Below are 461,373 nucleotides of genomic sequence, written 5' to 3' on the forward strand. Positions count from 1 at the left end.
GTTGTCCATGACCTTGAAACGAAAGTGATCGCCGCCAGCATCCGCAACCCTTATCATGTGCTGGAGGCAGCTAAGCTCGGCTCACATTATGCAACGATCCCTTTCAGTGTCTTACGCCAGTTGTTCAAGCATCCCCTGACTGAGGCCGGCATCCAGAGGTTCCTTGATGACTGGAAAAAGCTTGAAGCCTAACCCCAGTCAAAGTCATTGCAATGACCGATTCACTATGGCAGAATAGGTCATGGACAAGAAAATATGACATAGAATTATTATAAGAAAATATTAGGGGGCGGGGACTTGGAAAGAGAGTTAACGATGGAATTTGCCCGGGTAACAGAGGCGGCTGCCTTGGCTTCGGCCCGCTGGGTTGGACGCGGGAATAAGGAAGCTGCGGATGATGCTGCGGTTGAGGCAATGCGCGCTGTCTTTGATACCATTCATATGCACGGAACCGTGGTTATCGGAGAAGGGGAAATGGATGAGGCTCCGATGCTTTACATCGGTGAAAAGGTGGGAGCAGGAGACGGGCGTGAGTTGGATGTGGCTGTCGATCCTTTAGAAGGGACCAATATTGTGGCCAAGGGTTTGACGGGTGCAATTGCGGTTGTTGCTATTGCGAAAAAGGGAGTGCTTTTGCACGCCCCGGACATGTACATGGATAAGATTGCGGTAGGCCCACTGGCAGCTGGGCGTATTCACCTTGATGCTCCTGTGCAGGAAAATCTCAATCAGGTTGCCCAGGCTTTAGATAAGAGTATAGATGATCTGACGGTTGTAATTCTCGATCGGCCGCGCCACGCCAAGCTGATTTCCGATGTCCGTGCCTGTGGCGCAAGGATCCGCCTGATCAGTGACGGAGATGTCTCCCCGGCTGTAGCCTGTGCGTTCGAGGATACCGGGGTTGATATTATGATGGGAATTGGCGGAGCCCCCGAAGGAGTGCTTGCCGCCAGTGCCCTGCGCTGTCTGGGCGGAGAAATGCAAGGCAGGCTTTGGCCGGAAAACGAGTCTGATGTTGCCCGGGCCCGAGCCTTAGGGATTAAAGATGTATCCAAATTATTGACAATGGATGATTTAGTGGCCAGTGACGATGTGTTTTTTGCTGCGACCGGAATTACGGAAGGGCATCTTCTGCGCGGAGTGACTTTCACGGCTGAAGGGGCGCTCACGCATACTGTAGTCATGCGTGGAAAGTCAGGAACGGTGCGCTTTATTGAGGCACGCCACCGGTTTGACAAGAAACCCAAGAACATGATGAAAGGTGCAGTTAACTCTTAAGTTTACCAGGAGTCAGGAGTCAGAATAATTTTTGGGTACAAATTAAGGGTTTAAAACCCTACTGAATTCTGAGTACTGAATTCTGATTACCTACAACCAGTATAGATCTATCGCAACATGGCAACACTAAAGAGGAATGCCTTCTTTATAGCAACTACTGGAGCCAGGAGTCAAGGAGTCAGAATGACGTGCGAAAACATTTGAAGACTACATTCTCAATTCTGACTACTGAATTCTGGATACCTGAATACTGTTAAAGTGTGATCTGAGGTGGTATTTCTTCTTTATGAATACTGAGCGAAGGCGGCGCATATGGGAAAGGGGCGCCGCTTTCATACTGATGTCGGTTTTCGCCTTAATTGCGCTTGGGTTGATTCTGGCACTGGCCAAACCGGGATATTCGCAAACTTTAGCAGGCCCAGATGTAAGTTTTTCCATAGTCACAGTTGACTCGCCGAGGGAACTCCCGCTTCTGGCTGAGCGCTACCACACTACAGCGGAGCAAATCTTGCGCGAAAACCCTAAGGTCAAAATGATCCGGCCAGGAACAAATCTTACTATTAAAGAAAATTACCTTGAACAGGAGGTCTCGCGCGGTTCTACCAGCAGTTGGGCCTGGCCTTTGTCAGGCCCGGTGTCATCTGCGTACGGACAACGCGAAGGGGATTTTCATCACGGGCTCGATATCGCTGTTCCACCAGGAATAACAGTAAGGGCTGCCGGCCCGGGGCGCGTAAGCAAAGCCGGACGCTTCCCTATTTATGGACTGACAGTTGTGGTTGACCACGGCAACGGAGTCCAAACATTATATGCTCACAACAGCAAGCTTAAGGTTAAGGTCGGGGATTCAGTGGAAAAAGGGGAAGGCATCGCAGTTTCCGGTAATACCGGAAAAACTACCGGTCCCCACCTTCACTTTGAAGTGAGGTTGTCCGGGCAAACCATAGACCCATTGAAAGTACTTCCAAAACAACTTCTTGCAAGTGCAGTATCCAACTAAAGAAATTGCTGGCCCTTGACCTTTCCCCATTCTCTGTGCTAAAATATTTAAAGTTGATCCGGAGAAAGTGGGTGAAAAACATGAAGGAAAACACTCATCCGAAGTACGAGCAAACCACCATTACTTGTGCATGCGGAGAAGTAATTCATACAGGAAGTACCAGGAAAGACATTAAGGTGGAAATTTGTTCTAAATGCCATCCTTTCTATACAGGTGTCCAACGTTTTGTTGATGCCGGCGGTCGAGTTGACCGGTTCAAAAAGAAATACGGAATGCAATAACAACGGCCTGCGGTCGTTGCTTAAGAAAAGAGCAGAGCGCCAGCTCTGCTCTTTTCTTAACTATGAGCTGATAAAGGAGCGAGTGGATTGGGCAGACCGGTACAATATGGGGGCCAGGCAGTCATTGAAGGTGTAATGATGCGTGGTCCGCGGGAAAGTGCGATTGCATTAAGGCTTCCGAATGGTGAGATTGAAGTTACGCGACAGCCAATCCGCGCCTGGGCTGCGCGCCCGCTGCTTAAACTTCCTATTATAAGGGGATTTGTAGCCTTGCTTGAATCCCTGGTGGTTGGAACGAAGGCACTCACTTATTCCGCTAACCGCGCTGTGGGGGAAGAAGAGGGAGAAGAACTTGGTTTCGGGGAAATGGCCTTAACGATAGCGATTGCTTTGGGGTTAGGATTGTTATTGTTTGTGGGGCTGCCGACAGGGGCTGCCCACTTGCTGCAAGGGAAAATTCAGGGAGTGGTGTGGCAGAACTTGCTGGAGGGTTTTATCCGGCTTGTTGTTTTTTTTATCTATATTATAGCTATTTCCCGTTTATCCGATATCCAGCGGGTTTTTCAGTATCATGGGGCTGAGCACAAGGCAATCTACACGTATGAGGCCGGAGAGGAATTGAACGTCGAGAATGCGCGTAAGTTTTCGACCCTTCATCCCCGCTGCGGCACTAGTTTTCTGCTCCTTGTGGTTGTCGTCAGCATTTTTGTGTTCGCCTTTTTGGGCCTTCATCCTTTATGGTGGCGGTTCCTTTCTCGTATCTTGCTTATGCCTTTGGTTGCCGGCATCGCGTATGAATTGCTCAAGTTTTCTGCCCGCCATTTGGAATCGCCTTGGCTGCGCTGGCTTATTGTCCCTGGCCTCATGCTGCAGCGGCTGACCACGAAAGAGCCGGATGACAGCCAGATGGAGGTCGCTTTAACAGCACTGGGCGAGGTGCTGGAATCCGGCCAGGAGTTGACGTAAAGATTCGAGGTGTTATTAGAAAATGTTAGACAGACTTATGGAAATCGAGAAAAGATATGATGAACTGAGTAATCTGCTTAGCAGCCCGGAGATCTTGGCTGATCAAAGCGAGTGGCAAAGATATGCCAAAGCGCAGGCTGGTTTTACGGAAATTGTCAATGCTTATCGCGAGTATAAAGAGGTTGTGAGGCAGAAGGAAGACACTGAAGCCCTGCTTCAGGATAAGCCTGACCCGGAATTGCGCGAACTCGCCGAACTTGAGCTTGAAGAGTTGACTGCACGGGCTGAGGAATTGGAGCAGCGCCTGAAAATCCTCCTGCTGCCCAAGGATCCTAACGATGATAAGAATGTCATCATCGAGATTAGGGCCGGGGCTGGCGGGGAGGAAGCTGCCCTGTTTGCCGGAGACCTCTTTAAGATGTACACCCGTTACGCTGAACGACAAGGTTGGAAAACAGAGCTTTTAAGTGCCAGTTACACTGATATCGGCGGTTTCAAGGAGATCATCGTCTTAGTGGCAGGGCAAGGAGCCTACAGTAAGCTGAAATTTGAAAGCGGTGTTCACCGCGTGCAGCGGATTCCAGTCACGGAATCCGGGGGCAGGATTCATACGTCCACGGCCACAGTGGCCGTGCTGCCGGAGGCGGACGAGGTTGAAGTAGACATCAACCCCAATGATGTGCGCATAGATATCTTTTGTTCAAGCGGGCCGGGAGGGCAGTCTGTAAACACGACCCAATCCGCGGTCCGGGTTACGCACCTGCCTACCGGGATTGTAGTATCCTGTCAGGATGAGAAGTCCCAGCATAAGAACAAGGATAAGGCGATGCGGGTCCTGCGCGCGCGCCTTTTGGAAAAGGTGCAAGAGGAAAAAATGGGGGAACTCGCTTCGGAACGGAAAAGCCAGGTAGGGACAGGAGATCGCAGTGAGCGCATCCGCACGTATAATTTCCCGCAGGGACGGGTCTCAGACCACCGCATCGGCTTAACTTTGCACAGGCTTGAGACCATTTTGCTGGGAGACCTTGATGAAATCATTGACGCCCTGATCACGTTTGATCAAGCTGAGCGCATGAAGGCTGAAGTTGGATGAAAACGCTGGAGCTGGTCCGCTGGGGAGAAAGCAGGCTCAAGGATGCCCGGGTGGACAATGCCCGTCTTGATGCAGATCTCTTGCTGGGGTTCGTTTTAGGCTGGAGGCGCGAGCGCCTGTATGTGGAGCGGGAAACTGAGCTTGAGCCTGAGCAGGTGGCAGAGTACCGGGAACTGATCAGGCGGCGCGCCGCGCGTGTGCCGCTTCAGTACCTGTTAAGACGCCAGGAGTTCATGGGGCTGGAGTTCTATGTTGATCAACGGGTGCTCATTCCCCGAGCGGACAGTGAGATTTTAGTTGAAAAGCTAATTGAACAAGTTAAAAAAGGGCTGCTTGAGGAGCGAGGGCTGGCTGCTGAAGAGGAGTTCTCCCGGACGCTTAAGATTCTTGATGTTGCAACCGGAAGTGGAGCTTTGGCTCTCTCCTTGGCGCATTTTTTGCCCCAAGCCCAAGTGGTGGGGGTTGACATCTCCGCCCAAGCGCTGGCCGTGGCTCGTTTTAACGCCGAACGTCTCGGCCTAGTGGTGGAGTGGCGTGAAGGAGATTTCCTTGAGCCGGCGGCAGGGGAAAAATGGGACTGGATCGTAACGAATCCCCCTTATCTTTCTCCTGAAGCTTATGCCGCGTGTGAAGCGGAAATTCTAGCTGAACCCGTGCTCGCCTTCCTGGGAGGGGAGGACGGTCTTGATTTTTACCGCCGCCTCGCGCGGGAGGGAGCAGAGTTGTTGGCCCAAGATGGGAAAATGATTATGGAAATAGGTTGGGATCAGGCTGCAGCCGTCACGGATATTTTGCGTAAGCACGGTTTCGGGACGAAAGTATATCAGGATCTGGCCGGGCGGGATCGAGTAGTGTTAGGTTGGCAGGCTGCTGTGCAGCCGACAACCCCTAAGTGGCAGGGGGGGATCAGACAGAAGCATGGAAACAAAACGAACATACATAAACATGGAATATCCTGACCCGGAGGCTTTGAAAGAAGCGGCGGCGCTCCTGCGCTCCGGGGAAATTGTAGCGTTCCCAACGGAAACAGTTTATGGTCTAGGGGCTAATGCTCTCAATGCAGAGGCGTGTGCCCGGATTTTTGAAGTGAAAGGCAGACCCCAGGACAATCCGCTCATTGTGCATGTCAACAGCCGGATGATGGCAGACAAGCTAGTTGCACGCTGGACGGAAGCGGCAGAAATCTGTGCCAGCACTTTGTGGCCGGGGCCGCTTACGCTTATCCTGCCCAAAAACGACTTAGTGCCGGACAGGGTTACAGCCGGACTGGATACCGTGGCTATCCGCATGCCGGATCACCCTGTGGCTCTGGCTTTGATCGAGGAAAGCGGACTCCCTCTGGCCGCCCCCAGCGCCAATTTGTCCGGCAGGCCCAGCCCTACCACTGGGTCGCACGTGTGGGAGGATATGCGTGGTCGTATTCCGCTAATCTTGGACGCAGGGAGCTGTGAAGTGGGCTTGGAATCCACTGTTTTAGATGTGAGCGGGGAAGTCCCGGTTATTTTGCGCCCAGGCGGACTCGCCAGGGAGGAGCTAGAAAAAGTGCTGGGGCCGGTGGAGCTTGACCGTCCGAGCGCGAGTTCCGCACCCCGGTCTCCGGGATTAAAGTACAGGCATTATGCGCCGCGCGGAGAAATGTACGTCGTGGTCGGGTCGCGGGAAAAAGTGCTTGACCGCATCAGTGAAGAGATTAAAAAAGGGCATTATCAACATAAGAAAATAGGAATTCTGTGTACCTTGGAAAGTGCACCCCAGATGCAAACAGAACAACCTGACCTCCTTTATGTCCTGGGTTCGCAGGCTCGGCCGCGCGAGGTCGCTGCCAGCCTGTTTGCCGGGCTTAGGCTCTGTGATCAACGGGGGATTGATTTGGTCTTGGCCGAGGGGTTTGAGGAAGGAGGTTTGGGGCTGGCTATTATGAACAGGCTGGAAAAAGCTTCAGGCCATAAGACATTATACGTGTGACAACCTAAAGGATTAGGGCCGGGGCATCGAACACGCACCTGCGGGCATATAAAATACAGGGGGGTGCGCGCATTGAACCTTGCTTGGGTTTTGGCAGTTTCGGTGGCTCTGGGTGCAGATGCTTTTTCTCTGGCTATAGCCATTGGGTTAGTGGGTATACCCAAACGCCTTATACTACGCTTATCTTTCCTGGTAGCGTTCTTTCATGTCTTAATGCCCTTGGCCGGGCTCTTGGCGGGGCAAACCTTGGGGCTGTTTCTGGGCAGGCTGGCCCAAACGCTGGGGGCGATAGTCCTGTTAGGCTTAGGCGGGAAGATGGTTTATAATGTTTATAAGCCAGCAAAGGAAAGCTTGCCTTTAGGGGAGGCGCGCAGACTTTTGCAGCCAAGGGGTATGCCGTCGGGGGTATCCCTTAGCGGATATGGGATCTATGCTCTGGTGTTCAGCGTGAGCCTTGATGCGCTTAGCGTCGGCTTTTCTCTCGGAACTCTCGGCAGTGCCATCGGCGGGACCGTTTTGATTATGGGAACAGTGGCCGGACTAATGACCGGAACTGGGCTTATCTTAGGCCGCTTTCTGGGCAAGCGGGCCGGGGAAAGAGCCGAACTTTTAGGCGGTTTAGCCTTGCTTCTCATAGGAGTAAAGCTGTTTTTTTAGGAAGTATAGATTAGAGTATATCGGGGTGAGGTGTCAGGGATGAAGCTCCTTTTTGTCTGCACGGGCAACACCTGCCGCAGCCCTATGGCTGCGGCTTTGGCCAAGCAGATTTTTGGTGGGCACACGGAAATTAGCTCGGCAGGCACAGACGCCTGGGAGGACTCGGCGGCCAGTTCAGAGGCTGTTGCAGTTCTGCGGGAACGGGGGCTAGATTTGACCGGGCACCGCTCAAGCAGAGTGAGCAGGGAGCTGATAGCCGGGGCTGATTGGGTAATTCCTATGACTAAAGCCCATGAGCTGAGGCTCAAAGCTCTGTTCCCGGAATATAGACGTAAGATTGTGCGTCTGGGGGAGTGGAGCGAACGCCCAAGAGATGTGCAGGACCCTTGGGGGCGTTCTCTTGAGGAATACCGAATTTGTGCAGCTGAGATCGAGGAATTGCTCTTTGATATGCGCCATGGACTTGATAAGCTCAGCGATGGGGACAAGCCTTAAACTAAATAGCGTTTGGGAGGTGTAACTCTTTGAAAGTTGCCCTAGGAGCAGATCACGGGGGTTATGAATTAAAAGAGGAGATTAAGACTTATGTGCAGGGACAGGGAATTGAAGTTCTGGATCTGGGCACATATTCGACTGAATCAGTAGATTATCCGCGCTATGGGTTTGCTGTGGGAGACGCAATCCGCAGTGGGAAAGCGAATTTAGGGATAATCGTCTGCGGGACAGGCCTGGGAATTTCGATGGCGGCCAACAAGGTCCCTGGGATCAGGGCTGCTGTCTGTACCGAAACCTATTCGGCCAGAATGGCACGCGAACATAATAATGCCAATGTCCTTGCCCTGGGCGGGAGAGTGACTGGGGTAGGTCTGGCTCTGGACATCGTAGACATTTTCCTGAAGACTGAATTTGCAGGGGGACGCCATGCACATCGGGTAGACCTAATTACAGCGGTTGAACGGGGAGAAGTTATTTAGGAGGAGGGGGTTCGGATGCCGGAGGAACTGCATAGGATGCCCGCTGAGAATGGGCAGAGAGAGCAGAGAGAACAGCTAGACATGATAGCTTCAGTGTGGAAGGATGTCCTCAATGGCTTTTTCTTGCAGGCCAATCTGCGACCTCAACAAATTTTAGTGCTGGGTTGCAGTACGAGCGAGGTTTTAGGACATCGTATCGGTCAAGGAAGCAGTACGGCAGTGGCGGAAGCTTTGCTTCCGCCACTGTTGGAGCGCTGCCGCGCCGCCAATGTCTTTCTGGCCGTTCAGGGGTGTGAGCATATTAATAGAGCTTTGGTCGTGGAAGAAGAGTGTGTTGAACATTATCGGCTTGAGGCTGTGACTGTCCTGCCTGCCCTCCATGCCGGCGGAGCTATGACGGTCAAGGCCTGGCAGAGCTTTGACTCTCCGGTTACGGTAGAGAAGATCCAGGGACATGCCGGGATTGATATCGGGGACACCTTTATCGGTATGCACCTGCGCTCGGTGGTCGTGCCGTTGCGCCTCCCGGTCAATTCCCTGGGACAAGCGCATCTCACGCTCGCCCGCACACGCCCGCGCCTCATCGGAGGCCCGCGCGCGCAGTATCCCTAATATTTTGAAATGATTGGAGCGATATCAGTGGATTACATAAGGAAGTGGGTACAGGAACAAGATCCTGAAGTTGCCCAAGCGATTGCGCAGGAAGAAAACCGCCAGAGGAACAAAATTGAGCTTATTGCTTCGGAAAACTTTGTCAGCAGAGCGGTGATGGCAGCTCAGGGTTCCGTACTTACCAATAAATATGCGGAAGGATACCCTGGCAAACGTTACTACGGTGGCTGCGAATATGTGGATGTGGTGGAGGATTTAGCCAGGAACAGAATTAAGGAACTCTTTGGGGCCGAGCATGCCAATGTTCAGCCCCATTCCGGGGCTCAGGCCAATACTGCCGTTTATTTTGCGATGCTTAAGGCGGGAGACACGGTTCTAGGTATGAATCTTTCTCATGGTGGACATCTGACGCATGGAAGTCCGGTTAATATTTCCGGGGTCTATTTTAATTTTGTTCCTTATGGGGTAGATAAGAAGACAGAACAGATTGACTATGATAAGGTGCGCTCTCTGGCGCAGCAACACAAGCCCCGGATGATTGTGGCCGGAGCCAGCGCCTATCCCCGCAAGTTTGACTTTGCGAAGCTAAGAGAGATTGCGGATGAGGCAGGAGCTTACCTCATGGTAGACATGGCCCACATTGCCGGTCTTGTGGCTGTCGGTCTTCATCCAAATCCGGTGCCATATGCACACTTCGTAACTTCGACCACGCATAAAACGCTGCGCGGCCCGCGCGGCGGGCTTATCCTCTGCCGCCAGGAACACGCTCAGGCTATTGACAAAGCGATTTTTCCGGGTATTCAGGGCGGCCCTTTGATGCATGTGATTGCTGCCAAGGCCGTGGCTTTTGGGGAAGCCCTCAAACCTGAGTTCAAAGCGTATCAACAGCGTATCATAGATAATGCTCAGGCTCTGGCCCAGGCGCTTGCGGCCAAGGGTTTCCGGCTGGTGTCCGGAGGTACGGATAATCATCTGATGCTGGTGGATGTGCGCCCGAAGGGTCTTACGGGCAAAGATGCCGAGCATATTCTCGATGAAATCGGCATAACCGTGAACAAAAACACGATTCCGTTTGATCAGGCCAGTCCTTTTGTCACCAGTGGCATTAGGATCGGAACCCCGGCCGCGACTACCCGTGGCATGAATCCGGCGGCCATGGAGCGCATCGCCGAGGCGATAGATGTTGCCTTGACCTCTCCTAGTGAACCTGATAAACTGGCTAAGGCGCGGGCGATAGTGAATGCCCTGTGCCAGGAGTTCCCGCTTTATCTTGATTTGGATTAGAATTTTTCGGCATAGGAGTTGATTAAACGGTAATGGCAGATGTACACGTTCTTGATCATCCCCTAATCCAACATAAATTAGCCTTAATCAGGGATGAAAATACCGGTTCCAAAGACTTTAGGGAACTGGTTGAAGAAGTTGCCATGCTGATGGCCTATGAGGTTACCCGGGATTTTCCGCTGCAGGAAGTAGAAGTTAAGACCCCTGTAGGCATGGCGAAGACCAGGATGATCTCCGGACGCAAGGTCGGGCTGGTGCCGATCTTGCGCGCGGGCTTGGGCATGGTCGATGGCATGTTAAGACTGATTCCGGCTGCTAAAGTGGGGCATGTGGGGTTATACCGTGACCCGGAAACTTTGAAACCGGTGGAGTATTACTGCAAACTCCCATCTGATGTGCCAGAGCGGGATTTGATTGTGATTGACCCGATGCTGGCTACCGGTGGTTCAGCAGTGGCAGCGATCACTTTTCTCAAAGAGCGGCGGGCGCGTAATATTAAGCTGATGTGTTTAATAGCAGCACCCGAGGGTATTAAGGCTGTCCAAGAAAACCATCCTGATGTCGATATTTTCGTCGGTGGGGTGGACGAATGTCTGAATGACCATGGCTATATTGTGCCCGGTCTCGGGGATGCAGGGGACCGGCTTTTCGGTACCAAGTAATGCCTGTACCTAAACGCCCGAGTTGGGACAGTTATTTCATGGAACTTGCCCGGGTGGTGCAGGGCCGTTCCACTTGCCTAAGGCGGCAGGTGGGAGCGGTAATTGTCAAGGATAAGCAGATTTTAAGCACAGGCTATAATGGAAGCCCTTCCGGCCTCAGGCATTGCGCTGAAGTGGGATGCCTAAGGGAAAGTCTCATGATCCCGTCCGGAGAACGGCATGAAATGTGCAGAGCGGTACACGCGGAACAAAATGCTTTGATACAGGCCGCTAAACATGGCGTAGCCATCGCAGGCGCGGATATTTACACGACGGTGCAGCCGTGTGTTCTCTGCACGAAAATGCTGATCAATGCGGGTATCAGGCGCGTTGTGTATGAAGCGCCCTACCCGGACAAACTGGCAGTGGAGATGGCCTTGGAGGCGGGCTTGGAGCTGGTGCACCTGTCTGATTAGGAGTCAGAAGACAGGAGACAGAAGAAGGGAGTCAGGATCTCGTGGTATTCTGACTACTGACTACTGAATTCTGAGTACCTGAGATATAAGGAGTCAGGAGTCATAGGGGAATTTCCTTTCTCTGCCGCTTAAGCGGCATGGGGGGTTGCGGTAAGTCGGGAGGAAGATATCGTGTCCACACCGCGCAAAGTCATCGTCGTATTTGGCACCAGGCCGGAAGCAATTAAGATGGCTCCGGTGGTTCAGGCTTTGAAAAGCAGGGATTCGATCCACTGTTTAGTGGCGGTAACTGCCCAGCATAGAGAAATGCTGGATCAAGTGTTGCAATTATTTAAGATCACCCCGGATTACGATTTAAACCTGATGCAGCCGGGCCAGACTTTGACATCCATTACCACCGGAGCGTTGGCCGGGTTAAGCGGGGTTTTCACGCGTGAACGCCCGGATCTGGTCTTGGTGCACGGAGATACGACAACGACTTTTGTGGCAGCCTTGGCTGCCTTTTATGAGAAAATTCCGGTCGGGCATGTGGAAGCAGGGCTGCGCACGCACAACAAGTATTCCCCTTATCCGGAAGAGATGAACCGCAAACTCACAGGAGCTGTGGCTGAGCTTCATTTCACTCCGACTGCAACAGCCCGCACCAATTTGCTTAGGGAAGGGATTAAGCCTGAACTGATCCATGTAACAGGCAACACCGTGATTGATGCGCTGTTGGCTACCGTGGATGAAAAGTACCGGTTCAACGATCCGAACCTCGAACAGATATTCACTCTGGAGAAGGATCGGCGCATGCTGATGGTGACCACACACCGCCGCGAAAACCTGGGAGAACCGATGCGCCATATTTATCATGCCTTGGAGAGCATACTTACAGAGTTTCCGGATACTTACGTGCTCTTCCCTGTGCATAAGAACCCTAAAGTGCGGGAAGTTGTGCAGGAAGTCTTAGGCGGACACTCGCGGGTACATTTGGTCGAACCCCTTGACTACCAGCCGTTTGTTAATTTGCAGGCACGTTCTTATTTGATCCTTACGGATTCCGGCGGGATTCAGGAAGAAGCCCCCTCTTTAGGGAAACCTGTGCTGGTGGTTAGGGATACAACGGAACGTCCGGAAGCGGTCGCAGCCGGGACAGTCTCTCTGGTGGGCACCTCATATGAGGGGGTGGTGTCTGAACTGCGACGTTTGCTCAGTGATAAAATCGCCTATGATGCGATGGCCACGGCCGTGAATCCTTACGGGGACGGCCACGCTGCCGCCAGGATAGCAGATGTCATTGAGCAGGTTTTAAAGAGTTGAACGAGCGAACCCGAGTTTGTGTATAAAGTGTACTAATGAATAGGATTATCAATTACTGCAAAAAATAGTTTCTATGCAAAAGAATACTAAATATTTACGTATTGCGAGCAGGAATTTTAGGATAGTTTCGCGAATAAAGTCAATGTGTGTTAATAAGGATGAAGAGAATGGCAGAGAACAGGAAAACCTGGCTCAAAGCGGTTTCTTTCGGTACCAGTATTGCGACCACGTTGGCGGGCTTAGTCGGGGGCGGTTACCTCCTCGGACGCTATTTAGATAAGCGTTGGGGGCTAACTCCTTGGCTGGAGCTTGTTTTCATGCTCGCGGGGCTGGCCTTCGGGGGTGCCTACCTGGTGGTGACCTTAAAGAAGTTTGGGATGGCTGACAGTGAAAAGTAGGGTTATTGCTTTTGGGGGCGGGTCGGCTCTCATTCTCACAGGGGTTTCCGTGAGCGGCAGCCTGGCTTTGTTAGGCGCGCTCCTTGGTTATACAATTGGGTTTTTCCTGACGGGGTGGCTTCATCGTGATACTTTACTAAGTTCAGAAATGGACGCGATCACGGCCATGAAGAGGATGCGCCGGGGCTTTTTTGCGCGTTTGGGGACAATCACCCTGGCGGTGGCAGCGACAGCGCGCTTCCAGCCAGGATGGTTGCCGGGTCTGGCAGCGGGAATCGCTGCCGGGGTTCTGATTTCGATGTCGGCTTCAATTATTTCTAAGATTAGGGAGGGAAAGGAGGGATAGGAAGTGCATGAAGAATTAGTCCTCTGGAATTTCTTTGGCGGCACTCTGCACGCCAAAACTCTTGTCATGACCTGGATTGTGATGGCTATCATTATCATTTTTGCGCTGCTCGGTGTGCGCAAGCTTTCGAGTCGGACGCCAGGGAAAATGCAGAATGTCCTGGAGTGGGTGTTTGACTTTGTAAGCAAGTTGATCTCTGATAACATGAGTTACGAGAAAGGGCGTCCTCTGCTTGGGTATTTGGTTACCCTGATTATGTTCGTCTTTTTTTCTAACATGCTTGGTCTTGTACCTAACCTTACATTTAATTTGTTCGAGTATTTCCACGTTGAGTTTGCAGAATTAAATAAGATTTTTGAAGGACCATCGTTTATGTCGCCCACGGCCGATATTAATACCACCCTGGCTTTGGCCTTGCTCACAATCATTTTGGTGATTGCGATGGGTGTAAAGCACCACGGTGGTCGGTATTTCCATCATTTTCTTGAACCGAATCCAGCCTTTTTGCTGATTCACGTGATTGACATGGCATCTAAACCGATGACTTTAGGCTTCCGTCTTTTCGGCAACATCTTCGCGGGCGAGATTCTGCTTAAAGTTATTCTGATGCTGCCAGGAATCTGGGTTTTGCCCGGAATTATACCGGATGTGATCTGGCTCGGATTCAGTGTTTTCGTAGGGGCAATTCAGTCCTTTGTCTTTACGGTGCTGACCACCGCTTATGTCGCCCAGGCCGTCGCGGCCGGGGACCATTAAAATGTCTGTTTTCAGTGCCGCTTCCGTGCACTGAGGGAATAATAAAATAAAATTTTAGGGGAATAAGGAAAGGAGGAAACTTCGGTGGATGTATCTGCTGCAGCTGCACTTGGTGCAGGAATTGCTGCTGGTTTAGCAGCCCTCGGAGCTTCGCTTGGTAATGGTAGTGTTATTACAAAAACGGTGGAAGGTATTGCCCGCCAGCCAGAGGCTAAAAGTTCGCTGCAAGCCACTATGTTTATCGGCGTTGGCTTGATCGAGGCCTTGCCGTTGCTTACATGGGTTATTGCCCTTCTTCTCATTTTCACTAAGTAAGTCTGAAACGGGCTTTAAGCCCGCAGGCATCAAGGGGGGACGCACAGTTCCCCCTTGAAAAAATTCCCTATGTTAAGACTTGAGAGGGGGGTAACCGGTGAATCCCATGGCATTTGATCTTACGCTCCCTGCCCAGTTAATATCTTTCCTGCTCTTAGTGTTTTTGCTAAGCAAGGTCGCTTGGAAACCGCTCATGAAGATAATGGAAGACAGGCGCAAGTTTATTGCAGACAGCTTAGCCCAGGCAGAGAGGGAACGTGAGCAAGCGGAGCAAGTTAAACGTGAATATCAGGAAGAAATGCGGAAAGCCCGCCAGGAGGCCCAGGAGGTTATCGCCAAAGCCACTAAGTTGAGTGAAGAGCGGGCCAATGAGATATTAGCCCAGGCGCGTGAAGAGGCGGTGAAGACGAAGCAAGCCGCCTTAGCGGATATCGAAAGGGAAAGGGACAGAGCGATTGCCGATGTTCAAGCCCAAGTGTCCGCGATGTCTGTGGCTGTCGCCGAGAAAATCATCCGCCAGAAACTTGATCTGCGCGGCCAGGAACAGCTGATTGAGCAATTCATTCAAGAGGTAGGGGATATGCCATGTTAAGCGGAGCGCTGGCCCGCCGGTATGCCCAAGCCTTGTTTGAACTCGCCGTGGAGAAATCCTCTTTGGATCAGATTCAAGGGGAACTAATGGGGTTGACAGAACTTATACGCACTTATGACGAAGTAGAACAGGTTCTGTACCATCCTCATATCTCCCTGACGGAGAAGAAGTCACTCATGGACAAGCTGATGGGAGATCAGGTCGGGGAGACCGTACGCAATTTTTTGTATTTGCTTATTGACCGCAGGCGGCAGAGTTTATTGCCGCTGATTGCGCGCGAATTTATCCAATTGGCAGATGACAAGCGTCAAGTGATTGAGGCCAAAATTGCGAGCGCCGTATCCTTAACGCCCAGCCAAGAGGAACGATTACAACGGGAACTCAGCCGTTTGACCGGGAAAGATGTCCGCCTGAAAAGTGAACTTAGGCCTGAGCTTATCGGTGGAGTTTTGGTCCAGGTGGGGGACCGGGTATTTGACGGTTCGGTTGCCCATTCCCTCGAGCGCATGCGGGAAGAACTGCGCAAGACTCCGGAGAAAGAACCTCAGGGAATAGGGGTGAGATGACAGGATGAATTTACGTCCAGAAGAGATAAGCTCGATTATTAAGCAGCAAATCGAACGATACAAAGATACGATGGAAGTAGTAGATGTGGGTACTGTTATCCAAGTTGGAGACGGGATTGCCCGTATTTACGGCTTGGAGAAAGCCATGGCCGGGGAACTGCTCGAGTTTCCCGGAGGGGTTTACGGCATGGCCATGAACCTCGAAGAGGACAACATCGGGTGCGTTATTCTTGGTTCGTTTAGGGAAATTAAAGAAGGGGACCAAGTTAAGCGCACGGGCAGGATCGTGGAAGTCCCGGTCGGTGAGGCTTTGATCGGCAGGGTTGTAAACTCTCTGGGCCAGCCAATTGACGGCAAAGGGGATATCAAAGCGGATAAATTCCGCCCGATCGAATCTATGGCACCCGGGGTTGTTGCGCGTAAATCTGTGCACGAGCCTCTGCAGACAGGGCTTAAGTCCATTGACTCCATGGTTCCAATCGGTCGCGGCCAGCGCGAGCTGATCATCGGGGACCGCCAGACCGGGAAAACCGCCCTCGCAATTGACACGATCATTAACCAAAAAGGGCAAGACGTGATCTGTATATATGTCGCGATTGGCCAGAAAGCGTCCACGGTGGCCGGAGTGGTTAAAACGCTTGAGGATCACGGCGCGCTGGGATACTCGATCGTCGTCGCGGCTACAGCTTCTGAGCCTGCGCCCATGCTCTATATCGCTCCGTATTCCGGGTGCGCTATGGGCGAAGAATTTATGTATAACGGCAAGCACGTCTTGATTATCTATGACGACCTGTCCAAACAAGCCGTTGCTTACCGCGAACTCTCCTTGCTACTCCGGCGTCCGCCCGGACGTGAAGCGTATCCAGGGGATGTTTTCTATCTCCACTCCCGTTTGCTGGAGCGGGCTGCCAAGCTCTCTCCTGAGATGGGCGGCGGGTCAATGACTGCGCTCCCGATCATTGAGACCCAGGCGGGTGACGTATCCGCTTATATTCCAACGAACGTTATTTCCATTACGGACGGCCAGATCTTCCTTGAGTCCGACCTTTTCTACTCTGGATTCAGGCCTGCTATTAATGTCGGTATTTCCGTATCCAGGGTAGGCGGTTCAGCCCAGATTAAGGCCATGAAGCAGGTTGCAGGCCAGTTGCGTCTTGACTTAGCCCAGTACCGCGAGTTAGCGGCTTTTGCTCAGTTCGGGTCTGACCTGGACAAGGTCACACAAATGCGCCTCGCCCGCGGGCAGCGCACAATGGAGCTGCTTAAACAGGGTCAGTACCAGCCGATGCCGGTTGAGGAACAGGTCGTTGTAATTTTCGCTGCGGTTAAAGGCTTAATTGATGATCTCGATCTTGCTAAGGTTGGTAAGTTCGAGCAGGAGTATCTGCGTTTCATGCGCTCCGTTAAAGCGGATATCTTAGAGGAAATTCGCACGAAGAAAGCGCTTTCGGACGAGCTTAACGCTAAGCTTGAGACTGCCGTGAAGGAATTTAAGCAGGGCTTCTTGTCCTAATGTAAAGGGAGTAGGTGAACTAGGTGGCAGGAGTACGCGATATTCGTCGCCGCATCCGCAGCGTGCGCAACATGCAGCAGATTACGAAGGCGATGAAAATGGTTGCCGCTGCTAAGCTTAGGAAGGCGCAGGAGAAAGTTGTCTCCGCCCGCCCTTACGCCCGCCAGCTGCAAGAAATATTGGCCCGCCTGGCTCAAGCGCAGGTCGATGTCAGCCATCCTCTCTTAGACAGACGGCCTGTGCACAGAGTGGGGTATGTCCTGATTACTTCGGACCGCGGCCTGTGCGGAGGGTTTAACGCCAACCTCATCCGCATGACTTCAGGAATCCTGGCAGAGCAAGCAAACGGTAAGGGTTTGGTGACTGTCGGTCGCAAGGGCCGGGATTTCTTCCGCCGCGGCAAAGTTGAAATCCTGGCGGAGTTTACCGGACTCGGAGATGATCCCAGCTTCCTGCAAGCTCAGCAAATTGCCCGGGAAGTAATGGATCTGTACCAGAAGGGTGAATTTGATGAGGTTCACTTGCTGTACACGGAATTTATCACGGCCATCCAACAAAAGCCAACGCTCATGAAGGTCTTACCGATTGAGCAGCCTGAGGGCGAACTGGGCAGGCAGTATATTTTTGAACCGTCCCCTGAGGAAATACTGGCCCGCTTGTTGCCTAAATATGTGGAGACCGTGGTGTTCCGTATCTTGCTCGAAAGCAAGGCGAGTGAACAAGGAGCCAGGATGACGGCCATGGGCTCAGCAACGGATAACGCCAAAGACATGATTGACCGTCTCACGCTGCAAATGAACAGAGCCCGCCAGGCGGCAATCACCAAGGAAATTTCTGAGATTGTCGGTGGGGCGGCCGCCCTCGAATAAGCTGCCGGAAATACCCAAAAAGGAGGTTTTGGCACCTGTGAATATCGGCAAGATTGTGCAAGTTATGGGTCCGGTAGTCGATGTGGAGTTCGCTCCCGACGAACTGCCGGAAATTTATAGTGCCGTTAAGGTCGACTATCCCGAGCAAAAGATTCATTTGACTTTGGAGGTTGCCCAGCACTTAGGAAATGATACCGTACGCTGTGTTGCCATGTCATCGACAGACGGCCTGCAGCGCGGGCTGCAAGCAACCAATACCGGGGCTCCGATCACGATCGCGGTGGGACCGAAGACTCTGGGCCGGATGTTTAACGTCTTGGGTGATCCGATTGACGGGCAGGAGCCTGTCGTTTCGGAAATTAATTACCCGATCCACCGCCCGGCACCGGAATTTGTGAACCTCGATCCGTCCACGCAGATTTTGGAGACTGGAATTAAAGTTGTAGATCTGCTCGCTCCTTATGCTAAGGGTGGCAAGGTTGGTTTGTTTGGCGGCGCGGGCGTTGGCAAGACCGTTTTAATTCAGGAGCTGATCAACAACATCGCCATGCAGCACGGAGGTATTTCCGTATTCTCCGGGGTGGGTGAGCGCACCCGCGAAGGAAACGACCTCTGGAATGAGATGAAGGAGTCCGGAGTTATCGACAAGATGGCCATGGTGTTCGGGCAAATGAATGAGCCCCCGGGAGCCCGCCAGCGCGTGGGACTTACCGGTCTCACAATGGCTGAATTCTTCCGGGACGAACAGGGACTTGACGTGCTCCTCTTCATCGATAACATTTTCCGTTTTACGCAAGCCGGTTCGGAAGTGTCTGCTCTCTTGGGTCGGATGCCTTCGGCTGTTGGTTACCAACCGACCCTGGCTACGGAAATGGGCGCTCTGCAGGAGCGCATCACCTCCACCCGTAAGGGCTCCATCACATCCGTACAAGCGATTTACGTGCCTGCTGACGACTTAACTGACCCCGCACCGGCAACAGCCTTTGCCCATTTGGATGCAACCACGGTTCTGTCCCGGGCTATTGCTGAGATCGGAATTTATCCGGCCGTGGATCCGCTTGACTCAACCTCCCGCATCCTGTCCCCGCAAATTCTGGGCGAGGAGCATTATCAGGTTGCCCGCAGTGTGCAGCAGATTCTCCAGCGCTATAAGGAATTGCAGGATATTATCGCCATTCTGGGTATGGACGAGCTTTCAGAAGAAGAGAAACTCATTGTGGCTAGAGCCCGTAAGATTCAGCGTTTTCTGTCTCAGCCTTTCCATGTGGCTGAAGCCTTTACCGGCCAGCCTGGAAAATACGTGCCTCTTAAAGAGAGTATCCGTGGATTTAAGGAAATCGTTGATGGCAAACACGATAACTTGTCCGAGGCTGCTTTCCACATGGTGGGTACGATTGAAGAGGCTGTGGAAAAAGCAGCGAAATTGGGGGCGTAAGCCATGGCAGGAACATTTACTCTAAGAGTGGTTTCCCCGGAAGGACTGGTAGTTAAAGAAGAAGTGGAGTATGTTGTCCTGCCCGGAGAGTCCGGCGAGCTAGGGATTTTACCCAATCACGCCCCTCTGATTGCCGGACTGCAAACTGGAGTTATGCGTTATACCGCGAATGGCTCAGTCCGGAAGTTGGCGTTGTCCGGCGGATTTGTGGAAGTTGGGGATAACAAAGCTACAGTCTTGGCTGATAATGCCGAGCCCGGAGATAAGATTGACTTGGCGCGCGCCTTAGCTGCTAAGGAAAGGGCTGAGAAACGGCTGATCCAGCGCACGGCGGAAATTGATGTGCGCCGGGCGGAGTTTGCCCTGCGCAAGGCAGTGGCCCGCATCCAGGCGGTAGATGAAGTCCGGAAATAGGAAGCACATTAGAGATTAAGTGATTGATCGCAGGGACCCTTTGAGGGGGTCCCTATTTTTATACCCTAAAAATTGGCAAATTTTTACATCAAACAGTTTGAATTGACTAAATTATTAGGGGATTGCTACAGGTTGTGTCGCAGCAGCCCGCTTTCTAAGAGAAAGTTTGGATTTTTGCATGGAGGGATTTTCCATTTGGTGAAGAATACATCATGGCGTAATACCGATACAAAAAGTGGAATTAGGGTGGCGTCTGACGCAAGCGGAATAAGATCAAGAACTTAAGTTTTAGTAAGATAACGGTTAAGTAATCGCCTGCGTTCGAACTGCATATATATTGCTCAGTGTGAACATGATGATCCGTAGCCTTATGTGGTTACTTTTGGCTATGGGGAGTAAGTAGTGAAACCGGCACACCTTATTGAGGTGTGCCAATTTTATTTTGCTCAACAAAAAGCTTAACAACTCCTCGCACATAGACAGTCTATATTGAGGGTGTGATGTTTACGAATAGGTTAAAAAAAGGACTCCCGGTTACTTTCCAAAGGTTGCTCTGTTCTGAAGGTAATTCCCAAGTATCAAAGCTCTTAAGGGGATATCGCTATCTTTCATGGTTCTTGACGTCCTTGTTTTTTGTATGGGGGAATGAATACCTTTCCCTGATCCTAAAGGCAGCAATCATTTTGGCACTACTGACAGAGGCACTCATCACCGGTTTGTATGTACATGGGGATGGTTCAGTCAAAGCGGTTAGAATAGCCGTCATTGCGGAAACGGTGGGGATCACGTTGTTGCTTATTTTAACGGGGGGATTAGGCAGTCCATTCACTTGGTATGCCCTAAATCCGATATTGCTGGCTGCAAGTTCGTTGCCTCTGGTGTATTGCTGGCTTGACCTGACGTTATACTTTTCTTTAATCGCGGCCACTTCAATGATAGGTATATACTCTCAACCGCACGCACTGGCAATATTATCTCATGATATTGCGAACTCGATTTTAGTTTTGATCTTGGTTACATTAGCGGTGCCCTTAGCTAAAAGAAGCGATCACCTAAGTCTTGAAGTATTGAATTTACAGAATAATTTACAGGATATAAATGGGTCACTACGAGCTTCGAAAGAAAAAACAGAGCGGACACGGGATCAGGCACTTTCCCTATACCGAGTAGCCGCTCAAACCCATAACCAAGATGACTTGCGGGTACTGATTCACCAAGGCGCGCTCGTTGCCAGACATTTTACAGAAAGTGAGACCTCCTTTTTTTGGTTAGCTCCGTCTCAATGGTTTTGCACTTTACTCGATACAGCCCCAATCCAGTCTCCCGATTTTAACGCTATACTCTCTTACCGGATACAGTCAGATTGGGCACAATTAAGCACTGGCACAATAGCTTCCCCCATCTGGTCCTCGGGTAAGCATCATTTCCTAATTACGGTTGTAAAATCTTCCGAATATGCCTATGGTCTATTGGGCATCGAATGGGATGAGCCGCAACAAGACATATCGACGGCCTTGTCACTTCTTGTTCAACTTGCTCAAACAACATCGCGTATCTTAGATAAAATATATTTAGATAAAGTGAAATATAAGCACTTACTGACTGAGGAGCGAAACCGTATTGCCGGCGAGATGCATGATACACTATCCCAAAGTCTATTTGGTATTGCCTATGGAATTTATTCCTTACGACGAAGCTGGAAAAACATGCAGAGCGAAAAGCTGCAAGAACAACTTGACCTAATTTCAGAGACGGCAAGTGAAGCGGTTTCCGAGCTTCGCACTTCTATTTATCGTCTAAGTTCAAAGCAGAAACCGGAACAAACATTCAGGGCAAGCATCCAAACGTACCTGGACAATTTTTCAAAGCTGTATGATGTCAGCATTTCACTTGAGACGGGCGTGGAGTATGTAATTATTGTTGATTCCCTAAGAAAAGCTTTGCATCGAATTATTCGAGAATCATTGGGTAACGCTGTGCGCCATGGAGAGTGCCATAACATCCAAATCTCCGTCTTCGTAAAAGGAAATATGTTAAGGCTAATGATTAAAGACGATGGTAAAGGGTTTAACAGGGAAAAAATCAATGAAAATGACATGGGACTGGGGCTAACGAACATGAAAGCTTTGGTTCAAACCTATGGCGGAATGTTTAACTTAGAGAGTTCTTCAGATTTTGGGACAAACATCGATATCACAATCCCGCTGGATATTCATAAAACCGAGGACTTATTATTCTCGGATAAACGGGGAGGGGCGGCATGATAAACATAGCAATGATTGATGACCATCCCCTTGTCAGGCACGGAATCGCCACTGTGTTGTCTTTGGAAAAGGGTATTAATATAGTTGCAGAAGCTGCACAAGTTGCGGATGGACTAAATGTGATCAAAGAATTCCAACCGGATATCGTGCTGGTTGACTTAAAACTTAGAAAGGAGTCAGGTTTGGATATCATATGTGCATGTAAAAAAGAAGGGCTGCAATGCAAGTTCATAATCCTAACATCTTACGCAGGGCAAGAGGAATTTCGCAAGGTAGGGGAACTCGGAGTTCACGGATATGTTTTAAAAGAAGCTTTACCGGAGGAACTTATTTTGGCCATTAGGCTAGTACATCATGGACGGAGATATTTCGACCCTGAAATCATAGATCTTTTGATGAAAGAAGAAGAAGATCCTATGAATGAGCTTACACGGCGGGAAAAGGAAATCTTAAAAACATTAGGGCAAGGGCTTAATAATAGGGATATTGCCAAACGCCTTTATATTACAGAATACACGGTTAAAAAGCATGTGAGCCAGATTTTGGCGAAACTTGATTTGGCTGACCGCACTCAGGCGGCGATCTATGCTAACAAGAGGAGCCTCTAGCACGAGGAATTATCCGGATTTTTTGTTCCGGGAAACAAAGGTTATATTCAAGGGAAATGAGGGGAGACATATGAGTAATCACAACGACCATGAGAAAGCGAATCTTCCTAGGGAATGGCACTGTATCTCTGACATAGAGCAGGATATGAAGAAGAGTAAGGGTGCGCTCTCCAAACTTATGTGGAAAACAGTTTCTGCAGCAGGCCTGGTCGTGTTACTGGCCGGCGTAGCTTCAAGCACGTATGCTGTCCTGAATTCTCAGGTTTCCGCCGGGCCGATGACATTCACCGCGGCCCAGACCTTTGCAGCACCGCCCCCAACAGGTTGTGATCCTCAGGCTGTGGATGGCCTTGAAACGGATGAGCTTAATAAGAAGGTTAGCGAACCGGAGAAAAACAAGAAGTCGGAGGAAGCAACTGAATCGGAGGAAAAAAACGAAGAATCCGCAAATCCGGTTCTCTCAGAGCCAGGCAACTCCGGGCCAGTTAATTCCGAGCCAGACATCCCTCCTGCTGGGGCAGCACCTTTGGAATCAGAAGATCAGCCAGGATCCGGTGGCCATGAGAGCGCAAGTCATGTGGATGAAGGTACCAAAGCACAAGTGCAAACGTATACCCACTGGTACAGAGTGCGCAGAGATTGGTCCGACTCCAAATCCCAAATGGGGGCATTTGTAAATTTGGAGGGCGCAAAGATTACGGCTGCCGCAAACCCAGGGTACAAAGTATTTGACATGAACGGGCAAGAGATCCGTTAAATTTTTCGCTGTAATCGACGATGCTCTGGTTCGAATACAACCGATCTAAAGCCGAGAAACTGTGATGTTCACGTTCTCGGTTTTTTTCATTTCCGGCTTGATCACCATTAGGCCGGCTTCTTTTTGGTGTCGGATAGGATAACAGCGAATGGCTCCATAGGATAATAACAATGGGATCTTAAGTGGAAGCAAAGAGGGTACCTTTCGTCCTAGAAAACGTAGTCGTTGGAGTGAAGAAAATCCGAGGGCTAAACCAGATAATAGATATAGAAATTGCACCTCAGGTGCAAGTTTAGTTTGTTAGAGGGAAGGGTTAAAGTTGAAGCGTTTTCTCAAATGGACTGGAAATATTATAACAGCAGTCTTATTACTGGGCTTGCTGCTTGTTACGTATTTTTCGATTTCCGCAAAACTATCCGGGGAGGCCCCCAAAGTTTTTGGGCATGAGCTAATGACAGTTTTATCAGGTTCGATGGAACCGGTTATTCATACCGGGTCCGTGATAGTAGTGAATCCAGCGGTAGACATCAGTAGATTACAAGTTGGGGATATCATAACCTTCCGTTCTCCGGAGGATAAAGACAAAATTATAACTCACAGAATCCTTTCCATAGAGGGCGTAGAGGCCAGTACACGCTTTACCACCAAAGGGGATGCTAACAATGCCGAAGATCCTAAACCCATTCCTGTAAGCAATGTAGTTGGGAAATATGCCAATATAACAATCCCCTATTTGGGATATACGCTCGCGTTCGCTAAATCGAAAATAGGCGTAATCTCGCTGCTGATTGTACCCGGAGCCCTACTGATCTTGTGGCAATTAGTCTCTCTGTTTCGCGCGATTTCACACATGGAAAAAGAAAAGGCCAAGCCTGATGAACCTTTGACCGTCGAAGATTTGCGCAATAATGTTTGAAATTTCTCAAAACGATACGGAATAGGCCTCGCCAACTTGAGCCGGGTTTTGGGGAATTCAAAAATAATCAAATTGACCCCAACTTGGGGCAAAAAACAAGGAGGAAGAAAAAACAATGAGTATCAAAACAAAGTTCGGCCTCGCACTGGCCACCACCGCACTGGGAGCTACCTTAATCGGAGCAGGGACCTTCGCAATCTTCAGTGATTCAGCGACAAACACCGGTAACACCTTCACAGCGGGTACAGTAGAAATCAGCCTGGACAAACCTGACGGCACCAAGTATTTTGACATCGCTAACATAGCCCCTGGCGACGGCGGATCAGCACCAGTTATTGTAACGAATGAGGGCTCTTTGGAACTGCGTTATGACATTTCAGAGACTCTGGCAGGGGCTCTTGCAGCTGCTCCCAACGGTTTAGTAGTTACTATTGCGGATTCTGCCGGAAACGTAATTGTTCCTGGAGACAACAACCGTGTACTGGCAGCAGGAGCAAGTGAAACTTTGACAGTCGGGTGGGCTCTTCCATTGGCTGCTGACAACACTTACCAAGGCACAAGCGCAACTTTGGGTCTCACATTCGATGCTGAGCAAACTAAGAACAACTAATAATATATACGATTAGCCTAAGTTTTTTAAGAAGCGCTAATAAGTAGCGTTAATTGGATAAGGGTGGCAGTGCCACCCTTATAATTTAGGAGGGTTGATATGATCTCTAAGAAAAAGCTGGCCTTGCTCTCCATAACTGGGATGCTTGCCATCGGGTTGTCAGTTGGCGGAGCGACTTATGCCATTTTTACCAGCTCGGCTACTAATACGAATAATACCTTTAGTAGTGGGACAGTAATTCTGGATCTAGAACGTGACATGGGAGATAATATTCCGGGCCCTATGTTCTACACCGCGGAATCTGATTCCACTGGTGCTTTCCCGTATGACACGAACAAAAATGATCCTAATCAGCCTCCAGGAGGCGAATCAATTGGCGGAATGGCACCTGGTGATCAGATTTCCCGTGCCATGACGATCTATAACAGAGGTACCCTGACCGCTAAAATCAATAAACTTAAGGCCACAGTAAACTCCGACTCTTCTGAGAAGTCAGGTGAAGCCTACAACGAATTTATCGACAAGTTGAACGTGCTCGTTTTATACCCGACTAACAACAAGACGTTGTATACCGGTAAGCTTAGCGGCCTACTTGACGGCTGGGTTAATATTCCGGCTCTCACTGTTAACGGTGGGCCAGTCAACGTTACCTTCACGGTGACCTTAAGTGAAGAAGCTAGCAATGCCATTCAAGGCAAGAATTTTGTCTTCGACTTCTCCTTCCAAGCTGAACAAACTAAGAATAATCTTTAATAACCTATTTGTTTACTCAAGGTACTAATCCGGCTGCAGCCGGTTGAGGCCGCAGCCGGGTAACTGCGAGGGTTTAAAATATGAAACGCAATGTATTTCCCCTCTGGATTGTGATTGGGTTAGCATCCCTACTATTTATAACCATATTTTGGCAGGTAAAAAGCACGCGCGCAGATACTACTTATTACGAACTCAACATTGCTACGAACCCGACTAGTGCCTTATTTACGGCGGATAATATGGCACCGGGGGATCAGGTCAGTTCCTTCGTGAATGTGCTCAACACCGGTAATCTTGATTTTAATTATAGTGTTAATACAAATCAGGAGTCTGGGTCGGAAGCACTTTTTAACAGTCTCTTGCTTAAGATCTCAGATAATAATGGTCCGCTTTTTGAAGGTTTCTTAAGTGAATTAGCGGATTTTCCGCTTGGAACAATCTCTGCCGGGGGCCAGGCCGGTTTGAGCTTTACGGCATCATTGCCCAAAGAATGTAACAATGACGTTCAAGGTCAATCAACGTCAGTTTCATTTGTATTTAGTGCAGTAGGGCACGATCAAGATATCCCGGTTGAAAGTTGTTTTGAACCCCCGTTTAGTAATGTTCAATTCACGCTGCATCAAAAATCAACAGTTCCTATAAAATTCCACTTGCATGAGCCAAGTATCGATAATGATGTTCGTCTTGAGGTTACAGGGCCGGCAAAAGATGGAGGGACGGTTACATATTTCTTTAGAACAAGCGACGGTACTCTTAAGTTTGATAATCACCTCGATGAACCGCATTATTTGGCTCGCTTCTCCACCTTTGACTTCCCAGTTGTCACTAATGCGACCTACATCGCTACTGTATATGACGACTCACAGGCCGTATGCTGGAAAGCGTTTGTCGTTTTGGAGCAAGGAAATCGTTCAAACAGTCTCCAAGAAAGGAACTAGCGACAGCTTCAAGGTCAGTATATCGGTCCGTAGGCTTAGTAGGATTGCTAGCTGTACTTCAGGCAAGGCAAACAAATGTTTAACTCGATTTTAATCCATTAGCTTTGGACTTGGTTATTCGCTAAAAGAGAATTAGTGGATAAGACGAGATCCACCATTTGACAGTACCGACGTCCCACCGGGTACAACACTTTATGTAAATACCATCTTTGACAATCAAATTCAAGGGACAACGATAGTAACTGTTAATTAAGAACGAGTGGATGCCATAAATTCTGTACAAGCATCTTTAACCCCAGGAAGCCGGCATTTAGCCGACAAATTGCAGGTAAAAGTCTCAACGGATACGTCTGGGAATATCGTGGTAGCATCCGGTACCCTGAGTGACTTTATTGATCTTCCAAAGGAGTTCACGGCGGGCCCTATTAATGTGGATACATGTCCCAACTTAACTTTTGGGTTACTCTACCTCTGGACGCAGATAACTCTTATCAGGGAGAGACTCTGCAAGTAAACTTTAGTGTGCTGGCGGAGCAGAAGGCAAATAATTCATAGGATTATTAAAAAAGGTCGCGGCAAATAAGACGTGATCTTTTTTTTGCCTATTCTAAAAGCATAATTTTCCGGGCGCTAAGTGCGACTATGGTGAAGATACGGATGTGTCAAGTGTCGAGTTTCAGATATTCTTTTGCAAAAAATGAATCGTATTTTAGAGCATACCCACTAAAAATATATATTCAAACCGAATATATTCTTGGGGTGATTTCTTTCCAGAGTAGTTATAATTCGTAGAGTCAAAATACATAAGGCATGTTTTCTTTTATCTCCTTTGGCAAGAATATGAATAAGAAAAATGTTGCAGGGGAGAAAACGATGGTTTGTTCGGAATTCCACGTTCTCAGAAAAGGGAAAAAACTGTTACTTGTGCTTGCCCTGGTTTTTACATTATTATTAATATGGTCTAATGCTAAGTATGTTCGAAATGACACTTTGCTCGCGGGAGCTCAGCATAATTCCAGACTCCCCTGGTTACTTGAATCCGGGTTAGTGGACGCACCTCAGGCAGAGGTGCGCCTGATTCTGTGGTTTAACGGTGATCAGATTCCGCGTGTCCTACGCCAAGAATTAGCCCAGAGAGAGTGGAAATGGCAAACAAGCGTCAAAGAAACCGCGGGCGGCACACAAGCTGTAACAGTTTTAGGCAGACGCTTAGTAACCAGGGATGAAGAAACAGAGATCAATAAATGGTACGCCGGATTCGCCGCTAAAGTGGAGCGAAATGGCGGGTATTTATATTTAGATGAACGTGTTGCAGGGACAGTGGACATAGCCGCTTATTTGACCCAAGTAGAGGCCCAGCCGCGCCAATGGATGGCAGCTGATCAGACACACTCGATTGCGGCCTACCGTCCTGATGGCAGTAAAACAGTGCAAGCAGGGCCTGACCGTATAAATATACAAGTATTAACGCGCTCAGGAACTGGAACAGGGAAAAGTGTGCTCGCGTTGCCCACTCTTTTGGAAGAGTTTTAACATCTAAAAGGGTCGAAATAAAGAAGGAAAAACAACCTCTGTGAGAGAATACTCGAAGTTAGATAAAGCAAGACGAAGTAAGACGAGTTGTTTGAAGTTGTTTGAAGTTGGACGAAGTTGGACGAAGTTAGATGCGCAAGAGGGGTGACTCCGTAACTTGAACAAATTCTTAATTAAAGGTGGCAAACCCCTTAAGGGGACGGTGACAGTCAGCGGTGCCAAAAATGCGGTGCTTCCGATTATAGCCGCCAGTCTGATGACAGCGGATCCGGTAATTTTGGAGGAGGCGCCTGATTTAATAGACGTAAGCGTGATGACCGAGGTGATTGAGTCCCTGGGCGCGCGCGTTACCCGGCACGGTTCCCAGCTGCATATTCAGGCGCGTGTGCTTGAGCGTATTGAGGCACCCCACGACCTGGTGACCCAGATGCGGGCTTCGATTGTCATTATGGGTGCGCTCCTGGCCCGGCAAGGGCGGGTGCGCATTTCCCATCCGGGCGGGTGCGCCATTGGCTCGCGTCCGATCAACTGGCACCTTAAGGGCTTGGAGGCCTTAGGAGCAGAGGTACGGATGGATCACGGCTTTCTTGATGTCAAGGCCCAAACTCTGAAAGGGGCACGGATTTACTTAGACTTTCCCAGTGTCGGGGCAACGGAAAACATCATGATGGCTGCCACTTTGGCGGAAGGAGTCACCGTGATCGAAAACGCGGCCCAGGAGCCTGAAATAGTGGATTTAGCTAATTTTATCAATGAGATGGGTGGAAAAGTCCGTGGTGCAGGCACAAGTGTAATTCACCTTGAAGGGGTACAGGAACTGCATGGCACAACTCACACCGTGATTCCGGACCGGATTGAAGCCGGAAGCTTTCTTTTGATCGCTGCGGCAGTTGGGGGAGATGTGTTGGTGCAAAATGTAATCTCTGATCATTTAAAGCCCCTGCTGGCGAAAATGGTGGAAGCGGGAATCCAGGTGTTTGAAGAAGGAGACGGAATCCGTATCAGCGGAGATGGACGCTATCAGGGCGTGGACGTTAAAACCCAGGTTCATCCTGGGTTTTCAACGGATTTGCAAGCTCCTTTTCTGGGTATGCTTAGCCGGGCGCAAGGCGAATCGATGGTCACGGAGACAATATTTGAGAACCGGTTTATGCATGTGGACGAATTAAAACGCATGGGAGCAGACATTAAAATCGAGGGCCGAACCGCAATCATCAAAGGAGTCCCTTCCCTGACCGCTGCCCCGGTTACGGCTACAGATCTAAGGGCCGGAGCAGCCTTGATCTTAGCTGCGCTAACGGCTGACGGCACAAGCGAGATTTCCGGGACCCACCACATTGACCGGGGTTATGAGCGCATCGAAGAGAAGCTTCTCGGCCTCGGTGCAGATATCAGAAGGGTGTAGGCATGTCTCACAATAGCTAATTAGCGTGTGCAGCCTGCCAACCTTTGCACCTTTTTGGTGTCACATCTAAATGGCATTTTGGCATTTGGGTCTAAATTAGGAAGCTAACCGGATCAGGGATCATCTGAATCCGGTTTAATTTTTATCAAAGCCATATTCCAAATCCTTCTCGCATAGTTTTAAGCAGAAGCTTGTACGCGTGCGTGCCGGAAGATGCTGCGTGCGCGCCCAAACTAACGGGAGGGATAATAGAAATGAAAAGAGAATGGCTCTGGATCATCGTGCTTTCAGTTTGTATTGTAGCGATACTCCCGTGGACTGCTCTGCGCTGGCATAAAAAACCGGCGGGAGACTATCAGATCCGGGCGTTAATGCCTGACGGCAAAGTTGACAAGCTCCCTTTGGAGGAATACCTGATCGGGGTCGTGGCGGCGGAGATGCCTGCTGAGTTCAAAGCCGAGGCTCTCAAAGCCCAGGCGGTGGCTGCCCGCACTTATGCTGCCAAACGCCTAAGCCACGTACCGGTGCCTGATCCTGGCTATGATGTCGATACGACAGTGCTAACCCAAGCCTGGCTATCTGACAAGCAAATGCGCACGAAGTGGGGGCTTGTTGGTTACTGGCGGTACCGGGCACGCATTGCCAAAGCGGTAGAAGGTACAGGCGGCCAGGTGTTAGTAGCGAACGGGGAATACATTGATGCCTTTTTTTATAGCAGCAGCGGCCGTAAACCAACTGAGAGATCGGAAGACGTGTGGAGCGAAGCCCGTCCTTATCTGCAAAATGTGAGTTCAGGGGAAGAAAATCCGGAGCGTTTCGTAAAAAAGTTTACTTTTAGCGTACAAGAACTGGCCCAAAAGTTAAATTTATCCCAAGTGCCGACTAATATTAGTACCGCAGATGTCAAAGTAGTATCGCGCACGACCACAGGACGGGTCCGCACCCTTACGCTGCTTGGACGGACATATGCGGCTACCCAGCTACGTACTTTACTGGGGCTGGCCTCCACAGATATTGAGTGGTCAGTCGCACCAGGGCAAATAACGTTTACCACTTACGGCAACGGGCATGCAGTCGGAATGTCCCAGTACGGTGCGAATGATATGGCACAAAAAGGCCAGAGATATGAAGAGATTCTTGCTCACTTCTACCCGGGCACTAAAATTCTTACAATATCCAAGTAAGCGCGTTTAGGCAGGATGTCACAGGCACAAGCTGTATTGGACAGGCTTTCAAGAACACGTGCCTGAAAGGGACAGTTGGGACTAACGCTCAGCCTGCCTTAGGGCACTGGCGGCAATAGCCAGCATAAGCCAGAAATAGGACGTAACTTTGGGTACAAACAGGAGGTTATCTGACAAGTTCATAAAATAAAATGCCGGTATGGAAGCTAAAAAGCCGGTAAAAAAGCTACTTAAAAACGGGTCGGAAATAAATTTCGCCGCTTTCTTGACGATTAGCCAGGCACTGACAAGAATCCCGGCCAGGGAGACGCTTCCCGCTATTCCCAACTCACTTTGCACTTTGAGGTAAGAGTTGTGAACAGGGTAGCGTTTCCAATCTTCCCAGGCTAAGTCGGGGTATTTTGCAATGTATTGATCATAATAACTTACGAAATTCCCATTTCCTACTCCTCGAAGAGGATGATCTTGGATCATTTTAAGTGCTGTTTGCCAGAGCCTAATGCGGGACATGTTTTGTGAAATGTTCCCTAGGTCATGGAGACGGGTAGAGACTTGCGGCAACAGCAGTGCCACCGGGGCAAGAAGAACAAAGGCAGTGATAATACGCCAATTATAGACAAATACGAGCACCAGACAACCGAGAATCAGGCCGAGCAGGGCGTTGCGCGAGCCTGTAAAAACAATGTTCAATAACAGCAGTAGGGAAAGGAATCCGTAGACCAGGCCGGATCGGTTTTTGCGCTGGGTAAACGCAAGTATCAAAACCGGGAACAGCATAAGCACAAGATAAGCTCCGAAAGAATTAGGGTTGCCGAAAGCTGCGGGAACCCGTACGACATCTCCACCTGCGCTCATCCATTGTTGGAGAAACTCAGGCTTGAAGAAATATTGGTAAGTTCCTGTTACACTGAGGACAGTCGCACTCAGTATGTATGAGCCTAACAACTTTTTAAGAACTGAGAAGGAATCCAAAGAATACTTCATGATTAAAAATAATAAAACATAGCTCATAAAACGAAGACTTTCGCTGAGGGCCAGTTTTTTTTCCAAAGCATATGCAACAGAAGCAAGCATGAGCAAGGTCATCAGGACGAGAAAAAACTCCAAAATTCCGGGACGGGCTGTGCGCAAGACCGTAAGAAGACGCTTTCTGGAATCCGGAACCAGAAGGGTAAGCCCGAAAACTCCAAAGATCGCTGCCAAAAAAATATCGCCGGAGACCGGGACGGTTACGCTCCCGAAACTCAGGGGAAGAAATGGCAGCAAAAATATATACAGATAAAGAAGAATATGTAACAAATTATTAAGCATTTTCTCACCCTGTTTCAGTATAGCAGAGTGGTCTTAAGGCCACAATCAAGGGCTGAAAAAAGGGTGAACGTGAAATCTTAGCCTGGTCTAAATGCTGCAGGTTGTGGGCAGGATAGAACCGGGGTGAGATTATGAGAAAATGGACGAAGTGGACAAAAATATGGTTAAGAATAGGCTTGTTGGCTTTAGCACTATTAGCTGCTGGCTTGGCTCTGATGACGGTGACAGCTGACAGCCGCCATGATGCAGAACTGTCATTACCGGTTCAGGGGGAACAATTGCATGAGATTCCGAATCAGGAAGAAGAAGCAATGCAGCAAGAAAGTTCAAACCGGCAAGAAGGTACAGACCCTCAGACAGCTTTACCGGTGCCGGAGGGAGCCCAGATTAACGAACTTACGCTCGCGGATTTCCCGGCACCGGTGCAGGGACCGCAGTTGCGGGCTGTTGGCAGCTACTATTTTGAAGATATTCAGGATAATCTTTTTCACTCCGGAACGGATTATATCCAGGCTGAAGGAGCAATAATCACAGCCACGCGCGGGGGCACGGTAATTTATGCAGGCGTTGATCCATTCCTGGGCCAAAAGGTTGAAATAGACTGTGGCGGAGGCTGGTTTGTGACTTACGGCTGTCTTGATAATCTCAGGGTAAAAGTAGGGGATAAAGTTGAGCGGCAGGCCGTTCTGGGTCAGGTTGCCCTTGATGGCGGCCCAGATGCGGTCAGCGGGCAGACCCAGTTGCATTATGAAGTAAGATATGGGGACGAAGTAATGGAGTGAACTCGTTGCATTGCAAAGTAGAAAAGCCATCCCTTGAAAAATAATCAAGAGATGGCTTTTGGCATGAGCAAAAATGAGAAGGAACGGTCAAGTCTAAGTAGAAAATATCTAAATGCGCTCAAAAATAGACTTTAGATCCACGATAAGATCCGGAAAAATACTTATTTCAACTTGACTTTCTTCTGAATACACCTTCGGTCTTCCATATTGTCCATTATCTTGAAGAATAAAGACACTAACGATTTTCGCTTCCGCTTCCACAATCCAGTACTCTTTAACCCCGGCTTTTTCATACTTATTGAACTTATACAATCGATCCATCTTACTGGTGGACGGGGACGTGATCTCTATTAACATCGAAGGCGTTCCGTAATAGCCCGTTCCTTTAAGCCCTTTGGTATTACAAACAACGATAATGTCTGGTTGGACAACAAATGTGGTGGTTTCATCCTTTTCGTTCGTTTCCGGAAGCCTCAAATCAAAAGGGGAAGCAAACACCCGGCAAGGATGATTGACCAGATAATTTGAGATTTGTCTAAAAAGATCGCCCGAGATACTCTGATGTTGCCAGGTCGGCGCAGTTTGCAGGTACGGTACTCCCTCGATGATCTCCCAGCGTTCGTTTTCCGGCCATGTAAGGTAGTCTGTGTAGGTATATTTTTTATCCGGTTGTGGTGTGGGCATATCGTCAACCTCCCCCATGAGGCTTTTCAACTGGATTATTGTTCCATGACTGATAATCTTATGCTATCATAAAGCTGCTGATGTAGCAACTAGCGATGAACAGAGTGTTAAATTCAATATTACGGCCATTTTGAACCATGGCTTCCTGGACAAAATCGGTAAGCGTTTGTATTTCTCCTAAAGTCAAACTCCGTGTCCGTTTTTCGCTGAACAACCTGCGGCTGGACAATGATTTGCTGGATATCCCGCTGTTCATGGCAGATTATGCGGATAAACTGATCGGGATGGCTTTGAAGTCGTTGGAGTAACGTATTAAGCTAAAACGTATCATAGATGTACATAAATTGGCCGCGGCATGCAGGAATACATTCGCAAAAGGGTACTGTAACATAGGGAATTATATCCTGGAATCAAGCGCAACCGTAAGGCAGACGGCAGATGTGTTTGGAGTAAGCAAAAGCACGGTTCATACAGTGTTTAGAATTGGTGTCGGTTACATTGGGCGTTTTTTGAGTACGCTGAGGCAGTCAATATGTTCAGGAACAGCCCTAAGTATCGAAACACCGCTGAGGTAACGGATGAAATTTGGTTTTTCTTTGACACCAAGCTTGAGAAGGCTGTGCACTGGGAGAAAAATTATAAGATCATCAAAGAGCTGCGAAAACTGCGTAAGCCTCGGATAAAGGTTCGTCTGCTCATGACGACGGCATGTATGGAGTATTGGATGCTCTTGCATTACGAGCGCACAGCACCTGCAATTGCATCTCCGGCTGATAAAGAGCGCATGAAAGACCGGGTGAAAAGGTATGTGCCAGTTTATGAAAAGGGAGACTATGACACCACGTGCGAGATCGCCGAAAATTACGAGACGGCCATCGAAAACGGAAAATGGACGCTAATCTCACTGGTGGATGATGGCTTGCCGACCCTTGAAGATACCGATAACCGCAACCGTTGGCTGTATTAGGGAACGCATGCATTCACGACAGTACATGAAGCCATTGAATTTTTAATTGTACTGAAAAGATAATTACAACTATTTTTAAGGGCACTACATGATAAAAACCTGTGGTGCTCTTTTTATTTGTGCTGCAGGGCGTCATGCTTTTTTGCTATACATACCCTGATAAATTGTGGAGGGAGAATAACTGCGCACCAAGAGTACCCTATATTTCCTGAGATTGACCTAATAATACATAAAAATGTGATTATATTGCTAAATATTATTATATTTATGTGACATATTGACTTTTTGCCGGATACATGGGTATACTATTAATAATAGTGTGATAAATAAACGCAAAATATGTATAATTATGTGATAATCTGGGAGGTGACGCTATGGAAAGACTGATTTTGCAGGATTTGCTGCAATGGAAAAAATCCAAACACCGTAAGCCCCTCATTTTAAAAGGCGTTCGTCAGGTGGGCAAAACATGGCTGCTCAAGGAATTCGGCAGACGTTATTATAAAAATATCGCCTATTTTAACTTTGATGAGCACGAGGAATACAAGCAGTTTTTTGAAAAAACAAAGGATGTTGATCGCATTCTGCAAAACCTGATGATGGCAAGCGGTCAAACAGTGAAGCCGGAGGAAACCCTCATTGTTTTCGACGAGATACAGGAATGCCCTAATGCTCTGAATACGCTCAAATATTTCTGCGAAAATGCACCGGAACATCATGTGGCCTGCGCAGGTTCACTTTTGGGCATTGCCTTGTCGAAGCCTGCCTCTTTTCCCGTCGGGAAGGTAGATTTTTTGGAGATCGGGCCCATGACCTTCACCGAATTTTTAATGGCCAATGGTGACGGCAATCTTGTTGCCTACTTGAACAGCATAGATAGCCTTGAAACCATTCCGGATGCTTTCTTCAATCCCCTTTATGAAAAGCTGAAGATGTATTTTGTCACCGGTGGAATGCCGGAATCCGTTCGATCTTGGACAGAAGATCGGGATGTTGAGCTCATGCAGCAGGTGCTTTCTAATATATTAGGGGCATATGAACGGGACTTTGCCAAACATCCAGACACTAAGGATTTCCCAAAGATTTCGCTCATCTGGAAATCAGTTCCTTCGCAGCTCGCGAGAGAGAATAAAAAGTTCATCTATAAGGTGGTCAAAGAAGGCGCCCGGGCCAGAGAATATGAAGACGCTCTGCAATGGCTTTGTGATGCGAACCTGACTTATAAAATCTACCGCAGCAGTGCGCCGGGACTGCCAATTTCGGCCTCTGACGATCTGTCTGTATTCAAGCTTTATCTGGTGGACGTGGGACTTTTGCGCCGTCTGTCGTTGCTGGCACCCTCTGCTTTCAGCGAAGGCAACCGCCTGTTCGTGGAGTTTAAGGGAGCGCTCAGCGAGAATTATGTGCTCCAAGCGCTGAAAAACCAGTTTGAGGCAATGCCACGTTATTGGACGATGGATAATCCCCGTTATGAAGTGGATTTTCTGATTCAGAGAGAAAACGATATTTTCCCCATTGAGGTAAAATCGGAGAGCAATGTAGAAAGCAAGAGTCTGAAGAAGTTTAAAGAGAAATACGGAGATAAGGTCAAACTCCGTGTCCGTTTTTCACTTAACAACCTTCGGCTGGACGATGATTTGCTGAATATCCCGCTGTTCATGGCAGATTATGCAGATAAACTCATCGGGATGGCATTGAAGCAGTTGGAGATTTAGCAGACCTTTTTTTAGTACACCACAGGTGTTAGACTAGAAGGACATGTACAGGATGGGAGGATATATCATGCAAACGATATTTGAGCTTTGTAAACCAAGAGGAAGCGTCTTTGCTGATACCACGAGAGACGATGTTCTGAATTTAAGTGACTTGGTCGAAAAGAGAATAGACGCAGACAAATTCTTTAGTGAGAACTTTAAGACAAAAGGCATGGACATTCTCTTTGATACTGCGTTTAAGCGGTTTCAGGGTAAAACTAATACAGGCGTTATTAAGCTGACACAGGCCATGGGTGGCGGTAAAACCCATAATATGCTAGCCTTGGCTTTGCTTGCAGAAAACCTTGACTGGCGCAGAAAAATTGTAGGCATGGAATATGATAATATCGGCGCTGTCAAAGTTGTGGCCTTTTCCGGGCGTGAAAGTGACGCGCCTTTTGGCATTTGGGGCAGCATTGCCGAACAGCTCGGTAAAAAGGAATTGTTTGCAGACCTATACTCTCCTTTGAGAGCACCTGGTGAGAGTGCCTGGATTAAACTGCTAAAAGGTGAGAATATCTTGATCCTGCTTGACGAGCTACCTCCCTATTTGGAGAATGCCAAATCAATTACAGTCGGCAACTCTGATTTGTGCAAGGTTAGCATTACAGCTTTGGCAAACCTCTTTGCTGCTTTGGGCAAAGAGCAACTGTCTAATGTTTGTTTGGTCTTTTCTGATTTGAAAGCTACATATGAATCCGGCAGCGAGTTTTTGCAGTCAAGTTTTAAGGAACTGGAAAGTGAAGCCAATCGTTCTGCTATAAACATTGAGCCGGTTGCACTGAACTCGGATGAAATATACGATATCCTGAAAAAGAGGCTCTTTGAAAAATGTGCGTCGAGTGCCTCCACTGCTGTCAACGAAATCGCTATTGAGTATAGAGACTCCTTGACCCGTGCAAACAAGATGGGACTTACAAATCCAGCGGGCGACAAGGTGTTTTTAGGCATACGGGATTCCTACCCCTTCCATCCTTCCATCAAGGAACTGTATGCACGGTTTAAGGAGAACACCAATTTTCAGCAAACCCGTGGCCTTATAAAGCTGATGCGCCAGATTGTGCGTCAGTTCTATGAAAGCGGCAAGGCACAGGAAAAGCATCTTATCAGTGTTTTCGATATAGACCTTAACGACAGAAACATGCTGAGCTATATTAAGCAGATTAAGCCCTCTTTGGAGGCTGCCATCAGCCATGATATTGCACAAGCAGGCAAGTCTGTGGCTGAGTCAATAGATGATCAGGAAAAGGCCCCCTACCCCTATGCGCAGAATATTTGCAAGTTGTTGCTCATGTCCTCCTTATGCGATACTGCTCATGGTTTGCAGGGTCTTACCGATTCGGAGGCCTTGGGTTTCCTTTGCGAGCCCAATATCGAGCTGAACAACTACAAAAAGGCGTTCGAGGAAGTAAAAACCCAGAGCTGGTACCTAAAAATGGACAACCGTGGGCGCTACTATTTCCAAAACACTAAGAACATGGTCGCTGAGATGAATACACTGGTTGATTCCTACAGCAACGAGAACGCTAAAAAAGAGCTTAAAAAGTTTCTCGAAGAGAACTTCAAGCCGAGCATGAAAAAGTGCTACGAGCTTTTATATGTGCTTCCGGCTGTAGATGAAATACAGCTTGATATGAACAAGATTGCGCTTGTGATTTTCGAACCGTACGCCGGAGCAAAGCTTCACTCGGATCTGCAAGCCTTTTATGACAATGCGCCTTATAAAAACAGGGTGATGTTCCTTTCCGGGCAGCGCAACGTCATGGAAAAGCTCTATAACAACAGCAAGCGTTTAACGGCTATCCGCCAGATCATTTCAACCATGAAGGCCGAGCATGTTCCGGCAACAGATCAGCAGTACAAAGAGGCAGAGAACCAGCAGGATAAGGCCACGCAAGCTCTGCTGCAAACAATCCGCGAGACCTTTGTCACTCTCTATTTTCCCACCAAGGCGGGTATTATATCCGAGGACTTCAAGCTGGAATTCAAGGAGAATGCCTTCAAGGGCGAAGACCAGATCATCAAAGTTTTAGCTGAGGCAGAGAAGTTCCAGGACTACGAGGCAAACGATGACTTTATGGATACCATGCAGAAAAAATGCGAACAGCGTCTTTTCACTCAAAAAGAGATGACCTGGAACCAGATCAAGGAACGTGCCGCAACTGAAACCATCTGGCAGTGGTATCACCCCAGCCAGTTTGAAGATCTGCGCAAGGATTGCATTAAAAAGGATAAGTGGCGCGAGGTCGGCGGCTATATTGTAAAAGGTCCCTTTGAAAAGGAGCCTACTTCCGTTGCGGTTGAGCAGACCAATTATAACGAGCAGACAGGCGAATTCACCTTAAAGGTGCGTGGCGTTCACGGCGACAGCATCTATTATGATATCGGTGCAGCTCCTACCACTGCGTCGGCAGAGGTGACCCAAACGCCATTTATCATCAAAGAGCCGCTGGTTAGCTTCATTTGCGTGGATTCGAGCAAAAGCAGCCCCCATCCGACGGGCAGTGTAAAAGAGTTTATATGTCAAGTGCCCCTGCGCTACGAGCAGCGTCAAGGTGTGCAGGGTAATGTGCTGGAGCTGAAGACCCACAAGGATTTTGAAATTCGTTATACCACTGACGGCAGTAACCCCAAGGAAAGCGGCGGAATATATACCGGCGAGATTGTGTTGCCCCCTTCTTGCAAGTTTGTCAGAACGGCGGTACTGTATAAGGGAAAAGTTATAGAAGAAAAAGACATTGCAATAGTCGAGAAAAAACAGGCTGAAAGGTTTAAGATTCAAGATAGCAAACCTCTTCAATACACGCTTCACAACCAGAAAAAGTGCAGCGATACAGAAGGCACATACTCCGAGCTTGAAAAGCTCAAGAAGCTGACCGGGGCGTTTATTCGTCACTTCACGGTGGTTATCTCCGAGAAATCCAACCCCGACAACTATATGGAGCTTTCTACCGCCAATGTGCCTTATGATGCTGATAACTTACAGGCAACCATTGACCTCATCCGTGAGTCTGCTTTTGCCGGTAAGGATGTAGTCGTGGAGTTCGACTACAAGACCCTGCTGTTCATTTCAGGCTTGCAGTTTAAGGACTGGATCGAGATGAATAAGTACGACATTATGGAAATACAAAAAAAGGGAACGATTAACCAATGAGCGCTAAACACAAGACCTATGGGTTTGGTGTCGATCCTGCCTTAAGTACCAACCATTTTTATGTGGTGGTGCCTCCAAAGGGAAATGAGCCGGTACAGGTTTATGAGCGCTACGGCTGGACGGACGGAGAGGAACAGATTCTTAAACGTTCGGACATTTTGCGGCTGGAGCTATCCAAGCATAAATGGAATCTTGTAAGTAGTGATCTGGCATCTGAATTCAACAACAGGCTGAAAAAAGAAAAACTAAAAATAGGCAAGTTTATTATAGGCGGCACTCCTGTCGAAAAGCTGTTTGGCAAGGAACTAATGGTTCTTTTGTGGGGCATCGAGGATTGTGATCCGTCTGTTATTCCCACGGCCATTCGCAACTGGAGGGGGCTTATGCCTGAAGAACGATGGTGGCTTTATACCATGACCAATGCCTCTACAGGCCACATGAAGGATAAAAAGGGTTGGCGCATTGCTTTGCGCTATGCGCTGTGCGAAAACCCCATAGATGAGAAACCGCAGCTTAGCATCTTTGATATGCTGGATGAATAATATAACCGGGTGGTGAAACAATGCAGTCATTTATTGAAAAGCAATTCCCTGTTTCAAAGGTGAGCAAGGAAAGCTATAAAGAACGCAAATCGTCCCAAGGCCAGACTATTACCGGACTGGGAAAATGGTGGGGGCGCAAGCCTCTGGTTTTGGTGCGTGCCGCCATTCTGGGATGCCTTATGCCGGCAAGCGATAATCCCAAGCGGGATATGGAGATTTTCCTTAAAATCATGAGCATGGACAACAACGGTCTGCTCCTGAGAAAAGAAAAAACCTTCTCCGTGCAGGAGATGTATGACATTGCGTCTAAAGACAAAAAGCTATCTTCTTATATTGCGCAGTGGTTTGATCTAACCGGCAGCAAAATCAAGCTAAATCCAGGCGTAGATAAAAAAGAGGTTGAGAAAAGGATATTCAACTCCTTGGGGTATGACCAGAAGCTGACGAAGTGTAAGCGCCCCGAGCAGCTTGAAAACCTCGACCCGCAGACATGGAACGAAATCAATCACCACTTAGGCACAAACGCCAAAAGCTTGCAAGAGCTAACACAGCAGCTTTCGGTTAAAAGGTTTGGTAAAAATGTCCGGGTAGGCGACTGCTTTTGCGGCGGCGGCTCTATACCCTTTGAAGCAGCCCGCATGGGCTGTGATACCTATGCTTCCGACTTAAACCCCATCGCCGGTTTGCTCACTTGGGCGAGTATTAACATCTGCGGTGCAAGCGAGGAAGAACTGGCAGAGATCAAGAAGTTTCAGCAGGAAGTATTCGACAAGGTAGATAGAGAGATTACCGCCTTGGGGATTGAGCAAAACGAACATGGCGACCGTGCCCTAACATATCTGTATTGTGTTGAGGCGGTCTGTCCTGAATGCGGCATGAAAGTCCCTATGCTCCCGTCTTTGGTTGTGGGAATAAGAGCCGGAAAAGTTGTTGCAAAGCTATCGCCAAACGGACAAGCCTATGATATAACAATTAAAATGAATGTTACCGCTGATGAAATGAAGGAAGCAGAAAAAGCTGGAACTGCAACATCGAGAGGTATGGTCTGCCCACATTGCAGAAAAAACACGCCAATCACTGCATTGCGCAAAGACCGCAGAGATGAAAACGGAAACACGGTATACGGTCTGCGTCTGTGGGAGAAAGGCGACTTTGATTTCAGGGAAGACGATGTTTACAGCGAACGGCTGTATGCCATTCGTTATGAACGTTCTGATGGCACCCGTTTTTATCGTGCGCCCAACGAGCGCGACTTACAGAATGAGGTAAAGGTAAAGCAGATTGTAGCGGATAATATTGTTGCTTGGCAGGAGCAGGGACTTGTTCCGTCCATGGAGATAGAAGACGGTGATAAAACTAAAGAGGTTATTCGGAATCGTGGTTGGACGCACTGGAATCATCTGTTTAATGCACGGCAGTTGTTGATAAATAGTTTATTCATGAAGTATATCATGCAGGAAACCGATAAAAAACGAAAAGTCATTGGTATTTTAAACCTGAATAAAACGGTTGATAGAAATTCGAGATTATGTGTTTGGCATTCTGGTAGAGATGAAAGCGAAAACACATTTTATAATCAAGCTCTGAACACGCTCATGAATTGGGGTGTTAGGAGCTTAACAATGCTTAGCACATTGTGGCTTTGGACTGCAAGTGCATACCCAATAAATAGAAACGCCAAGGTTCAGCTTAACGATGCACGTGACATATCAACAGATGTTGATTTTTGGATAACCGACCCACCCTATGCTGACGCTGTAAACTACCACGAGCTTTCAGAATTCTTCCTTGCATGGGATAAAAGGCTGCTTCAAGAAGCCTTTCCCGAATGGTATACCGACAGCAAGCGTATTCTTGCCATCAAGGGTGATGAGCATTTCTCCCGCAGCATGATAGAGATATACTCTAATCTTACCAAGCACATGGACAATAACGGCTTGCAAGTGGTCATGTTCACACATTCCGATTCAGCGGTGTGGGCACAACTTGCCCTCATTATGTGGAAGGCTGGGCTAAAAGTGAGCGCAGCGTGGAATATTGCAACAGAAACCGAAAGTGGAGGTTTAAAAGATGGCAACTATGTCAAGGGCACCGTATTGCTCGTTTTGCGTAAGCAGACCGGTAGCGATACCGCCTACCTTGACGAAATCAATGTGGACATTAAAAATGAGGTGAAGGTGCAGATTGAGTCCATGCAGGCATTAGACGATAAGGAGGAGCCGAATTTCTCAGACCCCGACTATGTGCTTGCTGCCTATGCCGCCTCATTAAAGGTTTTGACCTCCTACAAAAATATCGGTGAGCTGGATCTTGATTATGAGCTGAACCTTGCCATCAACGACCCGGCAAAATCCAAGGTGGTCAGCCTGATTGAACGAGCCAAAAAGATCGCCTTCGACTTCATCATTCCTACCGACTTTGAAAGTTACCTCTGGAAAGACATGAGCAGTGCGGAACGCTTTTATATCAAAGGGCTTGAGGGCGAAAAACGCGGCAACTACCAGATTTCGACCTATCAGGAATTTGCCCGGGGCTTTGCCATTGGCTCATACAGTCAGCTTATGGCAAACGAAAAAGCCAATACGGCGCGGCTTAAAACTCCGGTGGAGTTTGCCATGCGCTCCCTCAACGAAGTACCGGACTTCGAGAGTTCCACCCTGCGCCTGATATTAGCGGCTATCCACATTGCCATCAAAGAGGACGGACGTCCCGAAAAGGGCTTGTTCCACATCAAGAACAACCTGCCTGATTATTGGGGCTCCCGCGATATGATAAAGCAGCTTCTGGAATTTTTGAAGGATACAAAGGACATCGGAAACATGCCCCACTGGGCGGAATCCGCCGAAATGGCAGACCACCTGTATGTATTGGTAGAAAACGACCACATCTAAGAAAACGACGAAATGAGGTGAGCAGATGATTGGCCGTTACTCTTCAAGGCAAAGCAAGTTAGACACACAGTTTTTGCAGGAAAAGTTAAAGGATGCCGCAAGCTATGACCGCATTGCAGGCTATTTCTGCTCGTCCATCTTAGAGATAGCCGGTGAGGCCATCGAGGGGGTTGCGGGCAAGGTGCGCATCGTCTGCAATTCAACCCTATCGCCTGAGGATGTTAATATTGCAAACCTTGCCAATATGCGGCTCAAGCAGGAATGGTGTGAATATCTGCCAGAGGAAAAATACAGCAGTGAGGCGGCAGCCAAAAGGCTCAAGAAGCTCTATACACTGCTATCCTCCGGCAAATTAGAAATCAAGGTGATACCCGACGATATTTACGGGCTGATGCACGGCAAGGCCGGTGTGATCACCTATAAGGATGGCAGCGCCACCTCGTTCCTTGGGAGCATCAACGAAACAAGGAGCGCCTATACCGTCAATTATGAAATGGTCTGGGAGGACAACAGCGCCGAGGCTGTGGCCTGGGTGCAGCAGGAGTTTGACTATTTTTGGAACAACCGCTATGCCGTGCCGCTGTCCGACTTCATCGTGTCCGATATTGACCGCATCTCAAAGCGGGTTGTAATCTCGCTTCACGACTGGCGCGAGGACAGCGGAGATATCGTGCCCAGCGTTGCGGTTGAAGAGCCTGTCTACAGAAAAGAATTTGGTTTATGGGAGCATCAAAAATACTTCGTTGAACGCGCCTTTCGTGAGCACAAGCAAAAAGGCGGCGCAAGGCTCCTGCTCGCTGACATGGTAGGCTTGGGCAAAACTGTTCAGTTAGCAATGTCGGCAAAGCTGATGGCACTGTATGGGGATAAGCCTATCCTAATTATTGTGCCTAAGACCTTGTTGTTTCAGTGGCAAGACGAGCTGCTTACCCTGCTGGACTTACCCAGCGCCGTTTGGTCGGGCAAATGTTGGATCGATGAGAACGGCTATGAGTATCCGTCGGACAGCGCGAGAAGTATTCAAAAGTGCCCCCGCAGGATTGGCATTATCTCGCAAGGGCTTATCACTCGCAAATCCGAAACAGCGGAATACCTAAAGCAACTCAAGTATGAGTGCGTTATCTTGGACGAGGCGCACCGTGCAAGAAGAAAGAATATGAACCAGGATGCTGATGAGCATAAGGCGCAACCCAATAATTTGCTGGCATTTTTGAATGAGATTTCGTTCCAGACAATAAGTTTGCTGCTGGCTACGGCAACCCCGGTGCAGATGAACCCGATTGAAGCGTTCGATTTATTGAATGCGCTGGCATTGCCCACCGACAAAGTGTTGGGTGACAAGTACAGCAGTTGGAGAACGCTGCCTCAAACGAGCCTTGATTATATTTCAGAAAACAAGCAGCCACCCGACGCTGACGCAGAAATGTGGAACATTGTGCGCAACCCCTTTCCTCAAAGGACGGAGAACAACCGGCGAATCGGGATTATTCGCAATCAGCTGGACCTTGCAGACGATACCTTTGTTTTGGATCAGAGTTTGTATGGTGGCCTGCGCCGGGCGCAAAAGCAAAAAATAAAAGAGTTATATTATGATGACAGGTTTATCATCAATCATAACCCTTACATTCGTTGTATTGTGCGCAGAACACGTGACTTTTTGGAGAATACCATCAACAAAGAAACTGGCGAGCCTTATCTGCAAAAGATTGAAGTAGAACTCTTGGGTGAAAAAAGCGATGAAGCGTTGGAATTAAAGGGTTACCTCTTGCAGGCATATCAAATTGCCGAGGAATTTTGCTCCTTACTCTCCTCACGGGTTAAGGGTGGTGGTTTCATGTCCACCTTGATGCTTAAGCGTATCGGCAGCACTATGCTTGCCGGTGAGAGCACAGCTAAAAAGATGCTTGCATGGACGCTGGAGGGCAAGGAACGCCTTAAGGATTTGTATGACGACGTTTTTGACGAGGACGAGGAAGAAAATGAAGGCCAGCACAGCGAGATCAAGGAGCTGACACCTGAGGAAGTTGACTGCCTTGATAGGCTGGTTAAGGTACTGCGGGATAACAAGGATACCGACCCTAAATATAACAAGGTTTTGGAAATATTGTTAAAGGGCGTAGAGACTGAAGGCGCTTGGAAGGACAAGGGCTGTATCATCTTTTCCCAATACTTCGACAGCGCAAACTATGTGGCAAGGCTTCTTTCTCTGGATATTAAAGATACAAAAATCGGTCTGTACGCCGGTGGCGATAAGTCGGGCATTTATCAGGATGGCCGGTTCACCAAGGAAACTAAGGATAACCTCAAGGTTATGGTCAAGAACCGGGAGATCACAATTTTGGTTGGTACCGATGCTGCCTCGGAGGGCTTAAACCTGCAAACGCTGTCAACCCTGATAAACGTCGACTTACCGTGGAACCCTACCCGGCTAGAGCAGCGTAAAGGCCGTATTCAGCGTATCGGTCAGATAGCCGACAAGATACTGATTTACAATATGCGCTATAAGGATTCAGTTGAAGACCGCGTCCATTCCAAGCTGTCTGAACGCCTCAAGGGCATCTATGGTATCTTTGGTCAGATACCGGAGGTCTTGGAAGATGTGTGGATTGCCATGGCTCAAAACGACGAGCAAAAGGCCTTGGAAGCTATCAACAGGATACCGGAGAGAAACCCGTTTAAGCTGAAATATGAGATGGATATCCCCGACAGCACCGACTGGGAAAAATGCGAGTTTGTCCTTGATAAGCAGGAAAAACGCAAGGAATTGCTCAAGGGTTGGTAAGCCAATAGGAAACACCCTGCCAGATATACTTCAGGCCGATAGTCTTGTTGATCAGCGTTGCTTGTTCTCGTGTTGCTATTTCGACGACTATTCCTTTGATTGCAGGCAGGTGAGCGCATTGTGATTGAAGGGGCGCAGCAAAACCAAAGTTTCACTGCGCCCCACTTTCAGCATTTTTAATCGTTATATTCTTCGAACATGTCTCCCTTCATTATAATCCTTTTCCATTTTCGCATTTCCACATTCTGAGGCCTTTTTCAGGGCAATGGATGCCTGCGCTCCGGTCATCCTTAGAACAGGCTAAGAGCCGCAAAATCTGCTAGCCTAGAGGCAACTTGATGCAAACTCTTTCCCGAAATCGGCGCAGCGCGCCAAACTCTCTGCATCAGGGTTCCAGAGAAGTCTCAGGCCGTCAGAGACGACATTAAAGCCAGCTTCCGATAACCCCTTTGAAATGGTGGCCATGGATTCGCCGCTCCAGCCATAAGTTCCAAAGGCGGCGGCTTTCTTATTTTTGAAACTGAGTCCCCGGATCTCTTCCAAAAAACTACCGATCGAGGAGAGAACGCCTTTATTCACTGTCGGTGATCCGACGAGTACAGCCTTGGAACGAAAGACCTCAGTGAGAATGTCATTTTTGTCGGCCCGGGCGGAATTGAAGAGTTTGACCTCAACTTGGCTGTCTGCCTGCTTGATCCCTTCCGCAATAGCTTCCGCCATCCGGCGCGTGCCGTTCCACATCGTGTCGTACACGATGGTGATTTGATTTTCTTGGTAGTCCTGGGCCCACTTCTGATAGCGCTCAACAATTTGCAGCGGGTTTTGTCGCCACATGATACCATGACTCGGGCAAATCATCTCAAGGGGTAAGTTGAGAGCCAGAATTTCAGCAATCTTTTTCGCAACCATCTTACTGAAGGGTGTAAGGATGTTTGCATAGTACTTCATGGCTTCGTAGTAGAGTTCTTCCTGATTGACCAGGTCGTTAAACATCTGATGTGAGGCATAATGCTGACCGAAACCGTCGTTGCTGAACAAGATATTATCCCCGGTCAAGTAAGAAAACATTGTATCAGGCCAATGCAGCATCGGGGCCTCGACGAAAATCAAGTCTTTGGTCCCAAGGGATAAGCGCTCCCCCGTTTTTACGACCTTGAAATTCCAATCTTCATGGTATTGCCCTTTGAGAGACTTAACGGCATTGGCCGTACAGTAAATTGGCGTATCCGGTATTTCGCGCATCAAGAGTGGCAATGCCCCACTGTGATCCGGTTCGCCGTGGTTGGCGACAATATAGTCGATCTGGTGCAGATCGATTTCTCGTTTCAAGTTATTCACAAACTCTTGGGCGAAAGGTCCCCATACCGTATCGATTAGAACTGTTTTTTGATCCTGTACTAAATAGGAATTGTAGGATGATCCATGATGGGTTGAAAGTTCCTCCCCATGAAATCTGCGCAGTTCCCAGTCAATTTTCCCCACCCAACGTACGCTATCACTCAATTTTACAGCCATCGTGTACCTCCTTGTTTGGTTAAGGCAGTGCCTCAAATTCTTCTTTACCGGCACCGCAGACCGGACAGACCCAAGCTTCAGGCAGGGCTGAAAATAAGGTCCCTGCAGCCTGTCCAGAGGCCGGATCGCCTTGGGCGGAATTATAAATATAACCGCACACTGTGCATTTGTGTTTTTCTCCCTCTGCCCCAGTGGGCATGGTCTGAGGCTTGATGTAAGTGGGCGCTGCGGGAGGCACCGAACCTCTCTTTACGGCCTGATAGTAAGCATAGGTCATGGGTTCTGTTTCGCCGAGTACCTCTGCCTCCACGACTTCGCCGATGAACAGAGTATGGGTTGCAACATCTAAATGCTGAACCACGTTGGCCTCCAAATAACCAATACTGTTTTCCAGGAGGATGGGGACTCCTGTCAGCCCGGTGCGGTACGCTACGCCTGCGAACTTGTCCACATCGCGACCCGATTTAAAGCCAAACTGCCCGATGAAATCCACGGGTGTTGTCACAGGCAGAACGGACACGGAAAATACACCGCTTTTCTCGATATATTCATGGGTCAAGTTTTTCTTATTGATGCTGACCGCGATCGTTAGCGGCTCTGAAGAGATTTGAAACACGGTGTTGGCGATTTGTCCGTTAGACTGGGTGCCGTTGATGGAACTGATGACGTACAAACCATAACTTAGTTTATAAAGCACTTTCGAATTCATCACAACAGGCTCCTTTCCGGCAGATGCCATCACAGTTGACGATTATCGATCCTACAGTCTATAGAGTAACACTATTCTTGTATTTTTATCTAATTTCGCTTCAATACGGCTGAATTCCTGCCGGCCATACAGGAATTTGGGGTTTGCTGCAGAATATTTTCTCAGGATATTCTGTTGTTGGCTGTAAACAGAGGATGATTGTTGGGCCAGAAGCAGGATCATGCTTTGTTCGCCGCTTGTATTATTGAGCTTGAGAAGAAATGACAAAACACCGACAAGAAGAAATCTCTCTTTGGCTTTAACGCTTTTCGTGGTTATGGGCGCTTCTTCTCGAATATGAAAGAAAAAAACACCATTGTAGTGGCACCAGACAGCGGTCAGCTAGTTGCTGCAGAGTAGCAATATTATAAACAGGGTGTAGATGAAGGTCCTGAAAACGGGTTATTCCTTTCGCTCTAAGGGAGCTAATTCATCAAATAATTATGAACAATATACAGGAGGTGCATTGCCCATGAGAGAGCGTGACCGGATGAAAGCCTTTGCGCCTAAGCTGCTTGTCGTTTTCAGTTTCCTGTTCGTGTTGGCCGCCCTCCAGGTCGCCGGCGGGGATGTCGTCATCCCGACGGCGTTCTACCTCCCTTTCCGTACGACCGTAGAGACTCTTGCGGTGATAATCTTCATTTCGGTCTTTGCCGTCGGTTGGTGGAATCCGGAGCACGCGCAGGCCAAAGGGCTGGTGAGATTGGCTGTGGGTTTTCTCCTTGTGGGCCTGCTTGATTTGGGTCATCTTCTGTCATATCCGGGAATGCCTGATTTTTTTACCGTCAATTCACCGGACAAGAGCATCGCGTTTTGGCTGGCGGCGCGCGGGCTGGAGAGTGCTCTGTTGCTGGGGTTTGCTTTGACTAACGTGCGTCGGGCTCATTCTCGAAAGGAACACCCCGTTTCCCGCACCGCTATTTTGACGGTGGGAATAGTCTGTGGCTTAGCAGTCTATATTATCATCCTGGGATTTCCCTGGGTTTTGCCTAAGTTTTATGTGAACGGCCATCAGACGGCTACCAAGGTGAGGGTAGAGTACCTGATTATCGGGCTTCTGGTGTTGGCCATTATGGCTTATCATGTGCGGCTGAGGAACAGGCGCTTGAAGCGGCCGCTGGCCGTGTTCCGTTCGGATGAGGCCGATTTTTTGCTTATCCTTTTCTTTGCCATCCTTTCCGAATGGACTTTTACTCAATATAATGCCACAACGGGTCTCGCCGACGCCATGGGGCACGTGTACAAAGCTCTGGATGTTCTCCTCATCTACCGTTATGTCTTTATTCGTAGCATTCGGGAACCCTACGACCGTTTGCATAAGGTGCAACGCGCTTTGCAACAGAGCGAGCAGAAATATTTTGTTATGGTCAATGCGCTGAACGAGGCCATTTTGTTGATCTCTTCTGCGGGCGAAATTCTGGAAGTGAATCACGTAGCCTGTGATTTGACGGGTTATACGCGGGAGGAGCTTCTGGGACGGCCCCTTGTTTTCCTCTTCGATCCAGAGCAGACCAGTAACCCATCAGATTTTGAGGATTGGTTGCGACAGGAGGGAGCACTGCCCTTTGAAACACAGAGTCTGCGCCGGGACGGGGAGGTTATTCCGGTCGAGGTGCGGGCCAGGCATGTGGAAGATTACGCCGGGGATGCCTTTCTGCTGACGGTTACCGATCTGCGGGAGCGACGGGAGGCTCGGAAGCAGAAGGAGCGGGCACAGGCTGTTTTTGACAATGCGGTAGAAGGGATCATGGTCCTGGATGCGGAAGGTGTGATTGAAACCGTCAATTCGGCCTTTACGGAAATCACGGGCTATCGGCCAGATGAAGTGATTGGGTCCAAGCCGGAACGGTTGCTTTTAACTGATTCTGACCTATTGCACGATGGGTATGCGGAGATCATCATCTCTGTTCAAACAACAGGAAAATGGCGGGGAGAAATCTGGTGCCGGCGGAAGGATGGGGCCAGCTATCCACTCTGGGCTACGATTACGGGTCTGAAAGCTCATGAGGGACGTATTCAACATTATTCTGTGATTTTTTCCGATCTCAGCAAGCAGGAAGAACTGGAAAAACGGTTACGTCACCAAATTACGCATGATCTGATAACCGGTCTTCCTAATCGTTTCTATTACCTGGAGCGGGTGAAATTGTTGCTTGAACGTTATGAGAGGCGCTCCACCGGTTATGCCGTTTTGGCGTTTAATGTGAAAGGCATGAAGGAAATTAATGTCCTATGCGGTCTGGCTGGTGGGGATCAGGTGCTGAAAGAGCTGGCGGATCGTTTAACCACGCTTTTGTCGGAGCGGGACGTGCTGGGGCGATGGGAAGGGGATGAATTTATCCTCTGGCTCCCAAAAGTGGCTTCCCCGGAACATATTGTGCCGGTGCTCCAAAAGGTGCAGGAGGCCATGAGTCTTCCCTTCCAAGCCGGTGGACGGGTGATCTGGGTTGAACTGGCGATCGGGATTGCATTGAGCCAAACGGACGAACATGAAGTGGAGGATTTGATCAAAGCGGCAGAATTTGCCATGGATGAAGCACGCAAAAAGCCGGGGACGGCGTATCACTTCTATCAGCCGGGTATGCAGGAGAAGGTGCTCGAACGCCTGACCTGGGAGAATCGCCTGCGTAGCGCTCTAGAACGTAAAGAATTTGTGGTGTATTATCAACCCCAGGTCCATTTGAAAACGGGTACGCTGGTCGGGCTGGAAGCCCTGGTGCGCTGGCAGCATCCGGAACTGGGTCTGATTTCGCCGGCTCAGTTCATTCCGGTCGCCGAGGAGAGCGAGCTCATCATCCCGCTGGGGGAAGAGGTGCTGCGCCAGGCGTGTGCCCAGGCCACAACGTGGCTGCGCCAGGGTGTACCCCTCTTTCATTTGGCGGTCAATGTTTCGGCCAAACAGTTCCAGCATCCGGAGTTTGTCGAGACGGTCAGGCGCATCGTCCAGGAAACGGAACTGCCCCCAGATATCCTGGTTTTGGAGATCACGGAAAGCACAGCCATGCAGGATGTCGAATTCACTCGGGCGACCATTAACCGTCTGAAAAAAGAGGGAATCAGTTTTGCTCTGGATGATTTCGGCACGGGTTATTCTTCTCTGAATTATTTAAAGCAGTTTCCCGTCGAGTGGTTGAAAATCGATCGCGGGTTTATTCAGGATATCCTCACCCATGCGGAAGATGCAGCGATTGTCGAGGCCATTGTTCAATTGGCCCAAGGCTTGCACCTGAAATTGATCGCTGAGGGGGTAGAACAGGCAGACCAAATGACGCTTTTGGGTGTGCTCGGGTGTGACATCATTCAAGGGTATCTTTTCAGTCCGCCGCTGCCGGCAGATGGTGTGCAAGTATTTTTCAATCAGACGGCTGAGGTTTATCCGAGGGTTAAGTCTGTCTGATGTAGAGTATGGGGAGAAAAAGATTAAAAGATAGAGATGAAACTCGAGGGAGCGGTGCTTCAGTGGAGCGTATACGGCTGAAAAAATCTAAGTCTGACTATCAACAAATTACAGGAGAGTGCAGGAAGTTTTCAGGAAATGTTTAGGAAAGCTGCTCTATGAGGCGAAAGCCGCCGGGCGCAACGCTGTACGGTCGGCGGCCCGGGAATAAATGAGTCTGTTCATTGAATGGATTGGTTATATATCTCTCTTTATTTCCTTCGCCTTGGGGATTGCGGATGCCTCATATGTGCTTATGTTTTTGGCCATCGCCCTTCGCCAGCTTACGGTGTGGTGGCACCTGCAGGGGCTTTGGCAATATTTCCGGCGCGAAAAAGCCTGGGGACAGATGGCTAGGAAAGGATTCAACGCCTGAAACAATTGGCAATCCGATGGTGAATACCCAAGAATTACTTCCCTTTAGCGAAGCAAAATTGCTGTTTGGCCAAATATAGGAAAGCTGGGTTACTTCGCCTGAGAAGGTGAAAGGTTTTCCCGAAAAATGTTTACATTGGTGGGAGGTTTATCCGTGAACGCCTTTAATGATAAGAGAATTCTTATTGTCGAAGATAACGGCTTCAATGCCAAAGTGACCGCCACAATCTTAAATAACTACGGGTATCATACAGAGGTTGTTGTGACGGGCGAAGAAGCGGTCGAGAAAGTCTGTGGTAGCCAATGCCCTGACCTTATCCTCATGGATATCGAACTGGGGCAAGGTATGGATGGGGCGCAGGCTGCGCGGGCTATCCAGCAGTTCAGCGATGTGCCTGTGGTCTTTCTTACCGCCCACACGGAACAGGACATCATGGAAAAAATCCGTTTAGTCACCGCTTACGGCTCTGTGGTAAAAGGGACGGGCGAACATGTGCTCGTCTCTGCCGTGGACATGGCCCTCCAACATTCTGCCGCCAACAGCCAGGCCAAATTGTACCAGTGGATTTTCGAAAACTCCCTGCATGAGATCTATCTATTCCAGCCTGAGACCCTAAACTTCATGGCGGTGAACCGTGGGGCCAGGGAAAACCTGGGCTACACAAGTGAAGAACTGAGTACCATGACTCCTCTTGACATCAAGCCTGAATTTGACCGGCAGAGCTTCAGAAAGTTGCTTGAACCGTTGATCAGAGGAGAGCAGGAACAGATTTCGTTCAACACAGTGCACCGCCGGAAGGATGGCTCCCTGTATCCTGTGGAAGTGAACTTACAGCTTTTCGACTACAGGGGAGAAAAATTGTGCCTGGCGCTGATTATCGACCTGTCAGAGCGCAGAGCTATGGAAGAAGAGCTGCGAGACAGGGAAGCGATGCTAAGTGCAATTATGGGTTCGGCCAGGGACGCTATCGTCATGCTCGCCGGGCAGGGGAAAGTTGTGTTTTGGAACCCGGCAGCAGAACAGATTTTCGGCTTCTCCCGGGAGGAAATCCTGGGGAAAGACCTGCACCGGCTAGTGGTGCCTGATGAAAGTTTTAAGATCTATCAAGAAGCTTTCCATCATTTTGAGTTAACCGGGGAAGGCAATGCCATAGGGAAAACAATTGAGTTGAAAGCCAAACATAAAGACGGGCGGGAGCTTGATGTGGAGCTTTCACTGGCTGCTTTGAAGATTAGGGATGCCTGGCATGCGGTGGGAATTGTGCGCGACATCGGCGAACGCAAGCAGGTGGAGGAAGAGTTGCAGCGTAAAAGTAAGTTGGTACACACCATGTTACAGGCCATACCCAATCCTGCCTGGCTGATCACGCGGGAACGTCGTATCCTTGCTCAGAATGAAGCCGCCAAGGCCTTTGGAGCCTCAGAAGGGGATTATTGTTGGCAGGGCATCCATGACTTAAATACCATTTCACCTGCCCAACGCAAAGCTTTTCAAGCGACAGGGCAAGCGCTTCCAGGCACGAAATGCTATTTTTGCCGTGCGGATGAGGCAATGGCAGGAAAGAAAAGCGAGAACTCGGAAGTGGAATTGGATGGAGTGATTTGGGATACCTGGTGGGTGCCTGTCGATGACAATCTTTACTTACACTATACGGTCGATGTCACAAAATATAAGAAAATGGAGGGAGAGCTTCATCGTCAGGCAATCACGGATCCTCTGACAAAGGCGTACAACCGCCGCTATTTTGTGCAGATACTGGAGCAGGAAATCGAGCGGGCGCGGCGGACTGGACTACCTTTTTCCATAATCATGTTTGATTTGGACCACTTTAAGAGTATAAACGACCGCTTTGGGCACGCCGCAGGGGATCTGGTCTTGAAAAGTCTCGTCGACCTGATCCAAAAAAGGATCCGCAAAATCGACATTCTGACGCGCTGGGGCGGCGAAGAATTTATCCTCTTACTGCCTGATACGCCAAGGGAAGGGGCAGTGGATCTGGCCGAAGAGATGCGAAGGCAGTTAATTAACCTCGATATTCCAGGCGTGGGCAGGGTGACAGCAAGTTTTGGCGTGGTAGGTTCGTGTGCGGGTGATACGGTGGACAGTATTGTTATGCGTGCAGACAATTTGCTATATGAGGCCAAATCACGCGGGCGAAATTGTGTTAGATCGAGTGGTGAATGTCTATAGGGAAAAATTTATACAGCATTTACCAATGGTAGGACATCCTTTAAGGATGTCTTTTTTCTTGGCAAGTGCATATAGATGTACAAAAAATTGGCCGCTAAGAAGGAGGGCTCGGCGTGCAGGAATACATTCGCAAACGGGTACTGGACATCGGGAATTATATCCTGGAATCAAGCGCGACGGTAAGGCAAACGGCTGATGTCTTCGGGGTATCGAAATCCACGGTCCATAAGGATGTGACGGAGCGTTTGCAGCTAATTAATGAAAAGTTGGCGATGGAAGTAAAACAGGTCTTAGAAAATAATAAAGCAGAAAGGCATATTCGTGGTGGGGAAGCGACACGTAAAAAATATCAGGAAAACTGAGGAAAGCGCTGGTATTTTCTTGTCCTTCGCAAAAAAGTTGGGTAAAATAAAGGAAATGAAAGGTTTTTAACGAATAAGAAATTGTGCGAACCAAGCTTAAGGTTAATCTCCCGTCGGGGGATTAGCTTTTGCTTATAAGTTCTTTTTTATGTGGACAAGCTAGGCAAAGGAAAGGGGTACACCACTCCATGTTCGGGATTGATTTAGGGATTGATTTGGGAACAGCCAGCGTGCTTGTGTATGCCAAAGGCAAAGGGATAGTAATGCATGAGCCGTCCGTAGTAGCAATTGACAAGAACACGAATAAACGGATTGCGGTAGGCGAGGAAGCTCGCTTAATGCTGGGACGTACTCCTGGCAATATTGTTGCGGTGCGTCCGATGCGGGACGGTGTGATCGCAGATTATAAGACTACAGAACTGATGCTTAAGTATTTTCTGGAGAAAGCAGGGGCCAAGAGATGGCCTTTCTTCCGCACGAGGGTAGTAGTCTGCATTCCTTCCGGTATCACAGAGGTGGAGGAGCGGGCGGTTAAACAGGCTGCTTACCAGGCCGGAGCCAAGCAAGTAAAAGTGGTGGAGGAGCCCTATGCTGCGGCTCTTGGGGCCGGACTGGATATTAGCGGTGCGACCGGGAACATGGTCGTGGATATTGGCGGCGGGACGACAGACATTGCTGTCCTCTCTCTCGGGGGTATTGTGTGCAAACGTAGCCTGCGGGTAGGCGGGGATAAATTTGATGAAGCAATAACGCGCCATATCCGGCGGGAACATAATCTTATGATTGGGGAGAGAACCGCCGAAGAGATAAAAATTGCGGTCGGAGCAGCCGTTAGGGAAGGGCGCTCAGACAATGCCATCATCGATGTGCGCGGGCGTGACTTAGTAACAGGCTTGCCGAAGACGATTGTAGTCGACTCAAAGGAATGTTTTGAGGCTTTAGAGGAATCGATCGAAGCGATTGTCGCAGCAGTCAAGGAAGTGCTGGAACGGACGCCGCCCGAACTCTCAGCTGATATTTTGAATAAAGGAATCGTTATGACAGGAGGAGGCTCCTTAATCTATGGTTTTGATTCCAGACTGGCGCTTGAAACCGGCTTGCCGGTCACGATGGCCGAAGATCCTATATCCTGTGTGGCTTTAGGAACTGGCAAAGTCCTTGACGGCAGTTTCTAAGACAGATTAGTCCTGGAGATAGCAGATACAAGCAGATCCCTCTAGTCCCGGGGCATCAAGGCTGCGCAGCAAAGCCTGGGTCCCCGGATTTTCTTTAACTATGGAAATGTTGTAATGTCCTTTGGTGCCTGAAAATATAGGCTTTAAGGTTTTGGAGTAGTTTACTTTGGATAAGGATTAGATTGAATGAGAGTAGACATTCTAGGTGTAAATATAGACAGCCTAAGTTTGACTGAGAGTATAGCCCGCATTGCCCGCGCGCTTGAGGCTGATGAATTCTTGCGTGTAGTAACGGCGAACCCGGAAATGGTTTTCCGGGCTTCCCAGGATGCCCGTCTGCGTCAACTCATAAACACAGCGGGGCTCGTGACTCCTGACGGCATCGGTGTCGTGTGGGCAGCAGCTAGGTTAAAAACCCCACTGCCGGAAAGAGTGACAGGGATAGACTTGTTAGAGGGACTTTTTCCAGTGGCGAACCAGGGGAAATGGCGGGTCTTCTTTTTGGGGGGGCAGCCGGGAGTCGCGGAAATGGCTGCCCGCAAGGTTGCCTGGGATAAGAATGGGCTTGTGTGGCAGGCACGCCATGGCTATTTTTCGCAAGCGGAGGAAGCGGAAGTTGTACGCCAGATTAAAGAGTTCCGCCCCCAACTGTTACTCGCAGGCCTTGGCAGCCCGCGCCAGGAATACTGGCTGGCAGAGCATCCCGGCCTCGCTGTGGTCAGCATCGGCGTGGGGGGGAGCTTTGATGCGCTGGCTGGTGTGGTCAAACGCGCCCCTAAATGGATGCAGGATTCCCACCTTGAATGGTTTTACCGCTTAGTGCGTGAGCCTGGGCGGCTCAGACGCCAGCTTGTTTTGCCCCGTTTTGTGCTTAAGGTTCTAGCCCAAACTACGAGTAGTCAGGAGACAGGAGACAGGAGTCAGTAGAATTCTGACTCCTGACTACTGACTCCTGAATACTTGAATAGCCCCCCTAACCCCCAGAAAAAAAGAAACGGGCGCGTATTAAGAAGTAGGAGGATGGAGAAATGCCGGAGTGGGAGGAGAGATGGCCGTGGGACCGCATCAAAACGGACCAGGACACGCGAGAAACTTTCTTGCACGACTCCCAGCCTTTCGTCCGTCATGTCGCTAGCCAGGCCTGTCACAGGCTTTTGGAGTGGGGTCGGGATGAAGAGCTGTCTGAAGGGTTTGTCGCTTTTAATGAAGCGATAGACAACTTCGAGCCTGAGCGGGGAGTGCCGTTTTTTGCCTATGCTCGCGTTCTCATTAAGCGCCGCCTTATTGACTATTATCGGCGGCAGCGGTCCCGGGAAGCCTTGCCGCTTGATCAAGTGGAAGTGGGATTGGCAGTAGAGGCTGCCCTCAGCCTGCACGATTTTCGTGAACACGAGCAAAACCGGGAGCGGGCGACCGAGATCAAGGAGTATGCGCAGGAATTAGGGCAATGGGGTCTCACTTTTTCCGATCTTGTTGAGGTTTCCCCCAAACATCGCGATTCCCGGGAAACTTTACTGCGGGTGGCCAGGATCTTGGCTCTGGATGAGGATCTATGGCAGCAGGTAAGCGAGAAAGGGAAGGTACCGATGCAAGCTCTGGCTCTCAGGAGCGGGATTCATCCCAAAGTCCTGGAACGGGGGCGCAAATATATCCTAGCTGTAGCGATCTTAATTGCTAAGCAAAATGATTACATCTATCTTAGGGAGTATGTACTTCCCCCGGAAAGGGGAATAAGGCGATGAAAAAGATTAAAGCAGTTGTCCTGGAAATATCGGGTTCCCAGTGCGCAGTACTTGTGGATGACGGCTCTTTCCGCCGCCTTCCCAATAAGTATGGCGTTGAAGTAGGGGAAGAAATTGAATTAAAAGCTGACGCGGGCTGGGATGCCATGAAAGGTATAAACATCATGAAAGGCATGAAAGCCTGGAAAGCTTGGGCGGCAGCGGCAGCGCTTTTGCTCTTGACACTCACGGTAGCGTTAGGCTGGAACTTTGCACAGGCTTCAACCGCAGTTGCGTTTGTTTCGCTTGATATTAACCCCAGTGTAGAGCTTACTGTCAATGCCCGTGAGCAGGTTCTTAAAGTCAGCGCTGTGAACTCTGATGGGGAAAAAATTCTTCAAAATTTGGAGCTCAAAAACCTGCCTGTGCTTGAGGCTATGTCCAAGATAATGGAGCAGGCTGTTGGCATGGGATATTTAACGAATGAACACTCCTGGGTTTTAGTAGGCTTAGCTCCAAGCGGGGGCAGGCCGCTTTCCCCTGCGCTGGAGGAAGCGGTGAAGTCGGCCAGTGCTGCAGTTCAAGAGAAGGTTAAAGCCAAGGTAGCCGTCCTTCAATTAACAGACCAGGAGCGGGCCAAGGCCGAGCAAACAGGTGTGAGCATTGGGGAATATGCCCTTTGGCAAAGCGCTGACAAGGCAGGGGTCAAGGTTGAAGCCACAGAGTTAAAAACGAAGACTGAGCGTGTGCGGCTGCTCGAAGCTCCTGAGATCCAGGCGCAAGTGCTTAAAGACAAAGGGGCGCTGCACGTGCCAGAGGCTGGTGGGAAAGCTAGCTCGGAAGCAGAGGATCGGCTGAACCATAAAGATGATGGCGAAGATGCTGAGCGCACGGATACAGGTTCCGCCAATCGTGCTGCGGGGTCTGCGGGCAAATCCGGGAAGCAGGATTCCAAACCGACGGTTCCGATAAAACCCGGGGACGAAGAGTCTAAAGAACAGGAGCGGGGAAACTCCACCCAACACTCTGTTCCAGTACTCACTCCCAATTCACCCGCTGCACGGAAGCAGGATAATGAAATCGAACGTATGAAACAGGATACCACGGACGAGGATAAAGAGCGCGGGTCAGGCAAAACCTCCGGCGGGGAGTCAGAACGTGAGCGTTCTGGGAGGGAATAAGGAAGCGGGTCGGAGGGGGAACACCTGTGCTTATCGGGCACCTTTAAATCTGCCCTAACCTTGGTTATAATGAAGGATGTAGTTGGTAGGAAAATAACGGCGGGAAGGTGCCAGCAATTAATAAAGTCGCCAGAAATCTTATTTCTGTAGGGTTTTCCAGTGTGTTTGCCCAATTCCTCACCTTTTTAACGATTGCCTATATTGCCAGGGTGGTCGGGAAAGAAGGGTTTGGCAGCATTAATCTGGCCCAGGCCATCATAACTTACTTTTCCATATTTACTCTCTTTGGGCTGCAGACTCACGGAGTCAGGGAAGTTTCGAAAGGGAGTGCCAGTCACAGTCTTATCCTGGGCGAAATCTTAACGGCCAGGCTTTCTCTTTTTGTCCTCTCGTATGCGGCGCTTTTTCTTCTGGCAGTGTTTCTGCCCAAGGACTTTTCTTTCAAAATTTTGCTTATCCTATATGGACTGACATTGCTGCCCACGGCTTTGAACATTGATTGGTTTTATTCCGGCATCGAGGAAATGCAGCACAATGCGGTGTATAACATCCTGCGCAATGCGTTTCCGTTCTTTTTACTCATGGCTTTATTACATAACGAGGGACAGCTAAATTTTGTTCCCCTTGCTACCTTCGCCGGTTTGGTTGTAGCTACCGGGTATCAATATTCTATCCTGAAAGAAAAGGGAATACGTTATAAACTGGGGCTGCCCTGGACTCAGGTGCAAAAATACCTGAGGGTGAGCTTTCCCTTTTTTCTATCAGGGCTATTGGCCATGATTAATATTAACATTGATCGGATCGTGATCGGTTTCTCCCGTACAGACAGCGAGCTGGGACTTTACTCTGCTGCTTATAATATTATCTTGTTTCTGACCAACGTCGTAGCCATAATTTTTGTGCCGGTATTTCCACGCTTGGTCAAGCACCATCATGACGGGGATAAAGAGGGCTTATCCCGCCTGACTGCCACTGTGGCCAAGTTCATCTCTCTATTTATTCTTCCGGTGGCTGTGGGCGGGATCGTCCTGGCTGAGAGGATAATAATCCTCCTTTACGGACAGGAGTACGCCCCCGCTGCCGGTCCTTTTGCTATCCTCCTTATTTTCAGCGTGCTCTTATTTACGCGGGAGATATTCGGGTATCAGTTAAATGCCTGGCATCTGGAAAAGTCTTATCTAAAGATTATCGGGCTCTCCTCAGTGATAAACCTGGCCCTTAACTTAATCTTAACTCCCCGTTACGGGATTTACTTTGCCGCATCCATTAACATCATTTCGGAAACAATGAACCTAATACTGATGCAAAAAGCTGCGGCCGAAGTGGTTCGAACAGCGGTTTTGCCCCATATATTTAAGGCGGTGCTCCCGTCTGCGCTGATGGGCGGAGCGTTGTTTTTGCTTAGGGGACATCTACCCGTACTGATAAGTATTGTGCTTGGAATACTTATTTATGCTGGGGCTGCATTCCTCCTGCGAATTGTTAGAATCGAAGAAATAAAAACCTTTTTTGCATGAGAATTGGCCCAGATATTTTTCAGTAAGTCGTGACGGGCGAGCAAAATAAGAAAAGGGTGCCAAACAGGTATGCACTATTGTGTCTTATTTCCGGAGGCCCACAACGTCCATCTCATTAAAGACGTAGGGATGATCCCGTACAAGCTTAGACAGCTTTATGGTTACCGCGCTGTCCTGGCTGCTTATGACAACGGGGTATACCCCTACCTGCAGGATGTAGTTCCGGGCCTGGAGCTGGATTTTATCCCCCGGTTTTTGCACCACCCAACCTGGGATGGGGTTAATTATCTCCGCCTTAAAGCCAGGGAAATCGACGTGTTACAGATTTTTCACATGACGTTTAGGTCCGTGTTATTTGCCTATTTCTATAAAAGCTTGAATCCAGGCGGCAAAGTGTTCCTTAAGCTTGACTGCAGTATCAAGCTGATCGAGAAACTAAGAAGTCTGGGAACATTCCGGATGAGGTTGCTTAACCTGTTCTTGGACAAAGTGATGCTTGTAGGCGTGGAACAGGAAAAGCTTTATCATGAGATGATGGAGATTTTCCCAGCCCATCAGAGGAAGATAATATATCTGCCTAACGGTGTGGATTTAAGCTATCTCGACCGCAACCACCTTGGGCCTGTTTACTCCGAGAAAGAAAATGTTATTCTCACGGTCGCCAGGATCGGCAGCCAGGAGAAAAATACCCCCTTGCTGCTGCAGGCTTTTGCGCGCCTGGCACAAGGGGGAAAGCGAGCCTGGAAATTAGTGTTGGTGGGGCCGGTGGCACCGGAGTTTAACACTTACCTGGAAGGGTTTTGGGAAGAGAATCCCGGGCTAAAAGAATATGTCATTTTTAAGGGAAGTGTGGAAGCTCGCAGTGAACTATGGGCAGAGTACAGCCGGGCGAAAATATTTTGCCTGACCTCTGATTATGAAAGCTTTGGCTTTTCCTTAATCGAAGCCGCCGCTGCCGGGACCGTGATCGTTAGCACTGACGTGGGCATCGCTTCGGAGCTGGTACAGGAGGGCAATGGAGCGGTCGTTCCGGTGAATGACCTGGAAGCCCTCACCGCCAAACTGGCAGAGTTTATAGAGCGCCCTGATTTAGACCGGTTGTCTAGGCAAAGCGCTCAGATCTGCCGCCAAAAGTTTAACTGGGATGAAATTTGTGCTAAGCTTAACAGAGAACTTACAAAGATTAGGTAGAGGAGTTTATCGCTTTGTGAACGCTCCCAGCGTCTATTTAATTATCCTTAACTTTAATGCGGCTGAGGAAACCCTGCGTTGTGTAGCCGGGGTAGAGCAGATTACCTATCCCAACTACAAAGTCGTTGTGGTTGACAATTGTTCAACAGATGACTCGTGGGCAGTTCTAAAGAGAAGCTTGCAGCATACCCTTCTTCAGAGTGATGGAAATTATGGGTATGCTTACGGTAATAATGTTGGGATTAAGTATGCTCAGGCCCAGGGGGCAGAGTATATTTGCATTCTCAATAATGATGTGGAAGTTGAGGCGGGTTTTTTAGAACCGCTGATCGATATTTTGTCGGTGAGCAAGGAAATCGCAATGGCCGGACCTACGATCTGTGATTTTTATGAAAGGGATTTAGTGCAGACCATGGGTGCCTCACTTTCTCTTTATACCGGATTGGCCCAGGGGATTGCCAAAGGTAAGTTGTATGCAGGAATTACGCAGAGTGTGCGCGAAGTAGACTATTTAGGCGGAGCCTGTTTTGTGATTAAAGCGGATGTCTTAGTGCAGACCGGTTTAATCCCGGAAAATTACTTTTTGTTTTTTGAAGAAACGGAATTATGCCTGAAAGCACAAAAACTTGGTTATAAGCTCGTCTGTCTCCACGCCAGCCGTGTTTACCACAAGCGTTCAGCTACTATTTCCAAGTTTCAGGGATTGGGTTACTATTTCCTCAACCACAACCGGATTGTGTTCATGCGCCGCAATGCACGCGTAGGGCAAAGAGTAATCTTTTATGGTTATCTTCTTCTGGAAGCCCTGGTTCGTATCCTTATCAAGAGAGAACCATGGCAGCTTTATCAGATATTCTATGAGGGATATATCGCTGACCCTGACAGGCTGGAGTTGGGCAAGGTACAGCAGTTTCTTCCCTAAAGAATCACTTTGCGGTGAAGGATACGTGGTATGCAGCCGCAAACTTTAACCTTGAGGAGGAGCACTCATGAAGGGAATAATATTAGCAGGCGGAACTGGGTCACGCCTGTATCCTTTGACGAAAGTTACCAATAAACATTTGCTGCCGGTAGGGCAGTATCCGATGATTTTTCACCCGGTTGCCAAGCTTAAAGAGGCGGGGATCGCGGAAGTGCTCGTTGTGACCGGGAAAGAGCATATGGGGGATGTCGTCAGTCTGCTCGGGAGCGGTGCCGACTTCGGGCTGGAATTTACGTTTAAGGTGCAGGACCAGGCCGGTGGCATCGCCCAAGCTTTGGGGCTGGCGGAACACTTTGTCGGGTCTGACCTGTGCGCGGTGATTCTGGGAGACAACATATTCGCTGACTCCATTAAACCATTTGCCGCTGAGTTCAAAGCCCAGGGGCAGGGAGCGCGGATTCTCTTAAAAGAAGTCCCTGACCCGCAGCGCTATGGCGTGGCTGAGGTTGAGGACGGGCGCATCATCGGGATTGAGGAAAAGCCCCGAGAGCCCAAAAGCAGCTACTGTGTCACCGGAATTTATTTTTACGACCCGGATGTCTTTGGTATGATCAAGACCTTAAAGCCCTCCGGGCGGGGGGAACTCGAGATTACGGATGTCAATAACAGCTACATAGCACGGGGAGGACTGAGGTATGATACACTCTCTTCCTGGTGGACTGACGCCGGGACTTTCGAGTCCCTGTCTATGGCAAACAAGCTGGCGTTCGAGACAGGCTTAGGCGGGGAGATATCTGATGTTTTAGGCTTCCCTAAGAGGGGCTGAACAGAAGGGTTCCTATAGTCTACGAGGGAATCACTGAAAAACTCGGCTAAAGGAGCTGAACCTTTTATGATCGATGGCGTAGTGTTGAAGAAGCTCGTCAGACACGCTGACGACCGGGGTTTTTTCATGGAGATCTTGCGCGATGATGACGAACTCTTAAAGCGCTTTGGACAGGCATCTCTGTCTAAGTCATACCCGGGAGTAATCAAGGCTTTTCACTATCACGAAAGGCAGGATGACCTCTGGTTTTTTCCGTGCGGCAATGCCCAAGTCGTGCTGTATGACTTGCGCGCGGATTCTCCTACCCACGGGGAGACGAATACATTTTATCTGGGGGAGGACAATCCCGGGCTGCTCGTCATCCCGAAGGGAGTGGCCCACGGCTACCGGGTCTTGGGAGAGGAACCGGCCATCATTGTTTACTTTACGACTGAATCTTACCGCCGTGATGATCCGGATGAACTGCGCATACCGTGGGATGACCCGGGCATTGGGTTTGACTGGACGACCAGGCCGCGCTAAACTACGCAGGAGTCAGGAGTCAGGAGTCAGGAGTCAGGAGTCAGGAGTCAGGAACGTAAGTCTCCGGTGGAGACTTACGCCGTTCGGCCAAACCCAAGAGAAATTCCTCCGGCCGAACGGAGCAGGAGTCAGAAGAAGAATTTTTCAGTACAAATTAGGGGTTTAAAACCCTAAAGGAATGCAAGAAATCATCCATTAGGCCATGAGTTGAATTCTTAGTATGGCCTCATGGCGTGAATGTCCCCCGGACATTCACGTTACTGAATTCTGACTACTGAATTCTGACTACTTGAGCAGTAATGGGAACGGAGGGAAAGCTTGAATATCTTGGTAACTGGCGGGGCTGGGTTTATCGGTTCCAACTTTTTGTTGTCAATGGTGAAGAAATACCCGGAGGACCGCTTCATCAATGTAGATTCCTTAACTTATGCCGGAAATTTAAGTAATCTCACGCAAATTGAGGGCAGCCCGAACTATACGTTTTATAAAACAGATATCCGGGAGCGTGCGGGGCTTGAAGCGGTATTTCGCCAAGAGGAACCGGCGGCGGTCATTCATTTTGCGGCAGAATCTCATGTTGACCGCAGTATTGACAACCCTTTAGCTTTTGCGGAGACGAATGTACTCGGAACCCTCCAGCTTGTGGACTTAAGTAGGAAATACCGGGTGGAGCGTTTGGTTCAGGTCTCCACGGATGAAGTCTATGGCTCTCTGGGGCCGACCGGGTTGTTTACAGAAGACTCTCCCCTAAAGCCTAACAGCCCGTATTCAGCGAGCAAGGCGTCGGCAGACAGTTTTGTGCGCGCCGCAGTCGAAACCTACGGGTTAAACGCTTCAATCACACGCTGTTCCAATAATTACGGCCCCTATCAGTTTCCGGAAAAACTGATCCCTTTGATGATCTGGCGCGCCTTGGAAGGAAAGAGCCTGCCGGTGTACGGGGACGGCCAAAATGTGCGGGACTGGCTGTACGTAGAGGACCACTGCCGGGCCCTTGATTTGGTGCTCAGGCGCGGCCAGGCAGGGGAAGTCTATAATATCGGCGGGAACAATGAACGTACGAATATTGAGCTTGTCAAAACGATCCTTAGGTTGCTCGGTAGCTCAGAGGAACTGATCCAGTTTGTCACCGATCGTCCCGGGCATGACCGCCGCTATGCGATTGATGCCGGGAAGATCAAGCGCGAGCTTGGGTGGGAGCCGCAAGTCCGGTTTGAGGAAGGAATTGCTCTCACTGTTAAGTGGTATCTTGAGCATGAACCGTGGTGGCGCGCAATCATCAGCGGGGAGTACCAGAGCTATTATAAAAAGCTGTACGGGCATTAGACAAAATTAAGGCCATGGACGAAGCTGTTTTTTTGAGGGAGGTAAGCCATGTTTGATATTGATAAAATCCAGGAGATTTTACCCCATCGCTACCCGTTTCTTCTGGTCGACCGCATTATTGAGTTTGAAGAAGGGAAAAGGGCTGTGGGGATAAAAAACGTGTCCGCTAACGAGTCTTTCTTTGCGGGGCACTTCCCCAAATATCCTGTGATGCCGGGAGTCTTGATTATGGAAGCCCTGGCCCAAGTGGGGGCAGTGATCGTGCTTAGCAAAGAGGAATATGCCGGGCGGATTGCCCTTTTAGCCGGGATGGATGAGGTGCGTTTCAAGCGCCAGGTGCGACCGGGGGATCAGCTGCGTTTGGAAGTTGATGTCCTTCGCTTAAAGCATGGCGTGGGGATGGCTGAGGGCAAGGCTATGGTTGGGGATGAACTGGCGGCCTCAGGCAAACTGATGTTTGCGCTTGGGCCCAAAAACCCGGCCCAATGATCGGAACAACTTTAAAAAAAGTCAGCAAAGCCAGGAGCAGCAATGAGCGCATCCTGGCTTTTTCTCTCTGGCTAAGTTTGCTTGCTTCCGGAATGTATTTCAAAGAGGCGTGGTTCATCCTGGGTGGAATTCTCGGTTTGTATGCTTTAGACAAGGGGATTTTGGGTTTCCTCACTCTGCGGCAGGAGGTGCAGGGTTCTTACGACCTCCGTTCGAGAGTGCCGCGTCTGAGGGTGGAGCTACCCGCTTTAGGGCTTACAGACTTCGTGCTCCTTGGAATGGCAGGTCTGTCTGCACTCGGCCTGCTGCGCCCTGTGCAAGTGGAAGAGGGGCTGATTGAGGTTTTGCGCTGGCTTGTGTACTGGCTTATTTTCCGCCTAGCTACAGAAGTGCGCCAGGAGGGGTATAGCAGTGAGCGCCTGCTGGTTCAGGTGCAATGGGCTGCCATAGCCGTGGCCGTCCTGGGCTGGCTGCCCTGGGCCGGGCTTATCTGGCCTGCGCCCCCAGTGTCGGAGGCGGGGCGTTTAAGTTCGGTATTTGGCTATCCGAATGTGGCGGCAGCCTTTTTCGGGGCAGCTTTTTTCCTTCCAGGCAGCAACATTCTGTTCAAAGCTTTTCTGGCCGTATCTTTTCTGAGCACAGGCTCGCGGGCAGCCTTAATGGCAGTTCTTGTTGTGCTTGCACTGAAGGGACTGAAAGAGTTGGGGGCGCGAAGGCAAGGGTCTGCCGGGGCTCAGGCTGTAGGACCACTTATAAGAATTATAAAGATAATACTAGTTTCTGCCCTGATCATTAGTGTGAGTGTTAAACTTTTCCCTAACGCCTGGGAGCATTTCCGTTCCTGGAACCCGCTCTCTCCGAGTATCGGCCAGCGCCTGCTTTATTACCGCGACGGGCTGTCCCTGGCGTGGCAGGCTCAAGGTTGGCCCAGGGCCGGTGGCTGGCTGGCGTTTCCTACAGTTCAATCTCTTCCTTACTGGACCAGCCATCCCCACTCGGCTTTTATCCATATTCTCTTAAACCAGGGAATCATGGGGCTTGCGCTGATGGGAGCCTGGGCCGTGAGAGCGTGGCGAAGGCTGGGAGCTGGAGCGGAAAAATGGGCCTTGCTCTTTCTGGTGTTTCATTCCCTGCTCGATGCCGACTTTGCTTTTGGTGCCCTGGGCCTTGTCTTTTGGCTGCTAAGCGGCTTAAATGAGACGGAATCATCCTCCTTAAGCTTCTATCAAACTGCCCGGCGTGGTTTGTCGTCTGCACGGAGGAACCTGCCGTCGGCACGCCTCTTGCGCGCGGGGATTTACGTCCTGGCCGCGCTCTATTTGCTGTTCCTGTCCGGTGCTGCCCTCATTCAGCCTGACTTGCTTAACCCGGGCCAGGTCTTGAGTCGGGAAGCGGAGCGCCTGGGGCCGGTTGCTCCAAGGCAGAGCGCCCTTCTTTGGCAGCAGAGCCTGCGCTGGGACCAGACCCGGATTTCCTGGCGCAGGCACCTAGCCGAGCTGGAACTGGCCCAGGGGGATGTGGGGGCAGGACTGAGGGCGGTAGAGGAGGCACTGGCCTGGCGCAGTTTTGACCTTAATGCTTATGAATGGGCCCAGGGTGCAGTCCTAAAAGCGGCTGACGCCAGATCTGGGCTTAAGGGAGACAAGCTAGAGCTCGCGCAGAAGGGTACGGACAGCATAACTTCCCTTGGGGTGGTTGAGCCAAAGTCTGCACTTAAGATGCTTGAGCCGAAACCCGTAGCGGAGAGCGAAGAGATACTGTCTCTTTATCGGTGGGCCCAGGCGGTGCCGGACCGTATCGAAGACAAAAGGGGAAGAATTTCACCGTTTGTTGGTGCTTTATGGCCTGAGTGGGCGAACTTCCGTCCCACACCTGTAATAAACTTCCTGGCTGAATATGCCAGAGATAGACAACGCACCACTGCCAACTCTTAAACATAACTTAAGGTAGGCAGGTGGGACGAATGTTAGGGGTAATCTTGTTACTTTCTTTGGTATTGTGGATTGTTGCAGGCTGGGAATGGCGGCTGCCGCAAGGGCTGCAGACAAGAATACTTGAGGTGCAGACGAGGCTGGGTGCTCCGGTACGTGCGTTTTATACCAGCTGGCGTGAGGAGGAGAGACCGGAAGAAGCTTTGCGCCGCCTTGCAAAGGAATTGGTTCAGGCTGAACGCGCCCTGGGTGTGCCACTTTTCTTAGTGGTTGAGCTTGCACACGGTCTTGAGCAATCTTACATAAACCCGCGGATGCTCGTGGAACGGCGTTTTCCGGCCAGCGTAATCCGTGAAGCAGGAGCGCAGGGTGAGCATCTTTGAAAATTCAGTATAGGGGCATTAAAGGCTGTGCCCAAAGGTTAAAGGAGGACGGGAGCTTATGCTCTTTTATCTTATGCGTACTCCGAAAGGAGAGCTTGTGCTCTCGCCTTTCCCGGAATTGGACAAGCCCTACTTCGAAGGAGGCGGCTTCAAGGAAGATGGAAAGAACATAGAACCTTATACCGTGTTGACTCCCGGGGTTCCTCTTGCTTACCTTGAGACGGTTGCAGTGCAAATGTTTGCCGGTCCGGGAGCAAGCACAGGTGTAAAAGCATCAGAATCAATATTGAAGGCTCTGGCCAGGGAGAATGTCTTAAAAAGTTTCCCCTGGCACTGGGAGGACTCAGAATACTTGAAAGACCATCTGCCAGGCATGGTGATAGGCCCAGGGGATAGAGAACCAAACGTGGAAATAGTTAAATCCTTGAGAGGACGGAAGTTGACTGAAGATGAATTAAGGATGCTGGCTACTTCCTATGGGCTTAAGCCTGAAGAGGTATGGCAGCAGGCACATCTCTTGGTGCGTGCGGGTCTAGGGGAATGGGTTCCGGCTGTGCGCCGGGAGCGCAAGGGCTGGCGCTGCCAGCGCTGTGGAGAAAGTGAGTTGGAAGAGTGGCCCAGCATCTATGGCGCGGCTTTTACCTGTCCGAGTTGCCGCAGTTTAGGCACATCTTCTACACTCAAGGTGATTTACCGTGATTTAAGGGCTCCTGCAAGAGAAAATTTTAGTTTGCATTCCCTAAGCAATACCTCAGACTTAGTTCTGACGCCCGCCCAGGAAAAAGCTGCGAGGCAGGTTTTGGAATTTGTGCAAAGTACGCTTGAAAGCGAAGCCCTCTTATGGGCTGCCTGCGGGGCTGGGAAGACTGAAGTTTGTTTTCCTGCGGCGGCATGGGCTTTAGGACAGGGGAAATCGGTGCTTTTCGCCGCTCCACGCCAGGATGTGGTTCACGATGTGGCCCCGCGCTTGCAGCAGGCTTTCCCTGACTTGTCCATCCCTGTGCTTTCCGGTGCCTCTGCGGCTAAATTTAGTGCCGGCGACTTGGTCCTAGCCACTACCCACCAGGTATTGCGGTTCTACCAGGCGTTTGACCTAATTTTTCTGGACGAGCTAGATGCCTTTCCCTACCGTGACAGCCGCATGCTGCAGTGGGGGGTAACCCAGGCTTTGCGTCCAGGGGGCAAAATTCTCTTTTTGAGCGCTACTCCGGATCAAGCCATACTTAAACGTCTGAGAAAGCAAGGAAAAATAATCCGTCTCCCGGCCCGCCATCACCGCCGTCCGCTGCCGGTGCCCGTATTTAAGAAAATGCCTGACTGGAGTAGGGTTAAAGATTCAGGTTCTCTCTTAAGCAAGATGCAGCCGGGTTTTGGCAGCATGCTGGCGGCCTTGCGCGAGCATGGCCCGGTAATTTTCTTTGTCCCGAAGATTTCCTCGGTCAACGCCTGGACGGAAATCTTAAAGAGTATTTTCCCTGGCTGGAGTATTGCCGGCAGTTACAGCCGCGACCCGGAAAGACTGGATAAGCTCGTAGGTTTACGCCGCGGGGACTTTGACTTATTTGTGGCAACCTCAATTCTTGAACGGGGAGTCACGATTGCAGGGGCGCAAGTGGCTGTCATGACTGCAGATCACCCGGTTTTTGACGAACGCGCTTTAGTCCAGATGGCAGGACGAGCCGGGCGCACGCGGGCGAACCCAAGCGGGGGAGTAATATTTTTCGCCGCCCGGGAAACAACAGCCATGCGCACTGCGGTGCGCTGGATTAACGAGCAAAACGAGCTCGCGCGCACGGCCGGTCTGCTGGACTGATCGAACCACGATTTGGGGGAGCAATGTCATGAGCAAAGCCTCAAGCATTATTAACGAGATGCAGGAGTTTCTCCGTTCTCTCTGGTATAAGGGTGAAGAGATTTGCCTCCTGTGCGGAGGGCAAGACGGACCAATATGCCCTACCTGCATCCGGGAATACTTTCATCCGGAACTGGCGCGTTGTCAAGCCTGCGGCAAGCTGATAGCAAGAGAATCCACTTACTGCCGCAACTGCCTGGAGCACAGAGGACCGCAAGCCCTTACGCGCGTAACGGCCTGGGGTCATTATGCCGGGGGCTGGCGTGATTTTATCCACCGCATCAAATACCAGGCCCAGCCACGGCTGGTGCAGAAGATGGCGCACTTGCTGGCAGAATGGGCCGTAACTCAACTACCGCCCCCGGATGGCATCGTGGCGGTGCCTATGCACCCTTCCCGGTTGGCTGAGCGCGGATTTAACCAGGCTGAAGTGATCTCCTCGGTGCTAAGGTGGGAGTTGGGGATTCCGCTGCTAAACGGGCTTGAGCGCGTGCTCCCGACCCGTTCTCAGGCAGAGCTTTCCCGCCAGGAGCGCCTGCATAATCTCACCGGGGCCTTTAAGGTTCGCGACCAGAAAATTTTTAGCGGGCATATTATTTGGCTGATAGATGATGTCACCACCACCGGTGCGACCCTTGAAGCGTGTGCGCAAGCGCTGCGCGCAGTGGAGGTGGGAGAAATTTACGGGCTTTGTTTGGCGGCAGGAATTGAAAAAAATCTTGTTAGCGCTGGAGATTAACGGTATAATATTTTTGGGTGGGCATATGCCTGTCACATTATTATGTAAGGGGAATATTTTTCATGGCGTTTCAAGACAAAGAACTCGTATGCAAAGACTGTGGGGCAACATTCATTTTCACAGTAGGGGAACAAGAATTTTATGCTGAAAAAGGATTTGAAAATGAGCCTCTCCGTTGCCGGGACTGCCGTAGTGCCCGTAAGGCTTCTCGTAACGGTTCCGAAGGAAGATCTCGCGAAATGTACACTGTCGTGTGTGCGGACTGTGGCGCAGAAACCCAAGTTCCGTTCCAACCGACTTCAGATCGTCCGGTCTACTGCCGTGAGTGTTATCAACACCATCGCCCGGCACGTCAATAATATATAGTAAGCTTTGAAATTAGCGGGAAGCTCTTGTGAGAGGGTTTCCCGTTTTTTCTTTTGCGCTGTTTCACTAAAAATTAGCATAAGCTTCGGCCACTCGGTCGGGGGTAATGCCAATATTATAATTTTGAAAAGCCCGGTTTACTCCCAGAAATAAAAGCAAGCTGTCTCTTTTTTAAGGAACACACCACTTTCGCACACGGTTATCCACATAGGTACCCCTTTAGAAACGCCTTTTCCCCAAAGTTATCCACATTATCCACAGGCACCTGTGACTAAAGTGCGTTAATAACTTTTATCTTGATCAGCGGCAGCTAAACCTAAAGGTAAAATTAGTTTTGAATGTATACAGTGTTACCCTGGAAATATCCAGGAAATAGCTATTGAATATAGTTACAGACGTATGTATAATTTAACAGTCTGGACAAGCATAGACTAAAAATCAGGTATTAGAGTGTGCGAAGGGAGAAAAAAGAGAATGTTCAAAAAAGGATCACGACTTGCCATTGTAACCTTACTTATTTTAAGCTTAGTTGCCCTTGCGGGCTGTGGCAGCAGCAGTGCCAACGCTCCGGCAGGCAGCAGCAATTCCGGGGCCGCGACGGAGAAGGTGCTGAAAGTCGGCTCTGACATTGCTTACGCTCCGTTTGAGTTTATGGATGAGAAGCATGAGCCGCAGGGGTTCGACATCGAATTAATGAAGGCGATTGGAGAGAATCTCGGGTATAAGGTGACTTTCGAAACGTCTTCTTTTGACGGATTAGCGATGTCTTTGGGAAATGGAAAATATGACGCAGTAATCTCAGCGATGACCATTACGGAAGAACGTGCGAAAAGCATCCTCTTCAGCGACAAGTACTTCCAAACTGTGCAATATATTGCCTCCAAAAAAGGCTCCAGTTTTAAGACGATTGCTGACTTAAAAGGGAAAAGAGTCGGCGTACAGCTTGACACCACTGGGCAGTTTGTGGTTGAGGAACAAGGAGTTACTCCTAAAAAATATGATACTACCCCTGATGCTTTGAATAATTTGGTGAACGGTGGCGTTGAAGCCGTAGTGGCTGATGCTCCGGTAGTTATCTATTTTGCCGAGAAAAATCCGAATGCCAACATCGAGTTTGTGAAAGCGGATGTGCCCCCGGAATTCTACGGGATTGCTTTTAAACTTGGCAACACCGAACTTGCTGATAAAGTCAACGCTACATTGAAGAAGTTCAAAGAAGATGGAACTTATAACAATATCTACAAGAAGTGGTTTAACGAGGATGCCCCCAAGTTCTAAGCGAGTTATTCTGGGTGCTTGACTACGGTGTCAAAATTGGATGAGGAGGATTTGGTGTGTACATTAACTGGGGGTTGGCCCTTGAAAGCTTCCCCATTCTCCTTAAAGGTGCGGTAGTCACCCTGGAACTGACTGCCGGAGCAGTCGCCATGGGCTTAGTGATTGGGCTGTTTATGGCTTTGGCCAAGCTTTCAAGTATAAGATTGGTGCGCCTTGTGGCTACAGTTTATATCGATTTTTTACGCGGAACCCCGCTCTTGGTCCAACTCTTTATCGTGTATTTTGCTTTTCCCCCTCTGTTTGGTTTTAGCACCCCAGCAAAATGGGAATGGATCGCTGCGATTTTAGCGATGGGGATGAACTCGGGCGCGTATATTGCGGAGATCTTCCGCGCCGGGATTCAGTCCATTGACCGGGGTCAGTCGGAGGCAGCCCGCTCTCTTGGCATGAGCCAGGGCCAGGCTATGCGTCATATCATTTTGCCTCAGGCTATTAAACGGGTAATTCCACCGCTTGGGAATGAATTCATTGCTATGCTCAAGGACTCTTCTTTGGTAGCAGTTATCGCCATGGAAGAACTTCTTTATACCGGTAAAATCATTGTTGGCCGTACGGTTCAGCCTGTTCCTATCTACATCGAAGTTGCCCTCATGTACTTGGTGATGACCTTGGCAATATCACGGGTGCTGGCGGTAGTGGAAAGGAGGCTGGGCAAGAGTGATATTCGTTAAGAACCTCCACAAATACTTTGGCAAACTGGAAGTGCTTAAAGGCATCAACTGCCATATTAAAGAAAAAGAAGTCGTGGTTGTGATCGGGCCCAGCGGCTCCGGGAAGAGCACTTTTTTGCGCTGCCTCAACAAGCTTGAAGAGCTTACGGACGGGGAGATCGTGATTGACGGGATTCCCTTGAATTCTGAGACGAATGTCAACACCATCCGGCGCGAGGTCGGGATGGTGTTTCAGCGGTTTAACCTCTTCCCGCACATGACGGCCTTGGAGAACATCATCTTGGCTCCACAGATTGTAAGGAGCATGAGCAAGAGTGAAGCGGAACAAGCGGGCTTGGAACTCCTGCGCAAAGTTGGGCTCTCAGATAAAGCGCATGAGTATCCGGAACGCCTCTCAGGCGGACAGCAGCAGCGGGTGGCGATCGCCAGGGCTTTGGCTATGAAACCGAAGGTGATGCTCTTTGACGAGCCTACTTCCGCCCTTGATCCTGAAATGGTGGGTGAGGTTTTGTCAGTCATGAAGGATCTGGCGCGCGAGGGGATGACTATGGTGGTAGTGACCCATGAAATGGGCTTTGCGCGCGAAGTCGGAGACCGCGTTATCTTTATGGATGAAGGAATCATTATGGAAGAAGGAGCCCCGGTCGAAGTTTTTGCCAATCCCCGCAATCCGCGGACCCAGTCTTTTCTAAGTAAGATTCTCTAAGCCCAAAGTGGCTAAATACTAACCCCCCTTGTTTAATTTTTACCGGCACTGGTTATCCTTAGAAGGAAGGGCGTAAAGCCCAGAAATCAAGGAGGTTGTTTTTGGTGTTAGGTAAAGTTAAGTGGTTTAGCAAGCAGAAGGGGTACGGGTTTATTGAAAGGGATAATGGACGAGACGTATTCGTGCACTATTCCTCAATTCTTGGGGACGGGTTCCGTACCTTAGAGCAGGGCCAAGATGTTGAGTTCGATGTCATCGAGGGGCCGCGCGGCGAGCAGGCTTCTAATGTAACGATGTCTTAAAGCTAAAAATTCCTTATTAAAGAATCGCTGTGACAGCGTGCTCGACTAGGGCACGCTTTTTACTAACCCTTAATGTTTCTTTAGCGGATTTCTGGGAAAAATAGAGACGATATCTAACGGGTTTCAGCAGGATTTTTGTTAAGAGGAGGGAATAGTATACTATAGACCAGGTAAAAAGGAGGTTGAGTAGATGAACATTATTATTCGCGGCAAGCACATTGAGGTGACTGATGCCCTGAAAAGCTATGTTGCTAAGCGGGTCGGAAAGTTAGAGAAGTACACGGATGAATTTCAGGACATTACTGTGACCTTGCTGGTCGAACGGGATCGTCACCGTGTCGAAGTAACGGCACCTATTAACGGGATGATTTTACGCGGAGAAGAAGAAACGGGAGATATGTATTCCTCCATTGACCTAGTCTTAGAGAAGCTGGAACGGCAAATTGATAAATATCGGACCCGGATTCTTAGAAAAATGCGTACCAAAGCCCTTAAGGATCATGAACCAAATTTGCTGACAGCAGCAGATGAAGAACATCAACTTGTGAGGAACAAGAGGTTCCCGGCTAAACCGATGTCAGTCGATGAAGCGATCATGCAACTGAACCTCGTTGGACATAGTTTTTATGTTTTTACCAATGCTGACACGGAGCAAATGAATGTTGTCTATCGCCGCAAAGACGGGGATTACGGTCTCTTGGAGCCGGATATTTAAGAACACGCGTTTAAGGTGATGTGAAAGGCGGGGACATTTTTCGGCGGTAGGGAATAGGTTTAGAAATGATGCAACGGGAAAAAGATTTGGGATGATCGGGACGTGCTTGCATAAGGTGCGTCCCGATTAACTTTTGGAACGCTTTCAGTAACGCTTGCGGGAAACTTGAGGGCACTTGAGAAGCATCAAGGACAGTTGCGGCCTTATAGCAGGTGATGTTACAATAAAGTGATGCCCAGGACGAAGAAAGGTGGTTCGCATGGGGTTTTTACGCAATCTTTTGGATGACAATGCGCGTGAGATTAGAAAATATCAAAAGCGCATTAAACAAATTAATGAACTAGAACCTTCGATTACGGTTTTAAGTGATGATGAACTTAGGCAGAAGACCGTAGAGTTCCGCAGACGGCATGAGAACGGGGAAAGCCTTGATGATCTGCTCCCGGAGGCTTTTGCCGTAGTGCGGGAAGCGGCGCGGCGTGTGCTTAACCAACGCCATTATGATGTTCAGCTTATCGGGGGTATGGTGCTGCATGAGGGCAAGATTGCAGAAATGAGGACAGGGGAAGGAAAGACCCTGGTCGCAACGCTTCCGTCCTACCTAAACGCTCTGAGTGGCCGCGGGGTTCATGTCGTTACAGTCAACGATTATCTCGCTCGGCGGGACAGCGAATGGATGGGCCAGATTTACAGTTTCCTCGGTCTCTCTGTCGGCTTGATTGTGCACGGGCTTAATTATGCTGAGCGCAGAGAGAACTATAATGCCGACATAACTTACGGCACCAATAATGAATTCGGCTTCGATTATTTGCGTGATAATATGGTAACCAGGCCGGAAGGACTGGTCCAGCGCGAACTCAATTTTGCGATTGTGGACGAAGTGGACTCCATCTTAGTTGACGAGGCTCGCACTCCGCTTATTATTTCCGGTGAGGCTGACAAGCCCACAGAACTGTACTACCATGTGGCGAAAGTGATTCCGCGCTTAAAGCCGGAGGATGATTACCACGTGAACGAAAAGGACCGGGTTGTGACCCTGACTGAGCATGGAGTAGGCCGGGTTGAAAGCATGCTGGGCGTGGACAACCTTTATGATGATTTGCATACAGAGGTTGCCCATCACGTGAACCAGGCTCTTAAAGCCCACACTTTGTTCAGGCGCGACCGTGATTATGTGGTGAAAGACGGTCAAGTCATTATTGTCGACGAATTCACCGGCCGCCTCATGTTTGGGCGCCGCTACAGTGAAGGGTTGCACCAGGCTATCGAGGCCAAAGAGAACGTAAAGATCGAAAAAGAATCCCAGACTCTCGCCACGATCACATTCCAAAATTACTTCCGTATGTTCAATAAACTTGCAGGGATGACCGGTACCGCGATGACTGAGGCTCCGGAGTTCCGCAAGATCTATAAACTGGATGTGGTCGAAGTTCCCACGAACAAGGACATGATCAGGGATGATATGCCTGATGTTGTGTACCGGACAGAGGAAGGGAAGTTCGCAGCCGCAGTTGAGGAAATCGCAGAGCGCCATGCTAAGGGTCAGCCGATCTTGGTCGGCACAGTCTCCATCGAAAAATCCGAGCGCCTCAGTGCCATGCTTGAAAGACGGGGAATTCCGCACCAGGTTTTAAATGCCAAATACCACGAAAAGGAAGCCCTGATCGTATCTGAGGCCGGACAGCGGGGAATGGTTACCATCGCGACCAATATGGCCGGGCGCGGGACAGACATCGTCCTCGGGGAGGGTGTGGCGGAGGTAGGCGGGCTCCACATCATCGGGACTGAGCGCCATGAATCGCGCAGGATTGACAATCAGTTGCGCGGGCGGGCAGGCCGCCAGGGTGATCCCGGTTCATCCCAGTTCTTCCTTTCCCTTGAAGATGATTTGATGCGCTTGTTCGGTTCGGAAAATATTATGGGTTTAATGGACAAGCTGGGGATGGATGACAGTATCCCCATCACTTCCAAAATAATCACCCGCTCCCTGGAAAACGCCCAGCACCGTGTTGAACAGCGTAACTTTGATATCCGCAAGCATGTCCTCGAATATGATGATGTAATGAATCAGCAGCGCGAAGTCATTTACGCCCAGCGCCGGGCTGTGCTCATGGGTGAGAATCTGCGTGACAACATTATGGATATGCTAGAGAAAACAGTGACTGACACAGTCAATATGTTCAGCGGAGATAGCCCGTATCCGGAAGAGTGGGATCTTAAGAGCTTCCTTGAATACTGTGACAATCTCTTTCTCCCCGGGCATAAGCTGACAGCGGAGCAAATCGCGAACCTTAATAAAGAAGAGGTGCAGGAGCTTCTGCTTACTGAAGCCACTGCTTACTACGAACGCCGCGAGGAGCTGTTCGGTGCCGAGCTCATGCGCGAGATCGAACGCGCGGTCATGCTCCAGGTTGTGGACAGCAAGTGGATGGATCACTTGGATGCGATGGATATGCTGAGGGAAGGGATTGGGCTTAGGGCTTACGGCCAGCGCGATCCGTTGGTCGAATACCGGCACGAAGGGTTTGACATGTTCCAGGGCATGATTGACAGTATTCAGGAAGATATTGTCCGCTATCTGATGCGCGTAACGCCGCAAGCTGCGGAGCAAGAGCCACACCAAGAGGAACCGCAGAATCTCAGCACCAACCGCGACGAAGCGCAGCCGCTGCAGCCGGTACACATCGGGGAGCAAGTCGGTCGCAATGACCCCTGCCCCTGCGGCAGCGGCAAGAAATACAAGAAGTGCTGCGGCCGGACGGCATAGGCCCCGAGCGCTTGAGTAGTCCTATGGCGCTGGAGTGGTACTAGCAGAAGATGAAAATAGGCAAGCTGCCTTGCAGAGCGAACCGTCCGAGCAGAGGAGCGTTGTGAGCGCAGGCGACGAAGCGTTAAGCCGCGCCACAGGTTCACTTCAGGTATTACCCAAAGGTTTGGCGCGGTAGCAGAGTCGACAAGCGAACAGCTCCGGCGCGTGGTGCGAGACAGCCCAGTGGACTGTCTCGGCAAGGCAGATTGCCGGGAGTTTTTCAGAATAGCTAATTGAAAGGGATGATAGATGTGCTTGAAGAGTGGAAGCGTGAATTTGAGCTTTTATCCAAGCGTTTGGCAGATTTGAGGGTTTCTCTTTGACGTCGCTCAACGCGAAGGGAAAATTGAAGGGCTGGAACAGGAGTTAAACCGGCCGGATTTTTGGGAAGATCCAGTTGTTGCCCAGAAAACCATGCAGGAACTTTCGTATCAGCAGAGCAAAGTTAAGATTTACCGGAATTTGGAACGCGAACTGGAAGACCAGGCAATATTCTGGGAGCTGGCTGCGGAAGAAGGGGATGACACTCTCGAAGGAGAGATTGAACGGGGGGTCAAAAAACTTACGGACCACTTTGCCAATCTAGAATTGGAAATCCTCCTTAGCGGGCCTTATGACCGCAATAATGCCATTCTGACTTTGCATGCGGGTGCCGGGGGCACGGAAGCCCAGGATTGGGTTCAGATGCTCTACCGTATGTATGTGCGCTGGGGAGAACGGCGGGGGTATAAAGTCGAGACCCTCGATCTGCTGGCGGGAGAAGAGGCAGGGGTCAAGAGTGTGACATTATCGTTGGCCGGGGAGAATGCTTACGGTTACGCCAAGTCGGAAAAAGGGGTGCACCGTTTGGTACGCATCTCTCCGTTTGACGCCTCCGGACGCCGCCACACCTCCTTTGCCTCAGTCGATGTGATCCCAGAAGTCACTGATGACGCAGAAATAAATATTAACCCGGAAGAACTGCGCGTTGACACCTACCGTTCCGGAGGCGCGGGCGGCCAGCACGTCAACAAGACAGATTCCGCTGTGCGCATTACGCACTTGCCGACCGGGGTTGTGGTACAGTGCCAGAGTGAACGCTCCCAGATCCAGAACCGGGCTGTATCCATGCGCATTTTGCTGGCCAAGCTCCTGGAGCTGAAACGCAAGCAGCAGGAGGAAGAAATATCCGAGATCCGGGGAGAACAGCAAGAGATCGCTTGGGGCAGCCAAATCCGCTCTTATGTTTTCCACCCCTACAGCCTGGTGAAAGACCACCGGACGAATGTGGAAACCGGGAACGTCTCGGCTGTGATGGATGGGGAAATAGAGGAGTTTATCGCTGCCTACCTGCAGCATACAAAAAAGGTGCAGTAATCCAGGAGACAGGAGTCAGGAGTCAGAAGCTCATGGTATTCTGACTACTGACTACTGACTACTGAATTCTGACTACTGAATTCTGACTACCTGAATAGTAACGCTAGATTTATGCTAAGGGGGAATCCTGTTGTCAACCACGGAAATCAAACGCATGGCTAATGCTATCCGTCAGGACATCATCAAAATGTTAGTTCCAGCGAAGTCTGGGCACCCGGGTGGAAGCCTGTCTGCCGCCGATATTGTGGCTACCTTGTATTTTAAGGTCATGTGCGTAAAGCCTCAGGACCCGCACTGGTCGGAGCGCGACCGCTTTGTCCTGTCTAAGGGACATGCAGCTCCCGTGCTGTACGCGGCCTTAGCTGAAAAAGGGTATTTTCCCAAAGATGAGTTATGGGGGCTGCGTCAGACCGGACGCATGCTCCAGGGACACCCGGATATGAAAAATACCCCTGGGGTAGATATGACCACCGGCTCGCTCGGGCAGGGACTTTCTGCCGCTAACGGCATGGCCTTGGCAGGGAAGCTTGACCACAAAGATTATCGCGTGTATGTCGTGCTTGGTGACGGCGAGATGGACGAAGGGCAAGTCTGGGAAGCGGCTATGGCTGCGGCCCACTATAAGTTGGACAACCTTACGGCCATTCTCGACTTTAACGGCCTCCAGATTGACGGAACGACTGACAGTGTCATGTCTTCCGCTCCCCTTCCGGAAAAGTGGAAGGCTTTTGGCTGGCATGTGCTTGAAGTGGATGGGCATGACATCGAGGGTTTGCTCAAGGCTTTGGCCGAAGCTCAAGCGGTTGAAGGCAAACCCACTATCCTTATAGCGCGCACAGTTAAGGGCAAAGGGGTATCTTTCATGGAAAACCAGGTGGGCTGGCACGGCAATGCTCCCAGCACAGAGCAGGCTGAGCAAGCCATCCGAGAACTGGAAGAGGAGGCGGCTAACCTTGGCTGAAAAACAAGCAACCCGTGACGCTTATGGCAAAGCTCTCGTGGCTTTAGGCGCGGAAAACACTGAGATTGTGGTGCTCGATGCCGACCTTTCAAAGTCCACTAAGACCGCTGACTTTGCCAAAAACTATCCAGACCGCTTTTTTAACATGGGGATTGCCGAGCAGAATATGATCGGGACCGCAGCCGGCTTTGCTGCTGCCGGGAAAATTCCGTTTGCCAGCACGTTTGCCGTCTTCGCCACCGGACGCGCTTTTGAGCAAATCCGCAACTCTATTGCTTATCCCAAGCTTAATGTGAAGATTGCTGCCACCCATGCCGGAATTACGGTAGGAGAAGACGGGGCAACGCACCAGGCGATCGAAGATGTCGCCATCATGCGCACTCTGCCCAATATGACAGTATTGGTTCCGGCTGATGGGGAGGAAACGCGCCAAGCGGTATATGCTGCCGCTAAGCATCACGGTCCGGTCTACATCCGTATGGGCCGCTTGGATGTGCCGCTTCTGTTCGACAAGGACTACCGCTTTGAAATCGGCAAGGCCAACATTGTGCGTGCGGGCAAAGACGCAGCTATCATTGCGAATGGGATCATGGTGTCCAAAGCCCTGGAGGCGGCAGCCGAACTTTCCTCCTCCGGGATTGAAGTAAGCGTGGTTAATGTTGCTTCCGTCAAGCCTCTCGATCAGGAAACCATCATTCGCGTTGCCGCAGAGTGCGGAGCCGTGATCACGGCCGAGGAACATAACATCATCGGCGGCTTGGGCAGTGCCGTCGCTGAAGTTCTGGGGGAAAATAGGCCTACTCCCATGCTGAGGATCGGGCTTAAAGACAGCTTTGGGGAATCCGGCCGTCCCTTGGAAATTTTGGAAAAGTACGGCCTCACCAAGGACGAGATTGTTAAAGCTGTTCGTGCAGTCATGGAGCGGAAGTAGAATAGTGAATTTATATGTATTAAAAAATGCTATCAACGGGCTAATCTAAGCCCGTTTTCTTTTTTGTTAACAGGAAATCTACTTCTTGTGTCGAATTTAACAGTAGTTATGGGGAAACCGGGCTTTGCACACAAATCAAGGAGGAACTAGATGATTCAACTTAGTAATGTATCGAAAATTTACCAAAACGGTGCCCGGGCCCTTATTGATATTAACCTTAAAATCGGCAAAGGGGAGTTCGTGTTCCTGGTCGGGCCGAGCGGGGCCGGGAAATCCACTTTGGTCCGGCTTTTGTACCGGGAAGAGAAACCAACGCGGGGTCAGGTTTTAGTCAACAGCAAAAACCTAGTACGCATGCGTGAATATGAAGTACCATATTTGCGCCGGGGCATAGGAGTAATCTTTCAGGATTTCAAACTTCTTCCTAACAAAACGGTCGCAGAAAATGTCGCCTTTGCGCTTGAAGTCTTGGGTATGTCCACCCGGGAAGTTCAGGCCCGCACGCGCATCGCTTTAGAACTGGTGGGCTTAGGTGGCAAAGGGAAAGCTTTTCCCCATCAGCTTTCCGGCGGCGAGCAACAGCGAGTATGTGTCGCCCGCGCCATCATTAACAACCCGGGTTTGCTGGTTGCGGATGAGCCTACCGGCAATCTCGATCCTGAGAATGCCTGGGGGATTATGGATTTGCTCTACAACATCAACAAACGTGGAACCACCGTGATCATGGCAACGCACGCTAAAGACATCGTAGATCAAATGAAAAAACGCGTGGTCGCCATTGAAGGCGGGCGCCTGGTGCGGGATGAGGAGAAGGGGGGATATGGCTATGAAGCTTAACTCCCTGCGTTACATCATCCGCGAAACCCTTAACTCAGTCAGACGCAATCCCTGGTTAAGTGCGGCTTCAGTCCTAACCGTCATGGTATCATTGATAATCTTAGGCTTTTCTGTTTTCTTTTTGGCCAATGCCGCTAATATGGCTAAGACCTTTGAATCTGAGCTGGAAATTGCAGTCTTTATCGAGAAAAATGTTGCGCCCCAGCAACTCGACAGTCTTAAAACAGAGATCCAAAAGATGCCTCAGGTCGCTTCTGTAAGCATTGTCAGTAAGGAACAGGCTTTGGTTGAGTTCGGCAAAACAATGAGCAGCGGGAACAATAATTTACTTGAAGATCTAGGGGGGGTCAACCCTTTCCCGGATAAACTCACGGTAAAGGCATCTGACCCGCAAGCGGTTTCAGAACTGGCCACGCGAATTAAAACGCTTACAGGGGTGGAAAATGTACTTTACGGCCAGGACTTTGTGGACAAGCTTTTACAGTTCACGCACTGGCTGCGCTGGGTCGGCATCGGGGTAATAATCGCTTTTGCCATCGCCTCGATTGTCCTGATCTCGATCAACATTAAAATGAATATCTTCTCGCGCCGCCGCGAGATTCAGATTATGAAACTGGTAGGCGCTACAAATGGCTTTATCCGCTGGCCCTTTTTCATTGAGGGAATGTTTTTGGGTTTGGTTGGAGGGGCTTTGGCAGCAGGGACTGTCGGGGTCACTTATGATTGGCTGAGCGGGTACGTTCTGAGCACGCTCACCTTCCTGCCGGTTGTGCAAAACCCGCTGTTGTTCTGGCAGGTCTTAGGAGGACTGCTTCTCTCCGGGATGGTTATTGGGGCCATTGGCACTGCGATCTCCCTGCGTCAGTTCCTTAAGATATAGTCCTCAACGAAAGCTGCAAGGAAGAACAAAGGCACCAATGTTAGAATTCCTGAGAAATTTGAGGAGGGGTCTCATTTTGAAAAAAGTTGTTCCGGCACTTATCCTCTCTTTAGCCCTGCTTATTTCCTCCGGGCCTGCGCTTAAAGCGGATGAATTGGATCAAGCCGTGCGCGAGCAGCAGAAACTAACGGAGCAGACTAATCAAGTGCAAGGGCGCTTAAACCAGCTGACCTATACCGCAGATAAAATGAAGAAACAGCAGGATGAGCTGAAAGTCCAGATTTCTGCAGCGACAGTCACCCTGAATCAGAAGCAGAGCTCTTATAAACAGGCTCAGGCGCAGGTGAGCGCTTCGGAAAAGGAACTGCAGACTAAGGTTGAGCAGCTTGATAAACGGCGGCTGGCCTTGGCGCAAAGGGTGCGCGGCATCTATGAGAATGGTCAGGTAAGCTATCTGGAGATCCTGTTCGAGTCTTCAAACATCAGCGATTTTATCACAAGGGTCGAATACTTAAGCAGACTTGTGGGCAACGATCGGCAACTGCTGGCAGATATCCGCACGGAGAAAGAGCAAATAGCGAAAAAAACTGAGGAATTAAAAGTTGCGCGCGATCAGGCGGCAAGCTTGCAGGCGCAGGCAACTGCAGCCAAAACAGAATTGGACAGCAAGAATAATCAGCTCCAGATCTCTCTTACTGAGAATAAAAAAGTACAGCAGGAGCTGTCTGATCAGATTGAACAGTTAGAGAAAGATTCTAACGCAATTGGTGAAAAGATTCGCCAACTGCAGCGGTCCCGTACAGGTGGAGTTGTCGGTTCAGTCAGTAACTGGCCTCTTCCGGGTCGGTATGAGATAAGCTCACCTTTTGGCTACCGCACTCACCCGATCACCGGCCAGCGCAAATTACACACCGGTATTGATCTTCCCGCTCCCACCGGGACTTCGATCCAGGCGGCAGGGGACGGGGAAGTAATCTACGCCGGTTGGTATGGTGCCTACGGCAACGCGGTTGTTATTGACCATGGGGAGGGAACGTCCACACTTTACGGTCATCAGTCCCGTATTGCTGTGAGCAATGGAGACACGGTCAAAGCCGGACAGGTTATTGGGTATGTTGGTTCCACAGGGTGGAGCACCGGACCTCACCTTCATTTTGAGGTCAGGGTTGGCGGAAACCCCACTGATCCTTTAAGGTATTTCAATTGATGAACAAGCATATACTTACACAGAGATCAAAGACAAGCTTTGAAATATAAAGAGGGGCTTGTTAAATAATTAGGATAACGGGGCTTAAGGATACTTAAGCCCGGGCAGGGCAGGAAGGGGCTAAGGTTTTGGCGGAGTGGAATGGAAAAAGAGTACTTAAATATTTTGGGGCTATCTTTCTTTTGTTTTCAGTCGTAACAACGATAGCCGTTGGCTCGGTAGTCGTCGCAAACTTTAACAACATTGGCCGTTTTTTACGGGTAGTTGAACTGATCCACGATGAATATCTGGACAAGGCCAGCACAGAACAATTGGTTGACGGTGCGACCCGCGGTATCGTTGATTCTCTCAAAGATCCCTACTCGACCTATCTCGATGCTCAGGAAAATGCAAAACTATTTGAACAGATTGAGGGCAAATTTGGCGGGGTAGGGATTCTGCTTAGCGTCAAGGATCCGAAAAAGCTGGTGGTCCTGCGCCCCTTAAAAAGCACCCCTGCAGCTAAGGCCGGTATCCAGGCCGGGGATGTTGTCGTAAAAATTGACAACACTGAGACATCCACCATCGACCAGGATAAAGCAGTCACCCTCATGCGCGGGGAGCCTGGGACTAAAGTTACTTTGGTCTTGTACCGCGACAGTGAGAAAAGAAATGTTACCGTAACCCTTACACGCGAGAAAATAGCAGTGCCCACGGTTGAGGGTAAAGCTTTGCCAGGTCATCCGGAAATAGCCTATATTGAAATTTCCCAGTTCGCTTCGGAAACGGGCAATGACTTGGCCGGGATTTTAAAAAGCATGGACATCAAAAAGTATAAAGGGATAGTTCTCGACTTGCGTTATAATCCGGGCGGAGAGCTGGAAGCCGCGGTCCAGGTAGCGAGCTACTTTGTCCCGCCGGGGCCGGTGACCTACATTGTGGATAAAAACGGCAATATCGATACCAAATATGCCGGTGACAACTATTTGAATATGCCGCTGGTAGTCCTGGTCAACGGGGAAAGCGCCTCCGCAGCCGAGATTGTCTCCGGGGCGATTAAAGACAAAGGCACAGGCACTTTAATCGGGGTCAAAACGTTTGGCAAAGGGATTGTCCAGACCATTTTCCCGCTCGATCATGGCACCAGTGTCAAGCTCACCACGGCCAAATACTTAACTCCCAATAAGCTCGATATTCACAAAAAAGGAATCGAACCTGATGTCCAAGTCGAGCTAACCAAGGGGCAAGACCCGACCGTTTCCCCGACGGACACCAAGTTTGATCCCCAATTGCAAACGGCTGTGGATGTGCTGAACAAGAAGATAGGAAGTAAATAGAGGTAAAAATTTATAGTAGTAATGAATCAGAAATTTCCGTACATCCCGTTCTGCTTGGTTATTATCGAAGGGGACATCTGGGTCAAACAGATGCTCCATCATTTAGCTAATTCGTTCGTGGGTAAGGAGTTGGCCTGGTTCAAGTAGATTGCGGTGGCGCGAAGCCTAGGGCTGTATTAAACCGGGGCGATACACAGAGTCTCCAATCATTCACGCCGAGCTTACTTGTGGGTTCGGTTAGTCGATTCAAAACCATACAAAAGATGGCTTCCCTACTAAAGACACAAAAATTTTGAAGATAAGAAGGAATTTTTTTAGTATTGGCGAAATATTAAGTACTAGGAAACAACATCGTTGTTTATTATGCAACAGCTAGGGTGGATAACAATGTATGATGGAATACAATCAGTACAACGTGCACTATACGTCTTGGAACGTTTGGCTTTATGTAAAGAGGGCGCTACGGCATCAGAAATAGCCAAAGAATTAGGTGTCAACCGCAGTACAGTATTTCGGTTAATGGAAACGTTAATTGAGGAAGGTTATGTGAGGCAGGCAACGCTGACGAAGCGTTACCACCTTACCATGAGAGTATTTTCCCTAGGGAGTAAGTTATTAACGGAGATGAATATTCAGTCGTCTGCGCGCTGGGTACTGGAAGCCTTGCAGAAAGAAATAGGGCATACCGTTCATCTTGGCTTAAGAGATTTATTTGAAGTCGTCTATATCGATAAAATTTCGGGCAACAGCCCTATCCAAATGTATTCCATGATTGGGAAGCGGGCACCGCTCTATTGTACCGCCATCGGTAAGGCTATTTTAGCCTTTATGCGTGATGATGAAATTGAAACGTTTTTTAATACTACTAAGTTTGATAGCTTTACACCTTTTACCCTAACGGACCCAGCAGCTATTAGAAGGGATTTAGAGCTCACCCGGACCAGAGGGTATACCCTGGATTTAGAAGAACATGAAATGGGAATCCGCTGTGTGGCGGCTCCGATCTTTAATTTCAATCAAGAAGTTATAGGTAGTATAAGTGTCGCGGCAGTCGCTATTAACTTAGGAAACAGAGATATCGAAGAACATGCCGATGCTACGGTACAGGCTGCGAAAACCATAAGTTCTCTTATGGGTGCCCATTTTTAATTATTATGACATTGTTGCACAACAATGTTGCGATATAAGCAACAAAAAGCAAAGGAGGACTGAAGAAGATGCCAGAAATTACCACTGATAACCCAGCGCAATTTATTTTACAGGAAAAGCTGGTGGCAATACTTCGAAATGTGGAAGAAACTAAACTTCTAAAAATTATAGAGGTCTTCCGGGATTCGGGAATTAAAGTTGCGGAAGTAACTTTAAATACTCCTGGCGCCTTGCCCATTCTGGCAAAAATTACTGCGAAGTTTGGTAAAGATATGTTGTTGGGGGCAGGGACAGTTACTTCGAGTCAAGATGTCCACAAAGCGGTCGAATCCGGCGCCAAATTTATTGTAATGCCGACCATGATTCCTGAGGTAATTAGAACTGCTAAAGCTTTAAATGTTGCAGTTATGCCAGGCGCTTTTTCGCCGACAGAAATCCAGCAAGCCTATCTTCTCGGGGCAGATGTCATCAAAGTATTCCCAGCCGGCAGTTTGGGTTCTGCTTACTTTCGTGAAATAAAGGGCCCGATGCCTGAGATTCCACTGGCTGCCGTGGGCGGAATTACCCTGGAAAATGGGCAAGCGTATCTGGAGGCTGGGGCTAAAGTTTTAGGTGTCGGTTCAGCATTGACCCCTAGGGATATTTTGGCGAAGGAAGACTGGTCAAAACTAGCTGAATTGGCTAAACGATTTAAACAGCTGGTTAGCAGATAACATAATGATCTTACCGGGTTCACATACGAAGATCATTAAGACAAGCGATTATATAGCTTACTGACCAGGGAGCCGGAGATTTTTCAGGAAAAAGTGATTGTGCTTGAATGACGAGACTGTCACCTTAACTAACGGGGGGTAGGAAACATGAAAGAATCATTGCTGATGATACCTGGTCCATGCGCCGTGAGTGAAGAAGTGCTAAAAGCAATGAGTCAACCTCTGGTGCCACATTATGGCGAGGATTGGGTGCGGGAGTATAACGATACCCGTGATGCTCTAAAGCCGTTGTTTGGCACAAAAGAAGATATCTATTTAACCGTAGGTTCGGGCCATGCTGGAATAGAGACTGCTGTGAATGCTTTGGCAGGTAGCGGTGAAAAAATTCTCGTCCTGGAAAATGGTTTTTTTGGTGAACGCATTGAGATCATTTCTCGGTGCTACGGGATTGAAACTGTTACGCTTAAAGAGGAATGGGGAACACCGGTTGATCCAAATAAGGTCGAGGATGTTTTGAAAAAAGATGACAAGATCAAAGCAGTTGCGGTCGTCCATGGTGAGACATCTACGGGTGTTCTTAATCCTGTTCAAGCGATTGGCGAAATCACCAGAAGATTCGGCTTGCCTCTCTTCGTTGATGCGGTTTGTTCAATCGGCGGCACGGAATTTCATATGGACGAGTGGGGAGTTGATATTGGCGTAACCGCTTCCCAGAAGGGACTTTCTGCCCCACCTGGGCTGGCCATTATTGCTGTTAGTGAAAAAATGCGGGAGTTCCTGGCTGCCAGAAAAAATTCAGCGGTGGGATGGTATTTAAATTTAAATATATGGCGGGAGTTTGAAGAGAAGCAGAAAGAATTTCAACCCTATGGGATAACAATGGCGGTTAATCTTGTCAGAGCGTTAAAAGTTAGTTTGGATCAGATTCACGTAGAGGGATTAGCACAACGTTTTGGAAGGCATGCTGATATATCTAAAAGGCTGAGAGATGGTTTGGCTGTTATGGGTCTGGAATCTTTTGGACATGGGGTACCGCTTCCTCTGGTTACGGCAGTCAAGTGCCCGCCAGGAGTGAAATCGGCTGAAATCGTCTCTTATATGCGCAAAGAATTTCAAATATATATTAGCCAGGGGTTAGGTGCATATCGAGACAACACATTCCGAGTGGGACACATGGGACTGGCGGCGGATACTAAAGCGGTCGATTCCTTTTTGACAGCAATGCAAACTTTTCTTAAGTAGCACAAAATTAAGTATGAAACTTGATTTGGAAGGAATCTTGAGCGGAAACCATGGATTATGTGCCTAAATAGGGGAGGAGAGAATACTTGGACCTACATTTAATTGCGAAGAGAGCCCTGCTTGACTATATGGCCGTTAAAAATACGGAAACAGTTCTAATCGTTAGCGATGGTCAGATACCCGAAGTCGTTGGAGCATTTCTAAGCGCTGCGCGTGAATTAGCAAAAGAAGCAATTCTGGTGGAATTTACACCACGGTCGCGTAACGGCGAGGAACCTCCGTTTACTGTTGCTGCTGCCATGGCTGCAGCGGATGTGGCGTTAATTCCAACTTCAAAATCTCTTACCCATACCAGAGCGCGCCGGGAGGCGAACCTATCCGGGACTAGAATTGCCAGTATGCCTATGATCACGGCTGAGATGATGAACAGAACCCTTATGGTAGATTATGAGAGTATGGTGACCTTAACTAAAAAATACGCCAACGCCTTGAGTAAGGGTAATACCGTACACATAACTTCGCCGGCGGGAACAGACTTGGTCATGAAAATAGAAGGTCGTGACGGAATTGTGGATTCAGGCGAAATTCAACAATCCGGTGCTTCCGGAAACCTTCCGGCCGGTGAGGCTTGCATAGCTCCCCAGGAGGGTTCGGCTCAGGGAATCCTTGTTTTCGACGGTTCTTTAGCTCAGTGGGGTAAGCTCGATGAACCTGTAACGATCACGGTTAAAGATGGTCTTGCCACTTCGATTAGTGGGAATAAAGCCGCCGATTGGCTATGGGAAACCGTTCAGACTTGTGGTGTACCTGGTACCAATATTGCCGAATTGGGGATTGGCACGAATGCCAGATCTGTAGTTTCCGGAAATATATTAGAAGACGAAAAGGCTATTGGCACTGTCCATGTAGCTTTAGGTGATAACAAAGGTTTAGGTGGAATGACGGAAGCCGGTGTTCATCTCGATGGGTTAATCCTTTCACCAACCGTGGCGATAGACGGGAAGGTAGTAATAAAAGACGGAATATTGTTGCTCTGACGCAGATAATAATTAGCTCTAAAAAAGGGGGTTGGAGTATGACTAAAATCAACATGAGTTGCGGTCAAACAATGTTAGCGGCTAAGGCCTTAACAAAAATGTCGCAGCAAATTTATGAACCTATTTACTATCCTCCCTATTGGCAGCGGGAAGAAAAGGTAATTACCATGTTACGTCAGGTTTACCGGACTCACAATGACATCCTGCTTTTGGCCGGCAGCGGTACATATGGCATTGAAGCTGGTTTGCGCAGTGTATTTGAAGCCGGAGAAAAGGTGCTTGTAATTAACTCTGGAGTTTTTGGTGCGGTAAGTCGGTATCTGTTAGAAATCCTGGGCGCTGTCCCGGTGGAAATCAAAGTCGATTATGGGAGCAAAGTTGATTTGGACTTAGTCAGGGATACGCTGGTTCGGGACGGCAATATCAGAGGATTGTTTGTGGTTCATGATGAGACTACAACTGGAACAATTCAGCCGATCCGTGAACTTGGGGCAATTGCGGCCGAATTCGATCTGATTTATGCAGTTGATGCCATTTCTTCGCTAGCCGGTCTAGAATTAGCCACCGATGAATGGGGTATCGATTTATGCTTTGCCAGCCCTCAGAAATGTTTAAATGGGCCACAAGGATTAGCCCTGGTTGCTGTCAGCACTAAAGCTTGGGACAAGATAAAAATACGGCCGCGAGTGACCAACTCTTTATCCCTGGATTTAGAAGTTTGGCGGCGTTATCACGATGTGAAGGTCAAGGCCTATCACCGTTGGTGGCAAGATGGGGGTGTGGAACCGAAACCGGAGGGAAGGGCGCCGCATGAGGTATCACCGTCGGCGACTCTGGTTTTTGGTTTGGAGGGTGCCCTTGAGGAATTGCTGGAGGAAGGCCTGGAGAATGCCATCGAGCGACAACGTATAGCCGGTCGAGCTGTACGCCGGGCAGTTCAGGCCCTCGGTTTGCATATTGTGGCGAAAAGCGAGGAGTTAGCGTCAGATGTGGCAACTGTGGTTAAGCTTCCTCAAGGAATTGATGAAAAAGATTTCCGGGCTCTGATGTGGGGAAACTACGGGGTAGCTATTGGGAACGGAGAAATCGGTACGGATAATGTCCGGATCGGGACCATGGGTTTAGTAGCTTCTCCCCAGTATGTCTTGCCTACTATTGAGGCGTTGGAAAATACCCTGACTGATTTTGGTGTTAAAATTGAACGGGGTAAGGGTTTAGAGGCAGCTCGTGCAACTTTTGCATCCGTTCAGATAGCTAAGGGTTAAGCCTGATAAAAGTCGAAGTCGGAAAGATGTGGAAACAGTGTTTGCTCAGATATGGAGGAGATGGCTGCCCGGATTGACAGGGGATTAACTCATGGATCAGTTGTTAGAGTGTGTTCTGGAACGCAATTCACATAATTGAGGAGGATAAAGTATGGGGGTTTACCATTTGACGGAATCGGATATCGAACCACTTTTAGAAGGATTGGCTATCCTTGGTACGGGTGGAGGTGGCAGCCCGGAATGGGGCCGCAACATTCTTAGGAAAGATTTTCGGGAAGGCCGTCAAATTACGTTGATTGATGTCGAGGATGTCGATGATGAAGCTTTAATTATCAGTGGCGGAATTATGGGTTCGGTAAAAATCTTAGATAGCATGGATACAGAAGAAGTTCTGGCCCGCTGGGAACAAAGATTTGAAGTGCAGGAGGCGGCCCAAGCCATGGCCAACTACCTGGGACGGAACGTTGACTATGTCGTTCCTTTCGAGGTCGGGGGATTAAATACCCCGGTCATACTGTCCCTGGCGGCCCGCATGGGTATTGCGACCATTAACGGGGATGCCCTGGGACGGTCGGCGCCGGAAACCCAGATGACCAGTTTCATAGGGCATGGCATATCTTTAACTCCGATGCCATTAGCTGATGCCGAAGGGAATGTCATTATTGTGACAGACCAGGTTAAATCCGTCTTTGCTGATCAAATCGGACGCTGGATGATCACCCAAGGCGGGGGTATGGGTGGAAATAGTCACTATCCTATGAGCGGGGCGCAAATTAAAAAAGCTGTGGTTCCTGGTACAATTACCAAAGCCCTAGCCATTGGCCGGGCTCTTCGAGCGGCGCGGGAACAAGGCCAAAATGCAGTCGCGACCGTTGTAGCGGAAGTCCAAGGGTTGGAGTTATTCCAGGGTGAAGTAACTCTGTGTGCCGGCGAGGACCGGGGCGGTTTCTATATTACAAATGTGGAACTCAGCGGGGAAGGGAAATTTGCCGGCTTGATGGCCAAACTGGTCATTAAGAATGAGACGATGGCTTTATGGATAGATGGTGTGGTTAAGGCTATTTTCCCGGATGCCGTTTACATGCTTAATCCCCAGAACGGCGCAGGGATTATGAGTACGGATATTGCTGTCGGTAAAAAAATGGTGCTTATTGGGCAACCCTGTCATCCCCGCCTGCGGGAAGCATTGCAGAACTCAGTAGCCGCCGAAGCGTTTGGCGGTGCCCGTTACGGACATCCGGAGTTACATTATGTGCCCATGGAGGAACTTAACCCGGAACTCAAGAGCCTTTAGAAAGAACTGCATTTTCCGGGTATACAGACAGGCCGCAAGCGGCACCAACAGAAAGATTAAAAAAACCTTGGGCTAGAGCATTGCCCTTGGAGCATTTAAAGTAAGCCTTTCCTAAGCAGAGAGTAACACATGTTGTTAGAGAAGGAGGAAAAATCTTGGGAGCTAGCCATGATGTATCAACGGGCAAATTCAAAAACTGGCAATGGTTATGGCAGACCCAGTTAGGGATATCTGTTATATCGATTATCCTTTCCCTTATGGTTCTGGCTGTGACGGCCTTAATTTATGGTTCCCAACCGCTGGCTGTGTTAACGGCCCTTTTCCAAGGAGCTTTGCGTGGTAAACAATCGATCGTTTCTACATTAACAGAAACCGCTCCTTTGATTTTATCCGGGTTAGCCGTACTGTTGCCTTATCGTGCTGGGTTTTTTAACATCGGTGGGCAAGGACAATTAGAAATTGGGGCGGTGGCGGCAGTTTTTGTGGCTACGACCTGGCATGCTTCCTCACTGGTTGTGATGGTGGTATCCTTGTTGGTGGCTATGCTAGTAGGGGTAATCGGTATGGTAATCCCATTGTTGCTGAAAATTAAGCGTGGAGCCAGTGAAGTAACTACGACTATAATGATGAATTTCGCCAGTGTGAACTTAGTTTATGCTTTAGTGACCGGAGTCATGAAAGATAAAGAATCGTTTTACGGAGCTACCCGGGCCGTACCCAAAGCGGTCCAACTTCCTAAAATCCCTGAAGCGTTGGGTGTTCATGCCGGTGTGTGGTTAGCTGTGGTTTTGGCTTTAATCCTGTTTTGGTTTTTGCAGCGTTCTGTTTTTGGCATGCATCTAAAAGCCGTGGGCTATAACCAGAAAGCGGCCCAGGCGGCGGGGATTTCTGTTAATAAAGTGCTTAGCGTAGCCGTTTTATTAGGAGCGGCGATGGCCGGGCTGGCCGGTGGAATAGAGGTCTTGGGAGTCACGGAGCGGGTAGCTGAGGGATGGTCTCTGCCCTGGGGTTTTACCGGAATTTCAGTAGCGTTCTTGGGCGGTAATGCCTTAGGGGTGATTCCGGTTTCTTTTCTGCTAGCTATTATGGAAACTGGGTCCCGTTATATGCAGGCAATGACCGGAGTGCCTTCCGCTTTGATCGATTTGATGAAAGGGATTCCGGTACTGGTATTTATCTGTTTGAAAGCAGTAGCATTATTAAATGCTAAGAGAGTGGTCGTCCGCCCGCGGGAGCGTAGCAAAGACGCAGGCCAAGAGATGTTTACAGCGGGGGGGAGTAAGTAATGAGCGCAAATTGGTGGATTGATTTTATTTTAGCTATGATCCGGGAAGCAACTCCGTTGATTTTTGGCGCGCTGGCGGTCTTGCTGGCAGAAAGAGCGGGCGTGATGTTTATCGGAGTGGAAGGGGCTATGCTGACTGGTGCCATAACCGGTTTTTTGGGTGTGGTTTTCAGCGGCAGTATCTTGGTAGGTATTTTGCTGTCCTTGGTGGCCGGACTCTTAACCGGTTTCATTCAAGTCCTAACAACTGTATTTTTGCCTACGGATCAGGTGGTGACAGGTATTGCCTTTAACCTTACTGCTTTGGGGCTTACGAGTTTCATTTACCGGATAGCCGGGGCTCAGGCTCAACACATCATACCGACTGTCGGCCCCATCATTTGGCGATTCACGTTTTTCGAAGTTTTCGGTTTGGTTTTAACGGTTGCAATGTGGTGGTTTCTCTTTCGCACCGGAACCGGGCTAAAGTTGCGCTCGATGGGCGAAAATGCCCATGCCGCAAATGCTGCTGGGATGAATGTACCGGTGGTGCGTTCTATAGTGTTGCTGGTTTCTGGGATTATTGCTTCTTTAGGGGGAGCGGCCCTGACGCTTGGGTGGGTTGGCGGTTTTACAGAGAATATTACTTTAGGACGTGGTTTTATTGCTTTAGCGGCCGTTTATTTTGGCCGTTGGAATCCTCTCTTTGCTACGGCAGCGGCGTTGGTTTTCGGTGGCGGGGAAGCGCTGGCTTTCCGGGCTCAAGCTACGGGAGCTGGGTTAAACACTTTTTATTTCATGATGATTCCCTATGTTTTAACCTTATTAGTTATTGGCATCACCGGTCAATCGCGCGGTCCAGGGGATGTCGGCAAACCGTATATAAGGGGGTGATGCTTACCGGATAAAGTAATTAACGCACATACCAGTTTTTTTAAAACATGGCTTCTATTTCTAGGTGAAGGTATTGAAGGAGGTAATTAAATTGAAGAAAAAAGGTTTCATAATCGTGTCTATTCTGTTAATTGGAGCTCTTCTCCTAGCAGGCTGTGGTAACCAGACCGCTTCCCAGCCGGCTTCCCAGGATCAAGGACAAAAGAAACAAATTAAAGTTGGGGCGTTGTTTTCTATTCCGGATCCGGCTCATGCCGGCGGCTGGGATCAGGCGCAGTATGCCGGTCTCCAAGTGCTAAAGAACAAATACGGTTGGGATGTTCAAATTGCCGAAAGTGTACCATACCCGAAAATTAGTGAGATTGCCAGCGGCTACATGGATAAAGGCTTTGACATGATTATTTTTCCGGATAACGGGGAAATTGAATCTTTCAAATCATTGCCCCAAAAATATCCTGATAAATGGATGGTAATGATGTCTCTCGTCGATAAGCTGCCTGATGCTCAAAAGGTAGCAGCTTGGAGCCCCAATATGTATTCCTATGGCGTAACGGTCGGAATTGCCGCAGCTAAAACCACAAAAAGCGGTACAATTGAAGTTGTGGGTGGCATGCCTATCCCTGCCCTCAAAGATCTATTCAGTGGCATAATTGAAGGTGCTAAAGCCGTGCGTCCGGATATTAAAGTCATTACTTACTGGGCCGGGGACTGGATGGATGTAGCTAAGCATAAGGAAATCACCAATATGGGAATTGATAAAGGAGCCGATGTTGTCTTTACCGTGACCGGACCGGGAACCAAAGGGGTTTATGATGCGGTTTCGTCCCATCCTGGGGTTAAGGAAATCGGTTATGCGGCCGATTTATACGAATACGCTCCTAAGGCGATTATGACTAGCTTGCTGATAGATACACCCAAGATGTATACAGATATGGCAGAAGCTTACCTGAGCGGTAAAATAGAGAAGAAAATAACTGATGTTGGCCCAGAATATTTCAAGTTTGCTGACTTCCGTGGCTCTGTCCCGGCTGACGTGGAAAAGGCTATCCGCGATGCAGTGGCTCAGTATCAAAAAGGCGAACTGAAAGTGCCGCGTGTTATTCATGACGAGATAACAAAGTAATTTTAGATACACCGTTGCTAAATGAATTAGCTACCGTACCATGGCTGTGCTCATGCCGACTTCTGGCCGGCTTGAGTACGGCCCCGGTCCGGGAAAACAGGAGGTTAAGTTTATGGGCGCCAGGGTGGAGGCTATACAGGCAGTGGAGGATGATACCCAGACCAAGCCTGTGATCGAAATGCTCAGTATCAATAAATCCTTCGGCAGTGTGCTGGCGTTGGATGATGTAACATTTACCCTGGGAGCGGGGGAAATCCGGGCGCTGGTAGGGGAGAACGGAGCCGGCAAAAGTACTTTGATGAATATTCTATACGGTATGTATCGCCAGGACAGTGGCCGGATTTTCATACAGGGATCCGAGGTCCCTGCCAAATGGTCCCCGCGTTTGGCCATCGAAAAAGGAATTGGCATGATTCATCAACATTTTTCCTTGATTGCTAATCATACAGTGTTGGAAAATATAGTCATGCCAACCTTAAAATGGAGGGATATTTTCCCGCAGTGGAAAAAAGCTGAACAAGAAATCACGAAAATTATAGCCGAATACGGTTTTCAAGTGCGTTTAAGGGACAGGGTTGAAACCCTGTCTATCGGAGAACAGCAACAAGTAGAAATCCTTAAGGCTTTATACCAAGGGGCTAAGGTTTTAATTCTGGATGAACCTACCGGAGTATTAACCCCACAACAGGCTGAGTCTTTATTGAAATTTTTGGTGAACTTAAAAAACCGCGGTTATTCAGTAGTTCTGGTAACGCATAAACTCGCGGAAGCTATGGAGATTTGTGATAATATTACCGTTTTACGGGGCGGTAAACACGTCGATACAGTCTCCAAACTGGCAACAACGCCTCAGGAAATTGCCCGGATGATGGTGGACCGGGATTGGATCACCCCTTTAAGAAGCCAGGAATTGCCGGCCGGGGCTGAGCCGGTCCTGGAAGCTACCGGATTAACTGTGAACGATGAAAATGGGCAAGTGCAATTGGAAGATGTATCCCTGACTGTGGCTGCCGGTGAAATTCTAGGTGTAGCTGGAGTAGCCGGTAATGGTCAAAATGAGCTGGCGGAAACTTTGGTGGGATTGCACCATCCCCGCAGCGGTGATCTTCGGATGGGTGGACAAAATATCACCAAATGGAGCGTGGGTAAACGGCGCTTGGCCGGTATGGGCTATATTCCTGAAGACAGGCATACCGTCGGGATGGTTAGTGAAATGAGTGTGGCGGAAAACCTGGTTCTTGATATGGTGAACCAGGAACCATATTCCCGCTATGGGTTTGTCCAGTCCCGGGTCATCGATGAAAAGGCCAGCGAAGCGATTAGGGCTTATACCGTGAAAACCAACTCGGCTGATACTCCTATCGGTAATTTATCCGGTGGTAATCAGCAAAAAGTGATCATGGCCCGGACGATGTTGGGAAATCCCAAATTGATTATTGCCTGTCAGCCGACTCGGGGGTTGGATTTTACTGCGACAGAATATGTGCATAAAAAACTATTGGAAAGTGCCCAAAATGGGGTAGGTGTGATCCTTGTTTCCAGTGATTTGGATGAGCTCTTAGAGTTATCTCACACCGTGATTGTGATGTACCACGGAAAAGTGGTGGGGCGCTTCCGGCGGGACGAGGTGGATTTAGACCGTCTTGGCTTAATGATGGCTGGCGTTGGGATTGCTTAATAGAATCCTAAAATCATACTGTACTTAAATGCTAAGAAAAAGAAGGTGAAACGTTTGTCAAAGATTAACGTGTTGGGTATTTCTGGTAGCCCTCGCCAGGGAAACAGCAGCTTTTTGCTGACTAAGGCTCTGGCAGCGGCACAGGCGGTGGCTCCGGAACAAGTTGAGATTAAGGAGTATTCCTTCCGGGCTAAAAAAGTAGGTCCTTGCCTGTCTTGTTTTCGTTGTTCGCAATTGGATGGGGAGTGTTGTCTAAAAGACGATTTTCAAGAACTGAGAGATCTTTGGTTGGCCGCTGATGTGGTGCTTTACTCTGTGCCGGTTTACCATATGGGGATTCCTGGACAGTTAAAGTGTTTTATCGATCGCTTAGGTAACAGTATGTTCGCTATATACCAGGGACTCTTTAACCCGGGGGAAGAAAAACTACCCCGTCTTTTAAAAGTGATCGGCGGAATTGCTCAAGGAGCGCACATTTTTTCCGGTCAAGAGCATGCTTTGACGCAAATTATTAACCATGCTATGTTGATGCAATCCATTCCGGTTACCGGGGATATGTGGCAATCTTATATCGGGGCTGGAGGATGGACCAGCAATGATATTGATCGCAAAGCTTTAAGCAAGCAGGCCGAGGCAAAGCAAACAGCGGCCCTTTTAGCGGTAAAAGCGGCTGAGGACGTGGGCAAACGGGCGGTGGAAACGGCCTTAATTCTGCGCTCCGGAGCGCTGGCTCATAAGCAAGAGCTTAGTAAGGATCCTACTTACAAGCCTTTGCTGGATCGGTTAGACTAAGAAACACTAAATTTTAAGAGTCGAACAGAACGGAAATAAATCGGAGGACGTACGAATTTGCTGACGATACGGGTTGATGAAGGAAAATGTAACGGCTGCGGCCAATGCCAGGTGGTGTGCGCATTAGGCCGTGCTCGGGACCAGGGACAGCCTGGATGGCCGGTACAATCCAATGCTAGGCTAGACCATCGCCGGCAGGTGCGGGATTTGCCATTGCCTTTGCTAAACATCAGCGGGGCGAAGGAACAGAGGATAATCAACATCTGTCGGCACTGTGAAAAGCCCCTTTGTGTTGATGCTTGCGTAGCTAAAGCTTTAATGATCGACGAAAAACAAAATATCGTGCGTTTAGAGCGGGAAAAGTGTGTCGGGTGCCGTAGTTGTGTGATGGAATGCCCATTTGGGGCGGTTCGATTCCCCCATGCCGCAGCAGAAGAGGAGACAATACCCTCCTTAGGGACAACGCTTAGGCCTAATCGGTATTCTTCGCTAGAGCAAGACGGGCGCGCTCTTAAGTGTGAAGGATGTCTGGAATGGGATGAACCTTTATGTGCCGCATTCTGCCCCACCGGGGCGCTTCAGGCCAGCCGTATGAGTCATGGAATGGCTACAACGACCAGGCGTCGGCGGGCGGCGCTGATCAGCTTGCAAAGAGTGGGGGCGAACTCCGGACATTGTCAGCAGAAGGGCGGATTCGATGGTTAAGAAATATATCATCATTGGGGGCAGTATCGCGGGTTTGGCTGCAATAACGGCACTGCGGTCAAGTGACCCCAGTGGGGAAATCACCATGATATCGGAAGAAAATTATCTGCCATATTCCAAAGTTTTGTTAACCCATTGGATTGCCGGTCATGTCCGGGAAGAGAATCTTTATTTAATAAGTAAAGATTTTTTCCGGGAGCAGAGGGTAACAGCATTATTTGGCAAAAAAGCAGTTTTACTTGACCCGGATCAACGGATCGTGAAGCTTGATGATGATAGCGTTCTGGTTTATGATCACCTTTTGATCGCCAGCGGGGGCCGTCCGACTATTCCGTCTGGTATACCGGTCGGGACAGCTGGAATTACCGGGTTGCGCACGCTGGAGGATGCCCGGTATATCATGGCCCAAGCTCGGGCCGGAGCTCCGGTTGTTATTTTTGGCGGTGGTTTGGTCGGGGTGAAGTTGGCTTGTGCGTTGCGGGAAGCCGGTTACGCTGCGCATATGATCGTCAGTTCCCCGACGGTTTTGTCCCAAGCAGCCGATCTAGAAGCCGGAAAATTAATCAGTGAACGGATGCTGGCCAATGGTATTGAGATTAGTACGCAAACTGATCTCGAACGCGTTATTTGTGGACCCCATGGTGTTGCAGAAATAATTTTGACGGATGGCCGGACGATACCGTGCCAGATGTTAGTGGCTGCCAAAGGGGTCAAGCCTAATTTGGATTTCCTCCCGCCCCAAGTTGCGGCGGAACAGGGACTGCCGGTGGATAGCCGGATGAGAACTGAAATGCCGAATGTATGGGCTGCAGGGGATGTGGCCGCCACGTATGAAATCACCCGTCGGGAATACCGGACCGTGGCAATTTGGCCACATGCCGTCGAACAGGGAAGGGTAGCCGGCAGGAATATGGCGGGATGGGTCAGGCATAGCCGAGGTTCCCTAGCTCGCAATGCCTTGGAAATCCTAGGTCTACCTTATATATCTATGGGTATCGTACGACCGAGTTCGCAAGGTGACTGGGATGTCGAGAGCCAGAGTGGAAAAAACACCTACCGGAAATTAGTTTACAGGGGAGGTAAATTAGTCGGTGCTGTTTTATTGGGCCGTGTGGATGAGGCCGGAGTCCTGCAAGCCCGGATCCGACGGGATAATCCAGTGCCGTGGATTGAGAAGGTTTCCCCACATGTGTACGAAAACTAGATCCTACTCAATATCGGAGGGATGAAAATGAACAAATACATTACCGTTGACCCCCAGTTATGTACGGGATGCGGGCAATGTTCCCTCATGTGCTCATTTGTCCATGAGGGTGTTTATGCGCCCAGTTTGGCCCGGGTCAAAGTGGTCCGGTTTGAAGAAAAATGTTTAAATGTTCCGGTCACTTGCGCTTATTGTGAAGAGCCAGTCTGTGAAGAAGTGTGTCCAGTAGAGGCGATCACACATGATCCGGTGAGCGGAGCCGCTAAAGTAGCGGCAGACATTTGCCTGGGGTGTAAAGAATGCGTCAATGCCTGCCCGCTGGGGGCTATAGAAATACATCCGCAGAAAGGCACAGCTATGCGCTGTGACCTCTGTGACGGCAGCCCTAACTGCGTTAAATATTGTCCTGCCGGAGCTCTTAAATACGAACCATTAGAACATGCCGTGCGCGAGAAACGGCGAGCCCGGGTCGCCGGTTGGAATTTGGAATAAGCAATGCTTTGGCAAATCACGGGAACGGAGGTAAAAAGAAATGCGGAAAATCGCCGGGGATATATTGCACGTTGACCTCACCAGGGGAACCTGGTGGCGGGAAGCAATCAGTAAAGAGATGGTACGCCAGTTTTTGGGTGGGCGTGGTATTAATGCCCGGCTCTTATGGGAACTGGTGAAAGCAGGCACTGATCCGCTCGGACCGGACAATGCCCTGATTTTTGGTAACGGTTTGCTCACTGGCAGCGGAGCTCCTAGTTCCGGTCGGACCACGGTGACTTGTTTGAGTCCAGCCACCAATTTTTATTTAAAAACAAGCGGCGGTGGGCACTGGGGTAGTGAACTCAAATATGCTGGTTATGGACACTTGGTAATCCACGGGCGGGCGGAAAAACCGGTCTATTTATGGATCGATGATGACAAAGTGGAAATCCGGGATGCTTCTGCTCTGTGGGGACTGGATGTACGTGCTACTGATCTGGCTATTAAACAGGAATTTGGGGATGGGGACATTCAAACTGCGGCTATCGGTCCGGCAGGGGAAAACCTGGTGCGCTTTGCTGCGATTATGTTTTCTATCTATAATGCGGCCGGGCGGGGCGGAGCTGGAGCGGTTATGGGTTCCAAGAATCTGAAAGCAATTGCTGTGCGAGGGAGTGGAACAGTTGCTGCTGCCAGAGGGGATCGTTTTCAGGAATTGGTTCTCGAAGCGCGGGACAGCTTAGCCGCGGACTCCGGTTATAAAGATTTGGGCCGTTACGGAACTTCCGGCAGCCTGAACGGGGTGAACGAACTGCGGATCTTCCCGTCCTATAATTTCCAGCGCAGCTGCGTGGACGATGTCTATCCTTTGACTGGGCACAACCTGACAGAATCAGGCTATCTGAAACGGCGCTCAGCATGCTACGGCTGTATTATAGGGTGTCACCGTTACAGTACAGTGAGCAAGGGAGCTTTTGCCGGGGCTCACGCCGGTGGACCGGAATATGAAACAATGAGCGCTTTAGGTTCAGGATGCGGGGTCTTGGAGACGGAAGCGGTGATCAAGGCTAACGAACTGTGCAATATTTATGGCATGGACACGATTTCTGCCGGCTCCGTGATTCAGTGGGCTATGGAATCATATGAAAAAGGCGTCATTGGCAGCCAGGAACTGGAAGGTTTAGATCTGCGCTGGGGCAACGGTCAGGCTGTCGTGGAAATGGTGAAAAGAATCGCTTACCGCCAGGGCTTCGGTGATTTATTGGCGGAAGGGGTCAAACGGGCAGCCGAGCGCACCGGCGGGGAATCGTATAAATGGGCTGTTCAGGCTAAAGGCCTTGAACAATCGCGGGTCGATACCAGGTCTGCGAAGGCTTATGCTTTGGCTTTTGCTGTCAATCCCCGCGGCTGTGATCATCTGCATACGGAAACTTTTGCTGAATTCGGTATGAGTAAAGAGGCCCGTCAACTGATCAAAAAAATTACCGGCGATGAGAAATATGCCAATTCGTACCTTACGGACAAACGGGCGGAAATCGTGCGCTGGCACGAAGACTGTTATGCCGTGACTGATGCTTTAGGTTTCTGTGCGTTTTCTACTACGGCTTTGTACGGTATCAGTCCCCAGATGATGGCGGATCTTTATAGCGTCGCTACTGGGTTAGAGTTCACGGAAGAGGAAATCATGCAGGCTGGACGTCGGATCCTTACTCAAGAAAAATGCTATAATGTCCGGCTTGGGGCTACCAGGAAAGATGACACCTTGCCTTGGCGCTTAATGAACGAACCGAGCCCGGATCGGCCGGATACCATTGCAGTCAACTCCCAGGAGGAACTGGACGGGATGTTGGACGAGTACTACACGCTTCATGAATGGGATGTCCGCACCAGCCGGCCGAAACAAGTAACTTTGGAAAAACTGGGATTAGCTGATGTAGCCGCAGAACTGGCTGCCGCAGGGCAGATCGGGTAGAACCTATGTCGTAAGCGGCAGCGACAGAAGACGAAAATGTTCCAAGGGGAGATAGTGGTTGCAACCCTCGGGACATCAGGTTATAGGAGGACGAATCTTGAAGACTTTTGATGTGCTTACTTGTGGAGAACCAATGGTATTGCTCAGTCCGGACAGTACCGGTCCTTTGCGGCATGTACCTTTGTTTCGCAAATATGTAGCCGGGGCAGAACTGAATTTCAGTATTGCCCTGGCCCGCCTCGGCTTGCGTCCTGGCTTAATAAGCAAAGTAGGTCAAGATGAATTCGGTGAGTATATCAAGGCAGCGATGCAAGCCGAGGGTTTGGACATTTCTCTGGTCAAAACCGATGAAGATCATCCAACTGGGATTTATTTTAAAGAATATTCGGGGCTGGCAGACCCTAAGGTTTATTACTATAGAAAGGGGAGCGCGGCCAGCACTCTATCTCCTGCCGATATCGATCCCGGTTGCTTGGAGGGGGTGCGCCTGCTCCATTTGACCGGAATTACGCCGGCCCTCAGTGATTCCTGCCGGCAAGCTTACCTCCGGCTTTTGGAATTAGCCGCCGAGCACCAGGTGCCGGTTTCTTTTGATCCTAATATCAGACTGAAATTGATTGCGGCCGAAAAAGTACGGGAGTTTATGGCACCGTTTATTTCCCAGGCCAGCCTGCTTATTTTAAATGAAAGTGAGTTAAATTATCTCTACGGCACGAAAGAACTTGCTGAAGCCCTGCCGGAAATTTGGGCGGCCGGGGTAGAGTTAGTAGTTCACAAACGAGGAGCTAAAGGGGCAGTGGCAGCACATAAAAAGGAAAAAGAATTGGTCAGTTGCCCGCCTTTCCAGCCTGTCCGTTATGTTGATCCGGTGGGAGCCGGGGATGGGTTTGATGCCGGATTTGTTTTTGGCTACCTGCAAGGGTGGTCGTTGCGCAAATCCCTGTACCTGGCCAATTTAGTAGGAGCTTTGGCGACTACGGTTGTGGGTGACTATGAAGGTTACCCGTTCTGGTCGGACGCCCTGCCCGTTCTGGAGGCGGTAGGGGAATAGGCAGCAATGTAGGTCGGACAATTGGGGATGGTCATGCGGGAGTGCCGGCCCCTATCCGGGTTAGACAATATGGTATGGGAAGGAACATAATAACAGAAAAAAATAACCAAGGAGGCGGTCCGACGATGCCGGATTTATCGCAATTAGCTTCAGATTTAAAACGATCTGGAATCAGAGTCATCATGGATTTGGCTATGGGCATGAAGGATATTGTTCGCCTGGAAGTAGGGGAACCTTTGTTTGGCACGCCCGAGCATATTGTCCAGGCTGGTTGTACGGCTTTGCAGGACGGTTTTACAAAATACACACCTAATGCCGGGATTTTGTCTTTGCGGGAAATCATTGCCCAGCGTCTCAATGCTGATTACAGCTTGAACTTAATAGCAGACAATATTGTCATTACTGTTGGCGGCGTAGGAGCAGTTTCCAGCGCTGTGCGCGCTTTGACGGATTTAGGGGATGAAGTCCTCATATCTGATCCGTGTTGGCCAAATTATGAAATGATCATCGCTTGCGCAGGTGCTGTGCCCAAACGGTATCAATTAGATCCGGAACAGGGTTTTTTGCCCAATTTATCCAATATTGAAAAAGCCCTTACATCTAAGACCAAAGTATTAGTTATCAATACGCCATCTAACCCTCTAGGGATCGTTTATCCGCAAAAACTGATGCGTGAACTGGTGGAATTTGCCCGCCAACATGATTTATATGTCATTTCTGATGAAGTCTACGAAAAGATTATCTTTGAAGGACAACACAGCAGTGCTTTATCGTTTGATTCTGACGGCCGGGTTGTGGGTGCTTTCAGCTTTTCCAAAACCTATGCCATGACCGGCTGGCGGGTAGGTTATGCTGTAGCAGCGCCTCACGTAGCTGCTTTAATCACCAAACTGCAGGAAGCTTATGTATCCTGTACCCCAGGGGTAGCGCAAAAGGCAGCGGAAGCGGCCCTGACTGGTTCGCAGGATTGTGTAGATATGATGCGCGATACCTATAAAGAAAACAGACGGCTGGCCCGGGAAATCCTCGATCATTATGGAATCCCATACCTGAATCCCCAGGGAGCTTTTTACTTGTGGGTTGATGTCAACTCCCAGGATTCCACCGCCTTTGCCAAGGAATTATTGCTGAAACATAAGGTGGCGGTTGCACCAGGCAACACTTTTGGGCCGGTTGGGGAGCGTTATATAAGGATATCCTTGGCCTCATCCCAAGCAGCAATCGAGGAAGGTTTGGAAAGAATAGGGAGATTGGTCAGGAAATAGTTTTATGTAGGAAAGAAGAGACTAAGATGGCAGAACTTACTAAAGAAGAGGTCCGGAATCTAATTTTAAGTGAGAGAATCATCGCCATTTTGCGCCATGTTAAAGAGGCAGATGTAAAGAGCATTTTAGAAGCTTTATATCAGGGTGGAATTAGGGTGGCGGAAGTCACGCTCAATACCCAAGGAGCCCTGAAGATTTTGAGACAAATGGCCGATGTTATCGGCACTAAAATGTTATTGGGTGCCGGGACAGTGACCACGGAGGATATGGTAGAGGAAGCAGTTAATGCGGGGGCCCGGTTCATTGTGACGCCTATTATGGTGCCGGAGGTTATCAAAAAATGCCTTGCCTTGGGTGTTGCAGTTGTGCCCGGGGCTATGAGCCCGACGGAAATTGCAGTCGCCTACCGCCTGGGTGCTGATTTAGTCAAAGTATTTCCGGCCAATAGTTTAGGGGCCGGCTATTTTAAGGAACTCCAAGGACCGCTGGGGCATATTCCCATGATAGCTACTGGTGGAATTTCCCTTGCTAATGGGCGCTCTTTTCTGCAGGCAGGGGCCAAGGGCTTAGGAATAGGTTCATCTCTTATTTCCCCCCAACTGGTCAGCGAGGGTCGGTGGGAGGACCTCCGGAGACTGGCTCAGGATTATAAAGAAATGGTTAATTTCTAATTAGGAGGGAGTTTCCTTTGATCCAAGTGACTGTACGCTTAGGTGGGGGGCTTGGCGGAATTGCTTCTGTCCGAAAAACCACGGTGAATCTAGCCGATGGCTCTACGGTGCTGGATCTCATGGAACTTTTAAGTCAGAAAGTTGGCGAAGAGATTTTTGCTCCTTATGTTTTGGTTGCGGTCAACGGCAGGAGAATTGATGATAAAGAAAAACCAGTGTGGTTGCTCCGGGACAGTGACGTAGTAGCGATGGTGAGAGCCGTAGCCGGTGGGTAAACGCCCGCAAACTGGCAACGCGTACAAGAAGGGGTCTTGAGTTATGAAAGAGATCAAAGGTGTTTGCCCGATCGTGGCCGCTCCATTTGACAACAAAGGCGAATTAGATGTCGATAGCTTCCAGTCTTTGGTGGAACACCTGATGTCCAGCGGAGCGCGAGCTTTAACTCTCTTTGGGTTGGCCACAGAGTTTTATAAACTGACCGAGGCGGAAAAGCAAATAATGCAAGAGACAATGCTTAGGTACACTGCTTTTTCGGACACGGTGGCTGGAATTGTCTCCATTACCGATCACTCCTGGGAAGTTGCCGTACGGCGAGCCCAAGCGGCGGAGGCGGCAGGGGCTGATGCACTGATGGTACTGCCGCCTTTTTTCCTGGGTGTGAGTGAAGAAGGGATATTGCAGCACCTGCAACGAGTTCTGCGGGCTGTGCAAATTCCGTTGATTGTGCAATACGCTCCTCTCCAGACGGGAGTAAAGGTCGACCCGGGCGTATTTTTGCGCCTCAAACAGGAACACGACAACCTGCAGTTTGTGAAAGTTGAAGCCCAACCCCCTGGGCCTTATGTATCTGCTTTGGTGAACGGTTCGGGCGGCCAATTAAGTGCTCTTGTCGGTTACGCAGGCGTGCAAATGCCTGATGCCCTAAAGCGGGGAGCTGCGGGGCTCCAACCGGGTTGTTCTTTTACTGAGATTTATGTGGAGTTATACCGGTTATATGAACAGGGTCAAATAGCAGATATGCTTACCTTGCACACCCGATTGTTACCGTACATTTCTTACTGGATGCAGGGGGTGGAGTTAATCATTAAAGCTGAAAAGATAATCCTCCAACAAAGGGGTGTTATTGCCAGTGACTATTGCCGGGCCATTTCTTATCAAATGGATCAGTTCGAACGCGAACGCATCGAAAGCTTTTGCAAGGAGTTTGCCGTGTATCTGAAATAGCGGAGCTTGGCGCTTGTGACCAAACCCCAGAAACAGCATTCGTTGGAAAATATCGATAGGCACCGTGAATTTGTCATCAATGTACCAGGATTGGAGTTAGCCGAGCGCGCCTGGTGCAATGTTCTTATGATTTAAACCCGGGGTAAAGAGACTTTCGTATGCGGGTCTTAAAACCTCGCCTGCCCAGAAAGTTCGACCGCTTTTAATCGAGGAATGCCGGGCTCATTTGGAGTGCCGGGTCCTTTCCATTACCCCCACCGGCGATCATTCATTCATAGTGAGTGAAGTCGTGGCGGCAAGCTTTGATCCCTCGTGTTATACTTCGAACTTAATATTAAAGGTGCATCAGAATCCGCCGTGCTTTCACATTGAGCATTACCGTAATCCGGACGGACAGACCCATTTCTTCCTTGCCCCGTCAGATGTACTGGTGATCGAGGTTCCGTTCCCAAAGTTATAATTCTGTTTGAAACTTAACCAATCTAGACATTACTGGGAGAGGATGAAACATGAACAACCGGCGGATGTACCATGTGGAACTGTTTAACGCCAAAAATAACTCGGCTAAACAAGTAGAGGCATATTTCCGTGATACAGCTCTTCCGTTTTTCCGGGAGCGAAATTTCAAGTTAAATCTTTTGTTTACCCAATATGGTTTAGGACCGAGACAGTTTTGGTTTGTGACCGAAATAGAGAAAGTCGGGGACATCGATGGCTGGGACAGCAGAACGATGAAAGACGCCAAAGGACAGGAAATTATGTCCTGTTTGGCCGGCATGGTTGGGGAAGCCCGGGCCAGCGTGCTTATCGATTTAGAACCCGATGTTGAATGGTGTGGACGTTTTGAGCGCATGTTTCATGTGGAATGGTTCAACCCGTTGGGTAACTCGAGTGACGTCCAGCAATTTATGTTAAATGTTGTACTTCCTTACTGGCGAAAACGCGGTTATTTTGTCAAACTTTTTCAGACGATCCATGAGCTTAGCCCCACGGAATATTGGCTAGTAACTCAAATGGATGGTTTTGCTTCCCTGGATCAATGGGCTCAAATGGGCGCCGGTGAGCCTGAAGGACAGGAAATCCTACAGAAGCTACTGTCTTTGATTACTGTGCCCCGGGCCAGTATTATCAAAGAGTTATTTGGCGGTGCCACAGTGCTCCCTGTAAGGTTTGGACGGCAATAGGCCAGGGGGTAAAAAATATCATGGACTTTGGCAAATTCGAACTGAAGACTATACTGAACCATATTGCCGACGCTCTGGTAGCTGTGAATTGTGAGGGGAAAATCACGTTCTTTAACTCCGCTGCCCGAAGGCTCATTACCGGTGGTGATGAGGCTGTCGGCAAGGATGTACGCCGAGTTATCCCCAACACCAGGCTTCCGGTCGTGCTCCAGACAGAGACAGAGGAATTAAACCAACTGCAGAGGCTAGGAGACACAACTATAATTACGAATCGTTTTCCCGTTCGCGACAAGACCGGGAAGGTTGTGGGCGCTGTAGCAATATTTAGGGATAATACAGAAGTGAAAAGTCTAAAGGAACAGATCAGCAGCCTCCAGGAAATAAGGACACTGTTGAACGCAATTTTTGAAGCGACTCAGGATGCAATTTCCGTGGTGGACGAAAATGGGGTGGGTATCCTTATCAACTCTGCCTATACTAGGATAACTGGTTTGACCGAAGAAGATGTGATTAATAAGCCGGCCACTGTCGACATCGCCGAAGGTGAGAGCGTGCACTTAAAGGTGCTCAAAACCGGGGAACGCATGCGAGGCGTCCCAATGAAAGTGGGTCCTAAACGGAAGGAAGTCCTGGTGTACGGTTCCCCTATCATCGTGGGCGGCAAACTTAGGGGCAGTGTAGGAGTGATCCATGATGTTTCTGAGTTAAGGAAACTATCCGAAGAGCTGGAACAGGCCAAACGTTGGATTCGACATTTAGAATCAAAGTATACTTTCTCGGATATTCTTGGGGAGAGTGAAATTATCCGCAACGCTGTGGAAAAGGCTAGAAATGCCGCCCAAACTTCGGCAACCGTTCTATTGAGGGGGGAAAGTGGTACTGGGAAGGAATTGTTTGCCCATGCCATCCATCACGCCAGCAACCGTGCTAATCGCCATTTCATTCGGGTCAACTGCGCAGCCCTGACCGACAGCATTTTGGAGAGTGAGCTATTCGGCTATGTAGACGGGGCTTTTACCGGGGCCAAAAGAGGGGGCAAGCGAGGCTTGTTTGAGGAGGCCGATGGGGGAACCTTGTTTTTGGACGAAATTGGGGATATCAGTTCTGGATTGCAAACCAAACTGCTGCGGGTACTGCAAGAAAAGGAGATAGTCCGGGTTGGAGACAATAGGCCGATCGCGGTGAACGTCAGGGTAATTGCCGCAACCAACGCCAATCTGGAAGAGAAAATTAAGGGCGGTGTTTTTCGCGAGGACTTATACTACCGTTTAAATTTATTTCCAATTTTTATCCCGCCATTGCGCCATCACGCACAGGATATCAAATTTTTGGCCAATCACTTTATCCGTAAATTTAACCAGGAATTTGGCCGTAGTGTGGAAGGAATCAGTCCCGGAGCCTTGGAAACGCTCGTGAGCTACTCTTGGCCGGGTAACGTGCGGGAACTGGAGAACTTTGTCGGACGGGCAATTATAAATATGCGCAGCGACGAAACCATTATAGAAGACCAACATCTACCCCAGTTGAGAGCCCATGTGGAGACAGCTTCTGATTCAGCGAATGAGGAACCGAACTTATACCTTGGGCAAACTTTCGAGGAGTCTTATGCACAATGGGAAAAAGACTTGCTTATAAGAACCCTGAAAATTGCCGAAGGGAACAAGACTAAGGCAGCCCAACTCCTGAAGATCTCAGTACGTAACCTGTATTACAAAATGGAAAAGCGTGGACTTTACTAATTACTAATCTTGTGCCTGCAATTTATTGCAGGCATTTTTGTTCAATATCTGCAGTTTTTTGCAGGGTAAATTTTTGTGGTGGGGGAGTTTAGCTAAGATTATGTGCTGTGGACGTCCTTCCCATATTGGCATGAATTTTGCTGTACACTATATTATCCAAATACGATAGGAGGAATTTGAAATGAAGATCTTAGAATACATGGAGAAATATGATTACGAGCAGCTGGTTTTTTGTCAAGACAAGACTTCGGGTTTGAAGGCCATCATCTGTATCCATGATACCACCTTGGGTCCAGCCCTAGGGGGCACGAGGATGTGGACCTATGCCAGTGAAGATGATGCTGTGTTAGACGCTCTTAGGCTGGGCAGGGGTATGACCTACAAGGCCGCGGCTGCCGGATTAAATCTTGGCGGCGGTAAAGCGGTGATTATGGGGGATCCCAAAAAAGATAAAAGTGAGGAACTATTCCGGGCGTTTGGACGCTATGTCCAGTCTCTCAACGGTCGTTATATAACTGCTGAGGATGTGGGGACAAGTGTTCAGGATATGGAGTGGATTCGTCTGGAGACAAATTATGTTACCGGAGTTTCGACTACCTCCGGTTCTTCGGGCGACCCGTCCCCCATGACGGCCAGGGGGGTCTGGTATGGTATGAGGGCTATTGTAAAAGAGGTTTACGGTTGCGACTCCTTGCAAGGGAAAACCATCGCTGTTCAGGGTCTTGGCAATGTAGGTTATAATCTTTGCCGTTATTTGCATGAGGAAAAGGCCCAGTTGATTGTCACAGATGTTAATGACGAGAACGTCAAACGGGTGTGTGACGAGTTTGGGGCTAAGGCTGTGGACCCGAAGGATATTTTCGGAGTTAAGGCAGAAATATTTGCTCCCTGTGCAATGGGTGCCGTAATCAACGATGAAACTATTCCTCAGTTTAAGTTTAAGATAATTGCTGGGGCGGCCAATAACGTGTTGAAAGAGGAACGTCACGGCGAGGAGATCCACAACAGAGGTATCATGTATGCACCAGACTATGTTATCAATGCAGGGGGGCTTATCAATATAGCTGACGAATTAGAAGGTTACAATTATGAGCGAGCTTTAAAGAGAGTCGAGAGTATTTATGACAACATCGCCAAAGTGATTGAGATTGCCAAAAGCGAGAAAATTCCTACCTATAGAGCAGCTGATCGCATGGCTGAGGAGAGGATTAATCGCATCAGCAGAATTAATGGCATTCATCTTGACTAAGCTTATTATTTTGATTTGTAAAAGAGGGGTAGAAAGGTGGAAAACAAGGTTATTTTCGCCGAGGAGCGTTGTAAAGGGTGTGGGTTGTGCATGACTGCCTGCCCTAAAGGGATTATTGAATTCACCAAACATTTAAACACATTAGGTTATCACCCCGCATCAGTTGTGAACCAGAGTAGTTGTACCAGTTGCGGCAACTGCTATAGAATGTGTCCTGATCAGGTGATTACTGTGAGGAAGGAGGAGAAGATTTAAATGGCAAAGGTTTTGATGATAGGAAATGAGGCCTTGGGAGAGGCCGCTATCCGGGCGGGCTGCCGTTATTTTTTCGGGTACCCCATCACTCCCCAAAGCGAACTACCTCATTACCTAGCTAAGCGCCTTCCGGAGGTCGGAGGGGTCTTTCTGCAGGCGGAAAGCGAAATTGCGGCTATTAATATGGTCTATGGGGCGTCAGGAGCAGGTGCCAGGGTAATGACCTCCTCCTCAAGCGTGGGTATAAGCCTAAAAATGGAGGGTATCTCTTTTATGGCTGCGGCCGAGCTGCCCTGCGTAATTATTAACATAGTTAGAGGTGGGCCGGGCTTGGGCGGAATCCAGGCGGCCCAGTCGGACTATTTTCAGGCCGTCAAAGGGGGCGGTCACGGAGATTATCATTTACTTGTTCTTGCACCTGCCTCTGTACAGGAATTGGCGGATCTGACAGTCAAGGCCTTTGACCTAGCGGATAAATATCGTAACCCTGTGATGATTCTGGGAGACGGTATTTTAGGACAGATGATGGAACCCGTGGAGTTTCCTACAATGGAGGTCAAGAATTTGCCGGTAAAACCATGGGCTACCGACGGGGCCAAGGGACGCCAGCCCAATAAGATTAAAACTTTGTATTTAGAGCCGGAAGAGTTGGAAGGGCTTAACCTGAAACTATTTGAGAAATACAGACTGATGAAGGAGCAGGAAACCTTGGCGGAAGATTATCAAACCGCTGACGCAGAGGTGATCGTTGTTAGCTATGGCTCCACGGCTAGAATTTGCAAGGCCGCTGTTGATTTAGCGCGTACAAAGGGAATAAAGGCAGGTTTATTCAGACCGATTACCTTATTCCCCTTTCCTGAGAAGGAGTTAAACCTTGCTTGTGTTCAGGCGTCTAGAATTTTGACTGTGGAAATGAGTATGGGTCAAATGATTGAGGATGTAAAGTTGGCGCTTAACTGTCGACTGCCTGTTTCCTTCTACGGAAGAGTAGGGGGAATGATTCCTACTGCAAGAGCCATATTCAACGAAATTGTTAAGTTAAGCACGAAAGGGGGTAAAAACAATGATGAAAATTGTTTATGACCGACCTAAAACATTGACAGAAAAAAATATGCACTACTGCTCGGGTTGTACTCACGGCATTATTCACCGTTTAATAGCTGAAGTCATAGACGAATTAAATATTAGAGAGGAGACTATCGGTGTGAGCCCGGTAGGTTGCTCGGTTTTGGCTCATAACTATTTCAACCTAGATATGCAGGAAGCAGCTCATGGACGGGCACCGGCGGTAGCTACGGGTATCAAGAGGGTACACCCCGACAAGATTGTCTTTACTTATCAGGGGGATGGCGATCTGGCGTCCATTGGCACAGCTGAGATTGTACATGCTGCCGCTAGGGGTGAGAAGATAACCACGGTTTTTGTCAATAATGCCATTTTTGGTATGACAGGAGGCCAAATGGCCTCTACGACCTTAATTGAGCAGAAGACAACCACGACTCCCGATGGACGGAGGAGTGCTGTTCAGGGTTTTCCCATCCGTGTAGCTGAGATGCTGGCTACTCTTGACGGTGCTGTTTACATAGCACGGGTTTCTGTCAACAATAATGTCAACGTTATCAAGGCTAAGGCCGCTATCAAAAAGGCCTTTCAGGTACAGCTTGACGGCAAAGGGTTTAGCTTGGTCGAGGTGCTGTCTACCTGTCCCGTCAACTGGGGTTTTACTCCGGATGAAGCCATGAAATGGCTGGAGAATAACATGATTCCCTACTATCCGCTAGGTGAATACAAGCTCCCCCTGGAGGTGCAAGGCTGATGTTGGAAGAAATCATACTCGCTGGATTCGGCGGTCAGGGAATAATGGCCATGGGCAAACTCCTAACCTATGCAGGGATGCTGGAAGATAAACATGTGGCCTGGATCCCCTCCTATGGTCCGGAAATGAGAGGTGGGACTGCCAATTGTTCTGTAACTATTTCTACCGAGCCTATAAGTTCGCCCGTCATTTCAGAACCTAGTACGGTCATCGTGCTCAACTCACCTTCACTGGGGAAGTTTGGACCTATTGTTAAGCCCGGTGGGATTTTGATAATTAATTCTTCTCTGATCGATTCAGGTTACTTTAGGTCGGGAATGCGAATATTTGAAATTCCTGCTAATGACTTGGCATTAGAATTGGGTAACAATCGTGTGGCAAATATAATTTTGTTGGGGGCTTTTCTTAAGTTAACAGGGGCTGTGGCCATAGACTCGGTGATTGAGGCGTTGAAAAAAGTGTTGCCAGAACACCGTCATAATCTTATCCCCCTAAACCGGGCTGCTTTAGAAAAAGGTTTTGAGGCTATTCAGAAATTAAGCTAATGACGCAGCGCGCCATCTTGATACGCATTCACTTTCGTTCAAATAAGTTCTTAAGTGTACTGGGAACGGATTATATTTCGATTAGGAATTTAACGAAAAGCGTTATCAAAAACCTTGTTTTTTGCTAAAAGCGGAGGTGGAATTAATTGAATTTTGATTTAAATGAAGAGCATATATTAATGCGTAAAATGGTACGTGATTTTGCCGAAAAAGAATGTGCTCCGGGAGCTGGCGAGCGGGATGAAAGGGAAGAATTTCCACGCGAGATTTGGGACAAACTAGCCAAACTCGGTTTAGCAGGGATTACTATCCCGGAGGAGTACAACGGTGTAGGTGCAGATTATATTTCCTATGCTATCGCCGTGGAGGAACTCTCCCGCGTTGATGCATCCGTCGGAGTTACTGTTTCTGCCCACTCAAGTCTTTGCGCCAATCCTATTAACATCTTCGGTACGGAAGAGCAGAAGCAAAAGTATTTGGTTCCGTTGGCAACCGGCCAAAAGCTAGGTGCTCTTGGCTTAACAGAAGCGATGGCTGGCTCTGATGCATCGGCAACACGCACCACTGCAGTTCGTCATGGTAATGATTATATTCTAAATGGGTCTAAGATTTTTATCACAAATGCTTTTGAAGCGGAAATCTATATCGTCACAGCTCAAATGGATAAAAGCAAAAGGAATAGAGGGATTGCTGCCTTTATTTTAGAAAAAGGCATGCCTGGATTTTCCTTTGGTAAGAAAGAGAAAAAAATGGGAATCCGCTCCTCGGCTACTTATGAATTAGTTTTCGATAATGTTCGAGTGCCGGCTGAAAATTTACTGGGCCAAGAAGGACAAGGCTTTAAAATTGCTATGATAACCTTGGATTATGGGCGCATAGGTATAGCTGCTCAAGCTCTTGGCATTGCCCAAGGTGCTTATGAGCAAGCCCTTAAATATGCTAAAGAAAGAGTGCAATTTGGCAAAACCTTGTCTGAATTCCAGACAATGCAATTTAGATTAGCCGACATGGCTACTCAAATCGAGGCTGCCAGGCTTTTAGTTTATCAATCTGCATACCTTGCTTCTCAGCATAAATCAGTCTCCAAAGCTTCGGCTATGGCTAAACTCTTTGCTTCGGAAACCGCAATGTGGGTAACAACTCAAGCCGTACAAATGCATGGAGGCTATGGATATATCAGGGAATACCCTGTTGAACGCATGATGCGGGATGCTAAAATCACTGAGATCTACGAAGGAACCAGTGAAATGCAACGTATTGTGATTAGTAAGCATATTATTAAGGAAAGTTAGGTTAACTTTAAGCTCAAGAGGGAATCGCAGCAAAGGCAGGGATAGAATTTTGAAGCAAGAAATAATCGATCAATGGTTAGGAAAGCTTTTTCAACAAGACCGTAGAGCTATTGCTAAACTCATCTCTTGGGTAGAAGATAACGTAGACCGCTCCAAAATTATGCCTAGTATCCTTTCTCATACCCGCAGTGGAGAACACTTTGTGACTGGCATCACCGGTTCTCCAGGTGCCGGAAAAAGTTCTTTAGTTGAAGCCTTAACCCATTTGTATCGCCGCCAAGAAGAACGAGTAGGGATTATCGCAGTAGATCCCAGTAGTCCTTTGACCGGAGGCGCTATATTGGGAGATCGCATCCGGATGCAAGCCCATGGTACAGACCGAAATGTCTTTATTCGCAGCATGGGGACCAGAGGGCATCTTGGCGGAGCAGCAGACTCTACGGCAGACGTTCTCCGGATTTTGGAAGCCGGTGGCTATACAACCCTGTTGGTAGAGACCGTTGGGGTCGGCCAATCCGAGATTGAAATCATGCAGCTGGCCGATACTGTGGTGCTCGTCTTAAACCCTGGAACCGGGGATGGAATCCAAGCAATTAAAGCTGGCATTATGGAAATTGCTGATATCTTTGTGATTAATAAGGCTGATATGCCCGGTGCTGAACGCCTGAAAAATGATATTTTAATGATGATAGAGATGAGCGGAGCACCCCAGGCTTGGCGTCCACCGGTGATTATGACCAGTGTGTTGGATAATCAAGGGCTTGATGACCTTAAAATAAAAATTTCTGAACACCAGAGTTTTCTGTTGGAAAGCGGCCAATTAATCCACCGGCGTCAGGAGCAGCTTCAGCGGGAAATATGGCGTCATCTTGAAGAAAAGGCTAAGGATATCTTTCTTACCCTCTGGTCTAAGATTCCCCAGAGTTGGTTAGAAAGCGGCCAACAAGATCCTTATCAACTAGCCGAAAAGGTATGGGCAAAAATGATAGAAGGGTGAGAGTAAAAAGGAAATGAGTGACTTCTCAACTTGGCAAACGTCTTATCGTGCCCAAAAAGAGGGCAAGGGGCCTTTTATTTCAGTCTCAAGTGTTCCTATTGAGCCTCTTTATGGTCCAGAAAATACACCTCAATTAGATTATGATCGAGACCTTGGTAACCCCGGTGAATATCCATATACACGAGGTATTCGTACCAATATGTATCGAGGTAGATATTGGACGATGCGTCAATTCGCCGGTTTCGCTACAGCCAAGGAATCCAATGAGCGTTATAAGTTCTTATTAAATCAGGGACAAACCGGATTAAGCGTTGCTTTTGATATGCCTACAATTATGGGTTACGATTCCGACCATCCCCGAGCATACGGGGAGGTAGGCCGTGTCGGAGTTGCCATCGATTCCTTACAAGATATGGAAACCTTATTTGATGGTATTGCCCTCGATCAAGTAAGTACTTCTATGACCATTAACGCTCCGGCCTCGATCCTTTGGGCTATGTATATTGTCGCAGCTCAAAAAAAAGGTATCCCTTCCAACAAATTAACCGGAACTATCCAAAATGACATTCTCAAAGAATACATTGCCCAAAAATCTTGGATTTTCCCCCCAGAACCTTCCCTGCGTATTATCACTGACATTTTCAAGTTTGCCGCTGAACACGTTCCCAAATGGAACACAATTTCCATCAGCGGCTACCATATTCGGGAAGCCGGTGCTACAGCCCTCCAAGAATTAGCGTTTACCCTAGCAAATGGTTTTGCCTATGTTGAAGCAGGGATTAAGGCCGGACTTGCTGTTGATGACTTTGCACCCCGCCTTTCGTTTTTCTTTAATTCCCATATGGATTTATTTGAAGAGGTGGCTAAATACCGGGCAGCGAGAAGAATCTGGGCCCGCCGAATGAAGGAAAAGTATGGAGCTAAGAAAGAAGAAAGCTTACTTTTGCGTTTTCATACGCAAACTGCAGGGTGTTCATTAACGGCCCAACAACCCGAAAATAACATTGTCCGTACAGCCTATGAGGGTTTGGCGGCAGTATTAGGAGGAACACAATCCTTACATACGAATTCGATGGATGAAGTATTAGCACTTCCCTCAGAGAAATCGGTCCAAATTGCCCTGCGAACTCAGCAGATTTTGGCCTACGAGACTGGTGTAACTAATACCATTGATCCTCTCGCCGGTTCCTATTATGTCGAAGCCCTAACAAGTCAAATGGAAGCTGGGGCAGAAGATTACTTTAAACGGATTGAAGAGCTAGGTGGAGTGTTGCCAGCCATTGCGGAAAACTTCTTTCAGCAGGAGATTGCTGATGCCGCCTATCGTTTTCAAAGGGAAATTGAGAATAAGGATCGGATTATTGTTGGGGTAAACGACTTTATTAAAAATGAAAAACTCAGTATTGACTTACTCAAAATTGACACTGAGATTGAGCGCTCTCAAATAAAACGGGTTCAAAGATTAAGGCAAACGCGGGACAACTTGCAGGTTCAAGCAACTCTTGATGATTTAAGAACGACGGCAAGCAGTACAGATAATTTGATTCCTAAGATCATTGCCGCGGTCTCGGCCTACGCTACTGAAGGAGAAATAATTACTGTTCTTAAAGAAGTTTTCGGAGAATATCGAGAAAATGCTGTATTTTAATGAGCTGGGAAGGTGAAAAATATGAGCCAAACCCATATCAGGGTATTAGTTGGCAAACCAGGACTCGACGGACATGACCGTGGGGCCAAAGTCATTGCCAGGGCACTTCGCGATGCCGGAATGGAAGTTATATATTCTGGATTGCATCAAACACCGGAACAAATTGTTGAAGCTGCCATCCAAGAGGACGTTGATTTAATAGGTTTAAGCATTATGTCAGGAGCGCATTTGACGATTTTCCCGCGTGTTAAAGAATTGCTAAAACAACAACAAGCCGAAGATATCTTATTGATAGGTGGCGGGATCATACCAGAGGAAGATGCAGAAAGTTTAATTCGAGACGGTTATGCTGAGGCACTATTTACTCCGGGAACCCCAACGACTGAGATTGTCGACTGGATTAACGATAGGATTAAGCTAAAGACCAGATGAGAGTGATTATTCGTTAAGTGGAGGTGTTGCTTGAATCTAAGCAGAATACGGTCAATTAAGGAGCGCCGCTACACCTGGCGGCTTGAAATTAAATAATAGGAAAGAATTTTCCAGTGAATCCAATGTATGGAAATCAATCTATTATCTAGATCAAATATTTTTGAGAAATACAGTATACATTTCTAATATAAGCAGGGATAATCAAAAAACATGACGAATCTTAGAAACTATAATTTCGGAACCACAGTCCATACAATGGAACAAAATTTTGGTTATAGGGGATCATGCTTATCATGGGGAACATTTCTATGGAACGTGGAGCTATTATCGAACGCATTCGGCGACTGCCCATGCACCGACAATTGCTGAGAGTCTAAATAATAAATATCATAAAAGGAAGTGGAATGAATTATGGCACGCAGAGTATTAAATGGTGAAGAAGTAGAAGAACTACTTATTGGTCTGGCAATATACGGAACAGGTGGTGGAGGAGATCCTGAATGGGGTAGGAAGATAATTGAGAATGATTTTGCAAAGGGTAGAGTATGTGAAATAGTTGACCCAGAGGATGTCAGTGATGATGCGTTTATTTGCAGTGGCGGAATAATGGGTTCAGTCAAAGCCCTTGAAAAAATGTCTTACGATGAAATTATAGCTAAGTGGGAAGATGACTTTGTACTTATAAAGGCATTTAGAGAAATGGAAAGGCTAAAAGGTAGAAAACTGGACTATATCATACCTTTTGAAGTTGGTGGTTTGAATACCCCTGTTATAATGACACTTGCAGCAAGACTGGGAATTCCAATGATTAATGGTGATGCTGTAGGAAGATCTGCTCCCGAGACACAGATGACCAGCTTTATTGGACATGGTATTTCCCTAAATCCTATGCCTTTAGTTGATCATCAAGGAAATACAATAGTAGTTATGAATTCTAATGACTCAACATACGCGGATGAAATAGGCAGATTTGTAGTTACAAAAGGTGGTGGTATGGGAGGTAATGCCCATTATGCCATGTCTGGAGCTGAATTAAAGAGAAGTTGTGTAGCTAAAACTGTAACTCATGCTATAGAAATGGGTAAGGCTGTTATTGAAGCTAAAAACAATGGACAGGATCCTGTTGAAGCTTTCAGAAAACTTGAAAAAGGTGTAATGTTATTTAGAGGGACTATAGAAGAAGTTGTAGGAGAAGATAAGGGAGGATTCTACCTTACTAATGTAATAATAAAGGGAGAAAAAGAGTTCGCAGGGAGCACATCAAAAATGGTAGTAAAGAATGAAACCATGGCTGTGTGGGTAGATGGCAAAATTAAATCAGTTTTTCCTGACAGAGCATATATCCTCTATCCAGATACAGGAAAAGGTATAATGAGTGTTGACTTGAAGCCAGGAGTAAACTTAGCAGTAGTAGGGACACCGTGCGATGAAAGAATTAGGGAATGCATTGCAACCGAAGAAGGCAAGAAAGCTTTTGGAGGAGCAAGATACGGTTATCCAGATCTTGAATATATACCTTTTGAAGAACTCAATAAACAGCTTTATGCCAGTCATCGTTGGCGATGACAAAGACGCCGCCGGAATAATACTGACGGAGACGATTGATTACGGAATCCTGATACGTTGCATGCGGAATCAAAACAGGTTTCAAGCAAAGCCTTGTGCCATCAGGCTCGGCGAATGCCGAGAGTCTATTATTACAGAAAGGAGGGGTGGTACGTTGACGGAGAATGCTGAAAATAAAGAAATGGTGCGTGCGGTAGAAAGGGCTTTGAATATTCTTGAGGAACTAGCAAAAAACCAGGGATATCCCAAAAGGATTACGGAATTGGCAACAAGTTTGGGTTTGGGTAAAACTACTGTGCATCGGTTGTTAAGAACTCTGGTATCTAAAGGTTATGTTAATAAAGCCGAAGATAGCGATAAGTATTGTCTGGGCTTAAAAATGATGGAGCTGGGTGGTGTTGTTGCCCGTAACTTGGAACCGCGAAGCCAAGCGGCACAGATTATCAAACAGTTGGCAGCGGATACAGGGCAAACAGTGCATTTAGCAGTTCAGGCGAATGGAGAGGTTGTGTACATTGAAAAGGTAGAGAGTAAAGGCAGCATCAAGATGGCATCTTTTGTCGGCCAACGCAGTTACCTACACAGTACGGGCTTAGGTAAAGCCATCTGTGCATTTCTGCCACTGGAAGAAGTTGAGGTCTACCTTAAAGAAAAAGGAATGCCTCGCCGGACTTCGCGAACGATCGTCTCTTGGCAGGAGTTTAAAGACCATATGGCCCAAATCCGGGCTCAGGGATATGCCATCGACGAAATGGAAAATGAAGAGTCTATTCGATGCGTTGCCGCTCCGGTGTTTGATCATGACGGTAGGGTAATTGCAGCTATCAGTGTAGCCGGGACCGTGTTGCAGGTGACCCATGACCGAGTGGAAAGTCTGGCTAGGCAGGTGGTTTCTGCAGCTGCTGAAGTATCGGAGAGAATGGGTTATAGGGCGGGGACCCACAGGATAGGTTACTAAACTCTGGAGGTTGACTATTCTGCCTGGAACAAAGCTAGGTGCTGGTCGCTGCCAACATTGAGGACGTTACAGAAAGTGTAGGTTTAATTTGAATTGTCCTTGACGGCAGACAAAGTGGCGGTAAAAGTAGGGGGAGTATGGCAGTTGTCAGTGCGACCCGAATTTTGATTGACTTAGGAGACGTTCAGATTCCTATTGGCCTAATTACGAAATGATTATCGCTTCCGCCGGAGCTATATCGAAACGCTACAAGCATAATCCTGAGAATGGTTTTTTTCCTTCTCTTAAAATAGGGATTTTGTACATTGGAGGAACGCTTATGGAAAAAAGAATTTCTGAAGATGAGCTATTTAACAGTGTATTCCTTCTGCAGCCGAGCAGACCAATTTTATGCACTACTAAGAATGAAGACGGTTCAGATCATGTAGCGCCTTTCAGCTGGATTAACCCGGTATCCCATAAGCCGCCAAGGGTTGCACTTGCACTTTTAAATAATCCCAAAAAGCAGCACAGCCTGGAAAATATAGAAAGAACAGGGGAATTCGTGTTGAATATGCCTGACCTTAGCATAGTTGATAAATTAGTAGGTTGTTCATATCGGCCAATGTACGGAGAAAATAAATTCGACCGCTCTGGATTTACCCGACTGCCTTCAGTAAAAGTTACACCTCCCGGTATAAAGGAATGTAGAGCACATTTGGAATGTAAACTGATGAATACTATGGTAACCGGGGATCATACTCTTTTAATTGCAGATGTTGTTTATGCCAGGTATGACGAAGAAGCATTCAGTCCCAATCTGTTGGTTAAATTGGACAAGTATATGCCTGCAATACATGTACAGCATTTTATTCAGGAAAGTTCACAGGTTCATATATTTTTAGGATCCTGTAGTGCACATGTAATAGAAGTGCCTTATCTTAAGCCCGATGATATTAATAACTGAAGTTTCGTCGCGACCGAGCATATAGCGGGCGGAAGTTCTGCATGGTAAGACATAAGCAGCGTCGTCACCAAAAGCGAGCCTTGGTCGGCCAGGAGTAATCCTAGACGTTAAGCGTAGACAGTCAGGCAGTAGGCCTGAAAGTGATGGAGCCTTGATCACAGCCCACAAAAATAATATTGTGTAAATGAAAATTCTACTTATGTGTTTTTTGGTAAAATTATAGGTACTCTTGCCAACTGAGAGGATAAGGTAATGCTGGAGAGCTATAATGCCCAAATTGTGACTTGGTTTTTCAATACAGAATGCAGTGAACTGATTGTTTAGAAGGATGGGACATGGAGTACAAGATTGATAACCTATCTCAGCTTATCGAAAAAGATAAACTGGTAAGAATTATTGAGTCATTCACAAAAGCTACTGACATTACAATAGATATTAATGATGCTATGGGTTCTCCCGTTGTTCAGCATGATTACTTTTATGGTTTTTGCCGCAGCATTCGTTCCAAAGAAGCCGGTTTGCAGCGATGTATTCAATCCAATGCCCAACTGGGTTTTGACACCTTGAAAAAAGGCTCTTCGTGTATGAGCAAATGCCATGCGGGTGTAATGCTGATGGCAGTACCAATTATTGTGGACGACAAATTTTATGGGTCAATAACCTGTGGGCAGATGCATCTGGAAAGACCCCAGACTAAAGAGATCGAGAACATGCTTCAGGCTACCTCCGACTTAGACCTTAATTCGGAACAATTGACCCGGACTTTTCAGGAAATTCAGGTTATCAGCATGGAGAAATGTCAGGCTGCCGGAGGACTAATTCAATTTGTGGTTAATTACATTGTCGAATTAATTTATCGTACCAAGATGCAAGAAGAGCTCAGCCGGGAAAAACTTAAAGCTGCTGAGGATGCACGGCTTATTGTGGAACTGGAACATACGTTGGACAAAGCAGAATTAAGAAATTTGCAAAGTCAAATAAAACCCCACTTTTTATTTAACACCCTAAACACTGTAATTTGCTCAGTAACTTTGGGTGAAAACGACAAAGGTTTAAATACGCTTTTTGCCCTCTCTAATTTACTGAGGCATAATTTAGACCATCCAGGGGAACTGGTTTCTCTTGGGGAGGAATTAAGCTATATCGAAAGCTACCTGGTAATTCAGAAAAACAGGTTTGGAAACCGGTTGGAATTATCTATAGAGGTTCCGGAAGACCTGAAAAGTCTACAGATCCCTTTTTTAAGTTTGCAGCCATTGGTGGAAAATGCCTGTATTCACGGACTGGAGCCCAAAGAGGGCATTGGCCACCTATGGATAAAGGGCAGAAAATTAGGCAGCACCGTTGAAATCTCAGTTGTCGATGACGGGGTAGGTATGCTCTCAGATCATGCTGCCGTTGATTTGAGCGGGGATCAAATAAAAACAGGGATTGGTCTGCGAAATGTCCATAAACGGCTGCAATTACTATTTGGGAAGGAATTTGGCGTTAAACTGGGACTCGAACAGGGGTTTACGACAGCTACTTTGTCCCTGCCTGTAGGAAAACCTGAGGCTTAAGTATGGTAGAACTGTCGGGCGCACGCAAAAGGACACGCTTGCGAAGCATGTCCTTTACCGGCCCACGAAACCAGAATTTACACGAGCAGAGCTTTTTATATGAGGCTGCTAAACATTGGCGGAAACTTTAGTAACTTCTTCTAAAGGAGTGTATGGCAAGTTGAGTGCATCGGCAACTGCTTTATAGGTCAGTTTTCCGTAGATGGTATTCACACCGCGGGCCAGCGCAAGATCGACTCTAATTGCTTCAGTGAACCCTAAGTTGGCGAGCTTAAGCGCATATGGCAAAGTTGCATTGGTCAAAGCAAAGGTAGAAGTGCGAGCTACCGCTCCGGGCATATTGGCTACACTATAGTGGAGAACTCCGTACTTCTCATAGGTTGGCTCGGCATGGGTAGTTACGCGGTCAACGGTTTCAACGCTGCCCCCTTGGTCAATCGCCACATCAACGATAACTGAACCTGGCTTCATGGCTTTAACCATTTCCTCCGTCACAATTTTGGGGGCCTTGGCACCGGGAATAAGAACCGCTCCTACCAACAAATCGGCCTCCGCAACGGCTTGCTTAATATTGTAACTGTTGGACATTAATGTTTTAATCCGAGAACCGAATATGTCATCCAGATACCCGAGACGGGCAATGCTGACATCCAGGATAGTGACATCGGCTCCCATGCCTATAGCCATCTTGGCTGCGTTGGTACCGACAACACCTCCGCCGACAATGGTAACTTTGGCAGGGGAAACGCCGGGAACTCCGCCTAATAAGATACCTTTACCGCCATGTGGTTTTTCAAGGAACTGAGCACCAATTTGAATTGACATACGACCAGCCACTTCACTCATAGGTGTGAGCAGCGGCAGACTACGGTCAGAGGGTTGGACGGTTTCGTACGCAATGCCTACAACTTTTTTCTTAAGCAGAGCGGCTGTCAATAAAGGCTCCGGAGCCAGGTGGAGATAGGTAAACAGCAATTGACCGTCTTTAAATAGTTCATATTCTGCCGGTTGAGGCTCCTTTACTTTCATGATCATATCGGCACGCGCAAAAACTTCCGACGGAGCAGCCAGGATTTCAGCGCCAACTGCCATGTATTCTTCATTACTAATCCCACTTCCAACACCGGCATTATTTTCAATGACAACTTTGTGACCGGCCTTGCAAAATGCCTCGACCCCGGCTGGAGTCAGCGCGACACGATTTTCATTGTTTTTGATTTCTTTCGGTACCCCGATAATCATTTTGGGTTATCTCCTTTCGATTAATGAGATAATTGTTATCTTAATTATCTCATAATCAAACGAAGATGCCAGCCAGTATGTTGCGCAATGATAGCAGAATGTTGTCAGATTTATAACTAGCCCTATTAAAGTTTTTACCACGAGTATTAAATTTTTGTTGTCGAATCAATAAGGCTTGGGTGGTGGGATTCATTACATGGTGTACAAAGTATTGCTAGTCGATGACGAGGAATTAGAGCGTAAGGTTTTACACTTTACATTACAGAATGAGAACCTGCCTATTCATATCTTAGGGGAAGCAGCCAACGGACGAGAAGCCTTGGAGCAAGTTCATACCATTCGTCCCGATTTGATAATCATGGATATCAAGATGCCCGGAATTAATGGAATAGAGGCAACTAAGCAAATTAAGGCGGCTTACCCAGCTACCGAAGTAATTATTTTAACCGCTTACAACGAGTTTTCCTATTCTCAGCAGGCCATTAAAGCGCAAGCTTCAGACTATTTGCTCAAACCGGTTATGCCACAACAACTGATTAGAGCCGTAAAAGAGGCATTAGACAGGCTTGCGCAAAAAGACTTTCAACCTGGTCCGGCCATAGATTTAGCAAGCCTTGAGGAACAAGTAAAAGCAGGAAACCTAGAGGATGCTAAGCGAGAATTATCTTATGTCCTTCAACTTCTTGCCAGTAAAGAGCTAAATCCTTCGGCTAGTGTAATACATTCCTTCGGCATACGGCTTATGGTCATCATTGTACATGCTTCTCTTTCTGCAGGTGCTGATTCCACCGAAGTAACAGCTTTAGAAAATAACATGGTCCGGGAGTTATCCCATATGTCGTCGGTTGAGGGACTAAGGTGTTGGGGAGAAGCTATTTTAGACCAATGTATCGCCCTATTGGTTAAGAATCGGTTGTGTGGTGATCAGGTCCTGTTGCGTCAAGCTCTGGATTATATTAAAAGCAATCATGCGAATAAGATTACACTTGATCAAGTAGCAGCTCACGTGCACCTCAGTCCTGCTTATTTAAGCCGTCTATTCAATAAGAAGACGGGTAGAGTATTTACGGAATATTTGACCCAAGTGCGGCTGGAAAAGGCGAAACAACGCTTGAGAATCCCACTTGAGACAATCGAGCAAATTGCGGCAGCAACCGGTTTTAGCTCCAGTAGTTACTTTTCGGCGGTATTTAAAAAGTATGAAGGTATTACTCCTTCCCAATATCGATCCAACCAAAAATAATAAAAGCAGGACCGGCAACCGAATCAAAACCACGGTGCAGCATGTCATAAATGCTAAAAGTCAGTAGATCACGGCAGACGGTGACGCAGCGCCGGCAGCGAATACATTTGCTCGGTTCCCGGACAAGGGAAGGGGACAAATCATCAACGGCAAAAGCTCCTCTTTCTCCTTCCCATTAAAAATCTGTCCCAAAGAGTTTTTTCCCCATTAGACCTTAGAATCTCAAGTGTGCGCTCTTGTTCCATCTTGACCTCCGCCAGATCATCATTCACCTTTAAGTTTGACCGAATCCACGAAAATTATCCGGATTGCAGATGAAAACTAACCAGCCCAAAAGCTGAGTCTATGATCATCCTCCCGTAACATATTCAGAAGGGCTAGGAACTCGGGGCTTATCCCTGACACGCAAGAATTAAGGCACTGCCAAAACTAAAGAAAAAACATAGAAAATTTTTATTGTGTTAGCAGGAAAACGGAAATGAATGAAGAATATAATTAATTATGAAGAAATAAATGATGAAAAATAAGGCCATGGAGGTCTTGACCAGGTACGGTAGCTCCATGGTTTTTTTCTGTGGAGCGGAGCCATCTGGTTGACCACCTTTTGGGCATAGCTCATGAGCATCAAGGATAAGGATAACCGATCGAAATACGTTGTATTAATTGGGCAATAGGCAATGCAAAATAGGAAAATCGTTTAATGGGACCATGGAGGTCTTTCAGCGGCACGATGGCGCTGGATGATGCCATGGTTTTTTCAATAGGTATTACCTTTTCTTAGTTTATTAGATCGGCATGGATCTAATAATATACAACCTCCTCTTTGCCGCCTGTCGTAGCAGGTCAGGCCGAGGCCGGGGTGCGGCAGGCGGCTATTTTTTTAACTTGGAGACTTCTTCTGGCACGTGGTTAAAGGAAAGTATTTTAATGAGGTGAATGATGATGGAGAAAGACATACTGGTTAAGGATGATTGGCAAAGCTGTGTTGACTTTCATGGGCATATCTGTCCTGGTTTGGCAATCAAGGCTGTGCAGATTGGGATGAGGGAATTAAGAGAGTGGTGTGCGCAACAAGGGGTGGACATAGGCGAGGTTGTGGCGATCGTTCAGAATGATGCTTGCGGAGTATCCGGTCCGCCTTGCCCAATCGTCGGCAGGGTCTTCAGTTCCGGATGGGCCAGCATATAGGGCTTTCCCGTCGACGCTTGCTGGCCAGGGGGGAGTTCCTGGCGGTGTTGGGGAATAACGTGGCTGGTAAGTCGTACGTTTCCCAACGTTATGAAAGCAGCCGTTTAACCGTGTTTAAGTCAGGATAGGGCAAATGGAGAACCGGCCCGTGGTCCTACCCTTATAAAGGCAACAAAACGGAGCATTCACCTTGACAGGCTAGTTCTTATCTGCTAGCCTATTCATGAAAAACATCATACACGTAGAACGAGTATACTTTCTTAAGGGAAAGTATTGAAAAGGGAAGTCAGCAAATCTGACGCGGTCCCGCCACTGTGATAGTGAGCGGCCTTACAGGATGTCACTGGGAAACCGGGAAGACGTAAGGCGGCGATGAACTTAAGCCAGGAGACCTGCTCGCTTTAAAGCCACACAGGAACCTACGGAGGATAGGGGGAATGTAGCGATGCCTGGTAACCGGAAGATATTATCTGGCTAGCCGGACGAGTTAAACCCTTTACAGGAATTCTGTAAAGGGTTTTTGTTATGGGCTATCAGTATGGATCGTTGATCGGTATGGTCGTTGGAGTTAGAAGAAAGGATGAAGAAAAATGGTGGCATACGTCAAATCGTTGCGCCGTGTGCGGGAAGAAGTTTTAGGCCAACTTGCGACCGATCGGGAGCATCGTGTCAAGTGGTTGGTACAGCTTATGGATATCGACGATGAGCTTGAAGAGCTTGAGGGGCACGACAAGATCAGAATCATAGAAAAGGTTAAAGGTAGTGCAAGAATTGAAGAAATTCAGAAGCCTCAAAAGCCTAAACAGCGGGGAAGGATGAAGTCAGGGCGTACGCGGGGCGTTGTTTTTATCCTGTCGCCTGGGGAAAAACGGGCTTAGTTCAGGATTTTCACGGTCTGGCAACCGATGCAGGAAAAAGAGTCAGGCATGCCAACCGTAGTCATGATGGCGAACAAAGTATCATGTCTGTGGACTGGATCATGTGCGGAAAGGAAGAGGAGATATGGCTGTTTTCCAGGAAATCCGTAAAAGGGACGGCAGGGTGGTACTCGCACCTGCGCACAGCCTTGGGGCAGCTGGCAAATCTCTTTTATACCCTTCAGGAGGAAGCTGCCGGTGCTCAGGCTGTTTCGTCGTTCGATACGTATCTTGCGCCCTTCGTTCGCAGGGACAATTTGTCCTATACAGAGGTAAAGCAGGCTGTTCAGGAATTCGTTTTTGATGAGCCTTATTATACCAATTCAACCCAACTGCCGGTCGGCTATACAGTGGATATTTTTGAGGCGCTCGAATTGCAGGAGGCACTGCAGACAGAATATACGGGTGGCACGGTCTTCTTTCTGGGCGAACAAATCGATGACCCGAATACCGTCAAAGACTTATTGCAGAAAGTCTTTGCCCGCTATCGCCTTCCTTATTTTATGGTAACGCCGACTTTTTCCGTTTGTGAGGCTCACGGATATATTAGCGGGGAGCACTATCATTGTCCTATCTGCGGTGGGATGACAGAGGTGTGGAGCCGGATCGTGGGGTATTTCCGACCAGTTCAGAACTGGAACAAGTGTAAGCGCGCAGAATTTCAGGAGAGGCAGGAATTTGTTTATGCTGCCTGCTGAATCTGAAGATACCTTAGCGGGAGTGCATCCGGTTTATCGAACGATGCCGGCTTTCGATAAAGTTGCCCTGCAAATGAAGAACTCTGAATTTTGTCCCTTGAATGAAGGAGATGACACAAATTCCTGAGATATCGAGATTTTACGGGATTATCATCACAATGTATTATGATGAGCATAATCCTCCCCCCTCCCCATTTCCATGCAACATATAATGGTATAGAGACTATTTTTGATATCAATGAAGGAGCGTTTACAAAGGGGATGTTGCACATGAGACCTAAAATTTATGGAGTTTTACCGAAAGAGGATTATACTGTTTACGTATATTTTTTGACGATGGAAAAATTAAACTTTATGACGTAAAACCCTTAATTGATAAGGGAGGTATTTTTATAAAATTGAAGAATAGGAATTTTTTCCTTAATGCGTGTACGGTTATGAATGGAACCCTTGCATGGGACGTATCTGGACATAGAGATACCAGTGATTGTAATGATATATGCCCAGATACTATCTATACTACGGCTAAAGATATTTCTAAAGAAAACATTGCTTGAGATCATCACCGAGGAGAATGTCAGGAATTATTTTGGCAACGACGTCGGGATTCTGCCGGTACCCTATATGAATGAAGAGATTAAGGCGTTTGTCATGTTGGATATCAATCAGTATTGTTCCAATGCCGCTCTGCTGCAGTCAGAAAGAGCTGAGTTTAACAATTTCGTAACTTTGCCGGGCATGGTCACGCATGATGGCCAACTCTTCAGCAGTTAAGGCACCCGGTTTATTGAGAATCCCTTCCGGAACGCCAATTTTTCCGATATCGTGCAAGACTATAGTTGATCCAATATCCTACCGACAAAACCGGAAGCATGATTAGGACCAACGCCCCGGCCAGAAGCCGTCCCCGGAGCCCAAACCGGTGAAAACCTTTTATGGTCATCCGCATCCCCCCTTGAGATAGAAAGCTAACTTTAATCTGTAATTGTGCTGAAAATCTGCGTATGTTGAAAACGACGACCAAAGGGAGAAGTAACGCCGAGTACTAGAGTATAAACTTACTGATTATGTTTTGAAGCTCCGCTGCCATGGAGGCTAAATTTTGGGCTGACGAAACAACTTGTTCCATAGATGCCGTTTGTTCCTCGACCCCGGCGGATACCGTTTGGGCTTGGGCTGCTGTCTCCTTACTAATAACATCAACTTGTTTAACCGAAGTTACTATTTTGCCACTAGCTATTTGTTGGATCGTAGCAGATATTTCTCCCATTTGTGCCGAGACATTTTCAATAAGTTTAGCAATTTCGCTAAATGACTGTCCTGCTACATTAACGACCTCAATACCTGAATCTTGAATCCTTATCCCCACTTGAACCTTTCTCTCCCCCTCACCCTGCCTCCTTAAACTCCACCCGTTCAATGAAACGGGTTAAATCTTGCATTAAGTCCACATAAATCTCTCGATTGAGGAACCTTCCGTTACTATCAAACAAAAGACGAATAAGTGGTCGAGTTGGCATTTGCAAGGGCACAGCAACGACCACTCCCATTTCACCCGTGTTTAGGGTGACAATAGCATTTTCAGGGTACAGAATGAGGGATTCTCGAAAAGCCTGCACCACTTTCGGGTTAAAGTCTTTCCCCGACCAGGCAATAATCATTTCCAGTGCATGGTAGGGGGGTAAGCCTTTGCGGTACGGTCTGTCGCCGGTCAAGGCTTCATAAACGTCGGTAACGGCTATGATTTGGGCATCGGGATGGATGCTATCCCCTTTCAAGCCGAAAGGATACCCCTTCCCGTTCCAGCGTTCATGGTGTTCCCTGACCATCGCTGTCACACTGTTTAACAAACGGGTGTTCCTTAGCATTTCTTCACCCATCAAAGGATGCCGTTTCATGATGGCAAACTCGTCATCCGTTAAACTTCCAGGCTTGTTCAAGATTTCCTTTGGCACTTGTAATTTTCCCAAATCATGAAGCAGTGCACCTAATGTCAGATACTTAAGCCTTTTCTCTTTATATCCCAAACGCATCCCCGTGAGTGCAGATAACAAGGCAACATTCAAAACGTGCACAAACGTCCCATAATCGTGTTGTTTGAACTTCTCCAAATCTAACCGCATCGCATCAAAATTCAAGTAAACGTTTGGGGTCTGGAGTTCTTTGAGAATCGTTTCTACCAGAACAACCGTCTTTTCAATCTGCTCAGGTTTAATGAGTTTCGCCTCATGATAAATGCTCCACAAGGAACCGACCAGTTTAATATAAATATCTTTCGAAAATGCTTTTACCTGTCTTGAAGATGAAACTGAATCCTCATGTTGTCGCAGAATATAAACTTCTCGCCTTTCAAGACGTTCCTGTATGCCTGCTGTAATCGGTTGACCTTTTTGCAAGAGCAAAATTCCCGCTTCATCAAATAAGTCCAGACTTGCAAACTTTTCCAAAGCTGAATTTGGTAGTAACTTCTCCAACACCAAATTCATGGTTAACCCTTCTTTCTTCTCCGCCCGATAATCTATACAACTTAGGACCTATCCAATCACACCTTAAACTTCGCCACGAGCTCACTCAGTTTATCGGCCAACTCGGCTTGTGCTTGTGCCGATTGGTTAACTTCTTCGATGGCTGTTGTCGTTTGAACTACACTAGAAGATATTTCTTCAGAACTCGAGGCAGATTCTTGAGCCGTCTCGGTTACATTTTGAATTGCTGAACCGATTTGACTGATAATTTCGTGCATCGTTAACGTTGCCTCAGCCAATTCTTTGGACATTTCTGTCACGAAATTTGAGTCTTCTTCATACTGGCTACCTGTCTTAGCATAAGCTTCGTAGTCAGGGCGGACTTTCGTTTCAATAAAAGTTAGTAACTCTTGCGTATTCCCCATCAGATTGTTAAATGCCCTCTGCACATCGTTGATAACCTTATGAATATTTCCTACCGCCAGTTGCGATTGTTCTGCCAACTTCCGAACTTCATCAGCGACGACTGCAAAACCACGTCCTGCTTCTCCTGCGCGAGCCGCCTCAATGCTAGCATTGAGAGATAAAAGATTGGTTTGTTCGGCAATTCCACCAATAGTTTCTGCCATGACTTTAATTTCATCCACAACTTTCGACTGTTCAAGAGCTTGCTTGACCTTGGCTTCTTTATCCCGATAGATATCATCCGCTTCACTCACCGCCTTGGTTCCTTTGGTCTTGACTTCACTGGCCCGTACCTTAATCGCCAAAGCGTTTTCCTGTCCATCCTTAGCTTTCTGATTCAGTTGTTTGGTATATTCTTGGATTTCTACTGCAGAAGCCCCTACCTCTTCCGTACTGGCACTGAGTTCTTCTGTTCCCTGAGCAATCTGCTCCGTCGATTGCTGGATGGTCTGCATCGTCGCCGACAGTTCTTCCATCGTCGCCGACAGTTCCTCCGATTGAGCACTCAGCGTCTGAGAACCGTCACGAATGGCGAGTAATAACTCTCTCACTTTTTTTACCGCCTGCTTAAGAGCATCCCCCAGTTGCCCCACTTCATCCCGTCCGTGCAGGGCTAATTCCTGGGTTAGATTCCCTTGTCCAAAGGCTTCCGCAAACTGAACGATGTGGGAAAGCCGTCGGGAGAGGCTGAACGATAGATACAGGCCCAGCACCAAAGCAAAAAGGAGACTGAAGCCGAGAATTGCAATCATGGTTGTTCGGGAAGATATAAAAGTTTCATGGTTTTTATCGACACGGTTTTTCGCTTCGTTTTCTAAAAAAGACACTGTTTTATCCAAACTGGCCAAAGCTTTATCATTGCCTTTCAGGGCCTCTTGCAGCACTGCCCCCGCCTCGGCATAGTTCCCCTCATTGACGAGCTGAACCAGCTTGTCCCGCTGGCTCCGCCACTCCTCCTGGGCAGCTTTAAAATCATTATAATATCCTTTTTCTTCAGCCGAGAGCGTTTCTAAAAAGTTCTTGTCGTATTCCTGCTGGGCTTTATTGTTCGCTGCCTTAATAGTCTCGATCTGCTGTAAAACCTCCTGCTGCTGAGTTTTGTCCCGGGTAGCGTAGAGCAAAATGCTGGCGGCACGGTTTTGCTCAAACGTCGCCTGTATTTGGGTTAAATCTTGTAAGGCCGCAAAGTTGTCACTGTAAATACTTTCTCCGCTCGCCTCTATCGTTTGCATATCGCTGATGCCGATATAGCCGACCAACGCGACCAAAAGGGCAATGATGACAAATCCTGCTGTCAGTTTCACTTTCCAAGGGATATTATTCATGAATTTCATTTTTCCATTCTCCCCCTATATAGTTTCTTCTACTTTCCATATTCTTGACTATTGAAAATTTCAGGTCCCTTGACCCGTTCGCCATCAAGCATATTCTGTTCTCCTTTCCGTTTTTTTCATGCTTCGCTTGCTTAATATGCCTCACATGCACAGCTCTCCTTTTCAGTCAGGGCTGGATAAGCATGAGCAGGATTTCAGGAAGCGAAGAGGGTCGGGACATTGAGTACGAGAACAAGTTTCTCACTTAAGTTAAGGATACCCAGGAAAAACGTCTCCTGCCCGACAACCGCAGGCGGGGGTTCCAATTCATACTGGGCAATATTGACAACCTCATTGACCATATCAACTTCAATTCCCAAAAGTTCTTCCACATTTTCTAGGACAATGATGCGACGCTGATGATCTGGGAAAGAAGAATCCAACTTCGTCTTCAGCCATTGAGCAAGGCTTAAGACCGTAATCACCTTGCCCCTCAGGCTGATAATCCCCCGCACATGCCCTTTGGCATTGGGTATACTCCTAATCAGTGGGGGAACGATGATTTCCCTGACCGTATTCATCGGCACGGCGTAGTGTTCCCCGCCCATTTGAAAGAGGATGACTTGTTCATCATTCACCAAAAACACCTCCTTTCTTAAAAATAAACCGTCATGTGTTCAAACTCCATGACGGCAAATTTCCCCGTAGTAACCTGGCAATCATCAGCTTACACTGGATGACCCATGGCTTTGCGTCCCTGGCTTTCACCAGGTTTGCCTTTGTCCGAGACTCTATTTTGTTCTGTGACAATTAAGATTTCCTTGCTTATATCGTTGCTCTTACTTATTATGTACCAACACCAAACCTCTGGCTTCCCTTTCCGCCCCTTGCTGCTCCAATAGCAGTGTTTCAGAACCGCAGTAAACAACACGTCTCATCGATTTGCGGCAAAATCCCCATACCCTTGGCAAAAAATCACCTACTTTCAGCAATTTCCTTGGCCACGTTCGACGCTTTTTTTGAATTTCCTGCTAAACTCTTCCCAATTTTCTGCAGTGGAAATAGAAAAGCCATCTCTTGTCACTCTTAACAAGGAGATGGCTTTTCTATGCTTAGAAGGTGAACATAACGAACTTTATCTCATGTCCAATCTTAATGGGAGTTATTTTGTTCTGATACATTCCCAAGCAGGAATCTTGGAAAGTTTTGCCGAAAACTTCGGTATGGTTACCGCTTCACATTTCCTGCCTGAAAAATTGAGACCCCAATTCCCGCAGAACAATCCTGTCATCGAGTTGCGCAAGAAAGTTATCCGGGAATTAGGCCATATCTACGAGACAATCGGGGAACCGGAACTACCCGAGAAAGACCTGTACCGGGATATGCACCACTGGCACCGTCAGCGGGAACTGGACCGCAGCCGGGCTTGGATCCGTCAGGCTTACATGCGCTATGGCAGTTTCTTTGCCTGCGGTTCCGAGATGGATCCGTTAAAAGTGCGACCGGAACTCGTACCGGTGGAGAAAGGTCTCACCGCGGATCTTTTCCGCTTAGCCCGTTATACCTGGCAATTACCGTATTCCAAAGGGTACGGCAGGCGCCTGCGCTTCTTGCTTTGGGACCGGTATCACGACAAATTGATGGGAATCATTGGACTTCAGTCTCCGCCCCTTGACTTGGCTCAGCGCGATCAGCATTACAAAATCCCCAAAGAACAAAAGGTGGAAATCATCAACCAAACCATGGATGCTTTTGTCCTGGGAGCCCTGTCGCCGTACAGTGGCTTTTTGGCCGGAAAACTGGCCGTTATGGCTGCAGCCAGCCGTGATGTGCGCCTGGCCTATGAGCAAAAATACTATGGAACCCGTTCCCAACTCAGCCAGCAGATTCTGCCGGCCAGGTTAGTAGCCATCACCACCTTCTCGGCTTTTGGCCGCAGTTCTATTTATAACCGGGTTGCTGCCGGCAAGAACAGCCAAGGGCAAAACAACTGGCTCACCTTGTCTTTGGGCCTTACTTCGGGATGGGGAACCTATCACTTTTCCGATGAGCTTTACAGGGAGTTAAAGGATTTTATCCAGTCTTTCAATCCCGGATTTCAAGTAACCGGATTCGGCACCGGTCCGAAAATTAAACGTACAGTCATTACCCTGGCGCTGCGCGCTTTGGATCTTCCTGCCTCTTTCGCCCAACACGGTATACCCCGGGAGCTTTTTGTTATTCCTCATATTGCTAACCTTGCTGATTTCCTCGGTGGTAAAACTGTTGAACCACTGTACAATGATCTTTCGTTCGCAGAACTGGTTGAGTACTGGCGGGGGCAATACTTGCTTGGTGCGGGTCCTATCCCCCGTTACCGGGCACGTCGCGAGAGCTGGATTTATTGGGATTACGATGATTTGCAGAAAAACCTCGGCCTAAGATAGAACCTGATCAATCTAAACCGGTGAACTTTGGAAAATCATTGACAGAAAAATTTACCTATGCTAAACTCGTGTTAATCAATGTGAAATTTAATAGGTAATAAACGAGTACACATTCTGAGAAAAGGAATGTGTTTAAAAGGGAAGTCAGCCAATCTGACGCGGTCCCGCCACTGTGGTAGTGAGCGGCCTTACATAATGTCACTGGGCAACCGGGAAGACGTAAGGCGGCGATGAACTTAAGCCAGGAGACCTGCTCGTTTGTAATTCGTCTTTAACACCCACGATGGATGGGGGGTAAGGATATTTATGTTTCTTAACATATTTTAACCTCCTGCATTTAGGTGCCGGAGGTTTATTTATTTTCTTTCTAAGTGTGGACAAGGTGCTGTAATCCTGAGGGATTAAGCAAAGTGATTATTATTGTGACAGAAAGAGAACTCAAATAAGGCATTAACTTGAGTTTTCGTAAATCTGAAACAATTTAACCGCCTGTCTGAATCACATCACTTTAACAAGGAGGTGTATGATTTGGTCCGGCTTTTTTATTTATATTAGACAGTTGAGAACTAAAGTTATTTGAAAGGTGGTATGGGTGGAAAATTTGATATCTTAAGAAGATAGTTTTGGGTTAGTGACGTTTAGAAGAGAAAGAAAAGGAGTTGTTATTTCATGAACCTACACAAGTTTAAGAATATTGGTTTATTATTAGCTTACGTTATGGCGGTATATATCGTCTTTCCAGATAGTGCTTATGCCATGCACATTATGGAAGGCTTCTTGCCTTTTAACTGGGCAGCTTTTTGGATGGTTGCCATGGTTCCATTCGTAATTCTTGGTGTACGTTCCATTAAAAAAACCGTGACGCTCTACCCCAATCTAAAGATGCTATTGGGTATGGCAGGGGCATTTGCGTTTGTTCTGTCTGCCATGAAAATCCCGTCTGTAACCGGAAGCTGTTCGCATCCCACCGGTGTAGGCCTTGGTGCGATACTTTTCGGACCCACCGCCATGACGGTTTTGGGAATGATTGTCTTAATATTTCAAGCACTTTTGTTGGCTCATGGCGGATTAACGACCCTGGGAGCAAACACTTTTTCCATGGCTATTGTTGGTCCTTTTGTCTCTTACGGTATCTATAAAGGATTAAAGAAACTGGGGGCTCCCCAATGGCTATCGATTTTTCTGGCAGCTACTTTAGGAGATTTAATGACCTATGTTACAACATCCTTCCAGTTGGGGCTGGCTTTTCCTGCTGCAACGGGCGGAGTAATGGCTTCCGTAATAAAATTCATGAGTATTTTTGCGTTTACTCAGGTTCCCTTAGCCATAAGTGAAGGTATACTTACCGTGATGGTATTTAATGTCCTTAATATTTACAGTCAAAAAGAATTGCAGGTTTTATCCATATTTACCGGCAAAGAGTTAGCAAGCAGCAAACAGGGGGTGAAAGCATGAAACCAATTGCTAAGAATGGGATATTACTGCTAATTGTTGCAGTCCTGGCCTTTGCTCCGCTTTTTATGGTGCGTGGCGGCGAATTTGCCGGGGCTGATGATCAAGCCGAAAAGGCAATCAGCACGCTTAATGCCAACTATGAACCTTGGTTTAAACCCTTGTGGGAACCGCCCAGCGGCGAAGTCGAATCTTTCTTGTTTGCCTTACAGGCGGCTCTCGGCAGCGGATTTGTCTTTTATTATTTGGGTTATGCAAAAGGGAAAAACAGCGTGAGCAAGAGGGAGCAGTCGTGATTAACATAGATAGTTACGCTTATAGTAATACACTAAAAACTGTTCATCCGGCAGAAAAGTTTATGTTTGCCATGGTTACACTGGTCGTGTGTCTAACATCTCCTGCTCTAATCACGCCTCTTATCGTGTTAGCCTTAATGGCCGGGGGAATAATCATCAAAGCAGGCATCCCAGGAAGAGTTTTTGTCAAGCTTATGCTTGTTCCCCTTTCTTTTCTTCTATTAAGTATTATAACCATTGCTTTTTCGGTTTCGACCAGCCCCACAGGATTTTGGCTTGCTCACAACGTTGGCGGATTAACCGTAGGAATACGCTTCCCTGATCTGGTCACAGCGGGTCATCTCTTTTTAAAATCATTGGGGGCTGTTTCCTGTCTATATTTTCTAGCCCTGACCACTCCTATGACTGAAATAATTACCTTACTCGGCAAGATGAGGGTTCCAGTCATTATTACTGAATTAATGGTGCTGATTTATCGCTTTATCTTTGTCTTTATGGAAATAGCCACCACCATTCGGAGAGCCCAGTCTTCGCGGTTAGGTTATATCTCAATGAAAAGTTCTTTCCGTTCTTTGAGCCGGCTCTTTTCTGCTCTTTTTGGGAAAGTTTTTCTAAAATCTCACGAACTCTTTGATACCATGTCGGCACGAGGTTATACAGGTGAGATCAAGGTACTGGTAAAGAAATATCCTGTTAACCTCAAAAACTATCTGGTGTTAACCATGTTAGAGATCCCGTTAATCTTGTTAAATTTACTTGGGAGGTAAAAAATTGTCTGAGGTTATACTTGAAGCGGTTGATATTAAGTTTTCTTATCCTGATGGCACAAATGCTTTACGCAAAGTGAATTTAGAGGTTAAAAAGGGAGAAAAGCTGGCTATCTTGGGCTCAAACGGAGCAGGAAAATCCACTTTATTCTTGCATTTTAACGGAATTTATCGTCCTAACACAGGTAGTATAAAGTTCCTGGGACAAGATATTTCCTATGAAAAAAAGGCACTGATAGAATTACGCAAAAAAGTAGGGATTGTCTTTCAAGACCCGGATAGTCAGTTGTTTTCCGCCAGCGTATGGCAGGATATCTCGTTTGGTCCTTTAAATCTCGAACTTGCTGAAGAAGTAGTAGTGGATAGAGTCAAACAGGCCATGTCGGATACGGAAACCACAGACCTCCAAGATAAACCGACTCACATGTTAAGCTACGGACAGAAAAAACGTGTTTCGATCGCGGGTGTCTTAGCGATGGAGCCCGAAATAATAATATTTGACGAACCAACAGCTTGGCTAGATCCCCGCCATGCCCGCGAGTTCATGGAGCTTCTGGAAAAGTTGAGCCAAGAGGGTAAAACGATTATCATATCTACTCATGATGTCGATTTAGCCTATTCCTGGTCAGATCGGATAGCCATTTTGCACTGCGGAGAGATCATTGCGAACGGAGAACCCGGCCAAGTATTTAGGCGACCTGAACTTATAGAACGTGCTGATTTGGTGCTTCCCTGGATGTTAGAAATGCACAGTGAATTGGTGCAAAAAGGATGGCTGCCTCCGTCCACCCCTTTGCCGAAAACAAGAGAAGATTTGTTTAGAAGTATTGCGGCCAAGGGGGATTAGACGAGATTCCAACCTTCAATGACCAACTTTTCCCGCCTAAAAAACCGGGTCAAATCAATCGTCAATTCCAAGGCGGCCAAATGGGAAGGAACGTTGAGCTTTATCCCTTCGACCTCCAGAACGGCATAAGACCCTCCACCGCTCTGCAACCCGGCCTGGGGCGGTTCTCCTGTTCTAACCCTGGGCGGTTCGGAAACCTGAATACAGCACCCGCTGACGGTCACAGGCTGATCGACTGTAAGCTCCTGAACCTGCTGTTTAGCCAGATACGTCATTGCCTCCGGCGAGATTTTCCACATCTCGTTCATCCCCTTTCATCTTATCCTAAAACTATGTGCGCTGAATGCCCGCTCACCAGGTGGCGCGCGAGCACAGTATAGGAGATCTTATCTGTGATACTAAAACGGGGTGCAGGTCTTACACTGCACCCCACCATATTGTTTCAACATATTCCTAGTATATAATTCTTACTTCGCCGTTAACTCTTGCACCAAGGCATTATGCTCGACTTTTTGCTGTGCTAAGGCTTTTTTATCTGCAATCAAGCGGCTCCACTTGATCGCGGAATCCACCACAATGATGAGTGAGAGCAGTGCCATGATAATCGACAGAACGACGTTCAATATCATGTGTTGGGGCAGATAAACCAGAGTCACATTATAGTAAGACGCAGTGAGCGTGGTCACGAAGAGGAAGACGAACGGGATAAACGTGGTCAAGGCGTAACTTATCCTTCCCGTGCTCTTCAAGATGATGGTCGTTCCAACCACCAAGGCCAACGAGGCGAGCAACTGGTTCGACACCCCGAAGAGCGGCCAGACCGTGGAAATATTCCCCCCGTAGAGAAGATAGCCCCAGGCAAAAGAAACCAAAGCCGCACTGATAACCGCACCAGGCCACCAGTTGATCTTTTTAAAAGGTTTAATGATCACCCCGATCATATCCTGGACCACATAGCGGGCTGCCCGGGTGCCAGCGTCCACAGCAGTCAAGATGAATACTGCTTCAAACATAATGGCGAATTGATACCAGTAAGCAACCAGATGACTGAGCCCCGGAATACTGGAGAACACATAGGACATGCCAACGGCGAGGGATACCGCTCCTCCCGGACGCCCGGCCACGTTTTCCCCAATCATTTGGGAAAGCATTGGCAGCTTGTCAACCTGCAGGCCAAGGTGGGCAAAGACGTTCGGCATGGTATTGATGGCGAAATAGTCCCCGACCGGGAGCACCGAGGCGGCAATCATCGCCATAATCGCAACAAAGGATTCCACCAGCATGGCTCCGAAGCCGACAATTTTAATATCCTTTTCGCTTTCCAGCATCTTGGGTGTTGTCCCGGCCGCAATCAAGCTGTGAAAGCCGGACATTGCACCACAGGCAATCGTAATGAAAACAAAGGGCCAAACCTTACCGGCGATAATAGGCCCGCCGCCGTTGACAAACTTCGTCACTGCAGGCATATGCAAGACCGGATTGACAAAAATGATTCCTAAAGCCAAGGCACCGATGGTTCCAATTTTAAGATAAGAACTCAAATAATCACGCGGTGCGAGTAAAAGCCAAACCGGAAGTGCGGCTGCGACAAAAGCATACGTAGGCAAGGCAATTTTTATCACCGTGGCACTGTAGTTAAAGAGAGGTCCCAATGCCGAGTGCTTGACTGCCGGTCCCAGAGCCACCGCAAGGAAAATTAGAATAACTCCGATGACAGAGGCCTCAAGCAATTTCCCGGGACGCAGAAAGCGCATATAAATTCCAATAAAAATTGCAATGGGGATGGTCATCGCTACCGTAAAAGAACCCCAGGGATTATCGTGCAGGGCATTGACAATAACAATTGACAAACCTGCCATGGTGATGAGTAATATGAACAAGACCGCAAACGAGGCAGCGACCCCAGTCACAGGGCCGATTTCTTTTTTGGCGATTTGCGCCAGAGACTCGCCATTGTGCCGAATGGAAGCGAAAAGTACGACCATGTCGTGGACTGCGCCACCGAGGACCCCGCCAATGAGGATCCAAATCGTTCCCGGCAAATAGCCAAACTGAGCTGCCAGCACCGGGCCGACCAATGGGCCGGCAGCAGCAATCGCTGCAAAATGATGCCCAAATGTTACCCAGCGATTGGTAGGGACATAGTCATGGCCGTCTTCCAGACGTTTAGCCGGAGTGACAAGCCGCGGGTCGACCGCTAAGACTTTAGCCGCCATGAACGTTCCGTAGAGGCGGTAACCAATGATCAAGATACTGGCCGCCGCAATTAATAGATAGAGTGCACGCACGGGTATATTCCCCCTTTTCAAAAATGTTGAAAATTGTGGCAAAAGCCTTTACCCTAAGGTTCGTGCTCGTTAAAATCATACGACAAATTCTATCTTTCAGTGGGAAAGTCTGCAAAACATGCAAAAAAAACGTGCTTAAGTTGCACGTTTTTAGCTCCAACCTTCAAAACGCTATAGCTCTAGTGCCTGTTTCACTGATTTAACAAACGTCCGGCTCACCGGAACTTGGGATTTTTCCCGATCGTTCATGATCAGATTATAAGTACCATTAAACCAAGGGACGATTTCCCGCACCATTTCTTTATTGACTACATAGCTCTTATGAGTCTGCACCAGACCGAGACGCTCTTCCAACTCGCTTAAAGAATAACTTGTAGTGTATGAAGCATCCTTCGTTTTTACGTGCACCTGCCGTCCTTCTATCCCTGCAAAAACAATCTCCTCCGCATTCAAAAGAATGATTCGTTCATTTTCCTCGACGGCTAGCTTAGCTTTTGCGAATGGTTTTTCCAAGAGAGAGAGTATTCGATCGAGTTTTTCCCCTCCAAGCCCGCCACCCTCAACTTTTTCCGGAGGACACGCTCCCCCCTGTAGGCTGCGTTTCAAGCGCTGAACCGTCTGCTGCAGCCGTTCCTCGCTGAAAGGCTTCAACACATAGTCAATCGCATTAACTTCAAACGCCTCTAAGGCATGCTGATCGTACGCAGTAGCAAACACAAAGAAAGGAAAGTGTTCCGGGCCCATGCGCAGATACAACTCCCGCGCCACGCTGAGCCCGGATAAATCCGGCATCTGAATATCCAAAAATACCACGTCGGGGCTCAGCTCAGGAATGATCGCCAAAGCCTCCTGCCCGTTACGCGCCAGGCCTGCAACCTCGACATTCGGCATTTTTTCCAAAAGGTATTTTAATTCATCCCGCGAAGGGGACTCATCATCCACGATAACTACGCGCATCCGACCTTCACCCCTTTTCGATCTGAGTGATTTTTATTGCTTCCTAAGTCTGTGCCGGTATCTTAACCGATATTTGCGTTCCGCGACCCTGCTCACTCTGAATCTCCAATTCCGATCCATACAAATATTTTAAGCGACCATTGATATTGCCTAAACCTACACCCGCTCCGGTCGACGAAATATAGCGTTTTTGCCGAATCGCCTCCAGCTTCGCTGAGTCAATCCCGACCCCGTTATCTGTAACTGTAACCCGCAACACGTGTTCTTCGACCCAGCAGCGGATCTCTACGGTTCCCCCGTTGACCTTGGGATAGATTCCGTGCTTAATGGAATTTTCCACTAGGGGTTGGAGCGTTAGTGCAGGAACGAGCCAATCTTCAGCTTCGGAAGCAATCTCCTCCACTACATTCAAACTATCCCCAAAGCGGGCTTGTTCAATGCTAAGATAAGCCCGGATATGCTCTAATTCCTCACGCAGGCTGACAAACTTGTCTCCCCGCTGGATGTTTTTGCGAAAAAACTCTCCAAGCTGAATTAAAAGCTTTCGCGCCTTTTCTCCATCCGTGCGCACAAGGGAAACGATCGTGTTTAAGGCATTAAACAAAAAATGAGGGTTGATCTGGGCCTGGAGGGCCTGAAGTTCCGCTTTGGCCACCCGCTGAGACTGTTCCTCCAAGGCTGCGAGTTCCAACTGTGTCGAAAACAAGCCGGCCAGTCCTTGGGCCAGCTCAATCTCTACGCTTCCAATCCCTTGATCCCGGCCCCGGTAAAGTTTCAACGTTCCGGTAATATCACCGCGGCTAAACAGCGGGACGATCACGGCAGAACGCAGGGTACAGGACTGATCACGGCAGCCGATTTCTTCCTTTACTTGAGCCAGCTTCATCTCACCTATGTCCATCGCTTCTTGGGTAGCCTTGGTCATGATCGGGGAGCCGGCTACATGATGGGAACAACCGCTCCCTATATGGGCGAGGATGACCTCGCGGTTGGTAATCGCGACGGCCTCTACCTCCGCCTTGTCAAAAATGATCTGCGCCACTTGCCTGGCGGTCTCTTCTTGCAATCCTTTTCTTAAAATAGGCAAAGTAACCTTGGCAATTTCGAGCGCTTTCTGGGCTTGTAATGCTCCTGCCTTCTCTTCCTCTTCAATCGAATTGCGGGCGATCACCACGAAAATAGCAATTCCAATAGAATTCATGACGATCATTGGGAGTCCAATCGTCTCAACCAAGTCCCAAGCCGCCGCAAACGGGCGCGCCGTTGCCAAGATGATAAGCATCTGCAAAGCTTCGGTTACAATTCCGATGAACAACCCCATCTTCCAAGTGAGGCTTTTAGGATTCATTTTGCGCACATATACGGCCGCGACCCCGGCTTCTGCCAAGGTTGCGATCGAGCATGAGAACGCCGTAAACCCTCCGATAAGATAGCGGTGCAGGCCTGCAATCAGCGCAGCCCCGATCCCGACCACCGGTCCCCCCAGTAAAGACCCCACCACGACTCCAATCACCCGTGAGTTGGCTAAAGCCCCTTTGATGGAAATCCCCGTATACGTGCCCATGATCCCGATCGCACTGAAGATAGCAATCAGGAAGAGCTTTTCCAGCCGGTTATTGCGCAGGAGCATGGCATTTTTGAAAACCTTCGTTTTGCTTAATAGGTAAGCAATCGTCACGATCACACTCGTATTTTGGGCAAGTTTAAAAAATAAGTCAAAAGGCATCCTATTCACCACCAAGAAAAGTATACGCCTGTTCTATTAGTTTGTCTAAATCCAACAAATTCAGAACAGGTGTAAATGATTCTGTTGGAAATTTCAAGTAAAAGGTATTGAATCTGCGCCAGGAATGTTCTATAATTGTCATAGAACATATGTTCTCTTCGGGCAAGGTCTACTTAATATTGATGGCGGAAAGAGGAGGAAACGATGACAAAGCAAGGGTGGGGGAGAAATCTGCGTAAATGGCGGTTGCAGAGAGGATATACGCTCGCGCAGCTCGCTGCCAAAAGCGGTCTGAATGCACGATTGCTTTGGCAACTGGAGGAGGGTATACGGAAAGGGACGCCCAATCAGTGGCTAAAACTGGCGCGAATCCTCGGCGTCGAGATGCGTGAACTCATAAGCGAGCCAGGGACTAAACCTGATGATTCGGGGCGGATCGAAGAAACTGTTTCTCCCTACCGAATACAGGTTGGGTAAAAGGCTCTGCTGGAGGGAATGGAGCATGGGCTGGGTGTGACCTATTTCGCCTTGCGTGCATAAACTACCCCGTAATATAGATGTTCGATATTCGATGTTCGAGTTCGAGCGTATGTAGTCTTCCGTGGCACAGAAGGGCTTCGTAGGAATTTTCTATGCTGCCGGTGGCGCGGCAGAGGCATGGAGGGTTTACCCTAACGCACGAGCCGGAGATTTTGATGAGTAGTTTAAGCAAGCGGGAGGGGTCGAAAGCATGGGCGTGAAGGCGGGTGTGCGCCACTACTTTGCAGAGGGTCTGACTTCCAGGGGGTACATATCATTGCTTCCGGTCATGATGCCTAACTGGGAACGCACTTATGTCCTGTTAGGAGGGCCGGGTACGGGCAAATCAACCTTAATCAAAGTGATCGGTCTTGAACTTCTGGACCGGGGTTACGGCCTGGATTTTTTCCGCTCCGCACGTGACCCGGACTCAATTGCAGGGTTTACTTTGACAGGTCAGGGCTATACCATGCTTGACACCGCCGAGATCGCTCCTTTGCAGTGGCGCGCACCCGGAGTGGTGGAAAAATTCTTCGATCTGGGAGCCTTTTGCGATGAGCGCAAGCTGAGCAACCAGCGCCAGGAAATCCTGGCTGTGGAAGACAACCTTGTGCAATTGCAAACCAAGATTGAGGAAAGCTTGTCCTATCTGCTCGCAAACTATGTGTCAAAACGTGCAGACCACATGATGCACGAAGCTTTCCCCTTATATAACCCCACCCAGTGGGGGTTCAGCAAAGGGGAATCAGGCCCCTGGTCCCTGGTGCAGAACGCTCTGCATAAATTGCAGAAAAGTATTGTGACACCGTGTTTCCTTCACAGCGTGACTCCTGACGGTTGGCTTAACCTCGCGCCCCATTTTCTGACTGAGTTTGACCAGATCCTTCTTGAGGGGGAGGAAACCCTGGAAGCTTTAAATTGGTTTTTGCGGGAAGCGCAATTATTGGGGCAGGTTATTGAAGTTGTGCTTCATCCCCTGAATCCCAATGAAATTATCGGGATTGTCTTTCCGGAACGCAACCTGGCCATTTGGCAGGGGGATCCGGAAACCTTGGCTGATCAAAACCTGGCGCAGCCGCTGAGCGCAAACTTAAAAGAGACCTTGCGGTCCTGGTATGACCAAAGGTCTCTGCTTAAGAGCATCTATGTAGAAAGTGTTGATTTTAGCAGGGTTGACGCTCTGAGAGAAGACTTGCTTAACCGCATCCTGCGGGAACTTGACTTTTTACCCGAACAAGGACGCGTCTGAGAGGAGATCGCCCATTTCTGCCATTAATCGTTCCAGGTTAGCTTCGGTGAGTTGAAAACGAGCCAGGGCTTTTGTTTCCAGAGGATTAAGAAAGCTGTCGACCCCGCCGCCTACTCCCAGGGTGTTGGCGAGGGAATTGGAGATGTGTACGATGGCGGTGAGGTCAGGATAAGGATCTGCGGGAGCGAGCGTATGGTGATGGGAAATAGCGCTGACCAAATCGGGTGGCAAGTTCCAGTGTTTGGCGATAAATCCACCGACAGTGGCATGCCCGAACCCGATTACCTTTTCCTCCAATTCTACATACGACAGACTGGAGTCATTTACTTTTTTAAGTACATATGAGCCGATTTCCTGGAGATAGACCGTTATAATGAGCTTGCCGATGTCGTGCAGAAGCCCGGCCGTAAAGGCAGTGTCCCCATAGGAAAGCTTCAGGGATTTACACAGCCTTTTAGCGATCATGGCTGTAAGCATGGAGTGCTGCCACAGACCTTCTTGGTCTACCTCATAACCGGCCAACTGCACCCTTAAGATGGGAGCGACCGCAGAAGCCATAGCGAGGCCCTGGATAGCCTGGAAGCCCAAAATTGTGATTCCTTCCTGCAGGGAAGAGATACGGCGGGCATAGCCGTAATAAGCGGAGTTGGCCTGGCGTAAAATACCTGCGGCCAAAGCGGGATCCTGGGCAATTGCAGCCTGCAGGTCTTTGATACTAGTGTCAGGGTTTTTCGTTAAAGCAATGACGCGCATGGCAGAAGTCGGCAAGGCGGGAAGGGCTTGAACTCGTTTAAGTACGTGCTCCAATTTTACAGGCACTTGAAATCCCTCCAAGCTTGTCAAATATTCACTAGGATCATTTTAGAATCCTGTGGTAGAGGAAATACTCGCTCAGATAAGGTTGGCAGGCCGCCTAATCAAATAGATGCATCAGCACGAGACTGATGATGCTTAAGACCACAGACCCGATAACCGCACTGCCAAAACTGCGGATGCTGAAACCTGGGACAAGCTTGGCCGTAAGGGCCAGCATGAGGCCGTTAAGGATCAGCGTAAATAAGCCCAAAGTCACAAGCTGAAGTGGAAAAGTGAAGAAGGAGAGGACGGGCCGGATTAAGCTGTTGACCAAGCCCCAGACAAGAGCAGCCCAAATCGCGGTAGAAAAGCGGGACAAGTGCAGCCCAGGCACAAACAGGGTTGTTAAAATTAAAGCCATGGAATTTATGAGCAGTTTTGCCAAAAAGCTTAGCATAGAACCATCCTTTATTTCCGCATTTTTAAGGTTTACCAGGGAAAACTAAGACCGGAAAAAACTTTTCATGCTTAAGTGAGATCGAGAAAGATTAGAAGCAGCATATTTAACTGGGAGGCTGTTATGATGTCCGCGTAAATCTTAGTGTAAGAAAGGAGCGTGTATCATGCGATTCCTTTTGATTCTACTTACTCTCCTTCTAAGTTTAACCTTAACAGGCTGTGGTCTACAAGACCTTTTAGGAAATAAAAAGAAATCCACTGCTAAAAATACTTCTGAGCCCAAGCAGGTGATTGCAGTGGCTCTCAATGACGAAGATCCCAATAAAATACTTATTCAAAAAGGGATCGAAGATATGGCTAAAAAAGAGAATATGGAAATAAAATATTTGTCTGTGAACGGGTCTCAGGCCCAAGGGGCAAGCAACGGCCAACAGGCAGATAATAAATCCAACTCGGGATCAAAATCCAACTCAGGATCGAATAACAAAAGCTCCTCCGGTCAAAAATCCGGACAACAAAATAATGATCCTCTTCAGGGCGCTAAAGTTCTAATCTACCAAGGCGGGAAAGCGGGAAACCTGCTCCAGGCTGCTGAACAAAGCAAGGTACCTGTTCTCACCTTAGGGCAAGTTCCTGCAGGAATCAAACCTGTAGGAGTTGTGCTGCCTAATCCGGAAAGGGTCGGACAGTTAATGGCTGAAACCGCCCTTGCTAAAGTTGGTGAAGGACAGATTCTGATTTTAGAGGATGACCCCAATGACAGTGCTTCGCAAAGCTTGGTTGCCGGAGCAAAAGCAGTTTTAAGTAAAAACTCCAAAATCTCGGTAATCGTCATTGGCAGCCCTCCTGGGTCAGAATCTGTTTCCAGGCAGAGTTTTATCGATTACCTGCAGAAAAATCCGGGCAAGGTTCAGGGTGTACTGGCACAGACAGAGAGACTGGCTGCCCAGGCTTCAGAGGTTTTAAAACAGATGCAGCTGGCAGATAAAGTGTTTTTAGTTAGTGGCCAGGCCAATGTCCAGTCTTTGCAGAGAATGGCTGCCGGTGGACAAGTTGCTGATGTCGATACTTCTCCCTATTTATTGGGGGTAAATGCCTATCAATGGGCACAAAAAATTGTTAATAAGGAACCACTGGACATAACAAATTCAGTCCCAAGTGAACAGGGAGAGATTCCTGCTAAAGTTCTGCCGGTTAAGTCAGTTACGACTGAGAACATGGCACTCGTACAGAAAAGCTATACAACGACTATAAGCGCTGCAGCCCAAGAGCAAAAAGCAGCAGAGCAGCAAGGACAGGCAGGACAGCAAGGGCAGCAGGGTCAACAAGACCAGGGCAAACAAGGCCAGGCGGGGAGTAACAATAGCCAAGCACAAAGCCAAGCTCAGGGAACAAACCAGTCTCAGGGACAAAGCCAGAACCAGAACGCTAACCAGGGTCAGGCGACCGGTGTACCGGCCGGAGTCCAGAAGGTTACGGAAAAAGTAAAGACGGAGACAACCAGGGAATATTTGGATGCCCAGGGTAAGGTCATAGGTACGGAAAAAAATGCGAATGAGCAAGTCCGGACTATTCCGCCGGAAATGCTAATGCAGAACCAAGGGCAAAGCGGGAGCCAGGAGAAAGCAGAGAAATCAGGGCAAACCGGCAACGGCGGAGGACAAGAAAAAGATAATAAAAATAACAGCGATGCCGGAAGTAAATAATTATTATGTGATTACTAGCAAAAGCCGGGAATCTCCCGGTTTTTGCTCTGCCTAATTTTCCCGTTTGGCTCTTTGTTCCCGGGAGTGATATAATTTAATTTAGACTGACTACGAGTTATAAGCAAGTTAAATTTATCCATGCAAGGAGTCAGATTAGAGATGGAATTTCATCTGCGCGCTCCGTACGAACCGTCCGGTGATCAGCCTCAGGCCATTGAGGGCTTAGTGCGGGGTGTCAGGGACGGAAAAAGGCACCAAACTCTTTTAGGGGTTACCGGGTCTGGCAAAACTTTCTCGATGGCGAGCATCATTGCCAAAGTGCACAAACCCACGTTAATATTGGCGCACAACAAGACGTTGGCGGCCCAGCTCTATAGTGAATTCAAAGAATTTTTCCCGGACAACGCCGTTGAATATTTTGTGAGTTATTACGACTACTATCAGCCGGAAGCTTATGTCCCTTCTAGCGATACTTATATTGAAAAAGACGCTTCTGTCAATGATGAGATCGAGAAACTGCGCCACTCGGCCACGGCATCCCTGTTTGAGCGGCGGGACGTGATTGTGGTTGCCAGCGTCTCCTGTATATACGGTTTGGGTTCACCTGATGAATACAGCGATTTGGTGCTTTCCCTGCGCCAAGGTCAGGAGCTCGACCGCGATGAAATTTTGCGCAAGTTGGTATCCATCCAGTATGACCGCAATGACATTGCCTTTGTGCGAGGTACGTTCCGCGCGCGCGGGGATGTGGTCGAGATCTATCCTGCCTCAGCCTCGGAACAGGCAATCCGGGTAGAGCTGTTCGGAGACGAGATCGAGCATATTTATGAGATAAACGTACTCACGGGGGAGATCCTGGGTGAGCGCCGACATGTTTCTATTTTCCCGAACTCCCACTATGTGACTGCCCGCGATAAACTGCTGGTGGCGTGTGACAACATAGAAACAGAACTTGAGGAGAGGCTTGTTTATCTTAAGGGAGAAAACAAGCTTTTGGAAGTGCAGAGGCTGGAGCAGAGGACGCGCTATGACTTGGAGATGCTCAGAGAAATGGGCTTTTGCAACGGCGTGGAAAATTACTCCCGCCACCTCACTTTCCGGGCACCAGGGGAGACTCCTTATACCTTGCTCCATTACTTTCCCGAGGATTTTCTCCTGTTCGTGGATGAATCCCATGTCACTCTGCCCCAGGTGCGCGGCATGTATGAAGGGGACCGTTCGCGTAAGACCACGCTTGTAGATTTCGGGTTCCGCCTCCCTTCCGCTCTCGACAACCGCCCTTTGAAGTTCGCGGAGTTTGAGCGGCTTGTGCCCCAGCGCATTTATGTCAGCGCTACCCCGGGTCCTTACGAACTCGAGCATTGCCCCGTGTTGGTTGAGCAAATAATCCGACCGACCGGGCTTTTAGACCCTGAAGTGTTCGTGCGTCCGAGCAAAGGGCAGATTGATGATTTAGTGGGCGAGATCAATCAGCGCATTTCCCGCCAGGAAAGAGTCCTTGTAACCACTCTGACCAAGAAGATGGCGGAAGAACTAACTGATTATCTCAAAAACCTGGATCTCAAGGTAAAATACCTCCATTCAGATATTACAACCCTGGAGCGAGTTGAAATCCTACGCGAGCTTAGACTTGGGGTGGTCGATGTGATCGTGGGCATCAATCTCCTGCGTGAAGGACTGGACTTGCCGGAAGTGTCTTTGGTGGCAATTTTGGATGCCGATAAAGAAGGGTTCCTGCGCGCCGAGCGTTCCCTGATCCAGACGATCGGGCGGGCGGCGCGCAATGCCAATGGCCAGGTTATTATGTATGCGGATAAGATGACTGAGTCCATGAGCGCAGCTATTTCCGAAACAGAACGACGGCGCAAGATGCAGCAAGCACATAATGAAAAAATGGGCATTATCCCGCAGACCATACGTAAGCCTGTGCACGAGGCACCGGAAGCGACTATGGTAGCAGAGAAGAAACAGGCGTACGGGGGCAAGCTTTCTCCTGATGAATTAGCAGTTGCCATCCGCACCCTGGAACAGGAAATGCGCCAAGCAGCCAAGAACCTGGAATTCGAAAGAGCTGCCGAAATCCGTGACCTCATGATCGAACTCAAAGGGGAAGAAAACAAGCTGCGCCTGCCTGCCCAGCGCCGCAGTTCCCGCTACGACGCCCGCAAAGGCTCTAGGCGATAAAATTTCTGGAGGACTTATGAGTCAAGAATACTTGAAAGTGCGGGGTGCCCGCGCCCACAACTTAAAAAACATTGACGTTGACATACCCCGCGACAAGCTGGTGGTGATCACCGGGCTTTCAGGGTCCGGCAAGTCTTCATTAGCCTTTGACACGATTTATGCCGAGGGTCAGCGGCGCTATGTCGAGTCTCTCTCTGCCTATGCCCGCCAGTTCTTGGGGCAAATGGACAAGCCTGATGTGGATTATATCGAAGGGCTGTCCCCGGCGATCTCCATTGACCAGAAGACGACCAGTCGCAACCCGCGCTCCACTGTCGGCACGGTTACCGAAGTCTATGACTACTTGCGCCTGCTGTACGCCCGGATCGGGCATCCCCATTGTCCCCGCTGCGGCCGGGAAATCAGCCGCCAGACCGTGCAGCAGATGGTAGACCAGATCATGGCTTGGCCGGAGAAGACCCGCCTGCAGATCCTGGCTCCGGTGGTTAAAGGGAAAAAAGGGGAACACGCCAAGGTCTTGGAGGAGATCCGGAAGGCCGGGTATGTCAGAGTCCGGGTGGACGGAGAAACCTTCGATATAAATGACGAAATTAAACTGGAGAAGAACAAGAAGCACTCCATTGAAGTAATAATTGACCGCATCGCTCTCAAACCAGACAGCGCCCCGCGCCTGGCTGATTCCCTCGAGACTGCTCTCCCGTTGGGAGAAGGAAATGTGATCGCGCACAGGGTTGACGGCGGGGAGGTGCTTTTCAGCGAAAACTTCGCCTGTCCGGAGTGTGGCATTGCCTTAGAGGAAATATCTCCGCGTCTGTTTTCCTTTAACAGTCCTTTTGGGGCTTGTCCCGCCTGTACCGGGCTCGGAGCCAATCTCGAAGTCGACGTGGACCTTTTGATTCCGGATCGGCGCAAAGCCCTGAACGCAGGCGCGATTGCGCCCTGGGCCCGCTCTGCTTCCGATTATTATCCGCAGTTGCTGGAGGCAGTGGCCCAGGCCTTAGAGTTCAGCATGGGTACTCCCTTGAAAGATTTAAGCGAGGACCAGTGGCACTCCCTCCTGCACGGCACCAAGGTGCCGGTGCGTTTTCGCTATCATAATATCTTTGATCAGGTAAAGATTTATAATGCGCCTTTCGAGGGCCTGGTTCCTTACTTTGAGCGGCGCTACCGTGAGTCAGGCTCAGATACGGTGCGCACGGAGATTGAGCAGTATATGAGTGAACGCTCTTGTCCGGTCTGTCAGGGCAAACGTCTTAAACCGGAGGCTTTGGCAGTAAAGGTTGGCGGCAAATCCATCGACGACTTGACCCGCCTCCCGGTTACTGGGGGTTTGAAGTTCTTAGAGTCTTTAAAGCTTACGGATAAAGAGCAGACGATTGCCCACCAGGTCCTGAAGGAAATCCGGGAGCGCCTTGGATTCTTGGTAAATGTGGGCTTGGACTATCTAACGCTTGGGCGGGCTGCGGGCACGCTTTCCGGAGGGGAGGCCCAGCGCATTCGTTTGGCCACGCAAATAGGCTCCAGCCTGATGGGAGTGCTCTATGTCCTCGATGAACCAAGTATTGGGCTGCATCAGCGGGACAACGCCCGTTTGCTGTCCACCTTGAAACGCCTGCGTGACCTGGGCAACACCCTGTTGGTGGTGGAGCATGATGAAGATACAATGTTGACTGCTGATCATATCATTGACATCGGCCCGGGCGCGGGAGCGCATGGTGGTCGGGTGGTGGCTCAGGGGACACTGGAGGAAGTTCTTAATACTCCGGAATCCGTCACTGGCCAGTATTTGAGCGGGAAGAGAAAGATTCCCGTGCCTTTGGTGCGCCGGGCTCCGAATGGGAAGTGGCTCAAAGTCCTGGGTGCTGAACAGAATAATCTCAAAGAAATTAATGTGGAAGTCCCGCTCGGGGTATTTACCTGTGTGACCGGGGTTTCCGGGTCGGGCAAGAGTACCTTGGTTAATGACATTATTTATAAAGGCCTGGCCGCCCGCTTAAACGGGTCGCGCCAGCGCCCCGGGACTTTCACTAAAATTCAGGGTATGGAATATCTGGATAAGGTCATTGACATTGACCAATCTCCGATCGGTCGCACTCCGCGCTCCAACCCGGCCACCTATACCGGGGTCTTTGATTTCATCCGCGAGCTTTTTTCCCAGACGCCGGAATCTAAAGTGCGCGGGTATAGACCCGGCAGGTTTAGCTTTAATGTCAAGGGTGGGCGCTGCGAAGCCTGTCATGGGGACGGGATTATCAAGATTGAAATGCATTTTTTGCCTGATGTGTATGTCCCGTGCGAGGTTTGCCATGGGCAGAGATATAACCGCGAGACCCTGGAAGTACACTATAAAGGGAAAAATATTGCCCAGGTCTTAGACATGACCGTGGAGGAGGCTCTTTCTTTCTTCCAGGCAGTGCCGAAGATTCAACGCAAGCTCCAGACTTTGCAGGATGTGGGTTTAGGGTATATCAAGCTCGGGCAGCCCGCCACCACTCTCTCCGGCGGGGAAGCGCAGCGGATAAAACTGGCTACGGAGCTGAGTCGGCGCAGTACCGGTCGGACCATTTACATTCTGGATGAGCCTACGACGGGTTTGCATATGGCAGATGTGGACCGCCTGCTGCAGGTTCTGCACCGCTTGGTAGATGCGGGGGATACGGTTCTGGTAATCGAGCATAACCTTGATGTTATTAAAACTTCTGACTATATCATCGATTTGGGACCGGAAGGCGGAGACCGGGGTGGTCAGGTCGTTATAGCCGGAACCCCGGAAGAAGTGGCTGCCTATCCTGGCTCGTATACGGGTCAGTTTCTAAAGAGGCACCTATAATCTACGGAGTCAGGAGTCAGGAGTTAGGAACGTAAGTCTCCGGTGACGATGATATCCAGTGGATGTCATCGCCGAAGGCGAAACTCCAGAGAGAGCTTACCGCCTGAGGATGACTTACGCCGTTCGGCCAAACCCAAGAGAAATTCTTCCGGCCGAACGGAGCAGGAGTCAGGAGTCGGAAGTTCGAACCTCGAACCTCGAACCTCGAATATCGAATTGGGGGTGGATTAAGTATGGCGATTCGCATGGTTGCGATGGATCTTGACGATACTTTGCTGCGCGATGACTGGACAATATCCTCCCGCACGGTAAAGGCGATCCGGGCAGCGCGGGAGCAGGGCGTGAAGGTTACGATTGCCACCGGGCGTATGACAATTTCGGCCAAACCTTATGTTGAGCAATTAGGAGTTGACATCCCTGTTATTACCTATCACGGGGCGATGATCTCCCAGGCTTTAAGCGGGGAAGTCCTGTTTCGGAAGGTTATTCCTTCTGATTTAGCCCGGAAACTCTTGGGCAGGATTGCGGAGCGGAGGCTGTATGCCCAGGTGTATTTGCGCGACCGGGTGGTGGTGCAGGAGGCTAGCGAGTGGACGCGCGAATATGAACACATTGCCAACGTGGAAATTGAAGAGGTGGATTTGGCCACGGTTCTGGCCGCTGAGCCGGAAGGGGTGGAAAAGATCCTCGTAATGGACGAAGAATCTCGCCTTGATGCAGTTATTCTCGATTTGCAAGAGCGCTTTGGGCGGGATATTCATATTACTAAGTCCAAATCATTTTTTCTTGAGCTTATTAATGCCGAGGTCAATAAAGGTGTGGCTTTGGCTGCTCTGGCCCACAGATTTGGGGTCAGGCAGGAAGAAGTGATGGCGGTGGGAGACAGCCTCAATGACTTAGAAATGATCAAATATGCGGGCTTGGGGGTGGCGATGGGGAATGCCCGTCCAGAGGTCAGGAAAATAGCGGATGTCATCACCGGGACCAATGAAGAAGACGGAGTCGCCCAGGCTATTGAGCGTTATGTTCTAAGAAAGGAATGAATGAATGGAATGGATATAAAAACAGTGCGCCAGACGGCGAAAGAGAAATTGAAAGGGTACTGCCGAGTCTGCCCGGTATGCGACGGGAAGGCCTGTGCCGGAGAAGTTCCCGGTATGGGAGGGATCGGCACCGGTGCCTCTTTCCGCAGCAATATTGAGGCCTTAAAAGCTTTCCGGCTTAACATGCGCACCTTGCATGGGGCCAAGAATCCAGATACTACGATTGAACTCTTTGGGCAACAACTCTCTACTCCGATTCTGGGCGCGCCGATTACCGGCAACACGTACAACATGGGCGGGGCTCTCACCGAGGAGGAATGGTCGGAAGCGGCTGTGCAGGGGTGCCTGCAGGCAGGCGCCTTGGCCTGCACCGGAGATGGAGCGGACCCGGCGATGTATGATTCCGGCCTGGCCGAATTGAGAAAGGTGCAGGGGAAGGGTATCCCCTTTATCAAGCCGCGGGGGCAGGAAGATATTCTGAAATACCTGCGTCGGGCTGAAGAGGCCGGAGCTGCAGCGGTAGGGATGGACGTGGACGGTGCCGGGCTGATTACGATGGCCTTAAAGGGCCAGCCTGTCGGGCCCAAGACTAAAGAGGAGATGAAGGAGATTATTGCCGCCACTTCTCTGCCTTTTATTGTCAAAGGGATAATGACTGTGGAGGAGGCAGTTATTGCTGCCGAAGCAGGGGCTGCCGGGATCGTGGTTTCCAACCATGGCGGCAGGGTGCTTGACCATACTCCGGGAGCAGCTGAAGTCCTGGCTGAGATTGCAGCCGTAGTAAAAGGGAGGCTCACAGTTTTTGTGGACGGGGGCGTGCGTTCCGGCACGGATGTGTTAAAGATGCTGGCCTTGGGCGCTGATGCCGTGCTCATCGGGCGACCGCTTGTGATCGCTGCTTACGGCGCAGGCGCGGAAGGGATTGCTCTGGCAATTAACACGATGACCCATGAATTAAAACAGGCCATGATTCTTACCGGGTGTGCTTGCCTGGAAGATATTAATACGGATGTCCTACTCTAAACGGCGAATATAATTCTATTAGGTGCAGCCACAACGGGGCAACAACAGGAAGAAACGGGGCAGTTATGATGACAGCTAAGCTTCAGCAGAGATTTGCCGCAGTTGCAATCGTAGTCATAGTCATAGTCCTAGCACTATGCTTTAGTGCCGGGTGTTCCCCTTCTGTGCCGGCAGCAAATGCTGCCAATAATGCAGGGCATCCCGCTGTCCCGACAAACCCCTCTGCGTCGCCGGGGGATTCGGGACAGACGGGAGCTCAGGATCAGTCAGACCCGCCGCCTGCCACAGAACCGAGTTCCACCGGCGCTTCCGGCTCCCAGGCTTCTGCTGGGTCTTCTGCTCCGGGACAGGGCGTGCCTGATTCCCCCACAGCATTCAGGATGTTTTATGACGGAGAAGGGAATCCCCCGCAAGCTCCGGGGCTAAACATGAAAGCGCGCCGCTTTGCCAGCGAACGTTCCAAAACGGTCTACCTTAGCATTGATGACGGGCCCTATCCTGAAACTACCCCGCGCCTTTTGGAAATCCTGCGGGACAAAGGGGTAAGCGCGACTTTTTTTGTGATTGGACGCCAGGTTGAGCGTTATCCTGAATTGCTCAAAGCTGAATATGAACAGGGGCATGGCATCGGCAACCATAGCTATTCCCACAACTATGCCACAGTTTATCAAAGTCCAGAAAGTTTTCTTCAAGAAATCAAACAAAACGAAGATATTATTTTTAAAACCATTGGAGTACGACCGCGCATGATCCGTGCTCCGGGCGGGACTCAGGGTCATTTCAATATTGCTTATTATAATGCTGTTGATGCGGACGATTATCTGGTGTACGACTGGAATGTCAGCACCGGAGACGCGGCAGCTCCCTTAGTCTCGGCAAGCCAACTGGTGGAAAACGTCAAGAAACAGATAGCGGGCAAGGAAAGAGCGATTATCCTTATGCATGACACCGGCACCAAGAAGACCACGGTTGCGGCTTTGCCACAGATCATCGACTACCTTAGGGATCAGGGATATCGTTTTGCTGTCCTTAGTCCGGAAGTGACCCCGATCCTCTTTACCGGTGGCTTCAGACCCTAAAGTTTTCGCGCCAGAGGTGGCATGATAATTGCATATTGAGGCAGAACGCGCTATACTAGACAAAAGGAGTGTTTCATGTTTGCGTGTTCTGTTGGCTGCCCTTAATACAAAATATGTGCATACCAACCTGGCGCTTCGTTATGTGCGGGCTGGCATCAGAGCAGAATTTCCGGATGTAATACTTAAAGAGTTTACGATTAACGACTCTCCCGCTCGAATTGCGGGCGAGATTTACGAAGCCAAGGCTGATGTCATTGGCTTCTCGTGTTATATCTGGAATCTAAGCGAGACTCTGGCCGTAATCAGACTTTTGCGCCTTGTATGCCCAGAAACCCGTATGGTCGTGGGTGGGCCGGAAGTAAGTTTTGAGCCTGCCGAGTTTCTGAGTTGTCACCCGGAAATTGATGCAGTCGTTCGCGGCGAAGGGGAGAGGGCGTTCCTTGAGTTAGTGCGTTCCTGGAACAAGGGACAGGAACCTGAAAAAGTTCTGGGCGTGGCCTGGCGGCGGGAAGGTAAGATTATTGTTAACCGGGAGCATCCAGGGCTTCTTGATCTGAATCAATTGCCCTTTCCTTACGCTGAGGAGGAAGACCTGCAGGGACGGCTTGTTTATGTGGAGACAACGCGGGGCTGCCCTTTTAATTGCCAATATTGTCTGTCTTCGACGATTGCAGGAGTTCGCTATTTGGACCCCGAACGGTTCCGCTTGCTCTTAAGGCGCATTTTAGGATATGGGGCGCGCACGGTAAAGTTTGTGGACAGAACATTTAATGTGCATAAAGAACATGCCATGCGGATTCTCGACATTGTACGCGAGGAGTCAAAGTCTTACCCAGATGGAGGTATCCGCGTGCATTGTGAAATTGCCGGGGAACTACTGGATGAGGAATGGCTTGCATACTTGCGCTCATATCCTGAGGGGCTGCTTCAGTTTGAGATTGGAGTTCAGTCCACCCATGAGCCCACGTTGGCAGCAATCTCACGGCCCCAGCATCTTGAGAGATGGCGGCATTATGTAGATGAGATCAGGGAATTCGGCACCATCCCGCTTCATCTCGACTTGATTGCTGGGTTGCCTGCGGAAGATTGGCACAGTTTCCGCACATCATTTAATGATGTTTATGCGGTTCAGCCTCATATGCTCCAACTTGGATTTTTGAAGGTTCTAAGAGGTTCGGGCCTGCGCGCGGCGGCTAAACGCTATGGTTTGATCTACGCCCCTGACCCCCCGTATACTATTTTACAGACAAAAGTGTTAAGCCATGCGGAGATCCTGCAGTTAAGGCGCATGGAAGACCTTGTGGATAAATATTATAATTCCGGGAGGTTCTTTTACACCCTCCAAGAATTAGTGCGGTTTTTCCCGACTCCCTTCGATTTTTACAATCGTTTCGCCAGCTATTGGCGGGAGCAGAAATGGTTCGAACTTTCCTGGAAGGGGAAGGATCTTTTTGCGAAAGCTTGGGAATTTGCGCTTGTTCTCAGGGACGAAACTCCGGAACTGCGAATTGAGGCAGCCCGGGAAAGAGTCCGCGATGCCTTGCGCTTTGACTATTACCTGTGGGAACGCCCCCATGTGCTGCCTGAGTTCCTTAAGCCAACAGTGCCTGAGAGTGATTCTATCCGTTTTGATCCTCGTTGGGCAGAGCTCATCCCGGAATTTAAGACGATGGACAAGCGCCGCTGGAGCAGGAGCACGGCTATAGCCTACTTTAGCCGGGATATCATGGGGAATGCTCAAGGTGTGTGGTACCTCTTTTTCTACCAAGGGCGGCCTAAAGCCTATCGTTACCCCGGAGCAGGAGAAAACTAACCAGACCCACATGCCGCAGCCGAGGATGAGAATGAATCCACTCGAACATCGATTTTGCAGAGGAGCGGTCAACAGTTCATGAACAAGCGTTATCCCCGCAGCGGAAATTTATTTGGAAAACTCACCGTACTTATACTAGCTGCCCTCTTGTTCCTACCAGGTTGTTTGGCCGCTCCAAAACAGGGTGAGCCAGGCGGCAAGGCACCCGCAGTAATTTCTGTGTGGCATTCATTTCAGGGAGCCCAAACCCAAATCCTGGATACCCAGGTTCAGAAAATAATGGCTGCACATCCGGAAGTTATCATCAGGACCAAGGCGGTTCCCGAGGATAAGTTCGCGTCCCTGACATATCTGGCTCAGGCGGGAGGGGAAGGACCGGATATTTTCCTTACCCGCAGGGAAGTATTACGCCAACTTTATGCTGAAGGAGCGCTGGCTCCGGTAGTTGAGTTTAACTCTGACGCGTATGCGCCCGCTGTCGCCCAGTTTCGCTTCGGGGGCAAGCTTTTCGCCCAACCGTGGTTGACAGATGTCCCTCTCTTGTATTACCGGACGGACATGGTTAAAGTGCCGCCGGCCAGTATGGCAGATATCTTTGCGAATAAAAACATGACGGTTCTTTCGAGTCTCGATACTTCCACTTTGGCGGCCTGGTGGAACGGACAGGGCGGACGACTGTGGGCTAATGGCAAGCCCGTTGTGACCGACCCGGCCAACCAGACTTTCCTGGAACAAATTCTTGCCTGGCGTAATGCCAAACAGCTTGAAGTGAACCCCAATGCCTTAAGTTTATTCGCAGGGGGCAGTGCGCCTTACACCATAGCCTGGGCGAGTCAAGCCCAGATTTTAACTAAACTCAATGTTCCCTGGGGCAGTGCCTCCCTGAGCGCGCTGACCGGAGGAAAGCCCCTGCCGGGGCCCACATGGGTAGTTGCTAATTCAGGGATTAAGACGAGCGAAGATATGGTTCCTTCCATCCAAGCTGTGGAAAAAGCCCTCTTAAGCCCTGAGGTCGAGGATGCCTTTGTTCAGGCAGGATACGGAATGCCAGCGGCCTCGTCCTATTACCAGGGGGGCTTCCTCAACGGGAATAAAGACCTCTTAGCTCAGGTAAGCCAGTCTTTAGCCGGAGCCTGGGCGGTGGAAGGAAGCGCTCCGGAATGGAAGTTGTTCCCACTTCAGGACGAAGCCTGGGCCAGCGCCCTGGCCGGTGCCGATGCGGCAGGAGCGCTGGCCGCGGCCCAAGCCAAGGCCGAGGAACTATTCGCAAAGTAAGGAGGGAGAGCTATGGACAAAAAAGACCTGCACTTAGTCGTCATCACCGGCCTGTCCGGGGCAGGCCGCACGCAGGCGATGCAGAGCCTGGAGGATCAAGGTTTTTTTTGCGTGGATAACCTGCCTCCGTCCTTCATCGTTAAGTTTGCGGAGTTGTGCGCCCAATCTCAGGGGAAAATCTCCAAGGCCGCGATTGTCTGCGACCTCAGGGGCGGGGCTTTTTTCTCCACCCTTACAGAAGCCCTGGAGAATCTCGAAAAAGAAGGTTTTGCTTGCGAAATTTTGTTTCTGGAGGCTTCGGACGAGACGTTAGTCCGCCGGTATAAGGAATCGCGGCGGCGTCATCCCTTGTCCCCCCAGGGCCGGATTTTAGAAGGGATTCAGGAAGAGCGGGAACAGCTTGAAGAACTGCGGGGGCAGGCTCATAAAATCATTGACACCTCCGAGCTTACTGCCCAGCAGTTGAGGCAGCAGGTAGCTGAACTGTTTAGCCAGGCAGAGTCTTTGCGCCAGATGTCCATTTCTGTCATATCCTTTGGCTTTAAGTACGGAGTGCCGCTTGATGCCGATGTCGTGATGGATGTCCGCTTTCTGCCCAACCCTTATTATGTTCAGGAATTAAGGCCTTTGACAGGGGAACACTCCTTGGTGCAGAACTATGTCTTAGAGAACCCGGTGGCGCAGGATTTTAAGGAGAAGTTCTTCGGGCTTTTGGAGTTCATCCTTCCTCATTACAGCAGTGAAGGGAAAAGCCATCTTGTGATCGGGATCGGCTGTACCGGAGGGCAACACCGTTCCGTGGCTTTAGCGGAAAAACTTGCGGAATTCCTGCGCGCACGCGAATATGTGATCAATGTCAAACACAGGGACTCTGCCCGCAACCGCAAAGGCGTGGCAGAAAAATGAAAAAGAAAGCGGTACGCGTTCATAACTATATTAAGTGGCTCTATCCCAATCTCAAAGTAAAAAGATGGTTCCTGCTGGCGGTTTTGGGAATCTTCCTGTTTGCCACCGGATTTTCCGTCATGAATGACGGCATCGCCCTTGGGTACTTGGAACTTCAGTTCCGGGAAGTAATCTACCGCTTGACAGGAAGCGCGCCTGCAACCGCAGTTCCAACCGGGCTGGTCATCAGCGGGATAGGCTTTCTGGCCATTGTGGTGGGATTTAAGCGCCTGCTTAATTCAATTATTTCCGTACTACTGCCTGATGAAGAAGGGCGAATTGTTGACGTGATGTATTCCCGCCAGCACTTAAGGCGGGGACCCAAAATCGTTGTGATCGGCGGCGGTACCGGTTTGTCAGCCCTGCTCAGGGGGCTTAAGGAATATACACGCAATCTTACGGCCATTGTTACGGTGGCAGATGACGGCGGCAGTTCCGGCAAGCTTAGGCATGAGATGGGCATTTTGCCCCCCGGAGATGTGCGCAACTGCCTCGTGGCCCTGGCAGATACGGAAAACATCATGGAAGACCTTTTTTCCTATCGATTTGAGACCGGAACTCTTAATGGGCACAGTCTGGGCAATCTGTTGCTGGCAGGGCTTGCCGACAGGTTCGGGGATTTCCAAAAAGGGATCGAGCAGGTAAGCAAGGTCTTTGCGTTAAGAGGAAATGTCTACCCCTCTACGCTGGAACAGGTGGTGCTGGTGGCTGAACTGAAAGATGGTCGCATGGTACGCGGGGAAAGTGCCATCCGGGAGGCCATGGGCAGCATTAAACGTGTTTTTCTGGAGCCGGGTGATTGCAGCCCGCTTGCGGAAGCGATTCAAGCCCTTGAAGAAGCGGATCTGATCGTCTTGGGGCCAGGCAGCCTCTACACCAGCGTCCTGCCCAATCTTTTGGTCAAAGGGTTAAGGGAGAAGATCAGACAGGTCAATGCTCCCTGTGTCTATATCTGCAATGTCATGACCGAGCCCGGAGAGACGGACGGGTATACGGTTGCCGACCATCTGAAGGCGATCCTCGAACACTGCGGCCCTAGCTTTGTGGATGCAGTCCTGGCTAACAGGCAGGAAGTTGCGGCCACGCTTTTGGCTAATTACGCCCGCGAAGGTGCCAGGCCTGTGCACGGGGATAGCAAAGCGGTTGAAAGCCTCGGTGCTAAATACTATGAGGCTGACCTGGTGCAGGAAGGGGATGTGGTGCGCCACGACTCTGAGCGCCTGGCCCGGGAGATTTTGCGCCTGCTTTTCCGTATGAAGCCGATGGGTGAGAGAATTGCTTTGGTAGATGCCTACTTGCTTAGTCATAAACTTAGACAAGAATCCTAAAGGGGAGTCAGGCATGTCTTTTAGTGCAGTGACCAAAGAAGAACTGGCCCGCTTGCCTGAGGGCAAGGAGTGCTGCCAGATGGCAGAATTGGCAGCACTTGTAAGAATGGACGGCACCTTGCAAATCAGTGCTAATCAGCAGTATGCTTTAAATGTTGTCACTGAGAGCGCGCCGGTGGCCCGCAAAATTTTCCGTTTGGCCAAAACTGCGCTCGACCGTCAGGTCGACATTGTGGTGCGCCGTAAACTTCGCTTGCGTAAAAATAACTCCTATATGGTAAAGATTTACCCACGCGGGGTCGAGGACCTACGGCGCTTAGGGCTTATGGATGAGGATTCCCAGATTGTGCCGGGCATTCCCAGGGAGCTTATCAAGCATAAATGTGACCGGAAGGCTTACCTGCGCGGAGCTTTTCTGGCCGGGGGTTCGATTAACAACCCGGAAGGAACGTATCATCTGGAGATAATCAGCAATGATCTTCAGCATGCGGAGGCTGTGTGCGAGCTTCTTAACAAGTTCAAACTCGGCGCTAAACTAAGCGTGCGGAAGAACTGGCATGTTGTTTATTTGAAAGAAAGTGAGCATATTGTCGAGTTTCTGGGACTGATCGGAGCCCACCATGCGCTCCTGGAATTTGAAAACGTGCGCGTGTTCAAAGATGTGCGCAACCAGGTAAACCGCATCGTCAACTGCGAAACGGCGAATCTTAATAAAACAGTGGACGCTGCCGTGCGTCAGGTGGATAATATCAAGCTTGTTGCCGGTACGATCGGTTTGGGAGCTTTGCCTGCGGGTTTGCGCGAACTGGCGGAATTGCGCCTGCAAGCTCCGGATGCCAGTCTCAAAGAACTGGGGGAAATGCTTAATCCGAAAGTCGGAAAATCCGGGGTTAACCATAGAATGAGGAAAATAGATGAATTGGCTGAACGCATTAGAAATCGTAGTTTCGGCCAAAACAGGGGTTAGAGGAGAAAAATCGGGCAGGATAATATGTGTGTGAGTGAGGATTTTGGGGAGGAACGATTGTGCGCTTAGGGTATGGCCTAAATCTCGAACAAACTCAAAAACTGATTATGACTCCTGAACTGCGCCAAGCTATTGCTATTTTGCAACTTTCAGCGCTTGAACTTTCAACTTATGTCGATGAGCAGCTTCTGGAAAACCCGCTGCTGGAAGTGCAGGAAGACAGTTCAGATCAGAAAGAGGCTGTGGAGGCTGTGGAGGCTCCGGCGCCTGCGGAAGAGGGACAAGCTGAGGATAAATGGGAAATAGATTGGCAGGAATACTTCCAGGGCCGGGATGAGAAACCACTGCGCCAGGAGCGCTCGGAATATCCTGAAAACCCCAGAATGGATCCTTTTATTGCGGCAGCTCCCACCCTCCAGGAGCATCTGTTGGAGCAGCTTCATGTCCAGCCGCAGTTGGCGGGTTCCCTGGCTTTGACAGAATACCTTGTTGGCAATCTCGATGACAGAGGGTATCTTACCTTAACACTTGAGGACATAGTCCGCGAACAGCATGCTTCGATGGAGGAGGTTGAGCGGGCTTTGGCAGTGGTCCAGAGTTTGGATCCGCCGGGAGTTGGAGCGCGCACCCTTGAGGAGTGCCTGCAGTTGCAACTCCCCTATCTGCCTGACTGCCCGCCGGAAATGCCGGAGTTTCTCACGCATCTCGAGAGTTTAGCGGCCGGGCGCATGCAGAAGATTGCCCAGAGCATGAAAATTTCCCTTACACGCGTACAGGAACTCGCTGATCTTGTACGCAAACTGGACCCTAAACCTGGGCGCCGCTTTTCCGGGCCGGGTGAGGTGCGCTACATCATTCCAGATGTTATTATCGAAGAAATTTCGGGGGAGTATATTATTCTTGTTAATGATACTTCTGTTCCGCGCCTGGGGATAAACCAAGCGTACCGCCAAGCATTGACCCAGCAGGAAGACACGGAAACACGCAAGTTCGTGGAACAAAAACTTAACTCTGCTGCTTGGCTTATCCGCAGTATCGAGCAGCGGCGCCTGACCCTGTACAAAGTAGCCAATGCGATCGTCAACCGGCAGAAAAATTTTCTGCATTTTGGCATCCGCCACTTAAAGCCGCTTACCCTGCGCGACATTGCGGAGGAAGTGGGAGTGCATGAGTCTACAGTCAGCCGTGCTACGGCCAACAAATATGTCCAGACCCCGCGTGGAGTTTTTGAATTTAAGTTTTTCTTTGCCAATAGCATCGGCCAGGAGCAGGGCATTACTACCAATGGAATAAAAGAAGTCTTGCGTGAACTGATTAATTCCGAAGACTCCAAAAACCCGTATTCCGATCAGAAACTTTCCGAACTCCTCAAAGCTAAGGGGATGGAGATCTCCCGCCGCACCGTGGCCAAATACCGCGATGAGCTGGGGATACCGTCAACTTCGGTGAGAAAGAGATATTAGCTGTGACAGAAGTCAGCATAAGAGAACGGTTTATCTGGAAGTATTCTGAATACCTAAATAGTAAATGCTAATTTTCGGATCAAGTATTGGTAGAAGAATCTGATAAGTTCCCCAAACCGAGTTGCAAATGCAATATGCTGACTATATAATAATTCTGATAGAAAGGCCGCAAACCATGCTGTTTGAACCATGAAAACAGGGGAGTTTGTGGCTTTGTTTTCTTTATCCGGGATGAGGTGAAGGATATGAACATGGTTCGTTTAACAGGGTATGACAAGGCTTTAATGGAGCTACGCGCTCTTACGGTGGAGCTGGGGAACTTGGTGAGCGCGCACTTGGGCAAGGCTGCTGACGTCATCTTAAACGATGCGGCCCAGTTAGACTGGAGGGCCAGTGACAATGTCATTGACCGCTTGCGCGACCGCATCCTCAACCGCAGCTTTGAAATGATGAGCTTGCAACAGCTTAGGCCTCAGGACTTACACTGGATCCTCGGGTTTCAGCGCATTGCGCAGGAATTGGAGCGAATTGCCGATTATGCCTGTGACCTAGCGGAGCTTCATGCCTTAAACAGCGGGCAGAGCTGGCCTGATCGTATTCGTGCGATGACTGAGCACCTCGTGCATATGTTTGAGGAAACAGTTGAGGTTATGCACGCTGACCGGGAGTTTGACCGGGATGTGGACGAACAGGATGATTTATTGGACCAGGGGTATGCTAAGCTTCAGGAAGAATTGTTTAATAAAAAATCAGGAACTGACGCTAATTCAGGCTTGATCCTTATTATGGCCAGAACACTTGAGAGAATGGGGGACCATGTGGTCAACGTCGCGGAAATGCATATGTATGCCAAAACCGGCCAGCGCCGCCTTAAACCCCGCGATCCCCAAAATTGAGGTGAAAACATATTTCTACTTTAGCTACGGTCCTAACATTCTTGGGAGGTTTAGGACTTTTTATGTTTGGCGTGCAAACAACTTCAGACGGTTTGCAGAAATTTGCGGCCAACCGCCTGCGGCGGATTCTCCTCTCTCTGACCAAGAGAACATTTTTGGCTGTACTCTTCGGGATTGTGATGACGGTGGCGTTCCAAAGCAGTGCGGCCACGACGGTACTAGTCGTTGAGTTTGTCAATGCCGGCTTGATGACATTAGGGCAGGCCTTAGGGATCGTTCTGGGATCTGCCGTCGGAACTTCTATCGCCATTCAGCTTCTCGCTTTTAAGATGCTGCCGATCGCCCTGGGACTGATTTTTATCGGATTTATTCTTTTATGGGTGAGGGTTAAGCAGTGGAAGCACCTGGGTCAGGCTTTAATTGGATTTGGCATGGTTTTCGTGGGGATGTCCCATATGTCAGGAGCTTCCGCCCCGCTTAAAAATATTCCAGAGGTCTACACTTTTCTGGCGCAATTGGCAGCTCAACCGGTATTAGCCATAATTGTAGGCCTGCTCCTGACCACGGTGATCCAGAGCAGCACGGCAGTCTTTGCGATCATGATGTCCCTAGCGGGGCAGCGCCTGCTGCCGTTGGGGGCAGTGGTACCACTGGTGTTGGGAGTGCACATAGGCGGGACCGTTATGGCTCTGCTATCAAGCTTAACAGCGCAAAAGACTGACGCCAAACGGGCGGCCATTGCTAATACCGGATATAAAGTTGTGGGAACAATTTTGGTCCTCCCTTTTTTAGGACAATTTGTGTGGCTTGTACAGTGGACTACCGCCGATTTGCAGCGCCAGGTTGCCAATGCTCATTTGGTGTTTGCCCTTTTTATGGTTATAATCTTTTTCCCGTTCAATTCCCTGATCGCCAAAACGCTCACACGTCTCCTGCCTGATCGCCAGGTGGGAGGGAACCGCAGCTTCCGCTATCTTGATGCATCCTCGATTGAGGTTCCGGCCATTGCTCTAACTCAGGCCTTTCAGGAAATCAAGGGCTTGGGCAGGTTTATTTATGAGAGCATGATGAGGCCTTTGCCCGAAGCGCTGCTGGCAGAAAGGGACACCCTTGCGCTTGAAATCGCCCGGGTTGAGAAAGATGTCGATTGGTATCACCACCACATCTCCCGTTTTTTGGTCGGGCTGTCCAAGCGTGGGCTCACTGATGAACAGACAGAAGAAAATATTAATGCCCAGTTTATTCTCAAAGAACTCGAATACATAGGGGATGATATTAATTCCATGGTGACGATCATCCTTAAAGTCCACCGCCAAGATTTAACTTTGCCACAGGCTGAGTGGGAGGGGCTAAAAGAAATATACGTTAAAACTGCGGCCAATTTTGCCAGGGTCTTAGAAGCCCTTGAGAGCTGGGATGCTGGGGTGGCAGCAGAGGTAATCCGGGAACATCCGGAAATCCTGCGCGTTCAGCGTTCCCTCCAGTTTAATGCCTTGGCTGAAAGCCCGCGCGGTGACTTAGGCGGAGACGACATCCGGGATGAAGAAAAACTGCGCTATGCCAAAGTAGACCTTATTAACCTTTTTTATGGGGTTGATGAGCATGTGGTAAACATCGCTCAAGTGGTCATGGGGATTGCCTAGCCGTTACGTACATGAAAGCTAAAGCCAGAGCCAGAGCCACAGAGCCTTTGCATGAGAGTGCAATATCTTCCTGCGAAAATAACCATGAATGAGAAAAATTAAACGTAACAAACTAAATGAGAGGTTAGACAATTGTGAGGGACTTAGGTATAGTGGGTTGGTGAGTTGCACGAGGATGGAGGCTTAAAGGCGTGTACGTTGTCATCATGGGTTCCGGCAGGCTGGGGGCGGAATTGGCTGAACAGCTTTCAGTCAAAGATCACGATGTGGTAGTAATCGACCAGAATCCCGGCGCTTTTGCAAAGCTGGGGAGCGGTTTCAACGGGGTTACAGTGGTAGGGACCGGGATTGATCTTGATGTGCAGAAAAAGGCAGGGGTGGACAAGGCGGATGTCTTTGCAGCCCTCAGCAGCGATGATAATACGAACATTATGGCTGCTCAGGTCGCGAAAGAGATCTACAAAGTTCCTAAAGTTATCGCCCGCATCTATGATCCCAAGCGGGAGTATGCTTACCACCAACTGGGGCTGGAAAGCATTTGTCCCACTAACATTGGCGCGGACATTGTGCGCAATTATATTGAATCTGATGCCCTTTGCTGCCGTCTCACCTTAAACAATGCTGATCTGGTTGAATTTCCGGTTCCCAAGACCATGGCCGGTAAAAAAGTGGAGGATATTGACATTTCCGGACATGTGCGTATCATGACTATTTCCCGGGGCGGCAGCCAATATGTGGCCGGTGTGGAATTAGTCATGGCCGAAGGGGATGTATTGATGGCCATGATTGCCCATGCTTACCGGCAGGAATTCAAACGCCGCTGGTTTCAGAAGTCGGAATTGCCGCATCTGCCACATCGGCCGCATTTGCATTTGCGGGACCGCACAAGGAGATGAGTTAATGCGAATCGTCGTTATCGGCGCCGGAAAAGTAGGATACAATCTAGTTAAAGCCTTATATCACAATGGGCATAATATTTCTATTATCGAAAAGCGGCGGGAACTGTGCGAAAGGCTGGCTGAGGAAATGCCGGTTTTGGTAATCCACGGGGACGGTTCAGAGTTAGAGAATCTGACAGAGGCCGGCTGCGGGGAAGCGGATGTCTTAGTGAGTGTTACCGGCAAGGATGAGGAAAACCTGATCGTCTGTCAACTGGCAAAGCGCAATTTTGGAATTGCCAAAACCATTGCCCGCATTAACAATCCTAAGAATGAGCCGATTTTTCTGGCTTTGGGCGTAGACATTTCCGTTTCGGCAACCAATATTTTAACGAATATGATTGAGAAAGAGGTCACGCTCGACCGTCTCAAAACATTGGCGGTTTTCGAACAAGGGCATATGACTTTGGTGGAAATGGAAATAACCCATGATGCTCCGGTGGTAGGGAAGAAAGTGGCCCAAATAGCTCTGCCCAAGGACTCACTTTTGATCGGAATCGTGCGCCACGGACATGTAATTTTTCCGCGCGGCAATACCGTTTTGGAGACGGGAGACGCGGTCATGGCAGTGGCTGCATCCCCGGTGCAGCGAGCATTAAGGGATGCTATCCTGGGAGGGAAACGATAAATGGGGCGGTCAGACAAACTGTTTGAAGGCAAGGATGTGGCACTGGGACTCGCCTGGTATGCTGCCGGTATCGGGTTCTTTTTTGTGTTGGCGTTTTTGCTGAGCGGGGTGGTAAAACATTGAGCGTCTTACGCAAGGTTTCCTGGCACCAGTTGCAGGGAATATTTTATTACGTGGGTCGAATTATTACCTGGGTCAGTGTGATGATGGTATTTCCGCTCTTGGTTTCTCTTGCTTACCGGGAGTGGAACATTGCGGTGGACTTTGTCCTGTCCATGTCTGTGGGGCTAAGCTTTGGCTTGGCCTTGCAATTGATACCCAAGCCCAAAGGGCAGTTGTCCTGGCTGGAAGGGATGACCATCGCCTCACTCAGCTGGATTTTCATGGTCTTGGTGTCGGCGCTTCCTTTTTGGCTGAGCGGGTTTTACCTGAGCTACCTTGACACCATTTTTGATGCCATGAGCGGATACACCACCACCGGGCTTTCCGTAGTCACCGATTTGGATCATTTGCCTTATGGAGTCAACATGTGGCGTCAGCTTATCTGCTTCCTAGGCGGGCAGGGAGTGGTCGTGCTCGTCCTCACCTTCTTCCTCAAGAACGCTCCGGGCTCATTTAAGCTCTATGTCGGGGAAGCCAAAAGCGATAAGATCCTCCCCAATGTTATACATACAGCACGCGCGATCTGGTATATCGGCTTAATGTTTCTGGCAATCGGCACGGTAAGTTTGGGCACAGTGGCATTCCTTGAGGGCATGCGTCCGGACCGGGCTCTGCTTCATGGCCTGTGGATTTTTCTTGCCGGCTGGAGCGGGGCGGGCTATACTCCGCAATCCCAAAGCATTCTTTATTACCACAGTACAGTTTTTGAGCTGCTCTCACTCGCTTTTATGCTTTTGGGATCGATAAATTTTGCCCTGCATTATGCCGTCCTTACTAAGAAACGGCGGGAACTTTGGCAGAATATCGAAACCAAAGCCTATATCATTTCGATCATGACCTTGCTTATGCTCCTTTACTTGGGCCTAAACCGCCTCGGCGTGTATTCCACAACATTTGCCTTATTCCGCAAGGGGTTTTTCCAGCTGATCTCAGCTCATACAGGAACCGGTTATGCCACGGTCTACAGCGCTGACTTTGCTTTCCGCTGGGGTGCGCTGCCTGTTTTCGCTCTGATTCTGGCCATGCTTTTTGGCGGGATGACCGGTTCTACGGCCGGCGGCTTAAAAATGCTCAGGGTCGGGATCGTGGGCAAAGGCGTGATCCAGGATGTTAAGCGCTTGTTTTATCCGGAATCGGCAGTGGTGGTGACCAAGTTTCATTTTTATTCTGACATGGTCCTAAACGACCAGCATGTGCGCAGTGCCCTGACGATCATTATTCTGTACATTCTCACCTTTGCCGTGGGTTCCGGAGTTGGGGCCATGTACGGCTACCCTCTGACGGCTGCCGCTTTTGAATCGGCTTCGGCCGTGGGAAACGTCGGTCTATCGGCCGGGATTACCTCCGCGGCCATGCCTGCCGGGATGAAAATCACTTATATTTTGATCATGTACCTCGCAAGGCTCGAATTTCTCTCGGTCTTTGCCCTGATCGCGATTATTATTGCCGGAGTCACGCGTAAAGCACGCAGAGTGTTTTAGCCATTCATTTGGAATTACGATTGAGAGTTTGGCAAAAGTGGAGGTTTTCCATGAAAAAGCGATTGATTTCTACCGTTGCCCTCGGCCTGTTTTGCGGGGGCGCTGCGGTTATTGCGCCCATCTTGCTCTTTGCCAACATCGCTGATGCCGGTTCAGCATCCTTGACGGAACTTGTGAATGACAAAGGGGTCTGGGACCGCCAAGAAGTGATTGTATCCGGGGAAGCCATCGGGGATAGGATGGAGCGAGGCAGCTATGCCTGGGTTAATATCCTGGACCAAGGAGCAGCGGTTGGGGTCTGGGGTGAAAAGGATCTCCTGAGGAAAATCTCCTCACTCGGAGATTATGATACAGTCGGGGACTGGGTCCAGGTTAAAGGGGAATTTCACTTAAGCTGTCCGGAACACGGCGGGGATACGGATATCCATGCCCGCGAAGTCGAGATCGTAAAAAGCGGGTATGAGGTGAAACACCAGGTTAGCCCTGAACGCATGGCCCTGGCAGGGACTCTGTTGGCCTTGGCCGCTGCCTTGGGGATAATCGTTTACCGTCGTGCGCATAGGGAAGGTAGAAGTTAGGGAACTGTACCATGTTCAATGGATAACAGATTTCTAACAAAAAAATGTTTATTTGAACATTGCGGGCAGGAATTTCGGGTTTGGACGAGAATAGGTAAAAATTAGAGGCGCTTGGATGTTTGCTGTCAAGTATCACCAGTCGATCTCTTATCATTTGGAATAGGAAGCAAGCAGAACGGTATACTAAAATTGATAGGAAAGGGGAGTCGGCATGAACAAAGTTGGCCTCAAAGAAGTTGAAGTGCGTGGGAAACGCGTGCTGGTGCGGGTTGATTTCAATGTCCCACTCGATGCACAAGGGCAAATCACGGATGACACCCGGATCAGGGCTGCTGTGCCTACGATCGAATACCTAAGACAGGCGGGAGCTAAGGTAATCCTGGCTTCACATTTGGGCCGTCCTAAGGGGCAGGTGAACAGTAAGTATTCCTTGGCACCGGTGGCTAAACACTTAAGTGAATTATTAAAAGCTGAAGTGCCATTAGCGCCTGACTGCGTGGGGGAAGAAGCTGCTAAAGAAGTGGCAAAGCTTTCAGTTGGACAGGTGCTCCTGTTGGAAAATGTCCGTTTCCATGGCGAGGAAGAGAAGAACGATCCGGAATTCGCCCGCCAGCTCGCCGCTTTAGCAGATGTCTTCGTTAATGACGCGTTTGGCACTGCTCACCGCGCACATGCCTCGACTGAAGGGGTTACCCACTATATTCCGGGTGTGGCCGGGTTCCTTATGCAAAAAGAGCTTGAGGTTATGGGCAAGGCCTTGGAGTCCCCGGATCGTCCGTTCGTGGCGATTATCGGTGGGGCCAAGGTTAGTGATAAAATCGGCGTTATTGAGAATTTACTTAAAAAAGTTAATGCCCTGATCATCGGGGGCGGGATGGCGAACACCTTTCTCAAGGCGCAAGGGTTTGAAGTTGGCAAGTCTTTGGTGGAAGCAGATAAAGTTGAGCTGGCCGGCGAGCTTTTGGCCCAGGCGGAGAAGCAGGGTGTCAAGCTCAAATTGCCACTCGATGTGGTCGTAGCCACGGAGATGAAAGCCGAAGCACCTGTTCGTACAGTAAGTGTCCGGGATATTGCAGCGGAGGAGATGGCTCTTGATATTGGTCCCCACACAGCGGAGGAGTTCGCCCGGGAAATTGCCGCTGCCAAGACAGTTGTTTGGAATGGGCCGATGGGAGTATTTGAAATAGATGTTTTTGCTAAAGGAACGGAGAAAGTGGCTCAAGCGGTGGCAGCCTGTTCCGGCATGACGATTGTCGGCGGGGGAGATTCAGTCGCGGCGGTGGAGAAAATGGGGGTTGCCCCTAAGATCGCCCACATATCCACAGGGGGTGGAGCCTCACTTGAATTTTTGGAAGGAAAAGTGTTGCCTGGAGTCGCGGCCTTGCAAGACAGAGACTGATAAAGGGTAACTATTTAGGAGTCAGGAACGTGAATGTCCGGTGGACATTCACGCCATGAGGCCACTGCGAAAAATTCAACTCATGGCCGAATGGATCAGGAGCCAGGAGTCAGCATGGGAGAACTGAATTCTGACTACTGACTACTGAATCCTGAATACGTGATTAGGGAAGGGGGGCATTAATAAGTGAGTAACCGTCGCCAAATTATTGCCGGGAACTGGAAAATGTATAAAGACAATGGGGAAGCCAGGGATTATGCCGTCAAATTCTTAGAGCTGGTGGGAGAAATAACTGAGCTTGATATGGTGATCTGTGCTCCGTTTACCGCGCTCTCTGTCTTAAAAGACGAGCTGGAGGAAAGCGTAGTTCATCTGGGAGCGCAAAACATGTTCTGGACTGGGGAAGGGGCGTATACCGGGGAAATTTCCCCCCGCATGCTTACGGATATGGCCTGTACCTATGTCATAATCGGGCATTCCGAACGCCGGGAAATCCTCCATGAAACAGACGAGATGATCGCCAAGAAGGTTAAAGCTGCTTTGAATGCGGGCCTCAAGCCGATCCTGTGCGTGGGCGAAAATTTGAACCAGCGCGAGGATGGTCGGGCTCTGGCAACGGTGCGCGGACAGGTTGAACGCGATTTGCCTGACTTAAGTCCCGAGGAACTGCGCCGAGTGGTCATCGCGTATGAACCGATCTGGGCGATCGGCACCGGACGCACCGCTTCAAGTGCAGATGCTCAGGAAATGTGCGCCGGGATTCGTTCGACTGTGGCCGGAATCGCCGGAGCGGTGGCTGAGGAAATTCCTATCCTTTATGGCGGCAGCGTGAAAGAGGGCAATATCCAGGAGCTTATGGCTGAGACTGATATTGACGGGGCCTTAGTCGGGGGAGCCAGCCTTGATGCCGAAGGGTTTGCCCGCTTGGTCCGCAATGCCCTTGGGTAATTGGATTAACCCGGTAACTACTCAGGAGTCAGGAGTCACTATTCTAACTACTGAATTCAAACTACTTACTACTGACTCCTGACTACTGACTATTGAATTCTAAAAGTGCTGTAGTGAGGTGTATTTATTGCCACAGACAACAATAGGTAATAGCCCGGCTGTGCTTAAGCCTCTGGCTGCGGGCAAACCCCTAATGCTCATGATTTTGGATGGTTGGGGGCATAGTGATACATATGAGGGCAATGCCATTGCCCATGCAGTTCTCCCTAATTTTCAGCGCGTGGAACGGGAGTATCCCCATGCTTATTTGAAAGCTTCAGGGGAGGCGGTGGGACTGCCGACCGGACAGATGGGAAACTCAGAAGTTGGACACTTGAACATGGGGGCAGGGCGCATCGTTTATCAGGAATTGACCAGGATTTTCAAAGCCATAGAAACAGGCCAGCTAAAGGCCAACGAAGTACTAATTGAGGCTATGGCGAAGGCTAAAAACGGAGGAAAAGCCCTTCATTTTTTGGGTTTGGTGTCTGATGGCGGGGTTCATTCCCACCTAGAGCATCTTTTTGCCCTGCTGGAAATGGCCAAAGACCAGGGCTTAAGCAAGGTCTTTGTGCATGCGCTTCTTGACGGCCGGGACGTGCTCCCTCAGAGTGCTAAGGATTATCTGGCACGCCTGGAAGAGAAGCTGAAGGGATTAGGAATAGGGAAAATCGCCACAGTGAGCGGGCGCTATTATGTCATGGACAGGGACAAGCGTTGGGAGCGGCTTGAGCAAGGGTACCGTGCTTTGGCCAATGGGGAGGGGGAACATGCCGCCGGTGCGCTTGCTGCTGTTGAGCGCTCGTATGATGTGCGGATTACGGATGAATTTGTAATCCCTACCGTAATCTTAAATGGGGACGGAGAGCCTGTTGGCCGTATCGAGGATGGAGACAGTGTTATTTTCTTTAATTTCCGCTCGGACAGAGCGAGGGAAATAACGCGCGCCTTTGTGGATGAGGATTTTTCTTACTTTGAGCGACCGGAGCGCCCGCATGTTCATTTTGTCTGTCTTACGGAATACGACCCTACGATTAAGGCTCCGGTTGCCTTTCCGCCGCAAAACCTGGATAACACGCTCGGGGAAGTGCTGGCCGCGCATCAGCTCAAACAACTGCGCATGGCGGAGACGGAAAAATACGCACATGTCACTTTCTTTTTTAATGGCGGAATTGAAGAGCCGGACGAAGGAGAGGACAGGATACTTATTCCTTCACCCAAAGTGGCCACTTATAACCTACAGCCGGAGATGAGCGCTCCTGAGATTACGGCCAAGCTGCTGGAAGTGCTTGAGGAAAACCCGTATGACGTTATTATCCTGAACTTTGCCAATGCTGATATGGTCGGGCACACAGGGGTTTTCGAGGCCACGGTCAAGGCTGTGGAGGCGGTCGACCGCTGTCTGGGAGACATTTTTTCTACTGTGGGGCGCTTGGGCGGGACGATTTTAATCACGGGGGATCACGGGAATGCGGAGGCCAAGGTAGACCCAAAAACAGGGCTTCCTTTGACTGCACATACAACGAACCGGGTGCCGTTTATTCTGGTTTCTGATGAACTACGTAACTACTCTGTACGCCAGGAAGGCGCCCTCTGTGACATTGCTCCTACCATCCTGCAACTGCTTGGGCTTACGCAACCGCCGGAGATGAAGGGGCAATCCCTTATCTTAGAGGAATAAAAGGAGACAGGAACGTAAGTCTCCGGTGGAGAGTTACGCCGTTCGGCCAAACCCAAGAGAAATTCTTCCGGCCGAACGGAGCAGGAGTCAGGAGAACGGATTATCTTCTGGAAGTATTCTGACTACTGAATTCTGAATACTTAAGTAGCAAAGATAAATCTTATGTTTTGGAAATAGGAAAGGGGTCTGAAAATGAGTTTTATTGCTGACGTTTACGCCCGGGAAATTCTCGATTCCCGCGGCAACCCTACAGTCGAGGTGGATGTTACCCTGGAAGACGGCTCAATGGGCCGGGCAGCCGTGCCCTCCGGTGCTTCAACCGGGGCTTTCGAAGCGGTGGAACTGCGCGATGGGGATAAGCAGCGCTATCTGGGCAAAGGGGTGCAGCAGGCTGTCGAAAATGTTAACGCTCTGATAGCGCCCGAGATAGAAGGGATGAACGCCTTCGATCAGCCTGCGATTGACAGGACGTTAATCGAGCTTGACGGTACGGATAACAAAGGAAAACTTGGGGCCAATGCTATCTTGGGAGTTTCTCTTGCTGTCGCCAAAGCGGCGGCCGAGTCTGTGGGCTTACCTTTATATCAATACCTGGGCGGGGTGAACGCCAAAGAACTTCCGGTTCCGATGATGAACATCTTAAACGGGGGCAAGCATGCGGACAACAATGTTGATATCCAGGAATTTATGATCATGCCTGTAGGGGCGGCAAACTTTGCCGAAGGCTTGCGCATGGGTGCGGAGGTCTACCACAGCCTCAAGGCAGTGCTTAAAGAGAAGTCCTTGGCCACAGCGATCGGGGATGAAGGCGGATTTGCACCGAGCCTTGAGTCCAATGCAGATGCCTTGCTGGCGATCGTGGAAGCGATTCAGCGTGCCGGGTACCAGCCTGGAGAGCAGGTTGCCCTGGCTTTGGATGTGGCCGCAACTGAACTGTACCAGGACGGATATTACAACCTGGCGGGGGAAGGGCTTAAAAAGACTTCGGAAGAGATGATCTCATACTACGAGAAACTGATTGAAGATTATCCGATCATCTCGATTGAAGACGGCCTGTCTGAAGAAGACTGGGACGGCTGGCGGCTTATGACCGAGCGTTTGGGCAGCAAGATTCAGCTTGTCGGGGATGACCTTTTTGTGACTAATCCGCAGCGCCTGGCCCGGGGGATTAAAGAGAAATGCGCGAATTCCATCTTAATTAAACTCAACCAGATAGGGACTTTGACTGAGACACTGGATGCAATTGAAATGGCGAAGCGCGCCGGGTACACGGCTGTTGTCTCCCATCGTTCAGGTGAGACTGAGGATGTCACCATGGCTCATGTGGCAGTAGCAGTGAATGCCGGCCAGATTAAGACCGGGGCTCCGGCCAGAACCGAACGGGTGGCTAAATATAACGAGCTTCTGCGCATCGAGGAAGAATTGGGGGAGACAGGGATTTACCGCGGGCGTGAGGCCTTAGCCCGCTAGAAAATCTGTGCAGGGCGACAAACAGCAGGGAAAAGGGATGCATTCATGAAAACATCTCTTTTTTCTGCTCTTGTTCTTCATTGACTGCCCAGATCGCATCGCTTGAGTTTTATGGTTCTCTGTGCTAAAATAGGTCATTGGCAACAGGGATAAACTTACGTCTGTGTTGGAAAATGGGTACCGCAGGGCTAAGAATATCCGGTGCCTGAGGGGGTGAGTAAATGATAATTGCATTAGTAGTGCTCTTGGTAATTAGCTCTTTGGGGTTAATAGCGACAGTTCTCCTCCAATCCGGGCGTAGCGCAGGGTTATCCGGAGCGATTGCCGGGGCAGGCGAATCTTTTTTTGGCAAAAAGAAGGGTATGGATGAACTCTTTGGCAAACTCAGCTCCGTATTCGCGATTCTTTTCTTGCTGAGTTCGCTGGGCCTTTCTTTGCTCACCTAGACAAGAACATCTCAGAAACGGTGGAGACGGTTTGATTGAGCTTAGACTGCTTTTTGATGTTTAGTGAGGAGGGTTATTAGGAATGGATTTTGCTTCAATGCCTTATTGGGCAGTGGGGGCGGGGATTCTCGGCCTCTTATTTGCGTTTTACTTTGCCAAAAGTGTTTTAAGTGAAAACCCTGGCAACGCTCGCATGCAGGAAATCTCAAAGGCGATTCAGGAAGGTGCAATGGCTTTTCTTAATCGTGAGTACCGTACCTTAATTCCTATTGTACTTATTATTTTTATAGTCTTATGGTGGGGTAAGGACTGGCAAACAGCGGTTTCTTTCTTAGCTGGTTCACTTTTGTCCGGGGTGGCAGGATATGTAGGAATGAGCATTACCACGCGAGCTAATTCCCGTACTACCGAAGCGGCTCGCACCAGTTTAAACAAAGCGCTTGGGGTTGCCTTCCGCGGCGGCGCTGTGATGGGTCTCTCGGTGGCAGGACTTGGACTCCTCGGCGTAACTGTGCTTTATTTAGTGTTTAAGAATGTAGAAGTCATTAATTCCTTTGCCTTCGGGGCTAGTGCGATTGCACTCTTTGCTCGTGTTGGCGGGGGGATTTATACCAAAGCCGCGGATGTCGGGGCAGACCTAGTCGGTAAAGTAGAAGCCGGGATACCGGAAGATGATCCCCGTAATCCAGCGACCATTGCTGACAACGTTGGCGACAACGTAGGGGACACGGCCGGCATGGGTGCTGACTTGTTCGAATCTTATGCAGCGACCACGATTGCTGCGATGTTAATTGGGGGTAGCGCGTTTAAGGCTGCCAATATAGGAGAAGGAATGCCGGGAATTATGTTGCCCTTACTTGTGGGTGCTGTAGGCCTCGTTGCGGCCATTATTGCCAGCTTCTTTGTCCGGACCGGAGAGAATGCCAACCCGCAAACCGCCCTCAACAAGGGTCTGTGGGGGACTAACCTCATCACGGCGATTGCAGCCTACGTGCTCGTGCAGTGGCTGATGCCCGCTACGATCACGATCAGCGGGATTAATGTCACTCCTAACGGTGTTTATATTGCGATTTTTTCAGGTTTGGTTGTTAACGTTCTCATCGGGTTGCTCACGGAGTACTACACTTCCAACCAGAAGAAACCGGCTCAGGGAATTGCCAAGGCATCAGAAACGGGCGCGGCAACCAATATTATCGCCGGTTTGGCCGTAGGCTTAAAGAGCACTGCTCTGCCTGTCTTAGTTATTTGTGCTGCTACTTATATTTCTTATTCCGCCGCTGGAATCTTCGGAATTGCGATGGCTGCGATGGCTATGCTCTCAACCGCAGGTATGGTTGTGGCGATTGACTCCTTTGGGCCCGTTGCGGACAACGCGGGTGGAATTGCGGAGATGGCCGAGTTGGAGCCTAATGTTCGTAAAACCACGGATAAGTTAGATTCAGTGGGCAATACAACCGCCGCAGTAGCAAAGGGATTTGCGATTGGCTCGGCTGCCTTGACAGCCCTAGCTCTTTTCAATGCCTTCTCCGAGTTGGCCCATTTGGAAACGATTAATATCTTAGTTCCCACGACAATTATTGGTGTGTTTCTTGGTGCTGCTGTACCGTTCCTATTCTCGGCGTTTGCCATGGAAGCTGTCGGCAAGGCTGCTTTTGAAATGATCGGGGAAGTACGTCGCCAGTTCCGGGAGATTCCTGGAATTATGGAAGGTACAGGGAAACCGGATTACCGGGCCTGTGTCGATATTTCTACAAAAGCGGCTCTCCGTGAAATGATTGTTCCTGGACTGCTCGCAGTTCTGACACCACTCATTGTCGGTTTCGGCCTTGGTAAAAATGCGATGGGTGGATACTTGGCCGGCGGTACAGTTTCTGGTCTTTTGCTGGCTATCTTCATGGCTAACGCCGGCGGTGCTTGGGACAATGCCAAAAAATATATCGAGGCAGGAAACCTTGGCGGCAAAGGGACTCCTACCCATGCTGCTGCAGTTATTGGGGACACTGTGGGGGATCCATTTAAGGATACATCCGGTCCTTCCCTGAATGCGCTGATTAAAGTTATGGGCACGATCTCGCTTATTATCGCTCCGTTTTTAAGATAAGGGTTAGTTGAACTTATCCAGGGGCTTAGTGCCGCTTATCTTAGACTTAAGAAGCGGAAGTCTTAGCGGCACTTAGCCATCGGATAAAATTAGTTAGAGGTAGGTAAGCTCTGCTTGCACAGCGGGAGCACTAGCGAGAAAAAATCGGCTTATGTATTTTAGAGCCCGATGCAAGAGTAGAAACTTCTTGCTTCGGGCTTCATACATGTTAATGTTGGGAATTCATTATTGTACCAGCGGAATGGGGGGCTGCAGCCTGAAGATAACAAAGAAAATGGTTGAACCTTTCTATTTCCCCGGGGGCGCTACAGGCTGTCTCCTGCTTCATGGTTTTACAGGGTCGCCCTCGGAAATGAGGCTACTCGGTGAATTCTTAAAAGAGAAGGGTTGGACCATACTCGGGCCTAAGCTCTCGGGACATGGCAGCACCCCCGAAGAGCTTTCCGGCACAGGCTGGGAGGACTGGCTCCGGGATGCGGAAACCGGAATTTTACGCCTGCGTGAGGTCTGTGACCGGGTTATCGCTGTCGGCTTGTCCATGGGCGGACTCCTGGCCTTGAATCTAGCCAGCAGGGGGTTAGTCGATGGGGTAATCTCCATGAATGCACCGATGATCCTGCAGGACTGGCGGGCCAAGTTCGCCCTTCTCTATCAGCCGTTCAAAAAATATGTTGACAAACCCCCTAAGCAATTATCCTCCCTCCAGACCGGGTCGCGTGCATCAAGCGCGAATGCGGATGACGGAGCAGCACAGACTCACTTAGCATATTCTGCAAATTCTGAACTGAGAATCTCAGGCTCGAACTCCGAACTTGAACGGTTTGTATACGAGCGGGTGCCGGTTACAGCGCTTACCTCCCTGAATCGCGGAATTCGTCAGACGCGCCAGGGACTTAAAGCAATCAGTTGCCCAGCCTTGTTAATGCAGAGCGTTACTGATGAAACCGTGCAGCCGCAAAGCGTGGAGCTTATCGCCTCAGAGATAGCCCGCGGTTATGGCAAGCCTCCGATAATTTACTGGAAAAAATCCGGTCACATTCTCACGCTTGGGCCGGAAAGAGAACAAATAGCCGCTGAGGTTGCCCGCTTCATCGAAAGCATTGAGCCTATTTAAGAATAATACCTCTTAAGTAAATGCCAGTGCGAAAAAATCTGCCAGACGGAAAGGATGATAATGATGCTTACCAGAGAGGAAGCTTATACTGTGCTCAAGAAATACATTACCAATAAAAATTTACTGAAACACATGCTGGCAACGGAAGTGGTCATGGTCCGCTTAGCCAAACATTTTGACCAAAACCCGGACGTCTGGGGTTTGGCCGGTCTTCTGCATGACATCGACTATGACGAGACGAAAGACCGCCCTGACATTCATTCAGTCAGAGGGGCTGAAATGCTGGCTGAGCTGGATTTGCCGGATGAGATTGCCTATGCGGTCAAAGTGCATAATGACCGCCACGGTTTGCCGCGTCTGTCTCTGCTTGATAAAGCCCTGTATGCCACTGACCCTTTAACAGGGCTAATTGTAGCCGGAGTTTTAATCAGGCCGGAAAAAAAGCTCTCTGCCATTGACGTGCCTTTCTTGCGCAAACGCTTTGACGAGAAATCCTTTGCCCGGGGGGCAAACCGCGAGCAGATCTTAGCCTGCAGCGAATTGGGACTGACGCTGGAAGAGTTTTTGGGCTTCGGGCTTGAGGCGATGCAGGGGATTTCGACAGAGCTGGAACTGTGAACCAACTTTGTACGCGAATTGTAGTAGTAAAGGTAGTAGACATTCACATGTAGCAGTAATCATAGGATTTGTGATATACTATAATCCCAGTACGAAAGGGGGGCTGAATGTGGCATCCGAAGGGATTAAGGTATTAGCTGAAAACCGTAAGGCTTTCCATGACTACTTTGTGGAAGACAGGCTTGAATCCGGGATTATCCTCACCGGCACCGAGATCAAATCAATTCGTGCCGGGCGGGTCAATCTCAAGGATAGTTATGCCCGCATTGAAAACGGGGAAGTATGGCTGCATCAGATGCACATCAGTCCCTATGAGGCGGGCAACCGCTTTAACCACGAACCTTTGCGCAAGCGCAAACTGCTCCTAAACCGCAAGGAAATCGACAAACTCTGGGGCAAGCTTCAACTGCAGGGCTTAACCTTGGTACCTTTAAAAATTTATCTTAAACATGGGTTGGCGAAAATTGAACTTGGGATTTGCCGCGGCAAAAAATTATACGACAAGCGGGAAGATATGGCTGAGCGCGATGCCAAGCGTGAAATCGAAAGGCACCTGCGCGAGCGCAATAAAAATTATTAGATATAATCGACTGTTGAACGGCAATAGGGAAAACATGCCTAAAGTGGGTAATTCAAGTCAAAGATATAACAAGTACCGCTATTATTTTGCGCTAAAAATGTTATACTATAAATACCAAATTAAATATGGGGGCGTTTTAGACTCGCTCGGGGAAGCGATGGCAAAAGTTGCGCGTCGAGATTCCACCTGGTCTCGTTAAACGGTGGACCTCAATAGTTAACGAAGATAATTTCGCTTTAGCTGCTTAATTGCCGCTAACATCCTGCCTTCTGCGCCTGCGGTGAAGGGCCAGGGTGTCAAATTAGCAGGCCTGCTCTAAGAACAATGCTCGGAGTTCTTAGCTAAGATTATCGAGCTAGCCTTTGCGGAATCCCGCCTTTAGGAGTCCAATAAGGCGAATTTGAAATTAAAGGCTACACGCGTAGACGCTTTTGTGGTTGCTCTTCGATACAGGGGTGCAATTCCCCTCGCCTCCACCAAATCTATTACTAGAAATTGATAAAAAGAACATAATAAAAAGTGATTTAATTTTGCCCAAAGAGGCTTGAAACAAGCGGTTCCTGAGGTTTTCGGGGGTCGTTTGTTTCGATTTTTTATAAGCCTATATGAGTATTTTATAGCAAACCTCGAATTTGAAGTGGAAATCGCCGGAAATAATCGTTTAAAAATAGGTAGGGGTGTGCATTTTCAGGCAAATCGTTTGATATTAGGCATAAAAGTTGAATATTAGAAATCCTTATTCTTTAAAACGTGTTTCCGTGGATGCAGCACGTTGAGACAGTCGTTTTGATAGAGCGGAAGTAGCTTGGTATCAGCGTTTTGGGAGATTTGGGCTTAATTTGATAGTGTGTTTTATGTTCCCTTGGACGCTTGCAGGCCGGGTGGTTGTCGCCGTTCCTGCGGGGGCATTCTTTGAAAGTGCCGTTCGCCTGCAGGATCATGCAACGGCCATCACGTTGTGCGGGTAGCTGGGAGTTGATCCGGTCGTTGAACTGGGTTTTGGCGACGGACTCGAATTCCGTGGGGACAGCCTTGAGCAGAGCCTTGAAAAATCTGCCCGCCATCGGCACCGTGACGATGTTTCCCTTGCTGGTGCAGTTGGCTTCGACGTCATCTTCATCATAGGGGGTCAGTACCAGGACCTCGCCCGGCACGAGGGGCTTGCCGTTGTAATTATGGGTTCTTTCTACTTTTGCCATCTTTTGACCTCATATCGCTTTCCGCGAAACGGGGTACATGGATGACAAAGCTGTTCAGTTGCTTCCTGACTATCAAGAACGTCCTCCGTTTCGCTGATAGCCAGTTCCTCTGTAAAACTGGATATGGTTTATGGGTGGCTCGCCCGGCTGCTACAGAGCATCCTTGATCAGGGGATGCGCAGTCGAAGCGAGGTGCGGTTTAACGTCATGCGCCGGACATATGGAAAATCAGCGATCGGAATACTTCAGCAGCAAATCGCTGTAGACCGCCTCGTAATGGCTGGGACAAAGATCATCAGGGCATGTTGCGTCATACATCAAAAATGAAGATTCTACAACAGATTCATCAAATATCTCGCAAACAGCATTCGCCATATATTCAATGTCTTCAATCGAAACTCTCCAAGCCTTGTTCGCCATCATGTGTTCCTCCTATGCAAAAAAGTTCTGTAATCGATTACGGACCAATTATCGCACAGTTTCTTTTTCTGCCCTTTGACAATTGTTCAATGAACCATCGACCGGAGGTGCGCACGTTCTTTACAGATATCCGATTACAACGTGGGCAATCAGGCAAAAAAACTCGCGACAATTCTTGCGCGAGTATTCATGGGACATATCAGGTGAGAAGCAACTGATATTTTTCGTTGAATAAAGTTTAATAAAGAAATTTTGGGCGCAAAAAAAGAGGCCAGATTTTACTCTGACCTCTCAATGGAGCGTGTATTATTTCTTCCTCATTGGCTGCGGCGGCTGTTTTATTAGTTCATCCATCCCTTCGGCTTTCAGATCTTCATATACATCGTCATAATCTGACGCCCACCTTAGGGTAAGCAACTGAATATATGTCATATTCGATTCCGGCGGCTTATCCATTCTGAATATAATGTTCGCAAGCTCAAGCATGGCACTGCTTACAGGGAAAGGGATGTGGATTCCTAGACAAGCAGAAACCACATTCACCGTTGTGAGGCTCTGTCCACCCCACATCTTACTTATAGTATTATTGTCGAGACCGGTTGTTGATCTCAGCAGGTTGACACTATAGTTGCAGATGCGTTTGCTCATTAATTCCTTAAGTGCGGGGCCGAACTCCATTTCTTGAATGGCTTCAAGCATTCTTTTCGCCATTTCATTCACAAGTCCGTACTTTGTCAGGATATCTTCATTAATATAATCTGAGTACCTGAACTCCTTGTCGGCAACACTAGCCGGAAGCTTCAAATAGTGGAGATTTCCTTTATCATCCTCAATAAATTGCAGGAAGCATTCTTCTTCATGATCCTTTGCGTATGCAGTCAGACGCATTTTGCCGGTCTCTTCCTGACGCTCGACATACTTTGGATCATCAAGGCAAACCTTCTGTTCCACATATGCGAAGCAGCCGGTTTCCATCATACACGCCAGTGCCTTACTGGAAGAATGCCACTGGCGGAGTTTCTTCTTGTCTACGGTAGTTTTGATATAGATCTCTGCGGGCTCGGAATCGTCCTCTTCAACAACAACAGTATCTGCTGTATCTTCTGTATCTTCAGCTGAGGGATTCTCTGCCTGTTTAGGGTTCGGATGCTCTTCACTGGGGATATTGGAATACGGATCCATTCCTCCGCTCAGCACAAACTCTTTCAGGTAATTATTGATATACATTTTGAGCCTGTACTGCTTATAGTTTTGCTGTTCGTTGGCGCGGAAGAACCGCTCCGCCTTTTGCAATTCAACAGAATTAAGCAACTCATCGAATCGCCCGAATTCCTTATAATTGTCTTCGGTAACCTTGCGATCAAGAAAATCCCGGAGCTTATCTTCACTGCACCCAAGGCGTCTGACAATCCTGGCAATTCTTGCGTCTTCAGCCTTCTTCATGTAGCTGGAAATATAATCACGGAAAGTCTTATCTGGATCTATAACTATATTGCCCGCCCGGACGTCGCGAATAAATACATTCGCATATTTCTGCTCGTCCTGAGACAGCATGGCAAAGGACTTGTGCAGCTCCTTCAGGGTCTTATCGATACTCTCCTGATCGGCTTCCCCCTTTTGAATGAGCTTGAGGAATTTGTCAAACCGGGAGTTCATGTAAGCTGCATCTATCGCATCCGTGTTGATTTCGACTATGTGCGTATCAATCTCAAACGGCGGGTCAACTACCGAACCGCCTCCGCCGACTGATGATAGCTCCTTATAACGCTGAACAAGCGTCAGATAGGTCAGCTCATCAATCAGCAGTGTTATATAGGTTTCGGAACCATCTGCTTCAATAACCGAATATACCGTTTTACTCCAGCTGAATCCCTGGACGGAAGCGGCCTCCATACGAAGATTAAAGTGCTTGAAAAGCTTGGCGAATTTTGCCCGCTCGGACTTTTCGTCCGGGAGCTTTTCAAAATTGGCAATGCCCGCATTCGTAAATAGTTCCTCTATCTCTTTATAGAAATAGTTCATGCTGTTGATATTGCTTGGCAGCTTATCAACGAACAAGCCGGTGGGAATATCGCCGGAGTAAGCCTTGACCGCCTCTTTGATATTACGCTCCATCGTATGCGGATAGCGATAGTATTTTATGATGCCGAAGCGCTTCTCGTCTCCAAACAGACGGTTGGTGCGGGAGAAAGCTTGAATCAAGTTCTCGTATTCCATGACCTTGTCAAGATATAGCGTATTGATCCACTTTGAATCGTAGCCCGTCAGCATCTGATTGACAACAATCAGGATATTGATCTGCTTGTCCTTCGAAACTCTGTTATAGGGCTTTTTATGGGCAAGCCTCAGTTGCACATCCTCCCGGAACTCATCATAGGACGGTATCGTAAAGGAAGGCCCAAACACCGCTTCATAATCGTCCAGAATTTCAACAATGCCGTCTTCCTTTTCGAGAGAACCACCTCCTTCGTTATCTATATTCGGGTCAAAAATGGCGGTAATTCTCAGTTCGGGAGCCATAGTCTTCAAAAGTCGATAGTACTTCACGGCTTCCGGAATGCTGCAGGTGGCAAAGATCGCATGGAACAGTCCGCCTCTGCTCAGAGTCGGCCAGTGCTTTATAATATCAGTAAGAACGGCCTTCTGATGCTCCTCGCGTTCATACTGCGATTTCGGCACATAGTCTTCGATGCCTTTTATATATTTCTTTCCGTGCTGTTCTCCGACCATTTTCACCTGAGTCGGATCCATGAACTTAAAATAGACGGCTTCTTTTTTCTTATTTCCGATAACCTCTTTGACACTGGAAGCCTTGGCTTTCATAAGGGCAACCTGCTGCCGCAAGTCATCATCCGGATATGTGAGAACCATATATGGGTCAAACCCCAGCACGTTCTTATCCCGGATGCCGTCAGCAAGGGTGTATCGGTGCAGTTCGTCACCGAAAACGGAAGCAGTCGTATTGTCCTTTTTCTTGTTGACATCCTGAATCGGCGTCCCGGTAAAGCCGAAGATAATGCTGTGAACGAATGTCTTCTTGATATTGGACAGCATCTCTCCAAAGGTAGAGCGGTGCGCCTCATCAATGATAATGACGATTCTCTTTGCGACGATCTTATCTATGTCAGCCGCCTTGATGCCTTCCGCATCTCTTGTTACGCCGCTCAGCTTCTGAATCGATGTGACAATAAGCGTATCTGCATGAGAGTCGCTTTTGAGCTTGGAAATCAGAATGTCCGTGTCTGCGGTATCCTGGATTTCTTCACCCACACTGGCAAAGGCGTTATAATCATCAAAAGACTGCTTGCCCAGTGCCTTTCTGTCCACAAGGAAGATCACTTTTTCGGCATCATGGGCGCTGGCAATAAGCTGCGCGGATTTAAAGCTGGTGAGTGTTTTTCCGGAACCTGTGGTATGCCAGATATGCCCGCCCAGGATATTGGTATCGCTCCAGTCCTTATTGGTGACCTTGTCCGCAATGCCGGTGGCGGCGTAATACTGATAGCTTCTCATGACTTTGAGGGTGTCATCCTTGTTATCAGGAATCGTATAGAAGCCAATCAGCGTATGTGCCATCGGGATATTGAGCAGCCTTTTTACGACTTCTTCCCAGTTGTTGATCAGCTCATTGTCAAAATCCGCCCAATGGAAATAGAATGCCTTATTGAAGGTTCCGTCCGGACCTGGATTGGCGAAATAAACCGTTTCCTCCGGTTCCATTGCCACAAACACCTGCACCAGAGAAAACAGCCCGGTAAACACGCCCTCGTGAGCATATTTTTCAATCTGGTTGTATGCGTTGCTGACGGGGATGCCGCTTTTCTTCAATTCCACATGAATCACAGGCATGCCATTGATCATCAGTGTTAAATCTCCGCGCCGATCGTTCAGCCGAGGGCCCGTTTTGAACTGGGGCTGCTGTACGATTTGATACCGACTTTCACCATAGGCGATTTCTTTGCGGTCGTAAATCTTCAAACTGACTTCTTTGCCGAAGTGTGCCTTGTCATCCGGGTTATCCCGCTTGATGGATACGCTTCTGCCGTTGATGAAGTCATTCAGACGGACGGGAGTGCGCAGCCGGGTAATCTGCTCCAATATCTGCTGCATCTCGCCGTCTGTCAGAGGGCACTCGTTCAATATGTCCTGATGGCGGTTGTTGTTGAATAGAATATTCGCCCAGTTCTGAATCAGCTGTTCCTCTGTGGGGTAATGGAGGACTTTTGATTCCCAGCCGCATTCGATGAGCTGCTTTATGACAGCTTCCTCAAATACTTTTTCCTCTTCGTATACCATAGCGAGTCCTCCTAAATAAACATTTCATCAAGACAGGCGGACTTGATTTGCTTCAGCTTTTGTACTTTTACAGCGTAGAGATTAATCAGATTGTTGACGGAATCCAGCAATCCCGCAATCTGCTGCTGTTCTTCAATTTTGGGAATACGCATCTTGTACTCCAGCATTTGCGAAATGTTCAGTACCCTGTTTCTTCCTGCACCACCGGGAGAGGACAAGAACAGGTGATGCTTGAACCGTTCGTCAAGGATGACATATTTCAAAAAGCCGTCATCAATTGACTCAGTCATGGAAAACTGCGGGAATCTGTGCGATACCAGCTTTCCGGCATCTTTTTCATCAGTAATTGCCACCGCGTGCTCCCAGCCGAAGGTGATATTAACGATGAACTTGTGGGCAGCAACCCGAAGCATCTGAGCCGTTTCCAGCTCCTGACCGGCTTGTACATAGTCGTGGAAGGTGCCTTTCCCATGACTGCGGATGCCAAGGCGTATGTAACCATCACGAGGTGTTTCGACCGGGTCGGAATACGGAAAAACAATATCACCAAGTTTGACTTCCTCCCAGTTCCCAGAAAACCCAAATCGAATCTGTGGAATTTCGGAACCGTAATACGGAAATAGCCTGCCAAGCATGGACTTTTTCACATTCATCATCTGCTCGTACTTGAGTTGATGAAGAGTGATAAGATTGTCAATGTCTGTCAAATATTCTGCAATTTTTGTTTGTTCATCCTTTTGGGGGTGGTAAAAACTCATCGTTAAGAATTCATCATAACTTATACTTCTTCCGTCTCGAATCCCGTAAGTAACGGTTGCCAATCGCCTGATAAAGTCTTTGGAATTGAATATATATTTCCAGAAAATATCATTGTGATTTTCTGGTTCGATAAAGCCAAAAACCGTGTATGCAGGCGATGTTATACCCTCAATAGAGGAATGAGCGAACCCACCTTGAAAAGAACGGAGATGAATAACAAATTGCCCTGGGGCGACTCTTTTGTAGCCGTCTTCATTTTTCTTATCATGGAAAATTTTAATGCCATTTTCATCTCTTTTAATCATTCCACGATCTTGTGTTGCAGACAACACAGGTAGCTCAGGATGACCTTTATCTGCTGTCGAAACAAAAATACCTTTTGCCTTACGCTGTTCCCATTTGTCAGTGAACTCGTTGAACCGAATTTTAGGAGTATCATTCATTTTCTGCTCCTCCTATCAGCTTTTGAAGCTCACGTAGACCTTCCATGTCAAAGTCATTCCCAGAGAGGAGATTGACATAGTTCGATATGGTTACTTCGGTTCCTGATATTTTGTCACCGACCTCGGCAAAAGTGATTTTGTACTTCTCCGCCAGATGTTCAAGCGCGGCAACGAGAGCAACAATCAAATTGTGCGGCAGTGCGCTGATACCATCGCAGACAGGCGTGATCCACTTTTCCTCAAGAATCATCAGTGCGGTTTCGAGATTCATCTGCTCAATAGTGGTTTTAGTCTTTTCGTGAAGTGCCGCCCGTGCGTCTCTCAGCTCTTTTTTGAGTCTGGCTTCGGTTTCCATAGTATCCACTACGCGCATGATCTTAGCCTCAAATGACTCTGTCGGAAAGACATACTGCCTTTTCAGTATCGTGATGCGGGCACTAATCACTGACTTGCTGTACAGGCCGTTGGTTCCGGGCTTCATGTCCGACCAGTTCACAGCCTTGCAGTCAGAGGAATATGCCAGCTTTTCGGATTTCTTATTAAAAGTAAGATATTTCTTCAAGGCGTTGATTTCCTCGGATTCAATGTCTTCAAGGATTTCATCGGCTTTCGCCCGCACTTCCTTCGTGACAAAGCTGCTGTTGCTGTCATCGGTGATATTGCTGTCTTTTTCGTCCTCGGAAAGCGAATCAAGGATTTCATCGTAAACGGAAGCGACAGAAGCCAGTTCTCTTTCCAGCTCCTTGATTGCCGCAAGATCCTCCGGCAGCAGAAGTTTCTGAACAAGCTCGAATGGCAGAATATGCCCGACCCAGCCATCCTGAACCTCGATGTCCTTTCCGTCCTTCTGTTTTGTCACCATATTAGGATCAACTGCCGTCAGAGCTCCGTCACCCTCGGTCTGAAGCATTTCAAGATCAACAGAAATCTGTTTCCAGCTGTTATCCAACACTTGATATGCCTCATACTTGTCGATTGCCTTGATAACGGCAAGGCGGGAGAAAATATCATCTGTGATAATTTCTTCTTCCTTTGTTGGAGAGGCTTCTTTATACCGCTTAATCAGTCTGCCGACAAGATATTCTCGGAAATCAGTGAATGCCGTATTATAGGCAGAACAATAAGTAGCCGTGACAGGATGTGCCACGACGTACTCTTTTATATCCTCGCATACAAACTCCACATAGTCTGAAGAGAGCGGCTTGAACATTGCCTCTCTCAGCCCCGGCAGTGCGTCCCAATACAGCATGAGTTCGTCAAGTTCGCTGTTGGGGATGCCGCCGAACATAATGGAGTGAATATCCCACTTTTCCTGTGGCGTGAAGGAATCTATATAGCGGGGCAAATTGAGATTATATTCATTCCTGCGGATAGTCTCTTTGTCAACGCGGACAGAGTAGCCTGGAATCTCCAGCCGTCCGCGGACCGTGTCCGCAATTCTCTTTATATCTGAGGCGCGGAGAGTGTTACTCTTCCCGGACTTCTCAAATCCCTTGGAAGCGTCAACAATCAGAATGTTGTTGTTCTCCCGGTGACGCTTGAGAACCATGATGATCGTGGCAATGTTTGTTCCAAAGAAAATGTTGGCGGGCAGTCCAATAATTGCATCTATATTGTTTTTCTCAATCAGGTTCTTGCGGATTTCGCCTTCCTCGTTGCCACGGAACAACACGCCATGGGGAAGAACAATAGTCATAATGCCATCATCTTCAAGATGGTAAAGTTCATGGAGCAGAAAGGCATAGTCTGCCTTTCCTTTCGGCGCCACACCATAATCGGAAAATCTGGGGTCAAACTTTTTGCCCTTTGTATCCCATTTCTGCGAGTAAGGAGGATTAGAAACTACGGCATCTACTCTTACAAGCTGATATTTTTCCGTTTCATTTTCCTCGAAAAATGGCCAGTCTTCCTCCAAAGTATCGCCGTTTCTGACATAGATATTTCCAGGTTCTATGCCGCGCATAACAAGGTTCATCCTCGTTAGGTTGTAAGTGTTTTCCTTTAGCTCCTGCGCATAGTAGTTGATCTTATTCTCTCCGGTAATATATTTGGACGCAGCAGCGCCGATATTGATGAGCAAGGAACCTGAACCTGACGTGGGATCGTAAATACGAATTTCGCTTCTGCCTTTCAGATGGTCAGCCACTATTTCAGACATCAACACTGAAACCTCGTGCGGTGTATAGAATTCACCAGCCTTTTTTCCGGCATTAGCAGCAAACATACTGATCAGGTATTCGTAGATGAAGCCAAGCACATCGTAGTCCTGCTTACCATCCATCGGTATTTTTTTGATCAACTGCAACAGTCCGCTGATGGATTTGGTTTGTGCAGCCGCGCTCTCACCGAGTTTGGACAAACCGGTCTGAAGGGTGTTAAAAATCTTTTCAAACACCTTTTTGTGGGTAGGGCTGATGAGCCTATCAAAAGCAGACAATGCCTTTCTGACATCGGATACGTCAAAATCATCGCCTTTTGCAATCCAAGTGGAAAACAGATTCTCATATGAAATAAAATATCCAATGGCATCTTTCGTATAATTAACGAACTGCGCATCAGATTCATCCATGTGAGTAATATCTTCTTGAGACATACCCTGTCCCTCGAAAAAATGCAGTTCCTTCTCGGAAAGATATTTATAAAAAATGAAGCCAAGAATGAAGTCCTTGTACTCGTTAGCTTCTATTTTGGAACGCATTTGATTTGCGGATTCCCATATAGTAGCAGCCAATTGCTGTTTGTTCATAATTTGCCTACCTCGCTTTGCTCCGTAATAGTTTCTTCTGCGGCCGCGCCACTTTTTGCCCAAATATCAAGCTCCGAATACTTGAACCTCCATGACCTACCAATCTTCACAGCAGGAATTCCGTTTTTCTTTTTAATCCAGTCTCGAATGGTAGCTGGTTTGACGCCAAAATAGTCGGCAGCTTCATCGACATTGATCCAGCGTTCTTGAATGTTTTCTTTCACGTAATCTACCTCACTCATGAAGTGTTGCTTTTCGTCTTCCATGCGTTTGTTAGTGAGAAATATCATGAGGGCGCAATATTGTTGCAATCCTGGCTGGCGCGTTGTCAGCATAGAAATACCCATAATTATGCATTTTATCGCATTTTGTCGCAGTTTACAAGTGTTTTTGCGTGTTTTCATCGGTTTAGGCATGCACAATTATAATTGTGCATGCCTAAAGGATTATCTCCGGGATACAGCTTACCTGTAGCCTTCAAAAATATCATCTGAGCCGAAAATGATGAAAAAATAGCTATGAATAACTATGATGAGTACCAATATAGCCGAGTTACCCAGATATTGAAGAGCGAACGCGTAGAACATCTGATAACAATGTTAATTCAGATGTTGAAACAGTAATTGTGGAAGACGAGCAAGACGATAATTCAGAAAAAATTGTAACCCGCTCGGTGAAGAGCAAAACGTTGCGAAAATGGCACTCTTCGAGTAAAGCATTGGCGCGTATGATGGAAACTGGCTGTTTTGCTTACTTGGAAGAAAAGGTATGTTTGTATGATGACAAATATATAGAAAAAGATTCTGAAGGTAAAATGAATCTTACTACCTATGCCAAAGAACATGAAGAAGAATGTTTTCTTCAGTTCATTACGGATGAAAATGGCAATTTGCACTATGTTAAGCTTCCGGGGCGTCTTGCAGATAAGACATTCAACTATGCGGATGAAATTACGGAAGATATTCTGAAAAAATATGGCCTTGTTAATGAGATTTCAACACAGATGCTTGATGCAATTCATGGCCTTGAATTTGGTTCTGCTCTTAAAAAATTAATGAGCAAGAGAATTTGTAATTATAGTGTAAGGTTATTAAGAGATACTACAGGACTGGATAACAATACGATAAATAAGATGCAAAAAAGTGAAAGCATGACAGAGGTTAATGTAGTTTCTTCTTGTTTAGGAATACATTTACCGTTTCCTGTAAGTCAGAGGATGCTCGAACTTGCAAGAATTGTTTTTAGGCTGGATATGCCTCCTGCATCAAATCAAACATATGTTCAATTATTAACATTAAGATGGGCATCAGATTACAGTGAAATATATGATGATTTAAAGGAACAAGGATTAGAAAATCTTATAAAGTGTCCGCCAATTTAATATAAAAATGTAGATATTTAAGGAATAGATCAGATTGAAAAATCCGGTCTATTTTTTTTGTTGAAATTTTCTCAACAGAAACATTCATGTAAATGTAATGTAGTTCCGTCAAAAACAAGAATTAGCTTATTTTATATGGAGTCGACCTGTTGAACTTTTTTCAACGGGCAAAAAGAACGTCACGAGTATGATGTATCTATAACAAAAAATTCATATGGACCTGACTCTTTAGTAAGCATTAAAAACTAATTGTAAAAAAGTGGACAAGCCTAACAGCTCCCGTTTTAAAAAAACGGCGAGTTTTTAGGCGGATTGTTATGCCCTTTTCTCGCATGAGAAAGGGGCTTATTAATGCCAACTAATGACAATCAACAGCCAAAAAAATCAATATCAATCAACTACAAAGACGCCGATGGCAAAATTCTCGAACTTGAAGTGTCCGAAGAAGTCGGTACCTTCTACTTGGAGTCAATTGAAGCAGAAAAAAAGAATGACCGTAAGAATTCTCGAATCGACCGCCATACTTCGCTTGAAAAAGTTGAGAGGTATCTTTTTCAGGACGCTGATGGACATGCAGTTCTTGTTTTTAACAGGCCAGATCAGCCAAAACATGTGTTTAATCATGAAGCAAAGTTTGAATCACAGATTACTGGCGATGAGAGTATTTCCCATCTCTTGTCATGCTTAAATGAACGCCAGCAGTACTTAATTCAAAAATGCTGTATTCAGGGCTGGTCTTATACAGAGCTCGCTAAACTTGAGGGGAAAGATGAATCGGCCATTCGCGGTGCCGTAAAACGTGCGAAGAATAAGCTCAAAAAAATCCTGTCATAGGCCGTCCGATTCGGGCCATTCTCCTGGCTTACTTCAGAAGGACAAACAAAACCAGCCTTCAGAAAGACAAGGTGATTTACATGAGGCAAACACTCAAAATCAGTGTTTCAAGAGAACCGCCGGGCGGAGGTATTGTCGGTTGCAGGCATATCGCCATACGAGAGCGATTGGTTCGCTTCCTTCTTGGTGACCAGCGAAGGCTGACGATCATCGTTCCTGGTGACAGCGTGAAAAAGCTGTCCATCGTTGAGGAGGGAGGTGAAAATGGTGAGCAAAATCAAGTTGTTACTTGAAGTGGTTGAGGGAATGCGTTCACTAGCGGACAGCATCCAAGCGGCAGCGGAGGCGATGGCGGGCAACGAACCTGCAGAACCTGCACCGCAGAACCTCTCGGTCGCAGAACCAATACCCGCGGTTAAAGCAGTTTCACTTGAGCAGGTACGAGCCCTTCTGGCAGAAAAGAGCCAAGCAGGGTTTACCGCAGAGGTGCGTGGGCTTTTGGAAAAGTACGGCGCACCAAAACTAAGCCAAATAGACCCGACGAATTATGCGGCGTTGCTGGCAGATGCGGAGGGTCTTAAATGAACGGAGAAAAGCGACATGCCTTGCTCTCCGCTTCCGGTGCCCATCGCTGGATGAACTGCACCCCCTCGGCACAGCTGGAGCGGAAGTTTCAGGATAGCAGCGGTGTAGCAGCCGCAGAAGGTACTGCCGCACATGCTCTCGCTGAACACAAGCTACGCAAGGCGCTGAAAATGCGTTCGAAGAAACCAGTCTCTCAGTACGACTCCGACGAGATGGACGGCTACACAGAAGGCTACGTGGAGTTCGTAACGGAGCAGATTGCTCAGGTAAAGAAAATTTGTGGCGACCCGCAGGTGCTTATTGAGCAGCGGCTGGACTTCTCTAAATACGTGCCGGACGGATTCGGTACGGGTGATTGCGTGATTATTGCAGACGGGGGACTCCACATTATCGACTTCAAGTACGGTCAAGGCATCCTTGTCAGTGCGGAGGACAATCCGCAGATGAAGCTGTATGCTCTAGGTGCCCTGGAGCTTTTCGATGGCATTTACGACATCAACACGGTGTCCATGACCATCTACCAGCCACGCCGTGACAACGTCAGTACCTACATTGTGTTTAAAGAATCACTGTACCAGTGGGCTGAAGAAGTGCTTAAGCCCACGGCAGCGCTTGCCTTCGATGGCAACGGCCAATACAAGCCTGGCGAGTGGTGCCAGTTCTGCCGTGCGGCGGTAAAGTGCCGTGCGCGGGCAGAGGAAAAGTTGAACCTGGCTCGGTTCGAATTCACCTTGCCGCCATTACTCACCGACGAGGATATTGAAGAAATCCTCTCTAAGCTGGATGACCTGACATCATGGGCGAACGACATCAAATCTTATGTCCTAGAAGCTGCCGTAAATCACGGCAAACACTGGAACGGCTTTAAACTGGTCGAGGGTCGCTCTAACAGAAAGTACAGGGACGAAGAAGCCATCGCAGAGGTAGCAAGAGCAGCTGGTTACCGCGACATCTATAGACAAACCCTGATCACACTCACCGAGATGGAAAAGTTGATGGGTAAAACCCAATTTAATGAAATTCTCGGTGATCTTATCGAAAAGCCGCCAGGAAAACCGGCGCTGGTCCCCATAACCGACAAACGCCCGGAAATCAATACATCCGCAAAACACGATTTTAAGGAGGAAATGTAACATGTCAAACACAGCAAACAGAGTAAACACTGGGGCAAAAGTTAGCCCTACAAAGGTCGTCACAGGCGTTGTACGTTTGTCTTACGCCAACGTTTGGGAGCCAAAGAGCATCAACGGAGGCGCAGAAAAGTTCAGTGTCAGCTTAATTATTCCCAAGAGCGACAAAAAGACCATAGCTGCCATCAATGCTGCAGTAGATGCTGCCATTGAGGAAGGGCGTGGTAAGTTCGGCGGCAAAATTCCGAACCGAGCTGCCCTCAAACTCCCGCTACGTGACGGCGATATTGACCGCCCGGATGATGAAGCCTATGCGGACAGTTACTTCATAAATGCTAACAGTAACTCCGCACCGGAGATTGTGGACAAAGCCCTCAATCCAATCATGAGCCGTTCGGAGGTCTACTCGGGTGTCTATGCAAGGGTTAGTGTTAACTTCTATGCTTTCAATTCCAACGGCAATCGAGGTATTGCCTGTGGATTAGGCAATATCCAAAAAATGGAAGATGGTGAACCGCTTGGTGGCAGGACCAGTGCTGCCGATGATTTTACATCAGATTATGATAACGAAGATTTTCTGGAATAACGGCAAAATTAACCATAAGAAGGGGCGGCTGAGTGATTTGCCGTCCTTTTCCGCTTTGGAGGGAATATGAAAACACTATCAATCGATATTGAGACGTATTCAAGCGCCGATCTTGCCAAATGTGGTGTATACAAATACTCGGAGTCCCCAGACTTCGACATTCTCCTATTCGGCTACTCTATTGATGGTAGCGAGGGAATGGTCATCGACCTTGCCTGTGGCGAAACCCTGCCGGAGGAGATTATCAAAGCATTAATGGATGAGCATGTAGTGAAATGGGCCTTCAACGCTCAGTTTGAGCGGGTCTGCCTTTCTCGCTGGGTTAAACGAATGGGCATTACTCCGGATCAGGGTAATCCTGAGAACCCATTTCTCAATCCTTCATCATGGCGCTGCTCCATGGTCTGGTCGGCTTACATGGGTCTGCCGCTCTCGCTGGAAGGTGCGGGCATGGTGCTGGGGCTTGAAAAGCAAAAGTTGAAAGAGGGTAAAGAACTGATCCGCTATTTCTCTATGCCCTGTAAACCTTCAAAGACTAACGGCGGGCGTGAGCGTAACCTGCCTCCAGATGCTTCAGATAAGTGGGAACAGTACAAGGCCTATAACGCCAGAGATGTAGAGACTGAACTTGAGATCCAGGCTAAACTCCGCAGGTTTCCCGTACCGGATTTTGAGTGGCAGAACTATATCCTCGATCAGGAAATCAACGACCGAGGTATCAGGCTAGACATGGAACTGGTTAAGGAAGCCATCCGCTTTGATAACCGGGCAAAACACGAACTGATCCAAACAATGCATCAGATTACTACTCTTGAGAACCCCAACTCGGTCGCCCAGATGAAGGAATGGCTCTCGGAACAGGGCCTGGAAACCGACACGCTCGGAAAAGCAACGGTAAAAGAACTTCTAAAGACTGCACCAGAGCCACTGGGAAAGGTGCTGGAACTACGGCAGTCACTGGCTAAAAGCAGTGTTAAGAAATACGCGGCAATGCAGAATGCAGTCTGCTCCGATAGTAGGGTTCGAGGGCTTTTGCAGTTTTATGGTGCGAACCGCACCGGTCGCTGGGCTGGGAGACTTGTGCAGGTGCAAAATTTACCCCAGAACCATCTGCCCGATTTAGATCAAGCAAGGCAGATTATAAAATCTGGTGACTACGAGATATTGGAAATCCTCTACGATGCCGTGCCAGATGTGCTGTCGGAACTTATTCGGACCGCCTTTATACCGAAACCCGGTCATCAATTCATTGTCGCTGATTTTTCGGCGATTGAAGCCCGTGTTATTGCTTGGCTTGCTGGGGAGACCTGGCGAAACGAGGTGTTTGCCACCCACGGCCGGATCTATGAAGCATCGGCCAGTCAAATGTTTCACGTGCCTATTGAGGAGATCACCAAAGGCAGTCCCCTGCGGCAAAAAGGCAAGATTGCTGAGCTCGCCCTTGGTTATGGCGGGTCGGTCGGTGCGCTGAAAGCTATGGGCGCGCTTGATATGGGTATCGCTGAAGAGGAACTTCAGCCACTGGTTAATGCTTGGAGAACTGCCAATCCCAACATCGTCCGGTTTTGGTGGGACGTAGACAGAGCTGCCATGACGGCTGTCCGGGAGCGTACTATCACAGATACCCACGGGATCCGCTTTGAGTGCAAAAGCGGGATGCTGTTCGTGAGGTTGCCTTCAGGTAGATGCCTCTCTTATGTAAAGCCCAAAATAGGTCAAAACCGATTCGGCAACGATGCGGTAACTTACGAAGGTGTGGGTGCAACAAAGAAGTGGGAACGTATTGAGACCTATGGTCCGAAGCTGGTGGAAAACATTGTCCAGGCTATTTCCCGCGACATTCTTTGTCATGCACTTCAGATGTTTCAGAACTCGGAAATTGTCATGCATATCCATGACGAAATTGTGATCGAAGCAGACAAACAAATGTCACTGGAAGATCTCTGTGAGCAAATGAGCAAGGTCCCACCTTGGGCAAAAGGACTTTTATTACGTGCCGATGGCTTTTTGTGCCGATTTTATAAAAAAGATTGAGGAAAATTTTATAGACCGTCCGAAACTATCCTTTCTCCTGGCTTAAAGCGAAGGTCAAATAAAAATCTTCGCGCCTTCAGAAAGGACGGTTCTTTTATGAATGATTTACAGGTTTTCTCCTACGAGGGGAAAGAGGTCAGGACAATCCAGAGGGACGGCGAGACTTGGTGGGTTGCAAAAGACGTATGTGATGTGTTTGGTGAGACCAACCGCAACCGTGCTATGCAAGCTCTCGAAGAGGATGAAAAGGGGTATACACAAATGAGTACCCCTGGCGGAACCCAGCAAGTTGCCGTAGTAAACGAACCGGGTTTGTATGCCCTGCTCTTTGCCATGCAGCCAACCAAGGCGCGTGGCGTAAGTGATGAGTACATCACCGACAGGGAACGAAAACTCAAAAACTTTAAACGCTGGGTAACCCACGAAGTTCTGCCATCTATTCGACGGCACGGGGCATACATCACCTCTGACAAACTGGAAGAAATCATGAACGACCCCGATGCCTGGATTAAGGTTCTGACGGCTCTTAAGGAAGAGCGCCAGGCAAAAGAACGACTCCAGCTTCAAGCTGTCGAGGACAGGCCCAAAGTGGTCTTTGCCGATGCGGTATCAGTATCGGATGGCACAATCCTCATTGGTGAGCTTGCCAAAATCCTGAAAGGCAACGGCGTCGAGATTGGACAGAATCGTCTGTTTGAGCGGCTGCGACAAGACGGTTTCCTGATCAAACGCAAGGGTACTGACTACAATGCACCAACCCAAAAAGCCATGGAACTAGGACTGTTCAAGGTCAAAGAAACAGCCATCACACATTCAGACGGTCACGTCACCATTTCCAAGACTACCAAGGTTACAGGCAAAGGCCAGCAGTATTTCGTCAATTACTTCTTAAGCGGAGGTAGCGGCAATGGACAGGTTTAATGCTGAACACTACCCTGATCCCACGGCCGCCGATGCACTGGCTGCCGTGGCTCGCGAAGAAAAAGCAAAGGCGCGAAAACCCTGCGTGTTCATCTGCTCTCCATTTTCGGGGGATATCGCGGGAAACACGATGAGAGCCATTCGGTACATGCGGTTTGCGATTGTGAGTGGCGCGATTCCCTTCGCGCCCCACCTGCTTTACCCCCAAGTGCTGGACGAAGACGATCCTTCCGAGCGTGAGCTCGGATTGTTCTTCGGGATGGTCTGGCTCGGCAAGTGCGATGAGTTATGGGTATTTGGCCGCCATATTTCAAATGGTATGGAGCGGGAAATCGCTAAGGCAAAGAAACGCGGCATTCCCATCCGCCGTTTCAGCGATGTCTGTGAGGAGGTTTTCGAGTGAAGATAGCCATTGGTAACAGCCGCATGGATAAAAAATGGAAGAACAAGGATATCGCATGGCAGGCCTTCAAAGACACGGTACGAACCACAAAGCGTACGACTGAGACGGTGTTAGAGTATCGCAAGATGACAAAGGCGCGCCAGGATTCCATCAAGGATATCGGCGGATTCGTGGGCGGGGCATTACGGGAAGGCAAGCGCAGAAACGGTAATGTACTTTGCCGATCCATGCTCACGTTGGACATGGATTATGCGACGCCTGATACCTGGGAGCAGATTGACTCCCTCTACGATTGGGCCTGCTGCCTGTATTCCACCCACAAGCATACACCGGAGGCTCCACGTCTTCGACTGGTTATCCCACTAGCCCGCGAGGTTAGTGAGGATGAGTATCCGGCACTGGGACGTATGGTGGCCAAAGAAATCGGTATTGACATGTTTGACGATACCACCTATGAACCGTCCCGCCTGATGTACTGGCCGTCCACATCATCGGACGGGGAATTCGTGTTTCAAGAAAAGGATGGAATTCTACTGGATCCCGATATCTACCTTTCAAAGTACGCTGACTGGCGGGACACTTCCATGTGGCCAACCTCGAAACGGCAATCGGAAGTCATCCAGCATAGTATCAAGCAGCAAAAGGACCCGCTCGAGAAAAGTGGTGTGGTCGGTGTCTTCTGCAGGGCTTACACAATTGAGGACGCCATCCTAGTGTTTTTGTCCGATGTCTACGAACCCTCTGCGACGGAGGGCCGGTTTGACTATATCCCTGCCGACTCCAGTGCTGGTGTCGTAATCTACGGAGGTAAGTTTGCTTATTCACACCACGCCACGGATCCGGTCTACGGGAAGCTGCTGAACGCTTTTGATTTGGTGCGGCTTCATAAATATCCTGATCTCGATGAAAAGTCATCGTTCAAAGCGATGTCCGAATTTGCGGTTAAAGATGCGCGGGTAAAGGCGCAGTTTGCCCAGGAACGAAAAGTCCAGATTGAAGAGGAGTTTTCAGATGACGAGGACTGGCAAGGCCGGCTTGAGCTTGAAAAGAACGGCAAGATCAAGGATACCCTTTCCAATATTTCCACCATTCTGCGGTTTGATCCGGCGCTGCAGACAATCGTATTCAACCAGTTTAAAAACTTGATCGAAGTGGTAGGCGAACTACCGTGGCCGCAAGTTAAGCCAGGTTGGAGCGATACCGACTTGGCTTGTGCCAAGCTGTATTTTGAGCGCACCTATGGGATTTGGTCACCGACCAAGTTCAAAGACGCGCTTCTTGGCGTGGTTTCAGTAGAGCGGCTCTATCATCCGGTCAAGGAATACCTCGGTTCTCTCCAATGGGACGGGATCGAACGGCTCGACACGCTGCTCATTGACTATCTGGGCGCAGAGGAAACTCCCTATGTCCGTGCGGTCACACGGAAAACGCTGGTGGCTGCGGTTGCCCGCATTTACAGACCCGGCATAAAGTTTGACTCCATCCTCGTCCTAAACGGCTCTCAAGGCATCGGCAAATCCACGCTATTTGCTAGGCTGGGCGGTCAGTGGTACTCTGACTCACTCTCCATCTCTGATATGAAGGATAAGACCGCACCAGAGAAGCTGCAGGGCTACTGGATACTGGAGCTTGGCGAACTGGCGGGCATCAAGAAGATGGACGTGGAGACGGTGAAGTCGTTCATCACACGAACCGATGATAAGTATCGCCAGTCTTATGGCGTGTCGGTGGAAAGCCACCCGCGCTCCTGCATTATTGTTGGCACCACTAACTCTGACGGTGGGTTCCTCCGGGATATTACCGGCAATCGCCGGTTCTGGCCGGTGCGTGTCATAGGTCATGGCAAATATCATGCGTGGGAGCTCACCGAGGTCGACCAGATCTGGGCCGAGGCCGTAGAACGCTATAAGGTTGGTGAGGAGCTTTTCCTCAAAGGGGCTTTGGCTGAAGAAGCGGTCTCGCAGCAGCGGGATGCTATGGAAAGCGACGATCGCGAAGGTTTGGTGGATGAGTATCTTGACGCTTTACTTCCTGAAGACTGGGACAAGATGGACCTTTATCAGCGACGCAATTTCCTGTCCGGCAGCGAGTTCGGCGGTGAAACCCGAGTCGGAACGGAGCGCCGGCAACAGGTTTGCGTTATGGAAATCTGGTGTGAGTGCTTTGGCAAAAGCCGTGAAACTATCAAAAAGGGCGATTCTTATGAAATTGAGAGTATCTTGGGCAAGATCGGTGGCTGGGTAAAATTCACGGGCAACAAGACTGGCAAAAAGCATGTACCGCTTTATGGCCCTCAGCGTGTATTCGTTCGCTCTGAAAGTGAGGTGCAGGCATATGCCGATGATGCCCATAACGAGTAAAGCACACAAGGTGGGCAAAGTCGCGAGCCCTTTATTCAGCAGGCTTCTTACCGTGCTTGTTCCCATTGTGCCGATAACTCATCTATTCAATGTTGTAGTTATTAGTAATAAGGAAGTAATAGGCACGTATATGCGCGTATACGCGCGTAATAGTTTAAAACGCTTGGGCATGAACATCGGCACAAGGAGGTTCTTATGCGCGAGAAATTGACTGAACAGAAACTTGTCCGGGCAGTCAAAGCAGCCGGTGGAATCGCCGTGAAGTTTGTATCGCCTGGTTACGATGGAATGCCTGATCGCATTGTGTTGCTTCCTGGAGGGAAGATGGCGTTTGTTGAGGTTAAAGCGATGGGATGTAAACCACGCCCATTGCAGATCAGTAGGCATGTGATGCTTCGGAGACTGGGTTTTTTGGTATATGTCATGGATGATGAAGAGCAGATTGGAGGGATACTCGATGAAATACGAACCACATGAATATCAGGTTTTTGCCACAGAGTATATCCTCCAGAATCCTGTTGCTGCAATCCTCCTTGATATGGGTCTTGGCAAGTCGGTGATAACACTGACGGCCATCTTTGACCTGACACTGGACAGTTTTCTTGTCCGTAAGGTTTTAGTCATAGCTCCGTTGCGAGTAGCCCGGGATACTTGGCCTGCTGAAATCGAGAAATGGGATCATCTGTATGGCCTGAAATACACCGTTGCTGTCGGGAATGAAAAAGAGCGGAAGTCTGCGATGATGCAAAAAGCTCAGGTTTATCTTATCAACCGTGAAAACGTGGAATGGCTGGTCACAAAAAGCGGGCTTCCTTTTGACTTCGATATGGTTGTGGTCGATGAATTGTCGTCCTTTAAGTCTCATCAGGCCAAGCGATTTAGGAGTCTTCTAAAAGTGCGGCCCGGTGTGAAGCGAATTGTGGGGCTTACGGGAACGCCCTCAAGTAATGGCCTTATGGATCTGTGGGCCGAATTCAGACTTCTAGACATGGGTCAGAGGCTTGGACGGTTTATCGGAAACTTCCGCTCCACCTACTTTGTTCCCGACAAACGAAATGCCCAGGTGGTGTTTTCGTATAAGCCAAAACCCGGTGCCGAGGAAGCTATCTACCGCCTGATTTCGGATATCACGATTTCCATGAAAGGCAGTGATTATCTAAAATTGCCGGAACCGGTGATAAATGAAGTCTCTGTTCGGATGTCGGCGTCCGAGGAGAAGCACTACCAGACCATGAAGGATGAGATGGTGCTGTCCTTAAAAGGTAAGGAAATCGATGCCGCCAATGCGGCTGCCCTTTCCGGGAAACTGCTGCAGATGGCCAATGGCGCGGTCTATGACGAAAGCCGTGGAGTAGCCCATTTACATGACCGCAAGCTGGACGCCCTGGAGGATCTGATTGAGGCTGCCAACGGAAAACCGGTTCTGATCGCCTACTGGTTCAAACATGACCTCGAGCGAATACTCGAGCGGTTTCCTGCAAAACAGCTGGATTCGACGGAGAGCATCCACCTATGGAATGCTGGTGAAATTCCCATTGCTGTGATTCACCCTGCTTCGGCGGGTCACGGCCTGAACCTGCAGGCAGGCGGCTCAACCCTCGTTTGGTTTTCACTGACCTGGAGCCTGGAACTCTACCAGCAGACTAACGCTCGGCTTTGGAGGCAAGGCCAAAAAGACACGGTAGTTATTCACCACATCATCGCAAAGAATACCATCGATGAGAGCGTGATGCGAGCATTGAATAAAAAAGACAAAACTCAGTCCGCTTTGATTGAAGCGGTCAAGGCGAATCTCAAGGAGGGGATTGTATGAATATTGTTTGGCAGTATTTAGATAAAAAGGTGGCAACGATCAATGCTCTAAAGGATTATGGCAGCATGCAATATATCATCAACAATACAGATAAAGATATTGCTACCCTCCATGACCGCTTAGAGAGTGTACGAAGTTCTGTATCTGACGGAATGCCAAAGCTACGTAATCCAAAGGCGGGGGAAGATAAAGTCGTGGCCTGTATTGATGAAATTGATGTACTCAAGGAACGTTATCGACAGGCGCTGGAATATATGGACTGGTTTCAGCCTGCCTGGGACGCACTTACAGACGAAGAGCGTTTAATACTTCAGGAGTTTTTCCTAACCGACAATACAAAAACAGCAGTTGTTTTGAAACTCAGTGAAAAGTTGTTCATCGAGCGCTCGCAGGTGTATTACCGGAAAGACAAGGCGGTGGACCGATTGGCATTGCTGCTATACGGAAAATAAGACCGCGGTTGTCCCCGACCTAAAACCCTAATACCTGTTCAAAATGAAACGGGGCTTCCGTAGCAAAAAACTACGGAGGCTTTTTTATGTGGGATACAAAGCGATAAAAAAACCTATCCTTTTTGTGGTAAAATGTTGTGGTATTAGGAGTGTGAACAATATGTTATATGAATTCAATTTGGATAAATATTCTCTGCCGGAAAAATACAAAAGGAACGGGCTTGATTGTTTCTTTGATCCGATTAGAAAAAAGCTAATTCAGATAACCCCTGAAGAATGTGTTAGACAAAAAATGATAAAGTTTCTTATTGAAGAAATGGATATACCACAAAACTATATTCGAGTTGAATTTCCATTAGGCAAAGTTGAAAGAGGAGTAAAAGGACGTGCTGATATAGTTGTTCTTGCAGATAGTGAAGATATATCTGTACCGATAATAGTAATAGAATGTAAGGCTCCTACAGTAGAATTAACCGATTTTGTTTTAGAGCAAGTGGTCAAGTATGATAATACTCTTCAATCAAATATTATCGCTATAACTAATGGAAACGAGTTAGTGATGAAAGCCTATACCCAAGATGGAATTTATAGAACCTTAAATAAGATACCAAGCTTTAAGGAAATAATTGAATCGGATAATAAACTAGATTATGTAAAACCAGAAATAATAGAAAGGCCAAAATACCAAGAGTATTTTGATAAGGATTTTATTAAAGAGTTTGAGGATGAGGGAGTCATTGGTGAAGTGTTTCTGCTAGCCTAAAACAACCAAAAGCTGATGGGATTGCCTGTCCGGGAGTTGCCAGATATAATGACCATATCATTGGAAAGGAAAAGGATGCCTCTGTTAACCGTAAACCTGCTCGAACAGGTTCACCAGAGGCATCCCCAACAAGATCATGGTTATTGTATCAAAATATAATCTAATTGAGAACCCTCAGATTGGAGTTTTTTGTTAGGTGTGCAGAGTCCGTCCCTTGTCCGTGTTGCGGAGAACAACTTAGCGTCATCGGAAGCCGGAAAAGGAAATCTAAAAACAGTGTTGGACAAACCAAGGTGCTAGTCATTCGCAGGTTGCGCTGTGTAGAGTGCCGACGAATTCATCACGAATTGCCAGACTGTTTAGTACCTTACAAGCGCTATGAATCCGCCAGCATCGAATGTGTCGTCTCAAAGGACTCTGAATCTTCAGACGTTGCAGCGGATGATGCCACTTTGTACCGAATGCGAGTGTGGTTTAACACCCTACTTCCATACTTTCTTGGTTGTTTAAACTCCATTGCAATCCGTCTTGGACAAGCCCCTGTGGGGGAGCCGTCCGTCCCTTCACTTTCTGCCCACCAAACAATCGGACTTCACATTGGGTATACAGCCGGTTGGCTGGCGAGAATTGTCCGTTTTGTTGTCAATGCAAATTTATGGGTACATACCCGTTCTGCATTCTTGTCCTTAAACACCTAAGGTAGACTGAGAATTGAAATCTGCCTAAGAAAGGAAAGGTGTTTTCGGATGAAAGATCAGAAAAAAGCCGAAGAGATTGCGGCCGAGCGGGTTCAACTTTTGTCACCCCTCCTCGCTGAAGGGCTCGATCCGGCCAAAGCGCGCGAGCTCAAGGCCCAGCTATGCCTAGCGAACGGAATTTCAGAACGAACGCTGCGGCGTTATTTGGCAGCGTATCGACAAGAGGGGTTTGCCGGCTTAAAACCCAAGGGAAAAGGTCGAACTCCAACAAAGGCCATAGCCCCAGAACTTCTTGACCAAGCGATTCTCTTGCGTCGGGAAGTTCCCAGCAGAAGTGTTGCTCAAATCATTCAAATCTTAGAGTGGGAAGGCAAGGCCAAACCCGGTGAACTCAAACGGGCCACCTTGCAAGAAAAGCTCTCAGAACGCGGGTACAGTAGCAGACAGATGCGAATGTATACCGATTCAGGTGTGGCTAGCCGGCGGTTTCAGAAACGGTAGTAATCAATTGTGGCAATCGGACATCAAGTATGGCCCGCACCTTCCTATCGGCCCAAAAGGCTCCATGAAACAAGTTTATCTTGTCAGCTTTATCGATGACGCGACACGGCATGTGTTGCATGGTGCCTTCTACCCGACCCTTGATCACGTGATCGTGGAAGACTGTTTTCGAATGGCCATTCAAAAGTGGGGATTGCCTCAAGCGGTATTCTTCGACAATGGGAAGCAGTATCGAACCAAATGGATGACGCGAGCCTGCTCCAGGCTAGGTATCCGTTTACTCTATGCTAGGCCATACGCGGCTGAGGCTAAGGGCAAAATTGAAAAGTTTAACCGACTTGTCGACGACTTCTTAAGGGAAGCGGCTTTGGAAAAACCTAAGACCCTCGATCGGTTCAATGAGTTATTTCAAGTATGGCTCAGTGAATGTTACCAGAATAAACCGCATACCTCGCTGGAAAATAACATGAGCCCTGAGATAGCTTACCAAAGCGATAAAGAGCCCCTTCGCTTTCCCCAACCAGAGGCTTTGGCCAACGCGTTCTTACATTGTGAATCTCGTAAAGTGGACAAATCCGGCTGCATTAACTTTATGGGCAAAAAATATGAAGTGGGACTCTCTTTTATTGGATGTAGTGTGGATGTGGTTTATGATCCGGCAGACATTAGCGAACTGACCATTGAATATGAGGGACATACTCCTTGGAAAGCCCATGAACTCGTCATCGGGGAGCGTGTCGGCAAGCGTCCGGGACTCCCCGAGTATTTACAACCTCAACCAGCGGATTCATCGAGATTACTCGGAGCAGCCCAGGAGAAAAACCGCAAGCGTCGTGAACGCCAAGCCCCAGCCCTGTCTTTCCGCGCGGCTCATAAGGAGGGCTAAAAACATGTTTGAGGCCTTCTATGGGTTTAACCGAGTACCCTTTTCACGGGATATTCCAACCGATGAACTCTATGAATCCGTCTACCTGGAAGAAACCGTCGGGCGGCTTGAATATGCGGCCGAGCGAAAGTGGTTTGCCGTGGTCACCGGCGACTGTGGGACGGGGAAAACCACCACCATCCGGCGCTATGCACAAACCTTAAATAAAGCGAAATTCAAAGTGCTCTATCTATCCGATTCCAAACTAACCCCTCGGCATTTCTACAAGGGTCTTTTAGAACAACTTGGCTTCGAATCGAAATTTTACCGTGGGGATGCTAAGCGCCAGCTGCATCGGGAAATCGAACTCATGCGTGGCATTCAGCATCTGCAACCGGTCGTGATTGTGGATGAAGCCCATTTATTGGACCGGGAGATGCTGGAGGAAGTAAGGTTTCTGCTCAACATGAATATGGATGCCGAAAGCCCTATGGCCCTCATCCTGGTTGGGCAAAGCGAACTCTGGGATCGCCTTCAGCTTCAGGCTTACGCCGCGATTCGCCAGCGGATCGATTTACAGTGTAAACTGACCCACTATGATCGGGCAGATACTGAAGCTTATATGAAAAAGCACTTAGCCTACGCCGGTTCGACCCATGACATCTTTTCGGATCAAGCCATCGACGACATTTACCGATTCTCGAACGGGGCTGCCCGGCTGATTAACAAAGCCTGCACGCATTGCCTGATGTATGGTGCCCAGAATGGTCATCGGATTATTGATGACCGTATGGTCAAACGGGTAATTGAGGGGGAGCTGTCATGAAGCGTTCATACTACGACTTAAAGTATGACCGTAAAGCCGACCGTTGGACCGTTAATTTGGGAAGCCACACTTATGGATTACACTGCGGAGAATGCTTTGAACTGAGAATCGGGGATCGAAACATCCCTTGTCGCTTGGAGTATGGCAATGCGTGGTATGTCATCCTGGACGATACGCGATTCAATTTGCGAATCCGGGACACCTACAAAGTTAAAATGTAACAGGGGGTGCCCGAGATGCCAAAACCTTCAATATCTTTTCATCACTCCGTGTTGGATCGGCCAACACTGAAAGATTACTTCGTCCGAAGCATTAGCGTGTTTCGTGCAAACCGTGAGATGGATTTGGTAAAGATGAGGTCAATCTTGCCTGCTTTCGCCTGTTTCAGCATAGCTTGAAAACCAGGCCGGTTTTCCTTGGCCCCAGAGATTCCAGCATCAGAAAAAATGCCCATAAACGCGTAAGGCGGATGATTGGCGAACTTGTGCTCATAATAATCGGTCTGGCTGTGCAAAGAATTAAGTTGCTCGTCATGGCTAGTTGAGACACGGACATAGGCACAGACCCTAACCGGACGAAAAGGAGTGACTGAGCGATACTTCCGTGGGATCTGTTTGACAATTCGTGCCGTCATTATTGCGAATCGCCCCCTTGGGTTTTATCGTAGTAATGACTCTGCAAAATCGATAAGTCAAGGGAGTAACGATTAATATAATAGGCACACCCCATTCCTCAAATTATTTGAATTCGGGAAAGGGGTGTTTGACGATTGCTTATGAATGGCAAATTAACTAAGCTTCACAAAGCTTAACTAATTTATAATTGTTTATCTTAGTCAATTTGATTGAAAATAAAGGTAATTGTCCAAATATGGAGAACCTTATTATTTATTTTGATTTATGTATTTTATGAAGAAAGCAAAGCATGGCTGGCTGATCTTCTTTATGAAGTATTCGAACTTAAAAACTGTGAGGTAATTATGGATTCAATTAAGAAAAGATGCTATTGGCAACAGGGCGGCGGTGATGGTGACCGAAACTATATCGACGTTTGTGTTGATTTTTCTGTAATTTTGAATGGCCCTGGTTATGCTGGACCTTTGAACGATGATTCTATAAAAATCCTGCTCGAGGATGGAGTTTCAAAAATAGCGATTGCTGACAGAAAAAGATTCTGCTTTGATATGTCAGATAGTGATATTGTTGCCCTGAAGATCGGGTTGCAAAAGATATATGCAATTGGAGTTATAGTTGGTGGATACATTTGGAGTGATTTATTCTCGGATGTTGATGGCTGGGATATTCAGCATGTTAGAAGAGTAAAATGGCTATGGGTTGCCGATAAAGATCCGGATGGAAATTTTGTACCAAAAGACTTTGGCAAGAATGTCTTAAAACAAGGAACGACCCTTCGACTAGATCATCCCGAGGTTATCAAATGGATAGATAGCCTTAATCTTGATTTTGATAAAGAATACCTGGTGCCAGATTTGCCACCTGATGAACCAAATAACCAAGTGAAAATCGAAGAAATCGCGGAATATCTTTTTTCTAAAGGCACCTCGAGTAATTCCATTGAAAGCTTAGTTTCTGCAATAGATGATTTACAAATGATTGCGAAATGGTATAAATCAGTTGATATAGTATCTGAATTCGAAACCGAGACCTATCTGATTATTCCATTATTAAGAGCTTTAGGCTGGACACCTCAAAAAATGGCTGTTGAGTGGAATAATGTTGATATCGCCATATTCAATCGCTTGCCAAGAACCGCTGAGACCTTAATTGCTGTTGTTGAAGCGAAGAAAAAAGGTAATTCTTGCTTGAGGGCGTATTCTCAAGCGTACAATTATGCAAAGGACAAAGTCAATTGCAATAGGTTAATCGTTAGTGACGGCCTGCGCTATGGAATATTTATTAAAAGAGATGAGAAGTACATACTGCATGCCTATATGAATATCACGGATTTTAGAAGAAACTACGTGATTTACGGTTGCAAAGGAATCCAAGAAGCATTGTGGGCTATGACACCAGATTGGAATATTGATAGTTAGAGAATCATTATTAGAATTTTTGAACAAGTCGATTGGAGAATAATATGAGATCTGTTTTAATTGGTAATGGAATCAATATTCAATTTGGAAACAAGGCTTATTCCAATGACTTTATCATGAAGCGGATTATTTTCAATGCTAATGTGAATCGTTATGATATATTGTTTAATGGCTCGATATCGGGCAAAGAAATTGAGGGCATCTTCAAAGCGTTTGTAGAAATCGCTAATAGTACTATTAACGGCGACTATGATGGAATAGGCAATGCCGATGACCGGGAAGCCATTGAGGACTTCAAGAACAGATATACCACCCCTGTTGAAAAATATTATGAGATTATGCTAGAAGACTGGTTTTTGTTGATCCGATTATTCTTTATTACGAATGCAGACCTAAAGGACCAATGGCAGTCAGCTAAACAGGGTTTTGAACGCATGATTCTTGATGCAATATTTAATGAAGGAATGCTCTCCAGTGTTCATAAAAATATGAACAAGAAGGTGAAACGGTTTTTTGCTGGTTTCGACAATATTTTTTCCTTAAATTACGATAACAATATCGAAGCGTTGACCGGTAAGTGTGTGTTTCATATGCACGGCGACTATTCTGTTCTTGCCGATAGTGAAAACCCTAATACTGTTCAAGGCTATATACGTCAGCAATTAGGACAGTCGGTAGTGATTGATGGATTTCAACATTGCTTTTGCAACGCACTCCTAGATTATAGCGGCGAACTTAAATTCAGACGAGCATCAGATATTAAAAAAGGATCTGCTGAAATGGATCGCTGGCTTGAACTATCAAAGCGTGACGGAATAGAATATGAAAAGCAAATCAAGCAACTGAAAGAAGTAGACAATTATGCCTTTCAGTTCATTAGTACTTACGTACAGAAGCCTACCCTTAAGTTTGGCACAGATTATCATTTTGAGACCTTTAGCAATTTAGAGGGTGAGCTGCATATTATAGGCCTGTCCCCGAATAATGACAGCCATATATTTAAGTGCATTAATAATAGTAAATTAGAGAAAATTTGGTTTTACTATTTTTCAGAAGCAGATAAAGCACTCCCCATTACAAAACCTTATGAATTGATTAATGTAGCTGTTCTATGGAAGTCATTAGATGCCAAAAAGAAAAGATATGCTTGCGCCTATCCCATCCCGAATGGCACAAAGGTAGACGAATTCATAGAGGTATTTAATTCCATATCATTTGACCCAATACCTAAACAAAAAATCATCGATGAAGTAAATTCTATCCCTCAGTTCGAAGCTGATCGGCTGTGCAAATTAGTAAGGGCAGAACTTGAATTGCAAAAAGAACGTGGGAACCCTAAAAGCGAAGATGAGCTGTTTACAAACTTCAAGGAGATCAGCCGCATTGGGTTGCGTGAAGGGGTTTTGCCACCAGCACTGCTGATGCTATATATAATGAATATATAAAACTATAAAGCTTAAGGTATTTAAATCAAGAAACCAGATGTGCATTTTTAAGGGGTATGCAAATTGGTTTCTATTTTTTTCTATGGATAAATGTATAGCGTCAGAAAATTTATCATTTATCAATAAAGCTTGCCTTGCCCCAAGGACAATGTTGTAGAATGTAATTGCATGGAGGTGATGCTGTGAAATATACCGTTAAGTGGGTGGAAAAAAACCTCGGAATAACCCGAAAAGCGTTACGAATTTACGAAGAGAAAGGTTTAATGGACAAGACAACTTTCCAAAACCCTGACAATAAATATCGTGAGTACAGCGGTGAAGATATTGAGAGAATTTGGTGTTACCGATTGCTACAGGGTGTTGGCTACTCATTAAATGACATTGTTGAGATGACACAAAATGCTGAGTTTGATTTTCAAGCCTCTCTCAGCGAAAGAATCATTGATTTGGAGAGAAAAAAAGCTGAAATTGAACAGTACATTGGTTTTGCAAAAGCACTGAAACTAACAGGGTCTTTTCCATTACCGAAGGAAATGGGCAGTATAAGGTTTGAAGATTTCATAAAATATGCCCGCGAGTATTGGAATGTAAATACAGATCCGCAAATGTCAACGATGCATAACTTGGTTGAAACTATCCTCAATAAAACCGAATCAGAATTGACGGAGTCAGATCTTGAGCAAGTAGAGACTGCTTTTGACGGTTTTGATGTGGATGATTTTCTTATACTCCATGAGTATTACATTGAACTTGTGGAACGCAAAGAATTAGGTGTCTCACATCCAGTGGTGCAAACTCTTGTGAATCTTATTTATGGGTACTATTGCGAGCATTTATTTCCAGCAGAAATTATTGAGGGTATGACACCACAGAAATTTGTGAGGTATATTGTCCGTTCATTTACTGTAGGGGACATCGCCGTGATTCACGAAAGGAATTACGGAAAGGATGGATGTAAGTTTATTGCTGAAGCACTCGCGCACTTTGGTGGCTATTCAAGCATTAAAGATATACATTAACTATCAAATTATGAAGGAAAGAGAGATGAGTCACATGGAAGAAAAAAAGTCCCTGCTTACGTGGGTTAAAGAACACAAAACAGAACTGATTATTTTAGGCGTGACCGCTGTTGGCACAATTCTGGTTATTAAAAATTGGGATTCCATCAAGAGCGTATTTAAATCCTCTAATTCTATTTCAACTCCCGTTGTAAAAATTGAGCCTGTAGTTGAAAAAGTGGTTGTTCCGGTGATTTCCAGCGAGGTTTTAGATAATCTTACTGGAAACAAGTTGACGGCTACTGAGTTGGGAAACAAGGTGTGGTGTTCTGCACAGGCAATTAACAAGAAAATTGTTGCAGCAGGATTGGCTACGAAACTGCCCTGCGGAGAGTATTCTCTTACAGAAGCGGGACGCTTACTTGGGGAACACACTTGGAAGACCACACGGGCTGGACATTCCTTCTCAAACATTGAGTGGGATGAGAAAATCTTGGAGATTATTTTCAACGCCGAGGAACTACTGGAAATAACAAATAAGCAGAAAATCGCTCACGAAATTTTGAGCAGATCTGCCGCATAAAAAGGAGGTGGTCTTCTCCCCGAAAATAAGGCCTACTCAAAATTAGTGAAAATCATAAAAAGCATGATTAATATACTGATTATACTGCCTATGCACACCCCTATAAAAGTTGCACACCCCCCTCAAATTATTTGAATTTAGGAAAGGGGTGTGCATTTTTCTGTACCTTGAAGAAGACCTGTAATTCTGCGAAATAGGATAACCGGAAGGTATCTTCCGCAGTTCACAAGCAACAGGATTACACGATTATAAACATAATGAGCAATTAAAAAAAGAGCAGCGCATTATCGAAAATTCGGATTGTGCTGAATATGAAAGAAATCAATATCCGAAGCGTCGGCCTTATAAATTATGATATTTATACTCCGGAATCCGTATGTGTTATGAAATCCACTTATTTTTAAAGACCATAACATCGTTTCCAACAGTTCTTGTTTTGACGGTTTTCCGTTTCGGAATCTAGTGACACCAGCGCCTACCAATGGGAGGTTTATTGTCCTACCAGCATATATCTGATCTGTGTTTTCCCAGAAACGCATCCAAAAAGTTGTATATTCCTCAGCTGATAAAAATGCTTTGTTTTTAGAATCAAATTTTGTAAATGCTGCAAGAATATAAGATTCAAACTCAATTAAACTGCCTAACTTATAACTTATTTTCTTTCCCTTTTCCCGATTCGGGTTCTCTGTCTTATTTTCCGGTGCATTGAGAACTTCATCTTCCTCTATTATTTTATTTAACGCATCAAGCTTATCATTTGCAATTAACCTGTTTATGTACTGACCATGCAATGTTGTTTCTGACACAATTCTATTATCTACAATAACATCAAAGTAATCATTGACAGGAATAACGCAGATTTCTTTCTTCTTTGCTTCGGCATCTTTACCCATCAGTTCAAAAATATCGCCGATTTTAACAATAATCTTTGTTCCATTAATCTTCAGATGAACTTCATCCAAATTGTTGGCATCATACCACATTTTAATAAATATTATAAAAAGTACAACAATGAAAATACTAGCACATATTATATTCGCCGGATAGAATTGTGCAGTTATAATAAAGGAAGTAATTGTTACTAAAGAGCTAATTACGCCAATATACGAGAGATAGTTTCTCCACAGAGTGCGATCATACCACGTTATTTTTGAAAAAAGATTCTTTATGGCATTCCATCTATTCAAAATGCTACATCACCCGCTCTATACCAACGTCTGAACTTGCAATTATTCATCAAATGCTTTTTTTACTGCATCATAATCCCAGTAGGTTTTTCCGTCAGTGCCTTTCTTCCACATAGCTGTATGTGTACCAACGTCTTTAACAGCTGAAGGACATTTTTCTTTATTCACAGTTGTTGATTTATACAAAACTACTATCTTTATTTTTGCTTCTACTGCTTTATCACACTCGAATTTTATATAACTGCGATAATCTACAGAATATCCTTTGGCGCAGCTAGATGTATGACTGTTATAGCTTCCACAATACGAACAGCTACCTTTTGTTACAGTATTAGTGCTGCTTCCAACAATCAAGACGAATGTCTTGGATGCATCCATTCTCGTTTTCAAAGATGATTTAATTGTGCAGTATAAACTGCTATCTCTTGATTGTGTTAATTCATGTGCATCATGAAAACTCAAACTCCACTTTTTGCCATCATTCCATTCATGAAGCTTTTTGACCGCGTCTTCATCGGTATCCCAATCCGCAGCAATATATGTTTTAGTTCTATTAGCCATAAAATTTACCTCCTTAAATCACGTAATGATTACACTATATAAATTCTTACGTAATAGTTCGACCTTCTAATTAGGATACCTGCTTAATTTAGACAAACATTCCCAATTTCTTAATCCCACCAGATAAAAAACTGTCAACTCTATAAATGAGTGAACAGCTTGTATCAACTTAAATTGTGAGTACCTAAAATGCACACCCCTATAAAAAATGCACACCCCCAATCCGCAAATCGTTGAAAATTAGGAAGGGGGTGTGCATTTTATCAATTTGTATTACTGTTTCCAGGAAGAAAGCCGCTCCATATCCGAGAATGTAACATGGGGGCAGCGCAAGCGCATGGCGGATGGAAAAATCAGTCTTCCATACGGCCAGTTCCTTGGTTACGAAAAGGGAGAGGATGGTCTGCCTAAGATTATAGAATCTGAAGCTGAGATTGTGCGAATGATATTTAGGTTATTTATGGAGGGTAAAACACCTTCGGCGATTGCAAAGCAGCTAGCCAGTCAGGGTATTCCGTCGCCTGCAGGGAAAAAGACATGGCAGGTGGCCACGGTGAAAAGCATTCTGACCAATGAGAAATATAAGGGCGATGCCCTTCTTCAGAAACGCTTTACGGTTGATTTTCTCACCAAAGCCACTAAAGTCAACGAGGGTGAGGTTCCGCAATATTATGTTCAGAACAGCCACCCAGCCATTATCGAGCCTGAAGAGTTCGACGCGGTTCAGGCAGAAATCGAGCGGCGCAAGGGTCTCGGCAGGCCATCCGGCTGCAACAGTCCTTTCACGGCGAAGATTGTCTGCGGTGATTGCGGCGGTTTTTACGGTTCTAAAGTCTGGGGTTCCAACACAAAATACCGCCGGGTAATCTGGCGGTGCAATGAAAAATACAAGGGTGACAAAAGGTGTAATACGCCGCACGTAACCGAGGATGATGTGAAACAGCGTTTTCTCACAACGTTTAACACGCTGATGGGAGACCGAGAGGAACTGCTTGCTAATTGCCGTCTCTCCCAGAGTATCCTTTGCGACTGCTCAGAGATTGATGCCGAGCTTGAGGAACTGAGGCGTGAAATCGAAGTGATTACTGAATTGTCAAAAAAGGCAATCTATGAGAACGCCCGCATCGCTGTCAGCCAGGATGAATGGAGTGAGCGCAACAACATCTATCTTGAGCGGCACCGTAAAGCCACGGAGCGGGTGGCTGAACTTGAGAAGCTGAAGTGTGAGCGCCAGAATAAAGCTCTGATGCTTGAGACTTTTATCAAGGGTTTTGAATCACGTCCGCTGATTTTAGAAGAATTCGACGAGAAGCTTTGGGCGGTATCAGTCGGGAAAGTCAAGGTTATGCTAGACGGCAGGATGGTATTCAGCTTCAAGGATGGCACGGAGATTGAAGCATAGATTTATGCAAAAGCGAGATAACACCCGAAACGTCATTCTTTTTAGAATAAATGTGGCAATAACTGTTTGACCTTATTGTAACGATGCGTTACAATAAGGTCAAACAGTTATTGGAGGGTTCTCGGTGGACATTACAGAAAAACTATTCCGAGAGAATTATCTATTTACGCGGGAAGACATTTTAAAGTCATTGGAACTATTTGTTGAACACGAAAGATTAAATGAAGAGCCAGCTTATTCAAATGAAGTTGTAAAAAACAGAGTAAAACTTTGCGAAAAATTTATTGCAGCAGTAAAGAAATGCAAACTTCCGGTTTTGACAGAACTTTGGTGGTACTATGAATATCAGTTTCTTGGAAATCGTATGGAGCTAAATCTCTGCCAAGCTGATGATATTGAAGTTGAAAATAACGAGATCAGCAGCATGACCTCAACCGTAGAGCACACATTAATCACGGTTGAATGCGATTACCTTACAGTTGAGCAATATGCCTCTATGCTTGGAATTGAGCCTGTTACGGTAAGGCAATGGATTAGACGTGGGAAATTAAGACATGCAAAAAAGAATGGTCGCGATTGGTTGATTCCCAACACAGAAGATAAGCCTCATAGAGGCTTTACCAGTGTGCAGTATATAGTAGAAAAAGATGCTCAAATTGAAAGTGATGAATTCCCGCTGCTGTCAGCATGTGACTCGATAACAATTTTGCAAGATCAAAATAAGAAGAGCCAATTTATTTGTTACCTTAATAATTATAAAACTAAATTCCACAGCGTGCTTGAACTGACAAGAAGTGAAGTTGAACGATTGGAACATACAATTATTGAATCTGGTAAAGCAAGAGTTGAAGGGAATATCCAATATGTCCCTTATATTAGATATACAGAAGACTGAGCATTCTGCATCATTGAAACATTTAAACAAAATATTAAAAAATCAAAAGTACAGATTTATAATGCAAGAGTATCGTTTGAGGATGTTTATCAAAAAGATAATTTATCACCGGATTTATTGGAGAATATAAAAAGTGCAGATATTTTATTGCTTTCTCATGAGGATTTTAAAGGGTATAAAAATTGTTTTCCTGAACAAACTTACCAGTTTTATTCGTTTTTAAAGAAAGAAGCAGTAAAGCATGATTTGTCAGTTGATATTGGAGCTTCGGATGAGGAATACAAGGAACTTGAACTTCATGCTGATGTTGTTAACATTTCTGAAGTATTAATTCAATGGACATTATTCCCTGTTGTAACAGGGATGATAGCTGCGTAGTTATACGATTTAGTTAAAATGAACGCATGTATTATACACTGATTTGTTTCCAGAGAGTATGGAGTATAATTACGAAGCTTTAGATACTTTATTTATGGGACTAAATACTCCATATGATAGATGGAATTTAGATATTGAAAAAAAGATTAAATAAGCGGAATTTGAAAAAGCTGAAAGAAACAAACCTTGCCCTTGTGGAAGCGGTAAAAAGTATAAAAAATGCTGTTGTGGTACTGATGCAGAGACAACGGTTCATAATAAAATTACTTTGTTGGACAATCCAAATGTTAAGCCTGTACCATATAAAACAATAGGCACATGGAAAAATAAAAGCTGATTTGTCCCGAAGCATCTATTTTGAAAGGTGTGGTGAAGTTGTTTTTAGTAAACAAAAGTAAGAATGAGGCTGTATCGCTTGAAAGAAAAACATTTCAGGAGCTTGGATTTAAAGAAAGAAAGCACCTTCAGGAATGGATTTGCAAGAATACAGAAATGCTCGGTGAAAGGTTATTAATAATCCAAAAAGAGTTTAGTGGTTTTGATGATACGAATGAGAGATTGGATTTACTTGCTGTTGATGAAAGTGGAGATCTTGTCATTATTGAGAATAAGCTTGATGATACAGGTCGAGATGTTACATGGCAAGCTTTGAAATATGTATCATATTGCTCTGGATTATCAAAGGCAGACATCAGGGATATTTTCCAAAAATATCTTGATACTCAGAACGTTACAGAAGGCGCAGATCAAATTCTATCTGAGTTTTTGGGAGTTGAAGATTTTAGCGAGGCAGAAATCAATAAAGGCGACCAGAGAATAATACTAATTGCTGCAAGCTTCAGAAAAGAGGTAACCTCCACCGTAATGTGGCTTTTAGACCACAATATAAAAATCAAATGCATCAAGGTGACTCCCTATACTCTTGAAGATAACGTTCTCATAGATACTGAACAGATTATACCGGTAAAAGATGCTGAAGACTATTTGAAAAAGCTTGCCAACAAGAAGCAAGAAGAGTTTATCAATAAAGAAAAGAATCAAACAAGGCATACAGTGAGGCTGAAATTTTGGGCTAAGCTGCTGCAAAAAATGAATGAAAAGTCGGACTTGTTCAAGAATATCAGTCCTTCAAAAGATAACTGGATTAGCTGCGGTTCCGGTCACAGCGGTTTGGGTTATGTGTATGTTATAACCGGTAATTTTGCGAGAATAGAGCTTTGGATTAATAAAGGTGCGAAAGAGGAAAATAAGCAGATTTTTGATAAAATACATTCTCGTAAAGAGCAAATAGAATCAAGATTTGGACATGAGCTTGATTGGCAGCGTTTGGATGATGGAAAAGGCAGTAGAGTAGCTTATTATTTACGGGATGTCAGTGTCTTCAATGAAGAGGACTGGGATAAAATGATTGAATTCATGACAAGTAATATGATCAAATTTGAAAAGGCAATGAAGGATGTGTTGCCTGAAGTTTTAAAGAAGTAGATTTTGCCAGGAAAAGTCAGGAGGTAAAATGTCTAAAAGAATCCCCAAAAACTCAATATGTTCTTTATGTAACTCTGGACTTAAATACAAAGATTGCTGCGGAAAAGGAGAGCCTCTCAGAGGAACTACCATGAGATTTATAAGTTCTGAGAGATTAAACACCTCTACATTTGAAAAAAGTATCTATGAATCTTTAGGACATTATCCTGATGATTATATAAATCCGGTTAAATCACTACGGGATGTAATTTATGTTTTATTTGATGAATCTAATATAGGAGACCATTATGCGGTAAGTGGTATTGTTGTATTAAAGTCTGAAATAAAAAAGAACACTGGTATATATCAAAAGTTACGAGAACTTGTTGAACGATATAATATTGATTATATACACTTTACGGACATTTTAGGTCGCAAAAACATACTTGGTGGCAACAAGAGGGCGTTTTTAAAGGAGTATTCAAGTATCGCTAAAGAGCTTGACATGAAACCTTTTACAATCTGTATGACTGAGAATGAAATTAAGCGTTTATTAGGAATATCATCAATTTCTAAAGAACAATGTTATATGGCTTTGACTTGGAGATTGATGTTTAATGTGTTAATTCATTTAACGTATACATATGGCAATGAATTAATTATAGAAATGTGGCGTGAAAATGAAAATATCACAACAGACAAGAGACTACTCCACCAGATAAATGCTGAAGGAGTAATAAAAGACTTTCCATTTGCTCATATTTCAATATATCGCCATTATATACTCTTTATGAAAGAAGAGTTGCTCTTCAGCTCTATTTCTGATTTTGTAGCTTATTTGACTATTGGCTTATACCCTAAGTTTAATTCTAAGTATTCTAAAAAAGAGCTTGCAAATAATTATTATGATTTACTTGTAGCTTTTAACGAAATATTTGATGATACAAAAGGAATGAAGAGTGATGAGCTTGATGCAATAATAAATATTGTTAAGGAAAGAGAGCTGTATCGGCAGTCTATTGGAAAGTGAACAATTGAACCCCTTGTACCTTTTTTATGAAAACATAAAAAATAGCGGTGCTTGGAAGGGTGTGCAAAATGCCCCCCCAGTCTAACTTCTAACGTTTTCAGAGAGCAGGGTGTGCATTGTATCATTTGATAGTAGATTGGCCAACTAAGTACTCAATCTTTGATACAATAAAAGAACATTAAAAGTCCAGTATTACTGGGCTTTTCGGCTTTTAAGGGCAGATTGAGCACCGTTCGAAGCGGTGCTTTTTCGTTTTTTGCACCCTTTTCGTTAAAAGATGGACCCCCCTTGGGGACAAGTCCTACCTATCGTTAAAAAGTATAGGCATCGTTAAAAGGTTTGAGGAAACGTTAAGTTGTGTAAAAATTGTTGCCGTCCATTTTGCCTCTCTCAACTCCTGTTATTGTTTTTAATCACGTTTCACCTTATAGTACTCAAGAACTTCAAGAATTGCCGCGTCGTTGGTACTATAATCCTCCTCCGTGAAACGGTTTTTTGCAACTATTTCTTTTAGCGTTGCGCTTTGTTCATCAGTGAGAGAATTGAATTTTTGCCACCATTCGTTGGTCTGGTCACACTCGTCTTCATAGTGTACCTCTTTTCCTTTGAGTTTGTAATACAGTTCTCTTTTGATTTTGTCATACTTATATCTATAAATTATCATTGCCTCTTGCATCCAGAGTATTTTCCTGAATTCGTCAACGTCACACCCAAAGATAGGGCGACAGCTTGTGTCCAGGATAAGATGATTGAACGTGAAAAAGAACTTGTTGCCGAACTTGTCCGAGAAGGCAAGTTGAATCAGGATAACTATCTCATTAAAGATGGTTCATTGGAATATAGACCTACTCAGAAAGATAAAGCGAACAAAAAAAGCTACCAAACTTTTAAAAACAATTACAGCTGGGTTTTAGGGGCTTCAAAGAATTTCAACCCCGAGGTCTGCCTGGATGTCAATGGAAAACCAAATCCGGGGTTTATAGCCGATTTGCCCCTTTACCACAGAACACCTGTGGCTTGTTATGAAAACCCAGATTACTTAGGTGACGTACAGTTTGCCGTTTGGTATATAAGACTACGTGACCAACAGAGAACACGGTCGCCTTTTGATGGAATCCTTAAAATTGAAAAAATACTCGTTACAGACGAGGAAGTGAGCGAAGGTATCAACAGCGAATTGGTTGATACCTTGAGCGCTTACCTAATCAATGAACGAAATCCTGTGTGCTATGGCTCAGATTTAAGATGGGCGAACCATATCTACCCGGTATACTTGACGGAGTCGTTTGTCAAATCAAAATATCTTAGTGCAGATAGCTTTTTGCAATTATTCTGAGGAGGAGAAAAAATGAACAAGCTTATCGGACGAGTGTTGGCCACTGAAAAAACGCCTACAACCATGGACAAGTTCAATTTTTGGACAGATGCAAATCTTCAGCTTCATGCTTTCGATATCGTTAAAGTGGAACACATCGACAAATCGTTTACTTTTGGCGTTATTGAAAACATCTCTCACATTACGGATGCACAAAGTTTCCTGACCAATTTCATTTCCAGCGATTTCGGCGATGTTGAAATAGACGAACCGACATTGCGCGTTGGGATGAATTATGCTGAAGCCAAAGTTTCGTTCAACAACAATAATCTCTATACTCCCGTTCACAACAACGCTAAAGTTTACTTAGCCTCCGCCGAAGAAATCACCATGGCTCTGGGACTGGATAAGATTCAAAACCCTCTTGTATGCGGTTCACTGAAAATGTATGAGGGTACAAAAGACGAGGTTACATTACCGGTAAAGCTGAATTCAAAGTTCATACTGGGTCCGGAGGGAGCACACCTTAACATTTCAGGAATTTCGGGGCTTGCATCAAAAACATCATACGCAATGTTTTTGATGAAGGCGATTCAAGACCAGTACCTCAGTATGACGGATTCTGACGACAGTGTTGCCTTCGTCATTTTCAACGTCAAAGGCTGTGACCTTATGGCCATTGACAGAGAAAACGATTTTGTACAAGATACGCCAAATGCTAAAGAAGAAACCCTTGTTGAGTATAAGAATTTAGGTTTGTCCCCCGAACCGTTCAAAAATGTAAAATACTTCATTCCGTATTACAACGGCAACTCAGCTAAGCAAAGCACATATCTCCCCAAAAGTGATGTTGAACGTTATATGGAAGATGGTCAGTTAAAAAAATACAAGTATGTATATTCAAGCGATAAAGAGAGCATCGAAATGATGTTTTCAAATATTGACGACCCTGCGCAAACAATGGAATCCATCATCAGTAAAATTATTGATGAAGACGACCCGGACTTCAAAGGACTATCAACATGGGCAGATTTTATTGACAAAGTCACCGAGAATTCGCAGAAGGGATCAGGGCAAAAAGGAAGCAACGATATTTCTGTGTTAAGCTGGCGTAAGTTTAAGCGCATTGTTCGCAAAGCCATTCAAGATGAAATGTTTGCCAACAGGGTTGTCCCTGAAAAGAATGAGTGCCGCTTAGCCGACGAGCTTAAACCGCTCCACTTAATTCAAAACCTTGATCGGGCGACGAACAATAATATTGAGCATCAGAGCCTGGAATTTGTCATGTACACCATGCTCCCCTGGTTCAAACGGTGGGAGGAAAATATCAATATGCAACTGTTAACCCCGCTGGAACGTAGGTCGGGTTACTACATCGAGTTTAAGATTGACAACTTGCTCCGGGGTGACGCTCAGAGCCGGGCGACGGCTTATGCCACCGGAAGACAGTGGGGGTGGCTCAGTGTCAACGATATCCGCAAACTCGAAAACATGCCGCCCATTTCGAATGGCGACATTTATTTGACACCTTCCAATATGATCGAAGCCGGGACGCAGAAAGCCCAGGATGATGTGAAGGCCATGGCCGAGGAAATTTACAAATTCATCACTGAAAGGGGTGAAAAGAGTGCCTAAAAAGAACAAGAAGTTTTGGCAGTTCCGGTCCAAGAAGGATACCGGAGCCGATGAAGGCGAGCTTTTACTCTACGGAGATATTTCCAGTTCAACCTGGTGGGGTGACGAAGTAACTCCCAAAGCTTTTAAACAGGATCTTGATGATCTAGGGGACATCAGCACCTTAAACATCTACATCAACAGCGGCGGCGGGGATGTTTTTGCAGGCCTTGCCATCTACGCCATGCTCAAGCGCCACAAGGCCCAGAAAAAAGTATACGTGGACGGTCTGGCTGCCAGCATCGCGTCCGTGATAGCGATGGCCGGCGATAGGGTATATATGCCCATGAATGCTATGATGATGATCCACAAGGCCTGGACCTTTGGGTTAGGAAACGCCAACGACTTTCGGAAACTGGCCGATGATATGGATAAAATCGATGAGAGCATTCTGGTAACCTATGAAGCCAAAACGGGGCTTGAGAAAGAGAAGATTATCGAAATGGTCAATGCCGAAACTTGGATGACCGCTGAGGAAGCCGTTTCTTATGGTTTTGCCGATGAAATTGAAGAGTCGAAGCAACTGGCTGCCTCTATGGGCAATGGGAGCCTCATGATGAACGGTCTAACCTTCGACCTTAGCCGGTACCGTAACCCGCCCAAAATGGAAGGACAAGTGGCGAATGTCCCATCGGTGGGTGTGCAAAACGAAGGGAGAACCTTGTCTACGGTCAACGAACAGCGGATCAGGCAAGCGAGTGAGTTATTAGCCGAGGTTCTTGACCAGTTGAACGAAACTGGTACCGATGAAAACAGCAACAATGCCTTTAGACCACAGCGGCAACCGCTGCAGCCTGCGGGCTCAGTGGAATCCCCAAACCCTAAGGAGTCCCGGCAAGTACCCGTTAACTTATATACAGCTCAAATACAAATCAATAGGAGGCGACTCGCCCATGTTTAAAGCCCTACTCAAGAAGAAAATCGATGCCCAACAGGCCCTTATTCAAGTCGCGCTGGATGCCGAAAGAGGTTTGACCGCCGAAGAGCAGGCCCAATTTGACGCTCTGCAAACGGAAATCACCGATTTAGAAAAAGCGCTTGCCGCTCAGAAAGCCATCGATGAGCGACAGGCAACCCTCACTACTCCGATCAATCCTCCCGTCTATGCGCAGCCAAAATCCAAGGATGAAAAGAAATTTGCCACCTTTGGCGAACAATTACGTGCCGTCGTGGAAGCAGCCAAACCGGGTGGGTCGATGGATCCCAGACTCTCCATCAAAGCGGCCATCGGCTTAAATGAATCCGTGGGCAGTGACGGCGGCTTTCTGGTCGAGGAGGACTTTACCAAGGAGTTACTTAAACGGACTTACGAGACCGGGGTTTTGGCCAGCAAGTGCAACAAAATTCCTTTAAGCACGGCAGCCAATTCCATGAAAATCAACGGCGTCGATGAGACGAGCCGCAAAAACGGATCCCGATGGGGTGGGATTCAGGCTTATTGGGAAGGAGAGGCCGATGCCTTAACCGGGAGTAAACCTAAGTTCCGGCAAATGGAGCTTAATTTACGGAAACTCACGGGACTCTGCTATGCCACGGATGAACTGCTCTCCGATGCTGGAAGCGGTCATTATGCAAGGGTTTTCCGAGGAATTCGGTTTCAAGGTGGATGATGCCATCATTAATGGAACGGGCGCCGGCATGCCCTTAGGCATCTTAAACAGCAAGGCTCTGGTCACGGTGCCCAAAGAAGCGGGACAAGCCGCCGGCACCATTAATGTGCAAAACGTGGTCAATATGTGGTCGCGCTGTTGGGGACGGTCGCGCCAAAATGCGGCTTGGTATATTAACCAAGACATAGAACCTCAACTCTTTACGATGTCTCTGGCTGTCGGTGCCGGTGGAGTACCGGTCTACATGCCAGCCAGCGGTGTTTCCGGATCTCCGTATAGCACGCTGTTTGGCCGCCCGGTCATTCCCTTGGAGCAATGTGAGACCCTCGGAACCTTAGGGGACATCATCCTGGCTGACTTTTCACAGTATCTGCTCATCGACAAGGGTGGAATCAACGCCGCATCCTCGATCCATGTGCGCTTTCTCTACGATGAAAACGTCTTCCGGTTTATTTACCGAGTCGATGGTCAGCCGGTTTGGAATGCGCCGCTACAGCCTTTCAAGGGTTCCAACACGTTGAGTCCGTTCGTCGCCCTGGCCAATAGAGCCTAATCCAAGGAAACGGAGGTAAAGACAGATGATTCCTGAAACCACTAAAATCATCGAAGCCATCGCCCCTCAAGCCGGGGGCGCCATTACCGGTGATTACGTATCCCTAAGGGATGTTGAAGCTTGCTATGTGGTCGTTCACATTAACCAGGCGAATGTCGCCCAGGTTCCCATCACTCTTGAGCAGGCCCAAGATGTTGCGGGTACCAACAGCAAAGCCCTGACCTATGCCGTACCCGTTTGGGCCAACCAGGACTGCGCGGCCTCAGACGCTCTGTTGCGACAGGCTGATTTGTTAATGTTTATACCGATGAGGGTATTTCGGCCACCAATACCAAGAAGCGTGATGGCTTCAAACGGATGATTGCCGATGCCCTTAACGGCAAAATCGACATGATTATTACCAAGTCGGTGTCACGGTTTGCCCGAAATACCGTGGATACCTTGACGACCGTCCGGCAGCTTAAGGAAAAAGGAGTCGAGGTCTATTTTGAAAAGGAAAACATTTATACTCTAGACAGCAAGGGCGAGCTACTGGTTACCATCATGTCGAGCCTTGCCCAGGAAGAAAGCCGCTCGATCAGCGAGAACGTCACTTGGGGCCAACGCAAGCGTTTTGCAGATGGTAAGGTCAGCCTGCCCTATGGTCATTTTCTTGGCTACATGAAGGGTGAAGACGGATTGCCTAAGATTGTTGAATCGGAAGCCAAAACAGTGCGTTTAATTTATAGGCTGTTTCTCGAGGGTAAGACCCCATCGGGTATTGCTAAGCACCTCACCCAGAGCGGCGTTCCAACACCATCGGGTAAAACAAACTGGCAAGTCAGTACGGTAGAAAGCATTCTCACCAAAGAAAAATACAAGGGCGATGCGGTGCTGCAAAAGACCTTCACGGTGGACTTCCTGACCAAAAAGAAGAAGGTTAACGAGGGAGAAGTCCCTCAGTATTATGTGGAAAACAGTCATCCGGCCATTATTGAACCGGATGTATTCGATATGGTTCAGCACGAAATGAAACGGCGAAAAGAAAGTGGCAGATGCCACAGTGGGGCAACCTGCTTCTCAAGTAAAATCGTCTGCGGTGAGTGCGGTCATTTTTTCGGTTCAAAGGTGTGGCACTCCACCAGCAAATACCGCCGCACGATTTGGCAATGTAACCACAAATTCAAAGGCCCCAATAAATGTAGAACGCCGCACGTTGACGAAGCCACTTTGAAGCAATTATTCTTGAACGCCTTTAACCAACTTGTAACAAACAAAGACGAGATCTTGGAAAACTGTAACATGATTAAGCAGGTGCTGACCGATACCGCCGCCTTGGATGTTGAAGCTGAAGTACTGAAAAGCGAGATTACGGTGGTTACGGAGTTGACCCGTCAGTGCGTGGAGGAAAATGCCCGTATAGATTTAGACCAGGCTGAATACCAACAACGCTACGCAAGCTTTGAGACAAGGTACAAAAAAGCCAGGGGTAAGCTTGAAAAAGTCGAGGAATTGCGCCAAGCCCGCCGAGCAAAACGGGAGCAACTGGATGCCTTTCTTACCACGTTGTTACAGCAGGATTCTGTACTGACAGAGTTTGATGAAGATCTTTGGATTGCGGTTATAGAAAAAGTCACGGTCTTTGCTGATGATGACATCCGGTTTACCTTTAGGGATGGCACGGTGGTAAAGGTGTAATAATTGATTTTAATATGTTGGTAGAGATAGGGTAATTCTTTGATAAATACCGGTCGAGGTTGAGGTAACTTCGACCGGAGGTTTTAATATTTCAAGGTTTCCTTGACAGAGAAAGTTTTGCGTTAGGTGTACCATTTGACCTCCAACAGGGTGTCGCAAGTTGATGATCCTTATAAGGGATAGGGCTATGAAGTGGATTGGTATTTTAGTATCCGGCATTATGGAGATTATTTTTGAGAAGTAACAACAAATATTACGTGAAATCGACATGTGCTTTATGTTATAATTATGAATTGTGAAAAGAGTTAATGACACTTGACCAAAGTGTAGAGGGAGTGAGGGAATTGTTCCGGAGAGGAAAAACAAAGAAATACTTAATGGTTGTTGGACTTATTGCGCTTCTTTCGGTTAGTGTTAGTGGTTGTGGTGCGTCTAAAACAGGCGCTGCTAATCAGCCTACAGTCAATCAACATAAAGTCGAATCGCTCTCAAAAATACAGAGTGAATTTAAAGTCGGTATGAGTATTGATGATGCTATAAAAGTCTTCGGACAAACGACTCTTATTGATGACCCAAATGCACCTCAAACAGGATATAAATTAGCGACATGGGGGGATCCTGCAAACATACAAACTCGAATAACCTTTAAAGATGGGGCTGCCGTTTATGTAGTAGTGTTCGAAAATCACGGCATGACCTATTCAAAGGATGCTTCGGGCGAATATAAGTTTGATGCAAATAAAGTCAGTACTTTGGATAAGGACCATGTTAATAAACTCAAAGTGGGTATGACTATAGAAGAGGCTTCTAAAATAGTAGGTTCCCCTGCCATGCGGAAGCAAGCATCAAAGGCTGAGGATTCACTTTGGTTTTGGGGCGACTCATCTAAAAGCTTAGTAGGTGAGTTTAAATCAGGAAAGATGTTGGTTGCTACATATTCGGAAAATGATAAACCGTTAATAAATATTACACCTGAAGAAACAGCAGAAAACAAACCTCAACAAAGTAAACCCATGCAAGACACCCAAAGTAATCAGCAACAAGCAAATTCTCAACCTGATAATGTGAAACAGCCCACCACTACAACTTCCCCCCTGCAAGCACTTAACGAAGGTAGAGCCCCTGAGCTAAAGGTTGGAGTAGGGACATCAATTTCCACCATGAAAAGTATTTTAGGTGTTCCTGAACTAGCGAAAGAATTTGAGGGGGCAATTTACTATAACTATAATAATGTTGCTTACATCACATATGAGCTAAACAAAAGTGAAAATGATAGAAAAATTACGTCAATTGATATAGTCGCCGGTGGAAATGTAAACCCCTTTGGTATTAAACTGGGTACTACTACTTTCAGTCAAGCTCAGGCCATTTTGGGTCCTTCAAATCCAAGACCCGCTCAAGAAGATAGTAGATGGTGTATAAACTATGTTGCAGGTAAGTATCAAGTCCTTTTCTTTGCCGAGTCACAGACGGCTCCTGTAATTGAATGTTTTATAAAGAGTGTCTGAAGATTGGAAGATTGTTATTTCTCAAGGACATTAATAGTTTTAGACAACAACAAGGAGGGAGATCTGGAAGGTGGTTGTCATAACCTGACGAAAATTTCCTCTAGCCAAGCAGGTGCTGGCTGCAATGTAGTCGTGGGCTTTTACGGCCTGGGATTTTATTTAGTATCTTGATGTAGTCAGTAGTGGTGTAATATTTCGACAAAATTCCAACCGAAGATTTGGTAAAATATATTGGAGTATTAAGGTAATAAATCTACATATAAAAAGGGGAGTGAAAGAATTGTTTTGGAAAGGCAGAATGAAAAAATACTTAGTAGCTTTAGGGGTTATTATACTTCTCGCAATTAGTGGTTGTGGTACAACTCAAACAACTCAAACGACCAGTCAACCCCAAACTCAACAGCAAGGACAAAACCAAACTCAACCACCACAGAACCAAAGTCAACCGCAAAATAGCAATAATCAGTCTCAAAACACGCAACAGGCTAATTCTCAAACAAACACCCAACAAGGTCCTGCAAGTGTAGATTTCACATTCGTAGACGCAAATACTGATAAAATAGGTGTTATGTTAAACAAGTCAATAAATGACAAGTGGGTATTTGGGCCTGACGGAGTTGCTGATGGTCATTTTAAAGTTAAAATAATTATAAATGAACCAATTGAATTTAAAGAAGCTTATGTTCAGTATACAAATTTTGGTTCTAGCCGTAAGTTCCCATGGGATTTTGACGGAACCAATTGGAATCCTGTTGACGGTTGGCCTGATTTCGCGTATCAAAACGATAAATTAGCATTTTTTAAGAGACTATCCCCAGGACAATATACTTTTGACCTATATGTATCTAAAAATTATATAAACGAATTGAAAGATAAAGACATATTTAGCAAAGGTAACAAATTTACTTTAGTGATAAAAGCTGTTACTCAAGATGGACAAATGGTTGAAGGTTCAGCTACTGCAACAACCTAAAATGTAAGTTATCAAAATCTTCTATTTTATTTTTGCATTACTTCCCAAGTTTGGCGTAAGAAATTTCCAGTACTAGGCGCAGCAAGGCTTTGAGCCATACCTAAATAATATTTTTGTCACTACAACGTATTTCCCAAGGATTTTGTTATCTGTTTTAATGCCTTTGGTTTTAATAAGTTTTCACAGTTGAAGAGTTTTGTCCATTCTAATTGTTGCTCTGTCATTTCTGTTACGGTAAGAGAATAACCGGGTGAGCCTTTGATACCTACTTGATTTAACTGGCAGCTTTGCACTTGTTTCAAAACGTCTATGGGGGATATTGAATGTCCAGCCTTCTTTAGCATCATCTCCATCGTATTTACCAGTAAGTAGGCCAAAATGCAAACACTGACATGGGCCTTGACTCGGTCGGGACGCGTTAAATGAATCGGCCTCAGGGCCAACTGGGACTTCATTTCCCGAAATGCCTCTTCTATTTTGTTCTTTTCTCTGTATCTCTGAATGATCTCGGCTTGAGGAATCGTTACATCATTGGTGATAAAACAAGTCATACCATCCAATCGTCTAAGTTCCGTTTCCCTAGTCTTATCAATCATCGCAGATAACTGGAAAGAATGGGCTATTCGTATCGAGCCATCCTTTTTAGTGACTTTTACCTCGATAGGCGTAACGGTTACCTTCATCAATGACTTGAGTCTTCGTTTGGAGATTATTTTTTGCACATCTCGCTCGACAGCTTCCTTCTGGCGAGATTTCTTAGCTACAGCTAATTTTGCATTTTGTTCGGCAATCCAAGCCATGGTTTTCGTGATCCGTCTCTCTCGTGTAGCAATATCTTCAAAAAACCGGGTCACGTCAAATGAGAAAATAAACCGTCGTTGTCCCACCCGGCCTTCCCGGGTATAAAAAAACTGATGATCGTCGGTGGGTACGAATTCATGAAGAGCCAGGATCTGCTCATAATCCTCTTTTAGGGCAGGCTCCGGAACAAACTCCTGAAACAACGGATGGCAGGCCATTTCATCCTTGTCCATAGCAGACAGATAGGTAAGTCCCTGTGCTTCAAGTAAATCCAGATGATCGCTGGATACCATCCCGCGATCAAACACAAGATGACACGTTTTTAAGCCGAATCGCGCTTTAAGATCGTTAACCACGCCAGGTAAGGTGGTGATGTCCTGAGTTTTGCCTTCAAGCACTTTCCAATAAAATGGCGAACCCTGTGGGGTAACCATAAGAGCAATTACAATTTGCTCAAGGTCGGGGCGGTGGTCACGGGAATACCCCAGTTTAGCAATCACGCATTGACTGCCTTCCATGTACGTAGAAGTAATGTCATAGAAAAATCCTTCTCCAACACTAGGATCAAGACGCGTAAGCTGAGTATAGAGATGGGTTTGTAAAGCGTTTTCCTGTTTGTTCAGGAAATCCAATTCCCGGTATACAGCGTAATCATCCGGTAACCGGGAAGAACCAGACAGTGCCGGTAGCACAGTACCCTGCATCCATTCTACAACGTGGATTTTACTCAGGGGTTCAATACAGCGATTAAGTACCATAGCTTCTACCAATAAGCCATCCGGGAAAAACCGATGTAACTGAAAGGTTTCCCAAAGAGCATGCAACAGAATGATGGGTAGAAACAGCCAATGCTTTATGACTACAATATCGGAACTTTTTGCCAATACCAGATCCGGATCTTGTTGTGCTTTAAGGATTAACCTCATTCGTTCGGCATCAGCTTCAGACAAGACACCGAGGTTCTGGATGAGGCGGTGCTTGGGTTTTCCGTCTTTATCCCTATAAGAAGCGACTATTTTATAGTAATTGTAGGTCTTACCTTCTTGCTTGATGGTGACTTTTTTCAGAAACATTGTAGCCCTCCAATTCGAATGTATTAGGACTACAATAAGTATACCACACAACACGTTTAATTCATAGGATTCTTGGTATATTTTATCCATTTATTTAGGTCTACAATATCGGGGTTGGTGCCCTGGAAGCCTTGGTATATAAGGATTTGGCAAAATATGTCGCCAAACTTGGGTTACTTAAAAAGAATGATGAAGAAATACCCTCAAACGTTATTTTACGGGGAAAAGATTACTATGTTTTCCCTGTATTCGATAATATGAATGATCATTAGAGGTAATGCAGTAATGCCGAATGCAAGATTTATGGGTGAAAGCGAGGCCCGGCTGTTAGCCAGCGAGATTGAAGCTAGACATGTCGGAGTTCAGGCGGAAAGGAACGGTTCTACAATGAAACGATTACTTTGGTTAACGCTAGTTTTGATTATGTTAAATACTCTGACTGGGTGTGCTAAAACGGTCTCAGGAACATATGTAGATGTAAAAAATAACAAGTCATATCTAGAATTAAAATCTGATGGAACCTGGTATTTACAAGATGATTACGGTCATGGTTATACCGGTAAATACACAATTGATGGAAATACCATAACAATTGATAATGGCGGACGAGCTGCCAGGTTTACAATTAATGGAGATACCATTACCGATTCCGAGGGTGACAAACTAGTAAAGAAATAGTAAGGCATATTTTGGAGGACGTAGAAAGTTTTGTGTAAAGGAAAGTCTGCGTGAACAATTTTAGTTAATGAAAGGGGTTTGATTATGTCTCGAATTCACAAGTTTGTCTCATTTATAGTAGCCCTGCTTTTATTATTCACATTTAATCCAATATACACTTTTGCTTCAAATCAAACAGTAAGACTTGCAGGTAATAGTCGCTATGACACAGCAATTGCTATTTCTCAACAAGGTTGGAAGAGTTCCGAATTTGCAATTATCGCTTCCGGTGAGCGATTCCAAGATGCCTTAATAGCAGCTCCCTTAAGCAAACTCTACAATTGTCCAATTTTATTAACTTCCGGCGGTGAATTGGATGATAAGCTTAAAAACGAGTTAGCCCGTTTGAATGTAAAGAAGGCATACCTTATTGGAACATTGGCTAATGTTTCCTCTGTTTTTGAGTACCAAATGTATCTTCAAGGAATTGAAACAATCCGATTAGCAGGTAAAGATGATTATGCAACTTCAGCTGCGGTTGCAGCCCAAAAATTTGGAGCAACAGATACAGTAGTTTTAGTTAACGGAGATAGCTATGCTGATGCTCTATCAATTGCCCCTATAGCGGCAGCGAAGGGATGGCCCATATTATTTACAGCAAAAGATTACCTTCCTTCTGATGTGTCGGAGTATTTAGCTTCTAGCGATGCTAAGAAAACATACATCATTGGTGGAACAGGTGTCATTAGTGATTCAGTTGCATCTCAGACTTCTAATCCTGAACGGATATGGGGTTTTGACCGTTACGACACAAATATGCAGGTCATTAGCCACTTCTCTTCGGAGATCCAAACGCAGAAGGTTTATCTTGCAACTGGTGAGAACTATCCTGATGCCCTAGCGGGTACAGCACTTGCACAAATGACCAATTCCCCAATCGTCCTAATTAATCCATACGGTATGTCCGATACAACAAAACAGTATCTTTCCAATTTACCAGGCAGTTCCGTTCTTAATATTTTAGGCGGTACCAGTGTTGTCCCAGATAACGTACTTCAGCAACCAACAAGTTCTACATCTCCCACTTATATGAGTGATAAATTTAAACCCTACTATACTAAGCATGACTACAAAGTGAACCCAGTCCCCCAATTGATTATGGGACAGACGACGTATGATAAAGGATACCAGTTTTGGTCCTATGATGCTGGGGGAGAAACGGCAGCTTCATTCAATTTGGATGGTACGGTTACAACTATCAGCGGGCTCATTGGATTAGATGATAAGTATCCCAACATTGCTCAATCTACCGATACAATAACGGTATTAATCAAAGGCGATGGGAAAACGTTAAGAAAGTATGACCTTCCACCTGGATGTCTGCCACAAAATATCAATCTTAATGTTGCAGGTGTTAAAAAGCTTGATTTTGTTTTTTCCAGACCTGACAATTGGAATCCTCTAGGGATATATGTGGATTTTGCGAATTTAGTCTTAGATAATAGCGGCTCTGCTCCAAATGTTTCTCCGACACCTACACCAATAAGTGAAAAACAATTTATGAGTGATAAATTCGCACCATATTACGACACTGTCGACTGTAAAGTTAATCCCCTTCCGTTGATGAAAATGGGTACAGAATCTTACGAAAAAGGATATCAACTGACGTCATATGATGCCGGTTCTAAAACGGGTGTATCGTTTAATTTAAACGGAGTAGAAACAAATATTAGTGGGCTCATTGGACTAGATGATAAGTATCCTAACATTGCTCAATCTACCGATACAATAACCGTAATATTTAAAGGCGATGGAACAACGTTAGGGAAATATGACCTGCCACCAGGGAGTTTACCGCAAAATCTTAATTTAAATGTTACGGGTGTTAAAAAATTAGACGTGGTGATTTCTAGACCTGATAATTGGAATCCATTAGGAGTATATATTGATTTAGCAAACCTAATGATTAATTAAGAGCTCATTAAATTTTACAAATTATAAAACCCACTTTCCTTTAGGGTTTTAATGAACTCCATAGTTCTACTCCCCAAATTTGACACCACAAATGATCAAGCCATTCATTCTCTTAAATAAACTTGAAACGCTGGGGTATAGCCCGGCGTTTCTTAACCAGGGAGTGCGTGGTGTATGAAAGAATATTTCAGGCAACTAAACAGAGATTTCGCGCTGATTACCCGTTAATTTGTAACATGGAGGCTCTTTCACTTGGTTTTAAGAGGTATATTTATTAATGTTGAAGCAGTCACAGTGTTAATCAATTAAAGGTTTTATTTTAGTATTAAGACAAAAGATGATTAAAGGAGTCGGGTATGATGACGATACAAAGTTTATTACGACTATTTATTATAGTACTTCTGGTTTTGTTTAGTTTCCAACAAAATATTAAACCAAGCTATGGTTACGGGAAGATTGGCACAAGATTATCAGGTAGTTCGAGATACCAGACAGCAAAGGCAATCTCGGAAAATCTAGCAAGTGGAACAGTTAACAATGTAGTACTATGTTCGGGTAATGGTTTTGCAGATGCCCTAGCAGCAAGCGTTCTAGCACATAAACTAGGTGCCCCCATTTTGCTTGTCGATAGTGGGGTTGATTCATCAAATGATGCTTTCGACTATGTATCTAAGCACCTCGATCCATCCGGTAGCGTTTATATTATCGGTGGTACAGGTGTAATTAGCAAAGATTTTGAAGATAGTCTTAATAAATTGGGATTTATGAATGTCAAACGGATTGCTGGTTCTGATCGATATGAAACAGACTTAGATACAGTAAAAGAAATAAATGCTGGCTCCAATAGTCCTGTCATCATAGCCTCTGGCGAAAATTATCCCGATGCCCTAGCTATATCCGGGTTCGCTGGATATTATGGTTGGCCGATACTATTAGTTCAACATGATTCAGTTTCAGAACAAATTAAAACATATATCGGAACGTCAAAACCAAGTACGTTTTATATTGTAGGTGGAACTGGAGTTATTACCAGTGATGTAGAGTCTCAATTAGAGTCTTTAGTACCAAATGCAAAGATTATACGCTTAAAAGGTAATGATCGATTTGGCACAACCGCTGAAGTAGCCAGGACTTTTGCTCCAGCCCCAAGTAATATTTATTTGACGACAGGTTTTGGTTTTGCTGATGCTTTGGCCGGAAGTGCCTTAGCTGCAAAAAACGGAGAACCAATTTTACTAATTGATCCCCAATCACAGGTTTTACCCCCTGCAATTTCCTCTTATCTGACTCAGCTTTATCAAAATGGTATAAATCCTACAATTAATACATTTGGTGGAGAACAAGCCGTTCCTGACAGTATTATATCTAATGTTGAAAATATTCTTTCCGGCAAAACACAAACTGGATTAAGTAGCTCATTTAATCAAGGGGCGGGATACCAGGCCGGGGCTTATGACAGGAATGCTGCTCAACCTACTGATGGTAACTGGAGTAGACAGTCCAGATTTATCGGACCAAATACCCCGGAAAGCCAATGGAACTTTACAACTGATTATATTATAAATTCGTCGCCAGCCATCGGTTCTGATGGAACAATATACTTTGGAACAACGAATAAAGATTTTAGTATAGGTAATGCCAAACTTTACGCAGTAGGTAACGATGGTAATAAAAATTGGGAATTTCCAATCGGAGTAAATGTAGGGTCACCTGTTATTGATAGTGATGGAACTATCTACGCAGGGGGCGGTGATGGGAACCTATATGCTATCAGTTCTGGTGGTGCAAAAAAATGGTCTTTTGCCACCAATGGTTTGTGGATGAAAGCAAGCCCTGCTATTGGGGCGGACGGTACAATCTACACGGCGTCATCTAATGACTCAAAAGTCTTTGCCATTGACAAAAGCGGGAGCAAGAAGTGGGAGTTCCAGTTAAATGGAGATTACATTGATACTACCCCGTCTATTGGTGCAGATGGGACGATTTATGTCAGTAGCAACGGTGGGAAGGTCTATGCCCTAACTCCACAAGGAAATGAAAAATGGGAGTCTTTAGTTGGAACTGCAGAGACTTCACCAATTGGCATTGGCCCTGATGGAACCTTATATGTTGGGACTTCAGATAATAAGCTGGTTGCACTAACCAGTGACAGAAATAAGAGATGGGAATTCCAAACGACTGGACCAATTGAATCAATTCCCGCGATAGCAGATAATGGAACGATTTATGTTTCTGTAAATATAAAGGCGGGTGAAGATGGGCCAGGATTATATTCAATTAGCCCAGACGGTCATGAACAGTGGGAAGCCCTAAAAGGGAAGAGCGTAAGTAGTTCTCCTATCATTGGTTCAGACGGTACTGTTTACGTAGTTACTAATGATCAAAAGCTTTACGGTATCAATTCTAACGGAAGCGAGAAGATGGAATTTTTGACTGGTGGCATAATTACATCTTCTCCGGCCATAGGACAGAATGGAATTCTATACGTTGGATCTTACGATGGCAAACTTTATGCAATTGGGCACAAATAGAAGAACCTGAGGAGGGGGAATAAATATATGCCTAAAAAAACCTATAGAATTATATCTATTCTTTTAAGCCTGGTGATCTTGTTTATGCAATCTTCTATAGTAGCTGCAAGTACACCAACGATAATAACGACATTACCAAATATCAGTATGCCTAGTAGTGTCAATGCAGGCCAAAGTATCACAGCAAGCTGGAACAGCATAAGTGGGGCAACAGGCTACACAATATCATTGCGGGATCTTTCTGTATCACCTAATGATCCAAAACCAATTGATGATACATTTATAACTCAAACAAGTTATACAATACCGGCAAGTAAGTTAATAGCGGGTCATAGTTATAAATTCTGGGTAGGAGTAACAAATGCCGCGGGAACAAATGCCGGTAATGTAGTATATTTTTCAGTAACAGCGGCTCCGAAACAGCTCACAAGCCTACAGAGTAATCCGACATCATTAACAGTAGGACAGGGACAGAGCATCAACTTCGTATCGAGTGTAAAAATAACGGGCTACTATTCAGACGGAACAAGCGAAGATCTCACCTGGCAAGCAGGTAACAATGCCTCGATGGCCAATACGAGCATAGCACAGGTAGGTTCAGGCAATATTACCGGAATTAGTGCCGGAAGCACGACACTGACGGTAAGCTATGGCGGGAAATCAGTAGGGATAACGATAACGGTAACAGGTCAAAAGCAGCTCACAAGCCTGCAGAGTAACCCGACGTCATTAACAGTGGGACAGGGACAGAGCATCAACTTCGTATCGAGAGTAAGAATAACGGGCTACTATTCAGACGGAACAAGTGAAGATCTCACCTGGCAAGCGGGCAACAATGCCTCGATGGCCAATACGAGCATAGCACAGGTAGGTTCAGGCAATATTACCGGAATTAGTGCCGGAAGCACGACACTGACGGTAAGCTATGGCGGGAAATCAGTAGGGATAACGATAACGGTAACAGGTCAAAAGCAGCTCACAAGCCTGCAGAGTAACCCGACGTCATTAACAGTGGGACAGGGACAGAGCATCAACTTCGTATCGAGTGTAAAAATAACGGGCTACTATTCAGACGGAACAAGCGAAGATCTCACCTGGCAAGCGGGCAACAATGCCTCGATGGCCAATACAAGCATAGCACAGGTAGGTTCAGGCAATATTACCGGAATTAGTGCCGGAAGCACGACACTAACGGTAAGCTATGGCGGGAAATCAGTAGGGATAACGATAACGGTAACAGGTCAAAAGCAGCTCACAAGCCTGCAGAGTAATCCGACGTCATTAACAGTGGGACAGGGACAGAGCATCAACTTCGTATCGAGTGTAAAAATAACGGGCTACTATTCAGACGGAACAAGCGAAGATCTCACCTGGCAAGCGGGCAACAATGCCTCGATGGCCAATACAAGCATAGCACAGGTAGGTTCAGGCAATATTACCGGAATTAGTGCCGGAAGCACGACACTAACGGTAAGCTATGGCGGGAAATCAGTAGGGATAACGATAACGGTAACAGGTCAAAAGCAGCTCACAAGCCTGCAGAGTAACCCGACGTCATTAACAGTGGGACAGGGACAGAGCATCAACTTCGTATCGAGTGTAAAAATAACGGGCTACTATTCAGACGGAACAAGTGAAGATCTCACCTGGCAAGCGGGCAACAATGCCTCGATGGCCAATACGAGCATAGCACAGGTAGGTTCAGGCAATATTACCGGAATTAGTGCCGGAAGCACGACACTGACGGTAAGCTATGGCGGGAAATCAGTAGGGATAACGATAACGGTAACAGCGGCTCCGAAACAGCTCACAAGTTTAACGGCCACACCGAACCAGATCACGCTTTATGTAGGCCAACAACTTCACTTTACTGATATTGAAACCATAACCGGAACCTACAGCGATGGTAGCACAGACAATAGTCTTGCCGGGCAAGTAACTTGTACAATAGACAATCCGAACATTGCTACAGTTAGCAATGGTGTTGTCACTGGGGTAAGTGCTGGTTCGACTACATTACGAGCAAGTTACCAGAACCAGATTGCGAATATTACAGTCCAAGTAAAATCAAATCTTACACCAAATATCAATAATCCGGTTAATTATGCTTACTTGGACAAAGCTCCAATAACTATTTCATGGGATGCAATTAATCAGGCTTCTTACTTCAAGGTTTCTCTCCAAGACCAATACTCGGGTCCGATAGATCTACCAGATGGACAAACAAATGATACTAAGTACGTTATCTCTGCCGATAAATTAGAACAAGGACACCAGTATAAAGTTATTGTTACTGCTTTCGATGACAAAGGCAATCAAGCATCCAGTACAGTTAATTTCAATGTTCGCACAATCTTCATGAGTTTCCCAAATATTAAGTCCCCCTTAAGCAATGGGGATCTTGATCTAGGTGATATAACTGTACAGTGGGATCCTCCCCCTGTGTTAGGATAGTTGACGTAGGAACTAAAGAAAAGTATCCTTGAAGGAACACAGGAGGGGAAAACGATATGAGATATCCCAAAGAGTTGAAAAACTCTATTATTACAAAGATGTTACCGCCAAACAATCAGTCTCTCAGTCAGATTCAGCAGGAGACAGGTGTCCCCGAAGGGACATTGAAGCTATGGCGTAAGGAAATACGTGAAAAGGGCTTTGCTGCCCCTGCTGGTGAACAGCAAAGTGAGCAGTGGAGCACACGCGACAAGTTCCTCATCGTGGTTGAGACATCCACCCTTAGTGAAATTGAATTCGCGGAATACTGTCGTAAGAAGGGTTTGTATGTTGAACAGGTCAAGTCCTGGCAGGACAACTGCATGCAGGCCAACGGCGGTGTGGCTCAGGAACTAGCCCTCGCACAACGGCGAGAAAAAGAAATAGAGAAAGAGCTAAAACAGGTTAAGAAAGAACTTCAGCGAAAAGAGTCAGCGCTAGCTGAAACGGCAGCCCTGCTTGTGCTAAGAAAAAAAGCCAATGCGATTTGGGGACCAAAGGACGAGGAGGTCTGACCAGCACTGCAAATCGCGACATCATTATTAAGCTGGTAGAAGAAGCAGTAGCAAGCGGAGCAAACCAACAGCTTGCTTGTGAAGAAGTTGGTATATCCGTACGAACCTTTCAACGTTGGTGTAAAGCCGGGGAACATGGATCCGATCAGAGACCCTTGGCCAAGCGTCCTGAACCGGCGAATAAACTTACGGAAGCAGAACGCAAGGAGATTCTAGAAATCGTCAATCAACCTGAATTTAAAAGTTTGCCGCCCAGTGAGATTGTCCCGATTCTTGCGGATCAAGGTACCTATATCGCCTCCGAATCAACCTTCTATCGAATCATGCGCCAAGCCGGTGAACAGAATCATCGTGGTCGTTGTAAGGCCCCCTCCAGCAAGCCTAAAGCCACGCATTGCGCTACCGAACCGAATCGTGTATGGTCGTGGGATATTACGTATCTCCCCGGACCTGCTAAAGGGCTCTACTTTTACTTATACCTTATCCTGGACATCTTTAGTCGAGACATTGTCGGTTGGGAAGTCTGGCTCGAAGAAAGTGCAGAACATGCCAGTCAACTCATTCGGCGAGCAGTCATGGCCCAGAATATAACCCGACAAGAAGAACCTTTGGTCTTACATTCCGATAATGGTAGCCCCATGAAAGGAGCATCAATGCTGGAAACACTCTATCAATTGGGTATTACGCCTTCTCGAAGTCGCCCAAGGGTTAGCAACGACAATCCTTATTCAGAGTCCATTTTCCGGACCTGTAAATACCGCCCGAGCTATCCAATCGGAGGATTTGCTACGATTAATGATGCCAGGGCATGGGTCAAGGAATTCGTCCATTGGTACAACTACAACCATCACCATAGTGGGATCAAATTTCTTACACCACACCAACGTCACAGTGGCCAGGGTGAAGAGATACTTAAGAAACGGCACCAGCTCTATGAGGCTGCGAAAGCCCGTCATCCAGAACGCTGGACACGACAAACAAGGAACTGGACCTTGCCGAATGAAGTGTGGCTTAATCCAGAGAAGTCTCAAGACGAGGATCGAGTTGAGTCTAAAACGGATGCATCATAGGGGCTGTTTCATCGAAGTAAAGAGTTAAGTGTCAGGGTGCACGCGGGATACCGGAGGCCGAAGGCTGAGGATATGCGCGCTAGCATCCCAGTGACACTAGCGAACAAATACGCTAAAGGACCGAATGGACTTTTTGATCCGCAGATCACAAAAGTTCCTTCTGGCAAGCGCCCGAGCGTCCGGGCTTGTTTTCGTCGTAATTAACACATCGTGTAATAAAGTAATTTTGGTCAAATGCGACAACTATCTTGACAATTACCGTCCTGTGGATGGGGCAAGAAATTATCTTGTATCTGTAAGGAATATCAGGGAGAATAAAATAATAGTCCCTGAGCAAGATCCTAAAGGTACTTCGTTTGTTATAGCAGCTTCCCAACTTTCTGCCGGGCATCAGTATGGGGTATCGGTAGCATCAGTTGATGCCTTGGGAAATAAAAAAACTTCCTATTTGTATTTTACAATAAAAGATCCAAAACCAGTATTAATTCCACCGGATGTATCAGTAAATGGTAACCAAGCACAATTAGTTAAAGTAGCAAACGGTGATCTCCAAGTATCTTGGGATCCCATAAACGGAGCTAACCAGTACTCATATTCTGTTACAGACTTTTCAAATAAGAGTTCAGTCAAGCAAGGAAAAACAAAAGATATTAGTATTAAAGTTGATGCGAATTCATTAAAAGCTGGTGATGAATATAGAGTCGTTATTGCTGCTGAGGATACGGCGGGAAATCAAGGACCTCCAAGCTATGTTGGGGTTATGTATGGAACTGGCGGATCAAATGGAAATGGAACTGTAAATGGGTTTACCTTAAAGGATTTTCCATTAAATCAGACAGATGAAGAATTTACAGGAATAGCCCACTATTTTAAAGGTGAAATTACATCTCAACTGCCATTGGATGTTGTAAATCTAGTAGTTTCGAAAAATGGTCAACAAATTGACGATCAAACTTATAGGCGAATTTTGAATGGAGAATCTAAATTTGATTTAAGCCAAATGTCATTCCCAGTATACGGTGGATACGCCACACCAGGTTTATATACGTTTACATTATATGCAAAAGCTAAGGATCAAGAGGCCGAGAAACTAGGCGCATATAATCTTAATATAAAATCTCCAATCTACAACTATAATATTGAAGATTATAAGCAACAAATATATATGGCTGCGTGGTTAGATGAAAAAACGCCTCAGCAGAATGGAAATTACCCCCCCATTTATGTTAACTTATATAAAGAAGGGACATCAACATTATTAAAAAAATATTTATTATCTGATAAAGTTACCGATGAATTCGGCAGACTAGCATTTGAAAGGTATGTTGATGCATCTGATTTTCCCGTTGGGGTCAAATTGACTGCAGTCTTTTATGTTGATGGTTTTGATGAGGCAGTAAAATCAAATAATGTTCTTCCATTCAAATCTAATATTGTAATACCCAAACCTTCAGAAGCCTTACCAACTAAGGGCACTAGTTATGCGGGATATACCCCAAATTTCGGACCCCTTAGCGTTAATAAAAGTAATAATAACATAGAGATTAAAGTAGGTTCTGAGATTCCCATTGAAATAACTGCAAATAACATTAGCTATTTAAATGTTGGAATCCGAAAGATTAGATATTTAGATGGGACTGTTATACAGAATCCTTATACAAATTTGTCAGAAAACATCTATACGAATTCTTCGACTTACCACCTTTGGTATCCATGTACGTTCAATAACCTGGGGATTTATGAAGTCTTTGTAACTGGCAGTAATACTCCTGGAGCAAATGAGAATGGACATCAAATTGTTGCCTCGAATATAATAACTATAACGGTTGTTGGCCCGGATGGTAATAATACAAATAATAATACAACAATAAAGAGTTTACTAACAAAATATCTGCGTACACCGGATTTTTATATGGTCGAAGTTGGTGCTGAAGCGGCAAAAGGAGTACATTGGGCAATATATAGGGATCGTTATAACCGGTTTTATGATTCAGTTGGTAAAGATGTAGGATTAGGCGCACTTAATGGTCAGATTATGGTAGGTTGGATCAGGGGTCCAGTAATACCATCTCCTGGTGAATTACACGACTTTTTGGACGGTTTTCCAACTATGTCATTCGGAGGAGGATTTGTTGTCGGATATTCTCTAATTAGAAATGATAAATTAGATTTGACAGCTGATTGTATTGGGTTTACTACACCTCAAGGCGGTATTGGTACAGATATCTGGAGTCATAGTGATATTGACGACTCTGGAATGGATCCAAATAAAATTTACGCTACGATCTCTGAAGAAGATTTAAAAAAATTATGTGCTGAGATGCAGGATGTAGATGCTCATTTCGAGCCTGGTCCTTCAAAATAGGTTTTATTTAATACTTCGGGGAAGAAACCGAGAGGTGTCTTCCCTTTGTCTATAATAGATGATGAAAAGGAACACTCAGTCTTGGTGCCGATATTAAGCTGATCCAAAACCAGATGTAAAAGTTCAAAGAGCAACAGACCGAACGGCTTATGGGGGAAAAGAGGGTGGAGAAATTGCGGGATTATCTGATAGCGCAGGAAGATAAGATTAGCAAGTTTGACGATGTGTTATTTCGGAGGTTCATGGAAAAGGTAATGATTCAATCGATGGCGGAGGTCCGTTTTTGTTTAAGGTGGGCGTTGAGGTGCGGGAGGTACTTTAAACTGGAATGCCGGTCGGGGTTGAGGTGACTTCGACTGGTATTTCTTACAAGCATAAATTTATCAGTTTGTCAAGTATTTTCACAACCGACATTTTTCAGTCTCACTGTGATTTCTAGCGAGACACTTTAAGACATTGTGCCCAGACAGGGCACGTTGAGACCGTGATTCTGCTCAGAGTTTTGCGGTTAAACCAGTTCAAGGAAATATGAGGAATGCACCCCTCCTTAAAAATGCACCTCCAAAAACACAAATGCACCCCCTTTGATCAAAAGCGGAGGTGCATCGTTAATTTGTATCAAAGATTGAGTTATTAGACAAAATTTACCAGAAAAGAAAGAATATGTTTTGTTGTGGCAATACCCATAACTTTTCCGTTTGGAAAAGTTATGCTTCCTTTTTAAATATATCAGAAAGTATAAGTTTTTGGGGTACCTCTACACTTTTAGGGGTACCCCTTTACTTGCAGATTTGGTAAGCTAAGCATATGGAAGCTAATGTTTTGAAAGAGATATTCTTTGATTCGCATAGGCACTGGGATGCTTTTGTAGAGAAATACGGTAGTCGTATCAGGCCGATTGTGATCAAAGAGGTTGAGAAGTTTCATCGATGTGGAGATCCCAAAAACGGTTTTAAACTATTGGTATGTGAAGCCTGCCACGACATAAAAATCGTTCCGTATCGTTGTAAAGGTAGGTTCTGTACCACTTGTTCCAGCGGAGAGACGGAAGAGTGGAGTCGATTAATTGCAGATGAAATGTTTCAGGTGAATCATCGCCATGTTATTTTCACGATTGATGAAGGGTTAAGGGTTATCTTTCAAAAACACCGTGAACTCTTAAAAGACCTAATGGACGAAGCGGTCCGGATTATACAGGAGTACTTTAAGAAAAAATTAAAAGCCCTTCCGGGGGTAGTAGCAGGGCTACATACATTTGGAGCCCGGATGAATTTCAACCCCCATGTCCATATGCTTGTGACAATGGGCGGAATGAAAAAAGGCGGCGCGTGGAAAGTTTATGACTATATCCCCTTCGAGATGCTTCGTAAACAGTGGCAAACTGTCGTCTTGAAGTTGATTCGCCGATCACTGAACGACGTTGAAAAGAAGGAAGTACAGCCTTTATTACAGAAGGCTTACAGCGCAAATGGGGAGGGATTTTATGTATATGCTCCTAAACACAAAGGAAATGTTAAAGAGCAACTAGCGTAATTGGCCGGTATATTCGCCGACCGGCCATTGCTTTGCATCGGATGGGACTTGCACATGTCTACCCATAATTCCTTGCCAATCCCTATCCTTTTAATGTTATCAAAGTCCAGGACCGGCTTAACGGCTGTAAAGAAAGCATCAATCTCTTCTTCGGAATAAGTGATCTTTTTTAAACCCTTACGACAATGCTCAATAAATTCGCATACTACAACCTCTGATATAATGGGTTTAAAAAATTCGGCACTCCTAGCAAGCTGTATGATCTTATAATTGACTCCAGGTGAAATAATAGCTCCACATAAAACAGTTGTATCAAGCAAAACTCTATCCATTGCCTACAAGTCCCACAGATCATTGTCTTCGTCAATTGGGGGCATGCCGGTTCTTTTGGTCCATAGCTTTTCGAAAATAGCTTCACTGGTGGCATCCTCCTCGTCAGTAGTCCTGAATTGATCTGCTGGTATGCGATAGTGGCCGCCTGGAGTTTGAAAGGCCTTAATTTTGCCAGTTTCTATCCAGTTAATAATTGCTTGGTTTGACACTCCAAGTTTTTTAGCCACATCTCCTGTAGTAAGCATTTTTAAATCATTTTGGCCTTGGTCTAGTTGGATGGCACTCAAACACAAATTTAACTGGCCAATGATTAAAAAAATCTTAAGATTGGTGTTCCGTATGGATTGGAAAACGGCTTGTTCTATTTGGGAAGAATCATTGTACTCAGCCTGGTTGCTACTTTTGGTACGGCAGCAATTGCGGCAAATGCGGTGTCGGGTACCATTGTTATGTTTGAAGTACTGCCGGGTATGGCAATTGGTCTTGGTTTAACTGTAGTTATATCAAGAAGTGTCGGCGCAGGAGATTATGAACAGGCTAAATATTACACCAAAAAGATTATGGGTATTGTGTATGTGGCACATGTATTAAGCTGCGCATTAGTACTTGCTTTACTCCCAGTCATATTAAATGTCTACGGATTATCTGAGATCGCAACGTCATTGACCACACAAATCGTTTGGTGGCATGCAGCATTTACAGTAGCAATCTGGCCACTTGGTTATACCTTGCCTGTGACATTCCGCTCATCAGGAGATGCCAAATTTCCAATGATTGTTAGTATGTTTTCCATGTTTTTCTGTCGTATTGCACTAGCTTATCTGCTCGGTATTTATTTTAATATGGGAATGTTCGGCACATGGGTGGCTATGTTTATTGACTGGATTGTCAAGGCAATCATTTTCGTAAACCGGTATATCAGTGGAAAATGGACTAAGTTTCATGCAATTTAACCGATCTCTGTATAATAGCCAGCAACTGTAAGGCTCATGGGATGACAGCGCTCTCAGAAACTCAGGATCTTACATTGGATATAAGCCAAAAGATTCTTGAAAAAGCACTGTGATTTTCTTCCATAACTTATGCCCTGTCTGCCAGTAAGGCATTTTAAAGCTATAAGATAACTTTGCGAACGTTGTTGACCAAATAGAGCTTGCCGTCGAGTTCTTAAAGGACGGACGCACATAACATTCTGTATTTTTAAATAGTAGCATGGATTAGTGCTACTATTTAAAAACTCTTGACTTGGAGTTAACTCAAGGCATTAAAATATCGGATATCAGGAGGTGAAACGGTATGACGATTACAGAAGTAAGTGAAAAATTTGATATTCCACAGGATACACTCCGCTATTATGAACGCATCGGACTGATACCTCGTGTGAACCGCAATAAAAGCGGAATCAGGGATTATACGGAAGAAGACTGTAAGTGGGTTGAATTTATCAAATGTATGCGAGGCGCAGGTCTTCCGATTGAGGTATTGATTGAGTATGTTGCGCTGTTTCAACAGGGTGATGAAACCATTGAGGTAAGAAAAGAACTTTTTATCGAGCAGCGTAAGCAGCTCATAGCAAGAATGGAAGATATGAAGAAAACGCTGGAACGCCTGGATTATAAAATTGCAGTATATGAACAGGCAGTTGTTGAAAAAGAAAAAGCACTAAAAAGATCGGAGAATTAATTTTATGGGCAAAAATGTATTGATATTATCTGCAAGTCCAAGGAGAGGCGGCAATTCCGATTTGCTGTGCGATCAGTTTTTGCTTGGTGCACAGGAGGCCGGCAATCAGACGGAAAAGATTTTTTTGAGAGACAAAAAGATTGGCTACTGCACCGGGTGCGAGTCATGTTATATCAGCCATAAGTGTGTTCAGAAGGATGACATGGCGGAAATTTTGGAGAAAATGATTGCCGCCGATGTGATCGTTATGGCGACGCCGGTTTACTTCTATACTATGGACGCTCAGATTAAAACGCTGATTGATAGAACTGTTCCGAGATATGAAGAAATCACAGGCAAGGAGTTCTATTTCATCGTTACCGCCGCCGACAGCAGTAAGCAGTCCATGGAAAGGACGCTTGACGGCTTTCGCGGTTTTACGGTATGTCTGAACGGTGCAAAAGAAAAGGGTGTCATATATGGTGTCGGCGCATGGCGCAAGGGTGACATCATCGGCAGTACAGCCATGGATCAGACTTATGAAATGGGAAAAACAGTATAGGCAGAGATGGTATTTCAGTAGAAAATGGATGCAGTTCAATTCGATTTAGTGGAACGTGGAGCTTAAAAACGGATTTTCTCCTTGAATCCGAAGAGGAGATTCAGCACGAAGTGTTTAATGCGGTGGCCGATCTTTTTAACCTTGAGGTGGATCTTCTCTTTTTCGATACGACCTCAACTTATTTTGAAATGGATGAGTGGGATGAAGAAGAGTTTAAGCTTCCTGAGCATTCTAAGGATAGCCGACCGGACCTTCCTCAAATCGTCATCGGCTTAGCGGTCACTCGGGATGGCATTCCGATTCGCTGCTGGTCTTGGCCGGGAAACACTTCAGATATGACCGTCATTCCAAAGCACATTGCCGCCTTAACAGTCACATGGTTTACAAGAAATATCTCAAGATGGATTCGAAGGGTAATCTGAAGATCAATACCCAAGCCGTAAAAGAGATGGAACGGCTGGACGGAAAATATTTGATTCGCACTTCGGATGACACGCTTTCTGTGGAGGACGTTGCTTTAGGTTTTAAGCAACTGCATGAAGTCGAACATGCCTTTCGAACGTTAAAAACCACTTTAGAACTTCGTCCCGTGTATCATCGCAAGGAAGAACGCATTCGCGCCCATGTCGTTCTATGTTGGTTGGCTCTTCTTCTCGTCCGACTGGCCGAAGTGAACACGCACCAAACGTGGGAAAATTTACGTTCGGAGCTGGAAGATTTGCACTTGATAGAATACGAATCGATTGACGGAAAAGTATGGCAGAGAACTGAATTAACCGAAGCGCAAAAGAGAATTCTTTTCTTGCTTGAAATCCCGGAACCCGCGAAAATATGGGATATTTCCATTCTGAAGGGTTCAAAATCGTAGATACACGACATGTTATCCACAATTGCATCTAGCCCTTGGCCCACCAGGTTTTGAGGCGATTTTTATGCCTACAGACTGTCGAACCCGAGAAGCTCTCGCATCACTTAACCATGTTGCGAGAGCTTTTTTAACAGGATTAAAATGAAAGCAACGATACATTATTATGCTCCTAATTCTCCATCAATCTCAATGTTTATTGTAGCTTTCATTCCCATTGCTTCCATAACCGTTTCGATTTTTTCTGTAGTAGCTCCGTAGTATTCGTGTCTTTCATCTCTAGACACTTGAGACTCACTAACTCCCAGCTTATTAGCTAATTCAGCTTGTGTCATACCTAAATATATTCTATATGCAATAAGGGTTTTTCCGATATCAGTAAATTTATATATCGGATTAAATGAACCACGTTTGATTTTTTCGTAAGATTCTACTTCTGCTTTTAATTGTTCATGGAATGATATTAAGGGTTGTATTGCCATTTTAATTTGTTCCGAATTTAAACCCATGTCTTCAAAACGTTTTTTTTCACTATTAATAAATTCCTGATCTTGCTTCAATTTTTCAATAGCCTTTTGATAGGCTGGTTCATTTTTAATAATCATATTAGCCAACTCCTTATTTAATTATTTGAATAATACCTTTTGGTAAGAATGTATCTCGGGTTTTTCGAAAAGCAGCTGGAAACATCTGTTCATTTCCATATTCATCTTTAATCCCACAACCTTGGCCTACATGGGGATATAATTCTACTTTATAACGGTGCCACATAGGTAATTGAGGTTTTGCAGAATTACGATCATAAATTCGGCTGTTCCAGTCCCAAGTCCACACCTTATATGGGTCTATTTTGTTTAATTCTCTTACTATATCTGGGAGTGTATAAGGGTTAGCAACAAAGTAACCATCAATGTCGCTAGGACTTGCTTTGTCTTCAACAAAGGAACCATCAATAAAGATTTCATCTATTCCTACTGTATATAATTGATTAACTAGAATACTTAAATTATTGACTAACATTAAACGTTTATGAGAATTCCATGGTGAACCATCTTCTGGTCCACGTACTAATAAAGAATTTTTTAATTATTCTATAGTCATTGGCCTGGTTTTCTTCTTGCGCATAGCCTTCCAGAAGGGAAATTAAAAAATCTTGCCCCGACTCCCGAGTATGGATACCCTCGGCCTCAAAATATACGTCAACTAAAAGGGCGCGTAATTTATTCAATACATCAAGGGTGTCTGCGGTGTTCCTGCCAAAGCGGCTGACTGATTTCGTAACAATCATCTCGATCCTATGATTGCTGCAATCTTCCAGCATTCTTTGGAATTCAGGGCGTCCGGAAGTGCTCTTTCCGGATTGTAGTCGGCATAAATATCTACAAGTTCCCAATCCACACGACTGTTCACCATAAGCTTATAATAAGAAATCTGGTTTGAAAGGCTTTGGGATTGATCTTCGTGCGTGGTGCTGACCCTGCAGTATACGGCTACTTTTGAAATGTGGCGCGTGAGATAATGATTGACGGTGAAATTCTTCGGCCTTTGGCATATTGTCAGTATGATTGTTCCGCCATTGGCGGTGACTAGGCCTTTTGGGCCGGATGATAACGTCGTCTGACCAGTGGTAATTGAGCACTTTGTTGAAAAAAAGTTTAATACGGTCATGAAGATACTGTTTGAGTTCATCCGGCGAGACCTTGGATGCAATGTCTCAAATTAAATTGGTTGGCTATTTGCTCTTACGTAGCCACCGCGCAGCGGTTTAGTACAACAGCGTATTCCAAACACTTAGACAAGATGAAAGCAGTATGGCGCGTCGGGAATACGCGAGACGTTAGGCGTAATTCCCTATTCTGGTTGAGTACGTTTAAGTATTTAATTTAAGCATCTTTTCTTTTGGGGTTACCAAATTTAGCTACAAGAAAGTATAAATAGAAAGCAAATAAAAGATGCGCTACATAAAAAACAGCGATAGACAATGGTTCAGTTCGAACAAATTGAGTAAGATTTAGTAACTTCAGAATAAAACCGGTTCCAAATAGCCAAATACCATTTACAATGATGAAGGCTTTTAACAAAGCATAGTCCCAGCCTGTAAAGTCTAGAGCAGCAATGTATACTAGGGCGTAAACTCCCCCAACAATAGTACTCCATACAATAGTTAGTAATTTCATATAAAAAGGATAAGTATCAGGGTTTAAAAAAATTTCATAAGTTATTTGAGTCATATTTATTGTTTTACCAGGGATCAACAAATTTAATAAAAAGAGGGATAATAATCCAGCTAATGACCCTATGAAACCTGCAAAACACGCTAAAAGAAGTCTGTCTTTTATCAAAGTAAACACTCTTTTCGTTAGTAATTATTTCTTTCTTTGTTACTATCTTTTCCAACATATGTGGAAACTATGAAAACTAAAAAATTTATTACCTCGGCATGGGAACCTAGTGTTGCGGTACGGCAGTGACGAATCATATTAAAGGCTTTGGCCTGAGCAGGAGACATAGAATTAAGATGGACGTGATTAAAAATATCCTGAAGTTCAGGCATTTGGATCACATCCATCAAGAGGACTTCTCACAGAGGAAATATGCCCAGTTGAGAGGTGAATATAGTTAGAGGTCGTCGAAATATTGCTGTGCCCCATGAGCTTTATCATAAAGGGAATTATTCGGGGAGCCGCCGTCCATGGCGGCTTCTGGTATGCGGGGCACCTGACTTCGTGTAACAGGTGATTCCCAACACTTAGCAAAGATGGATGTGGTTAGGACGCGTCGGGAATACTCGGGACGTTATACGACAGCTGGGTTAAGGATCGGCGTTGTGGGAAAGAGACTTTAGGGTAACCGTAGGGGGTTTTAGCATGTCTATCGAAAATGTGGCCTATGTCAGCCTTTTAGGAAAGTTTTCGCCGTACCAAGGGGAATTGTGGACAACCCCTGTCAACATAACAGAACTACTATCGGTAAAGCTAAAGTCGAGGCATAAATCTTTGCTTGCTTTAGCTTTATTTTTTAGGCTCTTCTGTCATTGAAAGAGTTTAGGTGAAAAGGTAGCAGGGGTATTATTTAGTTATTCTGGCAGTAAATCTGTTTATTATGAGTGATTTCCTGAATGGATCGTCCAAGGCCAGGTACCTTTTCTTAGAAGCTCTGTAAGCTCCTCAGCAGGCATAGGCCGACAGGCCAGGTAGCCTTGCATCTCATCACAGAGATGGGTGCGGAAAAATTCGAATTGTTCCCGTGTTTCGACACCCTCCGCCAAGACTTTAAGTCCCAGGCTGTGGGCCAATTGAATAATGCCGATGACTACTTTGGCACCGCTGGCTCCGGAGATGTCCGTGGTGAAGCTGCGGTCAATTTTTAGTTTGTCTACGGGCAAGCGGTGCAAATAGCTAAAGGAAGAGTAACCGGTGCCAAAATCGTCGATGGCTATAGTGATGCCCATCTCTTTTATCGCGGCCAGGAGTTGGAGGGCCTGATCTTCGTTGTCCAGCAGCATGCTTTCCGTAATTTCCAGTTCTAGGGCAGACGGAGCAACGCCGGTCTGGGTCAGGGTGTGGGCTATCGTCTGGGCTAGATCCGGTTCATTAAACTGGCGGGCAGACAGGTTAACAGCCACTTTAGGTACGGGCAGGTTCTCGCCCTGCCACATTAGAACCTGGCGGCAGGCCGTTTCCAGAACCCAGCGTCCGATGGGTACGATAAGGCCGGTTTCCTCAGCCACCGGGATGAAAACGACCGGAGGGATGACCTCCTGCCCGGGGGGCTGCCAGCGTATAAGTGCTTCAACTCCGGTAAGCTTTCCGCTGTGGAGATCGACCAGCGGCTGGTAATAAAGAAGAAACTGGTTGTTCTCCAAAGCCCGGCGCAGATTGATTTCAATTTCGAAACGCCGGGCAAATTGGGTGTTAAGGCCAACGGTAAAAAAGCTAAAACTGCCCGGCCGATTGGCTTTGGCATGGTGCAGGGCGGTATTGGCGTGCTGCAGCAGGATCTCCGGGCTGCTGCCATCGGTGGGGTAAATGCTAATACCAGCGGTAGCACTAATATACAGCTCCTTGCCCTCAAGCCGAAAAGCCTGGGAGAAGGCAGCAAGAAGGTCGTCGGCGGTTCTGGCGATATCCCGTTCACGCTCAACCAGAGGTAGAAGGACTAAAAATTCATCCCCTCCCTGGCGGGCCAAAGTAACTTCTGGCGGCAGCGCGCTGACCAGACGGCGGGAGATTTCTTGCAAGAGAATATCTCCTTGGCTGTGGCCGAAAGTATCATTGATCAGTTTATAACGATCCAGGTTCAATGCTAAGACAGCAGCCAATTTCTGCTCAAGGTGCGCTAAGCTTATGGCTTGAGTCAGATGTTCCCGGAAGAGGAGCAAATTGGGGAGTCCGGTCAAAGCGTCGTGCTGTTCTTGATAAACCAGTTGGCGCAGTAAAATGCGTTTGTCGCTGACATCGTGGAAAACAAGCACCGCACCGATGATGTGACCGTTGTGGCTGCGGATGGGGGCTGCCGTGTCTTCGATGGCAAATCGGCGGCCATGGTGGTGCGCGAGCACGGTATGATTGGCCAATCCGATAATAGTGCCTTCCCGCAGGCAGCGTGTTACCGGGTTCTCTACGGTGGCCCCGGTTTGTTCATTATAAATCATAAAAACTTTCTCTAGGTCCTGTCCCGTGGCCTCTTCTTGTTTCCACCCCGTCAACTTTTCGGCCACAGGGTTGAGGTAGTCCACGACCCCATGCACATCGGTGGTGATCACAGCGTCACCAATGGAGTCCAGGGTCACCTGAGCCCGTTCTGTTTCTTGCCATAAGGCCTCTTCAGCCAGCTTGCGTGGAGTAATGTCCTCATAGAGAACTACTATCTCGTGGGAAGGCAAACGGTAGATTTCGTGCTCCCGCCAGCCGATGATACGCTCGTTATCACAAAAAGTGGCCGGAAGATGGATGGGTTTCCCGCTCTGCCAGACCTGGCGGAAGGCATCTAAAAAGCCAAGCTCATCGGACTTAGGGAAAAATGTCGTCACTGTCTGGCCGATGACCTCGGAGCGCGACAAGTGCTCGACCCGTTCGGCGGCGGGGTTAAACTCTTTAACGATGAAATCTTCTCCGTCATTGATTGCTTCTAAAACAATCACCGCATTGCTCATGTGTTGGAACATGGTGCGGTACCGGGCCTCACTGGCCTCAAGCTGCTCTTGGGCTGCCAGGCGTTCCCGGATGTCCCGGATAACGACCAGGATGAGGACGCCCTCTTTGCCAGGGACGGCCCGGGCGCTTACTTCCACGGGAATGGAGTTGCCGTCCTTGTCACGGTGGCGGGTCGTGAAGAGAATTGAGCCCTCTTTTAGCACGCTGGCCATTTGTTTCGGGATTTCCGCCAAGGTGTCGGGAGCCCGAAGGTCTTGCATGCTCATCTTGACCAAGTCTGTCCGGCTGATTCCGTAAATTCGTTCAGCAGCCGCATTGGCTTCGACAATACGGCCATCAGGACGGATGGTAAACAGAAGATCATTAACTTGATCCGCGAGAAAACGTAAACGGAGCAAGTGTTCTTGTTCTATGGCTTGGGCCAAGGCTATGCGCATCTTGAGGGCAAAATTTTGTAGAGACAAGCGGCAAGGGGGGGAGAAACATTCATCCGCTCTTCCGTAGAGTACGAGCACAGCCACGGCTTCCCCTCCGTGCTCGATGGGAAGGGAAAAAATCCAATTAAGCTTGTGTTCCGCATGGAAGTTGGCCCAGGGAGCAAACAACGGGTGGTCGGGAAGATAAAAGAGCTGCGGTTCTTTGGTACGTATGGCTAAACCGGCAGACCCTTGTCCATAAGGGGAGTCATCCCAGCGCACGGTCAGGTCGCCACCGGTTGATACCCCTGCCTGGGCACATAAGATGATCGAGCCGTCTTCCTCCTTCGTGCCCACCCAGGCTCCGGGATAACCTAAATCTTGGACAAAGCGGTCACAGAGAAATTGCCAGACTGTGGTCAAGGACTCGTTGGCCAGAAGCAAACGGTCTATTCCGGAGAGAATCTCTTCCTGTAGGGTCAGGCGCTTTTGTTCTGTGATTTCCATGAAGGTGCTCAGATATTGAGAACCGCCGTCAGGAGCGGCGAGTCGGTCGGTGTGGAGCAAGAACCAGCGGTTAGGATGGTCAGGATGCTGGAGACGGATTTCCAAAGGTTGGCTGGGATCAGCCGTGCTTAGAGCACGGGCAGGCAGATTGGACCAATGAAAAGGTGTTCCATCATGATCGCTTAATATCCCTTCCGGCCAGACGGAGAGATTAGGACTCGGGCTGCAGGGTTGCCCGAAAAATAAGTGACAGAAGGATTTGTTGACCTGCAGTGCCTGGCCTGCCGGATTTTGAAGCAAAAGGCCGGCAGAGATGCCATCGTAAACCAGTTTCAGATAGGCGTCACGCTTGGTGATTTCTTGGAGGCGGAGGGCAGCTTCGTCCTGGGCAGCAGCCAGTTCACTTGAAGTGGCTGCTAATTCGGTATGAGCGTTTTCCAGGGAGTGGTAAGCTGCGCCTAAGTCCTGGAGGTGTTTTTCGACAGAGCGGGCCGCGGTAGCAATGTTGCGGGCCGTGTTCCGGAGCAAAGCATAAAGCAAGAAGGCGCTGATAGCGACAAAAAACCAGCCCTTAACGGTGGATAAAACCACGTAAAGCCTGTGGTCTGTCACAAACAGACCGAGCAGCCGGTCGGAGAAAAGAATCCACAGGGTGCTAAGGAAAGCGTAAATTAAAGTGATGGGCCAGGGAGACAAGCGGGGAATTTTGTCCGTGTGAATGGGTTGTTTACCGAATTTCAGCAAGCGGATGAAGTTCAAAATCCCTCAGTCCTCTCTGGCTTAAATTGAAAAATCCGAACATGAATGAAGAGGATTTTTTTACCGAAATCTATCTACATGATTCGGGGAGATTAAGGCTAATTCCTGCCAACGCATGGTCAAGACCTGAAGGATTTATTATTGATTTGTCGAATTTGTTACCTAGTAACTATGTGAAATTTTCTTAATTTTTTGGAGGGGCTTCGAAATGCATCAAGAACTCTATACGTTGACTAATGCTCAAAAATCCATTTGGGTAGCAGATAATCTGTATCCTTACACGAGTCAAGCAAATTTAGCTGCAACTGCAACGATCCATGAGTATGTTGATATCAAGTTGATGAACAAAGCAATAAATTTAGTCATAAAGCAAAATGACGCTCTCAGAATCAGAATCGTTAACTCTGACGGTACGCCCAGGCAATACTTTGCTGAGTTTGAAAGTAGAGACGTTGATACTTTGGATTTTTGCTATCAAAGCGGAGAAGAAGATTTTAAGCTATGGGTACAGGAAAAAACCGAAGAGCCCTTTGCGCTAATTGACTCTGAATTATTTCACTTCGCCATAATTAAACTATTTGATAAAACCGTGTTTTTTTTAAATCTTCATCATATCATTGTTGATGCTTGGGGCGTAGTGTTGGTGATAAGAAAGGTACTTCAGGAGTATTGGTTTCTAAAAAATGGAGTGGACAGGGATGATGCCGTAGAACCTTCTCTTATCGATCATATAAACACTGAATTGAAATTTATAGACTCCGAGCGCTTCGCCAAGCAAAGAAGTTTTTGGTCAGGTATATTCGAAACCGTGCCTGAATTCATTGAGATTCACCCTGAAAAGGGTTTACATAATCTCAAAGCGCAAAGAAAAAGTTATGTCTTATCCCCTGACATAAGCTTTAAACTACAAAACTTTTGTACGTTAAACGAAGTATCTTCATTCAGTGTTTTCTACGCACTGCTTGCACTCTATTTATTCAAGAAAACCGCGAAGAAAGACATCGTGATTGGAACGCCGGTCCTCAACCGCTCCGGAAATATAGAAAAGAATACCGTAGGGATGTTTATGCACAATATCCCTGCCAGAATATACATTGACCCCGGTTTAGACTTTTCAGCCTTTGTTACCGAATCTTTTAGGGAATTAAAAAAATACCTGCGCAATCAAAGGTATCCTTACAGTAATATCTTAAAGGATTTTCGCGAAAGACATCAATTCTCCGGTACTCTGATGGATGTTATATTAAACTTTCATAATGCAAGGTTTGATTCTGTCATAGATTATGAGGGAATCTGGCACTACTCAGGGGCGCAGACTAATTCATTATCTCTATCTGTGAGTGATAGGGCTGGCACAGGGATGCCGATTTTGGATTATGATTATTTACTTGAAGCCTTTGACGAAACTGAAATCGATCAAATGCATGCAAGTCTGAGCAATCTACTTACTGATGCCTTGGATCATCCTGGAAAGAGGCTTTCGGAGCTGTCTATCCTTTCCCAAACTGAGTTGAACATGATATTAAAAGGGCATAACCAGACTGAGTTAATCTATGATGCAAAAACCGTAACTGAACTTTTTGAGTATGAAGTTTACAAATCCCCGGAAAAAACCGCATTAATATTTGAGGGTAAAAGTCTAACCAATGCTGAGCTTAATCATAAAGCCAATCAGCTTGCCCATTACCTTCGTGCCCGGGGAGTAGGGCGCAATGCCATCGTAGGTTTATTGGTAAAGAGATCCTTGGAAATGGTGGTTGGAATTCTAGGGATACTTAAAGCCGGGGCCGCCTATCTTCCTGTTGATCCAAGTTACCCGGATAACAGGATTGCTTACATATTTAAGCAAAGTGATGTCAGGCTTATCCTTACGAACATAGATTATGAGGAAGACAAAGATTTCAATTGCCAGTTTGAGCACATCTCGTTCGCAAACACAATAATTTACAAAGGGTTTGATGGAAGTAATATAGAAAAGGCGGCTGAACCGAATGACCTGGCCTATGTACTTTACACATCAGGTTCCACAGGTAACCCGAAAGGGGTTATGGTACCACATAGTGCTTTATGTAATTTAATCCATGGGATTGCTAATGCGATCGACTTAGAAGGCAAAACGATGCTTTCCTTGACTACGATTTCCTTTGACATTTTCTTTTTAGAGACAATTTTGCCGCTTGCCCGAGGGATGCGGGTTGTTATTGCGAATGAGGATGAGCAGATCATGCCTAAGCTATTGCGGAACCTGATCAGTAAGTATCAAGTAGATATCATCCAAGCCACCCCATCAAGAATGAAACTAATTCTGGATGAGGGACATGATCAAAAAGCCCTATCCCGTTTGTCCTATGTCTTAATAGGAGGGGAAGAGTTCCCGGGCTCTTTGCTGCCTGAGCTTGAGCAAGTGACACGCGCCCAAATCTTTAATATGTATGGTCCTACTGAAACTACAGTCTGGTCAACCATGAAAAAGATTACTTCAAATGAAAAAATCACGATCGGCAGGCCAATTGCCAACACGCAAATCTATATGCTTGATGAGTATTTGGCTCCTGTCCCCATTGGTTCGGTCGGAGAAATCTTTATTGCCGGCGATGGGGTATCTTTAGGGTATCTAAATAATCCGGATTTAACGTTAGAACGATTCTTGGATAATCCATTTAACCCTGGCAAGAAAATGTATAAAACCGGTGATTTAGGGAGATGGCTGAGCAACGGTGACATAGAATTTTTAGGTCGAAATGATAACCAAGTAAAGATCAGAGGGTTCAGAATTGAGCTGGGGGAAATTGAGGCCCATCTTGTAGAACATGCGTTGATAAACGAAGCTGTTGTAACCGTTAGAGAAGATAAAACGGGTAAAAAATATTTATGTGCTTATTTAACCGGTAAAAGAGAGATTTCTGATGAAGAGCTAAAATTGCATTTATTAAAATCTTTACCGAACTATATGATTCCGGCCTGGTTTATCTGGCTTGAACATTTGCCACTCACTCCGAACGGGAAGCTGGATCGCAAATCGCTATCCGAACGCTTGGAGATTCCTAGCGTGCAGAAATCCAGTATATATGTTGCTCCGCGCAATGATACTGAGTTTAAGTTAGCCTCTTTGTGGGCTGAAGCACTTCAGCTTGAAAAAGTAGGAATTGACGATAACCTGTTTGCTCTAGGAGGAGATTCCTTATCAATTCTCGAGATAATGTCTGTAGCCTTATCCGAGGGATGGAAACTTAGTGCCCAAGATTTTTATGAATGTCCGACAATTAGGAGTCTAGCGGCTAAGATTAAAAGTGGGGCTGAGCTCAATGGCATTACGGAGGACGAAATCTTTCATGATAAATGGGAATTAGCGGATGGATATGATCTAAAGCCTATGGACATTGGGAACGTCTTACTAACTGGTACGACCGGTTTTCTGGGGATACACTTGCTTAGAGAATTGTTGGAGCAGTCAAGATGTGAAATCTATTGCCTTGTGCGGGGAAGTAACGCGAAACAGAGGCTGCATGACATGATAAACTTCTATTTCCCTGCCTTTCCTTCTATTTATCTTAAACGGATTATTGTCTTAAATGGGGATATCACCAAGAAAAATTTTGGTTTTACAGAAGGTGATTATCATTCCCTGGCTAGAAAGGTTCAAACCGTAATTCACAGTGCCGCCTTGGTTGACCATTATGGTCAGTTTACTAACTTTGAGAAAGTTAATGTGGAAGGAACCTCTGAAATAATTAACTTTTGCTTAAAGTTTAATAAGAGACTTAACCATCTCTCCACAGTTAGTGTTTCAGGTAATTTCAAACTGGATTATAAAAAACCCGAGGTCGTATTTAAGGAAAATGACTTTTTTATTGGGCAGGATTATAGATCTAATGTTTATGTCCAAAGTAAGTTCGATGCGGAAAACCAAGTTTTCAAAGCCCAAAGACAAGGCTTACGTGCAACGATTTTTAGAGTGGGAATTTTAACTGGGCGCTACTCAGACGGTCATTTTCAAATTAACATTGAAAAAAACGCGTTTTACCGGAGACTTAAATCCCTTTTTACCCTAAAGGTTGTGCCGACTAGTTTTAGGGGGCAGAGCTTAGAGTTAACACCCGTTGATTACTGTGCCCAGGCAATTATAAAAATCGTTAATGTTAACCAAACGAATGGACTGGCTTTCCATATATTTAATAATAAGAAAATAACTACCGACGATTTCTTGCGAATTTTGAAGAATTTAGATATTGCATTTGAAATATTAGAAGATATTGATTTTAATATTTATATTAATCATTTGTCAAAAACTAAAATAGGCAAGGAAATATTAAGTGGCATTATTTCAGAGCTTGTAATTAACGAGAAATTAGATTATGGTAATAGTATAGCTGTGGATTCGACATTTACAAACACTTACTTGCATAAATTGGGCTTCGTTTGGCCGATTATCGATGAAACTTATCTAAATAAAATTATTACTTATATGGAGAAAGTTAAGTTTTTCACTAAGGTATTTGAAAAAAGTTTAAGTTAGGATGTTTAATTTATGTTAGCTAAGGCATTAAACTTTTTTACTGGCCTAAAGCACTTGTATATACCTGAGGCTCAAAAACTTGAGTTCGATCAAGAACTTATTAGCATCAATTTTTACCGTTTGCGGAACTTAACTTTCATATTAATATTCGGGTCAATAATTTTACTTGGCACGGATTTTCTAAACAAACAAAAAGGTCTCTGGCTTTCAATTCCAGGCTATAAATGGTTATTCTATGTCCATTTACTTTTATTGTGCAGCATGCTTGCCCTTTTGCCTTTATTGTTATTGGCACGGAATAGCAACTCCAATCATATGCGGTGGCGCTCTTTTTATATAATACTTGTTACTTATTCGATAACGATTATTTGCACCTTGATTTCAATTGTTGATCAACTAATTCATGGACAGATTACAGTTTATATCTTGGGGTCAATAATAATTTCCGTCTTCGCTTACCTTAGACCATGGGCAAGCCTTAGGGTTTTTCTAACTTCTTATTTAGTTTTTTTAGTGGGAATCACCTTCGTTCAGCAAAACCCAGCCATGTTAAGGGGGCATTATATTAATGGCACTGTCCTGGCATTGTTAAGTCTGTTTTTATCTATCGTCCTCTATTATTCCAAAATAGCGGACTTCTTGAGTAAGAAAACGATTGAATGCCAAAAAGGTGAATTAGAACAAACAAATCACCAATTGAAGCGGACAAACTCCAAGTTGCAGGAATCTCTGTTGGCACTTGACGAGTCGCAAAACATTATTTTCACCTTGACGCTTGCCATGGAATCAAAGGATGCCTACACTCATGGACATTCGGAGCGGGTCGCTGAATATTCACTGGAGCTTGCTCGCTATCTTAATTTAGGCGAGACCGATCAGGTCCATTTATATCGTGCAGCAATTTTACACGATATCGGGAAGATCGGCATTCCGGATGCGATTTTGAATAAGCCCAGTATTTTAACCAGTGACGAGTGGTTAATCATGAAGTCTCATCCTGAGCGCGGAGAAACAATTTGCTCAAGGCTCAATTTTACGAAAGAAATTCTGCCAATTATCAGACATCACCATGAGCATTATGATGGAACGGGTTATCCTGATGGGTTAAGAGGGGAGTCCATTCCTTTTTTGGCGCGTATCGTAAGCATAGCCGATATGGTAGACGCTATCACTTCAAGACGCCCGTACCGCTCTGCAAGAACACTTGGACAAGCACTCGAAGAGCTAAGGAAACACAAGGGTACACAATTTGATCCAATTTTAGTTGAAGCATTTATTGAGCTTTATAAAAATAAAATTAATAGCGGGGTCATAGAACTTTCAAGTGCAACGATTTAATTGGTACGTTCAATGTGGGATAGGGGAAAGATGAGTGGGAGCAAAGACGATAGAGATTATGCTAATCCTATATCTAAGCTGGAATGTTATAACTTTTGCAATCATGGGTTTAGATAAATTTAAGGCTGTTACAAACAGATGGAGGATTAGTGAACACCACCTTTTAACGGTGGCTTTTTTCATGGGAGCTTTGGGAGTCTTATTAGGAATGAAAATTTTTAGGCATAAGACCAAGCACTTGAAGTTTATGGTTGGGGTTCCAGTATGCTTAATTATAAATCTTATTCTTCTCTATGGGGTGTATAAAAGCCTTGTATAGTCAGGTGAAAAATATTGCCAGCATCCAAGCTTGAACTACCCTTGCTGCCGGGCAATTAACCCATCAGCGTCCCTAATATAGGAATTAGGGCGTTTTACTGCTTAGCCTTTATCTGTCCCACAAGACAGATGAAGGCTATTTCGTTATCCCCATTACTCACGCAATAATGCCTTTGCCAATACACTATTAAAGATCGAGACACTGAGGGGGGAGTGCCATGAAACCTGTGGTTGAGGTACATAACTTGAGCATGAAGTATCAGTCTCTCAATGGGGAAATAAACGCTCTTGAAAATATTAACTTTTCAGTGCAAGAGGGGGAATTTGTGTGTATTGTCGGCCCCAGCGGCTGCGGCAAATCCACCCTTTTATCCATTATTTCAGGGCTGCTTGCTGCGACTGCGGGAACCGTTTTGCTCAGCGGGGAAAAGGTTAGGGGGACTTCCGCAAAAATAGGATATATGCTGCAAAAGGATCACCTTCTTGACTGGAGAACCATTTTTGAGAATGTAATGCTCGGGCTTGAAATAAGAAAAGCTGTGACACCCGAGGCTAAAGAGCATGCATTAAAATTGCTGCAGACCTATGGCCTGTATGAATTTCGAAATAAGTATCCCACCCAGCTTTCCGGAGGGATGAGGCAAAGGGTGGCTCTGATACGAACCCTGGTGACAGATCCTGAAATTCTTCTCCTGGATGAGGCTTTTTCCGCACTTGATTATCAAACAAGACTGGTAGTCAATGATGACATCTTTGCCATTATTAAAAAAGAAAATAAAACCGCCATTCTTGTAACTCATGACATTGCTGAAAGCATCAGCATGGCAGACCGAGTGATTGTCCTCTCCAAAAGACCGGGAACGGTAAAAAACATTTATTCCATCAGCTTAAGTATTGAAGCAAGGACCCCTCTAACCTCCCGCGAGGCTCCGGAGTTTCGCTATTATTTCCAAAAAATATGGAAGGAGCTTGATGTCCATGTCTGATCTGAAGTATGAAAACACTCCGGCCATGGCAGAGGCTTCCGCTGTTTCTTACAAAAATGATGCAGTTTCATCCTACTCTGCGCAAGAAATGTCCATGCAAGCTTCACCAGAACATAAAGAATACTTGCGACGCGTCAGGATGGGGAAGATTAGGGTTCGGTTAACACAAGCGCTGATCTTAATTGTGGCCTTAGCACTGTGGGAAATCTGTGCCAGAGCAAACATTGTGGACTCATTTATTACCAGCCAGCCATCGCGGGTCATTAAAACCATCATTAATTTATATGAACAGGGGGTCTTGTTCCAACACATTGGCATTACCTGTCTTGAAACAGTCATCGGTTTTGTGCTGGGTACACTTTTGGGCACGATCATCGCTGTGATCTTATGGTGGTCAGAATTCCTGTCCAAAGTCTTAGAACCTTATTTAGTCGTGCTCAATAGTCTGCCGAAAATTGCACTCGGACCGATATTTATCGTGTGGATAGGGGCTGGTCCAGCAGCAATCATTGTCATGACGCTGGCAATTTCTCTTATTGTCACAGTTTTGGAGGTGTTAAACGGATTTTTAGCGATTGACCAGGAAAAGATCAAGCTGGTGCAAACCTTTGGTGGGACGAAATTCCAGGTTCTTACGAAGGTATTACTTCCGGCCTCGTTCCCGACTATCATAAATGCCCTTAAGATTAACGTTGGGTTATCCTGGGTCGGGGTCATCGTGGGCGAGTTTTTAGTATCCAAAGCCGGTTTGGGCTACCTTATCGTCTACGGGGGTCAAGTGTTCAAGTTGGACCTGGTTATGACAAGTGTAATTATTCTGGGTGTGGCGGCAGCCTTAATGTACCAGGGGGTGGTTTACTTTGAAAAGCTCTTAGTTAAAAACAAAGGGAAGTGAAAAATCCCTGAAATCGAGACATAACATTGCAAAATTACATTAAATTAAAAGACTTAAAGGGGAGGATACTTATGAAACGGTTCATGCCCATACTTATCGTGCTGCTCCTAGGAATTTCGTTGATTCTGTCAGGGTGTGGCAATCAGAGTGAGTTAACTAAAGTTAAGCTTTCAGAAGTCACGCACTCTATCTTTTATGCTCCGCAGTATGTAGCTCTGACCCAGGGGTTCTTTAAGGAAGAAGGACTGGATATTGAGCTCACGAATGGCCAAGGGGCTGACAAAGTCATGACAGCGGTCCTTTCTGGGCAAGTGGATATTGGCTTTGCGGGACCTGAAGCCAGTGTGTACGTTTTTAACGAGGGCAAAGAGGACTATAGTGTGGTATTTGCCCAGCTCACAAATGGGGACGGAACCTTCCTGATGGGCAGAGAGCCTAATCCCGATTTTAAATGGAGTGATCTCAAAGGGAAGAGCGTCATCGGCGGGCGCAAGGGTGGAATGCCGGCCATTGTTCTCCAATATGTATTGAGTAAAAACGGACTGACGCTTGAAAAAGATGTTTCCATCGACACTACGATGCAATTTGCAGCCATGCCAGGGGCCTTTATGGGTGGCAAAGGGGATTATGTCATTATCTTCGAGCCCACGGCTTCAACCATGGAAAAAGAGGGCAAAGCATACATTGTAGCATCCCTAGGCAAGGAGAGCGGGGAAATTCCATATACCGCCTATTTCACGAAGAAGAGCACTATCGCGAATAACCCGCAACTGATTCAAAAATTCACGAATGCGATTTACAAAGGACAGCGCTGGGTAGCAAGCCATTCTCCCGAAGAAATCGCCACTGCCATTAAGCCCCAGTTCACTAATGACAGTGATGAGATTCTTATTAGTGCCATCAAACGCTATCAAGAACAGAATACCTGGAAAAAAGACCCCATTCTTAATGAGAATGACTTCTATCTCCTACAGGATATTATTAAGGATGCAGGAGAACTGAACAAAATTGCCCCTTATGAAAAAGTGGTGACCAGGGAATTTGGGGAAAAGGCCTTAAAGAATGTGAAATAGTGTCAGGTGTTATAAGCTCTCACCATGTTTATACATGAGTGAGGGCTCTGTTTTTTCCCGAATTAAGCAAGGTACCGCTTTATTACCGAGTTGCTGCTGCACTATTGATTGGAAAAAATTTCGAAATAAGTATTTATTTTTGGATGAGTTTTTGATACAATAACCTTATTAGGGAAAAGCTCAAGAATTAAATATGTAAGATGGATGGTATACCGGATGCCGTATACCGTATACTAAAGAGGTGATCCAAACTTGAAAAACCAATTAACTCCGATTAAACTCGATGATTTTGGCCCTATCAGAGAAACTGTTTTTTCCACTCTGCGCAATGCAATTTTAGACGGCAAACTCAGGCCGGGAGAACGCCTTGTTGAGCGGGATATCGCAGAAAAGCTCGGGATTAGCCGCACTCCTATTCGGGAAGCGATCCGTAAACTGGAACTCGAGAGGTTGGTAGTCCATATCCCACGCAAGGGAGTGGTAGTGGCAGGGTTTAGCAAAGAAGAAGTAATGGAAATACTTGCAATCCGCAGTGTTCTGGAAGGTTTGATCTGCCGCTTTGCGGCTGAGAAGATCGAGGATAAACAAATTGAACGGCTGGAATACCTTTTGGAGCAAATAAATCAGGAGCATCAAAAGGGGAATGTGAAAAAGGTAAACACGCTTCATGACAAATTTCACGAAACCATTTACCGTGCAGCCGAGAGCCCGCGCTTGTACGATTTGCTGAGCACATTAGGGGAATATATAAGAAAGTTTGCTCAGATAGGGTATACCAAACCCGGACGGACGGAGAAAGCCCTCAAGGAACACCAGGAGGTTCTTAATTCCTTGCGCAACCGTGATACGAAACAAGCTGAAAGCATGGCCGTTAAACACGTTGAAAACTCACGTGACGCTTACCTCGAAGCTTACATGATGAATCACTTTAAAGAGGAATAGCTTTCTGGAGGAATAGGTTTGGCAAATCGGGAATATAGTTGATATAAGTAAGGCAGATGGCATCCCGTATACCAAATAATACTGATACGGCTCCGTTGAGTGGCATTACATCGAAATGTTCAATATCTGTAATGCGGCTGAGCGAATTGCTAGCGCTGACGATTGATCCGGGCAAAAAACTGATCAAGCTCAGCAGGGGTAGTATCCAAGAACTCGGCGAGCTGGTCATGATTCAGTGCAAGGGCTAAACCGTCTGCTAGCAATTGAGCAGCAAACCCGTATTTGAGTTGAAACTTCCTGGATGCACGGTAACCCTTGGAACTTAACGTCAGCATAATACCATCTCCTCGGTGATAAAGGAAAAGTGAAAGCGGGAGTCTTTTGGTGGCACTTAGCCATCGGATAAAGAAAACTTACTTTGAATGAAGTTTAGTTGCACTTATCCAGGGGCTTAGTGACACTTATCTTCCGCTTAAGAAGCGGAAGTCGTAGTGACACTTAGCCATCGGATAAAGTATACCCGGATACGACAGCAAATATCTTTAGTTAGCAAAGAAAGTATTACTCGGTTAGAGTCAGAATTTTATGTCGAATAGTAGTGTAATATACTGTAAAATAATTAAAGGATTTTCCAAGCCGGTATAGAAGTCATTTATATCGGTACAGGATTCATTAATACGAGCATAAATGCTTGGTACGCTGGCAGCAATTAAATTTCAGAGCTATGGCATACCGTATACCATAACAAGCGAGAACCTGGAGTAAGAGAACATATAACCATCCTTGTGATGGTATCCCGTATACCAAAACAGAGGGGGTGGGCCTTCTGACAGGAGATAATATTATCGAACTTAGAGTCAAAGAAGGTTTGGCAGAAGATGTGCGCAAGGGAGTCGTTCGTCTTAATAAGGAAGATATGGACTTGTTAGGACTTAAATCCGGGGAGGTTGCCCTGGTTAAGGGAACAAGAGCGACAGCTGCCAAGGTTTTAGCTGCTTTCAGCGATGTATATGGAGAGCAAATTGTTCAGATGGATGGCATGATTAGGAGAAATGCCGGAGTTAGCCTCAATGAGAGAGTGGTAATTACCAAAACAGAGAGCAAGAAAGCCAAGAAAGTTGTTCTTTCGCCCTTGGAAAACTTCTCTGAGTGGCGCAAAGAAGACGAGAAAGAGATATGTACTGTCCTGAGGGGTGTCCCGCTGCTGATTGACAATGAGTTATCCCTGGTGTTTTTTGGGCAGCAGGAGAAGGGCTTCCGAGTTCTGGGCACGGCCCCTTCGGGTGCGGTAGTTGTAACTGTTGACACAGAAATCCATATTTCTGTGCCCGAGATCAGTGGAGTGAATAAGGGAAGAATCACTTATGAAGATATCGGCGGGCTTACCAGACAGGTGCAAAAGATCAGAGAGATCCTTGAACTTCCCTTAAGATTTCCGGAAGTTTTCAGAAAACTGGGGATTGAGGCTCCTAAAGGAATACTCCTATATGGTGCCCCCGGTACCGGTAAAACCCTAATTGCCCGGGCAGTGGCAGCTGAGACCAAGGCGCATTTCATTCATGTGAACGGTCCGGAAATTATGCATAAATTCTACGGGGAAAGTGAAGCCAAGCTGCGGGAAGTCTTTAACGAAGCCAAACGCCATGCTCCAAGCATTATCTTTCTTGATGAACTTGATGCCGTGGCACCCAAGCGTTCAGACGTCCATGGCGAAGTAGAAAAACGGGTAGTCGCCCAATTATTGGCACTTATGGATGGCCTGGAAAACAGGGGCCAGGTCATAGTTATCGGAGCCACTAATATTCCGACCGCGCTTGATACCGCTTTGAGAAGGCCAGGGCGGTTCGACCGGGAGATCGCTATCCTCCCTCCGGACAAAGAGGGACGCCTGCAGATTCTCAAGATCCATACCAGGAGCATGCCCTTGGCAGCAGATGTGGACTTAGTCCATCTGGCCCAGATTACATATGGGTATGTCGGCGCAGACTTAGCAGCTTTAGCTAAAGAAGCAGGTATGACTGCACTAAGAAAAATACTGGCTGCGGGTGATTATGACAGCGCGATCCCATCGTTTGAAGTTGCGATGGAGGATTTCAACTCTGCTTTGCGTGAGGTAGAACCTTCAGCAACGAGGGAGTTCTATTCCGAAATTCCCGATATCAGCCTGGATCAAGTCGGGGGCTTGGTAGATGTCAAGGATACATTACAACTCTTATTAGAACTGCCGTTGCATAATCCGGATATGTGCAAGGAATACCACTTTATCCCGCCGCGGGGAATACTGCTCACTGGTGCTTCCGGAACGGGCAAGACTCTTTTGGCAAAGGCAATTGGCAGGGCTTCCAAACTGAACTTTATTACGGTCAACGGGCCGACCCTTTTGTCTCGCTGGCTCGGCGAAGCTGAGAAAGCCCTGCATGAGCTCTTTGTCAAGGCCAAGCAAACGGCACCCTGTATTTTGTTTTTTGATGAGCTTGACGGACTTGTGCGTTCGCGGGCCGAGGGCAACAACGGCATGTCAGAACGGCTAATCAGCCAGCTTGTGTTAGAGTTTGACGGGATCGATCAAGTTGAAGGGGTAACCGTCTTAGCAGCGAGTAACAGGCCGGAATTCCTTGATCCCGTGCTCTTTAGGGCCGGTCGGTTTGAGTATATCCTAGATTTTCCGTTACCCAAAACCAGTGAGCGCGAAGAAATCCTAAAAATCCATACGGCGGAACTTCCGCTTGACCCTTACCTGGACTTAAGTGAGCTGGCAGAACTCACAAAGGGGATGAACGGTGCAGAATTGGCTACCTTGTGTCATAAAGCCTCATTTATTGCCTTGAGACAATCAATGGGACAAGACACAAGGGTCAAGATAGATCAAATGATATTCAGCAAGGCCCTAGCAGAAATTACCCCTCGGGGTGAAATTGAAGGAGGTGAACCGAAGAAGACCGGGAGAAAAACAGTCGAAGTGTTAAGGTGATTTTGGAGAGGAGGCTAAAATGGTGTCAAGCAACAAATTGTTTGAAGAGCCAGGCCTAAAACAAATTACGGTTTGGGCCCGGGGAGTTTATGAGAACAAGGAAGCCCGCGACGTCGTTGTCGCCTTGACTGAAGCCGCAGCCAAGGAAGGGAAGTATGTTCAAGCTTGGGAAAACTATGTTGATTTGCCAGACCGCATCTATGTTCCGGTGCGTGCTTACGGGAAAATTAGTGATCAGCCGATTGAATCGAAATATGTGTATGAAAACGAAACCCCTGATATTGTGGTGCTGACCGAAGAGACTCTGGTCAAAGGGGTTGACATCTTAGAAGGTATCAGACCTGGTGCCGTCCTGGTTGTTAACACAAAAAGACCTGCCGAATATCTGTTCAAATTCATCACCACAGGCACTGAAAATCTTAAATCAATCATCACAGTTGATGCTTCAAGCTTAGCTAAATCAATTATCACGCTCTCCGGGGCCGAGGGTGCAACGGATGCCTCCGGTATCGGTAAAGGACTTGGAGCTCCTTTGGCGGCGGCAGTGGTCAAGGCTACCGGAATTGTCTCGTTTGAAAATCTTCTCAGCATCATCGCCAATAAGCAGGCTGCTAAAACTGCTTATGACAAAGCTCAGGTTGTGGAAGTGAAAAGATTAGTTAATGCCGGTTAGGCTTAACCAAATATTTTTTAGGAGGTGCAAGACAGTGAGTATAGCTCCAAAGGAAGTGCCGTTTGCCGGAACAGTCCCTTCACCCAAGACCGAAAATGAAGGAATGATTACCGGTAGCTGGCGGACCCGTCGTCCGATCTTAGATACAGACAAATGCACGGAATGCCTTATCTGTTGGATCAGCTGTCCGGATTCATCCATCAAACCGACAACTGCGGGTATGGAGTTTAACTTGAAGTACTGTAAAGGGTGCGGTATTTGCAACGAAGTCTGCCCTGTAGGAGCCATCAGTTTGGTGCCTGAATTGGACTTTGAGGATTAGATTGTAGGAGGTGAACAAAAAATGGGAGTTGTCAAGCGGATTTCCGGTTGTGTAGCTACTGCCACGGCAGTTAAGCTCGCTGATGTTGATGTGATTTGTTCGTATCCAATTCGTCCCTATACCGGTATTATGTCGGAACTGGCGCGCATGGTAGCCGATGGGGAATTGGATGCAGAGTTTGTCTATGGTGAAGGGGAACACGGACAATTAAGCGTTGTCTATGGTGCCTCCGCCTCAGGAGCCCGTACTTTCACTGGAAGTTCAGGCGTAGGCGTAACCTATGCCATGGAAGTGTACTCCCCGATTTCCGGGGAAAGGCTTCCGGTTCAGATGGCGATTGCCGACCGAACACTCGACCCGCCGGGAGACTTCGGTTCCGAACATACGGATGCACTGTGCTGCCGTGATCAGGGCTGGCTTCAGGGCTGGGCTGCCACGCCGCAGGAGGCCTTGGACATGACCCTTATGTATTATCGGATCGGAGAAGATCCCCGGGTGCTCTTGCCCCAATACGCCTGCCAGGACGGCTATTTCGTATCCCATATTTTAGGGGAAGTAGACATCCCCGAAGCTGCCAAAGTCAAAGAATTCCTGCCTCCCTATAAGAATCACCATGTCCTTGATGTACGCAAACCCCAGATCATCGGAGCCCAGATGGAGCCCAAAATGGGACCGGGCATGCAGTACCAGCGTTATCAGGCAATTGAAGGTTCCCGCAAGGTGATCGAAGAAGTCCATGATGAATTCGGACGGCTGTTTGGACGCAAATACAACCCATGGGTCGAAGAGTTCATGACCGATGATGCAGAAATTGCGCTCTTCATTCAAGGCGGCCATGCTGAAACAGCGAAAACCGTCGTGCGTCGTCTGCGCAACCTCGGAGAAAAAGTCGGTTTAGTTCGTTTGCGGACCTTCCGTCCGTTCCCGACTCAGCAAGTCCGTGATGCTCTTTTGAAATTTAAGGTTGTCGGAACAGTGGATAACTCCGTGAACTTCGGTATTTCCGGAGCGGCCGGCGTGCTCTTAACTGAGGCTCGCACTGCGATGTACGGTCTGGGTGACAAAATCCCAACGGTAGGTTTTGTGGCAGGTTTAGGCGGTGAAATGATTACCCATGATGAGTTCTACAAAATGTTCATGAAACTAAAAGAAGTTGCTAAAGCCGGAAAAGCGGACAAAGAAAACTACTGGCTGCCATTCGAACTGTAAGCTTTGAAAGGAGGGAATCAAGTGTTAGAGGAAATCAAATCTTTACGTAAGGCACCTGAAGAAGAATATTATGTTCCGGGGCACCGCACCTGTGCCGGCTGCGGTCCGGCCCTGCAATACCGCCTGGTGGCCAAAGCTGCCGGCCCCAATACTATCTTTATAGGCCCCACAGGATGTATGTATGTTGCGAATACAAGTTATGGCTGCGGCCCGTGGTCAGTTCCCTGGATTCATGCTCAGATCACCAATGGTGGCGCTGTGGCATCTGGGATTGAGGCTGCCTACAAAGCAATCATTCGCAAGAAAAAGACAGACGCGGAGTTTCCTAACATCATCGTCATGGCCGGGGATGGCGGATCATCTGATATTGGCTTGCAAGCTCTTTCCGCTGCCTTCTACCGCGGGCATAACATTCTGTTTATCGCTTATGACAACGAGTCCTATGCCAATACCGGGATTCAGACTTCACCCACTACTCCGTATGGAGCTTGGACCACCTTCTCCCCTGCCGGCCCGGTTATTCCGGAAGGAAAAAAGTTAATGCCTAAAGATCTCCCGAAAATGATGGCTCATGGACATCCGGAACTTAAATACCTCGCGACAGCTTCTCTGTCTTATCCGCTTGACCTGATGAATAAAGTGCGCAAAGGCTTAAACGCCGAAGGCCCGGCTTTCTTGTACATCCATGCTCCGTGCCCGAAAGGTTGGAGTTTCCCGGCTGACAAAACGATCGAAATAGGTAAATTAGCAGTCGAAACCGGGATGTTCCAACTCTACGAATTGCACGAAGGACAGTACAAACTCACTTATCAGCCCAAAGAGATCAAACCTGTAGAAGAATATCTCAAGCTCCAGGGGCGTTTCTCCCATCTGCAGCCTGAACATATTCAAAAACTGCAGCAGTTTGCTAACGGCAGGTTGAAAGAAGTGGGTATCGAAGTCAGCGTCCCTGCTCAGTAATAAACCAACTATATCCCCAAAAAGCAACCCCGGGTCGGTTTTACGGCCCGGGGGAGCGTCTCTTGCCTCAATTTTAGCCTGGTGTTCGTCACAGGGATTTTCGAATGGAAATATTGAATGCTTTAGGGATTTTCGTTTGGAAACTGCTAGGTTCTGAAACGCGAAAAATCAATCACTATTTTGTTGGAAAACGTGTAATAGAAGCCTGAAAACAAAAAGAGAGTCTAAAAAAAGGGGAAAATTATCAGAATATTCGCGCATGGAGGGAGGTGAGGGTATGACATAGAGAAATAGAGCGCTTTATGCATTGTTTTGTGCATGAAAAGAAAAAGGAGGGTGGTCTGTTTTATGGAAAGCAGCCAAAGTATCAACCCTAAAGAAGTTTATGGTCCGATTTTAGGGAATCGCTGGGTCCAACTGATATCTGCAGTTATTGCCATGATCATGATTGCTAATTTACAGTATGCCTGGACTTTGTTTACACCTAGCCTTAAGACAGCTTTTGGTACCTCCCTGACGGCGATTCAATTTGGTTTTACACTGTTTATCTGGTTTGAAACCTTTGCCCAGCCGATTGAAGGGTATTTACTGGACCGTTTTGGACCCCGCATGTTCTTTACTGCTGCAGGAGTAATGGTTGGTGTCGGTTGGACAGGAATGGGTCTAGTTGAATCTTTAAAGGGTCTTTACTTCTTTTATGCTTTAGCCGGACTTGGTGCCGGGTTCATTTACGGTGGCAGTGTTGCCGTAGCTATCCGCTGGTTCAGCGACAAACGCGGTTTAGCTGCAGGCATAATTGCAGCTGGCTTTGGTGCAGGTTCTGCCCCGTTTATCCCGATTATTGGCAGCATTATCGAAAAATCCGGCTATCAGGCAGCATTTATCTCCACCGGTATCTTCCAGGGTCTCGTAATCTTAATCGTTGCTCAACTCTTGCGTTATCCTCCCGGCAATCAGAAACACGCTGCTCATGCTCAAGTAGATGACAGTGATCCTAATCGAGGCTTCAAACCATGGGAGGTTTTGCGCCAACCTCAATTCTACTTGATCTATATCATGTTCCTCTTTATGACAATCGGGGGTTTAATGCTCACCGCGAATGCCAAGCCGTTTGCTAAAGATGTCGGTGTAATCCAGTATTTCGTTATTTTAGGGGTTACCATCGACCGTATCGGAAACGGAGGTGGCAGGATATTCTGGGGCTGGCTTTCCGATAAGTTCGGTCGGGAAAACATCATGTTTATCGGCTTTACCCTCAATGCCATATTCACCGCAACTTTCCCGTTCTTCGGCACGAGCGGCTGGGGTTACGTTATTTGGATGTTCCTTATCATGGGGACATGGGGTGAACTGTTCTCCCTCTTCCCGTCATTAAATGCAGATCGCTTTGGGACTACATTTGCCGCCAGCAACTATGGCCTTCTCTATAGTGCCAAAGGATTTGGCGGTATTTTAGGAGGGGTCGTTGCGACTGCGATTGCAAGCACCTATGGCTGGACAGTGGTATTTGTGGGCTCAGGTGTTCTAGCTTTCGCCTCCGCATTAGGCGCTCTGATTGTTAAAAAGCTGCCTAAACCCACACGCCCGGGAATGTCTATAGATAAAGGAATCAGCGAGGGAGTCTAAAACGAATTTAAGTCAATAAGGGTTCTCACCGTAAAGGTTTAGAGTAGAAGTTCTTTAAAAAATAACCCTGGGTATGAGGTAATCGGATTTTGTCATTTAGGGGAGTAATCTTTGCCAGGTTTACCCCATACTATAGCGATTACCTTATCCCCAGGGCCAAAATTTTTTCTAAGAATAATCCTATTATAATCGCTTTTACAGGTGTTTGCAATAGGTTATTGGTATACCAGTATACCAAGGGAAAATGGAGCATGTTCATTAGAACCGGTGACTGCAAAAAGCTGGTGCGCAAATTTAAGCTCAGGAGGGTATGTTTAATGCAAGAACTAAGCCTTAACCCCAGTTCCATGGCTTACTTCTTTTATCCTGAATTAATTGATGCGGTTCCAGCTTATAAAAAGAATAAATGGGGTAGTAAAGAAAGTCTGGCTATCTATACGGCGCTGGTTGCGCTGCAGGAACAAACCAATATTAATATTTCCCTAATAAATAAGAAGGTTCTTCCTGGGAAACATGTCTTTATAGTGTATAATAGCAAAGAGTGGGTCAGTGGCGGGTTAGAACAAATAATTTCTCAGAGTTTATCCAGTTGTGGGCAAGCCAAGGTAAAAAACCTAAGCCAGCAAATTCTCCAGGAAAATATGGGCTATCGTTTCTTTGTTCAAACTAAAGTTCAGGAAGAACTTATGCTCAAGGGATTGCTGTTAAAGGAGGTTTCGCCACGGCCACTTATCGGCTCGCGCGTGAGCATAAGGGAAAACCTTAAAGACAAAACCCTGCTTAGAAGAAAACTTCCATTACTGCAGGTTATGCTGGAGCAATTTGCCCGCCAGGAACCGGAACTAGCCAAGCTTCTGGCTAAAGATGTAGCCAGAAGCTTGACGCACCCGGTAGCTGCCGGACTGTTCGCATAGATAAGGGAGAGAAGGAAATGAATAAAATTCCGGTACAGGTTGAAAGCGATATTTTTCCTACTTATCAAGATACTCCGGTCGGGCGCTTACTGGAGTATCATAATCTGAAAAAAGCTCATAAGAAGTATTCCTCCCCGGAAATCTTAATCGGGATGTGTATGGATCACCGTAAGAGCCTGAATATCCCTCCTAATTTTGCGTATATCATCCGGACAGGGGGAGGGAACTTGCGGTACAACGAATTCAAGGTGTCTTTTGCGATAGGAGTGGGAAATGTAGGAGCAATTGTTCTCATTGCCCATAACAATTGCGGTATGGTAAATTTGATGTCCAAGAAATCAGACTTCGTTAATGGATTGGTAACTAAAGCCGGGTGGGACTACGCCGAGGCGGAAGAACACTTTCTTAATTTCGCCCCGATGTTCGAGATTGATAATGAATTGACATTTGTGGTCAGTGAAGCGAAAAGGCTGCGCTGGCGTTATCCTAAAATACAGGTGGCACCGTTATATTATAAAGTTGAAGATAATTTGCTTTATCAGATAGAAGAAGGGTAATGGAAAATATCGAACGCTGAAAGACTTTTTCAGACAATCTAATAAGAAACGGACTGTCTCCAAGCACTGCTTGTGTGACAGTCCGTTTCTTTTGCCCTGGACACAGTGCTTCACAGATTGTTCACAAATTGTTTTAGATTCCCTCATTTTCTTGACACAGAATGAACAAAGCTATCCTCTAAACTTAAGCATACGGCAAATCTTGGCGGATAGATCGTGCAAAAGATTGAGAGGAGAGCAGGAATGAGCAAGGAGCTAAATGAAAGAAAAATCAAAAGAACAATTGAGAGAACAATCGAGAGAACAAGTACGAACAGGAACAAAAAGGTTTTAGCATTCATGGTCTTATTAAGTATGTTTATGACCGCTTTAATTCCAGGAGTGAGCCTGGCGACTGAACCCTTGAGTTTACAATTTGCATCTTATTCTGATTCGACCTTGAGTACAGGAGTGCCTGAAACAATTTTCTTCAATGTCTACCGGGACTATAATTACAATTTTACGGGTACTATCACAGCCAGCATAACTAATCTGGATGGAACGGTTCAGGAGTATGCGGTCGCGGGCACGCAAAATCCATATTCCATCGCGAACGTCAGCCTAAGTACTGCCGGTACATACACCTTGAACATCTCAGATAAGGAGGGTAATACTGTCACGGGGATACTTAGCGCAGTCGATTCGTTGGTAAGGACTTTTACATCAGGCACCCTGACCTTGGACACTTTGAGTACAGTCACGGTCAAATTGACGGACCTGTACGGAAGCGATCTCGGTAAAAAAGCAGTTACGATTGACGGTTCCGGGGTGGGAGCGAATCCTGCTGTGCAAAACTTTACCACCCTTAATGATGGAACCTTTACTTTTTCCATGACCCCTACCCAGGAGGGAGTGGTAAAAGTAATTTACGCAGGGGACGTGGTCAAGACGATTGAGCTCAAAATGAGCACAACCCCTGGTGCCAGGATCGGCGGACTTTCGCAAAGCAATGCAGAGCTATCTATTGAGGTGGCTCGCGCAGGCTGGAAAAGTGCTGAAAATGTCATTCTTACGCGCGATGATATGCTGTCTGACGCCATGGTGGCAGTGCCCTTAGCCAAAAAGTTGGATGCCCCGATCTTAATGACCGCACGTGATTCTCTTGATCCGGCTATACTAGCGCACATACAGGCTTTAAGTGCGCAAACGGTCTACATTATTGGGGGGACGGCTGCGGTATCCGCGCAAACCGAGTCGGAGCTGCAGGCTCACGGCTATAAAACTGAGCGCTTAGCCGGCTTTGACCGGTACGGCACGGCAGCCGCAATTGCGGAGAAGGTTGGGCCTGCGGATACTGTGTATTTAGCCTCTGGCTACGGTGAGCCTGATGCCCTCGCAGCCAGCGCCCCGGCAGCTCTTCAAGGAATACCTATCCTGCTTTCAGACGTAAATGAGATTCCGGGTGTGACGGCAGGCGTTCTGGATTCCTTAAAACCGCAAAATATTAAACTTCTTGGCGGCACAGCGGTAATCAGCAAGGGTGTGGAAGACAAGCTGGGCCAGGAATACTCGGTAGAACGCTGGGGCGGCATTGACCGTTATGCTACCGAACAAATTATCTTGGACAAGACTTTTGTTCCGGATTCGCCGGTCTATTTCACCTCTGCCTTAGTCACTGCGGCTGATGTGAATGGAGGCAGGTTGTATGGGGATGCGCTGCTTACCGCTGCCTTGGCTGCCAAAAACAAAGGGTTTGTTATAACTTTGCCCTCCAGTGAGTCTGGATTTTCCTTGTCAACTGCCCCGTATTTCTTTCTGCTAATGAACAAGAATGATATCTCTGAAGCTACAGTGGTCGGAAACAAGGAAGCTATAAGTCCCATCTTAGAAGATAGGCTTAACCGTTTATTAGCAGAGTGACCAAGAGTAATCGAGAGTAATCGAGAGTAATCGAGAGTAATCGAGAGTGCTTGATGAATGCATGAGAGGAGAGTTCGGAATTGAAAAAACCTTCACCCAGGGGTATTGCTTTGCTACTGGCACTTTTGCTCGCGTTGGGTGCTGCAGCAACGGTTTTCTACAATAAATCACGCCAAACGGTTAATCAAACCACAGAGACGAATACCATCATCACTGCCCAGAAGAAAGACGTAAAAATTTCGCTGGCTGCGGACGGAAAAGCAGTTTTCCCGGTGACAAACCTTAAATTTAACAGTAACGGGATGATAACTAAGATCCTGGTGCAGGAGGGGCAGCAAGTTAAGCAAGGGGACATTTTAGCCCGTTTGGAAACAGAAAACTTAGAAAATCAAGTCAAACAGGCGCAAGCGAACTATAACTCAGCGGTGGCCAAGTACCAAAAACTTGTGGCGGGGCCAAGTGAAGCTGAGCGGCAAGCGAAGCAAGTAGCGGTGGATAATGCTGAGAAAGCGTTACAGGTTCAGCAAGCAGCGTATGATTACAAATTATCCTTATTAAATGACGGGAAGACAACGGAATCCGATATTTTAGCTGAAGAATCTAAATTGGAAGGGGCTAAAGCTCAGTTAGAGACTGCCAAAGCCCAATTGGCGTTGTTAACCCCGGCTGACCCATACGATTTAACTACAGCCGATGAGGCTGTCAAACAGATGGAAGCATCTTTGGCCACCGCGAACAAAAACTTAAGGGAAGCTGTCCTGGTGGCTCCGGTGAGCGGAGTTGTAGCAGCTGTCAACGGCAGAGTGGGAGAACTGGTTTCTTCCTCCGGTAATCCCCTAATTGTACTGGCTGGTTCACAGGAGGTAACTGTTGATTCCTATATCATCGAGGATGATATAGGCAAAATCTCAGTCGGTCAGGATGCAGAAGTTGCTTTTACAGCCATACCCGATACAGCGTATGAAGGAACAGTGAATTTCATTTCCCCTACGCCAATCATCGACCAAAGCGGGATCGTTACCTATAAAGTAGCGGTGACAATGACCGCGCCTGCAGAGGAAATTAAGAATGGCATGACAGCGACGGTTTCCTTTATCGCGCAACAGGTCAAAGGAGCGATAACAGTTCCGGTGGAGGCAGTGGTTAGGGTAAATGGGGCTCCGAGTGTTGAGGTGCAGCATTCCGACGGAAGTTCAGAATGGATTAAGGTTAAAGCCGGACTAACTGACGGTAAGATCGTGGAAATCAAGGAGGGTTTGCAAGCTGGGGACAAGGTCATTATCCGGAAAGTTGTTTCCGCTAAACAATAGGCAGGAGGGGATGATGTGAACGCTGACATTGTTCAGTTAGATGGTATCCATAAAGAATTTGCGATGGGAAAAGAAACGGTCCAGATTCTGATCGATGTAAGTCTCTCAATCAAAAAGGGAGAATTTGTAGCCATTATGGGAGCTTCAGGGTCCGGAAAATCCACACTTTTGAATATTGTCGGGTGTCTGGACAAACCGTCAGCCGGTTCATATGTGCTGGACGGACAGCTTATCAATAACCTGGGTGATGATGAACTATCCCGGATTAGAAACCGCAAATTGGGATTTGTGTTTCAAAGTTTTAACTTGCTGCCGTATTATACGGCGCAGCGGAATGTAGAGGTGTCACTCTCTTATCAAAACCGCAAAGACCGTAGCGAGGTCGCTAAATCACTTTTAGAAAGGGTAGGGTTGGGGCACCGTCTCAATCATAAACCGGCAGAAATGTCAGGGGGGGAGAAGCAGCGTATCGCTATTGCCCGCGCTCTTAGTACGAATCCAGACATTATCCTCGCTGATGAACCTACGGGTGCGCTTGATAGCAAATCAGGCACCCAGGTGATGGACATTTTCAGAGAGCTGCACCAGGAAGGAAAAACGATTATCATGGTTACGCACGACCGTAGCATTGGAGAATTGGCTGAGCGTATTATCATGTTCAAAGATGGGAGGATCGAGCATGGGGATACTCGAAACCATTCGCTTGGCACTCGATGGCATATGGCTTAACAAAGTACGCTCCATGCTTACGATGCTGGGAATTATTATAGGAACGGCTACGATCATCCTGGTTGTAGCCGTAGGTATGGGAAGCAAACAAAGTGTAGATGATCAGTTTTCGCAAATGAGCGTGACCACTATTTATGTCATGGCCAACAGTCAAGGCTCAACTATCTCTTCGAAATTAAATATCAAAGATGTCGAAGTGATTCAACAAAACGCACCCTCGGTAGCGGCAGTTGCGCCCCAAATTTCCGGCAAGGCTGCGGTGAGTGCCAATTCCAATACCCAATCCGTAACCGTGCTTGGAGTAACGCCAGAGTATCAGGGCATGACTAATCTAGAATTTAGCGCCGGGAATTTTTTCGCAGAAGAGAGTATCGCCGCCAAAGAAAAGGTTGCTGTGCTCGGTTCGGATATTGCGGAAACTCTGTTCGGACCGACACCAGGTTTAGTGGGGCAAACCATTAATATAAATAATAAGAAATTTACGGTAGGGGGAGTAATTGAAAGAAAAGGGGAGACTGTGGGGAATACCAGTATTGATGAAGGGGTTTTTATTCCGTATTCCACAGCCCAGACCTATATTCTTGGAACCAAGGTTACCCCGAGGCTAACGGTGCAGGCTAAGGATCTGGCGAGTGTGAAGACGGCCATGGCAGAAATCACGGAAGCTTTACGGGAAGCGCATAAGCTCCGTCTTAACATGGCCGATGATTTCCAAGTGCGAGATGCCGGCAGCCGTTTAGCAGCTGCCCAAGAAACTGCCCAGACCATGTCTGTATTGCTCGTCTCGATCGCCGTCATTGTGTTGGTGGTTGGGGGGATTGGGATTATGAATGTGATGCTGGTATCAGTGCGTGAAAGGACCAAGGAGATCGGCACTCGCAGAGCACTGGGGGCGCGCAAGCAGGATATCTTAAGGCAATTTCTATTCGAAGCGATTGCGCTTAGTATGTTCGGTGGCTTGCTGGGACTGGCAGTTGGGGAAGCGGCTATCCCCCTGCTTAAATATTTACAAGTTGAAACTGTGCGTTCTTTACAAGGAGTGCTGATCGCTTTGGCCTTTTCCGGAATCGTTGGGGTATTTTTTGGATTTTATCCGGCCAAAAAAGCGGCAGAATCCAATCCGATTGAGTCATTAAGATACGAGTAAGCGAAAAGGGGTTGTTACCCATATGAAAGTACCCTATATGAAAGGCGGAGGTTGTGAATGATGTTACACGGTAAGGGATCAGGATTAAAGGGATTGATGTTTAAGAAATCGGGATCTAAGAGACTGGGCTTTGAGACATCTAGGTCTAAGACAGAAACTATAATAAGACTTACAGGTTTTATTTTATTAGGGTCTCTACTTATTGGGCTTAGCGGGTGTGCCTCAAATAGCACCTCGTCCAATTCGTCTGCTCAAACAGGTTCAGCCACTGCTGGTTCCACCCCTGCGGCTGCTGCGAATTCGGGTACAGTCTCTGGCTCATCGATCGATCCAGAGCAGCCAGAGCGGGTAGCAGAGGTTTATGGCAAAGTTAAATCTATTCAGGGGAATGTTGTCTTAATTGCGGAAATGCAGCGGCAGCAGACAGGAGCCCAATTGTCAGTTGAAGAAAAAGCTAAAAGGCAGGAGCAGATGCAATCCTTAAGTGAGGAAGAACGGAGAAATCTGCAAGCTTCCCAGGAGGTTATGACCGGTAGAAACATAACAATTACGGTACCGGTGGGGATTCCTGTAAAAGTCAAAGCTTCCGGCGCAAGTGGTGGGACGGTTGAAGATGGCACAATTGCCAGCATCAAAGCTGGGAGCATCGTAAATATGTGGACTGAGACAGGGGATTCCGCTACGGCAGAATATGTGAGTATCTCTACGAGGTAGCCACTTTAACTTTTTAGGCTGGGTCGTGCGTAAAACTTTTTAGGCGGAATTAGAGAAATTTGAGAGTTTCCGTCTTGAGAACAGACAAAATATGGTATATAATTATGACCAGGTGATAAATTAGCACCTGGTCATAATTATTTTCGAAATTTCAAAGCATAAATGCAATGTTGGGAAATTAGTGTGTAACCTTGTGGGGAGGGGATTTGATGCAAAAGGTTGTTTTCGATGAAGATCGATGCAAAGGGTGTGAACTTTGTGTCGGGGCCTGCCCAGTTAATATCATTCAATTAGGAGAGAATTTGAACTCGATGGGGTATCACCCGGCTCAAGCAACTGAGCAGGACAAATGTATCTCCTGTGGTTTTTGTGCCAGGATGTGCCCTGATGTAGCCATCACAGTTTGGAAGGAGGGGGCAAAGTGAGTCAGGCCTTGATGAAGGGGAATGAAGCTCTGGCTGAAGCGGCAGTGCGCGCCGGTTGCCGATACTTCTTCGGTTATCCCATTACTCCTCAGAACGAGATACCCGAGTATTTATCCTGGAGACTGCCTGAAGTGGGCGGGGTTTTCATTCAGGCTGAGTCTGAGCTTGCGGCTATTAACATGGTCTATGGGGCAGCAGGTTCGGGTGCCAGGGTGATGACTTCTTCCTCCTCGCCGGGGATCAGCCTTAAGCAAGAGGGAATAAGTTACATAGCGTGTGCGGAACTGCCATGTGTTATCGTTAATATGATGCGTGGAGGCCCGGGGCTCGGGGGAATACAGCCTTCTCAGGGAGACTATTTTCAGGCTGTGAAGGGCGGCGGGCATGGAGATTATCACCTTTTGGTCTTGGCTCCGGGCACGGTTCAGGAGATGGCTGATTTGGCCGTTAAGGCCTTCACTTTGGCAGACGAATACCGCAACCCGGTAATGATCCTGGGGGACGGAATTTTGGGCCAGATGATGGAAGGGGTAGAGCTTCCGGAATTCCAGAACCTTGCTGCCCTGCCCTCAAAGCCCTGGGCCACAACCGGTGCTCAGGGGCGTGAACGCAATATCATAAATTCTCTTTATCTTGAACCTGAAGAACTGGAGAAGGTGAATCTCAAGCTTCAACGCAAATACCGTTTGATGGCGGAGAAGGAAACCCTGGCGGAAAGTTATTTGACTGAGGACGCAGACATCGTATTAGCTGCCTACGGTACTGCTGCCAGAATTGCCAAAGCGGCGGTGGATAGAGCGCGTACTGCCGGAATTAAGGCTGGGCTGTTCAGGCCGATTACTCTTTATCCCTTTCCAGCGCAGGAACTTCGTCGAGCTTGTAAAGCTGCCAGTCATGTGCTGACGGTTGAGTTCAGTTCCGGACAATTCGTGGAAGATGTGCGCTATCACCTTGAGTTTAAAGTGCCGGTACATTTTTATGGCCGGGTTGGGGTTGTGCCGACTACACGGGAAATTTTAGAAGAGATTACGCATTTGGCTGGGAACGATGTGGGGGAAAGGTCTTACGCCCAGGCCGTAGACTGGACAGGATGCGTGGCGCGAATCGTCAGACGAAGTAAAGATTTCTATGCCGCATTGCGGAACGACTAATGAAAAGGCAGGGGGAAAGCCAAATGACAATAGTCTATGAACGCCCGCAAAGCCTTACCGAAGTTAAGACCCATTATTGCCCGGGCTGTACGCACGGGATCATCCACCGCCTGATTGCCGAGGTTCTGGACGAACTTGGGGTCCGGGAGCAGACGATCGGGGTGGCTCCGGTCGGCTGCGCTGTCTTGGCCTATAAGTATTTCAATGTGGATATGCACCAAGCTGCGCATGGGAGGGCACCGGCTGTTGCAACTGGAATCAAAAGAGTGAATCCGGATAAAGTGGTGTTTACGTATCAGGGGGATGGAGACCTAGCGGCGATTGGCACGGGTGAGATTATTCACGCAGCAGCCAGAGGAGAAAAGTTTACAACTGTTTTTGTCAACAACGCCATTTACGGGATGACCGGAGGCCAATTGGCACCTACAACGCTGGTCGGCCAGGATTCCACGACATCTCGCGGCGGGCGCAGTCCGCAAAGTCACGGCAACCCGATCCGGATCTCGGAAATACTCGCTACCCTTGACGGGGCGGCGTATATTGCCAGGGTTTCCGTCCATAATCCACAGGAAGTCATGAAGGCCAAAAAGGCAATTATGACAGCCTTTCAAGCCCAGATTGAGGGCAAAGGGTTTACTTTGGTTGAGGTGCTTTCCACTTGTCCCACCAACTGGGGTCTTTCTCCCCGGGAAGCGCTCAGTTGGGTGAGTACAAATATGATCCCATATTACCCTTTAGGGATCAAGAAAGAGTTGGAGCAGAGTCTGGGACAAGCAGCGGAGACAGTAAAGAGATCAGGGCAAGAACTCGGGCACGGGTTGGAGTACGGGCTAAAGCCGGGCTTATCGACGGAAGAGAAAGCAAGGGAGGGTGCCGCTAATGCATGAAGAAATAATGATCGCCGGTTTTGGGGGGCAGGGCGTTTTGTCCATGGGATTGCTCTTGGCACATGCCGGCATAATTGAAAACAAGCATGTAAGCTGGATTCCTTCCTATGGTCCCGAGATGCGTGGAGGCACTGCCAATTGCTTGGTGGCCTTAGCAGATGAGCCGATTAGTTCTCCTCTTTTTTCAGAACCCAGCTCGCTGATCGTGCTCAATCGGCCGTCCCTGGAGAAGTTCGAGCAAGATCTGGTACCGGGGGGAATCTTAATCATGAATTCATCCCTCATAGACATTGAGCCGAAACGGCGGGATATTAAAATTTTCAAAGCTTCGGCAAACACCTTAGCCCGGGAGAGACTTGGGAGTGAGAAGGTCGGGAATATGATCCTATTAGGCGCATATTTGGCCTTCACCGGGGTAATACGAGAGGATTCTGTCACTCAGGCTTTGATAAAAGTATTACCCGAACACCGGCACAACTTTATTCCCCTTAACCACCAAGCTTTGGAGCTTGGACAAGAGCTAGTTGGAAATAGCTTGAGATTATCGCATTTGAACGCAGTATAATCCAAAGACCGGGGATACAACCCCGGTCTTTTTAATAAGTCCTTTAGGACTACTTAGCTTTTTTAAGTTGAATTATATCTTCATCGTGCTCGGAAGTCTTGCGGAGTAAGAAATTTACATCATGCTGTAATCTTTCTTGGCCAACTACTAATTTTTCTACTTGCTTTGCAACCTTTTCAAGTTCCTCATGATGTTGTAGAGCTAGTTTTTCTAGGTTATTAAACCTTTTATCGTGATCATCAAACCTCTTATCGTGATCATCAAACCTCTTATCGTGATCATCAAACCGTTTGTCGTGCTCCTCTAGTTTTTCTTTTATGTCCTTCCGGAAATCCTTTAACTCTTTGAATAGTTTGTCAAACTGGCCTGTCATAAAATCCTGAAATTTATCGCTTTCCATTTGTCTTCATCTCCTTAACCTTATGGTTTATCTCCTCAATGGCGTTAGCTTTTCCAGGATGATTTTTTCCGGTTAAATCTCTGCAACTCCATTCTACCATATTTTGCTTATAAAGCGAGGGATTTTTAGGTGTGAGAAAACTCACACCTAAAAAAATGCCCAAATCACATTATTCAACTAGGAATTGATTTAGAATAAACTCAGTTAAATGAACTTGCGAAAAATTAAAGAGCGAATAAAAAGGAGGATTCTGAGAAAATGAGTATGTTCTGTTATCAATGTCAGGAAACAGCCAAAGGAAGCGGCTGCACAATTAAAGGGGTGTGCGGTAAGACTGAAGATGTCGCCAACTTACAAGACCTGCTGATCTATACACTCAAAGGAATTTCCATCTATGCAGTACAAGCGCGGGCAAGGGGTATCGAACGCGCGGACGTCGATAAATTCATCATGGAAAGCCTATTTGCAACGATCACGAATGTAAACTTCGATAAAAACAGTCTTATTGAAAAAGTTAGATTGGGCCTGGCTTTGCGCACTGAACTCAAAAACGAAATCCTCGCTGCGGGCGGGACCCTGCCGACGAACCTGCATGAATCCGCAACCTGGTATGCTGACAACACTGCAGACTTCGAGCGCAAAGCAGCAGCAGTAGGAATCTTGGCAACCGAGAATGAAGACATCCGTTCTCTCAGAGAATTGCTAACTTACGGTCTCAAAGGAATGGCTGCCTATGCCGAGCATGCGTATGTTCTCGGTTACAAAGATCCGGAAATCTTTGCCTTTATCACTAAAGCTCTGGCTGCCACCACGGACGACAGTTTGGGTGCCAATGACTTAGTGGGGCTGGCTATGGAAGCCGGAAAATTCGGTGTCAATGTCATGGCGCTTTTGGATAAAGCCAATACCTCAACTTATGGCAATCCCGAGATTACAAAAGTAAATATCGGTGTGCGCACCAACCCAGGCATACTCATCAGCGGCCACGACCTCAAAGACTTGGAAGAACTCCTTCAGCAAACAGAGGGAACCGGCGTGGACGTCTATACCCACGGGGAAATGCTTCCGGCTCACTACTACCCTGCTTTCAAGAAATACTCGCACTTCGTGGGCAACTATGGCAATGCCTGGTGGAAACAGGATCAGGAGTTTGAGTCCTTTAACGGACCGATTCTCATGACCACCAACTGCCTGGTACCGCCTAAAGATTCTTATAAAAACCGCGTCTATACCACCAGTGTAGTCGGGTTTGAGGGTGTAAAGCACATCCCTGACCGCGTAGAAGGAAAGGCTAAAGACTTCTCAGCCATCATTGAGCAGGCTAAGAAGTGCCCGCCTCCAACGGAGATTGAGAGCGGAGAGATTGTCGGCGGTTTCGCCCATGCGCAAGTCTTGGCTCTCGCAGACACTGTTGTAGATGCCGTAAAATCCGGTGCCATTAAGCACTTCTTTGTCATGGCAGGGTGTGACGGCCGCATGAAGAGCCGCTCATACTACGGTGATTTTGCCGAGGCTCTACCCAAGGACACGGTGATCTTAACTGCCGGCTGTGCCAAGTATAAATACAACAAACTGAACTTGGGAGACATCGGCGGAGTCCCGCGCCTGCTTGACGCCGGACAGTGCAATGACTCCTACTCCCTGGCAGTAGTGGCTTTGAAGCTTAAAGAAGTGTTTGGCTTAGATGATGTTAACAAACTCCCGATCTCCTACAACATCTCCTGGTATGAGCAAAAAGCGGTGATTGTGCTTTTGGCGCTCCTCTACCTCGGGGTGAAGAACATTCACTTAGGGCCCACACTTCCCGCCTTCCTGTCTCCGAATGTCACCAAGGTTCTGGTTGAAAACTTCGGCATCGGCGGCATCAGCACTGTTGAAGACGATATGAAAATGTTCCTCGGATAATTTTCGGCTCACGGCCCATGAGGCAAAATCCACTCGAAGCTCAGTCCATAAGGACTGGTATAAGAGAAAGGAGGTTGCCCATGGGCTTTTTTTTATTTACCCCCCTTTGAAATGGGTGATTCTTACTCGATAAGCCCGGGTAACGAAATCAGGGCCTTTAACGTTTCCTTAGATTGGAAATAAGTGTGGTATAATTAGTTTCGATAAGTATCGAGAACGGGCAACTTTTTGTCAGTTGCCTATCAGATTAGCTCTGACCCTTACGTCTATAGGAATAGAGCTGGGGAGGAGGTCTTGTGGACTGTGCACAGTGATTCCTCGTTTGATGAAATCTATGAAGGGATTTTCCCGTCCATCCACCGGTTTGTGAGGATCAGGGTTCCCGGACCGGATATTTTGAATCAGGCTAAAACCGTAGATGACATCATCAAGGTGGAACAGGCTTTAAGCAATATCCGGATGCAGATTGAACAACTTCAGGGACAGCTGAAACTCTGGAACCATGAAGTGGCGTTCTCAACGATCCAGGTCCAGCTTCAAACCAAACCTAACCCCGTCAATATTGATGAACCATGGCAGCCTGTTTCCTGGGGCAAAACCTGGGAAGCCGCCCAGAATGCAATCCTTAAAACGATCAGTTCGATCTGGAATGCGTTGAATTACCTGGTGGTGGGTTTGGGCTACGCCTTGCCGTTCATGATTCTGGGGGGAGCAGGGTACTTCGGTTACCGTCAATGGCGTAAATCAAGGTCGAAGTGATCAACTTGAAAGTCAGAAACTCACTCCAAAAGATAAAACCACCTGCCGTCCATAAGCAGGTGGTTTTCCGTGTTCGCGAAACGCAATTAAATGCGTATTCCCGATGTCAGCTCAAGTTAATTCTAATCTTCTTAAGTTATTTTGTCAAAACTACTTATTTCTTGAATTTGAGCAAACTTAAACTTAACAATATTAACCCAAAGTCTATATCTCTTCTTCACCTAAAATGATATAATAAACTATTGTGTGCCAAAAAAACTATTTAAAGGAACGATTTAAAAAATGATTAGTACAAGCGGGTTAACTCTAAGATTCGGAAAAAGAGCTTTATTTGAAGATGTTAACATAAAGTTCACGCCCGGAAACTGTTACGGCTTAATTGGAGCCAATGGTGCCGGGAAATCTACTTTTCTCCAGATACTTGCCGGGGAAATTGACCCCTCCAAAGGGGAAGTTATCATCACTCCAGGGGAACGGGTCGCTGTTCTGAAACAAAACCACTTCGAGTTTGAACAGGTTCAGGTGCTGAAAACAGTAATCATGGGGCATTCCAGACTCTATGAAATCATGGAGGAAAAGGACGCTCTCTACGCCAAACCGGATTTTTCAGACGAAGATGGGATGAAGGCCTCCGAACTCGAGGGGGAATTCGCTGATTTGAATGGTTGGCAGGCAGAAGCTGAGGCTGCGGAACTCTTAATGGGACTAGGGATTCTGAAAGAACTCCATGAGAAACTGATGGAAGAATTGGACGGGAATCAAAAGGTTCGGGTACTCCTGGCCCAGGCTCTCTTTGGCAACCCCAACATTTTACTGCTTGACGAGCCCACCAACCATCTCGATCTTCAATCCGTTGCCTGGTTGGAAAACTTCTTATATAACTTTGAAAGCACGGTGATTGTGGTCTCCCATGACCGCCATTTCCTAAATAAAGTGTGCACGCACATTGCAGACATTGATTTTGGCAAAATCCAAATGTTCGTCGGCAATTATGATTTTTGGTATGAATCCAGCCAGCTGGCGCTGAAGATGATGAGAGATGCCAACAAGAAAAAAGAAGACAAAATAGCGGATTTGCAGAAGTTTATTCAGAGATTTAGCTCTAACGCATCCAAGGCTAAACAAGCGACTTCCCGTAAGAAGCTTTTGGAAAAGTTAACCCTGGACGATATCAAGCCTTCCTCCCGTAAATATCCGTATATCGCCTTTACTCCGGACCGTGAAGCGGGCAACCAGCTCTTGACGATTGAGAACTTGACGGCCACTGTTTTAGGAGGGAAAGTTCTGGATAACATCTCCTTTACCGTGAATAAAGGAGACAAGATCGCTTTCGTGGGTCCGGACAGCCTGGCGAAAACGACCTTGTTTAAGATTTTAATGGGAGAAATCGAACCGGATGAGGGCACGTTTACTTGGGGGGTCACGACTTCCCAGGCTTATCTGCCCAAAGACAATTCCGCTTATTTTGAAACCGATCTTAACCTGGTTGACTGGCTCAGACAATTCTCCAGAGATCAGGATGAATCCTTCGTCAGAGGTTTTCTCGGGCGCATGCTGTTCTCGGGGGATGAAACACAGAAACCGGCTAACGTCCTTTCCGGTGGGGAAAAAGTCCGCTGCATGCTGTCGCGTATGATGCTGAGCGGCGCCAATGTGCTCTTATTGGATGAGCCGACAAACCACTTGGATCTTGAGGCGATCACCGCTTTGAACAATGGGCTGATAAACTTTAGTGGCACGATGCTCTTTGTCTCACAGGATCACCAGTTTGTGCAGACGATTGCCAACCGGATTATCGAATTTACCCCCAAAGGCTTGTTAGATCGCCAAATGTCTTATGATGACTATTTGGAGAATGAAGACGTAAAAGCCTTGCTGGAAGAAATGTACAAGTAACGAGCAGCCCTTGAACTGCAAGAGTTTAGGCTTAGGATCATCGCATATCTAAATTGAATTCCGATGAGAGTGTCTCTTTGTGAGGCGCTCTCTTGTTAAATTTAGCCTATCCACGGTTTTTTATGTTACAATTAAAATGTTAGAAATATTCTGAAGAAAGTCGGATTTTGTCGATTCTAAGCAAACTGACGCATTAATCTAGCACGAGGTGATATCGATGGAAAAACTGATTATTACAGTAGCCCCTACTGGAAACGTGCCGACCAGGGAACAAACTCCGCATGTTCCGATGACACCGAAGGAAATTGCCCAGGATGCCTACGACTGCTGGAATGCAGGCGCAGCTGCAGTTCACTTTCACGCCCGGGATGAAGAGGGCAAACCCACGCATCGCAAGGAGGTTTTCGCGGAGATCCTTGATCAGTTCAAAATCAAAGATTGCCCCATGATCACTCAGATTTCCACGGGAGGACGCGCAGCTTCCGGCCTTCAACGGGGGGAGGCTTTGGATCTATGCCCGGAAATGGGAAGCCTCACGACCGGCTCCACGAATTTCCCCAACCGGGTCTATGATAACGCCCCTGACTTGGTTGAAACCTTGGCCCAGAAAATGTTCGACAACAATATTAAACCGGAACTGGAAGTCTTTGATGCAGCCATGATCAATAACGGAATTGTGCTGGCCGAAAAGGGGCTGTTAAAAGACCCTCTTTATTTCAACTTTGTTCTGAACGTGAAAGGTGCTCTGCCGGCTACTCCGAAAAACTTATTTTTCTTAATGGAAAGCTTGCCGTCAAACGCGCGTTGGAATGTTTCAATCATCGGCGAGCCTCATGTGCGGCTGTCCACCATGGCAATTCTGCTGGGCGGCAATGTGAGAGTCGGGATTGAGGATAATATTTACTACAGCCGCGGCGTGCTTGGGACGAATGCCCAGCAGGTAGAAAGAATTGTGAAAATAGCGAAGATGCTCGGACGTGACATCGCAACCCCGGATGAGGCCAGACAGATTTTAGGGCTTAAGCAGCAGGTTTAACATTCGACGCTTCTGTCACAAAGAAGTTCCTGTCATATAAAGGAAATAGCTAGGACATGCTCGAACCAGCAAATTGAACAGAGGTTAATAAGCTGAAATTAAAGAGGAGGGCAGCTGATGGCTGAAATCAAGAGAGTGGCGGTGATAGGGGCCGGAACAATGGGGCATTCCATTGCCGCGATCAGTTTGCGGGGCGGATTGGGTGTAAACCTTATTGATACCTCGGAATCAATTCTGAGGGACGCACAAGATAAAATTAAGAAGATCCTTAGAACGCAGATTAGAGCTGAAGATACTCTTGGCCCGGGTCCTGAGGCAAATCTTGTACCGAATCCTAACGCGAAGCTTGACAAAGTCATGTCCGGCTTACATACATTTTTATCCCTCCCAGACGGAGTGGCCGGTGCGGATTTTGTGATTGAAGCCGTACCGGAAAACCTGGACTTAAAAAAGGAGATATTCCAAAGACTGGATGTGCTTTGTCCGCCTGAGGTCACCTTGGCGTCTAACACTTCCGGCTTGCCTATCACTTCGATTGCTGCAGATCTAAATCACCCGGCAAGGGTGGTAGGTACACATTTTTACATGCCTGCTGACATAATGCCGTTGGTGGAAGTGGTCAGAGGTGAGTACTCAGAGCAAGAGGCCGTAGATACGACGGTTGATTTGCTGCGCTTTCTCAAGAAAAAGCCGGTGGTTGTGAACAAAGACATCCCAGGTTTTATCGGGAACAGGCTGCAGCATGCCATTGCCAGAGAAGCCTTGTTTATGCTGGATAGGGGAGTGGCGAGCGCCCGGGATATTGACGATGTGGTCCGCTATACTTTGGGTTTGCGCTTTCTCCACACCGGTCCCTTAGAACAAAGGGATCTCAATGGTTTGGACATAGCCTTGAATATCGCGGAGTATCTTTATCCGGACCTCGAAGACAGCAAAGAACCGCCCACCATCCTTAAAGACAAGGTTGCAAGCGGTATGCTCGGTCTTAAAAGCGGTCAGGGACTGTTTGATTGGAGCGAAACCAGTCAAGAAGAAGTTATAGCCCGCAAGAGTGAGAAGTTAGTAAAACTCTTAGAATTAATGGAACCTTGAATTCACGACGAACTTTCTGTCCCGTATTTATGAATTGTTATATCTGCGCTAAACACTAATCCTCTTGGCACCATCCTACATACATCCGGAATAATAGACTCGATTTTCTCTGCGGTGTCGATTATTTCCAGCACAATAGGCAGGTCGGCAGACAGGTCCAACAGCCGGGAACTGTGGAGGACTTTGTCTTGCCCATAGCCTTCAATTCCGCGATTAACAGTCACTCCCGCGATTTCTCTATCTTTAAGCCAGGTTACAAGGTGTTGGTAGAGTGGTTTGTTGCGGTAACGCTCACGCTCACCAATATAAACTTTAAGCAGTTTAGCTTTGCCAATCAACTAAGAGACCTCCTTTTATTCGCAAGTCCTCTCCGTAGTTCGCGAGTCCATCTTAAACCCTTGGTACAATATGAGTTGAGGTTTGGACAACAAACAAAGGCACTTAGAGCAAGCGGGCCAGCCCAACTCCCAGGGCAACCCCGGTAAATCCAACCAAGATGCTGCTCCCGGTGTATAAGGCCGCCGTAAGCAAGCTGCCCCCTTGCAGCAAGGTAATAACTTCATAGCCAAAGGTTGAAAAAGTTGTGTACGCTCCTAAAAATCCTACCCCGATTCCCAGCCGGACCAAAGGGCTTACCGTTAAACGTTCAATAAAAAGTATATTCAGGAACCCCAGTAAGAAAGCACCACTGATATTTATTAAAAACGTGTGCAGTGGAAAGCCCTGGCTCCAACGACCGGATATCCATGCCCCCAGCCCGTAGCGGGCTAATGCCCCCAAAGCACCCCCTAAAGCTACGGCGAAGATGTTTTGCATTGCGCTCACCCCTTTGGATTATATAAACAGGCTTCGCTATCACGAACTGATCGGTCTAAACCCCGAAAATAAAATAAAGCTCCTACTGATTTCTTTCAGTAGGAGCCATCAGCCAAACGGCAAAAGCGAGCCCCATCGCAAGTTGGATGCTTATCCAACTCGAACATTATCATAACGCAAACAAGGTGATTTTTCAAGGGCCATTGATACTGTCTCTACTGGAGCATATAAGTTTGATGCTCTTGCGCGTTACGAGAACGCGAAAGTCCAAAGGAACTCTCGCGCAGGTGATGCTATTCGTTAATTTCTAATTTAGAAGATAACGCCCAGGGCAATCAAGATCAGAATTGCAATGGCAATGATGCCGACCCCAACGCCATAACCGCCGGTGTAACCGCCATAACCGGTACCGCAAGCATAGCCGCCGTAGCCTGCACCGTACCCACCCAACATGCCGTATCCGTACATACTAGTAACCTCCTTTTTAATATTTTCGTGTGTCAGTTCTACTTCTTAGAACACGATTCCTAAAGCAATCAGCAGAAGAATTATGACCACAACAATTCCAATTCCGGATCCCCAACCGATTCCACCGCCGCCACCTGCTCCAAAAGCCATCTGCTTATTCCTCCTTCCATATTATGGGTAAACGCGGGATAGTACAACATATGTTCAGAGGCTATCGTTGGTTCCTTTGGAATAATTTAAAAGGGGCTGCTCCCAATGCTAAGTTGAAGTGCTTGGGAACAGCCCCCTACCAGAGAGCAGCCTAACTTTCGATTTCGACCCCCGTATTCTCCAAAATACGTGCCACCAAATTATAGAACCCGATGGTCAAGGTAAGCTCGACCAATTCCTGATGGCTTAATACTCGAGCCAGGGTGTTGAAAGTCTCATCCGACGACTTGACCTTCAGGGTTACTTCGTCAGTGTACTTAAGTACCGCCTGTTCCAGATCATTGAACTCCGGCCTGTCCGGGCCAAGCTTCACCGCTGCGATGTGCCCGTCAGAAATTCCGATTTTACGGGCGAGGATTTCATGCTGGTACCATTCATAGCGGGAATCACAAAGGGTCGCTATCCTCAGGATTGACAGCTCGCGCAGGCGGCTGTCCAACTTCGCTTGAGTGAGCAAGGAGTTGCCCAGCCGCATAAAGTGGCGGGCGCTTTTTTCCGCATGGGCAACCATGCGGTTGATGTTTAGCCCTTTCATTTCGGACTTGCCCCCGCTGATCATCTCCCGGGTTTTTTCCGGCATTTTCTCGACGTCTAACAACGGTAATCTGGCCATGGTTTCCACTCCTCTACTAATGGGAAAGCTTCAGTAAGCTTCTTCCTCTTGCCCAAATCATACCCTGAAGCCAGAATTTTCTCAACCCTTAACGATTTAAGAGGACAGGACTATGATGAGAGGGAGTGAAATGAGGTTAAAATGAGAGGGCTTGAAGGAGTGCTTTAATAATGGTAAAATCATAAGGAGACAGGAGACAGGAGACAGGAGACAGGAGACAGGAGACAGGAGACAGGAGACAGGAGACAGGAGACAGGAGACAGGAGACAGGAGACAGGAGACAGGAGCGTTTCAAGAGATTAATAACTTGCTGGAAGCATATTCTTGGGCATTCTGACTACTGACTACTGACTACTGACTACTGACTACTGACTACTGACTACTGACTACTGACTACTGACTACTGACTACTGACTACTGACTACTGACTACTGAATTCTGAATAACTAGTTAGTAACAATAAAACAAGTTATAGGTGCCCTTTTTTAGGGAGAATAGGGAACCGGGTGCAAGTCCCGGGCGGACCCGCCACTGTAAAGAGGAGTTTTTGCACATCAGCCACTGGGCAGCTGGGAAGGCGTGTAAAGGCGATGATTCTAAGTCAGGAGACCTGCCTGTAACTTTCGGTTCATGGATCATGGTAAAGTTCATGGTTAATTTGCCTGTTACCTATATGTAACACGGTAAATGACTGTGAGCTTTTTTATTTTTCTCGAATCGCTTCGATTTTTAGAATGACTTTAGCTTTGCTTTAATACTGAGTGGAAAGGAGGTGAAGTAGGATGGGCTATCGAGGCCGGGATGTGGAAGTTGCGATGCTCACAGACGGGCAATGCCTTGTTGCCGCCTGTGATTCGTGTGGGGCGATTGGGGAGAAAGAGTATGACATCGTTAAAGTGACTCCTTATTTAGTGGGTAGATTAACCGTCCGCGTTGCGTTGCTCGAAGTGCTTGCAGCCGGGGCTGTTCCGCAAATTGTAACCGTAGCAGTATCAAATGAACTGAACCCCACAGGAGACGGGATCTTGGCCGGAGTGAAGGACGAGCTTAAATTCACAGAGAAAGGATCTCTGCCGGTGGCTGTCAGTACGGAGAAGAATATGCCGACCAGCCAGACTGGTCTGGGAATCAGCATCGTCGGCACGTGCAGGCGGGAAGAGTTGCGCATTGCAACTTCCCAAGGCGGAGACAACGTTTACTGCCTTGGGCTGCCAAAGGTTGGTTCTGAGGTACAAAGCCCGGATGATGAAGAGATCGTTCAGGGTAAACATGTTCTATCCCTCGTGAAAATTAAAGGCATTCATGATATTGTTCCTATCGGTTCTCAAGGGATTCGTCGGGAGGCTGACTTGCTTGCGGAGAATGTTGGATGTGACTTTATTCCGGATTGCTCTTCTCAGGTTGACTGGAAAAAGTCGGCTGGGCCGTCCACTTGCTTGATTTTCACATCTCCGGCTGAGTTGACCGCTTCGGCTTTGGGAGAGCTTGCGGGAGTAGGGTCTGCATTTTGGTCCATAGCACTGCATAAGGCTGGGATACTCGTTCCCAATGTTAAGAAGTAATTCAGAAGTAATTATAAATTGATCAAGAAGTAATCAAGAAGTAATCAAGAAGTAATTTAAGAATATTGAATTTTAGAGGGAGGAATTATTCATGAGTCAACTAAATGCCGTTAAATCCGTAGCGAGTGTCAGAAGGATCGCAATCATCTCCATCTTTATTGCTCTAAGTGCTGTTGGTGCCCTTATTAAAATTCCGAGTCCGGTAGGAACAATTGGGATGGATTCGGCCCCCGGGTACTTTGCGGCCATTGCTTTCGGTGCGGCCGAGGGCAGCATAGTGATTGCGGTGGCTCACATGCTCACATCAGCTGTTGTAGGTTTCCCTTTAAGTATTCCTGTTCACCTTATCGTCGCCGCGATCATGGCGGTATGTGCGCTTGTCTTCCGTTGGGTTAACCGCAAACTGGGCCTCATTCCGGCAAGCGTCGCGGCGATTATTATCAATGGAGTTATTGGTTCCTTCACGGCGTTCCCGGCGGGGGGCATGGGGGCTGTGCTGGGGATTATGCCTTTTTTAGTGCTGGCTTCGGTGCTAAATGTTATCATCGCAGGCATTGCTTATAAAGCGATCAAAGGGAGCAAATTGATTTAGTTCAGACAGAGAACTGCGGAACCTGGAAGTGGAGCAAATCATGGAGAATGCACTTGAACTTTTAAATCTTTGTTATCGTTACCGCCATGCGGAAAGCCTTACCTTAAAAAACATCAACCTGGACCTTGAGCGGGGGAAGTTCGTCGTTGTCATGGGACCTGCCGGAGCAGGCAAGAGCACCTTAAGCCTGTGCTTGAACGGGCTTATCCCCCAGCTGCTGGAAGGAGAGCTCTCCGGCAGGCTGACCGTGGCAGGGCAGGATGTCAGCCGCCAGCCTGTACAAGCTCTGGCCAGGCACATCGGTTTGGTGCTGCAAGATCCGGAAACTCAGATTTTCGGGCGGACCGTGGCGGAAGACACAGCCTTTGGCCCCCGCAATCTCGCTTTCTCTGAGATGGAAGTTGAACGCAGAGTTGCTGAAGTCTTAAAGTTGGTTGCTCTTCAAGGGTACGATCAAAGGAATACCGCCGAACTTTCCGGCGGGGAAAAGCAGCGCCTGGCAGTTGCCGGTGTGTTGGCCATGGGTCCGGAGATCCTTGTTTTAGATGAACCCGCTTCTGAGCTAGACCCTCAGGGGCGGGTTGACCTCTATGCTGCCCTTGATGAGCTGCGGAGAAAGCGCAACCTAACCATACTAGTAATAGAACATAACGTCGAAGAAGTGATTGAGAGAGCGGACGAGGTCGTTGTATTAAATGAAGGAGAGATTGTCTGGCGGGGGCTGCCTGCAGACCTCTTTCGCCAGGTCGAACTTCTCCGACAGCTGGGGATCAAGCCCTTGCCGGTAAGCGAGCTTGGCTGGGATTTCTATCAAAGGGGCTGGATCGAATCGGAGGAGGTTCCGCTCAATCTGTCAGCCGCCGCAAATGTTGTACGAAAGATAGTAATGGGCCGATCGGAGTCACCTGAGCCTGCAATAGTCCTGACGGTGCCGGCTGAACAAGTTCTAGCACAGGCAATCCCAGACAGGCCTGTTATAGCGCAGACGCCGGTTTTACTGACGGTGTCGGGTCTTGTCCACCGCTACCCGTCGGGCCAGACAGTCATTAAGGACCTTGATTTGTCCGTTAGAGAGGGAGAGTTTGTCGCGCTTGTCGGTCCTAACGGTGCTGGGAAGACCACGCTGGCCAAACATTTCAACGGTCTGCTTAAACCCTCTGACGGGGATGTCATCGTAGACGGCATCAACACGCGCCACATTGAGACGGCAGGTTTGGCCCAAACCGTGGGTTATGTTTTTCAAAACCCCGACCACCAAATCTTCGCCGTTTCCGTGGAAAAGGAAATTGAGTACGGTCTAAGGAATGTCGGGCTCGGACACCAGGAGATAAGGAATCGCCTGGACTGGGTTTTGGACTTAACCGGGCTTCAAGAACACCGTACAGATCACCCTTTTACCCTGGGCAAGGGGAAAAGGCAGCTGCTCGCAACAGCCTCCATCCTGGCCCTCAAGCCCAAGCTCCTGGTGATTGACGAGCCCACTACCGGCTTGGATTGGAACGGAACTCAGGCCATCATGAGTTTTATCAGAGAGTTGAACCGGCACGGAACAACGATCGTGATGATCACCCACGATATGGAAATTGTCGCTCGCCATGCCCGCAGAGTCATTGTCATGAATCAAGGGCGGATTCTCTCTGATGCCGAACCGCGTAGCCTGTTTACGAATTCGAGCGTAATGCAAGAGGCTGCACTTGTTCCCCCCCAAATCGCCCGGCTCAGCCAGGACTTAACAAATCTGGAACTGGGAAGAACCTACCTTACTGTCGAAGAATTCATAAATGCAGGGGTTTGTGGCCGTTAATCATCGGATCAAAGTTCCGGCTGCGGGAGAGGAGAAAGCGGGATGTCATTAAACAAATTAGCGCAGGAGCCCCTTCTGTACCGCCTGGATGTGCGGACGAAGCTGCTCGGTTTTATAAGCTTCACGGTGCTTGCCCTGATGTTTCAGAATCCCTTCTATAATTTGGGGTTGACCCTGTTTGTTGCAATTTTAGCCTTTTCCGCCCGCATGCCCTTGACCAAGGCTCGGGCGATGCTAATTCCTCTTCTCCCCATCTTCTTTTTCATTTTAGTAGTAACTGCCTTTAGTTATCCAGGAGACCGTTTTCGAAATGGATTCAGTCAGAATATTATTTTTTATCTCTTACCCGGACAGCGTCTGGGAGCTACCGTAGGCGGGATTCTCATGGGCTTGAATTTTTTGTTTAGGCTCTTGACGATGGTGCTTGCTTCTTCCGTGTTTAGCCTCACTACCCCGCTTGATGACCTTTTGCAATTCTTGCAGAAAGCGAAAGTCCCCCCGGAATTAGCCTTTATGATCGTAACAGCCCTGCGCTTTATCCCAGCTCTGGACAAAAAGAGAATACATATTCTTGAGGCCCAAAAGGCGCGGGGAGCCCACCTCGGAGAAAAGAGCCTGACGGGAAATATTAAAGCCTATATTCCCATTATGGTACCGCTCATCATTCATTCCATTCAAATGGCTGATGCCCTGTCCATGGCTATGCTCAACCGGGGTTATGGATACACAAGGACTTGGACCGGTGTACGTGAGCGGACTTTGCGGTTGGAGGATTATCTGGCTATATTCTTTATCCTGAGTATGACAGCTTTAGGAATTTACTTGAGGTATTTCACGCAGCGAGGGACTCTCTAACGAAAGCCTCTCAAACCAAAGCAGAAACCTTCTCCTCTCAAATATTCATGAAATATTCACATTCTCCTAAAAGATTAACCACAAAGGAGCGTTAGACTGTATCTGTAGCCGTAGGACCGAGCTGGGTTAAGCGAAGTCAAGCGAGGTCAAGCGAGGTCAAGCGAGGTCAAGCGAGGTCAAGCGAACTTAAGCGAAATTGTCCCGCTGAAAGGAAACGCTGCGGCTGCTTAGTTTTGAGAGGAGGACATTTCATGGCAGGCAAGAAAAAAATTCGACTGAGGACCTGGTTGCAACTATTCTTTTTCGGACTGATCGTGCTGATTGCAGTGAACAAAACCCTGGCAGGTTACGGCCTGGCCCTCCCATTAATTTCGGATGCGTCAACCCATGCGTTCTGTCCGTTCGGGGGGGTAGCTACTACTTATCAGTTTCTGGCCACCGGCACTTTTGTCAAAAAGATTCACGAATCCTCATTCATACTTATGATAATAATCTTTATCACAGCTTTTGCCTTTGGCCCGCTCTTTTGTGGATGGGTCTGCCCGCTTGGGAGTTTGCAGGAGTGGATTGGCAAGATAGGGAAAAAGATTTTCCGCTCGCGCTACAATAATTTAGTTCCGCGGAAAGTTGACGGCTTCTTAAGATATCTTAGGTATATAATGCTGGCGTGGGTCGTATACATGGTCGCTGTGACCGGGCAAATAACAGTATTTGAAAATATTGATCCGTATTACGCCTTGTTTAACTTCTGGACCAGTGAAATAGCCGTGGGCGGCATTATCTCGCTAGTTATAGTTATGCTTGCATCTCTCCTGGTGGAGAGGCCGTGGTGCAAATATGCTTGTCCTTACGGAGCAGTGTTAGGCCTCACAAATCTCTTTAGTATTTTCAGGGTACGGCGCAATGCCAACAGCTGCATATCCTGCAAGGCCTGTGACAAAGCCTGTCCCATGAACATTGAGTTGTCTAAGGGAGAAGTGGTACGCAACCACCAATGCATCTCCTGCCTTAAGTGCACGTCTGAGGAAGCTTGTCCGGTCGGCAATACCAGCTATCTGGGGACAAAGCTTCTACAGCACGGGATGAATAAGGAACAATCAGTTTGAGGTTAGCGCTGTAGAGGGAGGATGAAAGCATGAAGATAAATTCTAAAATTGCGGCGATATTTATGCTTGTAATTTTGTTTAGCGGCATAGGAATAAGCAAAGGGCTGGGGGTCTGGCACACGGAATCCACTAAGGTTCCGGCTAAATATACCTCAGGTGAATTTGCCGGACAGTATAATCCGGCGGATATTCGCGGTTCGTATTCTTTCGGGGATGTAAGCAGCGCTTTTGGGGTCGCTCCGGAAGAATTAGCTAAAGCGTTTGCGGTTACTGTCAAAGATCCGGCTGAGTTTTTAGTCAAAGATCTGGGGACTTTATATGCTGACGCTGAGGCTGAAGGAAAAGCGGTTGAAACAGATTCTCTCAGATATTTTGTTGCCCTTTATACAAGACTTCCATATGAAACGAGTGAGGAATCTTACTTGCCTGCACCGGCGGTAGCAATCCTTAAAGCCCAGGCTAAGCTCACACCCGAACAAATCAGCTACTTCGAAAGCCATACAGTGAAACCGGCTGCTACTGCTACTGCTTCTGCTGGTGCTGCTGTAGCCACAGCTTCCGGCGAAGCTGAGGGGGATGCGGTCAAAGGAAAAACTACCTTCAAAGAGATTTTAGATTGGGGTGTACCGCAGGATAAGATCGAAGAAATTATCAAAGGAAAGATACCTGCCGCCGGTATGGCTGTCCGGGACTATTGTTCACAGAACGGAATTGAGTTTTCCTCTATTAAAACTGCTCTCCAGGAAGAAATCGATAAGAATATGTAATACTAACTTAAAATAAAAGCAATAAGGATAAGCGCGAAAAACATTTGACCTTTATTGACCTTTGTACTAAAATAGTGCTAACGGGTAAAGATATACTGGAAAGGATTTACCAGAGAAATAAGGAGGAATGTGTGAATATGGGTTATCTTGTGCCAATGGTTGTAGAACAGACTAACCGCGGGGAGCGCTCTTACGACATATACTCTCGGCTCCTAAAGGATAGGATTATCTTCTTGGGCGGGGGCATCGATGATGATGTAGCCAACTTGGTAGTGGCCCAGATGCTCTTTTTAGAGGCGGAGGATCCGGAAAAAGATATTTTCCTCTACATTAACAGCCCTGGAGGATCGATTACTGCGGGCATGGCGATCTATGACACGATGCAGTACATCCGGGCCGATGTCCACACCATCTGTGTCGGGCTGGCAGCAAGCATGGGGGCGTTCCTTTTAGCCGCAGGCGCTAAAGGCAAACGTACCGCTCTGACTAATGCTGAAGTTCTCATTCATCAGCCTTTGATCGGAGGACATGGTCTGTCCGGGCAGGCAACCGAGATCGAAATTCATGCTAAGCACTTGATCCGTACTCGAGAAAAAATGAACCGTATCCTGGCCGAGAGGACAGGGCAGCCGATTGAAAAGATCGAGGCTGACACCGACCGCGATTATTATATGAGCGCGGACGAAGCGAAAGAGTATGGAATCGTTGATGACGTGCTCGCCAAAGCCGAGCCCAAAAAGTAAGGCAGTTAGCACCAAAAACGAAGCTGTTATCATGTAGAGCGGACAATGCTCAAATGGGGCTGTTCCAAGCATGAAGTGTTTGGGATAGCCCCATTCTCGATTCCCATTTCCAACATAAAAACAACTTTTTTTCAACAAAGGAAATGTTGCACAAGATGTAGAAATATATTTAGATTAAAGATAAATGCAAAAGGGTCTAGCGAAGGAGTGAGGGGTAAATGAAGCTTGAACGCTGGAGTATGGGTTTTCAAGTTGTGGCTCTGATGGTCTTTATTGCCTCAGCAACCGCAGTTGTGGGCGGGATCGGAATTTACGGCATGAACAAACTACATACGAATTCCATGACTGTGTACGAGCAGGATGTTGTGCCAATGAATCTTCTATCTGAAATACGCTACCATTCCCAGGCTTATCGCTCGGCTGTGTTGATGGTGGTCCATGCGCGCAATCCGGAGGAGCGGCAAAAATATCTGGATAAACTAAACCAGCAAAAAGAGGCTATTACCAAGAATATAGTGACCTATGATTCTTATACCAAAGGTACGGACGAGACCGCGCAGTGGATTAAGTTTAAAGAAGCCTGGACTGGGTATCTAAGCTCGGCGCAGACGGCCATGGAAGCTGCTCAGGAGAACCGGGGACAGGAAGCGGAAGATTTTATATTCAGCAACACCGGAACCCGCGACCAGGCTGCCAATGACATCCTGCAACAAATGGTTGACGCCAAGCTGCAAATGGTAGATCAGCACAGCACGACCGATGCCAAGAACATCTTTGCGCAGGCCTCCAGGATCTCCGCTGTGGTGGCAATCCTTGATTTTCTGGTCAGCATTTTGATCGGGATTTTCCTCAGCCGCGCTTTAACAAAAATGATGAAAAACCTTGTCCAAAATGCCAACGAGGTAGCTTCAGGCCAGATTGAGCGCAAGAAAAAATCCCCCTGGAAGGCTTGGAACCGCGAGGGGTTACAACTTCAGGAAGCTTTCCGTGAAATGACGGATTCTTTGCGCAAGATCATTAAAAATGTCGTCGAGATGGCTAATCAGGTAGCACGCACTTCCCAGGAAATGAGGGTCGGCTCGGAACAGTCGGCTAAGGCGGCAGAGCAGGTAGCCCTGTCTGCGTCTGAAATAGCCAGGGAGGCAGAAATGCAGGTCCAGGAAATGACGGACAATCAGGAGCGCATGGCCAGGGTAATCGATGAGATGAATAATGTTGAAAAGCAGGCGGAAAAAGTTAACGACGCCTCCCAGCACTCGGCCGACCTGGCCCGTCAAGGCAGTAAAGCCTTGCAGCAGGTTGTGCAGCAAATGGGCGAGATCGAACAGCAGGTGCATCGTTTAAGTGATGTTATAGGAAACGTGGATGAGAAATCAGGGGATATCGCCAAAACTGTCCAGATCATCGACAGCATTGCCCAGCAGACTAACCTCTTAGCCTTAAATGCTGCCATTGAAGCGGCAAGGGCAGGGGAAAACGGGCGCGGTTTTGCCGTAGTGGCGGAAGAAGTGCGCAAGTTGGCCGAGCAAGTGCAGCTAAGCCTCGTGGATATTTCCCAACGGGTGCAGGAAATGCAGCGGGCTTCCCAAAGCGCGCGCCAGGGAATGGTGGCCAGTGTGAACAGTGTCAACCAAGGAGATACTTACCTTAAAGAAATATCCACTCAGTTCGGCACGATCTTGCACTCTGTTGAACAAAGCGCCGAACTGGCCAAGGAAATTGAAACTTCTGTCGGCCAGGTTCAGCAGGACGGTTCGCGTATGCTTTCTGGCATGGGAATTGTAGTTAAACAGGCGGACTCTACCTCTGCTATTACTCAGGCTACCGCAGCCGCTGCCGAGGAACAAAATGCCTCGGTTGAGGAATTGTTTGCTTCCGCAGAGACTCTTGACCAGCTGGCACGCGACCTTAAAGAGTTGATGGGGCATTTCAGGGTGTGACCGGGATAACAAATGGTTCGATTGGTAATGTTAGTGTAGGCAATGTTAGATATTGTGCCGGTCGAGGAAGGTGTGGATACGCTCGAAGATTAATCCGGCTCCAAACCATTCCGGAGCCATGCGCAAAGTGATGAGGCCGTCGATATTTAAAGGATCTGTGTAAGTCCAGGGGCAAGTTCCGATAAACAGACGCAGGAGCATGCCGCTTAGGTACTCGATCACCCAAATTAAAATAAGGTAAGTAAATCCTCTTACCCACCAGGGAAGGTCCCTTAGGCGTGTATGCAGGGGTTCGAGGAAAACGGCCAGCCCGTAAATCGGAAACATCACGACAAAGCTGAACCCATGCATGCTTAAATCCCCTGCCAAGAAGGAAGCAAGCCCGGTATAAATAACTTCTATAGCTAGGCCAATGAGCCCGTAGATAGCGAACCGCCTTAATTGATATAAGGCGGTACTTGTTTCTGTGTGCAAACCGACCGCCTCCCGGGCGTATTTACAGTAGTTAAGGCATAAGACTTTTTTCAGATGGAATTAATATTGACGCAAGATCCGTTTATGATGCGCCCGCCTAGCAGGGATGTTCTAGCTCTAATTACATTATTTTACATGCGACCACCCTGCGGTAAGGATCTCGATATCAGCTTTCCAAATATGGTATAATTAACTTGTATAGCGGTATGTTCTTTGGGAACAGTGAATAATCTAAAAGGGCAAAACGCATAGGAGGGGATGATAAAATGCGCGAAATTCGCAAGGCCATAATTCCTGCGGCCGGCCTTGGTACCCGCTTCTTACCGGCTACCAAAGCTCAGCCCAAGGAAATGCTGCCTATTGTCGATAAGCCAACCATTCAATACATCGTAGAAGAAGCGGTTGAGTCCGGAATTGAGGACATTATCATCGTAACGGGCCGCAACAAAAGGGCGATCGAAGATCATTTTGACCGCTCGGTTGAACTGGAGATGTTTTTGCAAAAAGGGGAAAAAGAAGAACTGTTGGACATGGTACAGGACATCGCCCGTCTAGTTGACATTTATTATGTCCGCCAGAAAGAGGCTCTGGGCCTCGGGCATGCTATTCACAGCGCGCGCAAGTTCATCGGCAATGAACCTTTTGCGGTGCTTTTAGGGGATGATGTGATCCATGCCGAAGTTCCTTGCCTGCGCCAGATGATCAAGATTTATGAACGTCACGGTGCCAGCATCGTGGGAGTGCAGCAGGTACCCTTGGAAGACACATCGAAATACGGCATTGTGGACGGGGAGAACTTCGGGGAGCGGGTGTACCGGGCCTTGGACCTGGTGGAGAAGCCAAGTCCGGAAGATGCTCCTCCGGCCCGACTGGCTATCATGGGTCGGTATATTCTTAATCCGGAGATCTTTGATATTCTGGAAATGCTGCCACCGGGCAAGGGTGGAGAAATACAGCTCACAGATGGGATCAGGGAACTGAGCAAGTTCCAGGAAGTCCTGGCTTATGAATTTGAAGGACGGCGTTACGATGTCGGAGATAAACTCGGATTCTTGCAGGCCACAATCGAATTTGCCCTGCGCCGGGACGACCTGGCCCCCGAACTCATGGCTTACTTGGAGACATTGGTAAGGGAGAACGTAAGGTGGAGCGAGCGATAAGGAATAAGTGCGGTTGAAACTTTTGTAAAATAATGGTGGTTTTTCGCGACTATCACACAGAGAATAGAGTAAAGTAGGATATCTGACCTAGGGAAGTCGGAAAATGACCCTGGCATTCAGGAAAAGCGACACACTTTTCACCCTGGTACTTGGTAAAATATAGAAGAAAATCCAAGGACAGGAGGGAAGGGTATGCGTTTTGGGGGATTTGATCAAAGGCGAATCCTCACCCTGGTGGGTACCGTGGCTTTGGCCGGAGTCGTGGTTGCCGCTGGGGTCTATGGTCCGAGTGCCTGGAAAGTCTTACGCAACCAAGATCAGTCTGATCAAGTAGTCATTCAGTCGCCCGCCGTTGATAGCGGGGGCCAGAATACGGGTGCATCAAGCATCACTAATGCTGCTCCCAATTCTGGTACTACCGCAAGTGCCCCGGCAGCTGTGGCCGGTCCGAACTTAAATGTAGCGCCACAGGGGGACACGTCCGGTCCCAAGAAGTACAAAGAACCTGATAGCAAATTATTGAACATGGCCCCGTCCATTGCTGGGTTCTTTGCAGAAGGCAGTTTAAGCGAATCTGCGCAAATAGTAGCCTATGGATCTGCCTGGAATATCCACCAGTATGTCGACGGGTATCTATTCGGGCCTAATGCCGGGCCGCAGATGAATGAACAGGATATTAAGAAGTACATTGTCTTCCATAAATCATCTTGGGACGGCCAGATTAAGAAGGAAGTCGGGGCAGCTAACGCCAAAGCTTTGAGCGATTATCTGGATGTAATGTTTAACAGGGGTATCGATGCCTTTGACGCTAAGGACAAAGCGCGCATCGAACAGTTTCATCAGGAGATTCACGACCTGGACACTCATTTGTTCCGCAATGATAGCAGTTCCAAGATTTACGGAGCCACACCTTTTGCCACTAAGCGCTAGGGGACAAGCCGGGCTCCAGGCACTTGGCCTCCCATAAACAGCCCATTTCATTAGGGCGCGGCAGCTGAAGAAAAGAGCTGGTGTTTATGATTTAAGGAAAACGCCGGTTTTGGCTTCGGAACCAAGTCGGCGTAACTGAGAAAACGGCGTAAACTAAGAAAACCTTGTAGAGGTAAAAACTAAATTAAATAAACTAAGGGGGACGTGCCCGCAGGGCAGGTCCCCCTTAGTTTTGAAATGTCTAAAATCTCTTATGCCTGGTCAAGATATTAATAAAATACTGGCAAAGGGGATTTTGGACTTATGCGTAAAATAAACTGGCTCATTATTTCGGTAGCTTTGGGACTGGGCATGGTAATTGGAATTTTTGGCTTGGTGATGGTTTCCAACACGAATGCTTCTACCCCTGAGTTTATTAAGTTCTTAAAGGGAGAAAATTCCCAAACTTTGCTGGGGTCGAGTACCCCTGGGGCGGCTGCCGCTGAGCCTGGCAGCACACAAGGAACAGCTGACGCGAATACTTCGGCGGGCACGGATACTTCTGCAGGTGTTGGCAAGGAGGGTGTCCCCTTCAGTCCGGCACTCGGCGGCGACTACAGTATAGAACCCGAAGGGGAATTGGGACTTGACTCTGAAACAAATCAAATTATTTCCGATTATAAACAGGATTTAGGGGTTTTTTTTGACTCCTGGAAATCAGCGGACATCACCGCTTTCCGCACCAAACTCGCCAAAGCTTATACCGGAGATCTGTTTGAAAAGCATGCCCTGAGAGCGGAGAAGTTTTTGAATCAGGGAATTGGCTTGGATGTCTTGGCAATCAACTTTGACCGGGTCACAGTTGAGAAGGAAGATCTTAACACAGCTACTGTGCGTGCCGACTACCGTTATACATCCAGGGATTACAGCCTGACTAATTCCGCCCCCGTTGGCGAGGCCCGCGAACAAACCGTCCACGCCCGGGTGAATCTCATTAAAGTAAACTCCCGCTGGCTGATCGCCGGGGAGACCGTGGTGCAGTAAGGGCTATATTAGAAAGGGTTATATGGATTTAAGAAGGAGCTATTAAGTGGCTCCTTTTTCTTTAAAGAACTGAATCGATAGTTGCTCGAAAAAGCAGGAAATAGGGGGTTAGCTGTGGAAATATATTGTGTTATTGGATCTCTGCCGGCGAATTTTCGGGTGAAGCGATAGAGTATTTGGGAAGAACTATGGATTTGGCGGGAGGATGGCTGATGGGGAAACGAGGAAGATTCAGAGCGGTATTCACGCTTGTCCTCATTTTATTCATGAGTACGATCCGTCCCTTTGTGATTCCGGCATCAGGAGCAGAAACATCCCAGCCCTCAGCTAACCAAAATCCCCCGCTGGAAGTCATCAATCAAAAGCTGGAAGAAATCGCCCGACAAAAAAATATCCCGAGTGTAATTCTTAAAGCAATTGCCTTCCAAGAAAGCACCTGGAAACAGTGGACCAGCGAAGGCAAGGTAGTCTTAGGAGGCTCAGACCCGCATCCGGCAATCGGAATCATGCAGGTTGCGACTTATAATGATGCAGACACCTTAACCATCCAACGCTTAAAGGATGACCTTGATTTCAACATTACCAAAGGCGCGGATCTCCTCAACGAGAAATGGAACAGGGTGCCCAAGATAGGGGACGGGGAACGCAATAAGCTGGAAAATTGGTATTTCGCGGTGTGGGCGTATAACAGCTGGTCGGAGAAGAACAACCCGCGAGCCTTAGCCGCTTCTACTGCTGCATCAGGATCCGGCCTGCCGACAGGAAGCGGTACGCTACCGGGATCTAATCTGCCGTCCGCACCCGGTTCTTCAGCGGTTCCTCGAGCATACCAGGATAAGGTCTGGGATTTAGCTGCCCAGCCCCCGGATTTTTTGTCGAGATTCATTAAGGCGTCTGAGATCACGAAGATTGACTCTGCGTTGCTGCCTGCACAAGGGGTTCCTTCTGCTTCAGTAAGCTGGGAAACGCCGCAGCCCGTGCACTTGGGAGATCTCGCCCAGGCTGCTCAGGCTGTTCAGGTTAAGCGTTTTGCAGGCAGTGACCGCATTGACACTGCTGTCAGTCAGGCTTTAACAGGTTGGCCCCAGGGGGCAAGTTCTGTTGTCCTGGCGCGGGCGGATGATTTCCCGGATGCGCTGGCCGGGGTGCCGCTGGCAGCCGAACTTGATGCTCCGGTGCTCTTGACTTCACCCGGTATTTTAGATAAGCGTGTTAAAAATGCCTTGCAGACCCTCAGTCCGCAAAAAGTGTACCTGCTGGGAGGAGAAGGGGCTTTATCTTCCGAAATAAGTTTACAACTGCAGACGATGGGTTGGGGTCAAGACCGGCAAGTACGCCTGACAGGAACGGACCGTTACGGGACGGCTGCCGCCATAAGCAAGGCGCTGAAGCTTCCTGCAAGCTCAGTCGTTTTAACGACCGGGGAAAACTTCCCCGACGCCCTGAGCATTGCTGCCATAGCCGGCAGGGAAAAAATGCCGGTGCTTCTCGTCGGCAAATCTGAATTGCCCCAAGCCACGCTCGAGGCTTTGCAGAAGCTTAACCCTGCGACGATTTATCTAATTGGCGGGGAGAGCGTGGTTTCGGAAAAAGTATACACCCAGGCCCAAGAGTCCCTGAGGCTGCCTGCTGGCTCGATGATCCGGCTGGGGGGCGCTGACCGCTATGAAACCATGGCCAAAGTAGCTGAGTTTTTCAAAGTTGAAACCAAGAAGCTAACCTTCGCCACCGGGGAGGATTACCCTGATGCGCTCTCAGGAGCAGCTTTCTCAGTACATCAAAATTCATCTTTAATCCTGATTCCCCGCACATCCCTAACGCAGTATCCCAGTCTGAGCTCGCTGTTGTCTCAAAAACTGCAGGGAGCAAATTCAGCGTATATCTTTGGCGGGGAAGGTGCAATCTCCACAGACCGCGCACAGGAACTTTCTTCTTTAGGGAATAGAGCATGGGAGCCCCAGAGTTAGCACCTTAGGCAATGCGGGCACTGCATGTGCAGGCAAAGCGTGTAAGGCAATGCAATGTATATGTAATGTATGTATAGTTGTAAAACTGCAAAAACTGTAGTAAACTGATGAACGGTAACGAAACCTGAGGAAAAGCGAGGAAGGGACTTTGCCCAATGCTATTACGTAAACGCACGCTCTTGCTCATGCTAGTTGATGCCTTGCTTGTCAACTTGGCGGCATTTGGCAGCTTTTACATTCGTTTTGAAGGAAACATATCGTCACAGGACTTTTTGATTTATTATCATACAGCATGGGCCGCCACTCTCTTGTACCTGGCGGTTTTCTATGTTTTTGGTCTCTATAACCGGCTGTGGCAGTATGCCAGTACCGGGGAATTAATGTCTATCATTTTTGCTGTTACCGTGGGCACCGGCGGGACTGTAACTTTAGTTTATTTTTTTGCCCCTCTCCGCATCCCGCACTCAGTGGCGGCCTTGCTCTGGTTTACTACGGTCTTCCTGATCGGGGGCTCGCGTTTTATATGGCGCATCCTGCAGGAAAACGTATTTACTCCTCATGTGCCAGGGTCGCAGAAGCAGGTTATCATTGTCGGCGCGGGCGATGCCGGAGTCATGGCGGCGCGCGAATTGAAAAACCGCAATTTCCGGGAAGGACGCCCGGTTGGTTTTATCGATGACGCGGCCAAGAAGCAGAGGCTGCAGTTAATGGGCATCCCGGTCTTAGGCACGCGCAAAGACATCCCGCGCATTGTCAAAGGACATAATATTGATGAAGTCATTATTGCCATGCCCTCCGCGTCCGGAGAGGCAGTGCGCGAGATTGTGCAGATCTGTGAGAAAACGGGTGTGGACCTGAGAATCATGCCCGGGGTTATTAACGTGCTCAGTGGGCAGGTGGATGCCCACCCGATCCGCGAAATTCAGGTTGAGGATTTGCTGGGCCGGGAACCGGTAGAGTTGGATCTTGACCAGGTTGCCGACTATTTAACCGGGGAAACAATCCTGGTGACCGGTGGCGGGGGCTCCATCGGCTCGGAAATCTGCCGCCAGGTTACGAAGTTTAACCCCAGCAAGCTCATTGTGGTCGGCCATGGAGAAAATAGCGTCTTTGATATCGAGCAGGAACTGCACACTGATTACCCGGGGCTTGAAGTCATCACGGAAATTCTGGATATTAAAGACAGGGACAAAGTCCAGCTTGTATTTCAAAAGCACAGGCCGGGAGTGGTTTTCCATGCCGCTGCGCACAAGCATGTACCGCTGATGGAGCGCAATCCCGAAGAAGCCCTTAAAAATAATATTGTGGGCAGCAAGAATTTGGCTGAAGCAGCAGATGCCGTGAAAGTGAAGACGTTCGTCTTAATTTCCACGGATAAAGCGGTCAACCCCACCAGTGTCATGGGTACTACCAAACGGGTCGCAGAGATGATTATCCAGAGCATGGACAAGCATTCGGCCACCCGCTATGTGGCTGTGCGCTTTGGCAATGTCCTGGGAAGCCGCGGCAGCGTAATCCCCACGTTTAAGAGGCAGATTGCCAAAGGCGGCCCGGTCACTGTGACGCACCCGGAGATGGTGAGGTACTTTATGACCATACCGGAAGCATCTCAGTTGGTTATCCAGGCCGGGGCCATGGCTGAAGGCGGAGAGATTTTTATTTTGGATATGGGCAAACCTGTAAAGATTGTTGACCTAGCGCGTGATTTGATTCGGCTTTCCGGGTTTGAACCTGAGGTGGATATTCAGATCAAGTTTACCGGGATCAGGCCGGGTGAAAAGCTGTATGAGGAACTTCTCACGTCTGAGGAGGGAACAACTGCCACTAAGCATAAGCGCATTTTTGTCGCCAAACCCAATTCAATTAATGAAGAGAAGATTGAAGAATTGATTTATACCATACGCCAGCGTGGTTCTTACTTGAGCCGTGAAGACGTAGTCAAGCTTTTGCAGGGAGTTGTGCCGACCTTTCGCAAGCAGGCTCCAAAAGCCGTTGCCAATCAATAACAGGAGACAGAAGACAGGAGACAGAATGAGAGAACTACTTCCGTAGTATTCTGACTACTGACTCCTGAATACCTAAATATAGGGGGAAATTACAGATGCTGACAGTCAAACAAGTCATTACAGATCAAGATGCACAGGCTAAGGCTCTCAAACATAAGATTGAAAGCCATCAAGCACAGGTGGGAGTTATCGGGTTAGGTTATGTCGGACTGCCTTTAGCCGTTGAAAAAGGAAAAGTAGGGTTTCAGGTGCTTGGGTTTGACCTCAATTCCAAGCGCGTAGACCAAGTGAATAATGGACAGAACTACATCGGCGATGTTAAGGATATAGAACTGCAGGAACTGGTGCAGAAAGGTCTCCTTGCCGCTACGACGGATTTTCCCCGTTTGGCGGAGTGCGATGTTATTATTATCTGCGTCCCGACGCCATTAACGATCACTCGTGATCCTGATGTTTCCTACATGAAAAATTCGGCTGAGGAAATAGCCAAATACTTGCGGCCCGGCCAGCTTATCACCTTGGAAAGCACTACGTATCCAGGGACCACCGAAGAAGTGATTCTGCCTATTCTGGAAGAGACCGGACTTAAAGTGGGACAGGACTTTTTCCTTGCTTTCTCTCCGGAAAGGGTCGACCCTGGCAACAAGCGCTTCTCCACTAAGAACACATCGAAAGTGGTAGGAGGCATGACTCCTCTCTGCCTGGAGATTGCCTATACCTTATACACCCAGACCATTGTCAATGTTGTGCCTGTCTCCTCTCCGGCGGCGGCGGAAATGACCAAAGTGTTTGAGAACACTTATCGCGCCATTAATATTGCCATGGTTAATGAGCTCATGCTGCTGTGCGACCGCATGGGCCTGGATATTTGGGAGATTGTCGAAGCTGCAGGCACCAAGCCTTTCGGGATTCAGACCTTCTGGCCCGGGCCGGGGGTTGGCGGGCACTGCATCCCCATCGATCCCTTCTATTTAACCTGGAAAGCCCGCGAGTATGATTTCCATACCCGTTTTATTGAGCTGGCCGGGGAAATCAATGTCGAAGTTTCCTACTATGTAATCAACCGGGTCATTCGGGCCTTAAACGATGAGAACAAATCGTTGAAAGATGCCAAGGTCATGATCCTGGGGGTGGCGTACAAAAAAGACATTGAGGATGTGCGTGAATCTCCTGCTTTGAAGATCATAGAGCTTTTACGTAAAAACGGGGCCAATATTTCCTACCATGACCCTTATGTCCCGGTTATTGAACCGCACGGCGGGAGCACTGTCCACCTCGAAAGTGTGCCGCTCACGGATGAGGTTATATCCGGTGCGGACTGTGTTCTGATTCTCACTGACCACAGTACCGTGGACTATGAGCGGGTGGTCGCCAAGGCCCAGGTAGTGGTCGATACGCGCAACGCCACGAAAGATGTGCAGGAGAACCGGGAGAAGATTAAGAAGATTTAACGATGTAGTGATAGGCAAGTTGAATTGCCCGCTCACCACGCGCCGGAGCTACTCGCTTGCCTGCTCCGCTAGCGCATCCGAAACCTCTGGGTAATACCTGAAGTGAACCGTCGGTGCGCTTAACGCTTCGCAGTCTGCACTCGCTAACGCTCCTCTGCTCAGACGGTTCGCTAAGCAATTGCAACTTGACTATTTGATGTAACTAGTAATACTGATCGATAAATGAAAGTAGGGGGATTTAAGGATGTCGGATAGGATGCGGTTTGGGATTATTGGGTGCGGGCGGATTGCGCCTAAGCATGCCGAATCGATTGTGGCTTTGCCGAATGCTGAATTAGTGGCTGTGTGCGATAGCGTGCCTGAGCACGCTCAGGCCTTTGCAGATAAATACGGAGCGGTGCCCTATCTTGATTATCAGGAAATGCTCAAGCGCGCTGACATCGACGTGGTCACGATTGCCACGCCGAGCGGGCTTCATGCGGAAATCGGCATCGCAGCTGCTAAGGCGGGTAAGCATGTGCTGGTGGAAAAGCCAATGGCTATGACTTTGAAGACCGCTGATGCTCTGATTGAGGCCTGCCGCAAAGCGGGGGTGAAGCTGGCGGTAATTCATCAGAACCGTTTCAATCAATCCGTTAAACTTATGCGCCGGGCTTTGGAGGAGGGGCGCTTCGGCAAACTGACCCACGGTCAGGCCACCGTGCGCTGGAACCGCGATGACAACTACTATGCCCAGGCTCCCTGGCGCGGGACCAAGCTCCAGGACGGCGGGGTCTTGATGAACCAGTCCATCCACAATATTGACCTCCTGCAATGGATGTTTGGGCCGGTGGAATCAGTATTTGGATACACTGCCACCAACATGCGCAAGATTGAAATGGAAGATGTGGGTGCCGCCGTCATTAAGTTTAAGAACGGCGCGATCGGCCTGATCGAAGCGGCTTCGACCATTTTCCCGAAGAACATTGAGGAAACACTGAATGTTTTCGGAGAACAAGGTTCGGCAATCGTGGGCGGGATCGCTGTCAACAGGATAGAAGTCTGGGAATTCCCGGAAAGCGAACAAGAAAAGCAAGAGATCTTTGCCTCCCAGGAGAGCGACCCTCCGAATGTATACGGGTTCGGGCATAGGGAACTTATTGCCGATATGATAGAGGCGATTCAAGAAGACCGCGCTCCGGCAGTGCCTGGGGAAGAGGGGAGAAAAGCCCTGGAGATCATCCTGGCCATTTATAAGTGCCAGGAGACAAAGGAGCCGGTGGTGTTTCCGCTGATAGAGGAGTAAGGCATTAAAAATAGCAGCTGAAAGGCTTTGGGGTTGATATGATGCACGAGCTGACAAAAAGTATTAATGCGGTAATTGCCGTCGGCGCTTCAGTACCGGACAGTGTCACAATCTCCCCCTTCTGTGTGATCGGGGACGATGCAGTCTTAGGGGAGGGTGTTGTCCTGGGGGTAGGGTGTGTTCTGGCTGAAGGCGCTCAGGTCGGAATGGGCTGTTTTCTTGGCAACTATGTAACCGTGGCTGCAGGTGCAGTGCTTGGGGCTAAGGCTCAGATCGGCGACCATACGACGATTTATCCTGGGACTGTGCTGGGAGAGGGCTGCTTCATCGGCAGCAATTCTTCCCTGGGAAGGGCTCCGCGCCCGGCAGCCACGAGCACGGTCAAAGTTCAGGCTGACCTCCCGCCGCTCACAATGGGCGCAGGCTGCACGGTCGGCTGTTCCGCCGTGCTCTATGCCGGGACAAACTACGGCGCTAAAGTCCTGGTCGGGGACGGAGCCATGGTGCGAGAACGCTGCACCATCGGGAACAATGTCATCATAGGCAGCGGCGTGGCTGTGGAGAACGACACCCGCATCGGGGACTATACCAAGATTCAGACCGGCTCCTACATCACCGCCTATATGGAGATTGCCGAACGCGTATTTATTGCCCCGATGGTGACGACCACGAATGATAACTTTATGGGGCGCACGGAAAAGCGCTTTAAGCTTGTCAAAGGTGCAACGATCGGTCGCGGAGCCAGAGTCGGAGGAGCTTCCATTCTGCTCCCCGGCGTCAAAGTGGCTCCTGAAACCTTCGTCGCAGCCGGGGCCCTGGTCACGAAGGACACCACTGAGGGCAAAGTCGTTAAAGGCTTCCCAGCCCGCGAAGTGCGCGACGTTCCAGAAGAAGAACTCCTGCCGGGAGACTAGACCAATTCGAAAGGAGCGCCTGAACTTGAGTATTCCTCTCTTAGACCTAAAAGCACAATATCTTGCGCTTAAAGAAGAAATCGATAAAGCTGTTCTCAACGTCCTGGATTCGGCTAAGTTTATCCTTGGTCCTGAGATGAAAGCCTTGGAGGACGAAATAGCCGCTTACTGCGGGACTAAATACGCCGTCGCTGTAGCCAACGGCACGGATGCCTTGGTCCTGACCCTTAAAGCGATGGGAATAGGCCCCGGGGATGAGGTCATTACTTCCCCGTTTACTTTCTTTGCTTCGGCCGAGACTGTGGCCCAAGTCGGGGCTACTCCTGTCTTTGTGGACATCGACCCCGTCACCCTCAATCTGGATCTGAAGCAGTTGGAAGACAAGATCACTCCGAAAACCAAAGCCATTATCCCGGTACATATCTTCGGCCAAATGGTTGATGTCGAGCTTGTCATGGAAATAGCTGCCCGCCATGACCTCAAAGTCATTGAAGATGCGGCCCAGGCGATCGGTGCCGAGTATAGGGGCAAGCGTGCCGGTTCGATCGGGCATGCAGGCACTTTCAGCTTCTTCCCCACGAAGAACCTCGGCGGCTACGGGGACGGCGGGATGATAGTCACCCGTGACGAGCATCTGGCCGCAGAACTTAGAATGCTTCGTTTTCATGGCTGCCAGACCAAGTATTATCACGAAAAACTCGGTTACAACAGCCGTCTCGATGAGATTCAGGCAGCCATCTTGCGGGTCAAGCTCAAATATCTCGATCAGTGGAACCAGGCGCGCCGGGAAAAGGCCGCAGCTTATGACGAACTGTTAGCAGGGTTGCCGTTGACACTGCCAGGCAGAGATCCCAATGCCGTTCCCATATACCATCTCTATGTTCTGCGTACCCTGCAAAGGGATGCCTTGATTAAAAGCCTTAATGAACAAGGCATTGCCAGCGGGATCTACTATCCGGTGCCCTTACACTTGCAGCGGGCGTTCCGCTATCTCGGGTATAAAGAAGGAGATTTTCCGGTAGCGGAACAAGCCTCCAGGGAAGCCTTGGCCATACCGTGCTACCCGGAGCTTAGGGAAGAACAGCTAAAAGAAATCAGCAATGCGGTAAAGAAAGCGTTATAAGCAGTCCTCAGAATTCAGCAGTCAGTAGTCAGAATACCACGAGCTACTGACTACTGACTACTGACTCCTTCTAATTTCAAGGATACTTGCTAAAAGGATTGACATACATGAAAATATTGACCGTTGTCGGTGCCAGACCCCAGTTTATCAAAGCTGCTCCGGTATCGAGGCTGCTCAGGCAGCACTGCCATGAAATACTGGTTCATACCGGACAGCACTATGATGCCAACATGTCTGATGTTTTTTTCCGGGAGTTGGAGATACCGCGACCGGATTATCAGCTTGGTGTGGGTTCAGGTTCGCACGGAGCGCAAACCGGTGCCATTCTGGAGAAAATAGAGCAGGTAATTATCGAAGAAAGTCCTACGGCAGTCCTTGTTTACGGGGACACCAATTCCACCCTGGCCGGGGCTTTGGCTGCCGCCAAATTACATGTACCCGTACTGCATATGGAGGCGGGACTAAGGAGTTTCAACCGCCTCATGCCGGAAGAGATAAATAGGGTGTTGACCGATCATATCTCGGAGATGCTCTTTGGCCCCACGGATACTGCAGTTGCAAACCTCGAAGCCGAGGGGATACGCGAGCGTGTTTACCAAATCGGGGATGTCATGTATGACGCCTTTCTCTTTAATGCGGAATTGGCCCAAAGGAATTCCGGAATTCTCCATAAGCTGGGCTTAGATGCAAAAGGATATTTACTCTGTACGATACACAGGGCGGAGAATACAGATAACATCAAGCGTTTGTCCGCTATACTCTCTGCCATCACCCAGTCAGCGCAGCCTGTTGTCCTTCCCCTGCATCCGCGTACACGCAAGATTATCGGGGAAAATAACCTTCAAGCCTTCATCGGAAAAAACGTAACGATCACAGACCCGGTTGGCTACCTGGACATGATTAGCCTCGAGCAAAACGCCTTGAAAATCCTTACTGACTCAGGGGGAGTACAGAAAGAGGCATATTTTGCCGAAGTTCCGTGCATCACTTTAAGGGACGAAACAGAATGGGTGGAAACGGTTGCGGTTGGCTGGAATACTCTCGCAGGTGCTGATACAGCCAAAATTATCAGGGCGGTAGAGAAGTTTACCCCGCCTCCGGAACGTCCGGGGGTATTCGGTGCAGGGAACGCTGCCGCGCTTTTTGTTGACGCTGTACTTAAGCATTTTCAGACAGCCTCTGAAAACACCTGCTACTTTTTAGGATAGAATAGGGGCGAGCTATGTTATCCGGTGTCATATGGGTAGCTTTATCACGAATCATTCTCGGGCTTGCGCCTCTCATCACCTTACCGGCGTTGACAAGAGCCTTTGCCCCCGAGTGGTATGGAGTATGGGCGCAAATCCTGATTACCAATAGCTTTATCGTTCCTCTTCTCGGAATGGGCTTGGACATGGGTGTGATCCGCTACTTTGCGGTAGGTTTTACGGAGGAAGAACGGGTCAGGGATTTCTACTCCATGGGTACTTTTATATTTTTAACAGGCGCGGCCATTCTAGGGATTGCCTATTTTAATTCCGGCTTTTTGAGTTTCGTCATGTTCTCAGAGCGGAACATGGGCTCCCTGTCTGTATTAACGTTTATTTGGGTTACAGTCCAGGCACTCTATAATTATCTTATTTCATTTTTCCGAGTGACAAACCACATTAAAACCTATGCTGTCTTTGACATGATCAACGGGCTTATCAGTGCCTTGCTCATGGTGAGTGTGCCCTTGCTCTCGCATTCAGTTGAAAAACTAGTTATTGCTCTTATTATCAATCAGGCTTTCTTTATGACTCTATTTACGGTCATAATTCACAGCAAAATAGGTTTCAAAGGGATAAGCTTTAGAAACATCACAAAATACCTAAAATACGGATTGCCGCTCGTTCCAAACAGCTTCTTCCTCTGGATGGTAAATTCCAGTGGCCGCTATTTTTTGACCCACTTTCGCGGTTTGGCTGACGTGGGGATTTATGCCGCCGGGATGACCATAGCCAATGTCATGACCTTGTTCTTTATGCCGATTAGCTTTGTCTTATTTCCCGTAATCTCAAAGTTATGGGAAGAAGAAAATCATAATGAAGTCAGGAACAAGATATCCCTGGCAAACCTGTGGTACCTGGCATTAGCGATTCCGGGCGCTCTGGGGCTTTCCTTTCTGGCTAAGCCAATCGTAGGCTTAATTTCGGCCAAGGACTTTCAGGGCAGTGCCGATATTATCCTACTCCTAACGATAGCAAACCTATTTTACGGAGTGTATCAGATTAACCTTTACGGCCTGTTGCTCCTGCAAAAAAACATATATTTAACCTCCTTGTTCGCGGCAGCCGGCGTCTTAAATATCCTGCTTAATTTCGGACTTGTACCGATTATGGGAACACGGGGCGCGGCTCTGGCTATGGGACTTTCCTTTTTCTTATTAGCGATGTCCGTCCTAGCCTGGTCAAAAAGGGAAATTCATTTTAATCTACACTTGCCGGATTATTTGAAGCTATTATTCTCGGCTCTTTTAATGCTAGGGTTTCTCTGGCTCTGGCGTGTGCTTGTGCCGGAGGGCGGTGTATTCCAACTGTTACTCCAAATTGTTCTCGGGGCTTTAGTTTATCTGCTGCTTATTGCCGTTACCGGGGTTCTCGATCTCAAAACGCTTTTAAGGAGGGTTTTCGGATGAGTCTGCACACACTGGTCGCAATCGCCACAATTCTTGTCTTGCTGGCCGCTGCCTTAAAAATCCCGGAAATGATTCTGGCTGTGTACATTAATGGGATGTTCATTGCCACCTTGCTCCTAACGGACACGGGGATTCCTTTTTTCGCGGGGGGTTCGATATTTGTCGTAACGGTTATCGGGATTGGATGGTATGTCTTTAAATATGTCGGCTGGCGTGATCTCTGGAATATCATTACAGAACCGCTGTCCCTGCTCGTCCTGCTGATCGCGCTCGACCTCGTTCTTGCTTATCTGTACAGCAATCACACGTCCTATGGAATCCTGAAGACCGTGCGCTACTTAAGCCTTAATGCGTTCATCTTTTTTAGCTTGATCATTTTAAGCAGGGAAAAACATAGAATAAACTCATTTTTGAAGTTTGTGCTTGTCTTTGGAGTGCTTTATGCCCTAACTTCCCTTATCGGAATGCTGTTGGGAGTGCCGAATGCCATGTACGGCTGGAATAACCGGATTTGGTTTTCGCGCTCGCTCGGGTTGACCTTAATTCTCTTTTATTACTTTTGGGGAGCGGGACAGAAGCGCAAGTATGCACTGCTTGCTTTAACTACGCTTTTCTTCCTGGCCATGATGTTTCTGAATGCCAGCCGCGGGCCGGTTATTGCGCTCTACTGTGCCCTGGCAACTTTTGAGCTTTTTGATTTCACGGGTAAGACCGTTTCGCACAGGGTTGCCAAAATCCTGGTGATAACGATCGTGTTTTATGTCATCTTCTGGAGCGGTTCAGCCCTGACGAAACCTTTGGAGAACGCTGCCGCCCATAACAACCAGTTTATCACCATTAATGACAAGTTTGAATCAGATGCCGGAGGGACTGCGAACCAGCGCATTCTGATCTGGAAGTACACCCTGCAGGAGATAAAAGCACATCCCCTCCTTGGAATCGGAACCGGGAGTTTCCATATGGTCTATCCTTCTACCGGCCACATCTATGTCTACCCGCACAACCTATTCCTGGAAGTGTGGGTGGAACAGGGGCCGATCGGACTTTTGCTCTGGCTTGTCTTGATCCTATACCCGGCATATCTCGCTCTAAGGGGATTGTGGACTAACTCTGAGGGGAATGAAATCTACCTGTTTGGCCTGGTTTTACTTGTTTACGGTTTGGTTAATGCGCTGCTGAGCGGGGATATTACAGATAACAGCTATATTTTTGTCGCCGCCGGGCTGATCGGGTCTGCCCGCATCTTCGAAAGGAGAGAACTCTCCTGGTGAAAAAAGCTTTATTTATAGCTTACTATTATCCGCCTTACGGGGGAGGAGGAGTGCAGCGCACTACCAAATATGTCAAGTATCTGCGCGCCTATGGATGGGAGCCCGTGGTGCTTACAATTGACGAGGACAAAATACCGCTTCGGGACGAGTCTCTGCTTAAAGATGTGCCTAAAGATCAAGAAATATTAAGAACCAACATTTGGAGTTTAGAGAGAATCAGTAAGCTCCTGCAGAGAAGAAAAGCTGCCCCGGTAAGCGAACAGGCCGTTGCATCCAGCTTCCTAAAAAGGCTGGTCCGCAAAGCACTCAAAGGAATTTTTCTCTTAGGCTATACTTTTGTTTTTTATCCTGACGATAAAATCCGTTGGTATCCTTATGCCGTGCGCAAGGGTAAAGAAAGAATGGCGGCTGGTGATATTGACCTTATCTATACAACTTCAGCTCCTTTTACCGCCCATCTTATCGGCTTGAGCCTCAAAAAGAGCACCGGCAAGCCATGGGTCGCTGATCTTCGGGACCCCTGGGCAGGGAACAAGTACCTCCCCTTTAGCAGGCTGCGCCAGCCGTTAGACCGTATGGTCGAAGGCTTTTGTATCCACCATGCGGATAAAGTGATAACAGTTTCTGAGCCCTTGCGGGAGGAATTAGCGCACACTTATCCGCAACAGGACTCTGATAAATTCCTGGTCATCAGCAACGGGTATGATGAAGACGATCTTGTGCCTGAGCTGCGCGCAGAGATGTCCCAGGGAGATCGCCCCTTGACTATGACTTTTAGCTATACGGGGAGCTTTTATAATAAAATTTCACCCAGGTATTTTCTTAAAGCCATGGATGAACTCTTGCGGGAAGGGAAACTCCGGGATCAAGACGTACGGATTCAGTTTACCGGCCAATTCGGGGTGGAAAGTATGCAGCTCATTACAGCTTTCCGCACTGCTCACTCCGGAGTAATAGAAGTGTCAGGATATGTGCCGCATCTGGAAGCCACGGAGAGAATGCTGGCCGCGGACGTCCTGCTGCTGATTTTGAACAAGGATGCACGCCGGGGGGTTTTAACCGGGAAAATCTTTGAATATCTCGGTTCAGGCAAGCCTGTTCTGGCCCTTATTCCCGAGGGTTTGGCCTCAGAGCTGCTTTTAAGTGCAAAAGCCGGAGTTGTGATCGATCCGGATGATCAAGCAGGGATTAAACGGGGCATTATGGAATACTATAGACGCTGGCAGTCAGGCAGGCTTACCTCCACGACCGACCGGGAAATTGCCGGACAGTACAGCCGTAAAGAGCTGGCCGGACGTCTTGCTAGGGTATTTGATGCGCTCACGTAAGCGTACACGTGATGACTCATTGGAGTTTATTCTTGGCCTTGCCAATGTAAAGGAGGTGGGACAAGTGCGATTGTGTTTCCTGGGAGATGCAGGCAGTATCCATTTGCAGCGCTGGATTAAATATTTTATGGATGCGGGATACCAGGTGGATGTTATCTCCTTCCGACCGTGCCCGCTGCCGGGAGTAAAAGTTCATCTGCTTGCGGGAGGAAGCACCGGCCGCTGGGGATACATCAGGGCGATGTTCCAGATTAAGGGCCTGGCTGCAGACATTAAGCCCGATATTCTTCATGCCCATTATGCAACCAGCTTCGGCCTCTTAGCGGTTTTAAGCGGATTTCATCCGCTGGTTGTTTCGGCATGGGGCTCAGATGTCCTGGTTGCGCCGGAAAAATCCCGGTGGCTGCGCACCGTTGTCCGCCGTGTTATGCAAACAGCCGATGCCCTGACTTCGGACTCGGAATACATGTCTGGGCGCATGGAGAACCTGCTCCAGAGTCAGCCCAAGACCTTAAAAACCGTGACGATGGGAGTTTCGCGCGCCTGGTTTGAACAGCTTCCCCAGGTAAGGAAGAACCCTGTGCAAATCTTAAGTTTGCGCGGCCATCAGGAAATTTATAATATTGACATAATCCTTAAGGCGATGACCAAGGTAATCGCGGCCATCCCGGAGGCCGGCTTGATCGTGGCCGGGGAAGGGCCGGAGACCTTCAACCTCAAAAACTTGACCAAATCCCTGGGCCTTGAGGGCAATGTAAGCTTTGTCGGGCAGCTTCCTCATGCCGAGGTGCAAACATACCTTAATGAATCAGCAGTATCGGTGAGCGTACCTTCTTCTGATGCGACAGCCGTATCCTTGCTGGAAACGATGGCCTGCGGTTCTTTTCCGGTGGTCACGGATCTGCCGGCCAACCGGGAATGGATCGAAGATGGAGTGAACGGCCTGATCGTGCCCGCGCGAGATCCGGACACTCTGGCCTCCGCTCTCATCCGGAGCCTGGAGGACCTCAACTTACGTGAAAATGCCATAGCCATGAACCGGGAGAAGATTCATGCCAAAGCGATCTGGGAGAACAACATGGCCGAGATGGAAGAACTCTACCGCGACTTACTGTCCGGCAGAGAATTATAAACCGCGATCAAAGGAGAACAGTCTGTGCGTATCTTGATGCTGACTCAGTATTTTGCGCCTGAAAAGGGAGCAGCCCAGGTCCGGCTTTCAGAAGTGGCCAAGGCGCTTTCCAGACACGGGCATCAGGTGGAAGTGGTAACTGCCTTTCCCAATCATCCGAGCGGAGTTATCCCCCCTGAATACCGGGGACGGTGGTTTATGCAGGATGAAGTTGAAGGGCTTACAGTCTATCGGACTTGGATCTACCCGGTGCAGCGCGGTCGCTTTTGGAAGCGCCTCTTAAACTACTTTTCCTTTGTCTTTTCCTCTCTGTGGGGAATTATGCGGGCCGGCCCCTGCGATGTCCTGTTTGTCGAGTCGCCCCCGTTGTTCCTGGGTTTGACAGCGGTCATCGGGAAATGGCTCAAGGGAGCGCGGCTGGTTTTCAATGTCTCGGATTTATGGCCGGAATCCGCTGTCGCCTTGGGCCTGGTGACGAATAAGACCTTAATCCGCTTAACAGAAGGCCTTGAAAGCTGGCTCTACCGCAGGTCCTGGAAGCTGTCCGCCGTAACCCTGGGCATTCGGGAAACCTGGCTTAAACGCGGAATTCCGGAGGACAAGGTTGTCTTCTTGCCTAACGGAGTGAATCTTGAGCTTTTTCGGCCGCAGCCTCCTGATGAAGCACTTCTGGCTAAGCTGGGGCTAAAAGATAAATTCGTGCTCATCTATGCCGGAACCATGGGTTATGCCCAAGGGCTGGAGACGATCCTCGAAGCGGCCGAGCGTTTGCTGTCAGAGAAGCAGTTTTACTTTCTGTTCCTGGGGGATGGCACGGAAAAGCCGAGGCTGGAAGAAATGGCCCGTAAGCTCAAGCTTAATAATGTCCGTTTCTTGGGCTTTCAGCCGGTAACGGAAGTGCCGCGCTATTTCTCCCTGGCCGGTGGGAGCATCGTGCCGCTGAAGAAGCTTAAACTTTTTGAAGGAGCGCGCCCTTCCAAAATGTTTCCCGCTATGGGCTGCGCTGTTCCCATTATCTACAGCGGGGAAGGGGAGGCCGTGGACCTGATGCGCGCGGCAGGTGCCGGTCTCACCGTAGAGCCGGAAAACCCGGAGAAGATGGCGGAAGCGATCCGCACCCTTTACGGTCTGTCTGACCAAGGACGCTCCTTGGGTGAAAACGGGCGCCGTTATGTTGAGCAACACTATTCCTGGGACAGCATTGTTGCCGAATGGCTGGCAGAACTGAATGTGTGACCTAGAATCGGCGATGGGGGATTAGGATGTCTAAGCTTTGTCTGTTAGCCAATGCTGCAAGCTCGCATACTGAGAAATGGGCCAGTGAACTGGGACGCCGGGGCTGGGACGTTCATGTCGTCAGCTTTTTGCCGGCCCGTATTCCCCATGCCACCGTGCACGTTGTCCCGGGTTTTATCGGCGGCAAGCTTGATGTCATCCTGCGCCGGAACTGGGTCGTGGATGAGGTCAAACGGCTTAAGCCGGATATTATTCATGCCCATTATGCTACGAGTTTTGGCTTCCTGGGGGCTTTGGCGAAGGAGCACCCTTATGTCATCTCGGCCTGGGGGAGCGATATCTTCTTTTTCCCCCGCCATTCCTTTGTACACAGCTTGTTCTTAAAATGGACCTTGAAACAGGCTGATGTCCTGTGCTCCACCAGCCGTATCATGGCACAGGAAATGCAACGTTATACGGAATCCGGGCGCACGGTTGAAGTGATTCCCTTTGGCGTGGATATCGAGCGCTTCAAGCCTCCGGCGGAAGAGCGGCAGGATTCCCTGCAGCCTCTGATCTTCGGAGTGGCTAAATATTTTCAGCCGGTGTATGGGCTGGATGTTCTATTTAAAGCGTTTGCCCAAATCGAACGGCAAACCCCTGGGCGAGCCCGCCTGCGTCTGGCCGGGGACGGGCCGGAGAAAGCCCGCCTTCAGCGTCTGGCGCTGAAACTGGGAATCGCCCGCAAGATCGAATGGTTGGGGGCAATTCCGAGCAAGGATGTCGCGGAATTATACCAAAGCCTGGATGTGGTGGTCGTACCCTCCCGCCAGGAGAGCTTTGGGGTTACCGCGGTGGAAGGATCGGCCTGCGGGCGTCCCATCATTGCCAGCCGGGTCGGGGGGCTGCCGGAGGTCGTCACCGATAAGGAGACCGGGCTGCTCATTCCTCCCGGAGATGTCCAGGAGCTGGCGGCAGCGATGGAATATATGATTGACCACCCGGAGGAGCGCAAGCGCATGGGAGAGGCCGGACGATCCTTCGTCCTGGAACATTACGATTGGCAGGAGAATGTGACGGAGATGGAGAGAGTGTACCGGGGAGTACTAGGAGTCAGTAGTCAGTAGTCAGTAGTCAGTAGTCAGGAGCTCATGGTATTCTGAATACTGACTCCTGCCCTGAAAAACAGGCAAGATGCAATTACTTAGCGAACCGTCCGAGCAGAAGAGCGTCGAGAGCACAGTTGATTCAGCGTTAAGCAGCGTCACTGGTTAACTACAGGTATTACCCTGAGGTTTGGCGCTGTAGCTGAATCAACAAGCGAACAGCTCTGGCGCGTGGTGAGCGGGTAATGCAGCTTGCCGGTCAGAAGCATAATTTTTCATTCATCAGTGGTGCCGCTTAGCGGCATGGGAGTCTGAATTCTGAGTACTGAAAGATGAAAGGAGTCCTCAAATAATGCCTCGTTCAGAATTTTTACCGTATGGGCTGCCGTTGATTGAAGATGACGACATCGCCGAAGTGGTGGACAGCTTAAAGTCCAACTGGATTACCAAAGGTCCGAAGACCATGGAGTTTGAGAAACGCTTTGCGGAATATGTCGGCGCTAAATACGCGATCGCGGTCAACTCCTGTACGGCTGCTCTCCACCTGTCCCTGGCGGCGGCCGGAATCGGACCGGGGGATGAGGTGATCACGACCCCGATGACCTTTGCAGCCTCAGCCAATGTCGTGCTTCATGTCGGGGCGACCCCGGTATTTGCTGACATTAATCCCGTGACCATGAATATTGATGTTGAGAGGGTGAAAGCAAAGATCACTCCCCGCACGAAAGCCATTATTCCGGTGCATATTGCCGGACATGCCTGTGAAATGGATGAAATTCTGACTTTGGCGCAAGCGCATAACCTCTTTGTCCTGGAAGACGGTGCTCATGCTGTCTATACGCAGTACAAAGGGAAGATGATCGGCTCCATCGGGAATGCAACCGCATTCTCCTTTTATGCGACCAAGAACCTTGCCACCGGGGAAGGGGGCATGGTCACAACCAATGACGAGGCCTTAGCCGATAAAATCAGGGTGATCAGTGTGCACGGCATGAGCCGCAACGCCTGGAACCGCTACAGCGCTGCCGGCTCCTGGTATTATGAGATTCTCTATCCGGGCTATAAGGACAACATGACGGACATCCAAGCAGCCCTGGGCTTAACCCAACTGGCGAAGCTTGAAAGGATGCAGGGCATAAGGCGTGAGATTGCCGAACGCTATAACGAAGCTTTTGGCCGGATGCCTGAGCTGGAAGTCCCGGTGGAACTGGATTATACCCGCCACGCCTGGCATTTGTACATTCTCAAGCTTAACCTGGATAAACTAACAATAGACCGCGCCCAGTTCATCGAAGAACTGAAGGAAGAGAAGATCGGCACCAGCGTGCACTTCATCCCGGTTCATCTGCATCCGTATTACCGCGAGACATACGGCTACAAGCGCGGGGACTACCCGCAGGCAGAAGGGACGTTTGATCGGATCTTGTCTTTGCCGCTCTATCCGAAGATGAGCGCCCAGGATACCCAGGATGTTATTGAGGCAGTAAAGCGGGTTGTGGAAAGATCCAGGAAGTAACTTAAAGTGAAAGGAGTTAGCTGGATGAAGGAGAGTATAGCCGCCTGGAAAGCTGCGGCTGCAGACACAGAACGTACTTACCCGCGCTGGCAGCGGGCAGCTAAAAGAATACTTGATCTGGCTGTGGCTTCCGTTCTCCTCATCCTTGTCTCCCCGCTGTGGCTGGTGATCGTTCTCTGGATTAAGCTTGATTCCCCCGGCCCTGCCATCTTTACGCAAAAGCGGGTCGGGCTTGGTGGCAAGCCCTATACCGTGTATAAGTTCAGGACAATGGTGCCACATGCTGATGATCTGATGAAGGCTAAGCTCCAGAAGGTTAAAGACTTAGAGAACTTTGTCTTCCAGGACAAGAATGACCCGCGCATCACACGCAGCGGGCGTTTCCTGCGCCAGACCAGCCTCGATGAACTGCCTCAGGTGCTAAACATTTTGCTCGGGAACATGAGCCTGGTCGGCCCCCGCCCGGAAGTGCCGGAAATCGCCAAACATTACACCCCGGAGCAGTGGCAGCGCCTCAAAGTGCCCCCCGGAGTGACCGGTCTGGCCCAGGTGAACGGGCGCAGCGAGCTCACGCTCGGGGAAACTCTGGCCTATGATCTGGAGTATGTCCAGAACTGGAGTCTCTGGCTCGACCTCAAGATCCTGTGGAAGACGGTCTTTGTGGTGTTCACGGGGAAAGGGGCGTATTAAGGATCTAGCGGAAAATGAAAATATTAGGAATTCGGTTAAAATATAGAGGACTTTTAACTTTGGCTGTAGAAATGTTTCCTGGAATGTATGGAAATGGACTTGTCTTGGCAGGAAAGGGGAACGCCTTTTGGCTAAACTGTTCGAGATCCGTGATCCGATTTATGGATTTATCCAGATAAACGATTGGGAAAGAGAGATTATTAATGATCCAGTTTTCCAGCGTCTACGGAGGATAAAACAGTTAGCTTTCACTGACATGGTGTATCCAGGAGCTTGTCATAGTCGTTTTGAGCATTCCTTAGGAGTACTTCATGTTGCGACAAGAATGTTTGATGCCATCGTTGAGAAAGAGGAGGATTTTCTCAGGCACGAACTCGATTATGAGAAAGGTGGACTGGAACGTGATAGAGTTCTCCTTCGTTTAAGTTGTCTGTTGCATGATATTGGACATTCTCCGTTCTCTCACGCCGGAGAGGATTTAATGGTTAGTAATCCCCGGGCAGCAGGCGCATCGTACACGCATGAAGATTATTCCGCAGCGATTGTCCGCTTTTTACTTAAAGATACTATTGAAAAGCACAGGTTAAATGAAAATTGGCATATCAAGGCGGAAGAGGTTGCGCAATTCATCGAGGGCAATGTAACACTTCCCGGTCGAGCGTTACTTTGGCGGAGCATCTTGTCTAGTCAGCTTGATGCTGATCGCGCTGATTACCTTTTGCGGGATTCCCATCACTGTGGGGTAGCATATGGACAATATGACCTGAATAGACTGCTAGTTACCTTGGCGATCGGACGCACGGACACGGAAAGCCCTGTACTAGCTGTTGAACAAGGTGGGATTCATGCGACCGAGGCTTTGATTCTGGCCAGGTATCAAATGTTTACCCAAGTCTATTTTCAACATACTCGCAGGGCATATGATCATCACGTTTCTGATATATTGAAAGATCTGCTTGCCAAGGTTCAGTCGTCAGACCGTCTTATTGATCATAAAGATAAATTTCCCCCACCCACAACTCGGGAAAATGTAAGCAAGTATGTTTCCTGGGATGACTGGAAGGTCATGGGTCTTGTGACGAGCGGAGAAGCTGGACCAAAGGGGGAGATCGTTCAGAATCGTCGACATTATCGCGCGGTGCATCAAACGGTAGAGTCTCCTTCTTTCGCTGATTTGGAACTGTTTGAGCGGGTCGCCAAGAAATTAGATCAGGCTGAAATCCCGGGATTTTCGGATAATGCCGAAAAATCATGGTACAAAATAGGTGAAGAGGATATATTGGTTTGTGAGGAAGATTCAACTGTCAAGAAAGTGGTCCCTCTCTCGAATCGTTCCAGTATTGTCAAGGGATTAAGCCCGGTTAGGCAACAAAGGGTCTATGTACCCTTGGAATATAAAGAACGGGCGAAGAAACTCATTAAAGAGTTGAAAGGAGTTTGATTATGGGATTTATGGTTGATATTCCCTGGAAAAAGTATGCCATAATCATTGAGCTAACCAGAAGACTGAAAGATGTTTCTCCTCAGCTTGGCAAAACAGCACTACAAAAAATGGTTTATCTCTTGACTGAAGTGTATGGTGTTCCCAGTGGTTATGTTCATACGCTCTATACCTATGGTCCGTATTCAGCTGATCTTGCTTCAGATATCGAGTTTGTAGCCTCGATGGGCGGGATCGAACTAAAAGAGTCTCAACGGGGCTATTCGATCCAAGAGTCAGAGCAGGGCGAAGCGATCTGGGAGAAAGCTCAGGAATTCATTGAAAAGCATTCTGCCCAATTCGCACAGCTTGTTAAGGACTATGGCGAGTTTAATGCAAAGGAGTTAGAACTTCGGTCTACGTTGGTTCTGCTGCAAAGACGTGGCGGAATGTCCAAGGATATGTTAGTAAAGCAATTACGTAGTATTAAACCTTATTTTACGGTTGACGAGGTCATAACTGCAGTTGAGCAATTAGGTAACATCGGACATATAAATCCGGATATCACAGGTTAGTGAATGTTAACGGTACTACGGTAAGCCATCGGATAAAGAATAGTGTAGTCTGAAATACCAACGGGATACCTTATTGACAGGTATCCCGTTAACTTGTTATTGCAGATATTTTCTGCGGTACTTCATTCTTTTGTGGATTCTGGGTATAATAATATTAAATATTAAATTAGCCGGAGGCTGCCATGAGATACATTACCCGTAATATAGAAACCATTGTAAACAAGGCTGCCAAAATGTTTCCCGCTGTTTTGATCACAGGAGCAAGGCAGGTTGGCAAAACAACCTTGCTGAAACATATGAGAGGCGACCTTCACTATTTAACTCTTGATGATCCAATTTTGCTTCAAAGTGCAATTGAGGAAGCGGGTAGTTTTTTCAAAACAACACCGCCTCCTGTTATGGTTGATGAAATACAATATGCACCGAATCTATTTAGCTATATCAAAATGATTGCAGATGAAAGCGGCAAAAAAGGACAATTTTATCTGACTGGTTCACAGCAGTTTAAGATGATGAAAAACGTTAGTGAGAGTCTTGCCGGTAGGATTGGAATCATTAATCTGCTGGGACTATCCCTGCGTGAAATTAAGGCCGATCATTTCAACGAGCGCTTTGTGCCGACCGAGGAATATCTATCCCAAAGAAAAATATCAGCCAAACCAGTGGATTATAAGGAGATATGGGAGATTATCCATAGAGGCTCAATGCCCGCCATGTATGCCGAGGAGTTTGACTGGCAAATGTTTTATGCGGCCTACACCAAAACCTATATCGAGCGTGATGTGAGAGGGCTCACACAGGTGGGCGATGAATTTAAATTCATTAAGTTTATCACCGCGATGGCAGCCAGAACCTCACAAATGCTTAACCTATCCGCTGTTGCCAATGAAGTCGGAATTAGTGTACCAACGGCTGACAGATGGCTTTCAATCTTAATTACGTCAAACATAGTGTATTTACTGCAACCGTACCATAACAACATCACCAAAAGAGCGGTAAAAACACCGAAGCTATATTTTCTCGACACTGGGCTTGCGGCCTATCTTACGAAATGGAATACGCCGGAGGTACTTGAAGCAGGAGCTATGGCGGGAGCGTTTTTTGAAACTTTTGTTGTTGCTGAAGTGCTTAAGAGTTATTACCATGCCGGCGTTTTAGAGCCCTCGCTGTACTATTACCGAGATAAGGATGCCAAGGAAGTTGATCTTCTCGTTGAGCAGAATGGTACGCTCTACCCGGTTGAGATCAAGAAAACAGCCAATCCGAATAAAGCTCATATCGAAAACTTTTCGGTCCTTGAAAAAATCAAAGGGGTATCGGTAGGCACGGGCGGCGTTATTTGTATGTACGACAATAACCTGCGTCTTAACGAAAAAAACGCAGTTATTCCTGTAACATGGATATAGTTTAATATCATTCTTGCCCAGTTATCTTTTTTAAGCTATACTGTAATTACAGCAAAACTGAAATTTCAAGGAGTTGATAAGGCCTATGCCTATCGTTCAACAAATACAGAAGAGAATGCTTGTAAGCCTGGCTCAAATCGCGAAAGATGTAAATTTGCATGAAGGAGATCATGTGGTTATTGAAGAAAAAGATGGTGGAATCTTTTTGCGGCCGGTTGACTGGGTGGACAAAAGCCAAAAGTATTTTTGGACCGAAGAATGGCAGCAAAAAATGCGTAGGAGCCAAGAAGCACTGGACAAAGGAGAATATAAGACGTTTGAGAATATGGAGGATGCGATAAAGGATCTGGAGGAACTGGTGAATGCCAACCGTAATCAGAACCGAACCGTTTGATGAAGGCTTACTCCAGCTAACTGTTGATGAACAGAAACAGGCCTTGAAAGCTCTTCGGTTTCTTGCCGCCAACCCCCGTCACCCTTCATTAAAGACCCACCAAATTGAAGGAACTTCATTTATCGAAGCTTATGTTAACACTGACATAAGGATAATTTTCGAACGCACCAGTGATACTATTGTTCTTTTGGCTATCGGACATCACGATATTCTGCGGAATTATTAAGCAAAAAAAAGTCTCTCAAGGAAACCGAGGCACTTCGCGTGCTTCGGAGTTACCTGAGAGACTTCTCACTTTTCAAAACCATACTTATCTAACCAGGAAATCGTCCAATACCAGGATCTCTATGCTCTCTACCTTCCGGAGGCGAATGTCATTTGTTACAAAACCATCTGCCTTTTCCTCAATGGCAGTCGCGATGAACAATGCATCTGGAGTCTTCAGGCCGTACTTTGCCCTAAGCTTAGCGGCTCTAAAGGCGATTCGGCGGTTGACTTCCCGCAATTCCAAATTCGGAAAAGTACCTATGAACGCCATGTATCGATCAGCCAAGCCCTTATCGCCGTCCATCAGTGGTTTTGACAGCACCTCAGTCATTAGCAGAACTGACGACACTGCAAAAACTTTTCCGGTCTCAACGGCATTGAACAGTTCCTCGGCGATGTCAAAATAGTCGCGGTTTCTCTCCATAAGGTAGACAAACAAATTCGTATCAATACCTACTCGCCGGAACCTTTTGATGCTTTCTCCTAATTGTCCCATTGTTCTCTCTCACGGCTGATGTGTTCCGTACCGCCAGCCTTTTTCCACATTTCCTCACCAAGTCCCGAGAGAGCTTCTGTGTAAGACTCAGGTCTTTTGACGAGGGAAAGCTCGTTCGAGTCTTCATCATAGACCCATAGGACGTCATTGCCGAGTTTTTCTTTGATGAAATCCAGCATGTTTTTCGGAATCAGAACCACCCGGTATTCCTCTTTCTCCGGCGTGAGCTTGTCTAAATTAGCAGCTTCCACGCCAATCACTCCTTCCTGTACCATCGGAAAGCTGAATCATTACTAATAGCCTGCATGGCCATACTTAGACGAATACCACCATTTCCAACTCCTTTTTCTTTATATCCTTAGTGTACCATATTATGGTGTTGTTTCAAACTCCAAGCAATCTCAGAATCGTAAAAAGTCTCCTGGGAAGCCCAGGCACTTTCCGAGTGCCCGGACAAAACCCAGGAGACTTACGTTCCTGACTCCCGTCTACTGACTCCTGACTCCTGACTCCTGACTCCTGAGTTACCGCAAATGGCTCTTAAGCAACGGAAACAGCACACCGGCGCTGTCGCTGTCAAGCCAGCCCATAGCCCAGGGGCCGATGCCGCCGATGCCATACTCATCGAGCAGGGAAAGTTTACTGTTCCAGCTCTGCTCATCGTCAAAATACACCGTATGCGGTACCTGGCTGCTGTCCGTGCCGGTGACCGTGTAGGTGAAGTAGGGAACGCCCACAGGGTCGCCGTCAGAAGTCTCGCGCTTAATCTCAGCGTTGTTCTGGGCCGCAAGCTCTTTCGCTTTCGTCAGGCCAAAGGCCGTGGAATTCCATTTCCCATCGGAAGTCGGATTCCAGTCCCGGCCCCAATAAGGAATTCCCATCAAGATTTTAGCGGCAGGGACACCCTCGCTTTTGGCATAAGCCAGAACCTTTTTCACCCAATCGACCGGGGCGATCGCGCCTGGAGCAGAAGTGCGGTAGTGATGGTCATAAGTCATAAGGTGCAGGTAATCCACATACTGGGCGAGGTCGTGGTAATTGTACTCCACCAGCCATGTTTCAACTTTAGGGGAAGTGATCGGCATGACAGACATGACCACCAGCTTGTTCTTCGGTTTTAGCTCGGCTGTGAGGGCTTTCATAAACTCGGTCAGATAAGGCCCGTCGGCATCACTCAGGAGTTCGAAGTCTACGACCACCCCGTCCGTTTTGCTCAGCTCAACCAGCTTGACAATTTGGCTAATCAGGTTTGCCCGGGCGGCCGGATTGGCCAGCATCGTGTCAATCACGCTGCCGCTGCCGTTAATCAGAGGGAGCACCTTGAGGCCGCGCGCCTGAGCTTCCTGGGCCAGGGTGAGATAGTTCGAGCTGTCCCAGCCCCATTGCAGAGCCATAGTTCCGTCTTCTTTAATTTCCTTGCGCCAGTTGGGAGAGAGCAAGTCGACATAATCCGTAGCCATGCCCGGAATGAGCGCAAGCTGTTTGCGGTAAGTGTCAAGGTTGGCATATCCGTCCCAATATTGAAGAGAGATGCGGGGATGGGCCGAACCGGTGCGGATGATGCTTTCCACGCCGTAACTAATGACACCCCAGCCGCCGAGAAGGGTGAACGAGGAAGCGGAAGCCCGTCTTGAGTACAGATAGGAAGTTGTCTGAGCAGCTAAATCAGACTGAGGGACAAGTATAATAGGATTGTTGTTCTTGGCGGCCAGCACGGCACCGGCTAAAGCATCCGGAAAATCAAGGCCGGTCGCGACAAATACATTAGAGGTATTAAAGTTTAAGTTGTTAAGCACGTCAAGATTGGTAAAATAGCGGTCATCCCCGGCCCGGCGGTCGACAGTATAGCCTAAACCCTCAAGCTGAGTTTTTACCTCGGAGCCGATAACCCCCGTGCCCCCGATCAGGGTAATAGAGGCAACTCCTAAGCTGTGTAAAGCATCAAGGGTCACCTGGGGGACTTTCTTCTTGTCTGTGAGCAGAAGCGGCATCCCCTGGGCCGCAGCATAGGAGGAGATGCTTAACGCATCGGCAAAAGATTCTCCATAGGCCAAGAAAGCTTTTGGAGAATTTGACACGGCTTCGCGGGCAATGGCGGCGGCAGTCTCGTAGCGGTCTGTCCCTTCAAGCCTTTGGACGGTGCGGCCGTTGTCTTCCAGAGCTTTCTTCACCGTGTCGGATACGGCACCGGTGCCTCCTAAGATATATACTTTCTGAGCGTTAAGACGCTGGATTTCCGTCAGAACTTCCGGCTGCAGCGTTTTGGAGTCAGTCAGCAGGAGCGGCCCCTTGGCCTTGGCGCTGTTGGCCAGGACGGCCCCGGCCAAGGCATCAGGGAAGTCATCCCCTCTGGCCAGCACCACAGTATTTGCACTTTCCCAGCCACCCTGGGAAATATTAACCGCCGTCTGATAGCGGTCGGCTCCCGCCAAACGCGAATCGAGGGTTCCTGCTGCCCGCACCGGGGAAACCAAGCCTGGAACAAATAAGCTTGTGAAAATTAGGGTTAACCCAGTTACAGCACTTATTAATGCAAGCGAAACCTTCTTACGCATGGATCTTCTCTGATTTTTAAGCTTAAACATCTTTTCCTCCTCTTCTGGAATTTACTCCCCAGAACTATCTTCGCGCCCTAAACAGTCCGCGACGCATATATTTTATCATAAAAATTCGTCAAAAGGGCTGAATTGTTTGTAGAAACTAAAGGAAATAAAGGCATATTGGCGAACTTAAAGAGATATTCAGTTAAGTTTTGAAAGAGATAAAGCGGGGAAGAAAAGGGATGACGAGGAAAAAATTAAATTTTACACTTAGCATAGTTCTTTCTATCGTACTTATGACCGGACTGACTCCGGCAAATACCGGTCTGCCTCAAGCAGAGCCTGGCAAACCGGCTCGGAGCCTTAGCTTAAACCCTACTCAGTCCATAGTGCCTACACCGGCAGCTTCGCAGGAGCCTGTCTTAGGCGGTAAAAATCTTGCCGGCCGCATCATCGTCCGTCTGGCTCCCGGAACGGAAGCAAGCGCAATCGCGGCCAAAGCCGGAGCAAAAGTGCTTAAGCAGGGACCCCTAAACTACGCAACCCTCCAGGTGCCCTCTGACAAAGAAACAGCGCAGGCGCTGACGCTGCTTAAGGGAATGCCCGGGGTAGAAACGGCCGCGCCAAGCCGTCTGTATAAAGTAGGGGAAGTCAAAGCCGCGGTCTCCAGCTTAGGAACGGTTACAGATTCCGGTTATAAGGACCAATGGGGGCTTAATAAGGCAGGGGTGCCTAAGGCCTGGGACGTGGGGGCAACCGGAGAGGGCATAACCATTGCTGTGATCGATACCGGGGTGGACACCAATCACCCTGACCTTAAGGACAAGCTTGTACCCGGCTATAATGCCATTACCGGAAGCACAGATAGTAAGTATCTCATGGATAATAACGGCCACGGCACGCATGTGGCCGGGATCGCTGCCGCCGCGCGCAACAGCGAGGGAATAGTGGGCGTAGCATATAACGCCAAGATTATGCCCATCAAGGCCATGGACCGCTACGGGGAAGGGACAGACGATATCATCGCCGATGGGATTGTGTGGGCTGCAGACCACGGTGCGCAGATCATTAACTTAAGCCTGGGCTCAGATAATCAGGAAGATATTCTGAAAGAGGCGATCGCCTACGCCCGCGCCCAGGGAAGCCTCATTACCGCCGCCGCAGGCAACCTCCAGGGAGACAACACAGATACCGCCGGAATTGATTACCCAGCCGCCGATCCGGATGTCATCGCCGTCACAGCCACAGATCAGAATGACAAAAGCGCATCTTTCTCCAAGACCGGACCGCAGGCAGTCCTGGCTGCGCCCGGGGTGAAGATCTTAAGTGACTACTGGAGCTCGGGCCGCTCCGGCTATGCCTATTCTGACGGCACCTCCATGGCTTCCCCCTTTGTGGCCGGAGTGGCGGCCTTGGTCTGGAGCAAACATCCGGATTGGAGCGCAGAGCAAGTGCGGGCGGTGCTGGAAACTTCCGCTGCAGATCTGGGCCCGGCTGGGAGGGATGACGCTTACGGCTACGGCCGTATCAATGCCGATTGGGCGGTTAGCTTTGCCGACGAGCCTCTTAAAGTTACATCTCCTGCCGCCCTGAACTGGGCGGGAGGGACTGTGCAGGAAGCTGCACTCAATCCGGTGGCCGAACTTAGCGTTCCGCCCCGCACCTTTAGCAGTCCCGACCAAAGCGTAACCGTTGTGCTCACGAAGGTCGATTCCCCGGCTGCTTTTCCCAATACAATTACCCCGGGCGGCCCGGCCTTTTCCGTACAATGGGGAGAAATGTCGCCCCAGAAGCTGCTCAACCTTAAAGTAAACGCCGATTCTTCCGTTGCCGCAGACAACCTCCTGGGCTATCTTTACCGCTGGTCAGGCACCCGCTGGCTTCAAGTCGGCGGCGGAATGTCCTCAGCTTCCCTTACGGTCGGAATATTTGAACCCGGGACTTACCGCCTGGGGTATGTCTCTCCCCCGGCTTCCACCCGCATCGCAGGCTTGGACAGGATTGAAACCGCACTGGAGATTGCGCGCGCGGCTTTCCCCACAGGGGCAGACACCGTGATCCTGGCGCGGGCGGATGATTTTCCGGATGCCCTGGCAGGCGCTCCTCTGGCCTATAAATACCATGCACCCATTCTGCTGACCGATACCAAAACTTTAAGAGAGGATGTTTATGCGGAAATAAAAGCCTTGGCTCCGCACAAAATACTGCTTCTGGGTGGGGAAGGTGCCATTTCGGAGGATATTGCAGGGCAATTAAGAACGATGGCCTCTGTCGACCGTTTCGGGGGCTTGGATCGCTATGCCACCGCGGCCGCGATTGCCCAAGCTTTAGGGAGTGTGGATAAGGCGGTAGTGGTTAACGGCGAGAACTATCCGGATGCCATTTCCATCGCTGCCATCGCTGCCAGACAGGGTATCCCGATCTTACTGACTCCTGCGGCGACCCTGGCACCGGTTACGGATAACCTGCTCCGGCGTTATGCTGTTACCCATACAACCGTCGTCGGCGGAGAGGGAGTCGTGTCAGCCGCACTCTTGGAACAGCTCCCTCATCCCACCCGTCTGTCCGGTCTTGACCGTTACGCAACGGCGGCTGCCGTGCTTCAAGCTTTTGAACCCAGCGGCCAGGCCGTGTATGTCGCGACCGGGGAAAACTTCCCGGATGCCCTCACCGGCGGTGTCCTGGCCGCCAGCCAAGGGACGGATATCATCCTTGTTCCTCCAAGCGGGCCCACGGATGCGGAAAGGGCAGTGCTGGCGCCGTGGCAGGGCAAAGAGGCTTTCGCCTTAGGTGGAAGCGGCGTCATTACGGACAGCGTCCTGCAGACCGTGCAGGAGTTTGTGCGCTAACAGGGATGCCTTTGAGGACAGGGCAGAAGTCCCAGTGATTAACGGCAGGATTTGCTGGAACCTTGTCGAATGAATGTAACAGGAGAGAAGGAGACAGGAGACAGTAGTCAGTAGTCAGTAGTCAGTAGTCAGTAGTCAGTAGTCAGGAGACAGTAGTCAGTAGTCAGTAGTCAGGAGACAGTAGTCAGTAGTCAGGAGATTATCGTCTGGAAGCATTCTGACTCCTGACTCCTGAATTCTGAGTACCTGAAGAGAGGAGTGATTTCGGTGGGGTATACAAGGGTTAAATGGGGCGCTCTGTTGGCGCTGGTACTAGCCTTCTGGCTGGGGGTGCAAACTTCTGCCGGTGCTGCTCCATTAACCGCCCAGACAACACGCTTATACGGACCAACGCGCATTGAAACAGCGATTAAAATCTCCCAGACCGGATGGCAGCACGCCGACACCGTCCTTCTCGCCCGTGCGGACGACTTCCCGGACTCCTTAGTCGCGGTACCCCTTTCCCATCGTCTCGATGCTCCGATTCTCCTTACTTATACCCAGACTCTTGATCCGGCGGTCTTGACTGAGATCAACCGCCTGGGTGCCACGAAGGTGATCCTGCTCGGGGGGACGGGTGTTCTGGGGGATAAAATCACCGCACCGTTAGTCAAAGCGGGCAAGACTTTGGACAGAATCGGGGGCAAAGACCGCTATGACACCGCAGCCCAGGTTGCCGCACGTCTGGGCGTTAAAGGTCAGGTGATCTTAACCAGCGGGGAGGACTTCCCGGACGCTTTGGCTGTCGGGCCTTATGCCGGAATCACGGAGACTCCAATCCTCCTCACCGGTAAAAAGGAAGTCCCTGCGGCCACACTGACGGCCATGCAAACCCTGGACAAAAACGGGGTGGCCAACGGCGGGGAAGGAATTTCCCAGACCTTGGTCATCGGGGGCGAAGGTGTTGTTCCGCCCCGTACCCTTAACGGCATCAACGGCATCAAACGCCTGGCCGGCAAGGACCGCTACGAGACAGCAGCCAAGGTATACTGGTTCGCCCAGGAGCAGTTTGGCCCGGACGGGCTTGATCAAAAAGCCGCCTATTTAGTCACCGGGGAAGATTTTCCCGACGCCTTAGTCACCGGCGCTCTCGCCACCAAACAGAGCTCATGGCTCTTTATGTCAAGCAATACCTTGTTGCCCGCTATCACTTATTCCGCTATGGGCAACGCCGCCGTCAGCGGCACGGTGGTCACCCTCGTCGGAGGGGAACCGGTGCTTTCCGATAAAGTCAAAGGCACAGTCGAAGGAACGGTTCAGCCGCCCTACCTCTTAGGAGGACTGACTGTCGTGGTAGATCCCGGACATGGAGGGAAAGACCCCGGGGCTATCGGAGCAGACGGTACCCAGGAAAAGACCGTTAACTTGGCCATTGGCCTGGATCTGGTAGACATTTTGCGGAGAGCAGGTGCTAAAGTGGTCATGACCCGCACCGGGGATTATCTGCCAACCGGGGCCGACTATCAGGAGCTGACTGATTTACAGACTCGGGTTAAAATAGCGGCAGACAATAAGGCCGATCTGTTTATCAGCATTCATAGCAATTCGGCAGGCAATACCGATGCCTATGGGACTGAGACCTATTACAGCACGAAAAACCCGTCCTCAGCCGGCTCGCTTCAGCTGGCTCAAGCCGTTCAGGATCAGGTGATTAAGGAACTTGCAGTCTACGGCAGAGGAAACTACGAGAACCGGGGGGTCAAAGACGCCGGATTCCGGGTGGTCGCTGATACAACAATGCCCGCGGTTCTGGTGGAAATGGGCTTTCTGACAAACCCCACAGAAGTTAAACTGCTCGTCAACCCGGAGGTTCAGCAGAAAGCAGCCTTGGGCATTTACAGGGGAGTCCTGGTGTATAAAGGGTATTAAATCTCCGGTTACTAAAGGGATTTGCCAGCTTAAGGGAAAATTTTACCTCATTTTAAGCAAAATTTTTCCTAAAAGCACTGGAAAATTAGGCTTCTATGCGGTAAACTTAGGTTACTCGTGTGGTAGAAACCGGAAAACATTTTTTCGAATGAGAAAGTTTTAATAAGCTTTCTACGTCTTACTTTTTAGGTAGTCAGAATTCAGAATTCAGGTCTTCAAATGTTTTCGCCGGTTCTCTCATTCTGACTCCTGACTCCTTGACTCCTGAGCAGTTGCGAGTTTAGAAAAAATTAAGAGTTTCTTCGTAAAAAAGTTATCCCGACTAGCAGGAATATCTGCTTTCTTAAAGAATATTTATAAACGAATGTAGAACCTGTTGCAGGTTTCTTCATTATTGCCGTCTAAAGGGTAAGCCACCCCTGAGATAACATCTCGAAATGGGGGGACGCCCCCGCACATCGAACAGGGTGGGGTACCTTTAGATATTGCGCAATGTCTAAAGATTTTGCGACTCTCTAAGGGGGTGAGGGACCAGAAAAATTGCAGCGCAGGTGAGGAGAGGGCGTTTAATACTAGAAAATATAAGTAGTCCCTTGAGACTAAAGCCCATCTCCGAAGACAGAAGAAAAATCCCACATGAAAGAGAGGAGAAATTCACTACATGAGAAAGACAAAGAAGACTTTAGCCATCTTAGCTATCGTCGCTATGGTCTTGGCCATGATTCCGGTTCAAGTTTTCGCAGCAACAACTTCTGCTGCTGACTCTGACCGCTATGCCGGTGCAGACAGAATCGCAACGGCTCTGGCAGTGGCCGCTAACTGGACCTCAGCAGACACCGTTATTCTCGCTCCTGCTGACGATGCTAACCTCGTTGATGCCTTGGCAGCTGCCCCGCTGGCCGGGCAAGCCAATGCTCCTATCCTTTTGACTTACAAAAGCGGCTTAAATGCTGATGTCAAAGCCAAAATTGCCGCTCTGGGCGCTAAAAAAGTATATGTTATCGGCGCTGCTGCCAACGATGCGGTTGTCAATGCTATCAGCGGTGCTACCGTTGAAAAGCTTGCCGGCGCTGACCGTTGGGCTACAGCTGATGCCATCAATGCTAAACTGACCAGCCCTGCAGGAACCTTCGTCGTTGGCTACGATGCGATTCCTGACGCGCTTTCCGCTGCTTCCTATGCAGCTGCCAACAAGTATGCGATCGTACTGACCAAAGTTGACGGCAGTGTTGACGCTTCCAAACTTGTTGGTACCAAAACTTATCTCGTTGGCGGAACCGGTGTTGTTAAGGATTATGCCGGCGCAACCCGTCTTGCCGGTAATGACCGTTACCTTACCAACGAAGCAGTTGTTAAAGGCTTAGACTACCAGTACAGCAAAGTTTACATCGCCAACGGCGAAAGTTTGGTTGACGCTCTCGTAGCCGCTCCTTTGGCTGCTCAAGCTAAAGCTGCTGTGCTCCTGGCCAACACCAGCGTAGCCGGTGCATCTTATGTAAACGGCAAACTTGCTTCTACCAGCAAAGTTATTGCACTGGGTGGTACTGGGGTTGTCTCTGATGCTCTTAAAGGCGGCGTGAAGTACACTGCTCCTGCAGTGCTTGGAGTTGAGAGTGTAAGTGCTATTAACCTGAACCAAGTTAAAGTTGTATTTAATAAAGCTGTTGATGAAACAACGGCAGAAAATCCTTCTAACTATCAATTAAATACAACTGCTCTTAATGCTAATTCCAATTTCGAGCTTCAATCAGATGACAAAACCGTCATCATTACGCTCGATACGAACGATGCATTAGCTGGGAATCCTGCTCAATCCTCCGAAGAAACCTTAACAGTTAAAAACGTACTGGCTGATGGTTCTTTCACAGAAAAGATTTCAACTACTACCAAAAACGTTACGTTCTTTGACAGCACACTACCAACTGTACAAAGTGTTACTGTAACTGGTAATTCCCGTATTACTGTTAAGTTCTCTGAAGCAGTTAAAAACGGTGCTGTTGACGCTCGTTACGAGTTGAACGGTTCTCCTCTTGGTGCTTATAGCGGAACAACTTCCTACAAATGGTCCGTTAACGACAGCGGCGTAATTTACGGAGATACAGTTTATATTGATTTTGCTTCTCCGCTGCCCGCTGGCGCTTACACACTGACCATTAACGATGGTTCCAGTACTTTGATTTCCGATATGGCTGGCTTTACAGTAGTTAAAGGTGACCAAACTGCAACTGTTATCGATGATACAACTGCCCCTAAAGTTGTAAGTGTTACTGGTTCAACAAACGGTAATGTTACCGTTATGTTTGACAAAGACATCAAAGTTAGTCAAAACTTCTTATTAAACGGTGCAAACTCCACTCTTGGGGTAATTGATTCTTCTAACAAGAAGAAAATTACGATTGCTTTCGGTACTGGTGTTGTAAAGGTTGGAACTAACTTACTCACAGTAGATAAGGACATTGAAGATTACTATGGTAATGTCCTTGATGAAGACAATGATTACAATGTTGCATTCACAGCTGCTGATGACAAAGTTGCTCCAACAGTTGAAGGCATAACAGTGGTTGATGATTCGACCATTAAAGTTACCTTCAGTGAACTGGTTAGCAGCCTCTATGGTAATAACACTGGCAACTACACCATTAAAAATGCTAGTGGTACCAAACAAACAGTTTCATCTGCAACAACTGCAAACAATAGTGACAATACTAAATCTATAGTTACCATTGTAACTGCAAGCCCATTGCCGAATGGAACCTACACGATTGAGATTGCTAACGTTCAAGACCAATCTGAAAACACAATGACCACAGCTACTCTTAGCTTCAGTGCAAGTGATTCCACAGACCCGACAATTAGCGGAAATGCTCTTTACACTGCTGATAACGAAATCGTTGTGAACTTCAGTGAAGGTATGACAGTTTCAGGCGATGCTAGCATTGCTGATAGAACTAACTTCTTCTACAGCACAGATGGCGGAACAAACTACTCTGTATTCCCATCCACTGTCGAAGCAACTGTATCTAACAGTAACAAAACTGTTACCTACAAATTTGCTAATGACAAGAATGTAAGCACATTTACAAACGTAAGAGTTATTGGTGTTAAAGACGCTGCTGATAACTCCCTCTCAGGTGCTGTTGCTAACGTTGCAGTATCTGCAGCAACTGGAACGAGCTTCACTGTTAACAACACATCAACTGATTATCCGAAGTCCTATATGTCTTCTAGCTCTAAACTCACTGTAGAGTTTAACACTGCTAACGCCCTTACAGTCTATGCACCGGCTAACTTCACAGTTGATGCTATTCAACCTGACCAAGTAATTGTAAGTGGAAAGAATGTTAAACTTAACTTTACAAATTCTGCTAACATCCAAACAATCCAAAATGATGGCACGGTTAACCTTGTAGTAGTTAATACTAGTAACAAAGACGTATTCGGACGTTATTTAGCAACTGCTACAATAGCTATCGAAGATGGTATTGCACCTGAATTAGTTGCAACACCTGTTGCAGTTACTGATGGCGATACAGTAACCGTTACCTTCGATGAGGCTCTTGACAGCACAATTGCTGGAGCTTTCAAAGATGGATTTACAGTTTCTGTAAATGGAACACCTAAGACTATTCATGACTCCACTTATGTTGCTAAAGTTATTAGCCTTAACTTCGACACCACAGTATTCCACAATGGCGATACTGTAACAGTTACTCCTAAAATTCCTTCAACTGTTAAGGACGTAGAAGGTAATGCTTATGCTCCTAGCAACATTAACGACGATACCAAGACTGTCACAGTTTCTGGTTTCGGTACTAACATTACTGTTGGTGCAGTCGCTAGAGTTCAAGGTACTGCAGGTTCTGCCGCTACCGCTCCTGTTTGGAATTCCGGTGCAGTAACTGCAATCCCTAATAATACAACACAAACCTATACTTTCAACGGAGTTACAGTACAAGTAACTTCCGGTGCTGTAGTTACCGCTTCCGCCATAAATGGAACTGCTGCTACAGTAGGAGTTGCTAACACTGCAACAGCTGCTACAACCGCTCAAGCAGTAGTTGATGGTTTGAACGCTGCGAAAGCACAACCTGGTTCACCAGTTGCTAGCTACACAATTGCAAAAACAGTTGCTGATGAGATTCAAATTACCGGTACAGCTGCGATGGGTGCATCGAATAATGCACTTACTTCCTCCGGTACGGTAGTCGTTACTAATATTGCAGTTTCAACTCCTGGAGTAGACGCTGTTGCAGCTGCAACAGAAACTGCTAGCTACCAAATCACACATGGCGCTGATAACACCAAGACCATTACAGTGACATTGACTAACCCTGCTGTTGGCCCGGTTAACGTTAATGTAACTGCTGGTATGACAGCTGCTCAGGTTGCTGGAGCTATCAAAGATGCTCTGACGACTGCTGGCGTTCTTGGATTTACAGTTACAGCTCCAAGTGACACCGTAATCTTTACCTCAACAAGTGCTAACACCAACGTTGCTGATTTGACAATGACATTAGGTGGCCTATAAGATATTGAGTGATTACTCGAGGGAGCTTCCTCCGGAATCTCCCCCGGGGTCTGACCCCCTCAGGATTCGACAAAATCTCAAGAGAGCCGGTTCGCCTTCGGGCGGGCCGGCTCTCTTCCCGTCTCCGCGGCGGAGGCTCGCCGCATGTTCGTGCTCGAGGGAGCTTCCTCCGGTCGCTCCCCCGGGGTCGTACCCCCACATGCTCGAGGGATCGACCTAGCGGCCGCTCCCCCGGGGTCTGACCCCCTCATGATTCGACAAAAGTTGCAGACAGAGAGCCGGTTCGCCTTCGGGCGGGCTGGCTCTCTGTCCGATTTCCGCGGCGGAGGCTCGCTGCAAAACTTCGTCGGATTGGCTGCAAAGTAAGTGCGCGGTGTTTATGGCAAAATAAAATTGTAGCGCTCCGGAGTAAGCGTCAAACTTTGCCCACCTGGAACTGTACCTGAGTTTATTAGATAATCCTTCTCAGAAGCAAGAAGTGAGGAGGATTTCTTAATGACTAAAACCAACCTACAGCAAGAATGGGAAACTCGGATCGCTGAATACCGGGCCAGCGGACAGGGCGCTAAAACGTGGTGTGCGGCTCATAATGTGACAACCCGGCAGTTATGTTCGGGTCGGAACTGGCATCACAGGGATTGCTTCCTAGTTGCCAGTTCCTCCCAAAAGGGGTCTGGTACTTCCCGGAATTTGTGTTCGGGTCGGAACTGGCATCACAGGGATTGCTTCCTAGTTGCCAGTTCCTCCCAAAAGGGGTCTGGTACTTCCCGGAATTTGTCGAATGTCGAATATGACTTGGGTTCATGGGCTCTCTATCATTGGGAGAGAGGGCGATTTTATATTTCCTTATGGGATATAGGCTACAGAAAAAGCAGGGAGTTTTTCTTCTCCCTGTTCGGGTCGGAACTGGCATCACAGGGATTGCTTCCTAGTTGCCAGTTCCTCCCAAAAGGGGTCTGGTACTTCCCGGAATTTGTCGAATCTGACTTGGGTTCATGGGCTCTCTATCATTGGGAGAGAGGGCGATTTTATATTTCCTTATGGGATATAGGCTACAGAAAAAGCAGGGAGTTTTTCTTCTCCCTGCTTTGCAAAGTTGCTGTTATTCCGTTTGTAAGAATTCTGCCGCTGTCATGATTTTCGGATTTGTGACGCCGGATTCAAGAAAATCCTTGTCGCCGGTAATCAGTACGTTTGCTTTTGCCTGAACGGCGGCTCGGAGGATTGGTCGGTCGGAAACGTCCCGAACAAGGGATTCATCGGATACATCAACAACCGGAGTCGGGACGACTTCGAGGACGGTAAGCGACAGCGCCAAAAAGCGTTCAAGAGACTGGATTTTATGAGGGAATTTCCGGTGTTGCTTAAAGACGCGGAAATCAGAATGTTGGTGTCAATCAATACTCTCATAAGCCTTCAATCTCCGCACGAACATCCTTCACCAAATCCATAACATCATCATCGGTGCGAACTTCGGCCTTTTCTGCTTCGCCCTCCATTTCTTGTTGCAGCATTTTCATGGCGTAGACAGCGGAGTTCATAAGGATGACCCGATCCTCTTCACAGATGAGAGTGACACGGTCTCCTGTGGAAAGGCGCAATTTTGAGCGGATATCTTTAGGAAGTGTGATTTGTCCTTTGGACATAACTTTTGCGTTATCGACTATAGGAATACTCATGGTAGACCTCCCGTCTGGATTTGAAAGTAGGGTATTCCCTACATATCCTACCAATAGTATATAATAAATTGCACTGAAGTACAATAGGTTACCGCAGAATTTCGGTCTTCCCCCGGGGTCTGCCCCCCGCACAATTTTAGCCCCTTCCCTCATTGGGTTGGCGGTGGGGTCTTTCTTAGGGCAATTTCTCATTCAGCTGCCTTCGGCTTATAAGCATGGGCTGCGTTTCCGCTTCACCGGGGCCGTGGCCATGGTGGTATTTCCGGTGCTAACCCGAGCAGCTGCCCGCAAGGAGTGGGGGGGATTAATCGAGGGTTTCCAGCGTTCCGTAAGGCTGTTGAGCCTGGCGCTGCCTCCTGCAGCTATGGGAATATTTGTCCTGCGGTTGCCGCTGGTTCAGTTGCTTTTTGAGCATAGGGCGTTTACCCGTGAAGATACCATTATCACAGCCGGTACGGTCGGATATTTTCTGGGAGCTCTTTACTTTGGAGCGATGGTAGGGATGGTTGCAAATATCTATTTTGCCCTAAAAAAGATGGTGGTAGCGGTCTGGACCGGTCTGATTGCCGTGGCGGTGAATATTGGACTCAGCCTGTGGCTTATACATCTTTTGGAGCACAAAGGACTAGCCCTGGCGAATTCTCTCTCAGCCTTGGTTAATCTGTGTTTGCTGACGGCGGGACTTTTCGTGGTATTGCGGCAGCATGGTATCCAGGAGAATCCGTTGCAGGGGATCGGGAAATTCCTGGCCCTTTAAAAAATTTCTTGTCTAAACATAATAGTACCGTTATAATGTAATTACAAAGTAATAACTTAGCGAGGAGAAATTACAATGCAGATGGATATTGTTAAAATCGGTAATTCCAAAGGAATTCGGCTTCCTCTTGCAGTCTTAAAACAATGTGGGATAGATTCGAAAGTAGAATTGGAAATTAAAGATAATTGTATCATCATAAAACCGGTAATAGCTCCTCGCCAAGGCTGGGCTGAAGCTTTTGAACTTATGAATAATAATAATGATGATTTTTTATTGATCTCTGAAGAAATCGACAATGAAACGTTGGAGGCTTGGGATGAACCAAAGCATTGAGCAATATTCTTTGTATTGGGTAGATCTGAATCCCACTAAAGGAGCAGAGATTAATAAAACCAGGCCTTGTGTGGTTATTTCCCCTTTGGAAATGAATGAGCATCTTCGGACAATTATTATCGCTCCGGTGACAAGTCGAGGAAGAGAAGGATATCCTGCTCGGGTCGGAAAAGGCCTCCGAAGTTCGTCTTCGGGGGTCTTCCTTTTCCTCCCAGAAGGGGTCTGGTACTTCCCGGAATTTGTCGAAAAGCACAAGAAACCCGGTCACATCAAAGTGGCCGGGTTTCACACGTTAATTGCTCTTATCCGTCCTGTTAGATGACCGCTAGAACTACTCGAAAGAGTTAGAAAATGGTATGCTCGAGGGAACGGACTTCCGCTGGTCGCCCGTTCCCCCGGGGTACGACCCCCACACAATGCGCGAGGGAGCTTCGCTCCCCCGGGGTCTGACCCCCTCAGGATTCGACAAATTACAACGAAACCCGGTCACATCAAAGTGGCCGGGTTTCGCATGTTAATTGCTCTTATCAATATGTTAGATAATACATGAGCATTTGAAGGGATAACTACACCATGGTATAATATACCATATAGAGAGAGACTTCCGAGGAGAGGATGCTATGAGCCCTACGGTCTTACGATTAGGTGTTAGAAGTTATAGTGGGAGTGAAGAGCTTGCAAATTATATATTCCAGAGTTGCGGTCAAAGCAATCAATAGTTTTGATAAGTCTATAAAGCAGAGAATCAGAACAGGAATAGAAGGACTGCTTGAAGTACCACCAAAGGGTGATATTAAGCAAATGCAGGGTATAAATCCTCCTATTTTTCGTTTACGAATAGGAAAATATCGGGTATTATATGAGTATACTAGTCTTAATGATGAAGAAGTTTTAATGATTAAGGATATTAGATCACGAGGTGACATATACAAGTAAGGGAGATGATAGTATGTCCGCAGTTTCAAAGCAAATTATTGATATGATTGATATGCTTCCAGAGTCGGAACAGGAATTAGCGTTTGAAATGATTAAAAGAATGGTCCTTGCATGGGACAGCGATTTCACAAAGCTAACCCCCCTTGAGAGAGAAAGGTTAATCCAATCAGAAAAAGAAATAGCCAACGGTGAAACCGTTAACCATTTGGACATTGATTGGAACTAGACCGAGGGAGCTTCGCTCCCCCGGGGTCTGACCTTCTCAGGATTCGACAAATTATGCTCGGGTCGGAAAAGGCCTCCGAAGTTCGTCTTCGGGGGTCTTCCTTTTCCTCCCAAAAGGGGTCTGGTACTTCCCGGAATTTGTCGAAAAGCACAAGAAGCCCGGTCACGTCAAAGTGGTCGGGTTTCTTGCGCTAATTGCTCTTAACAAACGTAAGCGCTTAACGAAAGGGTGCATTGAAAAATCAAAAGCCGGTACAACTTTTTCATCGTACCGGCAATTTGGGTCATCATATTCAATGTTTTGTGTTGCGGCAGTAATCCGGCAGCTTTTGCGACCAGGGCATCAAATCCTCAAGGAGTGACGGATCGGTCTTAAAGTCTAACCCTGGCATTTTGCTGAAGATATGTACGAGGTACATGTATGCGTTGAGTTTATTCGCTTTTGCCGTTTCAACAATGCTGTAAACAACTGCGCTCGCTTGGGCTCCTTTTTTCGTATCAGCGAATAACCATCCTTTTCTTCCAAGGACAAATGGCCGGATTGCATTCTCAGCCCGATTATTAGACAATTCAATGCGCCCGTCTTCCAGAAACGTGCTCAGCGATGTTTTTTGGTTGACAGAATAGGTTATGGCCTCGGCAAATTTGGAGCCTTTGAGAGGGTTTACGGTTTCAATCCATGAAAAGTAAGCCTCAAGAACGGGAAGGGATCGTTCCTGACGCTGTAATTTCCGTTTTTCCGGTGAGAGCTGCTCCAAATCCCTCTCAATGGCAAACAGCTGGTTACAGTATTCAAATCCCACTGCGGCAGCGGAGCCAAGAGCAGCTCCACTCTTGGGCATCGCCTCCTGATGTTTCCGGCGTAGGTGACTCCAGCACCCACATCGGGTTACCTCTGTTCGGGTCGGAACTGGCATCACAGGAACCCATTCCTAGTTACCAGTTCCTCCCAAAAGGGGTCTGGTACTTCCCGGAATTTGTCGAATCAGCCTCGGATAGGCTAACGAAAAACAGGCCTCGGAGAGAAATCTTTTCGAGGCCTGTCCTAATTGCTGGAAAATTGTGATATAATCAGGCTGTACAACTGAATCAGGCGAATGGGCGGCTGAATCCCCGTGAAAGGGGGTGAGGCTTATGAGCTATGAATGCCAAATGTATGCGATTGCTTTTCAACATTAGTTGTATTGATAATTCGCGGAATGCAAAAGAGCAAGTAGCCCATCCCTTCGCCGGGAGCTCTTGCTCTAACGATGCGCCGCCCCATTGCGGCCAGTTGTACAGTCGGGATGTTTGCGCATCCTGGCTATTTATATGCTTTCCACTTCCATTATAGAACATACAGGATATTTATTCAACATCGCGCGATCACTCAGTTATAATATTACCTAAGAGGTATTTCCTGCTCGGGTCGGAACTGGCTTCGCGGGAATCTCACCCTAGTTGCCAGTTCCCACCAGAAGGGGTCTGGTACTTCCCGGAATTTGTCGAAAAGCTCAAGAAACCCGGTCACGTCAAAGTGGTCGGGTTTCTTGCGCTAATTGCTCTTAACAAACTAGTGACAAGTAACAGTCACTGGAATCAGAAGGCTCTTTATTAATTCCCAGATATAGGTTATTATATATACAAGGATGTGATAAAAGGATGACCAGCAGAGAAAAATACGAATACTGGCTTGAAGCAGCACTGTATGACCTCGAAACGGCTAAGGCTATGCTGAATGCAGGAAGATACGTCTATGTTACTTTCATGTGTCAACAGACTATTGAAAAGATGACAAAAGGAATATATCAATTATTCACTGATTCTGAACCACCAATGGTACATAATATATGGAATATACTTAAGCAACTAAAAAAAGATATTACTCTTGAAAACTATTTTTCTGTTGAAATGTTTGAAGAAAAGTTGACGGAATACAAGAGCTTCTTTGTAGAATTATTATCATACTACATTTCCGGTAGGTATCCTTCATTCAAAGAGAAAATTTCAACCAGCATTGATGTTAATAGAGCAAAGCGAGTATTAAACCAAGGAATGGAGGTATTCGAATGGTTAGAATCCCTGAGCCAATACAAAAAATAGTTGAAGATTACATCGTGAAACTAAGCAAGCAGATTCCACTCCAGAAGGTTATTTTGTTTGGCTCTTACGCAAAAGGAACTCCTCATAAATACAGTGATATAGATTTGGCAGTTTTTTCAGACTACTTTAAGAATATGAGCAGGGTTGACGGAATCCACTTTTTGCTTCTATATGCAACTGATTTTGATGTTGATCTTGAACCTCAACCCTTTACAATGGACGAGTACTCAGACCCTGTTGGACTTGTACAAGAGATTCTAAGGACCGGGATTGAAATTCCACTACCACTTGCGAGTTAATGCTCGGGTCGGAACTGGCATCGCAGGAACTCCTTCCTAGTTGCCAGTTCCTCCCAAAAGGGGTCTGGTACTTCCCGGAATTTGTCGAATCGGTCACGGATAAACTAACGAAAAACAGGCCTCGGAGAGAAATCTTTTCGAGGCCTGTCCTAATTGCTGGAAAATTGTGATATAATCAGGGTGTACAACTGAATCAGGCGGGTGGGCGGCCGAATCCCCTTGAAGGGGGGTGAGGCTTATGACTGTGTTTGAGGCTTTGATGCTGGCAATATCTTTCGCTGCATTAGTTATCAAGATAATCAAAGAAGCGAGAAAAAGCAAGTAGCCCGCCCCTGACCTGAAGGGAGCTACTTGCTCTTGATTAGGTGCCGCCTATCGCGGCCAGTTGTACAAGCCGGGATGTTAGCGCATCCTGGCTTGTAATATGCTTTCCACGTTCATTATAGAACATACGGCTTAAATATTCAACATCAAATGCTCGTGCTCGGGTCGGAACTGGCATCACAGGAACCCATTCCTAGCTGCCAGTTCCTCCCAAAAGGGGTCCCAAAAGGGGTCCAAAAGGGGTCTGGTACTTCCCGGAATTTGTCGAAAGACAGACAAAATAAAAATACACCTCCCAATAGTGGGAGGTAGTTGCACAGTAGCACTTAAGTTTTCTTCCAGTATATATTTTGCCGCTTGTGTTTAATGCCATCAATCCAAACGATAGCATTCAGTTCATCGACATCAAATAATAGAATTACTTGATAGCGTCCTAGTCTTGCCCAATAACCTTCCAACTTCCCGTAAGGAATTTGCTTGGCTGTAAGAGTTGGCGAATGAGACAACCGAGTAAATGAATCATTGAAGATGCGCTCCTTGACTTCGGGAGGATAAGCCAACATGTTTGCCAGTTCATTCAAACCGGTCTGTGACCAGTAAACCTTATACGTTTTGTCCACGCTCAAACTCCTTGACTTTTCCGCGCAAATACTCTAGCCCTGCTTGTTGATCAAACACTCTACCAGATTTCCGATCATCGCGGCTTTGCTGAATCTGATGAAATAAATCAGAATCTTCAGCTAAGGATTCGATGTCTAAGCTATCAGCATTTTGTTCTTCAATCCAAACGTTTACATCAAATTCATCTTTAATGGCTTGAACAAGGTCAGACAATTCCAGTATTTCCTTGTGCTTAAATTTATCGAAAAGCTGATTTGTTGTAATATACTTCATCAAAATCACCCACCTTTATATACCATTATACAGGACGATGGAAGATATTTCACGTAAATTATCAATCCTCTTGCTCGGGTCGGAACTGGCATCACAGGAATTCCTTCCTAGTTTCCAGTCTCTCCCAAAAGGGGTCTGGTACTTCCCGGGATTTGTCGAAAAGCACAAGAAACCCGGTCACGTCAAAGTGGCCGGGTTTCTTGTGCTTACGTCAATTGGTCTTATCCGTTTTATTATTGGGCGAAACTTTACAGCCGTCCAATTGCATGCTCGGGTCGGAAAAGGCCTCCGAAGTTCGTCTTCGGGGGTCTTCCTTTTCCTCCCAGAAGGGGTCTGGTACTTCCCGGAATTTGTCGAAAAGCACAAGAAACCCGGTCACATCAAAGTGGCCGGGTTTCACACGTTAATTGCTCTTATCCTCCTGTTAGATGACCGTCAGAACTACTCGAAAGAGTTAGAAAATGGTATACTAATAAAAAGGATAGAACATAAATTAGAAAAATAAAAAGTAAAATATACTATCAGTAGAAAGTGAGCTGACTCCGATGCCTTAGATATCATCATTCTATGGGATTTTGATCTACTTATATCTCGAAAAAGGTACGCAGCACAGTGTGCCTCATGTCCATGCGATGTACAACGAGTATGAAATGTCCATAGACTTTTGATGGCAATATTTTGGCGGGCGAGCTGCCACGCAAACAAACTAAACTTGTTGAAGCATGGGTGCTTCTGCATACCGACGAACTGAAAGCTTCATGGAGAGCATATAGCAATGATGGCGAGTTGATTAAAATTCGAGGATTGGAGTGAACATTAATGCGTCCGAGGGCAATTGCGGTAAAAGCTCTTGATGATTTTAAGCTGTTGGTTACTTATAGCAATAGTGAAAGGAGAATTTTTGACGTAAAGCCTTACTTTGATTTTATACCATTTAAAGAGTTGCAAAAGCCCGCTCTTTTCAAAACCGTGCATGTTGCTGGCCTTTCGGTCGAATGGCAAAACGGTGTTGATATTTGTCCCGATGAACTTTACTATGACAGCGTACCAATGCAATAGATTGCTCGGGTCGGAACTGCTCGAGGGAGCTTCCTCCGGTCGCTCCCCCAGGGTCGTACCCCCACACAATTTAGACACAATTCATTAGGACCATCGTCGAAAAGAACCAGGAGAGCAATCTCCTGGTTCTTTGTTGGGCAGAAGGTAGAGAATATTCGCTAAGATTATCGAATACGATGTAATCTCATGGTATAATGCACTTGTACAACTGAATCAGGCGGGTGGGCGGCCAAATCCCCGTGAAGGGGGGTGAGGCCATGACGGTATATGAAGCTATGATGGTGACAATTGCATTTGCTACTCTCATAGTAGTACTGCTCAAAGAAATGCATAAAAGCAAGTAGCCCAACCCCGACCTGAAGGGAGCTACTTGCTCTTGTTTGGTGCCGCCCACTGCGGCCAGTTGTACAGCCGGGGTGTTACAGCATCCCGGCTTTTATATGCTTTCCATCTCCATTATAGAACATACAGGAAATCTATGCAATACCCCGCGATCACTCAGTTATGCGGAGGGAGCTTCCTCCGGTTGCTCCCCGTTGTTTTGTTCGGGTCGGAACTGGCATCACAGGGATTGCTTCCTAGTTGCCAGTTCCTCCCAAAAGGGGTCTGGTACTTCCCGGAATTTGTCGAAAAGCACAAGAAACCCGGTCACTTCAAAAGTGGCCGGGTTTCTTGCGTTAATTGCTCTTATCCGTTTTATTAGACGAGCGTCAGGACTACTCGCAACCGTTAAAAAATGGTATACTATATCAAAGGATAGTGTCTAGAAATCGAGGAGTGGAGCGAGAATGGTGGGAAAAAAGAAGAGCAAAAGTAAACCAATCCCAACGGACGATGGTTTTCTCATGTCTCCCAAAATAGACTTCGTGTTCAAGCTCATCTTTGGCGATGAAAAGAACAAAGACCTACTTATCGCTTTTCTCAGTGCTGTGCTTAGTGTGCCAGCGGAAGAATTTGAGGGCATAGAAATCATCAATAGTGAGCTGCTAAGGGAGTTTACAGAAGATAAAAGAGGAATCCTGGATGTACGGGCCAAGACAAGCCAAGGGAAACAGATCGATATTGAAATACAAATACTACCCACGGAATTCATGCCCGAAAGAACCCTATTCTACTGGTCCAAGATGTACACCAGTCAAGTCAAGCCAGGAGATACCTATGACCTGCTACAGAAATGTATCACCATCAACATCGTTGATTTCAAATGTACCCCTCTTCCCAAGCTGTACTCCAGTTATCACTTGACCGAGGATGAAACAGGCTACCGATTGACGGATATCTTAGAGGTGCATTTTTTGGAGATACCCAAGCTGATCGATTCAGAAATTCCCAGAGACGAAAACGATCCCATCATTGAATGGATGGAATTCTTGGATGCCAAATCGCAAGGAGTGATTGAGATGTTAGCGGAAAAGAATAAGGACATCAAGAAAGCCTATGACCTATTGCAGATTATCAGTAAAGATGAAAAGGCAAGAATGCGCTATGAGGCCAGGGAAGCAGAGCTTCGTGACCAGCTAACAAGGATAAAGTCAGCGAAGAAAGAAGGGAAGGCAGAAGGGAAGGTTGAGGTCGCGAAGAACCTCTTGGACATGGGAATGGAAATTTCGAAAGTAGCCAAAGTAACGGGTCTATCTAAAGAAGAAGTTAAGATGTTGAAAGATTGATTGAATCCTACCTGTGCTCGATGTTCGGGTCGGAACTGGCATCACAGGAATTCCTTCCTAGTTGCCAGTTCCTCCCAAAAGGGGTCTGGTACTTCCCGGAATTGGTACTTCCCGGAATTTGTCGAATCTGACTTGGGTTCATGGGCTCTCTATCATTGGGAGAGAGGGCGATTTTATATTTCCTTATGGGATATAGGCTACAGAAAAAGCAGGGAGTTTTTCTTCTCCCTGCTTTGCAAAGTTGCTGTTATTCCGTTTGTAAGAATTCTGCCGCTGTCATGATTTTCGGATGTGACGCCGGATTCAAGAAAATCCTTGTCGCCGGTAATCAGTACGTTTGCTTTTGCCTGAACGGCGGCTCGGAGGATTGGTCGGTCGGAAACGTCCCGAACAAGGGATTCATCGGATACATCAACAACCGGAGTCGGGACGACTTCGAGGACGGTAAGCGACAGCGCCAAAAAGCGTTCAAGAGACTGGATTTTATGAGGGAATTTACGGTTATATACCCGTCGCAGTTCGTCGATATTTTGGTCGCAGACTATTCCGTGATTGGGGTAGGTAACGGCTTTGATATACGCCTGATAGGGAGTTCCGGTGTTGCTTAAAGACGCGGAAATCAGAATGTTGGTGTCAATCAATACTCTCATAAGCCTTCAATCTCCGCACGAACATCCTTCACCAAATCCATAACATCATCATCGGTGCGAACTTCGGCCTTTTCTGCTTCGCCCTCCATTTCTTGTTGCAGCATTTTCATGGCGTAGACAGCGGAGTTCATAAGGATGACCCGATCCTCTTCACAGATGAGAGTGACACGGTCTCCTGTGGAAAGGCGCAGTTTTGAGCGGATATCTTTAGGAAGTGTGATTTGTCCTTTGGACATAACTTTTGCGTTATCGACTATAGGAATACTCATGGTAGACCTCCCGTCTGGATTTGAAAGTAGGGTATTCCCTACATAACCTACCATTAGTATATGTTAAATTGCACTGAAGTACAATAGGTTACCGCAGAATTTCAAAATTAACTCACGGGTCGCAACGGGCATCGCTGGAATTCCTTCCTAATTGCCAGTTTATCCCAGGAGGAGACCGGTACTTCCCGGAATTTGTCGAAAAGCACAAGAAACCCGGTCACATCAAAGTGGCCGGGTTTCTTGCGTTAATTGCTCTTATCCGTTTTATTAGACGAGCGCCAGGACTACTCTCAACCGTTACAAAATGGTATACTCTCATCTTTGACAGTTAAAGATTACAAAAAGCTTGGAAACGTTGTACCCACGGCACTTCCAAGCTTTTTTGCGATTTAAAAAAGTGAGTAATATTTTCTATCCTTTTGTCGCACGAAAAATATTTTTCATCTGTTTATTTTTTATTATCTCGTAGTCAGTTCTGAAGCCAAAAGTTCCATGTAAGGCATCGGTAAAATCGGTTCTCGTATAAACGGGTATATATCCCTCATCCTTGACCTTGTAGAAATTCATGTCCCTTAGCCCGTTAATGATCTCACTGCAGGTAAATTTACTATTCAGTTTCTTTTCCAGTAATCGGTAGATAATAAGCGAAATGAAGCAGGTAGTAAAATGGGCCTTAATTCTATCTTCGCGACTCAAATATACGGGTCGCGCTCTGAATTCGCTTTTCATAATCCGGAAGCATTCTTCAATCTCCCAGCGCTGTTGATTAATCCGGATAATCTCCTGCGCACAGCCTTCAAGGTTCGTGCAAACGGCATAAAATCCATCATAGACCTCTTCGGCAGAAATAGATTCGGTGTTTAGTGCATAAATTTCATTGCTTGCTACTTCGCCGTCAGATGTGCAACTGGTTTTCTTGATGAAGCGTTTATAGTCATTCTGATTATTCTTTGAGATTTTGGTGGGATTAGTATCGATTACCTTTTGAGCGCGTTCGATTTGCGAGTTGCGAATTTGACGTTGGTAATTTTTGTACTTAACGGAATAAGTGACAATGAGCTTTTGTTCCAGATCACCTTCTTTAATCCAGCGTTCTTTGTAAAAGTATTTGTCCCAGCAGCTTTCTTCATCAAGTTTAGTGATATCGTAAGTTTTATCATGATCCGTAAGATGCCAACCCTCTGGATCGAGTGCCCATTCCCTTAAATGTTTTTTCAGTTTTTTAATCGATTGGGTTGTGATAAATGCTCGCTGGCCCTCGTCGTTAAATTTTCTATTCCTCACGGAAGCCAGGCCGGCGTCCGTGCAAACAACAAATTTAGAAAGTTTAAAATCGGTAAGAATTTTTTCTTCCAGAGGTTTAAGTGTTACTTGCTCATTAGTATTGCCACTATTTAAGCTAAAAGCAAGGGGAATGCCGTCCCCATCCATGAACAGACCCATTTGAATGATGGGGTTAGGCCGGTGTTCTTTTGAGGCACCATACTGTTTAAGGCCGTCCTCCTGTTCGATCTCAAAGAAATAATTAGTGCAGTCATAATAGAGGATGCTTGTATTTCTTTTAGAGATCCTAAGACTGTTGTGATAAAGAGAAGACTGTATAAAATCCATTTCCTTAGAAATGACCTCAAGCGCCCTATAAACATGCTGTAGTTCAAAACCGGGTTGCTCAATGAACCTTGAGGAATGCAGATATGTAGAGAGCTTGGAGGAAGGGAAAAGGATCCGTCCGTATAGGAGCCGTGACAAAATAGCATTCAGATCAAAGGAAAACTTATGTCTTTTTGATATCTCAGCAGAAACCTTATGGAGATTAAGTTCATGATAGACCTGCTGCAGAAAAAGATAACCGCCGTTAAACAGGTGCTGATGGTCTTTAGAAATTACTTTAGAAGGTGAATATTTGACTATGATTTCACGCGACTGCTCTTTTTCTTTTTTATTAAGCTCCTCGATGTATGACTTGGCCCATTCAATGGGGTCATGCCCATTTAGTTTCTTTTGTAACTCGGCAATCGTACCTAACTTCTCAACAACTTTAGTAGAACGCCTACCGTTCTCATAAACAGATTGTATGACATAAAGCGAGATGGCATTTTTGGACTTTGATACGCTCAGCCTCATGATAAGGGATCCCTCCAATCCCTTACATTATACCACATTACGCAACATTACGCACTACTATCCAGGACAAATTTGACAGATTATCAATAAAAAAAGCCCTGTTTTCAAGGCTTGTAGGGATTTCTCTTTTAATGCAAGTGTCAAAGACCCGCGTTAATTGCTCTTATCCGTTTTATTAGACGAGCGCCAGGACTACTCTCAACCGTTACAAAATGGTATACTATATATAAGGATGGTGTTTCTATGTCGGTTGAACTTATTGATCTTAAAATTGACTATGGCTTTAAACTTATCTTTGGAAGGGAAGGGCAGGAACCTTTGCTTGCGGCCTTCCTCAATGCCATTCTCAAACCTCCGGCAGGAAAGCAAATACAATCCTTAAGCTACACGAACCCTGAACTCAGCAAAGATAATGCCGATGATAAAGAATCTAGCCTGGATATCCGCGTGGTGACTGAAGATCAAAGGCAGATAAATATAGAGATTCAATTGAAGAATGAGCATAACATGGCGAAACGCTCCCTTTACTATTGGGCGAAACTCTACAGCCGCCAATTCATGAGAATATGGCCTATGAACAATTAAATTCTACGATCACGATCAACATTCTCAACTTTAATTACTTGAAAGAAACAGATGAGTTTCACAGTGCCTTTCACTTGTATGAGCAGAAGAAACAGTTTCTGCTCACCGATGCCTTGGCGATGCACTTTATTGAATTGCCTAAATTACGTAAGAAGTGCGGGCAAGAGAGGTCACACCGCAACAAGATCTTTTGGTACGTTGGTTGTTTTTACTGGATGGCAACGAGGATGAAGAAATCCGGAGACAACTGGAGGTGATTGCCGTGGAAGATCCGATGATCGGCCGAGCGATGAAGGATTGGGAAAACGTCAGTGCCGACCCCAAGCTGAGAGAACTCTATTTTGACCGGAGAAAAGCTGTTTTGGATCGAATGGCGGCTGCTAAGGCGGCAGAACTTAGGGAAGAAAGAGCTAAAGCTGAAGGTATGACACAAGCCATCTGCCAATACCTTGAAGCACGTTTTAGCACAGACTCTCAAGCCCTTCAGGAGACCGTTCGTACGATAACTGACCTGGATGCCCTCAGCCAGATTATAAACCGAATTTTCCTAGTCACTCACTTTGATGAGGCTAAGTCTCTTATTCAAGATATCTTGACATCTTAAATCAATGCTCGGGTCGGAACTGGCATCACAGGAATCTCTTCGGGGCCTGTCTAATATGTAAGAAGATTATGGTACAATGAGTAAGTACAACTGCATAGGGCTGGGTGGGCGGCCGATCCTCCGATGAAAGGGGGTGAGGCTTATGAGTACGTACCAGGCATTGATGTTTGCTGTGGCATTTGCGACACTGGTCGTATTAATAATCAGAGAAACGCATAAGAACAAGTAGCCCATCCCTTCCCTAGGGAGCTACTTGCTCTTCTTATGGTGCCGCCCATTGCGGCTGGTTGTACAGCCGGGATGTTCACGCATCCTGGCTTTTATATGCTTTCCACCTCTATTATAGAACATACAGGATATTTATTCAATTATTTTTGCTCGGTTCGAGTAGGCCTCCGAAGTTCATCTTCGGAGGCCTTCCTTTTCCTCCCAAAAGGGGACTGGTACTTACCGGAATTTCTTCCCGGAATTTGTCGAATCGGTCTCGGAGAGTGAAACCTCTCCGGGGCCTTTTTATGTCTCCGGGAAAAGCTAGCCGCAAGATTCCATTCGGCAGGCAGCAAAAGTAATGTAAGTGGTCGTTGTCCCACGCGCCTTTTACTTTTCGATGTGCTCGCTGTTTATGCTCCCTCTTTATGAAGCATAAAACGACAGGCTTAGCATCCCCAACCCGTGTGACCGAAAAGCGATGAAGAGAGGCCATTAGGTATTATTCACCTACGAGGGTGAACTATTCAGCATCGCATATTCATACAAAATTATCCATGTAATGGATTTCTACCCTTGTCGTGTGATAAAATAAAGTGTAAATCAAAAAATGATTTTGGAGAGTGATAATGTGCCTTTGATTTCGCAATTTTATGGAATTTTAATAAGGATGTTTTTTAATGACCAAGAACAGCACCATTTGCCACATTTTCATGCAGTGTATGGAGAATACTCCGGCTCTTTTACACTTGATGGCGAAGTTATAACAGGAAATATTCCCAAAAAGCAGTTGAAGCTTATTGGTGCTTGGGCTACAATACATCAGGAAGAGCTAGAAGCATTATGGAGATCTGTTCAAGAGACTGGTGAGTATTTTACCATTAAGGGATTGGAGTGATTAATGATGTTACCGAGACCAGAAGAAGTAAAACCTCTGGACAACTACTGCTTGCAAGTGTTGTTTGATAACGGAGAGACTAAGATTTATGATATGTCAAGGCTGATTGAAAAGCCATTTTATAGCAGGCTGAAGAATAAGAACCTTTTTAATACCGTTAAAGTAAGAGATATTACTTTAGAATGGGCATCTGGCGAGGACATTTGTCCTGACGAACTTTATTATAACAGCAAAAATGTTGATTTTGCTCGGTTCGAGTAGGCCTCCGAAGTTCATCTTCGGAGGCCTTCCTTTTCCTCCCAAAAGGGGACTGGTACTTACCGGAATTGATCGGAATTTTCGAATTGGACTAGGATCCTAACGAAAAAAAAGACTTTGAACAGAGACATCTCTCGAGGCCTGTCCTATTTCTTTGTGCAATAAATACTACATAAGTTAAGTCTCGACAAATTTCTGCGGCAGAGAGATTTGACCTGTGTTAAAATTAGGATGTCTTAGTAAAACTTTGATGAAGAGGTGGAGGACAGTGCCTCGAAAAGCGCGTATTTGGTACCCCGGTGCTGTGTACCATATCATGTGCCGTGGCAACCATCGGCATGATATTTTCCGTGATGATGAGGACAGGCAGGTCTATCTAACTCTTTTGCGCCAAACCAAAGAGGAGCATCCTTTTTTCCTCCACGCCTATTGTCTTATGACAAATCATGTTCATTTGCATATAGAGACCGTAGAAACAAGCATAAGCCTGATCATGAAACGCGTTAATATGCTTTACGCCCAATACTTTAATAACAAGTATAATTTTGTAGGACACCTCTTTCAGGACCGCTTTCGTTCAGAGGAGGTAGAATCGGACGGGTATCATCTTCACATCAGCAAATATATTCATCTTAATCCGGTGAGGGCCGCCATCGTTGAAAGCCCTGCTCACTATCCGTGGAGTAGCTACCGTATTTACCTTGGTCAAAAACAGGATAGCTTTATTACTACGGATAAAGTTCTCGGTTATTTTAATGAACCAAGAATTCAACATTATCAGAAGTACGTTGAAGGGGATATCGTGGCCCGGACAACAGATAAAGGAGGACAAACTTTTGGCAACGGTAATTAACTCCTTTGCAGTATCCGGTGTGAATGCTTACCCCGTTGAAGTGGAAACAGTTACTTTGCATGGACAGCCGTCAACTACAGTTGTGGGATTAGGAGATACGTCAGTAAAGGAATCACGCCAACGCTTCGAGGCGGCGCTGATGTATGCCGGGTATGAATTCCCGAAAATGAAGATTGTTATTAACTTAGCTCCCAGTGCCCTGAAAAAAAGTGGATCCCATTTTGATCTGGCTATGGCCGTTGGCCTGTTAAATGAGTCCGGGCAACTCCAGGTGTCTCCCGAGGAGTTAAACGAGTATGGCTTGATCGGTGAACTTTCTCTTAACGCTCAACTTCGTTCAGTAAATGGTGTGCTGCCCATGGCGGTTGCGGCTCGCGATGTGGGCATCCGCAAGCTGATAGTACCGGTAGGAAATTTGAAAGAGGCTTCCCTGGTACATGGCCTTCAGGTATTTGCTTTCCAGGAACTTAAAGAGGTCGTAAAATACCTCGAGGGGAAGGAGCTGTACCTAGAGCCTTCTTTGGCTGAGCAAAGCATGAACGAAAATTTGGACAAAGGGTTGGATTTTGCTGATGTTCAAGGGCAAGACATGCTCATAGAGTACATTGTTGTCGCTGCGGCCGGGGGGCATAATATGCTTATGATTGGCCCGCCGGGTTGCGGTAAGTCTATGATCGCAAAACGCATACCGACAATCCTGCCGGATATGAGCGAAGAAGAAGCATTGGGAATCACGAAAATCTATAGTGTAGCAGGACTCCTAAGGGAGCGCGGCCGCTTGATTTCAGAGAGACCGTTCAGAGCACCTCATCATAATGCCTCTACAAATGCCCTGGTAGGTGGAGGTAGCCCGGTGGTGCCGGGAGAAATATCCTTAGCTCATAACGGAGTGCTCTTTCTTGATGAGATTGCTGAGTTTGAGAAAAAAGCACTGGATGCTTTGCGCCAACCCATGGAGGATAAAGAAGTCACGGTCTCGCGTGTAAACAGCACTCAAACCTTCCCTTCCGATTTCATGCTGGTTGCCGCTATGAATCCCTGTCCATGTGGTTATCACGGCTTGCCGAAGTGCCGCTGTTCAGATTATGAAGTGCTTAAATACAGGCACAAAATTTCAGGGCCTGTGATGGATCGTATCGATGTTCAGAAATATGTAAACCCGGTCGATTTTCTCAATCTATCATCGGCAAGACCTGGCAAAAGTTCGCTGGAACTAAGAGATAGAGTGCAGTTTGCCCGCCTTATCCAGCAGGGACGCTTTGCTAACCTGAAAGGAGTAAACTGCAATGCCCAGATGAACGAAGCGATGGTCAGAGAGTTTTGCCATTTGGATGAGGAAGGAAACAGGCTAATGAGGCTGGCTTTTGATAGGTATAACTACAGTGCCCGCACCTACCAAAAGTTTCTCAAGCTGGCTCGCACGGCTGCTGATCTGGACGGCTCCCTTAAAATAAGAAGAAAAGATGTTTCAGTTGCGCTAATGTCACGCGATATAGACAAGGAGAGCGCGGGCATGCTGGTGATTTAAGCTTGCCGTTTAGAATAGGGGTAAAATGTTATGAATATTTACTGGCTGTGGTTAACAAATCTAAAAGGCCTAGGCTCTGTAACCTATAAGAGGCTGCTTGATGTCTTCGGTACACCGAAAGCAATCTACTGTGCTACGCGCAGCGAATTAGATAGCGTGTCCGGCCTAAAAACGCAGGCTAAAGAGATTATACTAATGAATAAATCTTTGGACCAGGCGCATAGGCTCGAAGCGGATTTGGATAAGCACCAGATCCGCTTGCTTACTTATGATCTCCCCTCTTACCCTGAGGCGGTTAAAGTGTTGCCGATGGCACCTGTCCTTATCTATTACAAAGGCTATCTGCGCGAGAACAGCATTGGAGTGGGTATTATTGGGAGCCGCCGCTGCACAGAATATGGAAAACGGGTAACCTCTGAGGCTGCCACGTTTCTAGCCCAACAGGGTGTGACCGTTATCAGCGGCATGGCAAAAGGAATAGACGGCTACGCTCACACGGCCTGTCTGAAAGCAGGGGGTTATACGCTCACTTTTCTCGGACATGGCCTTGATCTCTGTTATCCTAAAGAGCACGAATCTTTGCTAGAGGCAATAATTGAGAAGGGGGCGGCACTCTCCCAGTATCCACCAGGTACGGAACCGCGAGCCGGGTATTTCCCACAGCGAAACACTCTGATTGCCGCTTGGAGTCATAAAATCCTGGTTGTAGAAGCGGGCGTTCGCAGCGGGGCGCTTATCACCGCCCGCTCGGCCCGCGGGCTGGGACGAAAGGTATTAGCGGTACCTAACAGTATTTATAGCCCGGAAAGTGCAGGCACCAACCGCCTGATTGCTGAAGGCGCAGAGATTCTGACAGATTTTGCCCAATTAGTCTTCGATGTTAGGGCCTTGCCGATGCCAATGACCACAGTAAACAGCGAGCTGTCCTCATTAGAAAAGGCTGTCTTCGACAGCCTCACAGTACCTAAAAATATTGAGGAGCTGAACGATCTATTCAATGGCGATATCGCTTTACTTAACGAAACTTTGTGTACTATGGAGTTAGCCGGCAGAATCACTATAGGCGCAGGCAATATTGTACGAAGGGCATTGCCACTCTAATTTATCTGTTTTTCTAATTGGTCCAACTAACTGAGCCATAAGTTTAGGCATCAAAGGGATTCCATCAAAGGGATTCCATCCCAATTGCCAGTTCATTCCAGAAGGGGTCTGGTACTTCCCGGAATTTGTCGAACACAGACACCTGATCGAGGGAGCATCCTCCGGTCGCTCCCCTGGGGTCTAACCGCCTCAAAATTCGATAGAGTTAGCAAAAGAGAGAGCTGAACTCCTTCGGGAGTATCGGTTCTCTTTCCGTTTTGTGTCCAATAATGGTGATTACGTAAGTGACTTATAAATAAGCACAATATGGAAATATATACAAATAGGTAGTTAAATCGGAAATACAATATGTTATAATAGATTTAAAATAAGAAATAGTAGGCGATGAAATAATGCAACGAGAAGAGATCATAGAATACTGGAGAAATTCAGCGGATAATGATTTTGTTATAATAGAGATTATCATTGGAGTTTATTTATTGGTCATTTGGTAATCGAAAAGCTTCTCAAAGCGTTATTTGTGAAGAACAAGGGGATTGAAAACCCACAAGAACACATGATTTGCTAAGTAAAGCAGAAGTTGCTGTGGATAGTAAAAGAGAAGATATGCTAGACTTGATAACTACTTTTAATATAAGCACTAGATATCAGGATAATCCGATAGTAAAAGAAATCATAAATACAGGTGTTAAGGTTATTTAGGGAATCTCCCCGGGGTCGTACCCCCACACAACGGGGAACAATTCTGACAATTAAGCAAAAGAGTCTTTCATCTTCAAAGTAGGCGAAGGGCTCTTTTGGCGTTTCAGAGGGAGCTTCCTTCGGAATCTCCCCCGGGGTCTGACCCCCTCCTGATTCGACAAAAACTAACAAGAGAGCCGATTTGCCTTCGGGCGGATCGGCTCTCTTTCCGTCATTTCATCCAAACCATTATTCAAACGATCATCGAGTGCTCGGGTCGGAAAAGGGGAATAGTTCTCGATGGCGAGGCGTAGCAAACTTTGAATTACAATTGTTCTTCAATATTTCTTCCGCCATACATCACACGAAGAACATGTACCGTACAATCGGACTCTCGGTAATATAAAAAACAAGAAAATTACCGACGGGGAAGAATCGCAGTCCTCTCGAAAACCAAGGTTCTTTCTTGTATGATGGATGCCTGTCTGACATGGTGTCCAACTTTAAGATTTCCTGTTCAATTCTGTCAATTCGGGACAGGGTTCTCGGCGAATCGGCCTCGGTTGGACAAATCCATCCGGAGCCTTTCGCGTCTCACGCTGAACGGACGGAATCGGCAGAATTCAGACATAGTAAGCAACGACTCAAGGCAGACGGGCATCAACGGGAGATCATGGAGGCAGCCCTGGTGTAATACCTGCAGAAGTATGGGTTTAAGCGGGAGATTGAGGCTCTACTCAAGAATCAGTAAAAAATGACGTTGAATAGAAGATCGCCAGAACTACTCCCAAACGTTAAAAAATGGTATACTCTCATCTTTGACAGTTAAAGATTACAAAAAGCTTGGAAACGTTGTACCCACGGCACTTCCAAGCTTTTTTGCGATTTAAAAAAGTGAGTAATATTTTCTATCCTTTTGTCGCACGAAAAATATTTTTCATCTGTTTATTTTTTATTATCTCGTAGTCAGTTCTGAAGCCAAAAGTTCCATGTAAGGCATCGGTAAAATCGGTTCTCGTATAAACGGGTATATATCCCTCATCCTTGACCTTGTAGAAATTCATGTCCCTTAGCCCGTTAATGATCTCACTGCAGGTAAATTTACTATTCAGTTTCTTTTCCAGTAATCGGTAGATAATAAGCGAAATGAAGCAGGTAGTAAAATGGGCCTTAATTCTATCTTCGCGACTCAAATATACGGGTCGCGCTCTGAATTCGCTTTTCATAATCCGGAAGCATTCTTCAATCTCCCAGCGCTGTTGATTAATCCGGATAATCTCCTGCGCACAGCCTTCAAGGTTCGTGCAAACGGCATAAAATCCATCATAGACCTCTTCGGCAGAAATAGATTCGGTGTTTAGTGCATAAATTTCATTGCTTGCTACTTCGCCGTCAGATGTGCAACTGGTTTTCTTGATGAAGCGTTTATAGTCATTCTGATTATTCTTTGAGATTTTGGTGGGATTAGTATCGATTACCTTTTGAGCGCGTTCGATTTGCGAGTTGCGAATTTGACGTTGGTAATTTTTGTACTTAACGGAATAAGTGACAATGAGCTTTTGTTCCAGATCATCTTCTTTAATCCAGCGTTCTTTGTAAAAGTATTTGTCCCAGCAGCTTTCTTCATCAAGTTTAGTGATATCGTAAGTTTTATCATGATCCGTAAGATGCCAACCCTCTGGATCGAGTGCCCATTCCCTTAAATGTTTTTTCAGTTTTTTAATCGATTGGGTTGTGATAAATGCTCGCTGGCCCTCGTCGTTAAATTTTCTATTCCTCACGGAAGCCAGGCCGGCGTCCGTGCAAACAACAAATTTAGAAAGTTTAAAATCGGTAAGAATTTTTTCTTCCAGAGGTTTAAGTGTTACTTGCTCATTAGTATTGCCACTATTTAAGCTAAAAGCAAGGGGAATGCCGTCCCCATCCATGAACAGACCCATTTGAATGATGGGGTTAGGCCGGTGTTCTTTTGAGGCACCATACTGTTTAAGGCCGTCCTCCTGTTCGATCTCAAAGAAATAATTAGTGCAGTCATAATAGAGGATGCTTGTATTTCTTTTAGAGATCCTAAGACTGTTGTGATAAAGAGAAGACTGTATAAAATCCATTTCCTTAGAAATGACCTCAAGCGCCCTATAAACATGCTGTAGTTCAAAACCGGGTTGCTCAATGAACCTTGAGGAATGCAGATATGTAGAGAGCTTGGAGGAAGGGAAAAGGATCCGTCCGTATAGGAGCCGTGACAAAATAGCATTCAGATCAAAGGAAAACTTATGTCTTTTTGATATCTCAGCAGAAACCTTATGGAGATTAAGTTCATGATAGACCTGCTGCAGAAAAAGATAACCGCCGTTAAACAGGTGCTGATGGTCTTTAGAAATTACTTTAGAAGGTGAATATTTGACTATGATTTCACGCGACTGCTCTTTTTCTTTTTTATTAAGCTCCTCGATGTATGACTTGGCCCATTCAATGGGGTCATGCCCATTTAGTTTCTTTTGTAACTCGGCAATCGTACCTAACTTCTCAACAACTTTAGTAGAACGCCTACCGTTCTCATAAACAGATTGTATGACATAAAGCGAGATGGCATTTTTGGACTTTGATACGCTCAGCCTCATGATAAGGGATCCCTCCAATCCCTTACATTATACCACATTACGCAACATTACGCACTACTATCCAGGACAAATTTGACAGATTATCAATAAAAAAAGCCCTGTTTTCAAGGCTTGTAGGGATTTCTCTTTTAATGCAAGTGTCAAAGACCCGGGTTCTCGGCGAATCGGCCTCGGTTGGACAAATCCATCCGGAGCCTTTCGCGTCTCACGCTGAACGGACGGAATCGGCAGAATTCAGACATAGTAAGCAACGACTCAAGGCAGACGGGCATCAACGGGAGATCATGGAGGCAGCCCTGGTGTAATACCTGCAGAAGTATGGGTTTAAGCGGGAGATTGAGGCTCTACTCAAGAATCAGTAAAAAATGACGTTGAATAGAAGATCGCCAGAACTACTCCCAAACGTTAAAAAATGGTATACTATATATAAGGATGGTGTTTCTATGGCGGTTGAACTTATTGATCTTAAGATTGATTTTGGTTTTAAACTGATCTTTGGCCGGGAAGGTCAGGAACCTCTGTTAGCGGCCTTTTTGAATGCTATTCTCAAACCTCCGGCGGGTAAACAAATACAATCCTTAACCTACACGAACACCGAACTCAGCAAAGATAATACCGACGATAAAGAATCCAGCCTGGATATCCGCGTAGTGACAGAGGATAAACGGCAGATCAATATTGAAATTCAGTTAAAAGATGAGCATAACATGGATAAACGCTCTCTCTACTACTGGGCAAAGCTCTACAGCCGTCAATTATCTGAGGGTATGGCCTATGAGCAACTTAATACCACGATTACAATCAACATTCTAGACTTTGATTATTTGAAAGAAACCGACGAATTTCACAGTGCTTTTCACTTGTACGAGGAAAAGAAACGATTTTTACTCACCGATGTCCTAGCGATGCACTTTATTGAGTTGCCCAAGTTACGTAAGAAATGGCGGTTAAAAAAGGTTACGCCGCAACAGGATCGATTGGTACGCTGGTTGTTTTTACTGGATGGCAATGAGGATGAAGAAATCCGCAAACAACTGGAGGCGATTGCAATGGAAGACCCGATGATTAACCGGGCGATAAAAGATTGGGAGAATATCAGTGCCGACCCCAAGTTAAGGGAACTTTATTTTGACCGCAGAAAAGCCGTTATAGATCGAATGGCGGCTGCGAAGGCAGCAGAACTTAGGGAAGAGAGGGCTAAGGCAGAAGGTAGGTCTGAAGGAGAGGCTAAAGGTAGGTCTGAAGGGCAAAGCCTTATGGCTCAGGATGCCATCTGCCAATATCTTGATGCTCGTTTTGGGACAGCGTCGCAAACCCTGCAGGATACAGTTCGAGGAATGACTAACTTAGAAGCGCTTACCCGTCTATTAAATCGTATTTTTAAGGTCGCTAGTATAGAAGAGGCCAAGGGTCTTATTCAGGATATCCTGGTCTCCTAAATCAATGCGCGAGGGAGTCGGCTTAACAGCCGCCTCCTCCGGGGTCTGACCCCCGCACAATGGGGAACAATTCTGACAATTAAGCAAAAGAGTCTTTCGTCTTCGGGCGAAGGGCTCTTTTGGCGTTTCAGAGGGAGCTTCCTTCGGAATCTCCCCCGGGGTCTGACCCCCTCATGATTCGACAAAAACTAACAAGAGAGCCGATTTGCCTTCGGGCGGATCGGCTCTCTTTTCGTCATTTCATCCAAACCATTATTGAAACGATCATCGAGTGCTCGGGTCGGAAAAGGGGAATAGTTCTCGATGGCGAGGCGTAGCAAACTTTGAATTACAATTGTTCTTCAATATTTCTTCCGCCATACATCACACGAAGAACATGTACCGTACAATCGGACTCTCTGGTAATATGAAAAACAAGAAAATTACCGACGGGGAAGAATCGCAGTCCTCTCGAAAACCAAGGTTCTTTCTTGTATGATGGATGCCTGTCTGACATGGTGTCCAACTTTAAGATTTCCTGTTCAATTCTGTCACACAGGTTGATTGCTGTTTGCGGCTCTAATAATTCAGTAGTAATATATCTAAAAATCACCTGCAGGTCATTTTCCGCAGCAGGCGTAATAATTATCTCGTATTGCCTCATGCATGCAGTCCTTTTCGAATGTTAGAAAATACTTCTTTCGTAGGACGGCCTTTACCTGCCAAATAATCTGCATACCCGTTCTCTAACTCTGCATTAAATTCTGCCTCCGTCATGGTATCGACAGATTTAATTTTAGCCGGTGCTAATCTTAATTCAAAAGGTATCGCCTGATTAATTACAACTTGCTTTAAGAAAAGTCCTATAGCATTTGACATTGAGATTCCCAGACCGTCAAACACTTTTTCCGCCTGTTCTTTCACATCTGGTTCAATTCGCACATAAAGATTCGATGATTTTGCCATGAAATTCACTTCCTTTCTTTCTGATACTATCATATGCCATTGTACACACAAAAGCAATGCAATATTCACTTCTTTGCTCGAGGGAAGTAGCCTAACGGCTCCTTCCCCCGGGGTACGACCCCCACACAACGGGGAACAATTCTGATGACGGTGCAGAGGAAGAGGACACCGGCGGAGAATAGCGACGACAAGTGGGGAGGTTAATCAATGACTACCGTTGTAAATTCATTTGCCTTATCTGGGGTAAACGCCTACCCAGGGAGCGCGTCCAGAATGCTCGGGGCATTCAACAGTTACGGTTTGCAGGGATTGGAGTGATTTATGATGTTACCGAGACCAAAAGAAGTAAAACCTCTGGACAACTACTGTTTGCAAGTCTTGTTTGATAACGGAGAGACTAAGATTTATGATATGTCAAGGCTGATTGAAAAGCCATTTTATAGCAGGCTGAAGAATAAGAACCTTTTAATACCGTTAAAGTAAGAGATATTACTTTAGAATGGGCATCTGGCGAGGACATTTGTCCTGACGAACTTTATTATAACAGCAAAAATGTTGATTTTGCTCGGTTCGAGTTAATTTGAGCAAATGATGGTATACTATTCTTAACAGAAGTTCTGAAATACTGAAGGGCGGTAATGATATGCAAGCACAAGCAAAAAAGAAGTCGTTTGGCTTTGTACGACTAGGAAAACGTTCGGTTGTCACGCTTGGGACCGAAGTCAAAAGAGAGCTTAAATTGGTCGATGGTGACGTTTTCGAGTTGTGTGTTGAGGATGGCAAAATCATTTTAGAACCTAAAAAGCTCATCCCAGCTGACCAACAATGGTTCTGGACTGAGGAATGGCAAGCTGGGGAACGAGAAGCTCAGGCTGAAATAGAAGCCGGTAAGGTTAAGCATTTCGACTCAATGGAAAAGTTCCTTGAAGATTTGGGGAAAGAAGATGAAGATTGATAGTATCCCCCGTTTCAAGCAAGCTTTCAAGATATTGCCAAAAGAAATTCAGGCTCTTTTTATGGATAAGATGTATCAGTTTCAAGATGATTGGAAGCATCCCTCTTTCAGGGTTAAGCGGGTTCAAGGAACAGATAGCATCTGGGAAGGCAGTCTTAATATGTCCATTCGTTTTACATTTGAATGGATAGTTGACGATGAAGATAATGAAGTTTGCCTTATGAGAAACATCGGAGACCACGACCATTGTTTACGACCTCCATATTAATGCTCGGGTCGGAAAAGGCCTCCGAAGATCGTCTTCGGTGGTCTGGTATTCCTACTACGCTACGTACGTGACGTGAGGTAATTATGATGGTATAATATGTATATAAGATGGAGGTGAGGCGATGCCAGAAATAAGCTTGTTTTACGGTATAAGAATAACTATGAATTGGAATGATCATGTTCCTCCCCATTTTCATGCGGAGTATAATGGGAACCACGCCTTGATTGATATTATCCATGGAAGAGTCCTCGAAGGAGGACTACCTAAAAGGCAGTTAAAGCTTGTTCTTGCATGGGCTGAAATCCACAGAGATGAACTCATGCAAAACTGGGAATTAGCAAGGGCATTAGAGTCACTGAATAAAATAGCACCACTTATATAGAGGTGAATTAAGTATGGAATATTACCCTGAAGTCATCCAGGTCATACCCACTGAGGATTACAAAGTTTTTGTTTACTTTGATGATGGTCGTATTAAGTTATTTGATGCAAAAGAGTTAATAGGCAAAGGCGTTTTTGCACAATTAATAGATCAGGAAAAGTTCATAAATACCTGCAAGGTTCTAAATAATACCTTAGCTTGGGATTTGAAGGGGAATTATGACGAAACTGAATGCATAGACCTTGACCCATTAGAGCTATATAGAACTTGCCCTGATGTTGAAGAGCCGACAGAATTGTTCAAATCGTGATAGAAGTGCTCGGGTCGGAAAAGGCCTCCGAAGAAGACGTCTTCGGGGGTCTTCCTGTTCCTTCCACAAGGGGTTTGCATTTTTATTAGAAAATTTGGTATAATCAGGCTGTGCAACTGAAATTTGGCGGGTGGGTGGCCGAATCCCGTGAGAGGGGGTGAGGCCATGACGGAATAAATTTAAGGGGTGAAGCAAAGTTGCAAGGAATGTCTCGAAAACTTATTGGTATTGGATTGTCTTTCTTGTCTATTTTCTCCTTAGTAACAACCACTGCTACGGCCGCACCGGAAGCAAGAAAAAAAGTGCTTTCAGCAGCCATCACATCAACGAGATTAGCGGGTCAAACAAGGTATCAAACCGCAAGAACAATTGCTGAGCAAACATACAAGGGTACCGTCCAAAACATTGTTTTGGCTTCCGGTAACGGATTCGCTGATGCACTGGCTGCGAGCACCTTAGCTCACAAGCTTAATGCTCCGATTTTGCTCGTAGATCAGAAAGTTGAGAATTCCTCCGATGCTTTTGACTACATTCAAACTCATAGGGTCCAACAGGGCAATGTGTGGATAATAGGCGGTTATGGTGTTATCGGAACGGAATTCGAAGACAAGTTAAAGATGCTGGGACTTCAAGTTAAGCGAATTGCTGGTAGTGATCGATATGAAACTGCTTCTTTAATTGCCAACGCAACAACAGTGCCGACAGGAACCCCGATTGTAATAGCATCTGGGGAGAACTATCCGGACGCTTTAAGCATATCAAGTTTTGCAGCATTTCAGGGATGGCCGATACTTTTGGTTATGCAGGATAACTTGCCGGATAAGATTGGGGATTTTATTACCAGCGAACAACCGGCTAAGGTTTATATTGCCGGCGGTGAAGGCGTAGTTTCTAAATATGTTGAAGCAGCTATAAAATCTATTACCCCTAATACTGAAATTAAACGTTTTGCTGGTCAGGATAGGTACGCTACAACTGCCCAGATCGTTAGTACATTCGCCCCCAAAGCCAGGACTGTTTATGCGGCATCGGGCGATGGCTTTGCGGATGCATTAGCTGGTAGTACTTTAGCAGCTCGCGAAGGTTCTCCAATTATTTTATTAGATCCAAATCTTTCCTCACCTCCGCCAGCAATTTTACGTTATTTAGTTACTCTGGACCAAGCGAATATGACGGCGTTCGGAGGCAGCGGGGCCCTTCCGGAAAGCCTGGTACAAAATGTAAATAGTGTATTGAACCCTGTTATTACCCCCGTTCAAACTCCAATCGATGGCATAGGCACCGTTAACAGTTATAAGTTCTCTTCCAATGTTGCCATAGAACCTAACTTCAATTCTGACTTATTATTTATTTCAGCCGCTACAGGTAGCAATTTTACTATCGGTGGATACTCTGTGCGTCCTGGTTCTTCGGACATCTATGAGAAAGCTAAAACCTACTTTTCAAAGTATGCAAACACCTCATCGGCCAAAACACTTTATGACCTTGCGCTGGGCGAGAATAATCCGCCGCACAAATTTATTGCTCCCTTGTATGAAATGCTGACATACGGCATGTTCCTGCAGGACAATACCTTATATTATCAGATATCCACTCCTGGGGTGCCCGTAATAGACACCGTTTCGCAATTTGCCAAAGATACTGACGCTACAACATTTTTCAAGGATAATTTACTGTCATATAATAATATGGTGAAGCAATTCGTAGAGGGTACCTTAAACTTTAACTATATTAAAAGGGAAGAGGGATTTTTCGGTATAAGTTTGGACAAAGATCAATTTGAAGTAGTACTGTCACCTTTTATGAACGGTGGGCAAGCGATGACTTTGTATACTAAAGACGGAACTCGTACAAATGTCGTAGTGATAAATGCGACCGATGCCGATGCATTATATACTATTTACCACGAAACAGCGCACAACTACTACGATGTCCGCAATGACTACCCTGATTTGGTTTCTCAATTCCGTCAACAATACGCAAATGCTTTAGGTTCTGTTGAGCCCGATTTTGATTCACAGTTAAACGAAACAATAATAAGAGCTGTTTCAGATGTGTTAATTGCACAATATCATGGCGAACAATCGGCGCAGCAATATATGAATAGCCAACTGGCTAGTGGGTATACAAATACCGATAATATTTATTATTTAATCAAGAACAAATATCTGCCGAATCGTGACCAATATTCAACATTCCATGACTTTGTGCCTGTCATATTTGACTTTCTAAAAGCGACAAGTCTTAATCAGCCATTTGATGTCGGGCCTAAGCAATAAAGTGTTCGGGTCGGAAAAGGCCTCCGAAGTTCATCCTTCGGGGGGTCTTCCATTCCCCCCCAGACCTCCATGGCGCACTGCGGCACCATCAGAGAATGAAAACTCCTAAGTGTTTTGAGGAAAATTTTTGCTTAATTCTGGGAAGGATTATCGACGGTGTTGAAGAATAAATATGGTTGTCATTAAGTTCTAGGAAATGCTTTTTACAGTAAAAATAGAAGTAGGGGATAGGAAGAAGAGAAAAAGAAAGATAAAGATAAAGATAAAGATAAGGAGAAAGAGAAAGAGAAAAGAGAAAGAGAAAGAGAAAGAGAAAGAGAAAGAGAAAGAGAAAGAGAAAGAGAAAGAGAAAGAGAAAGAAGATGAGGACGAGGATGAAGGAAAAGACTTTTGGCAGCCGTCAAGGGCTTATGTGGGCACTTGTTTTTCTTCTTTGTTTCACAAGCTCGGTCATTTGGGTTCCCCAAGCCAAAGGGCAAGACAACAGCATTGTTCGGCTAAGTGGTTCTGATCGTTATGAGACAATGTTGCAAATTGCCCTTGTTAATCATTCAGGCGTGACGAAAAATGTTATTTTGGCCTCCGGGCTTGATTTTCCTGATGCCTTAGCGGGGGTGCCTTTGGCAGCCCAAATAAAGGCCCCGATTCTCCTGGTGGATAAAACACCGGAAGCTAGTACGGAGGCCTTTAACTATTTGAAGAATCATTTAGACAAGAAGGGCAGTATTTATATCCTGGGGGGAGAGGGAGCAATACCCGGCACCTTCCTTGAAGCATTGAAGGGCTTAGGTTACGACCCAGGCAAGATTCATCGCCTGGGAGGTTCTGATCGCTATGGGACGGCTATGGCGATCGCTAAGGAGATGCAGCAGGACGGGAGCCGGTTCTTCTTGGTGTCTGGAGATAGTTTCTCTGATGCTTTAAGTGCCTCTGTTGCAGCTGCGATCACGAACCGTGTGACTGACGAAGAGGCAGCTTACTATAAGTCCAAAGGGCAGAACCTGACGGCCTCCCCAGGGGGAGTTCCCTTGTTGCTGGTCCCTTCACGAGGGCCAATTCCTCAAAGTGTGATCGATTATTTGAATACGGCTCCGGGTAAGACGGGTACCGCTGAGAACATAACGGTAGTCGGCGGGACAGGGGCGGTGCCGGAAGAAAGCCTAACTCAATTAAAAACGGAGGCTCACAGCCTGGCAACGGATGGAATCACAAGAATAGCCGGGTCGGATCGCTATGAAACGATGAGCCTGATTAATTCCGGCAACTTTGATCTGTCCTGGCAGAATAATGGAAAAGGGCTGCCGGTACCGGGGATATACCTGGCTTCCGGGGAGAACTTCCCAGATGCCCTGGCCGGGGCAGTTTTGGCAGCAAGAGATGATGCTCCTCTGATCCTGGTCAAAACGCCCCTGCCCTCATCCGTCAGTAAACTGTTACAGAGTAGTTATTCCCGAAATTCCGGCCGCCTTCCCCAACCCACGAAGATCACGGTGTTGGGTGGTGAAGGGGTCATCGGGGCCAGAACGGTCAATGAGGTCGATAGTCTGTTTAATCAGGGCAAATTCCTGGCTGACGGGGATGAGCTGTGGAATGAGGCCGGTTCGGGAATGCCCGGGTACAAGGATGGAGCCGCTGCTGAGGCGCAGTTTAATTTTCCGGGCGCTGTGGCGCTCGGTCCGGAGGGCAAAATTTATGTCGCCGACAGCAAAAACCACCGTATCCGTATTCTTGGGCCCGGGGGTCAGGTAGAGACTCTGAGCGGTTCGGCAGCAGGGATAGACAATTATGGCGTACCCCTTGGCGGCTTCCGGGACGGGAAGCTGGGCGAGGCTTTGTTTAATGACCCGGAGGCCTTGGCTGTTGATGCTTCCGGCAACCTCTTTGTCGCTGATACAGGAAATAATGCCATCCGCAAGATTGACCAAGGGGGCAATGTGACGACACTCCTTAAAGGGCTCAATGCTCCTGCGGGTCTGGCTGCAGGGCAGGATGGAATACTCTATGTCGCGGATACGCTGAATCACCGGATTCTTAAAGTTCTCCCCGACGGCCAATGGACGGAACTGGCGGGCGGGGGCTACGAGAAAAAAGATGGTTGGCTGGCCGGGGGTTATGCAGACGGCAAGGGGGAGAAGGCCAAATTTAATGAACCTTCAGGCTTGGCTTTGGCTGCGGACGGGAACTTGTACGTTGCGGACAGCGGAAATCAGAGGATAAGAAAGATTGCGCCGGATGGGACAGTAAGCACCATTGCCGGCAGCGGAACGGATATCATTCCGGGAACCGGTTATATTGAGGGCGGATTTGCCGACGGTCCGGTGTTGTCGGCCAAGTTCAATTTTCCTAAAGGGGTGGCCTTGGATGGGAATAACAAGATCTATGTGGCTGACACCTATAACCAGCGCCTTAGAGTGCTGAATGAAAACGGCCAGGTTACGACCTTGGCAGGCACCGGGGAGCACGGGCGGAAAAACGGACTGGCTGCCTTGGCTGAGATGGACGGGCCCACCGGTATCCTGGTGTTGCCGGATGGGAACATCCTGATCACAGATCGGTTAAACCACCAGATTCGCCGGTTTATACGGCATAACACCGCAGGATGAGCATTCAAGGAAAAAAAGCCGGTTGAGATTTATCAGACAGAGAGTGAGATGGGAGAATGAGGATAGGAAGATTGCCTCGGGTGCTCGCTTTAATCCTAACGGTTGCGTTGCTGGCTACTGTTAGCGTTCCCATGCCGGTAAGGGCAGCCGGAGCGAAACAATTGGCCAAACTTACAAATGTCGCAGGGGATGTATTTGTCACGCGGAGCGGAGGGGCGCGCGAGTTTTCAGCGTATGGGGATATGCCCGTTTTCCAAGGCGATTGGCTGAGGACGGGTGATAATGGTTCCGTGACCATTGCCTATGCCAACGGTACGGAAACGACCTTAGGCTCTGATTCTGATTTGACCTTTGAAAAGCTGGCCGGCAGCGGCGGTTCGACCCAAACGGTCCTTAAGCTTTGGTCCGGGAGCATTTGGAACAAAATTAAGAGCTTGCTCAATATCGATGACCAATATGAGGTGGAGACTCCCACTTCTGTCATGGGTGTCAGAGGAACACTCTATCTCGTTAGTGTGGATAAAGGAAGTGGCACAACCACAAGCCATGTTCTCGATGGCTTGGTATCGGTACGGCAAAATAACGATCCGGCTGTAGGAGGCCAGGAGCGTTTAGTCGAAATGGGCCAGGTAATGCAGGTCAGTTCCCCTCAAGGTTCTTTGCCGGAAAAGCAGGCGATCGATAATCAAAGCTTTGTCCAAACGGTTGAACCGCGGATGATTGTCCATGTCCTCAATGACGTAACCGGAAGAGTCAACGAATTGCTGGACAAGGCTAAACAGGCCCAGAACGGTTATGGCCAAACAAAAGATGTTGGTTTTATTAAGAATGCTTTGGTTTTGGTGCAAAAATCTCAGGATCTGGCCACATTTGCCGGTGAGTTTATTAATACTGTTCAAAAGTCGGATAAATCTACGGCGGTAGAACAAATTTTGACTCAGAGTAACCAGACTCTGGAGCAAGTGCAAAGTCAGATCAATCATGTCCAGCAGGAGAGCCAGCAAACCCAAAGCAGCGTGATGAGTGCTGCTCAAAATGCCGGCTTAAGCACGGATGAGATTAAGGATATTCTGATCCAAGCGCCCACAACGCCCGCACCGGCAGAGCAGAGTCCGGCATCCGTTCCCACTGATAATGGATCATCTTCTTCGGACTACAGCCCAGTATTGGTAACATCGCTTAATGTAACAAAATTAGGGCATGCTTTAACAGCGCAAGATGTTGATTTCTTAAGGCTTGGGGAAAATCCTTATGCGTTCTATGACGTCAAAGTATTACCGGTCAATGCCAGCAATCAAAAGCTTGCCTGGTCTACAAGCGATCCGAATGTGGCTGCCGTGGATCAAACCGGTAAAGTCATCCCGATCGGTCTGGGGACAGCAGTGATCACTGTGGCTGCCCAAGATGGCAGCCCGGTGAAAGCAAGTTTCCAAGTCACAGTGCAATTGCCCACGCAGCCGGGTACGTTGAGCATGGATCCCAATAGCGGCCAGAGTGGAATGAGTACGGGTCTAAAGCTGAGGTATACTGCCGGTGAGAATTTCACGGGAGGAACGGTATGGTTTGCCCTTCCCCAGGGATTTTCTGCTTCTCCCTCCGATTTGGTCATCATCAAGGGCGGTTCAGCGGTGACCCTGTCTTCTCTGAGCACTCAGGCAAGTATTTATCCCGAAGGGGTTAGTCTATCCGGACTTAACTTAAACAGGGGGGAGACCGTAGAAATCAAATTGAATAACCAGGTTGTGCCTGGGGCCGGGGCTTATACCTTCTTTGCTAACGCTGATGCCGATGGAAGCGGGCAAGAAGTTGCAAGTTTGGGTGTGCATCGTGAATCCGTCATCTTCTGGTCTGCGGGTGAATTTGCGCAAGGGCAGGGTTATGCGACCGGGGCTTATGCTCTTGCAGCTGCTCAGCCCACGGCGTTTAACTGGACGCGCCAGTCGCGTTTTGCCGGTCCGGATTTTCCGAAAGTAAAATGGAGCGCACTGATCCCGGCAACCGATCCCAGTCAGCAAGGGATTGGGAGTTCTCCGGTGATGGGGGCTGATGGCACCGTTTACTTCGGTGCCCGTAATGGGAATCTTTATGCCTTCAATCCGGACGGCAGCCAAAAGTGGAAATTCCCGACCGGCGGGGGGATTGATTCCTCTCCGGCGATTGCAGCCGATGGCACGATCTATGTGGGGTCATCCGATTACAATCTTTATGCGGTCAATCCCGATGGGAGCCAGAAATGGGTGTTTGCCACCCAGGGGGAAGTATCTTCCCCGGCTATCGGGCCTGATGGGACCGTCTATGTCGGTTCAGGCGACAAGAAGCTTTATGCGCTTGATCCGAATGCAACGGATCCTCTCCGGAAGAAATGGGAATATTTGACTGGAGGCACGATTTCTGCTACACCTGCTGTAGCGGCCGATGGAACCATCTATGTGGAATCTATGGATGGGAACCTTTATGCTCTAAAAAATGACGGCAGTGGTCCAATGTGGGTTGTGAATACCGGAGATAGCTTTTTTATGTCAGCTCCTGTGATCGGGCCTGGCGGGGATATTTATGCGGGAACGGTCAGCGGCCGGTTGTTGGCTTATGATCCGAACGGGCAGAAAAAATGGGAGTTCCACACCGTAGACGGGTACCCGTACCCGGCGGTTGCCCGTGACGGCACGATTTATGTGGCTTCACGCGCTAATCCGGGCACAGTCGATAATCCTCTCACTACCCCGGCGAAGGTATATGCCTTGAATTCTGATGGGACGGAAAAGTGGGAGTACTCGGAGGATGGTCCAACTGCTTTATCGTTTCATTCCACACCCTTGGTTGATGCGTATGGAACCGTCTATCTGGCTTCAGACAACGGATATCTGTATGCCATCGATCAGAATGGCAGCTTTATGGGAAAACTTGCGCTGTCGGGTGTTACCTATAGCAGCCCGGCTCTGGCTGCGGACGGGACACTTTATGCCGGCACCAGTGACGGATATTTGTATGCTGTGAGCTCAGCTTCTCCCAAAATCACCGATGTGATGGCCGTTGATCAAAACAATGACAGCGTTCTCGATGCTGTTTACGGCCAGCCTCCGGATGGCTTGTTGATCAGCTTTGACCGCGATTTAGATCCCTTATCCCAAAATGACCTAGCCACCGAACTCCTGAACAACCCGGCTTTAGGATCCAACAGTCACTTATCCTGGAATAATGCCCGGACGGTTTCGATCGCTTTGGGAGAGGGATTCACGCTCGGACTTGGGGATACCTTCAGCCTTAATGGAGGAGATGTTTTTGATACGTATTTTGCCCATCCCTGGCATGATTTAATGGTGACGATACCTTTCCAATTTAGTCCGCTGCTTCGATTGGCTAACGGTGACGGGATAACTTATCTCAATGCTCCGGCTCCATCCGGACCCCCAGCGGGGACGTCGGTTGACCAGAACGTCCTGACATTTAAACTGACGGCTGAGCAGGAAGATATTGCGATTGCCGCGGGCGATTCGATCCGGATGGACATGGATCAAATCAGCGGGCTTCAGGCCGGTGATTTCAGCAATATTGAACTCTATCAGGATACGAACGGCGATGGTATTCCGGACGGTTCACCGGTTGCCACGGGATCTTTAGGCAGCATTGTTAACGGGGCAGGGACGATTAACTTTAACGTCTATCTGCCACAGACCATTAATAAAAATCAAAGTATGAATTACATCCTGCAAATGGATCTGACGAATTGGTCGATCAATGCCTCTTTTAACTTTGACGATACACGCAGTATTCATGCAATCGGACAAGGATTAGTGACCGGTATGCCTGTTGTCAATGCCGGCAACATTAGCGGGCAGCACTTTGGAGTCATAGTGCCATAACTAAGAGGTGGGCCAATCTTTCAAGGCACCAGTCAGGCTATCCGGCGCGTAAGGACTGAATTGGAACGACTGGCTGAGCTTCCTCTTCCTGTCATGATTACCGGAGAAAACGGAACAGGCAAAAAACACGCGGCTGCGCGCCTGCATTATGGGGGAAAACGCAGGGCGAGACCTTTTCTAATGACGAATTCCCTGGAGTTTGGTTGGGATAGCTGGAATCGGAAGCTCTTGGCTGCTTACGGCGGAACCTTGGTTTTAACGAATGCCGACCAACTTCCTCTGGAGACGTTGCACCAGGTCTTGCTATCCGGTCGTGACGTACGGATCATTCTCACAGCAAACGAACTTCAGGAATTCAGCGGTGTTGAACGCTTGCATTTGCCTGCGTTGAGGGAAAGAACGGAGGACATTCCTGTTCTTGTGAGGGAATTTCTGATCCGTGCCGGAGTAAACAATCCCGAAGCTGCCATTTCCAGCGAGGCTTTACGGCGGCTTATGCTCTATCCCTTCCTTCAGGGGAATGTCGAGGAACTGGCTAAAGTTATCCAGGAAGCTGTGATTTTGGCAGGAGACAGTGTGATCCGGCCTGAGCATTTGCGGTTGGGCAGATATAAAGCACGCAGTTCACGGCCGCTGGTGGGACTTGCTTTAGGTGGCGGGGCCGTGCGCGGAAGTGCGCATGTGGGTGTGCTCAAGGTGCTGGAACGGGAAAGCATTCCGGTTGACTTCATTGCCGGTACGAGTGTCGGTTCTTTGATTGGGGCCCTGTATTGTGCAGGAGTAACGGTTGCAGAGCTGGAGAATCTGATGTCCCATATACGTTGGAAGGATCTTGTCCGTTGGACATGGCCAAGAGAGGCTCTGGTTGATAATAAACCTTTGGCCGAATGGCTGGAAAGACGCATTGGGCCTAAGAACTTTGCAGATCTAAAGATTCCCTTTGCTGCGGTAGCTTCCGATGCCACTACGGGAGCGGGTGTGATTTTAAAGACGGGTTCTGTGGCTGAGGCCGTTCGGGCTTCAACGGCGATCCCTTTCCTGATGCGGCCGGTCCGGTATGCCGACCGTACTCTCATTGATGGAGGAGTGGTCCATAAAGTTCCGGTGGCGCTGGCCCGCAGTATGGGGGCGGATGTGGTCATAGCCATAAATGTAGGGTTGCCCAAGTTTACGCTTGGCCCGGCTCGTAATCTGATTGATGCTTTGCTGCATGCCTTTGACATGATGAGTGAGCGGTTGGTTGCCGATGAAATGGAACTGGCGGATATCGTTTTGCAGCCGCGTTCTCCCGTAAGCGGTTATAGCTTTAAGAATGCCAAAGCTTTTAGCAGAATAGGGGAAGAAGCCGCTGAGAAGGCTGTAAAGAAAATACGCCAGTGTATGGTGCAAATTTATGGGAATTAACTTTAAGCCGCCCATTGCGGCCAGTTGTACAGCCGGGATGTTTGCGCATCCTGGCTTTTAATATGCTGAGGACTACCCAAAAGGCAGTTAAAGCTTGTTCTTGCATGGGCTGAAATCCACAGAGATGAACTCATGCAAAACTGGGAATTAGCAAGGGCATTAGAGTCACTGAATAAAATAACACCACTTATGCTGTCGTAGTCGGATAAATCTTCAAGGCAAGATAAAATCCTGAGCCGCCAAGGGCTAGGGCAGTAGACTTGGGCAAGCGCGGGCAGAAAGCTAGCCGCCCCCTCCTACTCGATAATTGCCCTTATCCGTCCTGTTAGATGACCGCCAGAACTACTCGAAAGCGTTAAAAAATGGTATACTATTAAAAAGGATGGAACATTGAAACAAACGAGAAAAGGTGTAAATTATGGTCAACGTGGAATGGGAAATACCCTTAAAGCGTGTTTTGTTCCAAGAACTAAACCGGTCAGGGTTTAGTGAATATCAGGTTTTCCTATTTGGTTCTAGGGCACGGGGAAATGCTACCCCAGTATCCGATATTGATATTGGTATCAAAGGGGCTAATGAAATTCCTTTTTCAGTGCTTTCTGAATTGAGGGATGCAGTTGAAAACTTGAATTTACCCTTCAAAGTTGATGTGGTTGATATGCATCATGTTTCACCGGCATTTTATCAGCATGCCATGGAAGGAGCGATTTTTTGGAAAAGTTAACTCTTAAAATCTTATCCGCCCAAAATGCTTTGAAAGCTTTAAGCGAAGTGTTGGACTTTGGGGACAACGCGGTTCTGCGGGATGCAGCAATACAACGTTTTGAATTTACCTTTGAGGCAGTTTGGAAAGCACTTAAACTTTTTTTGGAAGAACATGAAGGTATTATAGCAAATTCACCGAAAGCGGTCTTTCGTGAAGCATTTGTTATTAGGCTTCTTACAGAGGGAGAAACAAGAGAATTTCTGGGAATGGTCGAAGCAAGAAATTCGACGGTCCATACCTATAATGAAGTATTAGCCATTGAGATTGCCAAAGCAATACCGGGTTATTATAAACTTATGGCTCAGTTAGTTGGAGAATTAGAAAAACGGATAAATTAGGGAAAAGGCCTCCGAAGTTCATCCTTCGGGGGTCTTCCTTTCCCCCCAAAAAGGAGTTGCCCGTAGTAGAATACGGTTAAAGTTATTGTATAATTACGTAAGATTGAATTGGGTCGAGGTGAGATCTGGGGATAACATATTGATTAGAGAACATCAGCGTTCAGAAGGGATGTGGTACAGTGCCAAACCAACCGAATTTACCCGACCTTGGGTTATTTCCGTTTTTTCAGGGATTGCCTTCCTCTTTGCTCGAATCCTGGAAACCAAGATTTAAACGCCAGAGCTTTTCTAAACGTCAACCTTTGCACTTCCCCGCTTCCTGCCCGGATGTCATCTTTTTTGTCTGTTCGGGAAAAGTGAAAATCTCTTATTATTCGGAAGATGGGAAAGAGTTTACGGTGGCGATCCTTGCTGCCGGACAAGTGTACAGTGAGCATTCCTTGGCTTTGGCCACCGCTGTCGAAGAGAGTGAAGTGCTCTACCTTAGTATGGTGGAATTCACATGTATGATGGAAGAATCACCGGAACTGGCCCGCCGGCTGATTCGCGTCCTGGGGCAAATTCTCCGTATGACCAATGACTTGATCGTCGATTTAGCCTTTCGCGAAGCTGCTTCACGTTTGGCCCGCGTCTTTTGGCGCGCCGTCCAGGCCGAGAGGAAGGATAATTATTGCTGCGTGCATCTCACACACGAAGAATTGGCCTCCCTAAGTGGGACCACGCGCCAAACCGTCAACGAAATCTTGCGCCGCTGGGAGCGTCAAGGCATCCTGGCCCTCCAGCGGGGACAGGTCGTCATTCTAAATCTTGACCGTTTGCAGGAGAAATTCGACACTTAAAGCATGGAAGTGCACTGTTCAGAAAAGTACTGTCGGCAACCCGACAGTACTTTTCTGAAAGTTACGATATTATATAAATAGCCGAAAATTCTCATATTCAAAGATACTTGCATTGAAAGATAGGAGGGAGAACGTGAAACAACTGCTCGTGCGCTCGGAGGTTTGCGTGGGATGCAAGAGCTGCGAGGTGGCTTGCGCTGTGGCCCATTCGGAGAGTAAGACCCTGTTTGGCGCTTTTCTGGAAACCCAACCTCCCCGGAAACGCGTCTTCGTGGAAACCGATGGGACGCTAAACTTTCCGTTGCAGTGCCGCCAATGCTCGGATATGCCTTGTGTTCATGCCTGCATGGCTGGAGCGATGTATCGTGATCCTGCCACAGGCCTGGTCCAAGTGAATGCTGAACGGTGTGTGGGTTGCTGGATGTGTGTCATGGCCTGTCCCTTTGGGGCGATTGCAGAAGGCTCCACTCACCAAGCGGTCAAATGCGACCGCTGCCGTGAACTGAATTATGACCCGGCATGTGTCTCGGCTTGTCCGACCAAAGCCCTGCAGTGGGTGGAGGTCGACCGGTTTGCAGCGGCAGGCCGCCGTTCCTGGGTTGATCATTTGAAGGAGGGGAACACCCATGCTGAATGAGCGAAGCATCGATCCTGCAGCCTTAGATTTATTAAAAAAGGCCGCCGTAGACGGCATTGAAACCGTTTGGGATCGTTATGAAGCCCAACAACCCCAATGTGGCTTTGGCACCCTGGGTATCTGTTGCCGCCATTGTATTCAAGGACCGTGCCGTATTGATCCGTTTGGGCAAGGTCCAACTAGGGGAATCTGCGGCGCGACAGCCGATGTCATCGTAGCCCGCAACTTACTGCGCCAAGTCGCTGCCGGAGCCGCAGCCCACGTCGATCATGCGTATGATGCGGTAGAGGCCTTGGAACTTGCCGCCCAAGGGAAGATTAATTATCCGATTACGGACGAACATAAGCTGCGCACGATCGCGGCCGGGCTGGGCCTGGATGCCACGGGTCAAGATCTGAATGCCTTGGCTTTGGAAGTTGTCAAGGTCGCCTACGCCGATATGGGGAACCACAGCCAAAAACCGATGCAGTGGTTAATGGCTCATGCTCCCAAGGAACGCATATCCGTCTGGGAAAGCCTCGGTATTCTCCCGCGCAACCCGGACCGCGAAATTCGTGAAGCCATGCACCAAACCACCATGGGCATGGACGCCGACCCGGTAAATCTGATCTTGTCTACAGCCAAACAAGGGTTAGTGGACGGTTATGCCGGTCTCAAACTGGCTACGGATATGCAGGATATTTTATTTGGTACCCCGACTCCGGTTGTGACGGAAGCCAATTTAGGCGTGTTGAAAGCCGATTATGTTAACCTGATTGTACACGGGCATGTCCCTTTGCTTTCGGAAAAAATTGTCCACTGGGCGAAGGCCTTGTCATCGGAGGCAGAGGCCATCGGTGCCAAAGGGATTCAGGTGGCAGGAATTTGCTGCACCGGCAATGAAGTCCTGATGCGTCAAGGCGTCCCGCTGGCCACGAATTTCCTGGCTCAGGAATTGGCCATTGTCACCGGAGCGGTGGATGCGATGGTCGTGGATGTGCAATGCATCATGCCTTCCTTAGCCCAAGTAGTCTCCTGCTACCATACGGAACTGATCACGACCATGCCGATCGTCAAGATTCCCGGGGCGACGCATATCCCCTTCTCACTGGAGAAGGCCGATGAGGCTGCGCAGGAGATTGTTCGCAAAGCCCTCACGGCTTATACCAAAAGGGATCCTCGCAAAGTCCATATTCCGGATCACCGCAGCACCATTATGGCGGGCTTCAGTGTGGAAGCGATCTCCGGCGCGCTCACCCATCTCGATGCGGACCAGCCCCTGAAGCCGCTCGTGGATAACATTGCCAATGGCAACATCCTCGGGGTCGTGGCAACGGTCGGCTGCAATAATGTGAAGGTGACGCAAGATCTTTTCCATGTGGAAATGGTCAAGGAACTTTTGAAAAACAACGTCTTAGTCGTGGCTACCGGTTGCTCAGCCCACGCTTTGGCCAAAGCTGGCTTAATGAACTCCGAGGGCACGGAACAATTTGCCGGGGCATCCCTCAAAGCTGTTCTAACTGCCATTGGGCAGGCGGCCGGGCTGGGAGCACCGCTGCCGCCGGTTCTCCATATGGGAAGCTGTGTCGACAATTCGCGCATTGGAGACTTGGTCACGGCGATTGCCGCGTATCTCGGCGTGGACACGTCAGCGCTTCCGGTTGCTGCCAGCGCCCCCGAACCCCAGCATGAAAAAGCTCTGAGTATCGGGACCTGGGCCGTTGCCATGGGGCTTACCACTCACCTTGGGGTTGTGCCCCCGGTGTTAGGGAGCAAACAAGTGACCGAACTCCTCACCGCCGGGCTCACCGGAGTGATTGGCGGTAAATTCTATGTCGAGACCGATCCATTTAAGGCCGCCCAGGGTCTGATTGCGGATATTCGCGCGAAACGGCAGGCACTCGGGCTGGGGAATTAGACTAGAGGGGGAGTCGCTGATGAAATATATTCTGGTGGGAAACAGTGCTGCAGGCCTCTTCGCCGCCGAAGCGATCCGACAACAGGATCCCCGGGCTGAAATTACCGTCCTGACAGCGGATGCTTACCCTTCCTATTCCCGCTGCCTGACCACTTATTTCCTGGCCGGGGATATCCCGGAGGCCCAACTGTTCCTGCGCTCGCCTGAGGCCCTACACGCACTCGGTCTCACTATTCACTATCGCTGTACGGTGACAGGGCTTGACCCCACTCAGCGAGTTGTCCTCACGGCCTCGGGGGAGCGCTATCCTTATGACAAGTGCCTTATTGCCACCGGAGCTTCAGCCGTGCCCCTCGACATCCCCGGTTCCACACTTCCTGAAGTCTTTACCTTGCGGCATTTGGACGATGCACAGCAGATCAGAGCCCGGCTCGCTCCCGGGGGGCAGGCCGTCATCATCGGTGGGGGCTTGGTCAGTTTGAAATCTGCCTATGCCCTGCTCAAGCAAGGGCTTAAGGTCAGGGTCATCGTGTCTTCCGGGCAGATTCTGTCCCAGATGCTCAATGAAGAAGCAGCCGTACTATTGCAGGAGCATCTGAGACGGCATGGTTTGGATATTGCGCTTAAGCAGGATGTAACGGCGATTGAAGGGAACGTGCATGTTGAAGCCGTACGCCTTCGTAACGGCGGAACCCTGCCCGCCGACCTGGTGATCGTGGGCAAAGGGGTTCGCCCCAACATCCAGCCCTTCCTGGCTTCCGGTTTGGCGACCGGACAGGGTATATTGGTCAATGAACACCTGGAAACAAATCTCCCGTATGTCTACGCTGCCGGGGATGTGGCCGAAGCCTGGGACCGCCTCCATCAAACCCAGCGCCTGAACCCGATCTGGCCCAACGCCACGCTGCAAGGACGAATCGCCGGAGCGAATATGGCCGGACTTGCCTTAACCTATCCCGGAGCCATGGGCATGAACGCGGTGGACTTCTTCGGCCTGCGGGTTATTTCCGCCGGGATCGTCAGACCTCCTAAACCTTCCGAAGGCCAGGGAGATCCCCAGCTGCCCCCCTGGCGGGCCGAGGATCTCCGTCTGCGGGATGCACCGGGCCATCCAAACTATCAACGTCTGGTCTGGCAGGGAGAGGCGTTAAAAGGATTTGTTCTGGTAGGAAATGCGGAGCGGGCCGGTATGCTTACGGCCTTGATCCAATCCGGCCAACCGCTCTCTGAACCGATCCGCAAGATCCTCAGGAGTGGAAAACGCAGCGGGATTCTTACGGCACTGCGTGAGGGAAAATAAGCTATCGCAAAACAGGCCTCGAAGAGAGAAATCTTTTCGAGGCCTGTCCTATTGGTTCAAATTGACCCTGTCTCCTCTGCTCCAATCCACTTCGAAACCTACCCTCTGGATTCTGCGTTCAATACAAAACCGGCAATCGGATGCCTTGTCTTCCGTAGAAATTTTATTTTCATATAGTTGGTACTGCTTCCTAACTGAGGGCGGAGTGATAATCGGCATCACGACATTGGCTCCCGCGCTTAAGGCAAGTTCCCTGCCCTCGGGGTGCAAAGTTCCTAAGGCTGTCGTTGCAGGGATTAAGCTGTCCGGGACAAGCAAGCGCGCCAGAGCGATCATAACCAGCGTGTCCTCGACGGTTCCGCCGGTTTCATTCCCCAGGGGTGTTTCGCTATGGGGAATAAAGGGGCCAATACCAATCATGTCCGGATGTAATCCTTGCACGAACAACGAAGGTAGCAGTAGTTGCAGCCTAAGGCAAGGGTGTCCGCGGTGACGCGGAATCTGAAGGAAGCCAGCGGCAAATCTCCGGCCCGAGGACTACGAACCCCAGGTGAGGCTAGTGATAGTTGGATGAGCTAGCTATACAAAGCGAAGTCCTTGCTGCCGAAGGCTGCCACAAGACAACGTTCTTACCAGGGGAGGTCTGCCACTGACGAAGTTACTTCGTAACCCGCATCGAGAGGTGTGGCTGGGGTGGCAGAAGTCTACTCTTTTACTTGTGTAAAAGGTTTGACCCTTAATACTATATGTGGTACTATATATGCAGGGGGTGAGGGTGTGAGTAAACTTAAAAAACTACTCGAAAAGATCAGGAACAACCCCAAACATGTAAGATTCGAAGAATTAGATAAAATACTTATCCGTTATGGTTTTGCCAAACGACAGGCATCTGGTGGAACCAGCCACTACTACTATACTAAGGGCGAGAAAGTCATCTCGGTTCCGTTTCGCCAACCACATATTAAAGTGTTTTACGTTGAACGCGCAATGGAATTACTGGAAGGAGAGATTAACGATGACGAACAAGAATCTTGATTACTACTTGGGGCTCCCCTACAAGTATACAATTTATCCTGCTGAAGAAGGCGGCTATGTCATAGAGATTCCCGAGCTTCCCGGCTGCATCAGCCAGGGGGAAACGGTTGAAGAAGCTTTGGCGATGATTGAGGATGCGAAACGGGGTTGGCTGGAGGTTGCACTGGATCAGGGAATGGAAATTCCCGAGCCGACTAAATCGGTTGAGGATTATTCCGGAAAGTTTAATGTTAGAGTCCCGAAGTCTCTGCATAAAGCCCTTGCTGAAAAAGCGAAGGAAGAGAATATTAGTCTGAATCAACTTATCCTTTATCACTTGTCCAAAGGTATCGGGCGTAAAGCTTAACTTAAAATATCGGCAAAGTTTTCACTGTTTGGTTACATTTCACCTGCCGACATCAGAATCCGAAAGGGAAGCAGGTAACCCGCTCTTTTTGAAATGCAAGTAAAAAGGTATAATATAGAAAAAGGTTAAAACGTATGGCGCGTGCTTTATGCGTTGAAGAGAACCATTATAAATGGTATAATATGCCAAACAGAAATTGGCAGGGGGTGAGATTTTTGGGGAATAATCTGTATATGCTAAAAGTCAATATAAGACAGCGCAGGAAGCGAGTGCTTTCGAAGAATGGACAAAACACGTTATTGATTCGCGTCAGCGAGGGATGGCAAGGATAGCCTCTGGAATTTGGAAAATTGATTACTGAGTGAAGAAATTGCATAAAGCATGTTAAGACGCTAGGCCTCGGAGAGGGAAATTTCTTCGGGGTCTAGCGTCTTATTTAGTGGAACGAAACTATGTTTTTTATTTTAAAAGATTCATATTCACCCGATCGGGTGATAGGCAAAGAAGGGAAAATCAGTAAACTGAGGTTAGACTGTGTTGATATAGGCAGACGATGGCATATACGGTGTGAGTTGAAACAGATGGAGGGAAAGGTATGAACGGAAAAAAGGGAAGAAACAGAACGATCAGAAAAGACAGAGTGGGTTTTGGACTTCGGGGGATGCTGGCGATTCTTCTTAGTCTAAGCCTGCTCGGACTGCCCCTGGGGAGTCCGGGGAGCGTGAGCGCAGCAAGCATTCCGGCAGCGTCCGTGGCTGCTGCGAAGACTTTACAGACCACGGCAGCGGGCGGTTCGTCCCCTACGGTGTCGGAACGCCTGGGCGGCAGCGATCGCTATGCGACGGCTGCTAAGATCAGCCAGGCCGGCTGGCCGGGCACTGCGGAGTATGCTGTGTTGGCAGCCGGGATGAATGAGAACCTGGTAGATGCTCTTACGGCGGCCCCCCTGGCTGCCAAGTTAAAAGCACCGATTCTGTTGACCCAGGGAACGGAGCTGAACACCTATGCTAAGGCGGAGCTGACAAGATTGGGGGTCAAGACCGTTTACGTTACAAGCGGTACAGCGGTCATCACCCAACCGATTCTGGATGACTTAAAAGCGATGCAGATCATCGTAAAGCCCTTGGGCGGCAAAGATCGCTTTGAGACGTCGGTAAACATGGCCAAGGAGCTGGAAAGCTTAGGCACGGCGGTTAGTAAAATAGTTGTTACCACGGGAGCGAACAATGCCGACGCGTTGTCGGTTGCTTCCATTGCGGCGGCTAAAGGAATGCCTATTCTCCTTACGAATCTCTCTGATTTGCCTCCGAGTGTCAAAGAATTCTTGGACGGACGGAAAGCGGATATGATCAACTCCTATATCATTGGCGGGACCGGGGTTGTCGGAGACACGGTCAAAGGGCTTCTCCCCGGCCAGGTGGAGCGCTATGCCGGAGCGAATCGGTATGACACCAACCTCGAAGTGCTTAAGCATTTTGCCAATGAATTAAAGTATCAGGCGACTTATGTGGCGAACGGTGAAGACGCTTCCATGGCAGATGCCCTCGCCGGTTCACCGCTGGCCGCTCAAAATGCTTCTCCGATTCTTTTAAGCAATCTGGAATTATCAGCAAATGCGAGGGATTACGCCAAATTGAACTTATCGCCCAAGGTTGTGGCCTTGGGTGGGGAAGGTGTTGTACCAGCCAAGGTTTTAAATGATATGACCTCTTCTCTGGATCTGGCTGAGACAGGTGCGACCAAAGGGGCGACAGATGCCGCTCAGCCGGAACAAATCACAGATAACCTTAAAATATCGGCGGCGAACGTGACCCTCAAAAACGTCATTGCCGACTATAGCATCTACGTTCAAGGGGATAAGGCCACGCTCAGTCAGGTCAAAGTAAGGGGTACCGTCTTTCTCGATCCCGGAGAACAGGGAACGGTAAATCTGGATGGGGTTAGTGCTGCCCGTGTCGTCGTTCTGTCCGGGGCTAACAACAGTATCCACCTCAAGAATGTGACAACCGGTGCCCTTAATGTGGCCAGTTCGACTCCCGTGCGGGTGGAAACGAGCGGCACCACGAGTGTCACCAACACTGTTGTAAGTTCGGCTGCGATCCTGGATGCCGTTGCCGGTTCGTTTGGCAAGGTGGAAATCGCGAAACTGGCATCTGCGGCGACGACGCCTAATTCTGCTAATCCTTCCGTAGGGGAAGCGGTTGTGGAATTGCGGGGGAATTTCCCTGAAACGATTACAGTGAGCGGGCAAGCCAGCGTGAAAGCGGCAGCTAATGCCAACATCCCGCAAATGAACATCGCTCCGGAAAGCAAAGAGCAAAAGATCACTTTGCAAGGAGCGTTTCAGACCGTCAATATTAACAAGGCGGGGGAAGTAGCCCTGGCGGAAAACGCCAAGGTTACCAGCACGGTGGTCAATTCCGGGGCTATTCTCAATGCAGCGAGCGGCTCCTTTGGTCAAGTGGAAATCGCTAAGACGATCACGAGCGGAACTCCCAGCGGATCGGCAACTCCAGGAAAACCGCCGGTCATGCCGGTCGTGGAACTGCGCGGAACCTTTGATCAGAAAGTGCTTGTCAGCGGGCAGGCGACCGTTAAGGCGGCATTGAATGCCAACATCGCCAAAGTGGAAATCGCGCCGGAAAGTAAGGAGCAAAAGATTATTCTGGACGGAACGTTTGCTAAGGTGGAAGTGAACACGGAAGCCAAGGTTGAGTTGAGCGAGAACGCGAAGGTTATTGACGCAGTTACGAACGCCAAAGCAGACTTTCTTGTTCCGCAAACGGCTATCGTGGAAAAGTTGGATCCCAAAAACACCGGGACAACAGCCAGCGGCGGCGGGGATGTTAACGGGACCACGACTGCGAAGGATTCAACCACTCCGCCCGTGGTGGTGACCCCGCCTGTGACGCCTCCGCCTGCGCCGGGTGGCGGGAGTAGTGGTGGCGGGAGCAGTGACAGTGGTGGCAGCAGTACAGTCACTGCAACACCGATCACAGGCGCAGACGTGAAAGTTACCAAAGGCAGCATTGATTTTAACTATACTTTCGCAATAGGAACTGGAACAAACGTGCAAAGGGTCTCCTATGCCGATGTGTTGAAAGCACCCTATTATTTGGATCCACAGGCCTCGACGGTGACGCTGGCGAACAGCCATTTGGATCTTGCACAGGCGACGCCGGTTAAGCTGAGTGAGCTATTTGTATTCAATGATGCAGGCGAAGGGGTTTCGGAGTTTTCGGATTTAGGAGCATTCACGGATAAATTTCCTGATTTTAAGCCGAAAACCGGAGCGGTAGAAGTCGGTTTTCCAACCCAGATCAAGCTGCATCTTGTGAGCAAAACGCTGGTGAACGGGCAAACTGTTGCCAATGCTTGGTCGTATGACACAGATTGGATAAACTTTGCGTCTGATGATATCAAGGTTTTCACTCTCTACGGAGATGTGCAGGCGTTGCAGGGACAAATGAGCAATATGATCGGGGACACTGTGGCAGCGGACAAGGCCACGTTGGAGTTGCCTGCCCAACTCGGCGGTGGCCTGGGTTCAGATCCGACCTCGACGGTGGGCTGGACATCGGATAATCAAGCGATCAGCGTGTCCAGTGCAGTCTATAGTGGGACATATTCGGCTGCGGTTACCCATGGAGCAGCGGATATCAATGTAACTCTGACAGCAACCATCACCAGTGGTACGCTCACGGAAACCAAGGCTTTCCCGGTCACGGTCAAAGCGGAGGCTAAATATGCCTGGCTGAATATCACCGGCAGCCCATATCCGGGCTTAAGTTCAAGCAGTGCGCGGGCACCGGAATATACGTTGGACAGCAGCGATAATGTTACACACATAAACGGTTATGTCAATGTTGATGTGCGGGTCAAGAATGCCGGCTTTGACAGCGCTGTATTCAAAATCAAGTATGATGCTCAGAAATATTCCCTCTTGGGTGCCTATTGGGATAATCCGTCCACGTCCCAGAGAGAGCAATATACACCGACATTCGCCAATCTGTCTGATCTCTGGCAAGAGGCAACCTTTACCGTCACTCGCAATATCACCGCGCCCAATGACAGTTCAGGGGCTTCGATTATGACACTGCAAATCTCGGCCAAATCGGAAGGAACCCTCCCGCTTAATCTGGTCTCGGCCCAGGGGTATAATTCAAGTGTTTTGCCGGCGGATGTCATGGCAGGCTCTTGCAGCCTGGAACTGAGCAGCGGCGGCAGTGCAGTGGCCTGGACGCCGGATCCGATTAATTCCGGTCTGACACTCTTTACCTTTACGAATAAAGACAATGCCGTGTATCTGTCGGATTTTTATGCGCATGCTCCTTTGACGGGCGGCAAGATATGGGCAACTTTGAGTGACAACAGCAAAGCGGATGTTACCGCCTTGCCAACAACCTCGACAGATGTTTACGGGGGATACTTCTTCAATATTTATACCGGTGCAACAGGCTATTCCTTCACCAAGGACGGTTATGATGAAGATAATCTCAGCGCTTCCGGTGCCACGGTCTGGCATCAGACCTCATCCATCAGTCCGCACATGTTCATGTCAGGAAATCCGGGACAGGATATGATTTATGCAACAGCGAACGATATTACGCTCAATATTGCCAGGAATAATTATGGCAGTCCCTGGGGAACGGATAGCAATACGATTACAGCCAAGCTCTATGACGGAAGTGGCAATACAGTTTATGATGCTCTGACACAGAGCCAAAAACAAGTTTACTGCACAGCATTAACGGCTGACAGTATGTCCTTGGCCATTCCGCACGGTCTGCAATTGCCACAGGGAAGCATGTTTGCCGAGTATAATATGTTTATTTATCAAAATAACGCCTTGCTGGGACGGGTTTATCTGAGTGTTCTTCCCCCGGATACCGTAGCACCTGTCTTGCAGAGTGCCGAAGTCAGCGGCAGTACCCTGACGCTGACCTACAACGAAGGTGTGGACAGCACTACCGTACCTGCTGCCGGTGATTTCGCAGTGTCTGTAAACAGTTCACCGGCAACGGTTAGCACGGTTGCGGTCAGTGGAATTACAGTGACGTTGACGCTGAGCTCCGCCGTGAGCGCAGGGGATACGGTAACCGTGAGCTATACCAAGGGGACGAGTCCGGTTCAGGATGCGTCAGGAAATACTGTGGCAAATCTGACAGGGCAAACGGTGACGAACAGTACAGCCGGTTTGAGTTCGGATACTACACTTAAAGTAAAGACCGGGTATAGTAATGTGGTCGCCCAAGTTTACAATACTGAGACTTATAATGGGAATTATGCAGTCATTGTGTTCAGTGGTACGACGGCTGCTCAATTGAAAAGTGCGCTTGAGTCAACGGACGGTTCGGTACAAACCTATACGGTTAAAGATTCCGGGAACATTCTGAAGGCTGATGCGAGCACACTCGTCGACGGCGACCTCTTGTTGGTTACCTCGGCTGCCGGAGGATGGAACACCTATCATCTCTTTGTGACCACGCTCACGCAAAGTACGGCTCCGGATGTGAATAGCATCGTTGTCAATAACAACTCTGCAGCTACCGATGTGGTAACAGTTGGCGGGTTGGCGACAGGAGATGTTGTAAAGATTTATAGTACCGCCGACACTACGCAGCCATTGGCCAGTGGAAACTCTGGGATTAATAACTATGTCCGTCTTGCCGATTTGGCACTTGAATTTTCCGGAGGCAGCATCTGGGTCAGTGTGACGAGCACGGGAAAGGCGGAGAGCGTGCGCACGGAAAAAACCTATGCAGCAGAACAAGGTTGATCAGTGCGAATGGAGCGAACTGAAGAAGGCCCATGCTGCGTACCCCCACACAATGGGGATTAATTCTGACAATTAACATTCAATAAAGGGTTCCGGGAGTAATCTCTCCGGAACCCTTCACATTTGCTCTGTTTACATATCACTATAACAGTGATATCATATTAGTATCAAACCATTTTTAAAGCTTATTAATTATAAGGTAGGGAGGTTGTAGTATATGAAAGAACACAAAGCGTGGGCCGTGAATGGTTTTCTTGCTCTGATTCTTGTCATTGCCTTTTTTGCCTCAGGTATCATGCTTCTGATTAAACTAAACCTGTGGGGCATACTTCCTCTTGTCATCGGGATCATTCTGCTCACCGGCATCAAAGTGGTGCAGCCTAATAAAGCGTTTGTGGTGGTTTTCTTCGGGAGCTATATCGGCACGCTGCGCGAACCCGGGCTGTGGCTGACGGTGCCTTTTTCGACTCGCAAAAGTGTGTCTCTGCGGGTGCGCAACTTTAACAGCAAGACCCTCAAAGTTAATGATATCGAAGGAAACCCCATTGAGATTGCGGCGGTTGTGGTGTTTAAGGTAGTGGATACGGCCAAAGCGATCTTCGATGTGGATAAATATGAGCAGTTTGTGGAAATCCAAAGTGAGACGGCTCTGCGCCATGTGGCTAGCCGCTATCCCTATGATCTCTTCGAGCAGGATGGTTATTCTTTGCGTGGGAATGCTGAGGAAGTAGCCAAGGAGCTAGCCCTCGAATTGCAACAGCGCTTGGCTATCGTTGGAGTCGAAATTACCGAAGCCCGCCTCACACATCTGGCTTATTCTACTGAAATTGCCGGAGCGATGCTGCAGCGCCAACAAGCCAGTGCTATTTTGGCGGCCCGCCAAAAAATCGTGGACGGGGCGATGGGGATGGTGCAGATGGCGATTGAACGCTTGGAAAAGGAGAATGTCGTCAAGCTGGATGAAGAGCGCAAAGCGGCCATGATCAATAATCTTCTGGTGGCTATCGTATCGGATCGCTCGGCCCAGCCTGTGATTAACACGGGAAGCTTATACTAGTTAAAGCTCATCAGGAGATACGAATGGTGGATAAATCTATGTCAAGTAAAAAACAGTTTCCCCTGCGCCTCGATCCGAAGCTTTACCAGGCCTTGGAGAGGTGGGCTACGGACGAGTTTCGCAGTGTCAACGCCCATATCGAGTTCTTACTGCGCGAAGCAGCGCGACGGGCCGGACGCCTGCGGGATGAGAGGATGCCTCGCTCCGCCGACAATGCGGGGGAGGAGCCAGACCCTTCAAACGCTGAATAGATGGCTGAGGGGAGACACAGAGGGGAGACACAGAGGGTAAAAGAGAAGGAACTGCACACAGAGAAGGAAAAAGGAGGGATAGCGGTGCTTAGTCTGCCAGAAGAACTGCTCCTCTTGGCTTTAAATGAAGAGAAAGGCACCCTTAGCTGGGTGGCCTCTTCGAAACTGCCATACGTTTTGGCGGGGTCGTTAATGATGGAACTCATTCTGCGCAAGCGTTTAGCGTTCGATGGTCGGAGATTCCGAGAGATAGATCAGGGGTTACTTACTTACTCAAGTTAGCCATTATCGGAAATGTAATATAAAAGGTTGTCCCATCACTGCCTGTTTCAAACTCAAACTCGGCCTTGTGCCTGCGCGCGATGCCGATGGAAATTGCTAGGCCAAGCCCTGTACCGGTTTCTTTAGTGGTAAAAAACGGAGTTCCAATTCGTCCTTGGATTTCTGCGGGTATGCCGCTGCCCTGGTCTTTGATGGCCAACATGATTTTATCTCCTCTTTGGTAGGTGCTGATGAAGACGCTTCCGTGTTCAGGAGTGGCTTCTAAACCGTTGCGTACCAGGTTTAAGACAAGCTGCTTAATCTCATTTTCGTTAAGCATAATATCCGGCAATATTCCTAAACTTAAAAAAACTTGTTTATTGCTGTTATAGGCATCTGCCTGCAGCAAGGGGTATACTTTATTGATTATTTCATTAATGTTTCGCGGCTTGATATTATCCAAGTTTTCCTTGGATAATGAGAGGAAATCCGTGATGATTAGATTGGCACGGTCGATCTCGGAAATCATGAGATCCATATATTCCTTTTCCCGTGCATATCTCGGTTTGGTTCCGAGGAACTGCAAAAAGCCCCTGACAGTCGTAAGCGGGTTTCTTATTTCATGGCTGATTCCGGCAGCCAGTTGGCTGATTAGATTAAGCCTTTCTAAGTGCGCGAGTTCCTGCTGTTGCTGCCTTAGGTCGGTAATGTCTCTAAAGAAAACAGTGAGTCCTTCCTTGAAAGGGTAAGCATGATATTCATAGTATTGATCTGAGTTGGTAAAGCCCTCCGCTTCCCAATGGATAGCTTCATTCTTTTTCAGAGCTTCTTCAATTTTAACATGGGTTATTGAATTTACGACTCGAGGAAATACGTCAAGGAGGCTTTTTCCCAGTACAATTAATTTGGTGTCTGTACGGGAGATCAGTCTAGCCGTTTCGCTGTTTATAAAAGTAAAGCGGTAACTGCGATCCAAAGCGAAGAAACCATCTGAAATTCCTTCCAGGATCTTGGTTGTTTTACGGTTGGAAGCCTCTAATTCGAGATTCATGTGCTTAAGTTCATCGGTAAAGTCGATTATCTTATATAGGACAGGCTGTAGCTCGGGCAGTCGCGTTAAGATTTGGTCATGGTCGTAGTTATCATCAGTTATCGATTTAGAAAAAGAATCTAAATGCGATTCAATTTCTCTAATATTTTTTCTGACCAAAATAACTATTAAGACTGACAAGCTCAAAGTGAGTATTAAAATTTCGCTTACTTTGCGGTAAGACTCAAAAAAACTAATATTTTTTTTCGAATAGGCCCAGACATAGCCGACTAATTTCTGATTCTGGTATACAGGCAGATTAATTGATATCACTCTCTGTGAGTTCCATGCAAATTCCTGAAACTCATTGACCAATCCCAGCTTGGGGCGGATTTGCTCGAACAAGCTGTATAGATGTGTATCGTCTTCGATAAACACTGTATCAAGGTCAAGATCGTAATACCCGACAGCGGCATTGTCGTCATACTTGACTGCCGCCAGCACGAGAGGGGCAATGTTTGCCTCTATTTGATTCTTAGTCAAGGTAATATCCTGTTTTAATAATTCGATTTTATTGATTTGAGATTGGATATTTGATTGCTCAGCTGTTGCCACTGACAATAACTCATAATTAATTCTATACCCTTCTTTTTTCCAGTAATTTTGGCCGTATAGAAACAGAAGTACTATTAGAAATCCGAATATGGTGGCAGTGATTTTAATTAAGGTAAATTGGATAATTGATTGTCTGTTAAAGTAATTCCGAAATTTAGCAATCATTACGATGTCCTCCAACTGCCTCGGATGTAGTTGTTAGATGAATTCTGAAACCTAAAGAATTAAAAGCTGGGTTATCCCCAGCTTTTAACCCGTTATGGTATAAATGCAATGTCTAATTACAGCGAGAAAGCCCCGTTATTTTTGCAGTGCTTTTGGAGTTTTCGGTTGGTAGAAGAGCCAACCACAGGCAAACACGGATGTGGCGCTGGCTAGTAGCAATAATACGGAGGAGATTGTAGCGAAAATAGCCTTTTTCATAAACTAAGTTCACCTCCTTTTTTATTAAACATAGGCAGCAAGGTAATACTTTGGCTAAGTACACCTAGCACTGCGCTAATGTTAACCAACGAATTACTGCTTAAATAAGTTATTAGAAATACCACAATGACAAAGGCTGTCGATGTTACTTTTAATTTGCGTTTTAAGCTCTGCGAATGGATTGGCTTTCCTTCACTTTCAACCGGGGCCAAGACGAAGACTATCAAAAGGGAAATAATCAAAAGAATTAAGTAAATATACTGATTAATCAAGGGGTAGCTTATTAGCTTTGTAGCTAAAACCCCGATTAAGCTATAGGTTAGGGCACCAGAAATCAGGCATTTTAGGGGTGTATTAAAATGAGCCCCACCCGATACTCTGCGCAGTGAACCGCCGAAAGCAGCAGCAATAAGAGCCGGTATTAAGGCATTCAAAGCATATCCTAAAATTGCTATTAAGAATGCCCCGGAGACGGCCAAGAGCCCTGTTTCAATGGCATAAGCAATAATCTCTTTTTTTTCTTCGTCATAATCCAGTTGGCTTGTTATAATATAAGTTAATTTTTGACTGATTTCAGTGAATCCCACTGCCTTCACTCCTTTTGTGGAGTAACTTATGCACAAGATAAGCAGAGACAAATATAAGAATCACTTGAGGTTCTGCGATTAGGATTCTTACAACCGGGTCTGTTAGCATCGTTTCTGATGTTATTCCGAAAAGAGGCATCATCACTGATATGGAAACAGTCTCAAATAAAATTAAAGCCAAAAAACTTAGTAAACTCGCAAGCAGGGATAAGCTTACATCCCCCTTGCCTATCCAAATTAAAAATACAAATAATAATAGGATAATGAAAATCGTATGTAGCCCAAACGGTATGGGAAGTAGCCTTACACCAAATGAAACAGTAGCCAACGTGATTCCGAGCGGTATAATCTGTATCCACTTTAGAGGTACTTTGTTAATTACAAAAGCTAAAGTCACGACCGCAACTTGTTCAGGTATCCCTTGAAAGATTAAAGAAATTAATGGAATGTTCAAGCTAAATCCCCCACCAACCCGAAGCAAAATAGTAAGTCAAGCTATTTAATTATTGTATTCTACACAGCCTAGCAAAAACCTTCCTTAATAGCAAAATAATTCTAACAAATAAGAGTTCTATTTACTTAATTACTTAATTAATCCTGCAGCGGCCAGGGCCATTTCTTCATCGGGATAGAGGTAAAGATAGTTTGTTAGGCCGACCATGGTAAAGATTTTTTGGTAGTGATTGCTGACGCCAAAAGCCAGAACCGCTGTCTGTTTTTCTCGGGCTTGGCGGACTAGGCGGATGAGGAGGGCAATACCGGCGCTGTTGATGTAATCAACTTTCGTGAAATTGAAGACCACGGCTATAATCTCTGCTTCTGGGGGTAGGATTTGCTCAGGCAGGATCGCATCGGGTTGTGTCAGCTCGCCGGCAAGCTCTATGATCTGGACCCGTTCTTCTGTGCGCGTACTTATATGTAACCCTTTACTCATGTGTGTCCTTTCCCTCCATTATCACAACTAGCCTGACGCTGGTTCCCCCGCTCGGGGCTGCCACCACTTCCACGCGGTCTACGAGTTGCTCCATCAGGAACCAGCCCCAGCCCCGGGCGGGAGCATCCCCCGTTATTTTATCATGCATGCTCGGTGTTTTCTCCGGTGGCAGAAAACCCTGTCCCTGATCAGTAATGGAGACTAAAAGTTTGTCGACCGCGATGCTTAAGGTGACTATCACTTGAAGTTCTGCGTTCATACTGTTGCCGTGTTCCATGGCATTAAGGACAGCTTCGGCAAGGGCGGTGGTGAGATCATCCACGCGCTCCTCAGGCAGTCCCTTGTCCTTGGCAATCACTGCGGCTACTGCCATGGCCACTTTCTCATAGCCGGCTCTGCTCGGGATTCTGAGCTCGATTGTTTCCTCTGTGCCTACGAAGTTCATTTTTTCACCTCGTTATTTGTTGCCTTTTGGCATGAAATAAGGTAGTATACAGCCTTTGGGTTTCCGGTTCCGGATCTGTTTCCAGCTCATCTTTTAAGCGGCGACAGAAGCTGCGGTAGGACTGCAAGGCCTGAGTTTTCTTGCCCAGGCGGCACATTAAGGTTATTGCCTCTCTGACGGCGGGTTCGTTGGTGGGGTCATGGCGCAGTAATTCGTGCCACAGTCCAAGAGCCCGCTCAGGTTCATTCACGGCTGCCGCATGTCGCGCCAGATAAGAAAGGGACTCCAGGTGCTTGGTCTTTAAATGCTCGCGCAGCGGAAGAAGCCACTCCTCATACAAATCATCAGGTAGAAGGTCGCCGCGATATAGGTTTATTGCTGCCTGAAAGTGAACGGCAGCCTGGACAGGAGTGCTCGGCCACAAGCGCATACCCTCTTGATACTTAAACAAAAATTCATCTACATCCACTCCTGTCATGAGATCAGGAACGAGGGCTACCCAGCCGCGCTCAACTTCCAGGTAATCCACTTCTGTGCTCAAGCCGGAGGTTAGTCCCCGGCGCAGGCTGTGGATTGCTACATAATAGGAGTTGCTCGCTTTTTCCGGGGACTCGCTTGGCCACAGGAGGTCAAGTAGTTGTTCTTTGGCCGCCTTATACCCTGGCTGTAAGGCCAGGTATTTGAGCACGGACAGCGCCTTGCGCCGCCGCCATTTGTTTGTATTTAACTGCTGCTCTCCGCGCCAGACCTCAAACGGTCCCAGGCATTGCAGGCGCAGCCTTGGAATACCGGCGGCCGTGTCCGGGACGCCTGCCGCTTGTGGGCAGCGGGCAAGGTAGGACAACACCACCGCCCGCTTGGCGGTGTCGGTCGCTGCTTCATCCTGGGCCTGACGGTAAACGGCCTCGGCTTCCTCGGTTAAGCCCAGGGCGGTATAGGCTGTGCCCATGGCGCACAGCGCGCGCGTTATTCCCCAATCATCCCCAAGCTGGCCGAAGCCCAGGGCAGCGCGCCGCAGCCAGGAAAGCGCATCTGTGTTTCTTCCGGCTTGAACCAGTTCTTCAGCTAAGGCTAGGAAGGGATTAGGCAGGTGTTGCTCTGTTTCCGGGGGAAAAAGGGCTAATAAGCTTGCGCACGTCTCCAAACGGTTGTTGTCTACGAATGTCGGGAGCAGCTCTTCCAGGAGGGCTGCTGCTTCAGCATGAAGACCGGCCTGGATGAGATAAGGGATGGCTGTTTGCGGCTGACCTTGCTCAAGGTAAAGCCTGCCAAGCTTTGAGGTCAGGCTTTGGTGAAGTGCATGATATTGCACTAATTTGGAGCGGAGGAACTTCTTGAACAAGGGGTGGAAACGCCAGGTGTTTGTCCAGACAGCTCTGGGCTTAGGTTCGGGAGGAGAGGTCAGAGTTTTAAAGAGAAAGATGTGGTTATGTGTCGCCCACTCTAGGTTCTCCCGGTAATCTTCCGGGGCCAAGAGTGGGCCTAATATTTGCGGGGAGATTTTATCGGGGAGCGCAAGGGCTAAAAGAAATCGTTGTCTTGCAGAGGGCAAATTTCCAAAGATCTCTGTCTCAAAATAGGGAAACAGTTGCTCACGCAACTTCCCGGCAATGCTGTCAGGGTTCCAGGGTCCGGCATCATCGGCAATTGCCTTTCCGGCCCAAGTGACTGCTTGGAGCCAGCCTTCAGTCTCGCCCTGCAGCCATTCTATCTGCTCCAGGGACAGAATAATGCCAAAGGTGCGGGCAATAAGGGAGCTTATTTCTTCGGGTTTTAGCGCAAGGGTATTTTCGTCAAGGATTAAGACTTCGTTCGGTTCAAAGACTTCGTGCAACTCCAACACCGCGTGTGGTTTCAAAACGTCGTTCAGCCTTATGGATGCATTCGGCCGAGTGAGATCCTCTTCAACCGGTAATCTGTGTAAACTAGGCGGAAAGGGGGTGGACCTGGTGCAAAGGATAAAGTGGATGTAAGACGGGGTAGAGCGGAGCAGATGATGAACTATCGGCGCAATTTTTCCAGTGCTTGCTGCTGTTTGCCAGTTGTCGAAGACCAACAATAACGGCTCGGGCAGGTGCTCTGATATATCCTTAAGCAGGCATTCCTTAAAATTCGGGTTATCGTGATGAATCTCATCAAGGGCATACCACAGGCAGGGAAGTTGGCGTTTTTCGATCCAGCGCACAAGGAGAGTGCTTTTGCCATAGCCTGCTCCGGCTTCGATGATCGTTAATTTCCGTTGCAGTATCTGATCCAGTTCCTTGGCAATCCGCGGCGGCAGGAACATAACACTCATCCGGCGTCCCTCTTGCTTTCCGGCCGAGTGGCAGCTTGTTGATACTCCACCAAAATGATTGTGCGGTCATCGCTGTGGGATTCCCGGTCACTTGACCAACCCTTTACTAAGGCATTGAGTTGTTCCTCGGCGGAGGCTCCGCTATGCAGTCGCGCCAGGCTCTCCTCGAACCCCTCAAAGCCGAGCATTTTACCATCCTGCATGGCCTCCACTACTCCGTCCGTATAGAAGACAAAGCGATCGCCGGGCTGAACCGGGATCACCACCTGAAGGTATGTTTCATCCCTGCCGATACCTAGCGGTAAAGAAGAGCAGGGGATTTGCCTCACTTGGCCGCCTCTGAGCATGTAAGGTGCCATGTGGCCGGCGCTTGCATACTCGCAGGTGCTCTTGTGACGGTCAAAAATAGCGATGCCCAAAGTTACAAACATATCTCCCTGCAGAGTTTCTACCACGGAGTGGTTTAAGCGGGTGAGTACTTCAGCGCCTGAACCGCCCCGCCGGACTTCCGTCCGGAATAAAACCAAGATCGCAGACATCACTAGGGCAGCAGGCATTCCATGGCCCGAGACATCGCCGCTGATCACAGCGAAGCGGTCGTCATTTAATTTTACAAGGTCGTACAGGTCTCCACCCACTTCTTTAATGGGCTTGCAGACGGCGGCGATCCGATAGTCCCCGATCTCATCAGATGACGGGGGCAGCAGCCTTTGCTGAACCTGGTAGGCAAGCTGCAGCTCGCGCTCAACGCCCTGATACCAATTGGAAAAACGCTCCTGCAGCTCATTAAACGCTACCCCGAGCTGTCCCACTTCGTCCTGGGACATAATCGGCATTCTGCGGTTGAGCCAGACCTGATCCCCCTCCACCAGGGAAAGGATCCCGTTAATGAGCACTTGCACTTCACTGCGGAGTTGCCACCCGAGCAACACAAAGAGAGTGAGGCCAAAGGGCAAAGTGGACCCGGCAAAGGAGACCATCATCCAGACATTAACTTGGGCACCCGCGGAAATTATTCTTAGCACATAAAATGTGGGCAGGAGAATCGCGATTAACATCAGGCAGGTAAAGGAAATCAAGAGGGGTGTTAAAAATGTGGATTTGGGAAACTCGCGCATCCCTTCGGTCGGCAGGCTTAAAATGTACGGGCGTAGCAGCCGCCGAATCAAGATAAAAAATAAGATAGCCAGGGTTAGAGAAAGGGTTTGCTCATAGAGGATGGCGATCGCGTCTTCCCAGGGAAGATCCTGGTGGGCCGGATCCGAGAGGAAGTGGTCAAAGATGTGATAAAGGGGAGAGACAATAAGGCCGAAGATTACCATTCCCCAGAACATTTCCGCTGGGAAGCGAATTAAACGGTTCCAGACGCTGCTTACCGCAGCTTTGTCCCGTAGTTGCCGAAAGTAACGAAGGACGGGGCGCAGCCGTATCAGCGTAAAAAGCTGAAAGATTATCACACCTCCGCTGACCTGAAAGGATAACGCTTTCAAATCATATTGCCGGAGCTCTTCGAGGGGAGCCCCGTTCACAAAGATATTGCCTAAGGTAATCACCGTCGCACCGAAGAGCGACACCCCCAGATATAACAGGAAAAATTTCCACATTAAGCGTGGGCTTTGGCTACTCATTGGAGCATCCCCTTTTGATTGCGCTGGCGGTTAACTCCCCAGCCCTTGGGGGTTATATTCGCTGTTAAAAATTAAAATTCCTCTGTGAAATTCTGCTTTAATCTTTATTTGGTACAGGTTTTGTGTAAGGTTTTGGTAAGGTCTGACCTGTATTGTATAGGGTACAAACAAAACTTCCGAAAGAGGTGGGAGGCTAGGCTTGTGGGATTCCAGTACTCGTTGAATTGCACAAGGGGAGGCCTGGGGCGTGAGGGCGAAATTTATTGCAGGATGAATTCAGAGGAGTTAAGCAAGAAGGAGGTAATCATATAATGCGCATGATTCGTAGAAAATTCGGGGGTATCGTTGCCGCGCTGTTCCTCGTGTTTAATCTGCTAATGCCAGTTAACGCATTGGCAGACCCCCAAGTTCAAAGTTCTGTGCAAACAATTGTACCAGGCAGACTGGGGGGGCTTGACAGATATGAGACAGCAGCCATCATAGCCCGGCAGGGTTGGCCGGGAACGGCTGATTACGCTATCCTGGCTCCGGGTATGGATGAAAACTTGGTGGATGCGTTGCCCGCCGTTCCCTTGGCTTCCAAACTAAAGGCACCGATTCTTTTTAGCGAGAGGACTGTCCTTAATCCCTATACCAAAAGAGAGCTGCTCAGGATGAAGGTTAAGCATGTCTATCTTACCGGGGGTACCGCAGCGATTTATGATTCTGTCGTACAAGAGCTGGCGGCCTTAAATATTGACACGAAAAGATTAGGCGGCAGGGACAGGTTTGAGACCTCTGTTAAGATTGCCAAAGAACTGGAGTCGCTCGGGGCAGAGGTTAGTCAGGTTGTAATCGCATCGGGATACAGCCATGTTGATGCCCTGTCCGTAGCCCCGGTTGCGGCGGCGCAAGGCATGCCGATTCTGCTGACAGAGCAAAAAGTGATGCCGGAAAGTGTACAGGATTATCTAAGTGGTATTCAAAGCAAAATAACCCGTTCTTACATCATCGGTGGCACAGGGGTTGTAGCCGACTCGGTCAAGAATGTTTGCCCGGGGGAAGTGGCCAGGCTGGGCGGAGTTGACCGCTATGCGACGAATAGAGAAGTACTTACGGCCTTTGCCCAGGATTTTAAATACAGGACCTTGTATCTGGCGGACGGAGCAGACTCCTCCCTGGCCGACGCTTTGGCAGGGACACCTTTGGCGGCTAAAACCTCTTCGTCTGTTTTGCTCGTGGCTAAGGAATTATCGACAACGGTCACAGACTTCGCCAAGCTCAACTTATCCCCCAATGTAACCGCATTAGGTGGAGAAGGGGCCATTCCGCAGAAAACTTTGGATCTGCTGGCAGGCACCGTACTGAATCAAGCGGGCGTTGTCAAAGGTTCCGCTGATCCGAACAACCTGGAACGGATTACAGACACACTCACAATTAGCGCGGATAAGGTGACCGTACAGAATGCAAATGCTGACTATAGTATCTATATCCGGGGGAACAACGCGATTTTGAGCAACTTGGTGGTTAAAGGGACGGTATTCGTTGACCCGGGGGAGACAGGGTCAACTGTCTTGAGGGATGTAAAGGCCGGCAAGATTGTGGTTTTGTCCGGGGCGCAAGACAGTATTCATATTGAAAACAGTGAGGCAGGCATGCTTGTAGTGGCCAGTGACAACCAGACGCGTGTTGTGGCTTTCGGAACCACCAACGTCGGGAGTACAGTCGTGACCTCCAATGCTGTTCTTGATGCCGACGGAGGGCGTTTGGGCGAGGTGCAGATAGCGGCCCAAGTCGGGCAGCAGCCGGTGGTGGAATTGCGGGGCACGTTCACGGATTCCGTTGTGGTGCAAGGGGAGGCAACCGTAAAGGCTGCAGTCAATGCGGTGATTCCCACGCTGGTGGTCGCGCCGGTTGAGCCGGGACGGAGCGTCACTTTGGAAGGCACGTTTTCCTCAGTTCAGGTGAATAAGGAAGCGAATATAAGCCTGGCGGCGAATGCGCGGGTAAACGAAATGATAGCCAAGGTTAATGCCAACATTAATGTCCCGCCATCGGCAGCGGTGAGTAAGTTGGATGCGGGCAACACCTCGACAAAAGTGGGTGGCGGCGGTCAAGTCAACGGTACGGTTACACCGGTGACACCGGCTACTCCGCCTGCAACTCCTGCGGTTCAACCCACTGCGGGCAGCGGTGGGGGTGACGGCGGGGCTTCCGGCACCGACACGACGGGACCTGTATTGTCGGGGGTAACAGCCGGACCTGTTGCAGTCGGGCAAAATGTGTCAGCGACCAGCACTGAATCCGGGTATCTATACGTGGTTCCAAGTGCGACGGCTAAGACGGTGGCAGCCCTTGATGCCGCAGCCGCGGGAACGAATGGGGAAAAAGCGGTAACTACGGCCAATACACCCAAGGCTGTAAGTACGACAGGCTTTGCAGTTGGAAGTTATGTTCTCTACGCGGTGGATGGAGCGGGGAATATCTCGGATGCGTCAGCCGTGATTAATGTGGTCACTGCGACCTGGTCTGTAAGTCCGAGCTATACGGGTGATACCTTGGCGGCTAATTTCTCGCTCACCATAACGGGTTCAGTCAACAGTGCGACCCACTACGAACTCTATGCGAAAACCGGGGAAAAAATTGGTCCGCGCACGGCCCTTAACGGTTCGGTGCGGACGGTGAAAGCAGCTTTGAATAACCCGGGTTTGCTGGAAGTGAGATTTTTTGCCGGTGCTGATGCCGTAAGTTATGTGGCTAAGGTCGGCTTAACCGGGGACGTGGATGCCGCGTCGGGGGGGTTAAGCTTTGGGCCTTGAGTGGAAGAGAGGAGGGAATGAAATTGAAAATTAAGAGTAAGATTCTGGCCTATCTAATGGTCAGCCTGCTGTTTTGCGGGATGATACCGGTTAACGCTCTGGCACAGGCAGGGGTTGCGCCGATTCTACTGGATGCAATTACCAATGCGGATGGAAGCGTTATAGCATTAACATTCAGTGAACCCATGGCTGATCCGAGTGGAAAGCAAGCACAGTTTAAGGCCACTGTTGGATTCACTACGGACGACCCTGTTCTATCGGTGAGCCGTCAAACGACTGACTTTACAAAGATAGATTTAGCGCTTCAGAATCCTATTGCGAGTGGTAGCTGGGTCACAGTGACTTATACTAAAGGTGATGTTCTCGATGCGGATGGGGATGCGCTTGACTCTGTCTATGATTTTGCAGTGAACGAGATTAGAGTGTACACAGCTGAAACCAGTAGCGATGGCTCAAAAGTCGTCCTAACCTTCAACCGCAATATGATGGCTACGCCGCCCGCCGCCACTGCGGGCGAGTTCAGCGTGTTCGCCGGTGGTGAACAAAAGCCGGTTCAAGCTGTATCACGCAGTTTAACAGACCCAAAAGTGCTTGAACTCCGACTCCAAACCCCGATAGTGAGCGGAGTGAACGTAAGTTTTAGTCATGACCTGCTGAGTCTTCAGACAGAAGACGGAGCCTATGTGCCGACTATCTTCATAACGCAGGTCATCAATAGAAGCACGGCCACATACTCCCCGGCTCTGGACACCTTAACCCTGGCTCCGGGTACGAATTCAGGTACGGTAAAGATTACCGCAGCAACTACGGGGGATTCGTACTTGTACAAGATGTTTGAAGCCGGAGCTTATCCTGGGGCACCCCAAGGGTTGGTTAGCGGAATATCGGCGGCAGACGCCGGAGTCGCTTCCTGGGTTTATTTTACTCCTAACAGCACAACGGCGGATAACATTCCGGTAGCGATTGCTGATCAACTGGCGGTTGTCACCTTAGATGCACAAGGTATGGTAAGTCAATACAGCGTTCATCAGGTAAACCCACTTGATTTTGGAGCACAGCCAATCGCTTCATCAGGTCTAGACAGTAATGGGTACATTTCACCCGTTAACGCCGGACCCGCAGTGGATGGAATCAACAAGAGTTTACCGCTCAACTGGGCCAATATTCCGCAGGGTACGCAATCGTTTACCTTAGTCATGTATGACGCAACGATGGGGGGCAATATTCACTGGATGGTTAAGGATATTCCAAACACTGTTCAGAGTCTTGCTGAAGGGGCATCAGGGAGCGCAGCCATGCCTTCAGGCAGTGTCGAGCAGTCGCCGTATGTAGGACCTTGGCCACCAGACCTTCCACCAGAGCGGCACCAGTATGACCTAGTTCTCTATGCTTTAAGTGTGCCTACAGTTACTATTGTGAATCCTTCTTTAAGTGAGTTTAATAATGCCGTACGCGGAAAGATTTTAGGCAGTTGGAATGTTACGGGTTCCTATACTCCGCCGCTGATGACGGACCCTCCTGCGTACCGGGGATCAGGGCTTAGTAATGGAAATAAGACGGTTATCCTTAATTTTGATCAGGCGATCGTCAACAATACAGCAGGTTTAGCCACACTCAAGGCTGCTATTACCTTCACCTCAGACTATACGGTGCCAAATGCTGTATATAGTTCCTTGGGTCCCCTGGATACCGTCCTGATTGATGGGGTGTCCCTAATTGTCAACTTTGATACTCCTCTTGCAGGTGATAAAAATAAGATTAAGATCGCCAGCGGCACACTTGCTGATCAGTCGGGTCACATCTTGAGCACAGAACTACTCACTGGGCCCATAGGCTCAACAGAACCCGTAGTGAACCCAGTGGTGGAACAACCCGTTGTCAGTGTGAGCGGAAGCCCTGTCAACGATATTGAAGCCAGCTATAGTTTCGATGCCAGTACCAAATTAGCGAATATACAGTTGAAGCAAAAGAATGTTGTGGATGCTAGTGGTTTTGAACTCAGTGGACTCTATCCGGATGCGCAAACGGTATTCACCATCACAGTGAATAATAACGGCAACACCCCCTATATTGTGCTCGGGGCGGGGGATATTCAAGGGTGGAGTAGTACGGGTGCGAATGGCTCAACCACGATCAAAGTCAAAGGGGTGCATTTTAAGTTCTCGGATAACGGTCCGGACATCCAGAACGCTGTCACCCTGGCCATCCAGTATGGGGCGAATAATCCCAGTGATCCAAGCATGCCGACGCTGCCCCCGGAGTATGAGGGCATGTCTATCTCGACCAATGGCAATCAGTTTGCTGCTCCCTATAAAGATGCGGAATCCGGTGGTCTGGGTATAATGGTGGGCGGAGCTTCCGGGGTAACGGATGGCTTCTTCCGGGCTTATCTGCCGCAGACCTTGCTCCAGAACTGGGGAGTCACTTCAGTGAATCAACTTCAGGCTTTTATCGGGAACCAAGACGGCAGCGGTAAACAGCCTGTGAGCAGTCCCACAGTTACTTCGGTTGGCAGCGGGGGGATGGAGATTTCCTTTGCCATGACGTTTTCCGTGCACCAAGTCTATGTCAAGGGAACCTATGTCGGAGATTTCACGGTGCCAAATAACTCGTTGCTCATTGGCACCCACTTGTTCCAGCTTGATGACACCAATCTGTTTACCGCTCAAAGTGTGCAGGATGCCATGGGCAGCAGCTCGGAATCCCGAGTTTACTTCAAATCCTTCGATAGCCGCTGGTATGATCTGGGGGCCACAGGTGTAAACTCTATTTTGAATCTCACGGACTTGCTTAACCCTGATAAGGCCTTACTCCTTAATTCCGAGAAAGCTTGGCCGCTGGAGCGGTGGTATAAGGCAGGGGACACTATCGAAGCTTTTGACAATTTGTTTAACTAGTCTCAGCAGTAAGCGAGCCACGGAGAGCATAATTTTCTCCGTGGCTTTTTATTTTTTCAGCAACAGGCTTAGTGGTCCCGATTCATTAAGCCCGCTTTCCATCCCTGGAGCTTTTCCCTTACCGCTAACCTGAGGAGAGCATAGTCTTCTTTCTTCAGGATCAGCACATCCTGCCATTGGCTGTGTGTAAAACGGAGGTAAAAAAACAAGGTCGTGAGGGTAAAGGTGATATAGGACAAACTGGTGGCGATGGAGGCTCCGTTAATTCCAATGCGGGGGATGAGCACGAGATCCAGGGCAATGGTTACCACGCTCGAAATGATTGCAGAGAGAGTGTTGCGGGCAGCAAGCCCCACGCCGGCGAGATAATTGGCCAGGATATTAGAGACGGAAAAAATAGTGATCCCGGGCAAAAGCCAGAGCAGAGCACTGACTGCAGGGGCAAAGCCTGCTCCGAACATCAGGGTGATCAGAGGCTTGCTCAAGAGTGCAAGGCCCAGGGAAAAACAGGCGATCAAGGTTAAGCTGATCCGGGTCACCTGACTGGTAAAAGCATGCATCTCTTTGTCTCCGCCCGCAGCAGCGGCCAGGGGAAAGATTACTGTCGCAATGCTTGAAGAAACTCCCCACAAGGTTTCCGCCAAGACAACGGCAATTCCGTAGATCCCGACCTGGCTCAGGGGGAGAAAGTAGTTCACGATAAATACGTCCAGGCGGTAGTTGAGTTTCTGAATGGTATTGCCAACCTGCGCATGTACTCCGTAAGCGAGCAATGAGCGCAGGACTTTCCAGTCAAGTTTTGGTTTGACCGCGCGGCGGTTGATGAGCAGGTAAAGCTCCCAGGTGGTAAGGACAAGCACCCCGGCCAGGGTTGCTACCAGGGCCGCAGTCGGAGTTGTGAACGCGAGCAGAAGGACTGTGAGCAGGACCAGGTTAAGGACGCGGTCGAGGACATTCAGACGGTTGAATTCAAGGATATCCTGCAGGCCGAGAAAAATGTTGACCAGGGCAGCCTTGAAGGTAAAAACGGGGATTGTGAGCAGGACAATGATCAATTGCAGGTTGCTGACCCCGCGCAGAAACTGAAAGTGATAAGCCTGATTCAGAAAGTAGAATGGAATGAGCAAAAGGGCTGTCGGTACGATCAGCAATACGTTGCTGGCGAGCACTCCGCTTATATTTTCTCTGTTGCGACCAAGAATATAGACATTGGCTGAAGCCAGACCCCAACCCAAGATCAGGGTGGCAAAGCTCAAGAAATTGGCGGCAACGTCCACGATTCCTCTCCCGGTCGGGCCGAGCAGACGGGCGATCACTGCGGCCGAAAGGAGGGAAAGCAAAAAGGCCAACAAGTTGCCCACAAACGTGATGGCTGCAGACTTGACAAACTTCAACTGCAAAGACTCCTTCCCGAAACACATGCGTCAGCTGGATGTCCGGCTAATAAGTTGCTGCCTGAGTTCCTTTACTCTCTGGGCTGGCGGGTAAGTTCACGCAAGATTTTTTTATGCTTGCGGCTGCTCGCATAGCTTGGAATAAGGCTGGCACTTTGGCTGATCGGCTTGAAATTTTCCTTAAGAGCTAGGTATTTCTCATCCTCGCCAAAGTGTTTGGCGGTAAAATGATCGTACTGTGTCATATTTACCCGTAGAAAGGTCTCGCATTGTTCCCCGTTTCCCAGATAGAGGCCGTTGGCTTTATTAAGGCTGGTGACGAATTTAAAGCTATAGGGCTGGGATTTAAAAAGGGCAAGCAGTTGCAGTTTGCGCTGGAAAACGTCCGTGATGCGCAGGCAAGTGTTGGCATGGAAAAGCGTGATGGGGCTTTGAGATTCATACAGAAACAGGGTGGTGCCCTCTAACAAAGCTGGTTCTGTGGCGTATGCCGCACAGACTTTTTTAGTTGCAGCGTAATGATCAGAGTGGGTGTCGAGCAGGATTGGGAGAAAAATGCTATCAGGCCGCACACTTCTGAGTACCTGGAGCAAGGCTTGTTCGATATCACTGTTTAGCAAATTTCCGTCTTTACCCCCTAGGAAAAAGAGGTTTTTGTGGGGTATGCCCAGCTTAGAGGCGACTGCTAAGGCTTCTTCACGGCGTTCCGTAATAATTTCCTGGGCATCCATTTTGCTTCCCTGCTTCTGGCTGTCTGTCAAATATGCAATAAATACTTCTTTGTGAGTCTGTAGATAAGTGAGCATGGCTCCGCCACACCCGATAATCTCGTCATCGATGTGCGGGGCCAGGACGAGAATCCTTGTGCCCGGCAATTCTTGATAGATTTCGCATGAGGTTTGTATTTGCTTGCGCTTTAACCCGAAAAGCAGGCGGAAATAGATGTGGTTAACAACATCAAAAACAACTGAATTAAAGATTCCGAAATAAATTTTCCGTAGCAAGACTTTTACCGTTTTCTTCTTAATGAATGACATTATGAATGACATTTGAATATCCCCCGTTTCATGCCATCACAAATACGTTAGCGCATGAAGTTAGGCTGTATCTGCGTCTCCGCCAATGACTTGCCAGAGGCTGCGGTCTGAAAAGAAAGTTAGGTTCTCCTGCAAAATCATGGCGATAAAGTATAGTTCAACTTTCCGCTTTAGAAAAAGATTCCTGCTCAGTGCAGACATCAGCTGCTTGTCACTTGGTTCCCAGATTTTAGCGAAAACAAGATTGCTCTGTTGCATAGAGGCAAGGATTTTCTTAAGAATGGGTCCCGCAGGCATTTGTTCAGAAGTGAAAAATTCGACAATCTCTCCCGTTAATTGATGATCATGTCGGTCAATCCGGATCACGAATACGGCTACAATTTCACCGTTCTTTCTCACCACCATTGTTGTGTAAGCAGCGGCGGGCTTGTCCCGGTATTTCCAAGCAAGGTAAGATTCGTCCTTGCGCGGATGAATCCCCCCATCCGGCAAATCGGACAGAAACTTAGAGATTTCAGGAGCAGACAGGTTTGCGGTTGTGGCTTCATAGGGGTCCGAAGGAAACAGGCCGCTCAAAATCCGAAACACGACTAGCGCCTTGTCCATTAACATCCCGGCGATGCTGAAAAGCTTGCCTTTCCTTTCCAGGAAACGCGACCAATTCAAAATATCGTAATAGAGGTGGATTCTGCCTAAGTCGGCAAAGCCGAATTTTAGGAAGCCTGGATATGATTGATCGTTGGCATAACCATAGATGAGGGCGTACCCGTTCTGCCGCAGGTCCGCTGCTGCGAAAGCCAGGAGCTTCTGAAAGATCCCCCTGCCCCGATATTCGGCGAGGACCATCGTGTCGCCCGACTGAACTGCGCGGTATGTGCGTCCTTCATAAACAAGCGTGTAAGGAAAAAAGGAGTTGGCACCGATCATGCGGCCTTCTCCGTTGAAGACCAGATAAATTAAGGCTCCTTGATCAAGTGCTGGGTTATGCAGGTGCTTCCATCTGAAAAAGCTCCGGTCGATGTCTTTACCGTAGACAGCCTTAAAAACGGATGCATATTCCGGAAAATCTTCTTCCCGGTATCTGCGAAAGGTTAACTCCTCTGTCGGCAAAGGTTTTTCCTCCCTAGATGCAGGTTGGCGCTTTTGAACGGTTATAATATAGAAAACTCAGTGTTTCTAGTATACCAGAAACATTCATGTTTTGTCGCAGACGGCGACATCATTTTATGGGGCCGATATCCAGTTAAATAAAATTTTGGCCTCGACAAAATTCTGAGGTGCATACTCATACAGTGTGATAAAATAAAAGAAGCTCATTTCTGATTAGCGTAGTCAGTTCGAATTATATCGTACGTGTCTCTTGCAATGTGTTTAGTAGCCTGTGGGGGGAGCGGAAGTATATGGAACGGATTCTGGTCCAAATACTTGGTGAATTACAGGAACTCCGTGATGGACAAGCCCGTATCGAAACCAATCTTCAAAAGCAGGGCGAAGAGATCGCAGGGCTCAGGGCGGACGTCAATAAGCAGGGCGAAGAGATCGCAGGGCTCAGGGCGGACGTCAATAAGCAGGGCGAAGAGATCGCAGGGCTCAGGGCGGATGTCAATAAGCTGAAGCAGGATGTTGGAGAGATTAAGACTGAACTGCGCTTCGTCTGGGAAGATATCAAGAAAATAGACAAGCGCTTAAGTGCACACGATGAAGAGCTTATGATTTTGAAGCGTCTAAAATAGTATTGTGGCGAGGGTGCTAACGTGGACATCATTGTAACGTATCCGATCTTGAGCTATTTTTTTATTTTCTTTGCCCGCATTACCGATGTCTCGCTTGATGTTTTCCGCATTCTGTTATTAGCCAGAGGGTATGCGATGCCGGCTGCTGTGATCGGATTCTTTGAGATCTGCATTTATGTAGTGGCACTGAGCACCGTCATGGCCGGAGGGCTTAATGATTTTAGACGGATTTTGGTGTACGCGGCGGGATTTGCCTCAGGCAACTTTCTGGGCTCATATATTGAAAATAGGATGGCTGTCGGGTTTGTGGTGATTCAAATGTTTCCCTACCCCGACCATGCGGAAGAACTGGTGAGCAGGCTGCGTCAATCAAACTATGGTGTGACCGTGCTTAAGGGAGAAGGACGTTCCGGTCCGCGCGAGATCCTGGTGATTACAGCCAAAAGAAAAGACCAGCCTCACATCATGAAAATCATGAATGAGGTGGCCTCGGATACCTTCTTTAATATTTCGGATGTGCGATCATTGCACGGCGGGGTGTTTCCGAATAAGTAGGGGGATAACAAAAAATAACGTCTTACGACAAATTTCTAAAGAATTTGCGTATCCAGCATGTTAAAATGGAATTCAATCGTTTTAAGATGGAGGAGGCGCTTAGATAAGATGAAGATTGTGTTTCCGGATGCCGATTCTCAGTATGTGGAATTGCTTGCCCCGGAACTTAGCGCCCGGCTGCAAAGCTTGGGCGAATTTATTATGTACGAGAAAATGCCGGAGGAACCTGAAGAATATATTCGCCGCATAGGGGATGCGGATGCTGTGATTCAGACCTGGAAGCTGCCGGACGAAGTTTTCGACCACTGTCCGCGCCTTAAAATGATTAATTATTTGGGGATAGGGGCGGCGAACTTTATCAATATCCGCAGAGCAACCGAAGAAGGAGTGATCGTGACCAACACTCCGGGGTATGGCAATAATACCGTGGCCGAGCATGCCTTGGCCCTGCTGCTGGCCGTGGCTAAGCATGTGTGCCAGGGGAATGCAAAGCTGAGGGAAGGGATGTTCGATCAGTCCCAAATGAGTTTTGATTTGGCGGGGAAAACTATTGGCCTGATCGGCCTTGGAGGCATCGGGGAGCGGATGGCTGCAATCTGCCGGGCCTTAGGCATGAATGTCCTGTGCTGGACGAGAAATCCTTCGCCCGCGCGGGCCGAGCAGAGTGGGGTAAAGTTTGTGGAGCTGGGGGCACTGTTGAAGGAGTCAGACGCAGTATCTTTGCATTTAGCCTTAAATGAAGAGACGAGGGGACTGCTGAGGGAAAAGGAACTTTCTTTATTAAAAAAGGGGAGTGTCCTTATTAATACTGCCCGGGCGGAGATTGTAGATACGGCTGCTTTGGTGAAGTTGCTGCGATCAGGTCATATTGCCGGGGCCGGGATAGATGTCTTTGACAAGGAACCCTTGCCGGAAGACAGTCCGCTGCTGGGGCTGGAGAATGTGGTCATGACCCCTCATACCGGATTTAATTCCCCGGATGCGGTGAGAAATATTTTAACTATTTCCATAAGTAATCTTGAACATTTTGCCCAGGGCAAGCCGGTGAATGTAGTCAGGAGCATACAGCCGGGCTGGTCAACAATAAATGCTTAGAACTAAGGGCATCCTAGCTTATGAGGTGACTGTAATGGGACAATTTGTGCCTAAGAGAGTCTATTATGAGCCGGATGCCCTGAATTATTCGATGGGACGGGAAATGGTAGACCGTTTTCGCGCTCTAATGGTGCCGGTTTTAGCAACAAGCTCGCATAATCGGGTGAGTGGAATTCCCGGTAAGACTCCGCAGGACGCCTTTACGAGCACGGAACTCCTACGCCTAAAAACCGAATTGAGGCGGCAGCTAAGGTGCTGGCAGCGGGGTATCCGTTGGGCTTCATCATTGCGCCGATATTTATCTTTCCCGGTTGGCAGGAAGAATACGAGCGTTTATTTGAAGGTTTAGCTGGTGCCCTAAGTAAAAAAAGCTCCGGCTGAATGGACAGCGGAGCAGTTAACATTTGAATTTATTTCGCATCGGTTTACGACCAAAGCTAAGAGTAATATCCTGCAGGTATTTCCGGAAACAAGCTTACCAATGGAAGAGGAAGGGCGTAAATTTAAGTTTGGGCAGTTTGGGTACGGGAAGACTGAAACGAAGGGAGATTATCCCGGCTTTTTTTGGTCTTTGTTTGAGACGGAGAGGGTAATCCCGCCTAATACTAAGAGCATGCCTAACCAATGATAAGGCATGAGTTGTTCATTAAGTATCATTACGCTAAGCAGAATCGTAAAGATCGGGTTTAGGTTGCTGAAGATTGCCGCCTTGCTGCTTCCGATCATGCTAATTCCTATAAAGTTAACGAAAATCGCGAAACCGGTAACGACTACGCCCATGTACAAGGTGCTTGCCCACATTTGCCAAGATAAGTGCCAAACGCCGTGAACTGCATCCCAAACGCCGTATGGAATTAAAAAGATTGTTCCAAAAAATAGAGTATAAACAGTCGTCACGAGCGGGGAGAATTTAGCCATTATATTTTGGCCGAGAATATTGAATAAGGCGACGGATGCGACATTGGAGAGCAGAAGCAGGTCACTGGGGCTGAGCCTCAAGGCCAGCAAATGCATTAAAGACCCCTGGCTAAATACCAGGAGCAAACCCAAAAATGAAGTTGCTATCCCCAAAATACGGCCTTTAGTGGGCTTTATATGCCAGCCAATGGCAAGTAAAAGGTTGGTCACTGCGGGGTTTGTGGCAATGATAATCGCAGCATTATTGGCAGGGCTGTATTGAATTCCCACTAGGAAAAGCAAGTAAGCCACGGCAATCCCCCAAAAACCCATAATTACCAAGCGCAGGAGGTCTCGCTTGTCGGGTTTGGGTCCGTACACAAGCTGGTATCGAGCTATAGGTGCCAAAACTATTAACCCCAGGGCTGAACGTATGACAGCTAAAGCTCCTGGGGGAATCTGAAAAGATACTAGGCGGCCTACGATAACATTGCCGGCGTAAAGGAAGGCTGCAAGGGTAAGAAATGCGTAGGCTTTGACATGAAGAGACGGCATTTCAGTCTTGTGCGTATTAACTGCCATTTATTTCTCCCAATCGGTTTATTTGAGAATAACGCATTGAGCTAGAAGTTCCAAGGGCAGTTTTTTCTTCTGTTCGGGGATTATAATCTTTGCGGAAGTTTAGCTCATTTTATCAATTTCACTTACTTACTTGTCAGTAAAAACTGGGGTACCCTGAGGACAGGGTGTTCGATCATGATGAGTTCGGTGTCATAGACCTTGGAGATGATGTTTTCTTTCAGTACATCGTTAACCAGGCCGCAACTATGGACATGTCCTTCTTCCAGGAGTAAAAGTTTAGTGCAGTACTGAGCGGCGAGATTCAGGTCATGCAGTACCACAATCACGGTTATTCCCTGTTCGGCATGCCACTTGCGCACATGTTCCATGACCAGAGTCTGATGCCCGATGTCCAGATAGGTTGTGGGCTCATCGAGAATTAGGACCCGGGGCTGCTGAGCCATGGCACGGGCGAGGGACACGAGCTGGCGCTGCCCGCCGCTCAAGGTGCTCACTAATTGGGTGCGAATTTCCCATAGCCCCAGGGAATCAAGCACCTCTTGCACAATTTCTTTATCCCGCGGGCTTAAATCAGAGAACGGCTTAAGCCACGGGTAGCGGCCCATAGCCACAATTTCCTCAACTGAAAAGGATAGAGCAGGAATGCCTTCCTGTTCCAGGACAGCGATTTGGCGCGCCAGTTCTTTCTTAGGCAGGGACTTTAAGGATTGTCCGCGGTAGCGCACTTCCCCTTCGTGCAAAGAGAGCAACGCGGTCATGGCTTTGATCAAAGTGGATTTGCCGCTGCCGTTAGGGCCGATAATCCCAAAAGACTCCCCTGCTTCAATCTCAAAGCTTACATCCGCTAGCACCGGGGCACCTCCAAAATCATGGCCGGCCTTAATCACTTCGAAGAGCTTCATGCGGTTTTCCTCCTCAAGCCTTTTTAAGCAAGTAGGCAAAGAACGGTGCGCCCACGAAAGCGGTGATAACCCCGATTGGGATTTCACGCGAAGGCAGCAGGGTGCGGGCCAACGTGTCGGACCAGAGCAAAAATACCGCTCCGGCGAGCGTGGATAAAGGCAAAAGTATGCGGTGGTCCGGCCCTGCGATTAGGCGCATAAGGTGCGGGATGATCAGACCGACAAAGCCGATAATACCGACCACGGAAACGGCGGCCGCGGTAAGGAGGGAGCCTACGACCAGGATTCTGATTTTCTTTTTCTCGACATCCATGCCCAAATAAGTGGCGGCATTTTCCCCTAAGGCGATAATGTTGAGGTCGCGTACCTGCAGGGAGAGGTAGAGGAAGCCAAGGACAAAATAAGGCAAGAGAATCCAGACATCCGTCCAGGAGCGGTTGGCGAGGGAGCCCATCATCCAGAAGACGATGAGGTCCATTTGCTGGCCGGAGATTGCGATCAGGAATGAGAGGAAAGCTCCAATCAAGGCCTGTGTAACGACTCCGGCTAAGATCAAGGTTTCGCGTTCGCGCTGTCCCTGGTGCTGGGCTAAAGCCAGGACAAACCCCAGGGAAAGGAGTCCCCCTGCAAAGGAAAAGAGGGGGAGCGCAAACTGCCCCCAGCCAGAGGCGTGGGTAAAGAAGACGATGGAAGTGGCCGCGCCGAAGGCGGCTCCGACAGACACTCCCAGGATGTAAGGGTCAGCCAGGGGGTTGCGCAGGATTCCCTGAAACGCTACCCCCGCAGAGGACAGCATGCTTCCCACCACCAGGGCCAGAAAAATGCGCGGCAGACGCAACTCCCACACAATCGAGTGTTGGGCGATCGTCCAGGTGGGAGTAAGGTCCAGAAAAGGTAGGTGCGAGAACAAGATACGCAGGGAAAGCCCGAACGGGAGCTTGACCGAGCCGATCATAGCGCTTAAGACGATGGAAAAAAGAAGCAGGAAGATAAGCCCCCCTGTTAAGCTTAGCTTTTTTAACGGAAATTTAGCTCTCATGTCCGAACCTTCCTAAGACTTATTAAGATATTTTATCGAATCTCGTCGAATCTCGTCGGATAATGAAGGGGTCAGTCCACAGACCCCTTCTACTTGAAAAGATCCGGGTACAACGCTTTGGCGATTGACTCCAGGCCGTCTGTGATGCGGGGACCGGGGCGGGTGACCATGTCGCTGTCAAGGTCGATTACGCGCTGGTTTTTCACAGCTTCGATATTTTTCCAGCCTTGGCGGGAAAGGATCCCCTCTTTGGCGTTTTTCTGATAGTAGCTGTAGGTGTCAAAGATTACCTGCGGGTTTTTGGCGATGACTTGCTCACTGCTGTACTGAGCCCAACCGGTGACATCGTGGGCGATATTAACTCCACCGGCCTTGGTGACTATTTGATCAAGGAAGGTGCCCGCTCCGGGTGTAAAGAGGTTGGGGTCCACTTCGACAAAAACGTTTAAGCGGTCGGCTTCCTTCACTGTTGCCACTTTCTGAGCGATATTCTGTTCTTTCTCTTTCATAGCCGAGACGATTTTCTTGGCCTCCTCCGGCTTATTAGTGACTTGGCCGAGCTTTTCAATAGTCTGGTAAGTTGAGTCCAGGCTTTGCGGATTGAAAACAGCGACCGGAATCTTTAAGTTGCGGATGGCCGTGATCGTTTTCTCGTCATGCATCCCCAGAATAATCAAATCCGGGTTTAATTTAAGGATTTGCTCGGTATTGGGGTGGAGGCTGTCTTCAAAGACATATTCAACTTTCTGCTGTACTCCTTGCGGGTAATCATCATACTTGGTGACGGCCACAACTTTTCCTTCCAAGCCCAGAGCAAAAAGGGTCTCCGTGGAGCTTGGAACAAAGGAGACAATCCGCTTAGGCTCAGCCGGGATTGTGACTTCCGTGCCTGAATCATCTTTCAATGTAAAGGGATACGTTGTTTGCTGGGCCGAGGCAGTGCCCGTGCCTGCGTTTTTCTCAGGAGTCGTTTTTTGGGGAGCCGTGCCGCAACCGGCCAGAGCAAGCGTCAAGATTAAGGACAGAATAAATAGTATTGATACTGAGTTTTTTCTGAAGGTTTTGTTAGTTGACAATTTCTTTTCCTCCCTCTGTTCTTAAGACGTAAAATTACCTTCTCGTTTGATATCATTAAAGACTTAATGCCATTTAAGACTTTGACGGTATATGGCAAATTAAACAACTAAAAAATCCTTTTATCCTTGAGGATAAAAGGATTTTCATGCTGTTGCGGCTTGCGGGCGTTTATCTGCAACGCCTGTAAGCGCCTAATATCCTTTGCCTCGAAGGATTTAAGCCCTTTCTGCGAGCAGGCAGGTCTCCTGGCTCATGGCCTAGCATTCCACGCCTTCCCATCCTCAGACAGTGGCGTGCGTGTGGATGCTTCCAAGTTACAGTGGCGGGACCGCGCCGGTTTTGCACCGGACTTCCCTTTTCACCTTTCTACGCGTGGGCGCAAGAAAGGAACCTGTTCGCAAATCATGCACTTGTCTTAACCTCTATTGTAACGGATTGTGTCAAATTAGCCAAGAGGCCGGAACAGGGATTTTGTTTGGGCCATGCCGTGGCCTTCGCGATGGAGCAGGTTATATACCACCGGGATGATCACGAGGGTTAAGAGCGTTGAGACGGTCAAGCCGCTCATGATTGCCACCGACATGGGTACAAACAATTCGCTGCCTGAGAAAGCGAGGGGAGCGAGCCCAATTACTGTGGTCATGGCGCTCAAAAAAATCGGGCGGTAGCGTTTACTGACGGCGTCAAAGCATGCATCTCGGACGGACATGCCCTCGGCCCGGGCCTCATTGATAAACTCGATCAGCAAAATAGCGTTTTTGATGACCACTCCCATTAAACTGACGACTCCGACCAAAGCAGTGAAGGAAAGGGGTTGGCGGAAGAGGAAGAGACCGGGGACCACGCCGATGAGGGAAAGGGGAATGGTGAGGAAGATGATGAAGGGTTGGAGGAAAGACTTGAATTGAATCATGAGGATGACATAGATTGCGAACAAGGTCAGGAGGGCAGAGACACCCAGACTGCCGAAGTTATCCTTGATGTTTTTTGTCTCTCCTTCGTAAGATAGCGTAACTCCCTCAAGGACGGCTTTCTGTGCGGCCAGTTTTTCCTTGAGCACTTTTTCAATGCTGACGGCGCTGTAGCCGGGCTTGACTTCACTTGAGACGGTGAGCGTGCGTACCCGGTCATATTTGCGGATCGTTGGGATTTGTGGGCTGAGGCTGATGTGGGAAAAATCTTTGAGTAGAACTTTTTTGCCGGTGATGGAGGATTTGATGGCCAGGTTTGCGAGCTCCTCCGGGGTATGAATGTCGCTTTTGACTAATATAGAGTATTCATTCCCTGCTTTGCGCAGGACCGAGGCTTCCGCTCCTTTTAAGGCGATGTTCACCTGGCGTTGGATGTCATAGTTGGTGACGCCTAAGCCGGAGGCTTGGTCGCGGTCGATATCGACTTTAAACTCATATTTGGCGGTATCCAAATCATCGTCCACATTGATCGTTCCGGGTATTCCTGACAGTTCCGTGCGTACGAGGGCCACCGCTTGAGCCATTTGCTCCTGGTTGTCGCCGGCGATGCGGATGGCTAAGGGACTGCCGGGCATGGCTTTCTGCAAGAGTTGGACGTGCGCTTTCCCGCCGACTAGGTTTTGGTTCAGGAGATCCTGGAGATAGGCGGCAAGCTCGGGGTTGCTTTTGAAGCGTCCCCCCTTATTGAGGTCAACTTTAAACATGATTTGGGCGAAGTCCTGGGAAGGGGTGGATTTGGGCAGGGTGATGTAGAACTTGGGCAAGCCGCCCCCGATGGCGGTCGTGTAAGACAGGACTTCTTTTTGCTCGGAGAGGAGTTTTTCTACCTGCTGGGACGCGCGCTCAGTGGCTTCTAAATTGGCTGCACTGTCAGCGGTTAGGTCAACGTACAGAATGTTTTTGTCGACGGTGGGAAAAAACATGACCTTGAGATTGGTGCCGAGGTAAAGCACGGCCGCAAAGGTAAGAACTGTAAGGATCAGGGTCAGGGCTTTATGTTTCATGCCCAGGCGTAAAAAACTGTCATAAAAGCGGCGCACTGGGGCGTGTTTCCCCGCGTTGCCCTGTTTAAGACCCTCAAAAAAGATATAGGATAAAACGGGAGTGACGAGGAGAGCGACTAGGAAAGAGGCGGCGACCGAGAGAATCACGACCTGGGGCAGGCTTTGCAGAAACTCTCCGGACGGCCCTGGCACGAAGAGCATGGGGGCAAAGGCCACGGCGGTTGTGATCGTCGCGGCAAACATAGGGGCGATGGCCCGTTTCGTTCCTTTTATGCACGATTCGAGCTTCTCTCTGCCCTCATCCATGTAGACTTGGATGGAATCGATGATCACAATGGCGTCATCGACGAGCATGCCTAAGGCAATAATGAGCCCGGCTATAGAAACTTCATGTACTCTTATTTTAAGCAAGTACATGGCACTAAAGGTTATCAAGATGGACAGGGGCACCGCGGTCGAGGCTACAATAGCGTTTTTAAGGCCCATCCCGAAAAAGACGACGACCAGGACCAGGGCAATCCCTTCAAGGAGGTTTTCAAAGAAAGTTGAGACGCTGCGGCTGACATCTTGGGGCTGGTAGATCACCTCGTCCATTGTAAGCCCGGGGGGTAAGGAGGTCTTCAAGCTATCAAGCTTGGCGCGTACGGATTTTCCGATGAGGACGATGTTTTTGTTCGGTTCAAAATACCCGCTGAGAAGGATGGCATTTTGTCCGTTCTGTTTGACGCGGTAGCTTGAATCGGCCAATTCCCAGCGTACGTCTGCGATGTCCTTAAGGCGTACCAGGGCACCGGTTTGGCGGGAGCCGCCGATGACCGTATTTTGAATATCGTTCAGTGAGGTGAATACTCCCGGAATGTTTACGTTTATTTTGATTTGGCCGTCGCTGAGGGAGCCGGAAGGGATGGCTAGGTTTTGAATCTTGAGGGCATTCATCACATCTTCCGGGGATAAAGCGTACTGGTTCAGCTCGGAGGTGCGCAGTTCAACTAAGGCCTGTTTTTTCTGAACTCCGTCGGTGTTGAAGTGGGAGACACCGTTGATGGTGGAAAGTTCCTTTTTAAAATCATCAGCGAAAGCAGCCAGCTGCTCGTAAGAATAACCGTTTCCCGAGAGGCTGATGATCATACCTGCGGTGTCCGCCAAATCCGTATCAACCTGGATTGTGCCACTTTCAGCGGGCAGGTCGCGTTGGGCATCGCTCATAAACCGTCTTAAGTCAGTCCAGGATTTCTCGATGTTTGCTTGCGTGTTTAACTCCAGGACGACCACGGCAATGCTGTTTTTCGAATAGGAGTAGGACGTTTTGTAGTCGGGGACTTTAGCAGCTTTGTCCTCAATGACCCGGGTAACGAGTTTTTCAACGTCTTCCGGGGCCGCACCCGGGTAGATGGAGGTGATCACCGCAAACGGAGGGGTGACATCCGGGCTTTCCTGTTTGGGGATGAGGTAATAACTGTAGGAACCGAGGAGGACCGCGAGCAGGGTAAAGAAAAGGGTAAAGCGCCTGTTCTTGATGACTTTGGCCGTGAGACTGTTTTCGCTCTTGCTCATTGGCTTGCACCGGCGGCAGGATCAACCGGGTTGTTGTCTTTGACGCTTACCGGTGAGCCTTCTTTCAGTTCTTTCATGCCGGAAGTCACCAGGATATCCCCGGATTTTAGCCCTTCAACGCTCACATTGAACCCTTGGTTGTTGAGGAGTCGGATGTTTTTCTTGGTGGCTCGACCGTTTTCGATCACAAAAACGTAATCCTCCCCGTCATTCATGACGTCGGCGATCGGAATCCACCATCCTTTTTCTTCGCCGATAGCGATGGAGACTTTTACAGTGGCACCGATTTGGTACGCCGGGGCAGGCAGTTCCTCACTCAGAGTGATCTCCGCATTATAGCTCCGGCTTTCCGAATCGGGAACCTGATCCACGGTTTTTACTTTTCCGGCGGCCTTGGAATTGCCGACCAGAACCGTTGCCGCGGCACCGGGTTGAACTTTTTTCACATCGGCCTGGGACAAGCCGACGTTAACGACCTGTTGCCCTTGACGCAGCACAATTAGCGGATACCCGGCGGCCAGAATCTCACCTTCTTTATTTAGAACATCCACAACATAGCCGTCTAAATTGGAGTAGAGCTCGGTGTCATTTAGTGCACTCTTTTTTGCCTGAGAATCTATCTGAGCCTGGCGGTAGGTGGCCTCTTTGACATCCAGGTCAAGCTTAGCTTTATCCAAATCGTTTTTTGCCAGGCCTCCGGCGGCGTAGAGTTGTTCGAGACTCGCATAGCTATTTTTGGCTTCGTTATATGCTAGTGCTGCCTTCTCAACGTTGATTTCCGATGCTTGCAGAGCAAAGCTTAGGTCAGTTTTACTAAGTTCAGCCAGTTTCTGCCCTGAAGTTACGTGGTCGCCCTTGTGAACATAAACTTGGGCGAGTTTGCCCGGGACTTTGAAGCTTAGTTTTCTTACTTCCCCTGAGCCGATAATACCTGTGTACTTGAGTTCCACTGGAAGGCTCTGGTCTTTAAGTGCCAATACTGTAACGGGTTTTAATTTGCCAGTTTCAGTAGTGCTATCCGTTTGTGCCTGCGTGCTGCAGCCGGCGGTAGACAGGAGTAAGGCTAAAAGCAGAAGGGCCGGGAGGAAAGAAGAGGCGGGCCTGTCAGCGGGGGACTTCACCCCAAATAGTGGAAATATACTCACGTTTTCCTGACTCCTTTCAGATGCACCAAGTTGATTGAGATACGCTAAGTTTCCCGGGTAATTCTAATTTCTCTTTAAGATGCCGTAGAGCAAGAGCTGTTTCATCTGATCCATGAGCCGATTCACCGTGATGTCATATTTATCCAGAATTTTTTGATCCGTAGGGGTGAGAAAGATCTTTTTGAAGGCCAGCGTTACGACCGAAGGGCTTACATCAGGAGCGATATCCCCTTTAACGATTCCTTCTTCCAAGAGCGAGAGCGCAATTTGCTCCTGGTATTCCCCGATGCTTTCAATCTTTGTTCTTTCTTGCGGAAAGTAACGGTTCAGTTCGTCGAGAACACGGTAGGGAATGGCATTGTATGAATAGACAGAGAGTAAAGCCTTAAGCTTATCAAACCAGTTGTCATACTTGCTCATTTCTTCCGTGGCCCGTTCTTTCTCCACGCTCACGGCACCTTCGATGATCTCACTGATAAGCTCGTTTTTGGATTCAAAGTATTTATAGAGAGTCTTCTTGCTGATGCTCAGTTCAGCGGTAATGTCATCGAGGGTAAAGCCCCGCAGCCCGTATTTTATAATTTGTGCGGTCGCTGATTTTAGGATTTGAGCGCGCATGTGTCCACCTCTCGTTATCTTTATGCTATATTTATACTACGGGAACTATTTTAGTATCTCTAGTTTCCCAGATTTGCTTGGGAAATGCAAGCCAATACGCTGATGCCCAAGGACATGCGCGGTCTTATGCTCCCTTTGCCATTGGTAAGACAGAAAGCCGTATCCTCCGAAACTCCCTTAGGGCCTCATGCCATCAAAAGGCAGGGGGCTCTGATTTTTATTAAAATTTTGGTATCGGTGCTAAGTTGTTAGGGGTAAGGAAAAAACGAGAGTTAAAAAAGAGATGTATATTATCCACAAAATGGTATAATCAGTCTATGGAAGATTGTTTCCCTGAAGGAGGCTTTTTTTATGGAGCAAAGGGAAAAATATGAGCATTGGGAAGATATCCTTCCTACAAAAAGAAACTATCCGCTAAAATCGATAAAGACATAGCCGAACAGGTTCTGGAAAAGACAGAGGAGGTATTTCTATGGCTGCGCTCCCTAGTCCAATAAAGCAAGTTATTCAAGATTATGTAACAAAAATTAGTAGTCAGATACCTGTTGAGAAAGTAATTTTGTTTGGATCCTATGCCAAAGGAACTTTCGACAGTGATAGTGATATTGACATCGCGATCTTCTCGAACCATTTCAGGAAGATGGATGAAATTGAAGGTTTTAGATTCTTATTTACGCAAGCTATGGACTATGATGCAGACCTCCAGCCTCTCGCTTTTACAATGGAGGATTATGAAAATCCGATGGGAATCGTTGAAGAAATTCTGAAGACAGGAATAGAGATCAGTTAAGCAAAAACAATTATGCTATGTTCTGAGTGAGTACAGGAAAAAGGAGTTGTCTGTCGAATTCTTTCCAGTGACTTCTGGTATGACCAAGAAGCCGTAAACTTTCCAGTACTGGAGGAATCATCATGCAGGCGAGAAAAGCCGGGCTCAGCTTCTTGCTCGTTATCGTTTTAATCTTGAACTCTGTAGCTGTGTCATTAGCCGTGGACAGCTCCCTGCCAGAGGTGCGCTCTCTGCTTGAGGCAGGATATGTTGATCCGGTGCCGGATGAAGTCCTTAATGCTGCTACGGTGGAGCAGATGCTTGAGAGACTCGGCGATCCCCACACCATGTACTTCAGCGCCCAGGAGTACCAGAATTTTATCAACTCAATGGACAACCGTTTCTCCGGAATTGGCATCCATATTGACATTGTGCCGGAAGGGGTTCTGATTCTTTCTGTGATTGGCGGGTCTCCGGCAGAAAGCGCGGGGCTAAAAGCAGGGGATATCATAGTGCAGGGAGCTGGACGTAGTTTGGCAGGCCTGGCGGCGGAGGAAGCAGTCAGCATCTTGCGCGGGCCGGAGGGCAGCCAGGTGGACTTGCTGGTAAAAAGAGGCACGGCCACCTTGCAATACACTGTGACCCGTAAGAATATCGAGGAACCGACTGTGCAGGGAGAGCTTGTGGAGGGTCATATCGGCTATATTGAGCTTAACTCTTTTGGAAGCACGACGGCGGCTGATTTCGGGACAGTTGTAAACTACCTCCGTGCCCAAAACGCTGACAGTTGGATCGTAGATGTGCGGGACAACCCGGGAGGGTATTTGAGTGCGGCCATTGATCTGGCCGGATACTTAATTGGCAGAGAAACGGTGGTCAATATTAAGTACAGGAACAATGAATCTGAGACCTATCAGGCAACAGACCATGGTTTGACGCTAAACCAGCCTGTATTTTTTCTTACAAATGAAAATAGCGCCAGCGCCTCGGAAATACTCTCGGCTGCCGTCAAAGACCATCAAAAGGCAGTCTTAATCGGCACTGGGACTTATGGCAAAGGCACTGTGCAAAGCATGTTCCCGCTCTCAGACGGCGGAGTCCTAAAAATGACAGTAGCTCGCTTTTACTCTCCTCTAGGCAAGGAGATTAATCATGTCGGGGTTGCCCCTGATCTTAACTTAAAATCGGCAGTAAATGCTAAAGAAGTAGCGGAACTGCTCATCACATCCATGTCAAATTCGGACGGATTTCTAAGGTACACGCTCGGAACCAAAACTTATAACATTTCGCTCGCTCAAGTAAGGTCGGAAAAATACTGGCAGGCTTGGGGGAGTGTTTTGGATTCATTAGAAAATCCAGGTCTGCTCCAAATAGGCGGGGCTCAGGGATGGAGCACGGTTGCGGCGCACGAGTTGGAAGCGCGCTGGCCGCTTTACTATCCAGGTTATCACGAACTGAACGCCCTCACTGACATTCCGCTTGATAAAAAGTTTACTGTCCATTTTCGTGGACATATTAACTGGAAAACGGTGAATACTGAAAGTATTGAACTTATCGAAAGTACCAGCGGCCAGCGGGTGCCTGTGGAATTTGAGCCGCTAGGGGATGGTGATGTTAAAGTTGTACCCACGGAATCTCTCCAGCCGGGAGTCAGCTATTTGCTGGTGATCCATCCCGAAATTGAAGACTTAAACGGTGTAAAGATGCAAGAAGGGGCGCTGGCGGTGGCAAATACGGCCAAGTAGTTGTCCCTGGCGTTTTAGCAGTTAGTTATAATAATCACCTCTCTTGGGAAAGACTAGAAATAGTCTATGCCTTAAGGGGTGATTTTTTTGCCACACCGACGAAGCCGGAAATTCTTAGCGCTTCTCCTGTTCGGGGCCACGGTTCTGTTTTTGGAGCATGCTCCGGTGTCTCCGGTACAGGGACAGTTAAGCAGTTACGGCAATCCGGTCAAACTCGCCAAAGTAATGAACACAAACGTCGTCAACACAATTGCAGCTAACATCAAGAGAGAAGAACACGAACCACTGAGGATTACAGTGATGAGTGGGGATACTTTATCCGCGCTTGCGCGCACATACTTTACTACGGTTGAGGAAATTACGAATCTTAATAAATTGCTATCTCCGGACTGGATAGTGGCCGGGCAGACACTTGAAATCGCACCAACGGTCGTGCGGGAATCGGCTGCAAAAGTTATGAACAATGCAAGCGGTGCCAATGATAAAGCGCTTCCGGAAAGCCCGTATGATACTTTGCTTGAGGCGGAGCAGAAAGCTAGCGCACTGAAGCAGGTCAAGACCGTACAAAGCCGCTCACGTGGGGATCAGTATGTTAGTATTTCCAGGGAAGAACTCGAGCTTTTGGCCCGCGTGATTTATGCTGAAGCCCGCGGGGAAGATCTTGAAGGGCAGGTGGCGGTGGCCGCAGTCGTGTTAAACCGTCTTGAGGATTCCCGTTTTCCAAAAACAATCCGCGAAGTAATTTATCAGCCGCGTGCTTTTACGGCGGTAACGGATAAGCAGATTCATCTTAATCCTAATGATGAAGCCTACCGCGCGGCGGCCGAAGCCTTGGCAGGCAAGGATCCAACCGAAGGTGCACTCTACTATTACAATCCGCGCACTGCCACTGATACCTGGATTAAAAGCAGGCCGGTCGTTAAGCAAATCGGCAACCATACGTTTAGTATTTAGGTTCAACTATGTACTGCATTTTGCGGGCCTTGGTACAAGGTGAAGACTGCGACTTCCGGGATGACGTTGAATCGGAGAGCGAGCTTGCTGTTGCCGATGCCACGGTTAATATAGAGGGGAACTCCGTTAACGATATGGTATCGAGCAAGAACCAGGCGTAAGGGACGGAAGGACTGTAAGTTAGATGAGGCAGAAGTGGGAGATGAAGCATTTAAGCGTGAATAGGCTCGGTCTACGTCATCGTGGGCGGTAGAAGGGTCGTCAACACCGATAAGCCAAAGCTTGAGTTCAGATAGGTAGGTGGCATCGTTGATCAGCACAACCCAGCCTAACTCTTGCACTAGAAGAAAGGGTCTGGAGCCGATCTGGTGCGTGGTAAGCATGCTTCGTTTGAAACACGCTTTCCCCAACTCCAACATACCCTATAAAAAAAGCGAGCAACTTTCAACGTGTAGGCAAAAGAGACGGGAGGGGAGCACGGTGAAGTTCGGTGGACAAGGATCCAATGATTTTGGGCCCATCGGACCGCAGGGATTCCCTGGGCAACCGCCCGGTGGACAACAGGGTCAGGTTGGTCCGGGACATTTTAATCAAGCGTACGGTCAGGGACAGATGGGTCAGTATATTCAGGGCTACGGTCTAGGACAATATGGCCCCGGACCGTCCCCGGGCGGCTCAATCAGGAATACCCTTGGATCAGGCCTTAAAAGCAGCGGAGTCTTTCAAAAGGACGGGCAAATAAATAATTTACGCGGGGGTTTTATCGGCCCCAAACAGCCACCGGGAATGCAGGGAGCACCTAATGCACAGTACCAGGCTGGATATCCCCAGGCGGGACCGCAGGGGTATAATCAAGGTGCCATGCCCGGCCCGGGTGCCTGGGGTGGCAATCAAGGAAATGGGGGCGGGGGCAAAGGTCCATTTTCTTTCTTAGGCAGTGGTTCGGGCGCAGCCCCAAGCCAGCCTCGCCAATTAATTTTGCTGGGAGCTCAGCCAGGAATCACAGGCAACGGGATTGCTACAATTTCCCCTGACAATAGTTTTATGCTGGTAGCCAATCTGCCTCCCCCTGCTAATTTTTCTGCAGGGCAGGGCATGTCTTCCTATGCAGCTTATCTGGTAGATAAAAAAGGGCAAACCGGTTTTTTGGCTGGGGTTTTAAGGCCTGTGGGCAACGGGGTTTATCAGACACAGTTTCGCAGTTCTGTCCCCCTCCACCATTATGAGCGCGTGGTGGTGTCAGTGGAAAATCATGGTCAATTGGGGCAGGCACCTAACGGCCCGATTATTCTCAAAGTACAAGAGCCCAAAGGACCTTCCGCTTTCATTAACCCTGTGAAGAATGCCGGAGGTTCAATCTGGCGCAAGATTACCGGGCTATTCCAAAGAAGCCCGAAAACTCCGGCGGTGCCGGAAGGGGCCGTAGAGCTGCCGCTTGGGGGCGCGGCCACATCCCTTACAGAACAGGGTTCTGCCCTCTAATTTACTATACTAAACTAAGAAGAAGCTTACCTCCAAGGGGAAGCTTCTTCTTAGTATTAACGCACCACAAGTCTATATTAATACGAGAATTAGGATCAAAATGGCCATGAGCCCAAGCGTACTCAGGATTACGGTAATCCCAAGGGTGGCGGAGCTTACTTGAGCCAGCAGGATGTTAGAAGAAAAGGCAACTAGAAGAAAGAGGGCGACAGACAAAAAACCTGCTCCTACGGTAGAGTTATGAAACAGGGAAGAAATGCGCCTAAAGCCGTAGTCCCATACTTCCGGCCTAGGCGGGGGAATTGTGTAAGTCATGCAGCGCTCCTCCGTTCTTTTCAGGAGTGCTAATGGTGCTAATGGGGCAATTGCTTAAACCAGTGTGCCCGCTTATTTGTGGCTGGCAGCCTGGCGTCCCTGCGCCTGCGCGTTCAACGAGAAATTGAGCAAATAGTAAGCTCAGGGCTATGATGAGGTTTCCGGGTGCTCCCGGGATTTCAAAGAGCGGAACGTTAAATGAAGTGTCGGGGCTGCCGTCAAAAGGGGCAAAGGGTGCAGAAACCACGAGGGAGACACTTAGATTGTCCGGGAAAAGTGGTTCATCCCCGCCCACAGGGCCGCGACCTTGACCGGCGGAAGAGGCGTTTGCCAGAGAGGGGGGAAGTGGGATTTGTCCGGTTGCTGCTGCCTGCATTATTTGGGTTAGCTCAGGTAAGGTCAGGGTAAGAGGATATAATTCCGGTACTGGGCGTGCAGGCCAGGGGGGATGAGCGAGCGAACGCTTAAACAGAAAAGTTATTAAAAAGTTGAGCCCGGCGATGATTAGCCCTCCCAAGTAGAGGTCAGTCTTAGCCAGGGGAAAGAGCATGGCGCTGACAGGGCTAAACGGGAGATTGCAGCGAATGGGGCTGTCCACTAAAACGGAAAAAGAGAAGGGAGTTGTCGGCAAAGGGGGACGAACTGAGTACATGTCAGCCATACTTCCCCCTCCTTCTCTAAAACCAGCATTTGACAATAACCCATCCTCCCAGACATAAGATGATTAAGAATGCCAGCAGAGTTACAGGATGAGTAACATCATTTATTAGGATAGGACCGTTATAGCTGTTTGGCCTCAACTTGTACCCACTTCCCCTACTGTTGTCCGGGCAGTTTAAAGTTAGGGATCTTTACGCCCTGGGGCATTTTGAAGTCAGGAGGAATTTCCATCGAAGGCATTTGCTTGCCACCGCTGATGCCGTTTAAGATCTGCTGGGCCATATTTTTCAGTTCCTCCGGTAAAGGAAGCTGGTCTGCGCTGGGCATACCATGAATAGCGGTGGTTAAAGCGAGGTTTACCATAGCCATCATTTTTTCATACTTTTGTTGCTGGATGAAAAAGGCCTTGATTAAAGGATGTTTATTTATCAAACGGATCTTGAGATCAACGAGGGCTAAGGCGTCTTTTTCCGGCACAACTTTACTAATCATTTGCGCGGCAATAAGCTGCCGTTCTTTGTCCTGGTACTGCTTAAAAGCTTCGTTACCGGCGGGATCTGAGGCAATGGCTGCCTCGGCTGCCTTGAGCCCTTGCGCTTCCGGGGTTTGGGCCAAAAGCTCCCCCAGTTCACGTGCTTTATCAATATAGCTCATATACCGAATACCTCCTTTATATTGAAGAAAAGCCGTATTCCTTCTACCTTATACTAAGGTATGCTCAGGGACGCTGCCGGGTGAAAAGCTATCATATCCGGAGCAGGAAACAAGCACTTAGTTGTAGAAACTGAATATAGAAAGGAGGGGCCGGAATATGCGCACTTATCGTTTGCAGGTTCGTCTGTTGCAAGTGGCTGTTTCACTGGCTCTGATCGTTTTAATTGCCGGTTTTAGTGGCGTTTTTAACGGGGGAGCAAAACCTAATCCGGCAACTGTCGGGACACCCGAGAGTACAGGGGATAGTACACCCGTGGTCAGCAATCCCAAGATTGTAGCTTTAGGGGATTCGTTTACGTACGGTTATCCCGGCGGGCCGGAGCAAGCGTGGCCGCGCCGCCTGGAAGAATTACTGCAGGCTCCTGTTGTTAATAAGGGCCAAGTAAAACAAACCGCTCAGAACCTGTTTGAGCGCTTTGACCAGGATGTCCTAACAGAAAAACCGGGCCGAGTGATTATTTTCGTAGGTACAGGGGATGCCCTTCAGGGAGTCAAAGCGGAAACTTACCAGAACAATGTCAAGGGGATGGTGGAAAAAGCCAAATCTAACCATATCATTCCGGTTTTAGCCTTGCCCCTTCCTTATCCGGGCTCCAAGCAGGAGGTGCAAAAGTCTATCACTGACATGAGGGAATGGATGCTTAACTTGGCCCAGACTGAGCAAATCTTAGTCCTCGATTTCGCAAGCGTTTTATTTGACCAAGAGGGTAAAGGGATTAAGGAATTGTTTGCTGATGTCAATTATCCTAATAATAAAGGGTATGAAGAAATGGCAGCGTATGCTGCCCGCGTGCTGAAGTAAGAGGAAAGTTTAAGCCGGATGTACTAAGCTTAAGAGGGCAAAGAAGATGAATCCGATCACAGCCCCAAGCAGGGCGTAATGGGGATGGCGTTCGCGTGCGAGGGGCCAAAGCTCGGCATAAACCAGAAAAGCCATGGCTCCGGCGGCAAAAGCCAGGAAAAAGGCAAGCGAGTTTTGGATGGCTTGCAATCCCACTATTCCCAGGAAAGCGCCCAGCGGGGTGAAAAAGGCGATTCCAAGATTCAAGAGTAATATCTTCCAGGTACGAATGTTGGCCATGCGCAGGGGAGTGGTGGTCGCCATTCCCTCCGGGAGATTATGGAGGGCAATAGCTAAAGCGATCAACAGGCCCAGTTCAGGGGTGGCTTCCTGGCCGACCGCGATTGCCATCCCCTCGGGCAGGTCGTGCAGAGCAATCCCCGAAGCTACCAGGAGCCCGATGCGTTTCAGGCGCTGAGGGCGTGAAAGGGGCAGGGAACTGCCAGGGCGGTTAATTTGGTGATCTGCGGCTTTCATGAACAAAAGTCCCAGGCCTATCCCTAATAATACTTGAACAGGCGGTCCGACTTCCCAGGCCATTGGCAGTAAATCGACCGCAACCACAGCCAGCATGACTCCCCCTGCTCCGGCTAAGAGAGTAGCGAGCACCCGTTCCTCCGGTTTGCCCAGGAGGAGGACAATGATACTGCCCAAAGTCGTAGCCAGGCCCGCAATCGTGCTAATACGCAAGATTTCCAGGATATCCTGCAAGGATCACTCCTCCTCGTAACTAAGAGTAAGCTTTCAACTTAGCGCTATCACTTTGCTATTGCTATTGCATGTTTATTGGCTAAGGCAGGATTTTATAACAAACAGTTTAACCACGTGCCTAAGAAGTCTCCCACTGAATTATCAAGCGAAACAAGTTCGTAATGAAAGTTTTTTCACAAATAGGTTGGAAAATGAGTTTTATTCTCTGTTCTTTCGGCAAAACTCTAATTAGATTAGTTAGAGAGTTGTGCGGGAGAAAGAGGGTTTATATTTTGTTACAAAGAATAACCTTAAAATATTGGATCGTGGCTGTGGTGTGCCTGATGCTTGCCTATTTGCTTAGTATAAATGCTGCGCAATCAAACTCAGAACTACTGAATTCAAACTTAGAACTGAATTCCCCAATAAATTCTGCGCAACCCCTTATCCGCTTTCACGTGTTAGCTAACTCAGACAGTGCGGAGGATCAGGCTTTGAAATGGGCTGTGAGGGACAGGATTCTTAGCCAGTTGTCCCCCCGCCTTGCTAAGTCTGGATCGCTGGAAGAGTCCCGGCTCCTGCTCCAGGAATTAAGACCGGAAATGGAGCGCTTGGCAGGAGTAGTGGTAAAGGAGTACGGGTATGACTATGAGGTTCATACCGAGTACGGGCACTTCCTCTTTCCCACTAAATCCTATGGGTCGTTTGTCTTGCCGGCCGGGGACTATGAAGCTTTGAGAGTGGTGATCGGGCAAGGGCAGGGAGCGAACTGGTGGTGTGTGCTCTTTCCTCCGATTTGCTTTGTGGATATTGAACATTCGACCGCTGTGCCGGTAGACGGCAAACCGGGAGTACCCCTGAAACCGCCAGCGGTAAAGATATGGATCTGGGAAAAAGCAAAAGAGATTCTCGGGCGTTAAGCCTGGGAATCTCTTCTTATCTTAATTCTCTGTTATATTCAGGTAGTCAGAATTCAGAATACCCCGGAGAATACGCTTCCGGCAATTTACTAACCTCTTGCAAAAAAAGTTTTATCTCGTAAATATTAACGTATAGAAGATTAGTCGTTAGAATCTAGTAATAACGGCATTCTTCAACAGAACCTCGCGCATATTTAAAAACGGATTTCGCCGGTTCTCTCATTCTGACTCCCGACTCCTTAGTAATTACAAATTTTCTTCTAACCCCGATATTCTCCTATAACCCCAGTATGTCTTTGAGTTTACGGGATTGGGTGCGGCTCACCGGAATCTCGCTGCGCTCATGGTCGTCAACTACCACGGTGTAGGTTCCGTTGAAATACGGAATCAGTTCGCGCATGCGCTGGATGTTAACCAGATAACAACGGTGCGAACGGAAAAACATGTTGGGGTTAAGCCTTAACTCTAAATCGCGCAAAGTAAATCTCGTCAGGTAAGAGTCTTTCTGAGTCTTGACATAGACATTGTCTTTGTCGGTGTAGATATAAATGATTTCATCCTGGCGGAGTAGAATGGTTTTCCCTCTTTGCTCTACTGGAATAACTTCGAGAGGCTTGACATTAGTGCCGTCTGTTTTGGCTGCAGCCGAAGATTTTTTAGTGCCGTTCGCACCTTTGAGCTGACGCACTTTGTTTAGGGACTCTTCCAGCCGTTTAGGATGAATCGGTTTGAGCAGGTAGTCCAAAGCGTTCACCGCAAAAGCCGGAAAAGCATACTCTTCATGTGCAGTTGTGAAGATAATTGCCGGTGGGTCCGGTTTATCACGCAATTGTGCGGCCAGGTCGATTCCGTTCAAACCGGGCATATCAATATCGAGAAAAATAACAGAGTAATCCACGCTGTTAATCAATTCTAAAGCTTCCAGTGCATTGGCTGCCTCTCCGACTACCTGAATATCTTCGAAAGGCTGTAGTAAATACCGAAGTTCTTTGCGGGCCGGGGATTCATCGTCAACCAGCAAGGCTCGAAGTTTCAAGTGCCATACCTCATTTCTTCTCCTCGGATTGGAATGTATTATAACTTTGGGCATTATCTTACCAGGGGTTTAAGAGTTTTAATAGAGACAGTATATTATTTAGACATTTCTGAAAAGAATCCTTTAAGTTTCATAAATTTTATTCTTCTCAATTATACCACAGAAAAACCCACTTGGTGTATTTGTAAAAACATGACTTACCAATCATAATAAGTTAATTATTCAGGTAGACAGAATTCAGTAACGTAAGTCTCCGGTGGAGACTTACGCCGTTCGGCCAAACCTAAGAGAAATTCTTCCGGCCGAACGGAGCAGAATTCAGAATAGTTCCGGACGATAAACCATTCTCTCATACTGACTCCTGGTTTCTGACTCCTGACTCCAATCGAACCACGAACATCGAACCACGATTTTCGAGTAGGACCTGTACTATTTTTACGGACAAAGCATAAGAATTATTAGAACAAGCAGGGCTAGTCGATAAAGGGGGCGAAGTAAATGCATAAAAACGGCAAACGCCAGACAAAAGTTTTTTTTAGGACTGTCCTAACCGGTGTTATTTTGAGCCTGAGCATTATTTATGTGGCTGGGTGTGGGACTTTGGAAACTCTGCTCAAGAGAGATGCTCCCGCGACAACCTTGGGGCAATGGGTGGGGGGAAAAACGGAAGCACCAGCCTCGGGTACTGAGGGTAAAACAGTAAGCCTCTATTTTGCGGATGCTTCAGGCAAATACTTAATTAAGGAAGAAAGAACCTTGCCTAAGACCGTGAGCATTGCGCGCGAGACTGTTAACCAATGGCTGAAAGGGCCGGCTGCCAAGGACGGAGGAAGTCAGCCTGCGGTTACGCCGGGGACAGCCCTTCTGGACATAGCCATTAAAGACAATATTGCAACGGTAGATCTGAGCAAAGAATTTCTGCAGCAGTACACTAAAGTTGTACCGGAGGTAACTTTGTACGGATTAGCCAATACTTTAACCCAATTCCCGACGGTTAAGGAAGTGCGGGTACGGGTCGAGGGCAAAGCCCTGACTAATTATGCCGGGATAGATATTTCTCACTTAGGGAGTAAAGCCAGCCTGGTAAAAGGAAATGTAGCCGCCACGAATGATAGCACTGAGTATGTCAAACCTAAAAACGGCAGTGCGCTCCCGGAATCTCCAAGCTCTATTAACCTTTTTGCTTATCCGCCCACCTCAACTTAATTAGCTCCCCCTGTAAAGTCCTTTTACTGGCCCTCAGAATAGAGGGCCTTGCTCTTTTTAAAACGGGGGCAGTAGTCTTGTAAACTAAAGTACAAGTAAGGAGGTTTTTTGGCTTTAGTGTAGAATTATTAGCTTAACAACCTTGTTTTAACGCTGTTTGGTTAAAGGAGTTTGCTTCGGAGAGTTTGCTTCAAGGGGGAAACAGCGCGCATGGACAGCGGGCAGCTTGATATTTACTTAGGAAAGATTCGCAGTAAGGATGATCTTACATACCAACACTGTGGCAAGTCCGCAGAATATGCACTGCGTCTGGGAGAGGTTCTTAATCTCCCGTCGCAGGAGTTAACCCAGCTTAGGACGGCAGCGATGCTGCACGACCTGGGCAAAATTCGAGTGCCGGATGAGATCCTGCTTAAACCGGCAGCTCTGACAGAAGAGGAATTCTCTTTAATCAGGTGTCATCCTGCCTGGGGAGCGGAAATGATTGAGCAAGAAGAGGATCCACAATACCAGGATGTGGCTGACATTATCCGTCATCACCATGAACGCTATGATGGCTTGGGTTATCCGCAGGGATTAGCTTCTGCCCAAATTCCTTTTCTGGCTCAGATTGTAGCGCTTGCGGATGCTTACGATGCTATGACATCTGACCGCCCATACCGCGCAGCCCTCCCGCACAACAGAGTACAGGAAATTCTGGTTGAGGAGCGGGGCAGGCAGTTTCAGCCCGAACTAGTAGACAGGTTTTTGGAATTAATCAGCGCTTAGACTACGCTAATGCATAAGGTTAAGCTTTTCCCACCGGAAGAATATGCCGTGTGGGTTTTTTCTTTAGCTTGCACTTTTTTACATAAAAATTAATATAATTTAAGGTGCTGAGAACATAGATACCTTTTACAACAATTTGTCGAATCTTTGGGGGTACGACCCCCGAACGGTATTTTACAGCAGCTACACTTGACGGTAGAAAAATCTGTGGTAAGCTTCGAAGGGGATGCCTGCCAGAATTCGAAAGGGTGTGGACTTGTGAAAAAGCAGCGTATCATCGGGATGTTCGACTCTGGAGTCGGGGGTCTAACCGTCATGAAGGAAATCCTCGACCACATCGCAGATGTCCGGATTATTTATGTGGGAGATACAGCCCGCGTTCCATACGGCAACCGCACCTTAGAGGAACTTATCCGTTTTGGGGAAGAGATCATTACTTTTTTAATAAGCCAGGGAGCAGAAGTTATTGTGGCTGCCTGTAATACTAGTTCGGCGACTGCCCTGCCCGTGCTCAGGGAAAGGTTCGATATTCCTTTGATCGGAATGATCGAGCCAGGTGCACGTCTGGCGGTCGAAAGCACGAAAGAGGGCAGGATCGGACTCATAGCTACTGAAGCCACTGTGCGCAGCAAAGCGTATGCTTCAGCAGTGAGCAAAGCCTTGGCCAAGGGTTTGCTGCCGCGGGATAAAAAGTTGCGCACAGCTTGGCGGCATGGCGAACAGCCCATTGCTTTAGTGAAAGCGCAAGCGTGTCCGCTGTTTGTGCCATTAGTGGAAGCAGGTTTGTCAAATTCGGCTGAAGCCAGGGGAATTGCCCGTACTTACTTAGAACCGATAGCACAGGCAGAAGTAGATACAGTTATTCTGGGATGCACGCATTACCCGTTCTTAACCCCGGTCTTACGTGAAGTGTTGGGGAATCAGGTGGTGTTTGTAGATCCGGCCTTGGCTGTGGTGGAAGAACTGCAGGAGCTTCTTTACCGCTTAGATGTGCGTGATGCAGCAGATACCTCGGCTGCAGTTCAGACCAATTGGCGTGTCCGTTATTTTGTAAGCGGAGACCCAGGGCTGTTCAGACAAGTAGGAAACACCCTGCTGCACGAGCCTATCGCAGAAGTGCAGCGCATAAGCTGGGGCGAGTAGCGCATTACGTGTTAAGCTAAGCGCAACTAAATTCTATATATTGTAAGTCCTCTTGCAACTCCTTGAGCATAGGTTTATCATAAAAAAGAAGTGTTAAAAATGGGTGAGCCTTTGCTCACCCTAAAGTATTATGGTTATACAACCTTAGGAGAGAGTAATGGCTAAGATCGGGATGACGACCACGGTGCCCGTGGAAATAATATATGCGGCCGGAGATACTCCGGTTGATCTCAACAATATCTTCATTACGAGTACGGAAGCGATGAAGCGGGTAGAAGAGGCTGAACTGGCCGGGTACCCGCGCAATGTGTGCGGCTGGATCAAAGGGCTTTATTCAACGGCTTTGATGAATCCGGACATCTGCCGTATTATTGCCGTGACCCAGGGGGATTGCAGCAACACGCACGCCCTGATGGAGACTTGGTCAGTGGAAGGACTTGAAATACTCCCTTTTGCTTTCCCTTATGACCGGGATGCGGACATGCTGCGGCTGCAGATAGACAAGCTTATTGCAGCCCTGGACACGACCTGGGAAGAAGTGGGGAAGCAAAAAAAACGTCTCGATCAAGTGCGCTCCTTGGCGTGGGAAATTGACCGCCTGACTTGGGAAGAGAATAAAGTGAGCGGGTTTGAAAATCATTTGATGCTTGTTTCATGTTCGGATTTTAACGGAGACCCGGAAGGGTTTGCCCGGGAGATGGAGGAATTTATCGCTAAGGCCCAAGACCGCGCTCCTTTGCCTGAACGTTTGCGTGCGGGCGGTAAGCATAAAAAGGAGATCCGCCTTGGATTTATCGGGGTTCCCCCGATTTTTACCGACCTGTATGATTATATTGAGGGGCAAGGGGCCCGTGTGGTCTTCAATGAAGTGCAGAGGCAGTTCAGCATGCCGTTTGCCACAACTGATATCGTGGAACAGTATCGCCTGTATACTTATCCTTACCCGGTGTTTGGCCGGATTGAGGATGTTGCCAAGGAGATTGAGCGGAGGCAGCTTGACGGGATTATCCATTATACTCAGAGTTTTTGTTATCGTCAGATTGAGGATTTAATTATCCGGAAAAGGCTGGATTGTCCTATGCTTACGATAGAAGGGGAAAACCCAACAGGCCTGGATGCGCGTACGAAAATGCGCCTGGAGTCTTTCCTACAGATGCTTCAGGATTAAGGGGGCGAGGAAGCTGCCGACTACTGTATGCGGGGTGGATTTGGGAAGCAGAAGTGTAAAAATAGCCGTCATGGAGGGTGAAAGGCCGAAGGAAGCGCAAATCACCCGCCTGGAAAGAGTTGACACGATTAAGTTTTACCGGGAGTATGGGCGCAAGCAGGAAGAGAAGCTGAAGGTAGATTTTGCCGCGCTTGGGCTTTCGGACGTGGATAGAGTGGTGTCGACCGGGTATGGCCGCAATACGCTTGAACTTGCAGGCGGAGAAGCAATTCCTGAACTAAAGGCCCACGTCCTGGGAGCAGTTTGGCAAACAGGACTCCGTGATTTTACTTTAGTCGATCTTGGAGGGCAGGACAGCAAGATCATCCAAGTGTCCAAAGGGAAAATGGTGGATTTTCTCACGAATGACAAGTGTGCTGCTTCCTCCGGGCGCTATCTGGAAAATATGGCTGCTGTCCTCGGGATTACGCTGGAAGAACTGGGCCGCTATGATGCTGACCCGGTAGAGTTAAGTTCGACTTGCGCGGTGTTCGGGGAAAGTGAACTAATCGGTCGGATTGTCGAGGGTTACCCTGTTTCTAAGCTGGCTGCCGGAGTTAATGCTACGATTATTAAACGCATTTTGCCCCTGCTCCGGTCTTTTCCGGGAAAAACTCTTATTTTCACCGGCGGGGTAGCACATAATCCGGCTGTGCGCAAGCTGCTGGAGGAAGGGAGTGGGCGGGAGGTGATCGTGCCGCCGGAGCCGCAGTTTAACGGGGCGATCGGTTGCTGTATTTATGGCCTCCAGAGCTGAAAATTTTGGGAGAAAGAGGGGAGAAAAGTGAAACGGATTCATGTACGTGAGATTAGTGAAGCTGTAGAAAGACTCTGCATCGGAGCCAACTATGACCTGGGTGCAGACATCATGGCCGGGTTTAAGAGTGCTTTGCAAACGGAGAGTTCTCCTTTGGGACAAGAGGTTTTGGCACGCTTGATTGAAAACGCAGAGATAGCGCATGAAGAACGGGTGCCGATGTGCCAGGACACAGGAATGGCCGTAGTCTTTGTGGAAATTGGGCAGGATGTGCATGTAGTGGGCGGGTCTTTGGCTGAGGCCTTAAACGAAGGGGTGCGGCGCGGCTATGACAAGGGGCATTTGCGCAAATCCGTGGTTAAAGACCCATTTGAGAGGGTTAATACTGGGGATAATACTCCGGCAATTATTCATTACGATATCGTGCCTGGACATAAAGTTCATATAACTGTCGCACCGAAAGGATTTGGCAGTGAAAACATGGGTGCCCTTAAGATGTGCAAACCCTCAGAAGGGCTAGAGGGTGCGATGCAGTTTGTGGTTGACACCGTTGATAAAGCGGGAGGCAACCCCTGTCCGCCGATTGTTGTGGGTGTCGGAGTAGGCGGAACGATGGAAAAAGCCACCTTTTTAGCAAAAAAAGCGCTGACTCGCTCTCTAGGGCAGTCTAATCCGGATGAGCGCCTGGCTAAGATTGAGCAAGAGCTGCTCGCACGCATTAATAACCTGGGGATCGGACCGCAGGGCTTTGGCGGCAACACCACAGCCTTAGCGGTACATTTAGAGGTATATCCCACACACATTGCCGGGATGCCTGTGGCCGTGAACATTAACTGCCATGCTACGCGCCATCAGGAAGTAACTCTCGAAGGGAGGGATGAGTGATGGCAGATGTGATCCGCATCCAGACCCCTCTCACTCAGGAAATGGTTGTAAAGCTTAAAGCGGGAGATAATGTCTTAATCAGCGGTGTTATTTATACCGGGCGCGATGCTGCCCACAAGAAGATGATCGAGGCTCTCGCAAACGGGGAAGAGCTGCCTTTTGATGTCAGAAATCAAATAATCTATTTTGTAGGACCGACTCCGCCCAAGCCAGGACAGGTGATCGGTTCCGCCGGGCCCACTACGAGCGGGCGCATGGACGCCTATTCTCCGATTTTGATTAGTAAAGGGCTAGCCGGGATGATCGGGAAAGGGCTGCGTTCAGATGAAGTGATCGCTACCATGAAAGAACACGGAGCTGTGTACTTTGGGGCGATTGGCGGCGCAGGAGCCTTGATGGCTAAGCGGATTGTGGCAGCAGAAGTGATAGCTTATCCTGAACTTGGGCCCGAAGCAGTGCGCCGTCTCGAGGTCAGGGATTTCCCGGCGATGGTGATCATCGATAGCCAGGGGCACAACCTGTATGAAATCGGCAAAGCTCGGTACCGCAAGGCGTGATAGCTTAATTAAGCTAAACACAAATGCCGCTGCGAACTTCCCAAAGGGAGTTCGCAGCGGCATAGGTTTATCAGTTTACAAATCGCTGTAATTGCTCCAGGATTCTTACAACTTCTTGCGACGCTCCGCCCATCTCCCGCAGCAACTGTTCGGTGTGGGTGATATTCCCTTCCCGGTAGGTGGCGGCTGCCTGACGGGCCAGATCTTGAGAAGTGCTTTATTTCATGGGTTAGTAAGATGACTGTTTTCTCTGAAAACGGTGGGGATACAGTTGCTTATTGATGGAAAGACAATGAGAGGCTCACGAGATAGGGATAAAGCTACTCATATATTTGTAGCATCTTTGGATGATGAGTATAGGACGAAAATCTTGGGATTTTTAAAAAATTCTCTAACGAGGATTAGTAGAAGGAAATGGATTCGTGAATTTGCCCAGGAGTTGACACAAACCTATTTACTTTCTGTGGTAATTGTGATATATGTATTAAATTAGCAGTAGCTTTATCCGATGGCTAACTGCCACTAAGACTTCCACTTCTCAAGTGGAAGATAAGTGGTACTAAGCCCCTGGATAAGTTCAACTAAACTTCAGATGGAGTTAAAACTCCACCTGAAGTAAGTTTCCTTTATAAAAATTTCACAATTTCTTAACGAAAACTTAACGATTTGATAGTATAATAGGCTATGTTCCTTGGGATCGGGGAGGAGGAGAAAACATGAACCGCTGTCCTTTTTGCGGAGCACGTCTAATTGGCAGAATCGGACGGGAACGCTATTATTGCAGCGAATGCTGCCATGAATGGACTGTAGAAGAGGGCCATATTAAGATATACCGGATATTGGCTGACGGAACGGTAGACTCCCTTAAGCTAGGATCTGATGCGGTTTTGGCTAACGCAAAAAGCCGTTTCGATAGGCGTCAGGCTGGGTGAGGGCTTTATTTTAATAGGGAATAGGTTCGTTTCGCAGTGCAAGAGAAATAGGAATTAAAACCGGCGTTTTTATACTCGCCGGTTTCTTTGTTTCCGGGTGCAAAATTTACTGCCTGCAGGCAAATCCTGCAGGAATTTTTCACATGTAATAGAAATAGATAAAACAATAATTACTTTAAGTTAGTGTTGCCGGGAGCATGAACTTCACCTGATCTTGTTATAGCGAGCCATGATAGCCGCACACTTTAGCTTAAAGGGGGAGAAACTTAGCTGTGACTGAATTAGTACAAGATAGCAACTTTGATTGGACAGGCGGGGAGGCCACTTGTACAAGCGGAATTACCTGGGGCATAGCGGAACAGACAAATGGTCTTATGGCTTTATTGCTCAATGCTCCAGGAGGGGTTCTGACCGGTAGGCAGGTTAAGGTGATTGGGGAGATAGTCGGGGATAACGGCATCGTAAAAAATAGCCGTAGGATGGCTCCGATTCTGCTGATCCCCAAGGAGAGGGTTGCCCTAGCACTCGCGCAGCTCGAGGAAGCAGGTTTGCGCCTGGCAAGCCTGCATGGAAGCGTGCGTAATATTGTGTCTTGTCTGGGTAAGGGTTTTTCCAAAAACTCGCGCGGAGACACTCTGGAATTGGCGCAGGCCCTGGATACAGAGTTTTATGGCACAGTCCTTCCTTGGGATTTCAAAATTGGGATTTCCGGCTGTCCGCGCAACTGTTCCGGAGTTCAATGCCATGACATCGGGCTGATGGCTGAACCGCGGGGAAAGTTTTCGCTGTGGATTGGCGGGACGGAGTCCGGCATGAATCCCAGGCATGGCGCTTTAATCCGCAAAGGGATTGCACGTGCGCAAGTCCCGGCAGTTGTGCGCCGTATCCTGGAGCGCTACAGTGAAGGAGCAGAGGAGTACAAAGAAGAACTGGGGAAAAGAATACGCCTTTATAATGTGCTGGAGAAAACGGGTGTTGAACGTTTTGAGCACGCCGTAGCAGAAGTGCTTGCAGAGTAAAACGCACGTTGTCGGCTGCAAGTGCAACGCATTCACATGAGACAGGTTACAGGTTACGGCATAGATGCTGAATAAGTATTTGAAAGCGAAAGGAGTATGCTCATGGGTCAGCAGGGATTTAGTAAACTAAGTGCTTATAAAGCTTTTTCCAAGATGGACAAAGCCTGTAAATCAGGCTGTCACTGCACAGCTCTGTGTCAGCTTTTTATGGCCAAGGAGATTTTAGGAGCCTCGGCGCAAACGGGGGAGAAGTTTTCCGATAAGATTCCGGAAGATGTTTTTCAGATGTACCGCAGTGTCCCGATCGTACAGGAAAGGTTTAACCAAATTGAATTGCACGATGCTTTTCAGGAAGTGCAAAGTATTTGTGATGACTGCGCTATTGATGAGCATGATTCATTTTGCACGGTGAATGTCGTGCTTACTGCCCTAGGGCTTTTGGTCTATGGTAAGGATTTTGTATCTGAGAAAGATAAGGAGCAAGGTTCCACTAACTAGACTTCATATTTCAGAGAGAATAAGAAATTCAAAACATATGTTATATCCCACGATATCTGACTTAAAGGAGGAGTTGAGGAAATGTCTGAACTGCGTTTTAACATCAACGAATCACTGCAGCTGCTCAAAATGGACGCCCAGGAACTTGCCTTGCTTAGAGAACTGCGTCCGGTTTTAGAGCGGGATGCGGAGGAGATAGTACATAATTTTTATGCTCATGTCTTAAAGCTCCCAGGCCTTAAGGAAATTGTCGACCAGTTTTCCAGTGTTGAACGCTTAAAAGTGACGATGAAAAAATATCTCCTCACCCTCGCCCCCGAGAGGATTGATGAAGGATTTTTCTCGTGGCGGGTTAAAATAGGGGAAGTCCATAAGAGAATAGACTTGCCGCCTTTTTATTACCTTAGTGCTTACCAGACCTTGTATGATGAGGTTGTGCCACGAATCTTCAAGGCCTACCGCAAAAAAACTGAACAAGCTATGCGCCTGACTCTGGCATTCCTCAGAATCCTGAGCTTTGACCAGCAAGTTGTGATGGCGAGCTACATCCAGTCTTATATGCAGGAGATAGACAAAAAAGCGGAACTGCAAAGTGCTCTTGATGAGTTGGATGCACTCCAGCGCAGGGTCAGTGAAGCGAGCCAGGCTCTGGCGGCTACTTCGGAGGAGACTGCGGCTTCGGCAACGCAGATGCATGAAGCTACGGAAGTGATTTCCCAAAATGCTGGGGATGCAGCCCAATTCTCGCGCCAGGTAGACAGCTTAGCTCAAGAGGGCCAGCACAAGATTCAACTCATCTCGGAGAGGATTCTCCACTTAGCGAAGATGACAGCTGAGATGCAGGGAAAAATGCTCGAGCTTGACCAAAGTTCGGCCAAAATAGCGTCGGTTACGGATGTCATTAAGGAGATAGCTTCCCAAACGAACCTCCTGGCTTTGAACGCGGCCATCGAAGCTGCGCGTGCCGGGGAGAGCGGACGGGGATTTGGAGTAGTGGCAGAGGAAGTAAAAAAACTCGCCAGTCATTCGGAACAATCTGTAAAAGAAATAAGCGCGATGATTGCTGTAACGAGGCAGAACACTCTGGCTGTAAACCAGGCTATTTCCAAGACTACACAAGCTATGCAGGAAGCTTCGGCCGAGGCAGGTGAAGTCGTGCGCCGGTTTGACGAGATCATGGCTGCTATTAATTCCAGCATACAGCAGGTACAGCAAATCGCATCCCAGATTGATGCCCTGGCTTTGACTGCAGGACAAATCGGTGCGGCGTCCGAAGATGTCGCCGGTTCTGCCACAACGCTTGCGCAAATGGGGCTGAGGGTGTAATGACTGCCGTTTCTGCACGATACCTTAAGAGGATGTGGAGTTTTGCCAGGGCTCTTGACCTAGCACTTGTCGATGAAGAATTCGAACGCGGTTTCCAATTTCACATTGGGCAGAAGCACGGTGAACGGGTAGCTTATATATCTCTTTGCTTAGGAAAAATGATGGGCTTAGGGCAGGAGGATCTGCTTAATTTAACGGTGGCGGGCCTGCTACATGACATTGGGGCCATAGCAGAGTTCCGGCGCTGCCACGGCGATCCTGAGCTGATGTGGGAACATTCTTTGGTCGGAGCCAGCATGGTTGAGAGCTTTCCGGCGGGAGAAGTTCTCGCTCCCGCTATCCGCTATCATCATGAGGTCCCGGCTAGTGAGCACAGTGCTACCAGGGTAGATCCGAATGAAGTGTCGCTGTTTGCCCGCATCCTTTCCCTGGCAGACCGCCTGGATATCATGATGGAAAGGCATGTGCAAAACTATCAGGAGCGGGAGCGACTCGTGCGCTGGGTCACAGAGAACAGCGGTCGCCTAGTCTTTCCGGAGCCGGCTGAGGCGTTTTCCAGGGTGGCAGGGAGGGAGGCCTTCTGGCTAAATCTGGAGCAGCCTGATCTGCCCAACATTGTCTTGGAACAACTGGAGGCACAGGAAATTACGCTCTCTGGCGGCGAACTGGATCAGGGGTTTACGGATCTTTTAGCGGAAATGTTTGCCGGGCTTGTCGACCAGAAAAGTAAATTTACGGCCCGGCACTCTTATGTGGTCGCGGAAACCGTACAGGAATTAGCTGCGGTCGTGGGCTGGGACAGAGAAAAGCAAAGGGAAATATACCTTGCCGGGTTGCTTCATGACTTAGGCAAACTGGCGGTGCCGAATAAAATCCTCGACAAGGCGGGAAAGCTAGATGCGGCTGAGCTTGAGATCATCCGCACGCATACTTACTATACCCACAGGCTTTTAACTGAAGCCGGATTTCCCCGTGATCTGGTGGAGTGGGCCGCTTTTCATCATGAAAGGCTTGACGGGCTCGGGTATCCTTTTGGGGTTGCCTCAACTGAACTGACTTTAGGTTCGAGATTAATGACGATTGCAGATATATTTGCCGCCTTGACGGAAGAAAGGCCTTACCGCCAGGCATTGTCGGCCGGGGAAGCCCTGGAAATTCTGGCTCAGGGAGCAGGAACCAGTGTAGATGCGGAGCTTTTGCAGGTTGCCAGACAAACCCTTGGTTAGGGATTTTACACCGATCAGTTAGGAATGTTACATAATGTTTTATTCATTTGAGTTAGAGAGTTATTTACATGAATTGCTTCCGGGGTGCTCCGAACTGTTGAGGGAGATGGAGCGCCAGGCTTTACAGGAAACCATACCGATAGTAACTCCTGCTGTAGGGAATTTTTTGGCTTTTTTAGTCTTAACCCATAAACCTCAGGCTATTTTAGAGATTGGAACCGCTATCGGGTATTCTACTTTATGGCTGGCTCAAGCAGCCCGCGAGGTTGGAGGGCATGTGACTACAATTGACATGAATCTGGGACGGCGCGCCCGGGCTTTAGAGTTTTTTGGCCAGGCAGGCCTGTCTGACTGTATAACTTCTCTGGCCGGAGATGCGCGCAAACTCTTGCCCACGCTGGGGCAACCCTTTGATTTTGTGTTTATTGATGCTGCAAAAGGGGAATACCTAGAGTACCTGGAACTGGTCTCTCCCTTGATTGCCCCCGGAGGGCTGTTGGTGGTAGACAATGTTCTGTTTCGAGGCTGGGTTGTGCCAGGAGCGATGTTTGAGCAGAAATATGAGCGCATGGTAGGGGCTGTGCGTGAATTCCTCAGGCGTTTAAGCCAAGATCCTCAGTTTGTAACCACGGTTTTGCCTTTGGGAGACGGGTTAGCCCTAAGCTTGAAGAGATAATTAAGTATAAGAGTGAAGAGTAAAGAGTAAAGAGTAGAGAGTAGAGAGGTTAGTATTGCAGATGGTAGATAGCTTAAGTATAGTTATGTAAAGAAAGGCGAAAAGAGGTTTTTGTTTGATGGGAAGGACAAATGGACGGGCGTATGATGATCTGCGTCCGGTTAAAATAACCCGCAGCTTCACTAAAGTACCGGAAGGGTCGGTCTTGATCGAAGTTGGGGAGACAAAAGTCTTGTGTACGGCCAGTATTGAAGAGAAAGTTCCGCCCTTTCAAAAAGGCACAGGGCAGGGCTGGGTGACAGCCGAGTACAGTATGTTGCCGCGGGCTACTCAGGTGAGGACCCAGCGCGAGGCCAGCAAAGGGAAACTCACCGGCAGGACGATGGAAATTCAGCGTTTAATCGGTAGGGCTCTGCGTTCGGTCATTGACCTTAAAAAGCTGGGGGAACGGACAATATGGCTGGACTGTGATGTTTTGCAGGCTGACGGCGGTACGCGCACTGCTTCGATTACCGGCGCTTATGTTGCGTTGGTGGATGCCGTTAGGATTTTGCTTGCAAAAAGAGCGCTTGCTCACAATCCTATCCTGGACTCGATTGCTGCAGTCTCTGTGGGCAAGATACATGGGGAAGCGTGGCTGGACTTGGCCTATGAGGAAGATTCCCAGGCTGAGGTTGATATGAATGTGGTAATGACCGGGTCTGGGAAATTCGTTGAGATCCAGGGTACGGCGGAAAAAATTGCGTTTGACCGCGAAGAACTCGATTGGTTTCTTTTGCTCGCAGAAAAAGGGATCAAGGAACTGATGGGATTTCAGCAACAGGCATTGGAAGAGGGAAAGTAACTTTGATGAAGGTATTGCTCGCAACGCAAAATTCAGGCAAAGTCCGAGAATTGGTGGAACTCCTGGCTGATGAGGAGATTGAAGTCCTGTCCCTCAAAGACGTACCTGCTTGGCAGGAAGTAGAGGAGACGGGAGCGACTTTTGCGGAGAATGCTGCCATTAAGGCCCGGGCCGGCGTTGAGCTGACAGGGCTTATCACCTTAGCGGATGACTCGGGCCTGGAGGTTGACGCTTTGAATGGGGCTCCTGGAGTTTATTCTGCCCGTTTTGCCGGGGAACCGAAAGATGATGAACGTAATAATGACAAGCTTCTTGCTCTTATGGAGAATGTTCCGGACGAACAAAGAACCGGTCGTTTCCGCTGTGCGCTTGTGGTCGCCACTCCGCAAGGGGATGAGTATCTGACTGAAGGTACAGTTGAAGGCAAAATTCTGCGCCAAGGCCGGGGGACGGAAGGGTTTGGGTATGACCCGCTCTTTTTTATCCCGGATTTTGGACGGACGATGGCAGAATTAAGTCTCACTCAAAAAAATAAGCTGAGCCATCGGGCTCAGGCTTTCCGTAAAGTTGTTCCTATTTTAGAGAATTTGAAACAAAGAAGTAAACAGTAGATAAGCTTGTTTTATGAAATACGCGTAAAAAAGCAGTGCCAGTAACAAATAAAAGTTAAAACAATTATTGGAACTAATTCTTGACGAACATTGTTTCTTGGGATATACTAGTCTATGTCACTAATCGGGGCATAGCGCAGCTTGGCTAGCGCGCCTGCCTTGGGAGCAGGAGGCCGGGGGTTCGAATCCCTCTGCCCCGACCATTATCGAAGTTCGAAGTTCGAAGTTCGAAGTTCGAAGTTCGAGGTTCGATATCTGAGATCGAAAATCAGATTTAGGTAGAGATTTTTGGCCGAGAATTGCAGGTATCGGCTCGGGAGTTCGTACTAACCCGTTAATGAGCGCCTGTAGCTCAGTTGGATAGAGCATCTGCCTTCTAAGCAGGTTGTCGGGAGTTCGAATCTCTCCAGGCGCGCCAGTAAATATTTAATGGTGGATGTGGCGAAGTGGTTAACGCACCGGATTGTGGCTCCGGCACTCGGGGGTTCAAGTCCCCTCATCCACCCCATACACGTTTGTTACGCACTGGAAGCGGATTTCCGGTGCTTTTCTGTTTTTTCACGATTAATGCCTAAACTGTGGTGTTTACAGTGGAAGATATTCAGGAAAAGAGAATATTAGGGGTAAAAGCTCGCAAGGGCCTGCCCAGTGCCGAGTAAGGCTTAAAAGTTTATTCTGTATTTTTCCTCTAAAAAAATAGGTGCTAATTCCAAGCAGAAGTTCATGAATGCCTCGGCCAAAGGCGACAAAGTTCTTTTCTTATGGTGGGCAAAATAGAACATCCTTTTTTCGGGCAACTCGGCAATTTGATAAGCATTGATCAGCTTTTTATCTACATAATCCACAGCGGCTATTGCTGAAATGATAGAGATGCCAATCCCTTCCTTAACGCTTTCCTTAAGGGTTTCCAGGCTGTCAAAGTAGCCAACTACCTTTAATTCGGAGAGAGGAACGCCGGCTGCATTCAGCATTTTCTCCAGATTGGCCTGGGTGCCTGAATCTGATTTGCGGAACAAAAAAGGATAATCAACTAAATCAGATATTGAAGTCTCTTTTCTAAAGTGCAGGTTGGCGGGAGTTATTAATACTAACTTCTCTTCGACAAAAGGAATAAAATTAAGCTGCTCCTGATAGTACTGCTCACCTAGCATTCCTATCTCTGCTTCGCCCTTGACCAGTTTTTCGGCTGCTTTCTCCGAGCCGCTTTGCTCCAAGACGAATTTGATTCCTTTATATTTGTTCAGGAATTTGGACAGCAATAAAGGAATCACATATTGGGCCGGAACAGTACTTGCCGCAATGCTTAAATGCCCTTCTATTTTTCCCGTCCAGTCTTTCATTTCCCACAGGGCTTTGTCTCTCAAGGCCAGAATTTCTCTGGCCCATGGATAAAGCGTTTCCCCAAAGGGGGTCAATACTACCTCTTTGCCTAACCTGTCAAAGAGTTTTTGACCAAAGTTCTTTTCTAAATTGCTGATATGAGCGCTTACGGTTGATTGGCTTAAAAAAAGGGCTTCTGCAGCTTTAGTGAAGCTCTCCTTTTCCGCAACTTGCAAGAAAACCTCTAGCTGATGCAGCAACATTTTACCTGCTCCCAACTTAATATATCTCAGGGCAAACTGTTTTCTGTGTTTAAGTTTTGTCCTAACTTACTTGTCTAAAGTATATCGATATTAGCGATAGATATCAATCACCTGTAACGATAAAAAGTATTTATCATAAACTTTAGCGCTTGCTATAATGGGGGACATAAAGAACCTTAGCGGAGAACAAGAGCAGAAGAAAATTGCACGCTGCGTTGCAGGGAGGAAAAAGAGTGGAAAACAAGGAACTATGGGCATCTCTTGACATCGATTTGGAAAAGCACGATGATTTTCTCGCTCCTTTGCCAGGAGCCTATACGAGCCTGTTTTTGGAACGGCAGAATCGCCCGCAAGCAATGGCCTATTTTGATATGGTGGTTGGGGATATTCATGGTATCAGGGTTAAAGAACTGACAGCCTTAAAAGAAGAAGGACATAAAGTTTTTGGGACATTCTGCGTCTACGTGCCCGAGGAAATCATTGTGGCGACAGGCAGTGCCAGCATCGGTTTATGTGCCGGTGCCCAATACACGGTGCCGGCCGGGGAAAAAGTGCTTCCCCGCAATTTATGTCCATTAATCAAATCAGCCATGGGCTTTAAGCTGGAGCGGATCTGCCCCTACTTCCAAGTGTCGGACTGGGTGATTGGCGAAACAACTTGTGACGGTAAGAAGAAAGCCTGGGAAATCCTTAACGATTATATTCCCACTTATGTAATGGAACTCCCACAAAAGAAACTGGTTCAAGATACAACCTTGTGGGAACAGGAAGTGCGGGAATTTGCGTCTTTTATCGAGAGGGAAACCAAGGTCAAATTGACCAAAGATAATTTAGCTGGGGGCATTGCCAAGATTAATAAAAAAAGGGTCGCCCTTAAACGCTTAGCTTCCTTGCGCAAAGCCACTCCCGCTCCCATTCACGGTTTAGACGTATTGCTTATTAACCAGTTGGCATTCTTTGATGATCCGGAACGGTTCGCCGCTCAGGTTAATTTACTCTGTGATGAATTGGAAGAAAGAGTGGCCCGAAAGGAAGGGGTAGTTCCGACGGATGCCCCCCGCATTCTGATTACAGGAACCCCGCAACCTATTCCGTTCTGGAAGATTCACGCCCTTATCGAACAAGCGGGGGGAGTAGTGGTTGGGGAAGAAACTTGTACAGGGGAACGGTATTACCGGGATTTGACTGAACCCGCCGAGGAAGCGGAGCAAATGCTAAAGAATATTGCCAAGCGCCCACTTAACGTAAACTGTGCCTGTTTTACCCCAAATAGCGGTCGTGTTGAGGACATTATTACTATGACTGATAATTTGCATGCGGACGGAGTGATAGATTTTACTCTCCAATTCTGCCAGCCGTACGGGGTAGAGAGCTATACAGTTGCGAAGGAACTGGATAAACGAAACATTCCGCATCTTAAATTGGAGAGTGACTTTTCCGAAGAAGACCAGGGGCAACTTAAAACCCGGATTGATGCTTTTCTGGAGATGTTGAAATGAAAGTGGCCGGTCTCGATCTTGGATCAGTTAATACGAAACTGGTGATCCTGGACGATAACAAACCAATCTTCAAAAAATCGGTTCCTTCCCGGTTCGATCCGGTGTCAACCGGCCGGGAATTGCTTCATAAGGCCTGTCAGGAATACGAATTGGCAGAAACAGTGATTACCGGATATGGTCGGGTCAGCTTTCCGGAGAGCCGCGTTGTGACTGAGATCACCTGTCAAGCCAAGGGATGCCATTACTTCTATCCTAATATTTCTTATATCCTAGACCTAGGTGGGCAGGATGCCAAGGTTATTAAGAAGAACGCTCAGGGCAAAGTCGTCAGTTTTGTCATGAACGATAAATGTGCCGCCGGTACCGGACGTTTTTTGGATGTCATCTTTAAGGGACTTGATTTAGCTCCCTCCGATATAGACTCGGCGTTAGAGGCTGAGCCGGTGACGATTAATTCCATGTGTACGGTTTTTGCCGAATCTGAAGTCATAACCCTTTTGGCAAAGGGCACCCCCAAGCTATCAGTGTTAGCCGGACTCTTTAAAAGCACCGCGACGAGGCTGGCGCGCTTTATTGAGACGCAGGGACAGCCGGAGATGCTGATTTTTACAGGGGGCGGAGCCTACTACCAGCCCCTTGTCCAGCTTTTAGAGAAACAATTGTCGGCTAAAGTTGTGGTGCCGCAGGAACCGGAGTTGACAGCCGCTTTGGGTGCTGCATTAGCTGCAAAAATTGAATGAGTGGGGGTATAGGGAGTGAGTTTGAAAGAGACCCTTGGCATGATGAAAGATTTTTTTGGTTCTTACATTAAGTACTATGCCGAGATTAAAAAGCAGGACAACTGGATTAAAAAGTACGCTGTCCATAAAGGATTTAAAGTGAATCCGCACTGGATGTTTTACACCAATCTTAAGATATGGATTATTGAGAGTGAGGAAGCTTTCGGTAAAAGATACTGCCCCTGTTTTGAACCATCCGGGTCAGAAGAATTAAATAAAAAACTAATTTGTCCCTGCAATTTTGCCGACAAGGAAATTGAAGAACGCGGCACTTGCCATTGTGTTTTGTTTGGACGGGGAGACTTGACGGAAGCTGACTTCAAAAAAGCTGAGCAGCATCTGATGAAAGAATACCGGGTATCCTTGAATTTTAAAGACGATGTCCTCGACACGAGGGGTATGGTCAGGGATACACTCCGGGATCTTCCTATCCCTGATAGCCTGCACCAAGTCAAGAGGGTTTTTGGTACGGGACGCCCGCTACAGGTGATTGTGGCGACTGAGGCGGAAGCGCGCAACTTAGAGAAATTCGCTCAATTCAAGAATCAATCTTGCCGTAGGGAAGAGGGTCAAGAAAGCTTTACGGTTATTTTTACTGAAGATGCGTAAACTATTATTATCTGACAAATGTTGATTATATTTATTGGGGTGTCGCCAAGCGGTAAGGCACCAGACTCTGACTCTGGCATTTCGTTGGTTCGAATCCAGCCACCCCAGCCAACTCCAAAAATCGAACGAAGACGAAGCGTACTTCCTAACATGAAACGCTTCGTTTTTTATCGAACCGCCGGTATTGATTGTCTGTATCGAGATTATCGATTAATATCAATCTTTATGAACGATAATAAGTATTTAACAAAAATGCCGCTTCTTGTTATGCTCTTGATAGGACGGAGGATCCTTGTTAATGCTAAGGTCCATATCCGTCAGAATGAGGTGCGCAAATGTCCGGTTGTGTCGCGTTTCTAGCCCATTGTTTACTCAATCTTTTTTGGGATTGCTGAAGCCGCAGGCGGGAAAAGTCATCCTCAACGGTCAGGATATTGCGGGAGTTTCCACCCATGAGTTGGCGAAAACGGTGGGAATATTGTTTCAAAACCCCGATGACCAGCTGTTTAATGCCAGGGTAGATGAAGAGATTGCTTGGAGTATATCTTAATGCGCCACCCGCACGACCTCAACCGGTCGCTGCGCCAGTGGGTGGCATTGGCATCCGTGCTGATTACTAAGCCGAAGGTTTTCATTCTGGACGAGCCGACAAAGATGATGGATGCGGCTTTTCTGGCCAAAGTTATGGAGCGGTTGCTTAAGTATCGTGACCAGGGCGGTACTATTTTAATGGTGACTCATGATGCTGTGATGGCGGATCATTACTCCTAAGTTTGTTGAATGTAACAGGCATCCCAATATCGAGATCATGACCTATACTGAAGTGGACAGTGTAGAGGGGGAAGCAGGAGACTTCAAAGTAACCCTGATTAAAAAGCCCAGATATGTTATCGAGGACAAATGTACGGGTTGTACTACTTGTGTGCAACAGCTATTGTTCAGCCGTCTGCTGCACGTATGCCCAGAAACAGGTGATTTTGACCAAAGACCATGACGCAGAGGCCGAGTGTACGATATTCCATAACGATATTCGTTCCTACAGCAAGGATTTCGAACGATTCTACCAAAGAACAGAGAAGCTTCCAGGGGTTCGGTTTATCAGAAGCTATGTATCCATAATGAAAGAGGTACCGGAAACTAAAAATATAATTATAAGATATTCTACTCCCGAGAATGGAGTAAAAGAAGAAGAATTCGATATGGTGGTCCTATCCGTGGGATTGAACCCTCCTGCTGAGGTGATAAGCTTGGCCAATAAGTTCGGCATTGAGCTCAATACGCACGGATTCTGTAAAACCAATCCTGTTAATCCGATGGAGACTTCGCGTCCGGGAATTTTTATCAGCGGAGCCTTCCAGGGTCCTGTCGATATCCCCGAGTCGGTTGTGACCGCCAGCGGGGCCGGTTCCCAAGTTGGTCAGCTTCTTGACTATCGGCGCGGGAACCTGGCCAAAGCAAGGATCTATCCACCGGAAAGGGATGTCTCCCAAGAGGAGCCCAGGGTGGGTGTCTATGTGTGTCAATGTGGAGCAATATCGGAAGAGTGGTAGATGTTCCTGCCACAGTTGAATATGCGCTGACTTTACCCAATGTTATTCACGCGGAAGATAGCCTCTTTATATGTTCGACTGAGGCTGCCGCGAAACTGGCCAAATCAATCCGGGAAAAAGGGCTCAATCGCGTGGTTGTCGCCGCCTGTACCCCCAGGACACATGAGCCGCTCTTCCGGGACACCCTGCGGGAAGCGGGAATTAATCAATATTTCTACGATATGGCGAATATCAGAGAACATTGCTCCTGGGTCCACTCTAAAGAAAAGGAAGAAGCCACCCAAAAGGCCAAGGATTTAATCCGGATGTCGGTTGCCCGGGTTCGTAATTTGGAGCCCTTGCAGGAATATGATCTGCCCGTCAACAAGACGGCATTGGTGGTCGGAGGAGGCCTGGCCGGTATGACCGGCGCTCTGAGTGTGGCCAACCAGGGACATGAAGTTCACTTGGTGGAAAAGGATTCAGACCTGGGAGGAATGGCGCGCAGAATTCATTACACCCTGGAAGGGCTGGATGTTCAAGCCTATTTGCGTGATGTTATCGGTCAGGTTTATCAGCACCCCTTAATCCACGTCTACACCGGTGCTGCCATCACGGAGGTCAGCGGTTATGTGGGGAATTTCGTCACCAGGGTGAAGTCTGACAGAAGGGTCACAGAGATTAAACATGGCGCAGCCATTCTCGCTACACGCGCTGAAGAATATAAACCCACCGAATATCTCTATGGAGAAGATGAGAGGGTAATGACCCAACTGGAGTTGGAGGAGCAAATCGCTACAAGAGATGAAAGGCTGCTTAACTCCCAGAGTCTGGTGATGATCCAATGCGTAGGTTGCCGAAATGAAGACAGAAATTACTGCAGCCGGATCTGTTGCAGCCATGCTATCAAGAACGCCCTGAAGCTAAAAGAAATAAGCCCCCAGATGGATATCTATATTCTGTTTCGGGATATTAGAACGTACGGGTTCAGAGAGGATTATTACCGGGAAGCGGCAAGCAAAGATGTAAAGTTCATCCGCTATGAGCCCATTGATAAACCTCAGGTGGCAGCTGTGCAGGAGGGTGGTCGGAGTGTCTTAAGGGTTACCGTGAGCGATCCAATTTTAGGTAAGAAGCTGGAAATCGATGCTGATTCACTCGCTTTAGCTGCCGCCGTTATTCCGTCAGTGGGAAGTCAGGAAGCAACCCGGTTATTCAAGGTAACTTCCAGTCCGGATGGTTTCTTCCAGGAAGCCCATGTCAAACTAAGACCTGTCGACTTTGGCGCGGAAGGCATTTACCTGTGTGGGATAGCTCACTATCCCAAGCATATATCGGAAGCGATTAGCCAGGCTTATGGAGCTGCCGGCCGGGCCTTAACTCTTCTCTCCCATGATACAGTCGTAGCTTCCGGCTCTGTTTGCGAGGTGAATGAGAGTAAGTGTATTGGGTGTGGGGCATGTATCCCGGCTTGTAAGTATGGTGCCATAGAATTTCATGAGACGCGCCTTGGCCAAAAGGCCGTGGTTAATGCTGTTCTCTGTAAAGGAGACGGTCTCTGTAACGCCAAGTGTCCAACAGGGGCTATTTCGCTAAAGCACTATACCGATGAAGAGATCATAAGCCAAATTGATGCGGCGGTTCCGGACTTAATCAGCCCAGAACCGGCGTTTAAACCAAGGATCTTAGGTATGATATGTAATTGGTGCTGCTACGGAGGGGCAGACCTTGCCGGAGTTTCCCGTTTTCAATACCCCCCTTATATAAGACTTATCAGAGTGATGTGTTCCGGCAGAGTCGACATAGCACATATTCTTCGAGCCTTCGCCAATGGACAAGACGGGGTGTTTATCGGCGGTTGCTGGACCGGCGACTGCCATTATATTACGGAAGGAAATTACGATGCTCTAAGTATGATTCAGCTATGTAGAAAATTACTGGAGCATATAGGAGTGAACCCTGAAAGATTAAGGATTGAATGGGTATCTGCCGGTGAAGGAATCCGTTTTGCCAATCTTATGAATGAATTCAGCATGAAGATGGAGAAGTTAGGGTCTCTGGGCACAAGCGAAAGAATGGCCGGAAATGAATTAAAGTCCAGACTTGAAGCAGTTATAAAGTTGATCCCCTACATTAAGCTGGCGAAAAGGAAAAAACTGGCGTTGCATCTTCATCAAGACGAAGAATATAACGAACTTTTCACCAGTGACGAGATAGACAGGTTATTTCGTGAAGTGGTCTCGTACTATATTGCTCCGGATAAGTGCCAAGCCTGTATGATTTGCGCTAAGAGATGCCCGGTAGAGGCGATTATCAGTGTCAAGAACCAGATCCATGTCATTGACCAGGAGAAATGCATCAAATGTGGAACTTGCTTTGAAGCTTGCCCCTCTCGCTTTGGTGCGGTGACGAAGATTTCCGACGAGCCTGTTCCGCCTCCTCTTCCTGAAGGAGAAAGAACTATAGTCAGAAAGAGTTAAGAAAGAAATGACCTCAACCGGTTCCTGCGCCAGTGGGTGGCTTTGGCTCCCGTGCTGATCACGAAACCGAAGGTTCTGATTCTGGACGAGCCGACTGAGATGATGGATGCGGATTAGATGAGGGTAACGGAGCTGGTGCTCCCCACGGACTGCAAATCCGTTGGCCTGCCTGCAGAACAGGTGGGAGTCCGGTTCGATTCCGACTTGCCCTCTCCATTATGAAATTTTTTTTGTAAAAGAAACCTCGGCTTTCGGGCCGGGGCTTTTTGATCTGAGTCTAATCCTACAGGTGCTGGGAAATTTAGCATTGACAGTTTATAATGTTAAGTAGAATTTAGTGACTCATCACAACTTGTAAAGATTAGCAAGTTGTCTGTTGCCTTTTCTTTAACGAGTCGACAAAATATGTGGGGGTTCGGTTGTGCTAACGAGTATATTTTTCTTATTGATATTAATCTTACTTAACGCTTTTTTTGCTGCTTCGGAAATCGCCTTAATCTCCCTAAATGATAATAAAGTTCGGTTGATGGCTGAGGCCGGTGATAAAAAAGCTAAATCGCTTAGAAATCTCCTCAGCGAACCGAGCAAATTCTTGGCCACTATCCAGATAGGTATCACGTTTGCAGGATTTTTAGCGAGTGCTTTTGCTGCGGAAAGTTTTGCGGATCGATTAGTGATGCTCATGCAATTAGCAGGGGTATCCATCGCGCCTGCTGTACTCAAAGTTGTTGCGGTTACAGCCATCACTATCTTACTATCGTATTTTACTTTGGTTTTCGGAGAACTTGTTCCCAAGAGACTTGCCATGCAAAAACCAGAGCAGATATCCATGCTGGCTGTACGTCCTTTATCACTTCTCTCCTTTATTACCAGCCCGTTTGTAAAACTGCTAACATTGTCCACAAACTTTTTTATTAAGCTTTTTGGTGGGAATCCAAATGCGGACGAAGAGAATGTTACTGAGGAAGAAATTCGGATGATGATCGAAGTGGGAGAAGAGAGGGGCACGATTCAAGGGACGGAAAAAGAGTTTATTAATAATATTTTTGATTTTGATGACAAGATTGCGTCTGATATTATGACTCATAGAACGGATATTGTCGGCTTGCCTCTGGAGGCGAGCTTGGGCGATGTTTTCAAATTAATAAGGAGAGAGAAATTTTCTAGAATTCCTGTCTATCAGGGGAATATTGATAATATCATCGGAATTCTGCATATAAAGGATTTGATCGAGTTTGCAGGGGCCGATGCGAATTCAGAGTTTGATTTGACAAAATTAATAAGAGAACCCTATTTTGTAACCGAGTCCAGAGAAGCAGATGAATTGTTCAAAGAGATGCAGCGAAGTAAGACTCACATGGCTGTGGTGATTGACGAATACGGCGGAACTTCCGGGATTGTGACGATTGAAGATCTACTGGAAGAGATAGTGGGCAACATTTTTGATGAATATGATGATGAGGAACAAGATGTTGAGATAGTAGATGACAATACCTTTATCTTCCCTGGTTTAACAGATCTCGATACGGTTGAAAAACTGCTTGACGTTGAGTTGCCCACGGAAGCCTTCGATACTTTAGGCGGATTTCTGATGGGTCAGTTGGGGAGAGTGCCAGGTGAAGAAGAAAAACCAGTGATTGAGTTTAACAATGTAGTGTTTTCGGTGGAAGATATACAGGAAAAGAGGATTTCGAGGGTAAGAGCTTCTAAGGGTATGCCGAGTACAGTGGCAGAGTATTCCGCTAGTAGTGGAGTTTAAGCTAAGTATCCGGGGTTCTAAGTAAAAAGCCACAGCCAGGGAACAAGGCTGTGGCTTTTCACTGTACTCCCAGCAGGGGCAAGACATTGATTATCAAAGAGTTAAGGCTATTGACATCTTAATTCTTAATAGTAAAATAGAATCAATTAACTACCCCAAGGGGGTAGGGGTTATTCCAAGGGAGGATAAGAGATGAAACACAAGGTAAGAAAAATAGCGGTAACCCCGTGTGCGGGGATAGGGCAGATTTTCGGGCCTATCACCCGGGAAACGGGGTACAGGCTGGTGGAGGAAGTTTTTCCTGAGCAAACCGTATTAGTTTGTCCTCCGGCACTGGCTGTAGATGTCGAGGAGGATCTGGATTTCATCCGGGATTATCCGGTTCTGGTCTTAAACGGATGTAAGGACCGCTGTGCCACCAAGCTCGTTGTGGAAAAAGGCGGGGAGGTTGAGGCAGAGGTATATCTGCCGGATATTCTGAAAGCAGAAAAACTTTCTCTCTATGGAGAAAAAAGGAGCAGGCTTGGACCTAAGTCGGAATTGGCGGTTGCCAAAATGACGGAGCAAGCAGCTGGGGTTATTACTCGATTATTGGAGCAGTAATTCGTTAATACTACCAATGTTTTGACCCGGGCTTTAGTTTTCACATAAAAAGGGTTAATTGCTCTTCAACCTTGAAGTGGCGGTTTTCGCGCAGCATTTGCTCGAATCTGACCGCAGGCAGGGGTCTGCTAAAAAGGTAGCCCTGCATCTCGTCACAGCGATGCTGTCTCAGAAAAGCGCACTGTTCAGCTGTTTCTACCCCTTCGGCAATCACGTTCAGACGTAGGGTTTGGGCCAAAAGAATGATGGAGGTGACGATTTCCTCTCCCTCAGTACCGATGTCTCCGATAAAGGCTTTATCAATTTTTAAGGTGTCTATCGGAAAGCGCTTAAGATAGATTAGTGAGGAAAACCCGGTGCCGAAATCGTCAATAGCCAGGCTGATTCCCATTTTTTTTAACTCGCGCAACATCTCCACGGTATATTTAACATCGTCCATGGCGATACTTTCCGTTATCTCGAGCACAAGCCAGCGTGCATCGAGGCCTGTGTCCCGGAGGATTTTAGCGACCAGGGCAACTAGATTGGGCTGGCGGAACTGGCGGGCGGAAAGGTTGACTGCCAGGCGTTGGGTCGGAAGCCCCATGGCTTGCCAGGCTTTGTTTTGGGCGCACGCAGTCCGTAAAACCCATTCCCCAAGTGGAACAATAAGCCCTGTATCTTCCGCCGTCGGAATGAACTGGCCAGGGGCAACGAGGGTGCCATTGGGACGCCGCCAGCGCAAGAGAGCTTCAGTGCCGATGATTTTTCCGCTGTTCAAGCAAATCTGCGGCTGATAATACAGGATAAACTCTTCCCGTTCTAAAGCTTTGCGCAGGTTATTTTCCAAAGCCAGGCGCTCATTGGCTGCGATGTTGAGGGCTGAGGTGAAAAATTGGTAATTGTTGCGCCCTAATGTTTTTGCGTGGTTCATAGCTGTATCAGCATGTTTGATCAGAGATTCACTGTCATCTCCATCAGCGGGATAGAGGCTGATTCCTATACTGGCAGTTATAAAGACCTCGTGCGTGTCAAGAGTAAATGGTTCGGCCAGAACATCCAAAATCTTTTGCGCTACTACGACTGCATCTTTTTCCTGAGATAATTCCGGCAAGAGAATAATAAATTCGTCTCCACCCTGGCGGGCGATTGTATCTCCCTCGCGCAGTGAACCTTTTAATCTTAACGATGTGGCTTGCAAGATTTTGTCCCCGATGGTATGCCCTAAGCTGTCATTTATTAGTTTGAAACGATCCATGTCCAGGGATAGGACAGCCACTTTTTGCCTCTTGCGTTTACGTCGGCTTGCTTGGGCCAAGGATTGGGTCAAGCGATCGTTAAATAAGATGCGGTTAGGGAGGCCGGTTAAAGCGTCATGATGAGATTGGTAGCTGAAGGCTTCTTCTACCTGTTTTCTCTCAGAAACATCTCGGATGATGCATAGGAATACTTTTTTGTCGTTCAAGACGGTACTCTGCGAACTTACTTCGACCGGCAGGGGGGTGCCGTCTTTTCTTTTATGGATCGTTTCGAAGATGTTTGGATGATCGTCTTTATTAAAACAAGCCTTGGCTCCCGGAAACTGCAGCTGATCTATAGTCATACCCACCAGCTCTTCATAATTATAGCCGTAAGATTGAATCGCAGCCAAGTTTCCCTCGGTTATAACGCCGTTTTCATCTAAAAACAAAAAAATGTCGCGGGTGTTCTCCGATAATAAACGGTATTGCGCAAGCCGTGCCCGGTCGCACGCTAAATTATAGTAAGTATTTTTTAGTTCTGACAGGTTGTGCAACAGTTGCTGCTGCGCAAGCTCAGCCCGGGCTAGGGCGCGTCTGGCCACAAAATAAAGGATTACGGCAGAGAGCAAGATGAAAAGCCCGCAATTCAGGAGTTCAAAATATCCGACGTTATGCAGTTTAAGCCTGGGGACAACCAAGTAGCCGTTTAAGGCAATCCAAATAATACCGGCCAGCGCGTACACAACGCTTAATTTTAACGGAAGATCCCTCCGGTTTTTGGACACACTGCTCCCCTCACTTTCAGATAATTACCATGATTCGCCAGCTTTAAGCTTTATTCCTGCCTAACAGCGGTTTAAGTCCTCAAAAACTACAGCGAATGTGTTTGCGCAAATGTCTTTAAGTTTTTTATTTTTTCCGCACCCCCCGAAAACCAAAGCGTCAGCCGTAGAAATAAGTGAAAGGTTAAACAAGGAAAAAAGAATAAGGAGCTGATCGTATGAAAAAACAACTGGCGATAGCAGTTACTCTGGCTTTGCTGGCACTTCCCGTTAACTCGGCGTTTGCCCTGGCTGAAACCACTACTCCGACCACCACTTCCACCACCACTACCACCACTGCGACTGGTACCACTACAACTACTGATACATCTGTATCTACAGACACATCTGCAACCACAACTACTCCGACTGATACGACTACTCTTCCCGTAGTGGATGAAAGCGGGAAAACGGTTGACCCGGGTACCCTTCCTGATTCCCCGTTTTATTGGTTGACTGGATTAATTGAAAAACTACAAGTGATTCTGACCTTCGATGCTCAGGAAAAGACGGCGCTCATGGAAAAACAGGCCTTGAAGAAATTAGCCGCAGCTCAGGAAATGGCTAAACAAGGGAAAACGGAAAAAGCCCAAAAGGTTATGACTGAGTATGTTGAAAAAGTTGAAAAGGCCCAAGCCTTCCTCAAGGAAGTAAAAGATCCGGAGTCTGATGCCTATAAGAAGCTTGAAAGCGCGCTTGCCAATACCAGCGCCAAGAACATTGAAACTTTGAGCACGCTCCTTGATAAGCTTCCACCTCAGGCTGCGGAGAGAGCCGCGCTCAACATTGTGCGCTCCATGGATAAAGCCGTAGATAAGATGGATAAAGAAGAGAAAGCCAAGGTTGAAAAAGAATTTAAAAAGGCAGCTAAAGCGATAGATCAAGAAAAGTTAGATGAAGAAACCAAAGTAGCCTTGAAAAACTTCCAGGAAGCACTTGGCGTTACAGGCAATTCTGAAGGTACAGATAATGAAGAACAAAACAAAGTTATGGTCCAGACAAAGGAAAAAGCTCAAGCCGGGGCTGATAAAAAAGCTGCTGGCAGTACTGCTGCTCAAGTGAAAACTCAGAAACAGGAAGCTGGCGATGTGAATAAACAGGAAGCTGGCAATATGGATAAACAAGAAGCTGGCAATATGGATAAACAAGAAGCTGGCAATATGGATAAACAAGAAGCTGGCGATGTGGATAAACAAGAAGCTAACAATGTAGATGAACAGGATAAGGATCAAAAAGACAATCAAGGAGTTAAGGACAGTTCTGATAATGATAAAGAAAAAGGCAGCAGCGGTAAAGGGAACTCCGGACGGAATAAAGACTAATATTGGTACTTAAAGTTTGACTCAATATTAATAGGACTAGAAGAGAGTGCCTTCAAGGCACTCTCTTTCAGTTGGGATTGTGGTTAAAGCTTTAGTAATTACCTTTGAAGTATAATTTTGCTTGGTAAGAGAACTTGTCAATTTATGTGGTTTGCGGTAAAATCATTATGTTATGAATAAACGCGGGAGTGGCGGAACTGGCAGACGCACTGGATTTAGGTTCCAGCGGGTAACCGTGCAGGTTCAAGTCCTGTCTCCCGCACCAATTAATACTTTCAAATATCAAATCCTCCTTTGTGTGAATTAGGAGCACGCAGAAGGAGGATTTCCCATTATCAGACTGTAATTCATCTTTATTTTGCACAATTTTTGCAGATGGCAGGAAAACCGCTTCCAGTGTGGAAAAATTGAAAGGGGAAGTTTCAACCTTCGGCAAGGAACATTTTCAAAAAGGTTTAGAATCAAGGTGGTTTTTGACATATGCCGGACGTTCTTATGCAAATTATTACGCTCTTAGTGGGTGTGGCTAATTTAATGGTGCTCCTGCTGGTGCTGGTGTTCAAGCCTAAGAGCCACAAGGAAGCTCTGTCTGACATGGAATTTAAGATTCTGGGTCAGCAATTGGAGAAAATGGAACGATTCCTGCGCGAAGAGATGGCCAGGAACAGGGAAGAGCTTGCGGCTGGTGCCAGGCAAGGGCGGGAGGAGCTAAGCAATTCCTTTCAGTCATTTAATGACAGTCTCTTACTAAGAATGAGAGAGATTGCATCCCTGCAGAAAGATCAATTGGATATTTTTAGCGGACAGCTGGCTAAGCTCACCCAGATGAATGAATATAAGTTAGAAAAGGTGCGCGAAGCAGTCGATCTAAAATTAACAGAGCTGCGTGAGGCTGTTGAACACAAATTGAAAGAGCTTCAACATGAGAACAGCGTCAAATTGGAACAAATCCGGACAACAGTTGACGAAAAACTTCATGCCACGCTGGAACAAAGGTTGGGGGAATCGTTCAAGCTTGTGAGTGAAAGGCTGGAGCTGGTGCACAAAGGCTTAGGGGAAATGCAAGCCTTAGCCTCCGGAGTTGGGGATCTCAAAAAAGTGTTAACAAATGTCAAGACCCGCGGAACGTGGGGCGAGATCCAGCTGGGCAGCCTGCTCGAACAAGTGCTCACTCCCGAGCAGTATGCTACCAATGTCGCGACCAAACAAGGAGGAAACGAGCGCGTGGAGTTTGCGGTGAAGCTCCCCGCCCGCGACCACAGCGATCAGATTATCTGGTTGCCCCTTGATGCCAAGTTCCCGCTGGAAGATTACCACAGGCTCCTAGAAGCCCAGGAACAAGCGGATTTAATATTAATTGACGAGTTGGGTAAAGCTTTAGAGAACAGGATTAAAGCAGAAGGAAAGCAGATAAGGGAAAAATACCTTGATCCGCCGGCGACCACGGATTTTGGAATTATGTTTCTCCCGGTTGAGGGGTTGTATGCCGAAGTCTTGCGCCGACCAGGGCTGAGTGAGCTTTTGCAAAGAGAGTACAGGGTAGTGGTAACAGGTCCGACTACCTTAGCTGCTTTGTTAAACAGTTTGCAAATGGGTTTCCGGACCTTGGCCATTGAGCAAAGATCGAGTGAGGTCTGGGCTTTATTAGGAGCGGTCAAAACTGAGTTTGGGCGCTTTGGGGATATCTTAGAGAAAACGCAGAAAAAGCTGCAGGAGGCAAGCAATACCATCGAAAGTGCGGCGAAGAAATCCCGTACGATCGAGCGCAAACTCAAAGGGGTGCAGGAGCTCCCTCCCGGAGAAAGCGTAGAACTTCTGCGGGAGAGTGGTGATAGTACAGGATAGACGTCAATGGCGTACGAATGCGTCACCGGCAGAAGGATGCGTGGAACGAAATGAAGCTTAGAGGAGGTAAATATAATGCAATCTTTGCGGGTGCTGATTTTCTCTGCGACTTTCGGAGCAGGGCATGTGCGCGCTGCGGAAGCGGTGAGTGAAGCTCTGCTGGTGCGTGCACCGCAAACCGAGGTAATCCACCTGGATTTTGGGGAATTTCTAAGTAAAACCATAAACAAGGTCATTAAGAGCACTTACATAGAGCTTATAAAATACACTCCTAAACTTTGGGGCAAGTTTTATTACCGTACCGCTAAGATTTCTCCTGATTCTGTGCTGCAGCGTTTTTTAAATAAATTAGGACGCAGAGAGTTTTTACGCTATATCCATAATCTGCGGCCTGACGTAATTATCTGTACTTATCCCACAGTAGCGGGCGTCCTGGCTGAGCTCAGGTTAAAAAAAGTTCTTGCTATCCCGGTGGTGACGATCGTTACTGATTACACGGTGCATGGGCAATGGATCCATCCGGGAGTGGATCTTTATATCGCAGGCTGCCAGGAGGTTCGTGATAATCTGGTTAGGCGCGGTATTGATCCCGGGAGAATTCAAGTAACCGGGATTCCGGTAAGCCCTAAGTTTGAAGGCCAGCCTGACCGTGGTAAGATCCTAAACAGACTGGGACTGGCAGCGGGAGTACCGACGGTACTGGTGATGGGAGGAGCGTACGGTGTACTTGGCGGAGTCAAGCAGGTAGTGAAGTATCTCGGTGACAGTGAAGAACCGGTCCAGTCTATCGTTGTCTGTGGCCGTGATGAAAAACTTTATAAGTCCCTTGATCAAATAATAGAAGAAGCAAGAAACCCTATTGTCCGGTTTGGATTTGTTACAAACGTCGAGGAACTTATGACTGCCGCTGACCTCATCATTACAAAGGCCGGAGGACTTACGGTGTCAGAATCCTTGACCAAAGGTCTTCCTTTGATAATTTACAAACCTATTCCGGGCCAGGAAGAGGCAAATGCTCATTTCCTCACGCGTATTGGGGCAGGGAAGCTGGCTTATACAGAGGGGGAGCTTGAAGAAACGCTTAGTGGCCTCTTACAGGATCCTGAGAAGCTCACTAAGATGAGAAAAGCGGCAACCTCCGCTCTCCCAGGGCGGGCAGCGGAACGGGCAGTGGATCATATACTGGAATTGCTGGACCCCTTGATTTCAAACGACAAGTTTGGTAGAATGGGAAACGTAAATTTGCCTATTTACTAGGTCGAGTACCTTAAGGGGGAACATACGTTCCCCCTTTTCGAAGTCCTATCATTGTCTAAGATTTTCTTTTTAGGCAATATGCATTTTAACGGTTTGTCTTGACGCAATTTAGGCAAAAATAGGAAAGTGTTTGCTAAGAAATGGTTGAATCCAGCGGGTCGCTTCCGGATCTCGATGTGAGCGAAGGATAGATAAATTAGTTTAAGGGGGAGCATTTATGTCAGTGAAAGTGGAGAAAGTAGAGAAAATAGAAAAAAACGTGGTGGAAATGGAAGTATTGGTAGAGGCGGAGAAATTTTCCTCTGCTGTGAATAGCGCGGCTAAACAATTAGCCCACAAAGTGAGCATACCGGGATTCCGTAAAGGAAAAGCACCGCGCCGTTTAGTGGAACAGACACTAGGAACTGATGCTCTGTACAATGAAGCGCTTGACCGCTTGCTTGGCCCTGCTTATGCTGAGGCCGTTAAAGAAAGCGGAATTGATCCTGTTGACCGTCCGGACGTGGATTTAGTACAGATCGAAGAAGGCAAGGATTTAATCTTCAAAGCTAAAGTTACGGTTAAACCGGAAGTTGAGTTGGGTGAGTATAAAGGTCTCAGTATTGAAAAAGAGGGTGTGGCCATTGATGATATGAAGGTTGAGGAAGACCTCAAACAGAAGCAGGAGCAGCATGCCCGCTTAATCAATATTGAAGAAGGAACCGTCGAACAGGGAGACACGGCTAGCATTGATTTTGAAGGATTTGTGGACGGGGTTGCGTTTCCTGGTGGCAAAGGGGAAAACTATGGCCTTGTCATCGGTTCCGGCACGTTTATCCCGGGATTTGAAGAACAATTGGTGGGAGCGGAAATTGGACAGGAAGTAGAAGTCAATGTTAAGTTCCCAGATGAATATCATAGTGAAGACCTAGCTGGTAAAGAGGCCTTATTTAAAGTTAAAATCCATAAAATCCAACGCAAGGAGTTAGCTCCCCTTGATGATGAATTTGCCAAAGATGTCAGCAATTTCGAAACGCTGGAGGAATTAAAGGAGGACATCCGGAAAAGACTGATAGAAGCTGAGGAAAAACGCGTGGAAAACGCCTTCCGCAATGCTGTAATCGCCAAGGCTGTGGATAATGCCAGCGTGGAAATCCCGGAAGTAATGCTTGATAAGCGGGTTGAGGCGATGGTTCATGATTTGGAGCATAACTTAGCTTATCAAGGACTTAATTTGGAGCAGTATTACGCTTATACGAACTCCAATGAAGAGGATATGCGCGCGCGTTTCCGT

At 47.8% G+C, this 461,373-nt stretch carries 420 protein-coding genes, 6 tRNA genes, 1 other RNA gene, 13 pseudogenes and 6 riboswitches (2 of these 446 running past the window's edge); of the genes and pseudogenes, 357 read left to right on the plus strand and 83 right to left on the minus strand.

The genetic code is table 11. The annotated features are described in order from the left end of the window. From fsa to spoIID, 36 genes are all read left to right on the plus strand, one after another. Positions 1–192: the final stretch of a fructose-6-phosphate aldolase gene (gene fsa / locus ACYQ2N_RS11335; RefSeq protein ID WP_459999333.1), read on the plus strand. It extends 453 nt beyond the left edge of the window; the window shows 192 of its 645 coding nt (coding positions 454–645); the start codon falls outside the window, past its left edge; the stop codon is at positions 190–192. Positions 193–297: 105 nt separating this feature from the next. Next, entirely contained in the window at positions 298–1,278 is a 981-nt protein-coding gene (glpX, locus tag ACYQ2N_RS11340) for a class II fructose-bisphosphatase (protein ID WP_459999334.1), read from the plus strand. Positions 1,279–1,564: 286 nt separating this feature from the next. Further along, a complete protein-coding gene (locus ACYQ2N_RS11345; RefSeq protein WP_459999335.1) occupies positions 1,565–2,278 on the plus strand; it encodes a M23 family metallopeptidase in 714 nt (237 codons plus the stop codon). Positions 2,279–2,358: 80 nt separating this feature from the next. Then, positions 2,359–2,559, plus strand: a complete 201-nt coding sequence (gene rpmE / locus ACYQ2N_RS11350; RefSeq protein ID WP_206811227.1) for a 50S ribosomal protein L31 — start codon at positions 2,359–2,361, stop codon at positions 2,557–2,559. A gap of 87 nt (positions 2,560–2,646) precedes the next feature. Then, positions 2,647–3,525: a DUF1385 domain-containing protein gene (locus ACYQ2N_RS11355; RefSeq protein WP_459999336.1), complete on the plus strand. Its 879-nt coding sequence runs from the start codon at positions 2,647–2,649 to the stop codon at positions 3,523–3,525. Between the two features lie 22 nt (positions 3,526–3,547). Then, entirely contained in the window at positions 3,548–4,618 is a 1,071-nt protein-coding gene (gene prfA / locus ACYQ2N_RS11360; RefSeq protein WP_459999337.1) for a peptide chain release factor 1, read from the plus strand. Then, positions 4,615–5,577, plus strand: a complete 963-nt coding sequence (gene prmC / locus ACYQ2N_RS11365) for a peptide chain release factor N(5)-glutamine methyltransferase (RefSeq protein ID WP_459999338.1) — start codon at positions 4,615–4,617, stop codon at positions 5,575–5,577. The genes prfA and prmC overlap by 4 nt, the downstream gene beginning before the upstream one ends. Beyond that, positions 5,537–6,583 (plus strand): L-threonylcarbamoyladenylate synthase, encoded by a 1,047-nt coding sequence (locus ACYQ2N_RS11370; protein WP_459999339.1) that lies wholly within the window; start codon positions 5,537–5,539, stop codon positions 6,581–6,583. Before prmC ends, ACYQ2N_RS11370 begins: the two co-directional genes overlap by 41 nt. A gap of 72 nt (positions 6,584–6,655) precedes the next feature. Next, positions 6,656–7,240 carry a manganese efflux pump MntP gene (locus tag ACYQ2N_RS11375; RefSeq protein ID WP_459999340.1) on the plus strand — a complete coding sequence of 195 codons (585 nt, stop codon included), beginning with the start codon at positions 6,656–6,658 and terminating at the stop codon, positions 7,238–7,240. Between the two features lie 39 nt (positions 7,241–7,279). After that, on the plus strand, positions 7,280–7,735 hold the full coding sequence (locus ACYQ2N_RS11380) for a low molecular weight protein arginine phosphatase (RefSeq protein ID WP_459999341.1): 456 nt from the start codon (positions 7,280–7,282) through the stop codon (positions 7,733–7,735). 29 nt (positions 7,736–7,764) lie between these two features. Next, positions 7,765–8,214: a ribose 5-phosphate isomerase B gene (gene rpiB, locus ACYQ2N_RS11385; RefSeq protein WP_459999342.1), complete on the plus strand. Its 450-nt coding sequence runs from the start codon at positions 7,765–7,767 to the stop codon at positions 8,212–8,214. Between the two features lie 81 nt (positions 8,215–8,295). Next, a complete protein-coding gene (locus ACYQ2N_RS11390; RefSeq protein ID WP_460000523.1) occupies positions 8,296–8,826 on the plus strand; it encodes a TIGR01440 family protein in 531 nt (176 codons plus the stop codon). Positions 8,827–8,853: 27 nt separating this feature from the next. Beyond that, positions 8,854–10,110 carry a serine hydroxymethyltransferase gene (locus tag ACYQ2N_RS11395; protein WP_459999343.1) on the plus strand — a complete coding sequence of 419 codons (1,257 nt, stop codon included), beginning with the start codon at positions 8,854–8,856 and terminating at the stop codon, positions 10,108–10,110. A gap of 32 nt (positions 10,111–10,142) precedes the next feature. Continuing rightward, a complete protein-coding gene (gene upp / locus ACYQ2N_RS11400; RefSeq protein WP_459999344.1) occupies positions 10,143–10,772 on the plus strand; it encodes a uracil phosphoribosyltransferase in 630 nt (209 codons plus the stop codon). Continuing rightward, entirely contained in the window at positions 10,772–11,227 is a 456-nt protein-coding gene (locus tag ACYQ2N_RS11405) for a deoxycytidylate deaminase (RefSeq protein ID WP_459999345.1), read from the plus strand. The genes upp and ACYQ2N_RS11405 overlap by 1 nt, the downstream gene beginning before the upstream one ends. Before the next feature lie 171 nt (positions 11,228–11,398). Continuing rightward, positions 11,399–12,529, plus strand: a complete 1,131-nt coding sequence (gene wecB / locus ACYQ2N_RS11410; protein ID WP_459999346.1) for a non-hydrolyzing UDP-N-acetylglucosamine 2-epimerase — start codon at positions 11,399–11,401, stop codon at positions 12,527–12,529. Positions 12,530–12,696: 167 nt separating this feature from the next. Beyond that, positions 12,697–12,927 (plus strand): AtpZ/AtpI family protein, encoded by a 231-nt coding sequence (locus ACYQ2N_RS11415; protein ID WP_459999347.1) that lies wholly within the window; start codon positions 12,697–12,699, stop codon positions 12,925–12,927. Continuing rightward, positions 12,917–13,273: a hypothetical protein gene (locus ACYQ2N_RS11420; RefSeq protein ID WP_459999348.1), complete on the plus strand. Its 357-nt coding sequence runs from the start codon at positions 12,917–12,919 to the stop codon at positions 13,271–13,273. The genes ACYQ2N_RS11415 and ACYQ2N_RS11420 overlap by 11 nt, the downstream gene beginning before the upstream one ends. A 66-nt stretch (positions 13,274–13,339) precedes the next feature. Next, entirely contained in the window at positions 13,340–14,029 is a 690-nt protein-coding gene (atpB, locus tag ACYQ2N_RS11425; protein WP_460000524.1) for a F0F1 ATP synthase subunit A, read from the plus strand. An 84-nt stretch (positions 14,030–14,113) separates the two neighbouring features. Beyond that, a complete protein-coding gene (gene atpE / locus ACYQ2N_RS11430) occupies positions 14,114–14,344 on the plus strand; it encodes a F0F1 ATP synthase subunit C (protein WP_206811214.1) in 231 nt (76 codons plus the stop codon). 97 nt (positions 14,345–14,441) lie between these two features. Beyond that, positions 14,442–14,936: a F0F1 ATP synthase subunit B gene (atpF, locus tag ACYQ2N_RS11435; RefSeq protein ID WP_459999349.1), complete on the plus strand. Its 495-nt coding sequence runs from the start codon at positions 14,442–14,444 to the stop codon at positions 14,934–14,936. Next, the gene (locus ACYQ2N_RS11440; protein ID WP_459999350.1) at positions 14,930–15,502 is read left to right on the plus strand and encodes a F0F1 ATP synthase subunit delta; all 573 of its coding nucleotides are present in this window, start codon (positions 14,930–14,932) and stop codon (positions 15,500–15,502) included. Before atpF ends, ACYQ2N_RS11440 begins: the two co-directional genes overlap by 7 nt. Before the next feature lie 4 nt (positions 15,503–15,506). Beyond that, a complete protein-coding gene (gene atpA / locus ACYQ2N_RS11445; protein ID WP_459999351.1) occupies positions 15,507–17,015 on the plus strand; it encodes a F0F1 ATP synthase subunit alpha in 1,509 nt (502 codons plus the stop codon). Between the two features lie 23 nt (positions 17,016–17,038). Continuing rightward, positions 17,039–17,884, plus strand: coding sequence for an ATP synthase F1 subunit gamma (gene atpG, locus ACYQ2N_RS11450; protein WP_459999352.1), 846 nt, complete (start codon positions 17,039–17,041; stop codon positions 17,882–17,884). 37 nt (positions 17,885–17,921) lie between these two features. Beyond that, the gene (atpD, locus tag ACYQ2N_RS11455) at positions 17,922–19,319 is read left to right on the plus strand and encodes a F0F1 ATP synthase subunit beta (protein WP_459999353.1); all 1,398 of its coding nucleotides are present in this window, start codon (positions 17,922–17,924) and stop codon (positions 19,317–19,319) included. Positions 19,320–19,322: 3 nt separating this feature from the next. After that, the gene (locus tag ACYQ2N_RS11460; RefSeq protein ID WP_459999354.1) at positions 19,323–19,733 is read left to right on the plus strand and encodes a F0F1 ATP synthase subunit epsilon; all 411 of its coding nucleotides are present in this window, start codon (positions 19,323–19,325) and stop codon (positions 19,731–19,733) included. A 683-nt stretch (positions 19,734–20,416) separates the two neighbouring features. Next, entirely contained in the window at positions 20,417–21,997 is a 1,581-nt protein-coding gene (locus tag ACYQ2N_RS11465) for a sensor histidine kinase (protein ID WP_459999355.1), read from the plus strand. After that, complete coding sequence (locus ACYQ2N_RS11470; RefSeq protein WP_459999356.1) at positions 21,994–22,605, plus strand: response regulator; 612 nt, start codon at positions 21,994–21,996, stop codon at positions 22,603–22,605. Before ACYQ2N_RS11465 ends, ACYQ2N_RS11470 begins: the two co-directional genes overlap by 4 nt. Before the next feature lie 70 nt (positions 22,606–22,675). Beyond that, complete coding sequence (locus ACYQ2N_RS11475) at positions 22,676–23,362, plus strand: hypothetical protein (protein WP_459999357.1); 687 nt, start codon at positions 22,676–22,678, stop codon at positions 23,360–23,362. A gap of 319 nt (positions 23,363–23,681) precedes the next feature. Next, on the plus strand, positions 23,682–24,278 hold the full coding sequence (sipW, locus tag ACYQ2N_RS11480) for a signal peptidase I SipW (protein ID WP_459999358.1): 597 nt from the start codon (positions 23,682–23,684) through the stop codon (positions 24,276–24,278). Positions 24,279–24,393: 115 nt separating this feature from the next. Beyond that, entirely contained in the window at positions 24,394–24,888 is a 495-nt protein-coding gene (locus tag ACYQ2N_RS11485; RefSeq protein WP_459999359.1) for a TasA family protein, read from the plus strand. A gap of 99 nt (positions 24,889–24,987) precedes the next feature. Beyond that, positions 24,988–25,641 (plus strand): hypothetical protein, encoded by a 654-nt coding sequence (locus tag ACYQ2N_RS11490; protein ID WP_459999360.1) that lies wholly within the window; start codon positions 24,988–24,990, stop codon positions 25,639–25,641. 80 nt (positions 25,642–25,721) lie between these two features. Beyond that, positions 25,722–26,579: a hypothetical protein gene (locus ACYQ2N_RS11495; RefSeq protein ID WP_459999361.1), complete on the plus strand. Its 858-nt coding sequence runs from the start codon at positions 25,722–25,724 to the stop codon at positions 26,577–26,579. 873 nt (positions 26,580–27,452) lie between these two features. Then, the gene (locus ACYQ2N_RS11500; protein ID WP_459999362.1) at positions 27,453–28,112 is read left to right on the plus strand and encodes a hypothetical protein; all 660 of its coding nucleotides are present in this window, start codon (positions 27,453–27,455) and stop codon (positions 28,110–28,112) included. A gap of 157 nt (positions 28,113–28,269) precedes the next feature. Next, positions 28,270–29,517: a UDP-N-acetylglucosamine 1-carboxyvinyltransferase gene (gene murA / locus ACYQ2N_RS11505; RefSeq protein WP_459999363.1), complete on the plus strand. Its 1,248-nt coding sequence runs from the start codon at positions 28,270–28,272 to the stop codon at positions 29,515–29,517. A 254-nt stretch (positions 29,518–29,771) separates the two neighbouring features. Further along, a complete protein-coding gene (gene spoIID, locus ACYQ2N_RS11510) occupies positions 29,772–30,701 on the plus strand; it encodes a stage II sporulation protein D (protein ID WP_459999364.1) in 930 nt (309 codons plus the stop codon). Positions 30,702–30,782: 81 nt separating this feature from the next. On the opposite strand, the gene ACYQ2N_RS11515 is transcribed toward spoIID, so the two are convergent. Then, a complete protein-coding gene (locus ACYQ2N_RS11515; protein WP_459999365.1) occupies positions 30,783–32,012 on the minus strand; it encodes an O-antigen ligase family protein in 1,230 nt (409 codons plus the stop codon). Between the two features lie 131 nt (positions 32,013–32,143). Here ACYQ2N_RS11515 and ACYQ2N_RS11520 point away from each other — a divergent pair, with 131 nt between their 5' ends. Continuing rightward, a complete protein-coding gene (locus tag ACYQ2N_RS11520; RefSeq protein WP_459999366.1) occupies positions 32,144–32,794 on the plus strand; it encodes a M23 family metallopeptidase in 651 nt (216 codons plus the stop codon). A 108-nt stretch (positions 32,795–32,902) separates the two neighbouring features. Here the strand turns inward: ACYQ2N_RS11520 and ACYQ2N_RS11525 are convergent, their stop codons facing one another. Continuing rightward, entirely contained in the window at positions 32,903–33,478 is a 576-nt protein-coding gene (locus ACYQ2N_RS11525) for a Uma2 family endonuclease (protein WP_459999367.1), read from the minus strand. Between the two features lie 355 nt (positions 33,479–33,833). Between ACYQ2N_RS11525 and ACYQ2N_RS11530 the strand changes: the two are divergent. The 7 genes and pseudogenes from ACYQ2N_RS11530 to ACYQ2N_RS11560 all read left to right on the plus strand — a co-directional run. Beyond that, a pseudogene (locus ACYQ2N_RS11530) lies at positions 33,834–33,948 on the plus strand (sporulation transcriptional regulator SpoIIID); the annotation flags it as partial. Between the two features lie 62 nt (positions 33,949–34,010). Continuing rightward, positions 34,011–34,445, plus strand: a complete 435-nt coding sequence (locus ACYQ2N_RS11535) for an RloB domain-containing protein (protein ID WP_459999368.1) — start codon at positions 34,011–34,013, stop codon at positions 34,443–34,445. A 374-nt stretch (positions 34,446–34,819) separates the two neighbouring features. Then, a complete protein-coding gene (locus ACYQ2N_RS11540) occupies positions 34,820–36,160 on the plus strand; it encodes an ATP-binding protein (RefSeq protein WP_459999369.1) in 1,341 nt (446 codons plus the stop codon). Positions 36,161–36,212: 52 nt separating this feature from the next. Beyond that, entirely contained in the window at positions 36,213–39,353 is a 3,141-nt protein-coding gene (locus tag ACYQ2N_RS11545) for a DUF499 family protein (RefSeq protein ID WP_459999370.1), read from the plus strand. Beyond that, positions 39,350–39,895: a DUF3780 domain-containing protein gene (locus tag ACYQ2N_RS11550; RefSeq protein WP_459999371.1), complete on the plus strand. Its 546-nt coding sequence runs from the start codon at positions 39,350–39,352 to the stop codon at positions 39,893–39,895. Before ACYQ2N_RS11545 ends, ACYQ2N_RS11550 begins: the two co-directional genes overlap by 4 nt. A gap of 20 nt (positions 39,896–39,915) precedes the next feature. Next, complete coding sequence (locus ACYQ2N_RS11555) at positions 39,916–42,786, plus strand: anti-phage-associated DUF1156 domain-containing protein (protein ID WP_459999372.1); 2,871 nt, start codon at positions 39,916–39,918, stop codon at positions 42,784–42,786. Between the two features lie 25 nt (positions 42,787–42,811). Further along, positions 42,812–45,568, plus strand: a complete 2,757-nt coding sequence (locus ACYQ2N_RS11560; RefSeq protein WP_459999373.1) for a phospholipase D-like domain-containing anti-phage protein — start codon at positions 42,812–42,814, stop codon at positions 45,566–45,568. A gap of 324 nt (positions 45,569–45,892) precedes the next feature. Here the strand turns inward: ACYQ2N_RS11560 and ACYQ2N_RS11565 are convergent, their stop codons facing one another. Then, complete coding sequence (locus ACYQ2N_RS11565; RefSeq protein ID WP_459999374.1) at positions 45,893–47,083, minus strand: anaerobic nitric oxide reductase flavorubredoxin; 1,191 nt, start codon at positions 47,081–47,083, stop codon at positions 45,893–45,895. A gap of 19 nt (positions 47,084–47,102) precedes the next feature. Further along, on the minus strand, positions 47,103–47,792 hold the full coding sequence (locus tag ACYQ2N_RS11570; RefSeq protein ID WP_459999375.1) for a flavin reductase: 690 nt from the start codon (positions 47,790–47,792) through the stop codon (positions 47,103–47,105). Positions 47,793–48,303: 511 nt separating this feature from the next. On the opposite strand from ACYQ2N_RS11570, the gene ACYQ2N_RS11575 reads away from it, so the two are divergent. The 69 genes and pseudogenes from ACYQ2N_RS11575 (at position 48,304) to ACYQ2N_RS11915 (ending at position 121,568) form a co-directional block, all read left to right on the plus strand. Next, on the plus strand, positions 48,304–51,228 hold the full coding sequence (locus ACYQ2N_RS11575) for a bifunctional diguanylate cyclase/phosphodiesterase (protein ID WP_459999376.1): 2,925 nt from the start codon (positions 48,304–48,306) through the stop codon (positions 51,226–51,228). A gap of 211 nt (positions 51,229–51,439) precedes the next feature. Next, positions 51,440–51,643, plus strand: coding sequence for a hypothetical protein (locus ACYQ2N_RS11580; protein ID WP_459999377.1), 204 nt, complete (start codon positions 51,440–51,442; stop codon positions 51,641–51,643). Between the two features lie 153 nt (positions 51,644–51,796). Beyond that, positions 51,797–53,833, plus strand: a complete 2,037-nt coding sequence (locus ACYQ2N_RS11585) for a diguanylate cyclase (protein WP_459999378.1) — start codon at positions 51,797–51,799, stop codon at positions 53,831–53,833. Between the two features lie 113 nt (positions 53,834–53,946). Then, the gene (gene spoIIID, locus ACYQ2N_RS11590; RefSeq protein WP_459999379.1) at positions 53,947–54,195 is read left to right on the plus strand and encodes a sporulation transcriptional regulator SpoIIID; all 249 of its coding nucleotides are present in this window, start codon (positions 53,947–53,949) and stop codon (positions 54,193–54,195) included. 188 nt (positions 54,196–54,383) lie between these two features. Then, entirely contained in the window at positions 54,384–55,370 is a 987-nt protein-coding gene (gene mreB, locus ACYQ2N_RS11595) for a rod shape-determining protein MreB (RefSeq protein WP_459999380.1), read from the plus strand. Positions 55,371–55,556: 186 nt separating this feature from the next. After that, positions 55,557–56,297 carry a WecB/TagA/CpsF family glycosyltransferase gene (locus tag ACYQ2N_RS11600; protein ID WP_459999381.1) on the plus strand — a complete coding sequence of 247 codons (741 nt, stop codon included), beginning with the start codon at positions 55,557–55,559 and terminating at the stop codon, positions 56,295–56,297. A gap of 101 nt (positions 56,298–56,398) precedes the next feature. Next, positions 56,399–57,112: an RNA polymerase sigma-I factor gene (sigI, locus tag ACYQ2N_RS11605; protein ID WP_459999382.1), complete on the plus strand. Its 714-nt coding sequence runs from the start codon at positions 56,399–56,401 to the stop codon at positions 57,110–57,112. Further along, on the plus strand, positions 57,109–58,272 hold the full coding sequence (locus ACYQ2N_RS11610) for an anti-sigma factor domain-containing protein (RefSeq protein ID WP_459999383.1): 1,164 nt from the start codon (positions 57,109–57,111) through the stop codon (positions 58,270–58,272). The genes sigI and ACYQ2N_RS11610 overlap by 4 nt, the downstream gene beginning before the upstream one ends. A gap of 107 nt (positions 58,273–58,379) precedes the next feature. Continuing rightward, complete coding sequence (locus tag ACYQ2N_RS11615; RefSeq protein WP_459999384.1) at positions 58,380–59,789, plus strand: flippase; 1,410 nt, start codon at positions 58,380–58,382, stop codon at positions 59,787–59,789. Between the two features lie 69 nt (positions 59,790–59,858). Beyond that, positions 59,859–60,980, plus strand: coding sequence for a glycosyltransferase family 4 protein (locus ACYQ2N_RS11620; protein WP_459999385.1), 1,122 nt, complete (start codon positions 59,859–59,861; stop codon positions 60,978–60,980). Positions 60,981–60,996: 16 nt separating this feature from the next. Further along, positions 60,997–61,902, plus strand: a complete 906-nt coding sequence (locus ACYQ2N_RS11625; RefSeq protein WP_459999386.1) for a glycosyltransferase family 2 protein — start codon at positions 60,997–60,999, stop codon at positions 61,900–61,902. A 67-nt stretch (positions 61,903–61,969) separates the two neighbouring features. Next, a complete protein-coding gene (locus tag ACYQ2N_RS11630; protein WP_459999387.1) occupies positions 61,970–62,728 on the plus strand; it encodes a sugar phosphate nucleotidyltransferase in 759 nt (252 codons plus the stop codon). Positions 62,729–62,794: 66 nt separating this feature from the next. Beyond that, the gene (locus tag ACYQ2N_RS11635; RefSeq protein WP_459999388.1) at positions 62,795–63,250 is read left to right on the plus strand and encodes a dTDP-4-dehydrorhamnose 3,5-epimerase family protein; all 456 of its coding nucleotides are present in this window, start codon (positions 62,795–62,797) and stop codon (positions 63,248–63,250) included. 318 nt (positions 63,251–63,568) lie between these two features. Continuing rightward, positions 63,569–64,576, plus strand: a complete 1,008-nt coding sequence (rfbB, locus tag ACYQ2N_RS11640; RefSeq protein WP_459999389.1) for a dTDP-glucose 4,6-dehydratase — start codon at positions 63,569–63,571, stop codon at positions 64,574–64,576. Between the two features lie 48 nt (positions 64,577–64,624). Continuing rightward, positions 64,625–65,065, plus strand: coding sequence for a 3-hydroxyacyl-ACP dehydratase FabZ (fabZ, locus tag ACYQ2N_RS11645; protein WP_459999390.1), 441 nt, complete (start codon positions 64,625–64,627; stop codon positions 65,063–65,065). Next, complete coding sequence (locus ACYQ2N_RS11650; protein ID WP_459999391.1) at positions 65,062–66,999, plus strand: O-antigen ligase family protein; 1,938 nt, start codon at positions 65,062–65,064, stop codon at positions 66,997–66,999. The genes fabZ and ACYQ2N_RS11650 overlap by 4 nt, the downstream gene beginning before the upstream one ends. A gap of 29 nt (positions 67,000–67,028) precedes the next feature. Beyond that, positions 67,029–67,379, plus strand: coding sequence for a hypothetical protein (locus tag ACYQ2N_RS11655; protein ID WP_459999392.1), 351 nt, complete (start codon positions 67,029–67,031; stop codon positions 67,377–67,379). A 58-nt stretch (positions 67,380–67,437) separates the two neighbouring features. Continuing rightward, the gene (locus ACYQ2N_RS11660) at positions 67,438–69,192 is read left to right on the plus strand and encodes a DEAD/DEAH box helicase family protein (protein ID WP_459999393.1); all 1,755 of its coding nucleotides are present in this window, start codon (positions 67,438–67,440) and stop codon (positions 69,190–69,192) included. Positions 69,193–69,220: 28 nt separating this feature from the next. Continuing rightward, positions 69,221–69,970, plus strand: coding sequence for a ComFC family protein (locus ACYQ2N_RS11665; RefSeq protein WP_459999394.1), 750 nt, complete (start codon positions 69,221–69,223; stop codon positions 69,968–69,970). A gap of 62 nt (positions 69,971–70,032) precedes the next feature. Beyond that, positions 70,033–70,329: a zinc-ribbon domain containing protein gene (locus ACYQ2N_RS11670; RefSeq protein WP_459999395.1), complete on the plus strand. Its 297-nt coding sequence runs from the start codon at positions 70,033–70,035 to the stop codon at positions 70,327–70,329. A 481-nt stretch (positions 70,330–70,810) separates the two neighbouring features. Continuing rightward, positions 70,811–71,614 (plus strand): basic amino acid ABC transporter substrate-binding protein, encoded by an 804-nt coding sequence (locus ACYQ2N_RS11675; RefSeq protein ID WP_459999396.1) that lies wholly within the window; start codon positions 70,811–70,813, stop codon positions 71,612–71,614. Positions 71,615–71,670: 56 nt separating this feature from the next. After that, entirely contained in the window at positions 71,671–72,345 is a 675-nt protein-coding gene (locus tag ACYQ2N_RS11680) for an amino acid ABC transporter permease (protein WP_459999397.1), read from the plus strand. Continuing rightward, complete coding sequence (locus tag ACYQ2N_RS11685) at positions 72,332–73,051, plus strand: amino acid ABC transporter ATP-binding protein (protein ID WP_459999398.1); 720 nt, start codon at positions 72,332–72,334, stop codon at positions 73,049–73,051. Before ACYQ2N_RS11680 ends, ACYQ2N_RS11685 begins: the two co-directional genes overlap by 14 nt. 104 nt (positions 73,052–73,155) lie before the next feature. Next, positions 73,156–73,353: a cold shock domain-containing protein gene (locus ACYQ2N_RS11690; RefSeq protein WP_459999399.1), complete on the plus strand. Its 198-nt coding sequence runs from the start codon at positions 73,156–73,158 to the stop codon at positions 73,351–73,353. A gap of 190 nt (positions 73,354–73,543) precedes the next feature. Then, positions 73,544–74,068: a ribosome hibernation-promoting factor, HPF/YfiA family gene (gene hpf / locus ACYQ2N_RS11695; protein WP_459999400.1), complete on the plus strand. Its 525-nt coding sequence runs from the start codon at positions 73,544–73,546 to the stop codon at positions 74,066–74,068. A 259-nt stretch (positions 74,069–74,327) separates the two neighbouring features. Next, positions 74,328–76,835 carry a preprotein translocase subunit SecA gene (secA, locus tag ACYQ2N_RS11700; protein ID WP_459999401.1) on the plus strand — a complete coding sequence of 836 codons (2,508 nt, stop codon included), beginning with the start codon at positions 74,328–74,330 and terminating at the stop codon, positions 76,833–76,835. Between the two features lie 293 nt (positions 76,836–77,128). Further along, a protein-coding gene (prfB, locus tag ACYQ2N_RS11705; protein ID WP_459999402.1) for a peptide chain release factor 2 occupies positions 77,129–78,233 on the plus strand; the annotation gives its coding sequence in 2 pieces (ribosomal slippage) (positions 77,129–77,197 and positions 77,199–78,233; 1,104 coding nt in all). A 130-nt stretch (positions 78,234–78,363) separates the two neighbouring features. Continuing rightward, complete coding sequence (locus tag ACYQ2N_RS11710) at positions 78,364–79,194, plus strand: transketolase (protein ID WP_459999403.1); 831 nt, start codon at positions 78,364–78,366, stop codon at positions 79,192–79,194. Continuing rightward, complete coding sequence (locus ACYQ2N_RS11715; RefSeq protein ID WP_459999404.1) at positions 79,187–80,125, plus strand: transketolase family protein; 939 nt, start codon at positions 79,187–79,189, stop codon at positions 80,123–80,125. Before ACYQ2N_RS11710 ends, ACYQ2N_RS11715 begins: the two co-directional genes overlap by 8 nt. Positions 80,126–80,275: 150 nt before the next feature. Then, the gene (ftsE, locus tag ACYQ2N_RS11720) at positions 80,276–80,962 is read left to right on the plus strand and encodes a cell division ATP-binding protein FtsE (protein ID WP_459999405.1); all 687 of its coding nucleotides are present in this window, start codon (positions 80,276–80,278) and stop codon (positions 80,960–80,962) included. After that, the gene (gene ftsX / locus ACYQ2N_RS11725) at positions 80,952–81,842 is read left to right on the plus strand and encodes a permease-like cell division protein FtsX (protein ID WP_460000525.1); all 891 of its coding nucleotides are present in this window, start codon (positions 80,952–80,954) and stop codon (positions 81,840–81,842) included. Before ftsE ends, ftsX begins: the two co-directional genes overlap by 11 nt. Positions 81,843–81,879: 37 nt before the next feature. Then, a complete protein-coding gene (locus tag ACYQ2N_RS11730) occupies positions 81,880–83,049 on the plus strand; it encodes a murein hydrolase activator EnvC family protein (RefSeq protein ID WP_459999406.1) in 1,170 nt (389 codons plus the stop codon). Between the two features lie 128 nt (positions 83,050–83,177). Continuing rightward, the gene (locus ACYQ2N_RS11735) at positions 83,178–84,365 is read left to right on the plus strand and encodes a S41 family peptidase (RefSeq protein ID WP_459999407.1); all 1,188 of its coding nucleotides are present in this window, start codon (positions 83,178–83,180) and stop codon (positions 84,363–84,365) included. Between the two features lie 387 nt (positions 84,366–84,752). Next, positions 84,753–85,514, plus strand: coding sequence for an IclR family transcriptional regulator (locus tag ACYQ2N_RS11740; RefSeq protein ID WP_459999408.1), 762 nt, complete (start codon positions 84,753–84,755; stop codon positions 85,512–85,514). Between the two features lie 68 nt (positions 85,515–85,582). Further along, the gene (locus ACYQ2N_RS11745; RefSeq protein ID WP_459999409.1) at positions 85,583–86,227 is read left to right on the plus strand and encodes a bifunctional 4-hydroxy-2-oxoglutarate aldolase/2-dehydro-3-deoxy-phosphogluconate aldolase; all 645 of its coding nucleotides are present in this window, start codon (positions 85,583–85,585) and stop codon (positions 86,225–86,227) included. A 147-nt stretch (positions 86,228–86,374) separates the two neighbouring features. Further along, positions 86,375–87,469: a pyridoxal-phosphate-dependent aminotransferase family protein gene (locus tag ACYQ2N_RS11750; protein WP_459999410.1), complete on the plus strand. Its 1,095-nt coding sequence runs from the start codon at positions 86,375–86,377 to the stop codon at positions 87,467–87,469. Positions 87,470–87,555: 86 nt separating this feature from the next. After that, positions 87,556–88,506 carry an aminopeptidase gene (locus ACYQ2N_RS11755; RefSeq protein ID WP_459999411.1) on the plus strand — a complete coding sequence of 317 codons (951 nt, stop codon included), beginning with the start codon at positions 87,556–87,558 and terminating at the stop codon, positions 88,504–88,506. 38 nt (positions 88,507–88,544) lie between these two features. Further along, positions 88,545–89,771, plus strand: coding sequence for a pyridoxal-phosphate-dependent aminotransferase family protein (locus ACYQ2N_RS11760; RefSeq protein WP_459999412.1), 1,227 nt, complete (start codon positions 88,545–88,547; stop codon positions 89,769–89,771). A gap of 151 nt (positions 89,772–89,922) precedes the next feature. Beyond that, positions 89,923–91,065, plus strand: coding sequence for an S-methyl thiohydantoin desulfurase family protein (locus ACYQ2N_RS11765; RefSeq protein WP_459999413.1), 1,143 nt, complete (start codon positions 89,923–89,925; stop codon positions 91,063–91,065). A gap of 155 nt (positions 91,066–91,220) precedes the next feature. Next, entirely contained in the window at positions 91,221–92,351 is a 1,131-nt protein-coding gene (locus ACYQ2N_RS11770; protein WP_459999414.1) for an ABC transporter permease, read from the plus strand. Then, positions 92,351–93,223 (plus strand): ABC transporter permease, encoded by an 873-nt coding sequence (locus ACYQ2N_RS11775; protein ID WP_459999415.1) that lies wholly within the window; start codon positions 92,351–92,353, stop codon positions 93,221–93,223. The genes ACYQ2N_RS11770 and ACYQ2N_RS11775 overlap by 1 nt, the downstream gene beginning before the upstream one ends. A 91-nt stretch (positions 93,224–93,314) precedes the next feature. Then, positions 93,315–94,346 carry a BMP family protein gene (locus tag ACYQ2N_RS11780; protein ID WP_459999416.1) on the plus strand — a complete coding sequence of 344 codons (1,032 nt, stop codon included), beginning with the start codon at positions 93,315–93,317 and terminating at the stop codon, positions 94,344–94,346. A 112-nt stretch (positions 94,347–94,458) separates the two neighbouring features. Then, entirely contained in the window at positions 94,459–96,024 is a 1,566-nt protein-coding gene (locus tag ACYQ2N_RS11785; protein ID WP_459999417.1) for an ABC transporter ATP-binding protein, read from the plus strand. A gap of 54 nt (positions 96,025–96,078) precedes the next feature. Further along, positions 96,079–96,816: a flavodoxin family protein gene (locus ACYQ2N_RS11790; protein ID WP_459999418.1), complete on the plus strand. Its 738-nt coding sequence runs from the start codon at positions 96,079–96,081 to the stop codon at positions 96,814–96,816. Between the two features lie 57 nt (positions 96,817–96,873). Beyond that, positions 96,874–97,521 (plus strand): 4Fe-4S dicluster domain-containing protein, encoded by a 648-nt coding sequence (locus ACYQ2N_RS11795; RefSeq protein WP_459999419.1) that lies wholly within the window; start codon positions 96,874–96,876, stop codon positions 97,519–97,521. Further along, positions 97,514–98,725, plus strand: coding sequence for an NAD(P)/FAD-dependent oxidoreductase (locus ACYQ2N_RS11800; RefSeq protein WP_459999420.1), 1,212 nt, complete (start codon positions 97,514–97,516; stop codon positions 98,723–98,725). The genes ACYQ2N_RS11795 and ACYQ2N_RS11800 overlap by 8 nt, the downstream gene beginning before the upstream one ends. A 27-nt stretch (positions 98,726–98,752) precedes the next feature. After that, a complete protein-coding gene (locus tag ACYQ2N_RS11805) occupies positions 98,753–99,217 on the plus strand; it encodes a 4Fe-4S dicluster domain-containing protein (protein WP_459999421.1) in 465 nt (154 codons plus the stop codon). A 40-nt stretch (positions 99,218–99,257) separates the two neighbouring features. Then, complete coding sequence (locus tag ACYQ2N_RS11810; protein WP_459999422.1) at positions 99,258–101,171, plus strand: aldehyde ferredoxin oxidoreductase family protein; 1,914 nt, start codon at positions 99,258–99,260, stop codon at positions 101,169–101,171. Positions 101,172–101,268: 97 nt separating this feature from the next. After that, the gene (locus tag ACYQ2N_RS11815; protein ID WP_459999423.1) at positions 101,269–102,222 is read left to right on the plus strand and encodes a sugar kinase; all 954 of its coding nucleotides are present in this window, start codon (positions 101,269–101,271) and stop codon (positions 102,220–102,222) included. A 125-nt stretch (positions 102,223–102,347) separates the two neighbouring features. After that, positions 102,348–103,487 (plus strand): pyridoxal phosphate-dependent aminotransferase, encoded by a 1,140-nt coding sequence (locus tag ACYQ2N_RS11820; protein WP_459999424.1) that lies wholly within the window; start codon positions 102,348–102,350, stop codon positions 103,485–103,487. A 26-nt stretch (positions 103,488–103,513) separates the two neighbouring features. Beyond that, positions 103,514–104,158 carry a bifunctional 4-hydroxy-2-oxoglutarate aldolase/2-dehydro-3-deoxy-phosphogluconate aldolase gene (locus ACYQ2N_RS11825; RefSeq protein ID WP_459999425.1) on the plus strand — a complete coding sequence of 215 codons (645 nt, stop codon included), beginning with the start codon at positions 103,514–103,516 and terminating at the stop codon, positions 104,156–104,158. Between the two features lie 26 nt (positions 104,159–104,184). Further along, positions 104,185–104,433, plus strand: coding sequence for a MoaD/ThiS family protein (locus tag ACYQ2N_RS11830; protein ID WP_460000526.1), 249 nt, complete (start codon positions 104,185–104,187; stop codon positions 104,431–104,433). Between the two features lie 43 nt (positions 104,434–104,476). Beyond that, on the plus strand, positions 104,477–105,382 hold the full coding sequence (locus tag ACYQ2N_RS11835) for a dihydrodipicolinate synthase family protein (RefSeq protein ID WP_459999426.1): 906 nt from the start codon (positions 104,477–104,479) through the stop codon (positions 105,380–105,382). Between the two features lie 148 nt (positions 105,383–105,530). Continuing rightward, a pseudogene (locus ACYQ2N_RS11840) lies at positions 105,531–105,842 on the plus strand (flavin reductase); the annotation flags it as partial. Between the two features lie 49 nt (positions 105,843–105,891). Beyond that, the gene (locus ACYQ2N_RS11845) at positions 105,892–106,566 is read left to right on the plus strand and encodes a hypothetical protein (protein ID WP_459999427.1); all 675 of its coding nucleotides are present in this window, start codon (positions 105,892–105,894) and stop codon (positions 106,564–106,566) included. Between the two features lie 20 nt (positions 106,567–106,586). Next, positions 106,587–108,305 carry a sigma-54 interaction domain-containing protein gene (locus ACYQ2N_RS11850; RefSeq protein ID WP_459999428.1) on the plus strand — a complete coding sequence of 573 codons (1,719 nt, stop codon included), beginning with the start codon at positions 106,587–106,589 and terminating at the stop codon, positions 108,303–108,305. 181 nt (positions 108,306–108,486) lie between these two features. Then, a complete protein-coding gene (locus ACYQ2N_RS11855) occupies positions 108,487–109,554 on the plus strand; it encodes a Leu/Phe/Val dehydrogenase (RefSeq protein ID WP_459999429.1) in 1,068 nt (355 codons plus the stop codon). Between the two features lie 36 nt (positions 109,555–109,590). Then, entirely contained in the window at positions 109,591–109,809 is a 219-nt protein-coding gene (locus ACYQ2N_RS11860) for a 4Fe-4S dicluster domain-containing protein (RefSeq protein WP_459999430.1), read from the plus strand. After that, positions 109,810–110,892 (plus strand): 3-methyl-2-oxobutanoate dehydrogenase subunit VorB, encoded by a 1,083-nt coding sequence (locus ACYQ2N_RS11865; RefSeq protein WP_459999431.1) that lies wholly within the window; start codon positions 109,810–109,812, stop codon positions 110,890–110,892. It begins immediately after the preceding gene. After that, positions 110,876–111,625: a thiamine pyrophosphate-dependent enzyme gene (locus tag ACYQ2N_RS11870; protein ID WP_460000527.1), complete on the plus strand. Its 750-nt coding sequence runs from the start codon at positions 110,876–110,878 to the stop codon at positions 111,623–111,625. Before ACYQ2N_RS11865 ends, ACYQ2N_RS11870 begins: the two co-directional genes overlap by 17 nt. Beyond that, the gene (locus ACYQ2N_RS11875) at positions 111,625–112,170 is read left to right on the plus strand and encodes a 2-oxoacid:ferredoxin oxidoreductase subunit gamma family protein (RefSeq protein ID WP_459999432.1); all 546 of its coding nucleotides are present in this window, start codon (positions 111,625–111,627) and stop codon (positions 112,168–112,170) included. Before ACYQ2N_RS11870 ends, ACYQ2N_RS11875 begins: the two co-directional genes overlap by 1 nt. A gap of 146 nt (positions 112,171–112,316) precedes the next feature. Further along, positions 112,317–113,462, plus strand: a complete 1,146-nt coding sequence (locus tag ACYQ2N_RS11880; RefSeq protein ID WP_459999433.1) for an acyl-CoA dehydrogenase — start codon at positions 112,317–112,319, stop codon at positions 113,460–113,462. 49 nt (positions 113,463–113,511) lie between these two features. After that, entirely contained in the window at positions 113,512–114,459 is a 948-nt protein-coding gene (gene meaB / locus ACYQ2N_RS11885; RefSeq protein ID WP_459999434.1) for a methylmalonyl Co-A mutase-associated GTPase MeaB, read from the plus strand. 13 nt (positions 114,460–114,472) lie between these two features. Then, positions 114,473–116,107: an acyl-CoA mutase large subunit family protein gene (locus tag ACYQ2N_RS11890; protein ID WP_459999435.1), complete on the plus strand. Its 1,635-nt coding sequence runs from the start codon at positions 114,473–114,475 to the stop codon at positions 116,105–116,107. 21 nt (positions 116,108–116,128) lie between these two features. Then, positions 116,129–116,539: a cobalamin B12-binding domain-containing protein gene (locus ACYQ2N_RS11895; RefSeq protein WP_459999436.1), complete on the plus strand. Its 411-nt coding sequence runs from the start codon at positions 116,129–116,131 to the stop codon at positions 116,537–116,539. 411 nt (positions 116,540–116,950) lie between these two features. Continuing rightward, on the plus strand, positions 116,951–118,105 hold the full coding sequence (locus tag ACYQ2N_RS11900; RefSeq protein WP_459999437.1) for an S-methyl thiohydantoin desulfurase family protein: 1,155 nt from the start codon (positions 116,951–116,953) through the stop codon (positions 118,103–118,105). Positions 118,106–118,259: 154 nt separating this feature from the next. Beyond that, positions 118,260–119,063: an IclR family transcriptional regulator gene (locus tag ACYQ2N_RS11905; protein WP_459999438.1), complete on the plus strand. Its 804-nt coding sequence runs from the start codon at positions 118,260–118,262 to the stop codon at positions 119,061–119,063. 319 nt (positions 119,064–119,382) lie between these two features. Further along, positions 119,383–120,009 carry a flavin reductase family protein gene (locus ACYQ2N_RS11910; RefSeq protein ID WP_459999439.1) on the plus strand — a complete coding sequence of 209 codons (627 nt, stop codon included), beginning with the start codon at positions 119,383–119,385 and terminating at the stop codon, positions 120,007–120,009. Between the two features lie 335 nt (positions 120,010–120,344). Continuing rightward, positions 120,345–121,568: a sensor histidine kinase gene (locus ACYQ2N_RS11915; protein WP_459999440.1), complete on the plus strand. Its 1,224-nt coding sequence runs from the start codon at positions 120,345–120,347 to the stop codon at positions 121,566–121,568. Positions 121,569–121,676: 108 nt separating this feature from the next. Here the strand turns inward: ACYQ2N_RS11915 and ald are convergent, their stop codons facing one another. Further along, positions 121,677–122,810 (minus strand): alanine dehydrogenase, encoded by a 1,134-nt coding sequence (ald, locus tag ACYQ2N_RS11920; RefSeq protein ID WP_459999441.1) that lies wholly within the window; start codon positions 122,808–122,810, stop codon positions 121,677–121,679. 196 nt (positions 122,811–123,006) lie between these two features. Here ald and ACYQ2N_RS11925 point away from each other — a divergent pair, with 196 nt between their 5' ends. Next, positions 123,007–124,053: a response regulator gene (locus ACYQ2N_RS11925; RefSeq protein ID WP_459999442.1), complete on the plus strand. Its 1,047-nt coding sequence runs from the start codon at positions 123,007–123,009 to the stop codon at positions 124,051–124,053. On the opposite strand, the gene ACYQ2N_RS11930 is transcribed toward ACYQ2N_RS11925, so the two are convergent. Beyond that, positions 124,019–124,192 carry a 4Fe-4S binding protein gene (locus ACYQ2N_RS11930; protein WP_459999443.1) on the minus strand — a complete coding sequence of 58 codons (174 nt, stop codon included), beginning with the start codon at positions 124,190–124,192 and terminating at the stop codon, positions 124,019–124,021. The genes ACYQ2N_RS11925 and ACYQ2N_RS11930 overlap by 35 nt on opposite strands. Before the next feature lie 803 nt (positions 124,193–124,995). Here ACYQ2N_RS11930 and ACYQ2N_RS11935 point away from each other — a divergent pair. The 5 genes from ACYQ2N_RS11935 (at position 124,996) to ACYQ2N_RS11955 (ending at position 127,413) form a co-directional block, all read left to right on the plus strand. Next, a complete protein-coding gene (locus tag ACYQ2N_RS11935; RefSeq protein WP_459999444.1) occupies positions 124,996–125,241 on the plus strand; it encodes an FmdE family protein in 246 nt (81 codons plus the stop codon). Between the two features lie 231 nt (positions 125,242–125,472). After that, positions 125,473–125,655, plus strand: a riboswitch (cobalamin riboswitch). Between the two features lie 176 nt (positions 125,656–125,831). Continuing rightward, on the plus strand, positions 125,832–126,119 hold the full coding sequence (locus tag ACYQ2N_RS11940; protein ID WP_459999445.1) for a hypothetical protein: 288 nt from the start codon (positions 125,832–125,834) through the stop codon (positions 126,117–126,119). Between the two features lie 83 nt (positions 126,120–126,202). Next, positions 126,203–126,856: an anaerobic ribonucleoside-triphosphate reductase gene (gene nrdD, locus ACYQ2N_RS11945; RefSeq protein ID WP_459999447.1), complete on the plus strand. Its 654-nt coding sequence runs from the start codon at positions 126,203–126,205 to the stop codon at positions 126,854–126,856. Further along, a complete protein-coding gene (locus ACYQ2N_RS11950) occupies positions 126,837–126,983 on the plus strand; it encodes a hypothetical protein (RefSeq protein WP_459999449.1) in 147 nt (48 codons plus the stop codon). Before nrdD ends, ACYQ2N_RS11950 begins: the two co-directional genes overlap by 20 nt. Before the next feature lie 244 nt (positions 126,984–127,227). Next, on the plus strand, positions 127,228–127,413 hold the full coding sequence (locus ACYQ2N_RS11955; protein ID WP_460000528.1) for a hypothetical protein: 186 nt from the start codon (positions 127,228–127,230) through the stop codon (positions 127,411–127,413). A 139-nt stretch (positions 127,414–127,552) separates the two neighbouring features. Here the strand turns inward: ACYQ2N_RS11955 and ACYQ2N_RS11960 are convergent, their stop codons facing one another. From ACYQ2N_RS11960 to ACYQ2N_RS11985, 6 genes are all read right to left on the minus strand, one after another. Further along, positions 127,553–127,687: an HD domain-containing protein gene (locus tag ACYQ2N_RS11960; RefSeq protein WP_459999451.1), complete on the minus strand. Its 135-nt coding sequence runs from the start codon at positions 127,685–127,687 to the stop codon at positions 127,553–127,555. Then, positions 127,641–127,799 (minus strand): hypothetical protein, encoded by a 159-nt coding sequence (locus tag ACYQ2N_RS11965; RefSeq protein WP_460000572.1) that lies wholly within the window; start codon positions 127,797–127,799, stop codon positions 127,641–127,643. The genes ACYQ2N_RS11960 and ACYQ2N_RS11965 overlap by 47 nt, the downstream gene beginning before the upstream one ends. 102 nt (positions 127,800–127,901) lie before the next feature. Further along, positions 127,902–128,225: a hypothetical protein gene (locus tag ACYQ2N_RS11970; protein WP_459999453.1), complete on the minus strand. Its 324-nt coding sequence runs from the start codon at positions 128,223–128,225 to the stop codon at positions 127,902–127,904. Positions 128,226–128,244: 19 nt separating this feature from the next. After that, complete coding sequence (locus ACYQ2N_RS11975) at positions 128,245–129,342, minus strand: HD-GYP domain-containing protein (protein ID WP_459999454.1); 1,098 nt, start codon at positions 129,340–129,342, stop codon at positions 128,245–128,247. Between the two features lie 56 nt (positions 129,343–129,398). Next, positions 129,399–131,120: a methyl-accepting chemotaxis protein gene (locus ACYQ2N_RS11980; protein ID WP_459999455.1), complete on the minus strand. Its 1,722-nt coding sequence runs from the start codon at positions 131,118–131,120 to the stop codon at positions 129,399–129,401. A gap of 194 nt (positions 131,121–131,314) precedes the next feature. Continuing rightward, positions 131,315–131,737: a chemotaxis protein CheW gene (locus tag ACYQ2N_RS11985; protein ID WP_459999457.1), complete on the minus strand. Its 423-nt coding sequence runs from the start codon at positions 131,735–131,737 to the stop codon at positions 131,315–131,317. 65 nt (positions 131,738–131,802) lie between these two features. After that, positions 131,803–131,887: riboswitch (cyclic di-GMP riboswitch) on the minus strand. A 354-nt stretch (positions 131,888–132,241) separates the two neighbouring features. Between ACYQ2N_RS11985 and ACYQ2N_RS11990 the strand changes: the two genes are divergently transcribed. From ACYQ2N_RS11990 to ACYQ2N_RS12010, 5 genes are all read left to right on the plus strand, one after another. Further along, positions 132,242–133,525: a Druantia anti-phage system protein DruA gene (locus ACYQ2N_RS11990; RefSeq protein ID WP_459999459.1), complete on the plus strand. Its 1,284-nt coding sequence runs from the start codon at positions 132,242–132,244 to the stop codon at positions 133,523–133,525. An 86-nt stretch (positions 133,526–133,611) separates the two neighbouring features. Then, positions 133,612–133,797, plus strand: a riboswitch (cobalamin riboswitch). A gap of 397 nt (positions 133,798–134,194) precedes the next feature. Beyond that, positions 134,195–134,980 (plus strand): energy-coupling factor ABC transporter permease, encoded by a 786-nt coding sequence (locus ACYQ2N_RS11995; RefSeq protein WP_459999460.1) that lies wholly within the window; start codon positions 134,195–134,197, stop codon positions 134,978–134,980. Then, positions 134,977–135,273 (plus strand): energy-coupling factor ABC transporter substrate-binding protein, encoded by a 297-nt coding sequence (locus ACYQ2N_RS12000; protein ID WP_459999461.1) that lies wholly within the window; start codon positions 134,977–134,979, stop codon positions 135,271–135,273. The genes ACYQ2N_RS11995 and ACYQ2N_RS12000 overlap by 4 nt, the downstream gene beginning before the upstream one ends. Further along, positions 135,270–136,040: a cobalt ECF transporter T component CbiQ gene (gene cbiQ / locus ACYQ2N_RS12005; protein WP_459999462.1), complete on the plus strand. Its 771-nt coding sequence runs from the start codon at positions 135,270–135,272 to the stop codon at positions 136,038–136,040. The genes ACYQ2N_RS12000 and cbiQ overlap by 4 nt, the downstream gene beginning before the upstream one ends. A 4-nt stretch (positions 136,041–136,044) precedes the next feature. Further along, positions 136,045–136,887, plus strand: a complete 843-nt coding sequence (locus tag ACYQ2N_RS12010; protein ID WP_459999463.1) for an energy-coupling factor ABC transporter ATP-binding protein — start codon at positions 136,045–136,047, stop codon at positions 136,885–136,887. On the opposite strand, the gene ACYQ2N_RS12015 is transcribed toward ACYQ2N_RS12010, so the two are convergent. The 4 genes from ACYQ2N_RS12015 to ACYQ2N_RS12030 all read right to left on the minus strand — a co-directional run bounded on the left by ACYQ2N_RS12015 (position 136,884) and on the right by ACYQ2N_RS12030 (position 141,858). Next, positions 136,884–137,186 (minus strand): CC/Se motif family (seleno)protein, encoded by a 303-nt coding sequence (locus ACYQ2N_RS12015; protein ID WP_459999465.1) that lies wholly within the window; start codon positions 137,184–137,186, stop codon positions 136,884–136,886. The genes ACYQ2N_RS12010 and ACYQ2N_RS12015 overlap by 4 nt on opposite strands. 168 nt (positions 137,187–137,354) lie before the next feature. Then, entirely contained in the window at positions 137,355–139,175 is a 1,821-nt protein-coding gene (locus tag ACYQ2N_RS12020; protein ID WP_459999467.1) for a carbon starvation CstA family protein, read from the minus strand. Positions 139,176–139,346: 171 nt separating this feature from the next. Next, the gene (locus tag ACYQ2N_RS12025) at positions 139,347–140,132 is read right to left on the minus strand and encodes a LytR/AlgR family response regulator transcription factor (RefSeq protein WP_459999468.1); all 786 of its coding nucleotides are present in this window, start codon (positions 140,130–140,132) and stop codon (positions 139,347–139,349) included. A gap of 43 nt (positions 140,133–140,175) precedes the next feature. Then, positions 140,176–141,858 (minus strand): LytS/YhcK type 5TM receptor domain-containing protein, encoded by a 1,683-nt coding sequence (locus ACYQ2N_RS12030; protein ID WP_459999470.1) that lies wholly within the window; start codon positions 141,856–141,858, stop codon positions 140,176–140,178. A 204-nt stretch (positions 141,859–142,062) separates the two neighbouring features. On the opposite strand from ACYQ2N_RS12030, the gene ACYQ2N_RS12035 reads away from it, so the two are divergent. Both ACYQ2N_RS12035 and ACYQ2N_RS12040 read left to right on the plus strand, forming a co-directional pair. Further along, entirely contained in the window at positions 142,063–142,335 is a 273-nt protein-coding gene (locus ACYQ2N_RS12035) for a helix-turn-helix domain-containing protein (protein ID WP_459999472.1), read from the plus strand. Between the two features lie 253 nt (positions 142,336–142,588). Then, a complete protein-coding gene (locus ACYQ2N_RS12040; protein ID WP_459999474.1) occupies positions 142,589–143,626 on the plus strand; it encodes a hypothetical protein in 1,038 nt (345 codons plus the stop codon). Here ACYQ2N_RS12040 and ACYQ2N_RS12045 read toward each other — a convergent pair. Continuing rightward, complete coding sequence (locus tag ACYQ2N_RS12045) at positions 143,603–144,445, minus strand: HDOD domain-containing protein (RefSeq protein ID WP_459999476.1); 843 nt, start codon at positions 144,443–144,445, stop codon at positions 143,603–143,605. The two genes, ACYQ2N_RS12040 and ACYQ2N_RS12045, sit on opposite strands and share 24 nt — an antisense overlap. A gap of 94 nt (positions 144,446–144,539) precedes the next feature. Then, on the minus strand, positions 144,540–144,878 hold the full coding sequence (locus ACYQ2N_RS12050; RefSeq protein ID WP_459999477.1) for a phage holin family protein: 339 nt from the start codon (positions 144,876–144,878) through the stop codon (positions 144,540–144,542). Between the two features lie 166 nt (positions 144,879–145,044). Here ACYQ2N_RS12050 and ACYQ2N_RS12055 point away from each other — a divergent pair, with 166 nt between their 5' ends. The 29 genes from ACYQ2N_RS12055 (at position 145,045) to ssrA (ending at position 179,737) form a co-directional block, all read left to right on the plus strand. Then, positions 145,045–146,586 carry a substrate-binding domain-containing protein gene (locus tag ACYQ2N_RS12055; RefSeq protein WP_459999479.1) on the plus strand — a complete coding sequence of 514 codons (1,542 nt, stop codon included), beginning with the start codon at positions 145,045–145,047 and terminating at the stop codon, positions 146,584–146,586. A 159-nt stretch (positions 146,587–146,745) separates the two neighbouring features. Then, positions 146,746–148,770: an excinuclease ABC subunit UvrB gene (gene uvrB, locus ACYQ2N_RS12060; protein ID WP_459999481.1), complete on the plus strand. Its 2,025-nt coding sequence runs from the start codon at positions 146,746–146,748 to the stop codon at positions 148,768–148,770. Between the two features lie 16 nt (positions 148,771–148,786). Then, positions 148,787–151,600: an excinuclease ABC subunit UvrA gene (uvrA, locus tag ACYQ2N_RS12065; RefSeq protein WP_459999482.1), complete on the plus strand. Its 2,814-nt coding sequence runs from the start codon at positions 148,787–148,789 to the stop codon at positions 151,598–151,600. Positions 151,601–151,833: 233 nt separating this feature from the next. Then, entirely contained in the window at positions 151,834–152,643 is an 810-nt protein-coding gene (locus tag ACYQ2N_RS12070; protein ID WP_459999483.1) for a Cof-type HAD-IIB family hydrolase, read from the plus strand. A gap of 9 nt (positions 152,644–152,652) precedes the next feature. Beyond that, positions 152,653–153,666, plus strand: coding sequence for an alpha-hydroxy-acid oxidizing protein (locus tag ACYQ2N_RS12075; RefSeq protein WP_459999485.1), 1,014 nt, complete (start codon positions 152,653–152,655; stop codon positions 153,664–153,666). Positions 153,667–153,734: 68 nt separating this feature from the next. Next, positions 153,735–154,745 carry a polysaccharide deacetylase family protein gene (locus tag ACYQ2N_RS12080; RefSeq protein WP_459999486.1) on the plus strand — a complete coding sequence of 337 codons (1,011 nt, stop codon included), beginning with the start codon at positions 153,735–153,737 and terminating at the stop codon, positions 154,743–154,745. Positions 154,746–154,824: 79 nt separating this feature from the next. Continuing rightward, positions 154,825–156,558: a B12-binding domain-containing radical SAM protein gene (locus tag ACYQ2N_RS12085; RefSeq protein ID WP_459999488.1), complete on the plus strand. Its 1,734-nt coding sequence runs from the start codon at positions 154,825–154,827 to the stop codon at positions 156,556–156,558. Between the two features lie 78 nt (positions 156,559–156,636). Then, entirely contained in the window at positions 156,637–157,833 is a 1,197-nt protein-coding gene (locus ACYQ2N_RS12090; protein ID WP_459999489.1) for an ABC transporter substrate-binding protein, read from the plus strand. A 12-nt stretch (positions 157,834–157,845) separates the two neighbouring features. Beyond that, entirely contained in the window at positions 157,846–158,739 is an 894-nt protein-coding gene (gene rapZ / locus ACYQ2N_RS12095; RefSeq protein WP_459999490.1) for an RNase adapter RapZ, read from the plus strand. Then, the gene (locus ACYQ2N_RS12100) at positions 158,736–160,106 is read left to right on the plus strand and encodes a gluconeogenesis factor YvcK family protein (RefSeq protein WP_459999491.1); all 1,371 of its coding nucleotides are present in this window, start codon (positions 158,736–158,738) and stop codon (positions 160,104–160,106) included. Before rapZ ends, ACYQ2N_RS12100 begins: the two co-directional genes overlap by 4 nt. Positions 160,107–160,119: 13 nt before the next feature. After that, positions 160,120–161,073 (plus strand): DNA-binding protein WhiA, encoded by a 954-nt coding sequence (gene whiA / locus ACYQ2N_RS12105; RefSeq protein WP_459999493.1) that lies wholly within the window; start codon positions 160,120–160,122, stop codon positions 161,071–161,073. A 59-nt stretch (positions 161,074–161,132) separates the two neighbouring features. Continuing rightward, positions 161,133–162,536: an RNA polymerase factor sigma-54 gene (gene rpoN, locus ACYQ2N_RS12110; protein ID WP_459999494.1), complete on the plus strand. Its 1,404-nt coding sequence runs from the start codon at positions 161,133–161,135 to the stop codon at positions 162,534–162,536. A gap of 245 nt (positions 162,537–162,781) precedes the next feature. Beyond that, entirely contained in the window at positions 162,782–163,432 is a 651-nt protein-coding gene (locus tag ACYQ2N_RS12115; RefSeq protein WP_459999495.1) for a phosphate signaling complex PhoU family protein, read from the plus strand. Between the two features lie 62 nt (positions 163,433–163,494). Continuing rightward, a complete protein-coding gene (locus ACYQ2N_RS12120; RefSeq protein WP_459999496.1) occupies positions 163,495–165,075 on the plus strand; it encodes a Na/Pi cotransporter family protein in 1,581 nt (526 codons plus the stop codon). Positions 165,076–165,266: 191 nt separating this feature from the next. Further along, a complete protein-coding gene (locus ACYQ2N_RS12125) occupies positions 165,267–165,971 on the plus strand; it encodes a potassium channel family protein (protein ID WP_459999497.1) in 705 nt (234 codons plus the stop codon). 4 nt (positions 165,972–165,975) lie between these two features. Continuing rightward, positions 165,976–166,641: an NAD-binding protein gene (locus ACYQ2N_RS12130; protein WP_459999498.1), complete on the plus strand. Its 666-nt coding sequence runs from the start codon at positions 165,976–165,978 to the stop codon at positions 166,639–166,641. Continuing rightward, on the plus strand, positions 166,642–166,764 hold the full coding sequence (locus tag ACYQ2N_RS12135; protein WP_459999500.1) for a hypothetical protein: 123 nt from the start codon (positions 166,642–166,644) through the stop codon (positions 166,762–166,764). It abuts the gene before it with no gap. Next, positions 166,761–168,284 carry a TrkH family potassium uptake protein gene (locus ACYQ2N_RS12140; protein WP_459999501.1) on the plus strand — a complete coding sequence of 508 codons (1,524 nt, stop codon included), beginning with the start codon at positions 166,761–166,763 and terminating at the stop codon, positions 168,282–168,284. The genes ACYQ2N_RS12135 and ACYQ2N_RS12140 overlap by 4 nt, the downstream gene beginning before the upstream one ends. 50 nt (positions 168,285–168,334) lie before the next feature. Next, entirely contained in the window at positions 168,335–168,862 is a 528-nt protein-coding gene (locus tag ACYQ2N_RS12145) for a hypothetical protein (RefSeq protein ID WP_459999502.1), read from the plus strand. Positions 168,863–169,073: 211 nt separating this feature from the next. Continuing rightward, positions 169,074–170,261, plus strand: a complete 1,188-nt coding sequence (locus ACYQ2N_RS12150) for a phosphoglycerate kinase (RefSeq protein WP_459999503.1) — start codon at positions 169,074–169,076, stop codon at positions 170,259–170,261. Between the two features lie 186 nt (positions 170,262–170,447). Then, complete coding sequence (gene tpiA / locus ACYQ2N_RS12155; protein ID WP_459999504.1) at positions 170,448–171,209, plus strand: triose-phosphate isomerase; 762 nt, start codon at positions 170,448–170,450, stop codon at positions 171,207–171,209. Between the two features lie 193 nt (positions 171,210–171,402). Beyond that, positions 171,403–172,929, plus strand: coding sequence for a 2,3-bisphosphoglycerate-independent phosphoglycerate mutase (gene gpmI / locus ACYQ2N_RS12160; protein WP_460000529.1), 1,527 nt, complete (start codon positions 171,403–171,405; stop codon positions 172,927–172,929). A 192-nt stretch (positions 172,930–173,121) separates the two neighbouring features. Next, positions 173,122–174,399: a phosphopyruvate hydratase gene (gene eno, locus ACYQ2N_RS12165; RefSeq protein ID WP_459999505.1), complete on the plus strand. Its 1,278-nt coding sequence runs from the start codon at positions 173,122–173,124 to the stop codon at positions 174,397–174,399. Positions 174,400–174,620: 221 nt separating this feature from the next. Next, positions 174,621–174,845: a preprotein translocase subunit SecG gene (gene secG / locus ACYQ2N_RS12170; RefSeq protein WP_459999506.1), complete on the plus strand. Its 225-nt coding sequence runs from the start codon at positions 174,621–174,623 to the stop codon at positions 174,843–174,845. A gap of 82 nt (positions 174,846–174,927) precedes the next feature. Next, positions 174,928–176,946 (plus strand): sodium-translocating pyrophosphatase, encoded by a 2,019-nt coding sequence (locus ACYQ2N_RS12175; protein ID WP_459999507.1) that lies wholly within the window; start codon positions 174,928–174,930, stop codon positions 176,944–176,946. A gap of 205 nt (positions 176,947–177,151) precedes the next feature. Next, positions 177,152–178,060: an alpha/beta hydrolase gene (locus ACYQ2N_RS12180; RefSeq protein ID WP_459999509.1), complete on the plus strand. Its 909-nt coding sequence runs from the start codon at positions 177,152–177,154 to the stop codon at positions 178,058–178,060. Between the two features lie 63 nt (positions 178,061–178,123). Further along, the gene (locus ACYQ2N_RS12185) at positions 178,124–178,678 is read left to right on the plus strand and encodes an HD domain-containing protein (protein ID WP_459999510.1); all 555 of its coding nucleotides are present in this window, start codon (positions 178,124–178,126) and stop codon (positions 178,676–178,678) included. A gap of 109 nt (positions 178,679–178,787) precedes the next feature. Continuing rightward, positions 178,788–179,258 (plus strand): SsrA-binding protein SmpB, encoded by a 471-nt coding sequence (gene smpB / locus ACYQ2N_RS12190; protein WP_459999511.1) that lies wholly within the window; start codon positions 178,788–178,790, stop codon positions 179,256–179,258. A gap of 127 nt (positions 179,259–179,385) precedes the next feature. After that, positions 179,386–179,737: a transfer-messenger RNA gene (gene ssrA, locus ACYQ2N_RS12195) on the plus strand. Between the two features lie 264 nt (positions 179,738–180,001). Here the strand turns inward: ssrA and ACYQ2N_RS12200 are convergent. From ACYQ2N_RS12200 to ACYQ2N_RS12225, 6 genes are all read right to left on the minus strand, one after another. Then, on the minus strand, positions 180,002–180,457 hold the full coding sequence (locus tag ACYQ2N_RS12200; RefSeq protein ID WP_459999513.1) for a hypothetical protein: 456 nt from the start codon (positions 180,455–180,457) through the stop codon (positions 180,002–180,004). Between the two features lie 228 nt (positions 180,458–180,685). Then, the gene (locus ACYQ2N_RS12205) at positions 180,686–180,877 is read right to left on the minus strand and encodes a hypothetical protein (RefSeq protein WP_459999515.1); all 192 of its coding nucleotides are present in this window, start codon (positions 180,875–180,877) and stop codon (positions 180,686–180,688) included. Positions 180,878–181,183: 306 nt separating this feature from the next. Continuing rightward, on the minus strand, positions 181,184–185,173 hold the full coding sequence (locus tag ACYQ2N_RS12210; RefSeq protein WP_459999517.1) for a type I restriction endonuclease subunit R: 3,990 nt from the start codon (positions 185,171–185,173) through the stop codon (positions 181,184–181,186). Positions 185,174–185,184: 11 nt separating this feature from the next. After that, positions 185,185–186,375, minus strand: coding sequence for a restriction endonuclease subunit S (locus ACYQ2N_RS12215; RefSeq protein WP_459999518.1), 1,191 nt, complete (start codon positions 186,373–186,375; stop codon positions 185,185–185,187). Beyond that, a complete protein-coding gene (locus tag ACYQ2N_RS12220) occupies positions 186,368–189,121 on the minus strand; it encodes a type I restriction-modification system subunit M (RefSeq protein ID WP_459999520.1) in 2,754 nt (917 codons plus the stop codon). The genes ACYQ2N_RS12215 and ACYQ2N_RS12220 overlap by 8 nt, the downstream gene beginning before the upstream one ends. Beyond that, entirely contained in the window at positions 189,118–189,456 is a 339-nt protein-coding gene (locus ACYQ2N_RS12225; RefSeq protein ID WP_459999521.1) for a helix-turn-helix domain-containing protein, read from the minus strand. The genes ACYQ2N_RS12220 and ACYQ2N_RS12225 overlap by 4 nt, the downstream gene beginning before the upstream one ends. A gap of 290 nt (positions 189,457–189,746) precedes the next feature. Here ACYQ2N_RS12225 and ACYQ2N_RS12230 point away from each other — a divergent pair, with 290 nt between their 5' ends. The 18 genes and pseudogenes from ACYQ2N_RS12230 (at position 189,747) to ACYQ2N_RS12315 (ending at position 205,494) form a co-directional block, all read left to right on the plus strand. After that, entirely contained in the window at positions 189,747–190,502 is a 756-nt protein-coding gene (locus ACYQ2N_RS12230; protein WP_459999522.1) for a hypothetical protein, read from the plus strand. Between the two features lie 351 nt (positions 190,503–190,853). Further along, positions 190,854–191,336 (plus strand): sigma factor-like helix-turn-helix DNA-binding protein, encoded by a 483-nt coding sequence (locus ACYQ2N_RS12235; protein WP_459999523.1) that lies wholly within the window; start codon positions 190,854–190,856, stop codon positions 191,334–191,336. An 80-nt stretch (positions 191,337–191,416) separates the two neighbouring features. Next, positions 191,417–191,629 (plus strand): hypothetical protein, encoded by a 213-nt coding sequence (locus ACYQ2N_RS12240; protein ID WP_459999524.1) that lies wholly within the window; start codon positions 191,417–191,419, stop codon positions 191,627–191,629. Next, the gene (locus ACYQ2N_RS12245; protein WP_459999525.1) at positions 191,604–191,921 is read left to right on the plus strand and encodes an rRNA biogenesis protein rrp5; all 318 of its coding nucleotides are present in this window, start codon (positions 191,604–191,606) and stop codon (positions 191,919–191,921) included. Before ACYQ2N_RS12240 ends, ACYQ2N_RS12245 begins: the two co-directional genes overlap by 26 nt. Then, positions 191,918–193,054 (plus strand): DUF2800 domain-containing protein, encoded by a 1,137-nt coding sequence (locus tag ACYQ2N_RS12250; RefSeq protein ID WP_459999526.1) that lies wholly within the window; start codon positions 191,918–191,920, stop codon positions 193,052–193,054. The genes ACYQ2N_RS12245 and ACYQ2N_RS12250 overlap by 4 nt, the downstream gene beginning before the upstream one ends. A 1-nt stretch (position 193,055) precedes the next feature. Beyond that, positions 193,056–193,637: a DUF2815 family protein gene (locus ACYQ2N_RS12255; protein ID WP_459999528.1), complete on the plus strand. Its 582-nt coding sequence runs from the start codon at positions 193,056–193,058 to the stop codon at positions 193,635–193,637. A 66-nt stretch (positions 193,638–193,703) separates the two neighbouring features. Beyond that, positions 193,704–195,671 (plus strand): DNA polymerase, encoded by a 1,968-nt coding sequence (locus ACYQ2N_RS12260; RefSeq protein ID WP_459999530.1) that lies wholly within the window; start codon positions 193,704–193,706, stop codon positions 195,669–195,671. Between the two features lie 96 nt (positions 195,672–195,767). After that, entirely contained in the window at positions 195,768–196,592 is an 825-nt protein-coding gene (locus ACYQ2N_RS12265; RefSeq protein WP_459999531.1) for a phage antirepressor, read from the plus strand. After that, positions 196,579–196,995 (plus strand): DUF7768 domain-containing protein, encoded by a 417-nt coding sequence (locus tag ACYQ2N_RS12270; protein ID WP_459999532.1) that lies wholly within the window; start codon positions 196,579–196,581, stop codon positions 196,993–196,995. Before ACYQ2N_RS12265 ends, ACYQ2N_RS12270 begins: the two co-directional genes overlap by 14 nt. Continuing rightward, on the plus strand, positions 196,992–199,355 hold the full coding sequence (locus tag ACYQ2N_RS12275) for a virulence-associated E family protein (protein WP_459999533.1): 2,364 nt from the start codon (positions 196,992–196,994) through the stop codon (positions 199,353–199,355). Before ACYQ2N_RS12270 ends, ACYQ2N_RS12275 begins: the two co-directional genes overlap by 4 nt. 195 nt (positions 199,356–199,550) lie before the next feature. Beyond that, the gene (locus ACYQ2N_RS12280) at positions 199,551–199,832 is read left to right on the plus strand and encodes a VRR-NUC domain-containing protein (protein ID WP_459999535.1); all 282 of its coding nucleotides are present in this window, start codon (positions 199,551–199,553) and stop codon (positions 199,830–199,832) included. Then, positions 199,813–201,168 (plus strand): SNF2-related protein, encoded by a 1,356-nt coding sequence (locus tag ACYQ2N_RS12285; protein ID WP_459999537.1) that lies wholly within the window; start codon positions 199,813–199,815, stop codon positions 201,166–201,168. Before ACYQ2N_RS12280 ends, ACYQ2N_RS12285 begins: the two co-directional genes overlap by 20 nt. Beyond that, entirely contained in the window at positions 201,165–201,620 is a 456-nt protein-coding gene (locus ACYQ2N_RS12290) for a hypothetical protein (protein ID WP_459999539.1), read from the plus strand. The genes ACYQ2N_RS12285 and ACYQ2N_RS12290 overlap by 4 nt, the downstream gene beginning before the upstream one ends. 88 nt (positions 201,621–201,708) lie before the next feature. After that, positions 201,709–202,383 carry a type I restriction enzyme HsdR N-terminal domain-containing protein gene (locus tag ACYQ2N_RS12295; RefSeq protein ID WP_459999540.1) on the plus strand — a complete coding sequence of 225 codons (675 nt, stop codon included), beginning with the start codon at positions 201,709–201,711 and terminating at the stop codon, positions 202,381–202,383. A gap of 179 nt (positions 202,384–202,562) precedes the next feature. Next, positions 202,563–203,081 (plus strand): DUF6431 domain-containing protein, encoded by a 519-nt coding sequence (locus ACYQ2N_RS12300; protein ID WP_460000530.1) that lies wholly within the window; start codon positions 202,563–202,565, stop codon positions 203,079–203,081. 48 nt (positions 203,082–203,129) lie between these two features. Beyond that, positions 203,130–204,468: pseudogene (locus ACYQ2N_RS12305) on the plus strand (DDE-type integrase/transposase/recombinase). Positions 204,469–204,472: 4 nt separating this feature from the next. Further along, entirely contained in the window at positions 204,473–205,273 is an 801-nt protein-coding gene (locus ACYQ2N_RS12310) for an ExeA family protein (RefSeq protein ID WP_459999541.1), read from the plus strand. Then, the gene (locus ACYQ2N_RS12315; protein WP_459999542.1) at positions 205,270–205,494 is read left to right on the plus strand and encodes a DUF5348 domain-containing protein; all 225 of its coding nucleotides are present in this window, start codon (positions 205,270–205,272) and stop codon (positions 205,492–205,494) included. The genes ACYQ2N_RS12310 and ACYQ2N_RS12315 overlap by 4 nt, the downstream gene beginning before the upstream one ends. A 74-nt stretch (positions 205,495–205,568) precedes the next feature. On the opposite strand, the gene ACYQ2N_RS12320 is transcribed toward ACYQ2N_RS12315, so the two are convergent. After that, complete coding sequence (locus ACYQ2N_RS12320) at positions 205,569–205,907, minus strand: recombinase family protein (RefSeq protein WP_459999544.1); 339 nt, start codon at positions 205,905–205,907, stop codon at positions 205,569–205,571. Between the two features lie 345 nt (positions 205,908–206,252). Between ACYQ2N_RS12320 and ACYQ2N_RS12325 the strand changes: the two genes are divergently transcribed. From ACYQ2N_RS12325 to ACYQ2N_RS12340, 4 genes are all read left to right on the plus strand, one after another. Next, positions 206,253–207,326 carry a hypothetical protein gene (locus ACYQ2N_RS12325; protein WP_459999545.1) on the plus strand — a complete coding sequence of 358 codons (1,074 nt, stop codon included), beginning with the start codon at positions 206,253–206,255 and terminating at the stop codon, positions 207,324–207,326. A 44-nt stretch (positions 207,327–207,370) separates the two neighbouring features. After that, positions 207,371–208,771, plus strand: coding sequence for a hypothetical protein (locus ACYQ2N_RS12330; protein WP_459999546.1), 1,401 nt, complete (start codon positions 207,371–207,373; stop codon positions 208,769–208,771). 182 nt (positions 208,772–208,953) lie between these two features. Next, positions 208,954–209,790: a MerR family transcriptional regulator gene (locus tag ACYQ2N_RS12335; protein ID WP_459999547.1), complete on the plus strand. Its 837-nt coding sequence runs from the start codon at positions 208,954–208,956 to the stop codon at positions 209,788–209,790. Further along, positions 209,756–210,352 carry a hypothetical protein gene (locus ACYQ2N_RS12340; protein ID WP_459999549.1) on the plus strand — a complete coding sequence of 199 codons (597 nt, stop codon included), beginning with the start codon at positions 209,756–209,758 and terminating at the stop codon, positions 210,350–210,352. The genes ACYQ2N_RS12335 and ACYQ2N_RS12340 overlap by 35 nt, the downstream gene beginning before the upstream one ends. Before the next feature lie 284 nt (positions 210,353–210,636). Here the strand turns inward: ACYQ2N_RS12340 and ACYQ2N_RS12345 are convergent, their stop codons facing one another. Beyond that, positions 210,637–211,314, minus strand: a complete 678-nt coding sequence (locus tag ACYQ2N_RS12345) for a macro domain-containing protein (RefSeq protein WP_459999551.1) — start codon at positions 211,312–211,314, stop codon at positions 210,637–210,639. Between the two features lie 267 nt (positions 211,315–211,581). Further along, a complete protein-coding gene (locus tag ACYQ2N_RS12350) occupies positions 211,582–212,100 on the minus strand; it encodes a TIR domain-containing protein (protein WP_459999552.1) in 519 nt (172 codons plus the stop codon). 253 nt (positions 212,101–212,353) lie between these two features. Between ACYQ2N_RS12350 and ACYQ2N_RS12355 the strand changes: the two genes are divergently transcribed. The 6 genes and pseudogenes from ACYQ2N_RS12355 (at position 212,354) to ACYQ2N_RS12380 (ending at position 217,269) form a co-directional block, all read left to right on the plus strand. Next, positions 212,354–213,502: a recombinase family protein gene (locus ACYQ2N_RS12355; RefSeq protein ID WP_459999554.1), complete on the plus strand. Its 1,149-nt coding sequence runs from the start codon at positions 212,354–212,356 to the stop codon at positions 213,500–213,502. Between the two features lie 124 nt (positions 213,503–213,626). Next, on the plus strand, positions 213,627–214,397 hold the full coding sequence (locus ACYQ2N_RS12360; RefSeq protein ID WP_459999556.1) for a helix-turn-helix domain-containing protein: 771 nt from the start codon (positions 213,627–213,629) through the stop codon (positions 214,395–214,397). A 117-nt stretch (positions 214,398–214,514) separates the two neighbouring features. After that, a complete protein-coding gene (locus tag ACYQ2N_RS12365) occupies positions 214,515–214,775 on the plus strand; it encodes a hypothetical protein (RefSeq protein WP_459999557.1) in 261 nt (86 codons plus the stop codon). 175 nt (positions 214,776–214,950) lie between these two features. After that, a pseudogene (locus ACYQ2N_RS12370) lies at positions 214,951–215,112 on the plus strand (SEC-C metal-binding domain-containing protein); the annotation flags it as partial. Positions 215,113–215,150: 38 nt separating this feature from the next. Next, positions 215,151–216,260 (plus strand): DUF4268 domain-containing protein, encoded by a 1,110-nt coding sequence (locus ACYQ2N_RS12375; protein WP_459999558.1) that lies wholly within the window; start codon positions 215,151–215,153, stop codon positions 216,258–216,260. A 28-nt stretch (positions 216,261–216,288) separates the two neighbouring features. Beyond that, a complete protein-coding gene (locus ACYQ2N_RS12380) occupies positions 216,289–217,269 on the plus strand; it encodes an SEC-C domain-containing protein (protein WP_459999560.1) in 981 nt (326 codons plus the stop codon). A 409-nt stretch (positions 217,270–217,678) separates the two neighbouring features. Here the strand turns inward: ACYQ2N_RS12380 and ACYQ2N_RS12385 are convergent, their stop codons facing one another. After that, positions 217,679–217,945, minus strand: coding sequence for a hypothetical protein (locus tag ACYQ2N_RS12385; protein ID WP_459999562.1), 267 nt, complete (start codon positions 217,943–217,945; stop codon positions 217,679–217,681). A 69-nt stretch (positions 217,946–218,014) separates the two neighbouring features. Here ACYQ2N_RS12385 and ACYQ2N_RS12390 point away from each other — a divergent pair, with 69 nt between their 5' ends. The 8 genes and pseudogenes from ACYQ2N_RS12390 (at position 218,015) to ACYQ2N_RS12425 (ending at position 226,579) form a co-directional block, all read left to right on the plus strand. Next, the gene (locus ACYQ2N_RS12390) at positions 218,015–218,605 is read left to right on the plus strand and encodes a hypothetical protein (RefSeq protein ID WP_459999563.1); all 591 of its coding nucleotides are present in this window, start codon (positions 218,015–218,017) and stop codon (positions 218,603–218,605) included. Positions 218,606–218,617: 12 nt separating this feature from the next. Further along, a complete protein-coding gene (locus ACYQ2N_RS12395) occupies positions 218,618–220,219 on the plus strand; it encodes a phage portal protein (RefSeq protein WP_459999565.1) in 1,602 nt (533 codons plus the stop codon). Then, positions 220,212–221,159, plus strand: a complete 948-nt coding sequence (locus ACYQ2N_RS12400; protein ID WP_459999567.1) for a head maturation protease, ClpP-related — start codon at positions 220,212–220,214, stop codon at positions 221,157–221,159. The genes ACYQ2N_RS12395 and ACYQ2N_RS12400 overlap by 8 nt, the downstream gene beginning before the upstream one ends. Beyond that, positions 221,152–222,421, plus strand: a pseudogene (locus ACYQ2N_RS12405) (phage major capsid protein). The gene ACYQ2N_RS12400 and the pseudogene ACYQ2N_RS12405 overlap by 8 nt, the downstream one beginning before the upstream one ends. A 25-nt stretch (positions 222,422–222,446) precedes the next feature. Further along, the gene (locus tag ACYQ2N_RS12410; protein WP_459999569.1) at positions 222,447–222,782 is read left to right on the plus strand and encodes a hypothetical protein; all 336 of its coding nucleotides are present in this window, start codon (positions 222,447–222,449) and stop codon (positions 222,780–222,782) included. Continuing rightward, positions 222,737–224,098 carry a recombinase family protein gene (locus ACYQ2N_RS12415; RefSeq protein WP_488199462.1) on the plus strand — a complete coding sequence of 454 codons (1,362 nt, stop codon included), beginning with the start codon at positions 222,737–222,739 and terminating at the stop codon, positions 224,096–224,098. The genes ACYQ2N_RS12410 and ACYQ2N_RS12415 overlap by 46 nt, the downstream gene beginning before the upstream one ends. A gap of 344 nt (positions 224,099–224,442) precedes the next feature. Further along, positions 224,443–225,606 carry a hypothetical protein gene (locus ACYQ2N_RS12420; RefSeq protein ID WP_459999571.1) on the plus strand — a complete coding sequence of 388 codons (1,164 nt, stop codon included), beginning with the start codon at positions 224,443–224,445 and terminating at the stop codon, positions 225,604–225,606. 280 nt (positions 225,607–225,886) lie between these two features. After that, a complete protein-coding gene (locus tag ACYQ2N_RS12425) occupies positions 225,887–226,579 on the plus strand; it encodes a hypothetical protein (RefSeq protein ID WP_459999572.1) in 693 nt (230 codons plus the stop codon). A gap of 119 nt (positions 226,580–226,698) precedes the next feature. Here ACYQ2N_RS12425 and ACYQ2N_RS12430 read toward each other — a convergent pair whose 3' ends face one another. Next, positions 226,699–228,453: an IS1634 family transposase gene (locus ACYQ2N_RS12430; protein WP_459999573.1), complete on the minus strand. Its 1,755-nt coding sequence runs from the start codon at positions 228,451–228,453 to the stop codon at positions 226,699–226,701. Between the two features lie 285 nt (positions 228,454–228,738). On the opposite strand from ACYQ2N_RS12430, the gene ACYQ2N_RS12435 reads away from it, so the two are divergent. The 7 genes from ACYQ2N_RS12435 to ACYQ2N_RS12465 all read left to right on the plus strand — a co-directional run bounded on the left by ACYQ2N_RS12435 (position 228,739) and on the right by ACYQ2N_RS12465 (position 241,591). Beyond that, entirely contained in the window at positions 228,739–229,131 is a 393-nt protein-coding gene (locus tag ACYQ2N_RS12435; RefSeq protein ID WP_459999574.1) for a hypothetical protein, read from the plus strand. An 84-nt stretch (positions 229,132–229,215) separates the two neighbouring features. Beyond that, complete coding sequence (locus tag ACYQ2N_RS12440) at positions 229,216–231,084, plus strand: cell wall-binding repeat-containing protein (protein ID WP_459999575.1); 1,869 nt, start codon at positions 229,216–229,218, stop codon at positions 231,082–231,084. A gap of 359 nt (positions 231,085–231,443) precedes the next feature. Further along, the gene (locus ACYQ2N_RS12445; RefSeq protein ID WP_459999576.1) at positions 231,444–233,615 is read left to right on the plus strand and encodes a cell wall-binding repeat-containing protein; all 2,172 of its coding nucleotides are present in this window, start codon (positions 231,444–231,446) and stop codon (positions 233,613–233,615) included. A 27-nt stretch (positions 233,616–233,642) separates the two neighbouring features. After that, entirely contained in the window at positions 233,643–236,069 is a 2,427-nt protein-coding gene (locus ACYQ2N_RS12450) for a beta strand repeat-containing protein (RefSeq protein WP_459999577.1), read from the plus strand. 98 nt (positions 236,070–236,167) lie between these two features. Continuing rightward, a protein-coding gene (locus tag ACYQ2N_RS12455; RefSeq protein WP_459997760.1) for an IS3 family transposase occupies positions 236,168–237,693 on the plus strand; the annotation gives its coding sequence in 2 pieces (ribosomal slippage) (positions 236,168–236,608 and positions 236,611–237,693; 1,524 coding nt in all). A 265-nt stretch (positions 237,694–237,958) separates the two neighbouring features. Next, positions 237,959–240,058, plus strand: a complete 2,100-nt coding sequence (locus ACYQ2N_RS12460; RefSeq protein ID WP_459999578.1) for a hypothetical protein — start codon at positions 237,959–237,961, stop codon at positions 240,056–240,058. 822 nt (positions 240,059–240,880) lie between these two features. Next, positions 240,881–241,591 carry an IS91 family transposase gene (locus ACYQ2N_RS12465; protein ID WP_459999579.1) on the plus strand — a complete coding sequence of 237 codons (711 nt, stop codon included), beginning with the start codon at positions 240,881–240,883 and terminating at the stop codon, positions 241,589–241,591. A 335-nt stretch (positions 241,592–241,926) separates the two neighbouring features. On the opposite strand, the gene ACYQ2N_RS12470 is transcribed toward ACYQ2N_RS12465, so the two are convergent. Then, a complete protein-coding gene (locus ACYQ2N_RS12470) occupies positions 241,927–242,169 on the minus strand; it encodes a helix-turn-helix domain-containing protein (protein ID WP_459999581.1) in 243 nt (80 codons plus the stop codon). A gap of 99 nt (positions 242,170–242,268) precedes the next feature. On the opposite strand from ACYQ2N_RS12470, the gene ACYQ2N_RS12475 reads away from it, so the two are divergent. From ACYQ2N_RS12475 to ACYQ2N_RS12490, 4 genes and pseudogenes are all read left to right on the plus strand, one after another. Further along, the gene (locus ACYQ2N_RS12475; RefSeq protein ID WP_459999582.1) at positions 242,269–242,877 is read left to right on the plus strand and encodes an MATE family efflux transporter; all 609 of its coding nucleotides are present in this window, start codon (positions 242,269–242,271) and stop codon (positions 242,875–242,877) included. A gap of 343 nt (positions 242,878–243,220) precedes the next feature. Beyond that, positions 243,221–243,607 (plus strand): MerR family transcriptional regulator, encoded by a 387-nt coding sequence (locus tag ACYQ2N_RS12480; RefSeq protein ID WP_459999584.1) that lies wholly within the window; start codon positions 243,221–243,223, stop codon positions 243,605–243,607. A gap of 4 nt (positions 243,608–243,611) precedes the next feature. After that, entirely contained in the window at positions 243,612–244,148 is a 537-nt protein-coding gene (locus ACYQ2N_RS12485) for a flavodoxin family protein (protein WP_459999585.1), read from the plus strand. Between the two features lie 71 nt (positions 244,149–244,219). Beyond that, positions 244,220–245,016 (plus strand): annotated as a pseudogene (locus tag ACYQ2N_RS12490) (IS1634 family transposase); the annotation flags it as partial. A gap of 161 nt (positions 245,017–245,177) precedes the next feature. On the opposite strand, the gene ACYQ2N_RS12495 reads toward ACYQ2N_RS12490, so the two are convergent. The 6 genes and pseudogenes from ACYQ2N_RS12495 to ACYQ2N_RS12520 all read right to left on the minus strand — a co-directional run bounded on the left by ACYQ2N_RS12495 (position 245,178) and on the right by ACYQ2N_RS12520 (position 251,851). Further along, positions 245,178–245,618, minus strand: coding sequence for a helix-turn-helix domain-containing protein (locus ACYQ2N_RS12495; protein WP_459999586.1), 441 nt, complete (start codon positions 245,616–245,618; stop codon positions 245,178–245,180). 13 nt (positions 245,619–245,631) lie between these two features. Next, positions 245,632–246,036, minus strand: a pseudogene (locus ACYQ2N_RS12500) (DUF6932 family protein); the annotation flags it as partial. A gap of 4 nt (positions 246,037–246,040) precedes the next feature. Beyond that, complete coding sequence (locus tag ACYQ2N_RS12505) at positions 246,041–246,406, minus strand: recombinase family protein (RefSeq protein WP_459999587.1); 366 nt, start codon at positions 246,404–246,406, stop codon at positions 246,041–246,043. A 490-nt stretch (positions 246,407–246,896) separates the two neighbouring features. Beyond that, positions 246,897–247,355: a hypothetical protein gene (locus tag ACYQ2N_RS12510; protein WP_459999588.1), complete on the minus strand. Its 459-nt coding sequence runs from the start codon at positions 247,353–247,355 to the stop codon at positions 246,897–246,899. Positions 247,356–247,444: 89 nt separating this feature from the next. Then, positions 247,445–247,567 (minus strand): annotated as a pseudogene (locus tag ACYQ2N_RS12515) (IS91 family transposase); the annotation flags it as partial. A gap of 546 nt (positions 247,568–248,113) precedes the next feature. After that, the gene (locus ACYQ2N_RS12520) at positions 248,114–251,851 is read right to left on the minus strand and encodes a bifunctional diguanylate cyclase/phosphodiesterase (RefSeq protein WP_459999590.1); all 3,738 of its coding nucleotides are present in this window, start codon (positions 251,849–251,851) and stop codon (positions 248,114–248,116) included. 208 nt (positions 251,852–252,059) lie between these two features. On the opposite strand from ACYQ2N_RS12520, the gene ACYQ2N_RS12525 reads away from it, so the two are divergent. The 7 genes from ACYQ2N_RS12525 to ACYQ2N_RS12555 all read left to right on the plus strand — a co-directional run bounded on the left by ACYQ2N_RS12525 (position 252,060) and on the right by ACYQ2N_RS12555 (position 261,919). Then, on the plus strand, positions 252,060–256,367 hold the full coding sequence (locus tag ACYQ2N_RS12525; RefSeq protein WP_459999591.1) for a non-ribosomal peptide synthetase family protein: 4,308 nt from the start codon (positions 252,060–252,062) through the stop codon (positions 256,365–256,367). A gap of 12 nt (positions 256,368–256,379) precedes the next feature. After that, positions 256,380–257,705, plus strand: a complete 1,326-nt coding sequence (locus tag ACYQ2N_RS12530) for an HD-GYP domain-containing protein (RefSeq protein ID WP_459999593.1) — start codon at positions 256,380–256,382, stop codon at positions 257,703–257,705. Between the two features lie 34 nt (positions 257,706–257,739). Next, complete coding sequence (locus ACYQ2N_RS12535; protein ID WP_459999595.1) at positions 257,740–258,024, plus strand: DUF1294 domain-containing protein; 285 nt, start codon at positions 257,740–257,742, stop codon at positions 258,022–258,024. A 217-nt stretch (positions 258,025–258,241) separates the two neighbouring features. Beyond that, positions 258,242–259,009 (plus strand): ABC transporter ATP-binding protein, encoded by a 768-nt coding sequence (locus tag ACYQ2N_RS12540; protein ID WP_459999597.1) that lies wholly within the window; start codon positions 258,242–258,244, stop codon positions 259,007–259,009. Positions 259,010–259,097: 88 nt separating this feature from the next. Then, positions 259,098–259,904 carry an ABC transporter permease gene (locus ACYQ2N_RS12545; protein ID WP_460000531.1) on the plus strand — a complete coding sequence of 269 codons (807 nt, stop codon included), beginning with the start codon at positions 259,098–259,100 and terminating at the stop codon, positions 259,902–259,904. A 71-nt stretch (positions 259,905–259,975) separates the two neighbouring features. Continuing rightward, positions 259,976–260,977, plus strand: a complete 1,002-nt coding sequence (locus ACYQ2N_RS12550; protein WP_459999598.1) for an ABC transporter substrate-binding protein — start codon at positions 259,976–259,978, stop codon at positions 260,975–260,977. 252 nt (positions 260,978–261,229) lie between these two features. Continuing rightward, complete coding sequence (locus ACYQ2N_RS12555) at positions 261,230–261,919, plus strand: GntR family transcriptional regulator (protein ID WP_459999600.1); 690 nt, start codon at positions 261,230–261,232, stop codon at positions 261,917–261,919. Positions 261,920–262,068: 149 nt separating this feature from the next. On the opposite strand, the gene ACYQ2N_RS12560 is transcribed toward ACYQ2N_RS12555, so the two are convergent. Next, positions 262,069–262,254 carry a hypothetical protein gene (locus tag ACYQ2N_RS12560; RefSeq protein WP_459999601.1) on the minus strand — a complete coding sequence of 62 codons (186 nt, stop codon included), beginning with the start codon at positions 262,252–262,254 and terminating at the stop codon, positions 262,069–262,071. Between the two features lie 482 nt (positions 262,255–262,736). Between ACYQ2N_RS12560 and ACYQ2N_RS12565 the strand changes: the two genes are divergently transcribed. The 17 genes and pseudogenes from ACYQ2N_RS12565 (at position 262,737) to ACYQ2N_RS12645 (ending at position 279,978) form a co-directional block, all read left to right on the plus strand. Further along, entirely contained in the window at positions 262,737–264,890 is a 2,154-nt protein-coding gene (locus tag ACYQ2N_RS12565) for an AAA family ATPase (RefSeq protein WP_459999603.1), read from the plus strand. 22 nt (positions 264,891–264,912) lie between these two features. Continuing rightward, positions 264,913–265,563: an oxalate oxidoreductase subunit delta gene (locus ACYQ2N_RS12570; RefSeq protein WP_459999605.1), complete on the plus strand. Its 651-nt coding sequence runs from the start codon at positions 264,913–264,915 to the stop codon at positions 265,561–265,563. A gap of 34 nt (positions 265,564–265,597) precedes the next feature. Next, the gene (locus ACYQ2N_RS12575; RefSeq protein WP_459999607.1) at positions 265,598–265,885 is read left to right on the plus strand and encodes a 4Fe-4S binding protein; all 288 of its coding nucleotides are present in this window, start codon (positions 265,598–265,600) and stop codon (positions 265,883–265,885) included. Between the two features lie 21 nt (positions 265,886–265,906). Further along, the gene (locus ACYQ2N_RS12580; RefSeq protein ID WP_459999609.1) at positions 265,907–267,094 is read left to right on the plus strand and encodes an oxalate oxidoreductase subunit alpha; all 1,188 of its coding nucleotides are present in this window, start codon (positions 265,907–265,909) and stop codon (positions 267,092–267,094) included. Between the two features lie 21 nt (positions 267,095–267,115). Then, entirely contained in the window at positions 267,116–268,054 is a 939-nt protein-coding gene (locus ACYQ2N_RS12585) for an oxalate oxidoreductase subunit beta (RefSeq protein WP_459999610.1), read from the plus strand. A gap of 348 nt (positions 268,055–268,402) precedes the next feature. After that, on the plus strand, positions 268,403–269,680 hold the full coding sequence (gene oxlT / locus ACYQ2N_RS12590) for an oxalate/formate MFS antiporter (protein ID WP_459999611.1): 1,278 nt from the start codon (positions 268,403–268,405) through the stop codon (positions 269,678–269,680). Positions 269,681–269,997: 317 nt separating this feature from the next. Further along, positions 269,998–270,594 (plus strand): hypothetical protein, encoded by a 597-nt coding sequence (locus ACYQ2N_RS12595; RefSeq protein ID WP_459999612.1) that lies wholly within the window; start codon positions 269,998–270,000, stop codon positions 270,592–270,594. Between the two features lie 17 nt (positions 270,595–270,611). Beyond that, positions 270,612–271,151 (plus strand): carbonic anhydrase, encoded by a 540-nt coding sequence (locus tag ACYQ2N_RS12600; RefSeq protein WP_459999613.1) that lies wholly within the window; start codon positions 270,612–270,614, stop codon positions 271,149–271,151. Between the two features lie 243 nt (positions 271,152–271,394). Further along, entirely contained in the window at positions 271,395–273,050 is a 1,656-nt protein-coding gene (locus tag ACYQ2N_RS12605; RefSeq protein WP_459999614.1) for a cell wall-binding repeat-containing protein, read from the plus strand. Between the two features lie 80 nt (positions 273,051–273,130). After that, complete coding sequence (locus tag ACYQ2N_RS12610) at positions 273,131–274,360, plus strand: efflux RND transporter periplasmic adaptor subunit (protein WP_459999615.1); 1,230 nt, start codon at positions 273,131–273,133, stop codon at positions 274,358–274,360. 15 nt (positions 274,361–274,375) lie between these two features. Further along, positions 274,376–275,089: an ABC transporter ATP-binding protein gene (locus tag ACYQ2N_RS12615; RefSeq protein WP_459999616.1), complete on the plus strand. Its 714-nt coding sequence runs from the start codon at positions 274,376–274,378 to the stop codon at positions 275,087–275,089. Continuing rightward, positions 275,040–276,236: an ABC transporter permease gene (locus tag ACYQ2N_RS12620; protein WP_459999617.1), complete on the plus strand. Its 1,197-nt coding sequence runs from the start codon at positions 275,040–275,042 to the stop codon at positions 276,234–276,236. The genes ACYQ2N_RS12615 and ACYQ2N_RS12620 overlap by 50 nt, the downstream gene beginning before the upstream one ends. A gap of 57 nt (positions 276,237–276,293) precedes the next feature. Beyond that, the gene (locus tag ACYQ2N_RS12625; protein WP_459999619.1) at positions 276,294–276,950 is read left to right on the plus strand and encodes a hypothetical protein; all 657 of its coding nucleotides are present in this window, start codon (positions 276,294–276,296) and stop codon (positions 276,948–276,950) included. 209 nt (positions 276,951–277,159) lie between these two features. Then, positions 277,160–277,375 (plus strand): 4Fe-4S dicluster domain-containing protein, encoded by a 216-nt coding sequence (locus ACYQ2N_RS12630; protein WP_459999620.1) that lies wholly within the window; start codon positions 277,160–277,162, stop codon positions 277,373–277,375. After that, positions 277,372–278,526 carry a 3-methyl-2-oxobutanoate dehydrogenase subunit VorB gene (locus ACYQ2N_RS12635; protein WP_459999622.1) on the plus strand — a complete coding sequence of 385 codons (1,155 nt, stop codon included), beginning with the start codon at positions 277,372–277,374 and terminating at the stop codon, positions 278,524–278,526. The genes ACYQ2N_RS12630 and ACYQ2N_RS12635 overlap by 4 nt, the downstream gene beginning before the upstream one ends. 23 nt (positions 278,527–278,549) lie before the next feature. Further along, positions 278,550–279,278 (plus strand): annotated as a pseudogene (locus ACYQ2N_RS12640) (thiamine pyrophosphate-dependent enzyme); the annotation flags it as partial. A 127-nt stretch (positions 279,279–279,405) separates the two neighbouring features. Further along, positions 279,406–279,978: a 2-oxoacid:ferredoxin oxidoreductase subunit gamma family protein gene (locus ACYQ2N_RS12645; protein WP_459999624.1), complete on the plus strand. Its 573-nt coding sequence runs from the start codon at positions 279,406–279,408 to the stop codon at positions 279,976–279,978. A 49-nt stretch (positions 279,979–280,027) separates the two neighbouring features. Here the strand turns inward: ACYQ2N_RS12645 and ACYQ2N_RS12650 are convergent, their stop codons facing one another. Beyond that, positions 280,028–280,378, minus strand: a complete 351-nt coding sequence (locus ACYQ2N_RS12650; RefSeq protein WP_459999625.1) for a hypothetical protein — start codon at positions 280,376–280,378, stop codon at positions 280,028–280,030. Between the two features lie 258 nt (positions 280,379–280,636). Between ACYQ2N_RS12650 and hcp the strand changes: the two genes are divergently transcribed. From hcp to ACYQ2N_RS12675, 5 genes are all read left to right on the plus strand, one after another. Continuing rightward, a complete protein-coding gene (hcp, locus tag ACYQ2N_RS12655; protein ID WP_459999626.1) occupies positions 280,637–282,283 on the plus strand; it encodes a hydroxylamine reductase in 1,647 nt (548 codons plus the stop codon). A gap of 303 nt (positions 282,284–282,586) precedes the next feature. Then, positions 282,587–283,042, plus strand: coding sequence for a DUF4349 domain-containing protein (locus ACYQ2N_RS12660; protein ID WP_459999627.1), 456 nt, complete (start codon positions 282,587–282,589; stop codon positions 283,040–283,042). Positions 283,043–283,324: 282 nt separating this feature from the next. Continuing rightward, complete coding sequence (locus tag ACYQ2N_RS12665) at positions 283,325–284,938, plus strand: ABC-F family ATP-binding cassette domain-containing protein (RefSeq protein WP_459999628.1); 1,614 nt, start codon at positions 283,325–283,327, stop codon at positions 284,936–284,938. Positions 284,939–285,155: 217 nt separating this feature from the next. Then, complete coding sequence (locus ACYQ2N_RS12670) at positions 285,156–285,974, plus strand: beta-keto acid cleavage family enzyme (RefSeq protein ID WP_459999629.1); 819 nt, start codon at positions 285,156–285,158, stop codon at positions 285,972–285,974. A gap of 117 nt (positions 285,975–286,091) precedes the next feature. Continuing rightward, positions 286,092–287,066: a 3-hydroxyacyl-CoA dehydrogenase NAD-binding domain-containing protein gene (locus ACYQ2N_RS12675; RefSeq protein ID WP_459999630.1), complete on the plus strand. Its 975-nt coding sequence runs from the start codon at positions 286,092–286,094 to the stop codon at positions 287,064–287,066. A gap of 2 nt (positions 287,067–287,068) precedes the next feature. On the opposite strand, the gene ACYQ2N_RS12680 is transcribed toward ACYQ2N_RS12675, so the two are convergent. The 4 genes from ACYQ2N_RS12680 to ACYQ2N_RS12695 all read right to left on the minus strand — a co-directional run bounded on the left by ACYQ2N_RS12680 (position 287,069) and on the right by ACYQ2N_RS12695 (position 289,173). Continuing rightward, positions 287,069–287,404: a DUF190 domain-containing protein gene (locus tag ACYQ2N_RS12680; protein WP_459999631.1), complete on the minus strand. Its 336-nt coding sequence runs from the start codon at positions 287,402–287,404 to the stop codon at positions 287,069–287,071. 103 nt (positions 287,405–287,507) lie between these two features. Continuing rightward, complete coding sequence (gene crcB / locus ACYQ2N_RS12685; protein ID WP_459999632.1) at positions 287,508–287,882, minus strand: fluoride efflux transporter CrcB; 375 nt, start codon at positions 287,880–287,882, stop codon at positions 287,508–287,510. Positions 287,883–287,974: 92 nt separating this feature from the next. Next, a riboswitch (Fluoride riboswitch) is annotated at positions 287,975–288,031 on the minus strand. A gap of 163 nt (positions 288,032–288,194) precedes the next feature. Continuing rightward, positions 288,195–288,350 (minus strand): hypothetical protein, encoded by a 156-nt coding sequence (locus tag ACYQ2N_RS12690; RefSeq protein WP_459999633.1) that lies wholly within the window; start codon positions 288,348–288,350, stop codon positions 288,195–288,197. Between the two features lie 301 nt (positions 288,351–288,651). Beyond that, positions 288,652–289,173 carry a carboxymuconolactone decarboxylase family protein gene (locus tag ACYQ2N_RS12695; protein ID WP_459999634.1) on the minus strand — a complete coding sequence of 174 codons (522 nt, stop codon included), beginning with the start codon at positions 289,171–289,173 and terminating at the stop codon, positions 288,652–288,654. A gap of 456 nt (positions 289,174–289,629) precedes the next feature. Next, a riboswitch (cobalamin riboswitch) is annotated at positions 289,630–289,805 on the plus strand. Between the two features lie 150 nt (positions 289,806–289,955). On the opposite strand from ACYQ2N_RS12695, the gene ACYQ2N_RS12700 reads away from it, so the two are divergent. The 8 genes from ACYQ2N_RS12700 to ACYQ2N_RS12735 all read left to right on the plus strand — a co-directional run bounded on the left by ACYQ2N_RS12700 (position 289,956) and on the right by ACYQ2N_RS12735 (position 298,542). Next, positions 289,956–290,735 carry an alpha-ribazole kinase gene (locus ACYQ2N_RS12700; protein WP_459999635.1) on the plus strand — a complete coding sequence of 260 codons (780 nt, stop codon included), beginning with the start codon at positions 289,956–289,958 and terminating at the stop codon, positions 290,733–290,735. Positions 290,736–290,826: 91 nt separating this feature from the next. Beyond that, entirely contained in the window at positions 290,827–291,327 is a 501-nt protein-coding gene (locus tag ACYQ2N_RS12705) for an ECF transporter S component (RefSeq protein ID WP_459999636.1), read from the plus strand. A 40-nt stretch (positions 291,328–291,367) separates the two neighbouring features. Further along, a complete protein-coding gene (locus tag ACYQ2N_RS12710; RefSeq protein WP_459999637.1) occupies positions 291,368–293,131 on the plus strand; it encodes an ABC transporter ATP-binding protein in 1,764 nt (587 codons plus the stop codon). A 42-nt stretch (positions 293,132–293,173) separates the two neighbouring features. Further along, the gene (locus tag ACYQ2N_RS12715; RefSeq protein ID WP_459999638.1) at positions 293,174–293,986 is read left to right on the plus strand and encodes an energy-coupling factor transporter transmembrane component T family protein; all 813 of its coding nucleotides are present in this window, start codon (positions 293,174–293,176) and stop codon (positions 293,984–293,986) included. Between the two features lie 251 nt (positions 293,987–294,237). Continuing rightward, positions 294,238–295,092 carry a 4Fe-4S binding protein gene (locus tag ACYQ2N_RS12720; protein WP_459999639.1) on the plus strand — a complete coding sequence of 285 codons (855 nt, stop codon included), beginning with the start codon at positions 294,238–294,240 and terminating at the stop codon, positions 295,090–295,092. A 29-nt stretch (positions 295,093–295,121) separates the two neighbouring features. Then, positions 295,122–295,859, plus strand: coding sequence for a hypothetical protein (locus ACYQ2N_RS12725; protein WP_459999640.1), 738 nt, complete (start codon positions 295,122–295,124; stop codon positions 295,857–295,859). Between the two features lie 137 nt (positions 295,860–295,996). Then, positions 295,997–296,602, plus strand: coding sequence for an ATP-dependent Clp endopeptidase proteolytic subunit ClpP (gene clpP / locus ACYQ2N_RS12730; RefSeq protein ID WP_459999641.1), 606 nt, complete (start codon positions 295,997–295,999; stop codon positions 296,600–296,602). A 218-nt stretch (positions 296,603–296,820) separates the two neighbouring features. Then, positions 296,821–298,542 carry a methyl-accepting chemotaxis protein gene (locus ACYQ2N_RS12735; RefSeq protein ID WP_459999642.1) on the plus strand — a complete coding sequence of 574 codons (1,722 nt, stop codon included), beginning with the start codon at positions 296,821–296,823 and terminating at the stop codon, positions 298,540–298,542. Between the two features lie 45 nt (positions 298,543–298,587). Here ACYQ2N_RS12735 and ACYQ2N_RS12740 read toward each other — a convergent pair whose 3' ends face one another. Next, entirely contained in the window at positions 298,588–299,016 is a 429-nt protein-coding gene (locus ACYQ2N_RS12740; RefSeq protein WP_459999643.1) for a putative ABC transporter permease, read from the minus strand. 266 nt (positions 299,017–299,282) lie between these two features. Here ACYQ2N_RS12740 and galU point away from each other — a divergent pair, with 266 nt between their 5' ends. From galU to ACYQ2N_RS12855, 23 genes are all read left to right on the plus strand, one after another. Continuing rightward, the gene (galU, locus tag ACYQ2N_RS12745) at positions 299,283–300,176 is read left to right on the plus strand and encodes a UTP--glucose-1-phosphate uridylyltransferase GalU (protein WP_459999644.1); all 894 of its coding nucleotides are present in this window, start codon (positions 299,283–299,285) and stop codon (positions 300,174–300,176) included. Positions 300,177–300,368: 192 nt separating this feature from the next. Beyond that, entirely contained in the window at positions 300,369–301,106 is a 738-nt protein-coding gene (locus ACYQ2N_RS12750) for a hypothetical protein (protein WP_459999645.1), read from the plus strand. A gap of 303 nt (positions 301,107–301,409) precedes the next feature. After that, positions 301,410–302,129, plus strand: coding sequence for a hypothetical protein (locus ACYQ2N_RS12755; protein WP_459999646.1), 720 nt, complete (start codon positions 301,410–301,412; stop codon positions 302,127–302,129). Between the two features lie 212 nt (positions 302,130–302,341). Beyond that, positions 302,342–304,096 carry a cell wall-binding repeat-containing protein gene (locus ACYQ2N_RS12760; RefSeq protein WP_459999647.1) on the plus strand — a complete coding sequence of 585 codons (1,755 nt, stop codon included), beginning with the start codon at positions 302,342–302,344 and terminating at the stop codon, positions 304,094–304,096. A gap of 155 nt (positions 304,097–304,251) precedes the next feature. After that, a complete protein-coding gene (locus ACYQ2N_RS12765; RefSeq protein WP_459999648.1) occupies positions 304,252–306,102 on the plus strand; it encodes a polysaccharide biosynthesis protein in 1,851 nt (616 codons plus the stop codon). Positions 306,103–306,197: 95 nt separating this feature from the next. Next, the gene (locus ACYQ2N_RS12770; protein WP_459999649.1) at positions 306,198–307,553 is read left to right on the plus strand and encodes a nucleotide sugar dehydrogenase; all 1,356 of its coding nucleotides are present in this window, start codon (positions 306,198–306,200) and stop codon (positions 307,551–307,553) included. 244 nt (positions 307,554–307,797) lie between these two features. After that, positions 307,798–308,838 (plus strand): Gfo/Idh/MocA family protein, encoded by a 1,041-nt coding sequence (locus tag ACYQ2N_RS12775; RefSeq protein WP_459999650.1) that lies wholly within the window; start codon positions 307,798–307,800, stop codon positions 308,836–308,838. A gap of 41 nt (positions 308,839–308,879) precedes the next feature. Then, positions 308,880–309,752: an N-acetyltransferase gene (locus ACYQ2N_RS12780; protein ID WP_459999651.1), complete on the plus strand. Its 873-nt coding sequence runs from the start codon at positions 308,880–308,882 to the stop codon at positions 309,750–309,752. Between the two features lie 25 nt (positions 309,753–309,777). Then, the gene (locus ACYQ2N_RS12785) at positions 309,778–310,875 is read left to right on the plus strand and encodes a DegT/DnrJ/EryC1/StrS family aminotransferase (protein ID WP_459999652.1); all 1,098 of its coding nucleotides are present in this window, start codon (positions 309,778–309,780) and stop codon (positions 310,873–310,875) included. 107 nt (positions 310,876–310,982) lie between these two features. Then, positions 310,983–312,083, plus strand: coding sequence for a non-hydrolyzing UDP-N-acetylglucosamine 2-epimerase (gene wecB / locus ACYQ2N_RS12790; protein ID WP_459999653.1), 1,101 nt, complete (start codon positions 310,983–310,985; stop codon positions 312,081–312,083). Between the two features lie 14 nt (positions 312,084–312,097). Further along, positions 312,098–313,531, plus strand: a complete 1,434-nt coding sequence (locus ACYQ2N_RS12795; protein ID WP_459999654.1) for an oligosaccharide flippase family protein — start codon at positions 312,098–312,100, stop codon at positions 313,529–313,531. After that, a complete protein-coding gene (locus ACYQ2N_RS12800; RefSeq protein ID WP_459999655.1) occupies positions 313,528–314,802 on the plus strand; it encodes an O-antigen ligase family protein in 1,275 nt (424 codons plus the stop codon). The genes ACYQ2N_RS12795 and ACYQ2N_RS12800 overlap by 4 nt, the downstream gene beginning before the upstream one ends. Continuing rightward, on the plus strand, positions 314,799–316,130 hold the full coding sequence (locus ACYQ2N_RS12805; protein WP_459999656.1) for a glycosyltransferase: 1,332 nt from the start codon (positions 314,799–314,801) through the stop codon (positions 316,128–316,130). Before ACYQ2N_RS12800 ends, ACYQ2N_RS12805 begins: the two co-directional genes overlap by 4 nt. A gap of 64 nt (positions 316,131–316,194) precedes the next feature. After that, positions 316,195–317,262, plus strand: a complete 1,068-nt coding sequence (locus ACYQ2N_RS12810; protein ID WP_459999657.1) for a glycosyltransferase — start codon at positions 316,195–316,197, stop codon at positions 317,260–317,262. Between the two features lie 24 nt (positions 317,263–317,286). Next, a complete protein-coding gene (locus tag ACYQ2N_RS12815; protein ID WP_459999658.1) occupies positions 317,287–318,498 on the plus strand; it encodes a glycosyltransferase family 4 protein in 1,212 nt (403 codons plus the stop codon). Between the two features lie 26 nt (positions 318,499–318,524). Beyond that, on the plus strand, positions 318,525–319,604 hold the full coding sequence (locus ACYQ2N_RS12820; RefSeq protein WP_459999659.1) for a glycosyltransferase: 1,080 nt from the start codon (positions 318,525–318,527) through the stop codon (positions 319,602–319,604). 331 nt (positions 319,605–319,935) lie between these two features. After that, the gene (locus ACYQ2N_RS12825; RefSeq protein WP_459999660.1) at positions 319,936–321,099 is read left to right on the plus strand and encodes a DegT/DnrJ/EryC1/StrS family aminotransferase; all 1,164 of its coding nucleotides are present in this window, start codon (positions 319,936–319,938) and stop codon (positions 321,097–321,099) included. 24 nt (positions 321,100–321,123) lie between these two features. Next, positions 321,124–321,789, plus strand: coding sequence for a sugar transferase (locus ACYQ2N_RS12830; protein ID WP_459999661.1), 666 nt, complete (start codon positions 321,124–321,126; stop codon positions 321,787–321,789). Between the two features lie 127 nt (positions 321,790–321,916). Beyond that, positions 321,917–323,230 (plus strand): HD domain-containing protein, encoded by a 1,314-nt coding sequence (locus tag ACYQ2N_RS12835; RefSeq protein ID WP_459999662.1) that lies wholly within the window; start codon positions 321,917–321,919, stop codon positions 323,228–323,230. Positions 323,231–323,232: 2 nt separating this feature from the next. Then, the gene (locus ACYQ2N_RS12840; RefSeq protein WP_459999663.1) at positions 323,233–323,784 is read left to right on the plus strand and encodes a hypothetical protein; all 552 of its coding nucleotides are present in this window, start codon (positions 323,233–323,235) and stop codon (positions 323,782–323,784) included. A gap of 182 nt (positions 323,785–323,966) precedes the next feature. Further along, entirely contained in the window at positions 323,967–325,190 is a 1,224-nt protein-coding gene (locus ACYQ2N_RS12845) for an ATP-binding protein (RefSeq protein WP_459999664.1), read from the plus strand. An 85-nt stretch (positions 325,191–325,275) separates the two neighbouring features. Beyond that, on the plus strand, positions 325,276–325,584 hold the full coding sequence (locus ACYQ2N_RS12850) for an AbrB/MazE/SpoVT family DNA-binding domain-containing protein (protein ID WP_459999665.1): 309 nt from the start codon (positions 325,276–325,278) through the stop codon (positions 325,582–325,584). Then, positions 325,553–325,810 carry a type II toxin-antitoxin system RelE/ParE family toxin gene (locus ACYQ2N_RS12855; RefSeq protein WP_459999666.1) on the plus strand — a complete coding sequence of 86 codons (258 nt, stop codon included), beginning with the start codon at positions 325,553–325,555 and terminating at the stop codon, positions 325,808–325,810. Before ACYQ2N_RS12850 ends, ACYQ2N_RS12855 begins: the two co-directional genes overlap by 32 nt. Before the next feature lie 84 nt (positions 325,811–325,894). Here the strand turns inward: ACYQ2N_RS12855 and ACYQ2N_RS12860 are convergent, their stop codons facing one another. The 3 genes from ACYQ2N_RS12860 to ACYQ2N_RS12870 form a co-directional block, all read right to left on the minus strand. Next, positions 325,895–326,347 carry a type II toxin-antitoxin system VapC family toxin gene (locus ACYQ2N_RS12860; protein ID WP_459999667.1) on the minus strand — a complete coding sequence of 151 codons (453 nt, stop codon included), beginning with the start codon at positions 326,345–326,347 and terminating at the stop codon, positions 325,895–325,897. After that, entirely contained in the window at positions 326,335–326,598 is a 264-nt protein-coding gene (locus tag ACYQ2N_RS12865) for a hypothetical protein (RefSeq protein ID WP_459999668.1), read from the minus strand. Before ACYQ2N_RS12865 ends, ACYQ2N_RS12860 begins: the two co-directional genes overlap by 13 nt. 273 nt (positions 326,599–326,871) lie before the next feature. After that, entirely contained in the window at positions 326,872–328,902 is a 2,031-nt protein-coding gene (locus tag ACYQ2N_RS12870) for a cell wall-binding repeat-containing protein (protein ID WP_460000532.1), read from the minus strand. Positions 328,903–329,129: 227 nt separating this feature from the next. Between ACYQ2N_RS12870 and ACYQ2N_RS12875 the strand changes: the two genes are divergently transcribed. The 3 genes from ACYQ2N_RS12875 to ACYQ2N_RS12885 all read left to right on the plus strand — a co-directional run bounded on the left by ACYQ2N_RS12875 (position 329,130) and on the right by ACYQ2N_RS12885 (position 338,172). Further along, positions 329,130–331,736, plus strand: a complete 2,607-nt coding sequence (locus ACYQ2N_RS12875) for a S8 family serine peptidase (protein WP_459999669.1) — start codon at positions 329,130–329,132, stop codon at positions 331,734–331,736. Positions 331,737–332,003: 267 nt separating this feature from the next. Further along, a complete protein-coding gene (locus tag ACYQ2N_RS12880) occupies positions 332,004–333,644 on the plus strand; it encodes an N-acetylmuramoyl-L-alanine amidase (protein WP_459999670.1) in 1,641 nt (546 codons plus the stop codon). Between the two features lie 661 nt (positions 333,645–334,305). After that, complete coding sequence (locus ACYQ2N_RS12885; protein WP_459999671.1) at positions 334,306–338,172, plus strand: cell wall-binding repeat-containing protein; 3,867 nt, start codon at positions 334,306–334,308, stop codon at positions 338,170–338,172. A gap of 1,102 nt (positions 338,173–339,274) precedes the next feature. Here ACYQ2N_RS12885 and ACYQ2N_RS12890 read toward each other — a convergent pair. Both ACYQ2N_RS12890 and ACYQ2N_RS12895 read right to left on the minus strand, forming a co-directional pair. Beyond that, the gene (locus tag ACYQ2N_RS12890) at positions 339,275–339,490 is read right to left on the minus strand and encodes a hypothetical protein (RefSeq protein ID WP_459999672.1); all 216 of its coding nucleotides are present in this window, start codon (positions 339,488–339,490) and stop codon (positions 339,275–339,277) included. 88 nt (positions 339,491–339,578) lie between these two features. After that, on the minus strand, positions 339,579–339,851 hold the full coding sequence (locus tag ACYQ2N_RS12895; protein WP_459999673.1) for an AbrB/MazE/SpoVT family DNA-binding domain-containing protein: 273 nt from the start codon (positions 339,849–339,851) through the stop codon (positions 339,579–339,581). Positions 339,852–340,014: 163 nt separating this feature from the next. On the opposite strand from ACYQ2N_RS12895, the gene ACYQ2N_RS12900 reads away from it, so the two are divergent. The 5 genes from ACYQ2N_RS12900 (at position 340,015) to ACYQ2N_RS12920 (ending at position 342,103) form a co-directional block, all read left to right on the plus strand. Continuing rightward, on the plus strand, positions 340,015–340,608 hold the full coding sequence (locus tag ACYQ2N_RS12900; RefSeq protein ID WP_459999674.1) for a lipid II flippase MurJ: 594 nt from the start codon (positions 340,015–340,017) through the stop codon (positions 340,606–340,608). A gap of 75 nt (positions 340,609–340,683) precedes the next feature. Then, positions 340,684–340,941 carry an AbrB/MazE/SpoVT family DNA-binding domain-containing protein gene (locus ACYQ2N_RS12905; protein WP_459999675.1) on the plus strand — a complete coding sequence of 86 codons (258 nt, stop codon included), beginning with the start codon at positions 340,684–340,686 and terminating at the stop codon, positions 340,939–340,941. Continuing rightward, positions 340,925–341,263, plus strand: coding sequence for a type II toxin-antitoxin system PemK/MazF family toxin (locus ACYQ2N_RS12910; protein ID WP_459999676.1), 339 nt, complete (start codon positions 340,925–340,927; stop codon positions 341,261–341,263). Before ACYQ2N_RS12905 ends, ACYQ2N_RS12910 begins: the two co-directional genes overlap by 17 nt. A gap of 344 nt (positions 341,264–341,607) precedes the next feature. Further along, positions 341,608–341,877: a type II toxin-antitoxin system RelE family toxin gene (locus ACYQ2N_RS12915; protein ID WP_460000533.1), complete on the plus strand. Its 270-nt coding sequence runs from the start codon at positions 341,608–341,610 to the stop codon at positions 341,875–341,877. A 13-nt stretch (positions 341,878–341,890) separates the two neighbouring features. Beyond that, positions 341,891–342,103, plus strand: a complete 213-nt coding sequence (locus ACYQ2N_RS12920; RefSeq protein WP_459999677.1) for a hypothetical protein — start codon at positions 341,891–341,893, stop codon at positions 342,101–342,103. A 292-nt stretch (positions 342,104–342,395) separates the two neighbouring features. On the opposite strand, the gene tnpC is transcribed toward ACYQ2N_RS12920, so the two are convergent. After that, a complete protein-coding gene (tnpC, locus tag ACYQ2N_RS12925) occupies positions 342,396–343,019 on the minus strand; it encodes an IS66 family transposase (RefSeq protein ID WP_459999678.1) in 624 nt (207 codons plus the stop codon). 724 nt (positions 343,020–343,743) lie between these two features. Here tnpC and ACYQ2N_RS12930 point away from each other — a divergent pair. After that, the gene (locus tag ACYQ2N_RS12930; RefSeq protein WP_459999679.1) at positions 343,744–344,184 is read left to right on the plus strand and encodes a HEPN domain-containing protein; all 441 of its coding nucleotides are present in this window, start codon (positions 343,744–343,746) and stop codon (positions 344,182–344,184) included. Continuing rightward, positions 344,151–344,483 (plus strand): nucleotidyltransferase family protein, encoded by a 333-nt coding sequence (locus ACYQ2N_RS12935; protein ID WP_459999680.1) that lies wholly within the window; start codon positions 344,151–344,153, stop codon positions 344,481–344,483. Before ACYQ2N_RS12930 ends, ACYQ2N_RS12935 begins: the two co-directional genes overlap by 34 nt. A gap of 650 nt (positions 344,484–345,133) precedes the next feature. Here the strand turns inward: ACYQ2N_RS12935 and ACYQ2N_RS12940 are convergent. Both ACYQ2N_RS12940 and ACYQ2N_RS12945 read right to left on the minus strand, forming a co-directional pair. Then, positions 345,134–345,427 (minus strand): hypothetical protein, encoded by a 294-nt coding sequence (locus tag ACYQ2N_RS12940; protein WP_459999681.1) that lies wholly within the window; start codon positions 345,425–345,427, stop codon positions 345,134–345,136. After that, on the minus strand, positions 345,411–345,701 hold the full coding sequence (locus ACYQ2N_RS12945; protein ID WP_459999682.1) for a hypothetical protein: 291 nt from the start codon (positions 345,699–345,701) through the stop codon (positions 345,411–345,413). Before ACYQ2N_RS12945 ends, ACYQ2N_RS12940 begins: the two co-directional genes overlap by 17 nt. Before the next feature lie 575 nt (positions 345,702–346,276). On the opposite strand from ACYQ2N_RS12945, the gene ACYQ2N_RS12950 reads away from it, so the two are divergent. From ACYQ2N_RS12950 to ACYQ2N_RS12970, 5 genes are all read left to right on the plus strand, one after another. Beyond that, positions 346,277–346,369, plus strand: coding sequence for a DUF4160 domain-containing protein (locus ACYQ2N_RS12950; protein WP_459999683.1), 93 nt, complete (start codon positions 346,277–346,279; stop codon positions 346,367–346,369). A 10-nt stretch (positions 346,370–346,379) separates the two neighbouring features. After that, on the plus strand, positions 346,380–346,514 hold the full coding sequence (locus ACYQ2N_RS12955) for a DUF4160 domain-containing protein (RefSeq protein ID WP_459999684.1): 135 nt from the start codon (positions 346,380–346,382) through the stop codon (positions 346,512–346,514). Positions 346,515–346,520: 6 nt separating this feature from the next. Then, the gene (locus ACYQ2N_RS12960) at positions 346,521–346,760 is read left to right on the plus strand and encodes a DUF2442 domain-containing protein (RefSeq protein ID WP_459999685.1); all 240 of its coding nucleotides are present in this window, start codon (positions 346,521–346,523) and stop codon (positions 346,758–346,760) included. A 257-nt stretch (positions 346,761–347,017) separates the two neighbouring features. Further along, entirely contained in the window at positions 347,018–347,104 is an 87-nt protein-coding gene (locus ACYQ2N_RS12965; RefSeq protein WP_460000534.1) for a putative holin-like toxin, read from the plus strand. 444 nt (positions 347,105–347,548) lie between these two features. Further along, positions 347,549–348,427 (plus strand): Rpn family recombination-promoting nuclease/putative transposase, encoded by an 879-nt coding sequence (locus ACYQ2N_RS12970; RefSeq protein ID WP_459999686.1) that lies wholly within the window; start codon positions 347,549–347,551, stop codon positions 348,425–348,427. A gap of 197 nt (positions 348,428–348,624) precedes the next feature. Here the strand turns inward: ACYQ2N_RS12970 and ACYQ2N_RS12975 are convergent, their stop codons facing one another. The 3 genes from ACYQ2N_RS12975 to ACYQ2N_RS12985 all read right to left on the minus strand — a co-directional run bounded on the left by ACYQ2N_RS12975 (position 348,625) and on the right by ACYQ2N_RS12985 (position 351,470). Beyond that, on the minus strand, positions 348,625–349,077 hold the full coding sequence (locus ACYQ2N_RS12975) for a putative toxin-antitoxin system toxin component, PIN family (protein WP_459999687.1): 453 nt from the start codon (positions 349,075–349,077) through the stop codon (positions 348,625–348,627). Continuing rightward, entirely contained in the window at positions 349,074–349,346 is a 273-nt protein-coding gene (locus ACYQ2N_RS12980; protein ID WP_459999673.1) for an AbrB/MazE/SpoVT family DNA-binding domain-containing protein, read from the minus strand. Before ACYQ2N_RS12980 ends, ACYQ2N_RS12975 begins: the two co-directional genes overlap by 4 nt. A 411-nt stretch (positions 349,347–349,757) precedes the next feature. Continuing rightward, positions 349,758–351,470, minus strand: a complete 1,713-nt coding sequence (locus ACYQ2N_RS12985) for an IS1634 family transposase (RefSeq protein ID WP_459997420.1) — start codon at positions 351,468–351,470, stop codon at positions 349,758–349,760. A gap of 243 nt (positions 351,471–351,713) precedes the next feature. On the opposite strand from ACYQ2N_RS12985, the pseudogene ACYQ2N_RS12990 reads away from it, so the two are divergent. The 9 genes and pseudogenes from ACYQ2N_RS12990 (at position 351,714) to ACYQ2N_RS13030 (ending at position 358,879) form a co-directional block, all read left to right on the plus strand. Continuing rightward, positions 351,714–352,312, plus strand: a pseudogene (locus tag ACYQ2N_RS12990) (Rpn family recombination-promoting nuclease/putative transposase). Next, complete coding sequence (locus ACYQ2N_RS12995; RefSeq protein ID WP_459999688.1) at positions 352,210–352,659, plus strand: PD-(D/E)XK nuclease family transposase; 450 nt, start codon at positions 352,210–352,212, stop codon at positions 352,657–352,659. Before ACYQ2N_RS12990 ends, ACYQ2N_RS12995 begins: the two are co-directional and overlap by 103 nt. Positions 352,660–353,497: 838 nt before the next feature. Continuing rightward, positions 353,498–353,764: a DUF4160 domain-containing protein gene (locus ACYQ2N_RS13000; protein WP_459999689.1), complete on the plus strand. Its 267-nt coding sequence runs from the start codon at positions 353,498–353,500 to the stop codon at positions 353,762–353,764. Positions 353,765–353,770: 6 nt separating this feature from the next. Continuing rightward, positions 353,771–354,025, plus strand: coding sequence for a DUF2442 domain-containing protein (locus tag ACYQ2N_RS13005; RefSeq protein ID WP_459999690.1), 255 nt, complete (start codon positions 353,771–353,773; stop codon positions 354,023–354,025). 265 nt (positions 354,026–354,290) lie between these two features. Further along, a complete protein-coding gene (locus ACYQ2N_RS13010) occupies positions 354,291–354,875 on the plus strand; it encodes a transposase (RefSeq protein ID WP_459999691.1) in 585 nt (194 codons plus the stop codon). Beyond that, positions 354,859–356,403: a YifB family Mg chelatase-like AAA ATPase gene (locus ACYQ2N_RS13015; RefSeq protein WP_459999692.1), complete on the plus strand. Its 1,545-nt coding sequence runs from the start codon at positions 354,859–354,861 to the stop codon at positions 356,401–356,403. The genes ACYQ2N_RS13010 and ACYQ2N_RS13015 overlap by 17 nt, the downstream gene beginning before the upstream one ends. Positions 356,404–356,433: 30 nt before the next feature. Further along, a complete protein-coding gene (gene dprA / locus ACYQ2N_RS13020) occupies positions 356,434–357,504 on the plus strand; it encodes a DNA-processing protein DprA (protein ID WP_459999693.1) in 1,071 nt (356 codons plus the stop codon). A gap of 487 nt (positions 357,505–357,991) precedes the next feature. Continuing rightward, complete coding sequence (locus ACYQ2N_RS13025) at positions 357,992–358,072, plus strand: hypothetical protein (RefSeq protein WP_460000535.1); 81 nt, start codon at positions 357,992–357,994, stop codon at positions 358,070–358,072. Positions 358,073–358,675: 603 nt separating this feature from the next. Further along, complete coding sequence (locus tag ACYQ2N_RS13030) at positions 358,676–358,879, plus strand: hypothetical protein (protein WP_459999694.1); 204 nt, start codon at positions 358,676–358,678, stop codon at positions 358,877–358,879. 214 nt (positions 358,880–359,093) lie between these two features. Here ACYQ2N_RS13030 and ACYQ2N_RS13035 read toward each other — a convergent pair whose 3' ends face one another. Next, positions 359,094–360,806, minus strand: coding sequence for an IS1634 family transposase (locus tag ACYQ2N_RS13035; RefSeq protein ID WP_459999695.1), 1,713 nt, complete (start codon positions 360,804–360,806; stop codon positions 359,094–359,096). A 131-nt stretch (positions 360,807–360,937) separates the two neighbouring features. On the opposite strand from ACYQ2N_RS13035, the gene ACYQ2N_RS13040 reads away from it, so the two are divergent. Further along, positions 360,938–361,111: a hypothetical protein gene (locus tag ACYQ2N_RS13040; RefSeq protein ID WP_459999696.1), complete on the plus strand. Its 174-nt coding sequence runs from the start codon at positions 360,938–360,940 to the stop codon at positions 361,109–361,111. A gap of 138 nt (positions 361,112–361,249) precedes the next feature. Further along, the gene (locus tag ACYQ2N_RS13045; protein ID WP_459999697.1) at positions 361,250–362,245 is read left to right on the plus strand and encodes an Rpn family recombination-promoting nuclease/putative transposase; all 996 of its coding nucleotides are present in this window, start codon (positions 361,250–361,252) and stop codon (positions 362,243–362,245) included. 328 nt (positions 362,246–362,573) lie between these two features. On the opposite strand, the gene ACYQ2N_RS13050 is transcribed toward ACYQ2N_RS13045, so the two are convergent. Both ACYQ2N_RS13050 and ACYQ2N_RS13055 read right to left on the minus strand, forming a co-directional pair. Beyond that, positions 362,574–362,888: a type II toxin-antitoxin system RelE/ParE family toxin gene (locus ACYQ2N_RS13050; RefSeq protein WP_459999698.1), complete on the minus strand. Its 315-nt coding sequence runs from the start codon at positions 362,886–362,888 to the stop codon at positions 362,574–362,576. Next, positions 362,885–363,190, minus strand: a complete 306-nt coding sequence (locus tag ACYQ2N_RS13055; protein WP_459999699.1) for a type II toxin-antitoxin system RelB/DinJ family antitoxin — start codon at positions 363,188–363,190, stop codon at positions 362,885–362,887. The genes ACYQ2N_RS13050 and ACYQ2N_RS13055 overlap by 4 nt, the downstream gene beginning before the upstream one ends. Before the next feature lie 324 nt (positions 363,191–363,514). Here ACYQ2N_RS13055 and ACYQ2N_RS13060 point away from each other — a divergent pair, with 324 nt between their 5' ends. From ACYQ2N_RS13060 to ACYQ2N_RS13145, 17 genes and pseudogenes are all read left to right on the plus strand, one after another. Further along, entirely contained in the window at positions 363,515–363,673 is a 159-nt protein-coding gene (locus ACYQ2N_RS13060; protein ID WP_459999700.1) for a DUF2442 domain-containing protein, read from the plus strand. Between the two features lie 160 nt (positions 363,674–363,833). Further along, on the plus strand, positions 363,834–364,145 hold the full coding sequence (locus ACYQ2N_RS13070; protein WP_459999701.1) for an AbrB/MazE/SpoVT family DNA-binding domain-containing protein: 312 nt from the start codon (positions 363,834–363,836) through the stop codon (positions 364,143–364,145). Continuing rightward, positions 364,135–364,413, plus strand: a complete 279-nt coding sequence (locus tag ACYQ2N_RS13075) for a cytotoxin (RefSeq protein WP_459999702.1) — start codon at positions 364,135–364,137, stop codon at positions 364,411–364,413. Before ACYQ2N_RS13070 ends, ACYQ2N_RS13075 begins: the two co-directional genes overlap by 11 nt. 121 nt (positions 364,414–364,534) lie before the next feature. Continuing rightward, complete coding sequence (locus ACYQ2N_RS13080) at positions 364,535–364,795, plus strand: DUF4160 domain-containing protein (RefSeq protein ID WP_459999703.1); 261 nt, start codon at positions 364,535–364,537, stop codon at positions 364,793–364,795. 13 nt (positions 364,796–364,808) lie between these two features. Continuing rightward, positions 364,809–365,105 carry a DUF2442 domain-containing protein gene (locus ACYQ2N_RS13085; protein WP_459999704.1) on the plus strand — a complete coding sequence of 99 codons (297 nt, stop codon included), beginning with the start codon at positions 364,809–364,811 and terminating at the stop codon, positions 365,103–365,105. Between the two features lie 206 nt (positions 365,106–365,311). Further along, a complete protein-coding gene (locus tag ACYQ2N_RS13090; RefSeq protein ID WP_460000537.1) occupies positions 365,312–367,384 on the plus strand; it encodes a cell wall-binding repeat-containing protein in 2,073 nt (690 codons plus the stop codon). A 196-nt stretch (positions 367,385–367,580) separates the two neighbouring features. After that, the gene (locus ACYQ2N_RS13095) at positions 367,581–367,895 is read left to right on the plus strand and encodes a hypothetical protein (RefSeq protein ID WP_459999705.1); all 315 of its coding nucleotides are present in this window, start codon (positions 367,581–367,583) and stop codon (positions 367,893–367,895) included. Between the two features lie 13 nt (positions 367,896–367,908). After that, complete coding sequence (locus tag ACYQ2N_RS13100; RefSeq protein WP_459999706.1) at positions 367,909–369,987, plus strand: cell wall-binding repeat-containing protein; 2,079 nt, start codon at positions 367,909–367,911, stop codon at positions 369,985–369,987. An 80-nt stretch (positions 369,988–370,067) separates the two neighbouring features. Then, positions 370,068–373,847 (plus strand): outer membrane protein assembly factor BamB family protein, encoded by a 3,780-nt coding sequence (locus tag ACYQ2N_RS13105; protein ID WP_459999707.1) that lies wholly within the window; start codon positions 370,068–370,070, stop codon positions 373,845–373,847. A gap of 15 nt (positions 373,848–373,862) precedes the next feature. Next, positions 373,863–375,251, plus strand: a complete 1,389-nt coding sequence (locus tag ACYQ2N_RS13110) for a patatin-like phospholipase family protein (protein WP_460000538.1) — start codon at positions 373,863–373,865, stop codon at positions 375,249–375,251. Between the two features lie 72 nt (positions 375,252–375,323). Further along, positions 375,324–375,452: pseudogene (locus ACYQ2N_RS13115) on the plus strand (DUF4160 domain-containing protein); the annotation flags it as partial. Positions 375,453–375,669: 217 nt separating this feature from the next. After that, the gene (locus tag ACYQ2N_RS13120; protein ID WP_459999708.1) at positions 375,670–375,975 is read left to right on the plus strand and encodes a nucleotidyltransferase family protein; all 306 of its coding nucleotides are present in this window, start codon (positions 375,670–375,672) and stop codon (positions 375,973–375,975) included. After that, positions 375,963–376,355, plus strand: coding sequence for an HI0074 family nucleotidyltransferase substrate-binding subunit (locus ACYQ2N_RS13125; protein ID WP_459999709.1), 393 nt, complete (start codon positions 375,963–375,965; stop codon positions 376,353–376,355). Before ACYQ2N_RS13120 ends, ACYQ2N_RS13125 begins: the two co-directional genes overlap by 13 nt. Before the next feature lie 179 nt (positions 376,356–376,534). Next, a complete protein-coding gene (locus tag ACYQ2N_RS13130) occupies positions 376,535–377,194 on the plus strand; it encodes a Crp/Fnr family transcriptional regulator (protein WP_459999710.1) in 660 nt (219 codons plus the stop codon). Positions 377,195–377,327: 133 nt separating this feature from the next. Further along, positions 377,328–377,831 (plus strand): 4Fe-4S dicluster domain-containing protein, encoded by a 504-nt coding sequence (locus ACYQ2N_RS13135; RefSeq protein WP_459999711.1) that lies wholly within the window; start codon positions 377,328–377,330, stop codon positions 377,829–377,831. After that, a complete protein-coding gene (gene cooS, locus ACYQ2N_RS13140; RefSeq protein WP_459999712.1) occupies positions 377,821–379,728 on the plus strand; it encodes an anaerobic carbon-monoxide dehydrogenase catalytic subunit in 1,908 nt (635 codons plus the stop codon). The genes ACYQ2N_RS13135 and cooS overlap by 11 nt, the downstream gene beginning before the upstream one ends. Before the next feature lie 19 nt (positions 379,729–379,747). Further along, entirely contained in the window at positions 379,748–381,028 is a 1,281-nt protein-coding gene (locus ACYQ2N_RS13145; RefSeq protein ID WP_459999713.1) for an NAD(P)/FAD-dependent oxidoreductase, read from the plus strand. A gap of 48 nt (positions 381,029–381,076) precedes the next feature. Here ACYQ2N_RS13145 and ACYQ2N_RS13150 read toward each other — a convergent pair whose 3' ends face one another. Then, a complete protein-coding gene (locus ACYQ2N_RS13150; RefSeq protein ID WP_459999714.1) occupies positions 381,077–381,448 on the minus strand; it encodes a hypothetical protein in 372 nt (123 codons plus the stop codon). A 357-nt stretch (positions 381,449–381,805) separates the two neighbouring features. Between ACYQ2N_RS13150 and ACYQ2N_RS13155 the strand changes: the two genes are divergently transcribed. From ACYQ2N_RS13155 to ACYQ2N_RS13180, 6 genes are all read left to right on the plus strand, one after another. Continuing rightward, positions 381,806–382,063, plus strand: a complete 258-nt coding sequence (locus ACYQ2N_RS13155) for a toxin HicA (RefSeq protein ID WP_459999715.1) — start codon at positions 381,806–381,808, stop codon at positions 382,061–382,063. Then, positions 382,044–382,409, plus strand: a complete 366-nt coding sequence (locus tag ACYQ2N_RS13160) for a type II toxin-antitoxin system HicB family antitoxin (protein WP_459999716.1) — start codon at positions 382,044–382,046, stop codon at positions 382,407–382,409. The genes ACYQ2N_RS13155 and ACYQ2N_RS13160 overlap by 20 nt, the downstream gene beginning before the upstream one ends. 595 nt (positions 382,410–383,004) lie before the next feature. Next, a complete protein-coding gene (locus ACYQ2N_RS13165; RefSeq protein ID WP_459999717.1) occupies positions 383,005–388,188 on the plus strand; it encodes a cell wall-binding repeat-containing protein in 5,184 nt (1,727 codons plus the stop codon). 217 nt (positions 388,189–388,405) lie between these two features. Beyond that, positions 388,406–389,245 (plus strand): SPFH domain-containing protein, encoded by an 840-nt coding sequence (locus ACYQ2N_RS13170; RefSeq protein ID WP_459999718.1) that lies wholly within the window; start codon positions 388,406–388,408, stop codon positions 389,243–389,245. A 38-nt stretch (positions 389,246–389,283) separates the two neighbouring features. Beyond that, a complete protein-coding gene (locus tag ACYQ2N_RS13175) occupies positions 389,284–389,496 on the plus strand; it encodes a type II toxin-antitoxin system antitoxin (protein WP_459999719.1) in 213 nt (70 codons plus the stop codon). 84 nt (positions 389,497–389,580) lie between these two features. Then, the gene (locus tag ACYQ2N_RS13180) at positions 389,581–389,778 is read left to right on the plus strand and encodes a GPP34 family phosphoprotein (protein ID WP_459999720.1); all 198 of its coding nucleotides are present in this window, start codon (positions 389,581–389,583) and stop codon (positions 389,776–389,778) included. Here the strand turns inward: ACYQ2N_RS13180 and ACYQ2N_RS13185 are convergent. From ACYQ2N_RS13185 to ACYQ2N_RS13220, 8 genes are all read right to left on the minus strand, one after another. Continuing rightward, the gene (locus ACYQ2N_RS13185) at positions 389,762–391,567 is read right to left on the minus strand and encodes a two-component system sensor histidine kinase NtrB (RefSeq protein ID WP_459999721.1); all 1,806 of its coding nucleotides are present in this window, start codon (positions 391,565–391,567) and stop codon (positions 389,762–389,764) included. The two genes, ACYQ2N_RS13180 and ACYQ2N_RS13185, sit on opposite strands and share 17 nt — an antisense overlap. A gap of 135 nt (positions 391,568–391,702) precedes the next feature. Further along, on the minus strand, positions 391,703–391,825 hold the full coding sequence (locus ACYQ2N_RS13190; RefSeq protein WP_459999722.1) for a cyclic lactone autoinducer peptide: 123 nt from the start codon (positions 391,823–391,825) through the stop codon (positions 391,703–391,705). After that, complete coding sequence (locus tag ACYQ2N_RS13195) at positions 391,822–392,412, minus strand: accessory gene regulator ArgB-like protein (RefSeq protein WP_459999723.1); 591 nt, start codon at positions 392,410–392,412, stop codon at positions 391,822–391,824. The genes ACYQ2N_RS13190 and ACYQ2N_RS13195 overlap by 4 nt, the downstream gene beginning before the upstream one ends. Continuing rightward, positions 392,399–392,866: a hypothetical protein gene (locus ACYQ2N_RS13200; RefSeq protein ID WP_459999724.1), complete on the minus strand. Its 468-nt coding sequence runs from the start codon at positions 392,864–392,866 to the stop codon at positions 392,399–392,401. Before ACYQ2N_RS13200 ends, ACYQ2N_RS13195 begins: the two co-directional genes overlap by 14 nt. Positions 392,867–392,995: 129 nt before the next feature. Then, complete coding sequence (locus tag ACYQ2N_RS13205; protein WP_459999725.1) at positions 392,996–393,346, minus strand: STAS domain-containing protein; 351 nt, start codon at positions 393,344–393,346, stop codon at positions 392,996–392,998. Then, on the minus strand, positions 393,339–393,791 hold the full coding sequence (locus ACYQ2N_RS13210; protein ID WP_459999726.1) for an ATP-binding protein: 453 nt from the start codon (positions 393,789–393,791) through the stop codon (positions 393,339–393,341). Before ACYQ2N_RS13210 ends, ACYQ2N_RS13205 begins: the two co-directional genes overlap by 8 nt. 4 nt (positions 393,792–393,795) lie before the next feature. Further along, on the minus strand, positions 393,796–396,087 hold the full coding sequence (locus tag ACYQ2N_RS13215) for an AfsR/SARP family transcriptional regulator (protein ID WP_459999727.1): 2,292 nt from the start codon (positions 396,085–396,087) through the stop codon (positions 393,796–393,798). Beyond that, positions 396,084–397,715: a PP2C family protein-serine/threonine phosphatase gene (locus ACYQ2N_RS13220; RefSeq protein WP_459999728.1), complete on the minus strand. Its 1,632-nt coding sequence runs from the start codon at positions 397,713–397,715 to the stop codon at positions 396,084–396,086. Before ACYQ2N_RS13220 ends, ACYQ2N_RS13215 begins: the two co-directional genes overlap by 4 nt. 311 nt (positions 397,716–398,026) lie before the next feature. On the opposite strand from ACYQ2N_RS13220, the gene ACYQ2N_RS13225 reads away from it, so the two are divergent. Beyond that, entirely contained in the window at positions 398,027–400,513 is a 2,487-nt protein-coding gene (locus tag ACYQ2N_RS13225; RefSeq protein ID WP_459999729.1) for a cell wall-binding repeat-containing protein, read from the plus strand. Positions 400,514–400,536: 23 nt separating this feature from the next. Then, entirely contained in the window at positions 400,537–403,410 is a 2,874-nt protein-coding gene (locus tag ACYQ2N_RS13230; protein WP_459999730.1) for a hypothetical protein, read from the plus strand. A gap of 68 nt (positions 403,411–403,478) precedes the next feature. Here the strand turns inward: ACYQ2N_RS13230 and ACYQ2N_RS13235 are convergent, their stop codons facing one another. The 3 genes from ACYQ2N_RS13235 to ACYQ2N_RS13245 form a co-directional block, all read right to left on the minus strand. After that, positions 403,479–404,804: a flippase gene (locus tag ACYQ2N_RS13235; protein ID WP_459999731.1), complete on the minus strand. Its 1,326-nt coding sequence runs from the start codon at positions 404,802–404,804 to the stop codon at positions 403,479–403,481. A 71-nt stretch (positions 404,805–404,875) separates the two neighbouring features. Further along, complete coding sequence (locus ACYQ2N_RS13240; RefSeq protein ID WP_459999732.1) at positions 404,876–405,853, minus strand: PIG-L deacetylase family protein; 978 nt, start codon at positions 405,851–405,853, stop codon at positions 404,876–404,878. 48 nt (positions 405,854–405,901) lie between these two features. After that, positions 405,902–406,951 carry a GNAT family N-acetyltransferase gene (locus tag ACYQ2N_RS13245; RefSeq protein ID WP_459999733.1) on the minus strand — a complete coding sequence of 350 codons (1,050 nt, stop codon included), beginning with the start codon at positions 406,949–406,951 and terminating at the stop codon, positions 405,902–405,904. Between the two features lie 290 nt (positions 406,952–407,241). Here ACYQ2N_RS13245 and ACYQ2N_RS13250 point away from each other — a divergent pair, with 290 nt between their 5' ends. The 4 genes and pseudogenes from ACYQ2N_RS13250 to ACYQ2N_RS13265 all read left to right on the plus strand — a co-directional run. Then, positions 407,242–407,574, plus strand: a complete 333-nt coding sequence (locus tag ACYQ2N_RS13250) for a hypothetical protein (RefSeq protein WP_459999734.1) — start codon at positions 407,242–407,244, stop codon at positions 407,572–407,574. A 21-nt stretch (positions 407,575–407,595) separates the two neighbouring features. Next, positions 407,596–408,129, plus strand: coding sequence for a DUF2179 domain-containing protein (locus tag ACYQ2N_RS13255; protein ID WP_459999735.1), 534 nt, complete (start codon positions 407,596–407,598; stop codon positions 408,127–408,129). Between the two features lie 108 nt (positions 408,130–408,237). Continuing rightward, on the plus strand, positions 408,238–409,224 hold the full coding sequence (locus ACYQ2N_RS13260; RefSeq protein WP_459999736.1) for a 2-hydroxyacid dehydrogenase: 987 nt from the start codon (positions 408,238–408,240) through the stop codon (positions 409,222–409,224). A gap of 201 nt (positions 409,225–409,425) precedes the next feature. Beyond that, positions 409,426–409,756: pseudogene (locus ACYQ2N_RS13265) on the plus strand (spore photoproduct lyase family protein); the annotation flags it as partial. 17 nt (positions 409,757–409,773) lie between these two features. On the opposite strand, the gene ACYQ2N_RS13270 reads toward ACYQ2N_RS13265, so the two are convergent. The 7 genes from ACYQ2N_RS13270 to ACYQ2N_RS13300 form a co-directional block, all read right to left on the minus strand. After that, on the minus strand, positions 409,774–410,703 hold the full coding sequence (locus tag ACYQ2N_RS13270) for a DMT family transporter (protein ID WP_459999737.1): 930 nt from the start codon (positions 410,701–410,703) through the stop codon (positions 409,774–409,776). Between the two features lie 122 nt (positions 410,704–410,825). After that, on the minus strand, positions 410,826–411,605 hold the full coding sequence (locus ACYQ2N_RS13275; RefSeq protein ID WP_459999738.1) for an ABC transporter ATP-binding protein: 780 nt from the start codon (positions 411,603–411,605) through the stop codon (positions 410,826–410,828). 13 nt (positions 411,606–411,618) lie between these two features. After that, a complete protein-coding gene (locus ACYQ2N_RS13280; RefSeq protein ID WP_459999739.1) occupies positions 411,619–412,644 on the minus strand; it encodes a FecCD family ABC transporter permease in 1,026 nt (341 codons plus the stop codon). A gap of 89 nt (positions 412,645–412,733) precedes the next feature. Beyond that, positions 412,734–413,720 (minus strand): ABC transporter substrate-binding protein, encoded by a 987-nt coding sequence (locus ACYQ2N_RS13285; RefSeq protein ID WP_459999740.1) that lies wholly within the window; start codon positions 413,718–413,720, stop codon positions 412,734–412,736. Between the two features lie 219 nt (positions 413,721–413,939). Continuing rightward, a riboswitch (cobalamin riboswitch) is annotated at positions 413,940–414,131 on the minus strand. Positions 414,132–414,166: 35 nt separating this feature from the next. Next, positions 414,167–417,250: an efflux RND transporter permease subunit gene (locus tag ACYQ2N_RS13290; RefSeq protein WP_459999741.1), complete on the minus strand. Its 3,084-nt coding sequence runs from the start codon at positions 417,248–417,250 to the stop codon at positions 414,167–414,169. Continuing rightward, a complete protein-coding gene (locus ACYQ2N_RS13295; protein ID WP_459999742.1) occupies positions 417,247–418,395 on the minus strand; it encodes an efflux RND transporter periplasmic adaptor subunit in 1,149 nt (382 codons plus the stop codon). The genes ACYQ2N_RS13290 and ACYQ2N_RS13295 overlap by 4 nt, the downstream gene beginning before the upstream one ends. Positions 418,396–418,458: 63 nt before the next feature. Beyond that, positions 418,459–419,013 carry a TetR/AcrR family transcriptional regulator gene (locus tag ACYQ2N_RS13300; RefSeq protein ID WP_459999743.1) on the minus strand — a complete coding sequence of 185 codons (555 nt, stop codon included), beginning with the start codon at positions 419,011–419,013 and terminating at the stop codon, positions 418,459–418,461. A gap of 472 nt (positions 419,014–419,485) precedes the next feature. On the opposite strand from ACYQ2N_RS13300, the gene ACYQ2N_RS13305 reads away from it, so the two are divergent. The 4 genes from ACYQ2N_RS13305 to ACYQ2N_RS13320 all read left to right on the plus strand — a co-directional run bounded on the left by ACYQ2N_RS13305 (position 419,486) and on the right by ACYQ2N_RS13320 (position 423,963). Continuing rightward, positions 419,486–419,803, plus strand: coding sequence for a nucleotidyltransferase domain-containing protein (locus ACYQ2N_RS13305; RefSeq protein WP_459999744.1), 318 nt, complete (start codon positions 419,486–419,488; stop codon positions 419,801–419,803). Positions 419,804–419,925: 122 nt separating this feature from the next. Continuing rightward, entirely contained in the window at positions 419,926–421,527 is a 1,602-nt protein-coding gene (locus ACYQ2N_RS13310; protein WP_459999745.1) for a S41 family peptidase, read from the plus strand. An 87-nt stretch (positions 421,528–421,614) separates the two neighbouring features. Beyond that, complete coding sequence (locus ACYQ2N_RS13315) at positions 421,615–422,481, plus strand: cell wall hydrolase (protein WP_459999746.1); 867 nt, start codon at positions 421,615–421,617, stop codon at positions 422,479–422,481. 480 nt (positions 422,482–422,961) lie between these two features. Next, positions 422,962–423,963, plus strand: a complete 1,002-nt coding sequence (locus tag ACYQ2N_RS13320) for a hypothetical protein (protein WP_459999747.1) — start codon at positions 422,962–422,964, stop codon at positions 423,961–423,963. 72 nt (positions 423,964–424,035) lie between these two features. On the opposite strand, the gene ACYQ2N_RS13325 is transcribed toward ACYQ2N_RS13320, so the two are convergent. The 3 genes from ACYQ2N_RS13325 to ACYQ2N_RS13335 all read right to left on the minus strand — a co-directional run bounded on the left by ACYQ2N_RS13325 (position 424,036) and on the right by ACYQ2N_RS13335 (position 425,592). Next, on the minus strand, positions 424,036–424,278 hold the full coding sequence (locus ACYQ2N_RS13325; protein ID WP_459999748.1) for a hypothetical protein: 243 nt from the start codon (positions 424,276–424,278) through the stop codon (positions 424,036–424,038). After that, positions 424,253–424,939, minus strand: a complete 687-nt coding sequence (locus ACYQ2N_RS13330) for a hypothetical protein (protein ID WP_459999749.1) — start codon at positions 424,937–424,939, stop codon at positions 424,253–424,255. The genes ACYQ2N_RS13325 and ACYQ2N_RS13330 overlap by 26 nt, the downstream gene beginning before the upstream one ends. A gap of 155 nt (positions 424,940–425,094) precedes the next feature. Next, positions 425,095–425,592, minus strand: a complete 498-nt coding sequence (locus ACYQ2N_RS13335) for a YlbF/YmcA family competence regulator (protein WP_459999750.1) — start codon at positions 425,590–425,592, stop codon at positions 425,095–425,097. Positions 425,593–425,749: 157 nt separating this feature from the next. Here ACYQ2N_RS13335 and ACYQ2N_RS13340 point away from each other — a divergent pair, with 157 nt between their 5' ends. Further along, positions 425,750–426,454 carry a GDSL-type esterase/lipase family protein gene (locus ACYQ2N_RS13340; RefSeq protein WP_459999751.1) on the plus strand — a complete coding sequence of 235 codons (705 nt, stop codon included), beginning with the start codon at positions 425,750–425,752 and terminating at the stop codon, positions 426,452–426,454. A gap of 9 nt (positions 426,455–426,463) precedes the next feature. Here the strand turns inward: ACYQ2N_RS13340 and ACYQ2N_RS13345 are convergent, their stop codons facing one another. Beyond that, complete coding sequence (locus tag ACYQ2N_RS13345) at positions 426,464–427,204, minus strand: ZIP family metal transporter (RefSeq protein WP_459999752.1); 741 nt, start codon at positions 427,202–427,204, stop codon at positions 426,464–426,466. A gap of 323 nt (positions 427,205–427,527) precedes the next feature. Here ACYQ2N_RS13345 and spoIIR point away from each other — a divergent pair, with 323 nt between their 5' ends. Beyond that, a complete protein-coding gene (gene spoIIR, locus ACYQ2N_RS13350) occupies positions 427,528–428,103 on the plus strand; it encodes a stage II sporulation protein R (RefSeq protein ID WP_460000539.1) in 576 nt (191 codons plus the stop codon). A gap of 277 nt (positions 428,104–428,380) precedes the next feature. Here spoIIR and ACYQ2N_RS13355 read toward each other — a convergent pair whose 3' ends face one another. After that, positions 428,381–429,139 carry a LytR/AlgR family response regulator transcription factor gene (locus ACYQ2N_RS13355; RefSeq protein ID WP_459999753.1) on the minus strand — a complete coding sequence of 253 codons (759 nt, stop codon included), beginning with the start codon at positions 429,137–429,139 and terminating at the stop codon, positions 428,381–428,383. A 498-nt stretch (positions 429,140–429,637) separates the two neighbouring features. Here ACYQ2N_RS13355 and ACYQ2N_RS13360 point away from each other — a divergent pair, with 498 nt between their 5' ends. The 18 genes from ACYQ2N_RS13360 (at position 429,638) to ACYQ2N_RS13445 (ending at position 443,302) form a co-directional block, all read left to right on the plus strand. Beyond that, entirely contained in the window at positions 429,638–430,345 is a 708-nt protein-coding gene (locus ACYQ2N_RS13360) for a GerMN domain-containing protein (RefSeq protein ID WP_459999754.1), read from the plus strand. Positions 430,346–430,555: 210 nt separating this feature from the next. Next, positions 430,556–431,113, plus strand: a complete 558-nt coding sequence (locus tag ACYQ2N_RS13365; protein ID WP_459999755.1) for an HD-GYP domain-containing protein — start codon at positions 430,556–430,558, stop codon at positions 431,111–431,113. 258 nt (positions 431,114–431,371) lie between these two features. Then, the gene (locus tag ACYQ2N_RS13370; RefSeq protein ID WP_459999756.1) at positions 431,372–432,256 is read left to right on the plus strand and encodes a glutamate racemase; all 885 of its coding nucleotides are present in this window, start codon (positions 431,372–431,374) and stop codon (positions 432,254–432,256) included. 157 nt (positions 432,257–432,413) lie between these two features. Next, on the plus strand, positions 432,414–433,424 hold the full coding sequence (locus ACYQ2N_RS13375; RefSeq protein WP_459999757.1) for a 2-hydroxyacyl-CoA dehydratase family protein: 1,011 nt from the start codon (positions 432,414–432,416) through the stop codon (positions 433,422–433,424). 13 nt (positions 433,425–433,437) lie between these two features. Beyond that, the gene (locus tag ACYQ2N_RS13380; RefSeq protein WP_460000540.1) at positions 433,438–434,220 is read left to right on the plus strand and encodes an acyl-CoA dehydratase activase; all 783 of its coding nucleotides are present in this window, start codon (positions 433,438–433,440) and stop codon (positions 434,218–434,220) included. 27 nt (positions 434,221–434,247) lie between these two features. Continuing rightward, positions 434,248–435,105: a fumarate hydratase gene (locus tag ACYQ2N_RS13385; RefSeq protein WP_459999758.1), complete on the plus strand. Its 858-nt coding sequence runs from the start codon at positions 434,248–434,250 to the stop codon at positions 435,103–435,105. Continuing rightward, positions 435,105–435,662 (plus strand): Fe-S-containing hydro-lyase, encoded by a 558-nt coding sequence (locus tag ACYQ2N_RS13390; protein ID WP_459999759.1) that lies wholly within the window; start codon positions 435,105–435,107, stop codon positions 435,660–435,662. The genes ACYQ2N_RS13385 and ACYQ2N_RS13390 overlap by 1 nt, the downstream gene beginning before the upstream one ends. 716 nt (positions 435,663–436,378) lie before the next feature. Then, positions 436,379–436,594 carry a hypothetical protein gene (locus ACYQ2N_RS13395; RefSeq protein WP_459999760.1) on the plus strand — a complete coding sequence of 72 codons (216 nt, stop codon included), beginning with the start codon at positions 436,379–436,381 and terminating at the stop codon, positions 436,592–436,594. A gap of 272 nt (positions 436,595–436,866) precedes the next feature. Then, positions 436,867–437,613 (plus strand): nitrite reductase, encoded by a 747-nt coding sequence (locus ACYQ2N_RS13400; RefSeq protein WP_459999761.1) that lies wholly within the window; start codon positions 436,867–436,869, stop codon positions 437,611–437,613. Between the two features lie 102 nt (positions 437,614–437,715). Then, a complete protein-coding gene (locus tag ACYQ2N_RS13405) occupies positions 437,716–438,111 on the plus strand; it encodes a nitrite reductase (RefSeq protein ID WP_459999762.1) in 396 nt (131 codons plus the stop codon). Positions 438,112–438,192: 81 nt separating this feature from the next. Continuing rightward, positions 438,193–439,437, plus strand: a complete 1,245-nt coding sequence (locus tag ACYQ2N_RS13410) for a methyl-accepting chemotaxis protein (RefSeq protein WP_459999763.1) — start codon at positions 438,193–438,195, stop codon at positions 439,435–439,437. Continuing rightward, positions 439,437–440,663, plus strand: coding sequence for an HD domain-containing phosphohydrolase (locus ACYQ2N_RS13415; protein WP_459999764.1), 1,227 nt, complete (start codon positions 439,437–439,439; stop codon positions 440,661–440,663). Before ACYQ2N_RS13410 ends, ACYQ2N_RS13415 begins: the two co-directional genes overlap by 1 nt. 34 nt (positions 440,664–440,697) lie before the next feature. Then, positions 440,698–441,339 (plus strand): O-methyltransferase, encoded by a 642-nt coding sequence (locus ACYQ2N_RS13420; protein WP_459999765.1) that lies wholly within the window; start codon positions 440,698–440,700, stop codon positions 441,337–441,339. 118 nt (positions 441,340–441,457) lie between these two features. Continuing rightward, a complete protein-coding gene (gene rph, locus ACYQ2N_RS13425; protein WP_459999766.1) occupies positions 441,458–442,183 on the plus strand; it encodes a ribonuclease PH in 726 nt (241 codons plus the stop codon). Between the two features lie 5 nt (positions 442,184–442,188). After that, entirely contained in the window at positions 442,189–442,794 is a 606-nt protein-coding gene (locus ACYQ2N_RS13430) for an XTP/dITP diphosphatase (protein WP_460000541.1), read from the plus strand. A 125-nt stretch (positions 442,795–442,919) separates the two neighbouring features. Continuing rightward, positions 442,920–442,997, plus strand: a tRNA-Pro gene (locus tag ACYQ2N_RS13435). A gap of 138 nt (positions 442,998–443,135) precedes the next feature. Then, positions 443,136–443,212, plus strand: a tRNA-Arg gene (locus ACYQ2N_RS13440). 14 nt (positions 443,213–443,226) lie between these two features. Then, positions 443,227–443,302 (plus strand) — tRNA-His (locus tag ACYQ2N_RS13445). Between the two features lie 154 nt (positions 443,303–443,456). Here ACYQ2N_RS13445 and ACYQ2N_RS13450 read toward each other — a convergent pair. Next, positions 443,457–444,377: a selenium metabolism-associated LysR family transcriptional regulator gene (locus ACYQ2N_RS13450; RefSeq protein ID WP_459999767.1), complete on the minus strand. Its 921-nt coding sequence runs from the start codon at positions 444,375–444,377 to the stop codon at positions 443,457–443,459. Positions 444,378–444,610: 233 nt separating this feature from the next. Between ACYQ2N_RS13450 and ACYQ2N_RS13455 the strand changes: the two genes are divergently transcribed. The 11 genes and pseudogenes from ACYQ2N_RS13455 to ACYQ2N_RS13505 all read left to right on the plus strand — a co-directional run bounded on the left by ACYQ2N_RS13455 (position 444,611) and on the right by ACYQ2N_RS13505 (position 453,635). After that, the gene (locus tag ACYQ2N_RS13455) at positions 444,611–445,876 is read left to right on the plus strand and encodes a double-cubane-cluster-containing anaerobic reductase (protein ID WP_459999768.1); all 1,266 of its coding nucleotides are present in this window, start codon (positions 444,611–444,613) and stop codon (positions 445,874–445,876) included. Continuing rightward, on the plus strand, positions 445,873–446,616 hold the full coding sequence (locus ACYQ2N_RS13460; RefSeq protein WP_459999769.1) for a DUF7159 family protein: 744 nt from the start codon (positions 445,873–445,875) through the stop codon (positions 446,614–446,616). Before ACYQ2N_RS13455 ends, ACYQ2N_RS13460 begins: the two co-directional genes overlap by 4 nt. Positions 446,617–446,631: 15 nt before the next feature. Then, a complete protein-coding gene (locus ACYQ2N_RS13465) occupies positions 446,632–447,264 on the plus strand; it encodes a ferredoxin-thioredoxin reductase catalytic domain-containing protein (protein ID WP_459999770.1) in 633 nt (210 codons plus the stop codon). Between the two features lie 35 nt (positions 447,265–447,299). Beyond that, a tRNA-Gln gene (locus ACYQ2N_RS13470) sits at positions 447,300–447,375 on the plus strand. A gap of 187 nt (positions 447,376–447,562) precedes the next feature. Further along, a complete protein-coding gene (locus ACYQ2N_RS13475; protein WP_459999771.1) occupies positions 447,563–447,814 on the plus strand; it encodes an ATP-binding cassette domain-containing protein in 252 nt (83 codons plus the stop codon). Between the two features lie 56 nt (positions 447,815–447,870). Beyond that, a complete protein-coding gene (locus ACYQ2N_RS13480; protein WP_459999772.1) occupies positions 447,871–448,035 on the plus strand; it encodes a P-loop NTPase family protein in 165 nt (54 codons plus the stop codon). Beyond that, positions 448,022–450,442: pseudogene (locus ACYQ2N_RS13485) on the plus strand (4Fe-4S binding protein); the annotation flags it as partial. The gene ACYQ2N_RS13480 and the pseudogene ACYQ2N_RS13485, both read left to right, overlap by 14 nt. A 42-nt stretch (positions 450,443–450,484) precedes the next feature. Beyond that, entirely contained in the window at positions 450,485–451,273 is a 789-nt protein-coding gene (locus ACYQ2N_RS13490) for a hydrogenase iron-sulfur subunit (protein ID WP_488199463.1), read from the plus strand. Positions 451,274–451,392: 119 nt separating this feature from the next. Then, positions 451,393–451,489: transfer RNA gene (locus ACYQ2N_RS13495), tRNA-OTHER, on the plus strand. A 205-nt stretch (positions 451,490–451,694) separates the two neighbouring features. After that, a complete protein-coding gene (locus ACYQ2N_RS13500) occupies positions 451,695–453,032 on the plus strand; it encodes a hemolysin family protein (protein ID WP_459999773.1) in 1,338 nt (445 codons plus the stop codon). Between the two features lie 192 nt (positions 453,033–453,224). Beyond that, the gene (locus ACYQ2N_RS13505; protein ID WP_459999774.1) at positions 453,225–453,635 is read left to right on the plus strand and encodes a putative zinc-binding protein; all 411 of its coding nucleotides are present in this window, start codon (positions 453,225–453,227) and stop codon (positions 453,633–453,635) included. Between the two features lie 40 nt (positions 453,636–453,675). On the opposite strand, the gene ACYQ2N_RS13510 is transcribed toward ACYQ2N_RS13505, so the two are convergent. Beyond that, positions 453,676–455,640, minus strand: a complete 1,965-nt coding sequence (locus tag ACYQ2N_RS13510; protein WP_459999775.1) for a putative bifunctional diguanylate cyclase/phosphodiesterase — start codon at positions 455,638–455,640, stop codon at positions 453,676–453,678. A 215-nt stretch (positions 455,641–455,855) separates the two neighbouring features. Here ACYQ2N_RS13510 and ACYQ2N_RS13515 point away from each other — a divergent pair, with 215 nt between their 5' ends. From ACYQ2N_RS13515 to tig, 5 genes are all read left to right on the plus strand, one after another. Continuing rightward, positions 455,856–456,998: a DUF5667 domain-containing protein gene (locus ACYQ2N_RS13515; protein ID WP_459999776.1), complete on the plus strand. Its 1,143-nt coding sequence runs from the start codon at positions 455,856–455,858 to the stop codon at positions 456,996–456,998. A gap of 182 nt (positions 456,999–457,180) precedes the next feature. Continuing rightward, positions 457,181–457,263, plus strand: a tRNA-Leu gene (locus ACYQ2N_RS13520). 215 nt (positions 457,264–457,478) lie between these two features. Beyond that, positions 457,479–458,843, plus strand: coding sequence for a DNA recombination protein RmuC (locus ACYQ2N_RS13525; protein WP_459999777.1), 1,365 nt, complete (start codon positions 457,479–457,481; stop codon positions 458,841–458,843). Positions 458,844–458,918: 75 nt separating this feature from the next. Continuing rightward, positions 458,919–460,100 (plus strand): MGDG synthase family glycosyltransferase, encoded by a 1,182-nt coding sequence (locus ACYQ2N_RS13530; protein ID WP_459999778.1) that lies wholly within the window; start codon positions 458,919–458,921, stop codon positions 460,098–460,100. A gap of 217 nt (positions 460,101–460,317) precedes the next feature. Continuing rightward, on the plus strand, positions 460,318–461,373 hold the 5' portion of the coding sequence (tig, locus tag ACYQ2N_RS13535) for a trigger factor (RefSeq protein ID WP_459999779.1). It continues 237 nt past the right edge of the window; 1,056 of the gene's 1,293 nt are visible here — the first part of the coding sequence; the start codon lies at positions 460,318–460,320; the stop codon falls past the right edge of the window.

It is taken from the genome of Paradesulfitobacterium aromaticivorans (genome assembly GCF_054657415.1).

Coding starts and splice junctions, on each gene's coding strand:
- ACYQ2N_RS11345 (WP_459999335.1), top strand. CDS start 1,565: ATGAATACTGAGCGAAGGCGGCGCATATGGGAAAGGGGCGCCGCTTTC.
- rpmE (WP_206811227.1), top strand. CDS start 2,359: ATGAAGGAAAACACTCATCCGAAGTACGAGCAAACCACCATTACTTGT.
- prfA (WP_459999337.1), top strand. CDS start 3,548: ATGTTAGACAGACTTATGGAAATCGAGAAAAGATATGATGAACTGAGT.
- prmC (WP_459999338.1), top strand. CDS start 4,615: ATGAAAACGCTGGAGCTGGTCCGCTGGGGAGAAAGCAGGCTCAAGGAT.
- ACYQ2N_RS11370 (WP_459999339.1), top strand. CDS start 5,537: ATGGAAACAAAACGAACATACATAAACATGGAATATCCTGACCCGGAG.
- ACYQ2N_RS11380 (WP_459999341.1), top strand. CDS start 7,280: ATGAAGCTCCTTTTTGTCTGCACGGGCAACACCTGCCGCAGCCCTATG.
- ACYQ2N_RS11390 (WP_460000523.1), top strand. CDS start 8,296: ATGATAGCTTCAGTGTGGAAGGATGTCCTCAATGGCTTTTTCTTGCAG.
- upp (WP_459999344.1), top strand. CDS start 10,143: ATGGCAGATGTACACGTTCTTGATCATCCCCTAATCCAACATAAATTA.
- ACYQ2N_RS11405 (WP_459999345.1), top strand. CDS start 10,772: ATGCCTGTACCTAAACGCCCGAGTTGGGACAGTTATTTCATGGAACTT.
- ACYQ2N_RS11415 (WP_459999347.1), top strand. CDS start 12,697: ATGGCAGAGAACAGGAAAACCTGGCTCAAAGCGGTTTCTTTCGGTACC.
- atpB (WP_460000524.1), top strand. CDS start 13,340: ATGACCTGGATTGTGATGGCTATCATTATCATTTTTGCGCTGCTCGGT.
- ACYQ2N_RS11440 (WP_459999350.1), top strand. CDS start 14,930: ATGTTAAGCGGAGCGCTGGCCCGCCGGTATGCCCAAGCCTTGTTTGAA.
- atpA (WP_459999351.1), top strand. CDS start 15,507: ATGAATTTACGTCCAGAAGAGATAAGCTCGATTATTAAGCAGCAAATC.
- ACYQ2N_RS11460 (WP_459999354.1), top strand. CDS start 19,323: ATGGCAGGAACATTTACTCTAAGAGTGGTTTCCCCGGAAGGACTGGTA.
- ACYQ2N_RS11470 (WP_459999356.1), top strand. CDS start 21,994: ATGATAAACATAGCAATGATTGATGACCATCCCCTTGTCAGGCACGGA.
- ACYQ2N_RS11475 (WP_459999357.1), top strand. CDS start 22,676: ATGAGTAATCACAACGACCATGAGAAAGCGAATCTTCCTAGGGAATGG.
- ACYQ2N_RS11485 (WP_459999359.1), top strand. CDS start 24,394: ATGAGTATCAAAACAAAGTTCGGCCTCGCACTGGCCACCACCGCACTG.
- ACYQ2N_RS11490 (WP_459999360.1), top strand. CDS start 24,988: ATGATCTCTAAGAAAAAGCTGGCCTTGCTCTCCATAACTGGGATGCTT.
- ACYQ2N_RS11495 (WP_459999361.1), top strand. CDS start 25,722: ATGAAACGCAATGTATTTCCCCTCTGGATTGTGATTGGGTTAGCATCC.
- ACYQ2N_RS11500 (WP_459999362.1), top strand. CDS start 27,453: ATGGTTTGTTCGGAATTCCACGTTCTCAGAAAAGGGAAAAAACTGTTA.
- spoIID (WP_459999364.1), top strand. CDS start 29,772: ATGAAAAGAGAATGGCTCTGGATCATCGTGCTTTCAGTTTGTATTGTA.
- ACYQ2N_RS11515 (WP_459999365.1), bottom strand. CDS start 32,012: ATGCTTAATAATTTGTTACATATTCTTCTTTATCTGTATATATTTTTG.
- ACYQ2N_RS11520 (WP_459999366.1), top strand. CDS start 32,144: ATGAGAAAATGGACGAAGTGGACAAAAATATGGTTAAGAATAGGCTTG.
- ACYQ2N_RS11525 (WP_459999367.1), bottom strand. CDS start 33,478: ATGCCCACACCACAACCGGATAAAAAATATACCTACACAGACTACCTT.
- ACYQ2N_RS11535 (WP_459999368.1), top strand. CDS start 34,011: ATGTTCAGGAACAGCCCTAAGTATCGAAACACCGCTGAGGTAACGGAT.
- ACYQ2N_RS11540 (WP_459999369.1), top strand. CDS start 34,820: ATGGAAAGACTGATTTTGCAGGATTTGCTGCAATGGAAAAAATCCAAA.
- ACYQ2N_RS11545 (WP_459999370.1), top strand. CDS start 36,213: ATGGGAGGATATATCATGCAAACGATATTTGAGCTTTGTAAACCAAGA.
- ACYQ2N_RS11550 (WP_459999371.1), top strand. CDS start 39,350: ATGAGCGCTAAACACAAGACCTATGGGTTTGGTGTCGATCCTGCCTTA.
- ACYQ2N_RS11555 (WP_459999372.1), top strand. CDS start 39,916: ATGCAGTCATTTATTGAAAAGCAATTCCCTGTTTCAAAGGTGAGCAAG.
- ACYQ2N_RS11560 (WP_459999373.1), top strand. CDS start 42,812: ATGATTGGCCGTTACTCTTCAAGGCAAAGCAAGTTAGACACACAGTTT.
- ACYQ2N_RS11565 (WP_459999374.1), bottom strand. CDS start 47,083: ATGGCTGTAAAATTGAGTGATAGCGTACGTTGGGTGGGGAAAATTGAC.
- ACYQ2N_RS11570 (WP_459999375.1), bottom strand. CDS start 47,792: ATGAATTCGAAAGTGCTTTATAAACTAAGTTATGGTTTGTACGTCATC.
- ACYQ2N_RS11575 (WP_459999376.1), top strand. CDS start 48,304: ATGAGAGAGCGTGACCGGATGAAAGCCTTTGCGCCTAAGCTGCTTGTC.
- ACYQ2N_RS11580 (WP_459999377.1), top strand. CDS start 51,440: ATGAGTCTGTTCATTGAATGGATTGGTTATATATCTCTCTTTATTTCC.
- mreB (WP_459999380.1), top strand. CDS start 54,384: ATGTTCGGGATTGATTTAGGGATTGATTTGGGAACAGCCAGCGTGCTT.
- ACYQ2N_RS11600 (WP_459999381.1), top strand. CDS start 55,557: ATGAGAGTAGACATTCTAGGTGTAAATATAGACAGCCTAAGTTTGACT.
- sigI (WP_459999382.1), top strand. CDS start 56,399: ATGCCGGAGTGGGAGGAGAGATGGCCGTGGGACCGCATCAAAACGGAC.
- ACYQ2N_RS11610 (WP_459999383.1), top strand. CDS start 57,109: ATGAAAAAGATTAAAGCAGTTGTCCTGGAAATATCGGGTTCCCAGTGC.
- ACYQ2N_RS11620 (WP_459999385.1), top strand. CDS start 59,859: ATGCACTATTGTGTCTTATTTCCGGAGGCCCACAACGTCCATCTCATT.
- ACYQ2N_RS11630 (WP_459999387.1), top strand. CDS start 61,970: ATGAAGGGAATAATATTAGCAGGCGGAACTGGGTCACGCCTGTATCCT.
- ACYQ2N_RS11635 (WP_459999388.1), top strand. CDS start 62,795: ATGATCGATGGCGTAGTGTTGAAGAAGCTCGTCAGACACGCTGACGAC.
- fabZ (WP_459999390.1), top strand. CDS start 64,625: ATGTTTGATATTGATAAAATCCAGGAGATTTTACCCCATCGCTACCCG.
- ACYQ2N_RS11650 (WP_459999391.1), top strand. CDS start 65,062: ATGATCGGAACAACTTTAAAAAAAGTCAGCAAAGCCAGGAGCAGCAAT.
- ACYQ2N_RS11655 (WP_459999392.1), top strand. CDS start 67,029: ATGTTAGGGGTAATCTTGTTACTTTCTTTGGTATTGTGGATTGTTGCA.
- ACYQ2N_RS11660 (WP_459999393.1), top strand. CDS start 67,438: ATGCTCTTTTATCTTATGCGTACTCCGAAAGGAGAGCTTGTGCTCTCG.
- ACYQ2N_RS11665 (WP_459999394.1), top strand. CDS start 69,221: ATGAGCAAAGCCTCAAGCATTATTAACGAGATGCAGGAGTTTCTCCGT.
- ACYQ2N_RS11670 (WP_459999395.1), top strand. CDS start 70,033: ATGGCGTTTCAAGACAAAGAACTCGTATGCAAAGACTGTGGGGCAACA.
- ACYQ2N_RS11675 (WP_459999396.1), top strand. CDS start 70,811: ATGTTCAAAAAAGGATCACGACTTGCCATTGTAACCTTACTTATTTTA.
- hpf (WP_459999400.1), top strand. CDS start 73,544: ATGAACATTATTATTCGCGGCAAGCACATTGAGGTGACTGATGCCCTG.
- secA (WP_459999401.1), top strand. CDS start 74,328: ATGGGGTTTTTACGCAATCTTTTGGATGACAATGCGCGTGAGATTAGA.
- ftsE (WP_459999405.1), top strand. CDS start 80,276: ATGATTCAACTTAGTAATGTATCGAAAATTTACCAAAACGGTGCCCGG.
- ftsX (WP_460000525.1), top strand. CDS start 80,952: ATGAAGCTTAACTCCCTGCGTTACATCATCCGCGAAACCCTTAACTCA.
- ACYQ2N_RS11730 (WP_459999406.1), top strand. CDS start 81,880: ATGTTAGAATTCCTGAGAAATTTGAGGAGGGGTCTCATTTTGAAAAAA.
- ACYQ2N_RS11740 (WP_459999408.1), top strand. CDS start 84,753: ATGTATGATGGAATACAATCAGTACAACGTGCACTATACGTCTTGGAA.
- ACYQ2N_RS11745 (WP_459999409.1), top strand. CDS start 85,583: ATGCCAGAAATTACCACTGATAACCCAGCGCAATTTATTTTACAGGAA.
- ACYQ2N_RS11750 (WP_459999410.1), top strand. CDS start 86,375: ATGAAAGAATCATTGCTGATGATACCTGGTCCATGCGCCGTGAGTGAA.
- ACYQ2N_RS11760 (WP_459999412.1), top strand. CDS start 88,545: ATGACTAAAATCAACATGAGTTGCGGTCAAACAATGTTAGCGGCTAAG.
- ACYQ2N_RS11765 (WP_459999413.1), top strand. CDS start 89,923: ATGGGGGTTTACCATTTGACGGAATCGGATATCGAACCACTTTTAGAA.
- ACYQ2N_RS11775 (WP_459999415.1), top strand. CDS start 92,351: ATGAGCGCAAATTGGTGGATTGATTTTATTTTAGCTATGATCCGGGAA.
- ACYQ2N_RS11785 (WP_459999417.1), top strand. CDS start 94,459: ATGGGCGCCAGGGTGGAGGCTATACAGGCAGTGGAGGATGATACCCAG.
- ACYQ2N_RS11800 (WP_459999420.1), top strand. CDS start 97,514: ATGGTTAAGAAATATATCATCATTGGGGGCAGTATCGCGGGTTTGGCT.
- ACYQ2N_RS11805 (WP_459999421.1), top strand. CDS start 98,753: ATGAACAAATACATTACCGTTGACCCCCAGTTATGTACGGGATGCGGG.
- ACYQ2N_RS11810 (WP_459999422.1), top strand. CDS start 99,258: ATGCGGAAAATCGCCGGGGATATATTGCACGTTGACCTCACCAGGGGA.
- ACYQ2N_RS11820 (WP_459999424.1), top strand. CDS start 102,348: ATGCCGGATTTATCGCAATTAGCTTCAGATTTAAAACGATCTGGAATC.
- ACYQ2N_RS11825 (WP_459999425.1), top strand. CDS start 103,514: ATGGCAGAACTTACTAAAGAAGAGGTCCGGAATCTAATTTTAAGTGAG.
- ACYQ2N_RS11835 (WP_459999426.1), top strand. CDS start 104,477: ATGAAAGAGATCAAAGGTGTTTGCCCGATCGTGGCCGCTCCATTTGAC.
- ACYQ2N_RS11845 (WP_459999427.1), top strand. CDS start 105,892: ATGAACAACCGGCGGATGTACCATGTGGAACTGTTTAACGCCAAAAAT.
- ACYQ2N_RS11850 (WP_459999428.1), top strand. CDS start 106,587: ATGGACTTTGGCAAATTCGAACTGAAGACTATACTGAACCATATTGCC.
- ACYQ2N_RS11855 (WP_459999429.1), top strand. CDS start 108,487: ATGAAGATCTTAGAATACATGGAGAAATATGATTACGAGCAGCTGGTT.
- ACYQ2N_RS11865 (WP_459999431.1), top strand. CDS start 109,810: ATGGCAAAGGTTTTGATGATAGGAAATGAGGCCTTGGGAGAGGCCGCT.
- ACYQ2N_RS11870 (WP_460000527.1), top strand. CDS start 110,876: ATGAAAATTGTTTATGACCGACCTAAAACATTGACAGAAAAAAATATG.
- ACYQ2N_RS11875 (WP_459999432.1), top strand. CDS start 111,625: ATGTTGGAAGAAATCATACTCGCTGGATTCGGCGGTCAGGGAATAATG.
- ACYQ2N_RS11890 (WP_459999435.1), top strand. CDS start 114,473: ATGAGTGACTTCTCAACTTGGCAAACGTCTTATCGTGCCCAAAAAGAG.
- ACYQ2N_RS11895 (WP_459999436.1), top strand. CDS start 116,129: ATGAGCCAAACCCATATCAGGGTATTAGTTGGCAAACCAGGACTCGAC.
- ACYQ2N_RS11900 (WP_459999437.1), top strand. CDS start 116,951: ATGGCACGCAGAGTATTAAATGGTGAAGAAGTAGAAGAACTACTTATT.
- ACYQ2N_RS11910 (WP_459999439.1), top strand. CDS start 119,383: ATGGAAAAAAGAATTTCTGAAGATGAGCTATTTAACAGTGTATTCCTT.
- ACYQ2N_RS11915 (WP_459999440.1), top strand. CDS start 120,345: ATGGAGTACAAGATTGATAACCTATCTCAGCTTATCGAAAAAGATAAA.
- ald (WP_459999441.1), bottom strand. CDS start 122,810: ATGATTATCGGGGTACCGAAAGAAATCAAAAACAATGAAAATCGTGTC.
- ACYQ2N_RS11925 (WP_459999442.1), top strand. CDS start 123,007: ATGGTGTACAAAGTATTGCTAGTCGATGACGAGGAATTAGAGCGTAAG.
- ACYQ2N_RS11935 (WP_459999444.1), top strand. CDS start 124,996: ATGGAGAAAGACATACTGGTTAAGGATGATTGGCAAAGCTGTGTTGAC.
- ACYQ2N_RS11940 (WP_459999445.1), top strand. CDS start 125,832: ATGGTGGCATACGTCAAATCGTTGCGCCGTGTGCGGGAAGAAGTTTTA.
- nrdD (WP_459999447.1), top strand. CDS start 126,203: ATGTCTGTGGACTGGATCATGTGCGGAAAGGAAGAGGAGATATGGCTG.
- ACYQ2N_RS11965 (WP_460000572.1), bottom strand. CDS start 127,799: ATGACCATAAAAGGTTTTCACCGGTTTGGGCTCCGGGGACGGCTTCTG.
- ACYQ2N_RS11975 (WP_459999454.1), bottom strand. CDS start 129,342: ATGAATTTGGTGTTGGAGAAGTTACTACCAAATTCAGCTTTGGAAAAG.
- ACYQ2N_RS11980 (WP_459999455.1), bottom strand. CDS start 131,120: ATGAAATTCATGAATAATATCCCTTGGAAAGTGAAACTGACAGCAGGA.
- ACYQ2N_RS11990 (WP_459999459.1), top strand. CDS start 132,242: ATGTCCAATCTTAATGGGAGTTATTTTGTTCTGATACATTCCCAAGCA.
- ACYQ2N_RS11995 (WP_459999460.1), top strand. CDS start 134,195: ATGAACCTACACAAGTTTAAGAATATTGGTTTATTATTAGCTTACGTT.
- ACYQ2N_RS12000 (WP_459999461.1), top strand. CDS start 134,977: ATGAAACCAATTGCTAAGAATGGGATATTACTGCTAATTGTTGCAGTC.
- ACYQ2N_RS12015 (WP_459999465.1), bottom strand. CDS start 137,186: ATGTGGAAAATCTCGCCGGAGGCAATGACGTATCTGGCTAAACAGCAG.
- ACYQ2N_RS12025 (WP_459999468.1), bottom strand. CDS start 140,132: ATGCGCGTAGTTATCGTGGATGATGAGTCCCCTTCGCGGGATGAATTA.
- ACYQ2N_RS12030 (WP_459999470.1), bottom strand. CDS start 141,858: ATGCCTTTTGACTTATTTTTTAAACTTGCCCAAAATACGAGTGTGATC.
- ACYQ2N_RS12035 (WP_459999472.1), top strand. CDS start 142,063: ATGACAAAGCAAGGGTGGGGGAGAAATCTGCGTAAATGGCGGTTGCAG.
- ACYQ2N_RS12040 (WP_459999474.1), top strand. CDS start 142,589: ATGGGCGTGAAGGCGGGTGTGCGCCACTACTTTGCAGAGGGTCTGACT.
- ACYQ2N_RS12050 (WP_459999477.1), bottom strand. CDS start 144,878: ATGCTAAGCTTTTTGGCAAAACTGCTCATAAATTCCATGGCTTTAATT.
- ACYQ2N_RS12055 (WP_459999479.1), top strand. CDS start 145,045: ATGCGATTCCTTTTGATTCTACTTACTCTCCTTCTAAGTTTAACCTTA.
- uvrB (WP_459999481.1), top strand. CDS start 146,746: ATGGAATTTCATCTGCGCGCTCCGTACGAACCGTCCGGTGATCAGCCT.
- uvrA (WP_459999482.1), top strand. CDS start 148,787: ATGAGTCAAGAATACTTGAAAGTGCGGGGTGCCCGCGCCCACAACTTA.
- ACYQ2N_RS12070 (WP_459999483.1), top strand. CDS start 151,834: ATGGCGATTCGCATGGTTGCGATGGATCTTGACGATACTTTGCTGCGC.
- ACYQ2N_RS12075 (WP_459999485.1), top strand. CDS start 152,653: ATGGATATAAAAACAGTGCGCCAGACGGCGAAAGAGAAATTGAAAGGG.
- ACYQ2N_RS12080 (WP_459999486.1), top strand. CDS start 153,735: ATGACAGCTAAGCTTCAGCAGAGATTTGCCGCAGTTGCAATCGTAGTC.
- ACYQ2N_RS12090 (WP_459999489.1), top strand. CDS start 156,637: ATGAACAAGCGTTATCCCCGCAGCGGAAATTTATTTGGAAAACTCACC.
- rapZ (WP_459999490.1), top strand. CDS start 157,846: ATGGACAAAAAAGACCTGCACTTAGTCGTCATCACCGGCCTGTCCGGG.
- ACYQ2N_RS12100 (WP_459999491.1), top strand. CDS start 158,736: ATGAAAAAGAAAGCGGTACGCGTTCATAACTATATTAAGTGGCTCTAT.
- whiA (WP_459999493.1), top strand. CDS start 160,120: ATGTCTTTTAGTGCAGTGACCAAAGAAGAACTGGCCCGCTTGCCTGAG.
- ACYQ2N_RS12115 (WP_459999495.1), top strand. CDS start 162,782: ATGAACATGGTTCGTTTAACAGGGTATGACAAGGCTTTAATGGAGCTA.
- ACYQ2N_RS12120 (WP_459999496.1), top strand. CDS start 163,495: ATGTTTGGCGTGCAAACAACTTCAGACGGTTTGCAGAAATTTGCGGCC.
- ACYQ2N_RS12130 (WP_459999498.1), top strand. CDS start 165,976: ATGCGAATCGTCGTTATCGGCGCCGGAAAAGTAGGATACAATCTAGTT.
- ACYQ2N_RS12135 (WP_459999500.1), top strand. CDS start 166,642: ATGGGGCGGTCAGACAAACTGTTTGAAGGCAAGGATGTGGCACTGGGA.
- ACYQ2N_RS12145 (WP_459999502.1), top strand. CDS start 168,335: ATGAAAAAGCGATTGATTTCTACCGTTGCCCTCGGCCTGTTTTGCGGG.
- ACYQ2N_RS12150 (WP_459999503.1), top strand. CDS start 169,074: ATGAACAAAGTTGGCCTCAAAGAAGTTGAAGTGCGTGGGAAACGCGTG.
- gpmI (WP_460000529.1), top strand. CDS start 171,403: ATGCTCATGATTTTGGATGGTTGGGGGCATAGTGATACATATGAGGGC.
- eno (WP_459999505.1), top strand. CDS start 173,122: ATGAGTTTTATTGCTGACGTTTACGCCCGGGAAATTCTCGATTCCCGC.
- secG (WP_459999506.1), top strand. CDS start 174,621: ATGATAATTGCATTAGTAGTGCTCTTGGTAATTAGCTCTTTGGGGTTA.
- ACYQ2N_RS12175 (WP_459999507.1), top strand. CDS start 174,928: ATGGATTTTGCTTCAATGCCTTATTGGGCAGTGGGGGCGGGGATTCTC.
- ACYQ2N_RS12180 (WP_459999509.1), top strand. CDS start 177,152: ATGTTAATGTTGGGAATTCATTATTGTACCAGCGGAATGGGGGGCTGC.
- ACYQ2N_RS12185 (WP_459999510.1), top strand. CDS start 178,124: ATGCTTACCAGAGAGGAAGCTTATACTGTGCTCAAGAAATACATTACC.
- ACYQ2N_RS12200 (WP_459999513.1), bottom strand. CDS start 180,457: ATGGCAAAAGTAGAAAGAACCCATAATTACAACGGCAAGCCCCTCGTG.
- ACYQ2N_RS12205 (WP_459999515.1), bottom strand. CDS start 180,877: ATGGCGAACAAGGCTTGGAGAGTTTCGATTGAAGACATTGAATATATG.
- ACYQ2N_RS12210 (WP_459999517.1), bottom strand. CDS start 185,173: ATGGTATACGAAGAGGAAAAAGTATTTGAGGAAGCTGTCATAAAGCAG.
- ACYQ2N_RS12215 (WP_459999518.1), bottom strand. CDS start 186,375: ATGAATGATACTCCTAAAATTCGGTTCAACGAGTTCACTGACAAATGG.
- ACYQ2N_RS12220 (WP_459999520.1), bottom strand. CDS start 189,121: ATGAACAAACAGCAATTGGCTGCTACTATATGGGAATCCGCAAATCAA.
- ACYQ2N_RS12225 (WP_459999521.1), bottom strand. CDS start 189,456: ATGCTGACAACGCGCCAGCCAGGATTGCAACAATATTGCGCCCTCATG.
- ACYQ2N_RS12235 (WP_459999523.1), top strand. CDS start 190,854: ATGCCAACTAATGACAATCAACAGCCAAAAAAATCAATATCAATCAAC.
- ACYQ2N_RS12240 (WP_459999524.1), top strand. CDS start 191,417: ATGAGGCAAACACTCAAAATCAGTGTTTCAAGAGAACCGCCGGGCGGA.
- ACYQ2N_RS12250 (WP_459999526.1), top strand. CDS start 191,918: ATGAACGGAGAAAAGCGACATGCCTTGCTCTCCGCTTCCGGTGCCCAT.
- ACYQ2N_RS12255 (WP_459999528.1), top strand. CDS start 193,056: ATGTCAAACACAGCAAACAGAGTAAACACTGGGGCAAAAGTTAGCCCT.
- ACYQ2N_RS12260 (WP_459999530.1), top strand. CDS start 193,704: ATGAAAACACTATCAATCGATATTGAGACGTATTCAAGCGCCGATCTT.
- ACYQ2N_RS12265 (WP_459999531.1), top strand. CDS start 195,768: ATGAATGATTTACAGGTTTTCTCCTACGAGGGGAAAGAGGTCAGGACA.
- ACYQ2N_RS12270 (WP_459999532.1), top strand. CDS start 196,579: ATGGACAGGTTTAATGCTGAACACTACCCTGATCCCACGGCCGCCGAT.
- ACYQ2N_RS12280 (WP_459999535.1), top strand. CDS start 199,551: ATGCGCGAGAAATTGACTGAACAGAAACTTGTCCGGGCAGTCAAAGCA.
- ACYQ2N_RS12285 (WP_459999537.1), top strand. CDS start 199,813: ATGAAATACGAACCACATGAATATCAGGTTTTTGCCACAGAGTATATC.
- ACYQ2N_RS12290 (WP_459999539.1), top strand. CDS start 201,165: ATGAATATTGTTTGGCAGTATTTAGATAAAAAGGTGGCAACGATCAAT.
- ACYQ2N_RS12310 (WP_459999541.1), top strand. CDS start 204,473: ATGTTTGAGGCCTTCTATGGGTTTAACCGAGTACCCTTTTCACGGGAT.
- ACYQ2N_RS12315 (WP_459999542.1), top strand. CDS start 205,270: ATGAAGCGTTCATACTACGACTTAAAGTATGACCGTAAAGCCGACCGT.
- ACYQ2N_RS12320 (WP_459999544.1), bottom strand. CDS start 205,907: ATGACGGCACGAATTGTCAAACAGATCCCACGGAAGTATCGCTCAGTC.
- ACYQ2N_RS12325 (WP_459999545.1), top strand. CDS start 206,253: ATGGATTCAATTAAGAAAAGATGCTATTGGCAACAGGGCGGCGGTGAT.
- ACYQ2N_RS12330 (WP_459999546.1), top strand. CDS start 207,371: ATGAGATCTGTTTTAATTGGTAATGGAATCAATATTCAATTTGGAAAC.
- ACYQ2N_RS12350 (WP_459999552.1), bottom strand. CDS start 212,100: ATGGCTAATAGAACTAAAACATATATTGCTGCGGATTGGGATACCGAT.
- ACYQ2N_RS12380 (WP_459999560.1), top strand. CDS start 216,289: ATGTCTAAAAGAATCCCCAAAAACTCAATATGTTCTTTATGTAACTCT.
- ACYQ2N_RS12385 (WP_459999562.1), bottom strand. CDS start 217,945: ATGCAAGAGGCAATGATAATTTATAGATATAAGTATGACAAAATCAAA.
- ACYQ2N_RS12390 (WP_459999563.1), top strand. CDS start 218,015: ATGATTGAACGTGAAAAAGAACTTGTTGCCGAACTTGTCCGAGAAGGC.
- ACYQ2N_RS12395 (WP_459999565.1), top strand. CDS start 218,618: ATGAACAAGCTTATCGGACGAGTGTTGGCCACTGAAAAAACGCCTACA.
- ACYQ2N_RS12410 (WP_459999569.1), top strand. CDS start 222,447: ATGATTCCTGAAACCACTAAAATCATCGAAGCCATCGCCCCTCAAGCC.
- ACYQ2N_RS12430 (WP_459999573.1), bottom strand. CDS start 228,453: ATGTTTCTGAAAAAAGTCACCATCAAGCAAGAAGGTAAGACCTACAAT.
- ACYQ2N_RS12435 (WP_459999574.1), top strand. CDS start 228,739: ATGCCGAATGCAAGATTTATGGGTGAAAGCGAGGCCCGGCTGTTAGCC.
- ACYQ2N_RS12440 (WP_459999575.1), top strand. CDS start 229,216: ATGTCTCGAATTCACAAGTTTGTCTCATTTATAGTAGCCCTGCTTTTA.
- ACYQ2N_RS12445 (WP_459999576.1), top strand. CDS start 231,444: ATGACGATACAAAGTTTATTACGACTATTTATTATAGTACTTCTGGTT.
- ACYQ2N_RS12450 (WP_459999577.1), top strand. CDS start 233,643: ATGCCTAAAAAAACCTATAGAATTATATCTATTCTTTTAAGCCTGGTG.
- ACYQ2N_RS12470 (WP_459999581.1), bottom strand. CDS start 242,169: ATGCTTACTACAGGAGATGTGGCTAAAAAACTTGGAGTGTCAAACCAA.
- ACYQ2N_RS12480 (WP_459999584.1), top strand. CDS start 243,221: ATGACGATTACAGAAGTAAGTGAAAAATTTGATATTCCACAGGATACA.
- ACYQ2N_RS12485 (WP_459999585.1), top strand. CDS start 243,612: ATGGGCAAAAATGTATTGATATTATCTGCAAGTCCAAGGAGAGGCGGC.
- ACYQ2N_RS12495 (WP_459999586.1), bottom strand. CDS start 245,618: ATGATTATTAAAAATGAACCAGCCTATCAAAAGGCTATTGAAAAATTG.
- ACYQ2N_RS12525 (WP_459999591.1), top strand. CDS start 252,060: ATGCATCAAGAACTCTATACGTTGACTAATGCTCAAAAATCCATTTGG.
- ACYQ2N_RS12530 (WP_459999593.1), top strand. CDS start 256,380: ATGTTAGCTAAGGCATTAAACTTTTTTACTGGCCTAAAGCACTTGTAT.
- ACYQ2N_RS12540 (WP_459999597.1), top strand. CDS start 258,242: ATGAAACCTGTGGTTGAGGTACATAACTTGAGCATGAAGTATCAGTCT.
- ACYQ2N_RS12545 (WP_460000531.1), top strand. CDS start 259,098: ATGTCCATGCAAGCTTCACCAGAACATAAAGAATACTTGCGACGCGTC.
- ACYQ2N_RS12550 (WP_459999598.1), top strand. CDS start 259,976: ATGAAACGGTTCATGCCCATACTTATCGTGCTGCTCCTAGGAATTTCG.
- ACYQ2N_RS12560 (WP_459999601.1), bottom strand. CDS start 262,254: ATGCTGACGTTAAGTTCCAAGGGTTACCGTGCATCCAGGAAGTTTCAA.
- ACYQ2N_RS12580 (WP_459999609.1), top strand. CDS start 265,907: ATGGGAGTTGTCAAGCGGATTTCCGGTTGTGTAGCTACTGCCACGGCA.
- oxlT (WP_459999611.1), top strand. CDS start 268,403: ATGGAAAGCAGCCAAAGTATCAACCCTAAAGAAGTTTATGGTCCGATT.
- ACYQ2N_RS12595 (WP_459999612.1), top strand. CDS start 269,998: ATGCAAGAACTAAGCCTTAACCCCAGTTCCATGGCTTACTTCTTTTAT.
- ACYQ2N_RS12600 (WP_459999613.1), top strand. CDS start 270,612: ATGAATAAAATTCCGGTACAGGTTGAAAGCGATATTTTTCCTACTTAT.
- ACYQ2N_RS12605 (WP_459999614.1), top strand. CDS start 271,395: ATGAGCAAGGAGCTAAATGAAAGAAAAATCAAAAGAACAATTGAGAGA.
- ACYQ2N_RS12620 (WP_459999617.1), top strand. CDS start 275,040: ATGGGGATACTCGAAACCATTCGCTTGGCACTCGATGGCATATGGCTT.
- ACYQ2N_RS12625 (WP_459999619.1), top strand. CDS start 276,294: ATGATGTTACACGGTAAGGGATCAGGATTAAAGGGATTGATGTTTAAG.
- ACYQ2N_RS12630 (WP_459999620.1), top strand. CDS start 277,160: ATGCAAAAGGTTGTTTTCGATGAAGATCGATGCAAAGGGTGTGAACTT.
- ACYQ2N_RS12645 (WP_459999624.1), top strand. CDS start 279,406: ATGCATGAAGAAATAATGATCGCCGGTTTTGGGGGGCAGGGCGTTTTG.
- ACYQ2N_RS12650 (WP_459999625.1), bottom strand. CDS start 280,378: ATGGAAAGCGATAAATTTCAGGATTTTATGACAGGCCAGTTTGACAAA.
- hcp (WP_459999626.1), top strand. CDS start 280,637: ATGAGTATGTTCTGTTATCAATGTCAGGAAACAGCCAAAGGAAGCGGC.
- ACYQ2N_RS12665 (WP_459999628.1), top strand. CDS start 283,325: ATGATTAGTACAAGCGGGTTAACTCTAAGATTCGGAAAAAGAGCTTTA.
- ACYQ2N_RS12670 (WP_459999629.1), top strand. CDS start 285,156: ATGGAAAAACTGATTATTACAGTAGCCCCTACTGGAAACGTGCCGACC.
- ACYQ2N_RS12675 (WP_459999630.1), top strand. CDS start 286,092: ATGGCTGAAATCAAGAGAGTGGCGGTGATAGGGGCCGGAACAATGGGG.
- crcB (WP_459999632.1), bottom strand. CDS start 287,882: ATGCAAAACATCTTCGCCGTAGCTTTAGGGGGTGCTTTGGGGGCATTA.
- ACYQ2N_RS12690 (WP_459999633.1), bottom strand. CDS start 288,350: ATGTACGGATACGGCATGTTGGGTGGGTACGGTGCAGGCTACGGCGGC.
- ACYQ2N_RS12695 (WP_459999634.1), bottom strand. CDS start 289,173: ATGGCCAGATTACCGTTGTTAGACGTCGAGAAAATGCCGGAAAAAACC.
- ACYQ2N_RS12700 (WP_459999635.1), top strand. CDS start 289,956: ATGGGCTATCGAGGCCGGGATGTGGAAGTTGCGATGCTCACAGACGGG.
- ACYQ2N_RS12705 (WP_459999636.1), top strand. CDS start 290,827: ATGAGTCAACTAAATGCCGTTAAATCCGTAGCGAGTGTCAGAAGGATC.
- ACYQ2N_RS12710 (WP_459999637.1), top strand. CDS start 291,368: ATGGAGAATGCACTTGAACTTTTAAATCTTTGTTATCGTTACCGCCAT.
- ACYQ2N_RS12715 (WP_459999638.1), top strand. CDS start 293,174: ATGTCATTAAACAAATTAGCGCAGGAGCCCCTTCTGTACCGCCTGGAT.
- ACYQ2N_RS12720 (WP_459999639.1), top strand. CDS start 294,238: ATGGCAGGCAAGAAAAAAATTCGACTGAGGACCTGGTTGCAACTATTC.
- ACYQ2N_RS12725 (WP_459999640.1), top strand. CDS start 295,122: ATGAAGATAAATTCTAAAATTGCGGCGATATTTATGCTTGTAATTTTG.
- clpP (WP_459999641.1), top strand. CDS start 295,997: ATGGGTTATCTTGTGCCAATGGTTGTAGAACAGACTAACCGCGGGGAG.
- ACYQ2N_RS12735 (WP_459999642.1), top strand. CDS start 296,821: ATGAAGCTTGAACGCTGGAGTATGGGTTTTCAAGTTGTGGCTCTGATG.
- galU (WP_459999644.1), top strand. CDS start 299,283: ATGCGCGAAATTCGCAAGGCCATAATTCCTGCGGCCGGCCTTGGTACC.
- ACYQ2N_RS12750 (WP_459999645.1), top strand. CDS start 300,369: ATGCGTTTTGGGGGATTTGATCAAAGGCGAATCCTCACCCTGGTGGGT.
- ACYQ2N_RS12755 (WP_459999646.1), top strand. CDS start 301,410: ATGCGTAAAATAAACTGGCTCATTATTTCGGTAGCTTTGGGACTGGGC.
- ACYQ2N_RS12760 (WP_459999647.1), top strand. CDS start 302,342: ATGGGGAAACGAGGAAGATTCAGAGCGGTATTCACGCTTGTCCTCATT.
- ACYQ2N_RS12765 (WP_459999648.1), top strand. CDS start 304,252: ATGCTATTACGTAAACGCACGCTCTTGCTCATGCTAGTTGATGCCTTG.
- ACYQ2N_RS12770 (WP_459999649.1), top strand. CDS start 306,198: ATGCTGACAGTCAAACAAGTCATTACAGATCAAGATGCACAGGCTAAG.
- ACYQ2N_RS12775 (WP_459999650.1), top strand. CDS start 307,798: ATGTCGGATAGGATGCGGTTTGGGATTATTGGGTGCGGGCGGATTGCG.
- ACYQ2N_RS12780 (WP_459999651.1), top strand. CDS start 308,880: ATGCACGAGCTGACAAAAAGTATTAATGCGGTAATTGCCGTCGGCGCT.
- wecB (WP_459999653.1), top strand. CDS start 310,983: ATGAAAATATTGACCGTTGTCGGTGCCAGACCCCAGTTTATCAAAGCT.
- ACYQ2N_RS12795 (WP_459999654.1), top strand. CDS start 312,098: ATGTTATCCGGTGTCATATGGGTAGCTTTATCACGAATCATTCTCGGG.
- ACYQ2N_RS12800 (WP_459999655.1), top strand. CDS start 313,528: ATGAGTCTGCACACACTGGTCGCAATCGCCACAATTCTTGTCTTGCTG.
- ACYQ2N_RS12820 (WP_459999659.1), top strand. CDS start 318,525: ATGTCTAAGCTTTGTCTGTTAGCCAATGCTGCAAGCTCGCATACTGAG.
- ACYQ2N_RS12825 (WP_459999660.1), top strand. CDS start 319,936: ATGCCTCGTTCAGAATTTTTACCGTATGGGCTGCCGTTGATTGAAGAT.
- ACYQ2N_RS12830 (WP_459999661.1), top strand. CDS start 321,124: ATGAAGGAGAGTATAGCCGCCTGGAAAGCTGCGGCTGCAGACACAGAA.
- ACYQ2N_RS12840 (WP_459999663.1), top strand. CDS start 323,233: ATGGGATTTATGGTTGATATTCCCTGGAAAAAGTATGCCATAATCATT.
- ACYQ2N_RS12845 (WP_459999664.1), top strand. CDS start 323,967: ATGAGATACATTACCCGTAATATAGAAACCATTGTAAACAAGGCTGCC.
- ACYQ2N_RS12850 (WP_459999665.1), top strand. CDS start 325,276: ATGCCTATCGTTCAACAAATACAGAAGAGAATGCTTGTAAGCCTGGCT.
- ACYQ2N_RS12855 (WP_459999666.1), top strand. CDS start 325,553: ATGCCAACCGTAATCAGAACCGAACCGTTTGATGAAGGCTTACTCCAG.
- ACYQ2N_RS12860 (WP_459999667.1), bottom strand. CDS start 326,347: ATGGGACAATTAGGAGAAAGCATCAAAAGGTTCCGGCGAGTAGGTATT.
- ACYQ2N_RS12870 (WP_460000532.1), bottom strand. CDS start 328,902: ATGCGTAAGAAGGTTTCGCTTGCATTAATAAGTGCTGTAACTGGGTTA.
- ACYQ2N_RS12875 (WP_459999669.1), top strand. CDS start 329,130: ATGACGAGGAAAAAATTAAATTTTACACTTAGCATAGTTCTTTCTATC.
- ACYQ2N_RS12885 (WP_459999671.1), top strand. CDS start 334,306: ATGAGAAAGACAAAGAAGACTTTAGCCATCTTAGCTATCGTCGCTATG.
- ACYQ2N_RS12895 (WP_459999673.1), bottom strand. CDS start 339,851: ATGAGTATTCCTATAGTCGATAACGCAAAAGTTATGTCCAAAGGACAA.
- ACYQ2N_RS12905 (WP_459999675.1), top strand. CDS start 340,684: ATGCAGATGGATATTGTTAAAATCGGTAATTCCAAAGGAATTCGGCTT.
- ACYQ2N_RS12910 (WP_459999676.1), top strand. CDS start 340,925: ATGAACCAAAGCATTGAGCAATATTCTTTGTATTGGGTAGATCTGAAT.
- ACYQ2N_RS12920 (WP_459999677.1), top strand. CDS start 341,891: ATGTCCGCAGTTTCAAAGCAAATTATTGATATGATTGATATGCTTCCA.
- tnpC (WP_459999678.1), bottom strand. CDS start 343,019: ATGCCAGTTCCGACCCGAACAGAGGTAACCCGATGTGGGTGCTGGAGT.
- ACYQ2N_RS12930 (WP_459999679.1), top strand. CDS start 343,744: ATGACCAGCAGAGAAAAATACGAATACTGGCTTGAAGCAGCACTGTAT.
- ACYQ2N_RS12935 (WP_459999680.1), top strand. CDS start 344,151: ATGGTTAGAATCCCTGAGCCAATACAAAAAATAGTTGAAGATTACATC.
- ACYQ2N_RS12945 (WP_459999682.1), bottom strand. CDS start 345,701: ATGAAGTATATTACAACAAATCAGCTTTTCGATAAATTTAAGCACAAG.
- ACYQ2N_RS12960 (WP_459999685.1), top strand. CDS start 346,521: ATGCGTCCGAGGGCAATTGCGGTAAAAGCTCTTGATGATTTTAAGCTG.
- ACYQ2N_RS12965 (WP_460000534.1), top strand. CDS start 347,018: ATGACGGTATATGAAGCTATGATGGTGACAATTGCATTTGCTACTCTC.
- ACYQ2N_RS12970 (WP_459999686.1), top strand. CDS start 347,549: ATGGTGGGAAAAAAGAAGAGCAAAAGTAAACCAATCCCAACGGACGAT.
- ACYQ2N_RS12975 (WP_459999687.1), bottom strand. CDS start 349,077: ATGAGAGTATTGATTGACACCAACATTCTGATTTCCGCGTCTTTAAGC.
- ACYQ2N_RS12980 (WP_459999673.1), bottom strand. CDS start 349,346: ATGAGTATTCCTATAGTCGATAACGCAAAAGTTATGTCCAAAGGACAA.
- ACYQ2N_RS12985 (WP_459997420.1), bottom strand. CDS start 351,470: ATGAGGCTGAGCGTATCAAAGTCCAAAAATGCCATCTCGCTTTATGTC.
- ACYQ2N_RS13005 (WP_459999690.1), top strand. CDS start 353,771: ATGTTACCGAGACCAGAAGAAGTAAAACCTCTGGACAACTACTGCTTG.
- dprA (WP_459999693.1), top strand. CDS start 356,434: ATGAATATTTACTGGCTGTGGTTAACAAATCTAAAAGGCCTAGGCTCT.
- ACYQ2N_RS13030 (WP_459999694.1), top strand. CDS start 358,676: ATGGTGTCCAACTTTAAGATTTCCTGTTCAATTCTGTCAATTCGGGAC.
- ACYQ2N_RS13035 (WP_459999695.1), bottom strand. CDS start 360,806: ATGAGGCTGAGCGTATCAAAGTCCAAAAATGCCATCTCGCTTTATGTC.
- ACYQ2N_RS13040 (WP_459999696.1), top strand. CDS start 360,938: ATGCAAGTGTCAAAGACCCGGGTTCTCGGCGAATCGGCCTCGGTTGGA.
- ACYQ2N_RS13045 (WP_459999697.1), top strand. CDS start 361,250: ATGGCGGTTGAACTTATTGATCTTAAGATTGATTTTGGTTTTAAACTG.
- ACYQ2N_RS13050 (WP_459999698.1), bottom strand. CDS start 362,888: ATGAGGCAATACGAGATAATTATTACGCCTGCTGCGGAAAATGACCTG.
- ACYQ2N_RS13055 (WP_459999699.1), bottom strand. CDS start 363,190: ATGGCAAAATCATCGAATCTTTATGTGCGAATTGAACCAGATGTGAAA.
- ACYQ2N_RS13060 (WP_459999700.1), top strand. CDS start 363,515: ATGTTACCGAGACCAAAAGAAGTAAAACCTCTGGACAACTACTGTTTG.
- ACYQ2N_RS13070 (WP_459999701.1), top strand. CDS start 363,834: ATGCAAGCACAAGCAAAAAAGAAGTCGTTTGGCTTTGTACGACTAGGA.
- ACYQ2N_RS13075 (WP_459999702.1), top strand. CDS start 364,135: ATGAAGATTGATAGTATCCCCCGTTTCAAGCAAGCTTTCAAGATATTG.
- ACYQ2N_RS13080 (WP_459999703.1), top strand. CDS start 364,535: ATGCCAGAAATAAGCTTGTTTTACGGTATAAGAATAACTATGAATTGG.
- ACYQ2N_RS13085 (WP_459999704.1), top strand. CDS start 364,809: ATGGAATATTACCCTGAAGTCATCCAGGTCATACCCACTGAGGATTAC.
- ACYQ2N_RS13090 (WP_460000537.1), top strand. CDS start 365,312: ATGTCTCGAAAACTTATTGGTATTGGATTGTCTTTCTTGTCTATTTTC.
- ACYQ2N_RS13095 (WP_459999705.1), top strand. CDS start 367,581: ATGCTTTTTACAGTAAAAATAGAAGTAGGGGATAGGAAGAAGAGAAAA.
- ACYQ2N_RS13100 (WP_459999706.1), top strand. CDS start 367,909: ATGTTGCAAATTGCCCTTGTTAATCATTCAGGCGTGACGAAAAATGTT.
- ACYQ2N_RS13120 (WP_459999708.1), top strand. CDS start 375,670: ATGGTCAACGTGGAATGGGAAATACCCTTAAAGCGTGTTTTGTTCCAA.
- cooS (WP_459999712.1), top strand. CDS start 377,821: ATGCTGAATGAGCGAAGCATCGATCCTGCAGCCTTAGATTTATTAAAA.
- ACYQ2N_RS13145 (WP_459999713.1), top strand. CDS start 379,748: ATGAAATATATTCTGGTGGGAAACAGTGCTGCAGGCCTCTTCGCCGCC.
- ACYQ2N_RS13150 (WP_459999714.1), bottom strand. CDS start 381,448: ATGATTGGTATTGGCCCCTTTATTCCCCATAGCGAAACACCCCTGGGG.
- ACYQ2N_RS13160 (WP_459999716.1), top strand. CDS start 382,044: ATGACGAACAAGAATCTTGATTACTACTTGGGGCTCCCCTACAAGTAT.
- ACYQ2N_RS13165 (WP_459999717.1), top strand. CDS start 383,005: ATGAACGGAAAAAAGGGAAGAAACAGAACGATCAGAAAAGACAGAGTG.
- ACYQ2N_RS13170 (WP_459999718.1), top strand. CDS start 388,406: ATGAAAGAACACAAAGCGTGGGCCGTGAATGGTTTTCTTGCTCTGATT.
- ACYQ2N_RS13175 (WP_459999719.1), top strand. CDS start 389,284: ATGTCAAGTAAAAAACAGTTTCCCCTGCGCCTCGATCCGAAGCTTTAC.
- ACYQ2N_RS13185 (WP_459999721.1), bottom strand. CDS start 391,567: ATGATTGCTAAATTTCGGAATTACTTTAACAGACAATCAATTATCCAA.
- ACYQ2N_RS13190 (WP_459999722.1), bottom strand. CDS start 391,825: ATGAAAAAGGCTATTTTCGCTACAATCTCCTCCGTATTATTGCTACTA.
- ACYQ2N_RS13205 (WP_459999725.1), bottom strand. CDS start 393,346: ATGAGTAAAGGGTTACATATAAGTACGCGCACAGAAGAACGGGTCCAG.
- ACYQ2N_RS13210 (WP_459999726.1), bottom strand. CDS start 393,791: ATGAACTTCGTAGGCACAGAGGAAACAATCGAGCTCAGAATCCCGAGC.
- ACYQ2N_RS13215 (WP_459999727.1), bottom strand. CDS start 396,087: ATGAGTGTTATGTTCCTGCCGCCGCGGATTGCCAAGGAACTGGATCAG.
- ACYQ2N_RS13220 (WP_459999728.1), bottom strand. CDS start 397,715: ATGAGTAGCCAAAGCCCACGCTTAATGTGGAAATTTTTCCTGTTATAT.
- ACYQ2N_RS13225 (WP_459999729.1), top strand. CDS start 398,027: ATGCGCATGATTCGTAGAAAATTCGGGGGTATCGTTGCCGCGCTGTTC.
- ACYQ2N_RS13240 (WP_459999732.1), bottom strand. CDS start 405,853: ATGTCATTCATAATGTCATTCATTAAGAAGAAAACGGTAAAAGTCTTG.
- ACYQ2N_RS13250 (WP_459999734.1), top strand. CDS start 407,242: ATGGAACGGATTCTGGTCCAAATACTTGGTGAATTACAGGAACTCCGT.
- ACYQ2N_RS13260 (WP_459999736.1), top strand. CDS start 408,238: ATGAAGATTGTGTTTCCGGATGCCGATTCTCAGTATGTGGAATTGCTT.
- ACYQ2N_RS13270 (WP_459999737.1), bottom strand. CDS start 410,703: ATGGCAGTTAATACGCACAAGACTGAAATGCCGTCTCTTCATGTCAAA.
- ACYQ2N_RS13275 (WP_459999738.1), bottom strand. CDS start 411,605: ATGAAGCTCTTCGAAGTGATTAAGGCCGGCCATGATTTTGGAGGTGCC.
- ACYQ2N_RS13280 (WP_459999739.1), bottom strand. CDS start 412,644: ATGAGAGCTAAATTTCCGTTAAAAAAGCTAAGCTTAACAGGGGGGCTT.
- ACYQ2N_RS13290 (WP_459999741.1), bottom strand. CDS start 417,250: ATGAGCAAGAGCGAAAACAGTCTCACGGCCAAAGTCATCAAGAACAGG.
- ACYQ2N_RS13300 (WP_459999743.1), bottom strand. CDS start 419,013: ATGCGCGCTCAAATCCTAAAATCAGCGACCGCACAAATTATAAAATAC.
- ACYQ2N_RS13305 (WP_459999744.1), top strand. CDS start 419,486: ATGGCTGCGCTCCCTAGTCCAATAAAGCAAGTTATTCAAGATTATGTA.
- ACYQ2N_RS13310 (WP_459999745.1), top strand. CDS start 419,926: ATGCAGGCGAGAAAAGCCGGGCTCAGCTTCTTGCTCGTTATCGTTTTA.
- ACYQ2N_RS13325 (WP_459999748.1), bottom strand. CDS start 424,278: ATGACTTACACAATTCCCCCGCCTAGGCCGGAAGTATGGGACTACGGC.
- ACYQ2N_RS13330 (WP_459999749.1), bottom strand. CDS start 424,939: ATGGCTGACATGTACTCAGTTCGTCCCCCTTTGCCGACAACTCCCTTC.
- ACYQ2N_RS13335 (WP_459999750.1), bottom strand. CDS start 425,592: ATGAGCTATATTGATAAAGCACGTGAACTGGGGGAGCTTTTGGCCCAA.
- ACYQ2N_RS13340 (WP_459999751.1), top strand. CDS start 425,750: ATGCGCACTTATCGTTTGCAGGTTCGTCTGTTGCAAGTGGCTGTTTCA.
- spoIIR (WP_460000539.1), top strand. CDS start 427,528: ATGCTTGCCTATTTGCTTAGTATAAATGCTGCGCAATCAAACTCAGAA.
- ACYQ2N_RS13360 (WP_459999754.1), top strand. CDS start 429,638: ATGCATAAAAACGGCAAACGCCAGACAAAAGTTTTTTTTAGGACTGTC.
- ACYQ2N_RS13365 (WP_459999755.1), top strand. CDS start 430,556: ATGGACAGCGGGCAGCTTGATATTTACTTAGGAAAGATTCGCAGTAAG.
- ACYQ2N_RS13375 (WP_459999757.1), top strand. CDS start 432,414: ATGGCTAAGATCGGGATGACGACCACGGTGCCCGTGGAAATAATATAT.
- ACYQ2N_RS13390 (WP_459999759.1), top strand. CDS start 435,105: ATGGCAGATGTGATCCGCATCCAGACCCCTCTCACTCAGGAAATGGTT.
- ACYQ2N_RS13395 (WP_459999760.1), top strand. CDS start 436,379: ATGAACCGCTGTCCTTTTTGCGGAGCACGTCTAATTGGCAGAATCGGA.
- ACYQ2N_RS13405 (WP_459999762.1), top strand. CDS start 437,716: ATGGGTCAGCAGGGATTTAGTAAACTAAGTGCTTATAAAGCTTTTTCC.
- ACYQ2N_RS13410 (WP_459999763.1), top strand. CDS start 438,193: ATGTCTGAACTGCGTTTTAACATCAACGAATCACTGCAGCTGCTCAAA.
- ACYQ2N_RS13415 (WP_459999764.1), top strand. CDS start 439,437: ATGACTGCCGTTTCTGCACGATACCTTAAGAGGATGTGGAGTTTTGCC.
- ACYQ2N_RS13420 (WP_459999765.1), top strand. CDS start 440,698: ATGTTTTATTCATTTGAGTTAGAGAGTTATTTACATGAATTGCTTCCG.
- rph (WP_459999766.1), top strand. CDS start 441,458: ATGGGAAGGACAAATGGACGGGCGTATGATGATCTGCGTCCGGTTAAA.
- ACYQ2N_RS13430 (WP_460000541.1), top strand. CDS start 442,189: ATGAAGGTATTGCTCGCAACGCAAAATTCAGGCAAAGTCCGAGAATTG.
- ACYQ2N_RS13450 (WP_459999767.1), bottom strand. CDS start 444,377: ATGTTGCTGCATCAGCTAGAGGTTTTCTTGCAAGTTGCGGAAAAGGAG.
- ACYQ2N_RS13460 (WP_459999769.1), top strand. CDS start 445,873: ATGAAAGTGGCCGGTCTCGATCTTGGATCAGTTAATACGAAACTGGTG.
- ACYQ2N_RS13475 (WP_459999771.1), top strand. CDS start 447,563: ATGCTAAGGTCCATATCCGTCAGAATGAGGTGCGCAAATGTCCGGTTG.
- ACYQ2N_RS13490 (WP_488199463.1), top strand. CDS start 450,485: ATGATATGTAATTGGTGCTGCTACGGAGGGGCAGACCTTGCCGGAGTT.
- ACYQ2N_RS13505 (WP_459999774.1), top strand. CDS start 453,225: ATGAAACACAAGGTAAGAAAAATAGCGGTAACCCCGTGTGCGGGGATA.
- ACYQ2N_RS13515 (WP_459999776.1), top strand. CDS start 455,856: ATGAAAAAACAACTGGCGATAGCAGTTACTCTGGCTTTGCTGGCACTT.
- ACYQ2N_RS13525 (WP_459999777.1), top strand. CDS start 457,479: ATGCCGGACGTTCTTATGCAAATTATTACGCTCTTAGTGGGTGTGGCT.
- ACYQ2N_RS13530 (WP_459999778.1), top strand. CDS start 458,919: ATGCAATCTTTGCGGGTGCTGATTTTCTCTGCGACTTTCGGAGCAGGG.